Origin of the sequence: Pseudomonas sp. TH21 (assembly GCF_016651025.1) — a bacterium.
In the GTDB taxonomy this organism is placed as follows: domain Bacteria; phylum Pseudomonadota; class Gammaproteobacteria; order Pseudomonadales; family Pseudomonadaceae; genus Aquipseudomonas; species Aquipseudomonas aylmerensis.
In genome coordinates, this window is record NZ_JAEKEQ010000001.1 from 291,646 (window position 1) to 753,018 (window position 461,373).

The following is a 461,373-nucleotide window of genomic DNA, read 5'->3' on the forward strand; positions in this document are numbered from 1 at the left end:
GGCCGACTTGAAATTCCCGGTACCGTTCTGGCCCTACGCGCCGGCCGCGGCCATCGTGTTCATGCTGTTCGTGTTTGGCGTGCTGGGTTATTTCCCGGACACCCAGGCAGCCTTGCTGGTCGGGGCGGTGTGGATCGTGTTGCTGGTCGTTGCCTACCTGCTGTGGGTCAAGCCCGCTGCCGGGCAGGCGGCCAAGGTCCATTACGACCCGGCTTTGTCTCATCGATAACTTAGGGAGGCGTTGATGAAAACGCTTTGGCAACACTGCCACGTCGCAACCATGGCCGGCGGCAAATACTCGATCATCGAGGATGCCGCCATGGTGACCGCCGATTCGCTCATTGAGTGGGTCGGCCCCCGCAGCCAGGTGCCGAGCGCGGATTACGCGCAAGTGCATGACCTGCAAGGCGCGTGGGTCACCCCCGGGCTGATCGACTGCCACACCCATACCGTGTTCGGTGGCAATCGCAGCGGCGAGTTCGAGCAGCGCCTCCAAGGCGTGAGCTACGCCGAGATCGCGGCCCAGGGCGGCGGGATTGCCAGCACCGTGCGTGCCACGCGTGCTGCCAGCGAGGACGAGCTGTTTGCCAGCGCCGAAAAGCGCCTGCGCAGTCTGCTGCGCGATGGCGTCACCACGGTAGAGATCAAGTCCGGCTACGGGCTCGACCTGGTCAACGAACGCAAGATGCTGCGCGTGGCGCGGCGCCTCGGTGAAGCGCTGCCGGTCAGCGTGCGGGCCACGTGCCTGGCGGCTCATGCGTTGCCGCCGGAGTATAAGGACCGCGCCGACGACTACATCGAACATATCTGCAGCGAGATGCTGCCGGCGCTGGCGGCGCAGGGGCTGGTGGATGCGGTCGACGCGTTCTGCGAATACCTGGCGTTTTCCCCGGCGCAGGTGGAGCGCGTGTTCAAGGTCGCCCAGCAACTCGGGCTGCCGGTAAAGCTGCACGCCGAGCAACTGTCCTCCTTGCATGGCTCCAGCCTGGCGGCGCGTTACCACGCGTTGTCGGCCGATCACCTGGAATTCATGACCGAGGAAGACGCCATCGCCATGGCCGCCGCCGGCACCGTCGCCGTGTTGCTGCCAGGGGCGTTCTACTTCCTGCGTGAAACCCAGTTGCCGCCGATGGAGGCGCTGCGCAAGCACGGTGTGAAAATCGCCATCGCCAGCGACCTCAACCCTGGCACCTCGCCGGCGTTGTCGGTGCGCCTGATGCTGAACATGGCCTGCACGCTGTTCCGCATGACCCCGGAAGAAGCCCTGGCCGGCGCCACCCAACATGCGGCCACCGCCCTCGGGATGGGCGCCACCCATGGCTCGCTGGAGGTGGGCAAAGTCGCCGATTTCGTCGCCTGGCAGATCGATCGTCCCGCTGACCTGGCCTATTGGCTGGGCGGCGAGTTGGATAAACGCGTCGTGCGCCATGGCGTCGACGTCACCGTATGAGGAGTGCTGCTGTGGATAAGGTTCTCAATTTCAAACAAGGCCGTGTGCCGCTGCTGATCAGCATGCCCCACGCCGGCCTGCGCCTGACGCCTGCAGTGGAAGCGGGCCTGATCCCCGAGGCGCAAAGCCTGCCGGACACCGACTGGCATATCCCTACGCTGTATGACTTTGCCGAGGAACTGGGCGCCAGCACCTTGTCGGCCGAGTACTCGCGATTTGTCATCGACTTGAACCGGCCTTCAGACGACAAACCCTTGTACGCCGGCGCCACTACCGGTCTGTACCCGGCGACCCTGTTCGATGGCGTGCCGTTGTTCCGCGAAGGCCTGGAGCCAAGCGAGGCCGAGCGTGCCAGCTACCTGCAGAAGATCTGGGGCCCGTATCACCGCGCCCTGCAAGAAGAACTGGCGCGGCTCAAGGCCGAGTTTGGCTACGCATTACTGTTCGATGCGCACTCGATCCGTTCGGTGATCCCGCACCTGTTCGACGGCAAGCTGCCGGACTTCAACCTCGGCACCTTCAACGGCGCGGCCTGCGACCCTGAGCTGGCGAGCCGGTTGGAAGCCATCTGCGCCGCGCATCCGCAGTACACCCACGTGCTCAACGGGCGCTTCAAAGGCGGGCATATCACTCGGCACTACGGCGACCCGGCGCAGGATATCCACGCCGTGCAGCTGGAGTTGTGCCAGAGCGCCTATATGGAAGAGTTTGAGCCGTTCCGTTATCGGCCTGACCTGGCCGAGCCGACGCGGGTGGTGTTGAAGCAGTTGCTGGAAGGGTTGTTGGCCTGGGGGCAGCAGCACTACCGGTAATTTTCGCTGCTGCTGTAACAGCTTTCGCGAGCAAGCCCGCTCCCACACTTGACCGAGTTCCAACATGAGCGTGCGGTCTGAATGTAGGAGCGGGCTTGCTCGCGAAGGGGTCTTCACAGTCGCCCCAGTGCAACTGCCGGTCGCCCCAGTTCGTGTGGACAGTGTTCTCGCTGGGTAAGGTTGTGGGTACGGCGCACCAGACGCCACTCCCCACAATAAAGCTGCCGAGTGAGACCTCTTTCATGAAAAGACTGTTCACCCGTTACCTGTTGACGCTTACCGGCGCCGCGCTGCTCAGTGCGCACGCCATGGCGGCTGAACCCGCCTCGTGCAAAACCGTGCGCATGGGCGTGGTCAGCTGGACCGACGTGGTCGCCACCTCGGGCATGGCCGATGTGCTGCTCAATGGCCTGGGCTACGACAGCAAACAGACCAGCGCCGTGCAGCAGATCATCTTTGCCGGCATCCGCGACAAACGCCTGGATATCTTCCTCGGCTACTGGAAGCCGGCGATGGACAACAACATCGCGCCGTTCCTGGCCGCCAAGCAGGTCAAGGTCTTCGACACGCCCAGCCTGGCCGACGCCCAGGCTACCTTGGCCGTGCCGCAATACGTGGCCGACGCCGGCTTGAAAACCTTCGCCGATATTGCCCGCTTCAAGGACCAGCTCGGCGGCAAGATCTATGGCATCGAGCCCGGCAGCGGCGCCAATACCGATATCCAGAAAATGATCGACACCAACCACTTCGGCCTGGGCGACTTCAAGCTGGTGGCTTCCGGTGAAGCCGGCATGCTCGCCGCTGTGCAGCGGGCGGTGAATCGCAAGGAGTTCGTGGTGTTTGTCGGCTGGACGCCGCACCCGATGAACATCAACATGAAAATGACCTACCTCACCGGCAGCGAAGACGTGTTCGGCGCCAATGAGGGCCGTGCCACGGTGTCCACCGTCACCGCCCCGGATTTCGCCGAGCACTGCCCCAACGCCAACCACCTGCTGGAAAACCTGACCTTTACCGCCGCCCAGGAAAGCCAGTTGATGGTGCCGATCATGGCGCGCCAGTCGCCGCAGGACGTGGCCAAGCAGTGGTTGCGCGACCATCCCGAGGACTTGCAGCGCTGGCTGGCTGGGGTGACTGCATTTGATGGCAGCGATGGCGTGGCGTCCGTACAAGCCAAGCTGAAACCCTGAGCCGGGCTCGGTAGATCAAACAATACACAGCAAATGTGGGAGCAGGCTTGCTCGCGAATGCGATAGGCCAGCCAACTCATCAGGCGACTGACACACCGCCTTCGCGAGCAAGCCCGCTCCCACAGGTGGATCTCCATTGTCAGGGATATTTGCGCATGTACCCGATTTCTCCGCAGATGGCAGCTTTTGTCGCCAGGACCGAGTCCTTCACCAGCGACGACTCCTCCCTGGCTGGGCTGCGCCAGAACTACGACCGCATGTGCCAGGCGTTCACCCCACCCGTGCCTGAGGGGTTGACGGTCAAGGACTTCTTCCTCGGCGGCGTCGGTGTACGCAGCTACGTGCCGACGACGCCCACGCCGGCGCAGGGCTGGCCCTGTCTTCTATATATGCACGGCGGCGGCTGGGTGGTCGGCGGGCTGGATTCCCATGACTTCATCTGTTTCGAGCTGGCCAGCGCGTTGCAGGTGCTGGTGATCGCCATCGACTACCGCCTGGCGCCGGAACACCCGTTTCCGGCGGCCTATGAGGATTGCCGCGCGGTGTGGCAGGCGCTCCAGGCGGGGGCGGCACCGTATGCCATCGACCCCCAACGCCTGGCGGTGATCGGCGACAGTGCCGGCGGCAACCTGGCGGCGGCGCTGTGCCTGGGGTTGCGCGACGACGGGCAGCCGTTGCCCCGGGCCCAGGTGTTGATCTACCCCGGCCTGGGTGGCCCGGCCGATTTGCCCTCGCGTCGCGATTGCATGGACGCGCCGCTGCTCAGCACCGCCGACACCGATTGCTACCTGGCACTTTACCTGCGCGGCGCGGGCAAGCCGTCGGCCTATGCGATGCCGCTGCTGGCCAGGGATTTCAGCGGCTTGCCCAAGGCTCTGGTCGCCGTGGCCCAGTTCGACCCGCTGCGCGACGATGGCATGCTTTACGCCGAACGCCTGCAACAGTCAGGCGTGGCCGCCGTGCTGTACCCCGGCAAAGGCCTGGTGCATGGCTGTTTGCGCGCGCGTGGCCAGGTGCCGGAAGTCGACCGGCTGTACGGCTATCTGTTGGACTACCTCAGGAGCGAAGGGCTGACACAGGTCTAAGTGCTCAAGGACATGCTCATTGCACAATTCGGGTTTATAGTGCCAGACGGCAAAATAAAAGACGTCCCCCCAGGGATGAACCCGACCCCCTACGGAGCGCGCAATGCAGACTTGGTACCCGCAGATCAAACCCTACGCCCGGCACGATCTGGCCGTCGATGACACCCACACGCTGTACGTCGATGAAAGTGGCTCCCCCGAGGGCTTGCCCGTTGTCTTCATTCATGGCGGCCCCGGCGCCGGTTGCGACGCCCAGAGCCGCTGCTATTTTGACCCGAACCTGTACCGCATCGTCACCTTCGACCAGCGCGGCTGCGGGCGCTCCACGCCACGCGCCAGCCTGGAAAACAACACCACCTGGGACCTGGTCGCCGACCTCGAGCGCATCCGCGAACACCTGGGCATCGACAAATGGGTGCTGTTCGGCGGTTCCTGGGGGTCGACCCTGGCGCTGGCCTACGCGCAAACCCACCCCGAGCGTGTGCATGGCCTGATCGTGCGCGGCATCTTCCTGGCCCGCCCGCAGGATATCCACTGGTTCTACCAGGAGGGCGCGAGCCGCCTGTTCCCGGACTACTGGCAGGACTACATCGCGCCGATCCCGGCCGATGAGCGCCATGACATGATCACGGCCTACCACAAGCGCCTGACCGGCAACGACCAGATCGCCCAGATGCACGCGGCCAAAGCCTGGTCCGGCTGGGAAGGGCGCATGCTCGGCCTGTGCCCGAGCCCGCAGCATGTGGAGCGTTTTTCCGAGCCGCAACGTGCGCTGTCGATTGCGCGCATCGAGTGCCACTACTTCACCAACAACTCCTTCCTGGAACCCAACCAGCTGATTCGCGACATGCACAAGATCGCCCATCTGCCTGGCGTAATCATTCATGGGCGCTACGATATGATCTGCCCGCTGGATAACGCCTGGGAGCTGCACCAGGCCTGGCCCAACAGCGAGCTGCAGGTGATCCGCGAGGCGGGCCATGCCGCGTCCGAGCCGGGTATTACCGATGCGCTGGTGCGTGCGACCGCCGAAATGGCACGCCGCCTGCTTGATCTGCCGCCAGAAGAAGCATGAAGGGCCTGTTGCAACGGGTGCGTGGCGCCCGCGTCGAAGTAGACGGCGAAATCGTCGGGGCGATTGACCAGGGTTTGCTGGTGCTGGTGGCCGTCGAACCGTCGGATACGCCCGAAAGTGCCGATAAGCTGCTGCACAAGCTGCTTAACTACCGTGTGTTCAGCGACGACGAGGGCAAGATGAACCTGTCGTTGAAGGACATCGGCGGTGGTTTGCTGCTGGTGTCGCAGTTCACGCTGGCGGCGGACACCAAAAGCGGGCTGCGGCCAAGCTTCTCCACGGCGGCACCGCCCGCCCTCGGAGCGGCGCTATTTGATCACTTGCTGTTACAAGCGCAACAATTGCATGGCAAGGTGGCGTCGGGGCGTTTTGGTGCCGATATGCAGGTGCATTTGGTCAATGATGGCCCTGTGACCTTCCTCTTACAGACATGAATGTATTAAAAACGACTTTAATGCCTAAAAACGCAGGGTTTCGCTACAAATACTTCGTTGTCCCTGATGCGTTGTCTCGCGGGCTACTAGATAATCGCGCGCTACGGGGATCAGCGTTGTTTGGTCCATTTTTGACTTAGGTAGAGACTTGTCCGATCGCCATTGGGGAATCATTTTGACCCAGGGGAGTCGGAACAATGCTCGCCAACCTGGCATATAGATAGCTGGCCGTTGGTTTTTTGATCTGTTTTCGGCGAGGGTTGCTCGTGATTGTTAGTCCCTGTAATGCACCAAAATTGTCTGCCAAACGGTTACGAAACGCACTGGTGACGGGCTCTGCCCTGTTTTGCCTGTTCGGCGCGGGTCAACTGTGGGCATTCAGTCTGGATGATGTGTCGGCCAAGGCAAAAGAGCTGGCCGGGCAGAAATACGAAGCTCCGCGCAGCAATCTGCCGAACGAATTCCGCGAAATGAAATTCGCTGACTACCAAAAGATTCGTTTCCGCAACGAAAAAGCCGAGTGGGCCGATCAGAACACCCCGTTCAAGCTGTCCTTCTATCACCAGGGTATGCATTTCGATACACCGGTGAAAATCAACGAAGTCACTGCCGACAGCGTCCAGGAAATCAAATACGACCCGACGCGCTTCGATTTCGGCGACGTCAAGTTTGATCCCAAGGCCACCGAACAGCTGGGTTATGCCGGTTTCCGCGTGCTCTACCCGATCAACAAGGGCGACAAGCAAGACGAAATCATGACCATGCTCGGCGCCAGCTACTTCCGCGTCGTGGGCAAGGACCAGGTCTACGGCCTGTCCGCCCGTGGCATGGCGATCGATACCGCGCTGCCGTCCGGTGAAGAATTCCCGCGTTTCACCGAGTTCTGGATCGAGCGCCCGAAGCCGGGTGACAAGCACCTGGTGATCTTCGCCCTGCTGGACTCGCCACGTGCCACCGGCGCGTACCGCTTGATCCTGCGTCCGGGCACCGACACCGTGGTCGACGTCAAATCCCAGATGTTCCTGCGCGACAAGGTCAGCAAGCTGGGCGTTGCCCCGTTGACCTCGATGTTCCTGTTCGGCGCCAACCAGCCGTCCAAGGTCCTCAACTACCGCCGCGAGCTGCATGATTCCAGCGGCCTGTCGATCCATGCCGGTAACGGCGAGTGGATCTGGCGCCCACTGAACAACCCTAAACACCTGTCGGTCAGCAACTTCACCGTCGAGAACCCGCGTGGGTTCGGCCTGCTGCAGCGTGGTCGCAACTTCAGCCACTACGAAGACCTGGACGACAACTACGACAAGCGCCCAAGCGCCTGGATCGAGCCTGAAGGCGACTGGGGCAAGGGTTCCGTCGACCTGGTAGAGATCCCGACCGCCGACGAGACCAACGACAACATCGTGGCGTTCTGGAGCCCGGCCGAATTGCCGGAAGTCGGCAAGCCGCTGGATGTTGCCTATCGCCTGCACTGGACGCTGGACGACGCCGCGTTCCACTCGCCGGACAGCGCCTGGGTCAAGCAGACCCTGCGTTCCACCGGTGATGTGAAGCAATCGAACCTGATCCGCCAGCCGGATGGCAGCGTTGCCTACCTGGTCGACTTCGAAGGTCCGTCCCTGAAAAAACTGCTGCCGGACGCCCCGGTGCGCAGCCAGGTGAGCGTGGGTGACAACGCTGAAATCGTGGAAAACAGCGTGCGTTACAACGAGCACACCAAAGGCTGGCGCCTGACCCTGCGCATGAAGATCAAGGACGCAGGCAAGCCGACCGAAATGCGCGCCGCACTGGTGCAAGACATCGTGCAGCCGGAGCCGGAGCAGGTTTCGACGCAAGTGCTCAAGGCTGACAAGGTCCTGGCCAAGCAGCACGAGAAACAGGCCAAGAAAGACGCGAAAGACAAGGAAGCCAAGCAGCCAGAAGCTGCCCCAGCCACGCCGGAGCCGATCAAGACCGAGCAAGTCCTGACCGAAACCTGGAGCTATCAGTTGCCTGCCGATGAGTAATTCTCAAGTCCAGCCAGAGACTCTCTCCGAGTATCTGGCGCATCTCCCGATGACCGCTGAGCAGCGCGCCGAACTGGCGGGCTGCACATCCTTCACCGAGCTGCACGAGCGCTTGTCGTCGTCGACGTTCGATGCGCCGGTCGATGCCGCCCAGGCGTCGGTCGGCCGCCGGCTGACCCTGAACACGGCCGAAGAGCTGCAAGACGCCGAAATGCTCGCGCTCGACGCCAACGGTCGCGTGTGCCTCAAGGCCACGCCGCCGATTCGCCGTACCAAGGTCGTGCCTGAGCCATGGCGCACCAATATCCTGGTACGTGGCTGGCGGCGCCTGACCGGTCGCACCAACCCGCCGAAGCCGCCGAAAGACGAGCGTGTGTTGCCGGCTGCGCGCTGGCGTACCGTCGGTTCGATCCGCCGCTACATCCTGCTGGTGCTGATGCTCGGCCAGACCATCGTCGCCGGCTGGTACATGAAAGGCATCATGCCGTACCAGGGCTGGTCGCTGGTCGACTTCGACGAGATCCGCAACCAGACCCTGCTGCAAACCGCCACCCAGGTACTGCCTTACGCCCTGCAAACCAGCATCCTGATCATGTTCGGGATCTTGTTCTGCTGGGTTTCGGCCGGTTTCTGGACTGCGCTGATGGGCTTCCTGGAGTTGCTCACCGGCCACGACAAATACCGGATCTCCGGTAAAAGTGCCGGCGACGAGCCGATCCCGAAAGATGCGCGCACCGCGCTGGTGATGCCGATCTGCAACGAAGACGTGCCGCGTGTGTTTGCGGGGCTGCGCGCGACGTTCGAGTCGGTGGCCGCCACCGGTGACCTGGATCGCTTCGACTTCTTCGTGCTCAGCGACAGTAATGACGCCGACATCTGCATCGCCGAGCAGCAAGCCTGGCTCGACGTGTGCCGCGAAGCCGGCGGCTTCGGCAAGATCTTCTATCGCCGCCGTCGCCGTCGCGTCAAACGCAAGAGCGGCAACCTCGACGACTTCTGCCGTCGTTGGGGCGGTGACTACAAGTACATGGTAGTCCTCGACGCCGACAGCGTGATGAGCGGCGAATGCCTGACCAGCCTGGTCCGCCTGATGGAAGCCACGCCGGATGCCGGGATTATCCAGACCGCGCCGCGTGCGTCGGGCATGGACACCCTGTATGCACGCATGCAGCAGTTCGCCACCCGCGTCTACGGCCCGCTGTTCACTGCCGGCCTGCACTTCTGGCAGCTGGGTGAATCCCACTACTGGGGTCACAACGCAATCATCCGCATGAAGCCGTTTATCGAGCACTGCGCCCTCGCGCCGTTGCCGGGCAAGGGTGCGTTTGCCGGTGCGATTCTCTCCCACGACTTCGTCGAAGCCGCGCTGATGCGCCGTGCCGGCTGGGGCGTGTGGATTGCCTACGACCTGCCGGGCAGCTACGAAGAGTTGCCGCCGAACCTGCTCGACGAACTCAAGCGTGACCGTCGCTGGTGCCACGGCAACCTGATGAACTTCCGCCTGTTCCTCGTCAAAGGCATGCACCCGGTGCACCGCGCGGTGTTCCTGACCGGTGTGATGTCTTATCTGTCGGCCCCGTTGTGGTTCTTCTTCCTGGTGTTGTCCACCGCGTTGCTGGCGGTCAACACCCTGATGGAGCCGCAGTACTTCATGGCGCCACGCCAGTTGTACCCGCTGTGGCCGCAATGGCATCCGGACAAGGCGGTGGCGCTGTTCTCCACCACCATCGTGCTGCTGTTCCTGCCCAAGTTGCTGAGCATCATCCTGATCTGGGCCAAGGGCGCGAAAGAGTTCGGCGGCAAGTTCAAGGTGACCTTGTCGATGCTGCTGGAGATGTTGTTCTCCATGCTGCTGGCACCGGTGCGTATGATTTTCCACACGCGTTTCGTACTTGCCGCGTTCCTCGGCTGGGCTGCGACCTGGAATTCGCCGCAGCGTGACGATGACTCCACCCCCTGGAGCGAGGCGGTCAAGCGCCACGGCCCGCAAACCGTGCTCGGCTTCCTGTGGGCGCTGCTGGTGGTGTGGTTGAACCCAAGCTTCCTGTGGTGGCTGATCCCGATCGTCGGTTCGCTGATGCTGTCGATCCCGGTGTCGGTGATTTCCAGCCGGGTCAAGCTGGGCCTCAAGTCGCGTGACGAGAGCCTGTTCCTGATCCCTGAGGAATACAATCCGCCGCAAGCCCTGCTGTCGACCGAGAAGTACACCCACGAAAACCGTTGGCACGCACTCAACGACGGCTTCGTGCGTTCGGTGGTCGACCCGCAGCAGAACGCCCTGGCCTGCGCCCTGGCGACCTCGCGGCACCGTGAAGCGGAGCCGATCGAGTACGTGCGTGTCGAGCGTGTGCGTCATGCGTTGAAAGTCGGCCCTGCCGGCCTCAACAATGCCGAGCGCCTGGCCTTGCTCAGTGATCCGGTGGCCCTGGCCCGCCTGCACGAGCAGGTCTGGAGCGAAGGGCATCCCGAGTGGCTCGCCGCCTGGCGTGACTCGATCAAGGCCGATCCGCACGCGCCGTTGCTGCCGCTGCAACCGCTGTCGTCCCAGGCCCAACCGGCCTGATTCAGACGCCCCCGAGGGGTCTCCTCGGGGGTGTTCGAGACGCGTGTCCTACAGCGTTTCGACCCTCTTCCGTATCTCTCTAACTCCTTGTTATTTCGAAACAAAAGACCCTCGCCCGAGGCGTATTGCCGTGCGCGCGGCTGGGTTAGCATCGCCCCGAATTTGACGTAGTCACAGGGGGATTCATGAGTAAACGGTATTGTTCGGCACTGCTGATAGTCGCTGTCGCGTGGCTGCAGATCGGCCTGGTCCAGGCCGGGGCCATTGATGACGCCGTTCGGCGCGGCGTGCTCAAGGTGGGCACCACGCCCACTTACGTTCCGTTTGAAATGACCGACAAACAGGGGCATATCGTCGGCTTTGAAATCGACCTGCTCAAGGTGATGAGCCAGGCCCTGGGGGTGGAGCTGGAGCTGGTCAGCGTGCCCTATACGGAGCTGATGCCGGGGTTGCTGGCGAAGAAGTTCGACCTGATCGGCAGCGGCATGACGGTCACCCAGGAGCGCAACCTGAAGCTGAATTTCAGCGACTCTTTCATCGTGGTCGGCCAGTCCGTGCTGCTGCACCCCAGCCTGCTCGGCAAGGTCGGCAGCGTTGAAGACCTCGACGACGCCAGCTACCGCATCGCCACCACCGAAGGCACCACGGGCGAGGCGGCGGCGCAACGCTTTCTCGGCGCGGCGCGATTAAGCAGTTTTGCCACGCCGGAGGAGGGCGTGCATCAGGTGGTGACCGGTGCGGCCGATGCCTTTATCCATGATGCGCCCTACAACCTGATCGCCCTGGGGCGTCCGGAAAACAGCGCGCTGCTGGCCCTGGAACAGCCGTTCACCTTCGAACCACTGGCGTTTGGGGTAAAAAAGGGCGATTTCGACAGCCTCAACTGGATCAACCATTTTCTCAATCAGATCGCCCAGGACGGCACCTATGATCGCTTGCACGACAAGTGGTTTAAAGACACAGCCTGGTTGAAGGAAATCCACTGAAAGTCATAACTTCTTACACATCAATCCGTTGGCGCTTTGCCGTGTGCATGCGTCTAGTCCTGCGCTTGGCTGCACCGTTGTGGGGCCTTGGCGACATACGCCGATAACAATTACCCGTGAAACCTTTGTGACAGGCATCGAGTGGGTTAGGATCGCACCCCGAAATGGTGCAGCCCGTTTGCGCGCCGACCTCATAAGAAACGTTCAGGGGACTTGATGATGAAAAAGTATCTTTCGATGCTGCTGCTCGGCGTCACGGCGCTGGTTGCCGCCACTGCGGCCCAGGCCGGCGCCATCGACGATGCGGTCAAGCGCGGCACGCTGAAAGTCGGCATGGACCCGACCTACATGCCGTTCGAGATGACCGACAAGCGTGGCGAGATCATCGGCTTCGAAGTCGACATCCTCAAGGCCCTGGCCAAGTCCATGGGCGTCAAGCTGGAGCTGGTCTCCACCGGTTATGACGGGATCATCCCGGCGTTCCTGACCGGCAAGTTCGACATGATCGGCAGCGGCATGACCCTGACCCAGGAGCGCAACCTGCGCCTGAACTTCAGCGAACCCTTCATCGTCGTCGGCCAGACCCTGCTGATTCGCAAGGACCTGGAAGGCACCATCAAGTCCTACAAGGACCTGAACGACGAGAAATACCGCCTGACCTCCAAGCTCGGCACCACCGGTGAGATGGTCGCCAAGAAGCTGATCTCCAAGGCCAAGTACCACGGCTATGACAACGAGCAGGAAGGTGTGCTGGACGTGGTCAACGGCAAGGCCGACGCCTTTGTGTATGACGCCCCCTACAACGTGGTTGCCGAGAAAAAAGTCGGTAACGGCAAGCTGGTATTCCTGGAAGAACCTTTCACCTTCGAGCCGTTGGCGTTTGGCCTGAAAAAGGGTGACTACGACAGCATCAACTACATCAACAACTTCCTGCACCAGATCCGCAACGACGGCACCTACGATCGTATCCATGACAAGTGGTTCAAGAGCTCCGAGTGGCTCAAGGACATGGAATAAGTTCGGCTGAATACCGAGTCGCGTCCTTCGCGAGCAAGCCCGCTCCCACATTTTTGACCGCATTCTCAAGTTGGAACTCGGTCAAGTGTGGGAGCGGGCTTGCTCGCGAAAGCGGCCTGACAGGCGACATCAATCCCGGAACCTGAAATGAAACAGAAAAAAGCCCAATGGCCCTGGCACCTGCTGACCGTGGTCGTGCTGGTCGGCCTGGCCGGCGCGTTGTACTACGCCACGTCGTTGATGTCCTACGAATGGCGCTGGAACCGCGTACCGCAGTACTTCGCCTATCAGGCCGAAACGTCGCAGCGTGCCGCCGATATCTCCACCGTGGTCGAGCTGGTGCGCAAAGGCGATGTAGCCGAAGTGACCCTGCGCAACGATGCCGGCGTGGAGCAGAAGCTCAGCGTGGCCGACAACAGCCTGCAAGTGGCGCGCGGTGACGATGTGGCCGAGGGCGATGTGGTCGGTGTGACCCGGCATTGGGCGTTGGGGCCACTGATGTGGGGCTTGTGGACCACGTTGTGGCTGTCGGTGGTGTCTGGCATTCTCGGTTTGGCGATTGGATTGGCGACCGGGTTGTGCCGTCTGTCCACTAATCCGACCTTGCGCGATCTATCGACGATCTACGTCGAACTGGTGCGTGGTACACCGCTGTTGGTGCAGATCTTCATTTTCTATTTCTTTATCGGCACGGTGCTCAACCTGTCCCGCGAGTTTGCCGGGATCGCCGCACTGTCGCTGTTCACCGGTGCCTATGTGGCCGAGATTGTGCGCGCCGGCGTGCAGTCCATCACCCGTGGCCAGAACGAAGCCGCGCGCTCCCTGGGCCTGAGTGCCAGCCAGTCGATGCGCCACGTGGTACTGCCGCAGGCGTTCAAGCGCGTGCTGCCGCCGCTGGCCGGGCAATTTATCAGCCTGGTGAAAGACACCTCGCTGGTGTCGGTGATCGCGATTACCGAGCTGCTCAAGAGTGGCCGCGAGGTGATCACCACCTCGTTCTCGCCGTTTGAAATCCTGTTCTGCGTGGCAGGCCTGTACCTGCTGATCAACCTGCCGCTGTCGAAAATGGCCAGCCGGCTTGAGCGGAGGCTCGCGCAAAGTGATTGAAGTCCGCGATCTGGTAAAAGTCTTCGACACCCGTGGCCATGTGGTGCGCGCGGTGGATAACGTCACCACTCAAGTCGCCAAGGGCGAAGTGCTGGTGGTCATTGGCCCGTCGGGCTCCGGCAAGTCGACGTTCCTGCGCTGCCTCAACGGCCTGGAGGAATTCGATTCGGGTTCGGTGAGCATCGACGGCCTGCAACTGGCCGACCCGAAAACCGACGTGAACGCCTATCGCCGTGAAGTCGGCATGGTGTTCCAGCATTTCAACCTGTTCCCGCACATGACCGTGCTGGAAAACCTGTGCCTGGCGCAAAAAGTCGTGCGCAAGCGCGGCAAGCAGGAGCGCGAGGCCAAGGCCCTGGCGCTGCTGGAAAAGGTCGGTATTGCGCAGAAAGCCAACGAGTTCCCGTCGCGACTGTCCGGCGGCCAGCAACAGCGCGTGGCGATTGCCCGGGCGCTGGCGATGGAACCCAAGGTGATGCTGTTCGACGAACCGACCTCGGCGCTCGACCCGGAAATGGTCGGCGAAGTGCTGGACGTCATGAAGACCCTGGCCCTGGAAGGCATGACCATGGTCTGCGTGACCCACGAAATGGGCTTTGCCCGCGAAGTGGCGGACCGGGTGCTGTTCTTCGATCACGGTAAATTGCTCGAAGACGCGGCCCCGGCCGAGTTCTTCGACGCGCCGAAAGACCCACGGGCCCAGGCATTCTTGCGTCAGGTCCTGTAACGCGCGGGGGCGCTCAGACTTTGAACCGCCCCACGCACTGTTGCAGATCCGTTCCCAGCCGCGCCAGCTCGAGACTCGCCGCCGCCGTCTGCTCACTGGCGGTGGCGGTCTGTTCCGAGGCGTCGCGGACTTTCAAGACGCTGCGATTGATCTCCTCGGCAACTGCACTTTGCTCTTCGGCGGCTGCGGCGATCTGCGGGTTCATCTCCTGAATGACCGCCACGGTGCGGGCGATCTCGGTCAGGGCATCCCCGGCGTTGCGCGTCAGGGTGACGCTGTTGTCGGTCAGGGTGCGGCTGTAGTCCATGATGTCGGCCACTTGTTGCGTGCCGCTGTGCAAGCCCCCGATCAGCCCCTCGATTTCCTCGGCAGACTGTTGGGTCCGTTGCGCCAGGCTGCGGACCTCATCGGCAACCACCGCAAAGCCTCGGCCAGCTTCGCCAGCGCGTGCGGCTTCTATCGCGGCGTTGAGCGCCAGCAGGTTGGTCTGCTGTGACACGGACTTGATCACCTCCAGCACGCTGCCGATCTTCTGACTCTCGTGTTGCAGCGCCAGCATGGCCTGGCTTGAGCGCGCCATCTCATGGGCCAGGTGTTCAATCTGCGCGACGGCATCCGTCACCACCTGATCGCCCAATTCCGCTTGTTGATTGGCTTCGGCCGCGGCGATGGACGCCTGCTCGGCGTGGCGCGCCACCTCCTGGGCAGTGGCCAGCATCTGGTTCATGGCTGTCGCGACCTGCTCGGTTTCATCGCGCTGATGACTGACCCCGGCGCGGGTTTGCACGGTGATGGCCGCCAGCTCCTCGGCTGCACTGGCGATTTGCCGGGCGTTATCGCTGATATTGCCAATCAGCCCGCGCAGGTTCAGGGTCATTTGCGCCATGCTGCGTTGCAACTGGCCCAGTTCGTCCCGGCGCCTGGTCTGTATGTCGTGGCTCAGGTCGCCCTCGGCAATGCGATGGGCGACGTCCAGTGCCTTGCGCAGCGGCTTGACGATTTGCCCGGCAATCACCCAGGCGGCCAGGACGCCGAGGAGCAACGCCGCAGCGGTAACCCCAAGCATCTGGGTGCGGGCTTGCTCGGCCTCACTGTCGCGCCTGTGGGTCTGGTCCTGGCTCAATAGGTCGCTCTGCGCGAGCAGTTGATCCAGCTGTTGCTCCAGTTGGGTTTGCGTATTTTCCGTGGTCAGTTGGGTGTCCTTGAGACGCGTGAGGTAAGTGCGGGTGCCGAGCACGGTATTTTTCAGCAGGTTGCCGTCCACCGGCAGTTTCGCCACGGCGGCCTGGGCGGTTTCCAGGCTGCGCTCTGCGTCACCGATCGCCTGCGCGTAGGCCTCCAGCGAACTGGCGGCCCACGCGGGGCTCTGCGCGCGATCTTCGGCCTGCTCGATGGCCTGGCGCAGGTCTTCGATGGCATCCAGGGCTTTTGCGTCCTCCTGGTCAGGCAGGTCGCTGGCCAGTTGTGCCAGGACGTCGCCGGTTCGCGACGAGCTTTGTTTCAGCTGTTCACGGGCGCCCTCGCGCTTTTCAACCAGCAGGGGCACGTCCTTGAGTGTGGTTTTGAACGACGCTGAAATGCGCGTCATTTCCTGCAGGTATTCGATGGGTTTGGGTATTTTCAGTCGGCCGGAAAGCTCCACCAGCAGATCGTCGACTTTGCCCATGCTGACACTCAATTTATTCAGGCTGTTGGTATCGTCGAGGGTGCGATAAACAATTCTGTCGGCGCGCAGTTCCTCTCCCGTCACCGCCAGTTGCGCAAGTATCGTCAGCGTTTGTGATCGATAGAGCGAGGCGGCCAGGGCCTGCCAGCCGGTGACGGCAATCACCAGGCTCAGGGCCAGGACCAGCGAGAATCCCAGGACCAGCTTGAGGGTGACGCTGGCGTCACCCAACAGGTGCGTCATTCGAGCAAACATGATGACCCCTCCGACAAGAGAACAACGGGCGTTCTTGAGGTGCGCAAGCACATTGAACTGACTGAACGCTAGTTCTCGGGGCGCGACGGCGGGGCTGATAAGTGCGTAGGAAATTTCACAGGGTATGCGCGGCGACCCAGGACAGGTCGCCACGTGGGGTGGGCGTCAGACGCGGAAGCGGCTGACCAGCGCTTGCAGGTGCGTGCCCAGGCGCGCCAGTTCGGTGCTCGACGCAGCGGTTTCTTCGCTGGCCGCAGCGGTCTGTTCCGAGATGTCGCGCACATTGAGCACGCTGCGGTTGATCTCTTCGGCCACGGCGCTTTGCTGCTCGGCGGCGGTGGCGATCTGCGAGTTCATCGCCTGGATGGTCGATACCGTGCGGGTGATGCTGCCCAGGGCGCTGCCGGCACGGCGGGTCAGCTCGACGCTGCTGTCGGTGAGGCCACGGCTGTTGTCCATGATGTTCGCTACCTGCTGGGTGCCGCTTTGCAGGCCGACAATCAGCTCCTCGATCTCCTCGGTGGACTTCTGGGTGCGCTGGGCCAGGCTGCGCACTTCATCGGCCACTACCGCGAAGCCGCGGCCGGCTTCACCGGCCCGCGCGGCCTCGATCGCCGCGTTGAGGGCCAGCAGGTTGGTTTGCTGGGCCACGGACTTGATCACATCAAGCACGCTGCCGATCTTGTCGCTTTCGCGCTGCAGATGGCCCATGGCCTCGGTGGAATTACCGACCTCGGTGGCCAGGCGTTCGATCTGGGCGATGGCTTCGCCGACGACCTTGTCGCCTTCACGGGCTTGTTGATCGGCGGCTACAGCGGCCTCAGAAGCTTCCTCGGCGTTGCGCGCCACTTCCTGCACCGTGGCAGCCATTTCATTCATGGCGGTGGCCACTTGGTCGGTCTCGACTTTTTGGCTGTTGACGCCGGCGCTGGTCTGTTCCGTCACGGCCGACAACTGCTCGGCGGCGCTGGCGATCTGGGTGACGCCGTCGCTGATGCCGCCGATCAGTTCGCGCAGGCCTACGCTCATGCTTTGCATGGCGCGTTGCAGCTGGCCCAGCTCGTCCTTGCGCAGGGAAGTGAGGTTGTGGCTCAGGTCGCCGGAGGCTACGCGCTCGGCGACTTTGAGGGTCTGGTTCAGCGGAATGACGATCTGGCGCGTGATGGCCCAGGCCGCGACGACGCCGAAGATCAGCGCCAGTGCGGTGGCCAGCAGCAACAACTGTTTGGCTTGCGCTGCGTCGGTATCGCGCACCACTGTCTGGGAAGCCGTGAGTTTTTCGCTATGACCCAGCAGCACATCGCCCTGGGTGTTCATGATTGCCAGGGCCGCGGCACTGGCGACCTGGGAGTCGCGGTACTGGCTGACGGCCGCGCGGTAGGCTTGCAGCGAAACGCTGGCCTCTTGCAGGTTGGCCTGGAACTCGGCCGGCAGTTGGCCTTCGAGTTCGGTGATTTTCTTCAGGGCGTTGTCGATGGCATCCAGCGCCGGCTGTTCGGCCTCGACTTTGCCGCTGTAGGTGTAGCCGCGCACCTGGAAGCGTGATTGCTGGATCAGCTTGCTCAGGTCGACCACACGATTGAACTGGGTGACGCTGTCCCCTTGCAGCAGGGTTTTTTCGACTTCGTTGATCTTGGCGACGGCGTTGTCGGCGGTGTCGCCGAGTTTGCTGCGAGCCCCTTCACGCTTTAGGCCGGCCTGGACCATCGCGCCGAAGGCTTTTTTGTATTGGTTCAAGGCGTCCAGTTGTTGCTCGACCAGGGCCTTGTCGTCGGGTTGCTCGATCAGGGACTCGGCAGTTTTCAGGCCGTTTTCCAGCTGTGTGATCAGGTCATTGACCGCGCCGGTGCCCTGTTCGCCACGGCGGGTTTCGAAGTCCAGGCGCGCCAGGCGCAGGTCTTTGGTCAGCCCGGTGAGGCTGGAGATGAAGCCCAGCTTGTCACCACGGCTGATCACCTCGCCCAGCCCGGTCCAGCCGGTGAACGTGATCAACAGGGTCAGGATCAACACCAGGCCAAAACCTATGCCCAGCTTGCGGTTGACGCTCACATTCCCCAGCTTTTCGGCTAACCAACGATACATGCTGCGATCTCCCCTGGAACAAGGCTTGGACTTATCCAGGGGTTATCGGCAGAGCAGGAATATTCTGTAGGCGGAAGGGGTTGTGGCGAGCGGGCTTGTCCCGCGTTGGACTGTGCAGCAGGGCCGATCCAGCAGAATGCGGTGGGTCAGGTGTTCATGAGTGGTGGGTTTGGGGCCGCTTCGCAGCCCAACGCGGGGCAAGCCCGCTCGCCACAAAAAGCCCGCTCGCCACAAAAAGCCTGCTAGCCACACAAAGCAGGCTAGCCACAAAAAGCCCGCCATCCACAAAAATTCCACTTGTCTCAGCTGGCAGGCTTGCCAGGTCGCCCCTGAAACACCTTCATCCGCAACAAGTGGGGGATCAGAACAAGCGGGCGAGCAGGGCGGTGACGGCGGTTTCGACCCGCAGGATGCGCGCGCCCAGCTGGACTGGCTGCATTCCGGCCTTGCTCAGCAGGTCCACTTCATAGGGGATCCAGCCACCTTCCGGGCCAATGGCCAGGGTCACCGGTGTATCCAGCCCGCGCGGGCACGCCGGGTGATCGCCCGGATGGCCGATCAGGCCCAGGGTGCCCTCGGTCATGGCCGGCAGGCGGTCTTCGACGAAGGGTTTGAAGCGCTTCTCGATGATGATCTCGGGCAGCACGGTGTCGCGCGCCTGTTCAAGGCCGAGGATCAGTTGCTCGCGGATCGCCTCGGGTTCCAGGAACGGGGTTTGCCAGAAACTCTTTTCGACCCGATAGCTGTTGACCAGCACCACCTTGGGCACGCCCATGGCCGCTACGGTCTGCAGCACCCGACGCAGCATCTTCGGGCGCGGCAGGGCCAGCAGCAGGGTCAGCGGCAGTTTGGCCGGGGGCGGCAGGTCGAAGCTCACTTGCAGCTCGGCTTCGTGTGCTTCAAGGCGTTGCAGTTGCGCATTGCCCATCAGCCCGCCAATGCGGCCGACACGCAAGTTGTCGCCGACCGCCGCGCGGTGGACGTCCTGCATATGCACCAGGCGCCGATCACGCAAGATGACGCGGTCGGCCGCGATGAAGTCGGCCTCTTCGAGCAGCAGCAGGTTCACGGCTGGGTCGCTGGCGGCTGGTCGTCGTCGGCGGGTTGGTCATCCGGATGTTCGCCGCGCTTGCTGATCAGGGCGCTGAACAGGATGCCGATCTCGAACAGCATCCACATCGGCACGGCGAGCAGGGTCTGGGAGAAAATGTCCGGCGGCGTGAGGATCATGCCGACCACGAAGCAGCCGATGATCACGTACGGGCGGATTTTCTTCAGGTACTTCACGTCGACCACGCCGATCCACACCAGCAGCACCACCGCCACCGGGATTTCGAAGGCCACGCCGAAGGCGAAGAACAGCGTCATCACGAAGTCGAGGTAGCTGGTGATATCGGTCATCATCTCCACGCCAGCCGGGGTGGCGGCAGCGAAGAACTTGAAGATCAGCGGGAACACCAGGAAGTAGGCGAACGCCATGCCGGTGTAGAACAGCAGGATGCTCGACACCAGCAGCGGCACGGCGATGCGTTTCTCGTGCTTGTACAGCCCCGGCGCGATAAAGCCCCAGATCTGGTGCAGGATCACCGGGATGGCCAGGAACAGCGAGACCATCATGGTCAGCTTCAGCGGCGTGAGGAACGGCGACGAGACGTCGGTGGCGATCATCGTCGCGCCGGCCGGCAGGTACTGGCGCAAGGGCGTGGAGACGAAGGTGTAGATCTGCTGGGTGAAGGCGAACAGCCCGGCAAAGATGATGAAGATGGCCGCTACGCAACGCAGCAGGCGGGTACGCAACTCGGTGAGGTGCGAGACCAGCGGCATGTGCTGGTCGTTTTCCGGTTTATCAGCGCTCATGGGGCTCGCGGCGGCAATGTAGGGTCATGGGGAGCGGGCGACGCAACGGGCGTCGGCGCTGGCTCTGTCGGGGCGGGAACGCTCGGTGCCGGGGTCGGTTCCACCACGGGTGCAGGCTCGGCCGCGGCGGGCGGCGCGATACTGTGTTCCACCACAGGCTCCGCCGGTTTGGCGGGTTCCTGCACCGGAGACAGGATTTTGCGCGCTTCCTGCTCCAACGACAGGATATGTTCGTTGTGCAGCTGGCGACGGATCTCGTCGGCGCCGATTTCCCGTTCAACTTCCTGTTTGATGGCGTTGAAACTGCGTTTCAGGCGCCCGATCCACAGGCCGGCCGTGCGTGCGGCACCGGGCAGGCGTTCCGGCCCGAGTACCAGCAAGGCAACCAGGCCGACGAGGAGCAGTTCAGAGAAGCTGATACCAAACATTAGTCAGTGCTCACGAGTCTTTGCGGGTCGGCTCTTCGACTTTTTCAGCCTGCACGTCGAAGGTACGACGCTCGGTGATCGGCTGGGTGGCCTGTGGGTGCACAGGCTGGGCCGGAGGCACCGGGTTGACGACCGGGTCGGCCGGCTTCTCATCGTCGTTCATGGCTTTGCGAAAGCCCTTGATCGACTCGCCCACGTCGGTGCCGAGGTTTTTCAGTTTCTTGGTGCCGAACACCAGTACCACCACCACCAGAATGACGATCCAGTGTTTCCAGTCAAAAATGCCCATGCTGCAATTCCTCTGTAAAAGTTATTCAGGCGGACGGGCGCGAGGCCTTTTCGGCATGCCCGGACAAGCCGAAGCGACGGTCCAGTTCATCCAGCACTGCCTGTGGATGCTGCCCCAGTTGGGCGAGCATGACCAGGCTGTGGAACCACAAGTCGGCGGTTTCGTAGATCACATCACTGCAGTCGCCGCTGACCTGGGCGTCCTTGGCGGCGATGATGGTCTCGATGGATTCTTCGCCGAGTTTTTCCAGAATCTTGTTCAAGCCCTTGTGGTACAGGCTGGCGACATAGGAGCTGTCGGCATCCGCGCCTTTGCGGTCTTCCAGCACCTGGGCCACACGGTTCAGGGTATCGCTCATGTTCAGTGTCCTGCGGAGTAGATGGCGTGCGGGTCTTTGAGCACCGGCTCGACAACCTTCCATTCGCCGTTCTCGAACACGCGATAGAAGCAGCTGTGACGGCCGGTGTGGCAGGCGATGTCGCCGATCTGCTCGACCATCAGGATCACCACGTCGGCGTCGCAGTCGATGCGCATCTCGTGCAGGGTCTGCACATGCCCGGACTCTTCGCCCTTGCGCCACAGTTTGCCACGTGAGCGTGACCAGTAGATGGCACGCTGCTCAGCGGCAGTCAGGCTCAGCGCCTCGCGGTTCATCCAGGCCATCATCAGGACGCGCCCGGTCTTGTAGTCCTGGGCAATGGCCGGCACCAGGCCGTCACTGTCCCACTTGATCTCGTCCAGCCAGTCTTTCATGTTCGGCTCCGGCAATTTGCGACAGTGTATAACCGGATTGGCTATCGACGCACGATCAGATAAACACCCACGGCGACCATGATGCCGGCCGGCCAGTGGCCCAATTGGTTCAGCGGCCCGCCGATGGCCAGCATCACGCCTCCCACCAGGTGCGCCGCGCCGAGCAGGCGCAGGAACCAGTCGTCCTTGCGCTTCTGCCATGGCGGCGCCGGGTCCTTGGCGTGGGGCTGGGACATGCGCTCCAGCAGGTCGCGGGTCATGTTGGCCAGGTGCGGCAGCTGTTCCATCTGGCTGTGCAGGTTGCCCAGCAGGGTTTTCGGGCTGACGCGCTCGCGCATCCAGCGTTCGAGGAACGGCTGCGCGGTGTTCCACAAGTCGAGGTCAGGGTAGAGCTGGCGGCCCAGGCCTTCGATGTTCAGCAAGGTCTTCTGCAGCAGCACCAGTTGCGGCTGCACTTCCATATTGAAGCGGCGCGCGGTCTGGAACAGGCGCATCAGCACCTGGCCGAAGGAAATATCTTTTAATGGTTTTTCGAAGATCGGCTCGCACACGGTGCGGATCGCTGCTTCGAATTCATTCAGCTTGGTTTCTGCCGGCACCCAGCCTGAGTCGATGTGCAACTGCGCCACACGGCGGTAGTCACGCTTGAAGAATGCGAACAGGTTGCGCGCCAGGTAGTCCTGGTCTTCCGGGGTCAGGCTGCCGACGATGCCGCAGTCGATCGCAATGTATTGCGGGCTCCACGGGTTGACGGTGCTGACGAAGATGTTGCCCGGGTGCATGTCGGCGTGGAAGAAGCTGTCGCGGAACACCTGGGTGAAGAAGATCTCCACGCCGCGCTCGGCGAGCATCTTCATGTCGGTACGCTGGTCGGCGAGGGTGGCGAGGTCAGTGACCTGCACGCCGTAGATGCGCTCCATCACCAGCACTTTCGGGCGGCACCAGTCCCAATACACTTGTGGCACATAGAGCAACGGCGAGCCTTCGAAGTTGCGCTTGAGCTGGCTGGCGTTGGCCGCCTCGCGCAACAGGTCGAGTTCGTCGTAGATGGTTTTTTCGTAGTCGGCGACCACGTCCACCGGGTGCAGCAGGCGCGCATCCGCCGAGAAACGCTCGGCGGCGCGGGCGAGGATGAACAGCCACGCCAGGTCCTGGCCGATGATCGGCTTGAGGCCCGGACGAATTACCTTCACCACCACTTCTTCGCCGGTCTTGAGCTGCGCCGCGTGCACCTGCGCCACCGACGCCGAAGCCAGGGGCTCGACGTCGAAGCGGCTGAACACCTCGCTGATCTTCTTGCCCAGCTGGTCTTCGATGAGCTTCATCGACTGCTGGGAATCAAACGGCGGTACGCGGTCCTGCAACAGCATCAGTTCGTCGGCGATGTCTTCCGGCAGCAGGTCGCGGCGGGTCGACAGAATCTGCCCGAACTTGATGAAGATCGGCCCCAGGTCCTGCAGCGCCAGGCGCAGGCGCGCGCCACGGCTCAGCTCCAGCTGTTTGCGCGGGAACCAGCGCCACGGCAGCACATAGCGCACCGCGAGCAGGAACCAGGGCAGGGGCAGGGCGAACAGCAGGTCATCGAGGCGGTAGCGGATTACGACGCGCTGGATACGAAACAAACGGCGGACGGCGAGCAGCTTCATGCGTTATCGCTTGGATCAAGGGAACGGCTCAGGCGCTCGAAGCGGGCCTCGAGGCGTTCCAGGTCGATTTTGGCCTTGTCGAGTTCACGAAAGCGCGCTTGCGCTTCCCGTTCTCCGACCAGGGTGCGCGATTCTTCGCTCAAGTATTCGGCGAGGTTCTGATTGAGGCTGGCGAACCCCTGCTGGTACCAGCGCGAGCGGCTGCGCAGGTGTCCGCTGATCAGTTGGGTGGCCACGGGGCCGATCCAGCGGGACAGCTCGTATTCCCAGTCCAGCTCCAGGTCCTGCAGCACGGCGGCCAGGTCCATCAGCACCGCGCTGTCGCCTTCCAGCTCCACTTCGGGGCTGTGCAGGATGGCGGTCTTGTTGCGACTGAGCGCCAGGTGCAACAGGCTCGAGGCCGGCGCACGCAGGGTGCAGTCGGCCTCGGCGGCCCATTGGGTCGCGAGCAGCAGGCCTTCATCGCTGGGCAGGATAAACAGCTGCAAGGCGGGGCTGCGGCAGTCGACGGCAATCACCTTGCCGGTCAAGTGCGCCAGCCGCGCCAGGGCGGTGCTGTCCAGGCGCAGCACACGGTTGAGGCCGTGCTCTACGCTGGCGAGGAGGCCCGCGAACAACATCAGGGCTTGATGCCGCGGTGCAGGGCGACGATGCCCGAGGTCATGTTGTGGTAGGTCACGCGGTCGAAACCGGCCTCTACCATCATCGACTTCAGGGTTTCTTGGTCGGGGTGCATGCGGATCGATTCGGCCAGGTAGCGGTAGCTCTCGGCGTCATTGGTGATCAGCTTGCCCATCAGCGGCATGAAGGCGAACGAGTAGGTGTCGTAGACCTTGGACATCAGCGCATTGGTCGGCTTGGAGAACTCCAGGACCAGCAGGCGGCCGCCCGGCTTGAGGACGCGCAGCATCGAGCGGATCGCGTCTTCCTTGTGGGTCACGTTGCGCAGGCCGAAGGCGATGGTCACGCAGTCGAAATGGTTGTCGGGGAACGGCAGTTTTTCCGCGTCGGCCTGGACGAATTCGATATTGCCGGCCACGCCCTTGTCGAGCAGGCGGTCACGGCCGACCTTGAGCATCGAACCGTTGATATCCGCCAGGACCACCTGGCCGGTCGGGCCAACCAGCTTGGAGAACTTGGCTGCCAGGTCGCCCGTGCCGCCGGCGATATCCAGCACGCGGTTGCCGGTGCGAACACCCGACAGCTCGATGGTGAAGCGTTTCCACAGGCGGTGCATACCGCCGGAGAGCACGTCGTTCATCAGGTCGTACTTGGCCGCTACGGAGTGAAACACCTCAGCGACTTTTTCCGCTTTCTGGCTTTCCGGGACGTTCTTGAAGCCGAAGTGAGTGGTGGGTTCGGCATCGCTGCCTTTGCGCTGATCAGTCATATCGCTGTCACCAAAAGAGAATGCGGGACATGATAATCCCCAAGGCCTGCTTTGTCTTGGCAAGGCTGCAGGTAAGATGGGCGGTCACCGAGACCTTTTGCCGCATCGAAGGTATTCAAATCCCTATAAAGAGGAGTCATTGCAATGGCCCGTATAACCGTTGAACGTGCACATTCCCTGGGTAAAGAAGGCGCACGGGCAAAGGCCGACAAGTTGGCGCACAAACTCCAGGAGCAATATGGCCTCGAGCCGTCGTGGTCCGGCGATACCTTGAACCTCAAGCGTTCGGGGGTTAAAGGCACGGTAGTCGTCGCTGATGATTCACTGCGTATTGATGTGGAACTGGGGCTGTTGATGTCGGCCATGAGTGGCACGATCAAATCCGAAATCGAGAAAGCCCTGGATAAAGCCTTGGCCTGATCCGCGTGTACTTAGGGTGCCGATTCTAATTTTCCAGCCTACTTTGTGCCCAAGCCCTCAACTCCTGTGGGCCGTTCCTCCCCCCTTTTTCGCGTGAGGTGCACCATGTCCAAAGTTATTCTGAAGAAAAAAATCGACGCCCAGACCACTGCCCTGAGTGACGTTAAAACCTATGCCCGCAAGATTTGGCTGGCGGGTCTTGGTGCCTACGCCAAGGTCGGAAGCGAGGGCAGCGACTACTTCAAAGAGCTGGTTAAGACTGGTCAACATGTTGAAAGTAAAGGCAAAAAAGTTGCAGTTGAACAACTTGATGCTGCCAACAGTCAGATTGATCAAGTAAAGAGTAATGTCTCCGCGGTCAAAGGTCTGGTAGAAGTTCAGCTGGATAAAGTTGAAAAAGCTTTTGATACTCGTGTCGCCAGTGCCTTGAATCGAATCGGCATTGCGTCTAAACATGACGTGGAGACACTCTCTGCTAAGCTCGAAGAGCTGACGGCATTGCTCGAACGTGTCGCGCGTAAACACTAAGGAGACATCGGGATGGCTGTTAAAAAGACTACTCAGAAAGAAGGCAGCTCGTGGGTCGGGAAAGTTGAAGAATATTCCCGCAAGATCTGGCTGGCTGGTTTAGGCGTTTACTCGAAGATCGACAGTGACGGCAGTAAACTCTTCGAGACTTTGGTCAAGGACGGCGAAAAGGCCGAGAAGTTGACCAAGAGCACAGTCGGTAAACAAGTTAATGCCGCCAAGGCGACTGCCGGTTCGCGCATCAGTGATGCGAAGAAACAGGTACTGGGTACTTGGAGCGAGCTTGAAGGGGCACTGGATACTCGCCTCAACAAAGCCATCTCGCGACTGGGCGTGCCTAGCCGTACTGAAGTGAAGGCCCTGCACACCAAGGTCGATACCCTGACCAAGCAAATCGAAAAACTCACGGGCGCCAAAGTGGCTCCGGTTAAAACCGCTGCGGCGAAACCGGCTGCCAAGCCCGCGGCCAAAACCGCTGCTGCCAAACCGGCCGCCAAAACCGCTGCCAAGCCTCTGGTGAAAGCTGCTGCCAAGCCGGCTGCCAAACCTGCGGCCAAGGCCCCTGCAAAAGCCGCGGCGAAACCCGCCGCCAAGCCTGCAGCCAAGACCGCCGCGGCCAAACCGGCCGCCAAGCCTGCGGCTAAACCTGTAGCGGCTAAAGCTGCAGCCAAGCCAGCGGCCAAACCGGCTGCCAAGCCTGCCGCCAAAGCAGCAGCAAAACCGGCCGCCAAGCCGGCAGCGAAAACTGCAGCAGCCAAACCTGCCGCCAAGCCAGCTGCCAAGCCCGCTGCTGCCAAACCGGCCGCCGCCAAGCCTGCGGCAAAACCCGCCGCCGCGAAGAAGCCCGCTGCAGCGAAAAACCGCAGCGCCCAAGCCCGCCGTAGCGGCCAAGCCTGCCACCGCGCCAACGCCAACCGCGTCCTCAGCCAACTCGGTTTCCGCACCGACGCCCGCTGCTGTCACCCCGACTGCAACGCCGGTAACCCCGACGCCATCCAGTCAGTCCTGATTTCTACAGGACACAAAAAAACGCTCGGCCTGCAGAGGTCGGGCGTTTTTTTTCATTTCTAATTGGTGTGATCCAGGTATTTGAGGGCCAATCGCTCGGTCGCCTGGCGTGCCGGCAACATCAAGTGCGGCGCCACCAGCATCATGATCTGGTACACCACCACCCGCACTTCGCCGTCGCGGTCGAGAATGCGCTGGTAGTCCAGGGAGAACAGCAGGGTCAGGGTGATCTGCTCCACCAGCTGCCCCAGTGCCTGGGTATCGCTGACCAGTTGCCCCGCCGTCTTCAACCGCGCCAGCAATGACGCCAGGGTGCGCTTGAGTGCAGTCAACAGGCCACGAATCCCCTTGGCCAGCTTCGGCAGGCGGCCGGCCAGGTTCGACAGGTCCTGGAACAAAAAACGGTAGTGCGCCATGCGCTCGACGATCAGGTGCAGGAACAGCCAGTAATCCTGGGCCTCCAGTTGCGCATCTGCCGGTGGGTCGAGCAGCGGTGCCAGCTCGTTCTGGAAGCGCTCGAACAGCCCGAGCACCAGCGGCTCCTTGCCATGGAAGTGGTAGTAGAGGTTGCCGGGGCTGATCCCCATTTCATTGGCCACCTCCATGGTCGACACGTTCGGTTCGCCCTTCTGGTTGAACAACTGCAGGGCACATTCAAGGATACGGTCGCGGGTCTTCATCCAGTCTTCTTAATGTGATCGTTGAGCTCAGCGCACTCGCACGTAAGTGCCTGGCGCCGCTTCCATCGGTGGATAGTTCTGGTTGCCCAGGGCGGTGAGGGTTTCGCGCTGTACGCCCGAGCGTTGCTGGATCCAGGTCAGCCACTGTGGCCACCAACTGCCTTCGACGTGATCGGCGTCGTAGTACCAGGCGCGCGGGTCGCTGCTCAGCTTGGGGTTTTCGACGTAGTTGGCCTTGGGGTTGCCCGGCGGGTTGAGGATGCTCTGGATATGCCCGCTGTTGGACAGCACGAAGCGCCGCTCGCCGCCCAGCAGTTGGGTGGAGCGATACACCGCGTCCCACGGCGTGATGTGGTCGTTGATCCCGGCGACGCTGAAGCTGTCCACCGTGACCTTCTGCAAGTCGATGGGCGTGCCGCACACCTCCAGGCCGCCCGGATGGCTCAACGGGTTGTGCTTGAAGAAGTCCAGCAGGTCGCCATGCAGTGCGGCGGGCAGGCGCGTGTTGTCATTGTTCCAGTACAGGATGTCGAACGCCGGTGGCTCCTTGCCCAGCAGGTAATTGTTGATCCAGTAATTCCAGATCAGGTCATTGGGGCGCATCCAGGCGAACACGCGCGCCATGTCGCGGCCGTCGAGCACGCCTTGCTGGTAGGAACGGCGCTTGGCCGCCTCCAGGGTTTGCTCGTCGACAAACAGCGTGGCGGGGCTGTCGATCTGGCTGTCCAGCAGGCTCACCAGGTAGCTGGCACTGGAAATGCGCCGCAGCTGGCGCTTGGCTTGCAGATGGCCTTGCAGGGCCGCGATGGTCAGGCCGCCGGCGCAGGCGCCCATCAGGTTGACTTCACGGGCACCGGTGATCGCCCGGCACACGTTGAGCGCTTCTTCCAGCGCGGCCACATAGGTGGAAAGGCCCCATTCGCGATGGCGTACGTCCGGGTTGCGCCAACTGACGATGAACGTCTGCAGGCCGTTCTTCAGCGCGTACTGCACAAAACTGTTGGCCGGACTCAGGTCGAAAATGTAGTACTTGTTGATTTGCGGCGGCACGATCAGCAGCGGCTTGGCGTACTGCTTTTCGCTCATGGGCTTGTACTGGATCAGCTCCAGCAGTTCGTTGCGAAACACTACCGAGCCCGGCGTGGTGGCCACGGTCTTGCCGACCTCGAAGGCTTGCTTGCTCACCTGGCGTGGCAGGCCGTGGTTGTGCAGCAGGTCGTCGAACAGGTTGCTCACGCCGCGCACCACGCTGTTGCCGCCGGAGTTGAGCAGCTCCTTGATGGCCAGCGGGTTGAGCAAGGTGTTGGACGGCGAGACGGCGTCGTTGATCAGGGCGAAGGCAAAATGCGCACGGGCGCGGTCATCGGCGCTCAAGGTGCTGTCATCGATCCAGTGGCGGGTCTGTTTCTGCCAGCTCAGATAGGCTTGCAGGCTGCGCCGGTAGAAGGGGTTGAGGGCCCAGGTCGGGTCGACAAAGCGGCTGTCGCGGGGATTGGGCTCGTGCACCGTTTCCCCCAGCAGTACGCGGCCCAGTTGACCGCCCAGCGCGAGCGCGTGACGGGCGGTATGCACCGGGTTGCGCAAGCCATGGGCGGCGACGCTGCGCAGGGTCGAGAGCAGATCCCGGCCGCGCAGGCCGGTGATCGCATTTTGCGCGTTGATGAACGCAGCGGGGGTGGGCGCCGGGTTCGTCACGGGTCTTTCTCGCATGAGCCAACACTCCTTCGTCAAACCATCAACAGGCACGCCAATTCAGAACCATAGCCGGTTCTCGGCAAGTTGCGCGGCGGCGCAGTCCTTACACCGCCGGTCGCGGGTGAATCACCGCCCGCAGACGCTCCTCCTCGAGAAACTTCATGATGATCGGAGCCACGGCTTCCGCGCGGGTGATCAGGAACAGATGCCCGTCATCGATGATGTGCAACTGCGCGTTGGGAATGCGCCAGGCCAGCATGCGCATGTTGACCAGCGGGATCAGCGGGTCGTCGTCCCCGGCCAGCACCAGGGTCGGCTGGCGGATCTTGTGCAGCCAATGAATGCTGGTCCAACCAAGCCCCGCGAACAGCTGCCAGTAGTAGCCGAGCTTGCCGGCCGAGCGCACTTTGCTGGCGTGTTCGGCGGCCAGTTTCGAGTCGCGGCGGAACGAGCCGCCATAGATCATCGGCGCAATGCGCACCACATGAGAGGGCTGGATATAGCGCCGTGGGCTCGCCATCAGCCACAGCACCTTGGGTTTGCCCGGCACCATAAAGGCGCCGGCGGCGGTGGCGGCCAGGATCAGCTTCTTGCAGCGCTCCGGGTAGTCATAGGCAAACTGCTGCGCCAGCGCGCCGCCCCAGGACACGCCCACCGCGTTGACCTGGCCGTAATCCAGGTAATCGAGCATGCGCGCCGTGAGCTTGGCCAAACCAGGAAACCGGTACGGCCGGCTGGGCGTCGAGGAACCGCCCACGCCCGGCACGTCGAAGGCGATCACTTCAAGGTCAGGGTCCAGGGCCTGGACGAACGGAAACACCAACTCAAGGTTGGCGCCGATGCCGTTGAAGATCAGCAACGGCGTCAAGTGCGGCTTGCCCGGGCGCACCGCCGTGCGGATGGTCTGGCCATCCAGGTCGATGGTGCGGAAGATGAACGGTTGCGGCATGGGCTTACCCTGCGAAGTGGCGCACTATTTCCCTGTCGGAATTCGGTCAGTGTGGGAGCGGGCTTGCTCGCGAAAGCGGTGTATCAGTCGAGTAAATAGTGACTGATCTTGCGCATTCGCGAGCAAGCCCGCTCCCACATTTGAGCGCATTCCAGCTACAAAACGGTGGTTCGTTTAGCGTTCGTGAACGTATGTCCCCGGCGCAGCCTCAGCTGCGGCGTAAGTTTTATTACCCAAAGTTGTCGGTGCCTTCTTCAGTTTCCCCGCCCGCTCCGCCTGCCAGGCCTGCCAATGCAGCCACCAGGAATCGGTGTGCTTGGTAGCATTCTCCTGCCATTCCAGCGCCTTGCCTGCCAAGCCATCGCTGGTCTGGTAGCGCGCCTTGGGGTTGCCTGGCGGGTTGAGGATGCTCTGGATATGCCCGCTGCTGGACAACACAAACTCGACCTTGCCGCCAAACAGCTGCGCCGACTTGTAGCAGGACTGCCAGGGCGTGATGTGGTCGTTGGTACCGGCCAGTGAATAGATATCGGCGGTGACCTGCTTGAGGTCGATCGGCGTGCCGCACACTTCCAGTGCATTGGCGCGCACCAGTGGATTGTTCTTGAACAGTTCGATCAGGTCGCCGTGGAAGGCCGCCGGCAAGCGCGTGGTGTCGTTGTTCCAGAACAGGATGTCGAACACCGGCGGCTCGTTGCCGAGCAGGTAGTTGTTCACCCAATAATTCCAGATCAGGTCGTTGGGGCGCATCCAGGCGAATACCTTGGCCATGTCGCGGCCTTCCAGCACGCCGGCCTGGTAGGAGTGGCGCTTGGCCGCTTCAAGGGTCTGCTCGTCGACGAACAGCGCCACCTGGGTGTCCAGCGTGGTGTCCAGCACACTCACCAGCAGGGTCAGGGCGTTGACCTTCTTCTCGCCCAGCGCCGCGTAGTGGCCCAGCAGCGCGGTGCAGGTGATGCCGCCGGAACAGGCGCCGAGCATGTTGATGTCTTTGCTGCCGGTGATCGCGGTGACCACATCGACGGCTTCTTTCAGTGCTTCGATATAGGTCGACAAGCCCCACTCGCGCTGCGCCTTGGTCGGGTTGCGCCAGCTGACGATAAAAGTCTGCTGGCCATTGCGCAGGCAGAAGCGCGCCAGGCTTTTATCCGGGCTCAGGTCGAACACATAGAATTTGTTGATCTGCGGCGGTACCACCAGCAATGGGCGCTCGTGCACCTGCTCGGTGGTCGGCTTGTACTGGATCAGCTCCAGCACGTCGTTGCGAAACACCACGGCGCCTTCGGTGGTGCCCAGGGTCTTGCCGACTTCAAACGCACCCATGTTGACCTGGCTCGGCATGCCGCCGTTGTGCACCATGTCCTTGGCCAGGTGGGACAGGCCATCGAGCAGGCTCTTGCCGCCGGTTTCAAAGAAGCGCTTGACCGCCGCCGGGTTGGCCGCGCTGTTGGTGGGGGCCATGGCTTCGGTCATCAGGTTGATCACGAAGTGGCCGCGGCTGATGTCCTGTTCCGACAGGTTGCTGTCGCCGATCCACTCGTGCAGTTCCTTGCGCCACGCCAGGTAGGTCTGCAGGTAGCGTTTATAGAGCGGGTTCTGGGTCCAGGCCGGATCATTGAAGCGACGGTCGTCGCTCTCGGGCTGCAGCTGCGATTTGCCGAACATCACGTTCTTCAATTCGACGCCGAAGTGGGCCACATGCTTGACGCTGTGCAACGGTTGCTTGATGGCTTGGGTCAGCACCATCTTCGCCGAGGCGAGTAAATCCTTTTTTCGTAACGCGATGATCGGGTTGAGCCCCAAGGTGTTTTCCGAGGCCTGGCGTTTCAAGTCATCGTTATTCTTGTTACTCATCTACGACGCTCCATTGTCCGAAAGACGAGTACCGGGTACCGCTGCGCACCAGGTTTCGATACACAACACAAGCCAGGTACTGCGACTCGGGTGACCGTTGATACCGCATCGTCAAATGCAGGGAACTTGCCAGTTCCATTGGTTACCCGAGTTTAATTTTTTTCGCAAGCGGGCCAATCATTGGCCACGCGACAGGGCATTCAAGCAGATGAAATTAGAAAATGCCCTCTAAAGAGCAAGAAGCCTGGGCTAGAGCATCAGGCGCACGACCGATTCACTCGGATCGCGGGTTTTGCCGGCAGCCTTGAGCTCAACGAGATAATCGGCCCACAGCGCGTCCTGACGCACGGCCAGTTGGTAGAGGTAGTCCCAGGTGAACAAACCGCTGTCATGCCCGTCGTCGAAGGTCAATTTCAGTGCGTATTGGCCGGCGGGTTCGATCTTGGTCAAGCGGACATTGAGTTTGCCGAATTGCAGGATGGGTTTGCCGTGGCCCTGGACCTCGGCAGACGGCGAGTGCACCCGCAGCAGTTCGGCGGGCAACTGGTAGACCTCGTCGGGCCCGTAGGTGAGGCCGAGGGTGTTGGAGGTTTTGTGCAGGTTGATGGCGGTAGGCAGTTTGGTCATTTGGGGAACCGCTCAGAGATGATCCTGAAGGAACCGGATCAATGTGGTAGCTGGGCTTGTGTGGGAGCTGGCTTGCCGGCGATAGCATCACCGCGGTGCTTCTGGCACTACGCGGCGATCCCATCGCGGGCAAGCCCGGCTCCCACAAAAGCCAGCGCTCACACGAGCTGGTCCGATCTAAGGCTTACAGGATATAACGAGACAGGTCTTCGTTCTGCGCCAATTCGCCCAAGTGGCTGTTGACGTAGTCCGCGTCGATCTTGATCGATTCGCCATTCTGCGCGCCCGCCATGTCACCCGCGCTGAAGGACACTTCCTCAAGCAGGCGCTCCAGCAGGGTGTGCAGGCGACGGGCACCGATGTTCTCGGTCTTCTCGTTGACCTGCCAGGCAATCTCCGCCAGGCGCTTGATGCCGTCCGGCAGGAACTCGATGCCCAGGCCTTCGGTTTTCAGCAGCTCACGGTACTGCTCGGTCAGCGACGCGTGCGGCTCGCTGAGGATGCGCTCGAAGTCGCCCGGGGTCAGCGCCTTCAGCTCTACGCGAATCGGCAGCCGGCCTTGCAGCTCGGGTACCAGGTCGCTGGGCTTGCTCAGGTGGAACGCACCGGAGGCGATAAACAGGATGTGGTCGGTCTTGACCATGCCCAGCTTGGTGTTCACGGTGCAGCCTTCGATCAGCGGCAGCAGATCGCGCTGCACGCCTTCACGGGACACATCGACGCCGCCGGCGTTGCCGCGCTTGGCCACCTTGTCGATCTCATCGATAAACACGATGCCGTGCTGCTCGACCGCTTCCAGGGCCTTGGCCTTGAGCTCTTCCTCGTTCACCAGGCGCCCGGCTTCTTCGTCGCGCACCAGCTTCAGTGCTTCCTTCACCTTGAGCTTGCGGCTTTTCTTCTTGCCCTTGCCCATGTTGGCGAACAGGTTCTGCAACTGGCTGGTCATTTCTTCCATGCCAGGCGGTGCGGAGATGTCGACGCCGGAAACTTCGGCGACTTCGATCTCGATTTCCTTGTCGTCCAGCTGGCCTTCACGCAGGCGCTTGCGGAACAGCTGGCGGGTGTTGGAATCCGAGGCCGGTGCGGCGTCTTCGTTGAAGCCCATGCGCGCCGGTGGCAGCAGGGCGTCGAGGATGCGCTCTTCGGCGGCGTCTTCGGCGCGGTGGCTGACCTTGGTCATTTCCTGTTCGCGCAGCAGCTTCAGCGCGGCGTCGGCCAGGTCACGAATGATCGATTCGACGTCGCGGCCCACATAGCCCACTTCGGTGAACTTGGTGGCTTCGACCTTGATGAACGGCGCGTTGGCCAGCTTGGCCAGGCGCCGGGCGATCTCGGTCTTGCCCACGCCGGTCGGGCCGATCATCAGGATGTTCTTGGGGGTTACTTCAACGCGCAGTTCTTCGGGCAGTTGCATCCGGCGCCAGCGATTACGCAGCGCAATGGCAACGGCGCGCTTGGCATCGTCCTGGCCGATGATATGGCGATTGAGTTCATGGACGATTTCGCGGGGAGTCATGGACATAGTGTTTGGCGGCCTCAAGCAGGAATAAGCCTACGGCTTACTCGGCGAGGTCCTGCTCCTCAATGGTGAAGTTGTGGTTGGTGAACACGCAGATGTCGCCGGCAATGCCCAAGGCAGTCTCGACGATTTCGCGGGCCGACAGGTCGGTTTTCTTCAACAGTGCGCTGGCAGCCGCTTGTGCGTAGCCACCACCGGAACCCATGGCGATCAGGCCGTGTTCGGGCTCAACCACATCGCCGTTACCGGTGATGATCAGGGACGCGTCTTTGTTGGCGACTGCCAGCATGGCTTCCAGGCGGCTGAGGGAGCGGTCGGTGCGCCATTCTTTGGCAAGCTCGACAGCGGCGCGCACGAGGTGGCCCTGATGTTTTTCAAGCTGGCCTTCGAAACGTTCGAAAAGGGTGAAGGCGTCGGCGGTAGCGCCGGCAAAGCCCGCGAGAACCTGGCCGTGGTACAGGCGACGGACTTTTTCGCGTTGCCTTTCATCACGGTGTTGCCAAGGGAAACCTGGCCGTCGCCGCCCATGACGACTTTGCCGTGGCGACGTACTGAAACGATGGTGGTCAAGGGGAGAGTCTCCACGCAGCGGGGCGAAAATGCCCTGATGGAAACTCATATGGGGGTGGCGGGGGGATTTCAACCGTAGGGGTTTAAGGCGGACGAGTGGTGTTTATCGGTCTGACACATTTTTTAAGCGCACACCAAAACCAAATGTGGGAGCGGGCTTGCCTGCGATGGTGGTGTGCCAGTCACTGAAAATATTGACTGTGATACCGCCATCGCCGGCAAGCCAGCTCCCACATGGGCCCTGCTGTGTTGTCAGATTCAGCGGCTCTGGCGTTGTTGTAACAACAGGTTGCTAAACCCGGCGCCGGCCAGTTGTTTCTGTGCGACGGTCAGCTGTTCGCGGTTGCTGAACGGCCCTACCAGGACGCGATACCAGGTCGCGTCCTTGACCGTGCCGGACTCCACCGTCACCGTCTGGCCGAGCAGGATGATCTGCGCACGCACACGATCCGCATCCGCCTGTTTCGGGAACGAGCCCGCCTGCAGGAAGAACTTGGTCACCGGTGCCGCCTTGGTTTCTGCAACCGGCGGGGCTGGTGGCGGGGTGATCCCGGCCAGCGCCGCCTGGGCCCGTGCGGTGTCGATTTTCGCCGCTTCCGCAGGCGTTACCGGGGTGGTCGGCACTTGCGGCGTCGGCAGGGTTTTCTCCGGCACGGCGTCAGGCGGCACGATCACTTCCGATTCCGGCAGCAGCGTGTAGAAGTCGTACTTCGGCTTCACCGGTGCAGTCGGGCTCGGCGCAGTCTTGTTGGCTTCGGCAATTTTGGTGGCCTTCTGCTGCTCCTGCTTGACGCGTTTGACGTCATCGCCCTTGCCCGGCTCCAGCTTCATCAGAATCACCACAAACGCGCCGACCGCCAGGCCGATGGCCATCCACAACCAGCCTGGAATAGGCTTCTTCGCCGGTGCCTGGTAGCGGCTCGCGCCGCGCTTGGGTGCAGGTTTTTTCTTGGCAGCCAACTTACATACGCTCCAGGGTTTCCAGGCCTAACAGTTCCAGGCCTTGCTTGAGGGTCCGTCCAGCCAGTGCGGCGAGGCGCAGGCGACTTTGCTTCTGGGCTTCGTCGTCGGCGGTGAGGATCGGGCAATTCTCGTAGAAGCTGGAGAACAGACCGGCGACTTCGTACAGGTAGGTGCAGAGGATATGCGGCGTGCCTTTCTCGCCGACGCTGTTCAGCACTTCGCCGAATTGCGCCAGTTTCGCGGCCAGTTCCTGCTCATGCGGGGCCTGGAGCACGATCTGGCCTTCGACTGCGCTGAAGTCCTTGCCCAGCTTGCGGAACACCCCGGCTACGCGGGTGTAGGCGTACAGCAGGTACGGCGCGGTGTTGCCTTCGAAGTTGAGCATCAGTTCGAAGTTGAAGCTGTAGTCGCTGGTGCGGTGCTTGGACAGGTCGGCGTATTTCACCGCGCCAATCCCCACCACGCGGGCGATGTTGCGCAGGTCGGCCTCGGCCAGCTCCGGGTTCTTTTCCTTCACCAGGTTGTAGGCACGCTCCTGGGCTTCGGTCAGCAGGTCGATCAGCTTCACGGTACCGCCGTCGCGGGTCTTGAACGGGCGGCCATCGGCGCCGTTCATGGTGCCGAACCCCATGTGTTCCATGTGCATCGGGTGGGTGACAAACCCTGCGCGCCGCGCCACTTCGAACACCTGCTGGAAGTGCAGGGCCTGGCGCTGGTCGACGAAATACAACGCACGGTCGGCTTTCAGCACGCCGCTGCGGTAGCGCACGGCCGCCAGGTCAGTGGTGGCGTAGAGGTAGCCGCCGTCGGCCTTGACGATGATTACCGGCAGCGGCTCGCCGTCGGCAGTCTTGAATTCTTCGAGGAACACGCACTGGGCGCCGTTGCTTTCGACCAGCAGGCCCTTGGCCTTGAGGTCGTTGACCACGTTGATCAGGTCATCGTTGTAGGCGCTTTCGCCCATCACGTCGGCCGGGGTCAACTTGACGTTGAGCAGCTCGTAGATTTCCTGGCAGTGCGACAGCGAGATCTCCCGGAAGCGGCCCCACAGCTCCAGGCATTCCTTGTCACCGGCCTGCAGCTTGACCACCAGGCCACGGGCGCGGTCGGCGAATTCTTCGGATTCGTCAAAACGCTTCTTGGCGGCGCGGTAGAAGTTCTCCAGGTCTGCCAGCTCGTTGCTGGTGATCGGGTTTTCCTGCAGGTACGCCATCAACATGCCGAACTGGGTGCCCCAGTCGCCCACGTGGTTCTGGCGGATCACGGTGTCGCCGAGGAACTCCAGCACGCGTGCCACGCCGTCGCCGATGATGGTCGAACGCAGGTGGCCGACGTGCATTTCCTTGGCCAGGTTGGGTGCCGACAGGTCAATTGCCACGCGCTCGAGCGGGCCGGCCTTGCGCACGCCGATTTTTTCGTCAGCCAGGGCCGCGTCCAGGCGGGACGCCAGGGCCTGAGTGTTCTGGAAGAAGTTGATAAAGCCCGGGCCGGCGATTTCGGCCTTGGTGACCTGCGGGTCGGCGGGCAGGGCGGCGATGATTTTTCCGCCAGGTCGCGCGGTTTCATGCCCGCAGGCTTGGCGAGCATCATCGCGATGTTGCTGGCGAAGTCGCCGTGGGTCTTGTCGCGGGTGTTTTCCACCTGGATCGCCGGCGTCAGGCCTTCAGGCAACACACCTTCGTTGACGAGTTGGGTGAGGGCTTGTTGGATCAGCTGGCGAATGGTGTCTTTCATGGTGTTCTCTTTCGACCGCAAGCGGCGGCGCGCGATGCGCAGGTGGAAAAACTGGGCATTATCCGTGGCGAGGGCGGGCTTGCCAACCGTTCAGGTTCTTCGGCAGACCTGCGGGCCTCATCGCGGGCAAGCCCGCTGCCACATTTAAGGGTATTCACATTTCAAAATGTGGGAGCCGGCTTGCCTGGGACAGCGATTTTGAAATCAGTACAAATCTACCGGGTCTACGTCCAACGACCATCGCACTTGCCGGCCACTGGGCATTTGCTCCAGGGCAAGCAACCAGCTACTTAATAGCCGATGCAGCGGTGCGCGGGAGGTTGCCTGCAAGAGTAGCTGAGCACGATAGCGTCCGGCGCGGCGCTCCATGGGCGCGGGCACCGGGCCGAGCAATTCGATGCCGGTCAGACCCAGTTCGACGAGCAAACGTTCGGCGGCGCTGCAGGCTTCATCCAGGAAACCTTCGGCTTGCCCGGGTTTATGCGCTTCGGCGCGCAGCAGCGCCAAATGGGCAAAGGGTGGCAGTCCGGCGGAGCGGCGCTCGCTCAGCGCCTGCTCGGCGAAGGCAAAGTAGCCTTGTTCTGTCAGTTGGATCAGCAGCGGATGGTCGGCCAAATGCGTCTGGATAATCACTTTGCCCGGCTCTTCGGCGCGTCCGGCGCGGCCCGCGACCTGCACGATCAACTGCGCCATGCGCTCGCTGGCGCGGAAGTCGCCGGAGAACAGGCCACCATCGGCATCCAGGATCGACACCAGGGTCACCCGTGGAAAATGATGCCCTTTGGCGAGCATCTGCGTGCCCACTAGAATGCATGGCTGGCCTTTCTGAATGGTGGCAAACAACTGATTCATCGCATCTTTGCGCGAGGTGCTGTCGCGGTCGACCCGCAGCACCGGGTAGTCGGGGAACAGAATGCCCAGGCGTTCCTCGGCGCGCTCGGTGCCTGCGCCCACCGGCCGCAGGTCGACCTTGCCGCACTGCGGGCAGTGGCGCGGCACGCGTTCCACATGGCCGCAGTGATGGCAGCGCAATTCGCCGTAGCGCTGGTGCACGGTCATGCGCGCATCGCAGCGCTCGCACTCCGACATCCAGCCGCAGTCATGGCACAGCAGGGTCGGCGCAAAGCCACGGCGATTGAGAAACACCAATACCTGCTGGCCGGCGGCGAGGGTCTGGCCGATGGCTTGCTGCATGGGGCCGGAGATGCCGCTGTCGAGTGGACGACTCTTGACGTCCAGGCGCAGGAAGCGTGGCTGTTTGGCGCCCCCCGCGCGCTCATTCAAGCGTAGGAGTCCATACCGGCCGGTGTAGGCGTTATGCAGGCTTTCCAGGGACGGCGTGGCCGAGCCCAGCACAATCGGGATGTCTTCCTGGCGCGCGCGCACCAGCGCCAGGTCGCGGGCGTGATAACGCAGGCCTTCCTGCTGTTTATAGGAGCCGTCGTGCTCCTCGTCGATGATGATCAGCCCGGGGTTCTTCATCGGCGTGAACAGCGCCGAACGCGTGCCGATAATAATGTCGGCCTCGCCATCGCGCGCCGCCAGCCACGACTCCAGGCGCTCCCGGTCGTTGACCGCCGAGTGCACCAGGGCAATGCGCGCATTGAAGCGCTGCTCGAAGCGCGCCAGGGTTTGCGGGCCCAGGTTGATCTCCGGGATCAACACCAGCGCCTGTTTGCCGGCCTGCAGGGTTTCACGGATCAGTTGCAGATAGACTTCGGTCTTGCCGCTGCCGGTGACGCCAGCCAGCAGGAACGCGTGGAAACTGTCGAAGCCTGCGCGAATGGCTTCGTACGCGGCGCGTTGTTCGGTGTTCAGCGGTAGCTCGGGCTGGGCCAGCCAGTGTTCGTGGCGCGGGTCCGGGGCATGCTTGCGGATTTCCACCTGCACCAGGCCCTTGGCCAACAGCAGGTCGAGGCTGTCCTTGCTCAGCATCAGCTTGCTCAACAGCTGATGCGCGACGCCGTGAGGATGTTGCGCCAGGGTGGCCAGGGCTTCACGCTGGCGCGGCGCGCGCGCGATGCGCGGGTCGTCGAGGCGCGCACCGGGCACCATCGACCAGAAGCGTTCCTGGCGCGCTTCGGCCAACTCGCCCTGGCGCAACAGCACCGGCAGTGCCCAGCTCAAGGTATCGCCGAGGCTGTGCTGGTAATACTGGGCGGTCCACAGGCACAGCTTGAACAGCGCCGGCGGCAGCGGTGGCGTGGCATCAAGGATCGCCAGCGCCGGCTTGAGCTTTTCGGCCGGCACTTCGCTGTGGTCGGCGACTTCCACCAGGATGCCGATCATCTCCCGCCGCCCGAATGGCACGCGCACACGCATGCCCGGCTGCAACTGCGCCCGCAGCACGCCGGCCGGGGCCCGGTAGTCGAACAGGCGGCGCAGGGGCGAGGGCAGGGCTAGGCGCAAAATGGCGTCGGGCACGCGAGGGGTCTCATCTATAAAGGCAGGCAGTGGCGCAGGGGCGGGAGCCTAGCAGACCTGCGGTAGAGGTGTCCCGTCTCTGGTACAGGAGGCAGCACTTCTGTGGGCGCCGGGCGGGTTGTGGTGGGCAGGCTTGCCCGGTGGTGTGCCGCAATTTTTCTGATGAAAGGGGCTTTTATGTGTGTAAACGAGCGGAGGCGCCGCTTGCGTGATTAAAAAGGTCTGGTAGAATCCGCGGCCTAATTACGTGCGGTATTCGACAATAGTGTCGAGTGGCGGCACGCTAGCCCGAGGAAGTCACCATGAAAGCCGATATCCATCCAGCGTACGAAACCATCGAAGTCACCTGCAGCTGCGGCAACAAGTTCGAAACGCGTTCGAACCTGTGCAAGCCACTGGGTACTGACGTATGCAACGAGTGCCACCCGTTCTACACCGGTAAGCAGAAAACTCTGGACACCGGCGGCCGTGTACAGCGCTTCGCAGATCGCTTTGGTGCTTTCGGCAAGAAGCCTGCTGCTACTCCAGCAGAGTAAGGCTCAAAAGCCTTATGGGCTTTTGCCAGCTGTTGAAAAAGGCGTCCCTTGTGGGCGCCTTTTTTGTACCTGGGATTTGGCTCTCGGCCGCGCAGGCCGAGGCGTTCTGCCCGGCGCCGACGGCCCTGGCCCGTGTGGAAGTGCAGCGCGTGGTGGATGGCGACACGGTACGCCTCAAGGATGGCCGCAGCGTGCGGCTGATCGGTATCAATGCGCCGGAAACCGGCAAGAAGGGCCGTGCGGAAGAACCCTACGCCGTCGCCGCCCGTCAGCGTCTACAGGCGCTGGTCCAGGCCAGCGATGGCCGTGTCGGCCTGGTGGTGGGGCGCGAGCCTAAAGATCATTACGGGCGCACCCTGGCCCATCTCTATGGTGCCGACGGCAAGAACCTTGAAGCCCAACTGTTGGCCGAAGGGCTGGGCTTCCAGGTGGGTATGGCGCCGAATGTTGACCTCGTCAGCTGTCAGCAGGCCGCTGAAAACACGGCCCGCAAGGCGCGGCTCGGTCTTTGGCGGCAATCGCCGGTGCAGGCCGTCACGCAACTCAAGCGTTCCGGGTTTGCCGTGGTCAGTGGCCGGGTCAGCAAGGTCGAGCGCAATCGGGGCGGCGTCTGGATTGAGCTGCAGGGTTCACTGGTATTACGCATCGCCCCGGCTCTGGTCAGCCAATTCGACAGTGCCCTGCTCAATGGTCTGCAAGGGCGCACTGTTGAGGCGCGTGGTTGGGTGCAGGATCGTTCGCGACGCGGCGGCCTGAAAAACGGCCAGGCGCGTTGGCTGCTGCCACTGACCGATCCCGGGATGCTTAAATCGACGCTTTAAGAAAAAATTGTAGACATTTTTTAAGTCGATTGTGAACAGTTGAGCCCTTGTATCCCGTGGCTCTTGGCCGAAAGTCTTAGTGCAGGGCCCTTGACACCTGTGACTGCCCAGTCTTGTAGGGACTTTGCGACACGCGTATCCTCGGCGGTCCGTCGACCAACAGTAAAAGCGGAATGCCGATATGTCTGATTTGAAAACTGCCGCTCTCGAATATCATGCCCATCCTCGTCCAGGAAAGCTGAGTGTAGAGCTCACCAAAGCCACTGCCACCGCCCGCGACCTGTCGCTGGCCTACAGCCCTGGCGTTGCCGAGCCCGTACGTGAAATCGCCCGCGACCCTGAACTGGCGTACAAGTACACCGGCAAAGGCAACCTGGTTGCAGTGATTTCCGATGGCACCGCGATCCTGGGCCTGGGTAACCTCGGCCCATTGGCTTCCAAGCCAGTCATGGAAGGTAAAGGCGTGCTGTTCAAGCGCTTCGCCGGCATCGACGTTTTCGACATCGAAGTCGACTCCGAAAGCCCGCAGGCCTTCATCGACACCGTCAAGCGCATTTCCATCACCTTCGGTGGCATCAACCTGGAAGACATCAAGGCACCTGAGTGCTTCGAGATCGAAAAGGCCCTGATCGAGCAGTGCGACATTCCTGTATTCCACGATGACCAGCACGGCACCGCGATCGTTACCGCGGCCGGCATGATCAACGCCCTGGAAATCGCTGGCAAAACCCTGGCTGACGCCAAGATCGTCTGCCTGGGCGCTGGCGCTGCGGCCATCTCCTGCATGAAGTTGCTGGTGAGCATGGGCGCCAAGCTGGAAAACATCTTCATGGTCGACAGCAAGGGCGTGGTCCAGTCCGAGCGTACCGACCTGAACCAGTACAAGGCGATGTTTGCCCACGCCACCGAGAAGCGCACCCTGGCTGACGCCCTCGACGGTGCCGACGTGTTCGTCGGCCTGTCCGGTCCGAACCTGCTGAGCGCCGAAGGCCTGAAGTCCATGGCGGCCAACCCGATCGTGTTCGCCTGCTCCAACCCTGATCCAGAAATCTCTCCGGAACTGGCGCACGCCACCCGCAGCGACGTGATCATGGCGACCGGCCGTTCGGACTACCCGAACCAGGTCAACAACGTACTGGGCTTCCCGTTCATCTTCCGTGGTGCCCTGGACGTTCGCGCCAAGCGCATCAACGAAGAAATGAAAGTCGCTGCCGCCAACGCCCTGCGCGAACTGGCCAAGCTGCCGGTCCCTCAGGAAGTGTGCGACGCCTACGGTGGCATCAAGCTGGAATTCGGCCGTGAGTACATCATTCCGAAACCAATGGATAAGCGCCTGATCACCCTGATCTCCGATGCCGTGGCCAAGGCCGCGATCGAGACCGGTGTGGCTACCCTGCCGTATCCGAAGCACTACCCGCTGCAAAGCGTGGATGATGTGTTCAACGGCTAAGCCGTTGTAGCGCACAACAAAAAGCCCCGGCTCGCGAGAGTCGGGGCTTTTTGTTGGCTGGCAATTAGCTTGAGCCTTGCGGTGAGCTAAAGGTGGGAGCGGGCTTGCTCGCGAAGGCGGTGTGTCAGTCGGCCCATCTGAGCCTGACACTCCGCCTTCGCGAGCAAGCCCGCTCCACATTGGATCTGTGCTCAGCCACAGATCCGATTAGAACAAGTCGATCGGCGCCGCCTCATCCGCTGGCAGCGGGCTGCCCGGCGCAACGCCATTGCCCAGCTCGTTGACCGACGGCGGGGTGTCTTCGCTCTTGAACAGTTCGAAGTACGCATTCGGCGTGCTTGGCGAGGCCGCGCGGCCACTGACAGGATCGATCCGCAGGCTGAGGATGCCTTCCGGCTCGGGTTGGGTATGCAGCGGCTTGTCCTTCAGGGCGGCGCCCATGTAGCTCATCCAGATCGGCAGCGCGACGGTGCCGCCGAACTCGCGACGGCCGAGGCTTTCCGGCTGGTCGTAGCCGGTCCACACGGTGGTCACGTAGTCGGCGTTGTAGCCGGAGAACCAGGCGTCCTTGGAATCGTTGGTGGTACCGGTCTTGCCCGCGATATCCGCCCGGCCCAGGGCCAGGGCGCGACGGCCGGTGCCTTTCTTGATCACGTCTTCCAGGATGCTGTTGAGGATATAGGTGGTACGGCCATCCACCACGCGCTCGGCCACGGCAGGTGCCTGCGGCTCGGTCGGGGCCGTGGCATTTGCCGCAGGCGGTGTACCTGGGGTCGGCTCGATGGTGATACCGCCGTTGCCCGGGGCCGCCACGCCATCGGTGGCCGCCACGCCGTTGACCACGTCACCCGGCACGCGTGGCGGGTTGGCGGTGAACAGGGTGTCGCCATTGCGGCTTTCGATCTTGTCGATCAGGTATGGCGTGATCTTGTAGCCGCCGTTGGCAAAGGTGCTCCAGCCGGTGGCGATCTCCATCGGCGTGAGGGTCGCGGTGCCCAGGGCCAGCGACAGGTTCGGCGGCAGGTCCGACTTGTTGAAGCCAAAGCGGGTGATGTAGTCGATGGTCTTGCCCACGCCCATCGCTTGCAGCAGTCGGATCGACACCAGGTTGCGCGACTTGTACAGCGCCTCGCGGATGCGGATCGGGCCGAGGAAGGTGTTGGTGTCGTTTTTCGGGCGCCAGACCTTGTCCAGGTACTCGTCGACAAACACGATCGGTGCATCGTTGACCAGGCTGGCGGCGGTATAACCATTATCCAGTGCGGCACTGTAGATGAACGGCTTGAAGCTCGACCCTGGTTGACGCTTGGCCTGGGTGGCGCGGTTGTAGTTGCTCTGCTCGAAGGCGAAGCCACCGACCAGCGCGCGGATCGCACCGTTCTGTGGGTCCAGCGATACCAGCGCGCCCTGGGCCAATGGCACCTGGCTGAATTTGAGGCTGTCGTCCTTCTGGCGCTGCACGCGGATCAGGTCACCGACTTGCGCGACGTCCGACGGCTGCTTGGGCATCGGGCCCATGCTGTTGGTGTTCAGGAACGGGCGTGCCCATTTCATGCTGTCCCACGCCACATGCGCTTCGCCGGTGCGGGTCAGGACCTGCAAGCCATCTTTCTTCACCTGGGTGACGATGGCGGGCTCCAGGCCACTGATCGGGCGTTGCTTGCCCAGCTCGGTGGTCCAGGCGCTCAGGGTCTTGCCCGGCAGGCGCGATTCCGGGCCACGGTAGCCGTGGCGCTGGTCGTAGGTGACCAGGCCGGAATGCACCGACGTGTTGGCGATTTCCTGCAGGTCGCTCGGCACGGTGGTGGTCACGCGGAAACCTTCGGTGTAGGCCTCGCTGCCGTAGCGGCCGACCATCTCGGCGCGCGCCATTTCGGCGATATACGGCGCGTTCACTTCTGGCGTCGGCACGTGATAACTGGCGTTCAGCGGCTCGGCCACGGCGCTTTCGTAAGCGGCCTGGTCGATCTTGCCCAGCTTGTACATGCGCCCCAGGATCCAGTCGCGACGCTCCTTGCTGCGCGCCGGGTTGGCCAGCGGGTTGAAGCGCGACGGGGCCTTGGGCAGGCCGGCGATCATCGCCATCTGCGCCAGGCTGGCGTCACGGATCGACTTGCCGTAGTACACCTGCGAAGCCGCCTCGATCCCGTAGGCACGGTTGCCCAGATAGATTTTGTTGACGTACAGCTCGAGGATTTCATCCTTGGTCAGCTGGCGTTCGATCTGCAGCGCCAGGAGGATCTCGGTGGCTTTACGCGAAAAGCTGCGCTCGCTGGTGAGGAAGAAGTTCTTCGCCACCTGCATCGTGATGGTGCTGCCGCCGGATTGAATGTGTCCGCTTTTTACCAATTGGGTGGCTGCGCGCACCAGGCTGCTGGGGTCGACGCCATAGTGGTTGGCAAAATTATCGTCTTCGGCCGACAACAAGGCGCTGATGAAATTGGGTGGAATGTCGGCAAAACGGATCGGTGTGCGGCGCATTTCGCCGAACTCCGCGATCAGTTTTTCATCGCTGCTGTAGACCCGCAAAGGAATCTGCAACTGGATACTTCTCAGGGCCTCTACGGAGGGCAAACCCGGACTAAGGTAGAGATAGGCCCCGCTGAGCACGAGCAGCAGCCCGCAGACGATCGCGACAATGGAGTACCCGAAAAACTTCAGCAGACGAATCAAGGCTTTTGGATTTCCAGAGAAAAGAATGAGTTAGGCGTCGGGGCATGCATGGCAAACGATGGATCAACCCGAGCTGCAGATAAAAAGCGGGAAAAAACGCTGGGCATTAAAGCATTTTTCGGCTTCGGACGTCATTCGCACAGGTTCAACAAATCGACCGAATGCATGGCGCCCGACGGCAATCAGGCGGTATGACAGGCAAAGCTTTAGGGAGTTTTATGCGAAAGGGATTTTTCAGGCGAAAAACCGACACCCTCCTGGGCGTCGATATCAATGACACGGCCATCAGCCTGGTCGAATTGAGTCATTCAACCGCCGGTTACACCATTCAAGGCTACGCCACCCAGGCGCTGCCGGCCCATGCGGTGGTGGACGGTACCTTGCTGGATCTCGAGGGGATCGGGCATGTCCTGCAGGCTGCATTGGCACGGCTGCGAACCTCGGCGCGCGGGGCTGCCGTGGCGGTGTCCGGGCCCTCGGTGATCACGCGGGTGATCGAAATGGAAGCAGGCCTCAGCGACGACGAGATGACATGGATGATCCAGATGGAGGCGGACCAGTACATCCCGTACCCATTGGATGACGTGAGCATCGACTTTCAGGTGCAAGGGCAATTGTCCCAGGACCCGGCGCGGGTGCAGGTGCTGCTGGCTGCGTGCCTGAAGGCGCAGGTGGAGGCGCGCGAGGCGGTTTTGGCGCTGGCCGGGCTGGTGCCGAAGGTGGTGGACGTCGAAGCGTTTGCATTGGCGCGCGCTTGCAGTCAGGATTTCGCCAGCTTCACGCCGGGCCATCGAGTCGATGGTGCACAATGGGCCTTGGATGCCCAAGGGATGGGAATTGCTTGCGGGTTGGCCCTGAGGAGTTTCGCTTGATGACACGAATCAATCTTTTGCCTTGGCGCCAGGCGCTGGCAGAGCGGCGACGCAAGTACTTCCTCGCGTGTTTGCTGGCGTTCGCCTGTGTGGCGCTCGCAGCCGTGTGGCTGGCGGACCAGGTGATCGACCAGGCGATTGACCGGCAAGTGACGCGCAATGACCACCTCGGCAAGGAAGTCGGCGTGCTCGATTCGCGCATCAAGACCATCGACGACCTGCAGGAGCAAAGCCAGCAACTGGCGGAGCGCATGAAGGTCGTACAGGACCTGCACGACTCCCGCTCATCCGGCGCCCAACTGCTGGACCAGTTGGCCCGCGCGGTGCCTGAAGGAGTACACCTGCATGAAGTCGTGGCGAAGGGCGACACGCTGAGCATCAGCGGCAGTGCTGAATCGAGCCAGGACATCGCCCAGTTGATGCGCCGCCTGGAGGCGTCTGAAGGCGCCCACGCCACGCGGCTGCAGCATGTGCGCACCGAAGGCATGCGCGGCAACAATGAATTCCAGCTGATGGTGCGCCAGGGAGAGTCCACCGAGGCTCAACCATGAGCCTGCCCAGGCTCGATATTTCTGCACTCACTCACAACGCTGCAAAATGGCCCCTACCTGGCAAGGCCCTGCTGGGCTGTGCGCTGGCGGGCGTGGTGCTGGTGATGGGTGAGTGGATGTACCTCGGCCCGTCGCGGGAGCGGTTGCAGCAGCTGGAGCGCGAGGACGTCGCTTTGCAGCAGCAGCTTGCGCAAAAAAGCGCCTTGTCGGCCAGCCTTGAGGCACGGGTCCATGAGCTTGCACTCAAGCAGGCGAAGTTCGACGAGCTGTTGCAGGCGCTGCCCGCCGAATCGCAGATGCCCGCTTTGCTGGAGGACACCGCTCGGTTGGCGCTGGCCAATGGTTTGCTGATCGAAAGCATCGCCCCGCTGGATGAGCAGCCACGGTCTCTGCACGGCGAGCAGCCGGTGCAGATCGGCGTGACGGGCGCTTACCACGACCTGGCCACGTTCGTGAGTGCCTTGGGCGGCCTGGCACGACTCACCACGGTGCACGATGTCGCCCTGCGCCGTGATGGCAAGCTGCTGCGCCTGGACCTGCTGGCCAGGACCTATTGGCATGCGCAGCAGGGGCGGGGAATAGCCGTTCAGGCCCAGCCGTTTGTCTACGATGCTTTTAGCCTGCGCGACCCGTTCCAGCCGCTTGCCGTCCAGGTCGATCATGTGCGTGGCCGCGCGGCCCATGCGCCGGACCTCACCCGGGCGCGAGGCATCCTCGAGAGCCTGGCGGTGGATCAGCTCGAAATGGTCGGTACCTTGTCTCGCGGGCTGCAGACCTATGCCTTGCTGCGTGCCACCTCCACGGTGCATCGCCTCGCGGTCGGGGATTACCTGGGGCCGGACCACGGCCGGGTGACGGCCATCCATGAGGGGCATATAGAACTGGTGGAATTGTTCCCCGATGAACAGGGCGCATGGCTGGAGCGTCCGCGAACCCTCGCGTTAAACGTCAACTCATAACGGAATAAACCAATGAAAAGGACTTTCTCGTCCTTCGGTGTGGCGCTATGGATAGCGTTCACGGCACCGATGGCTGCTGCTGTGCCCAATCGTGTGGATCTGATCCAGCTGCCGCCCCCCGGCAGCGCGGCATCGAACACCTATACCGGCGACAAGCTGAACCTCAACTTCCAGAACATCGAGCTGCGCGCCGTGCTGCAGCAAATCGCCGATGTCGCGGGCCTCAACCTGGTGGCCAGCGACGACGTGCAGGGTTCGATCACACTGCGCCTCAAGGATGTGCCGTGGGATCAGGCGCTCGACCTGGTGCTGCAGGCCAAGGGCCTGGATAAGCGGCTGAAAGCCGGTGTATTACTGGTGGCGCCTGCCGAGGAGCTGGCTGCCCGCGAACTGTTGACGCTGGAGTCGCGCAAACAGATGGCCGAGCTGGCGCCCTTGCGCCGCGAGCTGCTGCAGGTCAATTACGCCAAGGCCGCGGACCTGGCCAAGCTGTTCCAGTCGGTGGCTGGCCTTGAAGGCAGCACCGATGAGCGCGGCTCGGTGGCGGTGGACGACCGCACCAATAACATCATCGCCTACCAGACCCGCGAGCGTTTGGACGAGCTGCGGCGAATCGTGGCGCAGCTGGATATCCCGGTGCGCCAGGTGATGATCGAGGCGAGGATTGTCGAGGCCAATGTCGATTACGACAAAAGCCTGGGCGTGCGCTGGGGAGGTGGACTCAGTCGCGGTGGTTGGGGCGCTGGCGGCATTCAGAAACCTTTGCCCGACGGCATGGAGCCTGTGGAAAACCCGGCCAGCGCACCGTTTGTCGATATGGGCTCGCTGGCCGGTACCTCCGGCCTGGGCATCGCCTTCATCACCGATAATTTGCTGCTGGACCTTGAGCTGACCGCCATGGAGAAAACCGGTAACGGGGAAATTGTCTCGCAACCCAAAGTGGTCACCTCTGACAAGGAAACCGCACGCATCCTCAAGGGCACCGAGATTCCCTACCAGGAATCCAGCTCCAGCGGTGCCACGTCGGTGTCGTTCAAGGAGGCTTCGCTGTCGCTGGAAGTCACCCCGCAAATCACCCCGGACGGCTGGGTGATCATGGAGGTCAAGGTCACCAAGGATGAGCCCGACTACCTGAACAAGCTCAATGACGTGCCGCCGATCAAGAAAAACGAGGTCAACGCCAAGGTGCTGGTCAAGGATGGGGAGACCATTGTGATTGGCGGGGTTTTCTCCAATACCCAAAGCAAAGTGGTAGATAAAGTGCCATTTTTGGGCGATGTGCCGTATCTTGGCCGCCTTTTCCGGCGCGATGTGCTGGCGGAGAAAAAATCCGAGCTGCTGGTATTCCTGACTCCGCGTATTATGAATAACCAGGCGATTGCTGTGAGTCGTTGATTCTGTGCGAAATTTGATTCTTGTAGGACCGATGGGGGCTGGAAAAAGCACCATCGGCCGTTTGCTGGCCAAAGAGCTGCGCCTGCCATTCAAAGATTCCGACAAGGAAATTGAATTGCGCACGGGTGCCAATATCCCATGGATCTTCGATAAGGAAGGCGAACTGGGCTTTCGCGACCGCGAGCAGGCGATGATTGCCGAGCTGTGCGGCTGCGATGGCGTGGTATTGGCGACCGGCGGTGGCGCGGTGATGCGCGAGGAAAACCGCCGGGCGCTGCATGCCGGAGGTCGCGTGGTCTATCTGCATGCGTCGGTGGAACAACAAGTGGGCCGTACCGCCCGCGATCGCAATCGCCCGTTGTTGCGCACCGCCGACCCGGCCAAGACCCTGCGGGATCTGCTGACGCTGCGCGACCCGCTGTATCGGGAGATCGCCGATCTGGTGGTGGAAACCGATGAGCGGCCACCGCGGATGGTGGTGCTCGACATTCTTGAGCGCCTGCAACGGCTGCCACCCCGTTAAAGCCAGGCCCGAAATGCGCTATTCTCGGCGGCGCGCTATCACCCTTGCGGGTGTGGCGTAGAGCCATCAGGCAACGTCTGATCTGGACGTTACCGGTCGTCAATACATCTTCAACGCGGGGACACATGCAGACACTTAAGGTCGATCTAGGCGAGCGCAGCTACCCGATCCATATTGGCGAAGGTCTGCTGGACCAGCCCGAGTTGCTCGCACCGCATATTGCCGGGCGGCAAGTGGCGATCATCTCCAACGAAACGGTCGCGCCGCTGTATCTTGAGCGTCTGAGCCGCAGCCTGTCGGCGTATTCCGTGATCTCGGTGATCTTGCCCGACGGCGAAGCCCACAAGAACTGGGAAACCCTGCAACTGATCTTTGATGGCCTGCTGACCGCGCGTCATGACCGCCTTACCACCGTGGTCGCCCTGGGCGGCGGTGTGATCGGTGACATGGCCGGCTTTGCGGCCGCCTGCTATCAGCGTGGCGTGGACTTTATCCAGGTGCCGACCACCTTGCTGTCCCAGGTCGATTCCTCGGTGGGTGGCAAGACCGGTATCAACCACCCGCTGGGCAAGAACATGGTTGGCGCGTTCTACCAGCCCCAAGCCGTGCTGATCGACACCGCGACCCTCAACACCTTGCCGCCGCGCGAGCTGTCGGCCGGGTTAGCGGAAGTCATCAAGTACGGGCTGATCTGTGACGAGCCGTTCCTCACCTGGCTCGAAGAGCACGTAGACGCCCTGCGCAACCTGGACCAGGCGGCACTCACCGAAGCGATTTCCCGCTCCTGCGCCGCCAAGGCGCTGGTGGTGAATGCCGACGAACGGGAGTCCGGTGTACGGGCCACCTTGAACCTGGGTCACACCTTCGGCCATGCGATCGAAACCCACATGGGCTATGGTGTGTGGTTGCATGGGGAGGCCGTTGCGGCTGGCACTGTGATGGCATTGGAGATGTCGCACCGCCTGGGCTGGATCAGTGCCCAGGAGCGTGATCGTGGTATCCGCCTGTTCCAGCGCGCCGGTTTGCCGGTCATCCCGCCTGAGGAGATGACCGAGGCGGACTTCCTCGAACATATGGCGATAGACAAGAAAGTGATCGACGGTCGACTGCGACTGGTGCTGCTGCGCCACATGGGCGAAGCAGTGGTGACCGACGATTATCCGAAAGAGATTTTACAGGCCACGCTGGGAGCGGATTACCGCGCCCTGGCCCAGCTTAAAGGTTAATAAGATCCCGATGACTAGTTTGCATGCCGACGAGGCGTTCCTCGGCCATTACCAGCTCAGCCACGACCCCTTTGCTCCACGGGTGCCTGGCTTCAAATTTTTCCCGGCCCAGCGCAAGCCGGTGCTTGGGCAGTTGCACCATCTTGCGCGCTACAGCCAACTGCTGCTGGTGGTGACCGGCCCGTTGGGCAGCGGCAAGACCCTGCTGCGCCAGGCCCTGGTGGCCAGCACCAACAAGCAGTCGGTACAGAGCGTGGTGGTCTCGGCTCGCGGCGCCGGTGATGCAGCGGGCGTATTGCGCCAAGTGGCCCAGGCGTTGGACGTGTCCACTGCCGAGCCGAATGCGATCCTCAAGCAGGTGGTGCAGTTGGGCCTGACCGGCCAGGAAGTCTACCTGTTGGTGGATGACGCCGAACAACTCGACGAATCCGCCCTGGAAGCGCTGCTGGCGCTGGCGGCGGGTACGCCCGAAGGTCGCCCCCATGTGTTCCTGTTCGGTGAGTCGTCGTTGATCGCCGATCTGGAGCAGATCAGTGGCGATCAGGAGCTGTTCCACGTCATCGAATTGCAGCCGTACGAAGAGGAAGAAACCCGCGAATACCTGGCTCAACGCCTTGAAGGCGCAGGGCAGGGCATCGAACTTTTCTCCGCTGCGCAGATCTCTGATATTCACGAAAGCTCCGACGGCTGGCCTGGCACCATCAACCAGGTCGCCCGCGATGCCATGATCGAAGCCATGATTGCCAGCCGCTCTGCGGTCAAGCGTCCAAAGATGGGGTTCACTATGCCTAAGAAGCACGTATTGGCGATTTCCGCCGTTGTCGTGGTCGCCGTTGCCGCTGCCTGGCTGATCCCGGGTCGCAGCAAGGCACCGACGACTGCCGGCGCGCCAACCGAACAGGCGCAGTTGCCACTGGGCAAGCCCACGCCAAATGTCGAGTTCGCCAACTCCGGCCAACCGACCAACCTGCCGATGGTCGGCCAGCCGGTGATGCGCGGCCCGCTCGCCGAAGAAGCCGGCGGCATCTCCGAAGGCGACGACGGCGTGCCGGTGGAAGGCTCCAGCGCCACACCGCCGACGGTCACCACCACTGCACCACCTGCGGGTGTGCCAGCGGGCCAGCCGGCTGCCAAGCCGACGCCGGCACCTACCGTCGCCACGGCCAAGCCTGCGCCAGTGACCAAGCCGGTCGCCCCTGCACCAGCCGCCAAGCCCGCTCCGGCACCGGCTGCCAAGCCTGCAGAAAAACCCGCCGCCACCGTTGCCAAGGCTGGCGCCGCCGGCAGCAGTTGGTACACCAGCCAGCCGACCGGTAACTTCGTGGTGCAGATCCTCGGCACCAGCTCCGAAGCCAACGCCCAGGCGTTCGTGAAAGAGCAGGGTGGCGAGTACCGTTATTTCAAGAAAGTGCTCAACGGCAAGCCTCTCTACGTGATCACCTACGGCAGTTTCTCCAGCCGTGCCGCTGCTGATTCTGCGATCAAAACCTTGCCAGCGAAGGTCCAGGCTGGTAAACCTTGGCCACGCACTGTTGCCAGCGTTCAACAAGAACTCGCAACAACTCGCTGAAGATCCGGCGGCCTTACCCAGGCCGCCCTCCCGGCACCTCAAAAAAAACTACAACAGCGTGCAGCCCTGAAGGCCGCGCGCTTTGTGGTGTCTGCGTCACAGTAGCTTTTGAGTCGTAGCGGTCAGAATTAAAAAAGTTTTGACTAGCACAGCATATCGCTTTAAACCTTTCATAAATGCGACATAGATTTGCGACATTTCGTCGCTAAATTTGTGAGCGTTCGTGTCGGTGTGTACAATGACCTCCCTTTTGCCCCCGCTAAGCCGGCGTACGTTCGGCGTGGAAGGTAACCGGTTGAATTGAAAAGAAATTTGCCTCGATATAAGAGGCAGCCTGGTGAGAAAGTGTCTATGAAAGCAGGTCTGTACCAACCCGATGAATTCAAGGATAACTGCGGTTTCGGCCTGATAGCCCATATGCAGGGCGAGCCCAGTCATACCCTTTTGCAAACGGCCATCGAGGCCCTGACCTGCATGACCCACCGTGGTGGGATCAACGCCGACGGCAAGACCGGTGACGGTTGTGGCTTGCTGATTCAAAAGCCCGACCAGTTCCTGCGTGCTGTCGCCAAGGAGCATTTCGGCACCGATTTGCCCAAGCAGTACGCCGTGGGCATGGTGTTCTTCAACCAAGACCCGGTCAAAGCCGAAGCCGCTCGCGAGAACATGAACCGCGAGATCCTGGCTGCCGGCCTGCAACTCGTCGGCTGGCGCAAAGTGCCGATCGACACCAGCGTGCTCGGCCGCCTGGCCCTTGAGCGCCTGCCGCAGATCGAGCAAGTGTTCATTGCCGGTGATGGCCTGAGCGACCAGGACATGGCGATCAAGCTGTTCACCTCGCGTCGTCGTTCGTCCGTGGCCAACGCCGCCGACACCGACCACTACATCTGCAGCTTTTCCCACAAGACCATCATTTATAAAGGCCTGATGATGCCGGCGGACCTGACCGCCTTCTATCCAGACCTGAGCGATGAGCGCCTGCAAACCGCGATCTGCGTGTTCCACCAGCGCTTCTCCACCAACACCCTGCCGAAATGGCCGCTGGCCCAGCCGTTCCGCTTCCTCGCCCACAACGGCGAGATCAACACCATCACCGGTAACCGCAACTGGGCCGTGGCCCGTCGCACCAAGTTCGCCAACGATTTGATGGACCTGGAAGAGCTCGGCCCGCTGGTCAACCGCGTCGGTTCCGACTCCTCCAGCATGGACAACATGCTCGAGCTGATGGTCACCGGTGGCATCGACCTGTTCCGTGGCGTGCGCATGATCATTCCGCCAGCGTGGCAGAACGTCGAAACCATGGACCCGGATCTGCGTGCATTCTACGAGTACAACTCGATGCACATGGAGCCGTGGGACGGTCCGGCCGGCGTGGTCATGACCGACGGTCGCTACGCCGTGTGCCTGCTCGACCGCAACGGCCTGCGCCCGGCGCGTTGGGTGACCACCACCAACGGCTTCATCACCCTGGCGTCGGAAATCGGCGTGTGGAACTACCAGCCCGAAGACGTGATCGCCAAGGGCCGTGTAGGCCCTGGCCAGATCCTGGCCGTGGACACCGAGACCGGGCAGATCCTCGACACCGACGCGATCGACAACCGCTTGAAGTCGCGTCACCCGTACAAGCAATGGCTGCGCAAGAACGCCCTGCGCATCCAGGCGACCATGGAAGACAACGACCACGGTTCGGCTTTCTACGACGTCGACCAGCTCAAGCAGTACATGAAGATGTACCAAGTCACCTTCGAGGAACGCGATCAGGTGCTGCGTCCGCTTGGCGAGCAAGGCTACGAGGCGGTCGGCTCCATGGGCGACGACACGCCGATGGCCGTGCTGTCCCAGCGCGTGCGCACGCCGTACGACTATTTCCGCCAGCAGTTCGCCCAGGTGACCAACCCGCCGATCGATCCGCTGCGTGAAGCCATCGTGATGTCCCTGGAAGTCTGCCTCGGTGCCGAGCGCAACATCTTCCAGGAATCGCCTGAGCACGCTTCTCGCGTGATCCTCAGCTCGCCAGTGATTTCGCCGGCCAAGTGGCGCTCGCTGATGACCCTGGATCGCCCGGGCTTCGACCGCCAGATCATCGACCTGAACTACGACGAGAGCCTCGGTCTAGAAGCCGCTGTGCGCAATGTCGCCGACCAGGCCGAAGAAGCCGTGCGCGCCGGTCGTACCCAGATCGTGCTGACCGACCGCCACATCGCGCCGGGCAAGCTGCCGATCCACGCGTCCCTGGCCACCGGCGCGGTACACCACCGCCTGACCGAAAAAGGCCTGCGCTGCGATTCCAACATCCTCGTCGAAACCGCTACTGCCCGTGACCCGCATCACTTTGCGGTGCTGATCGGCTTCGGCGCCTCGGCGGTGTACCCGTTCCTCGCGTACGAAGTCCTCGGCGACCTGATCCGTACCGGCGAAGTCCTCGGCGACCTCTACGAGGTGTTCAAGAACTACCGTAAAGGCATCACCAAGGGCCTGCTGAAGATCCTGTCGAAGATGGGCATCTCCACCGTCACCTCGTACCGTGGCGCGCAACTGTTCGAAGCCATCGGCCTGTCCGAAGAAGTCTGCGAGCTGAGCTTCCGTGGTGTGCCGAGCCGTATCAAGGGCGCGCGTTTCGTCGATATCGAAGCCGAGCAGAAAGCCCTGGCAGCCGAAGCCTGGAGCGCGCGCAAGCCGATCCAGCAAGGCGGCCTGCTGAAGTTCGTCCACGGCGGCGAATACCATGCGTACAACCCGGACGTGGTCAACACCCTGCAAGCTGCCGTGCAGCAGGGCGACTACGCCAAGTTCAAGGAATACACGAGCCTGGTGGATAACCGCCCGGTGTCGATGATCCGCGACCTGTTCAAGGTGAAGACCCTGGACACCGCGATGGACATCAACGAAGTCGAGCCGCTGGAATCGATCCTCAAGCGCTTCGACTCCGCCGGTATTTCCCTGGGCGCCTTGTCGCCCGAGGCTCACGAAGCCCTGGCCGAAGCCATGAACCGCCTGGGTGCGCGTTCCAACTCCGGTGAAGGCGGTGAAGACCCGGCGCGCTACGGCACCATCAAGAGTTCGAAAATCAAGCAGGTGGCCACCGGCCGTTTTGGTGTGACCCCGGAATACCTGGTCAACGCCGAAGTGCTGCAGATCAAGGTTGCCCAGGGCGCCAAGCCCGGTGAGGGCGGCCAGCTGCCAGGCGGCAAGGTCAACGGCCTGATCGCCAAGCTGCGTTACGCAGTACCCGGCGTGACCCTGATCTCGCCTCCGCCGCACCACGACATCTATTCGATCGAAGACTTGTCGCAGCTGATTTTTGACTTGAAACAAGTCAACCCGCAGGCCCTGGTCTCGGTGAAGCTGGTGGCGGAAGCCGGCGTGGGCACCATCGCCGCTGGCGTGGCCAAGGCCTATGCCGACCTGATCACCATCTCCGGCTACGACGGCGGCACCGGCGCATCGCCGCTGACCTCGATCAAGTACGCCGGCGCGCCGTGGGAACTCGGCCTGGCCGAAACTCACCAGACCCTGCGCGGCAACGACCTGCGCGGCAAGGTCCGGGTGCAGACCGACGGCGGCTTGAAAACCGGCCTCGACGTGATCAAGGCTGCGATCCTCGGCGCCGAGAGCTTCGGCTTCGGTACTGCGCCAATGATCGCCCTGGGCTGCAAATACCTGCGCATCTGCCACCTGAACAACTGCGCCACCGGCGTCGCGACCCAGAACGAGAAGCTGCGCAAGGATCACTACATCGGCACCGTCGACATGGTGGTGAACTTCTTCACCTACGTCGCCGAAGAGACCCGTGAGTGGCTGGCCAAGCTGGGTGTGCGTTCCCTCGAGGAGCTGATCGGGCGTACCGACCTGCTGGATATCCTCGAAGGCCAGACCGCCAAGCAGAACCACCTCGACCTGACGCCGCTGTTGGGCAGTGATCACATCCCGGCCGACAAGCCGCAATTCTGCCAGGTGGATCGCAACCCGCCGTTCGACAAAGGCCTGTTGGCCGAGAAGATGGTCGAGATGGCTGCTTCGTCGATCAACGATGTCAGCGGTGGCGAGTTCGCCCTGGATATCTGCAACTGCGACCGTTCCATCGGCGCACGGATCTCCGGCGAAATCGCGCGCAAGCACGGCAACCAGGGGATGGCGAAAGCACCGATCACCTTCCGCTTCAAAGGCACCGCTGGCCAGAGTTTCGGCGTGTGGAACGCCGGCGGCCTGCACATGTACCTGGAAGGCGATGCCAACGACTACGTGGGCAAGGGCATGACCGGCGGCAAGCTGGTGATCGTTCCGCCTGCAGGCAGCGTGTACAAGACCCAGGACAGTGCCATCATCGGCAACACCTGCTTGTACGGCGCCACCGGTGGCAAGCTGTTCGCCGCCGGTACGGCCGGTGAGCGTTTCGCCGTGCGTAACTCCGGTGCCCACACCGTGGTGGAAGGTACCGGCGATCACTGCTGCGAGTACATGACCGGTGGCTTTGTCGCGGTACTGGGCAAGACTGGTTACAACTTCGGTTCGGGCATGACCGGCGGTTTCGCCTACGTGCTCGACCAGGACAACACCTTCGTCGACAAGGTCAACCACGAGTTGGTCGAGATCCAGCGGATCAGCGGCGAAGCCATGGAATCCTACCGGAACCACTTGCAGCACGTGCTGGACGAGTACGTCGAGGAGACCGGCAGCGAATGGGGTCGTAACCTCGCCGAAAACCTCGATGATTACCTGCGTCGTTTCTGGCTGGTCAAGCCCAAGGCTGCCAACCTGAAGTCGTTGCTTTCCAGCATCCGTGCCAACCCGCAATAAGTGCAGTCGCCAGCGGCAAGCTTCAAGCCGCAAGTGAAATGCAGTGCGCGGTATGCCGGTTAATGTGATTTTCTTGCAGCTTCAAGCTTGCCGCTTGGAGCTGTCGTGTAAGAGGTTTTGAAGATGGGCGAACGTCTCAATAACGACTTCCAATTCATCGATGTCGGGCGCAAAGATCCGAAGAAGAAACTGTTGCGTCAACGCAAGAAGGAGTTCGTGGAAATCTACGAACCCTTCAAGCCCCAGCACTCGGCCGACCAGGCCCACCGCTGCCTGGGTTGCGGTAACCCGTATTGCGAATGGAAGTGCCCGGTGCACAACTTCATTCCCAACTGGCTCAAGTTGGTGGCCGAGGGCAACATCCTTGCCGCCGCCGAGCTGTCGCACCAGACCAACACCTTGCCGGAAGTGTGTGGCCGGGTGTGCCCGCAGGATCGTCTGTGCGAAGGTGCGTGCACCCTCAACGACGGCTTCGGCGCGGTGACGATCGGCTCGGTGGAGAAGTACATCACCGACACCGCGTTCGCCATGGGCTGGCGTCCGGACATGTCCAAGGTCAAGCCGACCGGCAGGCGCGTTGCGATTATCGGCGCGGGCCCGGCGGGCCTGGGCTGTGCCGACGTGCTGGTGCGTGGCGGCGTGACCCCGGTGGTGTTCGACAAGAACCCGGAAATCGGTGGCCTGCTGACCTTCGGCATCCCCGAGTTCAAGCTGGAAAAAACCGTCCTGAGCAATCGCCGTGAAGTCTTCACCGGCATGGGTATCGAGTTCCGTCTCAATACCGAAATCGGCAAAGACATCACCATGGAGCAACTGCTCGAGGAATACGATGCGGTGTTCATGGGCATGGGCACCTACACCTACATGAAGGGCGGCTTTGCCGGTGAGGACCTGCCGGGGGTGTATGACGCGCTCGACTTCCTGATCGCCAACGTCAATCGCAACCTGGGCTTTGAAAAGTCGCCGGAAGATTTCGTCGACATGAAAGGCAAGAAGGTCGTGGTACTCGGCGGTGGCGACACCGCGATGGATTGCAACCGTACCTCGATCCGCCAGGGCGCCAAGTCGGTGACCTGTGCGTACCGTCGTGACGAAGCGAACATGCCCGGCTCGCGCAAAGAAGTGAAGAACGCCAAGGAAGAAGGGGTGAAATTCCTCTACAACCGCCAGCCGATTGCTATCGTCGGTGAAGACCGCGTCGAAGGCGTGAAGGTGGTCGAGACCCGTCTCGGCGAACCGGATGCCCGTGGCCGTCGCAGCCCCGAGCCGATCCCGGGTTCCGAAGAGATCATCCCGGCCGATGCCGTGGTCATCGCATTCGGTTTCCGCCCAAGCCCGGCGCCGTGGTTCGAACAGTTCCAGATCCAGACCGACAGCCAGGGCCGCGTCGTCGCCCCGGAACAAGGCCAGTACAAGCACCAGACCAGCAACCCGAAAATCTTCGCCGGTGGCGATATGGTGCGCGGTTCTGACCTGGTCGTGACGGCGATCTTCGAAGGCCGCAATGCCGCCGAAGGTATCCTGGATTACCTGGGCGTCTGACGACGCCAGCAGCCAGCTTCAAGCAATGAGCTGCACGCTGGAAGCCCCGATACTTGGGGCTTGCAGCTTGAAACTTGGCGCTGCTTTTATGCGACAAATTGACCCGATAGACAAAAGGCACGGCGCATTCCGTGCCTTTTGCGTCGCGCTCTGAGAAAATGCCCGCACTTTTTTTGCGGATGCCGACATGACTGCCCTCAAGAACGACCGTTTCCTTCGTGCCCTGCTCAAGCAACCCGTGGACGTCACCCCTGTGTGGATGATGCGCCAGGCCGGTCGCTACTTGCCGGAATACCGCGCCAGTCGCGCCAACGCCGGCGATTTCATGAGCCTGTGCATGAATCCTGCGTTCGCCTGCGAAGTCACCATGCAGCCGCTGGACCGCTACCCACAACTGGACGCGGCCATCCTCTTTTCCGACATCCTCACCATCCCCGACGCCATGGGCCAAGGCCTGTATTTTGAAACCGGCGAAGGCCCGCGTTTCAAGAAAGTCGTCAGCACCCTGGCCGATATCGAAGCTCTGCCGATCCCTGATCCGCACAAAGACCTCGGCTATGTGATGGACGCCGTCAGCACCATCCGCCGCGAGCTGAATGGCCGCGTGCCGCTGATCGGCTTCTCCGGCAGCCCATGGACCCTGGCCACCTACATGGTCGAAGGCGGCTCGTCGAAAGACTTCCGCAAGACCAAGGCCATGCTCTACGACAACCCGCAGGCCATGCACCTGCTGCTGGACAAGCTGGCGCAGTCGGTCACCTCCTACCTCAACGGCCAGATCATGGCCGGTGCCCAGGCAGTACAGATCTTCGATACCTGGGGCGGCAACCTGTCGGCCGCGGCGTATCAGGAATTCTCCCTGGCCTATATGCGCAAAATCGTCAGCGGCCTGATCCGCGAACACGAAGGCCGTAAAGTGCCGGTCATCATGTTCACCAAGGGCGGCGGCCTGTGGCTCGAAAGCATCGCCGATGCCGGTGCCGATGCATTGGGCCTGGACTGGACCTGCGACCTGGGCGATGCCCGTCGTCGGGTCGGCAACCAGGTGGCCCTGCAAGGCAACATGGACCCGACCGTGCTGTACGCCAAGCCGGAAGCGATCCGCACCGAAGTCGGGCGCATCCTGGCCAGCTATGGCAAGGGCACCGGTCACGTGTTCAACCTCGGTCATGGCATCACCCCGGAAGTGAACCCGGAGCACGCTGGTGCGTTCCTGCAGGCGGTGCACGAACTGTCCGCGCAATACCACAACTAACACGCAAAACAACTGTGGGAGCGGGCTTGCTCGCGAATGCGGTGTATCCACTGACACTGCGCATTCGCGAGCAAGCCCGCTCCCACATTTAAAGCAGGACCGTATCAGGCCTTCACATTCCCCAGCGGCGGCAACTTCGCCAGCTTAAGCGCCACCAGCAACGCCCCAATCAACAGCGCGACGATAAACGCCCCAATCCCGTTCCACCCGGCAAAGTGCCAGAAGAACCCGCCCGCCGTACCGGCAATACTCGACCCCACGTAATAGCAGAACAAGTACAGCGACGACGCCTGCCCCTTGGCCTTGACGGCGCGGCGGCCGATCCAGCTGCTGGCGACCGAGTGGGCGCCGAAAAAGCCGAAGGTAAAGATCAGCATGCCCGGCACCACCAGCCACAGCGGGGTGAACAGGGTCAGCGCCATGCCGGCGAGCATCAGCACGATCGTGCCCCACAGCACGCGACGGCGGCCGAGGCGGTCGGCCAGGGAGCCGATTTTCGCCGAGCTGTAGATGCCCGAGAGGTACACCAGCGACAGCAGGCCGACCACGGCCTGGCTCAGTTCGTAGGGCGAGGCCAGCAAGCGATAGCCGATGTAGTTGAACATCGTCACGAACGCGCCCATCAGCAGGAACGCCTCAAGGAACAACCACGGCAGGCCCGCGTCCTTGAAGTGCATGACAAAACCATCCACCAGGTTGCGCGGCTTGAGACTGCTGGCGCGGAAGTTGCGCGATTCGGGAAGGATCTTCCAGAACACGGTGGCGGCGATCAACGCCAGTGCGCCGATGATCAGCATCGCGGTGTGCCAGCTGACGAAGTCGATCAACACGCCGATGATCAGGCGCCCGCTCATGCCGCCAATCGCGTTGCCACCGATGTACAGGCCCATTGCCAGGCCGATGTGCTGCGGATGGATCTCTTCGCTCAGGTAGGTCATTGCCACGGCGGCCAGGCCGCTCAGCGACAGGCCTACCAGCGCGCGCATCAGCAGGATGCCCTCCCAGGTTGGCATCAAGCCACTGGCGATGGTCGCCAGCGCCGCACAGAACAGCGCGGACACCATCACCGGCTTGCGTCCCAGCCGGTCGGAAATCGGCCCGGTGATCAGCAAGCCGCACGCCAGCATCGCCGTCGCCACCGAGAGAATCAGGCTGCTTTGCGCGGCATTGATGGAAAACTCGTGGGACAACGCCGGCATCATCGGCTGCACGCAATACAACAGGGCAAAGGTGGCAAACCCGCCGGAAAACAGCGCCAGCACCGTGCGCATGAACATCGGCGTGCCTTTTTCGATGTACTCGTCGTTGAGCTGCGCCACCACCTCATCCAAGGCGGTGGGTGGGACTTCTTGCGCGAAGGGAGCAACAGCAGATTTCACGGGGACCTCGGGGAGGAAGAGCGTGCCAGGACTGGCAATGCTGAAAAGAATATAGCTGGCTAATGATTCTTTCCAATATATTGTTCGACCTGTTTGATAGCTTTAACGACCTAATGAGGCTTGCATGGAATTGCGTCACTTGCGGTATTTCATCGCCGTTGCCGAAGAACTGCATTTTGGCCGCGCCGCGCAGGTGCTGGGCATCTCGCAACCGCCCTTGAGCCAGCAGATCCAGGCGCTGGAGCAGGAGGTGGGCGCGCGTTTGTTCGAACGTACCAATCGTCGGGTCGAGCTGAGTGAGGCTGGTCGACTGTTCCTGCAGGAGGCGCGCCTGGTGCTGGCGCAGGTCGACAAGGCGGCGGACGTCGCGCGTCGGGCTCAATTGGGAGAGCTGGGGGAACTGAAGATCGGCTTCACCTCGTCGGCGCCCTTCAACTCCAGCATCCCCCAGGCGATCTTTGCCTTTCGCCAGGCGTTCCCGGCCGTGCACTTGAACCTGCAGGAAATGAGCAGCACCGAGGTGGCCGAGTCGCTGGTGGATGAGTCGATCCAGGTCGGGCTGATGCGTCCGCTGCCGTTGCCGGATTCACTGAGTGTGGTCGAGCTGATGCGCGAGCCGCTGGTGGCCGTATTGAACGCCGGGCACCCGTTGGTGCACGGCAGCGAACGAGGATTGCACCTGGCGCAACTGGCGCAGGAGCCGTTCGTGTTTTTCCCGCGCACTTACGGCAGTGGCCTGTATGCGCAACTGCTCAATCTGGCGCGTGATGCCGGCTTCAGCCCGCACTTCGCCCAGGAGGCGGGCGAGGCGATGACCATCATCGGCCTGGTAGCGGCGGGGTTGGGCGTGTCGGTGTTGCCGGCGTCGTACCAGCGCATCCGCATTGATGGGGTGGTGTATCGCACGCTGCTGGACCAGGAGGCGGTAACGGCGGTGTGGCTGGTGCAGCGCAAGGGCGTACAGACGCCGATGGCGAAGGCGTTCGTGGAGTTGTTGACGCGTAAGGCGGCGATCTAGGCATGCATTGAAATGTGGCGCTTGGTGGGTCAGATCCCTGACTTGAAGCGGGTTTCAGAGTCGCTTTTTCCAGAGGGGCGATTCGTCGTCCTCGTATGGGAAAGCTGGAACCCTTTTTGTGCGAATGGCCACTGATCCTGCCGAAGGCTTCGTATTGAAATGTTCGATGTGGGAGGTTCGTATGATCGCTGGTAATCGAAGCGCTGAGCTTGGCTGGTTGTTGTGGCGGCTTGGAATGCCGGGTGCAACCGTTGACACCATTACGGGTCCGCCGAGTGGGAATCCAGTAACCCGTTCAGGTCAAGGCGGTGGCGGGGCCCAGCAGCGCGTTGGCGGCAACGCGCATGGTGAGGGGCAACGCCCTATAGGCTATGGGCCACCGGGGCACACGGGTGCAGGCATTCATCCGTACGAGGCGGCTCCACGCCAAGGAACCGGCCCAGGCCGAAGTGGTGTTAGGGGGCAGCCGCAGCACCAGGGGCCCAATACGGGAGGCCAGGCGCAACGGGGCAATGCTCGGGGGAATACGGGTGCAGGCGTTCGCCCGAACCCGTCGGCCCCACACCAAGGAACCGGCCCAGGCCATGGTGCTGTTGGGGGGCAGCCGCATTGTCAGGGGCCAAATACGGCAGACCAGGCGCAACGAGGAAGCGGTCGGGGGAATACAGGTGCAGGCGTTCGCCCGAACGCGGCAGTGCCAGGCCAAGGTGGCGGTGCGGGGCAGCAACGTCAGGCGCAAAATACGCCAGGCCAAGGGCAGCGGAGCAATGTTCGGGGAAATCCGGGTCCAGGCAACCAGCCGAACCAGGCCCCTGTTCGCCAGGGAACTGGCCCGGTCCAAAATGGCGTCGGGGCGCAGCGGCATTGTCAGGGGCCAACTACGACAGGCCCGAATCAACCAGGCAACCCTGCGGGGAATACCGGTGCAGGCCTTCGCCCGAACGCGGCGGATGCTGGCCAGGGCAACACACCTCAGGCCGTCACGATTAACTATAACGTTAATATAAATATTGGTCAGTTAAGCATCAATACCAATACCGGCAGCAACAGTATGAATGGCAGTAATTTTGGTAACTATGGGAGCAATGGCAACAGTGGCAGCAATAGTCACTATGACAATCAGGGCGACAACGGCAATAACGGCAATCGCCTGGCTGCGCTCCTGCCAGGCAGTGATAGCGGTCGTCGTATAGCCGTTTGAAGGTTCTGTTTCAGTTGCAGGTTATGTGTGGGGTCTGACGAGGTGCCTAAATGGCGAAGGCACGTCGGTCACTGTGTGCGCCGTGTTTGTAGGGTGCCGATAGTTTGTTTTTTTTCAGCGTTGTGGAACTGTTATTTTCTCATTGCAATTAAGGGGTGGGTCGGCGTGCCGGCTCATCATAAATTTTTCTACCAAGCGTGAGGTGTTAGATGGTTTCTACAGGTCGGGCAGCCCAGGCGGCCTATGCGGTGTACGGTCCCTCTTCGGGGTCGGGTAACCATGGTAATTATGGGAATAACGAAAACATCGGGGTGAACTCACGGTATGAGAATCACGGCAACAATGGCAATAATGATAACCGTGGGATAATTGGCGCGAGTGGTAACTACGGAAATTATGGGAATAATGCCAATAGCGGCAATCATAGTACCTATGTCAACCAAGGTCATAACGGTAATAATAAAAATATTAACGCCGTCGGTGATCACGGCAATTACGGTAACTATGGCAATAATGGTAATGCCGGCGCTGATAGCCGCTACGTCAATAGCGGGCACAACGGCAATAGCGGCAACAGTATTCAGATCAGCCAGGAAGGCGGCGGTAATATCAGTTATTAAGGGACCTGTCTTTATCAATGAACCCTGCCGGGGGGCGGCAGGGCCTTGCTGCTCATTAACCCGCTCTGCGGGTTACGTCACTCATGGCGTCGCCGGTTCTGCCACGTTCATGCCATTGGCGCGCAATGCCGCCATGATGTCGCGATCAAGCATGCTCACCCAGCGGTTGTAGTTGCGATGGATCTTGCCGTCCTTGTAGCCCAGGTCGCGGCTGTCGCGGTAGGTGATGGCGTAGCTGTTGCGGGTGTAGCGGATGTCGATCGCTGCGTAGTACTGGTTGCGCACGTTGATCTCGGCCTGTACCAGTTGCGGGCTCAGGCGTTGCACCGTCCACTCGCGCTTTTGCAGGGCGTTGATGATCACCGTTTTCATTTTTTCTTCGCTGACCTGGTTGGCAACCGGCAGCTCGTGCTGGGTGTTGAGGATCGGCTTGCTGGTGCAGCCGGCGGTGGTCAACAGGGCCAGGGTGATCAGGGTAGCGCGTAGCAAGGAAGACATTCCGTTTTCTCCAATCGATTAAAAAGTCAGGACCAGCGGCGGAAAATCAACGATGTGTTGACGCCGCCAAAGGCAAAGTTGTTGTTCATCACGTAGTCGTGATGCATCTCGCGAAACTCACCCTGCAGGTAATCCAGCTCGCCGCATTGCGGGTCGATGGCGTCCAGGTTGAAGGTGTGCACGTACTGGTCGCGGTTCATCATCTCGATGCTGAACCACGATTCCAGCGCACCACAGGCGCCTAGCGTGTGGCCCAGGAAGCTCTTCTGCGAACTGATGGGCATGCGGCTGCCGAACAGGCTGCTGGTCGCCAGCGTCTCGGCGATGTCGCCTTGATCGGTGGCGGTGCCGTGGCCGTTGACGTAGCCGATCGCGCCAGGCTCGAGCCCGGCATCTTCCAGCGCCAGTTCCATGGCGCGGCGCATGGTTTTCTGTTCCGGGCGGGTGGTGTGCTGGCCGTCGGCATTGCTGCCGAAGCCGACGATCTCGGCGTGGATATGCGCCCCTCGCGCCAACGCATGTTCCAGTTCTTCGAGCACCAGCATGCCGCCGCCCTCGCCGATCACCAGGCCATCGCGGCCAGTGTCGTAAGGGCGCGGGCTGGTCTGCGGCGCATCGTTTTTCAGGCTGGTGGCGTAGAGCGCGTCAAACACCATGGCCTCGGTCGGGCACAGCTCCTCGGCGCCGCCGGCGAGCATCAGCGGCAAGCGCCCGAACTTGATCGCCTCGTAGGCATAGCCGATGCCCTGGCTGCCGCTGGTGCAGGCGCTGGACGTAGGAATCAGCCGCCCGGTCAGGCCAAAGAAGATGCTGATATTCGCCGCCGTGGTGTGCGGCATCATGCGCACGTAGGAGTTGGCATTCAGCCCCTCAGCCACCGAGTTCAGCAGCATATTGCCGAACGCCTTGATCTCGTCGGTGCTGCCGGTGGACGAGCCGCAGGCCACGCCCATGCGCCCGTCCTTGATCGACTCGTCGCCGAGCAGGCCGGCATCCTGCAACGCCTGCTCCGCCGCCCACACCGCCAGGCGCGAGACGCGGCCCATGCTGCGCAGCTGCTTGCGCGTCCAGTGGCTGGGCACGACGAAGTTGTCGATCGGCCCGGCCAGGCGCGTGTTCAGTTCGGTAAAGCGGTCCCACTCGTCCATGCGCCGGATGCCGCTGCGGTTGGCGCGAAAGTTGGCCGCGATGGTTTCCCAATCGCTGCCCAGGGAGGTCATGCCGGCCATGCCGGTGACGACAACGCGTTTCATCAGCACAGGCCTCCGTTCACGGCCAACACCTGGCGCGTGATATAGCCGGCTTCGGCCGACATGAGGAAATTCACCGCGCCGGCGACTTCTTCCGGGGTGCCCATGCGTTGCGCCGGGATCATCTTCATCAGTTCTTCCACCGGTACGTTTTCATCCAGCATGGCCGTGTCGATCAGGCCGGGGGCGACGCAGTTGACGGTGATCTTGCGCTTGCCCAGCTCGATGGCCAGCGCCTTCGCTGCGCCGATCAGGCCGGCCTTGGAGGCACTGTAGTTGACCTGGCCACGGTTGCCGATCAGCCCGGACACCGAAGTAATGCACACGATGCGCCCGGCCGCACGGCGCCGAATCATCGGCATCATCACCGGGTGCAGCACGTTATAGAAACCGTCGAGGTTGGTGCGCATCACCACGTCCCAATCGTCTTCCGACAGGGCCGGGAAGGCGCCGTCGCGGGTCAGGCCGGCATTCAGCACCACACCGTAATAGGCGCCATGTTGCTCCACGTCCGCCTCGAGGATTGCCTTGCAGCGCGCGCGGTCCGCCACGTCGAACTGCAGCACCCGTGCGTTGCGGCCCAGCGCCTTGACCTCGGCCTTCACGGCATCGGCTTCGGCACGGCCACTGCGGCAATGCAGCACGATGTCGTGCCCGGCCTGGGCCAGGCGCAGCGCGATGGCGCTGCCAATGCCACGGCTGGAGCCGGTGACCAGTACGGATTCAGTCATGGCGTTTCGTCCTTCGATTCTTCTAAATAGTTGGCCGCCTGTGGCGGTCGAAATACGTTCAGGCGGGCGCTGGCCTGGATACCGTCACCGGTCAGGTGGCATTCGAACACACCCATGCCGTTGTCGTCTTCCAGCGAGCGCAGGCCGTGGATCGTCAGCTCGGCGCCTGCCGGGAAGTGTTCCACGTTGCACTCGAACTTGCGCGTGCCAAGCAAAAAGCCCAGCTCCACGGCGGCGCCTTTCTGACGCGCGCGGCAACCGGCATAGGCGGCGACGCTTTGCGCCATCAGCTCGATGCCGACCCAGGCCGGCAGGCTGCCGTCCGGGCGATTGAACAGGCCGCCGGGCTTGACGGTCGTGCGGGTGCGAACCTGCTCTTCATCGAACGACAGCACCTGGTCGATCAGGATCATGTCGCCCGCGTGGGGCAGCAGTTCGGCGAGTGGCCAATCGATCATGGTGCCTCTGCGATAATCAGGCTGACATTATTGCCGCCGAAGGCAAACGAGTTGCTCATCAGGCAGCGTTTTTCCAAGCGGGCACCGGGCTGTACCCAGTGCAACGCGGGCAGTGCCGGATCGGCCTGGCCGTCCCACACGTGCGGTGGCAGTTGGTTGTGGGTCAAGCTCAGCCAGCAGAACGCCGCTTCCAGCGCGCCCGCAGCACCCAGGGTGTGGCCGCTCATGGGTTTGGTCGACGAGCAGGCCACGCCGGCGGGGAACAGGCTGGCGACGGCCAGGCTTTCCATCGCGTCATTATGCTGGGTGGCCGTGCCGTGCAGGTTCAAGTAGCCGATCTGTTCGGGGGCCAGTTTCGCGCTGGCCAAGGCCTTGCGCATCGCTTGCAAAGCGCCTTTGCCGCTGGGCTCCGGCGCCGAGATATGGTGCGCGTCGCAACTCGCGCCGCTGCCCAGCAAGGCAATCGGCGACGGCTGCCTGCTCATCAGAAACAACACCGCCGCCTCGCCGATGTTGATGCCGTTGCGGTTTCGCGAAAACGGATTGCAGCGCTGGTCCGACACCGCCTCGAGCGAGCTGAACCCATTGAGGGTGAGCTTGCACAAGCTGTCGACGCCGCCGCAGATCACTGCATCGCAAACGCCCAGGTCCAGCAGGCGCTGGGCGCTCATCAGCGCGCGGGCGCTGGAGGTGCATGCAGTGGAAATCACATGGGCCGGGCCGCTCGTTTGCAGCCAGTCGGCGAGGAAGTTTGCCGGCGCGCTGAGCTCCTGTTGCTGGTAGTCATAGTCGCCGGGGAACTGGTTATCGCGCAGGTAATGGGCAATGCCGCGACTGGCCTCATCGATCCCCGAGGTGCTGGTGCCCAGCACAATGGCGACACGTGCCGCGCCGTAGCGCTGGATCGCCTGGCGAATCTCGCCCTCAATCTGCAGCGCCGCCTCCAGCAGCAGCTGGTTGTTGCGGCTGCTCTGCTGGCCCAGCTCGGGTGGGATGGTCGCCAGCTCGCCGTGCACACCGGCCACCGGCAGCACTCGCTCCGGGACCCAGCCGCTTTCGGCGCGCATGCCCGAACAGTCACCGGCGAACAGGCTGCGGCTGACCTCGGCCTGGCCGCGGCCCAGCGCGCAGATCACACCGAGTGCATTGAGATAGGCGGTCATCGCGCGACTCCCAGCGGCGTAATGCGATAGCTCAACGGCTGCCCGCTGATGTTCACGCGAAATACCTCGGACGACTGATACACGATTTGCCAATGGCCCGGCAGGGTGCGCGTCAGGTCCATCGCCTGCGCGTCGGGGTACAGCGCGCGCAGGTCGTCCGCCGAAGCCAGGGCAAACAGCAGGGCGGCGAACAGCTCGCGCGCCTGGGGGTTGGGCGGTAGCAAGCCATCGGCCTGCCACTGCCCATTGATCAGTATCTGCCGGGCCTGGGGGATACCCAGGGGATCCATCATCGACCAGCGAATGCCGCCGTCCTCGCGCTGGATCACCAGCAGCCAATCCTGGCGCTGGGCACCTTCCTGGCGTTGCACATGCAATTGCATCGGCAGGGTCAGGGTGGGCATTTTTTCGGGCAGCGGCGCCTGGCTGGCGCAGGCGCTCAGCAGCAACAGGCAGCCGATCAGCAGCAGGCGCATCATGCGGTTGCACCCGCCAGGGGTTTGCGCGCGACGCAATTGACCAGGGTTTCTTCGCGCTGGCCCACCGGCGGCGCCTTGCGCAGGCCCCAGCGTTCCAGCAGGCCGAAATCGCTGGAACGGCTCCACCACAGATAGGGGTACGAGACGTTCTGCGCGCCGAACTCAAAGCCCTGCTCGCGCAGCATCTGCAGGTACTCTTCGGCGCTCTTCTGCACGTGCATGGGGTGACGGAACAGCCAGCGGATCACCCAGGTGTCGATATACGCTTCGGTGGATTCGGCAAACAGCAGGTAGCCCCCCGGCTTGAGCACGCGGTAGAACTCTTTCAGCGCGCGATGTTGTTCCACCAGATGGTGGAACGTCTGGTGGCAGAACAGGATATCGACGCTGGCGTCCGGCACTTCGAGGGTGGCGCAGTCGCTGCCGATCAGCTCCACGGCGAGGCCCTGGCGCGTGGCTTCCTCGCGGCTCAGTTGGAGGCTGTGAGGATCGGCATCCAGGCCGATCAGGCGCGAGGGGGCAAACACTTGCTGCAGCAGCTTGAAGGATTTGCCCTGGCCGCAACCGGCGTCGAGCAAGACCGGCGCCTGGGGCAATGCCTCGCTGAACAGGCCGCGCAGGTCGTTGATCGCCACGCGCAGCACATGGTGCTGCCAGGTGTGGCTGCGCAGGAACCAGAAACCGAACCTGGTTTCCTCGACGTAATTCTTACTCAGGTACTGACTGCTCACGCGGCATCCCCTGCACAAATCTCCGATAACATCCGCAACCGCCGCTTGGGCTCGCTGACAAACGGGTTGCGCTCATCCCAGGCATAGCCGGCTAGGATCGAGCTGATCATCCGGCGAATCTCCGGCGAGCTGCCGGGATGGAAAATCACATCCTGGAACGTGCCCGCATACCAACCTTCGACGTAGCAGCGGAAGGTGTCGACACCCCGCTTGAGCGGTTCGGCGAATTCGCTTTGCCAGTCCACCGTTTCGCCGCTCAGCTGACGGTGCAACAGGCCGGCGGCCATGCTCGCCGAGCGCATGGCGATGGTCACGCCGGACGAAAATACCGGGTCGAGGAATTCTGCGGCGTTGCCCAGCAGCGCGAAGCCCGGGCCGTGCAAGGTTTTGACGTTGGCCGAGTAGCCGCCGATGGTGCGCGCGGGGGTATCCCACACGGCGTTGTGCAGCACGCCGGACAAGCTTGGGGTTTCGTCGATAAAACCGCGCAGGCAGGCGTCGAGGTCCGCGTCGCGGCCGTCGAAATGCTCCTTCGCCGCGACCACGCCGACCGAGCAGCGGCCATTGCTGAACGGGATGGTCCAGAACCAGATATCGCGCTGTGTCGGATGGGTGGTCACCAGGATCTTGGTGCGATCAAACCCAGGATGTTCGATGCGGTCTTCGACGTGGGTGAACACCGCCTGGCGCAACGGGAAATTCGACGGTGCCTCAAGGTCGAGCAAGCGCGGCAAGACACGGCCGTAGCCGCTGGCGTCGAGCACGAACCTGGCCTTGAGATGGTATTCGCTGCCGTTCTCGCGGCGCACGTGCAGGTAGCGCGATTCGCCTTTGAAATCCACGCCAACGATGGTTTCGCCGTAGCGAATATCGACGCCCTGCAGCGCCGCCTGATCGGCCAGCAATTTGTCGAACTCGCCGCGTTGCACCTGGAAGGTGGTCGGTTTGCCGTTGCTGAAGGTGTCGCCGAAATCGAATGCGCTGTAGCGCTCGCCCCAGGCGAACGCAGCGCCGGTCTTCACCTGGAAGCCCGCGGCCTGCACGGCGTCGAGCATGCCGGCTTCTTCGATGAAGTCGATGCAGTGCGACAGCAGGCTTTCGCCGATCGAGAACCGTGGGAAGTGCTGGCGCTCGATGATCAATACATCATGCCCCTTGCGCTTTAACAGCGCGGCGGCGATGGCACCGGATGGACCGGCACCGATCACCACCACCTGGCGACGTTCCATTTCAACTGTGGGCACGAGGGCTCCTTGCCGCATTGGCGATAATCACATTCATGAGGCGTGCTTCTGGTGGCCCGCCCAAGGCGCCAGCATAAAGCTGAACGCCAGGCCCAGGCTGACCGACAGGCCGAAATTACTCACCGCCGGGGTACTCGACACCGCCAGCAGGCCGAACGACAACCAGGTCGTCAGCGCTGCCAGCAGCGTGCCTAAAAGGCTGACGGCCGGGCCGCCGATCTGTTCGCGCATCAAAATCGCGTAGTCGACGCTGATGGCCGTGACCAGCAGCAGGCCGAACAGGCTGAACAGGGTCAGCGGCTGGCCCAGCCAACCCAGGCTGGCCAGGCTGCACAGCGCCGCCAGCAAGGGCAGGGCGACGATACGCAAGGCGCCGGCAAAGCCGAATGGCAGGATCAGCAGCAGCACGATCAGCACGCAGGACATCAACTTCAATTCGGCCGCGCTGATCTGCGTATCGGCAAACACGCGGTTCAAGTCGCCCAGGCGATCCACCAGTTGCACGCCCGGCAGATCCAGCGCTTGCACCCGCAGCAGCGCCGGGTTGTTCAAGCCTTGCAGGCTGACCATCGCCGCCACGCCGCCGCCGTTGACCTGGCCAAGCCACAAGGTGCGCCAAGGCTCGGCCAGGGGGCCGACGAGCGTGGCGTCGATGTCTTCGGTGGGCAACGCTTGCAGCTGCGCGACTTCGGCTTGCAGGGCAGTGGCGGGCACACCGAGGTCCAGCAGTGGCTGCCAATGTTGCGGGAGTTGGTTCAAGGCGTCGCGCAGTTGTTGCTGCTCGGCCGGCAGGTTGACCAGTTGGTTGAGCGCCAGGTACCCCTGGAGCTTGTCCATGTTCACCAGTTGATCCAGGCGCTGGCTCAGGGCGGCCTGGCGCTCCAGCAACTGCTGCTGGTCGTCCGCGCGTACCAGGAAAAACTGGCTGGTGGGCTGGAAACCGGTAATCCGCGCGACGGCCTGTGCCTCTTGCAGCAATTGCGGCGGCGCACCGATCCATTGGCGGATATCGTTCTTGCTGTTCAGGTGCCACAGGCCACCTGCGCAGAACAGCAGCACCATTGCCAGCAACACCGGGCTCGGCACGCGCTTGAGCAAAGAAGCCCGCACCAGCCACAGGCATTCGGCGATGCGCAGCGGCCATTGCGCCGGGCGCAGTTCCACACCCTTGAGCAGCGCGGGCAACAGGCACACGGCCGACAGGTAAGCGCCGATCAGCCCGGCGGCGGAGAACACGGCGATCTGGGTCAGTGCCGGGAACGGCGTCCAGGCCAGCGCCAGGTAGCCGATGCAACTGGTGGCGAGGCTCAGGCTCAGCCCCGGCAGGGTGAGCCGCAACGCCGGCCAACTGCGCCAGGGGTTCATGCTCCAGCTCTTCGACAGGTAATGCAGCGGGTAATCCACCGCCACACCGATCAAGCTGGAGCCCAGTACCAGGGTCATCACATGCATATGGCCGAACAGCGCCACACAGGCCACCGCGCCAAACAGCATGCCCACCAGCACCGGCACAAAGGCCAGCAGCACGCGCCAACGACGAAACGCCAGCAACAGCAGCAACAGAATACCGACGGTCGCGCCGCCGCCGACCCAGGTGATTTCCCGTGTGGCCTGCTGCTGACCGTTGGCCGCGTAGAGCAGACCGCTGGCCGCGAGCAATTGCGCGCCTTGCCCGCTGGCCTGTGCGCGACTGGCCTGGAGCAGCGCTGCCACTTGCAGCGGCAGTTTCATGTCAAAGGCATTGCCGGTGGTGCGCGCACGCAGCAGCACCCAGCTTTTGCCGTCGGCATCGGCGATCAACGCGCCGCTGCCGATATCCAGTTGCACCGAACCGTGTTGCGGCTGGCTGTTCTGGATACGCCCGGTCAGGCCCAGCCAGTCATCCTGGCTCGGCACCAGGCTGAAGCCGGTGAAGGGGTCGAACAGCGCCTGCACACGCTGCTGGATAAACGCGCCGGGCTGTTCGATCAGTTGCGCGCGGTCTTTGGCCGAGAGCATCGCCAGTCGACCGCGCAGCAGTTGCTCGCGCAGCGCGGGCAAGTCGGCTTGCAGGTTCCATTGCACTTTTTCGAACAGGCCGCTGGCCTGCCAGTGCTCGCCCAGTTGCTGCGCGACCGCAACGGCTGTCTGCCGATCAGCATGCCCCACCAGCACCAGCATCTCGCGGTTCAGCGGCTCCTGCATGCGTTGTTCGGCCTGCAGTTCCAGGGCGTCCGGCGTGTTGCCCGGCACCAGTTCCATCAAGTTGGCCGACAGCGGGGCGCCGTGGCGCCACTGCCAGCCGGCCAGGGCCAGCACGGCCACCAGCAGGATCAGGAACAGGCGGGGCAGCAAGCGTTCACTGGGCAAAGTCGTGTTGCTCCGCATCGCTCAACGGCTGGCTGGCGGTGCTGTCCTGCATGCGCAGCACGGTGCTGTCGCCCTGGGTTTCCAGCAGCTCGATGGTTTGCACCAGCTCGCCGCCGTCGATATTGATCTGGGTGAATACTTGTTTTAACAGCAGCGAACGTGGGATCAGCGTCAGCTTCCATTGCCGGGCTTCGCCTTGCAACTGCAGCTCGAAGTCGCGTTGCAAGCCGCTGCTGTCGCCCTGCAGCACGGCGAGGAACAGGCGGTTCTGCTCGGCGCCGGCGCTCTTGTTCGGCAGCAGTTGCCAGCCGTTGGCATCACGCCGGGCGATGCCCTGGGCGCTGATGCGGTAGTCCTGTTGCAGCGGGGTTTTCAGCAGCCACAGCAGGCCGTGGTCCTTGGCGAGCACAAAGGTGCCTTTGCTCACCAGCGGCTGCGGCAGGGCGCGCAGGTGTTTTTCCTGGATGAAGCTGCCGTGGATCACCGAGGGCTTTGCCAGTTGAGCGCTGAGTTGTTGCAAGTCGAAAGCATGGGCACTCAGGCTCAGCAACAACCCGAGCCCTGTAGGAGCAAGCTTGCTCGCGAAAAACCTGAGGGCGCCGCGCAGTGTCAGGCGGATCGCATTATCGTTAACGTCCTTCGCGGGCATGCCCGCTCCCACAGGGGTCAGCATTTGAGGGCCCTTTCGACGGCGTCGGTGAATATTCTGGGTGAGGCCAATTGCATCTCGCGACTGGCGATTTCGACGGCGACTTGCACCGTGCTGGCGCGGGTCAGGCGCTCGCCGCTGGCAAGGTCGGTGATCAGGTAATTGACCTTCAAGCGGTTCTCCCATTCCACCAGGCTCGCGCGCACATTGATGGTCTGCCCAAAGGTCGCGCCGCGCACGTAGCGCAGCTGCATATCGATCACCGGCCAGGCGTAGCCGGATTCGAGCATCGCCGTGTAGTTATGGCCGATCTTGTCCAGCAGCGCGCAACGCGCCACTTCCAGGTACTTGACGTAGTGCCCGTGCCACACCACGTTCATGGTGTCGATGTCGAAAAACGGCACCAGGATTTCGCTGTCGCTGTGCAGCACGCCCTGACTACGCATGCAGCCTCCAGTGTTGCTCGGCAATGCGCGTGAGGCACAGGCGCAGCTCGCCTTCGAGGGCACGGTCCTCGATGACCGGCGGGAAGTCCTTTGCGAGTGCTGCATGCATGGCGGCCAAGGCTGGCGGCAAAGGCCGCGCATCCTCGGCCTGGGCACGCAGCCACACACCCTGGTTGGCGGCGAGCAGGGTGGCAGCGGCGACCTGTTCGGTCAGCTCCAGCACACGGATCGCATCGCGCGCAGCGATGGTGCCCATGCTCACCTTGTCCTGGTTATGGCACTCGGTGGAGCGCGAGAACACGCTGGCCGGCATGGTGTTTTTCAGCGCCTCGGCGGTCCAGGCGCTGGTGCCGATCTGCACCGCCTTGAAGCCGTGGTTGATCATCGCGCGCTCGGCCGGCGCGCCGGACAGGTTGCTCGGCAGGCCATGGTTGTAGCGCACGTCTACCAACAGCGCGAGCTGGCGGTCGAGGAGGTCGGCGACGTTGGCCACCAGGGTCTTGAGGCTGTCCATGGCAAAGGCGATATGCCCGCCGTAGAAGTGCCCGCCGTGCAGCACGCGCTCTTCCTCGGCGTCGATGATCGGGTTGTCGTTGGCGCTGTTCAGTTCGATCTCGATAAACGAGCGCAGCCAGTTCAGGCTGTCGGCCAACACCCCGAGCACATGCGGGGCGCAGCGCAGCGAGTAGCGATCCTGCAGGCGATGCAGCGGCGCGGTCGGCGCATCGATGGCCAGGTCCTTGCGCAGCCAGGCGGCGACTTGCATCTGTCCCGGGTGCGGCTTGGCGGCGAACAGGCGCTCGTCGAAGTGCTCCGGGTTGCCTTGCAGCGCCACCACGTTCAGCGCCGTGATGCGCGTCGCCAGTTGCAGCAGGTAGTCGGCCCGGGCGAAGGCCAGGCAGGCGAGGCCGGTCATCACGGCGGTGCCGTTCATCAGCGCCAGGGCCTCCTTGGGACGCAGCACCAGCGGGTCCCAACCCAGTTCGCGATGCACATCGGCAGCCTGGCGCCGCTCGCCACGGAACATGACCTCGCGCTCGCCGGACAGGGTCGCGGCCACGTAGGACAGTGGGGTCAGGTCACCACTGGCGCCGACCGAGCCTTCTTCCGGAATCAGCGGCAGCACATCGTGTTCGAGGAACGCATGCAGGCGCTCGAGCAGTTCCACGCGCACCCCGGAAACCCCATGGCACAGCGACTGCAGGCGCGCCGCCAGCACCGCACGGGTCGCTTGGGCGTCGAGCAACTTGCCCAGGCCGCAGCCGTGAAAGGTGTACAGGTGACGCGGCAGCGCCTCGACGTGGTGCAATGGCACCGCCACCACGCAGGAGTCGCCGTAGCCGGTGGTCACGCCGTAGATCACGCCTTCCTTGTCCAGCAGCGAGTCTAAGAACTGCGCGCCCTTGGCGATGCGCTGGCGATAGGCGGCGTCATCCTGCAAATGTGTGGGCACCTGACGGTTGGCCAGGGCCAGCACGTCTTCGATGCGCAGGGGGCGTTCGCCAAAGGTTACCGGCTCAAGATGCGTCGTCATCAGTCTTCCAGAAAGGGTAAAAGTTGAACCATTGTTGGGGCGCTTCCAGGCAGAACTGGCCCAGGCGTGCGGCATAGCGCGCGGTCCACAGGGCGATGACCTGCTCGCGGGTGCTGCGTTTCCATTCGATCAACTGCGCGAACGGCTCGATGGTCAGGTGATAGCGGCCCTGGTGTTTCAGGCACATCAGCAGGTTGACCGGGCATTTCAGCAGGCCGGCCAGCAACCACGGGCCTTGGGGAAAGGCGGCGTCGTGGCCGAGGAAATCCACCCGCACCTTGCGCCCGCCATGCAGCGGCACGCGGTCGCCAGCGATGGCCAGCCACTCACCGTCGTCCAGGCGCTGGCTGAGCAACAGCATGGTGGCCGGGTCCAGCTCGCTGACCTGGATCAGGCGCAAGTGGGTCGCGCCGGCTTCGCCCAGCAGACGGTTGAAGCGCTCGGCGTGCTTGGTGTGCACCAGCACGTTCATGGTGACCTGCTCGCCGATTTCCGCCAGCGCGCGGCACACTTCAAGGTTGCCCAGGTGCGCGCCCACCAGCATCTGCCCGCGCCCGCCACGCAGTTGCCCGCGCAGTTGCGCCGGGTCGTTGATTTCGATCTGCTCGATACGCAGCTTGCCGTTCCACACGTCGAGCTTGTCCAGCAGCGAGTCGGCGAAGGCCATGAATTGGCCGAAGACCTTTTTATGGGTCGGGCGCAGTTCATCGCGTCCGCTCCACTCGGCCAGGCGCTGCTGGTATTGCCAGGCGCTCTGGCGCGCGGTGCGGCCGAACAGGAAGAAGTACAGCACGATGCCGTACAGCACCGGGCTCAGCAGGCGGCGGCCGAGCACCTTGGCGGCGACGGCCGTGAGTTTCATCAGCCAGAAGCTGCCGCGTTCTTCGCGGTCGGCCCAGTGTTTGCTGCTGTCGCTCATGCCTGCCACCGTCGCCACAGGATCATCGGCGCGCGTACCAACATGCCGAAGAACAACCGGGTGTGCATGGCCGAGATGCGCACGTTGTCGCGGAACAAACGAAAGTGCGACAGGCCGTCGGTGGGGTAATGCACCTGCGTCGGCAGCCAGCGCATCGGCTGGTTGCGCCAGGCCAGGCGCACCAGGATGTCGGAGTCGAAGTCCATGCGCGTGCCGATATAGGCCGAGTCCATCAGCGCCAGCGTCGGCGCCAGCGGGTACACGCGAAAGCCGCACATCGAGTCGCGGATCTGCAGAGACAGGGTGTTGATCCACACCCACACGTGGGTCAGGTAGCGCGCGTACAGGCGGCCCTTGGGCACGCTGTCGTCGTATTCGGGATAGCCGCAGATGACCGCGTCAGGGTGCCGGCGCGAGGTGTCGATAAACGTCTCGACTTCACGCAAGTCGTGCTGGCCGTCGGCATCCACCTGCAGGGCATGGCTGAAGCCCAGGCGTGCGGCTTCGCGGAAACCGGCCATGACCGCGCCACCTTTGCCCTGGTTGTTCGGCAGGGTCAGCAGGGTGACGTTTTCGAGGCGTGCCAGCTGCGCCAATACCGCCGCGCAGGCCGGGCTGCTGCCGTCGTCGACCAACAGGCACGGCAGGCCGCTGTTCAACAGGCTGCGGACCACGGCCGGCACGGCGGCTTCATGGTTGTAGACCGGGATCAGGGCGCAGGGGTTATGCATGGCTCACCCAATTGGCTGGTAGCGTGCTTCTTGTGGTGAATGGGTTTTCTGCGGTGAGCACGCTCCCTTTGGTTAGCAAGCTCCTTGTGGCTAGCGGGCTTGTTGTGGTGAGCGGGCTCCCTGTGGTGAGCGGGCTTGCCCCGCGTTGGGCTGCGAAGCGGCCCCAATAAGGTCGACGCGGTCTTCCAGGCATACCGAGTTGGCTGGTTTTGGGGCTGCTTCGCAGCCCAACGCGGGGCAAGCCCGCTCGCCACAACAAGCCCGCTCGCCACAACAAGCCTGCTTGCCACAAACAGCCTGCTTGCCACGACGAACCTGCTTGCCACAAGAGATTATGCATTTTGCGCCTCCAGCACTATCCGGCCACTGGAACAGGCCGCCACGCCATTGCGGTAGGCGAAGTACAGCTTGGCGCGCTCTGCATCAAAGCGCAGGTGCAGTTCGATGCGATCGCCCGGGCGTACCAGTTGCTGGAACTTGAGCACTTCCATGCCGGCAAAGGTCGTCGGCAGGTCCAGCAGTTGCTGGCCGAGGTTGAAGGCCCATTCCACCTGCACCACACCGGGCAGCACCGGAGTGACCGGGAAGTGGCCGCTGAAGTAAGCCAGGTCCGGCGGCACACTCAGTTGCAGGGTCCATTCGCCATCCGCTTTTACCTGCTCCAGCACTTCCGGAGCTTTTGGCCGTGGCGCCAGCAGCAGTGCTTCGACGTCGGCCTGCGGGAGCTTGCCCTGGCTGTTCAGCGGCAATTGGCGCAGCAGGCGCCAGCGCCGCGGCAGGGCCAGGGCTTCGCAATGCTGGCTGAGGTGCTGGCGCAGGGTTTGGGTGACGGTGCGCCGGCCCTGGTTGCGCAGGGCGTGCAGGCCTTCGGCGCTCAACACCACCAACGCGCCGAGGGACGCGCGATTTTCCTGTACCACGCCCAGGCGGGTTTCGGTGACCCAGGCGTGGGCCATCAGCGCCTGTTCGAGCATCGGCAGCGAGATGCGTTTTTCTTCCAGCTTGACGATGCGGTCCAGGCGGCCCAGCAGCTCGAAACGGCCATCTGGATGGATTCGGGCAGCGTCGGCAGTCTGTTCAATATGCCCGGCGGGCAGGTAAGGCGAGGCGATACGCAGCGCGCCGTCGGCGTCCTGGCTCAGTTGCACGTCGGCGAATGGTTGCCAGGGTTGCGCGCCCTGGCGCCAGGCGATGCCGCCGGTCTCGGAGCTGCCGAGGATTTCCGTCGGCCATTGCTGCAGGCGCTCGTAAAGACGGGTGGCCGCCTCGAGGGGCAAGGCGCCGCCGGACGAGAACACCCTCGCCACCTGGCTCAGTGCCGGCCAGTCGAGGTTGTCGCCCATGCGCTTGAGCAGCGCCGGGCTGGCGACCCAGGCAAAGTGCGGGTGCTCGCGGCTGGCGCGCTGCAGGTCTTCGGGGAATGCCAGTTGCTTGCGCACAAAAGTGCGACCGGCGCACAGCGGCCACAGCACACGGAACAGCAAGCCGTAGATATGCTGGGTGGCGACGCTGCCGATGATGCACGCGTCTTTCACGTCCGCGCCCCACAAGGCTTCCAGCGCCTGGACTTCATTGGCCAACTGACGCAGGGTCTTGTCGATGCGCTTGGGCTCGCCGCTGGAGCCCGAGGTGCACAGGCTCAGTTGGCAGGCGTCCAGGTCGAGGACTGCAGGGTTCAAGGGCGACTGATACAGCGCGTCGAGGTCGGCAGCTTCCACCAGCCAGGCGTCGACGGCCTCGTCCCAGCGTTGGCGGGTCTGGGGTTGCAGGTCCGCGGGCAGCAGCACGCTGACCCCGGCACGCCAGGCGCCCAGCAGGGCAATCGCCAGTACGCCGGCGTCTTCCAGGTGCACGGCCAGGCGCTGGATGCCACGCGCCTGCAGGCCTGCGGCCAGGCTCAAGGCGTGTTCCCACAGTTCAGCGTGATTCATTGCAGGTTCGGTGGTGACCAAACGCTGTTGCAGCGGCTCGAGCAACAGGTGCTCAAGTTTCAACCCTTTCATACGCGGCCTCGAACCCTTTGTCGTACCAGCCATTCCACGGCAAACAACAGCCCCATCAGCCCGTAGGCGATCAGGCCGTTGTACAACGTCCACCAACTCAGCGGCGCCCACAGGGTGAGCGCGGCGGCGAGTAGGCCATTACACAGAAAAAATACACTCCACACCACGGTGACCTGGCGCGTATACACAATCGCGTGGGGGGGCAGCTGCGGGTCGGTCATGCGCGCCAGGCGCTCGACCATCGGCGGGCCATATTTCAGGCTCAGGCCGAACAGCGCGAGCATGAACGCGCTGACCATGCTCGGGTACCAGCGCAGCAGGTGCGGGTTGTCGAACCAGGCCAGCAACAGGCAAAACACAATCACGGCCACCGCCATCCAGCGGCTGCCGGGGCGCCGCGCACCGGTCAACGCGCGCAACAGCCACAAACTGCCGAGCAGCAGGCCGAATTGCCACGGCGCGAAGTGCTCGGTGCCGTAATACACCGCAAAAGGGTACAGCAGCCCCGCCAGCAACAGGCCAAGGCCGATCAGCCGGCTCATGCGGCCGGCGTGACCAGACGGTACACCGCCTCTACCACGTCGTTGACGGTGCGCACGGCCTTGAACTCTTCGGCAGCGATCTTCTTGCCGGTCTGGCGCTTGATATGGTCGATCAGGTCGACGGCGTCGATGCTGTCGATTTCCAGGTCCTGGTACAGGTTGGCGTCGAGAGTGACGCGCTCAGGCGGCAGTTCAAACAGTTCCACCAAGGCATCGCGCAGGGTGTTGAAAATATCGTCACGAGTTTGCATGGTCCGGTCTCAAGCTGCCTGTCTGGCCGTGACGAACGCCGCGAGGCTCGCCACGTTGGTGAAGTGATTGCGGGTGTCCTTGGCGTCGGCATCGATTTTGATACCGTACTTTTTCTGGATCGCCAGGCCCAATTCCAGGGCGTCGACCGAATCCAGGCCCAGGCCTTCGCCGAACAGGGTTTGTTCGCTGCCGATGTCGTCGGCGCTGATGTCTTCCAGGCCCAGGGCCTCGATGATCAGCGTCTTTATGTCGTGCTCAAGGCGGTGTTGGTCGCTCATCTTCGGCGAGCTCCTTAATAAAATAGTGGTGCAGGTAATCGTTGAGCTTGCGTGAAGCCTGGGGCGCAGGCCCCAATGCCGCGAAGGCCTGTGGTTCTATATCGGCACCCACCCGCAAACTGAAGTGCACGCGGCATTTTGGGATGCGATACCAGGGTTCGGCCTTGGTCAGGGTGGTGGGGCTGACCTTGATCACCACGGGGGTGATGATTGTCGCACCGCGCAGCGCAATGGCGGCGCCCCCGCGATGAAAGGCAGGCGCCGCGCCGGGTGTGGTGCGGGTGCCTTCCGGAAAGATGATCAGGGTTTGCCCGGCCTGCAGCGCGCCGGCGGCGGCATCGAGCATCTCGGCGCTGCCGTCGTTGCTGATATAACCCGCGTCGCGCACCGGTCCCCGGGTGAACGGGTTTTGCCAAAGGCTTTGCTTGACCACACAGTTGGCCTGGCGCACCAGGCCGATCAGGAACACCACATCGATCAGCGACGGGTGGTTGGCGATGATCATCTGGCCCGGGCGGCCGAGCTTTTCCGCGCCTTCGACACTGAAGGTCAGCACCCCGGCGCGTTGCATCAGGCGGATAAAGAACCAGAACAGCCAGCTGATGGTGTGACGGGCGCGGCGCCGGTGTTGGGTGGCGTCGCCCGGCAGGCAGCTGAGCAGGGGGAACACCAGCAAACGCAGGCACAGCCCGCCGAAACCGAACAGCACGAAGCTGGCTGCGGTGGCGATCAGGCGCCAGTAGTAGGCGTCCCGGGGTTTGTCGGTCAAGGCTTGCGTTGCCAGTTCCATACGCGGTTCTTCCAGGCATGTTGGCAGGCGACCTGGTCGGTGAGCAGGGTGCGCAGCAGGTTCAGGGCGTGAGGCCACTGGGTTTGAGTGGGTTGGACAGTGCCGGGGCTGAGTTCCAACTGCCACTCGTCGCCGGGCGTCAGCAGCAGGCCGAGGGCGTAGGGAAAAGGCACGTCGTGGATCCAACTGGCGTAGGCCTCGGGCGGCTGTTCTTCGGTGATCACCAGCAAGACCGCCGAGGCGCCCTCGTTGAGCAGCGCGGCGGCTTCGAGCATGCCGTGCTCCAGGCCATCACCGGCGGCTGCCAGGGCGGTCATTTCGCTGGTTTCATTACGCAGGATCGACCACAGGCCAATCACCGCGTTATGCACCGACAGGCTGAACTGGGTCGGCGACAGTGGCTGGTCGTTGGCCAGGTCAGTGAGGATATCGAGGGTGCGCGGGGTCTCGCCGTGCCGGGAAATAAACACCAGGGGCAAGTCCTGCAGGCCTTCGGCCAGTGGCCAGCCCACGCTGAAGGCCATGCGCGCCAGGCGGCTCAGGCGCCGGCGCTGCATGGCCGGCAGGAATGACACGTCGGGGCAGGCTTCGCTTTCGGGCAGCAACACCGGATTCCGGCACCAGGCGTGCCAGTCGTCCGCGCTCTCCAGGCCAGGGGCCCAGGCGCGCCATTGGGCGATGTTGAAAGTGATCACTGAGAAGATATCCCGCCCCTGCGGGCTTCCATGTGCGGCCGTTGGCCCCGAATACCGGGACAGGGAGCAGTAGCCGACTGGCGCGCATTATCCCGTTGCCGTGGGGTTCTAGCAAACTTTGGTAAAGATTTGTGCACGGCTGATTACAAATTAGTGGAGGAGATTTACATATTGTCGGTTACCGAAGGTCGGCTTGGTTGTCGGACCATTCCTGATTCTTCGTGTGTGACGTACTACATGCCGACTTTAATGCAGCAGTGCATGGATGAACGAGGTAGCTAACAGGCGCTTTTGCCCTCTACACTCGGACATTCATTGATACACGGAGGTTTTTCCATGCGGCGTGTGGTGTTCAATCAGAAAGGCGGCGTTGGCAAGTCCAGCATCGCCTGCAACCTGGCGGCGGTCAGCGCCAGTGAAGGCTATCGAACCCTGTTGGTGGACCTCGATGCACAAGCCAACTCAACCCAGTACCTCACCGGGCTGACGGGCGACGATATCCCCATGGGGATCGCGGATTTTTTCAAGCAAACCCTGTCATCCGGGCCGTTTTCCAAGAAAAACCAGGTCGATATCTACGAAACGCCATTCGACAACCTGCACGTCATCACCGCGACTGCTGAACTGGCGGACCTGCAGCCCAAGCTCGAGGCCAAGCACAAGATCAACAAGCTGCGAAAGCTGCTGGACGAATTGAGCGAAGATTACGACCGGATCTACCTGGATACCCCGCCGGCCCTGAATTTCTACGCGGTTTCGGCGCTGATTGCCGCCGATCGTGTGCTTATTCCCTTCGATTGCGACAGCTTCTCGCGCCAGGCCTTGTATGGCCTGCTGGCGGAAATCGAAGAATTGAAGGAAGACCACAACGAAGGCCTGGAAGTGGAAGGCATCGTGGTCAATCAGTTCCAGGCGCGGGCGAGCTTGCCGCAGCAGATGCTCGACGAGTTGATCGCCGAAGGCCTGCCGGTGCTGCCGGTGTACCTGGCCAGTTCGGTACGCATGCGTGAATCGCACCAGGAGAGCAAGCCGTTGATCCACCTGGACCCACGGCACAAGCTGACGCAGCAATTTGTGGAGCTGCATAACCTGCTGGAAAACGCCTGATCTGACAGGCAACGCTGACCCTAATGTGAAATGCAATCAGTGTGGGAGCTGGCTTGCCTGCGATGGCATCGCCTCGGTGTATCAGGCAGACCGAATCGCCTGCATCGCAGGCAAGCCCGCTCCCACATTTTGTTTTGCGTTCCGGCACGAAGATTTGGATTTGTCTCACAGAGGCTGTAGGACAGGTCTGGCAATTGGGGTTCTGCCTTGTATCGTTGCCTACAGGTAAGTCAGAATCCGCCGGCTTGTGCGTCTGGAGGGGTGTCTCTTAAGGTTCGCCGGTCGCTGAATGTTCAGTGACCGGGTTTAGTAGCCCAATCAGACGAAAGCATGTGCGCCGCTCCATCATCATGGCAGCTGTGCGCAGGGCACCTTCGGGTGCGCCGGTTTTTGCTTTCGTTCCCGGTCTACTAACCTGCGTACAGCTGCCGCCCTCGTTTAGTAGCGAGTAGGTGATGGTCCTATCAGAGAACGAAAAGCATGCTATTTACCGTCACACCCAACCTCCCCACCGAAACCCTCGTGCTAAACAGCTACGAAACCTTCTCTTCCGTGCGCACCCTGTTACTCAACTTGTCCAACGACCTCACCGGCGAACACCGCGACATGGCCCTGGCCATCCACCAGTTGAGTGAGCTGGGCGTACTGCTGGTCGGTCAGATCATGGACCGCGAAGCCCCGCTGGCCTGAGGTTAAACGCGGTCAAAAAATGTGGGAGCGGGCTTGCTCGCGAATGCGGTGTGTCATTCAGCCTATGCATCGACTGACACTGCGCATTCGCGAGCAAGCCCGCTCCCACATTTGATAGGTGTTGTTCTCAGGGGGGAGTTATACGCCCTGGCTGCGTAACCACGCCATCAACTGCGGCAACGGAAACGCCCCGCTCTGGCGCGCCACCTCGCGGCCGTTCTTGAACAGAATCAAACTCGGGATCGAGCGAATCCCCAACTGCGCCGACAACTGCTGATTGGCCTCGCTGTCCAGCTTGGCCAGTCGGCACTTGCCCGCCAACTGCCCAGCCGCCTGCTCAAACACCGGCGCAAATGACTTGCACGGCCCGCACCATTCAGCCCAGACATCCACCAGCAACGGCAAATCGCCTTTGATCTGGCTGGCGTAGTCACCTTGTTTCAGCTCGAACGGCGTGTTCAGCAAAACCGGCTGCTTGCAGCGCCCGCATTTTGGCGCATCGCCCAGGCGTTCGCCGGGGATGCGGTTGAGGCCGTTGCAATGGGGGCACGGGATTACGAGAGGTTCGGACATGGTGGGCTCCTGGAATGACCAATAGGTTCTATGTGGAGCCGGGGCAGATAGTTATCAAGGTTGTAGTGAGCGGGACACGCCCGCTCACTACAGCAGTAGTGCCTACGACGAACAACTGATCTCCAAATGCTTGCCCCAATCCGGCGGGCGCTGCGCGTATTGCTCCATGCCCGCTTGCTCCTCGAACGGCTTGGAAAGCACCTCGTGCAGCCGCCGCACTTCGCTGTAGTCGCCGGACTCGGCGGCGATGATGGCGTTTTGTGCGAGGTAGTTGCGCAGGATGTACAGCGGGTTGACCGCATGCATGCGCGCGCGTCGCTGTTCTTCAGTGTATTCCCCGTCCCTTGCAACGCGGGCTGTGTAGCGCTCGGCCCAGGCGTCGAAACCGGCCAGGTCGACAAAATCATCACGCAAGCGGGTCACGGCCAGTGCCGCTGGTTCATCGCCCAGGCGACGGAAGAGCAGGGTGTAATCCACACCGCTGTTCTGCATCAGCTTCAATAAGCGCTCGACCAGCGCCTGATCATCGTCCTCGGCGGTGGTCAGCCCCAGGCGGCGGCGCATCAGGTCCAGGTAGTGGGCCTGATACAGCGGCAGGTACAGGCCCAGCGCTTCCTTCAAGGCATCGACGCTGATGAACGGCGTCAACGCCTGCGCCAGGGCGCTGAGGTTCCATTGGCCGATCGGCACCTGGTTGCTGAAGGAATAGCGCCCTTCATGGTCCGAGTGGTTGCAGATGAAGTGCGCGTCAAAGTCGTCGAGAAACGCAAACGGCCCGAAGTCGAAGGTGATGCCGAGGATCGACATGTTGTCGGTGTTCATCACGCCGTGGCAGAAGCCGTAGGCCTGCCATTTGGCGATCATCTCGGCATTGCGCTCGACGATCTCGCGGAACATCGCCAGGTACGGCTCAGGCTGCTCGCGGCACTCGGGGTAGTGCAGGTTGAGCACGTGCTCGGCCAATTGCGCCTGCTGTTCGGGCTTTTTGGTGTAGTAGAAATATTCGAAATGGCCGAAGCGGATATGGCTGTGGGCCAGGCGCAGCACCATTGCGCCGCGCTCCTGTTTCTCACGCCACACCGGGGTATCGGAGCCGATCACGCACAGGGCCCGGCTGCTGGGAATGCCCAGCGCGTGCAGCGCTTCTGAGGCCAGGAACTCCCGAATCGACGAACGCAGTACCGCGCGCCCATCGCCCATGCGCGAGTACGGCGTCATACCGGCGCCCTTGAGGTGCAGGTCCCAGTGCTCGCCGGCCTGGTTGTACACCTCGCCCAGCAGCAACCCCCGGCCATCGCCCAATTGTGGCGTGTAGCCACCGAACTGATGCCCGGAATAGACCATCGCCCGCGGTTCCGCCTCGGCCCACAGCTTGTGGCCGCCAAACAGCTCGGCGAACACCGGCGTTTCAGCCACGGCCGGGTCGAGGTCGAGCAAGGCCATGGCGGCCTCGCTCGCCACCACAAGGCGTGGCGCATCGAGGGGTTCAGGCAGGACGTGGGTTGAGAACGCGTCGCCCAGGCGTGCGAAGCGGTTGTCGAAGGTCAGTTCGTCGAGGGCTTTCACCGGCCATCTCCAGCAGAATGTCCGAGCATTCTGCTGGGGATAGGGCGTTTAGTCGAGTTTACCCGGCGGCGGTTCTTGCACGCCGCCGTCGTTGGCGGGTTTGGCCGGGGTGTCGACTTCGACGAGTTTGTATTCCTGGCCGTGGAGGTTCTTCAGGTAGACCTCCATCTGGCGGAACGAAATGTTGATGTGCTCTTTCTTGAACTCGCGGTTGATAAAGCGGTTCACTTCGTCGATCACCGGGTTGCGGTCGCCCAGGTCGCGCACGTGCATGCGCAGTTCGTGGTCGAGGGTGCTTTCGCCGAAGTTGAGGAAGTACACGTGTGGCTCCGGCTCCTTGAGCACTCGCGGGTTCTCGCGGGCGGCCTTGAGCAGCAGTTCCTTCACGCGGTCCAGGTCGGAGCCGTAGTCCACGCCAAGCTTGAGGGTGACGCGGGTGATGGTGTCGGTCAGTGACCAGTTGATCAGTTGCCCGGTGATGAAGGTCTTGTTCGGGACAATGATGTCCTTGCGGTCGAAATCGGTGATGGTGGTGGCGCGGATGCGGATCTTGCTCACCGTGCCCGACAGGTTGCCGATGGTGATGGTGTCGCCGATCCGCACCGGGCGTTCGAACAGGATCATGATGCCGGAGATGAAGTTGGCGAAGATTTCCTGCATCCCGAAGCCCAATCCCACCGACAGCGCCGCGACCAGCCATTGCAACTTGTCCCAGCTCACGCCGAGGGTCGACAGGGTCGAGACAAAGCCGACGCCGGCAATCACATAGGACAGCAAGGTGGTGGTCGCGTACGCGCTGCCCTGGGCCAGGTCCAGCTTGGACAGCACCAGCACTTCCAGCAAGCCGGGCAGGTTGCGCGCCAGGGCGAAGGTGATGCCGACAATGATCGACGCCCCCAGCAGGTCGCCAATGCTGATCGGCACCATGCTGATATTAGCGCCGGTGCCGCTGGTGTATTCGTAGAGCGTGACGTTGTCGAGGTAGGAGAACACGGTGATCAGGTCTTTCCAGACCCAATACAGCGCCGCGATAAAGCCGCCGAGCAAGGCCAGGCGGATCAGGCGCATGGATTGTTCGTTGACCTGCTCGATGTCCAGCGTCGGCTCTTCGATCACCGCCTCGCCGTCGCCGGCTTCCTTGGCGGCCTGGCGTTTGGCCAGGGCGCGTGCGTAAGCCAGTCTCCGCGCGGCGACACCCAGGCCGCGTACGAACGTGGCTTCGATCACCAACCAGAACATCAACAGGTACAGGGTGTTGATCAGCCGGTCGCTGAGTTTGAGCGCGGTGTAGTAGTAGCCGAACAGCACCGCGATAAACAGCGCGATGGGCAGGGCGGTGAATAGCAGGCCCACGGCTTTGCGAAACAGCGAGGCTTTTTCATGCGTCGGGCTGTTCAGCAACAGGCGCCCCAGCAGCCAGGCCATCAGTGCGTAGCACAGCAGCACCACGCCGATGCCCAGCACGTCGTCGGCCAATGCCGCCGGTTGATGCTCGGCAATTGCCACCACCGCCACCAGGGCCAGCACCACCAGCCCGAGCTTGCGCACCCAGCCCTGTAGGAATTCGACCTGGGGTTTCTCCCAACGGAAGTGCAGCTCGGCCACGCCACCCGGCGCGAGGATGCGGTAGGCGGTGTAGAACACCAGCCACGCCTGGGCGATCTGCAGCAAGGCCGCGCCGAGGTTGGCGTTTTGCCCACGGGCGTCAATCTGCAGCGCATACCCGCACAGCGCCAGGCCCAGGGCTACCGGCATCGCCAGCAGGATATTGATCAGGATGGCCTGCGGCGTGTGCCACTGGCTGTCGCGCTTGAAGTGACCGATGTCCAGGTGGACCTTGTTCAGGCGCTGGTACAGGGCTTTGCGGCGCCACAACAGCGCGCCGATCAACAGCAGCAGCGGCAGGAACAGCAGCGGACGCTGGGTCAGGCCGTCGTACAACTCGCTGACGCTGGAAGCCCAGGGCAGGGTGGTGACTTGCTTGCTCAGGTGCGCCGGCACGGTTTCCAGCCACTCGGTGTCCAGCGGCTTGTTGCTGGGGATCCAGAACATTTGCTCATCCAGCGTCGCGCGCAGGGTGGTGGCGGTGCTGAGCAGTTGTTTCTGGTTCAGTTGCAGGGTGATGGATTCGTTCAGCAGCGCGCTCAGCTCACGGCTCAGGCGCTCCAGCAGGTCGCTGCGAGTGATCGCCAGCTCCAGCAGGGTGCGACGCAATTGTGGCGTGACGTCTTCCGGTGGCTGGTTGGCCAGCAGGTTGTCGACGTAGGTGCTCGGGGAGCTGATCAGCTCGCGCTGCTGGTTGACCTCGAACTGGTACAGGCGAATGTTGGCGATATCATCGGCCAGGTCGCGGTCCACCGTCAGGCGCGGCAATGCCTGCTTTTGTTTGTAGAGAATCTTGGAGAGCAGCAGGCTGCCCTTGAGCACGTTGATCTGCTCGTCCAGCGCCGAATCGCTCTGGGTCACGGTGTCCAGTTGCTGCTTGGTCTGCAGGTTTTTCTGGGTCAGGTCGTTGAGGCGGTCGGTGCTTTTGAGCAGGTAGTCGGACAGTTTCAGGTTGGCCGCGCTCTCGGTGGCCAGCAGGCTGCTGCCGCCGGCCTTCTGCGCCTCGATGGACTGCTGGGTTACCGTCTGCTGGGACTGGGCCAGGCGTTTCTGGTTGATCAGGGTTTGCAGGTCCTGGATTTCCTGCTCCAGGCGCGCGGTTTTCTCCACCACCAGGTCGTGCTGGCTATTGCCCAGGTCTTGCAGTTGGCTGTTGCCGGCCAGTTCCTGGCGACGCAAAGGGATCAGCGCATTCAGGGCGGCGAGTTCAGCGTTCAGTTGGTTGCGCTGGTCGCCGCTGATGGTTTTGCCATTGTCCTTGCCGGCCTTGAGGATCGCATTGATCTGCTGGATGCGCGTCTGGCTGTTGCTGATTTCGGTCTGGGCGCGCTCGGGGCGGGTCTGGGCGGCAATGGTCAGGCTGTTGGCGTCGGCCAGTTCTTTTTGCAGGTCACCTTGCTGGGTGGTGCGCTGCACCAGCAGTTGTTCCAGCTGTGGCACCGGCAGGCTGGCGTAGCGCTGGGCGACCGGGATGACCTTGGTGGCCTTGAGCCGGGTCAGCTCACGCTGGTTGTCGGTGGTCTGGCGCGGGGCGTCCTCCAGCTGGCGCTTGAGGTCGATGAGGCGCTGCTCGTAATCCTGCTTGTTGCCCAGGTAATTCAGGGTCTGCTGCAGGATCGACTGCAACGCCTTCATGTCGGCGTCGGGCAGCTTGCGATCGGGCAGCTTGTCCAGTGATTGCTGGATGGCGTCGGCGCTGGGCGGATCGGCGGCGTGTACGCTGCCGACACAAAGGGTCAGGCCCAGCAGGGCAGTGGCGAGAAAAGTGCGCAGGATTGGCATAGAGACCGGTCGAGCAAGGTGAAGAATCGGGGCGTTGTCGCCCCGCAGTTTAGAGGAAGAGTCCGGGACCCGGGCGACTTCCTTCGGGGAATCTGACGCCGACTTTGCCGATCTTGTTCCCGTCCATGACCGCGACGGTCCAGATGGTGTTGTTCCATTCCACCTGGTCGCCCACCACCGGCGCGCCGCCGACTTTCTGGGTGATGAAGCGGCTGAGTGGCATGTCCGGGTCGATGCCTTCGAGCTTGAGGCCGTACAGGGCGGAAACCGCGCCCAGCTGGGCGTCGCCTTCGAGCACGAAGTCGCCGAAGAAGCGCAGGTCCAGGCCGCGTTGCGGTGCCTGGCTGAACAGTTTGCCCAGGGCTGGCAGGTTGTGTTCGTGGCCGATCACACAGAGCAGGTCGTCGACTTCCAGCACCGTACTACCCGACGGATGGAGCAGTTGCTGGCCACGGAACAGCGCGGCGATCCGCGTGCCTTCGGGCATTTTCAGCTCGCGCAGGGCTGCGCCGATGCACCATTTTTCCGCACCCAGGCGGTAGACGAACAGTTCCCACTCGCTGGTGACGTGCACTTCCAGGGCCGCGCGCGAGATGGGCGCAGGGTCCGGCGGTACCGTCACTTTCAGCAGCTTGGCCACCCACGGCAGGCTGGTACCCTGCACCAGCAATGACACCAGCACGATAAAGAAGGCGAGGTTGAAGTACAGCTGCGCATGCGGCAGGCCGGCCATCAGCGGGAACACCGCCAGGATGATCGGTACCGCGCCACGCAGGCCGACCCAGGCGATGAAGGCTTTTTCGCGGCCATGGAACGCCTTGAACGGCAGCAGGCCGACCATCACCGACAGCGGCCGCGCGAACAGGATCATCCACAGCGCCAGGCCCAGCGCCGGCAGGGCGATCGGCAGCAAGTCGTGGGGCGTGACCAGCAGGCCCAGCACCAAAAACATGCCGATCTGCGCGAGCCAGGCCATGCCGTCGAGCATATGCAAAATGCCATGACGGCTGCGCACCGGGCGGTTGCCGATTACCAGGCCGCACAGGTACACGGCGAGGAAGCCGCTGCCGTGCAGGGCGTTGGTCAGGGCGAACACCACCAGGCCGCCGGCGATCACCAGGATCGGGTACAGGCCCGTCGCCAGGTTGATGCGGTTGACCATCTGCAGCATCAGCCAGCCGCCGCCCAGGCCGACGATGCCGCCGATGCCGAACTCGCGCACCAGGTGCGTCAGCAGGCTCCAGTGCAGGCCGGTCTGGCCGCTGGCAAGCATGTCGATCAGGGTAACGGTGAGGAACACCGCCATCGGGTCGTTGCTGCCGGACTCGATTTCCAGGCTGGCGGTGACCCGCTCGTTCAGGCCCTTGCCGCCCAGCAGCGAGAACACTGCCGCGGCGTCCGTGGAGCCGACGATGGCGCCGATCAACAGGCCCTGGATGATATTGAGGTCAAACAGCCAGGCCGCGGCCATGCCGGTGAGGCCGGTGGTGATCAGCACCCCGACCGTGGCCAGCGACAACGCCGGCCACAACGCCACGCGAAAACTTGCGACCCGTGTACGCAGGCCGCCGTCCAGCAGGATCACGGCCAGCGCGAGGTTGCCCACCAGGTAGGCGGTCGGGTAGTTATCGAAAATGATGCCGCCGCCATCGACGCCGGCGACCATGCCCACGGCCAGGATGATCACCAGGATCGGGATGCCCAGGCGGGACGAAAGGGAACTCACCAGAATGCTTGCACCCACCAGCAACGCGCCGATCAAGAACAGGCTGTTGATGGTCGTCGCATTCAAAGGCAGTACTCCATGAGTAAACAAGACGGGGCGCAAACTGACCATGCAGTCTGCGTGCCAGCGATTCTAACCTGTTGAATTGCTGCGCTGTCAAAAAGGTTTTGTAGCGCGATGAAGATCAAATGTGGGAGCTGGCTTGCCTGCGATAGCATCGCCTCGGTGAGCCTGATTCACCGAGGTGCCTGCATCGCAGGCAAGCCAGCTCCCACAAGGGATCAGCGCTGCCAGGAGGGCTTTGGTTCAGAGCCTGAACCGCCCCACCATCCCATTCAAATCCACCGCCAGGCGCGACAGCTCACTGCTCGCCGCACTTGTCTGGCTGGCACCGGTGGCGGATTGCACCGACAAATCACGGATGTTCACCAGGTTACGGTCCACTTCCCGCGCCACTTGCGCTTGCTCTTCCGCCGCGCTGGCGATCACCAGGTTGCGCTCGTTGATCTCCACGATGGCGGTGTTGATGGTGTCCAGCGACATCCCCGCGCCCTTGGCGATGTTGAGTGTCGATTCCGCACGTTCGGTGCTGTTGCGCATCGAGTCCACCGCGTGCTCGGTGCCGGCCTGGATGCTGCCGATCATCCGTTCGATCTCGCTGGTGGACTGCTGGGTACGGTGGGCCAGGGCGCGCACTTCATCGGCAACCACGGCAAAGCCACGGCCGGCTTCCCCGGCACGCGCGGCTTCAATGGCGGCGTTGAGGGCCAGCAGGTTGGTCTGGTCGGCCAGGCCGCGAATCACGTCCAGCACCTTGCCGATATCCCGGGACTCATTGGCCAGGTCGCCGATCAAGGTAGCGGTGGCTTGCACGTCGCCGCTCATGCGCTCGATCGCGCTGACGGTTTCCTGTACCAGGTCACGCCCGTCGCCGGCGGAAGTGGTGGCATTGCGCGAGGCTTCGGAGGTGCTCACCGCATTGCGCGCGACTTCTTCGACGGCGCTGGTCATCTCGTTCACGGCCGTGGCGGCCTGTTCGATTTCGTTGTTTTGCTGGGTCAGGCCGCGGGCGCTTTCGTCGGTGACGGCGTTCAGCTCTTCAGCCGCCGATGCCAGCTGGGTGGCGGAGCCGGCGATACGCTGCAGGGTGTCGCGCAGCTTGTCCTGCATCTTGGCCATGGCCGCCAAAAGGCGCCCGGCTTCGTCGTTGCCGTCAATCTTGATCGGCCGCGTCAGGTTGCCTTCGGCGATTTCTTCAGCGGCGCCCAATGCCTGGGAAATCGGCAAGGTGATGCTGCGGGTCAGCAGCCAGGCGAACAGCAGGGTCAGCGCTGTGGCGATCACCAGCAGGCCCACCACCAGATCAAAGGCCAGGTCATACTGGTCTTCGGCTTGCTGGTTGGTGGCCAGGGCCATCTTGTTATTTATGTCCAGCAGGCGCGTGAGCACCGCGTTGACCTGCTCGGAGTTGCTCAGCAGTTCGGTGTTGAGCAGGCTGCGCAACTCGTCCACCTGGTTGGCGCGCGACAGGCTTTTCATGCGCTCTTCGATCTGATGGTACTGGCCGAGCAGGCGCACGTATTCGTCGTAGGTCGAACGCTCCTCGCTGCTCTCGATCAGCTTCTCGTAGACCGCCTGGGCCGTGCGGATCTGCTGGTTGCGCAGCTCGAAAGCCTCGAGGGTTTTTTGCTGCACCTCCGGCTCGCGGTTGGTCAGCAAGCGATAGGACAGGACCCGCAGGCGCAAAGTGAGTTGGGTGAACTCATCCAGGGCGCGAATGCTCGGCACGCTGGACAGCGTGATGTCTTCGGTTGCGCCACGGATTTTGCTCATCTGGTTCAGGGCGAACACACCGAGAAACAACATCAGGGCACCAATCAGCGCGAAGCCGAGGAAGGCCCTCGGAGCAATATTCATATTACGAAGCGACATGCGGAAATCCTGGGGAGAAGCGCGATCCGTGCGGTCATGAGACGGGGTGTCCCTCTCTATCGGACGTACGACTAAAGTCTAAAGGGCGCTGTGCGTTTTTGTCGCACCTGACGAGGGGTTGCGCTGATTCAGGAACCAGATGGGGGAAATGCAGTCACTAAGGCTCGAAAGCGTGGCCCGGCCCTTAAAAAACGGGCTGCGCGCCGGGGATAACCCTGGCATCCGAGGTGAATTTTCTTTATCGTCACCGCCCTTTGAAAAAGCCCGAGAAATCAAAATGTTAGAAGCATCCCTCAGCCAACTGGAACAACTGGTCAGCGACCTGGTACAGCAGAATCAGGATCTACTGGGCAGCAACGAATCCCTCAAGGCCGAACTGGCTCGCGCCAAGGATGAGAACGACAGCCTGCAATTGAACCTGATGGAACAGGAAGAAAAGCATGGCGCCACCGCCGCGCGTATCCAGGCGTTGGTTGAGCGCGTGAGCGCAGGGCCTGTCAGCGCATGAATGAAGGGATAAAGGTCGTTTCGATTCTCGGAGAGGATTACTCGATCAAGGCACCGGCAGGGGAGGACAAAACCCTGATGCACGCCGTGACCATGCTCAAGGCATCCCTGGCCACCACCAAGAAAAAGTACCCGACCCTGATCGGTGACAAGCTACTGGTGCTGGCGGCGCTTAACCTGTGCGCCGAGCAGATCGAAATGCAGCAGGCTCACCAGCAGGAACTCGACCGTTACCAAGAGCAAGTCAGCGCCACGGTCGATGTGATTTCCAAGGTGATCGGACAACCTTAGGGGTCAGAACCACTCATCCTGCATGCCGAGGCACGTGTCATCACGTGCTTCGAGAATCGCCAGTTCATGATGGCAGCTTGGTACTTCCCAGGTCAGGAAGTACCGAGCGGCCTGGAGCTTGCCTTTATAGAAGGCCACATCCGCCGCCATGCCCTTGGCCAAGCCTTCCTCGGCGCGAATCGCCTGTTCCAGCCAGCGCCAGCCAATCACCGTATGCCCGAATACCTTCAGGTACAGCGCCGAATTCGCCAGGCTGCTGTTGACCTTGCCGTGGGCGAGATCCGTCAGCAGGCCGATGGTCACGCTTTGCAGGCGGCTCACCAAGTGCTCCAGCGGTTCCCTGAGTGGGGTGAGGCTTGGGTATTGCTGAGCACGCGCACCGGTTTCGGCGATCAGTCTGATGAGTTGCTTCAAGCCCGCCCCGCCGTTCTGTGCGAGCTTGCGCCCGAGCAAATCCAGGGATTGGATGCCATGGGTGCCTTCATGGATGGGGTTCAGGCGGTTATCGCGGTAGTACTGTTCTACCGGGTATTCACGGGTGTAGCCGTGGCCGCCGAGAATCTGGATCGCCAGTTCGTTGGCCTTGAGGCAGAACTCCGAGGGCCAGGATTTGACGATCGGGGTCAGCAAGTCCAGCAGTTCGTGGGCGTGCTTGCGCTCGGCTTCGGTTTCCAGGGTGGTGGTGTCGTCGAACAGCCGCGCGGCGTAGAGGCCCAGATCGAAGGCGCCTTCAACGTAGGATTTCTGGGTCAGCAGCATGCGTTTTATGTCCGCGTGCTGAATGATCGAGACCGGTGCGGTGGTCGGATCCTTGCTGTCCGGCAGGCGTCCCTGCGGACGCTCGCGGGCGTACTCCAAGGAATAGAGGTAGCCGGCATAACCGAGCATGACCGCGCCCATGCCCACGCCGATGCGCGCCTCGTTCATCATCTGGAACATGCAGCTCAGGCCCTGATGCGGCTTGCCCACCAGATAGCCGACACAGTGGCCGTTATCGCCGAAATTCAGCGCCGTGGACGTGGTGCCGCGCCAGCCCATCTTGTGGAACAGCCCCGCCAGCAACACGTCGTTGCGTTCCCCCAGGCTGCCGTCGTCGTTGACCAGGAATTTGGGCACGATAAACAGCGAAATGCCCTTCACCCCAGGCGGCGCGTCCGGCAGCTTGGCCAGCACCATATGCACGATGTTTTCCGACAGCGGATGATCGCCGCCGGAGATGAAGATCTTATTGCCTTTGAGTCGATAGCTACCGTCAGCCGCTGGCTCTGCGCGTGTACGAATATCCGACAGGGATGAACCGGCATGTGGCTCGGTAAGGGCCATGGTGCCGAAGAAGCGGCCCTCAATCATCGGCTGCAGGAAGCGTTGTTTCTGCTCCTCGGTGCCGAAGCTTTCAATCAGGTTGGCGGCACCCATGGTCAGGAACGGATACGACGTGGACGCGGCGTTGGCCGACTGGAAATGCGCGAAACAGGCCTGCGACAGCAGGGTGGGCAGTTGCATGCCGCCCGCTTCGAAACTGCGCGCCGCGTTGAGGAAGCCGGCTTCGAGGAAGGCATCCACCGCTGGTTTCACTTCCGGAATCAGGATGGCCTTGCCGTCTTCGTAGCGTGGTTCGTTTTCGTCGTTCTTGCGGTTGTGCGGTGCGAAGTACTTCTCGGCAATGCTGCGCGCCGTGCTGATGGCTGCATCGAAGGTTTCGCGATTGTGCTCGGCAAACCGCTCGCGCTGCGTCAGGCCCTCGGCATCGAGGACTTCATACAGCTCGAAAGCCAGATTGCGGGAACTGAGCAGCGTCTCGGACATGGCGGCTTACCTTTGAAAAGTATGCCGCAGTCTAGAAGCGCTGAAAAAAAGGGGGAAGGAACATAGATGGGGGTGATGGGAGGACACAAGCTTCAGCTACAAGTCGCAAGCTTCAAGCCGCAAGCTACAAGCCTCAAGCTGCTTGTAGCTTGTAGCTTGTAGCTTGCAGCTTAGAAGGTTTAGCCGATGGTCATCAGGCTGGCGTTACCGCCTGCTGCAGCGGTGTTAACGCTCAACGCCCGCTCAATCACCAGGCGTTCCAGTGCAATCGCGGTCTCGCCTTGCGACAGACCATGCACCCCGACAATCGCCCCGCCACGCTGGGCCACTTGCTGGCACACCGCACGCAGTTGATCGGAATCTCCGTGGTGCAGGACGGCGTCGAACACCACGTCATCCTTGGTCCAGTCGGCCACGCGCTTGATCTTCGCCTGAATCTCCTTCGGCAGGCGTGGGAACAAGGCCTTGGTCAGGTCGGTTTCCGGCCATACCGCAGATCCGCCAACAGCCAGCACCGCCGCCAGTTGAGTCAGCAGGTCGCCTTCTACGTCCGCCAGGCACAGCACGTGCTCGCGGGGCAGGATGGCGTAGCTGTTGCGCTCGCCAGTCGGGCCAGCCAGTTGACGGGTGATACCGCTTTGCGATTGCGCGGCGAACTGGCTGCACAGGGCGCTCAGGTCGCTGAACTGATTGCTGTCCGCCCAGGTTTTCAGGGCGGTCAGCGGTTGGCTCATGGCGTCGCGCAAACGGACATCCGGTGCAGCCAGTGCGTCGCCACGCACGAAGGATTGTTCGATGGCATCGGTAGGACGGGTCGACAGCAGGCGGTACAGGTACAGCGGACCACCGGCTTTCGGGCCGGTGCCCGACAGGCCTTCGCCGCCGAACGGCTGCACGCCAACCACGGCACCAACAATGTTGCGGTTGACGTAGACGTTACCGGCATTGACGTTGTCGATCACCTTGGCGATGGTCTCGTCGATACGGGTGTGCACGCCCAGGGTCAGGCCATAGCCGGACGCATTGATCTGCGCGATGAGCTGGTCGATCTCTTTGCGCTTGTAGCGCACCACGTGCAGCACCGGGCCGAAGATCTCGCGTTGCAGTTCGTCGAAGCTTTCCAGCTCGATCAGGGTCGGCATCACGAAGGTGCCACGCTTGATCTCTTCGCCGTCGGCAATGGCCACCTGGTACACGTTGCGGCCTTTGTCGCGCATGGCCTGGATGTGTTTCTCGATGCCGGCCTTGGCTTCGGCGTCGATCACCGGGCCGATGTCCACGGACAGGCGCTCCGGGTTGCCCAGGCGGCATTCAGCCATGGCGCCCTTGAGCATTTCGATCACGCGGTCTGCCGAATCTTCCTGCAGGCACAGGACACGCAGGGCCGAGCAACGCTGGCCGGCACTGTCGAAGGCCGAGGACACTACGTCGATGACCACTTGCTCGGTCAGCGCCGAAGAATCGACGATCATCGCGTTCTGGCCGCCGGTTTCGGCGATCAGCGGGATCGGACGGCCCTGGGCATCCAGGCGGCCGGCGACATTGCGTTGCAGCAGGCGCGCGACCTCGGTGGAACCAGTGAACATCACACCTTTGACGCGTTCATCGCCGACCAGGCGCGCACCGACGCTTTCGCCCTGGCCCGGCAGCAGTTGCAGCACGCCTTCCGGAATACCGGCTTCAAGCAGGATGCGCACGGCTTGGGCCGCCACCAGCGGCGTTTGCTCGGCAGGCTTGGCCAGTACCGGGTTGCCGGCAGCCAGTGCGGCAGCGACCTGGCCACTGAAGATTGCCAGCGGGAAGTTCCACGGGCTGATGCAGACCACCGGACCCAGTGGGCGGTGGGCGTCGTTGGTGAAATCGTTGCGTGCCTGTACCGCGTAGTAGCGCAGGAAGTCCACGGCTTCGCGCACTTCGGCGATGGCGTTGGCGAAGGTCTTGCCGGCTTCGCGAGCCAGCAGGCCCATCAGTGGCTGGATCTCGCCTTCCATCAGGTCGGCGGCACGTTCCAGGATCGCGGCGCGTTCGGCGGGCGGGGTGGCCTGCCAGATCGGGCCGGCATTGATGGCGCACTGGATGGCGTTGTCGACGTCTTCGACGGTGGCTTCCTGGACGTGACCGACCACATCACGCAGGTCGGACGGGTTCAGCACCGGTGCAGCAGGCTGGTCGCTGGAGGCGCAACCGAGCATCGGCGCGGCTTTCCAGTGGTTGTGCGCGGTGGCAAGCAACGCGCAGGACAGCGACGCCAGACGGTGTTCGTTGGCCAGATCGATGCCGGCCGAGTTGGCGCGGTCGCTGCCATACAGGTCGCGGGGCAGCGGGATACGCGGGTGCGGCAGGCCGAAGCCGCCTTCCAGCGTCGCCATCTGCTCGATGCTGGCCACTGGATCGGCCACCAGCTCCTGGATCGAGATGGACTGGTCGGCAATCCGGTTGACGAACGAGGTGTTGGCGCCGTTTTCCAGCAGGCGACGCACCAGGTACGCCAGCAGCGTTTCGTGGGTGCCGACCGGTGCGTACACGCGGCACGGACGATTCAGTTTGCCGTCGGAGACCTTGCCTACAACTTGCTCGTACAGTGGCTCTCCCATGCCGTGCAGGCATTGGAACTCGTACTGGCCGGGGTAATAGTTCTGACCAGCGATATGGTAGATGGCCGACAAGGTATGGGCGTTATGCGTGGCGAACTGCGGGTAGATGACTTCCGGCACCGACAGCAGTTTGCGTGCACAGGCGATGTAGGAAACGTCGGTGTACACCTTGCGGGTGTAGACCGGATAGCCTTCCAGGCCTTCAACCTGGGCGCGCTTGATTTCGCTGTCCCAGTACGCGCCTTTCACCAGGCGGATCATCAGGCGATGGCGGCTGCGGCGGGCCAGGTCGATAACGTAGTCGATCACATACGGGCAACGTTTCTGGTAGGCCTGGATCACAAAGCCGATGCCGTTCCAGCCGGTCAGCTGTGGTTCGAAGCACAGGCGTTCGAGCAGATCCAGCGACAGCTCCAGGCGGTCGGCTTCCTCGGCGTCGATGTTCAGGCCGATGTCGTATTGCTTGGCCAGCAGGGTCAGGGACAGCAGGCGCGGGTACAGCTCGTCCATCACGCGCTCGTATTGCGCACGGCTGTAACGCGGGTGCAAGGCCGACAGCTTGATGGAGATGCCTGGGCCTTCATAAATCCCACGACCGTGAGAGGCTTTGCCGATCGAGTGGATGGCTTGTTCGTACGAGGCCAGGTATTTCTGGGCATCGTGTTCGGTCAGGGCGGCTTCCCCGAGCATGTCGTAGGAATAGCGGAAGCCCTTGGCTTCGAACTTGCTCGCGTTGGCCAGGGCTTCGGCGATGGTTTCGCCGGTGACGAACTGCTCGCCCATCAGGCGCATGGCCATGTCGACGCCCTTGCGGATCATCGGTTCGCCGCTCTTGCCGATGATGCGGCTCAGGGACGAGGTCAAGCCTGCTTCGTTATGCGTGGCGACCAGTTTGCCGGTCAGCAACAGGCCCCAGGTGGCAGCGTTGACGAACAGCGACGGGCTGTTGCCCAGGTGCGGCTGCCAGTTGCCGGTGCTGATCTTGTCGCGGATCAGCGCGTCGCGGGTGCCCTTGTCCGGGATGCGCAGCAGCGCTTCGGCCAGGCACATCAGTGCGACACCTTCCTGGGACGACAGGGAAAATTCCTGCAGCAGGCCCTGAACAATACCGGCACGGCCGCCGGCACTCTTCTGATTACGTAGTTTCTCGGCAATCGAGGCGGCCAGCTTGTTGGTGGCTTCGGCCATGGACTGCGGCAGGCGGGCCTGTTCGATCAGCATCGGCACCACTTCCGGCTCAGGGCGACGGTAAGCGGCGGTGATCGAGGCGCGCAGCACGGATTGCGGCAGGATGCTCTCGGCAAACTCCAGGAAGCACTGGTGGGCGTGGTCGGCCTGGACTTCGCCGGCGTCATCTGCGTCCTTGCTGCTCAAGCCATTCAGCTCGGTCAGGGTTGCACCACCCTCGAGTTTCTCCAGGTAATTGAAAATCGCCTGCTTGATCAGCCAGTGCGGCGTGCGATCAATCGAGGTCGCGGCGGCCTTCAGGCGTTCGCGGGTCGGGTCGTCGAGTTTGACCCCAAGGGTGGTCGTAGCCATTTTTTTATCCTCATGGGTGCCACTACCGAGTGGCATCAGCTGGCGGCAAGATTAGCTTTGCGCCTGCAGAGGTGCAACCGGGTGCAACCCATTTTCTTCATGAATTTTTCGATCGTGATCGGGAAAAAATCTGGCCCTCGACGGAATTCGCTGCGAGTTGGTGCATTTGCTTCTGAGATCGGCTGTTCTTGCTCCGAAAAGGAGCAAAAACGCGCTGATTGCTGCAATACACACCTAGGTGCAACTTATTCTCAAGAAACTGGTTGCACCTTATTTGCTTTGTTGAATAGCATTCGCGCCCAAGGTGCAACCACCTTCACGGTTCGGTTCATCGGCTGACGGCTTTCCTGGGGAAACGTCAGTCATAAATGCGCGGCACACCGGTTCGTCTTCCCAACTAGCAATGGGGTAGCCGTCCGCGAGACCGCTGCTACATAAAAACAAAGCCAGGGCGTCACTCATATGAGCGTTAGTAATCCCACCCTGATCACGTTTGTGATCTACATCGCAGCAATGGTGCTGATCGGCTTCATGGCCTATCGCTCCACCAACAACCTTTCCGACTACATCCTCGGCGGTCGCAGCCTCGGCAGCGTGGTCACTGCCCTGTCGGCCGGTGCTTCGGATATGAGCGGCTGGCTGTTGATGGGCTTGCCGGGCGCGATCTACATGTCCGGCCTGTCGGAAAGCTGGATCGCCATCGGCCTGATCGTCGGTGCCTACCTCAACTGGCTGTTCGTGGCCGGTCGCCTGCGGGTACAGACCGAGCACAACGGCGACGCCCTGACCCTGCCGGACTACTTCTCCAGCCGTTTCGAAGATAAAAGCGGCCTGCTGCGGATCATCTCTGCGGTGGTGATCCTGGTGTTCTTCACTATCTATTGCGCTTCCGGCATCGTGGCCGGCGCCCGCCTGTTCGAAAGCACCTTCGGCATGTCCTACGAGACTGCGCTGTGGGCCGGAGCGGCTGCGACGATTGCCTACACCTTTGTGGGTGGTTTCCTGGCGGTGAGCTGGACCGACACCGTACAAGCCACGCTGATGATTTTCGCGCTGATCCTCACGCCGATCATCGTGCTGCTGGCCACCGGTGGCGTCGACACCACCTTCCTGGCGATCGAAGCCAAGAACCCCGACAACTTCAACATGCTGAAGAACACCACTTTCATCGGCATTATCTCGCTGATGGGCTGGGGCTTGGGTTACTTCGGCCAGCCGCACATCCTCGCGCGTTTCATGGCAGCGGACTCGGTGAAGTCGATTGCCAATGCGCGTCGCATCTCCATGACCTGGATGATCCTGTGCCTGGGCGGCACCGTGGCGGTGGGCTTCTTCGGTATCGCCTACTTCTCGGCGCACCCGGAAGTGGCCGGCCCGGTCAACGAGAACCACGAACGTGTGTTCATTGAGCTGGCCAAGCTGCTGTTCAACCCATGGATTGCGGGCGTGTTGCTGTCGGCCATCCTGGCAGCGGTCATGAGCACCTTGAGCTGCCAGCTGCTGGTATGTTCGAGCGCGCTGACCGAAGACTTCTACAAGACCTTCCTGCGCAAAAATGCTTCCCAGGTCGAGCTGGTGTGGGTCGGTCGCGCCATGGTGCTGGTAGTGGCGCTGATCGCTATCGCCATGGCTGCCAACCCGAACAACCGTGTGCTGGGCCTGGTGAGCTATGCCTGGGCCGGCTTCGGTGCCGCATTCGGTCCTGTAGTACTGATCTCGGTGATCTGGAAAGGCATGACCCGCAACGGCGCACTGGCCGGGATCCTGGTCGGCGCGATCACCGTAATCGTGTGGAAGCACTTCGAATTGCTCGGCCTGTACGAAATTATCCCAGGCTTCATCTTCGCCAGCCTGGCGATCTACTTCGTCAGCAAGCTGGGCGCACCGACCGCCGGCATGATCGAGCGTTTTGATGCTGCGGAAAAAGACTACAACCTCAACAAGTAATTCGCCGGGCGCTGAGCGCCTGATGAGTTAAAGAAAAGGCCCGCATCCTACGGATGGCGGGCCTTTTTTTGCGTGTGATTTCAGACGAGCCAAAGAAGATTCTGACGCACCTATGTAGGGTTTTACTGATTTGCAGTGAGCATGCTCTTTAGCGTGGAGCAGTGGTGCAGAATCTGCCGCCTACCCCTCGCAGAGAAACACCGGATGTTCGCTCCTGCCAATCAAAGTGCCTTTACCCTGACCCTGGATGGGGTGCCGAGTGAGCTCAAGGTGTTCGAGTTTCACGGCACCGAAGCCATCAGCCAGCCCTATTGTTTTGACCTTGAGCTGGTCAGCGAGCAGCCTGACCTGGAGCTGGAAAGCTTGCTGCATCGCCAGGTGTACCTTGGCTTCGATGCCCAGGGACGCGGGGTGCATGGCCTGGTCTGCCGCGTGGCACAGGGCGATTCCGGGCGACGCCTCACGCGCTATCAGCTCAGCCTGGTGCCGCAGCTGGCGTACCTGCAGCACAGCAGCCACCAGCGGATCTTCCAGCAGCAGACGGTGCCGCAGATTGTGTCGCGGGTATTGGTGGGGCAGGGCATCCAGAGCGACCAATTCCAGTTCAGCCTGAGTGGTACTTACCCACCGCGCGAGTATTGCGTGCAGTTCGGCGAGACCGATCTGGCGTTCATTCAGCGGCTATGTGCGGAGGTGGGGATTCACTATCACTTCCAGCATTCGCCCGAAGCGCATTTGCTGGTCTTTGGCGATGACCAGACGGTGTTTGCCCAGGCTGAACAGTCCACGCCGTATGCGCCCGGCTCCGGAATGGTGGCTGAGGCGCCGGCAATCAAGCGGTTTGCCGTGCGCTTGGCCACGCGTACCACGTCGGTCAATCTACGCGACTATGACTTTCAAAAACCGCGCCTCACCCTGGAGAGTGCGGCCGCCGGCGAGCAGCTTCCCACGCTTGAGCAACAGGTTTTCCCCGGCCATTTCAACGACCGTGCACATGGCAAATACCTGGCGCAGCGTGGGCTGGAGCGTCATCGCAGTGATTACCAGCTGGCCCATGGCAGCGGTGATGTGCCGGCGCTGGCCAGTGGTCGGTTCCTCAGGCTGAGCGGGCACCCGCGCGAGGCTTGGAATGATGTGTGGCTGGTGCGCGAGGTCACGCATGAAGGCAAGCAACCGCAGGTGTTGGAAGAGGCTGTTACGGCGGTGTCTGGCACAGCGTTTCGCCAGGGTTATCGCAATGAGTTTGTTGCCGCGCCGTGGGAGGTGATCTTTCGCCCGCCATTGCCTGAGCAGCCGCGCCCGATTATTTCGGGTTATCAGAGTGCCGTGGTCACCGGCCCCGCCGACAGTGAGATCCATTGCGACGAATACGGGCGGGTCAAGGTGCAACTGGCCTGGGATCGCGGCGGTGAACATGACGAGCATTCCAGTTGCTGGCTGCGGGTCGCCAGTGGCTGGGCGCATGACCGCTATGGCTCGGTGTTGATCCCCAGGGTCGGCATGGAGGTGCTGGTGGGTTTCGTCAATGGCGACTTGGACATGCCGCTGGTGATGGGGTGCGTGCCCAACGCGGCGACGACGTTGCCCCTCGACCTGCCCGCGGAAAAGACCCGCAGCATTTTCCGCAGCCAAAGCAGCCCCGGTGGGGGCGGCTATAACGAGTTGCGCATTGAAGATCGCAAGGGCGCCGAGGAAATCTACCTGCGTGCCCAGCGGGATTGGACCCAGCATGTGCTGCATGATCAGCAGGTGCAGGTGGATAACCGGCGGCGGGTGAGGGTGGGTGGTGAATCGCACCATGAACTGCAGGGCGAAGAACAACGCATCACCCATGGCAATCGGCTGACTGAACTCAAGCAGGACGATCACCTGGTGGTCGGCGGCTCGCAGCAGATGCGGGCCGGGCGAACCATTCAGATCGGCGCGGGGCAGAGTGTGGTTATCGATGCCGGTGCGAGTGTGACGATTCAGGCGGGCGGGCAATCGATCACGCTGTCCTCGGGCGGCATATTCAGCAGCGTGCCGATTCAACTGGGCGGTGCTCCCGCTGCGGCGGCCGCACCGTTGCTGCCGGGTGTGAAGGAGACATTGCTCGCAGTGATTGCCGCGCCATTAAGTCGTGTGCAGATAGCCAGCCTGAAACGCAGCGCACCCTTTTGCGAGGAGTGCGAGCGATGCAAGAACGGCCAGTGCGACCTGGCCGGTCAATCCCCCCGGGCAAGGAGTCCAGCCTGATGCCTCCACATTTGACGCCTGGCGCCTGGTTGGCCGAATACCCTTTGCTTGCCCATGAGCGGCTTTTCGCGGTGTTGGGCAGTGCCAGCGAGGCCAAGCCGTATGCTGCCTGGCAAGCCATGGCGGCCGGGAATCTGCCGCACTCCGTGTGGGCCGGCACCGCCTACGCCGACTGGGATGAGGTCATGCCTTATGTGGGCATTGTCGAGCCGGGTAGCGCTTTCCTCGATTGGATTGCTGCCAGCGCCGCCACGGATTGGGGGTGGTTGGCGATATCGTCCAGCCCGCTGGAGACCGTGCTTGCGCACCTGCAAGGCCTGACCAAGGTGTACCTGCCCGATAATCAGGAGGTGTTTTTGCGCTTCTGGGACGGGGCTCAGTTTCACCCGATCTTGCAGGCATTGGGCGATGAGGCGGGAAAGGTGCTACCAGTGTTCCAGCGGTATCTGATCAATGGCCAGCCGCTGGCGGTAGTACCGGGGCCCGTGACCGAGGCCAACCCCTGCCCCTGGTGTCGGGTGCCTGCGCCAGTACTGGAGCATCTGGCAGCGCAACCGCCGCACATTCTGGTCGACAACCTGCTGCAATGGCTCGAAGAACAGCGCCCGGACGTGTACACGGCGTTTACGCCGGCGACCCTGCGGCACAAGGTCACCTATTGTGTGCGCCGTGCGCAGATCAGCCACGAGGCGCTGGCCGACTACCTGGTTTCAGAGTCGGGTTGAGTCGAGTGCCTGTTGCAGGTCCTCGACCAGGTCTTCGATCGCCTCGATACCGACTGACAGGCGGATCATCTCCGGCTTCACGCCGGCCTTGGCCTGCTCCTGCTCGTTCATTTGCCGATGGGTGGTGGAGGCTGGGTGGCAGGCCAGGGATTTGGCGTCGCCGATGTTCACCAGGCGCTTGAAGATCTGCAGCGCATCGTAGAAACGCACGCCGGCCTCATAACCGCCCTTCAAGCCGAAGGACAGGATCGCCGACGGTTTGCCCTGCATGTATTTCTGCGCCAGCGCATGGTGCGGGTGATCCGGCAGGCCTGCGTAGCTGACCCACTCCACGTCGGCATGGCCTTGCAGGAACTGCGCAATTTTCAGCGCGTTCTCGGTGTGGCGCTCCATGCGCAGGGCCAGGGTTTCCAGGCCTTGCAGCAGCAGGAACGCATTCATCGGCGCAAGGGCGGCGCCGGTGTTGCGCAAGGGCACGGTACGGGCGCGGGCGATAAAAGCGGCAGGGCCGAATTTCTCGGTGTAGACCACGCCGTGATAGGCCGGCTCGGGCTGGTTGAGGCCGGGAAATTTATCCGCGTATTTCGTCCACGGGAACGTCCCGCTGTCGACGATCACGCCGCCCAGGGAATTGCCGTGGCCACCCACGTATTTGGTTACCGAGTGCACCACGATGTCGGCGCCGAACTGGATCGGCTTGCACAGGATCGGCGTGGCCACGGTGTTGTCGACCATCAGCGGTACGCCACGGGCATGAGCGACGTCGGCCAGGGCTTCGATGTCGATGATATTGCCTGCCGGGTTGCCGATGCTTTCGCAGTAGACCAGCTTGGTGTTGTCGTCGATCAGTTCGGCAATGGCCTCGGCGGAGTCGTTGCGGGCGAAGCGCACGTCCACGCCGAAGCTGGGCAGCAGGTGGGCGAACAGGGTGTAGGTGCCGCCATACAGCTGCGGGGTGGTGACGATATTGTCACCGGCACGGGTCAGGGTCTGGATCGCATAGTGGATTGCAGCGCTGCCAGCCGAGACGGCGAGGGCGGCGATCCCGCCTTCGAGGGCCGCCATGCGTTGTTCCAGCACATCGTTGGTGGGGTTCATGATCCGTGTGTAGATATTGCCGGGCACATCCAGGTTGAACAGGTCGGCGCCGTGTTGGGCGTTATCGAATTCGAAGGCGACGTTCTGGTAGATCGGCACGGCGACGGCCTTGGTGGTCGGGTCCGACTTGAAACCGTGGTGCAGTGCAAGGGTGGCGTCTTTCATGATGGTTATTGACCTCCTTGGATTCCTGGATGCCCCCGTCGAGAACGCTGAGGGCTGGTTGCCTGCGATGGCATCACCGCGCACTACGGGTAATACCGCGTCACTTGCGTCGCGGGCAAGCCCGCGCCCACCGGGGGCATTAGATTGTTTTCGGGGGTATGCCTGCGTTTGCGACATAAGCACCGCCCGACACGCAGCCCTGCACCTTTGCCCGTGTAGAAGGTAAACTTCGCCCCCTGCGCAGGAGCAACCATGAATTATCGTCACGCCTTTCACGCCGGCAACCACGCCGATGTCTTCAAACACCTGACCTTGACCCGCCTCATCGCCCTGATGTCGCGCAAGGAGCAGCCGTTCGCCTACCTCGATACCCACGCCGGCATTGGTCTGTACGACCTGCAGGGCGACCAGGCCAACCGCACCGGTGAATACCTGGAAGGCATCGCCCGCCTGTGGGGCGCGAGCGACCTGCCGCCGCTGACCGCCGACTACATGCGCGTGTTGCATGAGATGAACCCGGACGGTCAGTTGCGCTACTACCCAGGCTCACCGGAGCTGGCACGACGTCTCACCCGGCCGCAGGACCGCGTGTTGCTCAACGAAAAGCACCCCGAAGATGGCGTGCTGCTCAAGGACAACATGAAGGGTGATCGCCGGGTCAAGGTGCACCTGGGCGAAGGCTGGCATGTGCCTCGCGCACTGCTGCCGGTGCCGGAAAAGCGTGCGCTGATGCTCATCGACCCGCCGTTCGAGCAACTCGATGAAATGCAACGCTGCGCCGCCTCCCTCAAGGAAGCGATAGGCCGGATGCGCCAAACCGTGGCAGCGATCTGGTACCCGGTGAAGGATCAGCGCATGTTGCGCCGTTTCTACCAGGACCTGGCCGGCACCGGTGCGCCGAAGTTGCTGCGGGTGGAATTGCTGGTGCATCCGCTGGACACGCCAAACACCCTGACCGGCTCGGGCCTGGCGATCGCCAACCCGCCGTGGGGCCTGGAAGAGGAATTGCGTGAGCTGTTGCCGTGGCTGTCCAAGAAGCTTGGCCAGACCCAGGGTGGGTGGCAGATGGATTGGCTCATAGCTGAATAGTTATAAGCTGCAAGCCGCAAGCTTCAAGCTGCAAGTGACAGCAGCGAACACCACTTTCAGCTTGTAGCTTGTAGCTTATGTCTTGCAGCTGCGACCTTCAGATCGGACAAGTCACGCCCGTGCCGCCAATCCCGCAGTAGCCCTGCGGATTCTTCGCCAGGTACTGCTGGTGGTACGCCTCGGCGAAGTACACGGTCGGTGCTTCTTCGATTTGCGTGGTGATCGCACCCAGGCCGGCCTTGCTCAGTTCTTGCTGATACGCCTGTGCGCTGGCCTGCGCCGCGGCCAATTGCTCGGGCGTGGTCGCATAGATTACCGAGCGGTACTGACTGCCGATGTCATTGCCCTGGCGCATGCCCTGGGTCGGGTTGTGCAATTCCCAGAACATCTTCAGCAGGTCTTCATACTTGACCTTGGCCTGGTCGTATACCACCAGCACTACTTCGCTGTGGCCGGTCAGGCCCGAGCAGACTTCTTCATAGGTCGGGTTCGGCGTGAAGCCGCCGGCATAGCCGACCACGGTGCTGACCACGCCATCGCGCTGCCAGAACCTGCGCTCGGCACCCCAGAAGCACCCCAGGCCGAAAATCGCGAAGCCGACATCATCCAGAAACGGGCCCAGCAGCGGGTTGCCGTTGACGAAGTGCGTCTGTGGCAGGTTCATCGGGGTTTCACGGCCAGGCAAAGCTTGTTCTTGAGTAGGCAGCACGTTTTTGTTCACCAGAATTTCCGAGCGCAAGACCATGGGCAGTCCTCTCAGTCAGATTGAGTTGGGTAAGAATTCAGACCGCCAGTGTGCCCGAGTGTTACGGCGCTGTCAGGCGATTGGCCCGCGCGGGTAGCGCTTGAGCTTCTCGAGCAGCTCTGCACCCGGGATCGGCCGGTCGAACAGGTAGCCCTGGCCCACGTCGCAACGATGCCGGCGCAGGAAGGCCAGTTGTTCGGAGGTTTCGACGCCTTCGGCCACCACCTTGAGCTTGAGGTTGTGGGCCATGGCGATCACCGCCGAGGTGATTTCCATATCGTCCTGGTTGTCCGGGATTTCGTGGATAAAGCTGCGATCGATCTTGATGATGTCGATGGGGAATTTTTTCAAGTAGCTGAGCGACGAGTAACCGGTACCGAAGTCGTCCATGGCCAGGGTCAGGCCGAAGCTTTTCAATTGGTCCAGTTGCAGGCGCGTGTCTTCCGTGGCCTCCAGCAGCAGGCCTTCGGTCAGTTCCAGCTCGAGCAGGTTGGCCGGCAGCTGTTCTTCCTTGAGGATCGTGGCGATGGACGCCACCAGGTCCGGGTCGGAGAACTGCTTGGGCGACAGGTTGATTGCCACCTGCAGGTTGCCCATGCCGGCGGCGCTCAATTGCCGGCTCATGCGGCAGGCCTGGCGGGCGATCCATTTGCCGATGGGGATGATCAGCCCGGTTTCTTCGGCCACGCTGATGAACTGGTCGGGGCGGATCATGCCTTTTTCCGGGTGGTTCCAGCGCAGCAGCGCTTCCATGCCCAGCAAACGGCCACTGCGCAGGCACAGCTTGGGCTGGTAGAACACGTCCAACTCGTTCTGGGTGAGGGCGCGGCGCAGGTTGTTTTCCACGAACAGCTTGTAGCTCGCCTCGGCGTTCAGCGCTTCGGTAAAGACTTGCACCTGGTGTTTACCGTTGGCCTTGGCCTTGTGCAGCGCGAGCCCGGCGTTGCGCATCAATGTCTGTGGATCGCGGCCGTGCAGCGGCGCGCAGGCCAGGCCCACGGAGCCGGTGACGCTGATCAACTGGTTGTCGACGAACATCGGCTTGTCGAGGGTCGCGAGCAGTTGGCTGGCGACCTGCTGGCCGCTCTCCAGGTCCGTGTCGTCGAGCAACACCGCAAACTCGTTACTGGCAAACCGCGCCAGGCTGCCGCCGGCACTCAGGCTGTTGCGCAGGCGCCGGGCCAGGCTGATCAGCAGCTTGTCGCCGGTCTGGTGGCCGAGGCTGTCGTTGATCCGCTTGAAGTTGTCGATGTCCACCAGCAACAGGCTGATCGGGCTGTCGCTGTCGCGGGCAAAGCGCTCGTCGAGGTTGCGGATGAAGGCCGGGCGGTTACCCAGGTTGGTCAGGTTGTCGGTATAGGCCAGGCGCTCGATGCGCTGCTGCGCGAGTTTGGTCTGGGTGATGTCTTCGTAGATGCCGATGTAGTGGGTCAGCTCACGATTATCGCCATACACCTTGGAAATCGACAGCTGACCCCAGTAGGGTTCGAGGTTTTTGCGCCGGCTCTTGAACTCGCCCTGCCAACTATTGCTTTTGGCCAGGCTCGAGGGCGCATCGAACAGCAGTTCGCTGAGGTTCTCCAGGGCCGGCAGTTGGGCCAGGCGGTGGCCGTGGACCTCTTCGGCGCTGTACTGGGTGATCGCCGTAAAGCTCGGGTTGACGTATTCCACCACGCCATCGCAGTTGACCAGCAGGAAGGCGTTGGCGCTTTGTTCCACGGCACGCTGGAACAGGTGCAGGGCGCTGGTGGCGGTGCGGCGGTTGTGGTTGTTGATGACTTGCGCGAACTGGTCGGCCAGTTCACCGGCGAAAGCAATTTCATCGGCCTGCCAGGCGCGCGGGCTGCCGCCCTGTTCCAGGCACAACACGCCGATCACTTGGCCATCGACGCGGATGCTCGCGTCGAGCATCGCGTAGATGTCCTTGGCCCGCAGGTTTTCGGCCATCTCCCGGGTACGCGGGTCGCGCATGGCGTTGGTGGCGTCGATGGCGCGGCTGGTGTGCAGGGCTTCGAGGTAGTCGGGAAAGCCGCTCGCGTCGATCGCCTCGGGCATATGGTGGCGTTGGTCCGCGCGGTGGTACGCCGAAATCGGCACCAGACGCTGGCCTTCGAGGTTCCAGATGCTGGCGCAGTCGATCTGGTAGATATCGCAGGCGCTGCGGGTGATCAGTTCGGCGGCTTCCTGCAGCGAATTGTTAGTGGTGTAGCGCTGGCGGGCCAGCAGCAGGATCAGCTCCTGCTGGGCGCGCACCCGTTCCAGGTGCTGCAGTTGTTCCTGCTGGGCGCGCTGGTTGAGCTCCAGGGCGATCTGCAGGCGGCTGTTCTGGCTCTCCAGCTCCGCCGTGGGGGCGGGGGAAGGCACTTCGCTGAACAGGCCGTCGACCACCATCAGGTAGCCGCGCAGCAGGTGGCGATTGTGCTGTTTGTAGGCTTCGCCCATTTCCAGCAGGCTCAGTGGGCCGTCGCTGGTGTGCAGGGTGTAGCGCACCAGGTAGTGAGGGCTCTGGGTCAGTTGCTGCTGGATGGTGTCGTGCAGTTGATAGCGCGCCTGGGGCTCCATCAGGCTGGCGTAGGGGGTGCCGATCAGGGCGCACAGCTCGACCGCCGGCAGGCCGAATTGGCGCTCGCAGTTGGGGTCGAGGTAGAGCAGGGCCCAGCTTGCCTCATTAAGCCGCTCGAAACGCAGCATACCGAGGCGCGAAGGCACCGGTAACTGCGTCACTACCTCGGCCGCCATACGGGCGACATCGGGTTGGCTTTTCATGGGGGAGACTCACTTGAAATAACGCGCACGGCGCCGGGCTCACGCCCTCTTTTCTGCTGCCTGCGGCAAGGTTGCATCATGCGGCGCGGGCTGACAAGAGAGGATGAAGGCTAAGTGCTATAAGGGGGTTATCGGCCGCGCGAGGGGTTTCTTCAATCGATGTGACGGAAGGTGTACAAACCTGTTTGGCTTGTTCAATTTTTACCCGGTACACAGGCAAAAAAAGCCCCGCCAAGTGGCGGGGTTGAGGTACGAGCGTGGCGCTCGGAAATCGGTGCGGCAAGGGCCTCCCCGCTGAAGGGGAGGCCGTTGCGGCTTACAGCAGGATGGTGCGGATGTCGTTCAGCAGTTGGCTCAGGCGCTGCGTGAAGCGTGCAGCGGCGGCGCCGTTGATCACACGGTGATCGTAGGACAGCGACAGCGGCAGCATCAGCTTTGGCTGGAACGCTTTACCGTCCCACACAGGCTGGATAGTTGCCTTGGACACGCCCAGGATCGCCACTTCCGGCGCGTTGACGATCGGCGTGAAGCCGGTGCCGCCAATGTGGCCGAGGCTGGAGATGGTGAAGCACGCGCCCTGCATGTCGTCCGGGGTGAGCTTCTTGTCACGGGCCTTGGCAGCCAGTGCAGCAGCCTCAGCGGCCAGCTGCAGCAGGCTCTTCTGGTCGACGTTCTTGATGACCGGTACCAGCAGGCCATCCGGGGTGTCGACCGCAAAACCTACGTGCACGTACTTCTTGCGAATGATCGCCTTGCCGCTTGGCGCCAGCGAGCTGTTGAAGTCCGGCAGTTCCTTGAGCAGGTGTGCACAGGCCTTGAGCAGCAGTGGCAACACGGTCAGTTTCACGCCGGCCTTCTCGGCCACGGCTTTCTGCGCAACGCGGAAAGCTTCCAGGTCGGTGATGTCGGCCTGGTCGAACTGAGTCACGTGCGGGATGTTCAGCCAGCTGGCGTGCAGACCGGCCGCGCCGATTTGCATCAGGCGGGTCATCGGCACTTCTTCGGTTTCGCCGAAGCGGCTGAAGTCCACGGTGCGGATCGGCGGAATGCCGGAACCACCGGTAGCGCCGCCAGCAGCTGGCGCTTCCTTGGCTTTGTGCATCATGGCCTTGACGTATACCTGCACGTCTTCCTTCAGCACGCGACCGTGAGGGCCAGTGGCCGACACGGCGCTCAGCTCAACGCCGAACTCACGGGCCAGCTGACGCACGGCAGGGCCGGCGTGCACCTTGGCACCGCTTGGCGCTGGAGCGGCGGCGGCAGGGGCCGCAGTGGCCTCGGCTTTGGCAGCAGGCGCAGGGGCGGCAGCAGCCGGAGCCGATTCAGCCTTGGCAGCCGGAGCGGCCGCTGGTGCTGGAGCGGCAGCCGGCGCAGCGCCTTGGACTTTGAGCTTGAGGATGAAATCGCCAGTGCCGACTTCGTCTTCCAGCTTGACCGCGATGCTTTCCACCACGCCGGCAGCCGGCGAAGGGATTTCCATGGAAGCCTTGTCGGACTCCAGGGTGATCAGCGACTGGTCGGCTTCGACGGTGTCGCCGACCTTGACCAGCAGCTCGATGATCTTGGCCTTGCCTGACGAGCCGATGTCCGGGACGTGAATGTCCTGGACGCTGGCGGCGGCAGGTGCAGCAGCCGGGGCCGGAGCGGCCTCGGCAGCAGCAGGCTTTTCAGCAGCAGGGGCTGGTGCAGCAGCGGCAGCCGGGGCCGCCGCAGGGGCCGCATCATCGGCACCTTCGATTTCCAGCTCCAGCAGTTCGTCGCCTTCTTTCAGGCGATCGCCCAGCTTCACTTTCAGGCTCTTGACCACGCCGGCCTTGGGAGCAGGGATTTCCATGCTCGCCTTGTCCGATTCCAGGGTCAGGATGCTCTGGTCGGCTTCGACGGTGTCGCCGACCTTCACAAACAGCTCGATTACTTCACCTTCACCGCTGCCGATGTCAGGTACGCGAATGAGTTCGCTCACAAAAAATCTCCTCAGCAGTCCAGTGGGTTGCGTTTTTCCGGGTTGATCCCGAACTTGACGATAGCGTCAGCCACTACCTTAGGCTCGATCTCACCACGGTCAGCCAAGGCTTCCAGGGCTGCCAACACCACGAAGTGACGGTCGACTTCGAAGAAGTGACGCAGCTTCTTGCGGCTGTCACTGCGGCCGAAACCGTCGGTGCCCAGGACTTTGAATTCCTTGGACGGGACCCACTGGCGAATTTGTTCAGCAAACAGTTTCATGTAGTCGGTCGAAGCGATCACCGGGCCTTTACGGCCGGTCAGGCACTCTTCCACGAAGGTGCGCTGTGGCTTCTGGCCAGGGTGCAGGCGGTTGTGACGCTCCACGGCCAGGCCATCGCGACGCAGTTCGTTGAAGCTGGTAACGCTCCAGACGTCAGCGCCGACGTTGAACTCGTCACGCAGGATCTTAGCCGCTTCACGCACTTCACGCAGGATGGTGCCGGAGCCCATCAGCTGCACGTGGTGCGCCGCTTCCTTGGTGTCTTCTTCGAGCAGGTACATGCCCTTGATGATGCCTTCCTCGACACCGGCCGGCATGGCTGGCTGCTGGTAGGACTCGTTCATCACGGTGATGTAGTAGAAAACGTCCTGCTGCTCTTCGGTCATCTTCTTCATGCCGTCCTGGATGATCACCGCCAGCTCATAGCCGTAGGTTGGATCAAAGGTGCGGCAGTTCGGGATGGTGGCAGCCAGGATGTGGCTGTGACCGTCTTCGTGTTGCAGGCCTTCGCCGTTCAGCGTGGTACGGCCGGCGGTGCCGCCGATCAGGAAGCCACGGGTACGGCTGTCGCCTGCTGCCCAAGCCAGGTCGCCGATACGCTGGAAACCGAACATCGAGTAGAAGATGTAGAACGGCAGCATCGGCTGGTTGTGGCTGGAGTACGAAGTACCGGCAGCGATGAAGGAGCTCATGGCGCCCGCTTCGTTGATGCCTTCTTCGAGGATCTGGCCCTTCTTGTCTTCCTTGTAGAACATCACCTGGTCTTTATCGACTGGCTCGTAGAGCTGGCCGACGGAGGAGTAGATGCCCAACTGACGGAACATGCCTTCCATACCGAAGGTACGGGCTTCGTCCGGGATGATCGGGACGATGCGCGAACCGATTTCCTTGTCCTTGACCAGCTGCGCGAGGATCCGCACGAAGGCCATGGTGGTGGAGATTTCACGGTCGCCCGAGCCGTCCAGGATAGCCTTGAGGGTATCGAGTGGCGGTGTAGGGATGTCGAAGGACTTGGCGCGACGCTGTGGCACGAAACCGCCCAGTGCGGCACGACGCTCGCTCAGGTAACGGGCTTCGGCGCTGTTCGGCTCCGGCTTGAAGAACGGCAGGTTCTCGAGCTCTTCGTCCTTGACCGGGATGTCGAAACGATCGCGGAACAACTTCAGGCTGTCGACATCGACTTTCTTGGTGTTGTGCGCAGTGTTTTTCGCTTCGCCGGCACCGGTGCCATAACCCTTGATGGTCTTGGCCAGGATGACGGTCGGTTGTTCTTTGTGGTTGACCGCTTCGTGGTACGCCGCGTAGACCTTGTACGGGTCGTGGCCGCCACGGTTGAGTTTCCAGATCTCGTCGTCGGACAGGTCGGCAACCATCGCCTTGAGTTCAGGCGTGTTGAAGAAGTGTTCACGTACGAACGCGCCGTCTTTGGCTTTGTAGTTCTGGTACTCGCCGTCGATGACTTCGTCCATCCGGCGTTGCAGGATACCGTCGACGTCCTTGGCCAGCAGTGGGTCCCAGAAACGGCCCCAGATGACTTTGGTCACGTTCCACTGAGCACCGCGGAACACACCTTCGAGTTCCTGGATGATCTTGCCGTTGCCGCGAACCGGGCCGTCGAGGCGCTGCAGGTTGCAGTTGATGACGAAGATCAGGTTGTCCAGCTTCTCGCGGCCAGCCAGGGAGATGGCGCCCAGGGATTCCGGCTCGTCGCACTCGCCGTCGCCCAGGAAGCACCAGACTTTCTGCTTGCCTTCCGGGATGAAGCCGCGCGCTTCCAGGTACTTCATGAAGCGTGCCTGGTAGATCGCCTGGATCGGGCCAAGGCCCATGGATACAGTCGGGAACTGCCAGAAATCGGGCATCAGCCAAGGGTGCGGGTACGACGACAGGCCGTTACCGTCCACTTCCTGGCGGAAGTTGTTCATGTGTTCTTCGGTGATGCGGCCTTCCATGAACGCACGGGCGTAGACGCCTGGCGAGGTGTGGCCCTGGAAGTAGATCAGGTCGCCGCCGTGTTCGTCGGTCGGGGCCTGGAAGAAGTAGTTGAAGCCGATGTCGTACAGGGTTGCGCTGGAAGCGAAGCTGGAGATGTGACCGCCCAGGTCAGAATCTTTCAAGTTCGTGCGCATTACCATCGCCATGGCGTTCCAACGTACCAGCGAGCGAATGCGGCGTTCCATGAACAGGTCGCCAGGCATGCGTGCTTCGTGGGTAACGGGGATGGTGTTGCGGTACGGCGTGGTGATGGCGTAGGGCAGTTGCGAGCCGCTGCGGGTCGCGAGTTCGCCCATACGGGTCATCAGGTAGTGAGCACGGTCTTCGCCTTCTTTGTCGAGAACCGATTCCAGGGCGTCCAGCCATTCCTGGGTTTCGACGGGATCGAGGTCTTGCATGGCTTGCTCCAGGGCGGAAAGGCTACCAGAATCGGTTGCCTGAAGTTTGCGACTGGCCTTGTGGGCAGACGACATAAATTCTTGGATGGCCGAAGGTTGCTTCGGCGTCCTGTAGTTTTACTACAAATCGTCGGCCATTTCAGCCTTTCGAATGTATATACGAGTAGTAAAACTACACAAGACTGAGCGGATTGCTCGGTCTGGCTGGTGAGCATAATCGTTATTGTTGATCTTTTGCGAACAAGAAAAGGTAGAAGTTTAATGTTGCCTGCCAAAATTAATGATTTTTCAGCTATTTCTAACTTTTGTTCGACAGTCCTTCATCGAGCGTGGTTCTTGCGTTCACAGCTACAAGCCATTTACGCGCCGATCAAGGATAGACCATGAGCCTGCCAACACTGGCCGAATTACCCGCCATTCTCTTGCCTTACGCCAGCCGGGCCGAGCAGTCATTTCGTGACGCAGTGGCCGCGCTGGACGACGATCATGGCCTTTCTGCGTGGACGCCGCAACGGTGGGCCGACTTCGCCCGCGTGTGCGCCGCCAGTGATTTCGTGATTGAACAGAGTGTTCGTGACCCTTTGATGTTGCTCGAGCTGGTGGCCTGGGGCGAGCTGGACCGCGGCTTTGCGCCGGGCGAGCTGTGCGGCCAGATCGCCGGCGCCGTGCACCAGGCCGAAACAGAAGATGAGCTGGGCCGCGTGCTGCGTCGCCAGCGCACGCGCCAGCAAGTGCGCATTATCTGGCGCGACCTGACCCGCCAGGCGGACCTGGTGCAAACCTGCCGCGACCTCTCCGACATGGCCGACGCCAGCATCGACCAGGCCTACCAGTGGCTGTACCAGCGCCATTGCGTGCAGTTCGGCACGCCGACTGGCCGACGCAGCGGCGAAGCCCAGCACATGGTGATCCTCGGCATGGGCAAGCTCGGCGCGGTGGAGCTGAACCTGTCGTCGGATATCGACCTGATCTTCGCCTACCCCGAGGGCGGGGAGACGGTGGGCGTCAAGCGTTCCCTGGATAATCAGGAGTTCTTCATTCGCCTTGGTCAAAAATTGATCAAAGCCCTCGATCCGATGACCGTCGACGGCTTTGTGTTCCGTGTCGACATGCGCCTGCGCCCCTACGGCTCGGCTGGCGCGCTGGTGCTCAGCTTCAACGCGCTGGAGCAGTACTACCAGGACCAGGGTCGCGACTGGGAACGCTACGCCATGATCAAGGCGCGTGTGGTCGCCGGCGACCAGGTCGCCGGTGCGCAGTTGCTCGATATGCTGCGCCCCTTCGTGTACCGCCGTTACCTGGACTTTTCCGCCATCGAAGCGCTGCGCACCATGAAGCAGCTGATCCAGCAGGAAGTGCGGCGCAAGGGCATGGCCGAAAACATCAAGCTGGGCTCGGGTGGCATCCGCGAGGTGGAGTTCATCGCCCAGGCCTTCCAGTTGATCCACGGTGGTCGCGACCTCAGCCTGCAGCAGCGGCCGCTGCTCAAAGTGCTCGGCACCCTCGAAGGCCAGGGCTACCTGCCGCCGGCGGTGATCGCTGAGTTGCGCAATGGCTATGAGTTCCTGCGCTACACCGAGCACGCGATTCAGGCGATTGCCGATCGCCAGACGCAAATGCTCCCGGACAGCCCGGAGGACCAGGCGCGCATTGCCTTTATGCTCGGTTTTGCCGACTGGTCCGCGTTCCATGAGCGCCTGATGTACTGGCGTGGCCGGGTGGATTGGCATTTCCGCCAGGTCATCGCGGATCCGGATGAAGAAGAGGGCGAAGAGGGCGAACTGGTCGTGGGCGGAGAATGGTTGCCGCTGTGGGAAGAGTCCCAGGACGAAGAGGCTGCGTGTCGCCAGCTCGCGGAAGGCGGCTTCACTGACGCGCCCAAGGCCCTCAAGGCCCTGGCCGGCCTGCGCAGCAGCCCGCAATTGCGCGCCATGCAGCGCCTCGGTCGCGAGCGATTGGACGCGTTTATCCCGCGCCTGCTGGCCCAGGCCGTCGAACATGCCAATCCGGACCTGGTGCTCGAACGTGTATTGCCGCTGGTGGAGGCCGTCGCGCGGCGCTCTGCCTATCTGGTGCTGCTCACGGAAAACCCCGACGCCCTGCGCCGCCTGCTGACCCTGTGCGCCGCCAGCCCGTGGATTGCCGAGCAGATCACGCGTTTCCCGCTGCTGCTCGACGAGTTGCTCAACGAAGGCCGCCTGTTCAAGCCGCCATTGGCGCCGGAACTTGCCGCCGAGTTGCGCGAGCGGCTCACGCGCATCCCCGAGGATGACCTGGAGCAGCAGATGGAGGCCTTGCGGCACTTCAAGCTGGCTCACCGCCTGCGCGTGGCGGCCTCGGAAATCGCCGGCAGCCTGCCGTTGATGAAAGTCAGCGACTACTTGACCTGGCTCGCCGAAGCCATCCTTGAACAGGTGCTGGCCCTGGCCTGGCGCCAGACCGTGGCGCGCCACGGCTCGCCGCAACGGCTGGACGGCACTTTGTGCGATCCCGGGTTCATCATTGTCGGTTATGGGAAAGTCGGCGGCATCGAACTGGGGCATGGTTCGGACCTGGACCTGGTGTTTATCCACGATGGCGACCCGCAGGCCGAGACCGACGGCGCCAAGCCGATTGATGGCGCGCAGTTCTTCACGCGCCTGGGCCAGCGGATCATCCATCTGCTGACCACCCAGACCAACTCCGGCCAGCTGTATGAAGTGGACATGCGCCTGCGACCTTCGGGCGCGTCCGGGCTGTTGGTCAGTTCGCTCGGCGCGTTTGATCGCTATCAACAAAATGAAGCCTGGACCTGGGAGCATCAGGCCCTGATCCGCGCGCGCGTTCTGGTCGGCAGCCAGGATGTGGGCCAGGCGTTCGAGCAGGTCCGGGCCAAGGTACTGGGGCGTGAGCGCGATCTGGCGAAGCTGCGCCAGGAGGTCAGCGAGATGCGCGCCAAGATGCGTGACAACCTGGGCACCAAGGGCACGGCGGCCGGCACCGGCGCCAATGCCTTCGAAGCCACGGCGCTGTTCGACCTCAAGCAGGACGCCGGAGGTATCGTCGATATTGAATTTATGGTGCAATACGCGGCTTTGGCGTGGTCTGCGCAGCATCCATCGTTGCTGCGCTATACCGACAATATCCGCATTCTGGAAGGCCTGGAGCAGGTGGGGTTGATGCCCGCCGCCGATGCTCATCTGCTGCGCGAGGTGTATAAAGCCTACCGCTCCGCCGCGCACCGCCAGGCCCTGCAGAATGAGGCTGGTACGGTAGCCGGGGATCAGTTCGCCGACGAACGGCGCCAGGTGATGCGAATCTGGCAGGAACTGGGGTTAAGCTGAAGCTCGAATAAAGGTGGGAGCGGGCTTGCTCGCGAAAGCGCTATTTCAGTCACTCGATGGGGCGGCTGACAGATCGCTTTTGCGAGCAAGCCCGCTCCCGCACAAAGCTGTTACCGGGCCAACCGTGACCTACAGTAATTTTCGAGGCGGGGAGGCATAAGCCTCCCCGCATCGTTTGTGGAAACTACATGAATATTCTGATCGTTGGGCCCAGTTGGGTCGGTGACATGGTGATGGCACAGACACTGTTCCAGTGCCTGCGCCAGCGCTATCCGGACTGCCAGATCGACGTGCTTGCCCCTGAGTGGAGCCGGCCGATCCTCGAGCGCATGCCCGAAGTGCGCAAGGCCTTGAGCTTTCCGCTCGGCCACGGTGCCCTGGAACTGGCGACCCGCCGGCGTATCGGCAAATCCCTGGCCGGCCAGTACGACCAGGCGATCCTGCTGCCCAACTCGATGAAGTCGGCGCTGGTGCCGTTTTTCGCCGGTATCCCCAAGCGCACCGGCTGGCGTGGCGAGTTTCGCTACGGCCTGCTCAATGACGTGCGCAAGCTCGACAAGGCGCGTTACCCGCTGATGATCGAGCGTTTCATGGCGTTGGCCTACGCACCCGGCGCCGAATTGCCGACGCCGTACCCGCGCCCGAGTTTGCAGATCGACCCAGTCACCCGCGATGCAGCGCTGGCCAAGTTCGGCCTGCAACTCGATCGCCCGGTGCTGGCGCTGTGCCCGGGTGCCGAGTTTGGCGAGTCCAAGCGCTGGCCGTCGGAGCATTACGCCAAAGTCGCCGAGACCAAGATCCGCGAAGGTTGGCAGGTGTGGCTGTTTGGATCGAAAAAAGATCATCCGGTCGGCGAGGACATTCGCCAGCGCCTGATTCCCGGCCTGCGCGAAGAAGCTGTGAACCTCAGTGGCGATACGTCACTGGCCGAGGCCATCGACTTGCTGTCCTGCGCCGACTCGGTGGTGTCCAACGACTCCGGCCTGATGCACGTGGCGGCTGCACTGAACCGCCCGCTGGTGGCGGTCTACGGCTCCACCTCGCCGGGCTTCACTCCGCCGTTGGCCGACCAGGTCGAAGTGGTGCGCCTGGGACTCGATTGCAGCCCCTGTTTTGATCGTACCTGCCGTTTCGGCCATTACAACTGCATGCGCCAATTGCTGCCGCAGCCGGTGAACGAAGCCTTGCAGCGGTTGCAGGGCTCTGCGGTCGAGGTCCGATAGTTTGCGCGTACTGGTAATCAAGACCTCATCCCTGGGCGACGTGATCCACGCGTTGCCGGCACTTACCGACGCCGCGCGGGCGATCCCGGGCATTCAATTCGACTGGGTGGTGGAAGAAGGCTTTGCCGAAATCCCCACCTGGCACCCGGCGGTGGACAAGGTGATCCCGGTGGCGATCCGCCGCTGGCGCAAAAACCTTTGGCAGACCTTCAAGAGTGGCGAGTGGCGACGCTTCAAGCAGCGTATTCAGTCGACCAAATATGACCTGGTAATCGATGCCCAGGGCCTGCTCAAAAGTGCCTGGTTGACCCGTTACGTGCGGGCCCCGGTGGCGGGTTTTGACCAGCAGTCGGCCCGTGAGCCAATCGCCGCGCGCTTCTATTCGCGCCGCCTGGCCGTGGCCCGTGGGCAGCATGCAGTGGAGCGTTTGCGCCAGCTGTTTGCCGTGGCCCTCGGTTATGACTTGCCCAAAGGCCTGGGCGACTATGGCCTGAGCGTCGACAAGTTGCTCGGCCTGCCGCCGAAAAAGCCCTTCGTGCTGCTGCTGCACGGCACTACCTGGGACACCAAGCACTGGCCCGAAGCCTACTGGCGCGAGCTGGCCGAACGCATGGGTCGCCTGGGGGTGGACGTGAAATTGCCGTGGGGCAACCCGGTCGAAAAGGCCCGGGCCGAGCGCCTGGCCCAGGGCCTGCCGAATGCCGAGGTCCTGCCCAAGTTGAACCTGGCCGGCGTCGCCCGCGTATTGGCCGGTGCCCGCGCCTGTGTGGCGGTGGACACCGGCCTTGGCCACCTGGCGGCGGCGCTGGATGTGCCGACCATTTCCCTGTTCGGCCCGACCAACCCCGGCCTGACCGGCGCCTACGGCAAGGGCCAGATTCACCTGGCCAGCGATTGGTCATGCGCGCCGTGCCTGCAAAAGAACTGTACCTATCAACCGACGGCGGATGACCTGCGTCGGTTCGACATCAAGCGCGAGTCGCCCCTGTGCTTCACGCGCCTGAACCCTGAGCGTGTGGCGAGCCGGCTGAGCACGTTGTTACTGGCTGAGGAACTGCACTGATGCAACTGGCTTTTGTTCTGTACAAATACTTCCCCTTCGGCGGCCTGCAGCGTGACTTCATGCGCATCGCCCTGGAGTGCCAGCAGCGCGGCCATCAGATTCGTGTCTACACGCTGATCTGGGAAGGAGACATCCCGCCGGGCTTCGAAGTGCTGGTGGCGCCGGTCAAGGCGTTCTTCAACCATCGGCGCAACGAGAAACTCAGCGCCTGGATGGCCGAGGACCTGGCCAAGCGCCCGGTCGACCGCCTGATCGGATTCAACAAGATGCCCGGCCTGGACGTGTACTACGCCGCCGATGGCTGCTTCGAAGACAAGGCGCAAAACCTGCGCCATTCGCTGTACCGCAATTTTGGTCGCTATCGCCACTTTGCCGAGTACGAGCGCGCGGTGTTCGCCAAGGATGCCAAGACCGAAATCCTGATGATCTCCGAAGTGCAGCAGCCGTTGTTCATCAAGCATTACGACACGCCGCTGCAACGCTTCCACCTGCTGCCGCCAGGCATTGCCCAGGACCGTCGCGCGCCGCCGAATGCGGCCGAGATTCGCCAGGGTTTCCGCCAGGAGTTCAACCTGGCCGACGACGATTTGCTGCTGGTGCAAATCGGCTCCGGCTTCAAGACCAAAGGTGTCGACCGCAGCTTGAAAGCCGTGGCCGCGCTGCCGACGGAACTGAAAAAACGCACGCGCCTGTTTGTAATCGGCCAGGACGACCCCAAGGTATTCCAGCTGCAAAGCGCGACCCTGGGCCTGGGCGACAATGTGCAGTTCCTCAAGGGCCGCAGTGATATCCCGCGTTTCCTGCTGGGCGCCGATGTGTTGATCCACCCGGCGTACAACGAAAACACCGGCACCGTATTGCTCGAAGCCCTGGTGGCCGGGTTGCCGGTGCTGGTCTCGGCCGTGTGTGGTTACGCCCACTACATCGCTGAAGCCGACAGTGGCCTGGTGCTGGATGAGCCGTTCGAACAGAGCCAGCTCAACCAGTACCTGGCTCGCATGCTCACCGACACTGCACAGCGCGCGGCCTGGGGCCGCAATGGGTTGGCCTTCGCCGAGACGGCCGACCTCTACAGCATGCCGCAGCACGCTGCGGATGTGATTCTGGCGGAGCCAAAACGATGAAGTTGATTCTTGCCGAACCGTTCAAGACTTTATGGGCCGGGCGCGATGCCTTCGCCGAAGTCGAGCAACTGCAAGGCCAGGTATTCCGTGAACTGGCGGCACGTCGGACCTTGCGCACAGAGGTGGAGGGCCGTCCGTATTTCGTCAAAATCCACCGGGGTATCGGCTGGGGTGAAATCTTCAAGAACCTGATCACCGCCAAGCTGCCGGTGCTCGGCGCCGGCCTTGAGTGGGCGGCGATTCATCGCTTGCAGGAACTCGGCGTGCCGACCATGACCGGCGTGGCCTTCGGTGAAAAGGGCAGCAACCCGGCGGACCAGCACTCGTTCATCATCACCGAAGAACTGGCGCCGACCCTCAGCCTCGAAGACCTCAGCATCAACTGGGTCGCCGAACCGCCTGCCCCCGCGCTGCGCCATGCGCTCACACACGAACTGGCACGCATGGTGGGCGACATGCACCGTGGTGGCGTCAATCACCGTGACTGCTACCTCTGCCACTTCTTGCTGGACACTTCCAGGCCCATCGACGCGAACAACATCAAGCTCTCGGTGATCGACCTGCACCGCGCCCAGTTGCGTGCCCATCTGCCGCTGCGCTGGCGCGACAAGGACTTGTCCGCGCTGTACTACTCGGCGCTGGACATCGGCCTGACCCGCCGCGACAAACTGCGCTTCCTCAAGGGCTACTTCCGCCAGCCGCTGCGCCAGATCCTGGCGGAGCAATCGGCATCGTTGAGCCTGATGCAGCGCAAGGCCGACAAGCTGTACGCGCGCAAGCAACGTTATGGGGATGCGATCTGATGGCGGGTTGGAACCTGGAACCTGCCTACGCCCACCTGGCGGATGATTTTGGAAGCCTCGACGCCGTGTTCGCCCTGCAAGGCGAACGCCTGACCCGCGATCCCTTGTCGGAAGTGATCCGCGTGGAGCGCGGCGGGGTCAATTACTACGTCAAGCGCTACACCGGCGCCGGCAAGGGTTTGCGGCGCTACCTGGGCAAGCCGCGCGTGAAGTCCGAATGGCAAAACCTCAAGCGCTTCGCCAAGTGGGGCATCCCCACCGCCGACGTGGTCGCCTGGGGCCTGGCGCGCAAGGGCCTGGCCTACGACCGTGGGGCGATGATCACCCGCGAATTGCCGAGGACCGAAGACCTCTCGGTGCTGGCCGAGCGTAACGATGCGCGCCTGCGCGACCCCAAATGGGTCGACGCGGTCAGCCGCCAGCTCGCCGAATACACGCGAACCATGCACGACCATCGGTTTACCCATAACGATTTGAAGTGGCGCAACCTGCTGATCGACGACCAGTCGACCCTGTACCTGATCGACTGCCCCAATGGCGATTTCTGGCGCGGCTTCTGGCTCAAGTACCGCATCACCAAGGACCTGGCGTGCCTGGACAAGGTGGCCAAGTATCACCTGTCAGCCACCCAGCGCCTGCGTTTCTACATGCAGTATCGTCAGCGCCGGCACCTGAGTGCATCGGACAAACAGCGTATTCGCCACGTGGTGAAGTTTTTCGAGGGACGCGAATGAGTGATTTCCTGGCGGCCGAAGACCGCGCCCTGTTGGAGCGCCACGGCCTCGCGACATTCGACGCGCTGTGGGCCAAGCAACTGGACGCGGTGGACGAGCCGAACACCAGCCGTGGCGGCTGGAGCAGTGTGTTTCGCCTGGAGCTGGACGGCCACGGCTATTACCTCAAGCGCCAAAGCAACTACCTCACGCGCAGCTTGCACCGGCCGTTGGGCGAGCCCAGTTTCTCGCGTGAATTTCGCAATATCAGCCGTTACCGCAAGCTCGGTATCCCGGCGTTGCAGGCGGCGTTCTATGGCGAGCGCAAGGTCGCCGGCGAACACCGCGCGATGCTGCTGACCCGCGCCCTGGACGGCTGGAATGACCTAGACTCGCTGCTGGAGCAGTGGGCGCACCTGAGCGACGCCCAGCACCACGCGATCCTGTTGGCCTGTGGCCTGTTGGCGCGCCGGCTGCACAGCGTTGGCCAGGTGCATGGCTGTTTCTACCCCAAGCATATTTTCCTGCAGGCCACTGGTGACGGTTACGCCGCGCAGTTGATCGACCTGGAGAAAACCCGCCCGCTGCTGTTCGGCTGGCGTGACCGGGTCAAGGACCTGGAGCCGTTGTTGCGCCGTGCGCCGCAATGGTCGGATGCGCAGGTGCGCCAGTTGCTGGCGGCCTACCTCGATCAGCCTGAGGGCAGTGCATTGGTCGGCACCTGGCTGCAGCGCCTGACGAAACGGCGTAGCCACAAGGAGAACCGCTGATGCGTCTGTCCGAGCTGAAAAACGCCGGCCGCACACCGAGCTTGCCCCTCACTCTGGATCTCGCCGATGCCGCCGGCCCCGGCCAGTTGCAACTGCTGAGCCTGTTGCGCGTGTTGCCAGGCGAGCGCTACGTGGGCGCGGCGGTGTGGCGCGGGCGTCCGGTGCTGGCCAAGTTGTTGGTGGGTAGCAAGGCGGCGCGGCATTTTCAGCGTGAGCTGCGCGGCGTGCGGCTGCTCGCCGAGCAAGGCCTGACCACCCCGTTGCTGCTCGCCGATGGCTTGCAGGAAGGCGAGGGCGGTTGGCTGCTGTTCGAATTTATCGAGGGCGCCGAGAGCCTGGCTGATGCCTGGCACGCCGTCGAAGGCCTGCCGCCGTTGGCCGACGAGCAGACAGCGGTGCTGGCCGAGGCGCTGGGTGCGGTCGCGCAGATGCACGCCAAAGGGCTGTGGCAGGAAGACCTGCACCTGGACAACCTGCTGCGCCAGGACGGCAAGCTGTACCTGATCGATGGCGCCGGGATTCGCGTCGAAGAAGCCGGTAAGCCGCTGTCACGTAACCGCGTGCTGGAAAACCTCGGGGTGTTTTTCGCCCAGTTGCCAAAAAATCTCGAGCCGTTTACCGAAGAGCTGCTGGTGTACTACCTGCTGGGCAACAGCGAGCACGCCCTGCCGCTGGAAGCCTTGGAGAAACAGGTGCGCAAGGTCAGTGCCTGGCGCCTGAAAGACTTTCTGCACAAGGTCGGCCGCGAATGCACGCTGTTCAGCGTGGTGCGAGGGGCCTTTGCCTTGCGCGCGATTCGTCGCGAGGAAGAGCCGGCGATGCTCTCGGTGCTGGAGCAGGCGGATGCATTGCTCGACCAGGGCCACCTGTACAAGACCGGCGGGGCCGCCAGCGTGGCCAAGGTCGAGGTGGCCGGTCGGCCGCTGGTGATCAAGCGCTACAACATCAAGGGTTTTGCCCACTGGCTCAAGCGCTTCTGGCGCCCCAGTCGCGCCTGGCATTCCTGGCGCGAAGGCAACCGCCTGGCCTTCCTCGGCATCGCCACGCCCAAGCCGCTGGCCGTGCTGGAAAAGCGTTTTCTCTGGCTGCGCAGCCGCGCGTACCTGGTCACCGAATACCTGCCCGGTCCGGACATCATCGAGCGCTTCGCGCCGTACGTTGAAAACGGCGAGGCGCCGGAAAACGAACTGCAGGCGCTGGATCAGCTGTTCGCCGAGCTGATCCGCGAACGCATCAGCCATGGTGACTTCAAGGGCCATAACCTGTTCTGGGACAAGGACCGCTGGTCGCTGATCGACCTCGACGCCATGTGCCAACACAGCTCAATCGCGAGCTTCACCCCGGCGTATGCCAGGGACCGCGCGCGGTTCATGCGCAACTGGCCGCAGAGCAGCGCGTTGTACCAACTGATCGATCAGCGACTGCCCAAACTGTAGGCGCCGGCTAGCCGGCGAGGGTGGCCCGCCAAATCCATGCCGGATGACGGGCACGCCGAGTGTTGGGGCAAGAGCGCTTTGGTTGCTTTCGCGCTTTTCGAAAGTGACCCGCTGCAAGAGCGGCACCCGTAGCCGCCGTTGCCGCAGAAAGGGATAGGTACTCAGTCTGATCCAACATCCTGGTCGACTGTCAGGTCGCCTTCGCGGGCAAGCCCGCTCCCACATTCGCATGGGGGGGCAGATAAAATTCGTTTCAGGCAATTCCGCATTCCAGCAAGCGAAAAGCCCCGATGAAACTCACCGAGGCTAGAGCGCCGACCGGGATCCCCCAGTCCCTTTGCGCCAGGTTCTATGCTTGCGATTCCAGCGTGTCAACGCAGGCGCTTTAGTCGAAATGCGCAAGCTAGGGTGCGAACACTCAGTGACAGGTGTTGCGTGGGCAACAGCGATTGGGCAGTTGTGTTCAAGAACGACATCACGCTTTCGCTTTGGGTTTTTATCTTGCTGATTTAACTCATTAAAAATCCTGGCACGGGCTCTGCAATAGCACCTGGTGAACCCTTTCACCGTTTGCAGCGGAGCCCTGTATGCCTTCCAGCCTTTCCTCGCTTTCCCGTTTGATCTGCCTTGGCGCCGTCCTGCTGCTGAGTGGCGTGGCTCATGCTGCAGAAGGTGATGATGCCGTGCCGTCCCTGGCCGGCAAGCGCATTGCGGTGAGCATGACCGGCACCAGTCACTATTTCGATATCAAGGCGTTCCAGGCGCAGGTCGATGAGATCAAGCGCCTGGGCGGTACACCGATCACCCTGGACGCCGGGCGTAACGACAAAAACCTGGTGACCCAGCTGCAGACCGTGGTCACCCAGAAGCCGGATGCGGTGATCCAGACCCTCGGAACCCTCAGCGTGATCGACCCCTGGCTCAAGCGCATCAGCAAAGCCGGCATTCCACTGTTCACCATCGATGCGCCCTCGCAATACAGCCTCAACAACACCACCTCGGACAACGTCGCCACCGGCAAGGCGCTGGCCGATCAGTTGATCAAGGACGCTGGCGGCAAGGGCAAGATCCTGGTGTTCAATGGTTTCTACGGCGTGCCCGTGTGCGCGATCCGTTATGACCAGTTGAAGCTGGCGCTCAAGGATTACCCACAGCTGGAGATCATCCAGCCGGAACTGCGCGATGTGATCCCTAATACCGTGCAGGACGCCTATTCCCAAGTGTCGGCACTGCTCAACAAATACCCGGCGGGCAGCGTCTCGGCGATCTGGTCGGCGTGGGACATCCCGCAACTGGGCGCGAGCAAGGCATTGATCGATGCCAAGCGCACCGAGATCAAGACCTACGGCGTCGACGGCACCCCCGAAGTGCTGGCGCTGCTCGGCCAGGCGAACTCGCCGGTGGGCGCGGTGGTGGCGCAGCAGCCGGCGCTGATCGGCAAGACCGCCGTGCAGAACGTGGCGCGTTACCTGGCCGGCCAACGTGACCTGCCCAAGGAAACCCATGTGCCCACGCTGCTGACCACCGCCGCCAACCTGGCGCAGGTCCAGCAATTGCGGGGTGACTGATGTCGGCATTGCACCTGCAGCACTTGCGCAAACGCTTCGGTGCCACCCAGGCGCTGGAGGATGCGAGCCTGAAGGTCGAGCGTGGCAGCATTCACGGGCTGGTGGGCGAGAACGGCGCGGGCAAGTCGACCTTGATCAAGATCCTTGCCGGCCTTCACAAGGCTGATGCGGGACAGATCAGTATCGACGGCCAATCCTATGCCTCCTTGTCGCCGCGCCAGGTGGATGCGCTGGGCGTGCAGTTCATCCATCAGGAGCGCCTGCTGCCGGCGAGTTTCACTGTCGGCGAGGCGCTGTTTTTCGGCCATGAATTGCGCCGCGGGCCGTTCGTGGATCGGCGCCGACAGCAGCGTGAGGCCGAACGCTTGCTGGCCGAATATTTTGATCTGCAACTGCCGGCCGGCGCCTTGGTCGGCGAGCTGAACAGCGCCGAGCGCCAAGTGCTGCAAATTACCCGGGCGTTGATCCGCCAGCCGAAAATCCTCGTATTCGACGAGCCCAGCGTGGCGTTGGTCAAGCGTGAAGTCGACCAACTGCTGCGCATCGTCAAGCGCCTGCGTGACCAAGGGTTGTCGATTCTGTACATCTCCCATTACCTGCAGGAAATCGACAGCCTGTGCGATGAAGTCACGGTGTTGCGCAATGGCCGCGACGTGGCGGTGGTGCAGCCACGACACACCTCCAGCGCCGAGATTGCGCGGCTGATGGTCAACCGCGAGGTGCAGGAGATGTACCCCAAGGCCAAGGTCGAATTGGGCCTGCCGTTGTTGCAGGTGCGCGGGCTGAGCCTGGCGCGGCGTTATCGGCAGATTGACCTGCAGGTGCGCCGCGGAGAAATCCTCGGCCTGACCGGGCTGGTCGGCTCAGGTGCCAAAGAGTTGTTCAAGACCTTGTTCGGCGTGGAGCGCGCCGACAGCGGCAGCGTGCACCTGGACGGGCGCCTGTTGCGCCTGCGCTCGCCGGGCGAGGCGATTGCCGCGGGCATCGCCCTGGTGCCGGAAGAGCGGCGGAGCCAGGGCATTTCGCCGCTGCTGTCGGTGCTGGAAAACCTCACGCTGGCGGGGCTGGGAAGGTTCAGTCGCTGGGGGCTGTTGAGTCGGCACCAGGAGCACGCGGAGAGCGTGCGCTTGATCGATGAACTGGCGATCAAGGCGCCCGGCCCACACGCGGCGGTCAGCCAACTGAGCGGCGGCAACCAGCAAAAAGTCGCGTTGGGCAAATGGCTGAGTCGGCGCTCAGCCGTGTACCTGCTGGATGAGCCCTGCGTGGGTGTGGATGTGGGCGCAAAAGTGGAGATCTATCGCTTGATCGGACGCCTGGTGGAAGCAGGAGCGGCGGTGCTGGTGCTGTCTTCGGACTTGCCGGAGTTGCTCGGGATCAGTGATCGAATTGTGGTGCTGCATCGCGGCGAGATCGCCGGTGAATTCCATGCCGGCGAGGCTGACAGCGATCAGTTGCTGGCCTGTGCGACGGGGGCCGTGCCCGCTGCAGCGCTGCCGGCGCGGGAGGTCGAACATGCTTGATGTCGCGACGCCTGGGTTCTCGCAACGCGTGTGGGTGCTGGTGCTGCGCCGGGGTTCGGTGGGGGTGTTCCTGGCGATTCTGTTGGGGTTTGCCGTGGCCGCGCCGAATTTTTTGTCGGTGGGTAACCTGGCCAATGTGTTCAGCCAGTCGGCGATCCTCGGCGTGCTGGCCTTCGGGCTGACCTGCGTGATTATCGGCGGCGGCTCGAATGTGGTGGCCGGCGGGCTCGACCTGTCGTTGGCGGCCAATCTCGGGCTGTGCGCGGCGGTGTTCAGCCGGCTCAACAACGCCGGCCTGGAGCTTTGGCTCAGCGTGCTGTTGACCCTGGGCTGTGGCCTGGCGGTCGGCGTGCTGAACGGCCTGGCGGTGGTGCTGTTGCGCTTGCCACCGTTGCTGGCGACGCTGGCGAGCATGAACGTACTGGCCGGGCTGGAGCTGGTGCTGACGGAAAACACCGTGGTCTCTACCGACTCGCCGCTGCTCGACCTGCTCAGCGGCGGCACCTGGCTGGCGGTGCCGGCACTGGCGTGGGTCCTGCTGGTGACGGCGGGCGTGCTGACCTTGCTGATCCAGCATTCGGCCTACGGGCTGCGCCTGCATGCGGTCGGCGAATACCCACAGGCGGCGCAGGCAGCCGGGATCCGGGTGCCGGCCTACGTGCTCTCGAGCTACCTGCTGTCGGGGCTGTGCGCCGCCGTGGCCGCGCTGTGTTCGGCGGCATTTTTCAGCGGCAGTACCACCGGTTCCGGCGACATGTTGCTGTCGGTGGTGGCGATCGCTTTTCTTGGCGTGGTGTTTTCCAGGCGACTGGTGGCGAGTATCCCGGGCACTTTGCTCGCTGCGCTGTTGATCGGTTTTCTGATCAATGGCTTCCAGTTGCTCAACGTGTCGAGCTTCTGGGTCAATGGCGTGCAAGGCGTGTTGATCTTGCTGGTGGTCGCCGCCTCCAGCGCCTTGAACCGAGGAGCCCACCCATGAACCTGCGCGCCTTGTTGCCGCTGACCTTGCCGCTGGTGTTTGCGCTGATCGTCGCGGTGTTCGCCGTGCAGGCGCCAGGGTTCCTGAGCGCCGGCAACCTGCATAGCCTGCTGCTGAACAACTTCGTGTTGCTGGCGATTGTCGCCATCGGCATGACTTACGCCGTGGCCGCCGGCGGTATCGACCTGTCGGTGGGCACCGCGCTGGATTTCGCCAGTTTCAGCTTCGTCGTGCTGCTCAATGGTGGGCATGGCTGGGCGGTAGCTGCCACGGGGGCGCTGGTCGCTGCATTGCTGGTCGGGGTGTTCAATGCCGGCTTGATCGCCGGGCTGCGTATCAGCCCTTTCCTGGCGACCCTGGGGACGTTGTTTATCGGCACCAGCGCCCAGCAGTTGCTGTCGGACGGCGGTCAGCCGATCTATATCGCCCAGGGCGTGAAGCCTGAACTGACCGGCCTGATCCCGCTGCTGATCGTCCTTGGGCTGGCACTGTTCTACGGCCTGGCACTTGCGCGCGGGCGCCTGGGCCGTGAGTTGTTGGCCCAGGGCACCCAGCCGCTGCTGGCGTATTACTCGGGGTTGTCGGTGCGGCGCATCGTGACCGTCGTGGCGCTGGCCACCGCGTTGGCCTGCGGGGTGGCGGGGGTGTTGCTCAGCTCGACGGTCAGCGCCTACGTGCCGCTGTCCGGCAATGCGTTTTTGCTCAATGCGATTGGCGCGGTGTTCATCGGCACGACGTTGAGCCGACAGGGCCGGGCAAATATCCCCGGCACCTTGCTGGGGGTGCTGTTTATCAACGTGATCGCCAACGGCCTGCTGCTGATCGGCTGGAATTTCTACTGGCAGCAGGTGGCGACCGGCGTGCTGATTTTTGTGGTGCTGACCTTCAGCTTTGCCAGTCGCCGTGTGCTGGAGCGCAGCTAGCCGGGGTTATTCAGCCTTGACCCGGATAATGTGGGTTTTATAGTTGCCGTTTCCCACACGTGACGCGATGCGCTTCATGGGCATCGCTTGCTGAAAGAGGCCTGCAAACGCTTTGGGCTCAGCGGCAGGCTGCTTGAGTTCGGTGGGCGCATCAGAACTGGTACTGCGCGCCGGCTCCCGCATACCAGGAGCGTCCGGGCGCTGCTTCGTAGTAGCGGCCGTTGCCGTCGCCGACGATCACCGAGCCGACGTACTGGCGGTCGAGCAGGTTATCCAGGCGCAGGGTCTGGTGGAAGGTCCAGTGCTCGACTTTCTGCTCGAAACGGGCGCGCCAGTTGAACACGCTGTAGCCGGGTGCGACGTGTTGCTGGTTGGTGTCTTCGACGTAGACCTTGCTGCGGTACATGCCTTCGATGGCGGTGCTGACCCAGTCCCGTGGCTTCCAGTTCAGTTCGGCGAACAGGGTGGTTTGCGGCACGCCGGGGAGGTAGTTGCCTTTGTCGACGGGCTTGCCGCCGCCGATGAAGTCGCTGTCATAGGTGGCTTGCAGGCGGGTGTAGGCGAGGCTGGTGCTCCAGTGTTCGGCCAACTGGCTCTCGATGCCCAGTTCGAAACCGCGCCGCAGGGTGCGGCCGGCGTTCTGGTAGCTGGTGCGCCCGCCCAGGGACTGGTCGACGACCAGTTCGTCCTCGGTGGTGATCTGGAACACCGCCGCGTTGATCCGCGTGTCGTTCAGTTGGGCCTTCAGGCCCACTTCATATTGGGTACTTTCGGACGGTTTCAGGCCGAAGTTGAAGCCCTCGACATTACCTGGCGCGTAGGCCAATTCGGCCTGGGTCGGGGTTTCGAAACCTTTGCCTGCACTGACGTAGCCGTGCAACTCGGGCGTGAACGCGTACATCACGCTCATCGACGGGGTGTTTTTCTGGTAGGTCTTGCTGCCGCTGGCGTCGCCATTGCTCAGGAATTGATCGTCGACGTCCAGTTGCATGGTGCTGTGGCGGATGCCGGCTTGCAGGGTCCAGCGGTCGAGGGCCCAGTTGGCCTGGAGGTAGGGATCGAGGCTGCGCGCCGTGTCGATTTCATCGCGGCGTAGCTGGCCCTTTACGCCAAGGGTGGTGCCGCTGTAGTTCTGGTAGCCGTGGCGGCTGTCTTCGCTCTGGTCGAAGTCCAAGCCGGTGATGATCGTCAGCTCGCCCGGCGCGCTGTCGATGGGCTGCATCCAGCGTACGCTGCCGCCGTAGAACTTGCGGTCGAATTGCACCACGCCGCCGCCGCGTTCGTTGGGCGGGGTGCCTTTGGGGATCGACAGGTACTGAATCACACTCCTGCGCCCCGTATACGCATTCACCTGCAACGTCGCATCGCCGATGTAGCGCTCGTAATTCATCCCCAATTGCTGATGATCGATGCTTTTGCGCGTGTTGTACTGCAACGCGGCGGGGTCCACGGAGCGAGGGTCTGCCTTATACGCCTGCCATTTCTGCCCCAGCGGGTCCTGTGTCCCGTTCTGCTCCAGGCTGCTGTAGATCAGCGCCAGCTTGCTGTCGTCATCGGGCTGGAAATTGAGCTTGGCGAAGGTCTGGTCGCGGCGCGCGCTGCTGTGGTCGCGATAGCCGTTGGTGTCCATGCGCGAGGCGTCGAGGACGAAGCCCGCACCATTGGCGGCGCCTTCGGCGCTCAAGTGGTTTTTGTTCAGGCCGTCGCTGCCCACCAGGGTTTCGGCGCCGATGCGCGGCGGGCCTTCACCGTCGCGGGAAAACATCTGGATCACGCCGCCGGCGTTGCTGCCATACAGCGTGGCGGCAGGCCCGCGCAGCACTTCGATGCGTTCGGCGGTGTCGAGGTTGAAGGTCGCGGCCTGGCCCTGGCCGTCCGGGGTGCTGGCGGGAATGCCGTCGGCAATCAGCTTGATGCCACGCACGCCGAACGCCGAGCGCGCGCCGAAGCCGCGGGAAGAAATCTGCAGGTCCTGCGCATAGTTCTGGCGGTTTTGCACCACCAGGCCAGGCACGCGGGACAGGGCTTCAGAGGCATTGATGCCCAATTGCCCGTCGCTGATCTGCTCGCGGCTGATGCCGTCCACCGAGTACGGCAGGTCGAACGTCGGGCTGGCGCTGCGTGAGCCGGTGACGACGCTGGGGTCGAGGATCAGGGCGGTGTCGTCTGCACGGGCGGTGTCGCACAGGGCGAGCAGACCGGGCAGCAACAGGGTGAAGCGAGTGAGCGGGGTCATGGTTCAGCCGGAATCCGTGGCGCTTAGGGTGTAAACGCGCAAAAGGGCGCGAGTTTAGTGACTCGGGCGATTTATTTCATTTAGGAATCGGCCTACGGAACCCGTCGGCGCGTTGGCGCTGGGCTCACACACGTCCCGATGTTAGCGTGGTCAGCCCCGCCCATGACAATGGCCGATGGGTCAAAAGGAGTTGTACGTGAGGAGTACGTCGATAGTCGTGTGCCTGGCAGCGGTGCTGGCGCTGGCCGGTTGCGGAACGATCAATACCGTGTTCCGCCCGGACGCCGTGGCCAGCCAGAACCTCAAGGATTCGCGCAGCCACTGCGAGAACGTTCCGCGCATCTACAGCGGGGTGATCTACGGATTTTGTTCGCTCAATGGCGAGCCCAGGCCTGAAAAAAGCCTCAAGAATCAAAGCGTGTCCGACGCCGCCGGCAATGCCTTCCCGGTCATCGCCATCGAATTCGCCGCCTCCGGCGTACTGGACACGTTGGTACTGCCCTATACGATCTACCGCCAGAACAAGGACGGCAGCATCGAGATCTTCCGCTAGTCCCTCTTGCCGCTCGCCGCTAACAGCTTCCCACTGCTTTTGAGCTATAATCCCGCCCTTTAGCTGTTTCCTGCCCAGGTGGGAAGCACACTTTTTTCAGGCGCAACCCGCCTGCATGCAGACTAAAAGAGGCTAGACCCCTGTGGCATTGACGATTCTTGGCCTGTCCGGCGCCCTTAGCCATGATCCTTCCGCAGCCTTGTATATCGACGGCAAGCTGATCGCGGCCGCCGAAGAAGAGCGCTTCGTACGCGACAAACATGCAAAGAACCGCATGCCCTACGAATCGGCGAAGTTCTGCCTGGAACAGGCCGGCATCAAGCCTTCCGACGTTGATGTGGTGGCGATCCCGTTCGCCCCGATCAGCCTGTTCGGCGAGGCGCGCTGGCACTACGCCAAGCGTTACTGGTATGCACCGGACCGCGCGCTCGACGCGATCCTGATGGGCAACCGTCGCTACAAGCGCTATCGCAACAAGATCGTCTGGTGCCTGGAGCAACTGGGCTTCGATCCGAAGAAAATCAAGATCGAGCCGGTTGAACACCACCTGGCCCACGCTTCCAGCGCCTATCACTGCTCGGGCTTCCAGGAGAAGACCGCGATCCTCGGGATCGACGGCAAGGGCGAGTACGCCACCACCTTCTTCGGCTACGGCGAAAACGGCAAGATCCACAAGATCAAGGAATTCTACGATCCGGACTCCCTCGGCGGCCTGTACGGCGCGATCACCGAGTTCCTCGGTTTCGAGATGCTCGACGGCGAGTTCAAGGTGATGGGCATGGCGCCGTATGGCGACGCCAGCAAGTACGATTTCTCGCGCCTGGCCTCCTTCGAGAACGGCGAGCTGGTGATCAACACCGACTACGCCAACGTCATCGGCCTGCGCCGCTATAAAGAGAAAGGCAAGGGCTTCTACTTCTCGCCGAAACTGATCGAGTGGCTGGGTCCCAAGCGCGAAGGCGACATCGCCGACGAGCCGTACATCCACTACGCCGCCAGCATGCAGGCACTCTTCGAGAAGCTGGCTCTGCAGATGATCGACCACTACCTGGGCGACATCCTCAAAGACACCGGCAAGCTGGCTTTCGCCGGCGGCTGTGCGCTGAACGTCAAGCTGAACCAGAAGATCATTGCCCGTGACGACGTCAAGGAGCTGTTCGTGCAGCCGGCGTCGGGCGATGCCGGCACTGCCGTCGGTGCAGCGGCCTACGTGTCCCATGCCCGTGGCGTACCGGTGGAGAAGATGGAACACGTCTACCTCGGCCCGTCCTACAGCAACGAAGACGTGATCGCCGCGTGCGCCAGGCACGAGAGCAAGCCGAACTGGCGCAAGATCGAGAACATGCCGCAGCGCATCGCCAAGATCATGGTCGACGGCAACCCGGTGGCCTGGTTCCAGGGCCGCATGGAGTTTGGCCCGCGTGCCCTCGGTGGTCGTTCGATCATTGGCTGCCCAAGCGCCACCGGCGTGGCGGACCGCATCAACCACCAGATCAAGTTCCGCGAGCGCTGGAGGCCTTTCTGCCCGTCGATGCTCGACACCGTGGCTCCGCAGATGATCAAGGTCGATCACCCTGCGCCGTTCATGACCTTCACCTTTGAAGTGGCGGAAGAGTGGAAGACCCGCGTGCCGGAAGTGGTCCATGAAGATGGCACCTCCCGTGCCCAGGTGCTCAAGCGCGAGTACAACCCGCGCTACTACGACATGATGAAAGAGCTGGAAGTACTGACCGGTAACGGCGTATCGCTGAACACCTCGCTCAACCGTCGTGGCGAAGCGATGATCTGCTCGCCGACCGACGCGTTGAACATGTTCTTCGGCTCGGACCTGCAGTACCTGATCATGGAAGACATCCTGGTCGTCAAAGACGGCGTGGACCCTTATGACGCGCTCGGCTGAACGCCACGTCCTGCAGTTCTGCCACGGCTATGACGGGCCGTTCCTGGACTGCGCCCGGCAGTACGCCAGTCTGTTCGCAGGCTCTGGCTACAAGGTGACCACGGTGTTCCTCACCGGGGTCGCCGACCCCGAGGTGGCCGCCGGGTGTGCCAGCGATGAAGTGTTGTTCATGGAGTTCAGCTCCAAGGCCGTGCGCGGCCTGAAGCTGGCGGCCATTGCGCAGTTGCGCAAGATTGCCGCCTCGCGCAGTTTCAGTTTCTGTATTGCCCACCGTTTCAAGCCGATCTACGTGGCCTTGCTGGCGACGCGGCTGCCGGTGATTGGCGTGCATCATGCCTTTGGTGACTACCAGCGTCGCAGCCGCAAGCTGTTTGCCGGGTTTTTCCGCAAGCGCCTGAGCCTGCTCGGGGTGTCCGACGCCGTGCGTGACGACATGCGCCGCTGCCTGCCAGCCTGGCCTGCCGCACGTATCCAGACTTTGTACAACCGTATCGATGTCGACGCCTTGCAGGCTATTCAGGTGCCGGTGCATGAGGCCCGTGATGCGCTGGGGTTGTCGCCGGACGAATGGGTGATCGGCAATGTCGGTCGCCTGCACCCGGACAAGGACCAGGCCACGCTGCTCAAGGGCTTTGCCCTGGCACTGGCGCACTTACCCGTCGAGAGCCGCCTGGCGATCCTCGGCAGTGGGCGCCTGGAGCAAGACCTCAAGGAGCTCGCCCGGGAGCTGGGGATTGCCGACAAGGTGCTGTTCCTCGGCCAGGTGCCGGATGCGCGCCGGTATTTCCGCGCATTCGATGTGTTTGCACTGAGTTCCGATCATGAACCCTTCGGGATGGTACTGCTGGAGGCCATGGCGGCCGGCGTACCGTTGCTGGCCACGGCCTGTGGCGGGGCGAAGGAAGTGGTCGAGGGGGTCGGGATCCTATTTCCCTTCGGCGATGCCGAACACCTCGCGCAGGGGCTGCGGCACCTGGCGGCGATGGACCAACACCAGCAACGGCAGTGCGCCGAGATGATGCTGGAGCGTCTGCGCGAGCGTTTCTCGGATCAGGCGGTACGCGCTACCTTCTGGCAACTGCCGCACGTTATTGAACTGACCGCGGGGGCCTGATGCTCAATCGATTCCAAGGCTGGCGCGAGCGGGGCTGGTCCGTCGTCGACGCGCCCGTCTACAGCGATGCCTGGCAGCGTTTTGGCGGCAGTGTCGCCACTCATCCGCAGGTGATCGAACGCCTGGCCGGCCTGGCTGACATCCCGGTGCGCTATTTGGCCTGGGAGCAGGGCGGCAAAATGCAGGCGTGCATCGCCACGTGGGGGCGCGACCTGGCCTTGTCCAAGGACGTGCTCAAGCAGCGCGGCAAAAAGGGCCTCTTCGACCTGGGCAACGCCGAGCTGATCCTGCCTGCCGCGCCTGACACCCAGGCCCCCTTGCGCCACCGCGCGCGCTACCTGTCGGCGCTGAACGAAGGCCGTTTCAGTGGGCTCAAGCCACAGGCCGAGCAATTGGCCATGGCCCGCACGCCCGAGGAACTGTCGAAGAAATTTCGCTACAACCAGCGCCGCGAGCTGCGCCTGCTGGAAGAGGCCGGTGGTGTCGTGCGGCCGGTGAGCGAGTTTTCCAGCCAGGAACTGGCCACGATCTACTGCGATTTGTTTCTGCGGCGCTGGGGCTTTGCCGCCACGGGTGCCGAGCGCATGGCCGAGGTGATCGAGCTGCTGCGCGAATGGCTGATCGGCTCGGTGATTTTCCTCAACGACGCGCCGATTGCGGTCCAGCTGGTGTACCGGGTCGAGTCGCCCGAGTGGATCAGCGTGGAGTACGTCAACGGTGGTGTCGATCCGCAAACCCGCGCTTTCAGCCCGGGCAGTGTGCTCAGTTTCCTCAACACCCAGAGTGCCTGGGAGCACGCCCGTGAAGCCGGCAAGCCGCTGCGGTTTTCGTTCGGGCGGGCCGACCGGGAATACAAGGACCGTTGGTGCAACCCTGTGCCGGTGCTGACCGTATGAGCCGCAAACAGCAATTGCTCAAGCGCCATCGGCGCAACAAACGCATCGGCGTGCTGATCGGCCTGGTGCTGCTGGTGGCGATCGGTGTCGGCGTCGCCTGGTGGCTGCCGCTGGTACTGGGCGTGCTGGCCTGGGCGGCTCATGAAGCCTGGTTTGCCGACCATTTGTTCTATGCGCCCAACGAAGATTACCAGTACCGTTTTTCGGCGGATGCCGCGGTGGCCGGGGTTAGTTTCGAGGGTGGCCGGCTGCGGGTGGATGGGCCGCTGGAAGCCAATGCGACGCTGGTGTTGGCCATCAAGCTCAAGAGCGGCTGGCTGGGGCGTTTTCTCGACCCGGCGATTGAGATTTACGGCGCTGACAGCGTCGACCGGCAAGCCTTCGAGCGCGGTGTGAATGGCCTGCGTTATCTGAATCTGAGTGGTTTGGCCCCGGCCCTGATGGCCGGTGAGCTGCGCCTGCGCGGGCGCTTTTGCACGCTGCAGGGCGCGCCCCGCCTGTGGGCCTGGGCTACGCCGGACTACTCGGCGCAACGCGTGATGGTCATCGCGCCGCATGCCGACGATGCCGAGCTGGCCGCCTTCGGGCTGTACAGCCAGGCCGAGAACCCATGGATCGTGACCCTCACGGCGGGTGAAATCGAAGCCGAGCACTATCAGCAGATGGGCCTGGACCCGGCTGAAGCTGCACGGATCAAGGGGCGTTTGCGCGCATGGGACAGCATCGCCGTGCCGCGTTGGGCCGGTGTGCCAGAGGCGCATTGCGTGCAGTTGGGCTATTTCTGCCTGCAATTGCCGGCGATGCGTGCCACGCCCGATCAGCCTGTCGCTTCGCGCGAGGCCGAGCTGGACGATATCCGCCTGTTTCGCCAGTTCAACGCGTTCCCGCTGCCGGCGGACCAGGACGGCTTGCCGACCTGGAATAATTTGCTGGCTGATCTGCGCCAGTTGTTGTTGACCGCACGTCCGCAAGTGATCGTGCTGCCTCACCCGGTCCTCGACCCGCACCCGGATCACATCTGCGCGCAGCAAGCGGTGCTCGAGGCCCTGCAAGGCCTGGAGTGGCAGCCGACCACCGTGCTGGGCTACGCCAATCATCTGCACGACAACGACCGCTGGCCCATGGGTGACGCGGGTGCCGGGATTGCACTGCCGCCGCTGTTCGATGACGCGCTGCAGTTGTGGCCGTGCAGCCTGTCGCTGTCGCTGGCACAGCAGCGCGACAAGGCCATGGCACTGGGCATGATGCATGACCTGCAGCCGGCGCCGCCGTTCAAGCGCCGGGTGCGACGCTGGTTGCAACGTGTGTTGGCGGGCCGTGCGCGGTCGCCGTATGGTGAGAACGAATTTTTCCGCAAGGCCGTACGACGGCATGAGTTGTTCTGGCGTTTGTGAAAGGGAAAGTCATGAAAGTTTTGTTTCTGGTGCAGAAAGAGCAGCGCGCTATCCTCGACCGTCTTTACGAGGGCGTGGCCGAGCACTGCGAGTGTGATATCCGTTGGCTGAGCAGCGATGAGCAGCGCAACCTGCGTGGTTATTTCCGCCGCGAAGTCGATGTGACCCGTTACGATCGCATCGTGTTCTTCCTGCGCTTCAAGCAGGAAATCCGCCAGGCCGGGTTTATCCGCACGATCCCCAACCTGGTGATCCTTGAGCACGACGCCTACCAGAACTACATTCCTTGCAAATATACCGGCAAGTTCAGCGCCCACTACCGCCGCCTGCCGTGGGCGCGGGTGATCAGTTCCGGGCATATGGTCACTGAGCGCCTGCGCGCGGAAGGCTTTGACGCCGTGTTCGTGCCAAAGGGCTATGATCAGGCGCTGTTGCAGGCGCAAGGGCGCGAACGCGACATCGAGCTGGCGTTTGTCGGCAGTACCAACAGTGTGGCCTACAGCGGCCGCAAGGCATTGCTGGATGAACTGGCGCGGGTTGAACCTTTGGTGGTGACGCGCACCAAATCTGGTGAGGAATACTGCGCGACCCTCAACCGGATTCGTTTTTTCGTCAGTGCCGACGTCGGCATGGGCGAGTACATGATCAAGAATTTCGAGGCCATGGCCTGCGGTTGCGTACTGCTGGCATTTGATCAGGGCGCCGAGGAAAACCAGGCGCTTGGTTTCAAGGACATGGTCAATGTGGTGTTCTACAAGGACATCCCGCAGTTGCAGGAAAAACTCGCCGTCTTGCGGGCCGACCCGCAGCTGGCGGCAGACATTGCGCGCAACGGGCAGGACCTGGCCGTCAGTCAGTTCAGTTTCGCCCGGATTGGCCAGCGCATTGTCGAAGTGCTCCAGCCACCCCTGCGGCCACGTGCGCCGCTGAGCTTACTGGAGAGGTTGCGTCTGACACTGGGCGTTTGAGAGTGGCCAAATAGCCATAAATGATGGCTATATGATACTATCGAGGCTTGAATGCAATTCTCCGATCAAAGCGACATAACGCTTGTAGTGACCAGTTGCGGTCGCTTCGATTTGTTGAGGCGCACGCTGGAGAGCTTCGATCTGTTCAATACGGCGGCAATACGTGAAGTCTTCATCACCGAAGACTCCGGTGACGAAGCCGTACGCCAGGCAATTCCTGAACATTGGCGCAGTCGTTGCACATTCTTGATCAATCGTCCGAAGCTTGGGCAGTTGGCATCCATCGACCTGGCCTACGCGTCGGTCAAGACCCTCTACATATTCCATTGCGAAGATGATTGGGCGTTTTATCGACCTGGGTTTGTCGAGGATTCCAAGGTAGTACTGGAGCAGCGTCCGGACATTCTTCAAGTCTGGTTGCGCAACTATGTTTACGATTTGCAGGTGCACAGCCCCTATATCCACCTGGGGTCGCGCGAAGTGATTGGCGGGGTGCCGTGTTATCCCTTGCTGTCCGATAAGCCCGAGTGGCAAGGATTTTCGCTGAACCCGGGCCTGCGGCGACTCAAGGAGTACCAGTTGTGCGCACCCTTTGCAGGGTTCGAAGGCGAGAAGGGGCTTTCCAGGCGTTATGCAGAATTGAATCTGCCGGCGGTTACCCTCGAGGGCGATGCGGTCCTGCACACCGGTTTCGGTTTGCACGTGGCAACGGCGGGAGAGCGCTCGACCAAGGCGAAGCGCAAGCGGCGAGAGCGGATCAAGCTGGCTCTCATGCTGATACTGGGTGTCGGTATCGGTTGGTTGATCAATAGTTAAGTGCAACAAGCCACCACTACGCCGCATAAGGTCTTTTTTTCGATGAGTATCCTCAACATCATGTGGGCCGGTGGCTCTGCATTTGCCTCAGTGCAGAAGGTTCATCAACAGATTTTGTCGCACGCGCTCAGCCGTGCACCGATTGACACCTGGCTGCTTCAAGGCAGTGCGGACGGCGGTGAACCGGCTCGCGAGTGGAAGCTTTCCTCCGCCCGTCTCAAGGGGCGGCATGTGTGGAAGCTCATGATGCCCTGGATGCGCGCGCGCTTTGAGAAGGCCCTGCCCGACGGGGTAGAGGTGGTGCTGCTGGATGGGATCGGCGTGGCCCGGGTGATGTTGCCTGTGCTCAAGCGTCTGCCGCAGGTGCGTGCAGTCGTGGTGTTTCATGGCGCCACGCGCCTGCGGCGGGCTGACCAGCAACTGTTCGAGCAATTCCCGGCCACGCAATTGACGCTGGCGGCGGTGTCGCAAACCCTGGCGGACTCGCTTGAGCGCTGTCTGCAGCGGCCGGTGGCGGTGTTGCGCAGTGCTTTTGACCCGGTTGCTTTCCGCGCTGCCGCGCTTTCCCGGGAAGAGGCGCGGTCGCGCCTGGGCCTACCGTTGGAAGACGCGCCGGTATTGGGTGCGGTAGGCCGGCTGGTGGACGGCAAAGGCTTTGGCTGCTTGCTGGAGGCATTTGCCAACGTGTCGGCCACGCAGCCTGGCGCGCGCCTGGTGATCCTCGGCGAGGGCCCGGCCCGGCCTGCCCTTGAAGCCCGTATCGAGCAGCTTGGCTTGCAGGGCAAAGTGTCACTGCCAGGACATCTGCCTGACGCGGCGACGCTTTACCGTGCGTTCGACTGGGTGGCTATTCCCTCCACCCAGGAAGGCCTCGGGTTGATCCTGCAAGAGGCTGTGATGGCCGGTGTGCCGGTGTTGACCAGCGAGCTGGCGGTGTTCCGCGAGCAGTTGGCAGATGCCGGCTGGTATGCACCTTCGGAAGATGCAGAGGCCTGGGCCGGCCTGATGGCGCGGGCATTCGCGGCCTCTGCCACGGCGGTGGTCGAGGCTCAGTCGCAGGCGCTGGCGCCCGAGCAAGCCTGGAAAGACTTCAGTGAAACCTCCCGGCGGCTGTTCTCATGCCGCTAGCAGCGCTTGCTCCAGTGCATGCATTGGAAAGCAATCGTTCAGCTTCTCGCGTGCAATATAGCGCGCGAAGTGCTGCAAGTTGCGTCGCGCGAGTTCCGGGTTCAGCGGGGCGCGCAAGAAGCGCATGTCGGCTACGTCGATAAGCCCCATTTCATTCTCCGGCGTCACCACGATATTGCCCAGGTGCAGGGAGCGGAAGTAGATGCCGGCAGCGTGCAGGCGGCGGATCAGTGCCACCAGCGGATCGAGATTCGATTGCCAGTCAAAACCTTCTTTATTGGAAATCTGCCGCAGTGTTTCCCCCGGCAACGGGCGATACAGCACGGCAGTCATGCCGGGCGCGGCCAGTTGGAAGTACGCCAGCACGGTCAAGGTCGGGATGCCGCGCTGCTGCAATTGCGCCACGTTGTCGATAAAACGCTTGGAGTACGGCCGAAACAGTGCGGATGAAAACAGGCGTTTACGACGAAACAGTTTAAGGATATTTCCGTCAGACAGCAGGTAGACTTTGGGCCCGTAGCTGTCCTTCTCCAGGACTCTGGCGCCTTCAATCATCGTGTTTAAATCGGCTTGGGCAAGCCTTGAACATTGCATCGTTGGAAAGCCTTGTGGGGAGTCGCGGGCACAGTGATCGGTAATAATGCCGAAAGTTTTGGGTTTTAACCATGCCGGGTTGGCAGGTTGAACGTATTCAGGAGCGGGTGATGCAAGCAAGTCGTTGGGCGCAGGTATGGATGATTTTCGGGTTGCTTTGGTTTCTGCTGGCGATTGCCTTTGCGCCAACCAACAAGATTTACCAACAAGGATTGACGCTGTTTCTCTGGTTGCCGGCCATCGTGTTCGCCTGGTCGGCGCGTGAGCGTCTCAAGGAGGTCTGGCGCGAGCAGCGCTGGATGTGCCTGATGATCGCGGCGCTGGCCATCTGGGGCGCGATCAGCCTGACGTGGACCAATGCCGAGGACCCTTCGCGCGAGGCCAAGCGCCTGCTGTATATCGGCGTGTTCCTGCTGTTTTTCCCGGTGCTGGCCTGTGGTCAGAGCGATCGCATCATTCGCGTGATGCAGTGGGGCGGTTTCGGGCTGGCGGTCTCGTCGCTGGTGGCGATCATCAAGTTTTATGGGGTCGAGCATAACGCCTGGTCTGCCCGCCTCGAAGGGCTGGGGCAATTGGCTCACCCGATCCTGGGCGCCTACGTGATCGGCCTGGCGGCGATCTGGTTGCTGCACTGGCTGCCGCGTGGCCGCTGGATGCAAGTGGCGTGGGTACTGTCCATCGGATTGCTGGGGCTCTTCGTGGTGTTGAGCCAGAGCCGTGGCGCGGCATTGGCGCTGTTGCTGACCGTGGTCGCCATGCCGGCCTGGTGCCGTGACCGACGGAGCACCGTGATTGCTATCGCTGCGGTCGTGGCGGCGGTGGCGGTGTTCTTCGCCATGGAGTCGCTGATGCTGGCCCGTGGTGTTTCCTATCGGCCGCAGATCTTCATGGCCTCTTTGCACATGATCGGCGAGCATCCGTGGACCGGTCTGGGCCTGGGTGGGGACTACAAGGTATTTGCCGATAACCTCTATTTCGATCACGCCCACAACCTGTTCACGCATGTCACCATCGAGCTGGGCCTGCCGGGCCTGCTGCTCTGGTGCGGGCTGTGGTTCGGCGTGTTGTGGCAAGCCTGGAAGGCCCGCGACACGCTCTACGGCAAGGGCATCATCGGCATGTGGGTGTTTTCGTTCCTGGCCATGCAGTTCGATGCTGCGAGCCTGACGGGCACGCCCCGCGCCGAGTGGTTCATCTCGTGGCTGCCGATTGCGCTGGCCAGTGTATTGGTCTGGGCTCGGGCCAAACCCGACGCTTGTGATAAAGTTCGCGTCCTACCCAATCAGTGAGCTCGACACATGAGTGACGCACCGCCCAAAGCGGACCAGGAATCCAGCCTGAAAATTTATTTCAGGCTGCTGGGCTATGTGAAACCGTACCTGGGCATGTTCCTGCTGAGTATCGTGGGCTTCGTGATCTTTGCGTCCACCCAGCCCATGCTCGCCGGGATCCTCAAGTACTTCGTGGATGGCCTGAGCAACCCCGACGTGGTGTTCCTGCCCAAGATCCCGTTGTTCAAGGACTTGAAGCTGCTGATGGCCGTGCCACTGCTGATCATTCTGATCGCGGCGTGGCAGGGCCTCGGCTCGTTCCTGGGCAACTACTACCTGGCCAAGGTTTCCCTGGGGCTGGTGCATGACTTGCGCGTCCAGCTGTTCAACAAGCTGCTGGTGCTGCCCAACCGTTATTTCGACACGCACAACTCCGGGCACCTGATTTCCCGGATCACCTTCAACGTGACCATGGTCACCGGGGCTGCCACGGATGCGATCAAAGTCGTGATCCGCGAAGGCCTGACGGTGGTGTTCCTGTTCGGTTACCTGCTGTGGATGAACTGGAAGCTGACCCTGGTGATGCTGGCGATCCTGCCGCTGATTGCCGTCATGGTCGGCAGCACCAGCAAGAAATTCCGCAAGCAGAGCAAGAAGATCCAGGTGGCGATGGGCGACGTGACGCACGTGGCCTCCGAAACCATCCAGGGCTACCGCGTGGTGCGCAGCTTCGGTGGCGAAAGCTACGAGGAGCGCCGCTTTGCCGCCGCCAGCCAGGGCAACACCGACAAGCAACTGCGCATGAACAAGACTGGCGCGGTCTATACGCCGATGCTGCAATTGGTGATCTACACCGCCATGGCTGCGCTGATGTTCCTGGTCCTGTTGCTGCGCGGTGACGCCACGGCAGGTGACCTGGTGGCCTACATTACCGCCGCGGGCCTGCTGCCCAAGCCGATCCGCCAGCTGTCGGAAGTCAGCTCGACGATCCAGAAAGGCGTGGCAGGTGCCGAGAGCATCTTCGAGCAACTGGATGAAGTGCCTGAAGTCGACAGCGGCACCGTGGAGCGTGACCGTGTCAGCGGTCGCCTGGACGTGCGCAACCTGAGCTTCACGTACCCCGGTACCGATCGCGAAGTGCTGAAGAACATCAGCTTCAGTGCCGCGCCGGGGCAGATGATTGCACTGGTCGGGCGCTCGGGCAGTGGCAAGTCGACCCTGGCGAGCCTGATCCCGCGCTTCTACCATCACGAGACCGGCGAGATCCTGCTGGACGAGGTGGAGATCGAAGATTACCGCCTGCGCAACCTGCGCCGACATGTTGCCCAGGTGACCCAGCACGTCACGCTGTTCAACGACACCGTGGCCAATAACATTGCCTACGGCGACCTGGCGGATGCGCCGCGCGAAGACATTGAAAAAGCAGCGGCGGATGCCTACGCCATGGACTTCATCTCCGAGCTGCCAAAAGGCCTGGACACCGAAGTCGGGGAAAACGGCGTGTTGCTTTCCGGTGGCCAGCGTCAACGCCTGGCAATCGCTCGGGCACTGCTGAAAAACGCCCCGTTGTTGATTCTGGATGAAGCGACATCGGCGCTGGATACCGAGTCGGAGCGCCATATCCAGGCGGCGCTGGACAAGGTCATGAAAGGCCGCACCACCCTGGTCATCGCGCACCGTTTGTCCACCATCGAGAAAGCCGACCTGATTCTGGTGATGGACCACGGTGAAATTGTCGAGCGTGGTACGCATCTCGAACTGCTAGCCATGGGCGGCTATTACTCGCGCCTGCACGCCATGGGCCTGGACGAGCCGGCGACGGCGAACATCACCTGACACACCGGGGCGCGCAATGCGCCCCGTTTTTTGTATCAGGCTCAATACACGCTTGACCAAAGCCAAATAATTCGCTGCCTATCGTTTGTTATGTTGGCCTTCTCGATTCGAATGACGAACGAGAGGGCTAACCTTCTTGCGTGGGTAATGGAATGTTGCAACGTCTGTTGTGGAAACTGCTTCCCAAGCCCCAGCGGGCGTTTCTGCTGGGGCGTTTGTCGGTGGTGGATCGCCAGGCAGTGAACAAATCCCTGTCGGCGGTGACCGTCCTTCCCCCTGCCTTCGAGCGACACAACTGCGTGTTTATCCACGTGCCCAAATGCGCCGGCAGCAGCGTCTGTTCGGCGCTGCTGGATGGGCGCTGGCCGGGGCATTTGCCGTATTACTGGTACCAGCAGCAATTTCCCGAGCACTGCGAGCGCAGTTTCAAGTTCGCCTTCGTGCGTGACCCGTTGGAGCGCGCCTACTCGGCCTATACCTATTTGCGCAGCAATCACATGGGCGCGCGTGATCTGCAGGCCCAGGCGCTGGTGTCCAGCTACCGCGACTTCGACCATTTCATTGCCGGCTGGCTGCACCCGGACAACCTGCGTCGCCAACTGCATTTCGCGCCCCAGACCGACTTCCTGGTCGATCACATGGGGCAAATGGCGATGGACTTTCTCGGGCGCCAGGAGTCGCTGGAGCAAGACTTCCAGCACCTGTGCGAACACCTCGGCGTGGCGACCTCGCTGCCCCATCTGAATGTTTCACTCGGGCGGCGCAGCGAGCCGGTCAGGGAGTTCTGCTCCTTGCGCACGCGCCGCCTGGTCCGGCGCGCCTATCAACGTGATTACGAGGTCCTGGGTTATGAATAGCCAGTCGCTGTCCCATGGTTCTGCATCGATCCGCCCCTTTGCCTTGTCGCTGTCGGTGGCCGCACGGGCGGCGCTCAAGCACCAGCAGCCTTGTTGCGTATGGCTGACCGGGTTGTCCGGCTCGGGCAAGTCGACCCTGGCGAATGCTTTGGAGGTCCAGCTCAACGAGCAGGGGCGACACACCTTTGTGCTCGATGGCGATAATTTGCGCACTGGCCTGTGCAACGACCTGGGCATGAGTGATGCGGCCCGCAAGGAAAACATCCGGCGTATCGGTGAAGTGGCGCGGTTGATGGTGGACGCGGGGTTGATTGTGATCGTCTCGGCGATTTCGCCGTTCAGCGCCGACCGGGCCGCTGCCAAGGCACTGTTCGGGCCGGGGCAGTTTTTTGAGGTGTATATCAGCACGCCATTCGCTGTGTGCGCGCGGCGCGATCCCAAAGGCCTCTACCGCGCGGCGCTGGAAGGGCGGATCAAGGCGTTCACCGGCCTGGACAGCCCTTATGAAGCGCCGCGTGCCGCCGACTGCGAAATCAATACCGATGAGGTCGAGTTGGCTGACGCCGTAGAGCAGGTTCTCGCGGCCTTGTTCAAAAAATGATCAGTTTTCGCGCATGATGCATTGCCGATAAAGCTCTCGAACTAGGCGGCGCTCACCCTGTGCTAATATCGCGCCCCTGTTCATTTTGTATGTGGGTTGCTCCATGAAGTTGTCCATGCCGCGATTCGATCAAGCCCCTGTCTTGGTGGTCGGCGATGTCATGCTCGACCGTTACTGGCATGGCGGTACCTCACGGATTTCCCCTGAGGCGCCGGTACCGGTAGTCAAGGTCGAGCAAATCGAAGACCGCCCGGGTGGCGCTGCCAACGTTGCCCTTAACATTGCCGCGCTCGGCGCCCCGGCCTCCCTGGTGGGTGTTACCGGCGACGACGAAGCCGCCGACAGCCTGGCCAACAGCCTGCGCGGTGCCGGCGTGCGCGCGCAGTTCCAGCGCATTGCCCACCAGCCGACCATCGTCAAGCTGCGGGTCATGAGCCGGCACCAGCAATTGCTGCGTATCGATTTCGAAGAACCCTTCGCCACCGACGCCCTGGCCTTGAGTGGCCAGGTCGACGAGTTGCTCGAAGGCATCAAGGTGCTGGTGTTGTCCGACTACGGCAAAGGTGCGTTGAAGAACCACCAGATGCTGATCCAGGCCGCCAAGGCGCGCAATATCCCGGTACTGGCTGATCCCAAGGGCAAGGACTTCTCGATTTATCGCGGAGCCAGCCTGATCACGCCGAACCTCAGCGAGTTCGAAGCCATCGTCGGCGGTTGCGTCGATGAGCACGACCTCGTGACCAAGGGCGCGGCGCTGATGGCTGATCTCGACCTCGGCGCCTTGCTGGTGACCCGTGGCGAGCACGGCATGACCTTGCTGCGTCCTGGCCACCCGGCGATGCACCTGCCGGCGCGGGCCCGTGAAGTGTTCGACGTCACCGGCGCCGGTGACACCGTGATTTCCACCCTGGCCGCCTCCATCGCCGCCGGCGAAGAGCTGCCCCACGCGGTGGCACTTGCCAACCTGGCGGCGGGCATCGTGGTCGGCAAGCTGGGTACGGCTGCCATCAGCGCGCCCGAGCTGCGCCGCGCGATCCAGCGTTCCGAAGGCTCCGAACGCGGCGTGCTGACCATCGAGCAATTGCTGCTGGCGATTGACGATGCACGTGCCCACAACGAAAGCATTGTGTTCACCAACGGTTGCTTCGACATCCTCCACGCTGGCCATGTGACCTACCTGGAGCAGGCTCGCGCCCAGGGTGATCGCCTGATTGTCGCGGTCAACGATGACGCGTCGGTCAGCCGCCTCAAGGGCCCGGGCCGTCCGATCAACAGTGTCGACCGACGTATGGCGGTATTGGCCGGCCTGGGCGCGGTGGACTGGGTGATCAGCTTCCCTGAAGGCACCCCGGAAAACCTGCTGGCCCAGGTCAAGCCGGACGTGCTGGTCAAGGGCGGCGATTACTCCGTCGACCAGGTTGTGGGCGCTGATATCGTCAGCGCCTACGGCGGCAAGGTCAAAGTGCTTGGCTTGGTCGAGAACAGCTCGACCACGGCCATTGTCGAGAAGATCCGCAACAATGAGTAACGCTGATAAGCGGGTCCTGATCACCGGCGGTGCCGGTTTCATTGGCTCGCATCTGGTCGATGCGCTGCTTGCCAAGGGTTATGCAGTGCGGGTGCTGGATGACCTGTCCACCGGCAAGCGCAGCAACCTGCCGCTGGACAACCCGCGCGTCGAGCTGCTGGAAGGCGACGTCGCCGATGCTGCGCTGGTGGCGCGTGCTGCCATCGGTACCACGGCGGTGGTGCACCTGGCCGCGGTAGCGTCGGTGCAGGCTTCGGTGGATGACCCGGTGAGCACGCACCAGAGCAATTTTGTCGGCAGCCTGAATGTCTGCGAAGCGATGCGCCAGGCGGGCGTGAAGCGTGTGGTCTTCGCTTCCAGCGCGGCGGTGTATGGCAACAACGGCGAGGGTGCTTCGATCGACGAAGAGACCACCAAGGCGCCGTTGACGCCCTACGCGTCCGACAAGTTGGCCGGCGAGCATTACTTTGATTTCTACCGTCGCCAGCATGGCCTGGAACCGGTGATTTTCCGCTTCTTCAATATCTTCGGGCCGCGCCAGGACCCATCGTCGCCGTACTCCGGCGTCATCAGCATCTTCAGCGAGCGTGTCCAGCAGGGCTTGCCGATTGCCGTGTTCGGCGATGGCGAGCAAACCCGCGATTTCATGTACGTGGAAGACCTGGTGGACGTGCTGGTGCAGGCCATCGAAGCCCCGGGCGCGCCCTTGGGTGCGATCAACGTGGGCTGGAATCGCACCACCACCCTCAAGCAAGTGCTGCAGGCGCTGGAAGAAGCGGTGGGCAAGCTGCCTGTCGTGACTTACGGGCCGGCGCGCTCAGGCGACATTCGGCACTCGCGGGCAAATAACCAGCGTTTGCTGGCCAGTTTCAAACTGCCCGAGCCGACCCCGTTGAAGGTTGGGTTGGAGCGCTTGCTCCACGGCTGAATGCACTCAATGTGGGCGCTGGCTTGCCGGCGATGCGGGCGCCTGGGTACATCATATGACCCGAGGTGATGCCATCGCCGGCAAGCCGGCGCCTACATTGGGTTTGCGTTAGCCCTTGGCTTTTTTCTTTGGCACGATCTTGCGCAGCACGCGCCGTGCCAGGCGCTTCAATTTCGACTCCTTCTCCGGCTCCGCCAGGCCCTGCTGCCTGAGCCAATCCTTCCAGCGAATCCGCTCCTCGCGCACCAGCCAGCCTTCCTGCTGAGCGAAGCTTTCGGCCAGGTACAAACCACGGGTGCTGGCGGGGTACAGCTGATCTTTCTTGACGGTGTACAGCTCGGCGAGCGGCTGGCCGTCCTTTAAAGGCATCAGGTACAAATCCGGGCGCTGGCGGTCCAGGCGTGCCACCAACTGGTCGCCTTCGAGGCGCTCATCCACATGGAACAGGCTCAGGGACTTGGCTTCTTTGGGCACTTCCAGGCGCAAGTCGTAAATCAACTGCAGCGACGCGGTCGGCAAGTGCACATAGGCCCGTGGGCGCTCGATCAGTTGGGTTGTCGCACACCGCACCGGGCGCGCGGCGCCGGACAGGGGGCTCAAGCGAAACGGCAGCGCCTCGCGATAATGCAGCGCGGCAGAGTAGGGCGCCGGCAGCCAGGTGTCGTTGAAGCGCCCGCTGAGCCAGCCTTCGGGTGTTTCCAGCAGGCACTCTTCGGCAATTTCCTGGATGGCGGTGTGCAGCGGCAGGTTCAGTTCATGGGCGGGGACATAGCCGGAGATCAGCTTGAGCACGACGTCGCCCCGGTCCTGGCGGCGCTGGCGCACCAGCACCCAGTAATCCTTGTTTTGCCAGTGCAGGGTCAGGCGCACCGACACGCCGAGGTTGGCCAGCTCAAGGGCGAAACGCTCGGCGTCCGGAACGTCTACCGGCTTGCGGCGTTGCAGGGTCTGGGCAAAGTTGAGCGGCATGCCCACGCTCTGGTAGCTCAGGCCTTCGGGTGTGGCTTCGACGTGCAGCGGCAGTGTTTTGAAGTTGCTGGGGTTTTTTCTTATGAGCGTTCGCGGCATGTCGGCTCCTTCTTGCGACGGGGTCGGCCGCGTCGGCGGCATCAGAGTTGACGAATGACTTGGGCAGCGGTCGCCACGTTATGGGCCAGGTGCAGCGGATTGATGGTCCCGACAATAGCACTGGCGACGCCCGTTTGCGCAAACAACAACGTGAAACTCGCCCGAATTGGATCCACTCCAGGTTCCAGGCACACGTGGCCGCTGGCCAGGGCTTTTTTCACCAGGATGCCTTTGCCATGGGCCGCTGCATAATCAATGACGGCTTTCTCGGCCTGTTCGTTCAGATTGTAGGTGACCATCGCGCAATCACCTTGTTCCAGAGCCTTTACGCCGCCCTCGACGGTTTTGCCGGAGAACCCGAAACCGCGGATCTTGCCTTCTTTTTTCAACGCCGCCAGGGTCTGGTAGACCTCGCAGTCATCGAGGATATGCAGATCATTGCCGTCGGAATGCACCAGCACCAGGTCGATAAAATCCGTTTCAAGTCTTTTCAAGCTGCGCTCGATCGACATCCGGGTATGGGCGGCGCTGAAGTCGTGATGGGACATGCCCTCGGCAAACTCTTCACCGACCTTGCTGACGATCACCCAGTCCTTGCGCTGGCCGCGCAGCAGCGGCCCCAGGCGTTCTTCGCTGCGCCCGTAGGCCGGCGCAGTATCGATGAGGTTGATGCCCAGCTGGCGGGCCTGGCGCAGCAGCATCCGCGCTGCGTCATCATCGGGAATCGTGAATCCGCTGGGGTACTTCACCCCTTGGTCGCGGCCGAGCTTGACGGTGCCCAGGCCCAGTGGCGAAACCACCAGGCCGGTGCTGCCCAGAGGGCGATGCAGGTCGTGCAGGGTCGGCAGGCTCATGGCAACAGTTGCTCCCAGGCGGGTACGCCGATGGCGGGTTTAGGCAGCTCAGGCAGGGGTTCGGAGGCGCTTGGGTGGATGCCGTCGCGTTCGAGGCTGTTGATCACCCGATCGGCGAAGTCCGGCGCCAGCGCCAGCTTGGTCGGCCAGCCCACCAGCAGGCGGCCCTGTTCGGCGACGAAGGCATTGTCGGGGCGTGTCAGGCCTGATTGCAGCGGCTCGGCACGGTCGACACGCAGGGTCGCCCAGCGGGTCTGGTGCATGTCGATCCATGGCAGCAATTGCGCGAGTTCTTTTTGCGCAGTGGCGATCTGCTCTTCAGGTGTGCGCGCCACTCCATCGGCTTCGGCAATATCGCCGCCCATGTACCACACCCAGTTGCCGTCGGCAGCGGGGTGAGTGGTGACAGTGATGCGCGGCTTGGTGCCGCCGCCCAGGCAGTGGGCATACAGCGGCTTCAAGCCGGGGCCTTTGGCGATGATCATGTGCAATGGGCGTGTCTGCATGGCCGGCTGGCTCAGGCCGAGGGCGGCCAGCAGGTCGGCAGTGCCTTTGCCGGCGCTCAGCACGATGCGCTGGGCGCGGATCTCGCGGCCATCGACCTTCAGGCCCACCAGGGTGTCGCCTTCCAGCAATGGCTCGATGTGTTGCCCGGCGAGCAAGCCGTCACCGGCCAGTTGCGCCAGGCGTTCGATCAGGCTCGGTACGTCGATGACCAGCTCGGCCAGGCGATAGACCTTGCCCTTGAAGCGGCGGTCCTGCAGGGCCGGCGGCAGCTCATCACCCTTGACCTGGTCGACACGGCCGCGCACGGCCTTGCTGGCGAAGAAGCTGGTGAGGTTGCCGGCGATCGTGCCGGGGGACCACAGATAATGCGCTTCGGACAGCAGGCGCACGCCGGACAGGTCCAGCTCACCGCTGCCGGCCAAGGCCTCGCGCCAGCGGCGCGGCATATCGGCAATCGCTTCGGATGCGCCGGTGAGGGCGCCGTGCAGGGCGTATTTAGCCCCGCCGTGGATGATTCCCTGGGACTTCACGCTTTGTCCGCCACCCAAGGTGGCGCTTTCCACCAGCACCGTGGAAAACCCCTGGCGGCGCAGGCGCGCATTCAGCCAGAGGCCGGCAACTCCGGCGCCGACAATCAGCACGTCGGTGGAAATAACGGATGGCATGGGCGACCTCAGTGTTCAAGACAAGAGGCGCAGTATACAGGGATCGAAATGCGGCGATGATGGGTGTCAGTGCCCGGCGGTTTTCGAGAACAACTGAATCACCACCACGCCCAGCACAATCAAGCCCATCCCCAGCATGGCCGGAACGTCGAGCTTCTGCCCGTAGATAAACAGCGCCGCGACACTGACCATCACGATGCCCATGCCTGCCCACACCGCATACGCCACGCCCACCGGCACGGTGCGCACCACCAAAGTCAGCATCCAGAATGCGATGCCGTAGCCGACGATCACCAGTGCCAGCGGCAGGGGGGTGCTCCAACCCTTGACGGCTTTCATGGAGACGGTCGCGATCACTTCCGAGCAGATGGCAATAGCCAGGTAGAGGTAGGCGGCATTCATGGGGGGTATTCCTCGGAGATGAGTTCTGATGTGTAGGAGTCCGGCTTCTACAGTGCTGGCATTCTAGACGCCTGGCAGATGGGGTAAAGTCATTACCTATCCGAAATAAAGATGGGTTGAGCCATGAGCGTGCAGTGGAATCTGGAGCAGATGCGCCTGTTTGTCAGTGTCGCCGAACAGCGCTCGTTTTCGGCCGTGGCGCGCGACCAGCGCAAGGCGCAATCGGCAGTGAGCAATGCGATTGCCTTGCTGGAGGCGGACCTGGGCCTGAGCCTGTTTGAGCGTAGCAGTGGCCGTCAGCCACGCCTGACCGAGGCGGGCAGTGTGTTGCTGGAGGAAGCGCGTGAAGTCTTGCGCCAGTGTGAGCGGCTCAACGGCCGTGCGCTGTCGTTGACCCGTGGCGAAGAAGCCTGCCTGCGCCTGGCCCAGGACGAAGCCATGTTATTCCAGCCGATACTCGATAGCCTCGAGGCGCTGGCGGGGCAGTACCCGCTGCTGGAGGTGCAACTGTCCAGCGCCGCCCAGGGCGATGTGGCGCGCAAGTTGGTGGAGCGCAAGGCCGACCTGGGCCTGTTGTTCTATCACGACCAGATCCCCGAGGCGCTGGAGCGGCGCGTGGTCGGCAGTGTGGAAATGGTCACCGTGTGCGGCGTGAACCACCCGCTGGCTGCGGAGAACTACGTGACATGCCAGCGCCTGGCGCAGTTTCGCCAGTTGCTGATGTCGACCCAAACCAGCGTCTACCCCGGCAGCGAAGCCGCCAGCCCGCTGGTGTGGCGCGCCGACAGCTTCTACGTATTGGCCGAGTGGCTGATGAGTGGCCTCGGCTGGGCCTGGCTGCCCCGACATATCGTGCAATACCCGACCTACCAGCAGCAGATGGTGGAACTGCACAGCGAATGGACGCCGCCGGCGCTGGTGGTGGAGCTGGTCTGGCGTCGCGATGAGCACCTGGGGCCCGCCGCGCGCTTCCTTGCCGAACGTTTTGCCGAGCGCTTGCAGGCGATCGACTGAAAAAGCCGATAAACTCCGCCGCCATGAATAGAACTCTCTACAGCTGTCTGTTTTACCTGGCGCTGCCGTTGGTGGCTTTACGTCTGTGGCTGCGTGCGCGCAAGGCGCCTGCCTATGCCAAGCGCATCGGCGAGCGGTTTTCCTATGGCTTGCCGGTGCTGCAGCCGGGCGGAATCTGGGTGCATGCCGTGTCGGTGGGCGAAAGTATTGCCGCCGCGCCGATGGTGCGCGGGCTGCTGGCGCGTTATCCGACCCTGCCGATCACCGTCACCTGCATGACGCCGACCGGTTCCGAGCGTATCCAGGCGCTGTTCGCCAATGAGCCGCGCGTGCAGCACTGCTACCTGCCCTATGACTTGCCGTGCGCGGCCAAGCGTTTCCTTGACCGGGTGCAGCCGAAGCTGGCGGTGATCATGGAAACCGAGCTGTGGCCCAATCATATTCATGCCTGCGCCCAGCGCGGGATCCCGGTGGCGTTGGCGAATGCGCGGTTGTCGGCACGTTCTGCCAAGGGCTATGCAAAATTTGCCAAGCTGACGGCGCCGATGCTGTCGCAAATGAGCTTGTTCGCGGTGCAGACCGAGACCGAGGCCCAGCGTTTCCTGAGCCTCGGCGCGCGGCCGGACACCGTCGAGGTCACCGGCTCGATCAAGTTCGACCTGACCATCGACCCCCAGCTGCCGCTGCGTGCTGCTGCGCTGCGCGAGCAATGGGGCGCCAGCGAGCGTCCGGTGTGGATCGCGGCCAGTACCCATGAAGGCGAAGATGAAGTGGTGCTGGCTGCCCATCGCCAGTTGCTCGACAGCTATCCGAATGCGCTGTTGATCCTGGTGCCACGCCATCAGGAGCGCTTCGGACCGATGTTCGAGCTGTGTGAGCAGCAGGGCTTCGTCACGGTGCGCCGTTCCAGCGGCGCGCCGGTGACCGCGCAAACCTCGGTATTGCTTGGCGATACCATGGGTGAGTTGTTGTTTCTCTATGCCCTGGCCGACAGCGCGTTTGTCGGCGGTAGCCTGGTCGCGACCGGTGGACACAACCCGCTGGAGCCGGCGGCATTGGCCAAGCCGGTGATCATGGGGCCACATGTGTTCAACTTCCTCGAAATCACCGCAATGATGCGCGAAGCCGGGGCGTTGCGAGAGGTGGATGACGCCGAAGGCCTGGCCGAAGCCGTGCGCCAGTTGTTCGAACTGCCGCAGGATGCCCGCAAGATGGCGCAGGCGGGACTCAAGGTGATGCAGGCCAACCAGGGCGCGCTGCAGCGCTTGCTGGATGGCTTGGGCAAACTCCTGAACCACTGACCACACAACTCAAATGCAGGCGCAGCCAAGCCAGCGCCTGCAGGGGTTATGCGGTGCGCTTAATAGCCAGGGCGGGCCTTGAGCTGTTCGGCGGCGGCCTTGGCCAGGTCCGGTGGCAGGAAGTCGCGATCGGGGTTGTAGTCAGCCTTGAGGTAGCGCGCCAGGTCCTGCAGATCCCCGGGGTTCAAGGTGCCCGCCGCCTGCTTCAGGCGCAGGTTGTCGAGGATGTAGTCGTAGCGGCTGTTGTTGTAGTTGCGCACCGACGAATACAGCTGGCGCTGTGAATCCAGCACATCGACGATGTTGCGCGTGCCCACCTGGTAACCGATTTCCGTGGCTTCCACCGCGCTCTGGTTGGAGATGATCGACTGGCGGCGCGCCTGCACCTGTTCGACATCGGTATTCACCGCGCGGTGCAGGTTGCGCGTGTTTTCCACCACCTGGCGGCGCAGGCCTTCGCGTTGCTGCTCGGTCTGGCCCAGGCGCGAGTAGGACTCACGCACTTGCGAGCTGGTCAGGCCGCCGCTGTAGATCGGGATGTTCAGGCGCAGGCCGATGGTGCGCTGCTCCACATCGCCACGGTACGGCGTGCCGAAGGCATTCGGGTTGCTGAAACCGAGGGCGTCGTTGTCGCCTTTCTCGTACTGGGCCACGGCATCCAGGGTCGGCGCATGCCCGGCCTTGCGCTGCTTGAGGGTTTCTTCGGCGGCGGTGACCGCGTAGTTGCTGGCCAGCAGGTTCAGGTTCTGGCGACCGGCCGTTTCCACCCACGACTTGGCGTCATTCGGCAGCGGCGGCAGCACGGGCAAGGTGTGGACAATGCCCTGGATCGAGTTGTACTGGCGATTGGTCAGGGTGATCAGTGCTTCGAATGCATCGTCCACCTGGCGCTGCGCGACAATCCGGTTGGCCCGTGCAGTGTCGTAGCTGGCCTGGGATTGCAGCACGTCGGTCTTGTCCGAGAGGCCGACATCGAAGCGTTCGTTGGATTGATCCAGCTGGCGCTTGAAGGCGTTTTCCTCGGCTTTGGTCGAGGCCAGGTTGTCCTGGGCGCGCAGCACCGCGAAATAACTTTCGGCACTTTGCAGGATCAGGTTCTGTTCGGTGGCCGACAGTTGCAGGGCGGCCTGTTCATTCGTGGCCTCGGCCGCTTGCAGCTGGAACCAGCGGTCGGCGCGGAACAGCGGCTGGCTCAGGGTCGCGCGCCAGGAGTGCGCGTCGCGGTTGGCGGTGGCGGCGGGCGTGTCGATCTGGGTGCGCACGTTATTGATATCGGCACCGCCCGACAGGTTCGGCAGCAAGCCTGCGCGTGCCTGGGGCACGACTTCTTTTTGCGCGCCGTATTGGGCGCGGGCGGCGGCCAGGTCGGCGTTGTTATCCACGGCTTCCTGGTAGACGCTGACCAGATCGGTTTTGGCGGACAAGGGCGCTTCAGCTGCCCAGACCATTCCGTTGGTCGCACAAGACACGGCGAGAGCCAGTGAGAGTTTGCGCAGCATGAGGCGATCCCTAGAATAAATATTACGGTGATAATTTGGCGCCCAAGGCTAAGGCTAGCCATTCCTGGCGTCAAGCACTGTGGCGGCAATCGAGTGTAGTGGGGGTGACACGGCGCAACAATCCCGCAATCACGCCATTCATCACGCTGAATGCACCGCTATTGGCAATTTGCCCATGGCATGGTCTAGACTGGCCGCGTTCTTGTCGGGGTGCCTTGTTGGAAGGCTGAGATCGGTAAATACCGGATCCCGTTGAACCTGATCAGGTTAACGCCTGCGTAGGGAACAAGATTTCTCGTCACCCGGCGAGTCCTCTTGTGCTTCGTCCGGGATGTTGTTCGACAATCGAACAGCTCTTGTGCGCCAAGCACAGCACTGGTTTCAGTGCGTCCATCCGTCACAGGTTCGCTCCGACAAAAATCCACCACCTGGATAGTTGGAGAGCCCGTGATGAGCACAGAAATAAAAAGTACAAAACTGAAAAACACCGTGCACTTGAGTGAATCGGCCAAGGTCGACTCCGGCTCCGTGCAGCCGTTTACCCGCTCGAAGAAAATCTACGTGCAAGGCACCCGCCCGGACATTCGTGTGCCGATGCGTGAAATCAGCCTGGACGTGACCCCCACCGATTTCGGCGGTGAAATCAACGCGCCCGTGGTGGTGTACGACACGTCCGGCCCCTACACCGACCCCAACGTCATCATCGACGTGCGCAAAGGCCTCGGCGATGTGCGTTCGCCGTGGATCGAAGTGCGTGGCGACACTGAGCGCCTGTCTGGTCTCAGCTCGCACTTCGGCCAACAGCGCCTCAGCGATGCCGAACTGACCGCGCTGCGCTTTGCCCACGTGAAGAACCCGCGCCGCGCCAAGGCCGGCGCCAACGTCACCCAGATGCACTACGCGCGCAAAGGCATCATCACCGCCGAGATGGAATACGTCGCCATCCGCGAAAACATGAAGCTCGAAGAGGCCCGCGCCAGCGGCCTGCTCGACCAGCAACACGCCGGTCACAGCTTCGGCGCCAGCGTGCCGAAAATCATCACCCCGGAATTTGTGCGCGAAGAAATCGCCCGTGGCCGCGCGATCATCCCGGCCAACATCAACCACACTGAACTGGAACCGATGATCATCGGCCGTAACTTCCTGGTGAAGATCAACGGCAACATCGGCAACAGCGCACTGGGTTCGTCCATCGAAGAAGAAGTGGCGAAACTCACCTGGGGCATTCGCTGGGGCTCGGACACGGTGATGGACTTGTCCACCGGCAAGCACATCCACGAAACCCGCGAGTGGATCATCCGCAACTCGCCGGTGCCGATCGGTACCGTGCCGATCTACCAGGCCCTGGAGAAAGTCGGCGGCGCCGCCGAAGACCTGACCTGGGAGCTGTTCCGCGACACCTTGATCGAACAGGCCGAGCAGGGCGTGGACTACTTCACCATCCACGCCGGCGTACTGCTGCGCTATGTGCCGCTGACCGCCAAGCGCGTCACCGGGATTGTCTCGCGTGGCGGCTCGATCATGGCCAAGTGGTGCCTGGCGCACCACAAAGAGAACTTCACCTACACGCATTTCGACGAAATCTGCGAAATCATGAAGGCCTATGACGTCAGCTTCTCCCTCGGCGATGGCCTGCGCCCCGGTTCTATTGCCGACGCCAACGACGCCGCGCAATTCGGCGAGCTGGAAACCCTCGGCGAGCTGACCAAGACCGCCTGGAAACACGACGTGCAAACCATGATCGAAGGCCCCGGCCACGTGCCGATGCAACTGATCAAGGAGAACATGGACAAGCAGCTGGAGTGCTGCGACGAGGCGCCGTTCTACACCCTCGGCCCGCTGACCACCGATATCGCGCCCGGCTATGACCACATCACCTCGGGCATCGGTGCGGCGATGATCGGTTGGTTCGGCTGCGCCATGCTCTGCTACGTCACGCCCAAGGAGCACCTGGGCCTGCCGAACAAGGACGACGTGAAAACCGGGATCATCACCTACAAGATCGCTGCGCATGCGGCCGACCTCGCAAAAGGCCACCCCGGCGCGCAGATCCGCGACAACGCCTTGAGCAAGGCGCGCTTCGAGTTCCGTTGGGAAGACCAGTTCAACCTCGGCCTCGACCCGGACACCGCGCGTTCGTATCACGATGAAACCCTGCCGAAGGACTCGGCCAAGGTCGCGCATTTCTGCTCGATGTGCGGGCCGAAGTTCTGCTCGATGAAAATCACCCAGGAAGTGCGTGAGTACGCGGCCAACCAGCGCATCGAAGCGGTGGATGTGGACGTGGCCAAAGGCTTGGCCGAGCAGGCGGAGCGGTTCAAGCAGGAAGGCAGTCAGCTTTACAAAAAGGTCTGATCCGAGGCGGCGGTGCCTGCACCGCCGTCATCGCGGGCAAGCCCGGCTCCCATAGTTGATCGCGTTGTACACAGCTTTTGTGTCCACAGCCGGTCCCCTGTGGGAGCCGGGCTTGCCCGCGATAGCGATCCCCCAAACAACAAATACTCCTCAGAGATAACCCCCTTGAGTATTCAACCCAGCACCTACTCCCCCGACATTGCAGTGCCTGCTGACAAACGCGTCTTCGGCGCCCGCGACCTGTTCTCCCTGTGGTTCTCCCTCGGCATCGGCCTGATGGTCCTGCAGACCGGCGCGTTGCTCGCACCCGGCCTGGGCTTGTCCGGCTCGTTGCTGGCGATTTTCCTCGGTACCCTGGTCGGCGTGCTGTTGCTGGCCGCCGTCGGCGTGATCGGCAGCGACACCGGCCTGTCGGCAATGGCTGCGCTCAAGCTCAGCCTGGGGGCCAAGGGCGCCAGCCTGCCGGCGCTGCTTAACCTGCTGCAGTTGATCGGCTGGGGTTCGTTCGAAATCATTGTGATGCGCGATGCCGCCAGCCTGTTGGGCGCGCGGGCGTTCAGCGACGGCAGCCTGTTGGCCAGCCCGTTGCTGTGGACGCTGTTTTTCGGTGGTTTGGCGACTTTGCTTGCGGTCAGCGGGCCGCTGACGTTCGTACGGCAGATCCTGCGCAAGTGGGGCATCTGGCTGCTGCTCGCCGCCTGCCTGTGGCTGACCTGGAACCTGTTCGCCAAGGCCGACCTCGCCACACTCTGGGCCCAGGCTGGCGACGGGTCGATGCCGTTTGCAGTGGGTTTTGATATTGCGATCGCCATGCCGTTGTCATGGTTGCCGCTGATTGCCGACTACTCGCGATTCGGCAAGCGTGCAAAAAGCGTATTCGGCGGCACGGCCCTGGGTTTCTTTATCGGCAATTTCTGGCTGATGAGCCTGGGCGTGGCCTACACCCTGGCGTTTGCGCCGAGCGGCGAAGTGAATGCGCTGTTGCTGGCATTGGCCGGTGCTGGGCTGGGGATTCCGCTGCTGCTGATCCTGTTGGACGAGTCGGAAAACGCCTTCGCCGATATCCATTCGGCGGCGGTGTCCAGCGGGATGCTGCTGCGTGTGAAGGTCGAGCACCTGGCGCTGGCCATCGGTGTGATCTGCACCCTGATCGCCTGTTTTGCGCCGTTGGCCCAGTACCAGAACTTCCTGTTGCTGATCGGCTCGGTGTTCGCGCCGCTGTTCGGCGTGGTGCTGGTGGATCACTTCATCCTGCGCCGTCGTCGCCAGGGTGCGCTGGCCAACCTGCGTTGGCCGGCGTTGTTGGCCTGGCTTGGCGGCATTGCGACCTACCACGTGCTGGCCAACCTTTACCCGGACATCGGCGCGACCCTGCCGGCACTGGTGCTGGCAGGGCTGTTGCAGTTTATTTTGGGCCGGGCCTTCAGTGGCGCACAGGCACCAGCTCAGGCTTGATGATGCCGTCCAGGCGCGAGTACGGAATCTGTAACTCGACGTGGCCCAGGGCATACGGCGCAATGGTGTTGGTCGGGTACTTGAGGATCACGCCGCCGTAGGTCAGCGCCACGTTCGGGGTTTTCTGGAAGGGGTAGGTTTTCACATACTCCGGCTCCAGGCTCAGGCGGGTGCTGATCAGCCAGCTGTTGTGCGCGACCTGGGCGGCTTTCCAGAAAGCCTCTTCCTTGCCGGGCAGCAGCATGTCGGTCAGCGACAGCGCTTTTTGCTGCTGGCGCGAGTAGTTGATGAACGCGCGGCCGGGCTCGCCGTGAGTCGCGCCCTGATCCAGGTAGCTGGACAGTTCGATGATCACCAAGCCGTCATGCTGTTCGCGTACCTTGGCCTGCAAGTACATGCTGTTACGTGGCGCGGCGGTCTTGAGGAACTGCTCGCGATACGTTTCCAGGCTGGTCGGCAGCGGGTCGCTCGGGGTGGTGCGGGTCATTTCCAGCAGGCGTTGTTCGATCAACGCGTCCAGCTTGGGTTCCTTGGCAAAGTGCACGGTGTCGATATTCACCAGCGGGCAGTCGGTGCTGGCGCAGCCTGGCTTGCTTTGCTCGGTGGCGTCGCGAGTGGCTTCCAGGGGTGCACGATAGCTGGGTTGGAACAGGCTTTGGCAGGCACCAAGGGTCAATGCGATGCAGGCCACGGAGGCGATTTTTAAAAGCGACATGGATGTCCTTCGTCTATCGATAAGAGCGAAATTTGTGGAGCTTCGACTACCGGCAGGGCAGTCAGTTCGCCACTAAGCTGATTAGAGTGTGTTTGACGCTCGCCGTCTATCCCGGCAACCGGAAAGGGGCTGCACCAACGGGCATGAGCGCGTTAGGATGGCGCCAAATGCGCAGGCTTAACGAGGATGGGACATGACGGACTTTGCAAAATCGAAGCCGAGCAAAATCGAAATTGTTCAGCACGATAATCTCCACAAGGGCTTCTACAAGCTCGATCACATGCAACTGCGCCACGAGAAGTTCGACGGCAGCATGAGCCGGGTGATCAACCGCGAAGTCTTCGTTCGCCACGACGCCGTGTGTGTGCTGCCCTACGATCCACAGCGCGACGAAGTGGTGCTGAACGAGCAGTTTCGCGTCGGCGCCCTGGGCCGTACCGACAACCCGTGGCTGATCGAGATGGTCGCCGGCCTGATCGACAAGGACGAGCAACCCGAGGAGGTTGCGCACCGCGAGGGCGAGGAGGAAGCTGGGCTGACATTCTCGGCGCTGTGGCCGATCACGCGATATTTCCCGTCGCCCGGCGGCAGTACTGAATATGTGCACTTGTACCTGGGCCGCTGCAACAGCGCCGGTGTAGGTGGCGTCCATGGATTGGAAGAAGAAGCTGAAGACATCCGCGTCACCACCTGGGCCTTCGAAGATGCCCTGCAGGCGGTGCGCGACGGCAGAATTTCCAATGCAGCCAGCATCATTGCCCTGCAGTGGCTTGCGCTTAATCGCGCGGAAGTGAGGGGGTTATGGCAGTAAAGGCACGTGAACGCTATCGAGTCGACCTGATCGGGTTGCAAGCCGCCTGCGAGGCTAATTACGCGCGGCTGATGCGCCTGCTTCCCGACATGCGCCACACGCCAGAGGCGCGGCGCATCGGTGTCACCCATGGGGACCAGATGCTCGGCGTGCTGGCGCTGGAAGTCATCGTCAACTGTCCGTACACCACCACCCTGCGGGTGCGCCAGGAGCACAGCCTGCCCTGGCTGCCGGTGCCACAGCTGGAAGTGCAGGTGTACCACGACGCGCGAATGGCCGAAGTGATCAGTGCGGAACATGCACGACGCTTTCGCAGCATCTATCCTTACCCCAACGTGTTCATGCACCAGCCCGATGAGAAGGCACAACTGAATGTGTTCCTCGGCGAATGGTTGAGCCACTGCCTGGCTCTGGGCCATGAGTTTGAAGTTGTGCGGTAGATGTGAACTGCGTCAGCTTCCTTAGGTTTCCTCTTTGCGTCCTGCCCCAGCATAATCACGCCAACCCTCCATTCCTGTGATTGCCTTGGGAGAGCGCCTTGCCGAGCGTATCCACCTTGAACCCTGATGCGCCGGCGTTGCTGGTGCAACTGTCCGACAGCCACCTGTTTGCCGAGGCCGACGGTACGCTGCTGGGCATGAACACCCGTGAAAGCCTGCAACGGGTGATCGAGTTGGTGCGCCAGCAGCAGCCGCAGATCGATTTGCTGCTGGCCACCGGTGACCTGTCCCAGGACGGCACACTGGAGTCTTACCAGCAGTTTCGTGACCTCAGCGCGCAGATCAGCGCTCCGGCGCGGTGGATTCCGGGCAATCACGATGAGCCGCAGATCATGGCTCAGGCGACCACTGGCAGCGCGCTGCTGGAGCCGGTTGTGGATGTCGGCCATTGGCGCATTACCTTGCTGGACTCCGCGGTACCTGGCTCTGTGCCGGGTTACCTGCAGGACCAGCAGCTGCAACTGCTGGCTCAGGCCTTGAGCGAAGCCCCGAACCGCCATCACCTGGTGTGCTTTCACCATCACCCGGTGCCCATCGGTTGCGCGTGGATGGAGCCCATTGGCCTGCGCAACCCCGAGGCTTTGTTTGCCGTGCTCGACCGTTTCCCGCAGGTCAGGGCGGTGCTCTGGGGGCACGTGCACCAGGAGATCGACCGCGAGCGCAATGGCGTACGCCTGCTGGCCTCACCGTCGACCTGCATCCAGTTCGCGCCGGGCAGTGAGGATTTCCAGGTCAGCGAGCAGGCGCCGGGCTACCGCTGGCTGCGCCTGCATGCCGACGGACGGTTGGAGACCGGCGTAGAGCGCGTCCAAGGCTTCGCCTTTACCATCGATTACGGCAGCAACGGCTATTAACGGCGGTAAACTCCGCCATCACTGGCAAGCCAGCGCCCGCAGTGGATCTTCTGTGTCCTTCAGATAGAGGGACTCACATGCCACCCCGATCCCTGTAAACTGCGCCTTTTTTGGCGCAAGCATGGAGAGCCCGGCATGTCCGCTTCGATCCTGTATATCCACGGTTTCAATAGCGCGCCCGCATCCAACAAGGCCCGCCAGTTAGTGACCGTGATGGACAACCTTGGCCTGGGCGACCAGCTGCGTGTGCCGGCCCTGCATCACCATCCCCGTCAGGCAATTCCTCAATTGGAGGAAGCCATTGCCCTGCTGGGGCGGCCACTGCTGGTCGGCAGCTCACTCGGCGGCTACTATGCAACCCATCTTGCCGAACGCCATGGCCTGAAGGCGCTGCTGGTCAACCCGGCGGTCAGCCCCCATCGGATGTTCGACGGTTACCTGGGCACCCAGAAGAACCTCTACACCGATGAAACCTGGGAATTGACCCATGATCACGTCGCGGCGCTGGCCGAGCTGGAAGTACCGGCGCCCCAGGATGCCGCGCGGTATCAGGTGTGGTTGCAGACCGGCGATGAAACACTGGATTATCGCCTCGCCCAGCAGTATTACCGGGCCTGTGCCTTGCGCATCCAGGCCGGTGGCGACCATGGTTACCAGGGCTTCGCCCAGCAATTGCCGGCGCTGCTCAGCTTTGCCGGCATTGGCGCAGATCAGTATCAATCCTTCGACTTTGCAGCACTGTAAAGTCGCAGGTCACTTTTTAATCGAACGACTCACGACGAGACCCCATGGCCACTCCCAGCGCTAGCTCTTATAACGCCGACGCCATCGAAGTCCTCTCGGGCCTCGACCCGGTGCGCAAACGCCCCGGCATGTACACCGACACCAGTCGGCCGAACCACCTTGCCCAGGAAGTCATCGACAACAGCGTCGACGAAGCCTTGGCCGGCCACGCCAAGTCGGTGCATGTCATTCTCCACGCTGACCACTCCCTGGAAGTGTCCGACGATGGTCGCGGCATGCCCGTGGATATTCACCCGGAAGAGGGCGTCTCGGGCGTCGAGCTGATCCTCACCAAGCTGCACGCCGGCGGCAAGTTCTCCAACAAGAACTACCAGTTCTCCGGTGGCTTGCACGGTGTGGGTATTTCGGTGGTCAACGCCCTGTCGACCCTGGTGCGGGTCAAGGTCAAGCGCGACGGCAACGAATACGAAATGACCTTCGCCGATGGCTATAAAGCCACCGACCTGGCTGTGATCGGCACCGTGGGCAAGCGCAACACCGGTACCAGCGTGTACTTCGCCCCGGACCCGAAATACTTCGATTCGCCAAAATTCTCCATCAGCCGCCTCAAGCACGTGCTCAAGGCCAAGGCCGTGCTGTGCCCGGGCCTGCTGGTCACCTTTGAAGACAAAGGCACCGGCGAGAAGGTCGAGTGGCACTACGAAGACGGTCTGCGCTCCTACCTGGAAGATTCCGTCAGCGAGTTCGAACGCCTGCCCAATGAGCCGTTCTGCGGCAGCCTGGCCGGTAATAAAGAAGCCGTCGACTGGGCGCTGCTGTGGTTGCCGGAAGGCGGCGACAGCGTGCAGGAAAGCTATGTCAACCTGATCCCGACCGCCCAGGGCGGTACCCACGTCAACGGTTTGCGCCAGGGCCTGCTGGATGCCATGCGCGAGTTCTGCGAATACCGCAGCCTGTTGCCGCGCGGCGTGAAGCTGGCGCCGGAAGACGTGTGGGAGCGCATCGCGTTCGTGCTGTCGATGAAGATGCAGGAGCCGCAGTTCTCCGGCCAGACCAAAGAGCGGCTGTCGTCCCGCGAGGCGGCGGCGTTTGTCTCCGGCGTGGTCAAGGACGCCTTCAGCCTGTGGCTCAACGAACACCCGGAACTGGGCCTGGCCCTGGCCGAACTGGCGATCAACAACGCCGGCCGCCGTCTGAAGGCCAGCAAGAAGGTCGAGCGCAAGCGCATCACCCAAGGCCCGGCGCTGCCCGGCAAGCTCGCCGATTGCGCCGGGCAAGACCCGATGCGGTCCGAACTGTTCCTGGTCGAAGGTGACTCCGCCGGTGGTTCCGCCAAGCAAGCGCGGGACAAGGAGTTCCAAGCGATCCTGCCGTTGCGCGGCAAGATCCTCAACACCTGGGAAGTCGATGGCAGCGAAGTACTGGCGAGCCAGGAAGTGCACAACATTGCCGTCGCCATCGGCGTCGATCCGGGCGCTGCAGACATGAGCCAGCTGCGCTACGGCAAGATCTGCATCCTCGCCGACGCCGACTCCGACGGCCTGCACATCGCGACCTTGCTGTGCGCGCTGTTCGTGCAGCACTTCCGCCCGTTGGTCGACGCCGGTCACGTCTACGTCGCCATGCCGCCGCTGTACCGTATCGACCTGGGCAAGGAAATCTACTACGCCCTCGACGAGGCCGAGCGCGATGGCATTCTCGACCGCCTGGTCGCCGAGAAGAAGCGCGGCAAGCCACAGGTCACGCGATTCAAAGGCCTGGGTGAAATGAACCCACCGCAACTGCGCGAAACCACCATGGACCCGAACACTCGGCGCCTGGTGCAGTTGACGCTGGGCGAAGACTTCGCCGAAACCTCGGAAATGATGGACATGCTGCTGGCCAAGAAACGCGCGCCGGACCGCAAGTCCTGGCTGGAATCCAAAGGCAACCTGGCCGAGGTTCTGGGCTGATGCGCACAGGTTTCGCCCTGGCGAGCCTGATGTTGAGCGGGTTGGCGGCCACTCCGGTGATCGCCGCGCCCGTGGCAGAGCTGAAACTGGTGTCCGAACACGCGGTGGACGGTATGCGCGGCGGTAACCTGTCGGGGTTGGCGCTGTGTGGCAAGGCGTTGTGGACGGTTTCCGATCGCGACGACGACCAGATCTATCGCCTGGATATCAGCGCGCCGACCTGGCAGGCCGAAACCGTCAAGATCGAGGTGCCGCCGGTGCCGGAGTCCGGGTTGCCCTGGGGCTTGCGTTCGCGCACCAAGGCTGCTTCGTTCATTCGCGGTGGCGACCTGGATTTTGAGGGCATCAGCTGCGATGCCGCGGGCAATCGCTACATTGTCAGCGAAGCCCATGCCGCTGTGCTGCAAGTGCCGGTGGACGGTGCGCCTGAGTGGCTGAAAATTGCCCCGGGCATGGTCCGTGAAGCCCGCGCCAGTGGCATGTTGCTGCACTTCAATGCCTTGTTTGAAGGCTTGGCGGTGAACCCCGAGGGCAACCAGATCTGGCTGGCTGCAGAGCGTGAGCGGCGCGGCCTGATTTCCATCAAGCGCCCGCAAAGCCTGTGGGACTGTGATGGCCCTTGTGTGCTGTTGAGCGAGGCCGGGCAGGAAGTGCAGCCGGCGCAGTTCACCAATGCCAAGGCCGTCTCGAAGGATTTTGCCGACCTGGCCCTGTTCAACGGCAAGCTGTTTACCTTGGAGCGCAACGCGTTCCAGATTTGCCGGCGCGATGCGGTCACGGCCAAAGTCGAGCTGTGCTGGTCGTTCGCTGACGAGACCCTGACGCCCGAGCGCCGCTATGCCCAGCCTTACGGCCTGGCCGAAGCCCTGGTGGTGGACGCGGACGGTGCGTGGATCGGCATCGACAACAATTTCGGCCCTCGCGCCGATGGTGAAAAGCGCCCGGTGGTCTATCGTTTTGCCGCCCCGGCCGGTGGCTGGAGCGCCCAGCCATGAGCCACGCCCTTTTTGAATCGAATCAGCGCAGCGGCAGTTCCGCTGCGCCTTACCCAATAATGATGAGGCCCGCATGAGTGACATCCTCGCAGACAGCTTAGATGGCGTAGAACGCCGGTCGCTGGCTGACTTCACCGAAAATGCCTACCTCAACTACTCCATGTACGTGATCATGGACCGTGCCTTGCCGCATATCGGCGACGGCCTGAAGCCAGTACAGCGGCGCATCATCTACGCCATGAGTGAGTTGGGCCTGGACGCCGATTCCAAGCACAAGAAGTCGGCGCGTACCGTCGGTGACGTGCTCGGTAAATTCCACCCCCACGGCGACTCGGCGTGCTACGAAGCCATGGTGCTGATGGCCCAGCCGTTCAGCTATCGCTACACGCTGGTGGACGGCCAGGGTAACTGGGGTGCGCCGGATGATCCGAAATCCTTTGCGGCCATGCGTTACACCGAAGCGCGCCTGTCGCGTTATTCGGAAGTGCTGCTCAGCGAGCTGGGCCAGGGTACCGCGAACTGGGGCCCGAACTTCGACGGTACACTCGACGAGCCACTGGTGTTGCCAGCACGTTTGCCGAACATCCTGCTCAATGGCACCACCGGTATTGCGGTCGGCATGGCCACCGACGTACCGCCGCATAACCTGCGCGAAGTCGCCACCGCCTGCGTCCGTTTGCTGGATGAGCCCAAGGCCACCGTGGAGCAGCTCTGCGAGCATATCCAGGGGCCGGACTACCCGACCGAAGCGGAAATCATCACCCCCCGCGCCGACTTGCTGAAGATGTACGAGACCGGCAAGGGCTCGGTGCGCATGCGCGCGGTGTACCACATCGAAGATGGCGACATTATTGTTACCGCGCTGCCGCACCAGGTGTCCGGCGCCAAGGTGCTGGAGCAGATCGCCGCGCTGATGCAGGCCAAGCCGTCGAAATTGCCGCAGGTCGCCGACCTGCGTGACGAGTCCGACCACGAAAACCCCTGCCGCATCGTGATCATCCCGACCAACAGCCGGGTCGACCACGAAGTGCTGATGCAGCACCTGTTCGCCAGTACTGACCTGGAGTCCAGCTACCGGGTCAACGTCAACATCATTGGCCTGGACGGCAAGCCGCAGCTGAAAAACCTGCGCAACCTGCTGGTGGAGTGGCTGGAATTCCGTATCCAGACCGTGCGTCGCCGCCTGCAATTCCGCCTGGACAAGGTCGAGCGCCGCCTGCACCTGTTGGACGGTTTGCTGATTGCCTACCTCAACCTGGATGAAGTGATCCACATCATCCGCACCGCCGAGCACCCGAAAGCCGAGCTGATCGCGCGTTTCGAGCTGAGTGAGATCCAGGCTGACTACATCCTCGATACCCGCCTGCGTCAGTTGGCGCGGTTGGAAGAAATGAAGCTGCGCGACGAACAGGACGCGCTACTCAAGGAGCAAGCCAAGCTGCAGGCCCTGCTGGGCAGCGAAGCCAAGCTCAAGAAACTGGTGCGCAGCGAGCTGATCAAGGACGCCGAAACCTATGGCGACGACCGCCGCTCGCCGATTGTCGAGCGCGCTGAAGCCAAGGCCCTGACCGAAACAGAGCTGCTGCCGAACGAGAAAATTACCGTCGTTCTGTCGGAAAAGGGTTGGGTTCGCTCCGCCAAAGGGCATGATATTGACGCCACTGGCTTGTCGTACAAGGCCGGCGATGGCTTCAAGACCGCCGCTGCCGGGCGTTCCAACCAGTTTGCGGTGTTTATCGACTCCACCGGGCGCAGTTACTCGGTGCCGGCCCACACCTTGCCATCGGCGCGCGGACAGGGCGAGCCGTTGACCGGCCGGCTGACGCCGCCGCCAGGGGCGAATTTCGAGTGTGTGCTGCTGCCGGACGACGATGCGCTGTACGTGATCGCCTCCGACGCGGGTTATGGCTTCGTGGTCAAGGGTGAAGACCTGCAGGCCAAGAACAAGGCGGGCAAGGCGCTGTTGAGCCTGCCGAACAATGCCAAGGTGATCCTGCCGCGGCCGGTGGACGATCGCGAGAGCAATTGGCTTGCGTCGGTGACCACTGAAGGGCGCCTGCTGGTGTTCAAGATCAGCGATCTGCCGCAGTTGGGCAAAGGCAAGGGCAACAAGATCATTGGTATTCCCGGTGAGCGGGTGGCCAGTCGCGAAGAGTACGTGACCGACATCGCGGTGATCCCGGAAGGTGCCACCCTGGTCCTCCAGGCCGGCAAGCGCACATTGTCATTGCGCCCAGACGACCTCGAGCACTACAAGGGCGAGCGTGGCCGTCGTGGCAACAAACTGCCGCGTGGCTTCCAGCGGGTGGATGCTTTGTTGGTGGAAACACCTGTTTAAGGTGGTTTAGAGCCCTCGATCTACGATTTAACGCGTAGATCGACGCTTTGGCGCTGGAGTCATGGCGCATATTCACGGATGATATGGCCTTTCCAGCGCCGGCGTGGCCGAGCGTGTTTAGGTTATTTTTAAGTATTACATTGTGGTTCGCCTTGTGGCAGCCACCTGGATGGGATGATGACTGCTCCACGCCTTCCTTTTATTTTCATGCTCGCTGGCCTTTTGGGGCTGGCGGGTTGCAGCACACACCAGCCGGTGTCGCTGTACCAGCTGGACAGCGGAAGTCCGGCGCAGCCAGCGCAAACCGCTGGCATGGCGGTTTTGCTGGGTCCGGTGGTCGTGGCTGACTACCTGCAACGTGAAACCCTGCTGCAACGTCAGAACGACGGCAGCCTGCAAGGTTCCACCGATGGTCGTTGGGCGGGCAGTTTGTCCTCCGATATCAACCAGCTGATGTTGCGCCAGGTCGCGGGTCACCTGGACAGCCAGCGTGTGGTGCTCGCGCCCGCGCCAACCGGCTTTACCCCGGATGTGCAGGTCCTGCTGACCATCACCCGGCTCGACTCCGGCGCTTCGCAGCCGGCGATCCTCGATGCGCAATGGCGCTTGATCGACCGTCGTGGCCAGGTGCGCGATAACCGCATCGTGCATCTGCAGGAAGAGCACACCGGCACCACCGCGTCCCAGGTCCAGGCCCAGGGCGTGTTGCTGCAGCATCTGGCACAGCAGTTGTCGGTGGCCCTCAAGCCATTGGCCAACCAGCCGCCGATTGCCGAGGCCCCGCGCAAGCAAGCCCCGGTACAGGCCAAGCCGGCAGCGCCGGAAAAGCCGAAGATGCCGATGGCTACGCCGATTCGTACGGATATGGAAGTGTTCAGGTTCTGATCTGAACCACAGATAAAAAAGGCCCGCTGATTCAGCGGGCCTTTTTTTGCCTGCGATTTGAGTCACGCCGTGGGCTCAATGTGGGAGCGGGCTTGCTCGCGAAAGCGGTGTTCAGTCAACGAATTCATTGGCTGATCCCTTTGCATTCGCGAGCAAGCCCGCTCCCACACAAGCCCGTTCCTACAGTCGGCCAAGCGCTGTTCTTCAGCCCTTCGCGCGGGTCTCATGCATCCGTGCCAACTGCCGCTCCAGCATCGACGGATAAGGCTCCATCAAGCGCTCCACACAGCTTGCCCCTTCAGGGCTGGCAATTGGACGGATGCGCGCGCGCTGGCGGATCAGCGTGTCTTCGCTGATCTTGCGCTCCACCAGCAGCAGGTTGCGGCTGTGCTGGGACAGGGCCAGTGCGTCCTGGGCGATTTCTGTCAGCAGCAGGTCGATCTGGCTCATGCCGAACAGATCATCGCCGACAGTCAGGCCCAGCTGCAGTTGCAGGGTGATGCCGCTGTCAGCCACTTCGATCTGCAACTCATGGCCGAGGGCGCGCAGCAGCTCGCCGCAGCAAATGGCGTTGGTCAGGTAGTCTTCGCCGCTGTCTTCGCTGTGGAACAACATCAGCGTGCTGCCGTCGTTCAGGGTGTGCAGTTCGCTCTGGTACAGCGAGGCGGCCTGGTCCAGGCAGTCGCGGTAGCGTTCCAGCAGCTCGGTCAGGCGAGCGCGGGGGAGGCGACGCAGTTGGTCCTGGGCGCCCAGTTGCACGGCCAGGACGGCACTGTATTGGGGTTCGCTGCTGCGCACCGGCGCCGGCTTGGGCGCGGTGTTGGCCGAGGTGGTATCGCGCAGGTCGGCGAACGGGTCTTCGTCGTCCAGCTCGTCCTCTTCGGCCTTGAAGGCCTGGCGTGTCGCCGGCTTCAAGCCCGCTACCGGGGCGCTTTCGTCAAAGCCCGGGTCACGCAGGTCGCGCACTTCGAACTCGGGTTCGTCGTCGTAGTCGGTATCGTCGTATTCTGGCTCGGGCTCGACCTCGGGTACCACCGGTTCCGGGGCGAAGCTTGCGTGCAGTTGGCGGGCGAGGTCGCCGATTTCGTCCTGGCGGTCGGTGGCCGGGGTGTGTTCGTCGATATCCCGTAGCCAGATGCGCAGTTGCATCAGCGGCGTGGAGATATGCCGACCCAGGCGCAGGCTCAAGGCCAGGGCCAATGCCAGCAGGATCGCGCTGAGGATGCCCATGCTCTGCAGGCTAATGGTCATCGGCTGCTGGAACTGTTGCATGTCGAGGCTGATGCGCAGTTGGCCTGCCTTCACATCCTGAAAGGTAATATTGCTCTGGTACAAGCCTTCCGCTTCACCCAGCAGGCCGTTCTTCGGGCGTTGCCCGGCTTCGGCCATGATCCGGTTGTCCACGCTGTAGATGGCGGCGTGGGCCACCAGCGGATTCTTGGTCAGGTTGTTGAGCAGCACGTTGAGGCTGAGGATGTCGTTGGACACCAGCAGCTCAGTCGCCGAGGTGGCGGTCTGGGTGGTCAAGCTTTCGCCCAGGGCGTCGGCTTGCTCGTGCATGGCCTGCTTGAACTGCAAACCCATCACGCAGGCGTAGATCACCAGGGCCAGAGCGACCAGGATCACGTTATGGCTGGCGATGCGTAATGCGATCGGTACACGGCGGTGGCGCAGTGCCCGGAAGATCAGCAGGAAGAAGTTGTCGGTTTTTACTGGCGTGGGCCGGTTCACTTGAGCTCGGCTCTTGGTCCGTGAAGTTGACGCGCAGTATAGCGACAGGCCCAAGACCGGCAAAGCGCTGGCTGTGCCCGATGGTCACTGAAAGTGGGTAGAATGCGGTTTTTTTCCAGCCTGGGGGTGCGCCTTGCGCGAAATTGTCCTGATAAACATCACCGGTGAAGACCGACCGGGTCTCACCGCAGCCATTACCGGTGTTCTGGCCCAGGGTGGTGTGAACATTCTCGACATCGGCCAGGCGGTGATCCACGACACTTTGTCGTTCGGCATCCTGGTGGAGATCCCGAGCAATGAACAGGCGTCCTCGGTGCTCAAGGACATCCTGTTTACGGCCTATAAGCTCGATCAGCAGGTGCGTTTTACCCCGGTGTCCGAAGCCGATTACCAGCACTGGGTGGCCGGCCAGGGCAAGAAACGCCACATCGTTACCCTGCTGACCCGCAAGGTCACGGCCGAGCAATTGCAGCGTGTCAGCTCCATCACCGCGCAGTACGGCTTGAATATCGACCATATTGACCGTCTGTCGGGTCGCATGCCATTGGACACCCCAGCCGACCAGGGCAAGGGCTGCATCGAGTTCTCCGTGCGCGGCGAGCCGGCCGATCCGCAGGCCCTGCGCGCCGAATTTCTCAGCGTCGCCCAGGAGCTGAATGTCGATATCGCCTTCCAGGAAGACTCGCTGTTCCGGCGCAACCGTCGCCTGGCGGTGTTCGACATGGATTCCACGCTGATCGAAGCCGAAGTCATCGACGAACTGGCCAAGGCGGCCGGCGTCGGTGAGCAGGTATCCGCGATCACCGAGCGGGCCATGGCCGGTGAGCTGGATTTTCGTGCCAGCTTCAAGGAGCGCCTGGCGCTGCTCAAGGGCCTGGATGTGAGCGTGCTGGACGCCATCGGTGCATCGCTGCGCCTGACTGAAGGCGCCGAAACGCTGTTCGCCGAGCTCAAGCGCCTGGGCTACAAAACCGCGATCCTGTCCGGCGGCTTCACCTACTTCGCCAAGCAATTGCAGGCCAAGCTGGGCATCGACTATGTGTTCGCCAACGAGCTGGAAGTGGTGGATGGCAAGGTGACTGGCGTGGCGGTGGAGCCGATTGTCGACGCGCAGCGCAAGGCCGATCTGCTGAAGGAATTGGCTCACAAGGAAGGTTTGCGCCTGGAGCAGACCATTGCGGTCGGTGACGGCGCCAATGACTTGCCGATGCTGGCGATTGCCGGCCTGGGTGTGGCGTTCCGGGCCAAGCCGTTGGTCAAGCAATCGGCCAAGCAGGCGATCTCGACGCTGGGGCTGGACGGGGTGCTGTACCTGTTGGGTTTCCGTGATCGCGACGGTCAGCTATAAGCTGATTCAATTGCAGGAATGCGGTCACTGTGGGAGCCGGGCTTGCCCGCGATGGCGGTACTTCAGTCACAGATGGGTTGACTGAAACACCGCCATCGCGGGCAAGCCCGGCTCCTGTATGTTGATTTTCGTCAGATTCAGATCAGGCTTTCGGCAGTGCGATACCCTGGCCCATCTGCACCGGCGAACCTGCCACCAGTTCTTCTGCCCACTTCACCTGATCTGGCCCGAACAGCACGATCGCGGTGGAACCCAGCTTGAAGCGACCCAGTTCCGCACCTTTTTCCAGGTGGATCGGCGCCCGTGCGGCTTCGTCGTAGCGGAAGGTTTTCAGCTCGCGCTTCGGCGGCGTGACCAGGCCGGCCCACACGGTTTCAATCGACGCCACGATCATCGCGCCCACCAGTACCACTGCCATCGGGCCACGCTCGGTATCGAACAGGCAGACAACACGTTCGTTGCGCGCAAACAGCTCCGGCACGTTTTCGGCGGTGGTCTGGTTGACCGAGAAAATCCGCCCCGGCACGTAGACCATTTCCCGCAGGGTGCCGGCCAGTGGCATGTGCACGCGGTGGTAGTCTTTCGGCGACAGGTAGATGGTGGCGAAATCACCGCCCATGAACGGCGCCGCCACGGCGGCATCGCCGCCCAGCAGTTCCAGCACGCTGAAGCTGTGGCCCTTGGCCTGGAACACACGGCCGTGCTCAATCGGACCCAGTTGGCTGACCGCGCCATCGGCAGGGCTCAGCACTGCGCCTGGGGTTTGATCCAGCGGGCGCGCGCCGTCTTTCAAGGCGCGGGTGAAGAAGGCGTTGAAATGCTCATAAGCAGTCACGTCTTCCACCAGGGCCTGGGACATGTCCACTTGATAGCGCTTGGCGAACCAACGGGTGAAGGCATTCTTGAACCAGCGCACGCGGCATTCGGCGATGCAGCCGGCCAACCGCGACAGCAGGTGGTGCGGCAGCAGGTACTGGCTGAGGATAAACAACTGCTTTTTCATTAACTGTCCTTAACTCTTAAATCTCGACGGGGGTGTCGGGGTGGTTGCCCCATTCGCCCCAGGAACCGGCATAACCTTTGACTCGCGGATAACCGAGCGCCTTGGCCACCAGGTAGGTGAAGCCAGAGCGGTGGTGAGTCTGGCAATGGGTGATGATCTCTTTATCTCTGGTCAGCCCGAGGTCTTCGAGGATCTGCGGCATGTCGCGGCGGATCCGCAGGTTGCGCGCCTTGTCCATGCCGGCCGTCCATTCGAAATTCACCGCGCCGGGGATGTGCCCGCCTTTGGCCGCGAGCACTTTTTCGCCAGAGTATTCCAGCGGGCCGCGCGCATCCCAGATCCCCAGGTCGGCCGCGCCGAGGCGGCTTTGCAGGTATTCGCGGGTGGCGGTGGGGCCCTCGTGCAGCGTGAGGCTGACCGGGCCACCGACCGCTGGCGGGACCTCGGTGGACAGCGGGTGTTGTTCCGCCAGCCACGCCAGCAGGCCGCCGTCCAGGTAGTGGTATTTCTGATGGCCGATCACGTCGAGCATCCAGATAAAGCGTCCGGCCCAACCGCCGCCTTCGTCGTCATAGACCACGTAGGTGGCGTCCGGGGTGTGGCCCAGTTCGCCGAAGAGTTTTTCCAGGTCGGCCTTGTGGGGCAGCAGGCCGGGCGCCGGCGGCTGGCCCAGCTGGGTGCGCTTGGGGTCAACGAAATGCGCGCCGGGGATGTGCCCTTCGGCGTAGCGGGCGGCACTGGTGAGGTCCACCAGAATCAGCTGTTCGGCATCCAGTCGACCGAGCAGGTCGCTGGACTCGATCACCAGCGGCAAGCCAGAGAAGTCAGGCATGTGAGGTCTCCTGGGCACAAATGTTGGCGATAAAAGAGGGCGATTGTAGCGCAAGCATCAGGCGCTGCGGTTGGTAAAGCTGTGCAGCGCTTTCTCGATGCATTGGGCGGTTTTGCCGAAGGCCTGCACGGTGGTTTCCGAGAACGGCCCACCGCCCTGGTCGGCGACCATCAGCATCACGACCTTGCCATTGCAGCTCAGGGAGCGCAGCAGCAGGTGCTCGCCGGTGAACAGGCGCCGCAGGATCGGCGGCAGCAGCGCTGAGAATTGCGCGTGGTTGTCAGGCGTGAGGCGCACCTGGGCGGACTTTTCCAGCAAGCGCTGCAGCAGCGTGCTGTGGACCACATCGAGGCTCAGGTTGGCGGCGTCCTTGGGCAGGCCGTCGACCTGGTGCGCACGCAAGGTGCTCTGGGCGCGGTCGGTCATCAGCAGCATGACCCGCTGCATGCCGCTGGCCGACAGGGCCTCCTTGGCGCAGGTGGTCAGGTGCATGGCGTTGGCGAAGCGGCTCGGTTCCACCAGCAATTCGGTGCAGCGCTTGCGCCACACCGCCAGGGCCTCGGCGGTCGGCGGCGGGGCCGGCAGGAGGCCGCGGTGGATCTTCTGCACATGCCATGGCCAGATCAGCGACAGCGCCGGGTGCCAGAGGTCCGGCATCAAGGTAGTGCGCGCACTGGTGACGGCTTGCTGGTGCACCTGTTGCTGCACGTCGCCCAAAGGCTGTTGCAGGTACAGCGCGGTCAGGTATTGCCAGCGCTGGGTGTGCGGACAGGTCCAGGACTCCTGGGCCGACATCGCCAGGCCGTTGGCCAGCAGTACCGTATTGGCCGGCTGATTCAGCCAGCGCCGCAGGTTGGGGTCGGCATCCAGCAATTGCTGGTGGCGCAACGGGTCATCTTCGCGGGCGATATGCAGCGCCTTGACCAGCAGGCGTTGTTCGTTCCGCAGCAGGGTATAGCCCTGGGATACCCAGATCGGCAGGTGCCATGTTTCGGTCAGGCCGAGGCACAGGTCCAGCAGACGCACGCCGAACAATTCCTGCTCGACTGCACGCGCCGATTGGCCTTTGTGGATAACCCGCAGTTCCCACTCTTCGAGAAGCTTGGGGTAGGCCACCGCCATCGGCCACAGCGGCGACAGGAATAGCAGGCTGCCCCAGTGAATGTCTTGCCACAACCGCGCCAGGCGGCTGCCGAACAAGCCGTTGGCTTGCTGCGAGGCATGCTGGCTGACCAGCAGCAATTGGCGCAACGCCGCCGGAATCTCTTGGGCGGGGACCGAGGGCAGGCGTGCCAGCAACTCTTCGGCGCGCTTGAGGCCCAGGCGATTGAGCGCCACTTCAAGGTTTTCCGCCGGTGCCGTCATGCTGCCATGTGTGTGGCTATTGGCCTCGCGCATCACGCTGAGCACGAGGGCCGGGCTGTTCTGCATCAGTTCGGCAATGTCTCGCAACGAACTGCGGCTATCGCGGATGGCTTTGCATACGCGTTCGTGGCTGGCCTGGGGAACAGGCAGCAGCACGTCGTCCAGGCGCTTGATCCAAGCAGCGAGGGAGTTGGGTTTTGCAGTTGGGACTGTCGTTTCATTAGCCATGATTGGGGCGCGATCATCACTTGCGGTCAACACGCCCGGAACGGGCCGAACTGGCTTTTCGCCTTAACGGGCTATAGTCTGGCGCAGTTTTGCCGATAAGTAGAACAAGAGTTTTTCAGTTCCTCCAAATATGTCCATGAACCTGACGGCGCAAGTACTCATCTCCTATGGCTAAAATTATCGGCATCATCGTCGTCATCGCAAGTGTGCTCGGCGGGTACGTCCTCTCCCACGGTAAAATTGCCGCGCTGATCCAGCCTTTCGAAGTGCTGATTATCGGCGGTGCAGCGTTTGGCGCCTTCCTGCAGGCCAACCCCGGCTACATGACCCTGCACGTGATCAAGAAGTCGCTGGGCATGTTCGGCTCGCGCTTCACCCACTCTTTCTATCTGGACGTGCTGGGCCTGGTCTACGAGATCCTCAACAAGAGCCGCCGCGAAGGCATGATGGCCATCGAAGCCGACATCGAAGACGCTGCGGCCAGCCCGATTTTCGCCAAGTACCCGGCCGTGCTCAAAGACGAGCGCATGACCGCCTACATCTGCGATTACCTGCGCATCATGTCCTCCGGCAACATGGCACCCCATGAGCTGGAAGGCCTGTTCGACATGGAACTGTTCAGCCTCAAGGAAGAGCTGGAACATCCTTCCCACGCCGTGACCGGCATCGCCGACGGCATGCCCGGTTTCGGTATTGTCGCGGCGGTACTCGGTATCGTGGTGACCATGGCGTCCCTCGGCGAAGGCGACCAGAAGGCCATCGGCATGCACGTGGGTGCGGCCCTGGTCGGTACCTTCTTCGGTATTCTCGCGGCCTACGGTTTCTTCGGCCCGCTGGCTACCTCCCTGGCCCACGATGCCAAGGAAGAGGTGAACCTCTACGAAGCGATCAAGGCGTGCCTGGTGGCTTCGGCGTCGGGCATGCCGCCGTCGTTGGCGGTGGAGTTCGGTCGCAAGGTGCTGTACCCGAAACATCGCCCAAGTTTCGCCGAGCTGGAACAAGCGGTTCGCGGTCGCTAAGCCATGGAAAACAACCAGCCGATAATCATCAAGCGCGTCAAGCGCTTCGCTGCGGGGCACCATGGCGGCGCCTGGAAAATCGCCTTCGCCGACTTTGCGACGGCGATGATGGCGTTCTTCCTGGTGCTGTGGCTGATGTCCACCGCCACGCCCGAACAGAAGATCGCCATCGCCGGCTACTTCAAGGACCCTATTGGTTTCTCGGAAAGCGGTACGCCCTTCGTGATCGACCTGGGCGGCTCGCCGCAGTTGGCGCCGGAGCGCACCATCAACCCGGAAATCAAGACCGAATCGCCTCAGGAAAAAATCCCGATCGAGCGCGATACCGTCGAGGCCATGGCTGAGCAAGTCGAGCAGGAACGCCTTGAGCTGTTGCTGCAAGAACTGCAGACCAAGGTCGAGGAAAACCCGCAGTTGCTCAAATTCAAGGATCAGATTTCGTTCGAGATCACGCCGGACGGTTTGCGCATCCAGATCACCGACGCGGCCAATCGGCCGATGTTCGACTCGGGCAGCGCGCGGTTGAAGCCGTACTTTGAAGACATCCTGCTGGCGATGGCCGACACCATCAAGGCGGTACCGAACAAGATCAGCATCAGCGGTCATACCGACGCCAAGCCGTACGCGGGCCAGGGTGACTTCGGCAACTGGGAACTCTCGGCCAACCGTGCCAACGCGGCGCGTCGCGCCCTGGTCGCCGGCAGCTATCCGGACCCGCAAGTAGCGCGCGTGGTGGGGTTTGCCTCCTCGCAGCTGTTTGATCCCAAGGACCCGTTCAACCCGATCAACCGCCGTATCGACATCGTCGTGCTGACCAAGAAGGCCCAGCGTGCCATCGAAGGCGACCAGCACGCCGCGCCACCGGTTCCGACCACAGGCGACGGTGCGCCCGGCGAAGTGCCGGCCGACCCGAACGCCATCCCGCCCGGCCAGGAGCCATTGCCGGCGCATGAGCTGCGCCAGAAGTTGAACCTGTTCGATGATGGCGGGGTGAAGGATCCTACGGCGCCTGCAACGGGCTCCTAGGCTGCAAGCAGCCCACCTCAACAATGAAAAACGCCCCGGTTGATCGGGGCGTTTTTCATGTCTTATCAAAGAGGGAGATAGGCTTTGACTCCACTGATAACACCTCGCATGTCGTTGGTGTCCAGCCGGGGCACGAAATATTCTCGACCTTTTGCTCGAGTCTTTCTATGGAGCTTATCCAGGCGCTCGAAGCTGACGGTGTAAATCATGTCGCACTTCACCCACAGCTCTTTGTAGCATTTCAGGGGCAACGAAGCCTCGTGTGAAATCGCAAAGAAGAACGTCGTCTTGTTGGGGTGATAGTAGAGAGTCAATCGTAAATGCCCCACAAAAAGCAAAGCCGCCCGAAGGCGGCTTCATTCGACGCGCAGTGGAGCTTGCTTCGCCCCTTCTGCGCCGCTGGATCAACCTCGAAAAGGATCCAGACTCCTGCCAGCTTGCGCTGGTGACGGAGCGATCATGGGCATCAGGAATTTCGAATTCAAGCTGGCTTGCATCGATTGGCCACCCAGTTGCACGGATTCTTGATGCCAGCACCCTTTAAATCAATGGGCTAGGGTGCTTGGTGCTGCCATTTATAGGTATCAAGAAATGGCCCCTCAATAACTGCTCTCGGGCAAGCTCGCAATAATCGACCGATAGCTGTTCATTCGTTGCTGCTGCACACGCCCATCTTCCAGGGCCTTGAGCAGGGCGCAACCCGGCTCGCGGTCGTGCTTGCAATCGCGGAAGCGGCAAGTGCCGATCAGGTCATTGAATTCGATAAAGCCCGCTTCCACATCGCTGCGGCTGACGTGGCCGAGGCCGAATTCACGGATGCCGGGGGAGTCGATCAGTTCGCCGCCGCCGGGGAAGTGGAACAATCGCGCGGTGGTGGTGGTGTGGGTGCCTTGGCCGGACAGCTCCGACAGTGGGCCGACCCGGGTGTCGACTTCCGGCAGCAGGCTGTTGACCAGCGACGATTTGCCCACGCCCGACTGGCCGACGAACACGCTGATGCGGCCGTCCAACTGCTGTTGCAGCTGTTCCATGCCATTGCCGTGATGCGCCGACACTTCCAGCACCGGATAACCCAGGGTGCGGTAGACCGCCAGCAGCGCATTGAGCGCAGGCGCGTTCTGCTCGTCGATCAGGTCGAACTTGTTCAGCAGCAACAGCGGGCGAATGCCGGCGTGTTCGGCGGCGACCAGATAACGGTCGATCAGGTTGGCATGGGGCTCGGGCAGCGGCGCGAACACGATGACGATCATGTCGACGTTGGCCGCCACCGGCTTGAGCTGGCCACGGCTGTCAGGGCGACGTAGCTCGGTGGTACGCGGCAACTGGGCGACGATCACGCCGATGCCCTGGTTGCCGGCACGCCATACGACCTGGTCGCCGGTCACCAGCGCAGGCAGGTTGGCGCGCAAGTGGCAACGGAACACCTGGCCGGCGAGTTCGCCTTCCAGCGCCTCGACTTCGACCTGCACGCCAAAGTGCGCGATCACCAGGCCTGTCTGTTCGGGGCCCAGGTCGCCGCCCTCGAGCGCTTCCACGGCGGAGGATTCACGTTTGGCGGCGCGGGCGGCGCGTTCGCCTTGAATCTTTTCGATGCGCCAGTTTTGGCGACGATTGAGCTGGCGTTTGGCCATTGGTGTTCCGTGTCGATAATGCAAAGGTTGGGTAAAACGGTCGCGAGTCTAGCACGCCCCTGCCTGCTAAACTGCGCAGCTAAGCCAAGGTGCCAAGAGAATCAAGCCATGCAAAACCCACAGAACCTGATTTGGATCGATCTGGAAATGACCGGTCTGAACCCCGACACCGACGTCATCATCGAGATGGCCACCATTGTCACCGACAGCAACCTCAACACCTTGGCCGAAGGTCCGGTGATCGCCATCCACCACAGCGATGCCGTGCTCGCCACCATGGATGAATGGAACACCCGCACCCACGGCAACTCCGGCCTGACCCAGCGCGTGCGCGACAGCCGCATCAGCATGGCTGAGGCTGAGGCCGAAACCATCGCCTTCCTGGAAAAATGGGTGCCCAAGGGCAAGTCGCCGATCTGCGGTAACAGCATCTGCCAGGATCGTCGCTTCCTGTATACCCACATGAAGGCGCTGGAAAGCTACTTCCACTACCGCAACCTGGACGTGTCGACCCTGAAAGAGTTGGCCGCGCGCTGGGCGCCGGAAGTCAAAGACAGCTTCCACAAAGGCAGCACGCACCTGGCGCTGGACGATATCCGCGAGTCGATCGCCGAGCTGCAGCATTACCGCAAACACTTCATCAAGGCCTGAATCTGTGGCGCCTGGCCCGGCGCCTTCGCGAGCAAGCCCGCTCCCACATTCGACTGCATTCCAAAGGTGGAACTCGGTTAAATGTGGGAGCGGGCTTGCTCGCGAAGGGCGCGACGCGGTCTTTCGCCACGCGCCCTCTTTTGGTGCCATCAGCAAATGATTAGACTGCCGGCCTCTCTGCAAGGATCGCCATCATGCTGCTGATGCTCTACCTCATCGCCATCACCGCCGAAGCCATGACCGGTGCGCTGTCTGCCGGTCGGCGTGGCATGGACTGGTTTGGCGTGGTGTTGATCGCATGTGTGACGGCGCTGGGGGGCGGCTCGGTGCGCGATGTGCTGCTCGGCCACTACCCGCTGACTTGGGTCAAGCATCCCGAATACCTGGTGCTGACCTCCGTCGCCGCACTGGTGACGATCTTTATCGCGCCGCTGATGCGCCACCTGCGCTCGCTGTTCCTGGCGCTGGATGCCGTCGGCCTGGTGGCCTTTACCCTGATTGGCTGCATGACCGCCCTGGAAATGGGCCACGGCATGCTGGTGGCGTCGGTCAGCGGGGTGATCACCGGCGTGTTCGGCGGCATCCTGCGGGATATCTTCTGCAACGACATCCCGCTGATCTTCCGCCGGGAGCTGTACGCCAGCGTGTCGTTCCTCGCCGCCTGGTTCTACATGCTCTGCCTCTACCTGGAGCTGCCGAGCGAGCAGGCGATTCTGCTGACCCTGTTCAGCGGCTTTCTATTGCGCCTGCTGGCGATCCGTTTTCACTGGGAAATGCCCAAGTTCGTCTACAACGACGACGTGCACTAGCGCTCGGCGTGCTGCTTGAGCGCCCATTCCACGTGTTCGCGCACCAGGTTCGAGGGGTAGTCACGGCGCGCCTTCAGGGCTTCCAGTACCGGAATGCTCGACGGTGCGTTGCCCAGGCCGACGGCCAGGTTGCGCAGCCAGCGTTCGTAACCGGCGCGGCGTAGCGGCGAGCCTTCGGTGCTGCTGAGGAATTTATCTTCATCCCACATAAACAGCTCGGCCAGCTCGGCGTTGTCCAGGTTGTGCCGTGGCTTGAAATCACTTTCGGCGGTGGAGCGGGCGAAACGATTCCATGGGCAAACGATCTGACAGTCATCGCAGCCGAATACCCGGTTGCCGATCAACGGGCGCAGATCCTCAGGGATCGCGCTCTTGAGTTCGATGGTCAGGTAGGAAATGCACCGCCGGGCGTCCAGCACATAGGGCCCGACGAAGGCATTGGTGGGGCAGATGTCCAGGCACGCCGTGCAGCGCCCGCAGTGTTCGGTGCTGTGCGGCGGGTCCACGGGGAGCGGCAGATCGACAAACAGTTCGCTCAAGAAGAAATAGCTGCCGGCCTTGCGGTTGAGTACCAGGGTGTTCTTGCCGATCCAGCCGAGGCCGGCCTTCTCGGCGATGGCTTTTTCCAGCACCGGCGCGCTGTCGACAAAGGCGCGAAAGCCGAACGGGCCGATCTGCGCCTGAATGCGGTCGGCGAGTTGCTGCACGCGTTTGCGGATCAGCTTGTGGTAGTCGCGGCCCAGGGCGTAGCGCGAGATGTAGGCTTTTTCCGGCTTGGCCAGCAGTTGCGCCATCTGGGTGTCGCCGGGCAGGTAATCCATGCGCAGCGACACCACGCGCAAGGTGCCGGGCACCAGTTCATCGGGATGGGAGCGTTTGCTGCCATGGGCGGCCATGTACTCCATCTCGCCGTGATAGCCCGCGTCGAGCCAGCGTTGCAGGTGCTGCTCATGCTCGGCCAGGTCCAGGCCGCTGATGCCGACTTGTTGAAAGCCCAGCTCGCGGCCCCAGTCTTTGATCGATCGGGCGAGGGCGGGCAGATCGGAGGTAATAGCAGGCATGAGACACGGGAAACCACGGGTTAGATGGGTATAATTCTGCCAGACATCGGAGCTTGAAGACGCATGCCGCAGACAAAACACGAAATAACCGACGTTCAGCCGCTGTTGCACGGCCAATTGCCGCAACTGGCTGCACGTTCCCCTGACGCCCATAAAGGCCAGTTCGGCCACCTGCTGATGATCGGTGGCGACCGCGGTTTTGGCGGCGCTGCCTTGCTGAGCGCCGAAAGTGCCCTGCGCAGCGGCGCGGGCATGGTGTCCCTGGCGACTCGCCTGGAGCACGTGCCCGCCGCACTGGCGCGCTTGCCGGAAGTCATGACCGTCGGCGTCAGTTCGGCCAACCAATTGATGGGCTTGCTGGAAAAAATCTCGGTGATCGTCATTGGGCCGGGGCTGGGCGAAGCGTCCTGGGGCAAAAGCCTGTTGTCAGTCGCGGCGAATGCCCGGCTGCCGCAGGTCTGGGACGCCGATGCGCTCAATCAGCTGGCCACCGGCAGCATCAGCCTGCCGGCCAACTGCGTGATCACTCCGCACCCTGGCGAAGCGGCCCGCTTGATGGGTATTTCGACAGCCGAGGTTCAGGCCGATCGTCTTAAGGTGGCGCGCGCGTTGAGCCAGAAATTCAATGCAGTGGCTATCCTCAAGGGGGCTGGCAGTTTGATCGCCAGTCCGGACGGGCGTGTGTCGCGCTGCGATCAAGGTCACCCGGCCATGGCGACGGCGGGCCTGGGGGATGTACTCGCTGGCCTGGTCGGCGCTCTGCTGGCCCAGGGCATGCCGGCTTATGAAGCCAGCTGCCTGGCCGTGTGGCTGCATGCCACGGCGGGGGATCGCCAGGGCACCTTTGGTCGGGGGCTGGCTGCCAGTGACCTGATCCCTGCCATTCGTCAATTGCTGGAGGAACAGTCGCCGTGTCTGAAGTAATCCTTTTCCTGGCCGATGAAGAGGCCATGGTTGCTTTTGGTCAGCGCATCGCCCAGGTCACGGCCGGGGCCGGGTTGATCTTTCTCGAAGGCGACCTGGGGGCGGGCAAGACTACCTTGTCGCGTGGGATTATTCGTGGCCTGGGCCACACGGGCGCGGTCAAGAGCCCGACATTCACCCTGGTCGAGCCTTACGAGATCGGCGCGATTCGCGCGTTCCACTTCGATCTCTATCGCCTGGTGGACCCCGAAGAGCTGGAGTACATGGGTATCCGTGATTACTTCGATGAAGATGCGTTGTGCCTGATCGAGTGGCCAGATAAAGGCACAGGCTTTTTGCCAAAGCCGGACCTGACCATTACCATTACGCCGCATGAGCATGGACGTCAGCTGAAGTTGTTGCCCCAGAGCGCGCGCGGCCAGTCGTGGTGCGCCGCTTTGGCATTGGAATTCAAATAATTGATGGGGTTAGGTATGCGCTTTCGCGCGTTGGTTAGTGTCGTAGGGGTGTTGCTTGCGGCAATGACTGTCAATGCTCTGGCGGCTTCACAGGTGAAAAGTGTGCGCCTGTGGCGAGCGCCGGATAACACGCGACTGGTGTTCGACCTGTCTGGCCCGGTCCAGCACAGTGTCTTTACCCTGACGTCGCCTGATCGCCTGGTGATCGATATCAACGGAGCGACCCTGGCCGCGCCGCTGAAAGTCTCCACTGCCAATACCCCGATTACCGCCATGCGCTCGGCTCAACGCACGCCGACCGACCTGCGCGTGGTCATCGACCTGAAAAAAGTCGTGACGCCTAAAAGTTTCTCCCTGGCCCCGAATGCCCAGTACGGCAACCGACTGGTGGTCGACCTGTTCGACAACGCCGCCGATGCTGCGCCTCCACCGGCGCCGACGCCAAGCGTGGCCACGGTGCCGGCAGTACCGGTCAACCCGTCGCAACCGCAGGTCAAGCTGCCACCACCGCCGCCAGCCCCGGCTGGCAAGCGTGACATTATCGTGGTGATCGACGCCGGCCACGGCGGCGAAGACCCGGGCGCTTCCGGCTCGCGCGGCCAGCATGAAAAAGACGTGGTACTCGCCATCGCCCGTGAGCTGCAGCGCCAGATCAACGGCATGAAAGGCTATCGCGCTGAATTGACCCGTACCGGCGACTACTTCATCCCGTTGCGCGGCCGTACCGAAATCGCACGCAAGAAGGGCGCCGACCTGTTCGTCTCGATCCACGCCGACGCCGCCCCTTCAGCGGCGGCCTTCGGCGCCTCGGTGTTTGCCTTGTCGGATCGCGGCGCTACGTCCGAGACCGCGCGTTGGCTGGCCGACAGCGAAAACCGTTCCGACTTGATCGGCGGGGCCGGCAACGTGTCTCTCGACGACAAGGACAAGATGCTCGCTGGCGTGCTGCTCGACCTGTCGATGACCGCCTCGCTGACCTCCAGCCTGAACGTCGGGCAGAAGGTCTTGAGCAATATCGGCCGGGTGACCTCGTTGCACAAACAGCGCGTGGAACAGGCCGGGTTCATGGTGTTGAAGTCGCCGGATATCCCGTCGATCCTGGTGGAAACCGGGTTTATCTCCAACTCCAACGAGGCGTCGAAGCTGGCCAGTGCCAGCCACCAGCAGGCACTGGCGCGTTCGATCAGCGCCGGCGTGCGCCAATTCTTCCAGCAGAACCCGCCGCCGGGCACGTATATCGCCTGGCTGCGCGACTCCGGGAAAATCGCCCAGGGCCCGCGTGATCATCGCGTGCAGCCTGGCGACACGCTGGCCATGCTGGCCGTGCGCTTCCAGGTGTCGGCAGCGACCTTGCGCAGCGCCAACAACCTGAAGACCGACGAGCTGAAAGTCGGCCAGGTGTTGACCATCCCCGGCACTGAACTGGCGGCACAGTAATGAGCGAATCAGTCTTGAACAGTGGTTCGCGCATCGAGCTGCTCAGCCCGCGCCTTGCCAACCAGATTGCGGCGGGCGAGGTGGTTGAACGCCCGGCCTCGGTGATCAAGGAGTTGCTGGAAAACAGCATCGACTCCGGCGCCAAGCGCATTGATGTCGACGTGGAACAGGGCGGCGTCAAGCTGCTGCGCGTGCGTGACGATGGCAGCGGCATCTCCTCGGATGACCTGCCGCTGGCCCTGGCCCGTCACGCCACCAGCAAGATCCGCGACCTGGAAGACCTCGAACGAGTCATGAGCCTGGGGTTTCGGGGTGAGGCCCTGGCTTCCATCAGCTCGGTGGCCCGCCTGACCCTGACCTCACGCACGCGCGGCGCCGAGCAGGCCTGGCAGGTTGAAACCGAAGGCCGCGACATGGCGCCGCGGGTCCAGCCGGCTGCGCACCCGGTGGGCACTTCGGTGGAAGTGCGTGACCTGTTCTTCAACACCCCGGCGCGGCGCAAATTCCTCAAGGCCGAGAAAACCGAATTCGATCACTTGCAAGAAGTCATCAAGCGCTTGGCTTTAGCGCGTTTTGATGTGGCGTTCCACTTGCGCCACAACGGCAAGACCATCCTCAGCCTGCACGAAGCCAATGACGACGCCGCGCGCGCCCGGCGGGTGTCGGCGGTGTGTGGTGGCGGGTTCCTGGAGCAGGCGCTGCCGATCGAAGTCGAGCGCAATGGCTTGCGCCTGTGGGGCTGGGTCGGTCTGCCGACCTTTTCCCGCAGCCAGGCGGACTTGCAGTACTTCTTCGTGAACGGCCGCGCGGTACGCGACAAGCTGGTGGCTCACGCGGTGCGCCAGGCGTATCGCGATGTGTTGTTCAACGGCCGTCATCCGACGTTTGTGCTGTTTTTCGAGGTCGACCCGTCGGTGGTCGACGTCAATGTGCACCCGACCAAGCACGAAGTGCGTTTTCGCGATGGGCGCATGGTGCATGACTTCCTCTACGGCACCCTGCACCGCGCCTTGGGCGATGTACGCCCGGATGACCAGCTGTCCGCGCCAATTGTGACCGCTGTAGTACGGCCAAGCGGACCGGAAGCCGGGGAATTCGGCCCTCAGGGCGAGATGAGCCTGGCCGGCAACCTGCTGCAATCGTCGCAACCGCAGCCGAGCTACACCGCGCCGGGCGCGGGGTCGGGGGCGGGTTATCAGTATCAATACACGCCGCGTCCGCAATCCGCGGTGCCGGTGGCCGAGGCACAGGCGGCCTATCGCGAGTTTTTCGCGCCGCTGCCGGGTGCCGAGCCAGGCGCCGTTGCCCTGCCGGAAGGGGGAGGAGATATCCCGCCGCTGGGCTACGCATTGGCACAGCTCAAGGGTATCTACATCCTCGCGGAAAACGCCCATGGCCTGGTGCTGGTGGACATGCACGCCGCTCACGAGCGGATCATGTACGAACGCCTGAAAATCGCCATGGCCAGCGAAGGCCTCAGCGGCCAGCCGTTGCTGGTGCCGGAATCCCTGGCCGTGAGCCAGCGCGAGGCCGATTGCGCCGAAGAGCACCACGCGGTGTTCCAGAAGCTGGGCTTCGAACTGCAACGCCTGGGCCCGGAAACCCTGGCGATCCGCCAGATTCCCGCGCTGCTCAAGCAGGCCGAGGCCAATCGCCTGGTTGCCGACGTACTCGCTGACCTGATGGAGTACGGCACCAGCGACCGCATCCAGGCGCACATCAACGAGTTGCTCGGCACCATGGCCTGCCACGGTGCCATCCGCGCCAATCGCCGCCTGGCCCTGCCGGAAATGAACGGTTTGCTGCGCGACATGGAAAACACCGAGCGCAGCGGGCAATGCAACCATGGCCGGCCGACCTGGACCCAAATGGGCCTGGACGACCTGGACAAACTGTTCTTGCGCGGCCGTTGATGAGTGCCTTGCCCCCCGCCATCTTCCTGATGGGTCCTACTGCAGCCGGCAAGACCGACCTGGCCATCGAGCTGACCAAGGTGCTGCCGTGCGAGCTGATCAGTGTCGACTCTGCCCTGGTTTACCGGGACATGGACATTGGTACGGCCAAGCCTTCAAAGGCGCTGTTGGCACAGTATCCGCATCGGTTGATCGACATTATTGACCCGGCGATGAGCTATTCGGCGGCGGATTTCCGTACCGACGCGCTGGCGGCCATGGCCGAGATCACCGCGCGGGGCAATATCCCGCTGCTGGTGGGCGGTACGATGCTCTACTACAAGGCTTTGCAGGAAGGCCTGGCCGATATGCCGCCCGCCGACGCCCAGGTCCGCGCCGAGCTTGAAGACGAGGCTGCACGCCACGGCTGGCAAGCCCTGCACGACCAATTGGCGGCGGTGGATCCGGTGTCGGCGGCGCGCATTCATCCGAATGACCCCCAGCGGCTCACTCGCGCGCTGGAAGTCTGGAGGGTCAGCGGCCAGACCATGACTGAACATCGGCTGAAACAAACTGCGCAAAGTGCTGATGCAGGCGCATCTGGTCAGTCACAATTGCCCTATACTGTGGCGAATCTGGCCATCGCTCCGGCAAATCGCCAGGTGCTGCATGAACGAATTGCACAAAGATTCACAATTATGTTGGAACAGGGGTTTGTAGAGGAGGTCGTAGCACTGCGTTCCAGAGGTGACCTGCATCCGGGGTTGCCTTCGATACGTGCTGTAGGCTACCGCCAAGTCTGGGATCATCTGGATGGAAAGCTGACGTCAGCCGAAATGCAGGAGCGCGGCATCATTGCCACGCGGCAATTGGCGAAGCGCCAGTTCACCTGGCTGCGCAGCTGGAGCGATTTGCACTGGTTGGACAGCCTGGACAGCGACAATCTGTCACGCGCCTTGAAATACTTGGGAACGGTCTCCATATTGAGCTGAGTCCTTGCAATTGCCGTCTATCCTTGGGGGTGTGACGGCCATGAGCTATCTATTTTCCGATTTTTATTATTGATCCTTAAAGGAGTGCGGCACATGTCAAAAGGGCATTCGCTACAAGACCCTTACTTGAATACTTTACGTAAAGAGAAAGTGGGGGTTTCCATCTACCTGGTCAACGGTATCAAGCTGCAAGGCACGATCGAGTCGTTCGACCAGTTCGTGATCCTGCTGAAGAACACCGTCAGCCAGATGGTTTACAAACACGCTATCTCGACAGTAGTGCCAGTACGTCCGATCCGCCTGCCTAGCGCAGCGGGTGACGAACAGGGTGACGCTGAGCCAGGTAACGCCTGATAGGAGTCTCCTTTGTTCTTTGAGCGCCACGGTGGTGGTGAACGGGTAATCCTCGTTCACTTGGATGGACAGGACCCTGAGGCGCGCGAAGATCCGCAGGAGTTTCAGGAGTTGGCAAATTCGGCCGGCGCCGAGACCGTTGCGTTTTTTAACGTACCGCGTCATCGGCCAACCGCCAAATTCCTGATTGGCAGCGGCAAGGTCGAGGAGTTGCGCGATCTGGTTCACGCCGAAGAAGCCGATCTGGTGATCTTCAATCACACCCTCACGCCCAGTCAGGAACGCAACCTCGAACGTGTCTTCGAGTGTCGCGTGATCGACCGCACCGGTCTGATTCTCGATATTTTCGCCCAACGCGCCCGTACCCATGAAGGCAAGCTCCAGGTCGAACTGGCCCAGCTTGACCACATGAGCACCCGCCTGGTGCGTGGCTGGACTCACCTTGAGCGTCAAGGGGGGGGTATCGGCATGCGTGGCCCGGGTGAAACCCAGTTGGAAACCGACCGACGCCTGTTGCGGGTACGCCTGCGCCAGATCAAGGGGCGTCTCGAGAAAGTCCGCAGCCAGCGCGAGCAATCGCGTCGTGGCCGTTCGCGCGCGGATATCCCTACCGTGTCCCTGGTGGGCTATACCAACGCCGGCAAATCCACGCTGTTCAACAACGTGACCAAGTCGGACGTGTACGCCGCTGACCAACTGTTCGCCACCCTCGACCCGACCTTGCGCCGTCTGGACCTGGACGACCTGGGGCCGATTGTCCTGGCCGACACCGTGGGGTTCATTCGTCACTTGCCCCACAAGCTGGTCGAGGCATTTCGGTCTACGCTCGAAGAGTCGAGCAATTCCGACCTGTTGTTGCACGTGATCGATGCGGCTGAACCGGATCGCATGCTGCAGATTGAACAGGTGATGGTGGTGCTGGGCGAGATTGGTGCCCAGGACTTGCCGATCCTCGAGGTCTATAACAAACTCGATTTGCTTGAAGGCGTAGAGCCACAAATCCAGCGCGACGAGAACGGCAAACCCCAGCGGGTCTGGCTGTCGGCGCGAGATGGCACGGGGCTGGAGCTGCTTGAACAAGCGATTGCCGAACTGCTCGGCAGCGATTTGTTCGTCGGCACCTTGCGCTTGCCTCAGCGTTTTGCTCGACTGCGTGCACAGTTTTTCGAGTTGGGCGCGGTACAGAAAGAAGAACACGACGAAGAAGGTGTCAGCTTGCTGGCCGTTCGATTGCCGCGCTCGGAGCTGAACCGGCTGGTCAGTCGGGAAGGTGTTGTACCGACAGAGTTCATCGAACAACACACTTTGCAATAAAAGCCTCCGAAAGCGGTTGTGCCGCAGTAGCAGGCATTCTGTAGCATTGGTCGGCGCGCCGTGGGTGCGTCTTTGCTTTATCAGATGGAGAGCGCTATGGCTTGGAATGAGCCGGGTGGCAACTCGAATAATCAGGATCCTTGGGGTGGTAAGCGCCGCAATAATGGCGACCGCAAGGGGCCACCAGATCTCGACGAGGCCTTCCGAAAGCTGCAGGAAAGCCTGAATGGGTTGTTCGGTGGTGGAAAAAAACGTGGTGGTGACGACGGCGGTCGCACAAGCAAGGGCGGTGGCTATGGCCTGCTGGGCCTGGGTCTTGTCGTGCTGGCGGCCGTATGGCTGTACAGCGCCGTGTACGTGGTGGACGAGCAGGAGCAGGCCGTGGTGCTGCGCTTCGGCAAGTACTACGAGACAGTCGGCCCTGGCCTGAACATCTACTTCCCGCCGATCGACAAGAAGTACATGGAGAACGTCACGCGTGAGCGTGCCTACACCAAGCAGGGCCAGATGCTGACCGAAGACGAGAACATCGTCGAAGTGCCGCTGACCGTGCAGTACAAGATCAGCAACCTGCAGGACTTCGTGCTGAACGTTGATCAGCCGGAAATCAGCCTGCAGCACGCGACCGAAAGCGCCCTGCGCCACGTGGTGGGTTCCACCGCGATGGACCAGGTGCTGACCGAAGGTCGTGAATTGATGGCCAGCGAAATCAAGGAACGCCTGCAACGCTTCCTCGACACGTATCGCACCGGTATCACTGTCACCCAGGTGAACGTACAGAGCGCAGCAGCACCGCGTGAAGTGCAGGAAGCCTTCGACGACGTGATCCGCGCCCGTGAAGACGAGCAGCGTTCGCGCAACCAGGCTGAAACCTACGCCAACGGCGTCGTGCCGGAAGCCCGTGGTCAGGCCCAGCGTATCCTCGAGGATGCCAACGGTTACCGCGACGAAGTGGTCTCGCGTGCCAAGGGTGAGGCGGATCGCTTTACCAAGCTGGTCGCCGAGTATCGCAAGGCCCCCGAAGTTACCCGCGAGCGTCTGTATCTGGACACCATGCAGGAAGTCTTCAGCAACACCAGCAAGGTGCTCGTGACCGGCAGCAAAGGTGGGCAGAACAACCTGCTGTACCTGCCGCTGGACAAGATGATCGAAGGTGGTCGTAGCAGCACCAGCGCACCGTCCACCGGTTCCAATGCCGCTGCCAACGAAGCGAGCGCTCGTGCGGCCGCTGACTTGCTGCAACAGCAAACACGTACCAGGGAGAGTCGTTGATGAGCAATAAATCGCTGACCGCCCTGATTGTGGGCGTCGTCGTGGTCATCGCTGCCTGGAACTGCTTCTATATCGTGTCTCAGACCGAGCGCGCGGTGTTGCTGCAATTCGGTCGCGTGGTCCAGGCGGATGTCCAGCCGGGCCTGCATGTGAAAGTCCCCTACGTCAACCAGGTGCGCAAGTTCGACGGCCGCCTGATGACCCTGGATGCACCGACACAACGCTTCCTGACCCTGGAAAAGAAAGCTGTGATGGTTGACGCCTACGCCAAGTGGCGCGTCAAGGATGCCGAGCGCTTCTACACCGCGACCTCCGGCCTCAAGCAGATTGCCGACGAGCGTTTGTCGCGTCGTCTGGAATCGGGCCTGCGTGACCAGTTTGGTAAGCGCACCCTGCACGAGGTGGTATCCGGTGAACGTGATGCGCTGATGGCTGACATCACGCGTTCGTTGAACGCGATGGCGGAAAAAGAGCTGGGCATCGAAGTGATCGATGTGCGGGTCAAGGCCATCGACCTGCCGAAGGAAGTGAACCGCAGCGTGTTCGAGCGTATGAGCACCGAGCGTGAGCGTGAAGCACGTGAGCATCGCGCCAAGGGTAACGAGCTGGCTGAGGGTATCCGTGCGGATGCCGACCGTCAGCGCCGTGTACTGCTGGCCGAAGCCTACCGCGAGTCTGAAGAGGCGCGTGGTGATGGTGATGCTCAAGCCGCGGCGATCTACGCCAAGGCCTACGGCCAGGACCAGGAGTTCTACGCGTTCTACCGTAGCCTGCGCGCCTACCGTGAAAGCTTCGCGAACAAAACCGACGTCATGGTGCTGGACCCAAGCAGCGACTTCTTCCGCTACCTGGAAAAGTCCAAGTAACCAGCCGGTGATTCTGTAGGGGTGACTCCGTCGGGCGGCTAAAACGCCTGGCGGGGTGATCCTTTCAGAAAACGGGTGTATGATGCGGCAGCCGGGAAATTCCCGGCTTTTTTGCGTCTGCATGTTTGATTGTTGTTTGGCCGCGCAGACGCCACAGTTTTTCGAGGAAAGTGCCCGACGAGGCCGTTTGCAGGCCGTTCGTCACGTCGTTCTTGCGCGTTGTTTATGCAGGGGCCGGGTATTTTCTGCTTCACTCAAGGCTCGGCCGAGGGCTGGCCGCCCGGATCATAGGGGAATGGCGTAATGGCAACGGTAGACCGCTGGCTGCTGCCAGATGGCATCGAAGAAGTACTGCCACCAGAAGCTGCGCGCATTGAAGTAGCGCGTCGCCAGGTGTTGGATCTGTTCCAGAGCTGGGGTTACGAGTTCGTCGTGACCCCCCATATCGAGTACCTGGAATCCCTGCTGACCGGCGCGGGCCAGGACCTGGATCTGCGCACCTTCAAGGTCATCGACCCGCAGTCGGGTCGGCAAATGGGTTTCCGTGCCGACATCACGCCGCAAGTGGCGCGCATCGATGCGCACACCCTGCGTCGCGAAGGCCCGAGTCGCCTGTGCTACGCCGGTAGCGTGCTGCATGCTCAACCGCGCGCCTTGTCGTCTTCGCGCAGCCCGATCCAGTTGGGCGCCGAGTTGTACGGCGATGCCAGCCCGAGCAGCGACGTCGAAGTGATCAGCCTGATGCTGGCCATGCTGCAACTGGCCGATGTGCCGGATGTCCACATGGATCTCGGCCACGTCGGTATCTACCGTGGCCTGGCCCGTGCGGCCGGTCTGTCCGGTGAAGTGGAACAACAGTTGTTCGATGCCCTGCAACGCAAGGCCATCGATGAAGTCATCGCCCTGACCGAAGGTGTGCCTGCGGATTTGGCCGGCATGCTGCGCGCGCTGGTCAACCTGTGCGGCGGCCGTGAAGTGCTGGCGGCGGCGCGTGAGCGCCTGGCCAATGCGCCGGCGCCGGTATTGGCTGCACTGGATGATGTGTTCGCGATCGCCGAGCAGTTGTCGGCGCGCTTCCCCGAGTTGCCGCTGTATTTCGACCTGGGTGAGTTGCGTGGCTACCACTATCACACGGGCGTGGTGTTCGCGGTGTTTGTACCGGGTGTTGGCCAAGCCATCGCCCAGGGTGGTCGTTACGACGATATCGGCGCCGACTTCGGTCGTGCGCGTCCGGCCACCGGCTTTTCCACCGATTTGAAAACCCTGGTGACCCTGGGGCGTGCTGAGGTCGAGCTGCCGTCTGGTGGCATCTGGATGCCCGACAGTACGGACGCAGCACTCTGGCAGCAGGTTTGCCAGTTGCGCAGTGAGGGTCAGCGTGTTGTCCAGGCCTTGCCTGGGCAGCCATTGGCCGCCGCCCGTGAAGCGGACTGCGACCGGCAATTGATTCTGCAGAACGGGCTTTGGCAAGTATCGCCACTGGCTTCTTGAGTTTTCCTGCCGGCCATCGCCGGCACCAAGTTTGCGCGAATGAGGACAAGTGTTATGGGTAAGAATGTCGTAGTCCTGGGCACCCAATGGGGTGATGAGGGCAAAGGCAAGATCGTTGATCTGCTGACCGAACATGCTGCCGCCGTAGTGCGCTACCAAGGTGGCCACAACGCTGGCCACACCCTGGTCATCGATGGCGAAAAAACCGTCTTGCACCTGATCCCGTCGGGTGTACTGCGCGAAGGCGTGCAGTGCCTGATCGGTAACGGCGTGGTGGTCGCACCTGACGCCCTGCTGCGCGAGATCACCAAGCTGGAAGAGAAAGGCGTACCGGTGCGTGAGCGCCTGCGTATCAGCCCGTCCTGCCCGCTGATCCTGTCCTTCCACGTTGCGCTGGACCAGGCCCGTGAAAAGGCCCGTGGCGAGCTGAAGATCGGTACTACCGGTCGCGGCATCGGCCCGGCGTACGAAGACAAGGTTGCACGTCGTGGCCTGCGTGTGGGCGACCTGCTCAACATGCCGCGCTTTGAAGACAAGCTGCGTGAGTTGGTGGACTACCACAACTTCATGCTGGTCGGTTACTACAAAGAGCCAGCCATCGAATTTGAAAAGACCCTGGCTGAGTGCAAGGAATACGCCGAGCTGCTCAAGCCGCTGATGCTGGATGTGACTGCCGAGCTGCATGACCTGCGTCGCGCTGGCAAAGACATCATGTTCGAAGGCGCCCAAGGTTCGTTGCTCGACATCGACCACGGTACCTACCCTTACGTGACCAGTTCCAACACCACCGCGGGTGGCGTTGCGACCGGTTCGGGCGTTGGCCCGATGTTCCTGGACTACATCCTGGGCATCACCAAGGCTTACACCACGCGCGTAGGTTCGGGTCCATTCCCGACTGAGCTGTTCGACGAAGTCGGTGCACACCTGGCCAAGCAAGGTCACGAGTTCGGCGCAACTACCGGCCGTGCCCGTCGTTGTGGTTGGTTCGACGCCGTCATCCTGCGTCGCGCTATCGATGTGAACAGCATCTCGGGCATCTGCCTGACCAAGCTGGACGTACTCGACGGTCTGGAAACCATCAACATCTGCATCGGTTACAAAGATGCGGAAGGCAAGGACGTTGCCCCGACTGACGCTGATAGCTACGTGGGCCTGCAGCCTGTGTACGAAGAAGTGCCGGGCTGGACCGAATCGACCGTGGGCGCCAAGACCCTGGAAGAGTTGCCAGCCAATGCGCGCGCGTACATCAAGCGCGTTGAAACGCTGATCGGTGCTCCGATCGACATTATTTCGACGGGCCCGGACCGCAACGAAACCATCGTTCTGCGTCACCCGTTCGCGTAATAAGCTGTTGATGTAAAAAGCAAAGGGCTCCTTCGGGAGCCCTTTGTCGTTTCTGCCGGGCAAACGGCACGACCCTTGCTTTGGTTCTCTCTTTCGCGGTGCTATCAAATTAATGGCACCCGTGGTGGAGGGATTCCCAGATGTCTGCCGTTCTCTCATTGTTACAAAGCCGTCTGTTGCGGCCGGTGTTCGTTACCCTAGGTATCGCTCTTTTGGTGCAAGTGCTGGTGGCGGTCGCTCTGACCCGGAGCACAGTCACGGCGCTGGAAGCTGATTTGGGCAATCGCCTGGGTATCGACAGCCAGAAACTGTCCGGCGAATTGGCCCAGGCTGGCAAAGAGGTGACTTCCAGCCTCGACAGCTTGTCGTCCAGTACTCGCCAGCGCCTTACCGCCGGGTTGTCCACGCGTCTGCAGGAAGAGCAGAAGCAACTGCGTGCGACCCTGGAAAAAGACCTGCAGGACTCCGCTAACGATATGGCTCAACTGCTGGCCTCGGTGGCGCCGCGCGCCATGTGGGACAGCGACGTGCCGACGCTGTCGGAGTTTGCCCGCCGTGCCCAGCGCAATCCCAACGTGTTGTTTGTGGTGTATGACGATGCGGCGGGTGAGCACCTCACGCGCTACCTGAATCGAGAAAACCCGATCAACCAGGCGCTGCTGGAAAAGGGCCAGGGCGAACGCGCGTTGGACAAAGTGTTGAATGCAGCCAAGACCGATCCGTCGGTGTATTACGTCGAGGCGTCCATCAGTCCTAATGGCGTCGAGATCGGCAAAGTCATCATGGGCGTTTCGACCGCGTCGGTAGAAGCGGACCTGCAAGCCCTGGATAAGCGTTTTGCTGCATTGATCGCCAGCGGCGACCAACTGGTCGGCGACAGCCTCAAGGGCGCTGCCGCCGATAGCGCGGCCGCCATGGGCGCGCGGTTGCAGTCGGCGCAAGCCACTGCGACCCAGATGACGGCCAACACCTCCAGCGCTGTCCAGGAGGCTGCCGGCACCTTGCGCTGGCGCATCGGCATGGGGCTCGCGCTGGTTGGCTTTGGCGTATTGCTGTTGATCGCGATCGTGCTTGGGCGGCGCGTGGTCAATCGCCTGAAGCTGTTGATTGCGGCCATGGATGACCTGGCGGCGGGCGAGGGCGACCTCACCAAGCGTGTACAGATCAGCAGCAAGGACGAAATCGGCGACATGGCCTCGGCGGTCAATCGCTTTGTGGATAAGTTGCAGCCTATCGTGCGTGAAGCCGGTGATGTGGCCCAGCGTACCGGTGTGGAAATCGGCGCCATGACCCTGCGCAATGCGGGTGCCGATGCCGCCGCCGGCCTGCAGCGTGACGAAGTCGCCGAAAGCTTGCGCGCGCTGTCGCAAATGGCCGACGAGGCCCAGGCCGAAAGTCATGCGATGCAGGCCGCGTTGCAGCAGGTGGTGGATATTCGCCAGGCGACCGATGAGAACTCGCGCACCTCGGCCGAAGTCGGCAGCCTGATCGAAGCGCTGGCCGGGCAGGTGCAAGCCGGTTCGCAGGTGATTGAGCGCCTGGCGCAGCAAAGCGAGCAGATCGAAGTGGTGTTGACGGTAATCCATGGTATTGCCGAACAGACCAACCTGTTGGCGCTTAACGCGGCCATTGAAGCGGCGCGCGCCGGCGAGACCGGGCGTGGTTTTGCAGTGGTGGCGGACGAAGTGCGTGCGCTGGCCAGCAAGACTCAAAGCTCTACTGGCGACATTCAGGCGCATATCGCGGCCCTGCAGCAGGGGGCGCGCGAGGCGGTGGAAACCATCGGCAAGGCCGGACGCCAGGCCAACGAAGGCTTATTGGTGCTGCGCGATAGCGTGCGCCTGCAGCAAACGGTGCAGGCCTCGGTCGAGCAGGTGCACGCTGCCATCGGCCTCGCCACGCGCGCGGCCGAGCATCAAGCGCAGGGCGCGCATGCGGTGCGTGGGCGGGTCGAGGTGATCCATGCCCAGGCCGAACGTGCGGCGCAGGCGGTGGTAGAGACCACGGCCAGTGGCAAGGTGCTGGATGGGTTGGCTGCACAGTTGAAAGCGAGCCTGGGGCAGTTCCGGGCTTGATGTCGCCTGTTTCGGCCTCATCGCAGGCAAGCCAGCTCCCACACTCGACCGCGTTACAACATTGGAATACGGTCAAGTGTGGGAGCTGGCTTGCCTGCGATGGCGGCTTCAGCGGCTCAAGTACATCCGCGTCGTCAGCAGATACACCGGCAACCCCGACACCAAAATCAACAATGCCGCATAGGGCGCCGCCGCCGCGAATTCCACATTCGAGGTATGCGCCCACACCGCCGTGGCCAAGGTGTTCAGCCCGGTCGGGCTGAGCAGCAGCGTCGCCGTCAATTCCTTCATCGCATCCAGGAACACCAGTGCAAACGCCGCGCCCAATGCCGGGAAAATAATCGGCAAGGTCACTCGGCAAAACGCGCTGAACGACGACGCGCCCAGCGTACGTGCGGCCTCTTCCAGCTGCGGTGCCGCCTTGTTCAGGGCGGTACGGATCGGCGCCTGTGCCAGCGGCAGAAACAGCAGCGCGTAAGCAATCAACAGCAACGCCGAGGTCTGGTACAGCGCCGGCACGTAATGCAGGGCGAAATACACCAGCGTCAGCGCAATCACCAGGCCGGGCAGGGCGTGCAGCAGGTAGGGCAGGCGTTCGGCCCAGAGCGCCAGTTGGCCTTTGTAGCGCACCACCAGCAGCCCCACTGGCACTGCCAGTACCAGGCACAGCGCGGCGCCGCCCAGCGAGAGTGCCAGGGAAGACAGCAGCGCCTCGCCAATTTCGGCGGCTGGAAACGCCGCCGACGAACCAACTGCCAGCCAATACCCGAGCATGCCCAGGGGAATGCCGCTGCCGATGATCGCCAGCAGCAAGCAATACACTTGGCCCAGTGGCGCCCATTTACCCAGTCGAACCTGCTCCGCGTGCCGCGCCGCGCCCTGGCCGATACGCACGTGCCGGCCCTTGCCGCGCACGCGCAACTCCAGCCACAGGAGCGTCAGGCACATCACCAGCAGCACCGCCGAGAGCATCGCGGCATTCGCATTGCTGAATTCCAGTTCGAACTGTTGGTAGATCGCGGTGGTGAACGTCTGCAATCCGATGATCGACAGCGCACCGAATTCCACCAGCATGTGCAGGGCAATCAACAGGGCCCCGGCCAGCAGCGATGGCCACAGCAGCGGCAATGTCACCCGGAAGAATATGCCCCAGCGGTTGAGTCCCAGGGTGCGGGCCGACTCTTCCAGCGAGGGGTCAAGATTGCGCAGGGTGGCCGCCACCGGCAAGAACACCAGCGGGTATTTGGACAGGCTCATCACCAGGATCGCCCCGCCGAGCCCTTCGAATTGGGCGCTCAGCGACACCCAGGTAAAGCTGCTGACAAACGCCGGCACCGCAAACGGCAGGCACAGGATCACGCCCCAGATGCGCCGTCCCGGCAGGTTGCTGCGCTCCAGCAGCCACGCCAGGGACAGGCCGATCACGGCGCACGCGACCGTCACCCCGACCATCAGCGCCAAGGTGTTGCGCAGCAGTCCAAACACGTAAGGCCGCCACAGCAAGTGCACCGCTTCTGCCCAGCCTGCCTGCCAGGCCTTCAGCCCGACATACACCAGCGGCAGCAGGCTCAGGCCCACCAGGAGCAGGACGGGGAGCAACAACCAGATCGAGGGGCGCTTGCGTCTTGGAGTGAAACCCCCGCGCAGGGCGGGGGCGGGTAGCGATGGGTTCATCAATTCAAGCCAACGTCACGTTCCAGGTCCAGGGCCTCTTCGGCGTTACCCAGGTCGGCAGGCGTGACTTTCGGCGGTTGCAGCTCGCTGAAGGGCTTGAGGCCACGGTTGGATTCCATGCCCTTGCGCAGCGGGTATTCGGCCGAGGTGTTGGTGATCACGCGCTGGCCTTCTTCACTGGCCATGAACGCCAGCAACTGTTGTGCTTCCTGGGGGTGTTTGCTGGATTTCAGTGCTGCTGCCGAAGACACGGTGATCAGGCCGCCGGCATCGCCATTGGTGAAATAATGCAACTGGGAGTCCAGGTTGGTTTTTTCCTTCTTCAGGGCAAACCAGTAGTAGTTGTTCACCAGCACGGTAGCCACTTCGCCATTTTCCACGGCTTTGAGGGCGACCATGTTGTTGCTGTACACCTTGCCGAAGGCGCGCAGGCCGGTCAGCCATTCTTCGGCGGCTTCGCGGCCGTGCAGTTTGATGATCGCCACGGCCTGTTCCTGGAACGCGCCGCTGGTGGGCACGAAGCCGACCTTGCCTTGCCACTCGGGGCCGGCGAAGTCCAGTACCGACTTGGGCAGGTCCTTTTCGGCGATCAGTTTGGGGTTGAACGCCACGACGCGGGTACGCGCGGTCACGCCCATCCAGTCGCCGTTGCTGCCGACGTAGTCCTTGGGCAACACCGCGAGTGTGCTGGCATCGATCTTCGCCAGCAGGCCTTGCTCGCCGAGCTTGTTCAGGGGCGGTGACTCTTCGGTGTAGATCACGTCGGCAGGGGAGCGCTCGCCTTCTTCCACGACCTGGCTGGCCAGCTGGTTGCTGCTGCCTTTGCGCACATTGACGTGGATGCCGGTCTTGGCTTCGAAGGCCTTGGCGAGTTCATCGCCGACTTCTTTGTGTTGGCCGTTGTACAGGGTCAGGGAGACCTTGTCGGCGGAATAGGCACTGGGCGAGAGCAGGGTCAGGCCGAGCAGAGTGATGGTCAGGCCACGCAGAAGGGATGTCTTGAGACGGGTATCGCGGATCATCATCCGGGGTTTTCCTCACTTGAGTGCAACAAATCATTGCAAGGATAAACGATAAAGTTTCTCAGGTGCGGACGGGAGGGTAAATCGGGCGGGAAAGTTTCCAGGCTGATGTTTTCAAACCCCGGAAACGAAAAAACCCGCTTTCGCGGGTTTGATCTGAATTTGGTGCCCAGGAGAAGACTCGAACTTCCACGACCTTGCGATCACCAGCACCTGAAGCTGGCGTGTCTACCAATTTCACCACCTGGGCATTATCAACAACGCTTGCGCTGTTGATGGAGCGAACTATACGGAGGGCTTTTTGATCTGTAAACCCCTGATATCAAAAATATAAATCGGGATTCACGTTAAAAATCAAAGGCCTGAAACGAAAAAACCCGCTTTCGCGGGTTTGATCTGAATTTGGTGCCCAGGAGAAGACTCGAACTTCCACGACCTTGCGATCACCAGCACCTGAAGCTGGCGTGTCTACCAATTTCACCACCTGGGCATTATCTGACAACGTTGCCGTCGTCGATGGCGCGCACTATACGCAGCGCTATTTTGGCTGTAAAGCCCTGCTATCAAAAAAACCTGGAAAATTTCGCCAGTGGTCGTGCAAGGTGCGTTCCGAGGGCTGCAAAGGCCTTTAAAACGCTTGTTGATGCCTGAAATTTCCCGTTTCAATACGCGTATGCCAAACTAACCCGCATATAGACAAGGTGAAAACTCTCTAATGGCCGATTGGCAGTCCCTCGATCCCGAGGCCGCTCGTGAAGCGGAAAAATATGAAAACCCTATTCCTAGCCGCGAACTGATCCTGGCGCATCTCGCCGATCGGGGTTCGCCTGCTAGCCGCGAGCAGTTGGTCGAAGAATTCGGTCTGACCACCGAAGACCAGCTCGAAGCCCTGCGCCGCCGCCTGCGCGCCATGGAGCGCGACGCTCAACTGATCTACACCCGCCGTGGCACCTATGCGCCTGTGGACAAGCTCGACCTGATCCTTGGCCGCATTGCCGGCCACCGTGACGGCTTCGGCTTCCTGATCCCGGATGACGGCAGTGACGACCTGTTCATGAGCCCGGCGCAGATGCGCCTGGTGTTTGATGGCGACCGTGCCCTGGCACGCGTTTCCGGCCTCGACCGTCGCGGTCGCCGTGAAGGCGTGATCGTCGAAGTGGTGTCCCGTGGTCACGAGACCATCGTCGGCCGCTACTTCGAAGAAGGCGGCATCGGCTTTGTGGTGCCGGATAACCCCAAGGTGCAGCAGGAAGTGCTGATCACCCCGGGTCGCAACGCCAACGCCAAGATCGGCCAGTTCGTCGAGGTGAAAATCACCCACTGGCCAACCCCGCGCTTCCAGCCGCAGGGCGACGTGATCGAAGTGGTCGGCAACTACATGGCGCCGGGCATGGAAATCGATGTCGCGCTGCGCACCTACGACATCCCTCACGTATGGCCTGAAGCCGTCGTGAAAGAAGCCCGCAAGCTCAAGCCCGAAGTGGAAGAGAAGGACAAAGAGAAGCGCATCGACTTGCGCCATCTGCCGTTCGTCACCATCGACGGCGAAGACGCCCGCGACTTCGACGACGCGGTCTATTGCGAAGCCAAGCCTGGCAAGTTGCGCCTGTTCTCCGGCGGCTGGAAGTTGTACGTGGCGATTGCCGACGTTTCCAGCTACGTGAAAATCGGCTCGGCACTGGACAACGAAGCCCAGGTGCGCGGCAACTCGGTGTACTTCCCCGAGCGCGTGATCCCGATGCTGCCGGAAGAATTGTCCAACGGCCTGTGCTCGCTGAACCCGAAAGTCGACCGTTTGGCCATGGTGTGCGAGATGACTATCTCGAAAACCGGCGAAATGACCGATTACCAGTTCTACGAAGCGGTGATCCACTCCCAGGCACGCCTGACCTACAACAAGGTCAGCACTATCCTGGAAACGCCGAAGACCAGCGAAGCCAAGGCCCTGCGTACTGAATACGCCGGCGTCGTGCCGCACCTCAAGCAGCTGTATGCGTTGTACAAGGTGTTGCTGGGCGCGCGTCACGTGCGTGGCGCGATCGATTTTGAAACCCAGGAAACCCGGATTGTCTTCGGTTCCGAGCGCAAGATCGCCGCGATCACCCCGACCACTCGCAACGACGCGCACAAGCTGATCGAGGAATGCATGCTGGCGGCCAACGTGGCCACTGCTGAATTCCTGAAAAAGCACGAAATCCCTGCGTTGTACCGTGTGCACGACGGCCCGCCGCCGGAGCGCCTGGAAAAACTGCGCGCGTTCCTCGGCGAACTCGGCCTGTCCCTGCACAAAGGCAAGGACGGCCCGACGCCGAAGGACTACCAGGCTCTGCTTGCGAGCATCAAGGACCGTCCGGATTACCACGTGATCCAGACCGTGATGCTGCGCTCCCTGAGCCAGGCGGTGTACAGCGCCGACAATCAGGGCCACTTCGGCCTGAATTACGAGGCGTACACCCACTTCACTTCGCCGATCCGCCGTTACCCGGACTTGCTCACGCACCGGGCGATCCGCAGCGTGATCCACTCCAAGCAGAACACCCCGCACGTCAAGCGCGCCGGTGCCATGACCATTCCGAAGGCGCGGATCTATCCGTACGACGAAGCGGCCCTGGAACAGTTGGGCGAGCAGTGCTCCATGAGCGAGCGCCGCGCCGACGAAGCCACCCGCGACGTGGTGAACTGGCTCAAGTGCGAGTTCATGAAAGACCGCGTGGGCGAGTCGTTCCCGGGTGTGATCACTGCCGTGACCGGCTTTGGCCTGTTCGTCGAGCTGACCGACATCTACGTCGAGGGCCTGGTGCACGTCACCGCGTTGCCGGGCGACTACTACCACTTCGATCCTGTGCATCACCGCCTGGCGGGCGAGCGCACCGGTCGCAGCTTCCGCTTGGGCGACACGGTGGAAGTGCAGGTCATGCGCGTCGATCTCGACGAGCGCAAGATCGACTTCGGCATGCCTGACAAACCGGCCGAACCGACTGGCCGGAAAAAACGTGGCAGCGACACCGCAGCCCCGGCCGCCAAGGGCAAGGGGGCTCCTGCGAAAGCGGCGGCCACCGAGCCTGCGCCGGCCAAGGCGGGTCGTCGTTCGTCTGCCAAGGACAAGGCCCCCGAAGCCTATCGCCCAAGTGACGCAGCGGCGAAAAACGCCGAACTGCGCAAGAGCCGTGAGTTGAAGCAGCAGTTGCTCAACGAAGCCAAAAGCGGTGGTAAAGCGGCGTCTGGGGGAAAGTCCCACGGGGCGGAAAAGCCGTCGAGCAAGCCGAGTAAACACCGTAAAGGCCCGCCAAAAGCGGGTTCGGCCCCCGCGAAAAGCGGCGGGTCGCGCAAACCTAAGGCCAAGTCATGAGTCTGGAAAAAATCTACGGCGTACACGCCGTAGAAGCATTGCTGCGTCACCATCCCAAGCGCGTCAAGCAAGTCTGGTTGGCCGAAGGTCGCAGCGAGCCGCGCGTGCAAGCGCTGGTCGAGCTGGCCACTGCCAATAAGGTCGCGATCGGCCAGGCCGAGCGGCGTGAAATGGATGTGTGGGTGGAAGGTGTCCACCAGGGCGTGGTCGCGGACGTGAGCCCGAGCCAGGTCTGGGGCGAAGCCATGCTTGACGAGCTGCTCGACCGTACCGAAGGTGCGCCGCTGCTGCTGGTGCTGGACGGCGTGACCGACCCGCACAACCTCGGTGCCTGCCTGCGTTCGGCGGATGCCGCCGGCGCGCTGGCAGTGATCGTGCCCAAGGACAAGTCGGCGACCTTGACGCCGGTTGTACGTAAAGTCGCCTGTGGCGCGGCGGAAGTGATTCCGCTGGTAGCCGTGACCAACCTCGCGCGTACCCTGGAGAAACTCCAGCAGCGCGGCCTGTGGGTCGTGGGCACGGCGGGAGAGGCCGAGGTCAGCATCTATGACCAGGACCTCACCGGCCCGACCATCCTGATCATGGGCGCCGAAGGCAAAGGCATGCGTCGCCTGACCCGTGAGCATTGCGATTACCTGGTGCACCTGCCGATGGCCGGCAGCGTCAGCAGTCTCAACGTATCGGTCGCAACGGGCGTCTGCCTGTTCGAAGCCCAGCGCCAGCGCGGCGCCAAGGCTAAAGCCAAGAAATAACCGAGTCTGGCGCAGGTCAAAATGTGGGAGGGGGCTTGCTCCCGAATACGGTGTATCAGCCAGTGCATTGGGTGACTGGCACACCGCTTTCGGGAGCAAGCCACCTCCCACATTTGTTTTTGTGGTGTATGGGCGCTGTTCAAATAATCACCAATCACCTTGCACCCTTTCTCCCCCTTCTCTACAATTGCGCCCCTTGCCTTCCTGGCAGGCACCGATGTGCCTCCCTGCGGCAAGATCCATAAGTGTCATTCACTCCTTGTCTGACCGTTTTTGAGCGGCAGGCTACAACCCGTAAGGAGCATTCATGCGTCATTACGAAATCATCTTTTTGGTCCACCCGGATCAAAGCGAGCAAGTCGGCGGCATGGTTGAGCGTTACACCAAGCTGATCGAAGAAGACGGCGGCAAAATCCACCGTCTGGAAGATTGGGGCCGTCGTCAACTGGCCTACGCAATCAACAATGTTCACAAGGCTCACTACGTGATGCTGAACGTTGAGTGCACTGGCAAGGCCCTGGCCGAGCTGGAAGACAACTTCCGCTACAACGATGCAGTGATCCGTAACCTGGTCATCCGTCGCGAAGAAGCCGTTACCGGCCAATCCGAGATGCTCAAGGCTGAAGAAAACCGCAGTGAGCGCCGTGAGCGTCGCGACCGTCCTGAGCACGAAGGCGCTGATAGCGCTGACAGTGATGACAGCGACAACAGCGATAACGCTGACGAGTAATCCACGGACCTTTTAAGGAGCCTATCAAATGGCACGTTTCTTCCGTCGTCGTAAATTCTGCCGCTTCACCGCTGAAGACGTGAAAGAGATCGATTACAAAGATCTCAACACTCTGAAAGCCTACGTATCCGAGACCGGCAAAATCGTTCCAAGCCGTATCACCGGTACCAAAGCACGTTATCAGCGTCAGCTGGCCACCGCTATCAAGCGCGCCCGCTTCCTGGCCCTGCTGGCCTACACCGACAGCCACGGCCGCTGAGACCGGGCAGTCGACAAGTAGTAAGGGATTGAATGCATGCGCGCCTTAGCTGAGTTCATCATGCGCGGTCGTGTGCAGGCCACTCTGGTAGTGGCTGGATGTGCGGCATTGCCGTTGCTTTATTGGTTGGGTGCTGCCGCAGGTTGCCTTGTGCTCCTGCGGCGCGGTTTGAAGGACGCCCTTGGCGTTCTCGCCCTGGGACTGCTGCCGGCCTTGGTCTGGTGGCTGCAATTCGACGATCCACGCGTGCTTCTGGTACTGCTGGGGTCATCGAGCCTTGCGTTGGTTTTACGCGCAAGCGAGTCCTGGGTCCGCACGCTGCTGGTCAGCGTGGCATTGGGGTTGGTGTACTCAGTAATGCTTGGCGCGGCTTTCCGCCCGCATATCGAGGCGCTGGCGCAGGAGATCGTCAAGATCCTGCCGCTGGCCCTCGGGGATCTCTACCAGCAGTTGACGGTAGATGAGCGAGCGCGCCTTGCGGCACTGATTGCACCGGTCCTGACCGGCCTGATAGCGGCACTGTTGCAGATCGTCAGCGTGCTGAGCCTGATTCTTGGGCGTTATTGGCAGGCGTTGTTGTACAACCCGGGTGGTTTTGGTCGCGAATTTCGCAGTATCAGAATCCCTGCGGGGCCGGCGATGTTGCTGCTGGCGTGCATGGTTGTCGGACCGAACTTCGGTCCACAGATGGCCTTGCTGGCGCCGATTTGCAGCGTACCGCTGGTGTTTGCCGGACTGGCCCTGATTCACGGGCTGGTTGCGCGAAAGCGCCTGGCCAAGTTCTGGCTGGTGGGGTTGTACGTCACGCTGTTGCTGTTCATGCAGCTGATCTATCCGTTACTCGTGGTCTTGGCCATTGTCGACGGCCTGATTGATTTTCGCGGTCGTCTCGCGTCGAAAGACGCCGATAACGCGAACGGTGAAGGTTAAAAGTTAGAGGATTTTCACATGCAACTGATCCTTCTGGAAAAAGTCGCCAACCTGGGCAACCTGGGCGACAAAGTGAACGTTAAGGCCGGCTACGGTCGTAACTACCTGCTGCCATACGGCAAAGCCACCGCTGCAACCGCTGCCAACCTGGCTGCGTTTGAAGAGCGTCGTGCTGAGCTGGAAAAAGCCGCAGCAGACAAAAAAGCATCGGCCGAAACTCGCGCTGCCCAACTGGCTGAGCTGGAAGTGACTATCACTGCCACCGCCGGTGACGAAGGCAAGCTGTTCGGTTCGATCGGCACCCACGACATCGCTGATGCACTGACCGCCTCCGGCGTTGAAGTGCAGAAGAGCGAAGTTCGTCTGCCGAACGGCACCATCCGCAACGTAGGCGAATTCGACGTAGCCGTGCACCTGCACGCTGAAGTTGAAGCCACCGTACGCGTTGTCGTGGTAGCAGCTTAAGCAGCACCTAACTGACTGGCACCTCGCGTGCCAGGCGGTTAACATCGGGCACGATCCTGTTTACAGGTCGTGCCTTTTGTTTTTCTACAAACCCCTAATTCCAAGTGGCCATGAACGATATTTCAGCTCCTGAGCAATACGATCTGCAAACCGCTGCCCTGAAGGTGCCGCCGCATTCCATCGAGGCCGAACAGGCCGTGCTCGGTGGCCTGATGCTGGACAACAACGCCTGGGAACGCGTGCTGGATCAAGTCTCGGACGGTGATTTCTATCGGCATGACCATCGCCTGATCTTCCGTGCCATTGCCAAGCTGGCCGACCAGAACTCGCCGATCGACGTGGTGACCCTGGCCGAACAGCTGGACAAGGAAGGCCAGACCTCCCAGGTCGGCGGCCTGGGTTATCTCGGCGAACTGGCGAAAAACACACCGTCCGTCGCCAACATCAAGGCGTATGCGCAGATCGTCCGCGAGCGTGCGACGCTGCGCCAACTGATCGGCATCAGCACCGAGATCGCCGACAGTGCCTTCAACCCCGAAGGCCGTACCGCCGCCGAGATTCTCGACGAAGCCGAGCGCCAGATCTTCCAGATCGCCGAAGCGCGTCCCAAGACCGGCGGCCCGGTAGGCGTCAACGAGCTGTTGACCAAGGCCATCGACCGTATCGACACGCTGTTCAACACCGACAACGCGATCACCGGTATCTCCACCGGCTACACCGACCTCGACGAAAAAACCAGCGGCCTGCAGCCGGCTGACTTGATCATCGTCGCCGGCCGTCCATCCATGGGTAAAACCACCTTTGCGATGAACCTGGTGGAAAACGCGGTGTTGCGCAGCGACAAGACGGTACTGGTGTACTCCCTCGAGATGCCAGGCGAATCGCTGGTCATGCGTATGCTTTCCTCGCTCGGCCGTATCGACCAGACCAAGGTGCGTGCCGGTCGCCTGGAAGACGACGATTGGCCGCGCCTGACCTCGGCGGTCAACCTGCTCAACGACCGCAAGTTGTTCATCGATGACACCGCCGGTATCAGCCCGTCCGAGATGCGCGCACGTACCCGCCGCCTGGTGCGCGAGCACGGCGACATCGCCTTGATCATGATCGACTACCTGCAGTTGATGCAGATCCCGGGCTCCAGCGGCGACAACCGGACCAACGAGATTTCCGAAATCTCGCGGTCCCTGAAGGCCCTGGCCAAGGAATTCAACTGCCCGGTGGTGGCGCTGTCCCAGCTCAACCGTTCCCTGGAACAACGTCCCAACAAGCGCCCGGTGAACTCCGACTTGCGTGAATCCGGAGCGATCGAGCAGGACGCCGACGTCATCATGTTCGTGTACCGCGACGAGGTGTACCACCCCGAGACCGAGCACAAGGGCATTGCCGAGATCATCATCGGCAAGCAGCGGAACGGGCCGATCGGCTTTATCCGCCTGGCGTTCATCGGCAAGTACACGCGTTTCGAGAACCTGGCGCCAGGCAGTTACAACTTCGACGACGACGAGTAAGCCCCAGCGCCTTCAACGGCCTCATCGCCGGCGCGCCAGCGGCCACATCTGGATGTATTCACTAATCAGTGTGGGAGCAGGCTTGCCCGCGATGGCTTCAGCACAATTCCGACTGTTGCCGTCGGAATTGGTCAAAATTTGTGCTATATTCCGCGCCCGCGATTTTTCATCTCAACACCGGTCACCGTCATGCAAACAGCCAAGCCGTTATTTGACTATCCCAAGTACTGGGCCGAATGTTTCGGTCCTGCGCCATTCCTGCCAATGAGCAGGGAGGAGATGGATCAGCTTGGCTGGGATTCCTGCGACATCATCATCGTCACCGGTGATGCGTACGTGGACCACCCATCGTTTGGCATGGCCATCATCGGCCGGCTGCTGGAGTCCCAGGGCTTTCGCGTCGGGATCATTGCCCAGCCGAACTGGCAGTCCAAAGACGACTTCATGAAGCTTGGCGAGCCGAACCTGTTCTTTGGCGTCGCGGCCGGCAACATGGACTCGATGATCAACCGCTACACCGCCGACAAGAAAATCCGTTCCGACGACGCCTACACCCCTGGCGGCATGGCCGGCAAACGCCCGGACCGCGCGAGCCTGGTGTACAGCCAGCGTTGCAAGGAAGCCTACAAGAACGTGCCGATCGTGCTCGGTGGCATCGAAGCCTCCCTGCGCCGCATCGCCCACTACGACTACTGGCAGGACCGTGTGCGCAACTCGATCCTGATTGACGCCACCGCCGATATCCTGCTGTACGGCAACGCCGAGCGCGCCATCGTCGAAGTGGCCCAGCGCCTGTCGTGGGGTCACAAGATCGAAGACATCACCGACGTGCGCGGCACCGCGTTCATTCGTCGTGATACGCCGGTGGGCTGGTACGAAGTGGACTCCACGCGGATCGACCGTCCGGGCAAGATCGACAAGATCATCAACCCGTACGTGAACACCCAGGACACCCAGGCCTGCGCCATCGAGCAGGAAAAAGGCCCGCAGGACGATCCGGAAGAAGCCAAGGTCGTGCAGATCCTGGCCAGCCCGAAGATGACCCGCGACAAGACCGTGATCCGCCTGCCATCGGTGGAAAAGGTCCGTGGCGACGCGGTGCTGTATGCACACGCCAACCGCGTGCTGCACTTGGAAACCAACCCGGGCAACGCCCGCGCGCTGGTGCAGAAGCACGGTGAAGTGGACGTGTGGTTCAACCCGCCGCCGATTCCGATGACCACCGAAGAAATGGACTACGTGTTTGGCATGCCTTACGCCCGCGTTCCGCACCCGGTGTACGGCAAGGAAAAGATCCCGGCCTACGACATGATCCGTTTCTCGGTGAACATCATGCGTGGCTGCTTCGGCGGCTGCACCTTCTGCTCGATCACCGAGCACGAAGGTCGCATCATCCAGAACCGTTCCGAAGAGTCGATCATCCGCGAAATCGAAGAGATCCGCGACAAAGTGCCGGGCTTCACCGGCGTGATCTCCGACCTCGGCGGCCCGACCGCGAACATGTACCGCATCGCCTGCAAGAGCCCGGAAATCGAATCCGCGTGCCGCAAGCCGTCGTGCGTGTTCCCGGGTATCTGCCCGAACCTGAACACCGACCACTCCTCCTTGATCCAGCTGTACCGCAGCGCCCGTGCGTTGCCGGGGGTGAAGAAGATTTTGATCGCTTCCGGCCTGCGCTACGACCTCGCGGTCGAGTCGCCGGAGTACGTCAAGGAGCTGGTGACCCACCACGTCGGTGGTTACCTCAAGATCGCCCCGGAACACACCGAGGAAGGTCCGCTCAACCAGATGATGAAGCCGGGCATTGGCAGCTATGACAAGTTCAAGCGCATGTTCGAGAAGTACACCAAGGAAGCGGGCAAGGAGCAGTACCTGATCCCGTACTTCATCGCCGCCCACCCGGGCACCACCGATGAAGACATGATGAACCTGGCCTTGTGGCTCAAGGGCAACGGCTTCCGCGCCGACCAGGTGCAGGCGTTCTACCCGTCGCCGATGGCCACCGCCACCGCGATGTACCACTCGGGCAAGAACCCGCTGCGCAAGGTCACCTACAAGAGCGACGCGGTGACCATCGTCAAGAGCGAAGAGCAGCGCCGCCTGCACAAGGCCTTCTTGCGCTACCACGACCCGAAAGGCTGGCCGATGCTGCGTGAAGCGCTGACCCGCATGGGCCGTGCCGATTTGATCGGCCCGGGCAAGGACCAACTGATCCCGCTGCATCAGCCGAGCACCGACAGCTACCAGAGCGCGCGTCGCAAGAACTCGACGCCGGCCGGCAGCCACAAGGTTGCCAAGGAAACCACCACCCGGATCCTCACCCAGCACACCGGCCTGCCACCGCGTGGCAGCGACGGCAGCAACCCGTGGGACAAGCGCGAGCAAGCCAAGGCCGCCGCCCAGGCGCGCAACAAGCAGGCAGCCAAGGAGCGCGCGGATGCGGCCAAGGGCAAGGGCGGCAAGCCTGCGCGCAAACCGGTCGTGCCGCGCTGATCGCAACCTGAATATGCAAAACGCCAGCCTCGTGCTGGCGTTTTGCTTTCTATTCGCTGGCGTACCTGTTTGTTAAGGTGGCGCCCATTGAATCGCCTTCGCGAGCAAGCCCGCTCCCACATTTGTCCGAGTTCCAGCATGAGAATGCGCTCGAATGTGGGAGCGGGCTTGCTCGCGAAGGCGTCAGTTCAGGCACCCTTCATTTCAAGGAAGAACACCCATGAGCAACCCCCTGCTCAACATTGGCATGGACTCCAACCGCTCCCAATTCATGGCGCGCCAGCGCATCGAAAGCCAGATCAACCTGCCGCGCCTGTTCGCTGCCATCGATGCCGACCCCGCCATTGTCGGTGCCGGTGTTGTGTATATCGATGCCGAGTTCAACGTCGTCACTCTGCGCGAATTCCAGCCTATCTGCAGCATCGCACCCAAGCGGTTGATCCTGCGTGAGGCACAGAAGTACATCGCGCCAACGCAATTCGCCCAACAGGTGCAAGACAACCCGCGGGAGTCCCGGCTGGTGGGCGAAGCGGTCAATACCACGCTGTCGTGTGCCGGCGCGGTCATCGGTTGGATTGTGGTGCTCAGTGGTTCCGTCGCGGTCCCGTTTTCGGCAGGCGCCAGTTCGGTGGTCGTGGCGCTCGGCTACACGGCTGCGGCAGCCAGTTCCGTGCAGTGTTTTGCCAGCGGCTATCGCACGGTCAATGAGATCCGTAACCCCGCGCGCAATGATCAGCTCGACAGTGAGGAGTGGTACCAATACACCATGATTGCCCTGGATGCGGCGTCGTTGGTCGGGGTCGGTTCATCGGCGCTGGCAACGGTCAAGCTGGTGCGGCTGAATAAGGCCGCCACCGGAAAAAGTGTGAGGGAGGTGCTCAGGGGCCTGAATCGACAGGAGCGCGCCAAGTTGACCAAAGAGCTGTTGAGCATCAACGATCCACGCCTGACGTCAAAGATGATCAAGCTGAAGCAGTTGTCGGGCGAGTTGCCTAAGCGGTTCACGCCCACCGAGGTCAAACATGCAACAGTCACGCAGATCAAGGATGCCTTGGGCGCAGTCATTGGTTTTACCGGCAGCGCAGTGTCGGGGAACGTACGCACAATTGCCGTAGGGCTGTATGAGGAGGCCGAGCAATGAACGAACTGCCCAGCATTCGCAGTTTTCTGTCGACGTATTTCCCGGTCTTCATGGGGGCGATATTTGCCTCGATTTTCACCCTCGTGTTTACGCTTCCGGTGTTCTTCGACAGCTATATGCCCAGCCTGTCCATGGCAGATAACGCCAAGTACGCCTTCCTGGTGGGTATCGCGCTCACGCTAATCATCGTGCACTGCAATTTCATGATCGCCCGCGGGCATCCCCAATGGACGTGGCCGGTCGTGGTGCTTTTGGGGGTGTGCTTTCTGAGTGTACTGCCAACCCTCAATGATCAACCGAATGCGCTGATGTATGCCTTGAGCCTCGTGTTCCCATTGCTTGGGCTATTGCTGTTCAACAGCAAGCGTCACCGTGAAATGCGCCAGAAACTGGTCGAAGTTCGCCTCCTGCGCGAAGCCATCAGCGCCCGCCAAAAAGCTCGCTGACTGGGTAGATTCACCACCCCCGCTCACATGACCGCCACATAAATGTGCAACCCTCGCACCATTACCGCAGCCACGGCGCCGTTTTGGTGCTGTACTGCACCGGGTCCCACGATAAAGCGCAATGACCGCCGCTCTGGCATAAGTCTTGCGCGCGTTGTGTCCATGCCCTGGCTCGCAGGAGGCCGCCGTGTCGATTCATGTCGCGTTGCACCACGTTACGCATTACCGCTATGACCGCGCTGTCGAACTCGGCCCACAGATCGTGCGTTTGCGCCCGGCGGCTCATAGCCGCACGCGGATTTTGTCCTACGCGCTGAAAGTGCTGCCCGAGCAGCACTTCATCAATTGGCAGCAGGACCCCCAGGGCAATTACCTGGCGCGCCTGGTGTTTCCGGAAAAGACCGACGAGTTGCGCATCGAAGTCGACCTGGTCGCCGAGATGGCGGTGTTCAACCCATTCGACTTTTTTCTCGAGCCCTACGCCGAAAAAATTCCGTTCACCTACGCCGCCGATGAGCAGCGCGAGCTGGCGCCGTACCTGGAAACCCTGCCGCTGACGCCGAGATTTGCCGCCTACCTTGCCGGCATCGACCGTACGCCGCTGCCGGCCGTGGATTTCCTGGTCGGCCTCAACCAGCGCCTGGCGGCCGATATCGGTTACCTGATCCGCATGGAACCGGGCGTGCAGACCCCGGAATTTACCCTGGAAAACGCCTCCGGTTCCTGCCGCGATTCGGCCTGGCTGCTGGTGCAATTGCTGCGCAACCTGGGCTTGGCGGCGCGGTTTGTGTCCGGCTATCTGATCCAGCTCACCGCCGACGTCAAAGCCCTCGACGGCCCGTCCGGCACGGAGGTGGACTTCACCGACTTGCACGCCTGGTGCGAGGTGTATCTGCCCGGTGCCGGCTGGATTGGCCTGGATGCCACCTCCGGGCTGTTCGCCGGTGAAGGGCATATCCCGCTCGCTTGTAGTCCCGATCCATCATCTGCCGCGCCAATCAGTGGGTTGGTGGAACCCTGCGAGTGCGAATTTACCCACGAGATGTCGGTTGAACGCATTTGGGAAGCGCCACGCGTCACCAAGCCCTACACCGAAGAGCAATGGCTGGCGATCCAGGCCCTGGGCCGGCAGATTGACGGCGACCTGCTCAAGGATGACGTGCGTCTGACCATGGGTGGCGAGCCGACCTTCGTGTCCATCGACGATCCTGACGGCGCCGAGTGGAACACCGCCGCCCTCGGGCCCGACAAGCGACGGCTGTCCGCCGAGCTGTTCCAGCGCATGCGCAAGCACTATGCGCCCAAAGGCCTGGTGCACTTTGGCCAGGGCAAGTGGTACCCCGGCGAGCAACTGCCGCGTTGGTCGCTCAATTGTTACTGGCGCCGCGACGGCGTGCCGATCTGGCACAACAGCGCGCTGATCGCCGATGAACAACAGGACTACGGCGCCGATGGCGCGCTGGCCGGGCGTTTTCTGGCCAGCGTCGCCGAGCGTCTGAAGCTGCCGGCGCGTTTCGTGTTCCCGGCCTTCGAAGACAATTTCTATTACCTGTGGCGCGAAGGCGCGCTGCCGCAAAACGTCACCGCCCAAGACCCGCGCCTGAGTGATGACCTTGAGCGCGAACGCCTGCGCAAAGTGTTCAGCCAGGGCCTGGATAAAGTCATCGGCCAGGTGCTGCCGCTGGCGCGCACCGCCGCCAATGATCGCTGGCAGAGCGGGCGCTGGTACTTGCGCGATAACCATTGCCGTCTGGTGCCGGGCGATTCGCCGCTGGGCTATCGCCTGCCCTTGGCCTCGCAACCGTGGGTGACGGCGGCGGAATATCCCTTTGTGCATCCCACCGACCCGAACCAGGATCAGCCGGGGCTGCCGACAACCGCGCAACTGCAGAGCCACGGTGAGCCTGCGCCGAGCGACGAGCGCGTGCCGAAGGTAGACGAGTCAGCCGACTGGCTGACCCGTACCGCCCTGTGCGCCGAGGCCAGGGAAGGGCGCCTGTACCTGTTTATGCCGCCGCTGGAGCGCGTGGAGGATTACCTGGAGCTGGTGGCCGCCATCGAAGCCACCGCCGAAGAGCTGCATTGCCCGGTGCTGCTCGAAGGCTACGAGCCGCCGGCGGATACGCGCCTGAGCAACTTCCGCGTTACGCCGGACCCTGGTGTGATCGAAGTCAACGTGCAGCCGTCCGCCACTTGGGACGAGTTGGTGGAGCGCACCGAATTCCTCTACGAAGAGGCTCGGCAAACCCGGCTGACCACCGAGAAATTCATGATCGACGGCCGTCACACCGGCACCGGCGGCGGTAACCACTTTGTACTCGGCGGCGCCACGCCCAAGGATTCACCGTTCCTGCGCAGGCCGGATTTGCTGCGCAGTCTGATCAGCTACTGGCATAACCATCCTTCGCTGTCGTACCTGTTTTCCGGCCTGTTCATCGGCCCGACTTCCCAGGCGCCACGGGTCGACGAAGCACGCAACGATGCGCTGTACGAGCTGGAAATCGCCTTCGCGCAAATGCCCGAACCGGGCGAGGAGTGCCCGCCGTGGTTGGTGGACCGCTTGCTGCGCAACCTGCTGATCGACGTGACTGGCAACACCCACCGCGCCGAGTTCTGCATCGACAAACTCTACTCACCGGATGGCGCCACCGGCCGCCTGGGCCTGCTGGAATTGCGCGCCTTTGAAATGCCGCCCCATGCGCGCATGAGCTTGACCCAGCAGCTGTTGCTGCGCGCGTTGGTCGCGCGCTTCTGGCGTGAGCCCTATGCACCGCCGAAACTGGCGCGCTGGGGCACCGAACTGCACGACCGTTTCCTGCTGCCGCACTTTATCGAGCAGGACTTTGCCGATGTGATCGTCGAACTCAATGCCGCCGGTTACCCACTGCGCGCCGAATGGTTTGCCGCGCACCTGGAATTCCGTTTTCCCAAGGTCGGCGACTACGCAGTCAGCGGCATCGAACTGGAACTGCGCCAGGCCCTGGAACCCTGGCATGTACTCGGTGAAGAGGGCGCGGTGGGCGGCACCGTGCGTTATGTCGATTCATCGCTGGAGCGCTTGCAGGTGAAGTTGAGCGGCTTGCCGCCGCAGCGTTATCTGCTGACCTGCAATGGCATCCCGGTGCCGCTGCAGCCCACCGGGCGCGTCGGCGAGTTCGTTGCCGGCGTGCGTTACCGCGCCTGGCAACCGGCCAACTGTCTGCAACCGACCATTGCGGTGCATGCGCCGTTGGTATTCGATCTGCTCGACACCTGGATGCAGCGCTCCCTGGGCGGCTGCCAGTACCACGTGGCCCATCCGGGCGGGCGCAACTACGACAGCTTGCCGGTGAATGCCAATGAAGCCGAGAGCCGGCGGATGGCGCGGTTTTTCAGGTTGGGGCATACGCCTGGGAAGCTGCAGGTACCGACGATGATCATCAACGATGAGCTACCGATGACCCTGGATTTACGGCGTTTCCCCAATAAAAATGACTGAACGCGGTTCGAAAATGTGGGAGCTGGCTTGCCTGCGATAGCGGTGTATCAGCCAGCCAATAAGATGACTGGAAAACCGCTATCGCAGGTAAGCCTGCTCCCACATTGGATCGCAGTAAATTTGAGTTAATCTGACTTCCCTTGCCTCTGCCGAGCGTTCCATGCCCGACTTGCTCGACCGTTACCCGCTGACCGCGGGCACTTATCACGAACTGCTCGACGACAGCGGCGCGGTGCGTGCCCATTGGCGGCGCCTGCTCGATCACCTACAGCGCAGCACACCCGCGCAACTGGCCCAGCGCCAGGCGCTGCTGACCCGGCAGATCCAGGAAAATGGCGTGACCTACAACGTCTACGCCGACCCCAAGGGCGCTGACCGTCCGTGGGAATTGGACCTGTTGCCGCACGTGCTGGCTGCCGATGAGTGGCAGCAGCTGGCAGCGGGTATCGCCCAGCGGGCGCGCCTGCTCAATGCGGTGCTGGCTGACCTGTACGGGCCGCAACGCTTGATCACCGAGGGCTTGCTGCCCGCCGAGCTGGTGTTCGGGCACAACAACTTCCTGTGGCCGTGCCAGGGTATCCAGCCGCCGGACGGCGCGTTCCTGCACCTGTATGCGGTGGATCTGGCGCGCACCCCGGATGGCCGTTGGTGGGTGACGGCCGACCGCACGCAAGCACCGTCGGGGGCCGGCTATGCCCTGGAAAACCGTACCATCGTGTCGCGGGCGTTTCCGGACCTGTACCGCGACCTGCAGGTGCAGCACCTCACCGGTTTCTTCCGCACGCTCCAGGAAACCCTGGCCCGCCAAGCGCCCGGCGATGACCAGCCGCCGCTGATCGTGCTGCTCACACCCGGGCGTTTCAACGAGAGCTATTTCGAACACCTCTACCTCGCGCGCCAGCTCGGCTACCCGCTGGTGGAGGGCGGCGACCTCACCGTGCGCGACAGCACCGTCTTCCTGAAGACCCTCAGCGGCCTGCGCCGGGTGCACGCCATCATGCGGCGCCTGGATGACGACTTCTGCGACCCGCTGGAGCTGCGTACCGACTCGGCGCTCGGCGTGCCCGGCCTGCTCGACGCCGTGCGCCAGGGCAATGTGCTGGTGGCCAATGCCCTGGGCAGCGGCGTGCTGGAGTCGCCGGGGTTGCTCGGTTTCCTGCCGAAGATCAACCAGTTTCTGTTTGGCGAAGAGCTGATCCTGCCGTCCATCGCCACTTGGTGGTGCGGTGAAGCGCCGGTGCTGGCCGAAGCCCTGGAGAAATTGCCGGAGCTGCTGATCAAGCCGGCGTTTCCGTCGCAAAGCTTCACCCCGGTATTTGGCCGCGACTTGAATGACGAGCAGCGCCAGGCCCTCGCCGAACGCATGCGCGCGCGGCCTTACGCGTATGTCGCCCAAGAGCTGGCGCAGCTGTCCCAGGCGCCGGTGTGGCACACCGTGGATGATCACCTGCAACACCGCGCGATTGGCATGCGTGTGTATGCCGTGGCCAGCGAGGATGGCTATCGCGTGCTGCCCGGCGGCCTGACCCGCGTGGCGGCCGAAGCCGATGCCGAGGTGGTGTCGATGCAACGCGGTGGCGCCAGCAAGGACACCTGGGTCCTCGGTGAACGGGCTGCCGGTGGCGAGCATTGGCGCGCGCAACGGGCGATTGGCGCGCATGATCTGGTGCGCCGCGACCCGTATCTGCCGTCACGGGTGGTGGAAAACCTGTTCTGGTTCGGGCGTTATTGCGAGCGCTGCGATGACAGTGCGCGCTGGCTGCGCATTGTGCTGGCGCGCTACGTCGATGGCGACGATCCGCTGGCACTGCAGGCCGCGGTCGAGCTGGGTGAGAACCTGCGTTTGTTGCCGGAGGAAGGCGAGTTGCCCGAGCGCCTGCTCGCGGCGTTGCTCGGCGATGACTGGCCGTCGAGCCTGCGTGCCAACCTGCAGCGCCTGCAGTGGGCAGCGTCGCAGGTGCGCGGCAAGTTGTCCCGCGAGAACTGGCAGGCCTTGGTCGAGCTGCAGCGCGAAGCCTTGGAGCTGGAAAGCGAAAGCCCGGATTTTGGCGAGTTGCTGGATTTTCTCAACCGCCTGGTGATGTCCCTGGCGGCGCTGTCCGGCTTTGCGCTGGACGACATGACCCGCGATGAAGGCTGGCGCTTTTTGATGATGGGCCGGCGCATCGAGCGCCTGCAATTTCTCAGCAGCAGCCTGGCGGCATTCCTGCGCGGCGTAGCTGTGTTCGACCAGGCGGGGCTGGAGTGGTTGCTGGAGTTGGGCAACAGCAGCATCACCTATCGCTCGCGCTACCTGGCGGTGCCGCAACTGATCCCGGTACTGGACTTGTTGCTGCTGGATGAGCAGAACCCCCACGCCGTGCTGTTCCAGCTGAAACTGGTGAGCCGCACCTTGCGTCGCCTCAACGACGACTTCGGTGTGCCGCGCGAAACCGGCCTGGCGCCGTTGGTCGAGCGCCTCGCGCGTTTCGACCTGGGCTGCCTGGAAAACCCGCTGTTTGGCGAGTCCAGCGTGCGCGCCGCGCTGGAGGGGCTGGCCGACCTGTTGCAGGCGGTCGCCGATGAAAGCGGGCAAGTGTCGGACCGCCTGGCGTTGCGCCACTTTGCCCATGTGGATGATGTCAGTCAGCAAACGGTGTCGGTGTGATGAGTGCGCGCTACCAGATTTTCCACGATACCCACTACCACTACGACAGCCCGGTGTCCCTGGCCCAGCAGCTGGCGCACCTGTGGCCGCGCCCCTGTGCCTGGCAGCGCTGCAGCGCGCAGCAGCTGGAGATCAGCCCACCGCCGTCTTCGCGTCGCGATGAGCTGGACGTGTTCGGCAACCCGATCACACGGCTGGCGTTCGAGCGGCCCCATGATGAATTGCTGGTGAATGCCGGGCTCACCGTCGAAGTGCTGGCGCGGCCGACGCTGGATTTCCAGCAGTCACCGCCTTGGGACCAGACCCGTGACAGCCTGACCTACAGCAGCCAGCCGCTGTCGCCACAGCTGGTCGAAGCGTGCCGCTATCGCTTCGAATCGCCCTATGTGCACCTGAAGAAAACCTTCGTCGAGTTTTCCGAGAGCTGCTTCCCTCCCGGCAAGCCGTTGCTGTTGGGTGTGCAGGCCTTGATGGAAAAGATCTTCAGCGAATTCACCTTCGATGCCGAAGCCACCCAGGTCGCCACGCCGCTGGTGGAAGTGCTGGAGCGCCGGCGCGGCGTGTGCCAGGACTTCGCCCACCTGATGCTCGCGTGCCTGCGCTCGCGAGGCCTGGCGGCGCGGTATATCAGCGGTTACCTGTTGACCCAGCCACCGCCCGGCCAGCCACGACTGATCGGCGCCGATGCGTCACATGCATGGGTTTCGGTGTATTGCCCGGTCGCAGGGTGGGTGGATTTTGATCCGACGAACAATGTACAGCCGGCACTGGAACACATCACCCTGGCCTGGGGCCGGGACTTTTCCGATGTATCGCCGTTGCGCGGGGTGATCCTGGGGGGAGGCAGCCATGACCCGGAAGTGCGGGTGACGGTGATGCCGCTGGAGTGAGGACCGGGCTTATTAATTTGTGGCGAGCGGGCTTGCCCCGCGTTGGGCTGCGCAGCAGCCCTGAAGCCTGAAACTGCGGTCTGTCTGAACTAGCGGGGGATATATTGGGGCCGCTTCGCAGCCCAACGCGGGGCAAGCCCGCTCGCCATAACAAGCCCGCTTGTCACAGCAAGTCCGATAGCCACGACAAGCCCGCTTGCGACCTGGCGCAACAGATCAATTATTCAGCCGGGTCTTTCGGTGTCTCGGTGTCGTCAGTCGCTACTTCGCCTTCGGCATCCGGGTTCAGTGCGCCGGCTTCTTCATCTGCAGCGGCTTTCTTGCGTTGCAGCTTTTCCTCTTTCTTCTGCTCCTTGGCCAAGTCTCTCTGACGTTTGGCGAAGGAGTAATTAGGTTTGGCCATGGGCGATCCTCTAGGGTCGAAGGTGAGGGTGGGCGGCGCGCAGCTGCCTTGGGCCGTCATGGTAGCAGCTTCAAGGGGCGCTTGGCCTTCACTTACCGCAGGCGTACGCGGCCAGCAGGCCGTTGAACAGGTGATTGAGGCGCATGGTTCGGACTCCAAAGGGTGATGGGCCGATCATAGGCAGGTGTCGCTACTTTAGCTGGTAGATTGTGTTGATAAGTCTGATAGCCTAAAGTTGTATACAATCTGTTGATTCAGATCATAAGAATTTACGCCTGCATGAGGCACCCTTGTCGCAATACGCGTTTTTTAACCCTGCCTTGGAGATTCACATGTTTGCCAAACTCGTTGCTGTTTCCCTGCTGACTCTGGCGAGCGGCCAGTTGCTTGCTGCAGAGTGCAAGGTCACCGTCGACTCCACTGATCAAATGTCCTTCAACACCAAGGCCATTGAAATCGACAAAAGCTGCAAGACATTCACCGTCGAGCTGACTCACTCCGGCAACCTGCCGAAAAACGTCATGGGCCACAACTGGGTGCTGAGCTCCGCCGCCGACATGCCTGGCGTCGCCAGCGACGGCATGGCTGCCGGCATCGACAAGAACTACCTGAAAGATGGCGACACCCGCATCATCGCCCACACCAAGATCATCGGTGCTGGCGAGAAAGATTCCGTGACCTTCGATGTGTCGAAACTGGCCGCCGGTACGGATTACGCGTTCTTCTGCTCGTTCCCAGGCCACATCTCGATGATGAAAGGCACTGTTGTCGTGAAGTAAGCCGACTCCGGTCGAAAAAAAAGCGCCTTTTCAGGCGCTTTTTTTGTGGGCGGCGAAAACCTGTGGCGAGCGGGCTTGCCCCGCGTTGGGCTGCGAAGCGGCCCCAAAAACTGCCACATGGCTTGTGTGAATGACCGCGTTCAACTCACTGGGGCTGCTGCGCAACCCAACGCGGGGCAAGCCCGCTCGCCACAGCGGCCCACTCACCACAGTGTTCACGGCGCGAACGGCATGACCCGCTTGTGCTCGGTCTTGCGGTAGGTGTCGCAGATGATCTTGAATGCTTCCTCACGCACCGGCTCGCCGTGCAGGAACGCATCGATCTCGGCGTAGGTCACCCCATGGGAGGCTTCGTCAGGCTTGCCTGGTGACAGGTCTTCAAGGTCGGCAGTCGGGATTTTCTCGACCAGCGACTCCGGTGCACCAAAGTGCCGCGCAATCGCGCGGACCTGGTTTTTCACCAGGCCACTCAGGGGGGCGAGGTCGCAGGCGCCGTCACCAAACTTGGTGAAAAAGCCCATCACGGCTTCCGCCGCATGGTCGGTGCCGATCACCAGGCCACCGGCCGCGCCAGCGATGGTGTACTGCGCCACCATGCGCATGCGCGCCTTGGTATTGCCCAGCACGAAATCGCGGGACACCGCGGCCTTGCCTTCGAATGCCGCAACTTCATTGGCCAGCGATTTCACCGCCGGGCCGATGTTGACGGTGTGGCGCTCGTCCGGCTCGATAAAGTCCACCGATGCCTGGGCGTCGATTTCATCGAACTGGGTTTCGTAGGGCAGGCGCACCGCGATAAACCGGTAGGCTTCATCCCCGGTGCGGGTGCGCAGCTCCTGCATCGCGCGTTGGGCCAACAGGCCGGCGGTCAGGGAGTCGACGCCGCCGCTGATACCCAGCACCAATGTCTTGAGCCCGGAATTGCGCAGGCAGTCCTGGATAAATGCCACACGCCTCGCAACTTCGGCTTCAAGGGCCGCCTGGTCTTTGAACGGTGCTTGGACCTTGAGCTGCTGCGCAATCTCACGCTGTACGGCTTGCATGATTCACTCCTTGCTGGAAAGGGCAGGTACTTTGAAAACGTGACGCAAATAGGCGACGAAATTCGGATCGGTGCAGTGGGTCTTGCCCGCTTCATCGGAGATTTTCGCGACGGGCTGGCCATTGCAGGCGGTCATTTTAAGCACGATGCTCATCGGTTCCACCCCTGGAATGTCACAGGTCAGGTTAGTGCCGATGCCGAAGCTCACATTGATCCGACCGCGCAGCGCACGGAAAATCTCCAGCGCCTTGGGCAACGACAGGCTGTCGGAGAACACCAGGGTCTTGCTCATCGGCTCGATGCCGAGCTTGTGGTAGTGGGCGATGGCTTTTTCCGCCCACTGCACCGGGTCACCGGAGTCGTGGCGCAGACCGTCGAAAAGCTTGGCGAAGTACAAGTCGAAGTCGCCGAGGAACGCGTCGGTGGTGATGCAATCGGTCAAGGCGATGCCCAGCAGGCCACGGTATTCGCGGACCCAGCAGTCGAGGGCGGCGATCTGGCTGTCGATCAGGCGCGGGCCCAGTTGCTGGTGGGCCATGATCCATTCATGGGCCATGGTGCCAAGCGGCTTCATGTCGAACTCGCGGGCCAAATGCACGTTGCTGGTGCCGACAAAACGCCCGGGGAAGTCATGCTTGAGCACGCTGACCACTTCTTCCTGGACCCGGTAGGAAAAGCGCCGGCGCGTGCCGAAGTCGGCCACTTGCAGCTCAGACAGCTCGTCGCTGCTGGCGTTGGCGGTCAGCCAGTCGAACTTGCGGTACAGCTGCTCGCGGGCCTGTTCGAGGATCACGGTCTGGTAGCGGTAGCGGTTGCGCACTTCGCTGACGATGGCCAGCATCGGCACTTCAAACAGGATCACATGCAGCCACGGACCGCGCAGGCGGATAAACAGCTCGCCATTCTCGATACCGGTCTGCACGTAGCGCAGGTTGAAGCGGAACAGCCCGAGGAAGCGCAGGAAATCCGGCTTCATGAAGCTGATGCGCTCCAGGAAGCCCAGTTGGTCCGGGCTCAAGCTCAACTCGGCAAGGCGCTCGATCTGGTAGCGGATCTCCGCCAGGTACGGGCGCAAGTCTTCGCTGTTACGGCAACGAAATTCCCATTCAACTTCCACGTTCGGGTAGTTGTGCAGCACCGCCTGCATCATGGTCAGCTTGTAGAAGTCGGTGTCGAGCAGGTTCTGCACGATGCGATCGGCAAACACACTCTCGCTCATAACGGGAATCTCCAGACGGGTCGGCGATCGGCGCCGACCTTTACGCACAATTAAGGAAGGGGGCTAGTGGCGCATAGACCTGTGGGGTTTTGCCAGCGTTTTTTCATCTTGGGATCTTTGTTGTGGCCACTGGCGCCTTCGCGAGCAAGCCCGCTCCCACATTTGGAATGCATTTTAAATGTGGGAGCGGGCTTGCTCGCGAAGGCGGCATGTCAGGCGACGGGGCTCAAACAGGTTCAACTTGCTCCATCATCCACTTCACAAACTCGCGCACCTTGGGCACCTCCGCCGAGTGCTCGGGGTACGCGAGGTAATACGCATCCTGGCTCGGCATCGCATGCGGCCAGGGGATCACCAGCTTGCCCTCGGCCAGCTCCTCCTCCACCAGAAAGCGCGGCAGCAGGGCCACGCCACAGCCCACCTGCGCGGCGCGGATGCACATATAGAACGTGTCGAAACGCGGCCCGTGGTAGCTGTGCTCGGTGTGGAAACCTTGGCTCGCGAACCAGTCGTGCCAGCCCTGGGGCCGCGAGGCGTTCTGCAGCAACACCAGCTCGCTGAGTTGGGTCGGATCGGTGAAGGGCTGGACTGGCAGGCTCTCCGGCGCGCACACCGGTACAAGTTCTTCGCTGAACAGCTTTAGGCTCTCGGTGCCGGGGCGTGAGCCCTGGCCGAAGTAGAAGGCCATGTCGGCCTTGCCTTGCAGCAACTCGTCCGGCTCCTGCTCGTTGCACAGGTCCAGGTGGATCTGCGGGTGACGCAGGCGCCAGCCCTTGAGGCGCGGCACCAGCCAGCGGGCGCCGAACGTGTATGGCGTGGACACGCGCAGCACTTCGGTCTCGCCGCCGTAGGAGCGCAGGTAGTGCGTGGACATCTCCACCTGCGTGAGGATCTTGCGCACTTCCACCAGGTACAGGTCGCCCGCCGGGGTCATCTGCAAGCGGCGGCGCACGCGGCGAAACAGCAGGTGCTGCAGCAATTCTTCGAGCTGCGCCACTTGTTTGCTCACCGCGCTTTGCGTGAGGTTCAGTTCCTCGGCGGCGCGGGTGAAGCTCAGGTGACGGGTGGCGGCTTCGAAACACTGCAGGGCGGTGATCGAGGGCAAATGTCTTTTGTTCAGCACGGCACGCCTCTTTTTATTCTTTGCATGAATAAACGGAATGATATCTCGCCTAATCGTCGTTTGTTGGCAAGTCTTGGGCCAGCTACAAATAAGCCCAGGATCGCCGTGTGGGCCGCGGCGCAATTTTTCTGTCTGCAGATTGAAGGAGTGACCCATGGTTGCTGCATTGCTTGATCGTCTCGGGGTAAACCCGGCGCTGTACCAGGCGGGTAAACAACCCGTGCATTCGCCGATTGATGGCAGCCGTATCGGCAGTGTGCACTGGGAGGGCGCCGCCGAGGTGGAGCAGCAGGTCAGTCGCGCCGAGCATGCATTCGAGGCCTGGCGCAAAGTGCCGGCACCGCGTCGTGGTGAGCTGGTGCGCCAGTTCGGCGACGTGCTGCGCGAATACAAGGCCGACCTTGGCGAACTCGTCTCGTGGGAAGCCGGCAAGATCACCCAGGAAGGCCTGGGCGAAGTGCAGGAAATGATCGACATCTGCGACTTCGCCGTCGGCCTGTCCCGCCAGCTGTATGGCTTGACCATCGCCTCCGAGCGCCCCGGCCATCACATGCGTGAGACCTGGCACCCGCTGGGCGTGGTCGGCGTGATCAGCGCCTTCAACTTCCCGGTGGCGGTGTGGGCGTGGAACACCACCCTGGCGCTGGTGTGCGGCAACGCGGTGATCTGGAAACCTTCGGAAAAGACCCCGCTCACCGCCCTGGCCTGCCAGGCGCTGTTCGAGCGCGTGCTGAAAAAATTCACTGACGCCCCGCAATACCTCAGCCAAGTCATCATCGGCGGCCGCGATGCGGGCGCCGCGCTGGTGGACGACCCGCGCGTGGCCCTGATCAGCGCCACCGGCAGCACGCGCATGGGCCGGGAAGTCGCCCCGAAAGTCGCCGCGCGTTTCGCGCGCAGCATCCTCGAACTGGGCGGCAACAACGCGATGATCCTCGGCCCGAGCGCCGACCTGGACATGGCCGTACGCGCCATCCTGTTCAGTGCGGTGGGCACCGCCGGCCAGCGTTGCACCACACTGCGCCGCCTGATCGCGCACGAGTCGGTCAAGGCAGAAATCGTCACCCGTCTCAAGGCCGCCTATTCCAAGGTGCGCATCGGCCACCCGCTGGAAGGCAACCTGATCGGTCCGCTGATCGACAAGCACGGCTTCGACAACATGCAGGACGCCCTGGAGCAAGCCCTGAGCGAAGGCGGCAAGGTATTCGGCGGCAAGCGCCAGCTGGAAGACACCTTCCCCAACGCCTACTACGTATCGCCGGCGATTGTGGAAATGCCCGAGCAAAGCGACGTGGTGTGCACCGAAACCTTCGCGCCGATTCTGTACGTGATCGGCTACACCGACTTCGCCGAAGCCCTGCGCCTGAACAACGCCGTGCCGCAAGGCTTGTCGTCGTGCATCTTCACCACCGACGTGCGTGAAGCCGAGCAGTTCATGTCGGCGGTGGGCAGCGACTGCGGGATCGCCAACGTCAACATCGGCCCGAGTGGTGCGGAAATCGGCGGTGCGTTTGGCGGTGAGAAAGAGACCGGCGGCGGACGTGAGTCGGGTTCGGATGCGTGGCGCGGGTATATGCGTCGCCAGACCAATACCGTGAACTACTCGCTGGAATTGCCGCTGGCCCAAGGCATTACTTTCGACTAAATACCTGCCGGAACGCGGAAAAAATGTGGGAGCGGGCTTGCTCGCGAATGCGGTGGATCAGCTGTATATCTGTTGACTGATCCACTGCTTTCGCGAGCAAGCCCGCTCCCACAGTTGATTGGATTACCAAGTCGAAACTGAATTTAGATGTTTGTTAGGTCTCATCGGAGTCTGGCAATGGCATTGCGCGAAACATGTTTGTGGGAACACCTCACCCCCGGCCGGCCGGAGCGTGCGGCGCTGGCGGGCGAGGTCAAGGTGGATGTGTGCGTGATCGGCGCCGGGATCACCGGTTTGTCGGCCGCCATTCACTTGCTGGAACAAGGCAAAAGCGTCGCCGTGCTCGAGGCCCATCGCACCGGCCACGGCGGTTCGGGGCGCAACGTCGGGCTGGTGAATGCCGGCATGTGGATTCCGCCGGACGAGATCGAAGCCGGTTTCGGCGAGGCGGTGGGCAGCCAGCTCAACCGCATGTTGGGCGCCGCGCCGTCGCTGGTGTTCAGCCTGATCGACAAATACAACATCGATTGCCAATTGCGCCGCGAGGGCACCTTGCACATGGCGCACAACGCCCGGGGCGAGGCGGATCTGCGCAGTCGCGAAGAGCAGTGGAAGCGCCGTGGGGCGCCGGTCGAATTACTCACCGGCCAGGCCTGCGAGCAAGCCACCGGCACCCAGAAGATCGCCGCCGCCCTGCTGGATAGACGCGCCGGCACCCTCAACCCGATGGCCTACACCAGTGGCCTGGCCAATGCGGCGGCGGGTTTGGGTGGACAACTGTTCGACCATTCCCCCGTCACTCAACTTGAGCGCCAAGGCGCGCATTGGTCGGTGCAGACCGCCAACGGTGCGGTGCAGGCTGCACAGGTGGTGATCGCATCCAACGCCTACACCGAAGGCGAATGGACCGAACTGCGCCGCAACTTTTTCCCCGGTTATTACTACCAGGTGGCCTCGGCGCCCCTCACCGACGACGCCGCCAAGCAAATCCTGCCCGGCGGCCAGGGTTCCTGGGACACGCGCCAGGTATTGAGCAGCATCCGCCGCGATGCTGATGGCCGCCTGTTGCTCGGCAGCCTGGGCAACGGGAACCAGAAACCGGCCTGGTTCCTCAAGGCGTGGGCCGATCGGGTGCAGCAGCATTACTTCCCGTACCTCAAATCGGTGCAGTGGGAGTACACCTGGACCGGCTGCATCGCCTTCACCCCGGATCACCTGATGCGCCTGTTCGAACCGGCCCCTGGCCTTGTGGCAGTAACGGGCTATAACGGGCGCGGCGTGACCACCGGCAGTGTGGTCGGCAAGGCGTTTGCCGATTACCTGTGTCACCAGAATCCCCAGGCCTTGCCGATTCCGTTCGCGCCCATGCAACCGCTGGCCGGAGTGGGCCTGCGCAGTTGCCTGTATGAAGCCGGATTCTCGCTGTATCACGCCGGACAATGCCTGAGGATCGTGATCTGATCAGCGAAATACTGCTCAGAAGCCTGCATTTTCTTAGCAGGCTACTAATCTGTATTGGTGCAAGTCGTAGCAATCACGCACTGTAAATGTGCAGTTCCGTTACGCACGTTGTTACAGGTGCAGGAACTGTCGTTTATCCGTCTGGTTGCAGGTGCGACCTGCCAAGGTTGTACTTTTTCGATCCACTGGTTGCACCTCTTGACGCTAGAGGGTTGCACGTCCTGGCAAAAGGAGTCGAAACGCCAGCAATCCCAATGACACCGTGTCTTTTTGAAGAATAAAAACGTAATGGCACGCGCCTTGCTCTGGGCTTTCAGTGAAAGGTTTGAATGCAAGTTGTCGTGCCAAAAATCAAAAATATCGGAGCACCACTCATGTCCCAGACGTTTTACAAGAAAGGTTTTCTGGCCCTCGCCGTTGCAGCGGCACTGGGTGTTTCTACGTTTGTTCAAGCTGATGTGAAGATTGGCGTGGCGGGGCCGATGACGGGCGCCAACGCCGCTTTCGGTGAGCAGTACATGAAGGGTGCCCAGGCGGCAGCCGATGTGGTCAACAAGGCCGGTGGCATCAACGGCGAGAAAATCGTGCTGGTCGCCGGCGACGACGCCTGCGAACCCAAGCAAGCCGTAGCCGTGGCCAACCGCCTGGCAGACCAGGACAAAGTCATCGGCGTGGTCGGGCACTTCTGCTCGTCCAACACCATCCCGGCGTCCGAGGTGTATGACGAGGCGGGCATCATCGCGATCACCCCAGGCTCCACCAACCCACAAGTGACCGAACGCGGCCTGGGCGCCATGTTCCGTATGTGCGGGCGTGACGACCAGCAAGGCATCGTCGCCGGCGACTACATCGTCGATGTGCTCAAGGGCAAGAAAGTCGCGGTTATCAACGACAAGGACACCTACGGCAAAGGCCTGGCCGACGCCACTGCAGCGCAGTTGACCAAGCGCGGCGTCAAGCCGGTGCTGGAAGAAGGCCTGACCCGTGGCGAGAAAGACTTCAGCGCCCTGGTCACCAAGATCCGTTCCACCGGTGCTGACGTCGTGTACTTCGGCGGCCTGCACCCGGAAGCCGGTCCTCTGGTTCGCCAGATCCGTGAAGCCGGCCTCAAGGACGTGAAGTTCATGTCCGATGACGGCGTGGTCACCGACGAACTGGTTGCGACCGCTGGTGGCAAGCAGTACGTGGATGGCGTCTACATGACCTTCGGCGCCGACCCGCGCCTGCTGCCGGACAGCAAGGCTGTGGTTGAAGAGTTCCGCAAAAACGGCACCGAGCCAGAAGGCTACACCCTGTACGCCTACGCCTCGATCCAGGCCCTGGCCGCTGGCTTCAATGGCGCCAAGTCCAACAAGGGCGAAGACGCCGCCAAGTGGCTCAAGGCGCACCCGGTGAAAACCGTGATGGGTGAAAAAGCCTGGGACGCGAAGGGTGACCTGAAAGTCTCCGACTACGTGGTTTACCAGTGGGACAAAGACGGTAAATACCATCAGCTGGAAAAACAGAAGTAAGGCTGGGCACCACAGATCCACTGTGGGAGCGGGCTTGCTCGCGAAAGCGATCTGTCAGCAGTCGATGTGTTGACTGACCCGCCGCCTTCGCGAGCAAGCCCGCTCCCACAGGGAATGGTGCTGTGATGGATATCTGTTTTTTCCTCCAAGAAGAGCCGCACACCGGCAACTGGCGGGTGTGCAGTCTCTCACCGCGTGAGATTGCGTTATGGATGGTATTTTCCTGCAGCAACTGGTCAACGGCCTGACCCTCGGGTCGGTCTATGGCCTGATCGCCATCGGCTACACAATGGTCTATGGCATCATTGGCATGATCAACTTCGCCCATGGCGAGGTTTATATGATTTCCGCTTACCTCGCGGCGATCAGTCTGGCACTGCTGGCTTACTTCGGCATCGAATCCTTCCCGCTGCTCATTCTCGGCACCTTGATCTTCACCGTGGTCGTCACCGGCGTGTACGGTTGGGTCATCGAGCGTGTCGCCTACAAACCGCTGCGCAACTCCACCCGACTGGCTCCGCTGATCAGCGCCATCGGGATCTCCCTGATCCTGCAGAACTACGCGCAGATCGCCCAGGGTGCCAAGCAACAAGGTATTCCCACCCTGCTGGCCGGGGCCTGGCGTGTCGACATCGGCAGCGGGTTCGTCCAGCTCACGTACACCAAGGTCTTCATCCTCGTGGCGGCGTTTGCCGGCATGGCGCTGCTCACCTACATCATCAAGTACACCAAGCTCGGCCGCATGTGCCGCGCCACCCAGCAAGACCGCAAGATGGCCTCGATCCTGGGCATCAACACCGACCGCGTGATCTCCTACGTGTTTGTCATCGGTGCCGCCATGGCGGCCCTGGCCGGTGTGCTGATCACCCTCAACTACGGCACGTTCGACTTCTATGCCGGCTTCATCATCGGCATCAAGGCGTTTACCGCAGCGGTACTCGGCGGCATCGGCTCCCTGCCTGGGGCGATGCTGGGCGGGATCATCCTGGGTATTTCCGAGTCGCTGTTCTCGGGGTTGATCAACTCTGACTACAAAGACGTGTTCAGTTTCTCCCTGCTGGTGGTGATTCTGATTTTCCGTCCCCAGGGCCTGCTTGGTCGCCCACTCGTGGCGAAGGTGTAAACATGTCTGCTGCCAAACCCATCGATATCAAGAAAAGTGTGGTCGATACGGTCCTTGCCGGGCTGATTTCGTTGATCGTGTTCGGTCCGATCGTCGGCGTGGTCCTCGACGGCTACAGCTTCAACCTGGAACCGGCCCGCGTGGCCCTGCTGGTCGCCATCGTGATGGTCGGCCGCTTTGCCATGAGCCTGTTCCTGCAAACCCCCAGGGGCCTGAAGATCCTGCAGGGCTTCGAAAGCAGTGGCTCCGGCGTGCACGTGCTGCCACCGGACTACAAGTCGCGGCTGCGCTGGATCATCCCGGTACTGATCGTGATCGCCATCGTGTTCCCGATCTTCGCCAACAAGTACCTGCTGACCGTGGTGATCCTCGGCCTGATCTACGTGTTGCTCGGCCTGGGCCTGAATATCGTGGTCGGCCTGGCCGGCCTGCTCGACCTCGGTTACGTGGCGTTCTACGCCATCGGCGCGTACGGCCTGGCGCTGGGGTATCAATACCTTGGCCTGGGCTTCTGGACGGTGCTGCCGCTGGCGGCCATCTGTGCGGCGCTGGCGGGGTGCATACTCGGGTTCCCGGTGTTGCGAATGCACGGCGATTATCTCGCCATCGTGACCCTGGGCTTCGGTGAAATCATCCGCCTGGTGCTCAACAACTGGCTGTCGTTCACCGGTGGCCCGAACGGTATGCCGGTGCCGTCGCCGACCTTCCTGGGCCTGGAGTTCGGGCGCAAGGCGAAGGACGGTGGGATTCCATTCCACGAATTCTTCGGCATCGACTACAACCCCAATATCAAATTCCTGTTCATCTACATCGTGCTGTTCCTGGTGGTGCTGGCCGTGCTGTACATCAAGCATCGCCTGACCCGCATGCCGGTCGGTCGCGCCTGGGAAGCCTTGCGCGAAGATGAGATCGCCTGCCGCTCCATGGGCCTGAACCACGTGCTGGTCAAGCTCTCGGCGTTCACCATCGGCGCGTCCACCGCCGGTCTGGCCGGGGTGTTCTTTGCCAGCTACCAGGGCTTCGTCAACCCGTCCTCGTTCACCTTCTTCGAGTCGGCGCTGATCCTCGCCATCGTGGTGTTGGGCGGCATGGGCTCGACGGTCGGCGTGGTGATTGCGGCGTTCGTCTTGACCGTCGCGCCTGAACTGCTGCGCAGCTTCAGCGAATACCGCGTGCTGCTGTTTGGCGTGCTGATGGTGGTGATGATGATCTGGCGACCGCGCGGCCTGATCCGGATCAGCCGCACCGGTGTGACGCCACGCAAGGGGGTAGCGCCATGAGCAAGGAAGTCGTCCTCTCCGTGGAACACCTGATGATGCACTTCGGTGGCATCAAGGCCTTGAGCGACGTGAGCCTCAAGGTCGAACGCAACTCGATCTTCGCCCTGATCGGCCCTAACGGCGCGGGCAAGACCACCGTGTTCAACTGCCTCACCGGCTTCTACAAAGCCAGCGGCGGCAAGATCGAACTGAACATTCGCGGCAAGCAGACCAACGTGATCCAGTTGCTGGGTGAGCGTTTCAAGGCGGTCGACTTCGTGTCGCCGAAAAGCTTCTTCAGCCGGGTGTTCTACAAGATGTTCGGCGGCACCCACCTGGTCAACCGTGCCGGCCTGGCCCGTACTTTCCAGAACATTCGCCTGTTCAAGGAAATGTCGGTGCTGGAAAACCTGCTGGTCGCCCAGCACATGTGGGTCAACCGCAACATGCTCGCGGGCATCCTCAACACCAAGGGCTATCGCAAGGCCGAGAGCGATGCGCTCGACCATGCCTTCTACTGGCTCGAGGTGGTCGACCTGGTGGACTGCGCCAACCGCCTGGCTGGCGAGCTTTCCTACGGCCAGCAGCGCCGCCTGGAAATCGCCCGGGCCATGTGCACCCGGCCGCAGATCATCTGCCTGGACGAGCCGGCAGCGGGCCTCAACCCGCAGGAAACCGAAGCCCTCAGCGCGATGATTCGCCTGCTGCGCGACGAACACGACCTCACGGTGGTGCTGATCGAACACGACATGGGCATGGTGATGAGTATTTCCGACCACATCGTGGTGCTGGACCACGGCAACGTGATTGCCGAGGGTGGGCCGGACGCGATCCGCAACGACCCGAAAGTGATTGCCGCCTACCTGGGCGCAGACGAAGAGGAGCTGGTATGAGTACACCTATCCTCGAAATGAAGGACCTGGACGTGTTCTACGGCCCGATCCAGGCCCTGAAAAAAGTCTCGCTGCACATCAATGAAGGCGAAACCGTCAGCCTGATCGGCTCCAACGGCGCGGGTAAATCCACGCTGCTGATGTCGATCTTCGGCCAGCCTCGGGCCGAGTCGGGGCAGATCATCTACAACGGCGTCGACATTACCCACAAGTCGTCCCACTACATCGCTTCCAACGGCATTGCGCAGTCGCCGGAAGGGCGGCGGGTGTTCCCCGACATGACCGTCGAGGAAAACCTGCTGATGGGCACCATCCCGATTGGCGACAAGTTTGCCACGGAGGACATGCAGCGCATGTTCGAGCTGTTCCCACGGCTCAAGGAGCGGCGCAACCAGCGCGCGATGACCATGTCCGGTGGTGAGCAGCAAATGCTCGCCATCGCCCGCGCGCTGATGAGCCGGCCCAAGCTGTTGCTGCTGGATGAACCGAGCCTGGGCCTGGCGCCGATTGTGGTGAAGCAAATCTTCGCCACGCTGCGCGAGCTGGCTTCCACCGGGATGACCATCTTCCTGGTGGAGCAGAACGCCAACCATGCGTTGCGCCTGTCGGACCGTGCGTATGTGATGGTCAACGGCGAGATTCGCCTGACCGGCACCGGTAAGGAATTGCTGGTGAATGAAGAGGTGCGCAACGCCTACCTGGGTGGGCACTGATCTAAAAGCTTGATGCAATAACCCATGTGGGAACCGGCTTTATGTGGGAGCTGGCTTGCCTGCGATGCGAACACCTCGGTCTGTCAGGCAAACCGAGGTGAAGCTATCGCGGGCAAGCCCGGCTCCCACATAAAGCCGGTTCCCACATTTGTTTTTGGGGTGTCCACAGGCTCCCCGCCAAATTGTGGAAAACAAATCTGGCCTCCTCTGAAAGCGCGACATATAGCCGCCGCAAATCCCTGTTTTGTCACAGTTTTGACTTGTCCCCATCCGCTGTGGAACCGGCTGTGGGTAACGTGGGTGTAGCTCGCTGCAGGCCTTTATTTACGTGGCTTGCAGCATGGCGGTTGTTTTTTGACCAGCGGCTTTTTGCTGACCGGACGAGGCCTTTGTCAACCTGTTTAAAGACACAGGTATATGACCGAAATATGTCCCTCCGGCCTGTGGATAAGTCTGTGACTAAACTCTGGAAAGACTGCCGCAGAGGCCGGAATGACTGGCCTGGAGCCATCGCCTGGATTTTCTGCGTGGTCATGGGCCTACATACGCCCCGGCCAAGGTCAAGCAAAAAACTTTCTAAAACCGCCTGCAGGCCTTGTACACAGCGGCTTCGGGTGTTTTGTACTTGCCCCCAAAGACTGTGGGCGCAGTTGTGGATAACCTGCGCGCATATGGCTGCAGGCCACGGTTTATATGGCGTTGCTCGTAATGGTCAAAAAATGATCAGCTGTACATGAAGGTGAGTGCATAGCGGTTGCCGCCACCGCGGCGTACGGGCATTCTGCTGGCAACTTTTTTCCCCGATCACCGCAAGGAGAACACCATGTCCAACACGCTGTTTATTACTGGCGCAACCTCAGGTTTTGGCGAGGCCTGTGCCCGTCGTTTTGCCGAAGCCGGCTGGAAACTGGTGCTCACCGGTCGTCGTGCCGACCGTTTGAATGCGTTGGTCGAAGAGCTTTCCAAGCAGACCGAAGTGCATGGCCTGGTGGTGGACGTCCGTGACCGCAAGGGCATGGAAGACGCGATCGCCAATCTGCCAGCGTCGTTCGCCACCTTGCGTGGACTGATCAACAACGCCGGCCTGGCCGTGGGCACCGATCCTGCGCCCAAGTGCAGCCTCGACGATTGGGAAACCATGGTCGACACCAACATCAAGGGCCTGCTGACCACCACCAGCCTGCTGCTGCCGCGCCTGATCGCCCATGGCCGTGGCGCCGGGATCATCAACCTGGGCTCCATCGCCGGCAGCTACCCGTACCCGGGCAGCCACGTGTATGGCGGCTCCAAGGCGTTCGTGAAGCAGTTCTCGCTGAACCTGCGTTGCGACCTGCAAGGTACCGGCGTGCGTGTGACCAACATCGAGCCAGGCCTGTGCGAAAGCGAGTTCTCGCTGGTGCGCTTCGGCGGCGACCAGGCGCGCTATGACGCCACCTATGCCGGTGCCGAGCCGATCCAGCCGCAGGACATTGCCGACACCATCTTCTGGGTGCTGAACACGCCTGCGCACGTCAACATCAACCGCCTGGAGCTGATGCCGGTGAGCCAGACCTGGGCCGGGTTTGCTATCGAGCGAGGCGCCAAGTAAGGCATTGATTCGAGTCGCCGGCAAACCGGTTCCTGCAGGTGGTCATATGTAGGCGCCGGCTTGCCGGCGATGGCGGCAAATCGGCCAAAACACGACATAAGGTACACTCCACCCCTGAAAACCCCTCCGCAGTGTGCGGTTTATAGGTTTTGACAGGAGGAAATGTGAGTAACCGAGGTGAGCAGGCACTGCTCAAACAATCGACTATCCTGATGTTCGCCGTGGCGATCGCCGGGATTGTCACGGGTGTGGTATCTGGCGCCCAATCCATTCTATTCGACGGCTTTTTCTCGCTGATCGCCACCGCCATCAAGGTGTTGATGCTGATCACGGCCAAGCTGATCGCCAAGAAAAGCAACGAACGTTTCCAGTTCGGCTATTGGCACCTGGAACCCATGGTGCTGCTGATCGAAGGCAGTTTCCTGTTGCTGATCGCCATCTACGCGTTTCTCAACGGTGTGTTCGGCATCATCAATGGCGGGCGCGAGATCGAGTTGGGCCTGGTGATCATTTACGCAGCGGTGTTTACCGTTGTCGAGTTCGCTTATTTCTTCTACGTGCGATACCGCAACCGTACGCTCAAATCGTCACTGATCCAGTTCGACAACATCAGTTGGCTGGTGGACGCGATGCTGTCGTTGGGTTTGCTGATCAGCTTCCTGGCTGCGCTGCTGCTCAAGTCCCAGGGCTATGGCGAATGGGCGGTGTATGTCGACCCGTTGATCCTGATCCTGCTGGCCCTGAGCATGCTGGCGCCGGCGCTGAAAATTTTGCGCCCGGCATTGCGCGAGGTGCTGGGCATTGCGCCGGATCATCTGGATGACACAGTGCGTGAAGTGATGGACGCGGCCCAGGCCCGGCATGGTTTCGACGACTACGTGTCCTACGTGCAAAAGCACGGACGCGCACGGTTTATCGAGATTCATGTGGTATTGCCGGCGGATTACCCGGTGGGCAATGTCGCCACGCTGGATGCGCTGCGTGAAGAGATATCCACAGGGCTGGGCAAGCCGGATGCGGCGCGTTGGCTGACGATCAGTTTTACCGGGGATCGCAAGTGGATTGCGTGATAGTCAGGTAGACCGAGGTGAGGCTTTCGCGAGCAAGCCCGCTCCCACAATTAACCGCGTCCTGCCTTTGGAATGCGATCAAATGTGGGAGCGGGCTTGCTCGCGAAAGGGCCCATGAGGTCAGCCCAAATGCTGGACCAACCCCTGATAGCAGGTCGCCAAATGATAAGGCGTGGTAGACGGCATATCCCGCCGGCTGACCTCGCCATAGGCATCCAGGCATTCATTCCAGCCTTTGGCATGCAGGAATCGGTGCTGCAGCGCCAGCAATTGACGCTGCAGCACGGCTTCACTGTTCGGCCGCAAGGTCAGTGCCCGCAGGTATTCGGCCTGTGCCCAGATACGCTGGGTGCCATCACGCACGCTACCGTCCAGGGCCAGCATGCCGCTGACCGAGCCACTGCTGTTATCCACACCCTTCTGTTCGGCGTAGGCAAATGCGCGCGTCAACGACGCATGCAGCGGCGTGCCGCGCAGCACTGGCGATGACTCCAGCAAAAAGAACCATTCGAACTGGTGGCCGGGCTCAAACCAGTTATCCACAGCGCCCAGCGGTTTTTCCAGCATCACGCCGTGCTCGGGGGCAATAAAGCGCTTCTGCATCGCGTTGGCCAACTCCAGCAGGGCGTCTTGCGTGATCGGGTCTTCACGCACGGCCAGCGTGGCGAGGAAACCTTCGGCGAGGTGCATCAGCGGGTTTTGCAGTGGGCCGGACTTGAGGGATGACCAGTTGCGCTCCAGCACGGCTTCGTAGAGGCCGTCGCCGCTGGCGAACCGACTGGCGACCACTTCCAGGGCTGCGTCGAGCACCGACTCCACCAGTGGCTCACGCACCTTGGCCCAGTAGTGCGCACAGGCAAAGATGATGAACGCGTGGGTGTAGAGGTCTTTGCGCTTGTCCAGCGGCTGGCCGGCGGGGTCGATGCTGTAGAACCAGCCGCCGTGCTCGGCGTCGTGGAAATGCCGTTGCAGCGAACGGAACAGCGCCGCTGCGCGCTCTTCGGCGAAGGCCGCGTCGGGCTCGCCGATCAGGCTGGCAAACAGGTACAACTGCCGGGCGCAGGCCATGGCGCGGTAGCGTTGCGGGGGCAAGGGGCGGTGATCGGCGTCCAGCGCCTCATAGGGCAATGCCAACTCGGCGTTCCAGCCAGGGCCTTGCCAGAGCGGCACGATCAGGCTGTGGAAGTGCGTGAGCACGGTGTTCAAGGAGGGGTGGGAAGCGCTGGGCATTGGCTGGCGTCGTCACGGCAGGGGTGTTTGCCGCGCATGGTAGCAGGCTTGGGATCTATGGTGTTTGCGCTGGCGCTATCGCGGGCAAGCCCGCTCCCACATTTGGGTGTGTGAAACCGGTCAAATGTGGGCGGCTGGCTTGCCTGCGATGTCGCTCTTATCGGCGCGACAACACTCAGCCCGCCAACAACCACACCCCAGTCGCCGCCGAAGCCGCGCCGGCAATCCGCACCAACGGCGCCGCCGCTGCCGGCAGGAAGCGCACTACCGCATACCCGGCCGCGTGCAACACCGCCGTTGCGCCGACAAAGCCCGCGGCATAGGCCCAAGGGCTGGACATGTCCGGCAACTCCAGGCCGTGGGCCACGCCGTGGAACAGCGCAAACAACGCCGTGGCAGCCACGGCCACGAACAGCGGCGGACGCACCGCCAGCGCCACCGCCAGGCCCAGGGCCAGCACCGAAGCGGCAATCCCGCTTTCCAGGGCCGGCAGTTCCAGCCCTTCAAAGCCCAGCACGCCGCCGATCAGCATGGTGCCGACAAAGGTGCACGGCAGGGCCCAGCGCGCGGCGCCTTTTTGTTGGGCCGCCCACAGGCCGACCGCAACCATCGCCAGCAAGTGGTCGATGCCGCTGAGGGGATGGCTGATACCGGCCACCAGGCCGTTGTCGCCGTGGCCCGGGTGAGCGAAGGCCAGGGCAGGGGCGAGCAGCAGGGCGGCAGCTGCGAGGAGTTTGTTGAGGCTCATGGACAGGTTCCTTGTGGGTTGATCAGGCGGCGGTCAGCAGGCCCTGGCGTTCGATGAAGGCGACGATGTCGGCCAGGCCGACGCCGGTTTTCTGGTTGCTGAACACAAAGGGTTTACCGTTGCGCATGCGCTGGGTGTCGCTGTTCATCAGCTCCAGCGAGGCGCCGACCATCGGCGCGAGGTCGATCTTGTTGATCACCAGCAGGTCGGATTTGCAAATGCCAGGCCCGCCTTTGCGCGGCAGCTTGTCGCCGGCGGACACATCGATCACGTAGATGGTCAGGTCCGACAGTTCCGGGCTGAAGGTGGCCGAGAGGTTGTCGCCACCGGACTCCACGAGGATCAGGTCCAGGCCGGGGAAGCGGCGGTTGAGCTGGTCCACCGCTTCCAGGTTGATCGAGGCGTCTTCACGGATCGCCGTGTGCGGGCAGCCACCGGTTTCCACGCCGATGATGCGCTCCGGCGCCAGCGCCTGGTTGCGCACCAGGAAATCGGCGTCTTCGCGGGTGTAGATGTCGTTGGTGACGACGGCCAGGTTGTAGCGGTCGCGCAGCGCGAGGCACAGGGCCAGGGTCAGGGCCGTTTTGCCGGAGCCCACCGGGCCGCCGATACCGACGCGCAGGGGTTGTGTGTTCATGTGCTTCTCCACAGTAAAAGGCCTCAGGAACGGAACAGTCGGCTGTACTGGCGCTCATGGGCCATGCACGCCAGGGACAGGCCGAAGGCGGCGCTGCCGAAATGGTTGGGGGCGATATGGCTGGCGTCCTGCTGGGCCTGTTGCAGCAGCGGCAGCAGTTCGCTGGTCAAGCGCTGCGCGGCCTGCTGGCCCAGCGGCAGGGTTTTCATCAATACGGCCAACTGGTTTTCCAGCCAGCTCCAGAGCCAGGCGGCGAGGGCATCGTCAGGGCTGATAGTCCAGGCCCGCGCCGCCAGCGCCCAGCCCAGGGCCAGGTGCGGCTCTGGCTGGCGGGCGAGGAAATCCTCGGCGGCCTGGTCGAGTTCCGGCAGGCCATTGAGCAGTTGCTGCAAGGAGTAGCCCATCTGCCGGCTCTCCTGGTACAGCTCGCGGGTTTCTCGGCTGGCGCGGTGCTCTTCGCACAATTGGGTCAGGCGCGGCCAATCGAGTTCGGCAGCGGCGCGGCAATGGGCGAGCAAGAGGGGCGCTTCAAAGCGTGCGAGGTTGAGCAGCAGTTGGTCGCTGATCCAGCGCCGCGCACTGGCCGCGTTGTTGACGCGACCGTTCTCCACGGCCATTTCCAGGCCCTGGGAATAGCTGTAGCCACCAATCGGCAATTGCGGACTGGCCAGACGCAGCAGCGCCCAGGCTGGGTTCATGGACGCACGCCGAACTGGTGCAACTTGGGCGGGTAGTTGAAATCTTCATCGCCATGCCGCGAATGATGGTGGCCACCGCCGTAGGCTCCGTGCTCCGGTTGGAACGGTGCCTCGATGGTCTCGGTGTGGGCGCCCAGTTGCTCCAGCATGGCCTTGAGCACGTAGTCATCGAGCAGGCGCAACCAACCGTCCCCCACTTGCAACGCCACATGCCGGTTGCCCAGGTGATAGGCGGCGCGGGTCAGTTCGAAGGCGCTGCTGCAGGTGACGTGAAGCAGTTGTTCAGGTCGTGCAACGACGCGTACGACGCGTCCGTCTTCGGCCTGCAGGCATTCGCCATCGTGCAGCGGCGGCTGGCCACGCTCCAGGAACAGGCCGACATCTTCACCGTCGGCACTGAAACAGCGCAGGCGGCTTTTGCTGCGTGCTTCGAAATTCAGCAGCAACTCGGCGGCCCAGAGGGCTTGGGGGGCGATTCGGCGGTGGATCACCAGCATCAGGAAGCTTCCGGCAATGAGCGATGAGAGTGCTAGAGCAAGGGGCTTGCCAACCCCGGTGAAGGGTAGGAATTGCTTGTAGGCAGTGTAGTAGTGCTACTAAAGAGGGCGTAGGAAGTTTCTAGCGGTGAACCAAAGTGGTGCGCGCGGCAGTAGGGCGCACCTGTCATGGGCGTTTTAGGACTATTCCTACAAGTGATGCGGATTCGGCGTTCAAAACGTTACGCACTGTTTCTTTAGGCTGTGCGCCGTGTTTATCCCATTGCGACGTTCATCATGTTCAAGTCATTTTTTTGTTTAGTGATTGTCAGTCTGTCTCTCGCCATTTCGTCTGCGTCGGCCAATCTACAACCACGCCCTTTGTTCACGGCGTCCTTTAAAGAAGCGTCCATTGAGGATGTGGTTGACCGTGCCCACCAATTGCTCGGCACGCCTTACAAATGGGGCGGTGCCTCGGCGGAGCAGGGCTTCGATTGCAGCAGCTTCCTGGTGTACCTGTTCAAGACCGAAGCCAATATCCAGATTCCGCGCACTACGCTGGCAATGCATCGATCAACGGCGGCGACCATCAAGCGCCATGCACTCAAGCCTGGCGACGCGGTGTTTTTCAAAGGTAATGGGCGCGGCCAGGTCAGCCATGTGGGGTTGTACATCGGTGACGGCAAGTTCATTCATTCGCCACGCGCCGGCAAAAACGTGCGTATCGATTCGCTGAGCAATTCGTACTGGAACAAGCACTACACCACCGCGAAGCGTTTTCACCCGGCGGGGTAAGGCGCTTATTCGGTGCTGCCCAGGCCCTGCCAATGCTTCAGGCCGATAAAGATAAAGCGCAATTGCTGAGTGATTTTCGCCTGGGGCGTGAGGTGGGCAGGCAGCGCCTGGGCGGGCGGGTCGATGATGTCGGGGAGGGTGGCGAACACACTTTTGACGATGAGGTCGGCCATCACGTGCAGGCCTTCGGCATCCAGGTGTTGCAGCTTGGGCATCAGCGTCAGGTCGGCCGCCAGGTCGCGGGTGATGTCTTCGCGCAAGGCGCCGATGGCCTGGCGCACGGCAAGGCAGCCGCCGTATTGCTCGCGGGCCAGGAACAGGAATTGCGAACGGTTGGCCGAGACCACGTCGAGAAAGATCCGCACGGAGGCATCAATAATGCCGCCCATCACGAATTCGTTGTGGCGCACCAGGCGAATCGTGGCGCGAAAGGTCTGGCCCACTTCACTGACCAATACCAGTCCGAGCTGGTCCATGTCGGCAAAATGACGATAGAAACCGGTCGGCACGATGCCGGCCGTCTTCGCCACTTCACGCAGGCTCAGGCTGCCAAACCCACGGCCACACTCCATCAGATGGCGGGCTGCATCCATCAGGGCGAGGCGGGTCTGTTGCTTCTGTTCGGCGCGGGGCAGCATTGGCGGGCGGGCTTTTGTCGACAAGTACAGCGCTGCACTCTAGCAAAACAGCTTCGCTGCCGTCGAACTTGACGGGGCAGGCGGGGTGACAGGTGCTATGAAAAGTCAAAAGCCCGATCGGCTGATCGGGCTTTTTTCAGGGCCACCACGGGGTTAGCTCTGTGCTTGATGCAGTTCTTGCAGACGGTCCGAGCCGCCTTCGGCAACGCCTTCAGTGTAAGCGCGTTTGTTGGCTTGCTCAGAACCACCTTCGACCAGGCCTTTCTGTTCCAGGCGATCACGGCCACCTTCAGCAACACCTTCGGTGTAGGCGCGTTTGTTGGCCTGTTCCGAACCGTTTTCAGCCACGCCGCCTTTGGCGTAGTCACGATTCTCTTCTTCTTGCGAACCGCTGCGAGCCAGGGTCTGGCTGGATTGAACGGCTTGGGCTTTGTTCTGTGGGGTTGCCTGTTCGGCTGCTGGCAGGGCAAAGGCACTGGAAGCAAGGACAGACAGCAGGACGGTAGCGAGTACTTGGCGTTTCATGATGGGTTGCTCCTTGGGAGGGCGATAAAGTGGGTACAGGGCTAATGCTACTCTTGATAAGTCGATATAAAAGTTCATAAACACAATGGTAATAATCAACAGAATTGATTGTTCGCCAGAGCCGCTCTAGAACGGGCCTCTCAAGCACGCGCTTTTGCACCGAGGTGGGTATTTTCGACACGAACATGGGTAACAATGGTGCGCCCGTTGATGATCGAATCTGTCCGGTCGATCAGGAAAATGGCTTTTTGCGACTAAATCCGCGATCGAGTTAAACCCCCGCGCGGTTTGCCAGTCGTAGCCTTATGAGCTGTAGTTCAGCTATTCGTGTTGAGGAGTCCTGTGCAATGACGCGCACTCGTAAAATTGTCGCCTGGAGCTGCGCCAGCTTCGTTCTGTTAATCGCCATCCTGGTGCTGGTCCTGGTGTTTTTTGACTGGAACCGCATCAAGCCGCCCCTCAATGCCAAGGTTTCCGAAGAGTTGCATCGCCCGTTTGCCATCAACGGCAACCTGGCCGTGGTGTGGGCGCGTGAGCCCGACGAAGGCGGCTGGCGTGCCTGGGTGCCATGGCCCCATGTGATTGCCGAAGACCTGACCCTGGGCAATCCCGATTGGTCGAAACAGCCGCAAATGGTCACGTTGAAGAAGGTCGAGCTGCGCATTTCGCCGCTGGCGCTGCTGGTGCAGCGCGTGGTGATCCCGCGCATCGACCTCACCGAGCCGAGTGCCCAGTTGCAGCGCCTGGCCGACGGCCGCGCCAACTGGACATTCAAGTTCGACCCCAAGGACCCCAACGCCGAACCCTCCAGTTGGGTGGTGGACATTGGCGCCATCGGCTTCGACAAGGGCCACGTCACCCTCGACGACCAGACTCTCAAGACCCAGCTCGACGTGATCATCGACCCCTTGGGCAAGCCGATTCCGTTTGGCGAAATCGTCGGCGACGCCGATGCCAAGAAGGCCCTGGAAAAAGGCTCGGCGCCGCAGGACTACGCGTTCGGCCTGAAGGTCAAAGGCCAGTACCATGGCCAGAAACTCGACGGCAGCGGCAAAATCGGTGGCCTGCTGGCCCTGCAGGACGCGGCCAAGCCATTCCCGCTGCAGGCCCAGGTCAAGATCGCCGACACCAGCATCGCGCTGGCCGGCACCCTCACCGACCCGCTGAACCTCGGCGCCCTCGACCTGCGCCTGAAACTCTCCGGCACCAGCCTGGGCAACCTGTACCCGCTGACGGGCGTGACCCTGCCGGACTCACCGGCCTACGCCACTGACGGGCACTTGATCGCCAAACTGCACGAGCCGACGGGTGCGTCTTTCCGGTACGAAAACTTCAACGGCAAGATCGGTGACAGTGACATCCACGGCAACCTCGGCTACGTCGCCAGCCAGCCACGGCCCAAGCTCAGCGGCGCGCTGGTGTCCAATCAATTGCTGATGACCGACCTCGCGCCCCTGATCGGCGCCGACTCCAACGCCAAGCAAAAGGCCCGGGGCGGCGAAAGCAAACAACCGGCGACCAAAGTGCTGCCGGTGGAAGAGTTCCGCACCGAGCGCTGGCGCGACATGGATGCCGATGTGGAATTCACCGGCAAGCGCATCGTGCACAGTGCCGATCTGCCGTTCACCGACCTCTACACCCACCTGATCCTCAACGACGGCGAACTGAGCCTGGAACCCCTGCGTTTCGGCGTGGCCGGCGGCAAGCTGGACGCGCAGATCCGTTTGAATGGCCGCACCACGCCAATGGAAGGCCGTGCCCGGCTCACTGCGCGCAACTTCAAGCTCAAGCAGCTGTTCCCGACCTTCGAACCGATGAAAACCAGCTTTGGTGAACTCAACGGCGACGCGGATATTTCCGGGCGCGGCAACTCCGTGGCGGCGCTGCTGGGCACCTCCAACGGTGACCTGAAAATGCTCATCAACGATGGCGCCATCAGCCGCAGCCTGATGGAAATCGCCGGGCTCAACGTCGGCAACTACGTGGTGGGCCGCCTGTTTGGCGACAAGGAAGTGAAGATCAATTGCGCGGCGGCGGACTTCGGCATCAAGACTGGACTGGCGACCACGCGGCTGTTTGTGTTCGATACCGAGAACGCCATCATCTACATCGATGGCACGGCGAACATGGCCACCGAGCAGCTCGACCTCACCATCACGCCGGAATCCAAGGGCTTCCGCCTGTTCTCCCTGCGTTCCCCGCTGTACGTCAACGGCCCGTTCATCAAGCCGAATGCCGGGGTGAAAGCCATCCCATTGGCGCTGCGTGGTGCGGGCATGGTCGCCCTGGGCGTGATCGCCGGCCCGGCTGCCGGGTTGCTGGCGCTGGTCGCCCCCAGCGGCGATGAGCCGAACCAATGCGCACCGTTGCTGCAGCAGATGAAGGAAGGCAAGGCGCCGAAGACCGTGAAAGGCTGATCCGACACAAAAAAACAGGAGCCGGCTTGCCGGCGATGAGGCCTTGGTTCTCGGTGGAGAGCTTGAGGCCATCATCGCCGGCAAGCCGGCTCCTATAGGGTGTTGCGGGGGTTACAGGCTTTCGAGGATGTCAGCCATATCGTCTGCGTGCTCTTCTTCCTGAGCCAGGATCTCTTCAAACAGGCGGCGGGTGGTTGGATCCTTGTCGCCGATGTACTGGATGATTTCACGGTAGCTGTCCACCGCGATCCGCTCGGCCACCAGGTCTTCGTAGACCATTTCCTTCAAGCTGTTACCCGCCACGTATTGGGCATGGGAGTTCTTCGACAGCAGGTCCGGGTTGAACTCCGGTTCGCCACCCAGTTGCACGATACGTTCGGCGAGTTTGTCGGCGTGTTCGGCTTCCTGGGTCGCGTGTTCGAGGAATTCCTCGGCGGCGATCTGGGCCTTGACGCCGCTGGCCATGAAGTAGTGGCGCTTGTAGCGCAGCACGCACACCAGTTCTGTGGCCAACGAGGCGTTGAGCAGGCGAATGATCTCTTCGCGGTCGGCGTCGTAACCCTCGGTCACGGCACCGTTTTCGACGTTCTGGCGGGCGCGGCTGCGCAGGGTCGCAACGTCAGTCAAGTTTGCTTCAGTCATCTCAATCTCCTGGTGCTAATCCGGTTTTACGCCACGCTCTACCGGCGTGATCGCTCCAAGTTGTGAGTCCTGCGTGACGCAAAAAGTTTTATCGGATTTCAATGGCGTCGAGCATTTGCAAACCATCGCCTGTTCATGGGGCGGTCATGTCATTTGGTCTAGGATGGTTCAATCGCCCTTACGACCAGGATGTCAGCGTCATGCCCCAACCGCTCACCACGCGTTATCCCCTGGTGCTGGTACCCGGCATGCTCGGCTTCGTGCGCGTGGGGTTGTTCCCCTATTGGTACGGCATCGTCCCGGCGCTGCGGGCCGGTGGCGCGCAGGTGTTTGCCGTGCAGGTGGCGCCGCTGGATTCCAGCGAGGTGCGCGGTGAGCAACTGCTGACGCAAATCGAACAGATTCGCCGTGACAGCGGTGCCGACAAGGTCAACCTGATCGGCCATAGCCAGGGCGCGCTTACCGCCCGCTATGCGGCGGCCAAGCGCCCTGACTGGGTGGCGTCGGTGACGTCGGTGGCCGGGCCCAATCAGGGTTCGGAACTGGCGGACCATATCCACCTTCATTACCCGGCCGAGAGTGTGAAAGGGCGGATCATGAGCGCGTTGTTCCATCTTGTTGCCTGGGTGATGGGCGTGCTGGAAACCGGCTATCGCGGGCCGCGCTTCAAGGCTGATCTGCAGGCCTCGCACCATTCCCTGACCAGCGCCGGCGTGGCCCTGTTCAATCGCCAGTATCCCCAGGGGTTGCCCGACACCTGGGGTGGACACGGCGCCGAGGTGGTCAATGGCGTGCGCTATTACTCGTGGTCCGGCACTTTACAGCCGGGCAAGACCGATCGCGGGCGCAACCTGCTGGACGGCACGAACCGCAGTTGCCGCTTGTTCGCGCGCAGTTTTGTGCGAGAAAAGGGCCAGTGTGACGGCATGGTCGGACGCTACAGTTCGCATTTGGGACGGGTGATCGGCGATGACTATGCGTTGGACCACTTCGACATCGTCAACCAGTCCATGGGGCTGGTGGGCAAGGGCGCGGAGCCGATCCGCTTGTTCGTCGAGCATGCGCAGCGATTGAAAGCCGACGGGGTTTAGCCGGCTCAATCGCGTAATCGTTTATCGCCGCCAAGTCAGCACCCACCAAGCAACGCGGTCCACTGTGGGAGCGGGCTTGCCCGCGATAGCCAGGGCTCAGGCCGCGCTGGCCTCGCGGCGCACCGGCGTGGTCCAACGCTCCGACAAGATCACCCCGCCCAACGTCAGCAAGCCACCTACCAGGTGATACAGCGCCAACTCCTCCTTCAACACCACGGCTGCAATCAGCGCGGTGATCAGCGGCAGCAGATTGAAAAACAATGTGGTGCGGCTTGGCCCCAGGGTCTTGACCGAATGCATCCACGCCAACGGCGCGAGCATCGACGCCAGCAAGCACGCGTACAGCACCAACGGGATGTTCGCCCAGCCCAGGCCCGCTTTCGCCGAAAACAGGAACAGCGGAAACAGCACCACCACCGCCACCAGCACCTGCAGATAGAGAAGCACCAACGGCGGCAGGCGCAGTTGCCATTTTTTCAACAGGGTGCTGTAGACCGCATAGGCCAGGGTGGCCACCAGCATCATGCCGTCGCCGAGGTTCACGCCGTGCTGCAGCAGCGCGCCGAGGCTGCCGGCCGAGACCACCACGACCACGCCGGCAAATGACAGCACGGCACCGGTGAGGGCGCCGAAGGTCAGGCGCTGGCCGAGGCTGATGATGGCGGCGGTCAATGCCATCAACGGCATCAGCGAGAGGATGATGCCCATGTTGGTGGCGCTGGTCAGCGTGGCGGCGTAATAGGCCAGGCTCTGGTACACGGCCATGCCCAGCACGCCGAGGATGAAAACCTTGCCCAGGTTCGGGCGGATCATCGACCAGTTGGCAATCACCGGCTTGAGCATGAACGGGGTAAACAGCAGCGCTGCGAGCAACCAGCGATAAAAGCCGATTTCTGCGGGGAAGATCGAGCCCACGGCCAACTTGTTGACCACGGTGTTGCCGGCCCAGATAAAGATAGCCAGCAGCGGATACGCGTATTGCATCGAAAGAAACCAGGTGTGTTGATGAGGCAGGATTATCCCCTTGTCTGGATCGAAGCCTATACTGCGATCCAGACAACCTGCGCCTGTATCCAGACAATATGCCCAGACACATCGTCCGCCTCGCCGATTTCGCCCGGCTGCCCAGCCCGGTGTACTTTCGCTACTCCGATTTTGCCCCGGATACCGAGTGCACGCCGCACCAGCACTTGTGGGGTTCACTGGATTATTCGGCGAGTGGGGTAATGCGCATGGAAGTGGCCGGCAGCCGCTTCATGTCGCCGCCGCAGTATGCGGTCTGGGTGCCGCCGCAGACCGAGCACAGCTCCTACAACGCCCACGCGATCATCTACCACTCGGTGGGCCTGGCCCCGGAGCTGTGCGAGCAACTGCCGAAGCACCCCTGCACCTTGGCGATCAGCGACATTCTCAAGGCGATCCTCAAGGATTTTGCCCAGCGGGATGTGAATAACCCTCAGAGCGACGCCGACCGCCGTCTGGCTGACGTGGTGGTGGACCAACTCAGGCAGGCGCCGATTCACGATTGTTTCCTGCCCTACGCGCGTCACCCCGGGCTGCTCGGCGTACTCGAAGGCATGCAGGCCGACCCCGGCGACAATCGTCCCCTGGCGCACTGGGCCGAGCAGGTGCATGTCAGCGAGCGCACCCTGGCGCGGCAATTTGTGCGTGAGTTAGGCATGAGTTTCGGCGAATGGCGCCAGCGCCTGCGTTACCTCGCCGCCATTGAAGCCCTCGACAGCGAGCGCAGCGTGCAACATGTGGCCTTCGACCTGGGCTACAGCACCGCCTCGGCCTTCATCGCCATGTTCCAGCGCCATGCCGGCTGCACGCCGGAGCAGTACCGTCGGACAAATATCCGCGGCCGGTGAAGATGTAACAGGCTTTGACTACACTCCTCGGTAGGCCGTGCCCCCCGGCACGGTAACAGGGAGAAAACTCCATGAAGATGCTGCGTATTCCGCTGTTGATGATGGGCCTGCTGCTGTGTTCCCAGGGTTTTGCCGCCACTGCCCAGCAAAATAAAATGACCACCTGCAATGCCGACGCCACCACCAAGGCGCTCAAAGGCGATGAACGCAAAGCCTTTATGAGTACGTGTCTCAAGGCGGCTCCCGCTGCCAACGACGCCAAGACCCTGACGCCCCAGCAGCAGAAGATGAAAGACTGCAATGCCGACGCCAAGACCAAAGCCTTGACCGGCGACGCGCGCAAAACCTTTATGAGCACCTGCCTGAAGAAATAATAGCCCCAGGCCATAGAAGGCTGCGACACTCGCACACAGCCCCCTGTAGGTGCTGGCTTGCCAGCGAAAAAGCGGGAACGCTCACGCGTTTATCCAGACTAAACGCGGTGCCCTTGCGTTTTTCGCCGGCAAGCCGGCTCCTACAACATCCTTTAACGCCGTTCGTTTTGAGGCTGTATGCCAACGTTTTCTCAGCGTCACGTGTTGTTGCTGGTCAGTTGCGTCATCATTTTCGGTGGATTATTGCTGGTCCTGCCGCTGAAGCTGCTGCCCAGCCTGTTGGCCGGCCTGCTGGTGTATGAACTGGTCAACATGCTCACCCCGCAGTTGCAGCGGCTGATCGAAGGCCGGCGCGCGCGCTGGTTGGCCGTGGCCTTGCTCGGCACCTTGATCGTCAGCGTGCTGACCCTGATCTTCGCCGGCGCCATCAGCTTCCTGCTCCACGAAGCAGAAAATCCCGGGGCGTCCCTCGACAAGTTCATGGGCGTGGTCGACCGCGCGCGTGGCCAGCTGCCGCCCTTCCTCGATGCCTACTTGCCCGCCAGCGCCGCCGAGTTCCGCGTGGCCATCGGTGATTGGCTGAGCAAACACCTGAGCGAACTGCAGTTGGTCGGCAAAGACGCCGCGCACATGTTCGTCACCCTGCTGATCGGCATGGTGCTCGGCGCGATCATCGCGCTGCAGCGTGTGCCCGACCTTACCAAGCGCAAGCCGCTCGCCGCTGCGCTGTTCGACCGCCTGCACTTGCTGGTCCAGGCCTTTCGCAACATCGTCTTCGCCCAGATCAAAATCGCCGCGCTGAACACGGCCTTTACCGCGATCTTCCTGGCCGTGGTGCTGCCGCTGTGTGGCATTCACCTGCCGCTGACCAAGACCCTGATCGTGCTGACCTTCCTGCTCGGCCTGCTGCCGGTGATCGGCAACCTGATGTCCAACACGCTGATCACCATCGTCGCGCTGTCGTTGTCGATCTGGGTGGCGGTGGCGGCGCTGGGCTACCTGATCGTGATCCACAAGGTCGAGTACTTCCTCAACGCGCGCATTGTCGGCGGGCAGATCAGTGCCAAATCGTGGGAGTTGCTCCTGGCGATGCTGGTGTTTGAAGCCGCGTTTGGCTTGCCGGGCGTGGTGGCGGGGCCGATCTACTACGCGTATTTGAAGAGCGAGTTGAAGCTCGCTGGCATGGTTTGATGCAGTCACGAGAACGTTAAAGGGACTTAAGGGGAAACATGCAGTGAGCGACAATCTCTACGCTCCGCCAACGGCGGAGCTGACCGACACAGCGCGGCCGTCAGCCGAGTTTTACGTCATTTCCAAAAAGAAATTGCTGATCCTGAGCCTGCTCAGTTTTGGGCTTTACACCTATGTCTGGGCGTACAAAAACTGGAGCTTGTACAAGCAGGCCAACCAGGCCGATATGTTGCCAGTGGCGCGCGCGTTCTTTTTTATTTTCTTTATCCACAAGCTCTATCGCCTGGCCTACCGGCGCGTAGTCGAGAGCGGCCGCAAGTTCGACTTCGATTTTGAACAGTGGGCGACGGTTTTCGTGGTGCTGACGGTGGGCGCCAATATGTTCGACGCGGCGGCGGCGCGGATCGAGGCGTGGTCTGCGTATAAGAACCTGACGATGCTGGCGATTCCGATCTGTGCCTACATCCTGCAGCAGTCCCAAGGCCTGATCAATTTTGCCGCGGGGGATCCTGACGGCGAGAGCAATGATCGTTTCAGCCCATGGAACTACCTGGTGATCGTGCCGGGGGTGGTGGTCTGGGGGCTGACGTTTCTGGGGCTGTGGTCGATTTATTTCCGCTAGGGCGGGTGGGCGTCTCCTGTTATGAGTGGGCTTTTTGTGGCGAGCGGGCTTGCCCCGCGTTGGGCTGCGAAGCAGCCCCAAAACCATCATCCCAGGCATACCTGAAACACCGCATTCATCCTTGATGGGGCTGCTTCGCAGCCCAACGCGGGGCAAGCCCGCTCGCCACAAGAAGCCCGGCAGCCACAATAAGCTCATCAGCCACATCAAGCCTGGCAGCCACAACAAGCCCATCAGCTACATCAAGCCCGGCAGCCACGACAAGCCCATCAGCCACATCAAGCCTGGCAGCCACGACAAGCTCATCAGCCATATCAAGCCCTGCAGGTCACAGGAGACTTTGGTTGGCTCATCAAGCCCTGCAGGCCACAAGAGGCTCTGGTTGCCTCAAAGCCTTCTCTGGCCAGCGTCTCGCTCAACTGCCGTAGCGCTTGCTTGCCTCGATCGCCAGGCCGCTGCCGATGCTGCCGAAGATGTTGCCTTCCACGTGCCGTGCATTCGGCAGCATTGCCGAGATGCTGTGGCGCAGGGCCGGGATGCCGCTGGAACCGCCGGTGAAGAACACCGTGTCCACTTGGGCAACGTCCACCGAGGCGTCGGCCAGCAATTGCGTGACGCTGTTGCGCACGCGCTCCAGCAGGCCGTCGATGGCCGACTCGAACAGGCTGCGGCTCAGGTCCACGCTCAAGCCCGGTTCAACCCGGTCGAGCAGTACGTGGCGGCTGTCTTCGTGGGTCAGCTGGATCTTGGTTTCTTCCACTTCCATCGCCAGCCAGTGGCCGGCGCGCTGTTCGATCAGCTTGAACAGGCGGTCAATGCCGCCGGTGTCTTCGATGTCGTAGCGCATGCTGCCCAGGGCCAGCTGGGATTTCTGCGAGTACACCGAGTTGATGGTGTGCCAGGTCGCCAGGTTCATGTGGTGGCTGGTGGGCATGTAGGCGCCGCTTTTCATGCGGCTGCCGTAGCCGAACAGCGGCATCATGCCGGCCAGCGACAGTTGCTTGTCGAAGTCGGTCCCGCCGATGTGCACACCGCCGGTGGCGAGGATGTCGTCGTGGCGGTTGTCGTTGTGACGGCGGTCCGGTGACAGGCGCACCAGCGAGAAGTCGGAGGTACCGCCGCCGATGTCGACGATCAGCACCAGCTCTTCCTTCTCGATGGTCGACTCGTAGTCGAAGGCCGCGGCAATCGGTTCGTACTGGAACGAGATGTCCTTGAAGCCGATCTTGCGCGCTACATCCACCAGAGTGTTTTCGGCTTCCTGGTCGGCCATCGGGTCGTCATCGACGAAGAACACCGGACGTCCCAGCACCACTTCCTCGAACTCGCGGCCGGCGGTGGTCTCGGCACGGCTCTTGAGTTGGCCGATAAACAGCGCCAGCAGGTCGGTGAACGGCATGGCCGTGCCCAATACGCTGGTGTCGTGCTTGATCAGCTTGGAACCCAGCAGGCTCTTGAGCGAGCGCATCAGCCGGCCTTCGTAGTTTTCCAGGTACTCGTGCAGGGCCAGGCGACCGTAGACCGGGCGGCGCTCCTCGAAGTTGAAGAACACCACCGACGGCAACGTGATCTTGTCGTCCTCCAGCGCGATAAGCGTCTCCTCGCCGGGGCGGATCCAGCCGACGGTGGAGTTGGACGTGCCAAAGTCGATGCCGCAGGCACGGGCTGGGGATGGGTTTTTCATGTCTATCGGGTTCCGGTTGAAAAACGGCCGCGCAGTGTATGCCAGTCGCAAAGGAATGCGTAGGCCGACTATCCGTTAAATGGTGCTTGAAAGTACGCGTTTCGCCCCCACATCTTGTGCATACGGCTAGCGCCGATAACACTTTGACGCACCCCCAGGCCACAGCACTCAACAGGTGCAATGCAGCGCACGTTGTGCCCCGGGCTGTGCGATCTCGATTAAGGATGGTGAACCGCCGATGGATTTCAAAGACTACTACAAGATTCTGGGTGTCGAGCCGAGCGCCGATGACAAGGAAATCAAGGCCGCCTATCGCAAGCTCGCACGCAAATACCACCCGGACGTCAGCAAGGAAAAAGACGCCGAAGCCAAGTTCAAGGACGCGTCCGAAGCCTATGAAGCGCTTAAAAGCGCGGATAAGCGCGCGGAATACGACGAACTGCGCAAATACGGCCAACATGGCCAGCCATTTCAGGGGCCACCGGGCTGGCAGAGCCGTGGCGGCTTTGGTGGCGGCCAGGACGCGGGAGACTTCTCGGACTTCTTCAGTTCGATCTTCGGCTCGCGTGGCGATGCCTTCGGAGGCGGCCAGCGTCGTCCTGCCGGGCGTAAAGGCCAGGACGTGGAGATGCAGCTGTCGGTGTTCCTCGAGGAGACTCTGTCTACCGAGTCCAAGCAGATCAGCTTCCAGGTGCCGCAATACGACGCCTCGGGCCGGCATGTCAGCAACACCACCAAGAGCCTGAACGTGAAGATCCCTGCCGGCGTGACCGACGGCGAGCGCATCCGCCTCAAAGGCCAGGGCGCACCGGGCATCGGCGGCGGGCCGAATGGCGACCTGTACCTGATCATCAAGTTTGCGCCACACCCCAAGTTCGAGGTGGATGGCGAGAACCTGATCATCAACCTGCCCCTGGCGCCATGGGAATTGGCGTTGGGCACGGAAGTGGCGGTGCCGACCCTGACCGGCAAGATCAACCTCAAGGTGCCGGCCGGCAGCCAGAACGGCCAGCGCATGCGCGCCAAGGGCCATGGCTTGCTGAACAAGGCCGGGCAGCGCGGCTTCCTTTACGTGCAGCTCAAGGCGGTGATGCCACCGGCAGGCGATGACGAGGTGAAAGCGTTGTGGCAGGCGTTGGCGCAGAAAGCTGCCTTCGATCCTCGCGCCAATTTCTGACGCGCCCTTGCAGGAGCCCGGCTTGCCGGCGAAAGCGGTCTCTCGAACGCTATCGCCGGCAAGCCGGGCTCCTGCACGATTCGGGGGTCAGAACAGGAAATACCGCTGCGCCATCGGCAACACGTCCGCCGGCTCGCACCACAGCAACACCCCATCGGCCTTGACCTGGTAGGTCTGCGGGTCCACCTCGATATCCGGCAGGTAATCGTTGTGGATCAGGTCGGTTTTCTGCACGTCGCGACAGCCCTTCACTACCCCAATCTGTTTCTTCAGGCCCAGCGCTTCCGGCAGGCCTGCGTCCATCGCTGCCTGGCTGATAAACGTCAGGCTGGTGGCGTGCAACGAGCTGCCGAAACTGGCGAACATCGGGCGGTAGTGCACCGGTTGCGGGGTCGGGATCGAGGCGTTGGCGTCGCCCATCAGGCTTGAGGCGATCGCGCCGCCCTTGAGGATCAGGCTCGGCTTGATGCCGAAGAACGCCGGGCGCCAGAGCACCAGGTCAGCCCATTTGCCGACTTCGATGGAGCCGACGATATGGCTGATGCCATGGGTGATCGCCGGGTTGATGGTGTACTTGGCGATATAGCGCTTGGCGCGGAAGTTATCGTTGCCCGGACCGTCGCCGGGCAGGGCGCCGCGCTGTTTTTTCATCTTGTCGGCGGTCTGCCAGGTGCGCGTGATCACTTCGCCGACACGGCCCATGGCCTGGCTGTCGGAGCTGATCATCGAGAAGGCGCCGAGGTCGTGCAGGATGTCTTCGGCGGCGATGGTTTCGCGGCGGATGCGGCTTTCGGCGAAGGCCACGTCTTCGGCAATGCTCGGGTCCAGGTGATGGCAGACCATCAACATGTCCAGGTGTTCGTCGATGGTATTGCGCGTGAACGGCCGCGTCGGGTTGGTGGAACTGGGCAGCACGTTGGCAAAGCCGCAGGCCTTGATGATGTCCGGCGCATGGCCGCCACCGGCACCCTCGGTGTGATAGGTGTGGATGGTGCGGCCCTTCAGCGCGGCCAGGGTGGTTTCGACGAAGCCCGACTCGTTGAGGGTGTCGCTGTGGATCGCCACTTGCACGTCGTACTGGTCGGCGACGCTCAGGCAGTTGTCGATGCTGGCGGGCGTGGTGCCCCAGTCTTCATGCAGCTTCAAGCCGATGGCGCCGGCCTTGACCTGTTCGATCAGCGGCTCCGGCAGGCTGGCGTTGCCCTTGCCGGTCAAGCCGATGTTCATCGGGAACGAGTCGCTGGCCTGCAGCATGCGCGCCAGGTGCCACGGGCCCGAAGTGCAGGTGGTGGCGTTGGTGCCGGTGGCCGGGCCGGTGCCGCCGCCGATCATGGTGGTGACGCCGCTGGTCAGCGCTTCTTCGATCTGCTGCGGGCAGATGAAATGCACATGGGAGTCGATGCCGCCGGCAGTGAGGATCATGCCTTCGCCAGCGATCACTTCGGTGCTGGCGCCGATGGCCATGGTCACACCGGGTTGGATATCCGGGTTGCCGGCCTTGCCGATGGCATGGATGCGGCCATTCTTGAGGCCCACATCGGCCTTGACGATGCCCCAGTGGTCGATGATCAGCGCGTTGGTGATCAGGGTATCGACGACCTCGTGGGCGAGCAGTTGGCTCTGGCCCTGGCCATCGCGGATCACCTTGCCGCCGCCGAATTTCACTTCTTCGCCGTAGACGGTGAAGTCCTGCTCCACTTCGACGAACAGCTCGGTGTCGGCCAGGCGGACCTTGTCGCCGACGGTGGGGCCGTACATGTCGGCGTAGGCTTGTCTGGAAATCTTCATGTGATTGCCTTGGGAATTAAGTGAATGTGGGATCGCGCGCTCGCTTTCGCCGGCTTCCCGGCGATGGGGCCTAGAGGTCGCCCATGATCCGCCCGGCAAAACCAAATACCCGGCGTCCGCCGCTCAAATCGACCAGTTCGATTTCACGGCTTTGCCCAGGCTCGAACCGCACCGCCGTGCCCGCTGGAATATTCAGGCGCATGCCGCGACTCAATGCGCGGTCGAAGGTCAGTGCGTCGTTGGTCTCGAAAAAGTGGTAATGCGAACCCACCTGGATCGGGCGGTCGCCGCTGTTGGCCACGCTCAGGGTGACGGTGCGGCGGCCGACATTGAGTTCGATCTCGCCAGGCTGGATCTGATATTCGCCAGGAATCATGCAGGTTGCCCCAAGGTCTTGAAGTAGATGGCGGTCGGGGTGTAGCGCCCGTCCGGGCTTTGGCAGTAGTCGGGCAGTTCGCCGATCTTGGTGTAGCGCAGGGACTGGTAGAAGGCCTCGGCGCCCGAGCCGGCTTCGGTGTCCAGGTACAACAGGCCGCGCTTGTGCTGGCGCGCGGCGAGTTCCAGGGTGTTCATCAACTGTTGGCCCAGGCCATGGCGTCGCGCGCTGCTGTGCACCAGCAGTTTTTGCACCTCGGCGCGGTTCAGGCCGTTGGCTTTCAGGCACAGCGCCAATTGCACGCTGGCGATCACCTGTTCGTCGCGCACCACCACCCACAGCAGCAGGCTGGCGTCTTCGATGCTGGCGCGCACGCCTTGCAAATAGTCGCGGGCCTGGGCTTCATCGAAGTCGGCCATGAAGCCCACCGACGCGCCGTGCTTGACTGCGTCGAGTAACAGCTCCACCAAGCCCTGGCGGTAGTGGGCAAAACTTTCAGCATTGACTCGACGCAGATGGGTCGCGCTCATCGATCTCACTCCTTGGGCGGTTGCGCGCCCGGATTCAATGTCAGTTGCATAAAGGTCAGGTCCAGCCAGCGGCCGAACTTGATGCCCACCTGGGGCATCTGCCCGGTGGTGATGAAGCCCAGGCGTTCATGCAGGCGGATCGAGGCCTGGTTGCCGCTTTCGATGGCGGCGACCATCACGTGTTTGCCACAGGTACGCGCGCGTTCTATCAGTGCTTGCATCAGCAGGGGGCCAAGGCCTTTGCCACGCTGGTCGTTGCGCACATACACCGAGTGTTCGACGCTGTAGCGAAAGCCTTCGAAGGGACGCCAGTCACCGAACGAGGCGTAGCCGATCACTTCATCATTTTCCACCGCGACCAGGATCGGATAGGCCTGGGCCTGGCGCGAACTGAACCAGGCCTGGCGGTTGCCGAGGTCCACCGGTTGTTCGTTCCAGATCGCCGTGGTGTTGAGCACCGCGTCGTTGTAGATATCGCGAATCGCCGGCAGATCGGCGTGCACGGCGTCACGCAGGGAGATGGACATGCTCGGTCCCTCAAGCAATCGGTTGGTGGACGGTGACCAGCTTGGTGCCGTCCGGGAACGTGGCTTCCACCTGGATATCCGGGATCATTTCCGGGATGCCTTCCATCACTTGCTCACGGCTCAGCAGGGTGGTGCCGTAGTGCATCAGGTCGGCCACGGTGCGGCCATCGCGGGCGCCTTCCATCAGGGCGGCGGAAATATACGCGATGGTTTCCGGGTAGTTGAGCTTCACCCCGCGCGCCAGGCGGCGCTCGGCCACCAGGCCGGCGGTAAAGATCAGCAGCTTGTCTTTTTCCCGTGGGGTCAGATCCATGGTTCAAGGTCCTTCAAAACGTTATTCATAAAAACACCGTAGATCCCTGTAGACGCTGGCTTGCCAGCGATGGCGGACTATCAGGCGAAACCCTCGTGACTGAGCCACCGCGATCGCCGGCAAGCCGGCTCCTGCAGTGCGAATCTTCATGTGCTCCAGATTCTCGGTGAAACGGCATCACGGCCCAGCACCGCCGGGCGTAACAGTTTCCATAAATCAATCAACCAGCCCCGCGCCAACAGTGCTTCACTGGCCAGGCAGCGGGCGACCAGCAAACCGGGCAGTTGGGTCAGGTCGCCGCGCACGGCGTGGGGCAGGGCGCGGCACTGTTCGAGTAATTGCGGTTCGATCTCGGCGGTCAGCAACAGCGTGGCGAACACCGGTTGGCCGTCGAGGCCGATGGGCGAGTCGAGCAAACCGTCGGCGCCCACAATGCGCTGGCGCTCATGCCAGAGCAACTGGCCGTCGCGGCGGATATCCAGGTGCGATTGGAAGTGGCCGAGGTCGAAACGCTCGCCACTGGCCGGGCGACCGAGGGCAATGACGTCCCAGTAGAACAGCCGCGCATCGCCGTGCAGCTGGATGCGCGTGGTGAGCTCGGCCTGGGCGGCGCTGAACACGATGGTTTCCTGGGGCAGCCACTCCAGGGTCGCGCCGGCTTCCACGATCAAGTCCAGTTGCTGAAACGCCGGGCCGCTGGCGCGGTACCACTTGGCCGCGCCGGGGCTGGTCAATTGGGCCCAGGCACCTGTGCCGACATGCGCGCTGATGTCCAGGCGATCACCACCGGCAATTCCGCCGGGCGGGTGCACGATGATGTGCTGGCACACCTCGGGGCCTTCGGCATACAGGTGCTTCTGCACCCGCAGCGGGCCGAGGTGGCGGCGCATTACCGGACGCGTGGTGTCGCCGAAACGTGCGTAGCCGAGTTCCAGCTCGGCGTGCCAGCTGGGGGTGAACAGAGCGGGGGAGACGGGCAGGTTCATGGTTGAGTGCTTATCATCAGGACGCTACAGATTAGATGGTAACCAGGCCGCGTACACCTTCACGCTCCATATTTTCGCCACGGCCCTGCTGGACGATTTCACCCCGCGACATCACCAGGTACTGGTCGGCCAGCTCGGCGGCGAAGTCGTAGAACTGCTCCACCAGCAGGATGGCCATGTCGCCGCGTGCGGCCAGTTTCTTGATCACTGCACCGATCTCCTTGATCACCGACGGCTGGATGCCTTCGGTGGGTTCATCGAGGATCAGCAGGCGCGGACGGCTGGCCAGGGCGCGGCCAATCGCCAACTGTTGCTGCTGGCCGCCGGACAGGTCACCGCCGCGCCGGTGCTTCATTTGCAGCAACACCGGGAACAGTTCGTAGATAAAGGCCGGCACTTCCTTGGCCTCGGCACCGGGAAACCGCGACAAGCCCATCAGCAGGTTTTCTTCCACCGTCAGCCGCCCGAAAATCTCCCGACCCTGCGGCACGTAGGCAATCCCGGCGTGCACGCGCTGGTGCGGCTTGAACCCGGTGATGGGTTTGCCTTCCCAATTCACCGCGCCCTCCTTGGCCGGCAGCAGGCCCATCAGGCACTTGAGCAAGGTGGTCTTGCCCACGCCGTTACGGCCGAGCAGGCAGGTGACCTCGCCGATCTTCACATCAAAGGAGAGACCGCGCAGGATGTGGCTACCGCCGTAATACTGATGCAGCTTGTCGACTTGCAGCATGTTCAAAACTCCTCAAATCGTGCAGGTGCCTGGCATGCAGGAGCCTGGTGGCAAGTGCCTGGCGTGCATGTACCTGGTGCGCAGGTGCCTGGCTTCTGTGGTGAGCAGGCTTGCCCTGCGTTGGGCTGCGCAGCAGCCCTAAACCCAGGCGATGCAGTGTGCCTGGCGTAACGCGGCGCTCTTATTGGGGCCGCTTCGCAGCCCAACGCAGGGCAAGCCTGCTCACCACAAAGGTGTTGGTGTGCATACCGCCGTAGTACGGGTGCAGCTTGTCGACGTGCAGCATGTTCAAAACTCCTCAAATCGTGCAGGTACCTGGCATGCAGGAGCCTGGTGGCAAGTGCCTGGTGCGCAGGTGCCTGGCGCTCAGGTACCAGGCTTCTGTGGTGAGCAGGCTTGCCCTGCGTTGGGCTGCGCAGCAGCCCCAAAACCAGACAACGCGGTGTGCCTGGCGAAACGCGGCGCTCTTACTGGGGCCGCTTCGCAGCCCAACGCAGGGCAAGCCTGCTCACCACAAAGGTGTTGGTGTGCATACCGCCGGAGTACGGGTGCAGCTTGTCGACGTGCAGCATGTTCAAAAACTCCTCAAATCGTGCAAATGCCTGGCGTGCATGTACCTGGTGCGCAGGTACCTGACGTGCAGTTACCTGGTGCGCAGGTGCCTGGCATCTGTGGTGAGCAGGCTTGCCCTGCGTTGGGCTGCGCAGCAGCCCTAAAACCAGACAACGCGGTGTGCCTGGCGTAACGCGGCGCTCTTATTGGGGCCGCTTCGCAGCCCAACGCAGGGCAAGCCTGCTCACCACAAAGGTGTTGGTGTGCATACCGCCGGAGTACGGGTGCAGCTTGTCGACGTGCAGCATGTTCAAAACTCCTCAAAACGTGCAAATGCCTGGCGTGCATGTACCTGGTGCGCAGGTACCTGACGTGCAGTTACCTGGTGCGCAGGAGCCTGGCGCTCAGGTACCTGGCTTCTGTGGTGAGCAGGCTTGCCCTGCGTTGGGCTGCGCAGCAGCCCCAAACCCAGGCGATGCAGTGTGCCTGGCGTAACGCGGCGCTCTTATTGGGGCCGCTTCGCAACCCAACGCAGGGCAAACCTTCTCACCACAACAGTGTGACTGCCGCCGATTTTTCAGCGGCCCAGGTACACCTCGATCACCCGTTCATTTTCCTGCACTTGTTCCAGCGATCCTTCCGCCAGCACGCTGCCCTGGTGCAACACGGTCACGTGGTCGGCAATCGAACCGACGAAGCCCATGTCGTGCTCCACCACCATCAACGAGTGCTTGCCCGCCAGGCGTTTGAACAGTTCGGCGGTGAATTCAGTCTCGGCGTCGGTCATACCCGCCACCGGTTCGTCGAGCAGCAACAGCTGCGGGTCCTGCATCAGCAGCATGCCGATTTCCAGGAACTGCTTTTGCCCGTGGGACAGCAATCCCGCCGGGCGATCCAGTGACGCGGTCAGGCGAATAGTGTCGAGCACTTCATCGATACGGTCTTTCTGCTCGCCACTCAGGCGCGCGCGCAGGCTGGCCCATACCGACTTGTCGGTCTTCTGCGCCAGCTCGAGGTTTTCGAACACGCTGAGGGCTTCGAACACCGTCGGTTTCTGGAACTTGCGGCCAATGCCGGCCTGGGCAATCTGCACTTCGCTCATGCTGGTCAGGTCCAGGGTCTCGCCGAACCAGGCCTTGCCATGACTGGGACGGGTCTTGCCGGTGATCACGTCCATCAGCGTGGTCTTGCCGGCGCCGTTGGGGCCGATGATGCAGCGCAATTCACCGACACCGATGTACAGGTTCAAGGCGTTGAGGGCCTTGAAACCGTCGAAGCTGACGCTGATGTCTTCCAGGGTCAGGATCGTGCCGTGGCGGGTGTTCAGGCCGGTGCCGGCGGCCTGGCCGAGGCCGATGGCATCGCGGCCGCTGCCCGCATCGAGAATAGGTTCGAGCATGACGTTCCTCATTTTTTCAGCAGCCCGATCACGCCCTTGGGCAGGTACAGGGTGACGATGATGAACAGCGCGCCGAGGAAGAACAGCCAGTATTCCGGGAAGGCCACGGTGAACCAGCTCTTCATGCCATTGACCACGCCGGCGCCGAGCAACGGCCCGATCAGCGTGCCGCGCCCGCCCAGGGCCACCCACACGGCGGCTTCGATGGAGTTGGTCGGCGACATTTCGCTGGGGTTGATGATGCCCACTTGCGGCACATACAACGCCCCGGCCAAACCGCACAACACCGCGCTCAGCACCCACACGAACAGCTTGAAGCCGCGCGGGTCGTAGCCGCAGAACATCAGGCGGTTCTCGGCGTCACGCAGGGCGGTCAGTACCCGGCCGAACTTGCTGCGTGCCAGCCGCCAGCCGATGAACAGGCTCGCCACCAGCAGCAGGACCGTGGCCACGAACAACACCGCGCGCGTGCCCGGTTCGGTGATGCCGAAACCGAGAATGCTGCGAAAATTGGTGAAGCCATTGTTGCCGCCAAAGCCCGTCTCGTTGCGAAAGAACAACAGCATCCCGGCGAAGGTCAGGGCCTGGGTCATGATCGAGAAATACACACCCTTGATCCGCGAGCGAAAGGCGAAGAAACCGAATACCAGCGCCAGCACGCCCGGCGCCAGCACCACCAGGCACAGGGCCCACAGGAAGTGCTCGGTGCCAACCCAATACCAGGGCAGTTCGGTCCACGACAGGAAGGTCATGAACGCCGGCAACTCATCGCCGCTGGCCTGGCGCATCAGGTACATGCCCATCGCATAACCGCCGAGGGCGAAGAACAGGCCGTGGCCGAGCGACAGCATTCCCGCGTAGCCCCACACCAGGTCCAGCGCGAGCGCGACGATGGCATAGCAGAGGATCTTGCCGACCAGTGTCAGGGTGTAGGCGGACACATGCAGCGCACTGTCCGGCGGCAACAACGACAGCAGCGGCAGCGCGAGCAGTACCACAAGGATCAACGCGCCCACTGCAATCGTGACGGTGGGGCCGGCCTTTTGCGTGGCCGTGAGCATCAATGGCTGGTTCATCAGTCGATCACCCGTCCTTTCAGTGCGAAGAGTCCCTGCGGGCGTTTCTGGATAAACAGAATGATCAGCGCGAGGATCAGGATCTTGCCGAGCACGGCACCGATCTGCGGTTCGAGAATCTTGTTGGCGATCCCCAGGCCGAAGGCCGCCATCACGCTACCGGCCAACTGGCCGACGCCGCCGAGTACCACCACCAGGAACGAGTCGATGATGTAGCTCTGGCCCAGGTCCGGGCCGACGTTGCCGATCTGGCTCAGTGCCACGCCGCCCAGGCCGGCGATGCCGGAGCCGAGGCCAAACGCGAGCATGTCCACGCGCCCGGTGGGCACGCCACAGCAGGCAGCCATGTTGCGGTTCTGGGTGACGGCGCGCACGTTGAGGCCCAGGCGCGTCTTGTTCAACAGCAGCCAGGTCAGCACCACCACAAACAGCGCGAAGGCGATGATCACGATGCGGTTGTACGGCAGCACCAGGTTGGGCAGCACCTGGATCCCGCCGGACAGCCACGCGGGATTGGAGACTTCGACGTTCTGCGCGCCAAACACCAGGCGCACCAACTGGATCAGCATCAGGCTGATGCCCCAGGTGGCGAGCAGGGTTTCCAGCGGCCGGCCGTACAGATGGCGAATCACCGTACGCTCCAGCGCCATGCCGATCGCGGCGGTGACGAAGAACGCCACCGGCAAGGCGATCAACGGGTAGAACTCGATGGCCGCGGGCACGTAGCGCTGCATCAGCAACTGCACCACATAGGTCGAGTAGGCGCCGAGCATGAGCATCTCGCCGTGGGCCATGTTGATCACACCGAGCAGGCCGAACGTGATCGCCAGGCCCAGGGCCGCGAGGAGCAGGATCGACCCCAGGGACATGCCGCTGAAGGCCTGGCCGAGGATCTCGCCAAGCATCAGTTTGCGTTTGACCTGGGCCAGGCTGGTTTCGGCAGCGGTGTGCACGGCGGCGTCGGTTTCCACGCCCGGCGCCAGCAGTGCTTCGAGGCGGGTGCGCGCCAGCGGATCGCCGGTGCTGCCGAGCAGACGCACCGCAGCGAGGCGCACCAGCGGGTCGGTATCGACCAGTTGCAGGTTGGCCAGCGCCAGGCTGAGGGCGGTGTGGACGTCCTCATTGGTCTCGGCGGCGACTTGCTGGTCGAGGAATTTGAGCTGCGCAGGCACAGCGGTTTTTTGCAGGGTTTGTGCTGCGGCCAGGCGCACCTTGGGGTCGGCGGCGAGCAGTTGCTGGCTGGCTTGCACGTTGTCGATCAAACCGCGCAGGCGGTTGTTCAGGCGTACGGTCCTGGTTTCACCGTTGACCGTGAGTTGGCCTTGTTGCAGGGCGTCGACCAGTTCGATGCGGGCTGGATTTGGCTGGGCAGCCCAGTCCTGCAGCAGCTTGGCTTGCTGGGTCGGGTTGGCGGCCAGGAAGTCTTCGGCATCGCCTGCGTGTGCGGCCAGCGGCAGCAACAGCAGGGCGGCGAGGATGAAGCGGTAAAGGGCAGTGGGCATACCAAAATGTCCTGATCATGCGCGGACAGTGTGGGAGCGGGCTTGCTCGCGAATGCGCCGTGTCAGTCGACGCATCCGGAGCTGATCCAGCGCTTTCGCGAGCAAGCCCGCTCCCACATTTAGACCGAGTCGGGCTTAGTTGCTCTTGACGGCGTAATCCGGCTTTTTGTCATTGCCAGGAATGTACGGGCTCCACGGTTGCGCGCGGATCGGCTCCTGGGTCTGCCAGACCACCGAGAATTGCCCGTCCGCCTGGATCTCGCCGATCATTACTGGCTTGTGCAGGTGGTGATTGGTCTTGTCCATGGTCAGGGTGAAGCCCGACGGCGCGGCGAAGGTCTGGCCGGCCAGCGCTTCACGCACTTTGTCGACATCGGTGGACTTGGCTTTCTCGACGGCCTGCGCCCACATATGGATGCCCACGTAGGTGGCTTCCATCGGGTCATTGGTCACGGCTTTGTCCGCGCCCGGCAGGTTGTGTTTCTTGGCGTAGGCCTTCCAGTCGGCGACGAATTTGGTGTTCACCGGGTTCTCCACCGACTGGAAGTAGTTCCAGGCCGCGAGGTTGCCCACCAGCGGCTTGGTGTCGATGCCGCGCAGCTCTTCTTCACCCACCGAGAACGCCACCACCGGTACGTCGGTGGCCTTCAGGCCCTGGTTGGCCAGCTCTTTGTAGAACGGCACGTTGGAGTCGCCATTCACGGTGGAGATCACTGCCGTCTTGCCGCCGGCGGAGAACTTCTTGATGTTGGCGACGATGGTCTGGTAGTCGGCGTGGCCGAACGGGGTGTAGACCTCTTCGATGTCTTTGTCCGCTACACCTTTGGAATGCAGGAATGAGCGCAGGATCTTGTTGGTGGTGCGTGGGTATACGTAGTCGGTGCCGAGCAGGAAGAAACGCTTGGCGCTGCCGCCTTCTTCGCTCATCAGGTATTCCACCGCCGGGATCGCTTGCTGGTTCGGCGCTGCACCGGTGTAGAACACGTTGGGCGACATCTCCTCACCCTCGTATTGCACCGGGTAGAACAGCAGGCCATTGAGCTCTTCGAACACCGGCAACACCGATTTACGCGACACCGAGGTCCAGCAGCCGAACACCACGGCGACCTTGTCCTGGGTCAGCAACTGGCGGCCTTTCTCGGCGAACAGCGGCCAGTTGGAGGCGGGGTCGACGACCACCGGCTCGAGCATCTTGCCATTCACCCCGCCCTTGGCGTTGATCTCGTCGATGGTCATCAGCGCCATGTCCTTGAGCGACGTTTCGGAGATGGCCATGGTCCCGGACAGCGAATGCAGGATGCCGACCTTGATGGTCTCGGCGGCCTGCACGGTCCAGGTCAGGCCCATGGCGGCAATGGATGCCGACAGGGTGAAAGCCTTGATCAAGCTGCGACGCTTCATGGTGCGATCTCCGTAAACGTTGGATTTTTTCTGAGGGCCAGATATGAACGTTAAAACGGTACTAGCAAAGGCTGTGCCCGATGACGCACCGCCCGGTTTTGCGGGGGCATACCTGCAGCTGGAGGGTTGTGCGCACCAAAAACGAGCGACCAGGCGGTGGCGGTGCAGGTGATGCGCCTAAAGAGTGCCGGGAGGCAAAGGCGCCTTGATAACCGAGCGGCGCGCCTCTTGAGGCTGACCGCGGTGAGTTGCAGGCCACTGTCGCGACAGGGCTGCGTCTGGAGCCCTAGCGCTTGCGCATCAGGCCTATAAAGAACAGCCCGCCGATCGCCGCCGTGGCAATGCCGATTGGCAGGTCTTGCGGGGCGATCAGGGTGCGCGCGGCCACATCCACCCACACCAGGAACAGGCTGCCCAGCAAGGCGCAGACCGGCAGCAACCGGCGGTGCTCGGCGCCTACCAGGCGCCGGGCGATGTGCGGCACCATCAGCCCGACAAAACCGATGGAGCCGCTCACCGACACCAGCACGCCGGTCATCAATGAGGCGATCAGGAATACCCGCAGGCGCACGTTGCGGGCGTTCAGGCCAAGGGTCACGGCGGTCTGTTCGCCGGCCATCAGCGCATTCAGCGGCCGCGCCATGCCCACCAGCAGCATCAGCCCCAGCACCACCACGGCGGCAGGCACCATCAGCAGTTCCCAGCGCGCCAGGCCGAGGCCGCCGAGCATCCAGAACATCACCGCCGACGCGGCGCGATGGTCGCCCATGAACAGCAGCAGGTTGGCCGTCGCCATCATCACGAACGACACCGCCACACCGCACAGCAACAGGCGATCACTCTCCAGCCGGCCATTGCGACTCGCCACGGCCAGCACCACCAGCATGCTCACCAACGCACCGATAAATGCGGCGATGGGCAGGGTCAGCAGGCCGATGATTTCGCCGACATGCAGCACCACGATCACCGCGCCGAGCGTAGCGCCGGAGGTGACGCCCAGCAGGTGCGGATCCGCCAGCGGGTTGCGGGTGACAGCCTGCAATACCGCGCCGATCAACGCCAGGCCGGCGCCCACCAGCGCCCCGAGCAACATGCGCGGCACCCGGATCAGCCAGACGATGTGCTCCTGCCCGACCGGCCAGTTGACCTCGCCGAGTCCGAAGGCCTTGTACAACAAGACGCGCCACACCACGTCCACCGGCACCCGCGCCGGGCCGAAACCCAGGGAGAGCACGCAGGACACCAGCAACACCGCCCCGAGGGCGGCGAGCAGCAAGGCGTAGCGACGGGTGATCATTCGCCGTGGAACCCCTTGGCCAGGGTTTCGACGGCCAGCACGTTATCGATGCCGGGCGTGGCTTGCACGTAAGGGATCACGATAAAACGCTGGTTCTTGATCGCATCCACCGCCTGCAGTGCCGGGTTATTGAGCAGGAAGGCCTGCTTCTGGTCGGCGCTGACTTCGCTGTAGTCGACGATCACGATGACCTGCGGGTTGCGCTCGACCACGGTCTCCCAGTTGATGCGCGTCCAGCTGGCGTCGACGTCGTCGAGGATATTGCGCCCGCCGGCAGCCTCGATCAGTGCCTGGGGCATGCCCAGGCGGCCGGAGGTCATGGCGCGGTCTTCACCGCTGTCATAGAGGAACACGCGGGGTGTGTCGGCGGGCAGGTCCTTGCGCACCTCGGCGACCTGCGCCTGCATCTGGGCGATCAGGGCGTTGGCGCGGTCCTGGACGTCGAAGATCTTGCCCAGGTTGCGCAGGTCATTGTAGGTGTCGTCCAGGGTCGCGGCCGGGCGCTTCATGACAAAGGCGCACGACTCGGTCAGCTCATACACGTTGATGCCCAAGGGTTGCAGGGTTTGCGGCGTGAGGTCGCCGCCCACGCGCATGCCGTAGTCCCAGCCGGCGAAGAAGAAATCCACATTGGCGTTGAGCAGGGTTTCCACCGAGGGATACTTGCTAGCCAGCTCCGGCAGGCCATCGAGGGTCTGGGCCATTTGCGCGCTGACTGACTTCCATCCTGTCACACCGCTGTAGCCGGCCATGCGTGGCTTGAGGCCCAGGGCGAGCATCATCTGGGTCATGTTGATGTCGTGGCTCACCGCATGCTGCGGCGCTTCCTGGAAGGTCACGTCGCGGTTGCAACTCTTGATGGTCACCGGGTAATGGGTCGCTTCGGCGAACGCTTGAGCCGTGCCGAACAGCAGGGCGAGAGACAGCAGGGAGCGCAGGATCATGGTTGAGTTATCCAGGTGATTCGGGGGTAGCCGGACAAGGGATGGGTGTCGATCAGCGCCTCGACGCCGAACACGTCGCGCAGCAACTCGGCGGTGAGTACTTGATGGGGCGTGCCACTGGCGACGATGCGTCCGTGGTCGATCACATAGAGGCGGTCGCAAAAGGCGGCGGCCAGATTCAGGTCGTGGATGCTGGCCAGGGTACCGATGTTCAGGCGTTTGACCAGCCTTAAAAGCTCAAGCTGGTAGCGCGGGTCGAGGTGGTTGGTCGGCTCGTCGAGGATCAGCAGTTGCGGTTGCTGGGCCAGTGCACGGGCCAGGATGACGCGCTGTTTTTCACCGCCCGACAGCGTGCCGAACGCGTGGTCGTCAAAGCCCTGCATGCCCACCGACGCCAGCGCCTGTTGCACCAACTGCTGGTCCTGTTGTGTGTCGCTGTCAAACAAACCCTTGTGGGGTGTGCGGCCCATGGCGACCACTTCATCCACGCGCAGGCCGAAGGCATCCGGAAACTCCTGCAACACCACGGCAATACGTTGCGCGCACCACTTGGCGCTTTGCTTCCACACGTTCCGATGCTCGAGCCGCACTTCACCGTGTTCCGGTTGGGTGAACCGGTAGGCGCAGCGCAACAGGCTGGTCTTGCCGCTGCCGTTGGGCCCGATCAGCCCGACAAATTCCCCCGCACCGACCTGCAGGCTGGCGTCACGCAGTTGGAACCGGTGATGGCAGCGGTCGTGACCCGGTGGGGTCCAGCCAAGCTGGGCGAGGGTGAGTGAAGTCATCGTTACTCTCTGGATCAACACAATTGAACGGTGGGGGCTGGCTTGCCGGCTATAGCAGTTTGTCTGGTCCAGATGCACTGCCTGAACCGCCGCCATCACAGGCAAGCCAGCTCCCACATGGGGTTCCGCTAAAAGGTGTAGTCCGCCGTGACGAAGAACGAGCGCGGTTCACCGAGGATCCACTGTTGGCCGTCGTTGTACTGGCTGACGGCGTAGGTGCGGTCGAACAGGTTGTTCAACTGCAGGCCCAGGGTGGTGTTGCGCAGTGCTTTCCACGAGACGCTGGCGTCGACCACGGTGTAGCTCGGCAACTCGTTCTGGTTGGCCATGTCGGCATACCGCGCATCGACATAACGCACACCGGCGCCGGCGCGGATATCGTCGGTCACGGCCTTGCTCAGCCACAGGTTGGCGGTGCGGCGCGGTACGTCCACCGGGCGGTTGCCGTCGCGCGATACCTGTACGCCGTCGACGTCCTGCTTGAAGTCGTCGTACTGCGCCCGCACGAAGGCGGCATTGGCTTGCAGTTGCCAAGCGTTCGGCAATTGCAGGTCGAGGCTGGCTTCCAGGCCATTGGACGATTGCTGGCCGACTTGCTGCTGTTGGTCCGGGTCGCCCGGCACGTCGGTGAGCAGTTTTTTCTTGACGATATGGTAGGCGGCCAGCGTCCATTCACCGCGTTGGTCCCAGAAGGTTTGCTTGATGCCGATCTCGCTTTGCTTGGCCGTCGACAGGTCGAACTGCTGCTGGCTCTTGCTCAGGGAAATCAAGCCGCCGACGCCGTCGGTGCTGGTGGCGTACTGGCCGTAGACCGACGTGTCCGGGGTGATCGCATACACCAGGCCGGCCTTCCAATTGTTGCCGGTGAGAGTCTTGTCGTTCTGGCTGCCGTCGCGCAAATCATCGCGATCAATGTGCGCGTAGTCACGCCGGATGCCGGTGATCAGCGACAGTTGATCGGTGAGTTGCAGGCGGTTTTCAGCGAAGCCGGCGACGGTCTTGGTGGTGGTGGCGAACACCGGTTTGAACGGGGAGTTACTGGCGAACTGTCCAGGCGCCGGGTGGTTCACGTCGATAGGTTGGCCACCGTTGAAGGTGTCTTCAAACGGGGTGTTGCTGGCCAGGCGGAAGCGGATGCGGTTGGACTCCACGCCGGTCACGGTCTGGCTGTCGAGGCCGAACAGGGTGTGCTTGAAGGTGAAGGTCTGGCGATCACCGACCTGTTCCTGGTTGTGCTTGATGCCGTAGTTACCGCTGCGGGTGAGTTGGCCGTCGGTGAAATTGTAGTTCTCGGCGTTCTGCCAGCGACGCTGGTTCTTCAGGTAGTACAGCTCGTTGGTGGCGCTGACATGGTCGTTGATCTGCCATTCGCTGGTCAGGCGTGTCCACTGGTCGTTGTAGTGCTGGATGTCGTTGCTGACGTTGTAGTTCTTGTCGCGCAGGCCCTTGTGCAATTGGCCGTTGATCAGCGGGGTGCCGAAGTAGTTTTGCGGGCGCTGGTCGCCGTAGTCGCTGGCCAGGGTAAAGCTCAGGTTGTCTGCCGCCTGCCAGCGCAGCGCGCCGCTGACGAAGTCGCTGCTGGAGTCGCCACGGTCGATGAAACCGTTGCTGCGCAGGCGATTGAGGTTCAAGCGATAGCTCAGGGTGTCGGTCAGCGAGCCGCCGCTGTCCAGGGCTTCCTGCTGGCGGTCGTAGGAGCCGTAGCCGAGGCGGATATGGTTTTCGATCTCGCCGCTGAAGGGTTTTTTCGGCACGGTGTTGACCACCGCACCGGTGGCACCTTCGCCGTACAGCACCGAAGCCGGGCCGCGCAAAACGTCCACGCGCTCCACTGACCAGGTGTCCACCGGGAAGGTCGAGGTCCCCATGCCCATGTACATGCGGTTGCCGTCGTACAGCTGCATCACCGAACCCTGGCCGGTAAAGCCACGGGCCGAGAGCGACGTGCCGCCGTCGCCCGGCGAGCCGGTGCGGCTGATGCCGGTGGCGCGGGAAATCGCGTCCTGCACGCTGGCGTCGCCGCGTTCGCGGATCTGCGTGCCGGTCTGGCTCTCGACGCTGCCCGGGGTTTGCAGGGCCGTGAGGTTCAGGCGGGAGCCGGCGGTGGTCGGCGTGTTCAGGTCGACGCGTTCGTCATCCACCGCAGGCGCGGTGACGGGGCTGGCGGGCAGGGTCAGGGCCTGGGCGCTGGTGTGCAGGGCGAGCAGGCACAGGCCGGACGCAAGGTACTTGTTCATCAGACGGAAAATCGCTTCTTCGAGGCGGTGCTCGCCGTAGGGGACGGCGAGCCGGGGTATGCAGTAAGTGTTATAAGTTAACACTTTCTGCGTCGTGGGCGAAAGCCCGCGTAAGACTACATAACGCCTCTAAGTTGGGCATCTCGCCTAATTCATGCCGAACCTGAGGCGGATTCATGTGGGGCGAACAGCCGCGACAGCACCAGGCGATCCAGCACCCACACGACGATCAACGACGCGCCCACCAACGGGAAAACAATCGCCAGCCCGAGCATGATGACCATCGCGGTTTTCCACTTCGGCAGGTCATGGCGTAACGGCGGAACCCCCAGGCCGCCCGCGGGCCTGCGCTTCCACCAGATCACCACGCCGCTCACGGCGCTGAGCAGGATCATCAGGCAGATCAGCAGGACCACCACCTGGTTGACCCAGCCGAACATCTTGCCTTCGTGCAGCATCACCCCGGTTTCGGTGGCCCGCGCCACGCCGTTGTAGTGGTCCCAGCGCACATCGGCCAGGACCTTGCCGGTGTACTGGTCCACATGCAGGGTGGCGTCGTTGCGCGGGTCGTTGGCGAATACCGCGACGGTGAACACACCCTCGGCGGTGGTAGGAAAAGTAATGCTGTAGCCGGGCTCGACCTGGCGTGCATTGGCCAGATCAACCACCTGTTGCAGGCGCAGGGTCGGCGCGGCAGGGCCTGAGTGCAGGCCGGCGTGATTCATGTGTTCGGCATGGTCGCCGGACATCGGCATCGGCGTGTTTTCCATGGCCCAGGGCACGGTCTGCTGGCTGGCGGTGTTGAGCACCCGCGCCTGCTGGTCGGACTGCGGCACGTTGTTCCACATGGCTGCCGGGAACGTGTTCCACAGGTTGGCGTATTGCTTGCCCCAGAAGCCGGTCCAGGTCATGCCGCTGAGCAGCATCACCAGCAAAAACGCCGCGCCCCAGAAGCCCGCGACTGCATGCAGGTCACGCCAGAACACGCGGCCACGGCTATTGAAACGCGGCCACAGCACCCCGGCCGATGACTTGCCACGTGGCCACCACAGGTACAGGCCCGACACCACCAGCATCACGCCCCAGCCGGCAGCGAGTTCCACCAGGCGATCACCGACGGTGCCGATCATCAACTCGCCATGCAGCGCGCGGGCGATGGCTTGCAGGTTGTTTTTTGCATCTTGTTCGCCGAGCACGGTGCCGCGATAGGGATCGACGAACACCGTCACTTCACGCCCACCGTCGTGCATCACGAATTGTGCGCTGCTGGTGGCGTCGGCCGGGGGCAGGTACTTGCTGATCTTGCCCTGGGGGAAAGCGGTCTGGGCGCGTTGCAGTTGCTCGTCTGCGCTCAACGCGTGCTCGGCGCTCTGGACCTTGAGCAGGTCGCCGTACATCAGCGGGTCGAGCTGGGGTTTGAACAGGTAAATGATGCCGGTCAGCGCCAGCAACACCATGAATGGGGCGACAAACAGGCCGGCGTAGAAATGCCAGCGCCATGCCAGGTTGTAGAAGGATATCTTTTGAGTGGTCATCAGGTGCTCCGCACAGGCTCGTTATTTATTGGGTGTAAACGCAGGACCTGCAGGCGCCGGCAAACCGGCTCCTGCAGGGTGTGCGTCAGAAGCTCATGTCCACCTTGGTCCAGAGCGTGCGCCCCGGTTCCTTGATGGCTTGCGGGTCGTTGGCGGGGTAGCCGAAGCCGGCGTTGCCCGCCAGGTTCAGATGCTCGGCGTAGGCCTTGCCAAACAGGTTGTCGACGCCGGTACTGACCTTGAAGTTTTTATTGATGCGGTACGCGGCGTTCAGCGAGAACACGCCGAAACCTGCGCTCTTGTCGAAGTCCTTGCCGACCACATTGCCCTTGTTCCGGTCGATGCGGTTCTGCGCCGCAACCACGCGCCACAGGGCACCGGCGCTCCAGTCATCCTCGCTGTAAGTGAGGCCCAGGCGCGCATCCAGGGGCGGCATTTGCGGCAGGGCCTTGCCGTCGCTGCTGTTCTTGCCCCAGGCGTAGGCCAGGGTCGCGTCGGCCTTCCACTGGCGAGTCAGCTTGTAGGCCGCGCCGAGTTCACCGCCCATGATCCGCGCGTCCACATTGCGTGCCTGGGAGGTGGTGCCCATCATTCCTGGCTGGTAGTCGAACAAGATGAAATCGCGGACCTGGCCGATGTATCCCGAGGCCCAGGCTTCGAGGTCGGCGGTTTTGTATTGGGCGCCGACATCGAGCTGGGTGGTCTTCTCCGGCTTTATGCTGTCGAAGGCGTTGACTGAACCGGCCGGGCCGTTGTCCGGGGAAAACAGTTCCCAGTAATCGGCAAAGCGCTCGGCATGGCCCAGGCCTGCGTAGACGGTAGTCGGGCTGTCTGCCAGGTCGTGTTCAAAGCGCACGAAACCTGACGGCAAAGTGTCGGCGCGGGATTTGTCGGCGGTCGGGTTGGGGCTGGGCATCATGCCCGCATCGAGGGTTTGCCGGAAATCCTTGGCTGAGGCGCGGTCCAGGCGCGCCCCGGTGATCAGGCGGTCGCGATCGGCGGCGTACCAGGTCAGTTCGCCGAATGCGCCGTAGTTGTGGAAGTTGGCGTCCTTGACCTTGGGCAAATCCTTGTAGGTATCGATACCCATGCTGCTGCGCTGGCGATGCTCGTTGGTCTGCGCATCCAGGCCGCCGATCAGTTGCACATCGGCCCAGCGCCAGGTGGCCTTGACCCGCGCACCGAGGGTGCGGCGGTCGACGTTGGCGGCCATGGGCCCGGCCATCATCCCGGTGCCGGAGGGCACGCGCAGGCTGTAGTTATCCATCACATGGTCGGCATAGTTGTAGTAGACCTGGGCCTCGACCTTATCCAACACGGCGCCGATGTTGGACTTCTCGAAGCGCAGCCCCAGGCTTTCGCGCAGGAATTGCGAACCGTCCATGCCGCGTCCGGCGTAGCGCGCTTCGCCATCGCCGCGACCGGCGGTGAGTTCCAGCAGGGTGTCGGCGTCCGGGGTGAAGCCGACCGCTACGTCGCCATTCCACTTGTCGTAGCGCGAGGCGACGGTGTCGTGATTGCCGTCCTTGTAGTCGTCGGCATGCGCCTGGTTGCCGATCACCCGCACATAGCCGAGGGGCCCGCCGGCCGCCGCATCAATGACCTTGTCGAAGCGCCCGTTGGAGCCGGCCAGCACACTCGCGTTGAGGCGTGTACCGAGTGCGCCGAACTGCTCCGGCTCGCGCTCGAACAACACGGTGCCGGCCGATGCGCCGGGGCCCCACAGCACGGTTTGCGGGCCCTTGATCACGGTGAGCTTGTCGTAGGTTTCCGGCGAAATGTAGGAGGTCGGCGCATCCATCCGACCCGGGCAGGCGCCGAGCATCATGCTGCCGTTGGTGAGGATATTCAGGCGCGAGCCGAACATGCCGCGCAGCACCGGGTCGCCATTGGTGCCGCCGTTGCGCACCAGGGCGAAGCCGGGGATGGTCTTGAGGTAGTCGCCGCCGTCGCTGGCGGGCACTGGCTGGCGCGGGTCCTTGGGGTTGGTGACCACGGTCAGCGGCGAGCTGGGGGCAATCGCGGTGATCACGGTGGGGCTCAGTTCATGCTCGTCGGCCTGGGCCTGTGGCGCCAGGAGTGCGCCGCATAAAACGGCGAGCACAGGGGTACATCCCATACGGGTGTCAGCAGAAAACCTGGACATGAAAAATTCCATCAATCAATCGTAAACAACACGGCCAGCAGCCTGCGGCTGTCTGTCTAAAGTCGGCCGGGGTGAAGTAACGGTGCTCGGTGCCTACGAGACGATGGGCGGCGCGCGGCTGCGGGCGCCGGGGAAGATGCTCTGCCGGGCATGACCCAGGCGTGGGGCGGGGGTGAGGGCGTTGGCCGGCGGTGGGTTACCGAGGCTGAGGTAGGACACGCTGCCCGGCAGCGCGGGGCAACTGAAAAGCAGGCTGCAATAGCCGCATTTTTCCCAGAGGACGTGGTGTTCGTCGGCGGTTTTTTCGGTTGCGGCTCGCCATGGCAGCTCGGCATGTCCATGGACATTTCCATGGACATGCCGACGTGATGGTCCATCGGCATCGCCTGGGAAATCAGCGGACCGATAAAGATCATCAGCATGGCGAACAGGCTGATCCAACTGCCGCGCATCACGCGGTGGCGGGGGGACAACCTGGCGCGAGGGGCGCCCATCGAGTGTCTGCCTACTGGGCGTGCTTATGCTCGTTGGGGGCCGTCGGCGGCACTTTTTGCACCGACACTTCGACTTCGACCTTGCCGGCTTTTTCGAAGGTCAGGGTCAGCGGGAACTGTTTGCCATCGGCCAGCAGGCTGCGGTCCTTGAGGCCCAGCAGCATCACGTGATACGCCATCGGAGCGAAGGTCAGGTCGCCCTTGGCCGGCACCGCGACGCTGGGCACTTGCTGCATCTTCATCAAATCGCCCTGCATCACGTGCTCGTGCAACTCGGCTTTTTCCGCCACGGGCGTGTCGACGCTGAGCAGGCGGTCCGGTGTCTCGCCGGTGTTATGAATCACGAAATACGCCGCGACGGTCGGCGCATTCGGCGGCAACTCCTGGGACCAGGGATCGCTGACCAACAGGTCGCCGGCCTTGTAGTCATCGGCATTGGCAGCAACGCACACCGGCAGCAACAATGCAGCCAGAAGCAGGGAAGATTTGAGCATGGCAGTTCTCCAGAACGGTTCTAAACGCAGTTCACTTGCGAAGAAAATCAGACCGTCGGAGAGGCGCGGGGGTTGAGGCTTGGCCATTGCTGGCGCGGGGTAGGGTTACGCAATACCGGCGGCGGCAGGCTCTGCACCGCCTCGAACCGCGTGACATACAACTGCGGCACATGCCCCGGCAACGCCACCCACGGCGCCGAGCCCGAGCAACACCAGCAATGCTGCATGGTGGAGTGATCGTCCTGCTGCGGCGCCGGAATCTCCAGCTTGCCCAGGGCAATCGTCTTCAGGCTGGCGCCGTTGGACGAACAGAAACTGCCCCACAGCAACTGCTGCACCGGGTCCTGGGATTGTTGCATGGCACTGGCCATCGGCATGGCAAAGGCATTGAACAGCACTGCAAGGCAGGCGATCCAGGCAATTGCAACGCGTTGACGGGCCATGGCGGACAATCCGTAGGGTTAAACGATCAGGGGGGTATTTAGCCTGATCGGGGGGGATAAGTAAAAAGGGGCGGTGTGGTTTGGTGTCGCAGTGACTAGCTTGAGGATAGACCGGAACCACGGATTGCCAATTTTTCAGACCAGGCGCGAAATCCTGCATGGCGCTGAACCCTGTGGGAGCTGGCTTGCCTGCGATGCAGGCGACTCGGTCCTGCAGCTGGAGCGAGGTGATGCTATCGCAGGCAAGCCAGCTCCCACAGGTTGGAATGTGTTTGGCTATTGCTTTGTGTTGAGCCTACGGGTTGCGCGAGCAACGCGGTCTCGCGCCAGTTTGATTAATGAGCCATCGCCTGGGTCTTCTTCGATGCAGGCTTCGAGGAAAGCATCCATATCTTCTCGTGTGTGAAGATGGTCGGCGACGTCGAAGTCGGTGAACGTTGTCTTTCTGTCAGCTAGGTATTGGGCTCTTTCCTGCCATTGGATTAATCGTATTGCGATGTCGGGTTCATCCAACTTTAGGTCATCGGCGTCAAGGCTTAGCGCGTGCGCGATCTCGGGATTCGCGATTATGTCTTCGATAATCCCGCTTTCAGCAGGTGGAGCCAGGTGCTGCGCACGCCGTTTGTTATTCATGTGCTGAACCTCATGTTTACAACGGTGGACAAGCTGTTGAGGATGATCGCCAAAAAATTCCGCTTTCAGGTAGTCAGTGGGTTCCGATGCGTATGTAGGTAAATTCTCCTAAGCCCGTTACGCAGTCTGAATATGAGGCCGTTCCACAGAAACGTCCGACAGCTTTTTGAGGTTGTCCCTAGGACACTCAATCTCTAGTCTCCGTACACCGCTGAAAACTCAGCGGACGGGCGTCGCGGCCCGGATTCCTATTGGACACTGAGCGTCATCGTCTGCTTTCAGTTGGCGCTTTTTTATCGTCTACTGTGCGGCGCTATGGCGGCTGTACGCGGGATACCTTCGGGTATGCCGGGTTTCCTGAGGACCGGTCCGCGAACCTGCGTACAGCTGCCACCCCCTATCGCGTCGCGGCGATCAGTGGCAGCTCCATTTCCTTAGGAGTTCCACAATGATCAAACCCACCCCCAATCCTCCCATCCGGCTATTCACCGTGGCCGATGGAATCAGCACTGAAGACCTTTTGGTCAACCTCAGCGAAACACTCGCTTCAGCCAATGCACTGAGTTGCGACATTGCCTTCAACCTGGAAGGCGCACCGCGCGAGGAATTGCTTGGCGTTGCGCAGTTGATCGAGCTGGCGCAATTGCTCGCTGACCGTGTGCACGATGGTGTCGGACAGGCGACAGCCACGATCAACTGAAGGCCCGCTGCAATCTGTAGGAGCCGGCTTGCCGGCGATGAGGCCATCGAGGCCGGCGGCGGGTTTTCGGGCGTCATCGCTGGCAAGCCAGCGCCTACAGTGAATGCAGCGTCTGAAAGGTGAGGCACGCAATCAGAAATTTCCGACAGCTCATTAGGGGGGTAGGAAGCTAAACCTCTTATATCCGTACACCGCTGCAAACTCAGCAGTCGGGAGTTGCGGTACCCGTACACAAGCGTGATCGTGTGGCCGGTCTTAGACTTCCCAGCTGGCTTCGCGTATGTGATTGAAGTTGACGACATCTACGCAGTGCTGATGAGCAAATCCCGCGACTCTAAGATCGTCAGTCAAAACCAGATAATTATCTTTTGCTGCGGCGACAATACCGACATCGGTAAGGCCATAGGGTGACAACTCATAATCGCGACTTATAGCCAAGGCTGGAATGTGCGTCTCGATTATTGTGGAAAGTGAGTGCGTTAGCGTTTCATAGAAGTCGTGCAGCTTGCTCCCATAAAGTCCATTTGTCAGGTTGCTGACTTCAGCGAGAATGTGGGGTGTTGAAACGAGCTTTTCAAATTGATCGATTACTTTAAGCAGAAGTTGATAGTCTTCATTGCTGTAGCCGCGTGTTCTCTTGAATTCCCCGATGCTGGGCGTTCCTCCTATCAGTGCCAGAAGTAACAAATTAGTGTCAACGATGATTCCTTTTCTTCGATACTTCTTGATGTAAGTATCTATCATATCTCGCGGATCTTCATGGAGCGGAACTCGCCAGTCTCCGCGTCAATGATGAAGGTCTTGTATTTTCGTTCAAATATTTCTCCGGAAAGAGCTGCGCCCATTCTCTGGAGTTTATTAGGGTTTGGGACGTTAAAGCCCAGCGTGATTGCCCAGGCTTTTTTGTTTGGATCCAGCTCTACTTCCTCAAGCATTAAATCGTTCAGCGCCATTTCCTGCCCGAGAAAATCGTTGGCTGCTGCTTTTGCAACTTTAACAGCCTCTTTAACTTCTATCATGTCAGCTCCTGAATATCGGTGGGCCGGGCTTGAACTGCTTCTGGAGTTTAGCACTTCGTGTTGTAGGTTCATCGCCGTCTCTTGAAGGTAAAAATAGATCGGATAGAGGTTGGCGGATGATCCTGATCTATCACATGAACGCTGCCAATGAATCGATTGTTTCTGCGGGCGACAAAAACTCCCGGTCCACCGCAACCAACACCGGCCGTTTCAACACCAAGACCGGCACGCCACGCTCGCGCGCCACTTCCAGTTTCGGCTCGGTGGCGGTGCTACCGCTGTTCTTGCTGATCAACACATCAATCCCGCGCCGTGCAAACAACGCGCGTTCGTCTTCGAGCAGAAACGGCCCACGTGCGCCGATCACTTCGCAACGTTCATTCCCCGGGTACACGTCGAGCGCGCGTAGCGTCCAGAATTGGTCGGCAGGGATTTCATCGAGGTGCAGCAGCGGCTCGCGACCCAGCGTGAACAGCGGCCGCTTGAAGGGTTTCAAAGCGTCGATCAGCTCGGCCCAGTCAGCGACCTCGCGCCAGTCATCTCCCGGCTGCGGCTGCCACGCCGGGCGTCGCAGTGCCCAGCAGGGGATGCCGGTGATCTGCGCGGCCTCGGCGGCATTGCGGCTGATCTGCGCCGCATACGGGTGGGTTGCATCGAGGATCAGGCTGATGCCTTCATCCCGGACAAACTGGGCCAAGCCCCCAGCGCCGCCGTAACCGCCAACACGCACGTGGCAGGTCAGGTCAGTGGGCACGCGCCCAACCCCGGCCAAACTGTAGACATGCTCCGGCCCCAAAGTCCGTGCGATAGCCAGCGCTTCGGTCACGCCGCCCAACAGCAAGATGCGTTTCATCGCGGCTTGACCACTTCCAGCAAGGTAATCGGCAGCGCCTGGCGCCACGTATCAAACGCCCCCAACGGCTGCGCCTGGGCCACGTGGATGCGGGTCAGTTCGCCGCCGTGCTCCGCGCGCCAGTTCATCAGGGTCATTTCGCTCTGCAGGGTCACGGCGTTGGCCACCAGCCGACCGCCAGGACGCAGGTGTTGCCAGCAGATGTCGAGCACGCCGTCGCGGGTGACGCCGCCGCCGATAAAGATCGCGTCCGGTGCTTCGAGGCCGTTGAGCGCTTGCGGCGCGGTGCCGCGGATCAGTTGCAGGCCGGGCACACCGAGGGCGTCGCGGTTGTGTTCGATCAGGTCCTGGCGGCCTGCGTCGGCTTCAATCGCCAGCGCACGGCAGCTCGGGTGCGCGCGCATCCATTCGATGCCGATGGAGCCGCTGCCCGCGCCCACATCCCAGAGCAGCTCACCGGGCATCGGCGCGAGGCGGGCGAGGGTCATGGCGCGCACATCGCGCTTGGTCAGTTGGCCATCGTGTTGGAAGGCTGAGTCGGGCAGGCCCGCCAGGCGTGACAGGCGTGGTGTTTCGCTGGAAGCCAGGCAATCGATGGCGACCAGGTTCAAATCGGCGACGCGAGCGTGTTGCCAATCCCCAGCCAGCCCGTCAATGCGCCTTTCATCCACGCCGCCCAGATGTTCAAACACACTCAACCGGCTGGGCCCGAACCCGGATTCAGCCAGCGACGCGGCAATCAATGCAGGACTGCTGCCGTCATTGCTCAATACCAGCAACCGCACGCCGGTCGCCAGATGTGCATTCAGCGCCGCCAAGGGCCGGGCCACCACGGACAGCGTCACCACCTCCTGCAACGGCCAGCCCAACCGCGCCGCCGCCAGGGACACCGATGAAGGCGCCGGCAAAACCAGCAACTCGGCAGCCGCCACCTGCCGCGCCAAACTGGCGCCCACGCCGTAGAACATCGGGTCGCCGCTGGCCAGCACGCACACCGGTTCGCCACGTCGCGCCAGCACCGGCTCCAGGGAGAACGGGCTCGGCCACAACTGTCGCTCGCCGCGAATACACACCGGCAACAGGTCCAGCTGGCGTTGGCCGCCTATAATCCGGGTGGCGCGCAACAGGGCATGCCGGGCATTCCTGCCCAGCCCCTTGAAGCCGTCTTCACCGATGCCTACAACCGTCAGCCAGGGCGACATATGAATTCCTTGAACGACATCCGACGGGCAGGCTTTTCATGCCGCCGGACAAAGCAGGCATAATACCGCGCCTTGACCCGTTAACCGGTAGCCCCGTGAACCCAACGCCCGCTCTGAATACCTTGCGCCCCTCGGCTTGTCCGGGGTTGCTGCGTATCGTCCAGGCGCTGGACGGCGGCATTTGCCGGATCAAACTGGCCGGCGGTTCGATCACGGCGGCCCAGGCCAACGCTGTGGCAGACGCGGCCCACGCCTATGCCGGCGGGGTGATCGAGGCCACCAACCGCGCCAACCTGCAGATTCGTGGGATCGGCGCCGAGCAGGAAGCCTTGATCGCCCTGCTGCTCGCCGCGGGCCTGGGGCCCAGCAATGCCGCCGGCGACGATGTGCGCAACCTGATGCTCAGCCCCAGCGCGGGTATCGACCCGCAGATGCTGTTCGACACGCGCCCATTGGCAGACCAGATCCTGGCCACCCTGCAAAGCCATCCGCGTTTTCATGAGTTGTCGGCCAAGTTCGCCGTGCAGCTGGATGGCGGGGAGGCCCTGGCGATGCTCGAGCATCATCATGACCTGTGGCTGTCGGCGTTCGTACGCAAGGGCGAGACGCTCCTGGCGTTCGGCCTGGCAGGCTGTCCGGGGCTGGATGCGCCGCTGGCGGCCGTGCCTCTGGCGCAAGGCCATGCACTGGTGGTGGCCGTGCTGGATGCGTTTCTGGACCTCGCCACGCCAGAACAGACGCGCATGCGCCATCTGCCTGTGGATAACTTAATGAGCCGTCTGGAGCTGCCGCTGCTGCCAGTCGACGGCTTCAGGCGCCCGCCCAGTGGTGCCTTGCTGCATCTCGGCACTTATCCACAGACGCAGAAAAACCAGTTCTACGTCGCTGCCATCGCCCCCTTGGGGCGCCTGAATGCGGCGATGCTCAAGGGCGCCGCACAACTCGCCAGTGAGTACGGCGACGCCACCCTGCGTTTCACTCCTTGGCAGGGCGTGCTGTTGCCCAACATCGAAAAGCCCCACGCGGTGACCCAGCGCCTGGCGCAGCTGGGTTTCCTCTGCTCGGTCGACCAACCGCTGGCGCACATGACTGCCTGCACCGGCTCCAGCGGCTGCGGCAAGGCCTTGGCCGACACCAAGGCCGACGCGGTGCAACTCGCCGCCTTGCAACCCGGCCATGACGTGCACCTGTCCGGTTGCCCACGGTCCTGCGCCGCCGCGCACACGGCGCCGGTCACCTTGCTGGCGGTGAGCCCCGGCCACTACGACCTGTATTTTCGCGATGCAGCCCACGCCGGTTTCGGCCGGCTGCACGCGCGCACTCTTTCTATTGAAGCGGCGGGCGCCCTGCTGCGCGCTCGCCCACGGAGCAACACCGATGATTGATTACATCCGCGACGGTCAGGAGATCTATCGCAACTCCTTCGCCATTATTCGCGCGGAAGCCAAATTGGACCGTATCCCGGCTGATCTGGAGAAACTCGCGGTGCGCGTGATTCATGCATGCGGCATGGTCGAGGCTATCGATGGCCTGCAGTTCTCTGAAGGCGCGGGCAAGGCCGGCCGCGATGCACTGGCCGCCGGTGCACCGATTCTGTGTGATGCGCGGATGGTCTCCGAAGGCGTGACCCGCGCGCGGCTGCCGGCCAACAATGCCGTGATCTGCACCCTGCGCGACGACAGCGTGCCCGAGTTGGCGCGCGAGCTGGGCAACACGCGCTCTGCGGCTGCGCTGGAACTGTGGCGTCCACACCTGGAAGGCAGTGTAGTGGTGATCGGCAACGCGCCGACCGCCTTGTTCTACCTGCTGGAAATGCTCGACGCCGGCGCACCGAAGCCGGCGTTGATCCTTGGTTTCCCGGTTGGTTTTGTCGGCGCTGCCGAGTCCAAGGCGATGCTGGCCGCCGACAGCCGTGGCGTGCCGTTCGTGATCATGCAAGGCCGCCTGGGCGGCAGTGCGATGGCCGCCGCTGCGGTGAACGCCCTGGCCACGGAGGTCGAATAATGCCGGTACGCGGACGTTTGATTGGCCTGGGCGTGGGCCCCGGTGACCCCGAGTTGATCACCCTCAAGGCCCTGCGCCTGCTGCGCGAATCACCGGTGGTGGCGTACTTCGTGGCCAAGGGCAAGAAGGGCAACGCCTTCGGCATTATCGAAGACCACCTGGTCGCGCAGCAGACCCTGATGCCGCTGGTGTACCCGGTGACCACCGAGATACTCCCGGCGCCGCTGTCGTACGAGCAAGTCATCAGCGACTTCTACGACGCTGCCAGCCTCGACGTGGCCGCGCACCTGGATGCCGGCCGCGACGTGGCGGTGATCTGCGAAGGCGACCCGTTCTTCTACGGCTCCTACATGTACCTGCACGACCGCCTGGCCGAGCGGTATGAGGCCCAGGTCATTCCCGGCGTGTGCTCGATGCTCGGCGGTGCCTCGGTACTCGGCGCGCCGCTGGTGTATCGCAACCAGAGCCTGTCGGTGCTCTCGGGCGTGTTGCCCCATGATGACCTCAAGCGCCGCCTGGCAGATGCCGACGCGGCGGTGATCATGAAGCTGGGTCGCAACTTCCCCAAGGTGCGCCAGGTGCTTGAAGAACTCGGCCTGGCCGAGCGCGCGCTGTATGTGGAGCGCGCGACCATGGCCAACCAGAAAATCGTGCCGCTGGATCAGGTAGAGCCGATGTCTTCGCCGTACTTCTCGCTGATCATCGTGCCCGGTGAACGGTGGCAAGGTTGATGAATCCGGCGATTGTCATTTTGGGCCAGGGCAGCCTGGCCACCGCGCGCAGGATCCAGCAGGTTTACCCGGGCGCATTGATCCACGGCCTGGCCGGGCGGGTTGAAGGCGCGGACCAGGCCTACAGCGAATTCGGCGCGACCCTGCGCCAGTTGTACCAGCAAGGCACGCCGCTGATCGCGCTGTGCGCGGCCGGTATCGTGATCCGGACCCTGGCGCCACTGCTGCTGGAAAAAGGTGAAGAGCCCGCCGTGCTGGCGGTAGCCGAAGACGGCAGCGCCGTGGTGCCGCTGCTCGGTGGCCTGGGCGGCGTGAATGTCATGGCCCGTGAAATTGCCAGTGCGTTGGAGGTGTCCGCGGCCATCACCACCAGTGGCGAGCTGCGTTTCGGCACCTGCCTGCTCAACCCGCCTGCGGGTTATGAGTTGGCTGACCTGGACCTCGGCAAGCGCTTTGTGTCCGACCTGCTGGCCGGCGCAAGCGTGCGCATTGAAGGGGCGGCGCCCTGGCTGGATGAGGCCAACCTGCCACAGGATCAGCAGGCGCGCCTGGCGATTCACGTCGGCAGTGCCGAGCGCGTGCCGGCTGCCCATGAATTGCTGATCTATCCGAAGACCGTGTGCGTCACCTGCAAACCGGGTCCGCAACTGGCGGCACGTGTGCGCAGCGCGCTGCACGAAGCGGGTATCGCCGTGCAATCGCTGGCCTGCCTGTTGGCCAGCGAGACACAGATGGCCGACGTGTCGTTGCACGAAGCGGCGGCGCAATTGGCCGTGCCGCTGCGCTTTGCCGTCGTGGAGCAAGACGCGGATATCGCTATCAGCGTCGCCGAACAGCCGCTGGACGTGTCGCAGGTCGGTCGTGTGCGTGGCCGCCTCGCTGTCATCGGCCTCGGTCCTGGCGCCGCCGAGTTGATGGTGCCGGCGGTGAAGGCCGAACTCGCGCGCTGCACCGATGTGCTTGGCTATGAAACCTATGTGCGCATGGCCGGGCCGTTCCGTGACGATCAGGTGCAGCATTGCACCGACAACCGTGAAGAAATGCAGCGCGCCCGCCACGCCTTCGAACTGGCTGCCCTTGGCCGTTCGGTGGTGGTTGTATCGTCCGGCGACCCGGGTGTATTCGCCATGGCGGCGGCGGTGATCGAGGCGTTGCACGAGTCCAGCGACCCCGCGTGGCACCAGGTCGACCTGCAGATCCTGCCCGGCGTTTCGGCCTCGCTGGCGACTGCCGCCCAGGCCGGTGCGCCGTTGGGGCATGACTTCTGCGTGATGTCGCTGTCGGACAACCTCAAGCCCTGGTCGATCATCGAAAAGCGCCTGGACCTCGCGTCCCAGGCCGACCTGGCCCTGGCGTTCTACAACCCGATCTCGCGTTCGCGGCCGTGGCAGTTGGGGCGCGCCCTGGAAATCGTTGCGCTGCACCGCACCCCCGAAACGCCGGTGGTGCTGGGCCGTGACATCGGTCGCCCCGGCCAGACCCTGCGCACCACGACCCTGGGCCAGCTCACGCCGGAGCAGGTGGACATGCGCACCATGGTGCTGATCGGCTCGTCCACTACCTGCACCTTCCCCCGTGCCGGTGGCGGTGATTGGGTGTACACGCCGCGCTGGTACGGCGAAAAACCCATCGGCTGAAAACGCCTCGACGGCCGCCAGAAAGCTCCGAGTGACCCAGGGAATTACCTGCGGTGACTCGGGGCTTTTTCTTTTTTTATCGATGAAAACCCGAAGGCTGGCACGCATGCCCAGTAATTGCTGGGCTGTGTTTTGCGCGGTGCCCTTGCAAGCGATGTTTGTCGTCTGGCAAGCCGCGCAGCCGCTGGATTAGTGTGAACACATGCCCCATGTGGGGGCTTGTGGAGAACTGAAAATGGAGCGACATCACGCAAGGATCAACAGCAGCAAAAGGCGCAAGTTGATTGCCGCCTACAAGTTGCCGGGGGCACCTGGCAAGCCGCCTGCCGTGCCCCTCGACCCGAATAATCCATGCAATGCGGCCGTGGTCAACAACAGTGTGATTTCGTTTGCCGAGGGCCTGTCCGGGATCAACCGGGAGTACATCCGTAAAAGCTATCTGCTGGCCAGCAGCTACGTCAGCGATGTGTTGAAAATGCACCGGGGTACCGAGGCCTGGTACGACGAATTCATCAAGGTCATGATCAGCCTGGGCTGGTTGCCGGTGCGCAGCAGCTTCGAGCGGGTCTCAAGTTCCGGCAAGGGCCTGACCGTGCAATTGGCAGTGCTGAACCTGATCGCCGCCATGCTCGCCTCGACCTCATTGGCCGGGCCACTGCTGGCTTCGCTGCCCAAGTTGGCGGCCGATGCATTGGAGGCCATGAAGCAACACCCCGCTTCGTTCGAGCTGTTCAAGCGCAACACTACGCTGCATCAGGGCGGTGATTTCGGCGTGGCGTCCTGCGCCGAAAACGACGGCGAGGTGATGATGGTGCTGGTGACCTACAGCAGCCGTGGCGTAAGCAAGCAGGTGGGCCTGCCGTTTCTGGAGTGGGACAGTACGTCGTCCGAGGCTTTCAGCGGGCAAACCTGCCTGGTGCTGAATACCTCGGTGGTCAACGAAAAAACCATCCAGTTGATGCGCGAAAGCGCCGGCGACAAGGTGCAGCTGGCAATTGCCCAATACCGGATCTAGGGCACCAGGTAACCGCGTACGCCGGTGAAGATGATTTGCGCGGCCAAGGCGCACACGAACAACCCCATCAACCGACTGACAATCTGCAAGCCCTGGTCACCGAGAATGCGTTCGATCCGGTTGGACAGGTACAGCACCACGCCCACCGTGAGGCTGGCCAGGGCAATGCTGAGGATGGCGGTGATCTTGTCATCCCAGTGTGGCTGGCTGACGCCCATCACCAACAGCGCGCCGATGGTACCGGGGCCGACTGTGAGGGGGATGGTCAGCGGCACGATCGTCACGTCCTGCTGCACGTTGTCGGTCTGCACTGCGGACTTGCCCTGGGCCATGCCCAAGGCGGAAATGAACAGCACACTGCCGGCGCCGATGCGAAACGCATCCACGGTGATGCCGAACATGCTGAAAATCACCCGGCCGAACAAGTACAGCAACACGCTCGATACCAGGGTGGCGAGAGCCACTTTCCAGGCCAGGCGCCGGCGCTCCTTGCTGGAGTAGCCACGGGTCAGGCTGATAAAGCAGGACAGCACGAAGAACGGGCTGTAGAGCACCAGCATCTTCAGGTAAACGCTGAACAACACGTGGAGCATGGTGGGAGCTCGCAACGAAGGAGGGCGAGCGGGAGTTTATCAGGCCTGTGGCTGAGCGCTATCTGTGATGCGACAACACTCCAATGTGGGAGCGGGCTTGCTCGCGAAAGCGGCGTGTCAGCCAATACAGGTTTGACTGATACAGCGCGTTCGCGAGCAAGCCCGCACACATTTTGATCTGCGCCATACAGGGGTCAGGTGGGCGCGTGCTCTGGCCGCTGTTGACGCTGCGCGACCCAGAACTCCACCAGCTCGCGCAATTGCGAGAGTTCCACCGGCTTGGCCATGTGGCCATCCATTCCGGCCTGGCGCGCACGTTCTTTGTGCTCCGAGAGGATATGCGCGGTGAGCGCCACCACCGGTGTGCGAATGCGCTGGTGGCTGACTTCCCACGCGCGCAGTTGCTGGGTCGCGGAGAAACCATCGAGGATCGGCATCTCGCAGTCCATCAATACCAGGTCGTAACGCTGGGCCTTCATCGCCTCCAGTGCTTCCTCGCCGTTGCTGGCGGTGTCCGGGTTGAGGTTGAGCTTGCCGAGCATGCCACGGATCACTTTGGTGGAAATGCTGTTGTCTTCGGCCACCAGGATGCGGAAGTCGCTGGGCACGGTGACGGGCGCTGGCGCGGTGGGCAGCGCGCGCGCCGGGACGTTGCCCTTGCTGCGTTGAGTCAATTCGTCGGCCAGGGTGGTCTTGAGCGTATAGCCCGCCACTGGCTTGGCGAGAATGCGCTTGATCCCGCAGTTGCGCGCGATGATCTTGCTCGGCGCATTGCTGATGCCGGTGAGCATGATCAACAGAATGTCGTGGTTCAGGCTCGGGTCTTCCTTGATCTTCGCCGCCAGTTGCATGCCGGTCATGCCGGGCATGTTCTGGTCGAGCAGCACCACGTCGAAGTAATCACGCAGGTGTGCCTTGGTCCGCAGCAGCGCCAGGGCTTCCTTGCCCGACGGCACGGCGCTGACGTTCAGGCCCCAGGCGGTGCATTGCTGCACCAGCACTTTGCGGCAGGTGTCGTTGTCGTCTACCACCAGCACGCGCGCGCCCTTGAGCGGGCCGTCGAGGTCGGAGGTCGGGTGTTCGAGGCGTTCCGGGTCCAGCGGCAAGGTCAGCCACAGGGTGCTGCCTTGCTGGGCGCCGCTCTTGATGCCGAACTCGCCGTTCATCAACAGGATCAGCTGGCGCGCAATCACCAGGCCCAGGTGGCCGCTCAGGCGCGTGGCCGAGAGGAAGTTCTTGCTGTGCAGTTCGCTGTGCAGCAGGGCGTCGCGCTCGGCGGCTTCCATTGGCAGGCCGCTGTCCTGGACGGCAATGCGCAGGCGCGGCTTGGTGCTGCGGTCATCCAAGGCGACCACGATCAGCACTTCGCCTTCATCGGTTTTCTGCAGGGCGTTTTCCAGCAGGCTCAGCATCGCCTGGCGCAGGCGCGTCGGGTCGCCGCTGATCACGCGCGGTACCTGGGGCTGGATGAAACTGATCAACTCGACGTTTTGCTGCTCGGCCTTGGCGCGGAAGATACTCAGGCAATCTTCGATCAGCGCGTTGAGGTCGAATTGCACATCATCCAGTTCGATCTGTCCGGATTCGAGCTTGGAGATATCGAGGATCTCGTTGATCAACGTGAGCAGTTCATTGCCGGCGCTGTGGATGGTTTGCACGTAGTCGCGCTGTTTCACCGACAGCGGCGTGCCCAGCAGCAGCTCGGTCATGCCCAGCACGCCGTTCATGGGGGTGCGGATTTCGTGGCTGATTTTCGCCAGGAACTCGGCCTTGGCCGCGATCTCTGCGTTGCTGGCGGCCAGGTCACGGCTGAGGCTGAAACGCGCCTCGACAATCGCACGCTGGCGTTCGCCCAGGGCCAGGCTCATCAACAGGCCGCTGACGCAGATAAATGCTAGCAGTGTGACGATCAGGCCTTGCGGCGAGACCATGGTCAGGCCCAGCAAGGCCGGGAGGATGATCAGCGTACCGATGTTGAACACCACCATCGCCGCCACGAACAAACGTGCGGGGCGGTAGCCTTTCTGCCAGTGGCAGGCCGAGACAAACAGCATGCTCAAGCCGGCCAGGGCCACCAGGGCGTAGGTGATGATGTTCAGCGGCAGGGTGTTGACGAACAACAGCAGCAGGCCGCACAGCACGATAAACAGAATGTCGGCCATCAACAGTTTGTTCAGCGGATGTGGGCCGAGCGGCATGAAGAAACGGTAGGCAAACATCAACCCGCACGGCGCGGTCAGCAGCAGCGCGAGGTAGGCGCCCGGGGTCTGGATCGCATGCCAGTTCGGCAGCCACGGGCCTACCAGGTTGAGCAGCAGCGCCAGGCTGAGCATCAACAGCACTTCGCACGCCGCCAGCCACAGGCTGCTGCGCGAGCGGTGGTAGGCGAAGCGCGTGAGGTTGTGCAGGATCAGCATCAGCAGGCAGCCGAACAGCAGGCCGTAGATCAGCGTCTGGGTCTGGTCGGCGGCGGCGAGCACGGCCGGTTCCAGGGTGATATAGGGGCGCAGTTCGTGTTCGGAGACCAGGCGCAGATAGACATCCAGAGGCTTCTGGCTCTGGGGCATCGGCAGCATGAAGTCACTGCTGGGCAGCGGGCGTTCCGCCTGGGGCTGGCGCGTGCCGGTGCTTTGTTGTTCGACCAGTGTGTCGCCGTCCAGCACGTAGAGGCTCAGGTGCGACAGGTCGGGCGCGAATACCCGCAGCACTTGCTCGTGCTTGCCGGGTTGCAGCTTGAAACGTACCCACAGTGCACCGTCCGGTTCCGCGGCGGTAATGCGGTCCAGTTCAATGGGGCTGAATTGATTGGTGTAGCGTGAAGAGCGGATGTCGCTCAGCTGCAGATCGGCCTGTTCATCAAGCAATACTGCCCAGCCACTGCCTTGCGCGGCGGCCTGGGCCGGGAACAAGCAGAGCAGTGTCAGCAGGCTGACAGTGAAACCTATGGCGATCCTGAGCCAGCGCACGGCGAAATCCCTTCGTAGGTTGATGCACGGGTTAACTATGCGCGGGGTGGCATGAGTACGGCAAGGGCCAGAGGCCCTTACCTAACCGAACGGATAGCGACTTACGAGTGCTCGCCGCGTTCCCGCGCGATGGCGCGATAGCCGATATCAGTGCGATAGAAACAGCCTTTCCAGTCGATTTTTGCGGCCAGCTTGTAAGCCTGTTGCTGCGCGGCGTCGACACTGGCACCCATCGCGGTGGCGCACAACACGCGGCCACCTGCGGTGACAACCTTGCCATCCTTGAGCGCGGTGCCCGCGTGGAACACTTTGCCTTCCAGCGTAGCAGCAGCGTCCAGGCCTTCAATCACATCACCCTTGGCGTAGTCGGCAGGGTAGCCACCGGCTGCCAGCACAATGCCGACGCTCGGGCGTGGATCCCATTGCGCTTCGACCTTGTCCAGGGCCTGGGCCAATGCGGCTTCGACCAGCAGCACCAGGCTCGACTGCAGGCGCAGCATCACCGGTTGGGTTTCCGGATCACCGAAGCGGCAGTTGAACTCGATGACTTTCGGGTTGCCGGCTTTGTCGATCATCAGGCCGGCGTAGAGGAAACCGGTGTACACATTGCCTTCATCGGCCATGCCGCGCACGGTGGGCCAGATCACCAGGTCCATGACGCGCTTGTGCACGTCGGCGGTAACCACCGGGGCAGGGGAGTAGGCACCCATGCCGCCCGTGTTCGGGCCGCTGTCGCCGTTGCCGACGCGTTTGTGGTCCTGGCTGGTGGCCATCGGCAGCACGTTCTTGCCGTCGACCATCACGATGAAGCTGGCTTCTTCGCCGTCGAGGAATTCCTCGATGACCACGCGCGAACCCGCGTCACCAAAGGCGTTGCCGGCGAGCATGTCGCGCACGGCGTCTTCGGCTTCCTGCAGGGTCATGGCGACGATCACGCCTTTGCCAGCGGCCAGGCCGTCGGCCTTGATCACGATCGGCGCACCTTTTTCACGCAAGTAAGCCAGGGCCGGCTCGATCTCGGTGAAGTTCTGGTAGTCGGCGGTCGGGATCTTGTGGCGTGCCAGGAAATCCTTGGTGAACGCCTTGGAACCTTCCAGTTGGGCAGCGCCGGCGGTAGGGCCGAAGCAATCCAGGCCACGGCTGCGGAACACGTCGACGACGCCAGCCACCAACGGTACTTCCGGACCGACGATGGTCAGGGAGACGTTCTTTTCAGCGAAATCCGCCAATTGCTCGAGCGCCAGCACGTCGATAGCGACGTTCTCGCACTTGGCTTCGATGGCGGTGCCGGCGTTGCCGGGGGCGACGAATACTTTCTGGACGCGAGGGTCCTGGGCAACTTTCCAGGCCAGGGCGTGTTCACGGCCACCGCTGCCAATGATGAGGACGTTCAAGTCAGACTCCTTCGAAGGAAGTTACAAGCTGCAAGCTGCACGTTGAGAGCAATCTGTATCGCTCTGAAGGCAGCCTGCAGCTATGAATTTTAGAGGCTACAACCAGCAGCAAAAGCGAGGCAGCTGTGCTTTTACGTGCTGCTTGCAGCTTGAACCTTGCCGCTTCACGGCAGTGGATCAGTGGCGGAAGTGGCGCATGCCAGTGAAGACCATGGCGATGCCGGCTTCGTCTGCCGCCGCGATGACTTCGGCGTCACGCATCGAACCGCCCGGTTGGATCACCGCGGTCACACCGGCTTTCGCGGCGTTGTCCAGGCCATCACGGAACGGGAAGAACGCGTCGGATGCCATCACCGAACCGACCACCTGCAAACCGGCGTGTTCGGCCTTGATCGCGGCGATACGTGCCGAGTTCACGCGGCTCATCTGGCCAGCGCCGACACCGATGGTCTGGCGGTTCTTGGCGTAGACGATGGCGTTGGATTTAACGTACTTGGCCACTTTCCAGGCGAAGATCAGGTCGTTGATCTCTTGCTCGGTCGGTGCGCGCTTGGTCACCACTTTCAGGTCCTGGCTGCCGATCATGCCGATGTCGCGGCTCTGTACCAGCAAGCCGCCGTTGACGCGCTTGTAGTCCCAGGCAGCGGCACGTTCAGCCGACCACTCGCCGCAGGCCAGCAGGCGCACGTTGGCCTTGGCTGCCACGATGGCGCGGGCTTCTTCGCTGACGGAAGGGGCGATGATCACTTCGACGAACTGACGCTCGACGATGGCTTTAGCGGTCTCGGCGTCCAGTTCGCGGTTGAACGCGATGATGCCGCCGAATGCGGATTCGGTGTCGGTGGCGTAGGCCAGTTCGTACGCCTGGCGGATGCCGCCTTCAGCGTCCGGGCTCACGGCCACGCCGCACGGGTTGGCGTGCTTGACGATTACGCAGGCTGGCTTGACGAAGCTCTTCACGCACTCCAGCGCGGCGTCGGTGTCGGCCACGTTGTTGTAGGACAGCTCCTTGCCTTGCAGCTGGGTCGCGGTGGCGATGCCCACTTCGGCCGGCTTGGCCTCCACGTAGAACGCCGCGCTCTGGTGCGGGTTCTCGCCGTAGCGCATTTCCTGGGCCTTGATGAACTGGCTGTTGAAGGTGCGCGGGAACTGGCTGCGGCCTTCGGTGCTGAGGGTTTCAGCCGCCTGGTTCACGGTGCCCATGTAGTTGGCAATCATGCCGTCGTAGGCGGCAGTGTGTTCGAACGCCTTGAGCATCAGGTCGAAGCGCTGGGCGTAGGTCAGGCCGCCGGCTTTCAGGCTCTCGAGCACTTGGGCGTAGTCGCTGGCGTTGACCACGATGGCCACGTCTTTGTGGTTCTTGGCTGCCGAGCGAACCATGGTCGGGCCGCCGATATCGATGTTTTCGATGGCGGTCGGCAGGTCGCAGCCTGGCTTGTTGATGGTGGCTTCGAACGGGTACAGGTTGACGGCTACCAGATCGATCGGCTTGATGCCGTGCTCGCTCATGATGGCGTCGTCGGTACCGCGACGGCCGAGGATACCGCCGTGGATTTTCGGGTGCAGGGTCTTGACCCGACCGTCCATCATTTCTGCGAAACCGGTGTAGTCCGCCACTTCTACTGCGGCCACGCCGTTGTCCTGCAGCAGTTTGAAGGTCCCGCCCGTGGAGAGGATTTCCACGCCAAGGGCTTCCAGCTCCCGGGCAAATTCGAGGATCCCGGTCTTGTCGGAGACACTGATCAAGGCGCGGCGGATCGGCAGGCGGGTAGTCTGGTCGGTCATTTCAATTTCCATCAAAAGCAAAGGAAGTCAGCAAAAAAGGCGACCGTTTTTACGCGGGCGCCTTTCTGGTTTGATTGAATGCTTACAGCAAATCGTATTGTTTGAGCTTTTTGCGCAAGGTGCCACGGTTGAGGCCCAGCAGCTCACTGGCTTTGGTCTGGTTGCCCTTGACGTAGTTCATCACGCTTTCGAGCAAGGGCGCCTCGACTTCGGAGAGCACCAGGTTGTACACGTCCGTGACGGAAGCGCCCTCAAGGTGGGCGAAATAATTGTGCAGCGCCTTCTCGACACTCCCGCGAAGGGTCTGGCCTTCTTCGCTCGGCGTGTTGAGGTGCTGTTTCAAATTGACGTTGTCGCTCACGGGTGTTGTTCCACTCACTAAAGTCTCGGTCATCATCGTCATGCGGCCACCCCCTCTCCGTCCCCTGTCCCCAGGCTCTTGTAACGCTCGCTGAAGAACTCACGAACGTTGGCGCACTGTGCTTCCGTATCATCCAAACGATTGAAGTGGGCGCGAAACTCCCTGGCGCCCGGCAAGGTTGCGAGATACCAGCCGACATGCTTGCGAGCAATGCGTACTCCCATCACGTCTCCATAGAAGGCGTGCAGGGCGGCCAGATGCTCTAGCAGAATACGTTCCACCTCGATCAACTCCGGTGCCGGCAAGACTTCGCCGGTACGCAGAAAATGCTCGATCTCACGAAAAATCCACGGCCGCCCCTGGGCAGCCCGGCCAATCAACAGGCCATCGGCACCGGTAGCGTGCAGCACGCGCCGGGCTTTCTCGGCTGAGTTGATATCGCCATTGGCAAAGACCGGCATCGACACCGCCTGCTTGATCGCGGCAATGGTGTCGTACTCGGCTTCACCGGTGTACAGATCGGCGCGGGTGCGGCCATGCACCGCCAGCGCTGTAATGCCCGCCTGTTCGGCGATCTTCGCCACCGTCAGGCCATTCTTGTTGTCCCGGTCCCAGCCGGTACGGATCTTCAGGGTGACCGGCACATCCACTGCGGCGACAACGGCCTGCAGGATCTCGGCGACCAACTGCTCATCCTTCAACAAGGCGGAACCGGCGGCCTTGTTGCAGACCTTCTTGGCCGGGCAGCCCATGTTGATATCAATGATCTGTGCGCCCAACTCCACGTTGGCCCGGGCCGCATCCGCCAGCATCTGCGCATCACCGCCGGCGATCTGTACCGAGCGGGGCTCGGGATCACCTTCGTGGATCATGCGCATCCGCGATTTGCGGGTGTTCCACAAGCTCATGTCGCTGGTGACCATTTCCGAGACTACTAGACCCGCGCCCAAACGCTTGCACAGCTGACGAAAGGGCTGGTCGGTGACGCCCGCCATAGGAGCGAGGATCAAGCCGTTCTGCAATGTGTATGGGCCGATGCGTACCGCCGACATAGGACTTCCCTGTTGTGGGGCCGGATCATTAGAGTTCGAAAAAGGGTTGGCATGATACCCGCTCTCGATGACTGGATAAAGGCTGAATTGGATAAAATCTGAACAGCAATTTCTTTATCGCCGCCGGTTTGGTTGACCGGCGCCTAGTCAAGAATCTGCCGTCAAGCCTTGGTGCATGAACCGATTCACTCGGGCGAATGAAAGCTCAGGCTGTAATTCACGGCTTTATTGCCCGGATCGAGGATATCCAGGGAGATATGGATCGGCGTCTGTGATGGCATTTCGCTAACGCCGGCCAACTCACCGCTGAGGTATTCGGCGGGTTTGAACCGACGACTGGCGATCAGGCTGCCGTTCAAATCGGCAAAACGCAGCTCCAGCAGCGGGAAGGGCTGGGAGAAGGTCGCGCGGTTATAGATGATTGCATCCACCACCAGCGCCCCGGCGAACTCCGGGTGGCTGCGTACCACCAGGTTGCTGCTCTTGATGTGGGCGATATCGACCCGTGACGGCACTGTGCAGCCCAGGGTAGGGCACAGTTGCTGGAACCATGGGCGGTAGGCGTCCTGGCGGGCCAGGTCGTCGAATTGGTAGGCGATGTATTGGCCGGCGAGGCCGGCGGCGGCGATCAGCACCAGCAACAGCCAGAGCAGGCGGCGGCCCCAACCCGACGCACGTTTTTGCGCGTAGAGGTGCAGTGGGTCGTCTTCGAGGTCCTGCAGGACATCGTCGTGAACGCCGGTGGACGGGCGAGGGCGCTTGCGTCGGAGGTGCGGGCGTTCTTCGGGTTCCGGTTCCTCGACCGCCTCGATAACGGGCGTGACGGGGGGATCGAGTTCGTCATCCTCGAGCGTCGAGCGCAGCGGCGGTTCGTCGTCGATATCGTCGGTGTGGAACGACATCGACGGTTCGGTGCGCTGCCGGGTCGCAGGTGCCTTGGTCGGTTCAGGGGCTTCGACGACCTGGACGCGTTCTTCCGGTGGTTCGCTGAACAGGCTGGCCGCCCACTTTTCTTCCTCGGCCTTGACCGTATCGCGGCTGGCGCTGAGAGCCTCTTCCTTTTGCCGACGGTCGGAACCGCCCTGGCGACGCTCCGCGCCCGAGGGCTGCGTATGCTGAATCTCGCGGCGTTCCAGCTTGGCCAGCTCCACGTCGAGGTCGAGGTTGTCCAGGTCCAGTTCTTCGGCGGTCCACTGTTTCTGGCTGATCGCCCGCGGGGCCTCTGCGGCTGGCTCGACCGGTTCCGGTGCCGGCGCCTGCTGGGCGCGCTGCTCCAGCAGCTGGCGTGCCGCATTGAACACCTGCAGGCACGAGCCGCAGCGCACCACGCCGCGGGCCACGCTCAATTGAGCGTGGTTAACGCGAAAGCGTGCTTGGCAATGCGGGCACTGGGTGACGAAACTGTCGGTCATGCGGCCATCCGATTCAGGCAAGCGCTCATTCTAGCGCCGACGACCGCTGATGCGTACCCAGCCATCACGGTTGGCGATCGGATCCAGCTCGAAATCCTTGGCGTAGGCAGCGGCCACGTCTTCACCCTGCTCGGCAAGGATGCCCGACAGCGCCAGGCGGCCGCCCGGCTTGACCAGGCTCGACAGCTGCGGCGCCAGGGAAACCAGCGGGCCGGCGAGGATGTTCGCCACCAGCACATCGGCCTGCACCTGAGGCAATTGCTCGGGCAGATAGAGTGGGAATTTATCTTCGGGAATGTGGTTGCGCCCGGCGTTGTCGCGCGAGGCTTCCAGGGCCTGCACGTCGATGTCGGTGCCGACAGCTTCCTTGGCGCCCAGCAGCAGGGCGGCAATCGCCAGGATCCCCGAGCCGCAGCCGAAGTCCAGCACGTGGCTGTCGGTCAGGTCCTGGCCGTCCAGCCATTCCAGGCACAGCGCGGTGGTGGGGTGGGTGCCGGTGCCGAAGGCCAGGCCCGGATCAAGCAGCAGGTTGACTGCGTCCGGCTCCGGCGCGGCGTGCCAGCTCGGCACAATCCACAGGCGCTGGCCGAACCGCATCGGCTGGAAGTTATCCATCCAGCTGCGTTCCCAGTCCTGGTCTTCGATGACTTCACTGTGGTGCTCGGGCAGCGGGCCGCCGGTGAGCAGTTCCATATGGGCCAGCACGGCGGCGGCATCGGTGCCGTCTTCGAACAGGGCCAGCAGATGGGTGTGGGACCACAGCGGGGTGGTATTGAGTTCGGGTTCGAAGATCGGCTGGTCTTCGGCGTCCATGAAGGTCACCGAGACAGCGCCCACTTCGAGGAAAGCGTCTTCGTAGGTTTCGGCTTGTTCTGGGCTGATGGCGAGACGGACTTGCAGCCAAGGCATGGCGGGCACCTTTGAATAAAATGAATGTGCGACTACTGGGTCGCGAAAGCGCGCAAGTTTACGCGAGAGCATGACCTGTGGCGAGGGAGCTTGTTGTGGCGAGGGGGCTTGTCCCCCGTTGGGCTGCGTAGCAGCCCCATGAGGTCGCCGGATTTCTCCAAGTCAATCGCAAGATCAGGTTTCGGGGCTGCTGCGCAGCCCAACGGGGACAAGCCCCCTCGCCACAAGAGCCAATTTCACAGGGCTCACAAACAACAAAGCCGCCCGAAGGCGGCTTTGTTGGGTGGAGCACTTACTGGTTGGCCAGCTTGTGTTCCAGGTAGTGAATGTTCACACCACCTTCGCAGAAGCCTTCATCACGGACCAGTTCCCGGTGCAGCGGGATGTTGGTCTTGATGCCGTCGACCACGATTTCGTCCAGAGCATTGCGCATACGGGCCATGGCCTCGTCGCGGGTCGCGCCCCAGGTGATCAGCTTGCCGATCAGCGAGTCGTAGTTCGACGGAACCTTGTAGCCGCTGTACAGGTGCGAATCCACACGGACGCCGTTGCCGCCGGGCGCGTGGAAATGCTTGACCAGGCCAGGGCTTGGGATAAAGGTCTTCGGGTCTTCGGCGTTGATGCGGCACTCCAGGGAGTGGCCGTGCATCTTCACGTCGTCCTGGGTAAAGGACAGCGGGTTGCCGGCGGCGATGCTGAGCATCTCCTTGACGATGTCGATACCGGTGACCATCTCCGAAACCGGGTGCTCTACCTGCACGCGAGTGTTCATCTCGATGAAGTAGAAACGACCGTTCTCGTAGAGGAACTCGAAGGTACCGGCGCCACGGTAGTTGATGTCGATGCACGCCTTGACGCAGCGAGCCAGTACTTCCTGGCGAGCTTTTTCATCCAGGCCCGGTGCCGGAGCTTCTTCCAGTACCTTCTGGTGACGGCGCTGCAGCGAGCAATCGCGGTCGCCCAGGTGGATGGCGTGCCCCTGGCCGTCGGACAATACCTGCACTTCCACGTGACGTGGGTTGGTCAGGTACTTCTCCAGGTAGACCATCGGGTTGCCGAACCAGGCGCCCGCTTCGGAACGGGTCTGCTTGGCGGCTTCGATCAGGTCTTCTTCCTTGTGCACCACGCGCATGCCGCGACCACCACCGCCACCGGCGGCCTTGATGATCACCGGGTAACCGACTTCGCGACCAATGCGCAGGGCGGTGGCCTCGTCTTCAGGCAGTGGGCCGTCGGAACCTGGAACGGTTGGCACGCCAGCAGCGATCATCGCGTCCTTGGCCGAGACCTTGTCGCCCATCAGGCGAATGGTTTCGGCTTTCGGGCCGATGAAGGCAAACCCGGATTTTTCCACCTGTTCGGCGAAATCGGCGTTTTCCGCGAGGAAGCCGTAGCCCGGGTGGATGCCGTCAGCGCCGGTCACTTCTGCCGCGGCGATGATGTTCGAGACTTTCAGGTACGAGTTCGTGGCCAGTGGCGGGCCGATGCAGATGCTTTCGTCCGCCAGTTTCACGTGCATCAATTCGGTATCGGCCGTCGAGTAAACAGCGACGGTCTTGATGCCCTCTTCCTTACAGGCGCGCAGGATACGCAGCGCGATCTCGCCGCGGTTGGCGATCAGGACTTTTTGCAGTTTCTTCGCAGGTTTCAACATCGAAGGCGCTCCGCGGTTCAAACGATGGTGAACAGCGGCTGGTCGTACTCAACCGGCTGACCGTTTTCTACCAGGATGGATTCGATGACGCCGGCTTTTTCAGCGGTGATGTGGTTCATCATTTTCATCGCTTCGACGATGCAGATGGTGTCGCCCACTTTCACGGTTGCGCCGACTTCAACGAAGGCTGGCGAGGTCGGTGCCGGGGTGCGGTAGAAGGTACCGACCATTGGCGACTTGACCACGAAGCCGTTCAGCACTGGCGCAGCAGGTGCTGCTGGCGCAGCGGCGGCGGCAGGTGCGGCGGCCGGAGCAGCAGCGGCCGGAGCCGGCGCTTGCATTTGTGGCGCGTAGAACTGCTGGGCCGGGGTCTTGCTGTGACGGCTGATCCGTACGGACTCTTCGCCTTCCTTGATTTCCAGCTCGTCGATACCGGATTCTTCCAGCAGTTCGATCAGTTTCTTAACTTTACGGATATCCATGAATCATCAACTCCCAAGGGTCGGTCAGGGGCGCTTGGCCGGTTGTTCAAGCTGTTCCAGGGCGGCCTCCAGGGCCAGTCGGTAACCGCTGGCGCCAAGGCCGCAGATCACTCCTACCGCTACGTCGGAGAAGTAGGAGTGATGGCGGAAAGGTTCGCGTTTGTGCACGTTCGACAAGTGCACTTCGATGAATGGGATGCTCACCGCCAGCAGCGCGTCACGTAATGCAACGCTTGTATGCGTAAAAGCGGCGGGATTGATCAGAATAAAGTCCACGCCTTCGCCGCGCGCGGCATGGATACGATCAATCAGTTCGTACTCGGCATTGCTTTGCAGGTAGAGCAAATGGTGGCCGGCTTCACGCGCCCGTCGTTCCAGGTCGAGGTTGATCTGGTCCAGGGTGACTGCCCCGTAGACGCCCGGTTCGCGGGTGCCGAGCAGGTTCAGGTTGGGTCCGTGAAGAACCAGTAAGGTCGCCATCGGCTGTTCCTTGTTATTGATGTGGGTACGGCAGAACCCGGCGACTATGCCGCAAAGCCTTTGTGACTGTCCAGTTCTATGCAGTAGCCAGCACGATTACCGAGGATAGCGCGAAATTTGTGACTGTGAGGGCGAGTTCGGTCAGTGTGGGAGCTGGCTTGCCTGCAATAGCGGTGTGTCAGCACAGGGAGATGTCGCCTGGTTCACCGCCATCGCAGGCAAGCCAGCTGCCACATTGGGTCGCAACCCACGTTGAGTCCGGTCAGACGCGAAACGCCTGGACCGCCGTGTTGAGCTGCCCGCCCAGCACCAGCAGGTGTTCGCCCTGGCTGCGGCCCTGGCCGATGCGCAGCAGATTGTCCTCGCCCAACTGGTGGATCCGCTCGCTGTTGTCGCGAATCTCACTGACGGCGCCACTCTGCTGCGCGGTCACATCGGCGATGCGCACGGCGGTGTCGGCAATGGTCTGGATCGCGCCGACGATTTCATCCAGCGCACCATCTGCCGCCTGGGCCTGCTGGGCGGTGGCTTCGGCGTGTTCGACCTGGGCGCGCATGCCTTGCACCGATTGGTGGGCGGCGCTTTGCAGGCCGGCGATCAGGCCCTGGATTTCAGCGGTGGCGCCGGCGGTGCGCTGGGCCAGGGAGCGCACTTCGTCGGCGACCACCGCAAACCCGCGCCCGGCTTCACCTGCACGGGCGGCCTCGATGGCGGCGTTGAGCGCCAGCAGGTTGGTCTGGTCGGCAATCGAGCGGATCACCGTGAGTACGCCGCCGATGGTGGCGGATTCTTCGGCGAGTTTTTCGATCATCTGCGCGTTCTGCTGCACTTCACCCACCAGCGCGTGCAGCCCGGTCAGGCTCAGGCCGATCACGCGCTGGCCTTGCTCCACCGCCTGGCCCGCACTGCGGCTGGCCCCGGCCGCCTGGCTGGCATCCCCGGCGACTTGCTGGATGGTTGCCTCCAGCTCGCCGAGCGAATCGCGGATCTGCGCGGTGTCCCCGGCCTGGCGTTCAGCGCCGTCGTGCAGGCCGCTGCTCAACTCGGCGAGGGCACGGCTGCTGCCGGCGACCTCTTCGGCATTCCCGCGAATGGTGCCCACCAGATCGACCAGATACGCGCGCAAGCGGTTGAGGGAGGCTTCGATATCGTGCAGCTCGCGGTTGGTCTTGCCCAAGGCAATCGGCTGGCTGAAGTCACCTTCGGCCCAGGTCGACAGGGCCGGCGCCAGGTTGGTCAGCACCCGTGCCAGGCGCCGTTGCAGGGTATCGATCAGCAGGGCAATCAGCAGGATCAGGCCGATCATCACGCCTTGCATCAGGCGCACTTCGCCCTGGATCTGGGCATGTTGCGCGCGCACCACCGGTTCCAGGCCGGCAATGGCCTGCTGTACGGCGGCGATTTTCAGGTGGGTGCTTGCGGCCAGGTCGGTGCGTTGCTGGATCTGTTCGCGGGTGCGCTTGAGTTCGCCGGGGTAGCGGGTGAGCAGGCTGTTGAGTTCGCGCTTGAGGTCGACGCCGGTGTCCTGGGTCTCGGTCTTCTCGGTGTTTTCCAGGCCCATCAAGGCAGAAAAATCATCGGCGCTGGAATCGGCGCTGGCCTTGACGCCGAGCAATGGCAACGGCTCCAGCAGGTCGGCCTGGCTGCGGATATTACCGACTTCACGCTCCACATCATCGGCCAGTTCCGCGCGCCCGCTGCTCACCAGCTTGTCGCGGGCCAGGGACAGTTTGCCCAAGTGCTGGGACGCGGCCAGCAACGGCGGCAGGTAACGCGCGGCTTGCGGCGAATTGACGCTCAGGGCGTATTGACCCAGTTGCTCCAGGTTCGCGCCCAGTTCGCGTTCGGCTTGCAGTAACAGCGCTTGCGGGTCGCCGGCCAGCTTGCCGGCAGCCAGCAGGTCAGTCTTGCTGAAGGTATCCAGGTCCACCAGGCTGGGGCGCAGGTTCTGCGCGAGGTCGGCGGGCAGTTCATCCAGGTGCTGCAGCAGGTTTTCCAGGCTCTGGCTGGCGCTGCTCAGGCGCAGCGCATCGCCGCTGGCCAGGTAGTCGTCGATATTGCGCGCGGCCTGATTCTGAAAGGTCTGCGACAGGCCCAGGTAGCGTTCCATCAATAGATAGGGACGCTCCAGCGCGCGTTGCGACCACCAGAGCGTGGCCCCGAGGGCCAGGCACACAGCCACCAAGAGGAGGGTATTGAGATTGGTCAGCAGCTTCAGGCGCATGCGGGGTTTCAACCGACAGCAAAAGGTAAGTGCCTGAAGTTATTGCGTTTGCGTTACAGAGTTATGACGGAATCAGTCGATTCCGGTGAAAAGATGGCACTTTGCTTTGACGTGCGCGCTGCTTGTACGCGGTTGCGCCCGGCGTCCTTGGCGCGGTACAGCGCCTCGTCGGCCTGGGCGGCCATCATCAGGCTGTCGGAACCGTCGCACAGCTCCACCAGCCCGGCGCTGAAGGTGCACCACAAATCCTGCGGCTGGGCCGGGTAGTGGATTTCGGCAAAGCGCCCGCGAATTTCATCCAGCACCCTGCAGGCCGACTCCAGGTCGGTGTCGGGCATTACGATGGCGAACTCTTCACCGCCATAGCGCCCGATATAGTCGGTCTTGCGCAGGCGCTGCTTGAGAAACAGCGCCAGGCTCTTGATCACGCGGTCGCCCATGGGATGCCCGTGGCTGTCATTGACCCGCTTGAAGTGGTCGATGTCGAGCATGGCAAAGCTCAGCGGCTTGTTCTCGCGGCGCGCACGGAAGCTGCAGTCTTCGAGCAATTGCAGGATGTGAGTGTGGTTGTACAGGCCGGTCAGGCTGTCGCGCACCATCCGCGCCTTGAGGTTGCGCGCACGGGCGGCGCGGTTGCGCACGGTGGTGATCAGGTGGCGCGGCTTGATCGGCTTGGTGAGGAAGTCGTCGCCGCCTTCGCTCATGGCGTCCAGTTGCTTGTCGAGATCGTCTTCGGCTGACAGGTAGATGATCGGGACGCTGACGTAGCGGTCGTTGTGGCGAATCACCTTGGCCAGTTCGGTACCGGTGCAGGCGGGCATGTACATGTCGAGGATGATCAGGTCGGGCTGGAAATCCGCCAGCTCGGCCATGGCCTGGATCGGCTCGATCAGGGTGCGCGTGACGATGCCGGCACTGTTGAGCAGCCGCTCGGTGTGCAGTGCCTGGGCCCGCGAGTCATCGATGATCAGCACTTTATACGGTTCGTACTGGGCGACGCAGGTGAGCACTTCGATTTTTTCCAGCAGGCTGGAAGCCTCCAGTGTTCCGGTGAGGAACTCCTGGCCCCCGGCGCGCACGGCGGCCAGGCGGGTCGGGGTGTCGGTTTCATGCAGGCTGAAAAACAGCAGCGGCAGCTTTTGCTCCAGGCCTTCCTGGGCTTCGGCGGCGAGCTTGAGGCCCAGGCCGGCGCCGCAGAAGTCCACGTCCATCACGATCGCCGAGGGCAGGCGCTCGGCCATGGCGGCGCGAAAGGCTGCCACGCTGTCCAGCGACTGCGCGCTCATGCCGAAGAATTCCAGCTGCTTGGCCAGGCGTTCGGCGCGGTCGTGATCGGCGAGCATCACGTAGATCGGCTTGCGCATCGGCGGCAGGAACGTTTGCTCGAGCTGGTCGCCCTGGCGCAGTCCGGTGCGGGACAGGCGCTGCATCAGGCGGTTAAGTTCGGTGATCAGGTGGCTGCTCAGGCGGCCACGGTTTTCGTCCACTGCCTTGAGGGATTCGCCGATGTGCACGGCGAGCTGGCTGTGTTCCGGCTGTTCGAAACGCTCGGCAAAGCGCAGCAGGCGCAGGTTGGCTTCGCTGAGTTCGGACAGGTCGGCGCCCGACCATTCGCTGCGTTGCAGGCGCTGCCAGATCTCAAGAATTTGACGTGCCTGATGAATTACCCGCTGGGCAAAGTGGTGCTTGAGACGCTCACGGCTGGGGTCTTCTGGCTCGGTCATATCCTGACTACTAGTTAGGGTGCATGCTGAGGTCGACTGATGGCTCTATGCTAGCACCTCTTTTCCATGGGATGAGTGTCATATGTCAATTAACTGCGTGTCCCGGGTATTCAGTTATTGACCCGATGGTCGCGCAGCGTAAAAAACCTGCATCCTTTATAGTCGAACCTTCATCGTCCCCCGTTTGATTAAAAGCACCGCACCGGCGGGCACGATGGGGTAGGGTTGTGGTCGGAGTGTTTGAACGCACCCGGACCATTGAAGTGCATGAACTCAAGTGATTGAAAGGATATCGCCATGCTGGACTGGAAAAACCGTGCAGGCAGTGCCAAAGGCCCCGCCCCTGAGCCCAAGTCGGCCAACCGCAGCTATTTTCGCACGGTGCTGATGAGCCGCGCCGTGCTGAGCGTGCTCGGCCTGTACCTGTTGGTCACCGGTGCCCTGGGTTGGTACTGGAGCGAAGAGCCGGCGCTGTTCCCGGTCCAGCAAAATGCGCAGATTGCCGCTGAAAAAGACGGCAAGCAGATGGTGGTGGGCTTCACCACCGTCGAAACCCTCAAGACCGTAGTCGGCACCCTGCTGAACAAGCCGGGTGGCTACATTTCCAACGACCGCTTCCCGCCGGGCCTGTGGATGGACAACATGCCCAGCTGGGAATACGGCGTGCTGGTGCAGGTCCGTGACCTGACCCGAGCCCTGCGTAAAGACTTCGCCCGTTCCCAGTCGCAATCGGCGGAAGACGCTGACTTGGCCAAGGCCGAGCCGCGCTTCAACTTCGACAACAAGAGCTGGGTGCTGCCATCCAGTGAGTCGGAATACCAGGAAGGCATCAATTCCCTGAGCCGCTACGAGGCGCGCCTGTCGGACCCTAACCAGAAAGGCGCGCTGTTCTATGCGCGAGCCGACAACCTGAACAACTGGCTGGGCGATGTCGCTACCCGCCTGGGCTCGCTGTCGCAACGCCTGTCGGCCAGCGTCGGCCGGGTCAAGTTGAACACTGCACTGAAAACCGAAGCGCTGGCGCCGGGTGAAGTGCCACAGGTCGACGAAGAAGTGGTCGAAACCCCGTGGATGCAGATCGACAACGTGTTCTACGAGGCGCGTGGCCAGGCGTGGGCCCTGTCCCACCTGCTGCGTGCTATCGAAGTCGATTTCGCCGACGTCCTGGCCAAGAAAAACGCCACCGTCAGCGTGCGCCAGATCATTCGTGAACTGGAGGCCTCGCAAGAGCCTGTCTGGAGCCCGATGATCCTCAACGGCAGCGGCTTCGGTGTGCTGGCCAACCATTCGCTGGTCATGGCCAACTACATTTCCCGGGCCAACGCGGCGGTGATCGACTTGCGTCAGCTGCTCAACCAGGGTTGATGATGGACGCTGCTCAAAACGAGGCCGCGCACCGTGCGGCCTCCGATGCCGAACTGATCTGCTGGGTCGACGAGCAGGACAACCTGCTCGGCCACCTGGTGCGGTCCGACCTGCGCCAGCGCGGCCTGATTGGCCGGTGCACGTTTATCTTCCTGTTCAATTCCAAGGGCGAGCTGTGCGTGCATCGGCGCACCCTGAGCAAGGCGTTGTATCCCGGTTTCTGGGACACGGCAGCCGGCGGCATGGTCGCGGCAGGCGAGTCGTATGCGGTGTCGGCCGCCCGTGAGTTGGAAGAAGAGCTGGGCGTCGGCGGGGTAGCGTTGGTCGAACATGACCACTTCTATTTCGAAGATGGCGACAGCCGGCTCTGGTGCAAATCCTACTCGGCGACGTGGGACGGGCCGCTCAGCCTGCAGCCCGAAGAAGTCATGGAAGCTCGCTTTTTACCGATTGAAACGGTCCTGCAGGAGGCCGAGCAAAAGCCCTACTGTCCGGACGCCCAGGAGGGCTTGCGCCGCTATCTGGCCTCGCGTCGCTAAAGTTGCATAAATTGGCGCCATTTGGCCCTTAGCAAGTCGCGTTTTTGCCGTTACACTGCGCGACTTTTCACCCGTACTACGATTGTTTCACCCGGGTATCACTGTAGGCGCCGGCTTGCCGGCGATGGCTATCTTTAGGACGCCATCGCTGGCAAGCCGGTTGCTACAGGTGGGGTTGAAACACGGCGGTACGGTAGCGCTGCCCCTGCCTGAGTGGGGCTTCGCGGTCGGTCATTCTGATCGATCAGTCTTTGTCCTCCCAAGAGGATTGCCGGTGGCCAAAAAAGCCGCATCCTTCGCCGCCCTTGGTGGCCTGGTATTTTCCACCGACGCAGGTCGACACTGCCCGGACTGTCGTCAGCCCGTGGATTCGTGTACCTGCAAACAGACCCTGATCCCTGAAGGCGATGGCATTGCCCGCGTGCGACGCGAGAGCAAGGGCCGTGGCGGCAAGACGGTGACGACCATCACCGGCGTGCCCCTGGCCGAAGATGCCCTGAAGGAGCTGGCCACGACGCTGAAAAAGCGCTGTGGCACCGGTGGCGCGCTCAAAGACGGCGTCATCGAGATCCAGGGCGACCACGTCGAGTTGCTGTTGGCCGAGCTGATCAAGCTGGGTTACAAGGCGAAGAAATCCGGCGGCTAGCAGCCTCTGTGAAACCCACCCCGACCGCCGGTTCGCTGTACGCGAACTGTCGTCTCCATGGGTTTCACAGAGCCTGTTCCTGACCGGTGTCTAAACTCTGTCCTGCGAGTGGGGTCTACCTTCCTTACAGGCAAATCGTCATTTTCATTCTTTAGACTGCGCCAGCCTCAGAGAGAGGCGGCGCCTTCGACTTCATTTATAGGGGACTTCGATGTCCGTACGACGCACACGCAAAGACGATGGCAGCCAATGGACAGTTGCGGACAGCCGCAGTGTTTACGGGATCCGCCATTGGGGGGCCGGGTATTTCGCGATCAATGATGCCGGTCGCGTTGAAGTTCGTCCGAACGGCCCGAACAGCACGCCCGTCGACCTGTACGAGCAAGTCGACGAGCTGCGCAAAAGCGGCCTGTCCTTGCCGTTGCTGGTGCGTTTCCCCGACATCCTGCAAGACCGCGTGCGCCAGCTGACCGGTGCCTTCGATGCCAACATCGAGCGCCTGGAATACCAGAGCCAATACACCGCGCTGTACCCGATCAAGGTGAACCAGCAGGAGGCGGTGATCGAGAACATCATCGCAACCCAGAACGTGTCCATTGGCCTCGAAGCCGGCTCCAAGCCCGAGCTGCTGGCCGTGCTGGCCCTGGCGCCGAAGGGCGGCACCATCGTCTGCAACGGTTACAAGGACCGTGAGTTCATCCGCCTGGCGCTGATGGGCCAGAAGCTCGGCCACAACGTGTTTATCGTGATCGAGAAAGAATCCGAAGTTGAGCTGGTGATCGAAGAGGCTGCCAGCCTCAAGGTCAAGCCGCAGGTCGGCCTGCGCGTGCGCTTGTCGTCCCTGGCGTCGAGCAAGTGGGCGGACACCGGTGGCGAGAAATCCAAATTCGGCCTGTCGGCGGCGCAGCTGCTGTCCGTGGTCGAGCGCTTCCGCGCTGCCGGCCTGGACCAGGGCATCCGCCTGCTGCACTTCCACATGGGTTCGCAGATTGCCAACCTGGCCGACTACCAGCACGGGTTCAAGGAAGCCATTCGTTACTACGGCGAGCTGCGCAACCTCGGCCTGCCGGTGGACCACATCGACGTCGGCGGCGGCCTGGGCGTGGACTACGACGGTACCCACTCGCGTAACGCCAGCTCGATCAACTACGACATGGACGACTACGCCGGCGTGGTCGTGGGCATGCTCAAGGAATTCTGCGATGCGCAGAGCCTGCCGCACCCGCACATCTTCTCCGAAAGCGGCCGCTCCCTGACCGCCCACCACGCCATGCTGGTGGTGCAGGTCACTGACGTCGAGAAGCACAACGACGACGTGCCGGAGATCGAAAACAAGGAAAGCCTGCCGGAAACCGTGCAGTGGCTGGTGGACCTGCTGGGCCCGACCGACATCGAGATGGTCACCGAGACCTACTGGCGTGCCACCCACTACATGAGCGACGTGGCCACCCAGTACGCCGATGGCAAGCTGACCCTGGCAGAAAAAGCCCTGGCCGAGCAGTGCTACTTCGCCGTCTGCCGCCGCCTGCACAACTCGTTGAAAGCCCGCCAGCGCTCGCACCGCCAGGTGCTGGACGAACTCAACGACAAGCTGGCCGACAAGTACATCTGCAACTTCTCGGTGTTCCAGAGCCTGCCGGACACTTGGGCCATCGGCCAGGTACTGCCGATCCTGCCGCTGCACCGTCTCGACGAAGAGCCGCTGCGCCGCGCGGTCCTGCAGGATTTGACCTGCGACTCCGACGGCAAGATCAAGCAGTACGTCGACGAGCAGAGCATCGAGACCAGCCTGCCGGTGCACGCCTTGAACGAAGGCGAGGACTACCTGCTGGGTATCTTCCTGGTGGGTGCCTACCAGGAAATCCTCGGCGACATGCACAACCTGTTCGGTGACACCGACTCGGTGAATATCTACCAGCGCGAAGACGGTTCGGTGTACAGCGCCGGTATCGAGACCCATGACACCATCGAAGACATGCTGCGCTACGTGCACTTGTCGCCGGAGGAGTTGATGACTCACTACCGTGACAAGTGCGCCAGCGCGAAGATCAGCGCCAATGAGCGTACGCAGTTCCTGGACGCGTTGCGCCTGGGCCTGACGCGGTCTTCGTACCTGTCTTCGTAAGTCGCCGCTTCCCGGCTGACAAAGATCTCAAAGTGACAGAGATCCAGTGTGGGAGCGGGCTTGCTCGCGAAGGCGGTGTATCAGTCAATACAGCTGCCGACTGACACACCGCCTTCGCGAGCAAGCCCGCTCCCACATTTGGACCGCCGCAAGTCCTGCAGTTTTTATAGGGCCTGAGTCATGTCGAAAAAGCTCCTGCAAGTCTGCACCCTGGCCATTGCTGCGCTGCTCGCAGCCTGCTCGCCCATCAAGGTGCTCAACGCACTCACGCCCTCCAGCACCTTCAGCAAAACCTCCTCCGTCGCCTACGGCGATGATCCCCGCCAGAAACTCGATATCTACCGCCCGGCCAATGCTTCGCCGAACGCCCCCGTGGTGGTGTTTTTCTATGGCGGCAGCTGGAACAGTGGCTCCAAGGATGATTACGGTTTTGTCGGCGAAGCCCTGGCCTCGCGCGGCATTGTGGTGGTGATCGCCGATTATCGGCTTTACCCGCAAGTGCGTTACCCACTGTTTCTTCAGGACGGTGCCCAAGCGGTCGCCTGGACGTATCAGCACAGCGCCGAATACGGCGGCGATCCCCGCAAGCTGTATGTGATGGGCCACAGTTCCGGCGCCTACAACGCCGCGATGCTGGCGCTGGATGCGCGTTGGCTCAACGAAGTGAACCTGTCGCCGTCGATGCTCAAGGGCTGGATCGGTCTGGCCGGGCCGTATGACTTTTTGCCGATTGAAAACCCCGACGTGAAGCCGGTGTTTTTCTTCCCCCGCTCACCCCCGGACTCCCAGCCGATCAACCATGTCAGTGCCGGCGCGCCGCGGAGCCTGTTGATTGCCTCTTCGTCCGACACACTGGTCAACCCCACGCGCAACACCGGCGGGCTGGCCAACGCGTTACGGGCGGCCGGTGTGCCGGTGGAGGAGTTCTACTTCGGCAAGACCAACCACCAGACGCTGGTGGCGGCCATCTCCAAACCGTTGCGCTGGCTGGCACCGGTGCTGGATCGGGTCGTGGATTTCATCCAAGCCACTGATTCTGCCGATTCAGGCGCCAGGCAATCGCCCACAACGTGAGGCTGCGCAATGCCATGAACAGCAGGAAACTTATCCACAGGCCGTGGTTGCCGTAGCCCTGCAACAGCCAGGCGAACGGCAGCAGGATCAGCACGGTCAGCAGCATCCCATTGCGCATTTCGCGCGCACGCGTGGCGCCGATGAAAAGGCCGTCCAGCAGGTAACTCCACACCGCAATCAATGGCAGCACCGCCAGGTATGGCAGGTAGATGTCAGCCGTTTCACGCACGCTGGGGATGTCGGTCTGCATTGCGATAAACAGGTGCCCGGCGAACGTGAACAGCAGGGCGAAGCCGACGCTGGCGATCAGCGACCAACCGCAGGCGACCACCAATGAACGGCGCAGGGCCTGGCGATCATGCGCGCCGATGGCGTGGCCGCACAGCGCTTCGACTGCGTGGGCCAGGCCGTCGAGGGCGTGCGCGGTCAGCAGCAGGCCGTTGAGCAGCAGTGCGTTGGCGGCCACGGTGGCGTCACCCAGGCGTGCGCCTTGCACGGTAATCATGAAAAACACCGATTGCAGCGCCAGGCTGCGGATAAAAATATCGCGGTTGACCGCCAGCAGCGGCCGCCAGCTTTGCCACACCTTCAGCGCAGCCCAGGCGATGTGCCCGGGGTAGGCGCGCAGGGCTTTTTGCGTCAGGGCCAGGCCGAGCAGGGCGCCGGTCCATTCTGCAATGACCGAGGCGCGCGCGGAGCCGACCACGCCCCAATCCAGGCCGAGTACGAACCACAGGTTCAAGGCGATATTCACCAAGTTGGTGGTCAGCAGGATCGCCAGCGGCGCGCGGGCGTTTTGCGTGCCGAGGAACCAGCCGACCAGCGCGTAACTGGCCAGCGCGGCGGGCAGGCCAAACAGGCGGGTGTGGAAGAAGTCGCGAGTCAGTTGGTTGAGTTCGGGCGACGGTTGCATCCACTCCAGCGCCAGATGGCTCAGGGGGATGCCGACGGTTCCCAGCAGCATCGCCAACCCCAGTGCCAGCAGCAAACCCTGCAGCAGGATTTGCCGCAGCGCCGCTCCATCATTACGCCCGGCGGCCTGGGCGGCGAATCCGGTGGAACCCATGCGCAGGAAACCCATGGCCCAGGCCAGGAAGGTGTAGAGGCTGGCACCGACAGCCACCGCGCCGAGTTGGTGGGCGTGCGGCAGGTGGCCGATCACCATGCTGTCCACCAGTGCCACCAGCGGCACCGAAATGTTCGACAGGATCATCGGCGCGGCCAGGGCCCAGACGCGGCGGTGAGTGGGGCGGTGGCGCCAGTCGGTGAGCAGGGAATTCATGGAGGCTCCTACGGGGGGAGCGGCATTGTAACTGTCCGCAGAACGAATGTCGGCGCCGGCAAGCGGGCTCCCACAGGGGGTCGGTGTTGGTTGTGGGATTTGGCTGGGCTTGAGCCGTTCGAGAACCAAACTGCCCTCCGTCGGTCAATGTGACCAGCGCCACATCGGCTTGGCTGGCGCTGATATATAGTTCACCCCTCGGATCCCTCTCACTACGAGTGCCCCATGCTTAACAAAGGACTGTTCCTGGCCTGTGCGCTGGCCCTGCTGAGCGCTTGCGACTCTTCCGATAAACCGGCAGCCCCGGCCGCTCCAGCAGCGGCGACGAGTACCGCACCGAAGCCGGCCAAGGCGGCGGTGGATGTGGCGGCATTGAAGCAGCGCTATGCGGGGCGTGAGTTGAGTGTGGTGGACGTCTCCGAGGTGCAGCTGGATGGCGCCAGCACCCTGTCGGTGAGCTTTTCGATTCCACTGGATCCCGAACAGAAATTCGCCGACAAACTGCATCTGGTCGATGCCAAGTCCGGCAAGGTCGATGGTGCCTGGGAACTCTCCGATAACCTGATGGAGCTGCGCCTGCGCCACCTGGAGCCGCAGCGCAAACTGGTGCTCACGGTCGATGCCGGGGTGAAGGCGGTCAACGACAACACACTTGCCGCCGAATACAGCGCGCGCCTGGAAACCCGTGATCTGCAAGCCACTGTCGGCTTCGCCAGCCGTGGCACCCTGCTGCCGACGCGCCTGGCCGAAGGCTTGCCGGTGATCGCGCTGAACGTCGACAAGATCGACGTCGAATTTTTCCGGATCAAGCCTGAATCGCTGCCGTCGTTTCTCGCGCAGTGGGGCCGCAACTCCAGCCTGCAAGGGTATGAATCGCGCGAACTGCTACCTATGGCCGACCTGGTCTACGGCGGGCGTTTCGACCTGAACCCTGCGCGCAATACCCGCGAAACCCTGTTGTTGCCGATCGCCGGCCTCAAGCCATTGCAGCAGCCGGGCGTTTACCTGGCGGTGATGCGCGCCTCGGGCACCTACAACTATTCGCAGCCGGCCACGTTGTTCACCTTGAGTGATATCGGCCTGTCGGTGCACCGCTATGCCAACCGCCTGGATGTGTTCACCCAGGCGCTCGAAGGCGGCAAGGCCCTGGACGGCGTCGACCTCGAAGTGCTGGATGCCAATGGCCGGGTGCTGGGCCAGGGCAAGACCGAGAAGGGTGGTCACGCCGAGTTGCCACTGCCGAAAAAAGCCCAGGTGCTGCTCGCCAAGCAAGGCGAACAGACCAGCCTGCTGCGCCTCGACAGCGCCGCGCTGGATCTGGCCGAGTTCGACATCGGCGGCCAGCCGTCCCACCCGTTGCAGTTCTTTGTGTTCGGCCCGCGCGATTTGTATCGCCCTGGCGAAACCGTGCTGCTCAACGCCCTGCTGCGCGACAAGGATGGCAACGCGGTCAAGCCGCAGCCGGTGAGCGTCGAAGTGCGTCGCCCGGATGAGCAGGTGAGCCGCAAGTTCGTGTGGGATGCCGATGCGTCCGGCCTGTATCAGTATCAACTGCAACTGGCGGGCGAAGCGCCGACCGGGCGCTGGCAACTGGTGTTCGACCTGGGTGACGGCAAGCCGCAGTTGTATGAGTTCCTTGTCGAAGACTTCCTGCCCGAGCGCCTGGCCCTGGAACTCAAGGGCAGCGACACGGCCCTGAGCCCGGCGGATAACCCGGTCATTCACGTCAATGGTCGCTACCTCTACGGCGCGCCGGCCTCGGGCAACCGGGTCAGCGGCCAGGTCTATGTGCGCCCGCTGCGTGAAGCGGTCAAGGCACTGCCGGGCTACCAGTTCGGTTCGGTCACCGAGGAAGAGCTGAGCCAGGACTTCGAGTTGGACGAAAGCGTCCTCGACGCCAAAGGCCAGGAAGATCTCACCCTGGAAAGCAAATGGGCCGACGCCAAGTCGCCGCTGCAATTGATCGTGCAAGCCAGCCTGCAAGAGTCGGGCGGGCGCCCGATCACCCGGCGCCTGGTGCAGCCGATCTGGCCGGCCGAACAGCTGCCGGGCCTGCGCGGGTTGTTTGACGGCAAGGAAACCAACGGCGACGGCCCGGCGGAATTCGAAGTGCTGGTGGCCAATCAGGACGGGCAGAAACTCGCCGCGCAAAACCTCAAGGTGCGCCTGGTGCGCGAGCGTCGTGACTACTACTGGAACTACTCCGACAGCGATGGCTGGAGCTATCACTACAACGAAAAATTTCTCAACCTCGACGAACAGACCCTGAACATCAAGGCCGGCGACACTGCCAAGGTCAGCTTCCAGGTGGAGTGGGGCCCATATCGCGTGGAGGTCGAAGACCCGCAGACCGGCCTGGTCAGCAGCCTGCGTTTCTGGGCCGGTTACCAGGCCCAGGACAATACCGAGGGCGGCGCCGTACGGCCCGACCAGGTCAAGCTGGCGTTGGACAAGCCTGCGTATGGCGACGGCGATACCGCCAACGTCACGGTCACGCCGCCGGCTGCCGGTAAAGGCTACCTGCTGGTGGAGTCCGCCGAAGGGCCGCTGTGGTGGCAGGAAATCGACGTGCCGGCCGAAGGCAAAAGCTTCGCGGTGAAGCTCGACCCGAAATGGTCACGCCATGATCTGTATGTGAGTGCGCTGGTGATTCGCCCCGGCGAGCGCAAAGCCAATATCACCCCTAAACGCGCGGTGGGCCTGCTGCACCTGCCGCTGGACCGCACCCAGCGCAAACTCGGCGTGACCCTGAGCGCGCCGGAAAAAATGCGTCCCAAACAACCGCTGACGGTAAAGATTGCCGCGAAGAATGCGGACGGCAGCGTGCCCAAACAGGTGCACGTGCTGGTGGCCGCGGTGGACGTGGGCATCCTCAATATCACCGAATACCCGACACCGGATCCGTATTCCAGCCTGTTCGGTCGCAAGGCCTATGGTGTCGACCAGTTCGACATCTACGGCCAATTGATCGAAGCCGGACAGGGCCGCCTGGCCAGCCTGGCCTTCGGTGGTGACGCGGCGCTGGCCAAGGGCGGCAAGCGTCCGGATACCAGCGTCACTATCGTTGCGCTGCAAAGCGCACCGGTGACCCTGAATGAGCAAGGCGAAGGCGAAGTCAGCGTCAATATTCCCGACTTCAACGGCGAGTTGCGCCTGATGGCCCAGGCCTGGAGCGATGACCGCTACGGCATGGCCGAGGGCAAGACGGTGATTGCCGCACCGCTGATTGCCGAACTGTCGGCTCCGCGCTTTCTCGCCGGAGGTGACCAGACCACGCTGGCGCTGGACCTGTCCAACCTGTCGGGCAAGGCGCAGAAGCTGGATGTACAACTGACTGCCGAAGGGCAATTGGAGCTGGTCAACAGCGGCGCGCAATCCGTCGAGCTCAAGCAGGGCCAGCGCACCACGCTGCGCATCCCGGTCAAAGCCTGGGGTGGCCTGGGCCAGGGCAAGGTCAAGGTCACCGTGAATGGCCTGGACCTGCCCGGCGAAAACCTGCCGCCGTTCAGCCGCGAATGGACCCTGGGCGTGCGCCCGGCGTATCCGGCACTGCTCAAGCATTATCGCGCGGTGCTCAAAAGCGAGCCGTGGAGCCTGCCCGCTGGCACGCTGGAGCAGTTCGATGCGTCGGGACGCGAGGCGTTGCTGAGTCTGTCGAGCCGACCGCCGTTGAACCTGGGTGCGCAGATCAGTGCGCTCAAGGCCTACCCCTATGGATGCCTGGAGCAAACCGCGAGTGGCTTGTACCCCTCGCTCTACGCCGACGACGCCTTGCTCAAGCGCCTGGGGGTGAAAGGCGAGCCGGATGCCGCGCGCAAACGCAAGATCGAGCTGGGCATCGAGCGCCTGCTGGGCATGCAGCGCTACAACGGCAGCTTTGGGCTGTGGGGCGCCGATGGTGAGGAAGAGTATTGGCTGACCGCGTATGTCACCGACTTCCTGCTGCGCGCCCGTGACCAGGGCTTTGCGGTTCCGCCCGAGGCCTTGAAGAAGGCCAGCGAACGCCTGCTGCGGTATGTGCAGGAACGTAACCTGATCGAAGTCGATTACAGCGACAACGCCGACCACACGCGTTTCGCCGTGCAGGCCTACGCCGGCATGGTCCTGGCGCGCAGTCAGCAGGCACCGTTGGGCGCGCTGCGGAGTATTTTCGAACGACGCAGCGAAGCACGTTCGGGGCTGCCGCTGGTGCAGCTGTCCATCGCCCTGCAGAAGATGGGCGATCAGCCGCGCGCCGACCAGGCGCTGCAGGCGGGGCTGGCAACCCAGCGCAGTGCCAATGAGTGGCTGGCCGATTACGGCAGCCCGCTGCGCGACCAGGCGATGATCCTGGCCTTGCTGGAAGAGAATGACCTGGCCAAGGGCAAGCGTGAGGAGCGCCTGTTCACACTGTCGGATCAGTTGGCGGCCAGCCCTTACCTGTCGACCCAGGAACGTAACTCGCTGTTCCTGGCCGGGCGTCTTGGGTTCGCGCAGCCCGAGGCGAACTGGCAGGTGTCGCTTACCGGCAGCGGCGGTGTGCAGGCGTTGAATAACCAGCAGTCGACCCTGGCGCTGGACGGCAAGCAGCTGTCCAGCGACCTGACCTTGAGCAATCAGGGCGACACGCCGGTGTACCAGCAACTGACACTGTCGGGTTATCCACAAGTGCCACCGGCAGCCGGTGGCGACAACCTGAGCATCCGCCGCGAATACCTCGGCATGAATGGTCAGCCGCTGAACCTGCGTACGCTGAACAGCGGTGACCTGGTGCTGGTGCACCTGGCGGTGAGCGCCAAGCAACGGGTGCCGGACGCGTTGGTGGTGGACTTGCTGCCCGCGGGCCTGGAGCTGGAAAACCAGAACCTGGCACAAAGCGCGGCAAGCCTGGAAAACGCCAGCAGCCAGGTCAAGGAGTGGCGTGAGTCGATGCAGAATGCATCGCTCAAGCATCAGGAATTCAGGGATGACCGCTATGTGGCGGCGATGAACCTCGACGGATATGGCACCACGCACCTGCTGTACCTGGCACGGGCGGTGACGCCGGGGACTTACCGGGTGCCGCCGCCGCAGGTGGAGTCGATGTATCGGCCGAACTGGCAGGCGGTGGGGGAGACGCCGGCGGATCTGGTGATCAAGGGGCGTTGAAGGTCTCGACCTGAAATGCACACTCAATGTGGGAGCGGGCTTGCTCGCGAAGGCGTAGGGTCAGTCAGCGTATTGGGTACTGACCCAGCGTCTTCGCGAGCAAGCCCGCTCCCACAAGGGTTTTTGGGTGTTTTTGGCTCAGTGGACGACCCAACTGAGGAGCCACAGGCCGAGCATCAGCCAAATGATGCCGAAGATGATCGAGGCGCGCATGAAGGCGCGTACGGCTGAGTACAGGAAGAGCAGGCCGACGATCAGGGTGAGGATGCTGATGATCGACGTGTCCATGCCCAGCGTGCGCGACAGGCCTTCGATAAAGTTGCCGCCCGCGTGGGTCAAGGCGCCGAACAACCCGCTGAGCCCGTCGACGATAAAGCGGATGACGGAGCCGAGCGCCTGGCCCAACCATTCGAAGAAGCTTTCTACCTGCATGTGTGTGTCCTGATAAGAAGGTGGGCGTATCTGTGCGTTGGTTGTTATTGCGACAGGCTAGTTCCGTGAAGCATAGAGGTTTGCAGGTTTAATAATGGGTTTCCTTTGTTTTTGGTGTACGCATTTCAGTATCGGGGCTGGCTTGTCGGGTCGCCGCCTTGCTGCGAGAGCGGTGGGCCTGTGACGCATTTACCCACTGAACCACCGCTATCGCCGGCAAGCCGGCTCCTACGGGTGTTGCGTTGGGGCTTGGGCGCCGTGGTGTTGCTGGTGGCGCTGCTGTGGCTGGCGGATCGGATCTGGCCGTTGCCGCTGCCCGAGGATGACCTGGCGCGGGTGGTGCTGGCTGAGGATGGCACGCCGTTGTGGCGGTTTGCCGATGCCAATGGTGTATGGCGCTACCCGGTGCAGACCGCCGAAGTGTCGCCGTATTACCTGGACGCATTGCTCACCTACGAAGACCGCTGGTTTTATCAGCACCCCGGGGTGAACCCGTTGGCGCTGGTGCGGGCGACGTGGCAGAACCTGACGGGCGCGCGCGTGGTGTCCGGCGGCAGCACCTTGTCGATGCAGGTCGCGCGCCTGCTCGACCCCCACTCGCGGACTTTCCACGGCAAGCTGCGCCAGTTATGGCGCACGGCGCAGTTGGAGTGGCACCTGTCCAAGGAACAGATCCTCAACCTGTACCTGAACCGCGCGCCGTTTGGCGGCACGTTGCAGGGCGTGGCTGCCGCCAGTTGGGCGTACCTGGGTAAATCGCCGGCGCAGCTGACGCATGCCGAAGCCGCCCTGCTCGCGGTGTTGCCCCAGGCACCCAGCCGCTTGCGTCCCGACCGTCACCCGCAGCGCGCCCAGGAAGCCCGCGACAAGGTGCTGCTTCGCCTCGCCGAGTTCCAGGTATGGCCGCAGCCGGCGGTGGACGAAGCTCTCGAAGAACCGTTGCTGCTCGCCCCGCGCCTGGAACCGAGCCTGGCGCCCTTGCTCGCTCGGCGCCTGAACCGTCCGGACAGCCCGCCGCTGATCCGCACCACCCTGGATGCCACCCTGCAACGCCGGCTCGAAGACCTGCTGCTGGGCTGGCGCGCGCGCCTGCCGGAACACACCTCCGCCGCCATCCTGGTGGTGGAAGAGGAAACCATGGCCGTGCGCGCCTACCTGGGCTCGGTGGATATCAACGACACCAAGCGCTTCGGCCATGTGGACATGATCAGCGCGCTGCGCTCGCCAGGCTCCACGTTGAAACCCTTCCTGTATGGCATGGCCCTGGACGACGGGCTGATTCATTCCGAATCGCTGTTGCAGGACGTGCCCCGACGTTACGGCGATTACCGGCCGGGCAACTTCTCCATGGGGTTCACCGGCGCGGTGCCGGCGAGCACGGCGCTGTCCAGCTCGCTGAATTTGCCCGCGGTGCAGTTGTTGGAAGCCTACGGGCCCAAGCGCTTTGCCGCGCAAATGCGTATCGGCGGTGTGCCCTTGGCCTTGCCGGCGTTGGCCGAGCCCAACCTGGCGTTGATCCTGGGCGGCGCGGGCAGTCGCCTCGAAGACCTGGTCAGCGGCTACAGTGCCTTCGCCCGGGATGGTAAGAGCGCCACTCTCCGTTTACAGCCGGACGATACGCTCAGAGAGCGGCCAATGTTGTCGCCAGGATCCGCCTGGATCATCCGCCGCATCCTCAGCGGCCAGGCACGGCCCGACCGTGACCCGCGCGCCGAACTGGTACAGCGCCCGGTATTGGCCTGGAAAACCGGCACCAGCTACGGTTTTCGCGATGCCTGGGCGATTGGTGTAGGGCCGCGCTATTTGATCGGCGTGTGGATCGGTCGTCCGGACGGCACGCCGGTGCCGGGGCAGTTCGGCCTCGCGTCGGCGGCGCCGTTGATGCTGCAGGTGCACGATGTACTGACCAACCGCGACAGCCAGCGCGGTATCAGCGCAGCGGTCAAACCGGTGCCGGCCAATGTCGGCGTGGCCGCGATCTGTTGGCCACTGGGCCAGCCCATGAGCCGCAGCGACCCTAATTGCCGTCGCCAGCGGTTTGCCTGGACGCTGGACAACACCACGCCGCCGACCTTGCAGGCGTTGGATCAACCGTTGAGCGTAGGCTTGATGGAAAGCGTCTGGGTCAATGCCAAGGGCCTGCGAGTGGATGCCCATTGCCCTGGCGCGGTGGCGAAAAACATTGCCTTGTGGCCGGCGCCGCTGGAACCCTGGCTGCCCAGGGCGGAGCGTCGTGAAGCGCGGATTCCGCCGGCCGACCCTGATTGCCCGCCACCGGCCTTGGCCGCTTCGTCGCCGCTGTCCATCGTCGGCGTGCGCGAAGGTGACCAATTGCGCCTGCCGGCCGCCAGCCAACAAGCCCTGCGCCTGAAACTCTCCGCCCTGGGCGGCAGTGGCCGGCGCTGGTGGTTCCTCAATGGCGCACCGTTGGGTGACAGCGCCAACCAGGAATTTATCAATGCCAGCTTCGAGCACCTGGGCCGCTACCAGCTCAGCGTTCTCGACGAAGCCGGACAGACCGCCCGGCTCGAATTCAGCGTCGTCGACTGAACCGCCATCGCCGGTAAGCCGGCTCCTACAGGGGAATGCATTCCAAACCGTAGGAGCCGGCTTGCCGGTGATAGCGCCCCAAAGGTTCACTTGCCTTCAAAGCCATTCCCCCCGAAGCTATCCACCTTCAGGAGCCCCCGCATGAACCTCGAACACCTCACCGAACGCCTGCACCGCATTCGCGATACCAACGACTGGAAGCAGTTCCACAGCCCGAAAAACCTGGCCATGGCCGCCAGCGTGGAAATGGCCGAACTGGTCGAAATCTTCCAATGGCTGACCGAAGACCAGTCCCGCCAGTTGCCTGCCGACACACTCGCCCACGCCGGGCAGGAAGTCGGCGATATCGTGCTGTACCTGTTGTTGCTGTGCAGTGAGCTGGGCCTGGACATGAACGAGGTGGTGCGCGCCAAGCTGGCCGACAGTGAACAGCGGTTCGCCCATGAGTGACCGCCATTTCGACCAGTTGGCCACGCGCTTCGCCGAAAAGATCTACGGCGGCGCCAAAGGCGCGATTCGCCTGGCGGTACTCCAGGCCGACCTGGCCGAAGCGCTGCCGGACCGCCCGCTGCGTGTGCTGGATATCGGCGCGGGCCTTGGGCACATGTCGCTGTGGCTGGCCGAGCGCGGTCATCAGGTGACCCTGGCCGAACCCGCCGAGCCGATGCTCGAGGGCGCACGCCAACGGTTTGCCGAGGCCGGACAAACGGCGACCTTCATCCATGCGCCCTGGCAAGACCTGCTGGGCCAACTGACCGAACCCTACGACCTGGTGCTGTGCCATGCCGTGCTGGAGTGGTTGGCCGAACCCCACGCCATCCTGCCGGTGCTGCACCAGCTCACGGTGCCTGGCGGCTGGCTGTCGCTGGCGTTCTACAACCGTGATGCGCTGATTTATCGCAATCTGCTCAAGGGCCACTTCCGCAAAATGCGCAAGAATGACCTGGCCGGCGAAAAGCAGAGCCTGACCCCGCAACAACCGCTGGACCCACGTGAGTTGGCGGCGCAACTCGAGGGGCTTTGGCAGGTCGAAAGCCAGAGTGGCGTGCGGGTTTTCCACGACTATATGCCGGTGGAATTCCAGGCCCGCGCGGATTTACAGGACCTTGTAGAGATGGAACTCGCTCACCGTCGTCACCCAAGCTTTGCCGGACTTGGGCGTTATTTGCACTGGATCTGCCGTCCGGTATAAGCGGCCCAGTCTGCGGAGGTCGAAATGCGTCGTCTCTGTTTGATCCTGTTGTCCCTTGGGCTGGGCGCCTGTTCCAGTCCCAACCCTTATGTGGCTGCTTCAGCGCCGATCCCGCCCGCCCCCGCGCAGGCAGCCAACACCTTCGATGCCAGCGCCTACCCGGCGCCGGTGCGTGACTATGGCGCCTATCGCAATTGGGCCTGGCGCAACGGCCAACTGCCGGCCGGCACAGCCTGGGCGGATTCGGCGCAAATTGCCGAGGCGGTCAGCGGCGCCCTTGACCAGCGCGGCCTGCGGCCCTTGCACGACAGCCGTCCGGCGGACCTGTTCGTGAGCGCCGATGTGCGCCTGGAGAAGCGCCTCAAGCAAGTCCAGGATGACTACGGCTATGGTTACGGCGGCTACAACCGCTATGGCAATGGCTATGGCATGTACAACTCCGTGCCGATCGTGCGCACCTATGAAGTCCAGGTGGTGGTGGTTCGCGTCAATCTGTTCGATGCCCGCACGGGCCAGCCGGTGTGGAGTGCAAGCGCGGAGACGGGCAGCCAGGGAAGCCTCAGTGAGCGGGGAGATGCCTTGCGCCAGGCGGTGCAGAAGGCAATGACGGCCTATCCTCCGAGTTAACAGCTATTCTCATTTCAAGTGCAGGTCGCTCTTTGGAGAACAACCATGTTTCGTCGTATCGCTACGCTCGCGTTTGTTGTGCTGCTGGGCGGTTGCCAGAATACCCAGGTCAACCACGATTTTGATGCCAGCCGGGACTTCGGCGCCTACCGCAGCTGGGCCTGGAAAGACCCGGCGCTGCAATACCGCCCGGATGATCCACGGATCAAGAGCGACCTTACCGAGCAACGCATTCGCCAGGCGGTGGGTGAGCAACTCGACCAGCGCGGCCTGCGCCCGGCTGCGGCCGGCACCAAGGCTGACTTGAGCGTGCAGGCCTATCTCATCGTCGAGGACCGCCAGCAGCAAGTCACCACCAACTACGGCGGCGCCTGGGGTGGCCCCTGGAATGGCTACTGGGGCGGGCCGATGTACAACGAAACCCGCAACGTGACTTACAAAGTCGCCACCATCCAGATCGATCTGCTCGACGGCAAGGACGGCAAGCTGGTGTGGCGCGGCAGTGACGAGCAAATGATGGCCACCTCCCCAAACCCGCAGGACCGCGACAAAGCCATCCGTACCACGGTCAATCGCGTCCTCTCCAGCTATCCCCCTCACTAAAAACCACCACCTACCTCATGGGGGAGCAGGCTTGCTCCCCCATGAGGCCTTCTGCAGCCGGTGAATTCCCGTTAGTCACCCGGGTGGCGCCGGGCCAGCGCACCCTCCAAGCCTTGTCTACACTTCACACCAACTACGGAGAGTAAGCGCTAAGGAGTGCCTGATGTCTCCCCGACTTGGTTCCCGGCAGCGTGGTGCAATTGGCTTGATGGCGGCGGGTACCCTGGCGGTAGCCCTGGTGTTCATGCTGCTGGCAGTGGACAGCGGTCGCTTGTATATGGAAAAGCGCCGGCTGCAGTCCATCGCCGACACTGCTGCCCTGGAAGCCGCCGGCCGTGGCGGCCTGTGCACGCCTTCGACTACCGCCAATGACTATGCGGTGCAGAACGCCACCCGCAATGGTTTCACCGTGGTTGCGGGCGACACCAGTCGTGGCTTGGCAGTTACCTGCGGCTCGCTGGTGACCAATGCCAGCAATGTCCGCGTGTTTAGCGCCGACCCCACAAAAAACGATGCCGTGCGGGTGATCGCCACGCGCAGCGTGGTGACCAGCATCGCCAGTGGTCTCTGGAACATGTTCAGCGGCGTGCCGGTGTCCACCCAGATGACCTTGAGCGCGACCGCCGTGGCTGCGTATGCACCGCCGGTGGCACAGCTGACAATCCGCAGCAGCCTGGTGTCGGTGGATTCCACGAAGTCACCGCTATTGAACCTGGTCATCGGCAATCTGCTGGGTGGCAGCTTGTCGATCACCGCAGCCGGCTGGAATGGCATCCTTCAAACCAATGTGAACCTGTTGAGTTACCTCAACCAGTTGGCGATCAACCTGGGCGTGACAGCGGGTGACTACACCACGTTGCTGAACACCGCCGTGTCCGCCACCGACCTGATCAATGCCGCGGTGATGGTGCTGCAGCAGAATGGCTCGGCGGTCCAGGCGGTCGTCAACGACGTGCTATCAATCAAGGCCATCGCCCCCAATAGCAAGGTGCTGACAGTCGGCAGCCTGCTGAATGTGGCGACCGGTACGCCGGCGGCCGCGTTGAATTCCAGCGTGCAGCTGTTTCAACTGCTGGAGACGGTAGCGCAATTGTCCAATAGCAAGACCGCCGTCAGCGTGGCTACGCAGGTGAACATTCCCGTCGTGGGGAGCGTCTCGATTCAGACCCAAGTGATCCAGCCTCCGCAAATGTCGGCGATTGGCAATCCCGTGCTGGCGAAGGCCGGGCTGGCCAACACCCCCCCCACCAATCAGATTTTTGTGCGCACCGCGCAAGTCAGGACATTGGTGGTTGTGCAGGCGCCGATACTCAAGGTGGTCTCCGGGGTTTCCTCGATTTTGAGCGGGCTGACGACACCGGTATCCAAGGTTGTCGGCGGGCTGCTGAATCTGAATCTGCCGGCAGTGGTCGGGGGCGTGTTGTGCCTGGTGGCGTGTAATGTCACTGACGTCGATATCACTCAGTCCTTGTCCATCTACATCGAGGCGGCCAGCGCGCAAAGCTACGTGACGGACTTCACCTGCACCACGCCGGCTACCAAGTCGTTGACGGTGAAGACCACCACCTCACTCGCGACCCTGGGTGTGGGCTATGTTGACCCGGTTGCGGCGTTTTCCTCAAAGGCACCGGTCAGCGTGCAACCCATCAGGCTGATCGATTTTGGCGAGCGCTATTGCGTGGTCCTGACCCTGCTCTGCGGCCCGCGTACCGCCGGTGTAGGCGGGGGCCTGAATTTAATGGCGCTGTCCACGGTGGCTGCGCAAACCAACTCGATGGTGTTTTTACCGGTGGCCGAAATGAACGCGACGCCGACTTACCAAAACGCCCCCGGCACCACCAATATCATCAATAGCCTGGGGGCGACCTTGAGCGGCTTGCAGGTTACCTATGTGCCACCCAGTGGCAGCACGCCCGGCGCGGCGAACGGCACGGTCACCACTGCCCTGGCGAGCATCGTCAGTTCGGTGATCAGCCTGGTCCAGACCGTGTTGGCACCAGTCCTCGACCCCATCGTCAACACGCTGCTCTCGGCCCTCGGCATCAGCCTGGGCAACGCCGAAGTCGGCGCCAACCTCACCTGCCACATGGGCCGCGCCTACCTGGTGATCTAACCTGGCTGGACCACCGGCAGTTCCACACAAAACCGCGCGCCTTGCTCGCCATTGGTGACGCTCAGCCGTCCGCCCATGTTTTCCACAATCCCATAGCTCACCGACAACCCCAACCCGGTGCCGACGCCAATGGGCTTGGTGGTAAAAAACGGCTCGAAAATCCGCTCCAGCAAGCGTGGGTCGATGCCGCCGCCGTTGTCCTCGACCCAAATGCGTACGTGCCGGCTGTCGTGCTCGCAGTGCACGGCGATCCACGGGCGGAACTGCGGGTTGTTTTCACGTTTGCCCAGCAGCGCATCACGGGCGTTGACCATCAGGTTGATCAGCACCTGCTCAAGCTGGTCGGCGTAGCCTTTGACCTGCACGCTGAAGTCCGCCGGGGTGACGCGCAGGTCCACGCCCTTGCCGCGCAGCCCTTCGCCGAGCAGCGACAGCGTGCCCTCCACGGCCTGGGAGGGGTCGAAGGGCTGCTGTTCGATTTCCGAGCGGCGGCCAAACACGCGCATATGGTCCACCACACGCGCCGCGCGTTGGACCTGGGCGTCGATGCGCTGGAGCTTTTCCGTCAGGTAGTCGATCTGCGCGTCGCCGTTGCCCAGGCGCTTGAGCACATTGACGATGGCCATGCGCATTACATTCAGCGGCTGGTTGATCTCGTGGGCCAGGCCCGTGGCCATTTCCCCGAGGGTGGCCATCTTCGCGCTCTGTGTCAGTTGTTGCTGGGAGCGACGTACCTCAGTGTTATCGCGGCCAACGGCCTGCACTTCCACCAATACGCCTTGCTCATCGAATACACCACGGTCGGACCACACCCACCAGGCATGTTCACGACCCGGCAGTTGCAGGCTGATTTCGGCGGTGCTCACCGGGAATTCCGGGGTCAGTTGGCGGATGCGCTGGATAAATGCCTGGCGCTGTTCGTCCGACAACCAATCACCGAGGTGAAGCCCCGGCAGTTGCTCTGGCCGGCACTCCAGGTAGTTGGCCAGTGGCGTGTTGCCGAAGGTCAGGGTCAAGTCCGGGCGATAGCGGCAGATCATCGCCGGCGAGTCTTCCACCAGGATGCGATAGCGTTCTTCGCTCTGCTTGATCTGCTCGGCGGCCAGAGTCGCCTCGGTCACGTCGAGCCACAGCCCGACAGCTTCTACCGGCAGGCCCAGGTCATCGCGCAGCAACTTGGCCTCGTCGAGCAGCCAATGGTAGGCACCCTGCTTGTCACGCACCCGGTAGCGACTGCGCACATTGCCTTCGCGCAGCAGTTGGCGGGTGCGATCAAAGTACAGGTCGCGGTCTTCGGGGTGGATCAGTGCGGCCAGGCTGTCATGGCTGCAATCGTCCAGGGTCCAGCCCAGCACGGGCAGCAGGCTGTCGCTGAAGAAGGCCGGGTGCAACGCGCCGCCGACGTAGCGCTGTACATAGATCACCGCCGGAGAACTCGCGATCAGGTTGTCCAGGCGCGCATGGGCGGCGGCGGCTTGCAATTGCTGGTTCTTGATGTCGCTGATGTCGAGCATGAAGCCGATCCAGCGCCGACTGTCGCCCGTGCCCAGCACCTGGCCCTGCACGCGATACCAGAGCGGCTGGTCGGCGTCGGTGCGTTGCAGGCGGACGCTGGTCAGCAGGGGTTTGCCCAGGGCCTGCAAATCCTGCAGGCGGCTGTTGAGTTCCTGGCGATCGGCGGGATGAATCAGCTCCAGCCACAGGCCCAGCGCCTGGCGCGTCGCGCCGTCTTCCTGGCCGAGGCTGCGCAACAGGCTCGGGGCTAGTTGGATTTCCTCGGTGGCGGGCAGCAGTTCCCACCAACCGGTGCCAAGCAGGCCTTGCAGGGCTTCCATGCGTTCCAGTTGTTGGTGCGCGCGCTGTTCGCGCAAGCGGCTGAGCAACGGTGCGGCGAGGGCGGCGGCAAGGTCCAGCCAGTCGCGTTCGCGGGTCTGCGGCTCGCCGATGTAGCAACCGCACAGCAGCCAGGCGGCAACGCCCTCGGCGTCGCGATACGGCACCAGCAACCCGTCGGCATGGCCGAAGAGGCTGAGCAGGCGCGGGTGATCATTGTGTGCCTCGGCCAGGCTCAGCGATACGTTGCCGTTGACGCCGTCCAGGCCGGTGCCGACGTGCTGGCCGGTTTGCCACAGGGCCGGTGCGTCATGGGCGGTGTATTGGCTGTAGATCCGCCAACCCCGCTCGTCGTCATCCGGCACTGCCAGGGCAACACAGGGGATTCGCCAGTGCTGTGCCAGGCTGCGCAGCTGCTCGGTGACCATGTCGGGCAAGCGACCCAGGCTGCAGACGCGCAACTGCTCGCTCATGCGGCCAGCCAGTTGGTGGTTCTGCTCGCGCTGCCCGGCCTGTTGCCTGCCGGTCAGCAAGTCACCGATGTCGAGCAAGCGCAGGATCCAGCCGTCACCCTCTGGCTCGACCCAGCCGCGGGTATGCAGCACCTGCCCGATGCCCTGGAAATCCAGGTCGAGGCTTTGACGTTGCCAGTCGGCGGGGTGGCCTTCGACGCTCAGAGCGCTGCCGGCACACAGCAGGTCTCGCAATAATGGCCGGGCTTCGGCCACGCCCTGTGCGGCCAATTGCTGACGCAGCGTGCCGCTGAGGCTGACGACACGGCCTTGGTCATCCAGTCGCACATGCAGCCCGGCAGCCGGCACCGCTTGCGGCTCGAGAACCTGCGGGCGGGTGCGGCCCGACAGGCGCCCGAAAAGGTTATCCCCCGCGGTCAAAACTGGATACTCGAACTGGCCGTCAGGTTGGTCGGCAGGCTCGGTACGTTGCCTATGCCGGGGATCACCAGGGCCGGGAATACCGAGTTGAGGTTGGCACTGGGGTAGGTGATCGCGACGGTCAGCGTGGTGCCGGTGTAGGTGGCACTGACGAAGGAGGGCTGGAACTGGAAGCTTGCGGGGATCCAGCTCAATTGCGCGGCGACGGTATCTTTCGCGCGCTGGGTGACCTGCGTCGGGTAGGCGGTTCCGGCCGCGACCGGGTCTATCGACATGGCCTGGCGCACCGCCTCGGCGGCGGCCTGGTTGAATGACTGCATCAATAACAGCGGCAGGCTATAGCTGACCAACCCATAAAACACAGCAAAGAAGATCCCGAAGACCAGGGCGAACTCGATCGCCGCAGCACCTTTTTGCTTTCTGGGGAGGCCTGTTTTCATGACTGCGTCTACCCTGACGGCTACTACCTGATATCAGCATAGAATCAATCAGCAAAAAGGGATGTTTTTTACGTGATCCATGGCGTGGTGATAGTGCTCTGGCTGGGGCTCTGTGCGGTGCAGGATATGCGTCAGCGACAGATCGCCAATGGGTTGACCTTGGGGGTTGGGCTGCTGGCCTTACTTTATTTGAGCTGGACGGGTGTCACCTGGCTGGGTGCGCCGGCGAAGGAGGGTGGCTGGGCGTTTGCCCTGGCGCTGTTGTTGGGCCTGCCGGGCTATGTGCTGGGACGCTTTGGCGCGGGCGATGTAAAGCTGTTGGCCGCGTTGGGAATGGCCACCACCGTGGACCCTTTGTTGTGGTCGTTGATCGGCGCTGCACCCGTCCTGGGCGCGTGGCTGCTTATCCATCAATGGGTTAGTGCGCGCCATGCGAAACCGGGCGTGGAGGCGTCAAAAAAACAGCCTTTTGCGCCGTTTTTATTGACAGGTTTTGCACTGTATTTATTTTGGATCCATTAGTCGCACAAGGCCTTTATCGCTATGTACATAGTCATAAAGTAGGTCTACGTTTATTGAGTAGATGTATAGGATTCTTCGTCGAAAGGGATAGGTCAATCTATTGGCTTTCCAGGCATGGAGTAGCGCGTGAACAAGCTCACATCGGCAGTAAAAGTGCTCGTGGTCGACGATCAGCCGCTGATCGTGGAAGAGCTCTGCGAATTTCTCGAAAACAGTGGTTATCGTTGTGTCCCGTGTGAGTCGAGCCGCCACGCCTTGAAGCGTTTCACCGAAGACGCCGAGATCGGCCTGGTGCTGTGTGATCTGCACATGCCCGACATGGATGGCATCGAACTGGTCCAGGCCATGCAAAAGGTGGCCGGCAAGCAGCGCGCGTTCGAAGCGATCATGCTCACCGGACGTGCCGACAAGCAGGACGTGATCAAGGCCCTGCGCGCGGGCATCTCCGATTACTACCAGAAGCCGATCAACCTCGATGAATTGCTCGAAGGCCTGCAACGCCAGGAAGCGGCGTTGGAGGAGCGGCAAAAAGAGCTGCAACTGGGGCACCTGAACCAGAAGCTGCAGTACCTTTCCGAGTCGATCAATGACTTGTACCAGGACCTCGACAAGGTACGTCGCAGCCCGAATGCAGGGCTGTCCGACGATGGCGAGTCAGCCGAAGAGGCCGGGCCGGTGGAAATCCCGACCATCTTCAATCAGCTCTCGCCCCGTCAGCTGGACGTGGCGCGGCTGGTGGGCAAGGGCCAGACCAACTATCAGATTGCCTGCGAGCTGGGCATCACCGAAAACACGGTCAAGCTGTATGTGTCCCAGGTATTGCGCCTGACCCATATGCATAACCGCACCCAACTGGCATTGGCGTTGTCGCCGAACAATTCGGCAATGCGCCAGCGGGTGACGGCCCACTGACGCGCGCAGCGTTATTGACTCTTCCCGCCTTTGGATGACGCTTCGAAGAACTCCGGAATCGGATGCTTGTTGCTGTCGAGCCAACGCTGCATGGCCTGCTCCCTTTCGGTGGGCGTGGTCTTTTGCGGTGTCGGCGAGGCCGCTCGGCCATTGATCTGCAGCGCCATCCAGTTCTCCGTCTCTGCCTGCTGTGGAGACGAAGGGCCGGGTGGAATGGCCACCGCGCTCAGCGGCAGCAACGCCAGGTAAACCAGGTAATAGGCTTTCATCGTCGACTCCTTATTTGATGGTCACCGGCAGTGCATCACTGACTGCCGCGACGTTGCGTGCTGCCGCGCTGGACTCCTTGAGTTTCACCGCGCGAGCCTGGGCCTCGGTGACCTGTTCGGGGCTCAGGCCCAACTGGCTGACCACTTTGGCCGCTTGCCCCCAGTCATCCTGATAGATCAGCAAAGTCACCAGGTTCACGGCCGCCAACGGTTCGCCCTGCTTGAGTTCGATGGCCGTCATGAACTCGAAGCGCGCGTCTTCAAGGCGCAATTGGTTGAGGTACACCACCCCCAGGTCATTGCGGATTTTTTCGTCGGTAGGTGCCAGGCGTGCAGCCCTTTGCAGGTGGGCCATCGCCTGGCCGTTGTCACCCTTGGCGGCGGCCAGTTGTCCCAGGCCGTGCTCGCCCTCGGCCGTCATGCAGGTGCCGAGCAGGCTGCGGTACAACGGCTCAGCCTCGCTGCGGCCCAACAAACGGTAGTTACGCGCCTTGCGCTGGCGCACCTGGGGCAAGGTGTCCGGCAGGTTCTGCAGGTTGGCCAGGCTGGCGTGCAGCTTGCCTTCGTTGGCGAGGTCATCGGACAGGTTCAACGCCAGTTCCTGGTCGGCGCTGGGCTTGCTGCAACTGCCGGGTGTGGTCAACGCCGCCCAGGGCGATTGACCGTTGGTGGCGCATCCACCGAGCATCAACAGGGCCAGGCCGGCGATCAGTACTTTCATCAGGGCTTCCTCAAAAGTGGCTCAAGGCGCGGGCGATGCCGATAAAGGCGGGGCCGCCGAGCACGATCAGCAAGGCTGGAAACAGAAACACCATCATCACCACCGACATTTTTGCCGACATCTTCGAAATGTATTCCTGCAGGCGGGTCAGCCGGCGGTCATCCAGCAATTGCTTGAGCGCCAGCAGGGATTTCATCGCGCCGCCGCCTTGCTGGATCAATTGCTGAAGGATGATGCAGGTGTCGGTGAACTCGTCCACTTCAAGCAGGCGGGCGGTCTTGCCCAGTTCTTCGCCCAGCTCCAGGCCGGAATCGACCCGGGCCAGGATCAGGCGCAGCTCGTGGGTGAGGCTCGGCAGTAAGCGCTGCGCGTCGTTACCCAGCACGCGCAGAGACTGTTCAACCGCCATGCCCGATTCGAACAGGATGCGCAGCAGTGGAATGAAGGTGGCGATCTCTCTGGCGATCCGCTGCTGGCGGTATTTGGCGGCCGCGGCGAGTACGCGCTTGGGCAGCAGGTAGCCGATGCCCAGGGCAATCGCGGGGGCAATCCACACAGGGGCGGCCTGCGGGAAAAACAGCTCCTGGCCGAGGAAGGTCAGGCCCATTAATACAATCGGCACGCCGACCTGGAAGGCTGCAAACAGCGAGCGCTGGCTGGCTTTACGCCAACCGACCCGGTTGAGCAGCACCTGGGTTTCATTGTCCAGGCTGACCGAGCGCTGGGCCAGGCTGCTGCCGCCGAGTTGGCGCATGAACGCGCCGATTTTGTCATCGCTGCCGGTCCGCCCCTGCAACCGTTCGGAGACGCGGCGATCGCGCCGGCGATGCTCAAGGACCTGGCCACCCACCAGCACCAGGGCGGCAAGGAACATCAAGGCGCCAGCCAGAAGCACCATCTCAGACACTCCTCAGCATGCGCCACATGGCGAAGGTGCCTGTCAGGTCCATCGCGAGGGCGACGAACAGCAGGGTGCGCCCGGTGTCGTCGTTCCACATGGTCAACAGGTAGCCGGGGTTGACCAGCATGAAGTAACTCACCAGCAAAATGGGCAAGCCACCCAGCAGGTACGCGGTCATGCGGGTTTCACCGGTCATGGCCTTGAGTTGACGGGCTCCCTGTTCGCGCTCGCGAATCATCTTGATCAGGTTTTCCAGCAGTTCGCTGGCGTTGCCGCCGTAGCGATGGTTGACCTTCAGGCCCAGGGCAAACAGGCGAAATTCGTCCTGTTCATAGAATTCGGCAAAGTCACTCGCCGAGTCCGGCAGGCTCACGCCCATGCGCACGTTGCGCTGCACACGGCCCATGGCCTCCTTGAGCGGGTTATCAATATTCTCGATACCGCCCAATACGGCGTCGGCCAGGGTCCTGCCGGATTTCAGGCTGCGTACGCTGTGGTCCAGCAACTGTGGCAACTGTTCGACCATGCGTTGTACCCGCCGCTGGTAACGCCAGCTGATGTAGACGCGCAACAGAATGGGCGGGCCCAGCACCATCACTGCGAGGCCCAGCCCGTCGGCGATCAGGTAGCCGAACAACGCGCCGACGATCCAAGCGCTGAGCCACAGGCCCAGGCGATCAGTCGGCTTGCCCAGCCCCGCGCGCAGAAACATGCGCTCAAGGCCAGACCAGCGAGTGGGTTCTTCGCGGGCCTCGGGTTGGCCGTCGCCGAGGCGCTCCAGCACGCGGTCAGTCTGGGCCTTGCGCAGGCCGTGCTGAAACTGCCAGAGCGACAGCCCGATCAGCAGCAGGCAAAAAAGCAGCAACATAGGTCCGGTCATCAGGCGCCCCCTATAACGGCAAGGCCGATTCGCGGCGCAGTTTGTCACCGGCCGGGTTGATGGCTTCGCGCAGGAAGCCGAAGCCGGTGCGCCGGTCCAGCCGGAACAGGGTATTGGTGACGTACACGTCGTCGCGCACGCCCACCACCTCGACGACTTCGCTGACGCAGCGGCGGCCATCGGGCATGCGTGTCAGTTGAATCACCACGTCCAGGGCGGCGCAGATCATCTGGCGCAGGGTTTTTTCCGCGATCACCCGGCCGGTCAGGCCCACCAGGGTTTCCAGGCGCAGCAGGGCATCCTGGGCATTGTTGGCGTGTACGGTGCTCATGGAACCGTCGTGGCCGGTGTTCATCGCCGTCATCACATCGAGCACTTCCACGCCTCGGATTTCGCCGAGGATGATGCGGTCGGGGCGCATCCGCAGGGCGTTGCGGATCAGGTCACTGGACCGCACTTCACCATGGCCTTCGGCGTTTGGCGGCCGGGTTTCCAGGCGCACCACATGGGGATGGCCCAGTTGCAGCTCGGCGACGTCCTCGATGGTCACCAGGCGCTCGTGCGGGTTGATCAACTGGCTGAGGATGTTCAGCAGTGTGGTCTTGCCGGTGCCGGTACCGCCGCTGATGAGAATGTTGCAACGCTTGCCGACGGCCTCCTGAAAGAACTCGAAAATGCTCTGGTCGATGGTCTGCATGGCGACCAGGTCGCTGCTCTTGAGCATGTCCTTGCGAAACTTTCGAATCGACAGGCACGGCCCGTCCAAGGCAATCGGCGGGATGATCGCGTTGACCCGGCTGCCGTCCGGCAGGCGCGCATCCACCATCGGCGAGGACTCGTCCAGGCGCCGTCCCAGCGGCGCGAGAATCCGCTGCATCACGCGCTCGACGTGGTGATCGTCGATAAAGCGCAGGTCGCTCTGATGCAGCAGGCCGTCGCGCTCGATAAACACCCGGTGCGGCCCGTTGACCAGAATCTCGGTCACCGAGGGATCGCGCAGCAGCACTTCCAGTGGGCCGAAACCGGTGAGTTCGTCGACGATTTCTTCGGCCAGGCGTTCCATTTCATAGCGCGAGATCGCCAGGCGCATGCGCGTGATGTATTCGGAGACTTTGTCGGTGACAAACTGCGCCAGCGACTGGCGCGTGCCTTCGAGCAGGTTTTTGCCTGACTCCTCGATGGCGTCAATGATGTAGCGGTGCAGCACCAGCTTCAGGCCATCATGGTCGCTGTTGCCGCTGACGCTGCGGGCCGGGCCGCCGAAGAGTTTTTCGCTGGTCATCGTCCCGACCCCAGGAAGCGTTCAAACCAGCGCATCGAGGGTTTTTCCAGACCCTCGGAGCGTTTCGCCAGGCGTTCGCCCAAGGTCCGCACGGCTTGGGTCAGGGGTTCGCGTGGGGCCAGGGCGAACAGGGTCTGGCCCTGGTTCTTGACGTTCAGGCGCAGTTCGGCGCTCAGCGGCAGGACGGCGATGCACTCAAGGCCGAAGCTTTTTTCCAGGGCTTCGGTGTCAGGTGCACAGGATTTGATATAGCGGTCGACCACCAGCTTGGCGTGCTCGAGTTTCATGCCTTTGTCGCGCCAGCGGTTGAGCACCGCCAGGTTGCGCCGACAGTCGAGTACGCTCTGGTCGGTGCACCACAGCAGTTTGTCGCAGTGGCTGACAAAGGTACGCAGCGCCTCGCTGTCCGGTTGCCCGGTAATGTTCACGACGATGTGCTGGAAGTGTTGGCGCAACGCGCTGAGCAGCATGTACAGCTCGGCGGCGCTGGTCAGTTTGAGCGGTTCGTCACCGGTGGCATAGGCCAGGATGCGCAGGCCATCCAGGGCTGTGGTGAAGGCGCTGTTGATCAAGGTGGTATCGAGACGGCGCAGGTGCCGCAATGCATCGCCAAAGTTGAACGTGCTTTCCAGCCCCAGCAGCGCCAGGCTGTCACTGCGTGGCAGGCCCAGGTCGAGCAGCAGGGTTTGCTGCCCGCTTTTTTGCACCACCAGTGCCAGGTGTGTCGCCAGCATCGCACCATCGGCGTTGCTCTGGGTGCCAAACAGCACGGTCAGACCGCCCAACTGCGCACTCGAAGTCACCGGCGGCAGGCGCTTGCTCAGGCGCCGCACCAGGCCTGCGACTTCACTGGAGCGCGAGCCATAGGCGACGAAATCGCGCGCGCCGGCGCGCATGGCATTGAGTACCAATTGGTTATCCATGCCATCGCCGAGGGCGACCACCGCGAGCATCGGCTTGGCCTCCAGGGCTCCTTCGATCAGCGCACTTTGGGCCACCACGTTTTCACGGTCGAGGCCGACGAACACCAGGTTGGCGAAGGTTACGTCGACCAGCGCGAGCAACTCATCCAGGCTGCCACCGCCGGCACTGACCACTTGGCCAAGGGGCGCGAGTGCGCCCTGGAGCCATTCCAGGTCGGTGGTGTTGCGGGTAATTGCCAGAAATGTCTGGCTCAGGCTATCGCTCATTGGGAAAGTCCACTGCGACGATCGAAGTTGCCGTTTTCCAGGAAGAACAGGCGGTACCAGTTCGGGTCGTAGGTGCGCAGTTTCTCGCCGGGCAGGGAAGGCAGTTGCGCATTCGCGGCCAGCGGCTGGACCAGGTGTGGCGTGACGATCATCAGCAGCTCTTTTTCTTCGCGGCTGATGTTGGAATCGCGGAAAAACGCGCCGAGGATCGGGATGTCACCCAGGCCTGGAAACTTGCTGATGGTGGAGCGGTTGGTGCTGCTGATCAGGCCGCTGATCACGAAGCTTTCGCCATCGGCCAGGGACACGCTGGTGTCGGTTCGACGCACGGTCAGGGCGGGCACCTGGATCCCCTGGATCTGCACGGCGTTGCTGTAGTCGAGTTCGCTGACCTCCGGCGCGACCTTGAGGGTGATGCGATTGCGGTCGATCACCGTGGGGGTCAGGGTCAGGCGGATGCCGAACTCCTTGTACTCGATGGAGATACTGTCGCTGCCGCTGCTGGGCACCGGAATGGGCACTTCGCCGCCGGCCAGGAAGGTTGCGCTCTGCCCGCTCAGGGCTACCAGGCTGGGACGCGACAGGGTATAGGCGAAGCCGCTCTGTTCGAGGGCGTTGATCATCGCCGAGATCCGCCCGCCACCGAAGCCGATGTTGAAAAAGCCATTATTCACCGCCTGCCCGCGAAAGCTGTTGGCGGTGGTGGCGGGGATCGTGCCATTGCCCGGGCTGCCGAACAGGAAATTGCCACCTTGGCCGAACAACGAGGTACTGGCTTCCTTGAGCTTGGTACGGCTGACCTCGACAAAGCGAATGTCGGTCTGCACCTGGCTGGGCAGCAGCGGGTCCTCGGAAGGCGACAGCGACAAGCTGGTCAGCGCCGAGGTGGCCTTGCCCTTGACGAACACCATGCTCTGGCGCGGCGCGCTGGCGCAGGCGGTCCACACCATCAGGCTGGTCGCGCCGACACCGACGCCGGTCAGCAGGAAGTTACGGTCGCCGTTGACGCGCACATCGGCGATCTTCGGGTCGCCAATCGCCAGGCGGGTTATTGCCACCGGCGATTGCAGTTCCTGTTGCAGGCCTTCTCCCACCTCGACCACGGCGGGCAACTGGCCCAGGGCGCTGCAATTACCCGGCGCCGCGAAGGCCATGCCCGCCGGCAGGCTCGACAGCATCAGGGTCCAGGCGAGGTGCGTGAACATGGCAGTGTAGCGATGGCTCATTCAAGGCATCCTTGCTCAATCACGGGGTTTGTGGGGCTGCTTGGGCACCGCGAATCACTTCAATGCCACGACGTGCGCCGGGCTCGCCGGCGACTGTGGCTACCCGCTTGGGCGGGCCAATCAGAGCCAGCTGGGTGAATTGATAGAGGTCGCGGTTGGCACTTTCCAGTTTGTCCGGTGCGTCGCTTTCGCCGGCCCAGTAGCGACTGAGCAGCTGTTCGTCGGCGCTGCGCACGGCCAGGCGCAGGGTCCCGGCCTGGGCCGCGAGCATCAGGCGACTCAGTAAGGCTTCCGGTACAGCCAGCACTACGGTGCGGGCACCGGCACGGCGTTGCGCGGCCTGGGCGCGCTCTTCAGGCGTGGCCGGTGGCGGTACCGCAGGCATGCCGTCATTGGCCAGGCCCATTTGATCGCCGACGCTGAGCAGGCGCATGGCCGGCAGGACGATTTGGGCTGACGGCTCGGTATTGCCGTTGTCCTGGCGCAGGAACAGCAGCACATCCACGTAGTCGCCTGGGCTCAACTGACCGGCGACGCCGATGACTTCATCCACTGCGACGGCCAGCGCCCGCTCATCTGGGCGAATCATGCGGGCCAGCGGGCCGCCGGCGTTGAAGCTCTCTTCGTTGAGCCAGGTGCCCGCAGCCAGCATGCGCAGCGGTTTGCGTCCGATCGCCTGGTCCAGTTGCGTCAGGCTGCCGGCGGGTACCGTGCGCAGTTTTTCCACGGCCAGGTCAGCAGCGGTCAGTGGTACGAAAGCAGGGACGTCATGCACCAATACCACGACGGGGGTGCGGTTCTGGTCTTCGACGGCAGCGACGGTTTTTTCCACGGAAACGACAGGTGCGGTGGGTGCCGTGACGGGCTCCGGCGAGCGACTCAGTACCAGCCCCCAGTACCCTGCAATCAATGCCCCGATCAGCAACAAGCCGGCCAGGACCATGCTGATACGACTGTTCATGACGGCTCTCCCTTTCCCGTTGCATTACACACTCGTTAATCCAATCGAGTTAATTCGCAACCTGGCTGTGATGAACAACTAACGATTTGGCTATTTGAAGGTAGCTCAGCTAGGACGAAATGCCATTACCTGACAGAAAATTTATCTGCATGCCAAGGCGTTGCCTTTTGAACAGCGGGTTTATGGCGCCAACGTTGTGACTAATACTTTCTGATTAATGCGTTATTACAGTTGTGAGCCTGGGGTTTGTTGACAATGCTCTAGTGGCACGCCGTGATTATCTGGATCTAGAGCCCTTCGGCTTTCAGTGGCGTTCTTAGGGAGAAGTCTTATGTTCCTTGACCTGATGTTGAAGTTCTATGTTCAGACACAACTATTCTTCAAACGCAAAGAGGGCGCGTCAGGTATTGAATACGCCATTATCGTGGCGCTGGTGGCGATTGTTATTGTCGGTGCAGGCTCGGGGCTGGGCACCAAAATCGCCTCGGTGTTCAACGGTATTGCCAACAAGATGACCACCGTGACCTGAGTTAAAGTGTAAAGCCACCCCCTTCATCCACGGGCAGGTACGGTCATGAGCGCATCTTCTTCGGGTCGCCAACAAATCTTATTGGTGGACGATGAAGAAGACGCCCTGATCGAACTTGCCGAGTCCCTCGGTAACGAGGGATTTGTCTGTTTTACCGCCAACTCTGTCACCTTCGCCCTGCAAGAATTGACACTCCACCCTGACATTGCCCTGGTCATCACTGACCTGCGCATGCCCGAGGAAAGTGGCATTTCCTTGATCAAGCGTCTGCGCGAACACACCTCACGCTCGCACCTGCCGGTGATTGTCATGTCGGGCCATGCCGAGATGGACGACGTCAGCGACATGCTGCGTCTGCAAGTGCTCGACCTGTTCCGCAAGCCGATCTACCTGGTGCGGTTGATCGATACCTTGAACAACCTGTTCCCTATCGCAAAGAAACCCACTGAGTAGCGGCCGCTTTGCCGGCGCTGGCGTCCGTGAGATCGCCCGCGCGGCTGGTTGCGCCCACCCGGTAGGTGGGCGCAGTGCGAGGTTCAGAGTTGGTAACTGAAGCTCAACGTGTAGCGCGGACGCCGATCAAAGTTGTCGAACGCCACTTCCGACATCGGCTTGGCCGCTTCCAGGGAGATGTTGTAGTACTTGGCGTCACCGAAGCGCAGGCCGACGGCAGCCGATGACATGTTGTTGCCCTTGATCGGCAGGTCGTTGAACCAGGTCTTGGCGCGGTCGAACACCACATAAGGCTGCAGGATGCGCACCCATTCGCCGGCGCGGTTGTAGCTGTAGTTGACCTCATACGCCACGCCCCAACCCTTGTCGCCCGAGCCCTGGTCATCGGGGTAGCCACGGGCGAAGTTCTGCCCACCGAAGGTGGCGCGCTCGCTGTCGGGCAGGGTGTCATCACTCCAGTAGAGCGCGCCGGACAGCACGCCTTGCCAGTTATCGAAGAGCTTGTTGCTCTGCACGCCGGACAGGCGCAGGCGGAAGAAATCGAGGTCCGGCTTGAGGCCGCCGAAGTCACTGCGGGTCTTGGCGCCCATGCCGTTGATGCCTTGGTACAGGCCAGCGCTGAGGATGCGCAGTTGCGTGGTATCGGCCTTGCGCCAATCACCTTCGAACGCCAAGGCGCGCAGGTCGGTTTGCAGCTCCAGGCGCTGGGGGAAACCTTCGAGTTTGTAGCGGGTGGTCTGGTCGACCGCGTAGTAGCGGGCGCCGAGGCTCAGGGACTCGTTGGGCGAGGCGATCACGGGGTGGCTGAAGCCGATGGAGTAGCGGTCGATTTCCTGATGTGGCTTGAGTTCGAAGCCGTCGCCCAATTGCAGGCTGGTGCGCGGGTCGGCGCGGTAGCGCTCGCCCGACAACACCAACTGCGTGCCCTCGGCATTGATGAACTGGCTGTAGGCGGCGCGGTAGTAATGCTCCTTGTCGTCGCCCGGTGGGAACAGCCCGCTGAGGCTCAGTTGTTCCCCCATGGATGTCCACGAATTGCTGGTGGCCGTCAGCAGCGCTTGCGTACCGCCACGGCTGGCCTCGTTCAGGCTCATGCTGGTGGTGAACGGTTTGCGGCTGGCGGTGATTTGCATATGGGTGCCGCCATCGGTGGTGCCGGGCGGCGGCACCTGCGCCTGCAGGGTCACCCCGGGGATGGCGCTCATCAGCGTGGTGTAGCGCTCGAAGGTCTTGCGGGTGAGCGGGCGTTCGGCCTTGAGTTTTTCCGCGAGTTTGTCGACGTAGGCCGACACCGAGCCGATGTCGCCTTGCAGGTCGTAATCGCGGATATAACCCTCGACCAGCACCACGTGCACCAGGCCGCCTTCAAAGCGTTGTTCCGGCAGGAAGGCGTAGGACAGCAAATAGCCGTCTTCCTGGTAGCGACGGGTGATGCTGCGGGTGGCTTCGATCAATTGCGCCAGGTTGGTTTCATGGCCGATCAAGGGTTCGAAGGCCTGGGCGACTTCCTTCAGCGGGTAGACCGTGCCGCCGTCGATCTGCAGTTTGCGAATGGTCACCTTGGTGTCCATCAGCAGGGGTTGCGCGGCGGTGGCCGCGGGGGTGGGCAACTGGGTCTGCGGGGTCACCGGTCGATACGCATCGGCGGGCAGGTTGGGCACGGGCAGGTTGCGAATGGTGTCGTTGCTATTGAGGAAGCTGGGTAGGGTATCGGCGTGGGCGTAAGCACTGAGGGTGAGCAATAACAACGGCGTCAAAGCGCGCATAGGACACTCCATGGTCAAAACTGCAGCAGCGTATTGCAGGGTCCCGCCGGGCTCTGGGGGCGCGGTTCGGGTGTTTTCAGGGATCGATCATTGACCCATAAAAAAAGACGAGAGACTTATTGGGGTCTCTCGTCTCAACCAAGCGTAGGCGCTGTAGGTGAGGCCGTCTAATCGGCCAGGTGCAATTCTATTTTTTGCCGGTAAGGCCACCGATCAGGCCGCCCAGCAGACCCCCATTTGCACTGGCACCTGCACCTGCGGAGGCGGATGCGCCGGCTCCCAGGTTCAGGCCACCGCCGAGCAAACCACCGCCGGTGTTGGTGCCGCCGGTCACCAGGCCGCCGATCGAGGCCACGGTGCCGCCTACTGCGCTCACGGTACCGCCCAAGGCGTTGGTGACCGGGTTGGCGTTAGTGCCGCTGATTTTGCCGCCCAGGCTGCTGACGGCGCCGCCGACATTGGTCACCAGGCCGTTGACGGGAGCACCCAGGCCGGTGGCGTTGCCGACGGTTTGGGTCAGGCTGGTAACGCCGCTGGTGATAGGGTTCAGGGCGCCGCCGACCTGATTGGTGAGGGCGGCAACCGGTGCGCCTGCCGCGGTGTTCGGTGTGCCGCTGCCACCCAGCAGGGTACCCAGCGATGCGACGGTGCCGCCCGCTTTGACGCCAGTGACGCCGGTCGCGCTGACCACGCCATTGCTGCTGCCTGCATCCAGGCCGCTGCCGGCGCCCGCGATCACACCACCGATGAGTTCCGCCAGGCCCAGTTGCCCGGTGCCACCGCCAGTGCCACCACCCGTGCCGCCGCCACTGCCGCCACTGCTGTCGTCAGCCGGGTCGACATAGCCGCTGGCTTTACCGACCACGGTGCCCACGCCATTGAGCACATTGCCCACAGCGCCAGTGACAGGGTTGCCGGTGCCGCCGGCATCGGCGACTTTATCGCCCAGGCCGTCAACGGTATCGCCGACTTTTTGCAGCAGGCCGCCGACAGGCGTATCCAGGCCTGTGGTGGTGCCGACTTTGCCGGTGGTTTTTTCCACCAGGGACACCACGGGCACCAGTACTTTCGCGCCGACGGTGTTGGTGACCGAGCCCAGTGGGCCGGTGGTGCTCGCCGTGCTGAGTGTGTCGCCGAGCATGGTTACGGCGTTGCCGACCTTGCCCACTACATTGCCGACTACGGGGGCGGCACCGCTGACCACGGGCACTTGCCCCAGCAGTGTCGCCACATTTTGACCGGTCGTGGAGACACCGGTGCCGAGATCAGCGACCCCGTTGGCCACGCCGGCCACGGTTTTGCCCAGTGCATTGCTGTCGGTACCCAGTGTGCCCAGGCCATCCGAAACGCCCGTGCCGATGCTGCCGACAGCGGTGCCGACAGAGGTCACCAGGCCACCTGCGGTAGCCCCCACGATCGGCAGGCTGCCGAGTGTGGTACCGAGGCTGCTGACAGTGCCGCCGAGGCCGGTTACGGTATCGCCGAGGGTATCAGCCACGTTAGCCGTGACCAGGGTGCTGGTGGTGCCGGTACCGCCACCTCCTGTGCCGCCACCACCAGTACCCCCGCCGCCGGTACCGCCACCGCCAGTGGATGCGTCCGGTGAGGAAGCGGAGCCGCCACTGTGATGCCCACCACCACCGCTGCTGCAGCCGCCGAGCGTCATTGCTACTGCCAGGGCCAGCGCGGTACTTGCTTTCCAAAACACTACTTGAGCTTTCATGATTGAGTTCCTTGCACCTGTACAACCTTGGTTGTCTCAAACGCTCGCTATTTCTAGGGATAGCGATGCGTTTGTCCGTGTGGCTATAACAAGCCCGGGCGCTCTTTCTCACAATGCTCTACTTGGTATTAACGATTTATATACGGCGCGGATGTACCGGTTAAGCGACTAATACCAAGGGTATAAGGGATGGATGTATCAAGATATATATGTATTAAAAATCAAAGAGTTGAATAAAAAAGCGGACTTGAGAAAGTCCGCTATAACCCAGGATGTATATATACAATTAATCAGTGGTTGTTCAGGCGATCGGCTGCCATTTGCCCACCATGTGTTCAATGTCACCCGCGCCTTTCAACACGAACTCCCCGCTGGACCCGGCCGCACTGGCCCATAAGGTGACCTCACTGGGCAGGCGCACCGGCTTCTTGAACTCGACGTTTATCTCGATGTTCGCGGCCGGCAGGTGTTCACCCAAGGCCGCCAGGGTGTGCGCCTTGTTCCACAGTCCGTGGGCGATGGCCTGGGGGAAGCCGAACAGCTTGGCCGTGAGCGCGCTGAGATGGATCGGGTTGTAGTCGCCGGACACCCGCGCATACCGGCGGCCGATATCGGCCGGGGCTTTCCAGCGGCTCACTTCGCTGACCTGGGTGGGGGGCGATTGCGCCTCGTCGCTCGCTACGCCTTCCAGTTTCACGCCGCGACAGAGCATGCGACTCTCGGCCTCCCACAGCAGGCCGAGGGAGTCCTCGACGGTGGTCACCAGGTCAAACGTTGCGCCCTTCGCATGCGGCTTGAGGTTTTGCGCATGCACATTAATGAACAGGTCGCTGACACCGCCGAGCGGACGATGAATACGGATGCGATTGCTCAGGTGAATCAACCCCAGCAGCGGAAACGGAAACGATTTGGCCGTGAGCAACTGCATCTGCAAGCCGAACGCGAGGATGTGCGGATAAGTCGCCGGCAGCACTGCGCTGTCGGCAAACCCGCAGACCTTGCGATACGCCGCGACCGCTTTGGGATTGACACTGACCCGGCAGCGCAAGCCCTGCTCGGGCAACGCAGTGCCGGTGATCTTGCGCTTGAGCGCGGCGCGCCAGTACAGCGGCGCGAGAAACGGGGGACTGCCCACTGTCTGCCATTGCATGCTCACGCTCCCAATAGACTTTGCCCACACACTCGCAGCGCTTGCCCGCTGACCGCTCCGGAGCCCGGCTGGCCAAGCCAGGCGACGGCTTCGGCGACGTCTTGGGGCAAGCCGCCCTGGCCGAGCGAACTCATGCGGCGCCCGGCCTCACGCAGGGCGAACGGAATATGCGCGGTCATCTGGGTCTCAATAAAGCCTGGGGCCACGGCGTTGATACTGATCCCCCGTGCTTTGAGCAACGGCGCCCAGGCCTGGGCCAGGCCGATCAACCCGGCCTTGCTCGCGGCATAATTGGTTTGCCCGCGATTGCCGGCGATCCCACTGATGGACGCGAGCAGCACCACGCGCGCGTTGTCATGCAGGGTGCCGCTGTCGAGCAACGCCTTGGTCAGCACTTGCGGGGCATTCAGGTTCACCGCCAGCACCGCGTCCCAGTATTCCGGGGTCATGTTGGCCAGGGTCTTGTCGCGGGTGATCCCGGCGTTGTGCACCAGGATGTCGAGGCCGTCGGGCAGGTGTTCGATCAACTGGCTGGCGGCGTCTTCGGCGCAGATATCCAGCAGCACGGAACGTGCACCCAGGCGCGCGGCCAGGGCTTCGAGATCGGTCTTGGCCTGGGGCACGTCCAGCAGGATCACCTCGGCCCCGTCGCGGGCCAGGGTTTCGGCGATGGACGCACCAATGCCACGGGCGGCACCGGTGACCAGCGCCTTGCGCCCGGCGAGTGGGCGCGTCCAGTCCTCGACCGGCGTGGCACAGGCCTGCAGGCGGATAACCTGGCCGGAGATGTAGGCGCTCTTGGGCGACAGGAAAAACCGCAGCGCGCCTTCCAGCTGGTCTTCGGCGCCCTCGCCAACGTAGAGCAATTGCAGCACGCCACCGTTGCGCAACTCTTTGGCCAGTGAACGGCTGAAGCCTTCGAGGGCACGCTGGGCGCTGGCGGCAAACGGATCGCCGAGGCTTTCCGGCGCGCGACCGAGGATCACCAGGTGCGCACTGTTATCCAGGTTTTTCAGCAGCGGCTGGAAAAACTCACGCAGTTGCTTGAGCTGGTCGGTGTGTTGCAAGTCGCTGGCGTCGAACACCACCGCCTTGAGTTTGGGCCCGTGGCCGGGAATCCACGCCGGCGCGGTCGAGGCGTCGGTGCCGTAGCTGTAGATCGCGTCAGTGAGTTTATTGGCGAACGGCAGCACCTTGGTCGCCAGAGCGCCGCCACCGAGCAACAATGCCCCTTCTACCGGGCGCAGGCGCCCGGCTTGCCAGCGTTCGAGGCGTACCGGTGACGGCAGGCCAATGGCAGCGACCAGGCGATGGCCGAGGCTTGAGTTGGCGAAGTCGATATAACGGTCAGACATGGAACGCTCTCCGAAGACTGGGGTTCAAAGGGTTGACCATCCCAGGGTAGCAGTCGTTCGACTAGGCTCTGTTATCCAACCTACAGCAGCCAGCCCATAACAGACCGAGGGAGCTTTTCATGACTCAATTGCGCCGTGTAGCGATCATTGGCGGTAACCGCATTCCTTTCGCCCGTTCCAATGGCCCGTATGCCACGGCCAGCAACCAGGCGATGCTGACTGCGGCCCTGGAGGGCCTGATCGAGCGCTACAACCTGCACGGCCTGCGCATGGGCGAAGTGGCTGCCGGTGCGGTGCTCAAGCATTCGCGCGACTTCAACCTCACCCGCGAATGCGTGCTCGGCTCGCGCCTGTCGCCGCAAACCCCGGCCTACGACATTCAACAGGCCTGTGGCACCGGCCTTGAGGCCGCATTGCTGGTGGCCAACAAGATCGCCCTGGGCCAGATCGAATGTGGGATTGCCGGCGGGGTCGACACCACGTCCGACGCCCCGATCGGCGTGAATGAAGGGCTGCGCAAGCTCCTGCTGCAGGCCAATCGCAGCAAGTCCATGGCGGATAAATTAAAACTCCTGTTACAACTTCGTCCTCATCACCTCAAGCCCGAACTGCCGCGCAATGGCGAACCGCGCACCGGTTTGTCCATGGGCCAGCATTGCGAGTTGATGGCGCAGACATGGCAGATCCCTCGCGCCGAGCAAGACCAACTGGCGCTGGAAAGTCACCAGAAAATGGCCGCCGCCTACGCCGAAGGCTGGCACAACGACTTGCTGACGCCGTTTCTCGGCCTGACCCGCGACAACAACCTGCGCCCCGACCTGACCCTGGAAAAGCTCGCCGCCCTCAAGCCTGCCTTCGAGCGCAGCGAAAAGGGCACGCTCACCGCTGGCAACTCCACGCCGCTCACCGACGGTGCATCCCTGGTGCTGCTGGGCAGTGAGGCCTGGGCCCAGGAGCGCGGCTTGCCGATCCTCGCGTATTTGCGCGATGGCGAGGCGGCTGCGGTAGATTTCGTCAACGGCGCCGAAGGCTTGTTGATGGCGCCGGTCTACGCAGTACCGCGCCTGCTGGCGAGGAATGGCCTGACGCTGCAGGACTTCGATTACTACGAGATCCACGAAGCCTTCGCTGCCCAAGTGTTGTGCACGCTCAAGGCCTGGGAGGATGCGGACTACTGCAAGACCCGCCTCGGGCTGGATGCGCCGTTGGGCGCCATCGACCGCAGCCGCCTGAACGTCAAGGGCAGCTCCCTGGCAGCCGGCCACCCGTTTGCCGCCACGGGCGGGCGCATTGTCGCCAATCTGGCCAAGTTGCTCGACGCGGCGGGCAAGGGCAGGGGGCTGATTTCGATCTGTGCGGCAGGCGGGCAAGGGGTCACGGCGATTATCGAACGCTGATTGCGATAAAAATTGGCATATTGGATGCATTCTTGACGGGTCAGAGGTCGGTAGCCTCTCCCACCGGCGAGCCGATTGCCGTATAACGAGTGCCATACGCGTATTTGGTAATAAAGGACCCACAATAAAAGCTGATGAAGACTCCTAAACGCATTGAACCCCTGATCGAAGACGGTCTGGTCGACGAAGTGCTGCGCCCACTCATGAGTGGTAAAGAAGCAGCTGTTTATGTGGTGCGCTGCGGCAACGAATTGCGTTGCGCCAAGGTTTACAAGGAGGCGAACAAACGAAGTTTTCGTCAGGCGTCCGAATACCAGGAAGGCCGTAAGGTCCGTAACAGCCGGCAGGCCCGGGCCATGGCCAAGGGCTCCAAGTTCGGCAAGAAAGAAACCGAAGATGCCTGGCAGAACGCTGAAGTGGCGGCGTTGTTCCGCCTGGCCGGTGCGGGCGTTCGCGTGCCCCAGCCGTACGACTTCCTTGAAGGCGTGCTGTTGATGGAGCTGGTAGCCGACGAGTACGGCGATGCAGCACCGCGTCTGAACGACGTGGTGCTGGAGCCGGATCAGGCGCGCGAATACCACGCCTTCCTGATCTCCCAGATCGTGCTGATGCTGTGTACCGGCCTGGTGCACGGTGACCTGTCCGAGTTCAACGTACTGCTCACGCCAACCGGGCCGGTGATCATCGACCTGCCTCAGGCGGTGGATGCGGCGGGCAACAACCACGCGTTCAGCATGCTGGAGCGTGACGTGGGCAACATGGCGTCCTACTTCGGGCGTTTTGCCCCGGAGCTGAAGAAGACCAAGTACGCCAAGGAGATGTGGGCGCTTTACGAAGCCGGCACCTTGCACCCGGCCAGCGTGTTGACCGGCGAGTTCGACGAACCGGAAGAGCTGGCGGATGTCGGCGGAGTGATCCGCGAGATCGAAGCGGCGCGCCTGGATGAAGAGCGTCGCCAGGCGATTCGCGCAGCGGACGATGCGCCACCGAGCAAAGTACCTGACGAGCCCCCGCCGCCGCCTTGGCTGCAGTGATCCCGCAAAGATGTGGGAGCAGGCTTGTGTAGGCGCTGGCTTGCCGGCGATCGCATCACCTCGGTGTGACTGACATACCGAGGTGCCTGCATCGCGGGCAAGCCCGGCTCCCGCCCACATTTTGTTCTGTCTGGGGCGGGTAAAGCTCAGTCAGGCGCAGCAACTGCCCGAAGCCAACTCCTTGAGAATCGGACAATCCGGCCGATGATCGCCCTGGCAATGTTCTACCAGGTCCTGCAGCGTGTCGCGCAGTTGCCCCAACTCCAGAATCTTCTGATTGAGCTCATCGATGTGCTGGCGCGCCAGGGCTTTCACGTCCGCGCTCGCGCGTTGGCGGTCTTGCCACAGGGCCAGCAACTTGCCAACTTCCTCCAGGGAAAACCCCAGGTCCCGTGAGCGTTTGATAAACGCCAGTGTGTGCAAATCGTCGCCGCTGTAGACGCGGTAGCCGCTGTCGGTGCGGTGGGCGGCTTTCAACAGACCGATGGATTCGTAGTAGCGAATCATCTTGGCGCTCAGCCCGCTCTGGCGGGCGGCTTGGCCGATGTTCATGGGCGTTGATCCTCCAGGTCCTTGGGTTTCCAGGTTTTCAACAGTAAGGCATTGCTGACCACGCTGACGCTGGACAAGGCCATGGCCGCGCCCGCGAGCACCGGGTTGAGCAGGCCGAACGCCGCCAGCGGAATGCCGATCAAGTTATACACAAAGGCCCAGAACAGGTTCTGGCGGATCTTTGCATAGGTCTTGCGGCTGATCTCCAGGGCGGCTGGCACCAGGCGTGGGTCGCCGCGCATCAAGGTGATACCCGCCGCATGCATCGCCACATCGGTGCCGCCGCCCATGGCGATGCCAATGTCGGCAGCCGCGAGGGCCGGGGCATCGTTGATGCCGTCGCCGACCATCGCCACCACGCCGGTTTTTTTCAACTCGGCGACGGTGGCGGCTTTTTCGGCGGGCAGCACTTCAGCGTGCACATCCTCGATGCCCAGCGCCTGCGCAACCACGCGGGCGCTGCCGCGATTGTCACCGGTGAGCAGATGACTGCTGATCTGCTGCGCCTTGAGTTGCTGCACGGCCGCAAGCGCCCCCGGCTTGAGGGTATCGCCAAAGGCAAACAGCCCGAGCACACGCGGTTGCGGGCCTTGCTCGATCAGCCAGGACAAGGTCCGGCCTTCGGCTTCCCAGGCGGTGGCGGAGCCGGACAGTTCACCGGCGTTCAAACCGCTTTCTTCCAGCAGCCGACGGTTACCCAGCGCCAGTTGCCGGCCCGCCAGGGTGCCGGCAATGCCGCGCCCGGTCAGGGCTTGGCTGGCGCTCACATCGGCGACATCCAGCCCTCGTTCGCGGCAGGTATCCAGCACCGCCTTGGCCAGCGGATGTTCACTGCCGCGCTGCAAGGCACCGGCGTGCTGCAGCAATGATGCTTCGTCGCCATCCACCGCCGCCAGGTGCGCAATTCTTGGCGTGCCGGAGGTGAGGGTGCCGGTCTTGTCGAACACCACGGCGCTCACGGCGTGCGCACGCTCCAGGGCTTCGGCGTCCTTGATCAGGATGCCGTAGCGTGCGGCGACGCCGGTGCCGGCCATGATCGCCGTCGGTGTGGCCAGGCCCAGGGCGCACGGACAGGCGATCACCAGCACCGCCACCGCGTTGATGATCGCCGTCTCCAGGGAGGCGCCGTACAGCCACCAGCCCACCAGCGTGATCAACGCCAGCACCAGCACCGCCGGCACGAACACTTGGCTGACTTTATCCACCAGCTTCTGGATCGGGGCCTTGGCGGCCTGGGCGTCTTCCACCAGGCGGATGATCCGTGCCAACACGCTTTCCGCACCCAAGGCGAGGGTGCGCACCAGCAGGCGGCCTTCGCCGTTGATGGCGCCGCCGGTGACCGAGTCGCCCGGCTGCTTTGGCACCGGCAGGCTCTCGCCACTGATCAGCGCTTCGTCGGCGTGGCTTTGGCCGTCGACCACTTCACCGTCCACCGGGAAGCGTTCGCCGGGCTTGACCAGCACCAGGTCGCCGCGCTTCAGCGCGTTGATCGCGACGTCCTCCTCGCGGCCGTCGACCACGCGAATCGCGCGCTCCGGGCGCAGCGCTTCGAGGGCGCGGATGGCGCTGGCGGTCTGGCGCTTGGCGCGGCTTTCCAGGTATTTGCCGAGCAACACCAGGGCAATCACCACGGCCGAGGCCTCGAAGTACAAATGGGGCATGCTGCCGGCCGGTGCGGTGAGCCACTCATAAATGCTCAGGCCGTAGCCGGCGCTGGTGCCGATGGCCACCAGCAAGTCCATATTCCCGGCACCGGCGCGCACGGCTTTCCAGGCGGCGATATAAAAGCGCGCACCGAAGATGAACTGCACCGGCGTCGCCAGCGCGAACTGCACCCAGGCCGGCAGCATCCAGTGCAGGCCGAAAGGCTCCACCAGCATCGGCAGTACCAACGGCAGCGCCAGCAGGATCGCCAGCAGCAATGCCCAGCGCTCGCGGTGCAGGCGCCGGGCCTGGTCGACCTCGGTGGCGGCTTCGCTCTGGGGCAGGCTGGCGCTGTAGCCGGCCTTGTCGACGGCGGCGATCAACACGTTCGGGTCCATCTGGCCGAGCACTTCAACATGCGCGCGTTCGTTGGCCAGGTTGACGCTGACGCTTTGCACCCCCGGCACTTTGCCCAGCGCGCGTTCGACGCGCCCGGCGCAGCTGGCGCAGGTCATGCCGCCGATGGGCAGGTCAAAGGTGGTGGATCCATTCATGGGGCAGTCCTCCAGGAGAAGTTGCCCCTAGGATCAACCTTGACCTGTGGGGAAGGTCAAGCGCCTTTAATATTCCAGTGCGGCAGGCTTGAGGTACATACCGTCCGGGCCCTGCGCGATGCGCAATTTGCGTACGTCGCCGACCTTCAGCGTGATGTTCTGCGCCGGCGGCGCGAGCATGCCCGGCAGGCAGCCCGGGGACTGGCCCGGCAACAGCTTCAGGCGTAGCGACACATTGCCGGCGGGCAAGTTGAACGAGGTGGATTGTTCCTGGAACAGCCGGCCTGCCAGCTGGTCCTGGATATATAGGCCGATTTCGCAATTGGTCGGCACTTCCAGGCGTTCGCGGGAAATGATCAGCACCGCATAGTCTTCTGCGGCACTGGCCGTGGGCGCAATGGCAGACAAGCTCATCAGGCCGACAAGGCCAAAAAACGACCAGCGCATGGCGAATGCTCCGTGGATTGAATCAAAGATGAGTGAAGCTTGGCCGACGTCGCCGCCGAATACCAGCCCGGCAGATCATCCTGGAACTTGACCTTGCCATCGTGGCAAGGTCGAGACTGGGTTCAACCTCATCAAAGGAGTCATGTCATGCAAGTATTCAGCGTTGAAGGAATGACCTGCGGCCACTGCGTTCGGGCCGTCACCCAGGCGGTGCAGAACGAGGACCCGGCCGCGAGCGTGAAGGTCGACCTGGCGGCGAAGGAAGTGGGGGTGGAAAGCCGTCTGTCTGCCGAGCAGGTGATCAGCCTGATCAGTGAAGAAGGCTACAGCGCCAAGCTCGCCTGACCCGCTCAAATAGTTAGCGAGCTATCGTGTTAAATGCACCCAAGCGCGGCTAGACTGTCGGGCTGCCGACACACTTGGGTGCCTGATGAACCTCCGTATAATCCTGATTCTGGGTGCCTTGAGCGCCTTCGCGCCGCTGGCGATCGATTTCTATCTGCCGGGCTTTCCAGCCATGGCCACCGCGTTCGCGACCGACGAAAAACACATCCAGCTGACCCTGGCGGTGTATTTCGGCGGCCTGGCCATCGGCCAATTGATCTACGGTCCGCTGGCGGACCGCTTTGGTCGGCGCGGCCCGCTGCTCAGCGGCGTGACCCTGTTTACCCTGGCCTCCTTCGCCTGTGCCTTTGCGCCGTCATTGGAATGGCTGATCGGCGCGCGCTTCGTGCAGGCCCTCGGCGGTTGCGCCGGCATGGTGATTTCCCGCGCGGTGGTCAGCGACAAATGTGATGCGGTGGGCTCGGCCAAAGTGTTTTCCCAACTGATGCTGGTCACCGGCCTGGCGCCGATCCTCGCGCCGTTGGCCGGTGGGCTGATGGTCGGCTTGTGGGGCTGGCAGTCGATTTTCCTGGCGCTGTCGATCTTCAGCGTAATGGCCGCCGTCGCCGTGGCCGTGGGGTTGCCCGAGACGTTCCCGACCCATCAACCACGCCAGCCTTTGTCTGGATCGCTGCGCCGCTACGGTTCGCTGCTGTCAGACCGGGTCTACCTCGGCTATGCGCTGACCGGCGGCATCTCGATTGCCGGGATGTTTGCCTACATCGCCGGTTCGCCTTTCGTGTTTATCAAGCTGTATGGCGTGCCCGCCGAGCATTACGGCTGGGTCTTCGGTTCCAACGCCGCCGGCTTTATCCTGATGGCCCAGGTGAACGCACGCCTGCTGGCCAAGCGCGGCCCGGCGTTTTTGCTGTCGCGCACGGTCTGGCTTTACATGCTGGCCGCGTTGACGCTGCTGGGTATCGCAGCCTTGCGCACCGACGCGCTGTGGCCGCTGCTGGTGCCGCTGTTTATCTGCATCGCGAGCCTGGGCTGCATTTTGCCCAACACCTCGGCCTGCGCCATGGCCGGGCAGGGCGCCCGGGCGGGCAGTGCTTCGGCGTTGCTCGGCTGCATCCAGTTTGGCGTGGCGGCGGGCGCCGCGTCGTTGGTCGGCGTGTTGCATGACGGCACGGCGATGCCGATGGCCATGGTCATCAGCTTGTGCGGTGTATTGGCGGTGACGATTGCGATGTCGACCCAGCGCCTGCAACGGGCGAGGGCCCTGCAGGCGCAGGCCTGAAATGCGGGTCAGCCAGCGGCGGAACGTTGCTGGCTGAGCGGGAAGCGGTGGGGCGCCTGGATACGGGCTTGCAGGGTGTCGGCAAAGGCTCGGGCCTCGGCTTCACTGCGAAACGTAAACGCGTCGCCGTCGAGACGAACTTGCCATTTATTGCCTGGAGATTTTGCTAACGCTTTTATCAGGATTTTCATTGCTGACTTCCTCACGTAAAAGAATCGTGGCAAAGGCGGCCAATATAAACCCGAATACGCTCACAAATATGACAAAGATCAACTCTCTGACTAGCGGCGTCGTCCCTTACCTACAGGAATAAGGGACGACGCTGACAGACCGTTTTTAGAAGCCTTCCAGCACGATCTTGCCCTTGGCCTTGCCGCTTTCGAGCAGCGCATGGGCGCGGCGCAGGTTCTCGGCGTTGATCACGCCGAAGTGCTCGCCCACCGTGGTTTTCAAGGTGCCGGCGTCAATCAGCTCGGCCACGCGGTTGAGCAGGTTGTGCTGCTCGATCATGTCCGGGGTCTCGAACATCGAGCGCGTGTACATGAACTCCCAGTGCAGCGACAGGCTCTTGCGCTTGAGTGTGCTCACGTCCAGCGCCTTGGGATCGTCAATCAGTGCCAGCTTGCCCTGGGGTTGCAGGGCTTCCACCAGTTGTTCGAGGTGATGGTCGGTCTGGGTCAGGCTGGCAACGTGGGTCACTTGCGGGTGGCCGGCGGCTTTCAGCGCTTCGCCCAGCGGTTGGCTGTGGTCGATCACCAGGTCGGCGCCGAGGTCCTTGGCCCAGGCCTGGGTTTCCGGGCGCGAGGCGGTGCCGATGACTTTCAGTGCTGTCAGTTGGCTGGCCAACTGGGTCAGGATCGAACCCACGCCACCGGCCGCGCCGACGATCAGCAGGCTCTGGCTCTCGTCCTCTTTACTCTCACGGACCTGCAGGCGTTCGAACAGCAGTTCCCAGGCGGTGATGGCGGTCAGGGGCAGCGCGGCAGCCTCGGCAAAACCCAGGCTCTTGGGCATATGGCCGACGATGCGCTCGTCCACAGTGTGCAACTCGCTGTTGCCACCTGGGCGCACCAGGGAGCCGGCGTAGAACACCTTGTCGCCGGCCTTGAACAGTGTCACTTCGCTGCCGACGGCCTTGACCACACCGGCCACATCCCAGCCCAGCACCTTGGCGTCGCCGTTTTCCGGGGCGACGTTCTGGCGCACCTTGGTGTCAACCGGGTTGACCGAGATGGCTTTGACTTCCACCAGCAGGTCGCGTGGACCGGCGACCGGTGCTGGCAGTTCGATGTCTTGCAGGGCGCTGGGATCGTTGATCGGCAGGGATGCGTAGTAGGCAATGGCTTTCATGATGGCTCCGGAAAAAGGGCAGTGATCAGGCGAGAAATTTCAGGCGCTTGAGTTCGAAGTGTTCGATCACATCGGCGGCCTTGGCGCGAAAACTCTGGATGTGTGCGCTCTGGTCGTGGTCCGCCAGTGCGGCGTCATCGGCCCAGCGTTCGAGCATGTAGAAGGTCTCGGGGTGTTGCAGGTCCTGGTGCAGGTCGTATTGCTCGCAACCGGCTTCCAGGCGGGTGGGTTCCAGCAGGCCGCGCAGCAGGGTTTCCAGGGTGGCCTGTTGGCCGGGCTTGGCGATCAGCGTGGCAATGACGTTAAAGGCAGTGGACATGGCAACTCCAGACACGTGATGAACGGGATGTACAGATGATTGGCTATTTCCCGTGAAGATAAAAGCGGCTAAAACAGCAGTCTGTTTCAACGAAATTTTGATAATGGATGGGATGCATGCTGCGTTTTGACGATTTGCAGTTGTTTGTTCGCGCAGCCGACCTGGGCAGCCTTTCGGCTGCAGCGCGGGTCATGGACCTGTCGCCCGCCGTGGCCAGCGCGGCACTCAAGCGGATTGAAGAGCAACTGGGCACGCGCCTGCTGGCCCGGTCCACGCGCAGCCTGCGCCTGACTGCCGAAGGCGAGGGTTTCCTCGAATACGCGCGCGCCGCGTTGGGCGCGCTGGATGAGGGGCGGCGCCTGTTGGCCAGCGGCCAGGACCATGTCAGCGGCGTGCTGCAACTGTCGGCGCCGTCGGATTTCGGCCGCAACCAGCTGCTGCCGTGGCTGGATGAGTTCCAGCGTGAACACCCGCAACTCACCGTACGTTTATTGTTGGGTGATCGAATCGCCGACCTGTTCCGCCAGCCGGTGGATATCGCCCTGCGTTATGGCGAGCCTGAAGACTCAAGCCTGATTGCGCTGCCCGTGGCTCCCGAGAATGTCCGAGTGCTGTGTGCCGCGCCCAGCTACCTCGCGCGCCACGGGGAGCCCCGGCACCTGGAACAATTGGCCCAGCACAACTGCCTGTTGTACATGCTCGGCAGCCGGGTCCACGACCATTGGAGTTTCCACGACGGCAAGCGTGAAGTCAGCCTGACGGTCTCGGGTGATCGTTTCAGCGACGACGCCGACGTGGTGCGACGCTGGGCGGTGGCTGGCGTGGGCATTGCCTACAAGTCATGGCTGGATGTGAGCACCGATGTGCTGGCCGGGCGCTTGCGATTGATCCTGCCGGAGCTGCGCGGCGAGCGAACGCCATTGAATCTGTTGTGCGCCCACCGTGCGCAGTTGAGCAAACCCATCAACCTGCTGCGGGAAATGCTCGTGGCTCGCTGTGCGACATTGACCGCGCAAAGGCCAGAGCGCCCGCGCGCTTCGCAGTAGCCTCCATCAAAGCAGGAAATTTCACTCAGAGCCTGTCCCTATCCGTGCTGTCGGACGTCGCGGAACCGCGGGTTTGCGCACCTATACTTCGGCACCAACCGCAGCAGATAAATGATTCAACAGGGAGTGGATAGATGGAACAGGCACCTTGCATCAGTCAGATCGCCAGCTTGCTCGCCGAGCCCAAGCGTACCGCCATGCTATGGGCATTGATGGACGGCTCGGCCAAGTCTTGCGCCGAACTGGCCTCCCTCGCCGAGCTGTCACCGGCGTCCGCCACTGCACACCTGGCACGGCTGACCGGCAGCGGCCTGCTGCGGGTCGAAGCTCGACGCGGCCAGCGGCTGTTTCGCATGGCGGCAGCGGACGTCAGCAGCGCCATCGATGCCCTGGCCACGACGACCATGGCCAGTGCCGTGCGTTCTGCCCCCGAGTCGTCGCCGCCGGCCTTGATGGCGCCTGCGTCGTTGCGCCACGCACGGTTATGCCACGGTCACCTGGGCGGCGAGCTGGCGGCGGGGGTGTATCAACGGATGATCGACGCAGGATGGATCGAGCGCGCTGAGCAGCGCACCGACGTCACATTCAAGGGCGCGCAGCGTTTGGCGAGGCTGGGTATTTTCACGCCGGCGCTGGCGTCACCGCTGGTGTGCGATTGTTTTGACTGGAGCCAGCACCAACCGCACCTGGGAGGGGCGTTGGGTGCAGGGTTGCTACAACTGTTTGTGCAGTCGGGCTGGATTCGCGCGGTCAACGAGTCCCGCGCCTTGCTGGTCAGCGATACCGGGCTGGCGGAAATCACTCGGCTCGCCGCGCCGGAGCAGGCTTGAGGTGAAGAGGTCGCCGTTGGAGCGGGCTTGCTCGCAAAGGCGGCGTGTCAATCAGTCGGTGTCTGACTGATCTGCCGCCTTCGCCAGCAAGCCCGCGTCCGGCGCCGTCAGGGTTTTACCAGTCGCGCGTCCAGGCTGTTCTGCGCCAGGCGTTTGGCCTGGTCCTGGGTCATGCCCAGCGAGGTGTACAGCGCGTGGAAGTTCTCGGTGACATAGCCGCCGAAGTACGCCGGATCATCCGAGTTCACCGTCACCTTCACGCCACGCTCGAGCATGTCGAGGATGTTGTGCTGCGCCATGTCGTCGAACACGCACAGTTTGGTGTTGGACAACGGGCAGACGGTCAGCGGGATCTGCTCGTCGATGATACGCTGCATCAGGCGTTCGTCTTCGATGGCGCGCACGCCATGGTCGATACGCTGGATTTTCAGCAGGTCGATGGCTTCCCAGATGTACTCGGGCGGGCCTTCTTCGCCGGCGTGGGCGACAGTGAGGAAGCCTTCGTGGCGGGCACGGTCGAACACGCGCTGGAACTTGCTCGGCGGGTGGCCCATTTCCGAACTGTCCAGGCCCACGGCCACGAACGCGTCACGGAACGGCAGCGCCTGGTCGAGGGTTTTCTCGGCCTCGGCTTCGCTCAGGTGGCGCAGGAAGCTGAGGATCAAGCCGCTGGTGATACCCAGTTGCTGCTCGCCATCTTTGAGGGCCGCGGCGATACCGTTGAGCACCACTTCGAATGGGATGCCACGGTCGGTATGGGTCTGCGGATCGAAGAACGGTTCGGTATGGATCACGTTCTGTTCTTTGCAGCGCAGCAGGTAGGCCCAGGTCAGGTCATAGAAATCCTGGGAGGTGCGCAGCACGTCGGCGCCCTTGTAATACAGGTCGAGAAACTCTTGCAGGTTGTTGAAGGCGTAGGCCTTGCGCAGGGTTTCAACGTCGTTCCACGGCAGCGCGATCTTGTTGCGCTCGGCCAGGGCGAACAGCAGCTCAGGCTCCAGCGAGCCTTCCAGGTGCAGGTGCAATTCAGCCTTGGGCAGGGCGTTGAGCCAATCGTACATTTCTATAATTCTCATCAGGTGCAATGGCGGCATTCTACAGGTCATGACTGAAATAATCGGCAAAACCTGACCGGCAGAAGAGTTTTGGTGGGTTCGCGCAAGGGCCGCGTGAACTAAGGTGTAACGAAACGTTAGCGGCGTGACGCAGTCTGTACCCCATCAATGACTGATTTGCCGTCCTAAAAGGCCCGGAATGCTCACATCCCTCAAGCAAGAAAAATTCATGTTGCTGGCGCTGATTGCCGCCATCGCCGCCTACCCGTTGGAGCACTGGATGCTGCACAGCGGGCAGATGGTCGCGCTGCTGGCCGGCGTGGTGCTGATCGCGTTTATCGTGGTGGCCTCGATGCGCGTGGCGCACCATGCCGAGCAGTTGGCGGAAAAGGTCGGCGACCCCTACGGCACGATGATCCTGACCCTCGCCGCCGTACTGGTGGAAGTGGTGATCCTGGCGATCATGATGAGTAATGAGCCGTCGCCGACCCTGGTACGCGACACCATCTATTCGGCAGTGATGCTCGATATCAACGGCATCCTCGGCCTGGCGGCGTTGATGGGCGGCATCAAGCATGGCGAACAGTCCTACAACGATGATTCGGCACGCACCTACAGCGTGATGATCCTCACCGCCATGGGCGTGTCGATGGTGGTGCCGGAATTCATCCCCGAGGCCGACTGGAAAATTTACTCGGCCTTCACCATCGGTGCGATGGTGGTGCTCTACACCCTGTTCCTGAGAATGCAGGTAGGGCCGCACAGTTATTTCTTCAGCTACAGCTACCCGGAAAAGCGTCGCAAGAAACTGCCGGAAGAGGAGCAGGCGCCGCCGGTGAACCTGGCGTTCTCCATCGGCACCCTGGTGTTTGGCGTGATTGTGATTGGCGCACTGGCCGAAGTGATGTCCAAGACGCTCGACCTGGGCCTGGAAGGTACGGGAGCACCGCCGGTCATCACTGCGATTGTGGTCGCGGCGATTTCAGCGGCACCGGAAATCCTGACGGCCTTGCGCGCCGCCCTGGCCAACCGCATGCAATCGGTGGTCAACATCGCGTTGGGTGCATCCTTGTCGACGGTGATCCTGACGGTGCCGGTCATGGAGGCCATGGCGCTCTACACCGGCCAGCCGTTCCAGATGGCGATGACGCCGGTGCAGACGGTGATGGTGTTTATCACGCTGATTGTCAGCGCGATCAACCTCAACGATGGCGAAACCAACGCTATCGAAGGGATGACCCACTTTGTGCTGTTTGCGACGTTTATCATGCTGTCGTTGCTGGGTTTGTAAACACGGCGCAATCCATGTCGGAGCCGGGCTTGCCCGCGATGGCGGTGGTTCAGTCACTCTAATGTCGACTGTCAGGCAGCTATCGCAGGCAAGCCAGCTCCCACATTTTGATGGCGTTTCTTCCGTTAAATTGGGTTGATCAGTTCACGCGCCGCCTGGCTGTGATCGGCAATCAAGCCTTTGAGGTCCAGGCCTTCAACCTGCCCGTCGATCACACGCCACTGGCCGCCGATCATCACCCGGTCCGCACGGTCCGCACCGCACAGCAGCAGGGCGGAAATCGGGTCGTGGCTGCCGGAGAAGCGCAGCTCATCGAGCTTGAACAGCGCCAGGTCGGCCTGTTTGCCAACGGCCAACTCGCCGATATCCGTACGCCCCAGCAGCTGCGCCGAACCCTTGGTCGCCCAGCCCAGTACGCCTTCTGGCGTGATCTTCTCGGCACCATAACGCAGGCGCTGGATGTACAGGGCCTGGCGGGTCTCGAGGATCATGTTCGAGGCATCATTGGAGGCCGAGCCGTCCACGCCCAGGCCGATAGGCGCGCCGGCGGCGAGCAGGTCCAGGGTCGGACAGATGCCAGACGCCAGGCGCATGTTCGAACTCGGGCAGTGGCAGATGCCGGTACCGGCCGCTCCCAGGCGCGCGATTTCATCCGGGTTGAAGTGAATACCATGGGCCAGCCAGGTGCGCGGGCCGAGCCAGCCGACACTGTCGAGGTAGTCCACTGTGCGCAGGCCGAAACGCTGCAGGCAGAAGTCTTCTTCATCGAGGGTTTCCGCCAAGTGGGTGTGCAGGCGCACATCGAGTTGGTCGGCCAGTTCCGCGCTGGCGCGCATGATTTCCGGCGTGACGGAAAACGGCGAGCAGGGCGCCAGGGCAATCTGGATCTGCGCGCCGTCGCCCCGCTGGTGGTATTCGCGGATCAGGCGTTGGCTGTCGTCAAGGATCACTTGGCCTTGTTGCACAGTCTGCTGCGGCGGCAGGCCGCCGTCGGCTTCGCCCAGGCTCATGGAGCCGCGGGTGAGCATGGCGCGCATGCCCAGTTCGCGCACGCTTTGCACCTGTACATCGATGGCATTTTCCAGGCCGTCGGGGAACAGGTAGTGGTGATCGGCCGCCGTGGTGCAGCCCGAGAGCAGCAGCTCGGCGAGTGCAACTTTAGTGGCCAGCGCGAGTTTTTCCGGGGTCAGCCGTGCCCATACCGGGTACAGGGTTTTCAACCAGGGAAACAACGGCTGGTTGACCACCGGCGCCCAGGCGCGGGTCAGGGTCTGATAGAAATGGTGGTGGGTGTTGATCAGCCCCGGGAGGATCACGTGTTCGCGCGCGTCGAACACCTGCGCGCAGGGTTGTGCGGGGGCTTGGCCCAGGGGCAGCAGCTCGGTGATCACCCCGTCTTGCAGCACCAGGCCGCCACGGGCGTCGAGGCCGTTGGCAGTGAAAATAGCGAGGGGGTTTTTTAACCAGATACGGGTCGCAGGCATTGGCCGGCTCCTCTGAATGATGGGTTCAGGTTTGCCAGCTCAGTGTTGCCCTGTCTGCTGATCCAGGGTCGCCGGTGAGGGCGAGATGCAGAGTCTACTTGTAGTCTATGTTCGGGTCTATCTGTAGGAACGCGCTGCTTTTGAGACCATCGCCGGCAAGCGTTCCCACAGTGGAGTGGCGTTACCAGGCGATGGTGTCGCCCTTGTAGTCGATGAAGTGATGGCCGCCCTTGCCGGTGTAGGCGTTCACCTGGGCCACCAGGCCGCGCACGCTGGTGTCGACATCGATATGCGCGTTTTCGCCGCCCATGTCGGTCTTCACCCAGCCCGGATGCAGCGACAGCACGGTGAGCTTGTGGTCACCGAGTTGCGTGATAAAGCTGTTGGTCATCGAGTTGAGCGCGGCCTTGCTCGCCTTGTACAGCGCCAGGTCCGAGCCATCGGGGATGGTCACGCTGCCCAGCACCGAACTCATGAACGCCAGCACACCGCTGTCCTTGCGGATCTGCCCGACAAAGCGCTGGGCCAGGTTGATCGGCGCCACGGCGTTGGTGAAGAACAGCTGGCCGACTTCCGCCAGGGTGGCATGACCAGGTTCCTGATTGGCGGGGCCCTTGACGCCGGCGTTGACGAACAGCAGGTCGAAGGTGCGGTCCTTGAGGCGCTGGTTCAGGGCGATCACGGCTTGTTGATCGTCCATGTCGAGCTTCTCGATCTGCACCGGGCCGACGGCTTTGAGGGCATCGGCCTTGTTCGGATCACGCACGGTGGCGGTCACGTCCCAGCCATCCTTGAGCAATTGCTTGACCAGGCCAAGGCCCAGCCCGCGCGAGGCGCCGATGATCAGTGCGGTTTTTGGCGTAGACATGAAGGGCTTCCTTTGAAATCGCGGTTCAGGGAATTCAGTGCACAACAGTAGCAGTTTCAGCGTTGCAGCAGGATACGTCCTCGGCTCAAGTCGGCGAGCTGGGTTTGCAGGGTGTCGATCTGGTTTTCGCCCAGGGCCAGTTGCAGCTCCACGCCGTTGGCGGTGAAGTTTTCCTCGACGACGAGCCCGCCGAGTTCGGCGACGCGCAGCTTGACCAGGTTCAGTTCGGAGAAGCTGCAGGCGCAACTCAGCGGCACGCGGCTGATCAGCTCGATGCGCTCGGCGGCCTGCAGGCATTTATTCGCGCCGCCGCCATAGGCGCGCGCGAGGCCGCCGGTACCCAGTTGGATGCCGCCGTACCAGCGGATCACCAGCACGGCGACCTGATCGAATCCTTGTGCCTCGATGGCCGCAAGGATCGGCCGCCCAGCGGTGCCGCCAGGTTCACCGTCGTCATTGCTACGGTATTGATCGGCGAGCTTCCAGGCCCAGCAGTTGTGCGTGGCGTTCAAGTCGCTGTGTTGCTCGAAAAACGCCTGGGCGTCCTGCGGGCTGGTGATCGGTGCGGCGAGGGTGATAAAGCGGCTTTTGCGAATTTCTTCGCGAAACTCGCAAAGGCCGGTAAGCGTGAAAGGCATAAGTCGCGTCTTCAGGGGGCCGGCTTGACGCCACAGCCTTTGAGAATGATGTGGATCAGGTTGGTCCCGGCGTCTTCCATGTCTTGCTTGGTCAGCTTGGTGCGCCCGGTGACACGGCAGATCTGGGTGGCGAAGTCGGCGTAATGCTGGGTGCTGCCCCACAACAGGAAGATCAGGTGCACCGGGTCGACCGGGTCCATCTTGCCGGCATCCATCCAGGCCTGGAACACCGCCGCCCGGCCGCTGAACCAGGCGCGGTAGTCCTGGCTGAAATATTCGGTCAGGCATTCGCCGCCGCTGATGATCTCCATCGCGAAGATCCGCGAGGCCTGGGGTTGGCGCCGCGAGAATTCCATCTTGGTGCGAATGTAGCGGGTGAGGGCTACAGCCGGGTCATCATCGGCGGTCAGGGCGTTGAAAGTGCTGTCCCACAACTCCAGGATATTGCTGAGCACCGCGATATACAGGCCCAGTTTGTTGGTGAAGTAGTAATGCAGGTTGGCCTTGGGCAGCCCGGCGCTCGCGGCAATCGTATTCATGCTGGTGCCTTTGTAGCCATGGCGCGCGAACTCATCTTCAGCAGCCTGGAGAATCGCTTGTTCGTTCTTTTGCCGAATGCGGCTGGCGGGTTTACCGGCGGGGTTGCTGTGGGCAGGAACTTCGAGGCTCATGGAGGTTTCCGTGCTGATCGAGATGGCGACGTGTGCACAGATAACCCACCCTCAAGCCTCAGACAAGTCCCGATGCAATAAAACCGTCAAAGCGGTTCCAGGCTGTCGCTTTCCGACGCGCGGTTTGCGGCAACCGAGGTCGCTTTGGTTTCCGGCAGTAATAGGCACAACACAATCGCCGTCAGCCCGCCGCTGGTGATGGCCGAGTCGAACAGGTTCTGCACCAGGACGGGCATCAAGTGCAGCAGGTTGGGTTGGGCGGCAATGCCCAGGCCGACGCCGAATGAAGTGGCGATGATCAGCATGCTGCGCCGGTCCAGCGGCGCCTGGGCCAGGATGCGCACGCCCGCGGCGGCCACGCTGCCGAACATCACCAGGGTCGCACCGCCCAGCACCGGCTTGGGGATCTGCTGCAGCACCGCGCCAATCAACGGGAACAGGCCCAGGGCGAACAGCACCACGCCGATGTACAGCCCGACGTAACGGCTGGCCACGCCGGTGAGTTGGATCACGCCGTTGTTCTGCGCAAAGGTGGTGTTGGGGAAGGCGCTGAAGGTGGCGGCGATCATGCAGCTGACGCCATCGCCGAGCACGCCGCCTTTAAGCCGGCTTATATAAGCAGGGCCGCTGATGGGTTGACGGGCGATCATGCAGTTGGCCGTGAGGTCGCCCACGGTTTCGATACTGCTGATCAGATAAATCAGCGCGATTGGCAGGAATGCGCTCCAGTCGAAGTTGAAGCCGAAGCGAAACGGTATCGGCAGGCTGACCAGAGGCAAATCGGGCAGGGCGTGTGGCACCAGCTTGCCACTGAACCATGCCGCCAGGCTGCCGAGGGCCAACCCGATAATGATGGCCGAGAGGCGCACCCACGGCGTGTTGGAGCGATTGAGCAGGATGATCGTCAGTACCACGAACAGGCCCAGCGCCAGGTTGGTCGGGGCGCCGAAGTCCGGGGCATTGAAGCCGCCGCCCAAATCCGTGATGCCGACCTTGATCAGGCTGATGCCGATCAGCGTGATGACAATCCCTGTGACCAACGGGGTGATGACCCGGCGCAACTGGCCGATGAAACGACTCAACACGATTTGTACCGCCGCGCCGAAAAAGCACACACCGAAGATCATCGCCAGGATGTCTTCCGGGCTGCCGCCACGTTGCTTGACCAGGAACCCTGCGGACAACACCGCGCCGAGAAACGCAAAGCTGGTGCCCTGCAGGCAGATCATCCCGGCGCCAATGCCGAATGGCCTGCGGGCCTGGATGAAGGTTCCTACGCCGGACACCATCAAAGCCATGCTGATCAGGTAGGGCAAGTGGGCGGTAAGGCCCAGCGTGGACCCGATGATCAGCGGCGGGGTGATGATGCCGACGAAGGCGGCCAACACATGTTGCAAGGCGGCCAGCAGGGAGGGCAGCGGTTTCGGTCGGTCATTCAGGCCGTAGATCAGGTCACTGGGGCTGGTGGATTCTGGTGGCATGGTGGGCAACTCGAGGCGGACGGTTCAAGGTCCTCGTACCCTTGCAAAAAACTGTCCAACTGCTCAGCTTTTTGCGCAGGCCCCGAGTTAGCGCGTTGCTGCCAGGCTTTCCAGGAAACTTTCCAGCACCAAATGAGGGCGACGTCCCTTGCGCGTGACCGATGCGAGGCTCAAATCGTAAAAACGTGTAGTCGGTTTCAGCGCGCGCAGTCGGCCTTGTTGCACCCACAGGCTGGCGTAGTGGTCGGGCAGGTAGCCGATGTAGCGACCGGTCAGAATCAGGAACGCCATGCCCTCGCGGTCGGAGGCGCTGGCGGTGCAGTTGAGCGCCTGGTAATGAGCTTGGATCTCGGCGGGCAGGCGGAAGGTGGGGGCGATGGCGTCCTGGGTGTCGATGCGCGCGTCGTCGAGTTGCTTGTCATCGGCATAGAACAGCGGGTGGCCGACGGCGCAGTAGAGCAGCGAGCGTTCGCTGTACAACGGCTGGTATTCGAGGCCGGAGAGGGCGCTGGCCTGGGGTACCACGCCGACGTGCAGGCGACCGTCGAGTACCCCTTGTTCCACTTCATTGGGCGCGATCATGCGGATCTGGATCTGCACGTCCGGGCCGCGTTCCTTCAACTGCGCCAACGCGTGCGTGATGCGCATGTGGGGCAGGGTGACCAGGTTGTCGGTCAGGCCGATGATCAACTCGCCGCGCAGGTGCTGGTGCAGGCCGTTGACCTCGGTACGAAAGCTTTCCAGGGCACTTAATAGCTGCAGCGCCGATTGGTAGACCTCGCGGCCCTCTTCGGTAAGGGAAAAACCGGCGCGGCCGCGCTGACAGAGTCTTAATCCGAGCCGCTGCTCCAGGTCGCTCATCTGCTGGCTGATCGCGGAGCGACCGATACCGAGTACGGTCTCCGCCGCCGAAAAGCCGCCGCACTCGACCACGCTGCGAAAGATGCGCAGCAGGCGAATATCGAAGTCGCTGACTTGGGCCAGAGGATCGGGTCGACGGCTGCTCATAGTTTAGTAAAGGCCTGACTGAAGGTTAGAAGAGTTGGATTTCACCGACTTTATCCCCGTGGCAATTTAGCTGCAACAACGCTTTTCAATCCCGACGCTGCCTTTTGCCCTGCGAGGTTTTGCTGATGAACATGCCCGAAAACGCCCCTTCGTCCCTGGCCAGCCAACTGAAGTTGGATGCGCACTGGATGCCCTACACGGCCAACCGTAACTTCCAGCGTGACCCAAGGCTGATCGTCGCCGCCGAAGGCAGTTGGCTGACGGATGACAAGGGCCGCAAGGTCTACGATTCGCTGTCGGGCCTGTGGACCTGTGGCGCCGGGCACACTCGCAAGGAAATCCAGGAAGCCGTCGCCAAGCAGTTGGGCACCTTGGACTACTCCCCGGGCTTCCAATACGGTCATCCGTTGTCTTTCCAGCTGGCAGAAAAGATCACCGATCTGACCCCGGGCAACCTCAACCACGTGTTCTTCACCGACTCCGGTTCCGAGTGCGCCGACACGGCGGTGAAGATGGTGCGTGCCTACTGGCGCCTGAAGGGCCAGGCCACCAAGACCAAGATGATCGGCCGTGCCCGTGGTTACCACGGGGTGAACATCGCCGGTACCAGCCTGGGCGGCGTCAACGGCAACCGTAAACTGTTTGGCCAGGGCTTGATGGATGTTGACCATCTGCCGCACACCTTGCTGGCGAGCAATGCGTTCTCGCGTGGCATGCCGGAGCAGGGCGGCATTGCCTTGGCCGATGAGCTGCTCAAACTGATCGAATTGCATGACGCGTCGAACATCGCCGCCGTGTTTGTCGAGCCGATGGCCGGTTCCGCCGGCGTGCTGGTACCGCCGCAGGGCTACCTCAAGCGTCTGCGTGAGATTTGCGACCAGCACAACATCCTGTTGGTGTTCGACGAAGTGATCACCGGTTTCGGCCGTACCGGCTCGATGTTCGGCGCCGACAGCTTCGGTGTGACCCCGGACCTGATGTGCATCGCCAAGCAAGTCACCAACGGCGCGATCCCGATGGGCGCGGTGATTGCCAGCAGCGAGATCTATCAGACCTTCATGAACCAGGCGACGCCTGAGTACGCGGTGGAATTCCCTCACGGCTACACCTACTCGGCGCACCCGGTAGCCTGCGCTGCCGGCCTTGCGGCATTGGACCTGCTGCAGAAGGAAAACCTGGTGCAGAGCGTAGCCGAAGTCGCCCCGCACTTTGAGAATGCGCTGCACGGCTTGAAGGGCAGCAAGAACGTGATCGACATCCGTAACTATGGCCTGGCCGGTGCGATCCAGATTGCCCCGCGTGACGGTGATGCGATCGTGCGTCCATTCGAGGCCGGCATGGCGTTGTGGAAGGCCGGTTTCTACGTGCGCTTTGGCGGCGACACCCTGCAGTTCGGGCCAACCTTCAACAGCAAGCCGCAGGACCTGGATCGTCTGTTCGATGCGGTCGGCGAAGTGCTGAACAAGATCGACTGATTTCTCCTTCTATATAGAACAACTTTTCAGGAGCCCTGCATGAGCCTTATCCAGCATTTGATCAACGGTGAGTTGGTCAACGACAGCGGTCGAAGCGCCGACGTCTACAACCCATCCACCGGCCAGGTCATTCACCAGGTGCCGTTGGCCAGCCGTGAAACCATTCAACAGGCGATCGACTCGGCCAAGGCAGCGTTTCCAGCCTGGCGTAATACCCCGCCGGCCAAGCGCGCCCAGGTGATGTTCCGTTTCAAGCAATTGCTGGAGCAGAACGAAGCACGCATCTCGCAGTTGATCAGTGAAGAGCACGGCAAGACGCTGGAAGATGCTGCCGGTGAGCTCAAGCGCGGGATCGAGAACGTTGAGTACGCGTGCTCGGCGCCGGAAATTCTCAAGGGTGAGTACAGCCGCAACGTCGGGCCGAACATTGATGCGTGGTCGGACTTCCAGCCGTTGGGTGTGGTGGCGGGCATCACCCCGTTCAACTTCCCGGCGATGGTGCCGCTGTGGATGTACCCATTGGCGATCGTCTGCGGTAACTGTTTCATCCTCAAGCCGTCCGAGCGCGACCCGAGTTCGACGCTGCTGATTGCACAACTGCTGCAGGAAGCCGGTTTGCCCAAGGGCGTGCTGAGCGTGGTGCACGGCGACAAGGGCGCGGTGGATGCGTTGATCGAGGCACCGGAAGTCAAGGCGCTGAGCTTTGTTGGTTCGACGCCGATTGCCGAATACATCTATGCCGAGGCAACCAAACGCGGCAAGCGCGTCCAAGCACTGGGCGGCGCGAAGAACCATGCGGTATTGATGCCGGACGCGGATCTGGATAACGCGGTCAGCGCGTTGATGGGCGCGGCCTATGGTTCGTGTGGCGAGCGTTGCATGGCGATCTCGGTGGCGGTGTGCGTGGGTGATCAGGTGGCGGATGCGTTGATCGCCAAACTGGTACCGCAGGTCAAGGCGCTGAAGATTGGTGCGGGCACGTCCTGCGGCCTGGATATGGGGCCGTTGGTGACGGGGCAGGCACGGGATAAAGTCAGTGGCTATATAGAAGACGGCGTGGCGTCGGGCGCTGAGCTGGTGGTCGACGGGCGTGGTTTGAGTGTTGCCGGGCATGAAGAGGGCTTCTTCCTGGGCGGTAGCCTGTTCGACCGCGTGACGCCTGAGATGCGTATCTATAAGGAAGAGATCTTCGGACCGGTGCTGTGCGTGGTCCGGGTGAGCAGCCTGGAAGCGGCGATGCAACTGATCAACGATCACGAATACGGTAATGGCACGTGCATCTTCACCCGTGACGGTGAAGCGGCCCGGCTGTTCTGTGACGAGATTGAAGTGGGCATGGTCGGCGTGAACGTTCCATTGCCGGTGCCGGTCGCGTATCACAGCTTTGGTGGCTGGAAGCGTTCGCTGTTTGGCGACTTGCATGCCTATGGACCGGATGGCGTGCGCTTCTATACCCGTCGCAAGGCGATTACCCAGCGTTGGCCGCAGCGCGCCAGCCATGAAGCGTCGCAGTTTGCCTTCCCTAGCCTGTAAGGCAGGGTAAGTACAAAGCCGGCCCCTTGGGGCCGGCTTTCGCGTTTTCGGGGGCTTTTTGACCGATATGACAGAAATGTGAAAAAAGGTGTTGACGGCAGATTCTGGAAGTCTATAATTCGCCCCACTTCCGGCGCAGTCGAAACGGAAAACTCCTTGATAAACAAAGAGTTACGCGAGATTCGACAGCGACTTGCTTCAGTTCATCGAAGCCCAGAAGGAGTTGGTAGGGCAGTGTTGTTTGGCTCTATTAACGTTTCGATCTTCTCGGTCGAAAGCGGAGAAAAGAGGTGTTGACAGCAGCGTGTAACGCTGTAGAATTCGCCTCCCGCTAACGAGAGATCGGAAGCGCAAGTGGTTGAAGTTGTTGAAGAAATCTTCGAAAACTTCTGAAAATAATCACTTGACAGCAAATGAGGCTGCTGTAGAATGCGCGCCTCGGTTGAGACGAAAGATCTTAACCAACCGCTCTTTAACAACTGAATCAAGCAATTCGTGTGGGTGCTTGTGGAGTCAGACTGATAGTCAACAAGATTATCAGCATCACAAGTTACTCCGCGAGAAATCAAAGATGTAACCAACGATTGCTGAGCCAAGTTTAGGGTTTCTTAAAAACCCAAAGATGTTTGAACTGAAGAGTTTGATCATGGCTCAGATTGAACGCTGGCGGCAGGCCTAACACATGCAAGTCGAGCGGTAGAGAGAAGCTTGCTTCTCTTGAGAGCGGCGGACGGGTGAGTAATGCCTAGGAATCTGCCTGGTAGTGGGGGATAACGTTCGGAAACGGACGCTAATACCGCATACGTCCTACGGGAGAAAGCAGGGGACCTTCGGGCCTTGCGCTATCAGATGAGCCTAGGTCGGATTAGCTAGTTGGTGGGGTAATGGCTCACCAAGGCGACGATCCGTAACTGGTCTGAGAGGATGATCAGTCACACTGGAACTGAGACACGGTCCAGACTCCTACGGGAGGCAGCAGTGGGGAATATTGGACAATGGGCGAAAGCCTGATCCAGCCATGCCGCGTGTGTGAAGAAGGTCTTCGGATTGTAAAGCACTTTAAGTTGGGAGGAAGGGCAGTTGCCTAATACGTAACTGTTTTGACGTTACCGACAGAATAAGCACCGGCTAACTCTGTGCCAGCAGCCGCGGTAATACAGAGGGTGCAAGCGTTAATCGGAATTACTGGGCGTAAAGCGCGCGTAGGTGGTTTGTTAAGTTGGATGTGAAATCCCCGGGCTCAACCTGGGAACTGCATTCAAAACTGACTGACTAGAGTATGGTAGAGGGTGGTGGAATTTCCTGTGTAGCGGTGAAATGCGTAGATATAGGAAGGAACACCAGTGGCGAAGGCGACCACCTGGACTGATACTGACACTGAGGTGCGAAAGCGTGGGGAGCAAACAGGATTAGATACCCTGGTAGTCCACGCCGTAAACGATGTCAACTAGCCGTTGGGAGCCTTGAGCTCTTAGTGGCGCAGCTAACGCATTAAGTTGACCGCCTGGGGAGTACGGCCGCAAGGTTAAAACTCAAATGAATTGACGGGGGCCCGCACAAGCGGTGGAGCATGTGGTTTAATTCGAAGCAACGCGAAGAACCTTACCAGGCCTTGACATCCAATGAACTTTCTAGAGATAGATTGGTGCCTTCGGGAACATTGAGACAGGTGCTGCATGGCTGTCGTCAGCTCGTGTCGTGAGATGTTGGGTTAAGTCCCGTAACGAGCGCAACCCTTGTCCTTAGTTACCAGCACGTAATGGTGGGCACTCTAAGGAGACTGCCGGTGACAAACCGGAGGAAGGTGGGGATGACGTCAAGTCATCATGGCCCTTACGGCCTGGGCTACACACGTGCTACAATGGTCGGTACAGAGGGTTGCCAAGCCGCGAGGTGGAGCTAATCCCATAAAACCGATCGTAGTCCGGATCGCAGTCTGCAACTCGACTGCGTGAAGTCGGAATCGCTAGTAATCGCGAATCAGAATGTCGCGGTGAATACGTTCCCGGGCCTTGTACACACCGCCCGTCACACCATGGGAGTGGGTTGCACCAGAAGTAGCTAGTCTAACCTTCGGGAGGACGGTTACCACGGTGTGATTCATGACTGGGGTGAAGTCGTAACAAGGTAGCCGTAGGGGAACCTGCGGCTGGATCACCTCCTTAATCGACGACATCAGCTGCTCCATAAGTTCCCACACGAATTGCTTGATTCATTGAAGAAGACGATAAGAAGCAGCCCGAAATTGGGTCTGTAGCTCAGTTGGTTAGAGCGCACCCCTGATAAGGGTGAGGTCGGCAGTTCGAATCTGCCCAGACCCACCAATTTTGTGTGGGAAACGCCTGTAGAAATACGGGGCCATAGCTCAGCTGGGAGAGCGCCTGCCTTGCACGCAGGAGGTCAACGGTTCGATCCCGTTTGGCTCCACCACTACTGCTTCTGAAAGTTTTGAAAGCTTAGAAATGAGCATTCCATCAAGTTGATGGTGAATGTTGATTTCTAGTCTTTGATTAGATCGTTCTTTAAAAATTTGGGTATGTGATAGAAAGATAGACTGAACGTTACTTTCACTGGTAACGGATCAGGCTAAGGTAAAATTTGTGAGTTCTCTTAATTGAGAAATTCGAATTTTCGGCGAATGTCGTCTTCACAGTATAACCAGATTGCTTGGGGTTATATGGTCAAGTGAAGAAGCGCATACGGTGGATGCCTTGGCAGTCAGAGGCGATGAAAGACGTGGTAGCCTGCGAAAAGCTTCGGGGAGTCGGCAAACAGACTTTGATCCGGAGATGTCTGAATGGGGGAACCCAGCCATCATAAGATGGTTATCTTGTACTGAATACATAGGTGCAAGAGGCGAACCAGGGGAACTGAAACATCTAAGTACCCTGAGGAAAAGAAATCAACCGAGATTCCCTTAGTAGTGGCGAGCGAACGGGGACTAGCCCTTAAGTGGCTTTGAGATTAGCGGAACGCTCTGGAAAGTGCGGCCATAGTGGGTGATAGCCCTGTACGCGAAAATCTCTTAGTCATGAAATCGAGTAGGACGGAGCACGAGAAACTTTGTCTGAATATGGGGGGACCATCCTCCAAGGCTAAATACTACTGACTGACCGATAGTGAACTAGTACCGTGAGGGAAAGGCGAAAAGAACCCCGGAGAGGGGAGTGAAATAGATCCTGAAACCGTATGCGTACAAGCAGTGGGAGCAGACTTTGTTCTGTGACTGCGTACCTTTTGTATAATGGGTCAGCGACTTATTTTCAGTGGCGAGCTTAACCGAATAGGGGAGGCGTAGCGAAAGCGAGTCTTAATAGGGCGTCTAGTCGCTGGGAATAGACCCGAAACCGGGCGATCTATCCATGGGCAGGTTGAAGGTTGGGTAACACTAACTGGAGGACCGAACCGACTACCGTTGAAAAGTTAGCGGATGACCTGTGGATCGGAGTGAAAGGCTAATCAAGCTCGGAGATAGCTGGTTCTCCTCGAAAGCTATTTAGGTAGCGCCTCATGTATCACTGTAGGGGGTAGAGCACTGTTTCGGCTAGGGGGTCATCCCGACTTACCAAACCGATGCAAACTCCGAATACCTACAAGTGCCGAGCATGGGAGACACACGGCGGGTGCTAACGTCCGTCGTGAAAAGGGAAACAACCCAGACCGTCAGCTAAGGTCCCAAAGTTATGGTTAAGTGGGAAACGATGTGGGAAGGCTTAGACAGCTAGGAGGTTGGCTTAGAAGCAGCCACCCTTTAAAGAAAGCGTAATAGCTCACTAGTCGAGTCGGCCTGCGCGGAAGATGTAACGGGGCTCAAACCATACACCGAAGCTACGGGTATCACGTAAGTGATGCGGTAGAGGAGCGTTCTGTAAGCCTGTGAAGGTGAGTTGAGAAGCTTGCTGGAGGTATCAGAAGTGCGAATGCTGACATGAGTAACGACAATGGGTGTGAAAAACACCCACGCCGAAAGACCAAGGTTTCCTGCGCAACGTTAATCGACGCAGGGTTAGTCGGTCCCTAAGGCGAGGCTGAAAAGCGTAGTCGATGGAAAACAGGTTAATATTCCTGTACTTCTGGTTATTGCGATGGAGGGACGGAGAAGGCTAGGCCAGCTTGGCGTTGGTTGTCCAAGTTTAAGGTGGTAGGCTGAGATCTTAGGTAAATCCGGGATCTTAAGGCCGAGAGCTGATGACGAGTTATCTTTTAGATAACGAAGTGGTTGATGCCATGCTTCCAAGAAAAGCTTCTAAGCTTCAGGTAACCAGGAACCGTACCCCAAACCGACACAGGTGGTTGGGTAGAGAATACCAAGGCGCTTGAGAGAACTCGGGTGAAGGAACTAGGCAAAATGGCACCGTAACTTCGGGAGAAGGTGCGCCGGTGAGGGTGAAGGACTTGCTCCGTAAGCTCATGCCGGTCGAAGATACCAGGCCGCTGCGACTGTTTATTAAAAACACAGCACTCTGCAAACACGAAAGTGGACGTATAGGGTGTGACGCCTGCCCGGTGCCGGAAGGTTAATTGATGGGGTTAGCTAACGCGAAGCTCTTGATCGAAGCCCCGGTAAACGGCGGCCGTAACTATAACGGTCCTAAGGTAGCGAAATTCCTTGTCGGGTAAGTTCCGACCTGCACGAATGGCGTAACGATGGCGGCGCTGTCTCCACCCGAGACTCAGTGAAATTGAAATCGCTGTGAAGATGCAGTGTATCCGCGGCTAGACGGAAAGACCCCGTGAACCTTTACTATAGCTTTGCACTGGACTTTGAATTTGCTTGTGTAGGATAGGTGGGAGGCTTTGAAGCGTGGACGCCAGTCTGCGTGGAGCCATCCTTGAAATACCACCCTGGCAACTTTGAGGTTCTAACTCAGGTCCGTTATCCGGATCGAGGACAGTGTATGGTGGGTAGTTTGACTGGGGCGGTCTCCTCCTAAAGAGTAACGGAGGAGTACGAAGGTGCGCTCAGACCGGTCGGAAATCGGTCGTAGAGTATAAAGGCAAAAGCGCGCTTGACTGCGAGACAGACACGTCGAGCAGGTACGAAAGTAGGTCTTAGTGATCCGGTGGTTCTGTATGGAAGGGCCATCGCTCAACGGATAAAAGGTACTCCGGGGATAACAGGCTGATACCGCCCAAGAGTTCATATCGACGGCGGTGTTTGGCACCTCGATGTCGGCTCATCACATCCTGGGGCTGAAGCCGGTCCCAAGGGTATGGCTGTTCGCCATTTAAAGTGGTACGCGAGCTGGGTTTAGAACGTCGTGAGACAGTTCGGTCCCTATCTGCCGTGGACGTTTGAGATTTGAGAGGGGCTGCTCCTAGTACGAGAGGACCGGAGTGGACGAACCTCTGGTGTTCCGGTTGTCACGCCAGTGGCATTGCCGGGTAGCTATGTTCGGAATAGATAACCGCTGAAAGCATCTAAGCGGGAAACTAGCCTCAAGATGAGATCTCACTGGAACCTTGAGTTCCCTGAAGGGCCGTCGAAGACTACGACGTTGATAGGTTGGGTGTGTAAGCGCTGTGAGGCGTTGAGCTAACCAATACTAATTGCCCGTGAGGCTTGACCATATAACACCCAAGCAATTTGCTTGCTTCGAGCTGAAAGGCAAAAGAGCACCAGATTGCGGTGTGTGAAGACGAAATGAACCGAAAGTTCGACGCTCACAAAACACCGAAAGCTATCACATACCCAATTTGCTGAAGCGAGGCCATCATGGTCACGACTCAGTACCCGAATTTCTTGACGACCATAGAGCATTGGAACCACCTGATCCCATCCCGAACTCAGCAGTGAAACGATGCATCGCCGATGGTAGTGTGGGGTTTCCCCATGTGAGAGTAGGTCATCGTCAAGATTAAATTCCAGAACCCCTGTTTGCTAACGCAGACAGGGGTTTTGTTTTGGGCGGTCGAAAAGTAAGTGGGTGGCCGCAGCCCCCGCCATCAGCTCAAGCCGTCCTAACCCCCCGACTCCCCTATCCGGTATGTCCATGTGGGTCCCCAAGCCCCGACAAATTTGCACAGTTATTTCTGAACCAGACCACTAGAATAGGCACCTAACCTTTTTTAGAGTCAGAGCCCTATCTATGCCCGATCCGGTTGATGCCCCTGAGGTGTCGGATTTACCACTGGACGACCTGGTGGCATGCCATGAGTGCGACTTGCTGATGCGCAAACCCAAGCTTGCCCTCGGCGAAAAAGCCCAATGCCCGCGTTGCGGTTACGAGCTGTACGCTCACCGCCACAATGTCGTTGAGCGAAGTCTCGCCTTGGTGCTCGCGGCGCTGTTGCTGTACATCCCCGCGAACTTTTTGCCCATCATGCAGCTCAATCTACTCGGGCAGTCCTCGGAAGACACCGTGTGGAGTGGCGTGGTCGGCTTGTTTGATACCGGCATGCAAGGCGTCGCCGCCGTTGTGTTCCTGTGCAGCATGGGGATTCCCTTGCTCAAGCTGCTCTGCCAGCTCGCAGTCCTGCTCAGCATTCGTTGGAAGGTGGGCCGCAGCTATGGGCTGTTGCTGTACCGCATTTACCACCACCTCAAAGACTGGGGGATGCTGGAGGTCTACCTGATGGGCGTACTGGTGGCGATCGTAAAGCTCGCCGACATGGCCTCTATCACGGTCGGCTTGGGGCTCGCGTGTTTTGTCAGTCTATTAATGGTTCAGGTACTGCTTGAGGTGGTGATGTCGCCCCACCAGGTCTGGCAAGCGTTGTCAGGAGAGGATGATCATGCGGGCGATTGATGCAGGCATTCTGATTTGTACCGAATGCCACGAGTTGAACAAACAGGCAGCGGACACCGATGAGCAAACCTGCACTCGCTGCGGTGCGCTGATCCATGCCCGGCGTCCAAACAGCCTCACCCGCACCTGGGCGTTGTTGATCACGGCGGCCATTTTGTATATCCCCGCCAACCTGCTGCCTATCATGACCATCAATTCCCTCGGCCAGGGTGATCCCAGTACCATCATGGCCGGTGTGATCCAGTTGGTGCAGCACGGTATGTTTCCCATCGCGGCGGTGGTATTTATCGCCAGTATCCTGGTGCCCACGTTCAAGCTGGTAGGCATTGGCCTGCTACTGTTCTCTGTACAGCGCCACCAACCGCTGTCCGCGCAACAGCGCATTGTGATGTACCGCTTCATCGAATTCATTGGACGTTGGTCCATGCTGGATATCTTCGTGATCGCCATCCTGGTGGCGGTTGTAAACTTTGGGCGACTTGCCAGTGTCGAGGCAAACCTCGGCGCCGCGGCGTTCGCCAGTGTGGTGATCTTGACGATGCTTGCCGCAGTAACTTTCGATCCCCGACTGATTTGGGATAACACGGAGTCGGACGACGACCATGAGTGATTTGCCTAAAGCTAAAACCCGCCCGGCCTCCAACTGGTCGGCCATTTGGGTGTTACCCCTGATTGCCCTGATCATCGGCGGTTGGTTGGGGTGGCGCGCCTATTCCCAACAGGGCATCGAGATCCAGGTGCGCTTTGAAAGTGGCGAAGGTATCCAGGCCAACAAAACAGAAGTGGTCTACAAAGGTATGTCCGTGGGCAAGGTCAAGACCTTGGCCCTGGACGACGAGGGCAGTAACCGTGGGGTGATTGCCACCATCGAGATGAACAAGGACGTCGACCAATATCTCAAGACCAATACGCGCTTCTGGCTGGTCAAGCCGAGTGTCAGCCTCGCCGGTATTACCGGCCTGGAAACCTTGGTGTCGGGTAATTACATCGCCGCCAGCCCGGGTGATGGTGAGCCCACGCGCAAATTCAAGGCGCTCTCCGAAGAGCCGCCGTTGTCAGACGCCAAGCCCGGCCTGCACCTGACCATCAAGGCTGATCGCCTCGGCTCGCTGAACCGTGGCAGTCCAGTGTTCTATAAACAGATCCAGGTTGGCCAGGTCAAAAGCTACCTGCTTTCCGAGGACCAGAGCACCGTAGAGATCAAGGTCTACATCGAGCCGACCTACGCGAGCCTGGTGCGCAAACACACACGTTTCTGGAACGCCAGCGGCATCAGCATCGACGCCAATCTTTCCGGCGTGAAAGTACGCAGTGAATCGCTCTCCAGTATCGTCGCCGGCGGGATTGCCTTCGCCACGCCGGAGAACCGCAAGGACAGCCCACCGACGGATCCGAGCCTGCCGTTCCGCTTGTATGAAGACTTCGACGCCGCCGCTGCTGGCATCAAGGTCAAGGTCAAGCTCACCGACTTCGAAGGCCTGCAGGCTGGCCGTACGCCCGTCATGTACAAAGGCATCCAGGTCGGCAGCCTGAAAACCTTGAAGATCGACCCTGACCTGTCCAGCGCCAATGCCGAGTTGACGCTCGACCCATTGGCCGAAGACTACCTGGTGCAGGACACCCAGTTCTGGGTGGTCAAACCCTCCATCTCCCTGGCGGGCATCACCGGGCTGGAAGCCCTGGTCAAGGGTAACTACATCGCCATTCGCCCTGGTGACAAAGGCAGCGCGCCGCAACGCGAATTCGTTGCGCGGGCCAAGGCACCGCCGCTGGACCTGCGCTCCCCAGGCCTGCACATGGTGCTGTTCACTGACAACCTCGGTTCCCTGGATGTCGGTAGCCCGATTCTCTATAAACAGGTCAAGGTCGGTTCGGTGCAGAGCTATCAGTTCTCGCGCAAGAACAAGCAACTGGTGATCGGCGTTCATATCGAGAAGGAATACGAAAACCTGGTCAACGGCTCGACGCGTTTCTGGAATGCCAGCGGCGTCACCCTGACCGGCGGGCTCACTGGCGGCATCCAGGTGAAAAGTGAATCCCTGGCCAGCTTGATGGCCGGCGGTATCGCCTTCGAAACCCCGGAACCCAATGTGCCGCTGAAAAAACGCATCCCGCGCTTCCGTCTCTTTGCCGATCGCGAGGCCGCCAATCAACGCGGCACCCTGGTGACCATCAAGGTCGACCGCGCCGACGGCATGCGTCCTGGCACGCCGGTGCGTTTCAAAGGCCTGGATGTCGGCAAGATCGAGAGCGTCGACCTGAGCGCCGATATGCAGTCGGTGCTGCTCAGCGCGCGCATCACCCAAGTGGCGGATCGCATCGCGCGTGTCGGTAGCCAGTTCTGGGTGGTAAAGCCTGAGCTGGGCCTGATGAAAACCTCCAACCTGGAAACCCTGGTTACCGGGCAGTACATCGAGGTGCAGCCGGCGGCGAAAAATGCCGGTCCACAGAAGAGCTTTGTCGCGCTGGATCAGCCGCCTGAAGCGGTCCACCAAGAGGCAGGCCTGAGCCTGACACTCAGTGCCGCACGGCGTGGTTCGTTGAAGGAAGGCGTACCGGTGACTTACCGCGAAGTCACCGTGGGCAAAGTCACCGGCTACGAGTTGGGCCAGACCGCCGACCGCGTGCTGATCCACATCCTGATCGAGCCGAAGTACGCGCCGCTGGTACGCGGTGGCAGCCGCTTCTGGAACACCAGCGGTTTCGGTCTCGATTTTGGCCTGTTCAAAGGCGCGACGGTACGCACCGAGTCGTTGGAGACCCTGGTCTCCGGCGGTATCGCTTTCGCCACGCCAGACGGCGAGCGCATGGGCAACGCCGCACGGCCGCAGCAAACCTTTCCGCTGTTCGACAAGTTCGAAGAGGAATGGCTGACTTGGGCGCCTAAAATTCCGCTCGGCAAGTAAACCGAGGCGAGGCTATCGCGGGCAAGCCCGGCTCCCACATTCGACTGCATTCTTATAGGAAAACCCGGTCAACTGTGGGAGCCGAGCTTGCCCGCGATGAGGCCCTCAACAACACCAAAAAAAAGGCCGCGATCCATAAGATCGCGGCCTTTTTGCATTTCACTGCAGCCGATCAGACTTCATCCAGCTCCGGCTCGTCCGCCTGCACATTCACCGTCGCCTTCACCACATCGTGACGACGGATGTACTTCCAGTCCGCCTCATCAATGTAGATCCCATTCGGCCCGCTGCCGCCTTCCAGGTCGATCGCTACTTGCGCAGACACTTGCGGTTTCACACTGGCGAGGATCGGCACAAAGCCCAATTGCAGACTGGTTTCGAGCAGCGCCGCCTGGTTCTTTTCATCGATATCCGCGGCCTCGTCGAGGTAGTACGGCAAGCGCACGCGCCCGGCCTGGTCACGGTCCATCAAGTGCAGCAACAAGTACATGTTGGTCAGCGCCTTGATGGTCATGGTAGTGCCGTTGGATGCCGCGCCGTCGATGTCGGTGTGGATCACCGGCTGGCCATGCACCTTGGTGATCTCGAACGCCAGTTCGAACAGGTCCTTGAGGCCCAGCTGGTTATGGTTGGCGGCCACCAGGCGGGCCAGGTACTCCTTGGCCTCTTCGTTCTTGTTGTCCTGCTCGGCGCTCTGGCTGAGGTCGAACACCGACAGGGTCTCGCCTTCTTCATACTGACCGGCACTGTGGATGATCTGGTCGATATGCTTGAGGGCTTCCTTGTTCGGCGCCAGCACGATGCGGAAGCTTTGCAGGTTGGACACCTGGCGCTTGTTGATCTCGCGGTTGAACAGCGCCAGCTGGTGTTCCAGGCTGTCGTAGTCACTGCGGATATTGCGCAGGGTCCGCGCGATGTCGGTTACCGCCGCACGGCGGGCCTTGCTCAGGGTCAGGGCTTCGTCGGTGCGGTGGGCATAGGCGTTGATCAGCAGTTGCAGGCGACGCTCGACGTCATCCTCGCTGTCGAACTTGGCCACGCCCTTGAGGCGCACCTGGGCGTACAGCGCTTCGATCTGGCCATCAGCGCGCAGCAGGCCTTGCCAGCTGTCCTGATAGTCATTGAGCAGCGGCAGCAGGTTGTCCATGGAGTCGTCGACCGGGTCCATGAATGGCGTGCCGAATGGCAGGTCTGCTGGCAACAGCTGGCGGCGGCGCAGTGCGTCGTCGAGGGTGCGTTGCTTGGCTTCCATATCACCGATTTGCCGGCCGACCAGTTGCAGCTTGGCCGACAGTTGCTGGACACGCTCGGTGAAGGCATCACTGGAGCGCTTGAGCTCATCCTGCGCGGCTTCCATCTGCGCCAGGCTTTCCAGTTTCTCGTCTTCTTCGGCGCTCAGGGTTTGCGCGCGGCGGAAGTCTTCCAGCGCCTTCTGCGCGTCCAGCACCTGCTGATACAGCGCCTCGGTCTGAGTCTTGCTCGCGGCGCGGTCAGAGGCTACGGCCTGCTGGGTTTTGAGTTGCTTGAGTTCTTTTTCCAGGCGCTCTTTCTGGTCGCGCAATGCCGCGCGATCCGCCAGGGCCTGCAAGGCCGGTGGCTCGATGTGCGAGATGTCGATGGACAGGCCCGGCACTTCGAAGCGCTCGCCCTTGAAGCCATCGAGGATCAGCTCCAGGGATTTGACCCACTGCCCGTCCTCGTCCAGCGTGATGCCATGCTCACCCAATGGCAGGCTGAACAACGAACTGTTGAACAGGCGCATCAGGCGCTCGACATCCTGCTGTGAGAATTCTTCGCGCAGTTTGGCGTAGCTGTTGTTGTCCGCATGATCGAGCTGCTGCTTGACCGACTTCAGGCGTTTTTCCAGGTCGCGCAAGCGCTCGTCGAGGTCTTCGGCGCTGAACTGCCGCGACTGCGCCAGGGCGCCCGCCAGTTCGTCGTGAGCATCCTTGGCCGCCAGCAGTTGCTGCTCGAGCACCTTGACGTCATCCACCAGGGCGAAGCGATGCTTGAGCACCGACAGCTCACCCAGCCAGCGCTGGATGCCGCTGATCTCGCGCTCCAGGCGCATCAGCTCCTGGGTGCCGCCACGCTGGTCGTTCTGCAGCGCATCCTGCTCGTTGCGGTAGTGTTCGGCCTGGATCGTCAGCTCTTCCTTGCGCGCACTGGCGTAGTCCGACCAGGTGCCCAGCAGCGAGTCCAGCAGCGGCGACAGCCGATGCAGCTTGCCGCGCAGGATGTCGCGCTGTTTCACGCCATTGGCGAGCGCCTCGACCAGCGGGCCGGCGGCCACCAGCGAGTGGTAGTCCTGTTCCATGCGTCGCACGTCGCGGAAGGCTTCTTCGCACGCTGCGATGTAGTCCACGCTGCCCGAACGCAAGCTGTGTTCGAATGCATCGAGGAACAGCTGCTTGAGCTTGGCCGCGGTGATTTCGCGCATGTGCAGCAGGTTGATAAACAGCGCGCGGAAGGTCTTCAGGCTCTGCTCGCTGGTGGAGCGCAGCGGGATCAAGGTCAGGTCCAGCGGGATCGACGTATGACCGCCGACCAGCAAACGGCGCAGTTCATCCGGCTTGAGTTCGTAGGCTTTCAGGCCTTCGCGCTCAAGGTTGGTGAACAGCTCTTTCTGGCGCAGGCAGGTATCGTTCTTCTGGTAATGCGCCAGGTCGAGCTTGCCGGCATAGGCAAAGAACTGGTGACCGAAACCGCCGCCCGGACCGCGCCCGACCACGCCGATCACGTGAGGGCCGTGGGGCAGCGACACTTCCACGAGGATGTAGCTGGTGTCGGTGGCGAAGTAAAAGCGCCGCGATTGTTCCAGGGTGTACTTGCCGAAACTCATGTCCGACATGCGCGCCAGGATCGGGAACTGCAGGGCGTTGATCGAGGCGGATTTACCCAGGTTGTTCGCGCCATACACCGACAGCGGCTCTTCCAGCGGGAACAGGCCCAAGCTGTAGCCGGCGGTGTTCAATAGGGCAAAGCGGCGGATGCCGTAGCGTTCCTTGCTCATGCATCGGTCTCCTGTTCTTCGGCAATGGCGCGGGCCAGGGCGTCTTCTTCGCTTTCGTCGGTAAAGTCGCTGAGGTCCAGCGGGTCATCGGTCTTCAGCAGTTTTTCATCGCTGTCTTCGTCGATGATCACCGGTGCCGGCAGCGGCAACACGCTGTGCACGCTGGCGGCGAGGTCGCGGTCCTGTTGCACCGACAGGCACACATCGAGGAAGCGGTGCATCGGCGGCAGGAAGCGATAGATACCGTTGTCTTCGCTGGCAAAACCCAGTTGGGTCATGCGGCGCATGATTTTTTCTTCGAGTTCTTCCTGGGTCTGCACTTCGGCCTGGATAAACAGGTCGCGGTACTTCTCCAGCAGCGATGGCAGCTCATCGCGGCCGAGGCTGCCACCGTCGAGCACGGCGATCGGGTCACGGCCCTGGTCGGCCAGGTGCTCGACGATGATGAAGGTGAACAACGCCAGGCGCTGGGCAGTCTTGTTGACCTGTGCGCTGGCAATCGCCGAATCCGGCACGAAGTAGTAGAAACCACGGGTGTCACACACCAGCTCAAAGCCCAGGGCCTTGAACAGCGTGCGGTACTGGTCCTGGAAGTTCGACAGTTGCGCGTACAGTTCCGGGTCGCGGCGGCTGACGTGGTAACCCTTGAACAGCTCGCGAAAGATCGGCGCCAGCTGGGACAGTTCGGATAGATCAAGATGCATGCGAAGTCCTTACATTAGCGGTGCTCGCAGAGTTCTCGGCGGCGTCGGGCGTGGCCGGGAGCAGGGCGAATGAGCGCAGGCTGACCTGGTGCTCGTGCGTGTGGTAATCGCGGCGTTCCAGGCGTTCGCGCTTGAAGCGTTTTTCGCGGGACAGGCGTGAGAACCAGTACAGCAATTCGTCGGTGGCGCCGTCCGGTTCCTGCTCCAGCAGCCAGGTCATCAGGTCCGGCATCGGCAGCGCGTCTTCGCAGCGCTCGAGCATTTCCTTGACCGTGCGCGGTGCACGCTGGGCGTCGCCCTTGTGGGATTTGTGCGCCTTGGGGAAACGCGCCGGCTTCGGCTCGAAATTCGCCAGGGCATACACATAGGCCTCGACCTGGCTGGCGCTGCCGAGGAAGGTGCTTTGCGGCCGGGTAAACATTGGCATCGCCGCCTGCGGCACGGCGTCCAGGCCCTTGCGGCGGATGGCCGACAAGGCCAGCGCCGCGCCACGGGTCACTGCGTTGTGCCGGCGGGCTTCTTCGCGCAGCGGCAGCAGCAGCTCGCGGGCATGGCGCAAGGTCAGCTGGGCGCTGGTCTGCATTTCGAGGATGCGCGCGTGGGTGCGCAGCAGCATGTCGTCGTCCACCAGGTGGCCGAGGCGCTGCTGCTCGGTGAGCATGCGCAGCAGCACGTTCTCGACCTTGCGCACGCCTTGTTCGAAGGCGCCGTCGGCGTTCACCAGTTGGATCATCGGTTCGACGTATTCATCCCAGGTCGCCAGTACTTCGGCGTAGCGCTGGCGCAACGGGATCTGCCGGTCGCTGGTCTTGGCGCGGTCGGCCACGGCGGCGAGGGCCTGTTCGTCGTTGGCGAGCTTTTTCAGCACGTCGCGCACGCGCATATCCAGCAGGCGCAGTTGCCGGGCCAGATCATGGCCATCACGGATGTCGAAGGCGTCCTGGATGTAACCGGCCAGGCGCTCGAGGTGGCGCAGGTAGGCTTCGATTTCCAGGCACAGGCCAAGCCGGTGCTCCTTGCGAAGATAGGCGAGGAAGTCATGGATCTGTGCGTTGAGCTCGAAACGGTTCGGGCTCTTGGCGACAGGCACCAGGATATCCAGGCGAATCCACAGGTCCAGCAGGCTGGTGATGTCCTGGGGCGTGCTGTCCAGTTGTTGGGCGGCCAGTTGCGCGCGCAGCTCGCCGAGGCTCAGGGTGCCTTGGTCGAAGTGTTCGCACAGTGGCTCGAGTAAGGCCCAGTGTTCGGCGAGGGCGCGCAGGACGCGCTTGGGTTCGATCATGGGAATGGCCGGCTGGTTGGCGATTAAAAGTCGCGATTGTACTGCATCGGACGCGGGATTTATCCACAGCCGGTCAGTGCGCAGTGGGCGATTGTTACCGAACAGCGGTAGAATCCCCGCTCTTAACTTATCCACAAGTGGCCGAGCTGTGCTTATCGAGTCCCGACGTCGCGCTTACTTGACCGCCATGCAGGTGGTCAATTGGCTGCCCCGCACCGAACTGCCGTTTGCCGCGCCGTCGCGGCCCGAGCTGCTGGAGGCGTTCGAGCCCTATGAGGCCTTGGAAGCGTCCGGCGAGGAGGCTGCTGCGCCGGTCGCGGTGGTCAAGCCCGCTCCCGAGGCGCGTCCGGCGGTCGAGCGGGCCAAGATCGAAGTGCCACGCCCGTCACCGGTGGCCAAGCCGGTGGTGGCCGAAGAAACCGCGCCGGTGGTCAAGGCTGCGGTGGTGCCGCCGCCGCGTTTTGCCCTGCAATTGCTGCGCGCCGGGCGTTGCCTGCTGCTGGTGGAATTGCCCACCGGCGAGCGTTTCCAGACGCGTGATCCTGCCTACATGCTGCTCAAGGACATGCTGCGCGCCGCCGGCCTGCCCGACAGTCCGCAGATCGTCGGCGATCCGGTGCGCTGGCCGCTGTTGGTACGCGGCACCATGGACCAGGGCCCGGAAGCCGCGCGGGATTTTGTCCAGGGCTTTGTCTCGGCGCGCCTGGAGGATGAACCCTGCGTGTGCCTGTGGCTGATCGGCCTCCCCGCCGTACGATTTGCCGGCGAGGCGAATGCCGAGTCCTGGTACCGCGAGCTGCAGGTCGAAGGCCTGGGCTCCGTGTGGGCCCTGCCGGGCCTGGAATTATTAATGGAAGAGCCACAGCGTAAGGCTGATGTCTGGCAAGCCATGCGCCGGCTGATGGCGCGCTGGAAAACAACCGATGAGTGAGGCTTTATCCTTCCGCCCGATGACCGAGGCTGACCTCGACGCCGTGCTGAAAATCGAATACGCGGCGTTCAGCCACCCCTGGACCCGCGGGATCTTTCTCGACGGGCTGGGCAAGTACCAGATCTGGCTGATGTTCGAAGGCGAGCAGCAGGTGGGCCACGGCGTGGTGCAGATCATCCTCGATGAGGCGCATTTGCTGAACATCACCGTCAAGCCGGAAAACCAGGGGCGTGGCCTCGGCCTGGCGCTGCTGGAACACCTGATGTCCCGCGCCTATGCCGCCAATGCTCGCGAATGTTTCCTGGAAGTGCGCGACAGCAATACCGGCGCGTTTCGCCTGTATGAGCGCTATGGGTTCAATGAAATCGGCCGTCGTCGGGACTATTACCCCGCCGTCGGTGGCCGTGAAGATGCGGTCGTGATGGCCTGCACCCTGGTCGATTGATGCAGGAGCCCGGCTTGCCGGCGATGGCGATCTCAACGACGCACTCGCCCGCAAGCCGGGCTCCTACAGGTTGACGGGGTATCAGCGGTTGCCGTCTACCGGGTCGATATCCGCCAGCTCAGCCTCATCCAGGCCATTGCCGCCGCCAATCTCGTCTTCATCGACGATGCTCAGGTCCCAATCCGCCTGCTCGCCTTCGCCGGCTTCCTGGGCATCCCGCGCGCCGTCTTCATGGATCAGCGTTTCCGGGCTCATATCATCATCCGTCGACTCATGATCATCGGTTGAAGCCCCAGTCAATCCAGCCTCGCGCACCCGTTCGTCGGGCATCAGGTGCTCACGCTCACGGCGGGGGATTTCCTCGCCGATCTCCGCCGTCGGCTCTTCCTGGTCAAAGTCCAGCTCGCGCATCTCGCCCATGCGGTCTTCGTTGTCATCAATCGGTTCCGGCTGCGTAGCGCCGTAGGGACGTCGTGATTCAGTCATGGCCAATCCTCATGCTGTGGGGCTTATAGTGTGTGGACAGGCGTCGTTCGCTAAAGATTCAAGCTAATTGGCAATCGGTATTCTTTCGCGGCGGCGTGACCCGGACGAGCGGTCGTCTGTCAAAGCTGCGCATCATTCCTGAGGCTTTCCCTGATGAACGAACTACAAGACCTGCTTGATAACAATGAACGCTGGGCGGATGCGATCAAACAGGAAGATCCCGAATTCTTCGCCAAGCTCGCCCGCCAGCAGACCCCGGAATACCTGTGGATCGGCTGCTCCGATGCCCGCGTACCGGCCAACGAGATCGTCGGCATGCTGCCGGGCGATCTGTTTGTGCACCGCAACGTGGCCAACGTGGTGCTGCACACAGACCTCAATTGCCTGTCGGTGATCCAGTACGCCGTTGACGTACTCAAGGTCAAACACATCCTCGTCACTGGCCACTATGGCTGCGGCGGCGTGCGCGCCTCGATGCAGGACCGCCAGTTCGGCCTGATCGATGGCTGGTTGCGCACCATTCGCGACCTCTACTACGAAAACCGTGACGTGCTGGCGCAGTTGCCCACCGAAGAGGAGCGCGTCGACCGTCTGTGTGAGCTCAACGTGATCCAGCAAGTCGCCAACGTCGGCCACACCAGCATTGTGCAAAATGCCTGGCACCGTGGGCAGAGCCTGTCGATCCATGGCTGCATCTATGGCATCAAGGACGGCCGCTGGAAGAGCCTGAACACCACCATCAGTGGTTTCGAGCAACTGCCGCCGCAGTATCGCCTGCGCCCCTTGGGCGAAGCCTAAGGCCGTTTGCGCTCGCGCCACTGCACCATGAACTGCTGGCCCTCGGCATTCAGGGGTTCGTCGCGACCGGTGATCCAGCCCCGGCAGTTCAGTTCGCCGCAATGGCACTTGAACTGCCGGAACAACGCATCCTCGGTGCTGGCGTAATCCAGGGTCAACGGGGTGCCGGCGCCTATGGGCTGTACGGTCCAGAGTTCCAGGTAGGTGGTGTCGAAAAACACATTCGGATTGCACGAGTGCCTGAGCAGGCCGCAGAACCAGCAGTCGTATAAATGGATGCGCGGCGACAGTTGCAACGTGTGCGGGCGCCGCTCGCTCACGGCGTAGCCGGAGACCTGGGCAATTCGCATGCGCCCGTCAAACGCGATGCGTGCCTTGACCCCGCTGCCGGTACTGTCGCTACCCTGCATGACCTGGAAATGCCGGTACGACGGATAACCTTGCTCAACGAGCAGTGTCTTGAAGGGGTACAGGCAGTCATTTGCAGCCGTTTTAGCCTTATCCATGGCCTGAGTTTTCATGACTCTCCTTGGTGGGCTGCATGGACCTGCGGATGGTGGCTGACTACCAGTCTTGCAGCAGATGGGGGCGGCACAAGATTCGCCGAAGATCGATCCGCTGGCTACTGTCAAACCTGACAGTAGCCAGCGGATTTTTTGTGCGCTTTATAGGGCGGGGACGCTGATTTCCGGGGCGGGGGCGGCATTCTTCAGCTGCCTGAGCTGGGCTTTGATCGCGGGCGTGGCGCATTTGGCATTCGCCTTTTCCGGCGACAGGTTGCGCACCGAGGTATAGAACAGCTCGCAGGTCTGCTCCTTACGCGTGACCTGCCACGTGTTCATGCAGGCCTTGAGCAGCACATTGGGATCACTCGCCGGTTTCTGGCCCATCCCGGCCTGCCAGCAGGCTGCGCTCAGGTCCTGGCCCATCACCGTCAGGCCGGCTTCATCGGCTTTCTGTTCATTGCCGTCATAGCTGGCGGCGTCCGCCGCATACCAGATATAACTCGGGTGATTGGCGCCCAGTACCGAGACACTCTTGCCAGCGGCCGGGCTGATCTGCACAAGGCCCAGTACCGCCACGGACGGCCCGTATTGTTGCTTGATCCAGGCGCGCACCGGCGAACCGAACGCCACCATCGGTAACGAGCCGTTGGCCGGCAGGCTCAGCTCCCGGACCATGCGCGTCTGGTAGTCGGTGAAGTAGCCATAGACGTTTTCCAGGTCCTTGCCCGCCGTGGACGGGGCTGCAATGGGCGCGATATCGATGATGGTCTGGTAGGCCGGGGTTTCGCCGGCCGGCACGCCATTGTCGGTGAGCAACGTGGCCCAGCGGTCGGAGGTGGCCGATTCCAGGTAGTCCTGGGCCTGGGTCAGCGAGTAATCCGGAGGGAAATGCAGCAACTCGATGCTCTTGCGCTTTTCCAGGGCCATGCCCAGCGGCAGGAACAGGTACCAGTTGTAGGCCCACTTGCCGTCGCTGTTGAGCTTGCTGGCGCCCTGGTAGGCGAGATCGGCGGTGTCGAGCAGCGCGGTGAGTGGCTTGCCATAGTCGTCGGGCACACCGCTGAAGGTGGCCGAGAGCTGGCCGTCATGGGTCTTCACGCTGACCTTGGCGCGACTGTAACCGTCACGCTGCAGGCTCTGGTTCAGGTAATGCTCCACGGTCTGCTCCAGCGTCCATGGCCGAAAGCAGATCACGTTGCAATTGTTGGGGAAGGCGAACAACTGGGTGACGCGTTGCGTGCTGCCCAGTGGTACCTCGATATCAGCCTGTACGACCGCACTCGCCAGCAGTGCGGCCAGGGTGCAGGACAGCCTGGTCGGTTTAAACATGCTTGATTCCTTGTCAGCGAAGGCCCGTCTGCGCGGGATGAAAGCCCACCCTCCAAACAGTAGCGGCTGACCAGGAAAACGCGTGCTAAATCGCCAGGCGTGTCGCTATTGGATAAGAAACCTACACGTTGAACTGCAATGCATTGCTCAGGTCACCCATGGGTTTCTGGCCGCGGGCGATCATCGCGTCATCGCGCTGCTTGAGACCGTCGAGCGTCTCCAACTGGAAAACCCGCGTAATCAGCCGCAGGATCGACGCGGTGTCGTAGACCGTATGGTCGACCGTGCCTTTGCGTGCAAAGGGTGAGACCACCAGTGCCGGAATCCGCGTGCCCGGGCCCCAGCGGTCGCCCTTGGGCGGCGCCACGTGGTCCCACCAGCCGCCGTTTTCATCGACCGTCACCACCACCACCATGTTTTTCCACTGTGGGCTTTCCTGCAGCACCTTCAACGCACGAGCGATATGCCGGTCGCCGGAGGCCACGTCGGCATAGCCAGCGTGCATATTCAGGTTGCCCTGGGGCTTGTAGAAGCTCACGGCCGGCAGCTTGCCTGCCTGGGCGTCGGCGAAGAACTTGTTGGTGCTGGACTCATCGCCCAAGCCGCCGTCACGCAGACGCTTGTCACGCTCTGCGCGGTGCTCGGGGCCTTGCTGCTTGAAGTAGTTGAACGGCTGGTGGTGGTACTGGAAGTTGGGGATTTTCGGAATGCCGCCCGAATCCTTGAACTGCTCCAGCGTGGCCTGCCAGGCGCCGGCGTACCAGGCCCAGTCGATGTTCTTTTTCGACAGCTTGTCGCCGATGTGCTCGTGGGTTTGCGGCACCAGCACGTTGGGCAGGTCGGGTTTGGAATAGTCCGGGTTTTCCGGGTCGCGGATCCAGGTCGGCCAGTAGGGCGGAGCCAAGGTGTTCACGCCGTAGCCGTCCGGCGTCAGCGCACTGGGGCCGAACTGCGGCGGGCCGGTCATGGCGCTGGCCGGGGACTTGTCCAGCGGCTTGAGGCGCGGGTCGGTGGGATCCTCGCTTTGCAGCGTGGCAATCTGCGCCTTGGCCACCGACTGCGCGGCATTTGGATAAAACGGCGCAGTGGCGCTGATCAGGTATTGGTGGTTGAGGAACGAGCCGCCGAACGCGCCCTGGAAGAAGTTATCGCAGAGCACGAACTCCTTGGCCACGTCCCACAGGCGCAGGGAATAGCGGCTCTGCGCGTAATGGCCCATCACCAGGCCGCCGGAATCGCCCCAGGCGACGAAACCGTCATTCTTGCCGCCGTTGATCTGCATCTGGTTCTGGTAGAACACGTGCCACAAGTCGCGGGTCACCAAGCTCAGGGGCAGGTCCTCGGCGTTCGGACCCTTGAGGGCGAACGGCGCGTTGGGCAGGTTTTCCTGGAACTGTACCTCGTTGGGATAAGTCACCCCGTCCACGCTTTGCGGGCCGACTTGCAGCACGCCGCCCCAAGCCGGGGGCAGGGTGGTCAACAGGCTGCCATCGCGATCGCGCTGCTGGTATTGGCCGGCGGAAAGGGCCGACAGCGGCTTCTCCAGGCCGGGGAAATCCGCAAACAGGTTGTTGAAGCTGCGGTTCTCGGCGTAGATCACCACCACGGTTTTCACCTGGTCGCGCAACGCCTTATCCAACTCCTGCGGGGTCAGTGGCCGCGTCACCGGCTTGCCCGGGGCTTCGCCGGTATTGCCACAAGCACTCAAGGTCGCGCCGACCCCCAATACCGCCGCGCCCCCGAGGAAGCGCCGGCGGCTGGTGTCTACCGGCGGTTGGGCTGCGGAATCTGGGGCAGGGCGGTCTTCGTGCTCGTCACTCATTGCGGGGAGTCCTTGCTGGAGATTGTTGCAAGATATTTCGCAGGACGGTAGCAACGCAATGTGACGGAAGTAAGTCAGCTGCAAGCTGCAAGCTGCAAGCTGCAAGCTGCAAGCTACAAGCTACAAGCTACAAGCTACAAGCTGCCAGCGTGAGGCTTGAGGCTTGAGGCTTGAGGCTTGAAGCTTGTAGCTTGTAGCTGTGACCTACGGCATGACGGGGGGGAGATATTTCAGCGTCGTCCCGAGTGCCCATAGCAGGAACAACACCAGCGGCGTGTGCACCAGCAGTTGCACGAACGAAAAGCCGATCAAGTCTCGCGCTTTCAGCCCCAATACCCCGAGCAGCGGCAGCATGTAGAACGGGTTGATCAGGTTCGGCAGCGCCTCGGCCGCGTTGTAGATCTGCACCGACCAGCCGAGGTGGTATTGCAGGTCATTGGCCACTTGCATCACGTAGGGCGCTTCGATGATCCACTTGCCGCCGCCCGACGGGATGAAGAAGCCCAGCACCGCCGAGTACACGCCCATCAGCAGGGCGTAGGTGTCGTGGGAGGCTATGGAGGTGAAGAAGGTCGAGATATGGTGCGCCAGGGTCTGGCCGTCGCCGCCCTTGACCACCGTCATCAGGGCGGCGATCGAGCCGTACAGCGGGAACTGGATCAGCACCCCGGTGGTTGTCGGCACGGCGCGGGCCACTGCGTCGAGGAAGCTGCGCGGGCGCCAGTGCAGCAGGGCGCCGACCATGATGAACAGGAAGTTGTAGGTGTTCAGCCCCGAGATCGCGCTGATCGCCGGTTTGGTCGAGAACTCATGGAACAGCCAACCGGCCGCCAGCAGCGCCAGCAGGATGGTCAGGAGTGGGCTGTGTTCGAGCCATTCGCCCGGGCGAGTGGGAGGCTGCGGCTTGGGCAGGTTGAAGGCCGGGTCGACGCCGCAGGCCTTGGCGTCACGCGCGCTGTTCGGGCCCGGGGCGGTGGCGTAGGCGATGATCAGCGAGACCACGATCAGCGCCAGCAGCAACACGCCGGATTGCCACAGGAAGATAGTCTCGGTGAACGGGATCATCCCGGTGATCGACAGGATCGACGGCGGCAAGCTGGCCGGGTTGGCCTGCAGTTGCGCGGCCGACGACGACAGCCCCAGCGCCCACACTGCGCCCAGGCCCAGATAGGCCGCCGCACCGGCTGCGCGGTAGTCCATGCGCAAGTCCGTACGACGCGCCAGTGCGCGCACCAGCAAACCGCCGAACACCAGGGACAGGCCCCAGTTGAGCAGCGACGCCACCATCGAAATCAACGCCACCCAGGCCACGGCGGAGCGGCCGTTCTTCGGGATGCGCGCCAGGCGGTCGATCAGCTTGACCGCCGGCGGCGAGCTGGCAACCACGTAGCCGCCGATCACCACAAAGGCCATCTGCATGGTGAACGGAATCAGGCTCCAGAACCCATCACCAAAGGCCTTGGCGGCCTCGGTCGGCGCAGCGCCCATGCCCAGGGTCGCCACGGCGACGATGATCACGGCGAGGGCGGCGAACACCCAGGAGTCGGGGAACCAGCGTTCGGCGAAATTGGAACAACGCAGGGCAAATCGGGCATAGCGGCTTTCTTCGATAGCATCGGCCACGAGTCTTTCCTCTTGTATTTATTATGGTGTTGGCAGTTTTACGGCATGTTCCGCTACGGCCATTCATATGGGAATGCAGTTATCTTCATCGATCCATGAGGAAAACAAATATATCTGCCGCGATTGCCATCATCCGGCCCAGCTCATAACCTGCACGCCATTTTGTTTGTCTGCCGAGCCATCACATGACTGCCACCTTTTCTCCACAGGCGCAGCGTTTTTCCCGCTCCGACTACAAAACCCTGGGCCTGGCCGCCCTCGGTGGCGCGCTGGAAATCTACGACTTCATCATCTTCGTATTCTTCGCGCTGACCCTGAGCCAGCTGTTTTTCCCGCCGGAAATGCCCGAGTGGCTGCGCCTGCTGCAAAGCTTCGGGATCTTCGTCACCGGCTACCTGGCACGCCCGCTGGGCGGCATCCTGATGGCGCACTTTGCCGACCACCTGGGGCGCAAGCGCGTGTTCAGCCTGAGCATCCTGATGATGGCCTTGCCCTGCCTGCTGATCGGGATCATGCCCACCTATGCGCAAATCGGTTATTTCGCGCCGCTGATCCTGCTGGTGCTGCGGGTGCTGCAAGGTGCCGCGGTCGGCGGTGAAGTCCCCAGCGCCTGGACGTTCGTCGCCGAGCACGCGCCGCCGCACCATCGCGGCTACGCCTTGGGCTTCCTGCAGGCCGGCCTGACCTTTGGCTACCTGCTCGGTGCGCTGACCGCGACGCTGCTGGCGCAAGTCTTCACCCCGGCCGAAATCCTCGACTACGCCTGGCGTTTTCCCTTCCTGCTCGGCGGTGTGTTCGGCGTGATCGGCGTGTGGCTGCGCCGCTGGCTGAGTGAAACCCCGGTATTCCTCGAAATGCAGGCCCGTCGCCACGCGGCTGCCGAACTGCCGCTGCGCACGGTATTGCGCGACCATCGCGCCGTGCTGCTGCCGGCGATGGTCCTCACCTGCGTGCTCACCTCGGCCGTGGTCGTGCTGGTCGTCATCACCCCGACCATGATGCAGAAAACCTTTGGCATGAGCCCTAGCCACACCTTCGCCTTGAGCGCGCTGGGCATCGTCTTCCTGAACATCGGCTGCATCCTCGCCGGCCTGCTAGTGGACCGCATCGGCGCCTGGCGCGCGGTGCGGGTCTACAGCGTGTTGCTGCCGCTGGGGGTCGCGCTGCTCTACGCCAGCCTGATCAACGGGGGCGTGTGGCTCGGCGCGGCCTACGCCGTGGCGGGCTTGAGTTGCGGGGTGGTGGGCGCGGTGCCGTCGGTGATGGTCGGGCTGTTTCCGGCGCAGGTGCGGGTGTCGGGAATTTCCTTCACCTACAACATCGCCTATGCACTGTGGGCGAGCACTACGCCGCTGCTGCTGATTGCGCTGATGCCGACCAGCCCGTGGATTTGCGTGGGGTATTGCGTGGTGATGGGCGCGGTGGGGGTGGGAAGTGTGGCGCTGTTTGGCAAGCGCCACACCCTGGTTGGCTGAAACTCAGGTCAAAAAGTGCCAGAGCAGCAGGGTACCGATCAGGCCGACGACCGACACAATCGTCTGCAACACCGACCACACCCAGATCGTCTGCTTCAACTGCAGGCCAAAGTACTCACGCACCATCCAGAACCCGGCGTCGTTGACGTGGCAGAAGAACACCGAGCCGGCGCCAATCGCCAGTGCCACCAATGAACTCTGGGTGGCGGCCAACCCGGCCATCATCGGCGCGAGGATACCGGCCGTGGTGGTCGTGGCGACCGTCGCCGAGCCGGTGGCCTGGCGCAACGCCACGGCAATCAACCAGGCCAGCAACAGATACGGCATGTGGGCGCCTTCGGCGACTTTGCTGATGGTCTGGCTGACGCCGGCGTCGAGCAGGGTTTGCTTGAGGCCGCCGCCGGCGCCGATGGTCAGCAGCAACACGGCGATGGGCGCGAGGGCCTTGCGCAGGGTGTTGCCGACTTCGGCGCGCGGCATGCCGGCGGCCCAGCCCAGGCAGATCACGGCGGCTATCACCGCGAGGCCGAGGGCGATCAGCGGTTCACCGAGGAATTTCAGGGTCAGGCCCACCGTGCTTTCCGCCGGCAGGGCGACTTTGGCCAAGGTGCTGCCGAGCATCAGAATCACCGGCAACAGGATGATCAACAGCGACACGCCAAAACTCGGCTGGCGCGGCGCCTTGGGCGGTGCACTGAACAGTGCGCCGATGTCGGCCGGCTCATCCACGTGCAGGCGCTTGGACAGCCAGTTGCCGTAGAGCGGGCCGGCGAGGATCACCGCCGGCACCGCCAGGCAGAAGCCCAGCAGCATGGTCAGGCCGAGGTCGGCGTGCAATGCGCTCACTGCAATCAGCGGCCCGGGGTGCGGTGGCATCAAGGCGTGCAGGGTGGTCATGCCCGCCAGTGCCGGGATGGCGATTTTCAGCAGCGGCTGGTTCGAACGCTTGGCCATCACAAAGATGATCGGCACCATCATCACCAGACCCACTTCGAAGAACAACGGCAGGCCGATCACCATCGCCACCAGCGCCATCACCCATGGCAGCGACTTGCCCTTGCCCAACCCCAGCAGGGTGGTGGCGATGCGGTCGGCGGCTCCGGATTCCGCCATCAGTGCGCCGAGCATCGAGCCCAGGGCAATGATAATCCCGGCTTCACCGAGGATCGCCCCGGCGCCTTTGCTGAAGGCCTTGGCCACTTCTTCCGGCGGCAGTCCGGCACCGACCCCGGCGATAAAGGTGCCGATCAGGATCGACAGAAATGGTGGCAACTTGGTCGCGCTGATCAGCACGATGATGCTGGCGATGGCCAACAGGACGCAGAACATAAGGCGGGTGTCGTGAACCATCCACGCGGCAGTCGATAACTCCAAAACGGGACTCCTTATCGAACAGGTTGGGGAAATTGTTTCTTTTTGTTTCCTGCTCGAAAAGCATACCTGATACAACGGTTCCAGAGCGTACCTGTGCGATTTTGGTGCGCTCGACAGTAACGTGCCAATGGCCCGCCGATGACAATTGTGCAACCTATGGCAATGAGTCGGGCCTATAGCTCTATGCTCACTCACACACCTGTGGGAGCCGGCACGCCAGCGCCTGCCGCCAACAACATCAAGAGGGTTGCTCATGAGTGCAGGACACAGCCACGCCCAAGTACGCGCGGGCCACGAGCGCAAGTTATGGTTCGCCCTGGGGCTGACCACCAGCTTCATGATTGCCGAAGTCATCGGCGCCTTTGTCACCGGTAGCCTGGCGCTGCTGTCCGACGCCGCCCACATGATGACCGACGCCCTGGCCCTGGCGATTTCCCTGGTGGCCATTCAGGTGGCCAAGCGCGCCGCCGACCGTAAGCGCACCTTTGGGTATGCGCGGTTTGAAATCCTGGCAGCCGCTTTCAACGCGCTGCTGCTTTTCGCCGTGGCTTTTTACATTCTGTATGAGGCCTATCAACGGCTACAGGCACCTGCGCAAATCCAGTCCACCGGCATGCTGGTGATTGCGGTGCTGGGGCTGATCGTCAACCTGATTGCCATGCGCCTGCTCAGCGCTGCCAGCGGCGAGAGCTTGAACGTCAAGGGCGCCTACCTGGAAGTCTGGAGCGACATGCTCGGCTCCATCGGCGTGATGATCGCGGCGGTGGTGATCATGTTGACGGGCTGGGGTTGGGTCGACTCGCTGGTGGCGGCAGCCATCGGCTTCTGGGTACTGCCGCGCACCTGGAGCTTGCTCAAGGAAAGCATGAATGTACTGCTGCAAGGCGTGCCGGACGGTATCGATATCGACCAGGTGGAGCAGGCCATTCGCGCCATTCCCGGGGTCAAGGATGTGCATGACCTGCACATCTGGGCGCTGACCAGCGGCAAAAACGTGCTGAGCACACATCTGGTGACCGATTTGGCGCTGGACACTGAGCACAAGATCCTCAGCCAGGTGACGGAAATGCTGCATGAACAATTCGATATTTCCCACGCTACCGTCCAAGTCGAAGGCGACGGTTTTGCGCATGACGAACATGACGAGGTGCACGCCTGATCCTGGCTAACGGATTTGTAATGTTCTGCCCACCGCCCTGATAAGTACCGAAAGCTACATTGCCCCCCGCTGGGAAACCTCAGCGACTTCATGGGCGTGGAACTTTCGTTATGGCAATTTCTGTTAGAACACTGTTGGGGGCGGTGGCGTTGTGGGGCGTCGCTGCGGTGGCCCAGGCGCAGACCCTCACCCTCGATGCAGCCCTGCAAACCGCCTTCGCCAACAACCCCGACCTTGCCGCCGCGCAGTGGGACATCGACATCGCCGAAGGCGGTCGCCAGCAGGCGGGCTTGATCCCCAACCCGGTGGCGTCCTGGGATGCCGAAGACACGCGGCGCGATACGCGCACCACCACGATAAAACTGAGCCAGACCCTCGAGTTGGGCGGCAAGCGCGGTGCGCGCATTGACGTGGCCACGCGCGCCCAGGACGCCGCGGCGCTGACCCTGGAGCAGCGGCGCAACACGCTGCGCGCCGAGGTGATCGACAGCTATTACGGCGCCCTTCGCGCCCAGGAACGCCTCGACCTGGCGCAACGTTCCATGGCATTGGCCGAGCGCGGCCTGGTGGTCGCCAACGGCCGCGTCAGCGCTGGCAAGTCGTCGCCGGTGGAGGCCACGCGCGCCCAGGTGCAGCTGTCAGAGATCCGCCTCGAACTCAACCGCGCGCAGATGGGCCTCACCGACGCCTACCGCCGTCTGGCCGCGAGTACCGGCAGCGCGTCGACCGACTTCCAGGCCGTCGCCACACAGCCTCAGTCCACCCTCATTGCCGCCGGCGACTCAATTGCTCGCGCGCCTGGAACAGACCGCCGAGTTGCGCCTGGCCGAACTGCAGATCCTGCAGAACGAAGCCAGCGTGGGCCTGGAAAAAGCCCAGCGTATTCCCGACCTGGATGTGTCCATCGGCAGCCAGTACGACGCCAGCGTGCGCGAGCGGGTCAACCTGGTGGGCGTGTCGATGCCGATCCCGCTGTTCAATCGCAACCAGGGCAATGTCCTCGCTGCCAGCCGCCGCGCCGACCAGGCCCGCGACCTGCGTAACGCCGCCGAACTGCGCTTGCGCACCGAAATCCGCCAGGCCCTGGACCTGTGGCACACCGCCAATACCGAAGTGCGCGCGTTCAACCAGCAGATCCTGCCGGCCGCGCAAAGCGCGGTGGACAGTGCCACGCGGGGCTTTGAAATGGGCAAGTTCAACTTCCTCGAGGTGCTGGACGCCCAGCGCACGCTGATTGCGGCCCGCACCCAATACCTCACGGCAACCGCCCAGGCCACCGAGGCCTGGGTGCGTATCGAACGGATTTACGGCGACCTCGCCCGGTTTTGATTTTTTCTGGAGTGGCTTATGAACAAACGACACGGCGTGGCGCTTGCCGTCGCCCTGGGCCTGATGCTGTCTGGCGTGGCCGGCGCCGAGGAAGAGGAAGGCAAACTTGAACTCACCGAGCAGCAAATCGAAGCTGCCGGCATTCAGCTCGCCCAGGCCCAGCCCCGACAGATCAGCACGTTGCTGACGCTGCCGGGAGAGGTGCGTTTCGACGAGGACCGCACCTCGCATATCGTGCCGCGTGCGGCCGGGGTAGTGGAGTCGGTGCGGGTCAATCTCGGGCAATCGGTGAAGAAAGGCGAGCTGCTGGCGGTGATCGCCAGCCAGCAGATTTCCGATCAGCGCAGTGAGCTGGCCGCCAGTGAGCGGCGGGTCGAACTGGCGCGCACGACCTTCCAGCGCGAGCGGCAATTGTGGCAGGACAAGATTTCCGCCGAGCAGGACTACCTGCTGGCGCGCCAAACCCTGCAAGAGGCCGAAATTGCCCTGAACAATGCCCGCCAAAAGATGACGGCCCTCAGCGGCAGCGCCGTGCTGGTGGGCGGCAACCGCTATGAATTGCGGGCGCCTTTCGCCGGTGTGGTGGTGGAAAAACACCTGGGTGTCGGCGAGGTAGTCAGCGAAACCAGCAACGCGTTCACCCTCTCGGACCTGTCCCAGGTGTGGGTTACCTTCGGCGTGTTTCCCAAGGATCTGAACAAGGTCCGGCTCGGCAAACCGGTGAAAGTCAGCTCCACCGAAATGGGCACCGAGGTACTCGGCAGCGTGGCTTATGTCGGCAATTTACTCGGCGAGCAGACGCGCACCGCCACCGTGCGTGTGACGGTGCCCAACCCCGACGACGCCTGGCGCCCAGGGCTGTTCGTGACGGTGCAACTGGCCACCGACACCTACCAGGCCAAGGTCACCGTGCCGCAAACGGCGATCCAGACCGTCGAGGACAAACCGTCGGTATTCGTGCGTACCCCGGACGGTTTTATCACGCGCCATCTCGAACTCGGCCTGAGTGAAAACGGCTACGTCGAAGTGCGTCAGGGCCTCGATGCCGGGGCGCAAGTGGCCACGGTTGGCAGCTTCATCCTCAAGTCCGAACTGGGCAAGGGCTCGGCCGAGCACGCCCATTGATCCCGCGAGTGATTTCTCATGTTTGAGCGCCTTATCCAATTCGCCATCGAGCAGCGCATCATCGTGCTGCTGGCGGTGCTGCTGATGGCCGGTGTCGGCATCGCCAGCTATCAGAAACTGCCGATCGACGCGGTGCCCGACATCACCAACGTGCAGGTGCAGATCAACTCGGCGGCGGCGGGTTTTTCGCCGCTGGAAACCGAGCAGCGCATCACCTTTCCCATCGAGACCGCCATGGCCGGGTTGCCCGGCATGCAGCAGACCCGCTCGCTGTCGCGCTCGGGCCTGTCGCAGGTGACGGTGATTTTCAAGGACGGCACCGACCTGTTCTTCGCCCGCCAGTTGGTCAATGAGCGCCTGCAAACCGCCCGCGAACAATTGCCGGCCGGCATCGAGACCGCGATGGGGCCGATCTCCACCGGCCTCGGCGAAATTTTCCTGTGGACCGTCGAGGCCGAAGACGGCGCACTCAAGGAAGACGGCACGCCGTACACGCCGACGGACCTGCGGGTGATCCAGGACTGGATCATCAAGCCGCAACTGCGCAACGTGCCCGGTGTGGCCGAGATCAACACCATCGGCGGCTTTGCCAAGGAATACCAGATCGCCCCCGACCCCAAGCGCCTGGCGGCCTACAACCTGACCTTGAGCGACCTGGTCACGGCGCTTGAACGCAACAATGCCAACGTCGGCGCCGGTTATATCGAGCGCAGCGGCGAGCAGTTGTTGATCCGGGCGCCGGGGCAAGTGGCGTCCATCGACGACATCGCCAACATCGTCATCACGAGCGTGGAGGGCACGCCGATCCGGGTGCGCAATGTCGCCCAAGTCGAGATCGGCCGTGAATTGCGCACCGGCGCGGCCACCGAAAACGGCCGTGAAGTGGTGCTGGGCACGGTGTTCATGTTGATTGGCGAGAACAGTCGCAGCGTGTCCCAGGCGGTGGCGAAAAAACTCGAGAGCATCAATCGCTCGCTGCCCGCAGGGGTGGTAGCCGTCACCGTGTATGACCGCACCAACCTGGTCGAAAAAGCCATCGCCACCGTCAAGAAAAACCTCTTCGAAGGTGCGCTGCTGGTGGTGGCGGTGTTGTTCCTGTTTCTGGGCAATATCCGTGCGGCGCTGATCACCGCGATGGTGATTCCCCTGGCGATGCTGTTCACCTTTACCGGGATGTTCACCAACCGGGTCAGCGCCAACCTGATGAGTCTCGGTGCGCTGGATTTCGGCATTATTGTCGACGGCGCAGTGGTGATCGTCGAAAACGCCATCCGCCGCCTGGCCCATGCGCAGCAGCGTCACGGCCGCCTGCTGACCCGCAGCGAGCGCCTGCATGAAGTGTTTGCCGCTGCCAAGGAAGCCCGCCGCGCGTTGATCTTCGGGCAACTGATCATCATGGTCGTGTACCTGCCGATCTTCGCCCTCACCGGCGTGGCCGGGAAGATGTTCCACCCCATGGCCTTCACCGTGGTGATTGCCTTGCTGGGTGCGATGATTCTGTCGGTGACCTTTGTGCCGGCCGCGATTGCCCTGTTCGTCACCGGCAAGGTCAAGGAGGAAGAAAACCTGGTGATGCGCACCGCGCGCCGGGCGTATGCGCCAGTCCTGGATTGGGTGATGGGGCGTCGTCCGCTGGTGTTCGGCCTGGCCGTGTTGGCCATCGTTGCCTCGGGCTGGGTAGCCAGCCGCATGGGCAGCGAATTTATCCCCAGCCTCAGCGAAGGCGACTTTGCCCAGCAGGCCTTGCGCGTGCCCGGCACCAGCCTGACGCAATCGGTGCAGATGCAGCAGCAACTGGAAAAAACCCTGATGGCCCAGGTGCCGGAAATCCTGCGGGTATTTGCGCGTACCGGCACCGCCGAAATTGCCTCGGACCCGATGCCGCCGAACATATCCGACAGCTATGTGATGCTCAAGCCGAAGGACCAATGGCCGGACCCGAACAAGTCCCGCGAAACCCTGATCGCCGATATCCAGCACGCCAGTGCGATTGTGCCGGGCAGTGCGTATGAACTGTCGCAACCGATCCAGCTGCGTTTCAACGAGCTGATATCCGGGGTGCGCAGCGACGTGGCGGTGAAGGTCTTCGGCGATGACATGGCGGTGCTGAACGCGACGGCCGGGGAAATCGCCGAGACCCTGCAAAAGCTCGAGGGCGCCTCGGAGGTGAAGGTGGAACAGACCTCCGGCCTGCCGGTGCTGACCATCAATATCGACCGTGACAAGGCCGCGCGCTTTGGCCTGAATGTCGGCGACGTGCAGGACACCATTGCGGTTGCCGTGGGAGGGCGCCAGGCCGGTACGTTGTACGAAGGTGACCGTCGTTTTGACATGGTCGTGCGTTTGTCCGACGCACTGCGCACCGATATCGACGGCCTGTCGCGGCTGTTGATTCCGGTGCCGGCGCTGGCGGGTAACGCGGCCGGGCAGTTGGGGTTTATCGCCTTGTCCCAGGTTGCCAGCCTGGACCTGGTCCTCGGCCCGAACCAGATCAGCCGCGAAAATGGCAAGCGCCTGGTGATCGTCAGCGCCAACGTGCGTGGGCGTGATATTGGCTCGTTCGTGGCAGAGGCCGAAACGGCGATCAGCGCGCAGGTGAAAGTGCCGGCGGGTTACTGGACCACCTGGGGTGGCCAGTTCGAGCAGTTGAAGGAAGCCTCCGAGCGCTTGCGCATCGTGGTGCCGGTCGCCCTGCTGCTGGTGTTCGGGTTGCTGTTCATGATGTTCAACAACCTCAAGGACGGGCTGCTGGTGTTCACCGGGATTCCGTTCGCCTTGACCGGTGGGATCATGGCGCTGTGGCTGCGGGATATTCCGCTGTCGATCTCGGCGGGGGTGGGCTTTATTGCCTTGTCCGGCGTGGCGGTGCTCAACGGGTTGGTGATGATTGCCTTCATCCGCAACCTGCGCGAGGAGGGGCGTTCGTTGTCGGTGGCGATCCACGAAGGCGCGTTGACCCGTTTGCGCCCGGTGTTGATGACTGCGCTGGTGGCCTCCCTCGGGTTCATCCCCATGGCCCTGGCCACCGGCACCGGCGCCGAAGTGCAGCGCCCGTTGGCGACGGTGGTGATCGGCGGGATTATCTCTTCTACGCTACTGACCTTGCTGGTGCTGCCGGCGCTGTACCAGTGGGCGCATCGCAAGGAAGAGGAAACACCAGGTCGAAGCGCGTAAAGCGCCCGGGCTGGCTGCTGACGTCGGCGTGCCCCTGATGCAGGCGCATGATCGACTGCACGATGGCCAGCCCCAGCCCGGTGCCGCCCTCGGCGCGGGTACGGCTGCTGTCGGCGCGGTAAAAGCGTTCGAACAGGTGTGGCAGGTGGTGAGCTTCGATACCACGGCCGGGGTTGCCCACCGACAGCGAGACGCTGTGGTCGTAGCTTTCCACCAGCAGCAATACCGTGGAGCCCTCGGGCGTATGGCGAATCGCGTTGGACAGCAGGTTGGAAATCGCCCGCTGGATCATCAGGCGATCGCCCTTGATCCAGGCGTCGCCGCGCAGGCTCAGGGTCACGCGTTTGTCTTCGGCGCTCAGGGCGAACAGCGCCATGACCCGCTGCGCTTCGGCACCCAGCGACACCGCGTCGAAACCCGCCCGTGCAGCGGGGTGGCTGACCTGGGCGAGAAACAGCATGTCGGAGACGATGCGCGACAGGCGTTCCATTTCCTCGGCGCAGGATTCCAGCCCGGCCTTGTAGGCCTCGCCGGGACGCTCGCGGGACAGGGTCACCTGGGCCTTGCCCATCAGGTTGGTCAGTGGCGCGCGCAGTTCGTGGGCGAGGTCATCGGAGAATTGCGACAGCTGCTGCACACCGGCGTCTAGGCGATGCAGCATGAAGTTGATGCCTTCGGCCAGCTCACCCAACTCCTTGGGCAGGTTGTCCAGCGACAAACGGTGTGTCAGGTCCTGGGTACTGACCTTGGCTGCCACGCGGCTGAACTGCTGCAGCGGCGCGAGCCCACGTTGCACCAGCCACCAGGCGCCCATGCCGATCAGGAGCAGCAGCATCGGCAGCGCGATCACCGTGGAGCGCAGGTAGGCACTGAGCAGGGCCTCATCATCGGAGCGGTCCAGCGACAGCAGCACGCGCACATTTTCGCCGCTGCGCAACGGCATCAGCCGCGTGGCACTGAGGATGCGATTGCCGCGCCCATCCACCCAATTGAGGTAGGCCAGGGTCTTGCCGGCGGGCACGTCGAGCAACAGCGGTTGCTGGGGCTTGGCACCGACGCTGAGCAGCACCGGTGCATCGGGGGCGCCGCCGATGATGGTCAGGTAGATGTTGTCGTGGCCCATCACCAGGTCGAGCAGCGAATGGGGGCGGGCGGCAATATCGTGCGGCTTGAGGTCCTGGCCGAGGCTGTGTTCCAGTTGCTCCAGTTTGTTTTCCAGGCCCTTGCGCGCGAGCTTGTCCAGCTCGTGGGTCAGCGCCAGGTAAGCCAGGGTCGCCAACAGCACGACCAGGCCGGCGCCCATCAGGCTGACCGTCAGGCCCAGGCGCATCGACAGGCTGCTGGTCCTCATGGGCGTGCCTCCAGCACGTAGCCGACGCCGCGAATGGTGTGGATCAGTTTGACCTCGCTCTGGTCATCGACCTTGCCGCGCAGGCGACTGATGGAGACTTCCACTACGTTGGTGTCGCAGTCGAAGTTCATGTCCCACACCAGGGAGATGATCTGCGTGCGAGTCATCACTTCGCCGGCCTGGCGCATCAACACGTGCAGCAAGGCGAACTCCTTGGTGGTCAGGTCGATCCGCCGGTTGCCGCGATAGGCGCGATGGCGGCGCGGGTCCAGCTCCAGGTCCGCGACACGCAACACGTCCGGCAGCGGGATGTGCTCGCTGCGCCGCAGCAACGTGCGCACACGGGCCAGCAGTTCGGGAAACTCGAAGGGCTTGACCAGGTAATCATCGGCGCCCATGTCCAGGCCCTTGATCTTGTCGGCCAGCCGGCCGCGTGCCGTCAGCATCATCACGCGTTGATTGCCGTCGCGGCGCAGCTGTTCCAGCACCTCCCAACCGTCGGTGTTGGGCAGGTTCACGTCGAGGATCACCAGTTCATAAGTGTGCTGCCTGGCCAGGTGCAGGCCATCGATGCCGCTGGCGGCGCAATCGACGACATAGCCACTTTCGGTCAGGCCTTGTTGCAAGTAGTCAGCGGTTTTCTGCTCGTCCTCAACCACAAGGATACGCATGGGGGGATTACCTTTTTTTACGAGAGGGGAGGTCCATGTCCTTATGGAATGACGTGTTCGGGGTAGGGGGAAATTCTCAACCGTGAAGTCGCTTCAGGGTCAACTGCGACCATCGGCCGCATAAGGGCGTGTGCAAAAAAAACGCCCCGACCGGGGCGTTAAAAATCCATCTCTTTCCAAAGGAGCTACACAAAAGCTTCAGAGATGAATGTGCTCGGTGTATGACGCGTTGAGTCCACTATAAGAAGTTCAACTTAACGGGAAGGTGGGCCCAATATTACAGTTCTGATACCTGGCTATTTGTGAACAGATGTTAGTTAACCGCGAACGACTGTAACGACTCACAGCGCCACCAGCGGGTATTCGGCAATCAGGCGAACTTCCTCCAGGTCGGATTCGAACGCACTGGAGCGCACCGTGGCCTGGCGCAGGCGCAGCGACAAGTCCTTCAGCGTGCCACTTTGCACCACGTACTTGGCCTCGACATCCCGCTCCCAGCGACGCTGGTCGGTGAGTGGATTGCCGGCCGCGTCGCGGCGCATATACACCGCGTTGGCGTCGCTGTAGTCGGCGCCGGTGCCCTTGCCGTAGCGGGTCATGAACGACAGGCCGGGAATGCCGAAAGGCTGCATGTCCAGGTCGTAGCGCAGCATCCACGAGCGCTCCTTGGGGGAGTTGAAGTCGCTGTACTGGATCGAGTTGTTGAGGAAGATCGAATCCGACTGGCGCAGGTAATCGAAGTCGTCATCACCGTTGTTGCGCTGGTGCGACACGGCCAGGCTGTGGGCGCCAACCTTGACGCCGAGCCTGGCGCTCCAGATGGTGTTGTCGAATTCGCCAAGCAGCTTTTTGCCTTCATCCACGGCCTTGTAAAGGTTGACGTCGCCGAACAGCGAGACGTCGTCGGTCAGTGGGTAACTGGCAGCGCTGCCCGCGTAATACTGGTCCCAGGCGTCTTTCAGGCGGCTGCTGTAGAGGCTGAAGCTGAGGTGCTGGTTGAGGCTGTAGTCGCCGCCGAAATAGCTGATCCAGGGCGAGTCGACCTTGCCTGCATAAAACGTTGCAAAGCCTTTATCCATGCCGCTTTCGCTGGGCTGGCTCATGCCGCTCAAACGCCCGCCCTGCAGGCTCAGGCCTTCCAGGCTGGTGTTATGCACGGTCACGCCACGAAAGCTTTCCGGCAGCAGGCGCGAATCGCCATAGGCCACCACCGGGTTCAGCGGGAATACATCGCCGGCCTTGATCACCGTGTCCAGCACGCGCAATTTCGCCGCGCCGCCGACCTTGCTGTAGCTGTCTTCGGGATGGTTGTCGCTGTCCACCGGCAGCACGCCGAACGAACCTTTGCCACCGCTGCGGCCGGTGCCCGAGTCGAGCTTCAGGCCGACCATGGCAAACGCATCCAGGCCAAACCCCACCGTGCCTTGGGTGAACCCGGATTCGAATTTACCGATGAACCCCTGGGCCCAGGCTTCGGAGTAGCCGTTGCCGGTGGGGCTGGACTGGCCCTTGCGGTCATCGCGATTGAAATAGAAATTGCGCGCCAGCACGTTCACGCTGCTGCCTTCGATAAACCCTTCGGGTTTTTCTTCGGCTGCCACGGCGGCCAGCGGCAACGTGGCGACCAGTGACAGGGGAAGGGTGTAATAACGGATCCGCATGTTTCGCTCCTCGGTATTGGCAGTGATCAGCTTCTTATGGAGGCGGGCGTTCTTATTGATCTGGCCCGGGCTGATAGTTGCAAACCGTGGATAACGACTGGGTGGCGGCAACATTACAATTCTGGAAACTGGTGGCCACCTAACAAATAAGTAATGTTCTGGTGAACATCGCGTCAGGGTTCGCTGGTTAGTCTCGGCACTGAACTTTCAGTCGAGGAACCTGTGATGAACTTTTATGCAATCGCCCTGGGTGTATTTACCGCAAGCCTGTCATTGGGCGCATTGGCCGAAGGCGGCGGTGATCGCACTTTTGCGTTGATGATGGAGCGCAATGAAAAAGCCATGGCCGACTACGCGGTGAAAAACGGCAAGCCGGCGCCCGAGGTGCAGGCGTATCGCTACGGCATGAAACTGGACATTGCCAAGGTGATCAACGTGACGCCGCCGATCCGCGCGTGCAATCCCGTGCCCTCGCGCATGACCTATGAAGACTCCCGCGGCAATCTCAATACCCTGGAATATCAAGTGATGGGTGTGTGCCGAAATAACGGCAGTTGATGGATCCAAAAAAACAGTGGGGCCCACGCAAAAAAGCGCTTCAGAAAACGCCGCCAGCGCCGATGCAGGTCAGATCACTCTCCCCAAATGACCATCGGTGCCCCATGTTCAACACCCGTTTGAAGCAGGAGCTGTCGGCTCTTCGCGAAGAATTGTCCAGCTTGCAACAGGTCAAGGAGAGCCTGGAAAGCGAAATGCTGTGCCTGACGCTGGACGCCGAAGGCCGGGTGGAGTGGGCCAACGCCAACTTCCTGCAGGAACTGGTGTACGCGTCGAGCAACATTCTCGGTCGTCCGATCGAAGACCTGGTGCCCGATCACGTGCGCAATGATGAATTCCATCGTCGCTTCAAGAACGCCCTGGTGCGCGGTGAGCATTTCGCCGGCACCGTGCGCCTGATGCGCGGCAATGGCCAGGAGGCGTGGCTGCGCTCGATCTTGCAGCCGGTGCGCAGTTCGGAAGGGCGCATCAAGCATTTTTCGATCTACTCCAGCGACCTCACCCGCACGATCGAGGCCTCTCGCGAGCATGAAAACCTGATCACCGCGTTGGTGCGGTCCACCGCCGTGATCGAGTTCGACCTGGGCGGGCACGTGCTCACCGCCAACGATCGTTTTCTCTCCGGCATGGGTTACAGCCTCGCGCAGATCCAGGGCAAACATCACCGTATGTTCTGCGCGCCTGAAGAGTACAACAGCGCCGAATACCAACACTTCTGGAAGCGCTTGAACGCCGGCGAGTTCGTCGCGGCGCGCTTCAAGCGTGTGGACAGCCATGGCCGCACGGTTTGGCTGGAAGCCACCTACAACCCGGTGCTGGATGCCAACGACCGGCTGTACAAAGTGGTCAAGTTCGCCACGGTGATCACCGACCAGGTCAATCAGGAGCAAGCCGTCGCTGAAGCAGCGAACATTGCCTACAGCACGTCGTTGCACACCGACAGCAGTGCCCAGCGCGGTACCACGGTGGTGACACAGGCGGTGGACGTGATGCGCGATCTGGCCAAGCACATGCAACAGGCCGGCGAGGGCATCGAGGCGCTCAACGCTCAGTCCCAAGTGATCGGCACCATCGTCAAGACCATCAGCGGCATCGCCGAGCAGACCAACTTGCTGGCGCTCAACGCCGCCATTGAAGCAGCGCGTGCCGGTGAACAAGGGCGGGGTTTCGCGGTGGTGGCCGATGAGGTGCGCCAGCTGGCGTCACGTACCAGCAAAGCCACCGAGGAGATTGTCGGCGTGGTGCGGCAGAACCAGGACATGGCCCGCGATGCGGTGACCCTGATGACTGATGGCCGTCTGCAAGCCGAGCAGGGCCTGGCCCTCGCGGCGGAGGCGGGCACGGTCATCGTCGAAATCCAGGACGGTGCGCAAAAAGTGGTCAGTGCAGTGGGACAATTCGCAAACCAGTTGTCGAGCTGAGCCGTGGGGCTTGTGCTTGAGGTATCGTAGGTTTTTTCCGCTTGAAGAGCCGATCCTCCATGAGCCCTACTCACCGCCGCCCCGTTCCGCTGTCCAAGGCCTACCGCCTGCTCAACCATGGGCCTACCGTGCTGGTCAGCGCGGCCCACAACGGCCAGCGCAACATCATGGCCGCCGCCTGGGCGATGCCGCTGGATTTCGAACCGCCGAAAGTCGCGGTTGTATTGGACAAAGCCACCTGGACCCGCCAACTGCTGGAAGGCGCCGGCACTTTCGTGCTGCAGGTGCCTTGCGTGGCCCAGGTCGATCTGGTCCAGACCGTTGGCAACACCACCGGCTCTGAGACGGACAAATTTGCCGCCTACGGCCTGCACACCTTCAGCGGTGAACACACAGAAGCGCCATTGCTGGAAGGCTGTGTGGCCTGGCTGGAATGCCGCCTGCTGCCCGAACCGCACAACCAGCAGGCCTACGACCTGTTCCTGGGTGAAGTGGTGGCGGCTTATGCCGACGAGCGCGTGTTCAGCGACGGCCGCTGGCACTTCGAAGGGCATGATTCGCTGCGCACCTTGCACCATGTGGCGGGCGGGCATTTCCTCACCATCGGCGCGCCGATTGACGGTAAAACCTTGCCTTGAGACAGCCCCCGCAGGCGCCGGCGTGCCTGCGCTTGCAGGGTTACCATTGCGCCTGGCCGAGGGCTTCGGCAAACGCCATCAGTTTTGGCGAGTACTGTCGGGACGGCGGGTAAACCAGCGAGATCGCCCGGCGGCGGCCAGCGAAGTTTTCCAGCAGCGGCACCAGGCGCCCGGCGGCCAAGTCGTCGCGCACGGCAAAGTCCATGACCTGGGCGATGCCGAAGCCACCGACGGCGCCGTCGACCAGTGCATCACCGATATCAAAGATCAGCCGCCCTTCGACACTCACGTCCTGCACCTTGCCATCGAGCATGAACTGCCAATCGACCATGCGCCCGTTGCGCAGATTGCGCACGGTCAGGCAGTTGTGGTCCTTGAGTTCGTCGACGCTGTGCGGTGTACCGAAGCGCGCCAGGTAAGCCGGCGAGGCGACCGTGATCCAGCGCAGCGGCGCCAGCGCGCGGGCGATCAGGCGTTGGTCCTGGATCTCGCCGGTGCGCAGGAGCGCGTCGAAGCCTTCATCGACGATGTCCACCAGGCGGTCGGTCATCACTGCTTCGATGCGCAACGCGGGGTAACGCAAGGTCAGTTCGCCGATCACCGGCATGACCACCTTGCGCCCGAACAGCGAGGGCGTGCTGATTTTCAACAGGCCGGAAGGGGTGCTGCGGCGGTCGAGCATCAGCTTTTCGGCCTCGGCCAATTCCGCCAACAGCGGCGCGCTGCGCTCGTAGAGCATCTGCCCGTCGGGCGTCAGGCTGACGCTGCGGGTGTTGCGTTGCAGCAGGCGTACGCCCAGTTCCTGTTCGAGGCGCGAAATGGCGCGAGACAGGCCCGACTGGGTCAGTCCCAGGTCTGCGGCCGCGCGCGTGAAACTGCGGGTTTCGGCCACGCGGACCAACAGGCGAACAGCGTTCAGATCCATGATTAAAGTCATTACTGAAAGAGTGATTGCGCTATTTATCATCTGTTTCGCATAAAAGACACTGGCGGCTTCTCATTTTCGGACAGGACGCTGTGATGTCTCCCTCTCGACCCTCAGGCTGGATGCTGATGCTGCTGGCCACGGCGCAACTGATTATTGCGCTGGATGCGACCATCGTGTTCGTGGCGCTGCCGCAGATTGGCGCGCATCTGAACTTCTCCGCCGCGCAATTGCAGTGGGTGGTGAGTGCCTACAGCGTGGCGTTTGGCGGTTTCCTGCTACTCGGCGGGCGCGCCACGGATTTGCTTGGCAAGCGCCGTCTGTATCGGGTCGGCCAGTCGTTATATGCGCTGGCCTCCCTGGCTGCGGTGCTCGGTGGCAGCGCCGTGTTGCTGGTGCTGGCGCGGGCCGTGCAGGGGGTGGGCGGGGCGTTGTTGTTCCCGGCGACCTTGGCCCTGATCAACACCCACTATGCCGAAGGGCCGGCGCGCAACCGCGCGTTTGCCGTGTGGAGTGCGGCGTCGGCGGCAGGCCTGGCGCTCGGCGCGCTGCTGGGTGGCGTGCTGACCCAGGCCTGGGGGTGGGAGGCGGTATTTTTGGTCAACGTGCCGCTGGCGGGCGGTTGCGCCTGGGCGGCGCGCTACTGGATCCCCGCCGATGGCGAGCGTGCGCGCGGGCGCAACTTTGATGTGAGCGGCGCGTTGACCGTGACCGTTGGCGGCACCTTGCTGGTGTTTTCGCTGGTGCAGGGGCCTGAATGGGGCTGGACGGCGCCGTCCACACTGGGTTGCCTGGGCTTGGCGTTGGCGCTGCTCGGCCTGTTCGCCTGGATTGAACATCGCGGCCGCGACCCACTGATGCCGCTGCGTTTGTTTGCCTATCGCGAGTTGCGCATGGCGATGGTGCTGACGGCGGTGTTCATGAGCAGCTTTGGCGTGCAGTACTACTTTCTCGCGCTGTATTACCAGCAGGTCTACGGCTACAGCGTGCTGCAGGCAGGGTTGGCGTTTTTACCCGCGACCCTGGTGTGCACGTTCGGGATCTGGCTGGCGGAGCGTTCGCTCGCCCGGTTGGGGTTACGCAACACGTTGGTCTGCGGGCAGCTGGCCGGTGCCGTGGGGATTGCGCTGGTGTGCTGGGCGTTGCCGACAGGGGTAGGGTTCTGGTCGCTGCTGCCGGGGATTTTCATCCTGAGCATCGGCCAGGGCATGACCTGGACCGCGATGTGGGTCGCTGCGGGGCTGGGCATCCGGCCAGGCGAGCAAGGCGTGGCGGCGGGAATGGCATCCACCAGCCAGCAGATCGGTGGGGCGCTGGGCCTGGCGGTGCTGGTGTCGGTGGCAAATGCCGGGTCGAGCCAGGCGGCGGGGATCGAAGCGGCGATGGGCTGGAGTGCGGCGATTGCCTTGGCCGGGGCGCTGCTGGCACTGGGGCTCAGAGCGCGCGCACCGAAGCCGGACGCGTTGCTGGAAACCACGTAGATCAACGGTAGGCGTGGGTGAATTCCAGGCCAGGTCCTCAGCGCCCGAGCATCTTCACCCAGCGCGAGGGCGGCATGCCGTAAGTGCTGCGAAATTGTCGGGTCATATGGCTCTGGTCGGTGAACCCGGCGGTCAACGCCGCGTCCACCAATGACTGGCCCTGGGCCAACAGGCTGCGCACCAGGTCCAGGCGGCGCATGGTCAGGTAGCGATACGGGCTGGTGGCGAACAACAGGCGAAAATCCCGCGATAACGCCCAGCGGTCGCGACCGGCGTGCTCGGCGATTTCATCCAGGGTGATGCTGCGGCCCAGCGCGCTGTGGATAAACTCCCGCGCGCGCTCGGCGGCCACGTAATCGAACGTCTTGCGACTGGCAATCGCGCCTGAGGCATTGCTCAGGGCCTGCGCCAGGTCGAACATCGCGTCCTGTTCCTGCAGCGGGTCGATCGGGCAATCCAGGCTTTGCAGCAGCACTTCACTGGCACGGTGCAGCCACGGGTCGCTGGACAATCCGCCAGGAATGAACGGCAACGGCTTGCCGCCGATGATCTGCTGGATCAGCGCCGGTTCCACATAGATCATCCGATACTTGAAGCCTTCCTCGCTGCCGGCGCGCCCGTCGTGGGTTTCATCGGGGTGAATCACCATGGTCGTGCCAGGCATGCTGTGGGTCATGCCGCCGCGGTAATGAAAGCTCTGCACACCGAACAGCGTGCGTCCGATGGCGTAGGTGTCATGGCGATGCGGGTCGAAGGCGAAGCCGGCAAAGTACGCCTCGATACGGTCCAGGCCGCTGGCGTGCGGCGCGCGGTGCAGCCAGTCGAGGATAGGAGTCGGTTTGCCCATGATGGCTTGTCACAAAAAAGGGATGGAAACACGTTAACCCAGTCTGCATTCCTTGTCTGCCGGGGTCTTGTACGATTGTGCAGGTGCCGGGCGAGGCCTATGATCCTGGCTCGTGCCTTGCACTGATGGAGCTGCCCAGATGGATTTTTTCGACCCCGCCTACGTGGCGCCGCTGGTCTCGCTGGCCCTGCTGTGGACCGTGGCGGTGGTGACGCCCGGCCCCAACTTCTTCAACACCGCGCAGCTGGCCGCCAGCTGTTCGCGTCGTCATGGCGTGGTGGCATCGGCGGGCGTGGCCACCGGCACGATCATGTGGGGCCTGGCGGGTGGCCTGGGCATCAAGTCATTGTTCACCGCTGCGCCGATGCTGTACCTGGCGTTCAAGATCATCGGCGGCTGCTACCTGATCTACCTGGGGCTGAAGCTGTTCAAGCGCTCGGCACCGGCCATGGGTCACAACCTGCTGGCAGACGAACCCCGGCGCTCGCTGTTTTCCGCCTGGCGCCTGGGCCTGCTGGGCAACCTGTCCAACCCCAAGGCCGCGCTGTTCGTCGCCACCATCTTCGCGTCGACCATGCCGCCTTCGCCCTCGCCGATGCTGTTGACCCTGGCGGTGATCACCATGGCCACGTTGTCATTCAGCTGGTACAGCAGCGTGGCCCTGGTGTTTTCCAGCGCGCGCATGGCCAACCTCTACAGCCGTTCGCGCAAATGGCTGGATCGTTTTGCCGGCGGTTGCTACGTGTTGTTCGGTGCACATCTGGTAGCGAATCGCTGACCGCCCGTGGTAAGAAGCCTTACTTTCAACAGTGAGGCCGGTTCATGAGCAAGGTGCGCGTAGGTATTATTTTCGGGGGGCGTTCGGCCGAGCACGAGGTCTCGTTGCAGTCGGCGCGCAACATCGTCGATGCGCTCGACCGCACGCGTTTCGAGCCGGTCCTGATCGGCATCGACAAGGCCGGCCACTGGCACCTCAACGACACCTCGAACTTCCTGATCAACCAGGAAAACCCCGCCCTCATCGCGCTCAACCAGTCCAACCGCGAACTGGCGGTGGTGCCCGGCAAGGCCAGCCAGCAAGTGGTGGAAACCTCCGGCAGCGGCCTGCTCGAACACATTGATGTGATCTTCCCCATCGTCCACGGCACCCTCGGCGAAGACGGTTGCCTGCAAGGCTTGCTGCGCATGGCCGACCTGCCTTTTGTTGGGTCCGACGTGCTCGGTTCGGCGGTGTGCATGGACAAGGACATGAGCAAGCGGCTGCTGCGCGACGCCGGCATTGCCGTCACCCCGTTCATTACCCTGACCCGTCGCAACGCCGCGCACACCGCGTTTGATGCCGCCGTGCGCAAGCTCGGCCTGCCGATGTTCGTCAAGCCTGCCAACCAGGGGTCCTCGGTGGGCGTGAGCAAGGTCGGCAATGAAGCCGAGTACCACGCCGCCGTCGAGCTGGCGTTGGGGTTTGACGAGAAAGTCCTGGTGGAGTCGGCCGTCCAGGGGCGCGAGATCGAATGCGCCGTGCTCGGCAACGACAACCCCATCGCCAGCGGCTGCGGCGAGATTGTGGTGAGCAACGGTTTCTATTCCTACGACAGCAAATACATCGACGCCCAGGCCGCCCAAGTGGTGGTGCCGGCGGACATCAGCCACGACGCCAGCGAGCGTATCCGCCGCCTGGCCATCGACGCCTTCGAAGTGTTGGGATGCGCCGGGTTGGCCCGCGTCGACGTGTTCCTCACTGAGGACGGTGAGGTGCTGATCAACGAAATCAACTCGCTGCCGGGTTTCACCCGGATCAGCATGTACCCCAAGCTGTGGCAGGCGGCGGGGATGAGCTACAGCGAGTTGGTGAGCCGCTTGATCGAGCTGGCGCTGGAGCGGCATGCAGCGCGCAAGGGGCTGAAGATCAATCGTTGAGAGCCGCGGGCTATCGGGTGGTCAGGGGCGGCGCGCGATCCACGAATAGATCAATGTCTTCGCTTCTTGCGGGTGATGTGTCCTTCTGCGGTAGCTGGCAAACGTCGGCGACGTGCAGTAAGTGCACACCTCGCTGACCTCAATCTGCTCGCGCTTGACCCCCGCCGCCTGCAGCAACATCAGCGCATACCTGCTCAAGTCAAACCACGCGCTGTCGCTTTGCCTTGCGGCGGGCGGGGCAATTTCGGGTGTCTGCCGCGGTGCCGGTTGCACGCTGCTCCACGGTGCCTGGCGGTGCTGCCACAGGTGCCCTTGCTCCGCCTGGAACTGGGCGATAAACCCTTCGCTCACCTCATAACAACACGGCTTGATCGACGGCCCGATTGCCACCTGCAGTTGATCGGCCGCGATCCCCTCGGCGGCAAAGCGCTGCACCGCGTTGGCGATAATCCCGCGTTGCAGGCCTTTCCAGCCGCCATGCACTGCCGCTACCTGCTGAGCGTCTTTGGAGGCGAACAGAATGGGCAGGCAGTCGGCGGTGATCACTGCGATGGGCTGGTGCGTGTGGGTAAACACAGCGTCAGCCTCGATGGTATTGGCCACCTGGCCCGGCTGCCACTCAATCACCGAGGCGCTGTGCACCTGCTTGCAGATGAACACCTCGTCCGGGCGCGCCGGGTCATTGATCGCACAGAAACCGTGGTCGACGCCGGCAATGGCGCCGAGATTGTTTGCCTGTTGCAAGGGCTGTTCTCCGCTCAATAAATCAGTCGCCGACCGCTTCGCCTTCGCGCCGAGGGTCGGCGCCGCCGCTCAGCGACACCTTACCCTGGGCGTCGCGCGTGCGGACGATGGCCTGGATGCCGCTGGTCATGTCGATCTCGCTCAATGCATGGCCCTTGTCCTTCAGCACTTGTTTCAACGCCGGGCTGAACAGTCCTTGTTCGAGTTCGGTGGCGCCATTGCGACTGCCGAAATTCGGCAGGCTGATGGCCGCCTGCGGGTCGAGTTTCCAGTCGAGCATCGCCACCAGGGATTTACTCACGTACTCAATGATCTGTGAGCCGCCGGGCGAGCCGACGGCGGCCAGCAACTCACCGCTCCTGCGATCAAATACCAGCGTCGGGGCCATGGCCGAGCGTGGGCGTTTGCCCGGTTCGACACGGTTGGCCACCGGCTGGCCGTGTTCTTCGGGGATAAACGAGAAATCGGTCATCTGGTTGTTGAGCAAAAAGCCCTGGACCATCAGATGGGAACCGAACGCCGCCTCGACGGTGGTCGTCATCGACACGGCGCCACCCAGGTCATCCACCGCCACCACTTGCGACGTGGAGATGCGCAGCGGCGAGCGGTCCGGCGCGTAGGCGACCTGGATGCCGGCAGGCGTGCCGGGTTTGGCGATGCCCATGCTGCGTTCGCCGATCAATGCTGCGCGTTTGGCCAGGTAGTCCGGTGCGACAAGACCGGCCACCGGCACCGGTACAAAGTCGGCGTCGGCGACGTACAAACCACGGTCTGCGAAGGCCAGGCGACCCGCCTCGGCAATCAGGTGCACGGCTTCGGGCGTTGGCTCGAGGCCTGCGGGCGAGGTGCTTTTCACCGGCGTCATGGGTGCGATGGCCAGGCCCGGATCGCGGGCTTCGAGTGCCTGCAATGTACCGAGGATTTGCGCGATGGCGATCCCGCCCGATGACGGTGGTGGCATGCCACACACGGTCCACTGTTTGTAGTCGCTGCACAGGGGCGTGCGCTCCTTGGCGGTATAGCCCTCAAGGTCTGCCACCGACAGGCTGCCGGCATTGCGATTGCCCTGGACCTTGCGCGCGATCTCGTCGGCAATCGGCCCGTGGTACAGCGCGTCCGGGCCCTCCTTGGCGATGCGCTTGAAGACGTTGGCCAGCGCCGGGTTTTTCAACAGCGTACCGGTGGCCTTGGGCGTGCCATCGGCATTCAGAAAGTACGCGGCCATTTCCGGCGACCGGGGGATATGACGGTCGGCCGCGATCAACGCGTGCAAGCGCGGGGAAATCGCGAAGCCCTGTTCCGACAAGCGGATCGCCGGCTCGAACAGCTTGGCCCACGGCAGGTGCCCGGTCTTTTTGTGCGCCATCTCCAGTGCCCGCAGTACCCCCGGCGTGCCCACCGAGCGCCCGCCGATTTGCGCCGCGGTGAAGGTCATCGGCGTACCGTCCGCTTTCAGGAACAGCCGCTCGGTCGCCCCGGCCGGTGCCGTTTCACGACCGTCATACGCGTGCACCTTATCTCCGTCCCACACCATGATGAACGCCCCGCCGCCAATACCAGAGGACTGCGGCTCCACCAGCGTCAGCACTGCCTGCATCGCAATGGCCGCATCGATGGCCGAACCACCCTGGCGCAACATCTCCCGCCCGGCTTGCGCCGCCAGCGGGTTGGCGGCTGCCGCCATATGGCGTTCGGCGTGTTGGGGGGTGAGGTCGGTGCGGTAGCCCGAGCCCAACTCCGGTGCCGGCGGTTGCTCGCTGACAGGGGTGTGACAGGCCGCCAGGACGAGGGCGGCGGCAATCACTGACAGTTGACGGCGGGAAATCAAAAACACGCGCTGAACTCCGTTCATTTTGAGAATGATCTGGTTTTCCTGTGGGGGGACTTTACCGCAGCGGTGAGTTGGAGGCGTGCTGGATTGACTGAAAATTCTGAAGAGCCCACTCGTTGCCGGTGTGTCACCGGATGTCTTTATCTCGGCCTGCACGGGAGTTGAATCTATTCCTCATGAGGGTGCTGCTGTCGTTGGAACCAATGGTTGAAGGTGTTCACTAGGTAGTTTTCACTCATCCGCTTGAGGCGCTCGTTATGCATCGTGGGTTAGACGGTCTGCTCAGGCTGCACCAGAGCGTTGTCGAGCGCTCAGTAAGGTCGATTGGAGAAGCGCCGCCAGGCCCGAGCCCGACCTCACTGCCGGAAATGCAGGGGGCTCATTATCAAACGCTGAACCCGGCCTCGATGGTGTTCGACGTCAGCATCAAAGGCGGGCAACTCCAGGCTGACAGTACAGCCACAGGCCGCGATGTCGCCCGTCATCTCAACGCGCCAGGCAAACGCTATACCGCCGATGGCTACTCTGCTGAGCGCGGCAATACGGTGCGTTTCAAAGATGAGCGACAGTACCTGTTTCATATTCAGTCCACGCCGGCTGTCGCAGCGGTGTTCAAGAGCAGTCTTGCCGATCCGGCCGGCGGTGCAGGCTCGGTAGCGTCCTTGAGTAACCCCGGCCGCGCGCACCTGGCAAGCGTCAGCGGGATCCACACGACTGTCGAGGGCAAGCAGTTTCGCCTGGATAACGAGCGTCTTTATCGCTTTGAACCGATCACGCTGTCCTGGCTGCCCGACGCCGATGCACGTGCATACAGCCGCATTGGTTTGACCCGGGAAGGGCAGTTGCTGAAGACACCCCAAGGATCTCTGGACAGCAGTGCGCAGCGCCAGGGTTCGGTGGTATTGAGCCAGGTCCAGGGCGTCTCTGCCCTGCACATTCAGGGCACCGGCGCGCCGGCTGTGCGTCCGTTCGATGAGGCCGGCGTGCCTGTGCCGCTCGCGCGAATCGGGCTGGCCGGTAGTACCCTGTATGGCGCGACGACTGACGGCGAACTGCTGCGCGCAGATATGCGTCAGGCCAGGGGCGGCGTGCTGCCGATGGCGCGTCAATCGGTCGAAGCACTGGAGCAGGCGCTGAAGGGCAGTGTCAGAGTCGAAGGTTTCTTTCATGATGATGCAGGGCAACTCAATGCCCAGGTTCGCGATGCCCGCGAGCAACTGCATAGCTCGCCCTTGAATGAATCAAGCGCATTGCGCCCGCACTGGAACCTCAGTGACGTGTTGGTCAAGGGCATCGAGAAAGGTCTGCCCTTGCCCAGCCAGCAGGCACTCGCGACCTCGATCGATCTCGGGCTGCGGGGCAAGGTCGCACTTGATTCAGGCCGGCTGTTGAGCTGGAACGCGGGTGCACAGCAATGGGATAACGCCCGGCAGCCGGGCGTCGAGCGTCTGGAGCGTGGCCTGGATGGACGTGCCTATGTGCTGCAAGAGGGGCAACTGAAAGCGGTGGCGATCCAGAAAGTGCGTGATCCGGTTTTCGAGGGCGCCAGCCATGACTTGGCCGCTCTTCCCAAGCCCCGTCCTCACGTGTCACTTGATGAGGTACTCGCTGGAAAAAGTCAGAGCCCCATCGCCCACTTTGCAGTCGCTGATGGCCGTCATTTCGTAACGGCCAATCAAGACAACGAACTCCAGGTTCATCAGGAGGGTATCGTCACCCCATTACGGCTGTCACCGCCGCTTGCGATAAAGGCACTGGCGCTGGATCACGATGGGCATCTCTACGCACACAGCCAGGGTGACGAGTTGTTCAGGGTTGATCGCGAGGTTTGGCAAGGCAGCGCCAGGGGGCCGCATCGCTGGGCCAGGGTTGAACTGCCCGAGGGCCGCCCCTTGGAATCCTTGCGGATGGGGGCTGACAAACACTTGGTTGCCGGCTGGGATAAGCAGTTCCATCGATTGGATCGCTCGGGCCCAGAGTCAATGAAGGCGGGGCCGTTGCAACCGGTGGCGGCGGTACCGTTGCTGGGCGATACATTGGCGAGTGCTCAAATGCGCGCGCAGTTTCCAGGCGGGGCATTGACGGCCAGCAGTCATGTGATGGGGCAAACCCGTGAGGGGATTTCGCACAAGCGCAGTTTTTTTCAAGGGATCAAGGCGCACTTTCACCCTTTGGAGTCCCTCAGCCACACAGGCAAGGATATTCAGCACCGTATCAGCGGCCGTCGCGGGCTGCAGGCCGTCTACGGGGACGATAAGCAACTGCACGAGCGGCTCAAGCCCCTGTCGAAGAGCAAGCCGGTTGCGGCTGACCTGAGCGCGCGCCTCGTTGCGCTCAGCGTACCCGGCCCGCGCCAGGCGTTGGCCAACCAGATCAGCCAGGTGTTGGCCCGTGTGGACGCGAGCAGCCAGGCCAGCGCACGCCTTTTAGGCGATGTGCATGGGCTGGCGTTTGACTCGCGGCCCACACTGAGCCGGACAGTGGTCAACCCGGAATCGACGCTGCATCAACTGCATCAGGCGTTCATACGGGTCTCACCCTCATCGGAAAAAACCACCGCTGCGCTACTGGCCAATCTCGAGGGGCAAGACTTGACGTTGCCCCAATGGAAACCGGAGCGTAAGCGAGACCTCACTCACCCTGGCGCCCTCGTCGAAGGCGACCTGATTCATCACGCCAACACGCTGAGGAAACTGACTGATCTGGCGGAGGAACTCGACAGCCTTTCCGGATACAGCCCAAGCGCCCTGAAGCGCATAGAAGGCTCCGTGAGCGCGGTCATCAAGGATTTTGACCAGAGCCCGTTGCATCAATTGTCACGTCAGAACGTCGTCAGTTACGCGCAGGCAGAGACCCTCTACGACAACTTCAAATTATTGGCCAAGGACCTGGGTACACCGGGATCCGCCTTGCATTGGCACCTCTCGACGCTGCTCGGATTGCCCGTCGATGCTTCCCTCAAGGACGCACTGACGCAGCAAGTGCAACGACTGGAGAGTGGTCAAACCCTTGGCTCCAGCCGCACCCAGGGCAAAAGCCTGGGCTTGATGGTGACGGGGATAAAACCCGTCGCCCCCGCGGAGTTTTTCCTGGGCGCCTCCAAGTCCCATACCAACGGCGTCAGCATCAGTCGCACGGATAAAGGCGCGAGGGTCGAGATCTCGATGGACGACACACGGCGGTTGGCCGCTTCGGTGGCTTCAGGGGTGACGGTGGGGCGGGGCACCCAAGCGTACGGGCCGGGTTTGAGAGTCGCGGGGGAATTGACGGCAGCGGTTGCGAAAAACACCGGTTCGAGCATCAGTTTTGACGTGAAGGAGGCGGACTTCGGCAAGTTGATGTCGATCCTCACCCACCCATCGGGTGGTCTCCAAGATTTGCTGGCGCTGGGAGAGCAGCACGCTGCCGGGCACAGCTCCAAGCTGAGTGGTGACGTTAACCTGGATGGACTCGCGCAGTTGCGTGTGCTCTACAACCCCCAGGAGAATATTGCCGAGCTGGACTCAGTGATACGCGCAGGTATCGGCGGGTTGGCGAACCTCAATCTTGCGCATGCGGACAAGAGTCAGTCCACGACGCGCACGGCGGCGGGCACCAGTCACGCCGAGGGACGCAGCGCACAATGGCTGAGGCAGGGTGGCGTGGGTGCCAACGTTGCGCCTTTGAATGCGCTGGCGTTGGGCAGGGTTGAAACTGGCGGGCCAGCTGCTGCCGTTTTTGCATTGCCGGAAATATCGGTCATGGTGAAATTTGATCGGAGCCAATCACAGGCATTCAGTTTCTCGTTCAAGTCGCCACACGCGGTGACTCAATCGCAGATCAATGACCTGCGACGCAGCCTTTCGCTGTATTCGCCGCAATTCAGACGGGACTTGGCCGCTACGGAACGGCCGGGGGCCACGACGGATGAACAGTTGGCCAGCTTGCAGGGGTTTCTGGCGACTCATCCGCCCCTGGCGACCAAGGCGGACGCCTACCACGCGATTGGCCAGTCGTTGGATAAGTTATTGACCCAACGGGACCTGATGAAAAGCGGGCTGCGCCAGCTGGCATCGGTGGAGTCTTCCGTCACACGTGTGGGCTTGCGGGACAACGGGCAGCATGCCTGGTTGGATGATGTCGCGCCGGCCAACAAAGCGGCCATCGAACAGTGGGCCAGGGACGACCCGCACTTTGCCCAGGTGCTCGATCAGCTGCAGCATGGGGAGGGCACTTCAGTGCGACTCGGCATGGAGCTGAAGCCGCAGGTGCTGCGCGCGATCGAGCACAGCCACCTTGCGGGTAAAGGCACCGAGGCGTTGATCAAGCACGCACTCAATGACCGCAACAACCTACGCGTAAAAAGTATGAGCATGAGCTACACCGCCACCCAGTCCCATAGCATGTCGCTACCGGCGATGACGAACCTCAGCTTTTCCAGCAGCGCTGCGCTCAGCCACACGCAAAAACACGTCAACGTCGATCTGGAGTACGGCGTGAATCCGGATAAACCCTTGAAGATGAACCTCAACGATACGTTGAGCCGCTTGCCCCGACACGATCTGACCCTTGATTTGGCCAGCCAGCGCATCAGGACGCCGCAGGCCGTGAGGTAAACGAGGCGCAAGCCCTCAAGCAATGCCGACTTGCGCCATGCCCCGTGCTTTTCTACAGGTAAAGAGTGCCCTGCATATACAGCGCGGCCTTGCCGGAAATGATCACCCGGTCGCCCTTGAGCTCGCAACGCAATTGGCCGCGACGCTTGCCCCCCTGTTCGGCGGTGAGTTGCTGTTTGCCCAGGCGCTCGGCCCAGAGTGGCGCCAGCGAGGTGTGCGCGGAGCCGGTAACCGGGTCTTCATTGATGCCCACGTTCGGGCCGAACCAGCGCGAGACAAAGTCAAACCGGGTGCTTCTCGCCGTCACCGCGATGCCGCGTTTGGGCAGGCCCTTGAGGCGTGCGAAGTCTGGCGTGAGCGCGGCGACCTGGGCCTCATCGTCGACCACGACGAGGTAGTCATCGGTGCCGAATACGTGCGCGTTCTCGATCCCCAATGCACTCAACATCCCGCTGGGCGGTTCGCAGCGCTGCGGCTGCTTGGCCGGGAAGTCCATCGCCAGTTCGTCGCCATTGCGCGTTACCCGAAGCTCGCCGCTGCGGGTGGCAAAGCGCAGCACGTCAGGCGCATTCCCCAATTGATGGATCAGCACCCACGCTGCCGCCAACGTGGCATGACCGCAGAGGTCGACTTCGACTTCCGGGGTCAGCCAGCGCAACTCGTAGAACTCGCCACGGGGCACGAAGAACGCCGTCTCGGACAGGTTGTTTTCGGCGGCGATGTTGTGCAGTTGCTCATCGGGCAGCCATTCGGTGAGCGGGCAGACGGCCGCCGGGTTGCCGCCGAAGACGTGCTGGCTGAAGGCGTCGACTTGGTAGATATCCAGTTTCATCCGGGGCACTCCGTGTGTGGGGAGGCTGGACACTAACAGTGGCTCAGGAGAGCGTCAAAATACAGATGCGCAGTTTTTTTGCGCGCATGCACCCGCTCAGCCCAGGCGCAAGACCATTGCGCCGGCGGCAATGATGCACGCGGCGACGATGCGCACTCGCGTGAGATGTTCCTTGAGCACCCACGCCGAGATCACCACGCCAAACAGGATCGAGGTTTCCCGCAGCGCCGATACAGTGGCGATGGGGGCTTGCGTCATCGCCCACAGGGCCAGTCCGTAGGACGCCAGCGTGCCGGCTCCGCCGACAAGGCCGAGTCGCCCATTGCGCAGGACGTAGCGGCAAAACTCCGCCCGCCGGGTGACTAACGCCCAGGCGGCAAGCGGGAGGCCGGTGAGCAGGAAAATCCACAGTGTGTAGGCCGCTGGCGCACCGGACTGACGCACACCCCAGCCATCGATGAGCGTGTAGCCGGCGATCACGCCGGCGTTGACCAGTGCCAGGATCAGCCCTTTTCTCTGCCCGGCCGAAGGGCCGGCAGCCATGCTCAAAATGCCGAGGGAAATCACCGCAATCCCGAGCCAGGCAGACGCCGATAGTGGCTCGGCCAACACCAACACGCTGACCACGGCCACCAGCAACGGCGCGGTGCCACGCATGATCGGGTAGGTCTGGCTCATGTCGGCGATGCGATAAGTCGAGGCGACCAGTACGAAATACACCACCTGCAAAACCACCGAGGCACCAATGAACGGCCAACTCTCCTTCGCCGGCAGCGCCAGGAAGGGGACGACAGCCAACGCAATCAACGACGCGACGGACGCGATCATGCAGGTGGTCATCAGTTTGTCTGTGCCGCCTTTGACCACGGCATTCCAGGTAGCGTGGAGCGCCGCGCCGAGCATGATGATCGCGAAGACGTCGAGGCTCATGAGTTGCAGCTTGCGTTATCAAGCATTGCCATCGCCATGTTGGCTCTCCCGTTTGCTTGTCAGTAGGTCACGGCAATGACCTGGGCCAGTTGCATGTCATTCATGTGCGGCGCCAGGTAGGACGCGTGGTCGGTCCTGACCGCGGGTTCCAACTGCGCGCGACGGATATCGCTATCCGAGCCGATGAATGCCAGCGCATCGCGCTTGGCGGCGGCGAGCCTTTCGAACGGCTTGGAGGTCAGCCACGTGGTGCCGGCGGTGAGCAGGCACGGCACGCCCGTGGTCACCATCGTGGCACGGGCTTCTGCCCTCGGCAGCATGCGCGAGCAGGGGCGGGGTTGAGCGTGCGAGTGCAAGCAGCAGAAACTTGGCGGCCATCGAACACTGATTCCGTTTAGTGCTGGGAGAGGGCGGGATCTTAGCAGTTGGCCGTGCTTTTCTGCGGGCATAAAAAAACGGCCTACCTTTCGGTAAGCCGTTTTTAGTACTTGGTGGCTACACAGGGACTTGAACCCCGGACCCCAGCATTATGAATGCTATGCTCTAACCAACTGAGCTATGTAGCCAAGTGGCGCGCATTATTCGCGTAGAACGACAATGCGTCAAGCGTTTATTTTGAATTTTTATCTACGCTTTCAACTGTTTAACCTGAATGGGCGGATCTGGCGACGAGTGGTGCGCCAATTCGCGGTGGCGTGCAGTGCATCCGTCGCGCTGACGACTGTCAGGGGGCGCGCAGTCGTTAGCGTGCTAACGGGATAGCCTTCCCACCGGCAAAAGTGGCACATTGTCGCACCTGCACCTGTGCACTTCCCCCTGCGGTACGGAAACCTTCCCATGGCTTTGAACACCCCCACGACCACCGGACAGACCAGCCCGCTGGTGATGCGCATCATCGGCGCGGTGGCGCTGGCCCATTTGATCAACGACCTGATCCAGTCGGTGCTGCCGTCTATTTATCCGATGCTCAAGGCCAGCTACGGCCTGACATTCACCCAGGTCGGGCTGATTACCCTGACCTTCCAGCTCACCGCATCGTTGTTGCAACCGTGGGTGGGGTATTACACCGACCGGCATCCGCAGCCGTTTCTATTGCCATGCGGGATGATCTGCACCCTGGTGGGCATTCTGATGATGTCCCAGGTGGGCAGTTTCCCGCTGATATTGCTGGCGGCCGGCCTGATCGGTATCGGCTCCTCGACCTTTCACCCGGAAGCCTCCCGAGTGGCGCGGTTGGCTTCGGGCGGGCGCTATGGCCTGGCGCAGTCGACGTTCCAGGTTGGCGGGAATGCCGGTTCTGCATTCGGCCCGTTGCTGGCGGCAGCGATCATCATTCCTTTCGGGCAAGGCAATGTGGCGTGGTTCGGCCTGTTCGCAATTTTTGCGCTGGTGGTGCTGTATGCCATCAGCCGTTGGTACCGCAACCACCTCAATCTGTTCAAGCTCAGGGCCGGCCAGGCGGCCACTCATGGCCTGTCGAAAAAGCGCGTCATGAGCGCGTTGGTGGTGCTGGGCCTGCTGGTGTTTTCCAAGTATTTCTACATGGCCAGCATCACCAGTTACTTCACCTTTTACCTGATCGAAAAGTTCGACCTGTCGGTCGCCAGCTCGCAGTTGCATCTGTTCCTGTTTCTCGGTGCAGTGGCGGCGGGGACGTTCTTTGGCGGGCCGATTGGCGACAAGATCGGCCGTAAGGCGGTGATCTGGTTTTCGATCCTTGGCGCGGCGCCCTTTACCTTGTTGATGCCTCACGTGGACTTGTTCTGGACCAGCGTGCTCAGCGTGATCATCGGCTTCGTGCTGGCCTCGGCATTCTCGGCCATCGTGGTCTATGCGCAGGAGTTGGTGCCGGGCAATGTGGGGATGATTGCGGGGGTGTTCTTCGGGCTGATGTTCGGCTTCGGTGGGATCGGCGCGGCGCTGCTCGGGCACTTGGCAGACATTCATGGTATCGAGTACGTGTACACGCTGTGCTCGTTCTTGCCGTTGTTCGGGCTGCTGGCGATCTTCCTGCCGCGTACCCGCAAGTCCTGAGGGGGTTGGGCAGATATCCCTGCCGCCCAACACCAGGCTTGTGCTACGGGTAGGTCGAATTGCGGGTGACGCGTTTGAGTTGTTCGCGTGCCCGCGACAGGCGTGAGCGAACGGTACCGATCGGAATGTCCAGCACGTCGGCAGTGTCCTGGTAGCTGCCGTCGGTTTCCAGCGAGGCGTACAGCGTTTTACGCATTTCGGGCGGCAGGTGGTCAATCGCGCTCAGGGTATTTTCCAGGCGGCGGTTGACCTCGAACTCCCAATCCAGACTGTTGTTTTCTTCCTGGCCATGCCACAGCGACTCATCGAATTCGCAATGCACAGGCTTGGCATACATGCGCCGAAAGTGATTGCGGATCAGGTTCTGCGCGATGCCGCACATCCAGGTGCTGAGGGTTGCCGTGCCGCTGAACCGTTCGCGATTGCGCCAGGCCTCAAGGTAGGTCAATTGCAGAAGGTCGTCCGCATCTTCCGGATTGAGCACACGCTTGTGAATGAAACGCCGGAGTTTTTTTTGCTGGTCGTCGGTCAGGTGGAGCATGAATTGAGGCGAGCTGCCAACGAGATGAGCTAAAGCATCAATAGGGATATTCATGATGTTTTCCTTTGGGTAGACGCAGTCGAAAGGATGTCGACAGGAACCCATTAGCACTGCCTGTGCCAATCATGAAAAACCTAATAAAGCATTGATTTATATATAGAAATATCTTGAATTGAGTCGATTTTGAGCAAGTTCTTGCACTTCTCGACGAGGCTTTGTGCAAGTCTTTTCAAGTGCGCGTTGATGTGGAATGCAATGGAACCGTATGCATCTGTTTCGCCACACAGGGAAACACTCTTCCTGTGCCGGTCTGAACACTATGCCCATAGACGTCAATTCCAAAAGCGATGTGCACGCCATCCCGCGCCTTGAGTCGCCCGTCATCAGTAAGACCTCCGTGCCGGTGCCCGACAAAGGGGTGGATGAACTCGCGAATCTGTTCAGTCAGGAAGTGGAAGTCAATCAGCGCTTGTTGGGCGAGCGGAAGATAGGCACGCGTTTGCCCCCGGTCCAACAGATCATTCAGCTTTACGAACAACTGGGGCATCCGGCCCAGGCGACCCTGGCAGCCATTTCGCGTCGCCTCAGGCTGCAATTGCAACAACAGCCTGCGGTAAGCAAGCTGCTCGCGCTCACGGGCGGAGACCCTGCACGCGCGTTCGTGGTCCTCAAGCATGTGGCGGCCCAGGCGGACGCTGAAGCGCGCCCGACCGAGGCGGCCCTGGCGCGCGAGGCCATTGCCAGGCTGGAGGTCGGGTTCAAAGGCGAAATCCAGGCGGGCCTGAACACCGCCTTGTCATTGCAGGTGGCCGGTCTCGATCCGCAGGCGCGTCAGGAGCTGCGCATGCTCTACTACGCCAGCGTGGTCGTGCGGCAATCCCCGACCTTGATGATGAAGGAACTGCTCAGGCTCTACGGTGGCGAGCGGTTTCATGTTGGCCTCCAGGCGATGCGCAAGGCCTTGGCGGATGATATTGCGGCATTGGTGTCGTCGAGGCCGCTGCCGCTGTTGCGCACCTTGTTGCTGAGTCTGAACAGCTGCGGGCAGTTGAATGGCGTGTGGGCCGGTTGTCGGGCATTGATCGAGCGCCTGGCCATCGCGCATGACCCGGTGGAGCTGTTGCAGCGCATGCTGACTTACGCCGGCAGCGGCATCGACTCCACTGAACTCCTGACCTTGGGCCATGACCTGGGCGGTGGTCCGGCCTTGCGTCAACTGGTCGCCCTTCACGCGCTTCATCCGCTGTTCAAACAGTTGCCCTTGGCCTTGTGGCCTGATAGGCAAGTACGCCAGGACACGCTGCAGCGGTTCGTGGCCGTGATGGACGAGTTGGACCTGCACCTGCGCGGGCGCACACGATTTACCGTGGTGCCGAGGTCCCTGGCGTGACCGTGCTGCTGGCCATCAACCGTGTATTGCTTAAAGTTGCCCAGCGCGCCGAAGTGCTGGGCGCCGTCGTGGTCCTGGCCATCGTCTTCATCTTTATCGTGCCGCTGCCTACCTGGCTGGTGGACATTCTGATCGCGCTGAATATCTGCATTTCCTGCCTGTTGATCGTATTGGCGCTTTACCTGCCGGGGCCCCTGGCGTTCTCCTCGTTTCCGTCGATCCTGCTGTTGACCACCATGTTTCGCCTGGCGCTGTCGATTGCGACCACGCGCCTGATCCTGTTGGAACAGGACGCCGGAGACATCGTCGAGGCCTTCGGCAATTTCGTGGTGGGGGGCAACCTGGCGGTGGGGATGGTGATCTTTCTGATCCTGACTTTGGTCAACTTCCTCGTGATTACCAAGGGCTCGGAGCGGGTCGCCGAGGTTGCGGCGCGGTTCAGCCTGGATGCAATGCCCGGCAAGCAGATGTCGATCGACAGTGACCTGCGCGCGGGCCTGATCGACGGAGCGCAGGCACGCGACAAGCGTGAGCAGCTGTCCCGCGAGAGCCAATTGTTCGGGGCCATGGATGGCGCCATGAAGTTCGTCAAGGGTGACGCCGTCGCCGGTTTGATCATCGTGGTCGTCAACCTGTTGGGCGGCTTCTCCACGGGTATGTTCCAGCACGGCTTGAGTGCCGCTGATTCGATGGCGTTGTACTCGGTGTTGACCATCGGCGATGGCCTGATTGCACAGATCCCGGCACTGCTGATCTCCCTGACCGCCGGCATGATCATTACCCGCGTGGCACCGGATGCACGCAGGGGGGTGAGTAACATGGGCGCCGAAATCGCCCGGCAAATGACCAGTGAGCCCAAGAGTTGGATGATTGCGTCGGTGGGCATGCTCGCGTTTGCAATTGTCCCCGGTATGCCGACCGGGGTATTTATCTTCATTGCGCTGATCACCGGCGGCCTGGGTTATTACCTGATGCGCAAGCGTCAGCAAGAGGCTAAGCCCGCCGCTGAGGCGGCTCCCGCGGTTCGTCCCGAAGAAAATGGCCAGGAGGATCTTCGCGGGTTCGATCCTTCGCGACCCTACTTGCTGCAATTTCCCGCGGCGCTGCGCGGGACGCCCGAAGTCACCGAGCTTATCCATGGCATCCGCCAGTCTCGAAATTCACTGGTCGCCAACATTGGCCTGACGTTGCCGCCGTTTGAAGTCGAACTCGATGACACCCTGGCCAACGATGAAATGCGGTTTTGTGTGCATGAAGTGCCGATGGTCAAGGCTTCGGTCGTCAGTCGCCTGGCGGTCGACAGCCAGGCGCTGACGGTTGAGCCGGCTGATGGGATACCGGGGCTGGTCGATCGCGATGAACAGGGCTGGGTCTGGCTGGCGCCCGATGATCCGTTGCTGGATGACCCGCAATTGGAGCGCTTCACGTCGACGGAGCTGATCCTCGAGCGCATGAAAAAAGCCATGATGCTCAGCGGGCCGCAGTTCCTGGGGATCCAGGAGAGCAAGTCGATCCTCGGCTGGCTGGAGCATAACCAGCCGGAGCTGGTGCAGGAGCTGCAGCGCATCATGCCGCTGTCGCGTTTCTCGGCGGTGTTGCAACGCCTGGCCGGCGAAGGCGTACCACTGCGGGCTGTGCGGCTGATTGTCGAGTCACTGATCGAGTACGGCCAGCATGAGCGTGAACCGGAAGCCCTGGCCGACTATGCGCGCATCGCCCTCAAGGCGCAGATCTTCCATCAGTACCGAGAGGCCGACGGGCTGCATGCCTGGCTGCTCTCGCCGCATTCGGAAAACATCCTGCGCGAGGCGCTTCGCCAAACCCAGACCGGCGTGTTCTTCGCCCTTGAGGACGATTACAGCGCGGCGTTGATCAACCTGCTCAATCAGGCCTTTGCGATAAGGGCAAAAAGCAAGAGTGTGATGCTGGTTGCGCAGGACCTGCGCAGCCCTTTGCGCACTCTGCTGCTGGAAGAATTCAACCATGTTCCGGTGCTGTCGTTTGCCGAGTTGAGCAGCACCTCCAAAGTCAAAGTGCTGGGACGTATCGACCTGGGCCAGGACGAACTCATGCGTGGTGCAGTGGCATGAGTCTTTGGCGTTGGCCAGCGTGGAGGGGGCGGTGATGTTTGAATTACGCGTGCTTGATGGACAGCGCCAGGGTGCTGCGTTGCCGCTGTTTGGGGAGCAGTGGAGCATCGGTGCCCATCTGGACGCTGACCTGGTACTCAATGATCCCGAGGTGGTCGAGCAGCATGCGCGACTGCGGCTTATCGATGCCCAGTGGTCGGTGCAGGCCGAGGCCGGGCTGTTGCAGAGCGCCGAAGGACAGGTACTGGCACAGATTGCGAGCCTGATGCCGGGTATTCCGTTTTCGGTCGGAGGCGTGCGCTTGTGTGTCACCTTGGCCGATCAGCCCTGGCCGCAGGCTGCAGCCCCCGTGCAAGCACCACCGCCGCCCGCCAGTGAACCCGTGCCGGCGCTGAAGTTGTCGTCCATATCCCATTCGCAGCAAAAGCGCTTGATCAGCCTGGTGCTGGTCGTGGCGGTGATCATCGCGGTGATGAGCATGCTCCCCACCGGGGAGCACGATGCACAGGCGTCCTTGATGCCGCCGGTGGCTCAGAAACACGAATTGGCATCGCCGTTTGAAGTGCGCCAGCAGCTGCTGAAGATGCTCAGCGAGCGTGAGTTGGGCCAGCGAGTCAGCTTGCAAGTGATCAATGGCCAGGTCGCGCTCAATGGGGATGTCTCCCAGGACGATGTGGAACTGGTGGCGCGCATGCTCGCCCGTTTTGGTGAGCAGTTCGACAGCGCGGTGCCGGTGATCAGCCGTGTGCGGGCACGTGACTCGGCGTTGCCGTTCAGGATTGTGCAGATCGTCGGAGGGCCGAATGGCCATGTGGTCCTGGACGAGGGCAGCCGGCTGTTTGTCGGTGATGAAGTGGAAGGGTTGCGACTGGTGCTGATCGACAACAGCAAGGTGGTCTTCGATGGTGTGCAGCGTTACGAGGTGCGCTGGTGAGTACGGAATTGCAAGCGCGGCTCGACGTTTGGCAGCAGCGCCAGGCGCAATCACTGAGCAACTTTGCACCGGTGACGGTGCGCGGGCGAATCCAGCGCGTCAACGGCATGCTGCTGCAATGCCGGCTGCCCCAGGCGCGTATCGGTGACTTGTGCCAGGTGGAGAAAAACCCGGGGGAATTCATGCTGGCGGAGATCATTGGCTTCGATAACCAGGACGCGGTACTCAGCGCCTTGGGCAACCTTGAAGGCGTGAAGGTGGGCGCCAGCGTGGAGCGCCTGGGGGTATCGCATCGGGTGCAGGTCAGCGATGCCCTGCTGGGGCAGGTGCTGGATGGGTTCGGTCGACCGATTGCGGGGGAGGGCCCCAGTGCGTTTGTCGAGTCTGACCTGCCGGACACCAGTGCCGTGTTGTGTGAAGCGCCGTTGCCCACCGAGCGGCCGAGGATCCACCGCGCACTGGCGACCGGGGTGCGTTCGATCGATGGCTTGCTGACGCTTGGCGAAGGTCAGCGTGTAGGCCTGTTCGCCGGTGCGGGGTGCGGCAAGACCACCTTGCTGGCCGAAATCGCCCGTAACGTGGAGTGCGATGTCATCGTGTTCGGCCTGATCGGCGAGCGGGGTCGCGAGCTGCGTGAGTTTCTCGACCACGAACTGGATGATCAACTGCGCGCCAAAGCGGTGCTGGTGTGTGCCACGTCCGATCGCTCCAGCATGGAGCGCGCCCGCGCAGCCTTCACGGCCACCGCATTGGCTGAAGGGTTCCGGCGCAAGGGGCAGCGGGTATTGCTGCTGATTGACTCGCTGACCCGTTTTGCCAGGGCCCAGCGCGAAATCGGCCTGGCTGCCGGCGAACCCTTGGGGCGCGGTGGTTTGCCACCCTCGGTGTACAGCCTGCTGCCACGGCTGGTGGAGCGCGCCGGTCTGACGCGTGACGGCGTGATCACAGCGATCTATACCGTGCTGATCGAGCAGGACTCCATGAACGATCCGGTGGCCGATGAAGTGCGCTCGCTGCTCGACGGCCATATCGTGCTGTCACGCAAATTGGCCGAGCGCGGGCATTACCCGGCAGTGGATGTGCTGGCGAGCCTTTCGCGGATTTTAAGCAACGTGGCGACACCTGAAGACATCCAGGCCGGTACCGGATTGCGCCGTTTGTTGTCGGCTTATCAACAGATCGAACTGATGCTCAAGCTGGGTGAGTACCAACCCGGGAGTGATGCCCTTACCGACCTGGCGGTGGACAGCCGCCAGGCGGTCGATGGCTTCCTGCGCCAGGATCTGCGCGAGCCCACGCCGATGATGGTGACGCTGGAGCAACTCAAGGAGCTGACTACCCATGTCCCATTCTGATGTGTTGCAAGCTGACGTCGAGACGTTGCGGCGCCTGCGCCGGCATCGCGCCGATCGGGCCGAGCGAGCGCTGCGCGAGGCCAAGCGCGCCCAGCAGGCCCTGCTTGCGCATATCCAACAGGCCCAGGATGCGCTTGAGCACACGCGACTGGAGGAGGCCCGGCAAAGTGCCGAGTTGCTCAGTCGGCATCAAGGCCAAGTGATGACGCTCAAGGCCCTGAAATCCTGGGGCGCGCAGGAGCGCTCGTTATCGGCCAGTACCCGGCGAGAAATGGGCCAGTTGGAGGCGTTGCGGGGCCAGCAGGACGACAAGCAAAGCCGTGTCGGCACGGCACAGAAACAGGTCACCGAATGCCTGCGGCAAGTGGAGAAACTTCAGGAGTTGTCTCTTTTACTGGCTCAGGAGCCGATATGAACCAGGTTTCAAATAAACCCAGCGAGCGGCCACGTCCACGTGACGCGCGTGAGGAACGTGAGCCACGGGCCACCGGTGCAGTGGAGTGGGAGCAGGGTCGACTGTTCGCTCAGTTGTTTACCGATAACGATGAAGGCACCGGGTCGGGAGCGTCCCTGGCGGGAATCAAGACACCGGCCAGTGTCGCCATGATCGAGGCCCTCGCCGAACAACTGGCACCGCGCATACAGGCCGGGGCCCAATGGCCACTGCAGGCCGTTTTGTACCTGCCCCGGCTGGGGCGGATCAAGGCCAGCGTGCACCGTGAGCAGAGTGCCTGGACCATCGAGCTGGAAGCGGAGCATGACGCCACGGCCCGCTGGCTCAGTGGTGTGCGACAACAGTGTGAGGAGCGGTTTTCCGGCGCGCTGGGGCGGCCGGTCAATCTGCTTGTGCCTGACGCCGGGTGCGCATGCTAGTGCCGCTGCTGACCTTACCTTTGATCAAGAGCGATACCGTTGCCGCACGCCATCGACTGGGGCGCGGCTTGTGCCTGGCGTTTCAGGTTGCCGGCCAGGACGGTGAGCTGCGGCTGGAGCCGGGGCGCGCGTCCGCAGCGGCCAGGGCGGTGTGCTTTGAGACCGTGTGTGGCGTGCTGGCGCTTGCGGAAGCGGGGCCGCTGCTCAGCTTGCTGGGGGAGTGCCCAGTGACATTGGCGCCCTCCGGCAACGATCCGGATTCGTGGTTCTGGGCACTGTTCCAGCATCACCTGAGCCCGCAGGTGAGCGCGTTATTGGGCTACATGCGATTGCTGGAGACCGATCGCCCCAAGGGCTTTGGTTGCCGACTCAGCGTAACCCTGGGGGCCGCACGGGTCGCGAGCTATATGTGGCTGGCGCCCGAGAGCTTCCTGGCGTTATGCGAGGCGGGACCGTGGCGCGCCACTGCCGCACCCATGCCGGCAACGTTCCAACTGGCACTCGCGGTGACCCTTGGGCGTTTGCAATTGCCGATAGCCCAGGCGCGTGGCCTGCGTACCGGTGATGTGCTGCTGCTTGAGCAGAGTTTTTTTCAAGCCCAGGGCAACGGCTACATACAGGTTGGAAAACAGAGGCTGCATGGGTGCATCGATGATGCTTGCGGACCCTTGTGTCTGACCCTTACTTCTATTGAGGACACGTCCGTGGACGAAGAGTTTGCAGCGCCCCATTACTCGGGGTATGAGGAAGATGAGCCGGTGGTGGATGTCTTCGGCCATGAGCCATTCGATGAGCTGAGCATGGCGCTGAATGTGCGCTGCGGGACGTTGAACCTGACGCTGGGCGAGCTGCGAAACCTGGGCCCCGGCTCGGTACTGGGCATCAGCGGCTACGCGCCTGGCATGGCCGGTCTTTACTACGGTGATCGGCCTATTGGCCAGGGGCAGTTGGTGGAAGTCGACGGGCGCCTGGGGTTGCAGTTATCCCGTGTGTTGTTCGGCCAATGATACTCCAGGGGCTCGATCCCCTCGTTCTTGCGCTGTTTCTTGGGGCATTGACGTTGATGCCGATGTTGCTGGTCATCTGCACATCGTTCTTGAAGATTGTGATCGTGCTGATGATTACCCGAAACGCCATCGGTGTGCAGCAGGTACCGCCGAGCATGGCCATCAATGGCATCGCCTTGGCAGCGACGCTATTTATCATGGCGCCGGTTGGGTACGAAATCGCCGAAAGCGTCAAGGCGTCGCCGTTGGACATGAGCAATGTGCAAACGGTACTGCAGACCGGTGGAGAGGCTATCAAGCCGTTGCGGGCCTTCATGCTGCGCAACGTGGACCCGGACGTGCTGACGCATCTGTTGGAAAACACCGCACGCCTGTGGCCGCCACAAATGGCCCAGGAGGTGGAGCGCGAGGACCTGATCCTGCTGGTCCCGGCGTTCGTATTGTCGCAACTGCAGGCGGGGTTCGAGATCGGTTTTCTGATCTATATCCCCTTCATCGTCATCGACCTGATTGTGTCCAACCTGCTGCTGGCGCTGGGCATGCAAATGGTCTCGCCGATGACCATTTCCCTGCCGCTCAAATTGCTCTTGTTCGTGCTGGTGTCCGGTTGGTCACGGTTGCTCGACAGTCTGTTCCTTTCCTATCTCTGAGTGGCTTATGGAACCTATCGTGCTGTTCAAACAGGGCATGTTGCTGGTGGTGGTGCTGTCCGCGCCACCGTTGATCGTGGCGGTGGTGGTGGGGGTGCTGACTTCCCTGGTGCAGGCGCTGATGCAGATACAGGACCAGACGCTGCCCTTTGGCGTCAAGCTGGTAGCGGTGGGCATCACGTTGATCATGACGGGACGCTGGATCGGTGTGGAGTTGATCCAGTTGATCAACCTGACCTTCGACATGATCGGCCGTTCGGCCCTGAACTGAGGGTTTGCCTGTGCTGTTCTATCTTGAGTTCCTGCCCAGCCTGGTGATCGGCATGGCGCGTATCTATCCCTGCGGCATTCTGGTGGCGGCGTTTTGTTTTCAACATATACGCGGCATGCTCCGGCACACCCTGGTGATGGTCATGGCACTGATGCCCGCACCGGGTATCCATGCGGCGTTGGAGGGCCAGGATTACTCGGCGCTGATGCTCGGTGCCCTGGTGCTCAAGGAAGTGGCGCTGGGTGTGTTGTTGGGGCTGTTGCTGGCGATGCCGTTCTGGATGTTCGAGGCGGTGGGGGCGTTGCTGGATAACCAGCGCGGCGCCTTGGCCGGTGGCCAACTCAACCCTTCACTGGGGCCGGATGCAACGCCGATCGGGCACTTGTTCAAGCAACTGGCGATTTTCCTGCTGATGGTCAGCCTGGGGTTGGGCGCCTTGACCCAGGTGATCTGGGACAGCTACCTGATCTGGCCGCCCACCGTATGGTTTCCACTCCCCGCGCCGAATGGCATGAGTGTGTTCGTCGGCCTGCTTGGCGATACCTTCACGCACATGATGTTGTACGCCGCGCCCTTCATCGCGGTGCTGCTGTTGCTGGAGTTCGGTATTGCGCTGCTGGGGGTTTACAGCCAGCAATTGCAGGTGAGTACGCTGGCGCCGCCGGTCAAGAGCCTGGCCGGTATTGGCATTGTGCTGCTGTACTTTGCGCTGCTGCAGGACCTGATTGTCGGGCGCATGCTCGAGTTGGGCGACCTTAAACATTCACTCGGGCTGTTATTCAAGGCCGCGGTGCCATGAGTGATTCAGGCGAAAAGAAGCACCCGGCTTCAGCCAAGAAGCTGCGCGACCAACGCAAAAAAGGCCAGGTCGCGCAAAGTCAGGACGTCCCCAAGTTACTGGCGCTCACGGCCATCAGTGAGATCGCCTTGTTCACCGCCGAGACCAGCCTGCAACGCTTCCAGCAAATGATGGTGTTGCCGATGTCGCGTTTCAACCAGCCGTTCGCACGAGCGCTGGAAGAAGTGCTGGTTGATGGGCTGGTCATGTTTTTCTCGTTCTCCCTGTTGATGGTTGGCGTGGTGATTGCCACGAAGCTGATCAGCAGCTGGATGCAATTCGGTTTGCTGTTCGCGCCGGAAACCCTGCAGCTCGATTTCAATCGGCTCAACCCGGTCAGCCAGGTCAAGCAGATGTTCTCAGCCCAGTCGGTGATGAATCTGCTGATGAGCATCACCAAGGCATTTCTTATCGGCCTGATTGTGTACCTGGTGGTCTGGCCTTCGTTAGGGGTGTTGATCAACCTGGCGAACAGCGATCTGCAAAGTTACCTGCTGGCGCTGATAGCCCTGTTTCGTCACTTGCTGCACGCCTGTCTCGGACTGTTACTGGTGCTGGCGCTGATCGACCTGAGTTTGCAGAAGCACTTCTTTGCCAAGCGCATGCGCATGACCCAGGTGGAAGTCGTCAAGGAGTACAAGGACATGGAAGGCGACCCCCATGTGAAAGGCCAGCGCCGCGCGTTGGCGCACCAACTGGCCCAGGAGGAGCCGAAGGTCAAGCTGCCCAAGCTGGAGGAGGCCGATATGCTGGTGGTCAACCCGACGCACTTTGCTGTCGCCCTGTACTACCGGCCCGGTAAGACGCCGCTGCCGCTGCTGATCAGCAAAGGCACCGACGCCGAGGCCCGCGCGTTGATCGTACGAGCCAAGGCCGCCGACGTGCCGGTGATCCAGTGTGTGTGGCTGGCTCGCATGCTCTATACGAAACAGCTGGGCGCAAGCATTCCTCGTGAAACCCTGCAGGCCGTGGCGCTGATCTATCGCACCTTGCGCGAACTGGACGATGAAGCCAAGCGCGAGACCCTGGAATTGCCGGAGCTTGAGCGCCGCTGATCAGCGATTGGAAGGTGTGTCCAGGGCGCTCAGGTTGGCCAGCGACAACATCCGACTGAGGACCTTGTCGAGCGTACCAGGCACAGCAGGCAGTGCGTGCCAGATCACCAGGGCGTGCTGGGCGTCGAGGTAGATGAAACAGCCATCGTACAACGTCGCATGCTCAAAGCGCCGCTCCAGTACCCATTGCAGTTGCCCCGGTTGTAGCACTTCGCGAGCGACATGCAACGCCAGCCCCGGCTGCTGGCCGGCTTGCTGTTTGCACACCTTGATTCCAGGCGCGAGTGACAGGTGAGCGGCAGTGCCGCTCACCAGATTCTGCAGAAACACCTGGCGTTGTGCGTCGGGCATTTCCGGGAGGCTCATCGTTCGAGCGAGATCGTTTGATAGTCCGCCCGTTCCCCGGCAGGACCAGGCTCGACGCGCATTTGCGCCGGCCACCAGATCACCATTTTGTTTTGGCTCGATTGCGGGCGAGAGCACGAGTCGCCCTTGCAGGTGGGGGTGCAGCCGGCGACGAGCAGCGCAGTGCTGATCAGGGTGACGCAGAGTAAGCGGTGTTTCATGGCGTAGCCTTTTGAGCGGGAGTGATCAAGGAGGGGCGGGGCACACTGAGGTGTTCATCCTTTACGACGGGGCGCATCGCGATAAATACCTCGGCTTCTTCGCCAGGCTTGAGCCAGGCGCGCGGCCAGACGCTGACGGCCAGGGTCTGCGAGTTGCTGCATTCCTTTTCGTCGATACGCACATTGCGCTTGAACTGATTGCGCAGCACCACGACGGCCACGTTGTACTCAGGACCCGCATACCACTGGCTGCGCTCGGTGTTCAGCGCGAGCAAATCCCGTGTACTGCATAAGGTGTTCAGCCCCAACGGCATCGGTGCAGCCTTGAAGGCCTTGGGGACTTCGCCACTGACCAGGTGCGCCAGGGTGCTGATGATGTCGCTGCGCTTGATCACCGGCTGGTGAGGGGCATACCGCCTGGCCAGCGGTGTGAGCGCGGCCTGCAAATCAACCTGGTCGGCCTGGGGCAAGTAGCGCGAGGGGTCGGCCTGGTCGCCGATGACCCTCGGGGTCAGGATGAACAGGCGTTCACGTCGATTGTTCTGCCGTTCGGTCGAGGAAAACAGTGCCTTGCCCAGCAGCGGGATATCCCCCAGCAGCGGGACTTTGTTTTGCTTGTCAGTGCTTTCAGTCACGTGGAACCCGCCGACCACCAGCGAACGCTTTTCCGCCATCACCGCCTGGGTGCTGACTTTGCCGCGACGGACATCCAGGTTGCCGGGGAGGGGATTGGTCTCGTCGAAATTGCCGTCTTCGATATCTACCACCAAGTGGATCTGATGGCCGCCACGGCTGGTGATGACGCGGGGTACGACCTGGAAGCTGGTGCCCACGGTGACCGGCAAAATGGTGGCGTTCTCTCTACCGGGCGTCAGGTATTGCGTGCGGTTGAAGTCGATGACCGCCGGCTGGTTTTCCAGGGTGAGCACCGAAGGGTTGGAGACCATGGTTGCCAGCCCCTTGGCTTCCAATGCGCGTATGTCGGCATAGAAGCGATCGCGATTTTCAATCGTCAGTTGCGACGAGGTGCCCGGCGACACGTTGGCACCACCGCGGAAGCGGCTGTTCTGGAAACCCCAGTTCACCCCGAACTCACGCAACTGCGTGCGCTCGATATCGAGAATGATCGCGTCGATTTCCACCAGCTTGCGCGCCACATCGAGTTGAGTGATCAGCTCGCGATACATGGCCTGGCGTTCCGGCAGGTCATAGATCAGCACGGCGTTATTGCGTATATCGGCCTCGACGCGAATCCGGCTGTTGGAGGTCGGTGCGCGTGAGGTGAGCGTGGGACCGAGGTCCATTTGCGCCGGGTTGGCGTTGGCCCCGAGCATCTGGCCCAGCAACGGATTACCCAAGCGGGGAATGTTGGGTATGAGCGGTGCGGGTGGTGACGTGGGACGTTGGCTCAGTGCCGAGAGCGACGAGGGCGCCGAGGTGGACCGCGGTTCCAGCAGCCCGCGCAGAATGCTGGCAACGCCCGGGACAGCAAGCTTCTCGCCGCGATAATCGACATGACGGTCCGCCGCATTCGCGAACTTCAGCGGGTAACTCAGCACGCTCTGTTTTTCATCCGGAGAGCGGCGTTGACTGCTGAACTGCTTGATCTGCTCAATGTAGCGCCGAGGACCGGAGACGAGCACCACGCCATCTTCGGGCAACTCACCCCAGCCGAATCGGCTGTCGAGCAAGCCGATATCGGTGAGCGCTTGCTTGAGGTCTGAAATGGTTTCAGAAGAAACTTCAAGGCGCGCGGATTCCTGCTGGTCGAGGGTGCTGACGAACAGAGTGTTGTTGTAGAGGTACCACTGAAAACGATGCTCAACGGATAGCCTGTCCAGCATCGACTGCGGGGTATTCGCGCGGATCTTGCCATTGACGTTGCCTTCCAGCAGCCCCTCGATTTGCAGTTGGGTGCCAAAGGTCTGGGCGAAGTCTTCGAGTACATCGCGCAGGGGTTTGTGTTCGGCCTCGTAGGCGTAGGCGGTGTTTTTCCATTCTTGGGGAACGGCAGCTAACGCGCTGCTTAGCGGGATCAATAGCGAGCAAAGCAGGCCGATGCCGCCCCAACGGATACGTTTGGATAAAACAACGGGCGAATCAAAACGCAGACTCCTGCGCTCGCGGGTCTTGTTATTCATGGGGAGTACTCTGGTTAGTACAGCTGTGAACGTAACGGGATGGGCCTGGCGCTCAGGGAGGGACGGCGAAGACGTGCGAAGATAGCTCGCCAGGCATCGCGTTGATTGAGTAAGTCCGCCAGACAGTCGAGCACATCCGCCTCACTCAGTTTGCCTTTCAGAATCTGAGTAAGCCAAAGCGCACCAGTGTCTGGTTTCTGAGCGAGTGCACCCTGGAAATGCGCGAGGCTAGCGGCGCCCAGACGCGCCCAATACTGTAGAACCACGCCGTCAGCTCGTGTTGACGTCAGTTGGGCGGCAAGCAACAAAACGGTTTTCTGATATATCAAGGTGACTTCATCCTCCTCTTCAAATAATGTCAGATGTTCTTCTTTTTTATTACTCAGCCAGTCATGAATTAAATCTTTCATTTAATTGAAATGGTCAATGGTGGTTTTGAGCGACTGATTGACAATTTTGGCGTGATCCTGATCAAGGGAATTGGCCATCTGGTGGTTAAGTGTGAGTTTGAAAAAAAGCTCACTGTCCCAATTGTCTGGCGTCGCCTCCCTGTAAAAAGAGGTAAATTCGTTATCAGCTTTTTTCCGATTGCTTATAACTTCTGAAGTGAAGGCCTTATAGAAGTCCATGGTCTACCTTTATGGCTGATGGCCGTCGAAGGAATTGCGAAGTCATTACTAAATAGGCAGCATTAATAGGGCTAGAGAAAAGCGAGGTCAGACATCGATCCGACGATCCCTAACCTGTTCATAAAGAGCATTGCGCATGTCGTTCCAGCTGATTCGGAAATCGCCTTCATCTGTCTTCAATACAAGTGTTTGGGCGTCGATTGAGCTGTCGGCTATAAGCTTCCAGAACGTGCTCCCATAGTGGGCTAAAGCGTGCGTTACCTCTTTAAGGTCATGTGGGTGGCACATCAGTGTCGCGCTGATTTCCTCAACTTGGCTCTTCAGCAATTGCTTAACGAGGGCTGCCACTCGTTGTGGGGCTACTATCTCGTCAAGTAGGCTGCGAATCGCCTGGTTGGTGATCTGGGTGGCGTAATGCTCCACGGTGTCGCACATCGTTTGCCTACTACGTTCCCACTGTTTGAGCTGAGCATCGGCGCGTTGCCAGATATCAATCGAGGCCTTCTCCAGCAACGCCTCACATTTCTGCTCTGTCAATCTGATCAACTCTTCAGCTTGAATGTTTGCGTCACGCAAAAGTTGATTTGCATGCTTCCAGTTTGCAAGCTCTTCCCGGGGTATTATGCTACGTGGCGCGCTAGGCGAGAGCCCGGATAACTTAATGTTGTAACGGCATAACACTGTTGAACTCCTCACTCGTGCTAGGTGTGGGCATGTCATTACTCGCCAATGTAGTAGCGCGCCATACGACGGCCTGCCAGAGTGTGTCGAGTCGGTTACCTGTGATTCCGTGCGGAAGGTTTGTTGTTTCAACCTCAACCACACATTTACGCGGGAATCGCAATCTAAGGCGCTGCCAGGTCGCGGCTTCAACCCAGCTATGGAGCAGTTGTATCGGGTCAGAACCCGGCGGCAGTATCACGGGGGGCAGCGCCTTGGAAAGACGCATGCACCATTGATGATGAATGTCGGTCAAGAGGTCTGAGTCCTGGGGATTGAAGGTGCCGTGAACCAATGCCAGCATTAGGTTCAGTTGTTCCCTAGAGGCCAAGGCCAGGCGGATCACTGTGGGGTGCGGCTTAGCAGGCAAACAGGCTGCATAACCCAGTAGTTTGTCTGGTGCTGACTGTCCACTGCGAAGCAGCGTTTCAATCACCGGGTAATCTTCGCCCTTCCAGTCTTCGTGGGCAGACTCCCAGGGAAATACCCACCATCGCGCCCACGGCAGGTGTTCATGAAGCTGATGATCGAGTCTAGGCGTCATGAACAGAAACCGTTGATTTGCCCGTTGACCCCGTTTCTTGATGGCGACTCTGACGCCGTTTGTGCAGCAGCAATAAGGCGATCGGGAGGACGATCACGCTGAGCAGTAAAACCATTACGCTGGTTCGCCAGAACCCAAGATTATCGCTAGGCACCAGGAAAGGGCCGAAATACACCAGTCGCTGCTGCTCCTGGTAAATAGTCGCTGGCACGAATATCACCGAGAGTTTTTGCAGGTTGTCCACTGCCATAGACATGCCAGGGATACTGCTCGCTACCATTCTGCGAATCCGTGCTCGGATGTTATCGGGGTCCAACCGTGGGTCGTGCTTGATGAATACCGATGCAGATGCCGGTTGTACTGGCTCGCCCGGCGCGACGCGTTCCGGTAACACCACGTGCACGCGTGCGACAATGACGCCGTCAATGTTGGACAAAGTGGCCTCAAGCTCTTGGGACAAGGCATAGATATAGCGCGCGCGTTCTTCCAATGGCGTTGAAATTACGCCTTCCTTGCGAAAGGTATCCCCTAGCGTGGTCCGAGCAACTCTGGGTAGACCTACGGCTTCCAGTGTTCGTACGGCTCGCCCGATATCAACGGTATTAACCGTGATGACAACACCGTCCTTAGCCGGAAATTTTGTGGCGCGAATATTTTTATCAGCCAATTCGGCTACGACTTCATTGGCCTCCTGTTCGGAGAGTTGGCGATGAAGTTCCACACGGTCGCTGCATCCGCCCAATAGGGATGCAATAACAATGAAGATGACGGCAGAGAAAAGGGGGGGCATTTTCATTACTGCAAGTTACATATCTTGTCGACGCCTTGGGTCGCCTTGGCGAGGCATTTTGTCAACAGGTGGGGAGTAAGTTGTGCGTTAAATAAATCGCGGGAGTATGTTTTGTAGGCTTCAAAGTCGAGCTCTTTCTTTGGCGCGCGGACGAGTTTGGAAAAACGGTTCATTGAGGCGCTGAGCTGATTGGACGCCTCAACAAAAAGCTGGGGGACGTTAGACCCTGAAGACACTGCCTTTGTATGGTTTGAGCGTTCGAGCATCGATGAAAAAAAACTGGCATCCCTACTTGAGAAGGAATGCTCAGGTGCTGCGTAGGTAACGGCGCCGCTGTCGGACTGATCTGAAAGCTGAGTTTCTTTTATACGCATGGCATGTGGGCTCATTGATGACTCATGGTAACTTTCTATGAGAACAGATGAAGTGACCTTCAGGCTGGCAAGATGATTGCCTCAAGGTCATCAGGCACAAGAGGCAACCGGTAGATCAACTGATTAATTACCTTTGGAGTTTCGTACCTGTTCGTTAACGTTCTTCATCTGGGCACCTAGCCAAGCGTTATCTAATGTGTCTCTTTTCTGCTTATTTGAAATCTGTTTAGCCTCTACTTCTTCGGGGCTATCGGCCATATTGGGATTGAGACCAGCGAGTGGATAAGGGGCACCGCGATAGTTTTGACCGACTGAAAAAGACATATAAGCTCCAAGCGTAAAATTGAGTTTATTTGACCCAGCATATATTTGCTTAGGTGCTATCTGTGTGGTTATCGTGACGGATGCGTTCCCGGTGCGTGGTGGTTAAATGTTTCCAGTTATGTATGTCGACAGGCTTATCTTTGTCCTGCCCATGCGTTAATAGACCAGGCCTTGCAAGGATGTTTATGACTAAAAAGACGTGACGTTTTAGTACGAAAACGAAAGGCATTGGCCTCATTCCAGTGAAATTTCCAGATGTTTGATCCTGTGGTACAGCGTACGCCTGGAAACACCTAATTCGATAGCCACTGGGGTTACACAGTAGTCATGGCGGCGCAAAGACTCCTCAATCAGCGTTTTTTCAATTTGTTGCAAACTTGACTTCAGGCTTGTTTTTTTGCCCAAGTGGGAGGAGGACGGAGTTGAGAGCACTGGCAGTCCTAATACAAATCGCTTCGCGGTCGAACGTAGTTCGCGAACGTTGCCCGGCCAAGTGTGAACAAACAGCTGCTGCAGCAGACTCTCGGGTGGAGGAGGGGCAGGAAGTTTGAAATGTGCTGCTTCTTTCTGGATCATCTCCAGAAATAACGAAATGATGCAGTCGCGTCGATCCCGCAAGGTAGGTAACTGAATGTTGACAACATTCAGGCGAAAGTACAGATCGCGCCTAAAAGTGGCTTGCTCGACCATGTCGTGCAACGAATGCTGGGCTGACGCTATCACACGCATGTCCACTGGGATAAAACGGGTCGAACCCAAGCGCTCCACACCGCGTGACTCTAGCACGCGCAGCAGTTTGGCTTGCAAGCTTAGTGGCATGCTGTCGATCTCATCCAGATACAGCGTGCCCAAGTGGGCGGCCTCGACGAAACCAGCGCGTGATTGTATTGCTCCGGTATAAGCGCCGCTGTTGACGCCGAACAATTGGCTTTCGGCGAGGCTTTCAGGGATAGCTGCGCAGTTTACGGCAATAAAGTTACCTCGTCGGCCGGATAGATGATGAATGCGCTGAGCTAACGTATCTTTGCCAGTGCCGGTCTCCCCCAGCAACAAGATATCGATGTTAAACGTAGCAGTGCTACCCAACATGCTTTTAATATCTGGATCGTCATTCAGGTATAACTCCGTCTCATTTTCCATGTGGTCAAACGCCGACATCGAATGATAACTCCATAATCGCTATTGCTTCATTGCAAGGACACTGTCACAGGCTCACTGCAGTAGATAGAATTTTATAACTGTTGTCACGTGCTCTTGGAGTCGTTATTGGCCAGGGCTGTGTAAGATAAGTTGGATTCTAATCTTGATATTTGATGTTTTTGCTAGGCGCGAACGATTGGGTGGGAAAAGTCTGAAGTTATCTGGGTTTTGGCTGAATCACTAGTTGATGCGATATATAAATGTGCGCCCACAAAAAAGCCGATGCGAAGCATCGGCTTTTTTACTGTTTAAACTACAGGTAAACCTACACGTTAAAGCGGAAGTGCATCACATCGCCATCTTTCACAATGTAATCCTTACCTTCCAAGCGCCACTTACCGGCTTCCTTGGTACCCGCCTCACCTTTGTACTGGATGAAGTCGTTGTAGGCGATCACCTCAGCGCGGATGAAACCTTTCTCGAAGTCGGTGTGGATCACACCTGCGGCTTGTGGCGCGGTGGCGCCGACCTTGACGGTCCACGCGCGGACTTCTTCCACGCCGGCGGTGAAGTAGGTCTGCAGGTTGAGCATCTCGTAGCCCGCGCGGATTACGCGATTCAGGCCAGGTTCGGTCAGGCCCAGGGCCTCGAGGAACATGTCCTTCTCTTCGCCGTCATCGAGTTCGGCGATTTCTGCTTCGATCTTGTTGCACACCGGCACCACGATCGCGCCTTCTTCGTCGGCAATGGCCTTCACCACGTCGAGCAGCGGGTTGTTCTCGAAGCCGTCTTCAGCGACGTTGGCGATGTACATCACAGGCTTGGTGGTCAGCAGGTGGAAGCCCTTGATCACGGCCTTCTCGTCAGCGCCCATGGTCTTCATCAGGCTGCGTGCCGGCTTGCCCAGGGTGAAGTGCGCGATCAACTGCTCCAGCAGGCCCTTCTGGACCACTGCATCCTTGTCGCCGCCCTTGGCGTTACGTGCGACTTTCTGCAATTGCTTCTCGCAGCTGTCGAGGTCGGCGAAGATCAGTTCCAGGTCGATGATCTCGATGTCGCGTTTCGGGTCGACGCTGTTGGAGACGTGAATCACGTTCTCGTCTTCAAAGCAGCGGACCACGTGGGCGATGGCATCGGTTTCACGGATGTTGGCCAAAAACTTGTTGCCCAGGCCTTCACCTTTCGACGCGCCGGCAACCAGGCCCGCGATGTCGACGAATTCCATGGTGGTCGGCAGGATGCGCTTGGGATTGACGATGGCCGCCAGTGCTTCCAGACGCGGATCCGGCATCGGCACGATGCCGCTGTTGGGTTCGATGGTGCAGAAGGGGAAGTTCTCCGCCGCAATACCGGACTTGGTCAAGGCGTTGAACAGGGTGGATTTGCCGACGTTGGGCAGGCCGACGATGCCGCAATTGAATCCCATGGTGTTTCCCCTCGGTAAGAGTCAGGCCTTCTGGCTGTGCAGGTTTTTCATCGCACGGTTCCATTCACCGGCGAAGATATCCGGCAGCACGCCGAGGGCAAAGTCGATGCTGGCATCGAGTTTTTCCTGTTCGGCGCGTGGCGCACGACCCAGGACGAAATTTGAAACCATACTGGCGACGCCTGGGTGGCCAATGCCGAGCCGCAGGCGGTAGAAATTATTCTGATTGCCCAATTGCGCAATGATGTCGCGCAAGCCGTTGTGCCCGCCATGCCCGCCGCCAAGCTTGAGCTTGGCAACGCCGGGTGGCAGGTCCAGTTCGTCATGGGCCACCAGGATCTCTTCGGGTTTTATCCGGAAGAAACCCGCAAGCGCCGCGACAGCCTGGCCGCTGCGGTTCATGTAGGTGGTGGGAATCAGCAGACGAACATCCTGACCCTGATGCGAGAAGCGCCCGGTCAGGCCAAAATATTTGCGATCGGCCACCAGGTTCACACCTTGGGCATGGGCGATACGCTCAACAAAAAGGGCCCCCGCGTTATGCCGGGTCTGTTCGTATTCGGCGCCTGGATTTCCCAGGCCAACGATCAGTTTAATGGCAGTCACGACAGGGGCCCTTCCTTTGGAGTTGTGGATAACATCGCTACACCTGCGTGCGGCGAAAGTGGACGACAAGAGATCATTTACTCAAGAGTAAACGCCGCGTTATCGCCCGCTTTCTCGCTACGTTTCGGTCCGCGATGTTTCCTCAAGCTCCGGCAATACAGAGTGAATTACTCTGCAGCGCCTTCTTCAGCTTCTGGTGCAACGCGTGGAGCGTGTACGTTTGCAACAGCTTTGTCATCACCGTGAGCCAGTGCAACAAACTCAACGCCTTTAGGGGCCTTGAGGTCGGACAGGTGGATGATGTCGCCGATTTCAGCGTTAGCCAGGTCGACTTCGATGAACTCAGGCAGGTCTTTCGGCAGGCAGGACACTTCGATTTCCGAAGTAACGTGCGAGATTTCGCCGCCTTTCTTGATCGGAGCAGCTTCGCCAACGAAGTGCACTGGAACGATGGCGGTCAGTTTCTGACCGGCAACAACGCGTACAAAGTCAGCGTGCAGCACGTGGCCTTTGGCCGGGTGACGTTGCAGAGCCTTGATGATGACGTTTTGCTTGGTGCCACCAACGTTCAGTTCGATAACGTGGCTGTAGGCAGCATCGTTTTCGAGCAGTTTGGCGATTTCCTTGGCCAGCATGCTGATGGATTCAGGGGCTTTGTCGCCACCGTAAACTACAGCTGGAACCAGGCTTGCGAGACGACGCAGGCGGCGGCTCGCACCTTTCCCCAGGTCGGAACGCACTTCAGCATTCAGAGTAAAATCGTTCATGTTGTATCTCCAAAATAACCACATTCGCCCCAGCGTTTGCGACCAGCGCTAAAGGCGATATGGGCAAAAAAGCCCCGCCCCAACAGTATGCTGGGGCGGGGCGCTTTTCGTCAGTGAGGTGTTCCGAAAGGTTTGACCCTTAACGGAACATCGCGCTGATCGATTCTTCGTTGCTGATACGGCGAACCGCCTCGGCAACTACCGGTGCGATATCCAGTTGACGGATACGCGAACAGGCTTGAGCAGCAGCGGACAACGGGATGGTGTTGGTCACCACCAGTTCGTCCAGCATGGAATTCTCGATGTTCTCGATCGCTCGGCCCGACAGCACAGGGTGTGTGCAGTAGGCGAAGACTTTAGCTGCACCGTGCTCTTTCAAGGCTTTGGCCGCGTGGCACAGGGTGCCGGCGGTGTCGACCATGTCATCAACCAGAATACAGGTACGCCCTTCGACATCACCGATGATATGCATCACTTCAGAGTGATTGGCTTTCTCGCGGCGTTTGTCGATGATCCCGAGATCCACGCCCAGGGATTTGGCAACAGCCCGCGCACGCACGACGCCGCCAATGTCCGGGGACACGATCATCAGGTTTTCAAAGCGCTGGTCTTCGATGTCATCCACCAGGACGGGGGAGCCGTAGATGTTATCTACCGGAATATCGAAGAACCCCTGGATTTGGTCAGCGTGCAGGTCAACCGTGAGAACACGGTCGATGCCTACCACGGTCAGCATGTCAGCTACGACTTTCGCGCTGATTGCCACACGTGCGGAACGCGGACGGCGATCCTGACGGGCATAACCAAAGTAAGGGATTACAGCTGTGATTCGAGTCGCTGAGGAGCGGCGGAAGGCATCAGCCATCACGACGAGTTCCATCAGGTTATCGTTGGTCGGAGCGCAAGTCGGCTGAATAATGAAGACGTCTTTACCGCGGACGTTTTCATTGATCTCGGCAGTAATTTCGCCGTCGGAGAATTTACCGACAGAGATGTCACCGAGAGGGATATGCAGCTGACGTACGACACGTCGAGCCAGATCGGGGTTAGCGTTCCCCGTAAAGACCATCATCTTGGACACGCGCAGTACCTAGAGGCTGAGGGTAACCTGGATGAGTATAGGAAAATGGCAGGGGCGGCTGGATTCGAACCAACGCATGGCAGGATCAAAACCTGCTGCCTTACCGCTTGGCGACGCCCCTGTATCTGTTGCAACGAGTACCCAGTACTCGGTTCCTTTTAGAGCAGACTTTGCAGCTTGCGATGCAACATCGAAACGTTGCTTCCCTTTGCTACAAACCCTGTAAGGGTCTCTGTAAGAAGGGCCGAGACTTTATCAGCTTCAGCTTTGCTTGGGAAGCCCCCAAACACACAACTTCCAGTGCCGGTTAATTTTGCTTCGGTAAATTTACCTAACAAATTCAAAGCGTTACGTACCTCTGGATAACGCCTTGCTACAACCGGTAAGCAGTCATTTCGACTGTTTCCCTTGGGAACGGGGCGCACTTTAATGGGAGGAGAGTTACGTGTCAACAGTGGATCTGAAAAAATTTCTGCTGTACTTACAGATACTTGCGGAACAAGCACGACATACCACGGCTCTTCGGGGTATTCGGGGCTGAGTTTCTCGCCCACGCCCTCGGCAAAAGCCGCGTGTCCACGCACGAAAACCGGCACGTCGGCCCCCAGCGTCAGGCCCAGCGCAGCCAGGCGATCGTGGTCCCAGCCGAGCTGCCACAAGTGGTTCAGACCCAGCAGCGTGGTCGCGGCATTCGAGCTGCCGCCACCGATCCCGCCGCCCATGGGCAAAATTTTATCGATCCAGATATCGATGCCCAGCGTGCAGCCGGATTGTTCCTGAAGTTTTTTTGCCGCCTTCACGATCAGGTTGCTGTCGTGGGGCACGCCTTCGAATTCGGTGTGCAGCTGGATCACGCCATCGTCGCGTACGGCGAAGGTCAGTTCATCGCCGTAGTCGAGAAATTGAAACAGTGTCTGCAGTTCGTGGTAGCCGTCTTCGCGACGTCCGAGAATGTGCAGCATCAGATTGAGTTTGGCCGGGGAGGGCAGGGTCAGGCGTTCGGTCACGTCATTGCCCCAGCTTGCGCGGTTGCCATTCCTTGATCACCAGCGTGACGTCAAGGTCGGTGCCGTGCAGCTTGATGCGCTCGGGCAGCCAATAGCCGTTCTGCTGCACGTAGCTCAGGTATTCGACCTGCCAGCCATCCTGCTCCAGGGCGGCCAGGCGGCTGTCGCCGTTGAGGCTCAGGCGGCTTTTGCTGTCAGGCGCGGGCAAGCCGCGCACCCACCACACCAGATGGGATACCGGCAGCTTCCAGCCCATCTGCTGTTCCAGCAATTCTTCCGGTGAGGTCGCTTCATAGCGGCCCTGGTTGGCCACTTCAAGGCTGACCTGCCCAGGTCGGCCGGTCAGGCGGGCAGCGCCTCGACCCAGCGGACCGGACAGGCGAATGTCGTAGTAGTCCTGGCGTTGCAGCCAGAACAGGGTGCCGCTGCCGGAGTCTTTCGGCGCGCGAACCCCGACCTTGCCGTCGATTTGCCAGCCGTCGATGCTGCTGAGCTGGTCCTTGTGTTGTTTCCATTGCGCCGGGTTGCCCTGGCCCTCAACGGATTCTCGGCTGCCGATGCCCGCGCAACCGGCGAGCAAGGCGATGAAGCTGAAAACAATAACGTGGCGCAAGAACATAAGCTTAAAGGGTCTCGGATCCGGTCAGGCGCTTGATGGTGCCGCGCAGGATGGGGCTTTCGGGTTGTTCCTTGAGGAATTTCTCCCAGACTTGCCGGGCTTCGCGCTGCTTGCCATTGGCCCACAGCACTTCACCCAGGTGCGCGGCGACTTCCTGGTCGGGGAAGCGCTCCAGCGCCTGGCGCAGCAAGCGTTCGGCTTCGTCCAGGTTGCCCAGGCGGTAATTCACCCAGCCGAGGCTGTCGAGTACCGCCGGGTCTTCCGGGTTGAGCTTGTGGGCTTGTTCGATCAGGACCTTGGCTTCGTCGTAGCGCGTGGTGCGGTCGGACAAGGTGTAGCCCAGGGCATTCAGGGCCATGGCGTTGTCCGGATCGCGCTTGATGATCAGGCGCAGGTCTTTTTCCATCTGCACCAGGTCATTGCGTTTTTCCGCCTGCATGGCGCGCGTGTACAGCAGGTTCAAATCGTCAGGAAATTGCAACAAGGCTTGTTGCAGCACCTTCCAGGCGCGCTCGCCCTGATTGTTGGCGGACAAGGTCTCGGCCTGGATCAGGTAGAGTTGTATCGCATAGTCGGGTTCGGCGTCGCGGGCGGCGGCCAGGCGTTTTTCCGCCTCGTCGGTGCGCCCGTTGCTCATCAGGATGTCGGCCTGGCGCAACTGCGCCGGCAAGTAGTCATTACCCGGGCCGACCTGGGCGTATTCGAGCAGCGCAGCCTGTGGATCGTTGCGCTCTTCGGCAATACGGCCGAGGTTCAGGTGCGCCGAGTCCACATGGCTTTCCCGGGCGATCAAGTCTTCCAGGTAGCCCTTGGCCTCGTCCCAGGCCTTGGCTTCCAGGCACACCAGTGCCAGGGAGTAGCGCAGTTCGTCGTCGTCCGGGTACTGCTGGACCAGGTTGGCGAACTGCACTTTGGCGTCCTCCATCCGGTCCTGCTCCACCAGTGTGCGCGCGTAGGTCAGGCGCAGGCGCTTGTCTTCCGGATACTTCTTGATGCTTTTTTCCAGCAGCGGAATCGCTTCCTTGCCGCGATTTAGGTTCTGCAGCAGGCGCGCGCGCAACAGGATCGGCGCGATCTCACCGTCTTCCGGCGGGTTCTGCTCCAGCAGCTTCAGCGCGGCTTCGGCTTCATCGTCCTGCTGCAGCAGCAAGGCCTTGCCAAAAATCAGCTGGCTGTTCTTCGGGTGTTTTTGCAGCAGGCGGTCGAAACTCTTCATCAGACCATTGCGCGTGTCCTGGTCGGTGTCGGCAGCCGACAGCGCAAGGAAGTCGAAGTGGGTGTCGCCCTTGCCCTGCAGAACTTTCTCCATATAGACCATGGAGTCGTCATAGCGGCCCGCGCGCGCCAGTTGGATGGCGGCGGCACGCTGGGCCTCCAGGTCGTCCGGCGCGTTTTTCGCCCAGATCAGCGACGTGTCCAGCGCAGCCTGATCGGCGCCCAGGTACTCGGCGATGCGAAACGCTCGCTCGGAAATGCCCGGATCCTGCGTGTTGATCGCCTGGGTCACGTAGTTATCCAGCGCAATGTCGAAACGATTGCGTTGCCCGGCCAGCTCCGCGCTCAGCAGGCTGAACACCGTTTCTTCACTGAATGAGGAATAAACCTTGGGCTTTTCAGGGGCGGGGGTGCTGTCTTCTACCGGCGGCGTACCGTCCGGCGACACGGGTGCCATGGCCTGGCAGCCGCTGAGGAAGACAAAAGCAAGGAGCAACGCGGAAGATCTATTCATATAGGAAGAGGACGACTAACCTGCGGTCGGATCATCATGACACAAGCCTTCGGCCAAACATAACCGAGTCTCAATGGATGCCTTTATAGACACAAGGCATTAGGACAATAGACGACGGTGGTTGTTCTGAATCTTTCGAAGTAGGACAATTGTCGGCTTCCCGACATCATCAGCGATATTGAATGGCCTTCCTCGCACTCGGTATTAACCACAAGACTGCCTCCGTAGACGTGCGCGAGCGCGTGGCGTTTACGCCCGAGCAGTTGGTTGAGGCCTTGCAGCAGCTCTGCCGGCTCACCGACAGCCGCGAAGCTGCAATCCTTTCGACCTGCAATCGCAGCGAGCTTTATATAGAGCAGGAACATCTTTCAGCGGATGTGGTACTGCGCTGGCTGGCCGATTACCACCATTTGAGCCTCGACGACCTGCGCGCCAGTGCATATGTGCATGAAGATGATGCGGCAGTTCGTCACATGATGCGCGTGGCGTCCGGCCTTGATTCGCTGGTGCTGGGCGAACCGCAGATTCTCGGCCAGATGAAGTCCGCCTACGCCGTGGCGCGTGAGGCCGGCACTGTCGGCCCGCTGCTGGGCCGCCTGTTCCAGGCCACTTTCAATTCTGCCAAGCAGGTGCGCACCGACACCGCCATCGGCGAAAACCCGGTGTCCGTGGCGTTCGCCGCCGTCAGCCTGGCCAAACAGATTTTCAGTGATTTGCAGCGCAGCCAGGCCTTGCTGATCGGCGCCGGCGAGACCATCACCCTGGTCGCCCGCCACCTGCACGACCTGGGTGTGAAGCGCATCGTCGTCGCCAACCGTACCCTGGAGCGCGCGAGCATCCTTGCCGAACAGTTCGGTGCCCACGCGGTGCTGCTGTCGGATATCCCGGCCGAGCTGGTGCGCAGCGATATCGTCATCAGCTCTACCGCCAGCCAGTTGCCGATCCTGGGCAAGGGTGCGGTGGAAAGTGCGCTGAAGCTGCGCAAGCACAAGCCGATCTTCATGGTCGATATCGCCGTTCCCCGCGATATCGAGCCCGAAGTCGGCGAGTTGGACGACGTTTACCTCTACAGCGTCGACGATCTGCACGAAGTGGTCGCCGAAAACCTCAAGAGCCGACAGGGCGCAGCCCAGGCCGCCGAGGAGATGGTCAGCACCGGCGCCGAAGATTTCATGGTGCGCCTGCGTGAACTCGCGGCGGTGGACGTGCTCAAGGCGTATCGTCAGCAAGGCGAGCGCCTGCGCGATGAGGAGTTGATCAAGGCCCAGCGCCTGCTCGCCAATGGCAGCAGTGCCGAAGAGGTGCTGATGCAGCTGGCGCGCGGCCTGACCAACAAGTTGCTCCATGCACCCAGCGTACAGCTTAAAAAATTGACTGCCGAAGGCCGCCTCGATGCGTTGGCCATGGCCCAGGAACTCTTTGCCCTCGGTGAGGGCGCGTCAGACAGCTCTTCGGATAAAAAACCGCAATGAAAGCGTCACTGCTCAATAAACTGGACGTGCTCCAGGACCGTTTCGAAGAACTGACCGCTTTGCTCGGCGACGGCGAGGTCATTTCCGATCAGGCCAAGTTCCGCGCCTATTCCAAGGAATACGCCGAAGTTGAGCCCATCGTGGCCACCTACAAACACTTGACTAAAGTGCAGGCCGACCTCGAGGGCGCCCAGGCGCTGCTCAAGGACAGCGATCCGGACATGCGTGAGATGGCCGTCGAAGAAGTCCGCGAAGCCAAGGAAAAACTTGCCGAGCTGGAAGGTGACCTGCAGCGCATGTTGCTGCCCAAGGACCCCAACGACGGGCGTAACGTGTTCCTCGAGATCCGCGCTGGTACCGGCGGCGATGAGGCGGCGATCTTCTCCGGCGACCTGTTCCGCATGTACTCGCGCTACGCCGAGCGTCGTGGCTGGCGGGTCGAGATCCTGTCCGAGAACGAAGGCGAACACGGCGGCTATAAAGAAGTCATCGCGCGGGTCGAAGGCGATAACGTCTACGGCAAGCTCAAGTTCGAGTCCGGCGCGCACCGCGTGCAGCGGGTCCCGGCGACTGAATCCCAAGGTCGCATCCATACCTCCGCATGCACCGTGGCCGTGTTGCCCGAGCCGGACGAACAGGAAGCGATCGAGATCAACCCGGCGGACCTGCGGGTCGACACCTACCGCTCGTCGGGCGCCGGTGGCCAGCACGTCAACAAGACTGACTCGGCGATTCGTATCACTCACTTGCCGTCGGGCATCGTGGTCGAGTGCCAGGAGGAGCGTTCCCAGCACAAGAACCGTGCACGCGCCATGTCCTGGCTGTCGGCCAAGCTCAATGACCAGCAGACCAGCGCCGCCGCCAACGCGATTGCCAGCGAGCGTAAGTTGCTGGTGGGCTCGGGCGACCGTTCCGAACGCATCCGCACCTACAACTTCGCCCAGGGCCGGGTCACCGACCACCGGGTCAATCTCACCCTTTACTCCCTGGACGAGATTCTCGCCGGCGGCGTGGATGCGGTGATCGAGCCGTTGCTCGCCGAATACCAGGCCGATCAATTGGCCGCGATAGGTGAATAAATGACCATCATCGCCAGCCTGCTGCGCGCCGCCGACCTTCCCGACTCGCCTACCGCGCGCCTGGATGCCGAATTGTTGCTGGCCGCTGCCCTGGGCAAGTCGCGCAGTTACCTGCACACCTGGCCGGAAAAGATTGTCAGCAGCGAGGCCGCACTGACGTTCGCCGACTATCTGCAGCGCCGTCGTGGCGGTGAACCGGTGGCCTATATCCTCGGCCAGCAAGGCTTCTGGAAACTTGACCTGGAGGTCGCGCCTCACACGCTGATCCCGCGTCCGGAAACCGAGATGCTGGTGGAGGCTGCGCTGGAGTTGTTGCCGGCCACGCCGGCCAAGGTCCTCGACCTGGGCACCGGCAGCGGCGCGATCGCCCTGGCCTTGGCCAGCGAGCGCCCCGCCTGGCAGGTCACCGCCGTCGACCGCGTGCTGGAGGCCGTGGCCCTGGCCGAGCGCAATCGCCAGCGCCTGCACCTCAACAATGCCACGGTGCTGAACAGCCATTGGTTCAGTGCCCTGCAAGGTCATGCCTACGACCTGATCATCAGCAACCCGCCGTACATCGCCGACAACGATCCGCACCTGGTGGCGGGCGACGTGCGCTTTGAACCGGCGAGTGCGCTGGTGGCGGGCCATGACGGCCTGGACGACTTGCGCTTGATCATCCGCGATGCCCCGGCCCACCTGAATGCCGGTGGCTGGTTGGTGCTGGAGCACGGTTACGACCAGGCCGCGGCCGTGCGTGACCTGTTGTCCAACCAGGGCTTCGAGGCGGTGGCCAGCCGCATCGACCTTGGCGGCCACGAACGCATTACCCTGGGACGCCGGCCGTGCTGACCGATCAGGAGCTGTTGCGCTATAGCCGACAGATTCTGTTGCAGCATGTCGACATCGAAGGCCAGTTGCGCCTTAAAAACAGCCGCGCCCTGATCGTCGGCCTCGGTGGGCTGGGCGCGCCGGTGGCGCTTTACCTGGCCGCTGCCGGGGTGGGCGAATTGCACCTGGCGGACTTCGACAGCGTCGACCTGACCAATCTGCAACGCCAGATCATCCATGACACCGACAGCGTCGGGCAGACCAAGGTCGACTCGGCCCTGCGTCGCCTCGGCGCGATAAACCCCGAAATCAGCCTGGTTGCCCACCGCAGTGCGCTGGATGCCGATTCCTTGGCTGCAGCCGTGGCGGCGGTGGACGTGGTGCTCGATTGCAGTGACAACTTCTCCACCCGCGAAGCAGTCAACGCCGCCTGCGTGGCGGCGACCAAGCCGCTGGTCAGTGGCGCGGCGATTCGCCTTGAGGGCCAGTTGTCGGTGTTCGACCCGCGCCGCGCCGACAGCCCGTGCTACCACTGTTTATATGGGCACGGCAGCGACAGCGAACTCACCTGCAGCGAAGCCGGCGTGGTCGGTCCGCTGGTCGGCGTGGTCGGCAGCCTGCAGGCGCTGGAAGCCTTGAAGCTGCTGGCCGGTTTTGGCGAGCCGCTGGTGGGCCGCCTGCTACTGATTGACGCGCTGACCACGCGTTTTCGCGAGTTGCGCGTCAAGCGCGACCCCGGCTGCAGCGTCTGCGGGCCGCGGCATGGTTAAGGGCGCGCCGATCGGTGTGTTCGATTCCGGTGTCGGCGGCTTGTCGGTACTGGATGAAATCCAGCAGCTGCTGCCCCATGAATCGCTGCTGTACGTGGCGGATTGCGGGCATATCCCGTACGGCGAGAAAACCCCGGGATTCATTCTTCAGCGCTCCCGGGCCGTCGCCGAGTTTTTCCGTGAGCGGGGCGCCAAGGCGTTCGTGATTGCCTGCAACACCGCCACGGTCGCGGCGGTCGCGGATTTGCGCGTGGACTATCCCGAGTGGCCGCTGGTGGGGATGGAGCCTGCCGTCAAACCTGCCGCCGCCGCGACCCGCAGTGGTGTGGTCGGTGTGCTCGCTACCACCGGTACCTTGCAAAGCGCCAAGTTCGCCGCGCTACTGGATCGCTTCGCCACCGATGTACGCGTGGTCACCCAGCCTTGCCCCGGCCTGGTGGAACTGATCGAGACCGGCGACCTGAACAGCCCGGTGTTGCGCCAACTGTTGCAGGGTTATGTCGACCCGCTGCTCAGCGTCGGCTGCGACACCATCATCCTCGGTTGTACCCACTACCCCTTCCTCAAGCCGCTGCTGGCGCAGATGCTGCCGCCCAGCATCATTCTGATCGACACCGGCGCCGCCGTGGCTCGCCAGCTGAAGCGTCTGCTCGGCGAGCGCGACCTGCTCGCCAGCGGCAATCCTCAGCCCGCACAGTTCTGGACCAGTGGCGATGTGTGTCATTTCAGAAATATCCTACCGACACTATGGAAACATCCCGGAGATGTGCGAAGCTTCAGCGCGTGAAAAATTCGTGAAATATCGTGATTCCAGGCTGAACTTCTGACACTGCGTAGGCTTCTATAGCGGGATTGCCTGTACAAAACCATATAACTTCGTTCGGAAAGGATGTTTCTTATGAAGCGCTTGTTCTGTTTGGCTGCGATTGCGGCCGCTGTGGTGGGACACTCTTTTTCGGCGCAGGCCGCTGGACTTGAGTTTGGCCTGGGGGCCACCAGTGATTCGACGCTCACTTACCGATTGGGGCTGACGTCGGATTGGGACAAGAGTTGGATGCAAAGTGATGTCGGTCGCCTGACCGGCTACTGGAGCGGTGCCTACACCTATTGGGAAGGCGACGACCGTGCAGGCGCGAGCAGCCTGTCGTTCTCTCCGGTGTTTGTGTATGAATTCGCCGGACAGTCGGTGAAGCCTTATATCGAGGCGGGGATCGGTGTGGCGGTGTTCTCCCGCACGCGCCTGGAAGACAACAACATCGGCCAGGCCTTCCAGTTCGAAGACCGCCTGGGTTTCGGCCTGCGCTTTACCGGTGGGCATGAAGTGGGCATTCGCGCCACCCACTACTCCAATGCCGGGATCAGCAGCAACAACGACGGCGTAGAGAGCTACTCGCTGCACTACACCATGCCGCTCTAAACATACATCACTGCAGGAGCCGGCAAGCCGGCTCCTGCAGGCTGTAGTTCAATCAGCGATACGCTGTTGCAATGCCTTCGCGCTCGGTCAGGCATTCCGGCGCGCCCATCTCGAATTCCCTGCAAATCAGCGGCCGCCGCTCGTAGATCGTGCACATCATCGTGTCCCGATCCAGCGCCGCGCACCAGCCATCGTCCAGGCGCAGCATGACTTCGCCGCCCCAATCGTCCGTATCGATATAGCGCTCCGGCACGCCTGTGTCCGTGATCAGCAGCACTTCCAGCTGGCAGCAGCAGGCCGCGCACGTCGAGCAGGTAACGGCGGGTTCGGTGATTTGGGTATGGGGGATGTTGGTCATAGGCGTGCAGTGTAAGGCAAGGCGACGATGCGCGTATGACTGCTCTGACGGACGTCAGTGCGCCAGTTGCCCGGCAATCCAGTGCAACACCGGAAATATCACGGCCCAGAGCAGGGCGAGGCCGATTAGGGTGGCGGCAGTGCCGTAGCCAAAACTGACCCCGGCCAACTGGCTGCCTGCGTAATACGACAGCGGCCCACCCAGCGCGCCCAGCAGACTGGCACGCCACCAGGGCTGGGCGCTCCAGGCCAGGCAATGGCGCAAGGTCGTGGCCAGCAGCGCCCACAGCAAAATCAACCAGAAGGGAATCAACGGCCCGGGCGCGCCGAAGTGAAGCACGCCGAAGGTGCGCAGCGACGTATCGATGACTGTCCCCAGCAGGGTCACGGCGAGAATCGCCTGGCCTTCGCGGGACCAGGCACTTATCCACAGCAGATGGAGGGCCAGTACCGCCAGCCCCACCAGCAGCCAAAGGCTGTCCCCCCCCAGTACACAGGCAAACCAGCCGCACTGGAAGAGCACGGCATTGGCCACGGTCTTAAGCACTGAAGCGGCCAAGCAGCGGTGGATTGATGGCCGACGGCTTGGCCAGCAGCAGTTGCGCGGTACCGATGGTGCGCTCCATGAAGCCGCCCTCGCAGTAGCACAGGTAAAACTCCCACAAGCGCAGGAAGTATTCGTCGTAGCCCAGCTCCGTCAGGCGACCCTGGGCGCGGCGAAAGTTCTCATGCCACAGGCGCAGGGTTCGCGCGTAATGCAGGCCGAAATCCTCCATGTGCAGCAGGTTCATATCGGTGTCGCGGCTGACGATCTGCAGCATGTTCTGCACGCAGGGCAGGGCGCCACCGGGGAAGATGTAGCGCTGGATAAAGTCGACGCTGTTCTTGGCCTGCTCGAAACGTTGCTCACGGATGGTAATGGCCTGCAGCAACATCAGACCGTCGCTCTTGAGCAGGTGCGCGCACTGCTTGAAGTAGGTCGGCAGGAAACGATGGCCCACCGCTTCGATCATCTCGATGGACACCAGCTTGTCGTACTGACCGGTCAGGTCGCGGTAGTCCTGCAGCAGCAGCGTGACCTGGTCTTGCAGGCCGAGGGCCGCGATGCGTTTTTCGGTGTAGGCGAACTGCTCCTTGGACAAGGTCGTGGTGGTGACCTTGCAGCCGTAATGCTGCGCTGCATACAGCGCCATGCTGCCCCAGCCAGTGCCGATTTCCAGCAAGTGGTCGGTGGGTTTGAGGGCGAGCTTCTGGCAGATACGCTCAAGCTTGTTCAGTTGCGCCTGTTCCAGGCTGTCGTCGGCGGTCAGGAACTGCGCGGCCGAGTACATCATGGTCGGGTCGAGGAATTCTTCGAACAGGTCATTGCCCAGGTCGTAGTGGGCGGCGATGTTTTTCTGCGAGCCCTTGCGCGTGTTGCGGTTGAGCCAGTGCAGGCCTTGGGTGAACGGCCGTGCCAGGCGCGCCAGGCCACCTTCCATCGCGTCGAGCACATCGAGGTTGCTGACCATCACGCGCACCACTGCGGTGAGGTCCGGGCTGCTCCAGTAGCCGTGGATAAACGCCTCGCCGGCGCCGATGGAACCGTTGGCCGCCACCAGGCCCCACACCGCCGGGTCGAGAATCTGGATCTCGCCCAGCAGGTGCGCTTCGCGTGCGCCGAACACTTGGCGCTCGCCATCCTCGATCACCACCAACTGGCCATGGCGCAGTTGGCTGAGTTGGCGCAGCACACCTTTGCGCAGCAGCGCACTGGTCAGGCCGTTGACGTTCAGGCGATTGGTCTTGACCGATAAGCTAGGGGATTTCATGGCGGCGATCCTTGGTATACCCGACTGCGGTGCGAGAGGCGCCATCGGCGGCCTGATGGGAAAAAATCGGTGTGCGTTTGAGCAACAGGCGCAAGGCCTGCCAATAGATGGCGAGGCAGGTCTTGGCGGTCATCCACGGAAAGCGCCACAGGTAGCGGTGCAGGCTGGCGCGGGTGAGTGTTTCCTTGTGCAGGCTCAGCGTGGCATCGAAGACTTTCAGCTCGCCTTGCCAATCGGCCATGTGCACGCCGAGCTTGGCGGCGGGCGGGCTGAAGCTCATGCGGTACTCCAGGTCGCGCGGCAAGAACGGCGACACATGAAACGCCTTGGCCACGGCGAAATGCTGGTGCTCATCCGCGCCAAGGGCCTGGGCCGGCAGCACGTAGTGATAGCGCTCGCGCCAAGGGGTGTTGGTCACTTCGCACAGGATCGCGGCCAGACGTCCGTCGGCCTCGAAGCAGTAGAAGAAACTCACCGGATTAAAAGCCAGGCCCCAACTGCGGGCCTGGGTCAGTAGGCAGATTACGCCCTGGGGTGTACGCCCCAGCGCCTTGCCGACTTCCTGGCGCACGGCGGCGGTCAAGCTCATGCCGTGGCGCGTCAATTCACGCAGGTAATCCTGCTGGCGAAAACCGAAGGGTGCCAGGCGACTCGCGCCGGCCAGCGGCGAGAGCCCGAGCACTTGCTCTTCTTCGCTCAAGTCCAGATACAGCAGCCCGATGCGGTAGCGAAAGGCGTGAGCCTTGGGCGCAAACCGGCGATGGGCGATCCAGCCGCTGTACAGGGCGCTGTTCACAGGGCCTCCCCGAAGGCTTGCGCCACGCGCAGGGCGCTGACCACGCCGTCTTCATGGAAACCATTGGCCCAGTAGGCGCCACAGTAAAAGGTGTTGCGCGTACCGCAGAGTTCTTCCCAACGACCTTGGGCCGCCACCGCCGCGAGGCTGTATTGCGGGTGGGCGTAGGTATAGCGGGCGAGGATCTTCAGCGGGTTGATCATTGGCGTCTGGTTGAGGCTGACGCAAAACGTGGTGGCGCTGTCGATGCCTTGCAGGATGTTCATGTCGTAGGTGACGGCCGCCTGGGTCTGCGTGTTGCCGGTCAGTCGATAATTCCAGCTGGCCCAGGCCAGCTTGCGGTCGGGCAGCAGGCGGGTGTCGGTATGCAGCACGACATCGTTGTCGGCATAGGGCAGGGCGCCGAGGATCTCCTGCTCGGCCTGGCTCGGGTCGCCGAGCAACGCCAGTGCCTGGTCGCTGTGGCAGGCGAACACCACCTTGTCAAAGGCTTCGGTGCCGGCCGCGCTGTGGATAACCACACCCTCGGCGTCGCGTTCGACCAGGTGCACGGGGCAATTGAGACGCACCTGTTCGCGAAAGCTGCGGGTCAGCGGCTCGATATAGCGGCTGGACCCGCCTTCGATCACACACCATTGCGGGCGGTTGTTCACCGAGAGCAGGCCGTGGTTCTTGAAGAAGCGCACAAAGAACTGCAGCGGGAACCCCAGCATGTCCTGCAGGGACATCGACCAGATCGCCGCGCCCATCGGCACGATGTAGTGCCGGATAAAGCGCGGGCCATACCCGCCGGCCTCAAGGTAGTCACCCAGGGTCATTTCGGCGCTGATGCGCTGCTCCTGCAGGTCCAGCGGCGCCTGGCGATTGAAGCGCAGGATATCGCGCAACATGCCCCAGAAACCTGGCGACAGGATATTGCGGCGTTGGGCGAACAGGCTGTTGAGGTTGTTGCCGTTGTACTCGAACCCGGCGTTTTCGTCGCACACCGAAAAACTCATCTCGGTGGGTTTGAACGCCACCCCGACCTGCCCCAGCAGGCGGATGAAATTGGGATAGGTCCAGTCGTTGAATACGATGAAACCGGTGTCCACCGCGTAGCTTTTACCCTCGACCGTCACATTGACCGTGTGGGTATGCCCGCCGATGCGGTCGCCCGCTTCGAACAGCGTGATGTCGTGGCGACGGCTGAGCAGGTAGGCGCTGGTCAGCCCGGCGATGCCGCTGCCGATAATGGCGATCTTCACAGGTCGTCCTTCTGCGGCGGCGGGCTGCGCAGCATGCGTTTGCCGATGATCAACTGGGCACGGTTGGGCAGTTTCGACAGCGGCCACAGGGTGGCGATAAACAGCGCCGGGAAGGCAATCTCGAGTGGGCGTTTTTCCAACTTGGCGAAGATGTGCCGCGCGGCTTTGTCGGCGGACCAGCTCAGGGGCATCGGGAAATCGTTGCGCTCAGTCAGCGGGGTGTCGACGAAGCCTGGGCTGATCACCGTGACGTCGATGTTTTCCGGCGACAGGCTGATGCGCAGCGATTCGAACAGGTAGCGCAGCCCGGCTTTGGACGCACCGTAGGCCTCGGCACGCGGCATCGGCAGGTAGGTCACGGCACTGGCGACGCCGACCAGGTGCGGGGTGCGCCCGGCACGCAGCAACGGCAGCGCGGCTTCGATGCAATAACTGCTGGCGAGCAAATTGGTGCGCACCACATGTTCGACAATCGACGCGTCAAATTGCCGGGCGTCCACGTATTCACAGGTGCCCGCATTCAGGATCACCGTGTCGAGCGAACCCCAGGCCGCGGCGATCTGCTCACCGATCTCGCGCACAGTCTGGCTGTTGGTCAGGTCGCCAGGCACCACCAGCACTTGTCCGGGAAAACGTTGGGCGAGGGCCTGCAGCGGGCCTTTGCTGCGCGAACTCAGCGCCACATGGGCGCCGCTGTTGAGCAGCTCCACGGCCAGCGAGGCACCGATGCCACTGCTGGCGCCGGTCAGCCAATAACGACGGGGCGGCAGTGCGTTCATCCCATTCTCCTTTTCAGCCAGTTGACGACGCTGCCCAGTACGGGAAGGTGTTCGTAGAGCAGGGCGCCGGCATCGAAGTAATCGCGATGGCGGTAGACCTTTTCACGCCACATCAGGTGCGAACAGCCCTCCACGCGGATGACCTTGCCGTTGGCCAGGCGCGGGTGGGTAAAGCTCATTTTCCAGCGCAGGTAGCCTTCGCCTTCGGCCACCTGGTCGAAGCCGTGGAAGTCGAAGCGCAGTTGGCTGACATTGCTGTACAACTCGGCGAAGTAGCGGTGCATCGCGGGCAATCCCTGCACCTCGTGCAGTGGATCGGTAAAGGCGATGTCCTGACTGTACAGGCTGTCGAGCAGGTGCAGGTTGTGTTTGTCGAGGGTGGAAAAGGCCTGGGCGAAGCGGCGCAGGAAATCACTCATGTTCGGCGACCTCCTGGCGTGAAGGCAGGCTGCGGAAGGCTGCCAGGGCGCGTTCGCGGGACTTTTTCAGGTCGACGATGGCGCGCGGGTAATCCGCCACGCCGAACAGGCCGCCGACTGCCTCGGGGTTGTGCACTTCCTTTTTATTCAGCGCGGCCAGTTCCGGCAGCCAATGCTTGATAAACACGCCTTCGCTGTCGAATTTTTCCGATTGGCTCAGTGGGCTGAAAATCCGGAAGTACGGCGCCGAATCGGTGCCGGTAGAGGAACTCCATTGCCAGCCGCCGTTGTTGGCCGCCAGGTCGCCGTCGATCAGGTGGCGCATGAAGAAGCGCTCGCCTTCACGCCAGTCGATCAGCAGGTTCTTGGTCAGGAACATCGCGACCACCATGCGCAGGCGGTTGTGCATCCAGCCGGTTTCCAGCAGTTGGCGCATGGCTGCGTCGATGATCGGCAGCCCGGTGCGGGCTTGTTGCCAGGCCGCGAGGTCCTTGGGCGCGTCACGCCAGGCGACCGCTTCGGTCTCGGGGCGGAAGGCGCGATGGCGAGACACCCTTGGATAGCCGACCAGGATGTGCTTGTAGAACTCGCGCCAGAGCAACTCGTTGATCCAGGTGATGGCGCCGATATCGCCGCTTTCGAATTCGCCCTGGTTGGTTTGCAACGCGGCGTGCAGGCACTGGCGCGGCGACACCACGCCCGCCGCGAGGTAGGCGGACAGCTGGCTGGTGCCGGGTTTGGCCGGGAAGTCGCGCTCGTCCTTGTAGTAACTGATCTGCTGGTCGGCGAAGGCGTCGAGGCGGCGGCGGGCTTCCTCTTCGCCGGCGGGCCAGAGGGCGCGCAAGGTCTCGCTGGGTGGTGCGAACCCGTCGACCTGCGCGGGGATCGGATCACTTTTCAACGGGACAGGCGCTTGGGCCTTCGGCGTCGCGACCAGGCGCGGCAGGGCGCTGTGCAAGCGGGTGTAGCAGACCTTGCGGAACTGGCTGAACACCTGGAAGTACGTGCCGGTCTTGGTCAACACGCTGCCGGGTTGGAAAAACAGCTGGTCCAGGTAGCTGTGAAAGCTGACGCCATCGGCCTCCAGGGCCTTGGCCACTGCCGCATCGCGACGGCTTTCATGGATGCCGTATTCCTCGTTGACGTGCACCGACTGCACCGACAACTCGTGGCACAGCTTGCCCAGCGCGGCGGGCACCTGATCCCAGGTGGCGGCGTGGCGGATCAGCAGGGGGATATTCAGCTTGCCCAGGGCCTGGCTCAAGTGCTGCAGGTTGCGCAGCCAGAAGTCGACTTTGCACGGCGCATCATCGTGGGCCAGCCATTGCTCCGGCGTGATGAGGTACACGGCTGCAACCGGGCCGCGCTGGCAGGCGGCGGCGAGGGCGGTGTTGTCGTGTAGGCGCAGGTCGGTGCGCAGCCAGATCAAATGCATTTAAAGAAGTCCACGCTGGATCAGTATCTGGTGGGCCGACAAGGGGTCTTCGGCCACGAACAATTCAGGGGTGTCACGGGTTAATACGGCTAACTCGGCCTGGTGGATGCATACCGTTGGTCCGACGATCAACTTTGGGCCACTGACGCCGCTCAATAGTTTTGCGAGTGCCGACAAGTGGAGGGCCTTGCTCGAATACAGCAGCACCGCGCGCGGTTGCAGGTGCTCCACGGCCAGGGCCAATTCGCCGGCGGGCAGTGGCCAATCGAAGACTTCCACCGGGCAATCGGCACTGCTGGCCAGCCAGGCGCTGAGCCACAGGTGCGGCTCCAGCGGCAGGTCGGACTGGTTGATCAGCAGCAGCGGCGGGCCCTGCAACTGGCGGTTGTTGTGATAGATGCGTGCGCCGAATTTGCTGCGCAGCCAGGACAGGAAAAACACCCGCTCCATCTGCGCGCCGAACTGGCCTTGCCAGCGCTGCTCCAGGTCCTGCAGCAGCGGCAGCAACAATTGCTCGCACAACGTGCGCGGCGGGTACAGCGCCATGGCCTGGTTGAAGACGTCGTCGACCCGGCGCTCGATCAATTCGCTGATGGCATTCAACAAGTTCTGGCGCAACCCGTGCCACTCATTCTCGACAGTCTCTGGAAGGGCTTGGGCAGAGTCGATCAGGCCTTTGACCTGGCTGACCGGCACGCCGCGATTGAGCCAGGTCAGGATGGTGTGGATGCGTTGCACGTGATCGGCGCTGAACAGCCGATGGCCCTTGGGCGTGCGCTGGGGCACGATCAGGCCATAGCGGCGCTCCCAGGCGCGCAGGGTCACGGCGTTGACGCCGGTCTGGCGCGCCACTTCGCGAATCGGCAGCCAGCCGTCTTCGAGGGCTTGGGCGATGTCGTCGCCGGTTTCGTCTTGCAGGGCGGCTTTCATAGGTTAGATCGCATTACGCAGGCTGAGATTTTCCGGGTGCGGTTGCAGGTACGCCTGCTGCGCGATGTAGCGGTCCGGGTGTTGGCGAAAGTGATGCTTGAGCAAGGTCAGCGGCACCACCAGTGGCACGATCCCCTGGTGGTACTGGCCGATGACGGTCTGCATTTCCTGTTTGTCGTCGGCGCTGATGGCTTGCTTGAGGTAGCCGCTGATGTGTTGCAGCACATTGGTGTGGGTCCCCCGAGTGGCGCACTTGCGCAGGCCGCTCATCAGTTCGCTGAAGTAGCCGGTGGCCAAGGCGTCGAGGTCAGTGCTCCGGGTCATGCTGCCCAGCAGGTGGCCGAGGCTTTTGTAGTGCGCCGGGCTGTGGGCCATCAACAAGTATTTGTAGCGCGAATGGAAGGCCAGCAGGCGATGACGGCTGAGCCCTTCGGCGAGCAGTTGTTGCCAGCTGGCGTAGACAAAGACGCGGGTCATGAAGTTTTCCCGCAGCACCGGGTCGTTCAGCCGACCATCCTCTTCCACCGGCAGGTTGGGGTGGCGCGAGCAAAACGCCTGGGCGTAGATGCCGCGCCCGCCGCCATCCACCGGCGTGCCGTTGTCGCGGTAGACCTTGACTCGCTCCAGGCCGCAGGACGGTGACTTCTGCATGAAGATGTAACCGCACAGGTCGGTATGCGCGGCGGCCATCTGCTGGCCGTAGTCATCCAGCGGTTGGGTCACATTCAGCTCGCGGTGCACGGTGCCCACGGCTTGCGGGTGCGCCGGATCGCCCACCAGGCGAATCGGCTCGCGGGGGATGCCCAGGCCAATCGCGACTTCTGGGCACAGCGGTACGAACTCGAAATAGTCGCTGAGCGTCTGGCTGCAGAGAGGGGATTGTTTATGCCCGCCGTTGAACCGCACGTTTTCGCCAAGCAGGCAGGCGCTGATCGCGATCTTTGGCTTACCGGAGTGGGACATGGCCAAACCTCTACAAGATTCCTGTACAAGACTAAAAACTTGTACAACTAAATCTCATCATAGGTTTGATGCTGTACAAGTCAAATATTTTGTACAAGTATTTTTCGCGGAGGTTATTTCCAGCCGATCTGCCAGTCCTCGGCGTTCTGCAGGCTTTGCCACGCCAGCCTTTCGGTGCGCCGCGTCATGACGGCTTGCAGGTCGATTTCCAGCACGGTGCCTTCTTCGTCACGGATCAGCTCGGTGACCAAAAAGTGTTTTTCCTTGTTGCGGGGGTGCGCTGCTGTCCACTTCGACAGCAGTAATTTAGCGGGGTTGATGCGGTTCATTGCAGGTGCTCGATCAAGCGTCGCGCGGCCTCCTGGCCACTGAGCCAGGCACCCTCGACGCGGCCCGACAGGCACCAGTCGCCACATACGTACAGGCCCAGGTCGGCGTCGGCCAGCACGCCGAACTCATGGGCGCTGGACGGTCGCGCGTACAGCCAGCGATGTGCGAGGCTGAACGACGGGGCGGGCATGGCGCTGTGCAGCAATTCGGCGAAGGCGCCATGCAGGTGTTCGATCACGGCTTCCTTGGGCAGGTCCAGGTGGTCCCTGCTCCAGGCGCTGGTGGCGTGCAGAACCCAGGTGTCGAGGGTGGTGTCGCGTCCGGGTTTGCTGCGGTTGCGCGCCAGCCAGTCGAGGGGACTGTCTTGCACGAAGCAGCCTTGCATGGGCGTATCCAGGGGTTTGTCGAACGCCAGGGCGATGGCCCAGGTCGGGTCCATCTTCACGCCGGCGGCGGCACTTGCCAGCTTGGGCGCGGCGGCCAATAGCGCGGTGGCTTGCGGGGCGGGTGTGGCGATGATCACGTGGCTGAACGGGCCGTGGTTTTCGCCGTCGGCGTCCAGCAGGTTCCAGTGCTGTTTGCCCTGGAACACTTCGGTGATGCGGCAACCGAACTCCACCGGCAGGTCATCGAGCAGGGCGCGGGTGATCGCGCTCATGCGCGGCGTGCCGACCCAGCGGATCTGTTCATCGGGAGACGGGGTGAGTTGGCCGGACTTGAAGTTGTACAGCTGGGGCTTCCATTGCTCGGCCCAGCCGTTGCTTTGCCAGCGCTGCACTTCGTTGACGAAGCGGCGGTCGCGGGCGGTGAAGTATTGCGCACCCATGTCCAGCGCGCCGGCGTCGCTGCGCTTGCTGGACATGCGGCCACCACTGCCGCGGCTTTTATCGAAGAGTTGTACAACGTGCCCAGCGTCTCTTAACGCTCGGGCGGCGGAGAGACCGGCGATGCCGGTGCCAATGATCGCGATGGGAACAGTCATGGGAGGCCTCGTTTTACCGTTGGGTACAGACTACGCCGACACCAATAGCTGTACAATATTGTTTTTTGGTATAAGTTTTGGCTTACCTGTTCTTACGGCGTGACCTATGGTTAAAGCTGAGGCTTGAACCTGCGTTACGCCCGATTACAAATGGTCCCTGCTTATAAAATAGACTAGCGATGGGCGGCAAACGTTACATGAGGAAGATCCCATGCACATTTTGCTGACCGGCGGTACTGGTTTGATTGGCCGCCAACTTTGCCGACACTGGCTTGCCCAGGGTCACCGCTTGACCGTGTGGAGTCGTGATCCGGAACAGGTCGCCCGTTTGTGTGGCGACCAGGTCCTGGGTGTGGGGCGCCTGCAAGAGGTGATCGGCCCGGTGGATGCGGTGGTCAACCTGGCGGGCGCGGCTATTGCAGACCGTCCCTGGACCCATAAGCGCAAGGCGCTGTTGTGGAGCAGCCGTATCGGCCTTACCGAAACCCTGCTGGCCTGGCTGGAAGGCCTGGCACAGAAACCCTCGGTGTTGATCTCCGGTTCGGCGGTGGGCTGGTATGGCGACGGCGGCGAGCGTGAACTCACCGAAGCCAGCGGCCCGGTGCAGGACGATTTCCCCAGCCAGTTGTGTATTGCCTGGGAGGAAACCGCCCAGCGCGCCGAAGCGCTGGGCATGCGTGTGGTGCTGGTGCGTACCGGCCTGGTGCTGGCCGCAGAGGGCGGCTTTTTGTCGCGGCTGTTGCTGCCGTTCAAACTCGCGCTGGGCGGGCCGATCGGCACCGGTCGGCAGTGGATGCCATGGGTCCATATCAAGGATCAAATCGCCCTGATTGATTTTCTTCTGCACAAGCCTGACGCCAGCGGTCCGTATAATGCCTGCGCGCCACACCCGGTACGCAACCGTGAGTTCGCCAAGACGTTGGGCCAGGTGTTGCACCGCCCGGCGTTCATGCCGATGCCAGCCTTTGCGTTGAAGGTGGGGCTGGGCGAGTTGTCCGGCCTGTTGCTGGGCGGGCAAAAGGCCTTGCCAGAGCGGTTGCTGGCGGCCGGGTTCACTTTCCAGTTCACTGAGTTGCGCGCGGCTTTGGATGACGTGTCCAGCCGCCTCTAGAGATAGGATGTTGCATGACGGATCACGCGTTGTTACTGGTCAACCTGGGCTCACCGGCGTCCACTTCGGTGGCCGATGTGCGCAGCTACCTCAATCAGTTCCTGATGGACCCTTACGTGATCGACCTGCCGTGGCCGGTGCGGCGTCTGCTGGTGTCGCTGATCCTGATCAAGCGGCCCGAGCAATCGGCTCACGCCTATGCCTCCATCTGGTGGGACGAGGGCTCGCCGCTGGTGGTGCTCAGCCGCCGCCTGCAACAGCAGATGACTGCGCAATGGACCCAGGGCCCGGTTGAGTTGGCGATGCGCTACGGCGAACCGTCGATTGAAAGCGTGCTGACCCGCCTCGCCGCCCAGGGCATTCAGAAAGTCACCCTCGCGCCGTTGTACCCGCAGTTCGCCGACAGCACCGTGACCACCGTCATCGAGGAAGCCAGGCGCGTGGTGCGCGATAAAAAGCTCGATGTACAGTTCTCGATCCTGCAACCGTTCTACGACCAGCCCGAATATCTCGACGCCCTGGTAGCAAGCGCGCGGCCTTATGTGGAACAGGATTACGACCACCTGCTGCTGAGTTTCCACGGCTTGCCTGAGCGCCACCTGACCAAACTCGATCCCACCGGCCAGCATTGCTTCAAGGATGCCGACTGCTGCAAGAACGCCTCCGCCGAGGTGCTCAAGACTTGCTATCGCGCGCAGTGCTTCAGCGTCGCCCGTGACTTTGCCGCGCGCCTGGGCTTGCCGGAAGATAAATGGTCGGTGGCGTTCCAATCGCGCCTGGGCCGCGCCAAATGGATCGAACCCTACACCGAAGCGCGCCTGGAGGCGTTGGCACAGCAAGGTGTGAAAAAGCTGCTGGTGATGTGCCCGGCGTTTGTCGCCGACTGCATCGAGACCCTGGAAGAAATCGGCGATCGCGGCCTGGAGCAGTTCCGCGAGGCCGGGGGCGAGGAACTGGTGCTGGTGCCGTGCCTGAATGATGATCCACAGTGGGCGAAGGCGCTCAATACCTTGTGTGAGAGAGCCCCAACCGCGCTGTAACCAGGCCTTATACCGATCTAACTGTAGGCGCTGGCTTGCCGGCGCCTACAGTTAGAGGGTGTTACAGGTTGAGGGTCAGGCTGACCGTGAAATTGCGCGGCTCGCCGGGGCTGATCCAGTAGCTGCTGTAGGACCGCTCGTAGTAATTCTCATCAAACAGATTGTTGAGGTTCAGCCCCACGGTGAGGTTGTCCGTGGCCTTGTAATGGGCCAACAGGTCGACGGTGTGATAAGCCGGCAGTTCGAAACGCGTCCCTGCCTCACCCGAGCGGTCACCTACATAAGTGAACGCCGCACCCAGGTCTGAGCCGCGCAACGCGCCGTCCTGGAACTCATACACGCCCAACAGACTGCCGCTGCGCTTGGCCACGCCGAGGATCCGGCTGCCGGCGGGAAGGGTTTTATCGCCTTTGGTCACCTCGGCGTCGATGTAGGCAAACGCGCCGATCACTCGCACGGCATCGCTCACTTGCCCGCTCAGTTGCAGGTCAAGGCCTTGGCTGCGCGCCTTGCCCACGGCGCGGTTGAGGTTGGTGGCGGGGTCCAGGGTGAGTACATTTTCCTTCTCGATATGGAACGCGGCCAGGGTGGCGCTGAGACGGTCGTCGAACAGCTCGCTCTTGACCCCCACTTCATAGCCCACGCCTTCTTCCGGCGTGAAGGATTTCCCGTCGGCGCCCAGGCCGCTGTTGGGCTTGAACGACGTAGAGGCATTGGCGAACACCCCGACTTGCGGCGTGAGCTGATAGAGCAGGCCGGCACGCTGGGTCAAGGCATCGTGGGTTTGCTGGCTCCTGGCGTGGTTGCGGGTGAAGTCGTCGATGCTCTGCTCGAAATGCTCGAAGCGCGCACCGACCATGCCGCGCAGGCGGTCGGTGAAGATGACCTGGTCTTGCAGGTTCAGCGCGTGGCTTTGGGTCTGTTCGAAGAAGTCAGTGCCGGAGCGCGCGCCGTTGGGTTTGGGCTGGCCGTAGACCGGGTTGTAGATATCGAGGGTGTAGCGGCTCCCGCCAATCGCCGTGACGCGTTCTTTCTTGCGATAGTCCTCGTATTCGGTGCCAACCAGCAACTCGTGCTGCCAGCTGCCGATGTCGAACAGGCCGCGCAGCTCCACCTGGGTGATGCTGTCGTGCCAGCCCATGGAGCGTTCACGGTAGCGGCGGTCGATGGTGTGGCCGTCGGCGTTCAGTGCGCGGTTTTCCGAGGCATCGCCCCACAGGCTGCCCTGTTTGTAGTGGCTGGCCAGGCGCAGTTTCCAGGCGTCGTTGAGGTGATGCTCAAGGCTGGCCTGGAGACGGTTGTTATGGTTGTCGATATCGCCGTCGTTGGGTTCACCCAGGAAGGTTGCGCGGGACACGCCGCTGGCGTCGACGATGCCGCGGTCGAAGGTGGAGCTGTGGCGCACCAATTCGCTTTCCACCAGCAGATGTGTGTCCGGGTCCAGTTGCCAACTGAATGAGGGGGCAACAAAGACCCGCTTGCTCTGCACATGCTCGCGAAAGCTGTGGTTGTCTTCCACGGCCAGGTTGACTCGCGAGAGCAGGTTGCCCTCGCTGTCCAGCGGGGTGTTGAGGTCGACGGCGGTGCGATAGCGATCCCAACTGCCGGCGCTGGTTTGCACGGTGGTGAAGGCATCGGGCTGGGGCTTCTTGGTGACGATGTTCACGGTGCCGCCGGGATCGCCACGGCCGTAGAGGCTCGCGGCGGGGCCCTTGAGCACTTCGATGCGTTCGATATTGGCGGTGTCCGGCGTGCTCGGGTAGCCACGGTTGGCGCTGAAACCGTCCTGGTAAAACTCCGACGTGGTGAAGCCGCGCACGCTGTATTCGTAGAGGGTGAGGCCGCCGAAGTTGTTTTGCTTGGACACGCCACCGGCAAACTCAAGGGCGCGTTCTACCTGGGTGCTGCCCAGATCCTTGAGCACCGTTGCGGGAATCACGCTGATCGATTGTGGGATGTCGCGCAGGGCTGTGTCGGTTTTTGTAGCACTGGCTGAACGCGTTGCACGGTAGCCCTTGACCGGGCCGGTGGCGGATTCATAGGCGTCGGTGGTGACGCTGATGGTGTCGAGTTCCAGGGTGTTGTCTTCGGCGTAGGCGGGGTCAAGCAACAAGCCCAGGGCCAGGCCAGCCATGGGGGCAATTCTTCGAGACGGCATGATAGAGCGTTCCAATAGCGATATTGAAACAATATAACATGTCTAATGAGAATGCCTTCGCTTTGAAATATGAGCTTACAGGTACCCGCGAACGGGTACCTGGCGAGGCGTCTTATTCCTCTTCTTTGACCGGTGCAGGCGGTGGGCGCAAGCCGATTTCTGCCAGCAGCTTGATCTCTTTACCGTTGCGCATCACCTGGATTGCCACCTTGTCGGTCGGCTTGATCCGCGCCACCTGGTTCATCGATTTGCGCCCATCGCCGGCCGGTTCGCCGTTGATGCTGAGGATCACATCGCCCAGTTGCAGGCCGGCTTTCTGCGCCGGGCCGTCGCGGAAAATACCGGCGACCACGATGCCCGGGCGTCCGGTCAAGCCAAAGGACTCGGCCAGCTCCTTGGTCAACGGTTGTAC

The 461,373-nt window shown here is 62.0% G+C and carries 390 protein-coding genes, 6 tRNA genes, 3 rRNA genes, 10 pseudogenes and 1 riboswitch (2 of these 410 cut by a window edge); of the genes and pseudogenes, 200 read left to right on the top strand and 209 right to left on the bottom strand.

Going from position 1 to position 461,373, the window contains the following annotated elements:
* The 13 genes and pseudogenes from JFU04_RS01220 to JFU04_RS01280 all read left to right on the top strand — a co-directional run.
* Positions 1-229: the end of an amino acid permease gene (locus JFU04_RS01220; protein WP_065899851.1), read on the top strand. 1,181 nt of this gene lie to the left of the window's left edge; only the last 229 of its 1,410 coding nucleotides appear in the window; the start codon falls outside the window, past its left edge; its stop codon occupies positions 227-229.
* A 15-nt stretch (positions 230-244) separates the two neighbouring features.
* The gene (gene hutI / locus JFU04_RS01225) at positions 245-1,450 is read left to right on the top strand and encodes an imidazolonepropionase (RefSeq protein ID WP_201143374.1); all 1,206 of its coding nucleotides are present in this window, start codon (positions 245-247) and stop codon (positions 1,448-1,450) included.
* An 11-nt stretch (positions 1,451-1,461) separates the two neighbouring features.
* Positions 1,462-2,262 carry an N-formylglutamate deformylase gene (gene hutG / locus JFU04_RS01230; protein ID WP_065899855.1) on the top strand — a complete coding sequence of 267 codons (801 nt, stop codon included), beginning with the start codon at positions 1,462-1,464 and terminating at the stop codon, positions 2,260-2,262.
* 242 nt (positions 2,263-2,504) lie between these two features.
* Positions 2,505-3,452 carry a choline ABC transporter substrate-binding protein gene (gene choX / locus JFU04_RS01235; protein ID WP_201143375.1) on the top strand — a complete coding sequence of 316 codons (948 nt, stop codon included), beginning with the start codon at positions 2,505-2,507 and terminating at the stop codon, positions 3,450-3,452.
* 155 nt (positions 3,453-3,607) lie between these two features.
* A complete protein-coding gene (locus tag JFU04_RS01240) occupies positions 3,608-4,537 on the top strand; it encodes an alpha/beta hydrolase (protein ID WP_201143376.1) in 930 nt (309 codons plus the stop codon).
* Positions 4,538-4,640: 103 nt separating this feature from the next.
* Positions 4,641-5,612: a prolyl aminopeptidase gene (pip, locus tag JFU04_RS01245; protein ID WP_065899862.1), complete on the top strand. Its 972-nt coding sequence runs from the start codon at positions 4,641-4,643 to the stop codon at positions 5,610-5,612.
* Entirely contained in the window at positions 5,609-6,046 is a 438-nt protein-coding gene (dtd, locus tag JFU04_RS01250) for a D-aminoacyl-tRNA deacylase (RefSeq protein WP_106805386.1), read from the top strand. Before pip ends, dtd begins: the two co-directional genes overlap by 4 nt.
* A gap of 323 nt (positions 6,047-6,369) precedes the next feature.
* Positions 6,370-8,049 (top strand): glucan biosynthesis protein G, encoded by a 1,680-nt coding sequence (locus tag JFU04_RS01255; protein ID WP_207200698.1) that lies wholly within the window; start codon positions 6,370-6,372, stop codon positions 8,047-8,049.
* Positions 8,042-10,614: pseudogene (mdoH, locus tag JFU04_RS01260) on the top strand (glucans biosynthesis glucosyltransferase MdoH); the annotation flags it as partial. The gene JFU04_RS01255 and the pseudogene mdoH, both read left to right, overlap by 8 nt.
* A 183-nt stretch (positions 10,615-10,797) precedes the next feature.
* Complete coding sequence (locus tag JFU04_RS01265; protein WP_201143377.1) at positions 10,798-11,598, top strand: transporter substrate-binding domain-containing protein; 801 nt, start codon at positions 10,798-10,800, stop codon at positions 11,596-11,598.
* A 219-nt stretch (positions 11,599-11,817) separates the two neighbouring features.
* Positions 11,818-12,615, top strand: a complete 798-nt coding sequence (locus JFU04_RS01270; RefSeq protein WP_065899930.1) for a transporter substrate-binding domain-containing protein — start codon at positions 11,818-11,820, stop codon at positions 12,613-12,615.
* Positions 12,616-12,762: 147 nt separating this feature from the next.
* Positions 12,763-13,722 carry an amino acid ABC transporter permease gene (locus tag JFU04_RS01275; protein WP_065899870.1) on the top strand — a complete coding sequence of 320 codons (960 nt, stop codon included), beginning with the start codon at positions 12,763-12,765 and terminating at the stop codon, positions 13,720-13,722.
* Positions 13,715-14,449, top strand: a complete 735-nt coding sequence (locus tag JFU04_RS01280) for an amino acid ABC transporter ATP-binding protein (RefSeq protein ID WP_058423697.1) — start codon at positions 13,715-13,717, stop codon at positions 14,447-14,449. Before JFU04_RS01275 ends, JFU04_RS01280 begins: the two co-directional genes overlap by 8 nt.
* A gap of 13 nt (positions 14,450-14,462) precedes the next feature.
* Here JFU04_RS01280 and JFU04_RS01285 read toward each other — a convergent pair whose 3' ends face one another.
* From JFU04_RS01285 to ubiE, 12 genes and pseudogenes are all read right to left on the bottom strand, one after another.
* Positions 14,463-16,370, bottom strand: a complete 1,908-nt coding sequence (locus tag JFU04_RS01285) for a methyl-accepting chemotaxis protein (protein ID WP_065899872.1) — start codon at positions 16,368-16,370, stop codon at positions 14,463-14,465.
* A 165-nt stretch (positions 16,371-16,535) separates the two neighbouring features.
* Positions 16,536-17,408, bottom strand: a complete 873-nt coding sequence (locus tag JFU04_RS30495) for a methyl-accepting chemotaxis protein (RefSeq protein ID WP_404940330.1) — start codon at positions 17,406-17,408, stop codon at positions 16,536-16,538.
* 33 nt (positions 17,409-17,441) lie between these two features.
* Positions 17,442-18,452, bottom strand: a pseudogene (locus JFU04_RS30500) (methyl-accepting chemotaxis protein); the annotation flags it as partial.
* Positions 18,453-18,813: 361 nt separating this feature from the next.
* Positions 18,814-19,521, bottom strand: coding sequence for a 16S rRNA (uracil(1498)-N(3))-methyltransferase (locus JFU04_RS01295; RefSeq protein WP_065899879.1), 708 nt, complete (start codon positions 19,519-19,521; stop codon positions 18,814-18,816).
* Positions 19,518-20,309 (bottom strand): twin-arginine translocase subunit TatC, encoded by a 792-nt coding sequence (gene tatC / locus JFU04_RS01300; protein ID WP_065899881.1) that lies wholly within the window; start codon positions 20,307-20,309, stop codon positions 19,518-19,520. The genes JFU04_RS01295 and tatC overlap by 4 nt, the downstream gene beginning before the upstream one ends.
* Positions 20,306-20,737, bottom strand: coding sequence for a Sec-independent protein translocase protein TatB (tatB, locus tag JFU04_RS01305; RefSeq protein ID WP_106805383.1), 432 nt, complete (start codon positions 20,735-20,737; stop codon positions 20,306-20,308). The genes tatC and tatB overlap by 4 nt, the downstream gene beginning before the upstream one ends.
* 10 nt (positions 20,738-20,747) lie before the next feature.
* Positions 20,748-21,026: a twin-arginine translocase TatA/TatE family subunit gene (locus JFU04_RS01310; protein ID WP_012721795.1), complete on the bottom strand. Its 279-nt coding sequence runs from the start codon at positions 21,024-21,026 to the stop codon at positions 20,748-20,750.
* Between the two features lie 25 nt (positions 21,027-21,051).
* Positions 21,052-21,384 (bottom strand): phosphoribosyl-ATP diphosphatase, encoded by a 333-nt coding sequence (locus JFU04_RS01315; protein WP_065899885.1) that lies wholly within the window; start codon positions 21,382-21,384, stop codon positions 21,052-21,054.
* 2 nt (positions 21,385-21,386) lie between these two features.
* Positions 21,387-21,779 carry a phosphoribosyl-AMP cyclohydrolase gene (hisI, locus tag JFU04_RS01320; RefSeq protein WP_065899886.1) on the bottom strand — a complete coding sequence of 131 codons (393 nt, stop codon included), beginning with the start codon at positions 21,777-21,779 and terminating at the stop codon, positions 21,387-21,389.
* A 41-nt stretch (positions 21,780-21,820) separates the two neighbouring features.
* Positions 21,821-23,425, bottom strand: a complete 1,605-nt coding sequence (gene ubiB / locus JFU04_RS01325) for a ubiquinone biosynthesis regulatory protein kinase UbiB (RefSeq protein WP_065899888.1) — start codon at positions 23,423-23,425, stop codon at positions 21,821-21,823.
* A complete protein-coding gene (locus JFU04_RS01330; protein WP_201143378.1) occupies positions 23,422-24,045 on the bottom strand; it encodes a ubiquinone biosynthesis accessory factor UbiJ in 624 nt (207 codons plus the stop codon). Before JFU04_RS01330 ends, ubiB begins: the two co-directional genes overlap by 4 nt.
* Entirely contained in the window at positions 24,045-24,815 is a 771-nt protein-coding gene (ubiE, locus tag JFU04_RS01335) for a bifunctional demethylmenaquinone methyltransferase/2-methoxy-6-polyprenyl-1,4-benzoquinol methylase UbiE (protein WP_003171186.1), read from the bottom strand. Before ubiE ends, JFU04_RS01330 begins: the two co-directional genes overlap by 1 nt.
* A 144-nt stretch (positions 24,816-24,959) precedes the next feature.
* Between ubiE and JFU04_RS01340 the strand changes: the two genes are divergently transcribed.
* The 3 genes and pseudogenes from JFU04_RS01340 (at position 24,960) to JFU04_RS01350 (ending at position 26,772) form a co-directional block, all read left to right on the top strand.
* Positions 24,960-25,235, top strand: a complete 276-nt coding sequence (locus tag JFU04_RS01340; RefSeq protein WP_065899890.1) for a polyhydroxyalkanoic acid system family protein — start codon at positions 24,960-24,962, stop codon at positions 25,233-25,235.
* Between the two features lie 105 nt (positions 25,236-25,340).
* Entirely contained in the window at positions 25,341-25,763 is a 423-nt protein-coding gene (locus JFU04_RS01345; protein WP_201143379.1) for a phasin family protein, read from the top strand.
* Positions 25,764-25,775: 12 nt separating this feature from the next.
* Positions 25,776-26,772, top strand: a pseudogene (locus JFU04_RS01350) (phasin family protein).
* A gap of 58 nt (positions 26,773-26,830) precedes the next feature.
* Here the strand turns inward: JFU04_RS01350 and JFU04_RS01355 are convergent.
* The 10 genes and pseudogenes from JFU04_RS01355 to JFU04_RS01400 all read right to left on the bottom strand — a co-directional run bounded on the left by JFU04_RS01355 (position 26,831) and on the right by JFU04_RS01400 (position 39,786).
* On the bottom strand, positions 26,831-27,451 hold the full coding sequence (locus JFU04_RS01355) for a TetR/AcrR family transcriptional regulator (protein WP_120447437.1): 621 nt from the start codon (positions 27,449-27,451) through the stop codon (positions 26,831-26,833).
* A 27-nt stretch (positions 27,452-27,478) separates the two neighbouring features.
* A complete protein-coding gene (gene phaC, locus JFU04_RS01360; RefSeq protein ID WP_065899895.1) occupies positions 27,479-29,161 on the bottom strand; it encodes a class II poly(R)-hydroxyalkanoic acid synthase in 1,683 nt (560 codons plus the stop codon).
* A gap of 88 nt (positions 29,162-29,249) precedes the next feature.
* Positions 29,250-30,095 carry a poly(3-hydroxyalkanoate) depolymerase gene (phaZ, locus tag JFU04_RS01365; protein ID WP_065899897.1) on the bottom strand — a complete coding sequence of 282 codons (846 nt, stop codon included), beginning with the start codon at positions 30,093-30,095 and terminating at the stop codon, positions 29,250-29,252.
* Positions 30,096-30,269: 174 nt separating this feature from the next.
* Positions 30,270-31,949, bottom strand: a complete 1,680-nt coding sequence (phaC, locus tag JFU04_RS01370; protein ID WP_106805380.1) for a class II poly(R)-hydroxyalkanoic acid synthase — start codon at positions 31,947-31,949, stop codon at positions 30,270-30,272.
* A 249-nt stretch (positions 31,950-32,198) separates the two neighbouring features.
* Positions 32,199-32,576, bottom strand: coding sequence for a gamma-butyrobetaine hydroxylase-like domain-containing protein (locus JFU04_RS01375; RefSeq protein ID WP_065899901.1), 378 nt, complete (start codon positions 32,574-32,576; stop codon positions 32,199-32,201).
* Positions 32,577-32,760: 184 nt separating this feature from the next.
* Complete coding sequence (hslU, locus tag JFU04_RS01380; RefSeq protein ID WP_106805378.1) at positions 32,761-34,098, bottom strand: ATP-dependent protease ATPase subunit HslU; 1,338 nt, start codon at positions 34,096-34,098, stop codon at positions 32,761-32,763.
* A 37-nt stretch (positions 34,099-34,135) separates the two neighbouring features.
* A pseudogene (gene hslV, locus JFU04_RS01385) lies at positions 34,136-34,665 on the bottom strand (ATP-dependent protease subunit HslV).
* Between the two features lie 258 nt (positions 34,666-34,923).
* Positions 34,924-35,625, bottom strand: coding sequence for an SPOR domain-containing protein (locus JFU04_RS01390; protein WP_065899905.1), 702 nt, complete (start codon positions 35,623-35,625; stop codon positions 34,924-34,926).
* Position 35,626: 1 nt separating this feature from the next.
* Positions 35,627-37,362 (bottom strand): annotated as a pseudogene (gene argS / locus JFU04_RS01395) (arginine--tRNA ligase).
* Between the two features lie 204 nt (positions 37,363-37,566).
* Positions 37,567-39,786, bottom strand: coding sequence for a primosomal protein N' (locus tag JFU04_RS01400; protein ID WP_201143380.1), 2,220 nt, complete (start codon positions 39,784-39,786; stop codon positions 37,567-37,569).
* Between the two features lie 302 nt (positions 39,787-40,088).
* Between JFU04_RS01400 and rpmE the strand changes: the two genes are divergently transcribed.
* The 3 genes from rpmE (at position 40,089) to JFU04_RS01415 (ending at position 42,593) form a co-directional block, all read left to right on the top strand.
* Positions 40,089-40,322, top strand: coding sequence for a 50S ribosomal protein L31 (gene rpmE, locus JFU04_RS01405; protein ID WP_005784030.1), 234 nt, complete (start codon positions 40,089-40,091; stop codon positions 40,320-40,322).
* 14 nt (positions 40,323-40,336) lie between these two features.
* Complete coding sequence (locus JFU04_RS01410) at positions 40,337-41,143, top strand: thermonuclease family protein (protein ID WP_201143381.1); 807 nt, start codon at positions 40,337-40,339, stop codon at positions 41,141-41,143.
* Between the two features lie 181 nt (positions 41,144-41,324).
* On the top strand, positions 41,325-42,593 hold the full coding sequence (locus tag JFU04_RS01415; RefSeq protein WP_065899913.1) for a malic enzyme-like NAD(P)-binding protein: 1,269 nt from the start codon (positions 41,325-41,327) through the stop codon (positions 42,591-42,593).
* Between the two features lie 207 nt (positions 42,594-42,800).
* Here JFU04_RS01415 and JFU04_RS01420 read toward each other — a convergent pair whose 3' ends face one another.
* Positions 42,801-45,263 carry a penicillin-binding protein 1A gene (locus tag JFU04_RS01420; RefSeq protein ID WP_446739691.1) on the bottom strand — a complete coding sequence of 821 codons (2,463 nt, stop codon included), beginning with the start codon at positions 45,261-45,263 and terminating at the stop codon, positions 42,801-42,803.
* A 221-nt stretch (positions 45,264-45,484) separates the two neighbouring features.
* Between JFU04_RS01420 and pilM the strand changes: the two genes are divergently transcribed.
* From pilM to hemE, 10 genes are all read left to right on the top strand, one after another.
* Positions 45,485-46,138, top strand: coding sequence for a type IV pilus biogenesis protein PilM (gene pilM / locus JFU04_RS01425; protein ID WP_201143383.1), 654 nt, complete (start codon positions 45,485-45,487; stop codon positions 46,136-46,138).
* Positions 46,138-46,689 (top strand): PilN domain-containing protein, encoded by a 552-nt coding sequence (locus JFU04_RS01430; RefSeq protein ID WP_065899935.1) that lies wholly within the window; start codon positions 46,138-46,140, stop codon positions 46,687-46,689. Before pilM ends, JFU04_RS01430 begins: the two co-directional genes overlap by 1 nt.
* Positions 46,686-47,648, top strand: coding sequence for a pilus assembly protein PilP (locus tag JFU04_RS01435; protein WP_201143384.1), 963 nt, complete (start codon positions 46,686-46,688; stop codon positions 47,646-47,648). The genes JFU04_RS01430 and JFU04_RS01435 overlap by 4 nt, the downstream gene beginning before the upstream one ends.
* A 69-nt stretch (positions 47,649-47,717) precedes the next feature.
* On the top strand, positions 47,718-49,043 hold the full coding sequence (locus JFU04_RS01440; protein WP_106805373.1) for a type IV pilus secretin PilQ: 1,326 nt from the start codon (positions 47,718-47,720) through the stop codon (positions 49,041-49,043).
* Positions 49,044-49,047: 4 nt separating this feature from the next.
* Entirely contained in the window at positions 49,048-49,566 is a 519-nt protein-coding gene (gene aroK, locus JFU04_RS01445; RefSeq protein WP_065899941.1) for a shikimate kinase AroK, read from the top strand.
* A 125-nt stretch (positions 49,567-49,691) separates the two neighbouring features.
* On the top strand, positions 49,692-50,792 hold the full coding sequence (gene aroB / locus JFU04_RS01450) for a 3-dehydroquinate synthase (RefSeq protein WP_201143385.1): 1,101 nt from the start codon (positions 49,692-49,694) through the stop codon (positions 50,790-50,792).
* Positions 50,793-50,802: 10 nt separating this feature from the next.
* Positions 50,803-52,362, top strand: a complete 1,560-nt coding sequence (locus JFU04_RS01455; RefSeq protein WP_065899945.1) for an SPOR domain-containing protein — start codon at positions 50,803-50,805, stop codon at positions 52,360-52,362.
* Between the two features lie 351 nt (positions 52,363-52,713).
* Complete coding sequence (gene gltB, locus JFU04_RS01460) at positions 52,714-57,159, top strand: glutamate synthase large subunit (protein WP_201143386.1); 4,446 nt, start codon at positions 52,714-52,716, stop codon at positions 57,157-57,159.
* A 123-nt stretch (positions 57,160-57,282) separates the two neighbouring features.
* Complete coding sequence (locus JFU04_RS01465) at positions 57,283-58,701, top strand: FAD-dependent oxidoreductase (RefSeq protein WP_201143387.1); 1,419 nt, start codon at positions 57,283-57,285, stop codon at positions 58,699-58,701.
* A 187-nt stretch (positions 58,702-58,888) separates the two neighbouring features.
* Positions 58,889-59,956 carry a uroporphyrinogen decarboxylase gene (gene hemE, locus JFU04_RS01470; RefSeq protein ID WP_065899950.1) on the top strand — a complete coding sequence of 356 codons (1,068 nt, stop codon included), beginning with the start codon at positions 58,889-58,891 and terminating at the stop codon, positions 59,954-59,956.
* 104 nt (positions 59,957-60,060) lie between these two features.
* On the opposite strand, the gene JFU04_RS01475 is transcribed toward hemE, so the two are convergent.
* Entirely contained in the window at positions 60,061-61,287 is a 1,227-nt protein-coding gene (locus JFU04_RS01475) for an MFS transporter (RefSeq protein WP_207200701.1), read from the bottom strand.
* Positions 61,288-61,459: 172 nt separating this feature from the next.
* Between JFU04_RS01475 and JFU04_RS01480 the strand changes: the two genes are divergently transcribed.
* Both JFU04_RS01480 and JFU04_RS01485 read left to right on the top strand, forming a co-directional pair.
* Entirely contained in the window at positions 61,460-62,353 is an 894-nt protein-coding gene (locus tag JFU04_RS01480; protein WP_201143388.1) for a LysR family transcriptional regulator, read from the top strand.
* Positions 62,354-63,763: 1,410 nt separating this feature from the next.
* The gene (locus JFU04_RS01485) at positions 63,764-64,174 is read left to right on the top strand and encodes a hypothetical protein (protein WP_201143389.1); all 411 of its coding nucleotides are present in this window, start codon (positions 63,764-63,766) and stop codon (positions 64,172-64,174) included.
* Positions 64,175-64,255: 81 nt separating this feature from the next.
* Here the strand turns inward: JFU04_RS01485 and JFU04_RS01490 are convergent, their stop codons facing one another.
* The 20 genes from JFU04_RS01490 to JFU04_RS01585 all read right to left on the bottom strand — a co-directional run bounded on the left by JFU04_RS01490 (position 64,256) and on the right by JFU04_RS01585 (position 81,916).
* Positions 64,256-64,672 (bottom strand): hypothetical protein, encoded by a 417-nt coding sequence (locus JFU04_RS01490; RefSeq protein ID WP_201143390.1) that lies wholly within the window; start codon positions 64,670-64,672, stop codon positions 64,256-64,258.
* Positions 64,673-64,698: 26 nt separating this feature from the next.
* Positions 64,699-65,925: a beta-ketoacyl-ACP synthase gene (locus JFU04_RS01495; protein ID WP_065899958.1), complete on the bottom strand. Its 1,227-nt coding sequence runs from the start codon at positions 65,923-65,925 to the stop codon at positions 64,699-64,701.
* Entirely contained in the window at positions 65,925-66,653 is a 729-nt protein-coding gene (gene fabG, locus JFU04_RS01500) for a 3-oxoacyl-ACP reductase FabG (protein ID WP_201143391.1), read from the bottom strand. Before fabG ends, JFU04_RS01495 begins: the two co-directional genes overlap by 1 nt.
* Positions 66,650-67,111 (bottom strand): ApeP family dehydratase, encoded by a 462-nt coding sequence (locus tag JFU04_RS01505; RefSeq protein ID WP_120447446.1) that lies wholly within the window; start codon positions 67,109-67,111, stop codon positions 66,650-66,652. The genes fabG and JFU04_RS01505 overlap by 4 nt, the downstream gene beginning before the upstream one ends.
* Entirely contained in the window at positions 67,108-68,274 is a 1,167-nt protein-coding gene (locus tag JFU04_RS01510) for a beta-ketoacyl-[acyl-carrier-protein] synthase family protein (RefSeq protein ID WP_201143392.1), read from the bottom strand. The genes JFU04_RS01505 and JFU04_RS01510 overlap by 4 nt, the downstream gene beginning before the upstream one ends.
* Positions 68,271-68,753 (bottom strand): hypothetical protein, encoded by a 483-nt coding sequence (locus JFU04_RS01515; RefSeq protein ID WP_106805363.1) that lies wholly within the window; start codon positions 68,751-68,753, stop codon positions 68,271-68,273. The genes JFU04_RS01510 and JFU04_RS01515 overlap by 4 nt, the downstream gene beginning before the upstream one ends.
* On the bottom strand, positions 68,750-69,484 hold the full coding sequence (locus JFU04_RS01520; protein WP_065899966.1) for a class I SAM-dependent methyltransferase: 735 nt from the start codon (positions 69,482-69,484) through the stop codon (positions 68,750-68,752). Before JFU04_RS01520 ends, JFU04_RS01515 begins: the two co-directional genes overlap by 4 nt.
* On the bottom strand, positions 69,481-70,728 hold the full coding sequence (locus tag JFU04_RS01525) for an NAD(P)/FAD-dependent oxidoreductase (protein WP_065899968.1): 1,248 nt from the start codon (positions 70,726-70,728) through the stop codon (positions 69,481-69,483). The genes JFU04_RS01520 and JFU04_RS01525 overlap by 4 nt, the downstream gene beginning before the upstream one ends.
* Positions 70,729-70,761: 33 nt before the next feature.
* Positions 70,762-73,077, bottom strand: coding sequence for an MMPL family transporter (locus tag JFU04_RS01530; protein WP_201143393.1), 2,316 nt, complete (start codon positions 73,075-73,077; stop codon positions 70,762-70,764).
* Positions 73,067-73,750 carry an outer membrane lipoprotein carrier protein LolA gene (locus JFU04_RS01535; protein WP_201143394.1) on the bottom strand — a complete coding sequence of 228 codons (684 nt, stop codon included), beginning with the start codon at positions 73,748-73,750 and terminating at the stop codon, positions 73,067-73,069. The genes JFU04_RS01530 and JFU04_RS01535 overlap by 11 nt, the downstream gene beginning before the upstream one ends.
* The gene (locus JFU04_RS01540) at positions 73,744-74,172 is read right to left on the bottom strand and encodes an acyl-CoA thioesterase (protein WP_065899971.1); all 429 of its coding nucleotides are present in this window, start codon (positions 74,170-74,172) and stop codon (positions 73,744-73,746) included. Before JFU04_RS01540 ends, JFU04_RS01535 begins: the two co-directional genes overlap by 7 nt.
* Complete coding sequence (locus tag JFU04_RS01545; protein ID WP_106805362.1) at positions 74,165-75,706, bottom strand: HAL/PAL/TAL family ammonia-lyase; 1,542 nt, start codon at positions 75,704-75,706, stop codon at positions 74,165-74,167. Before JFU04_RS01545 ends, JFU04_RS01540 begins: the two co-directional genes overlap by 8 nt.
* Positions 75,690-76,625: an LpxL/LpxP family acyltransferase gene (locus tag JFU04_RS01550; protein ID WP_201143395.1), complete on the bottom strand. Its 936-nt coding sequence runs from the start codon at positions 76,623-76,625 to the stop codon at positions 75,690-75,692. The genes JFU04_RS01545 and JFU04_RS01550 overlap by 17 nt, the downstream gene beginning before the upstream one ends.
* Positions 76,622-77,356 carry a glycosyltransferase family 2 protein gene (locus JFU04_RS01555; protein WP_201143396.1) on the bottom strand — a complete coding sequence of 245 codons (735 nt, stop codon included), beginning with the start codon at positions 77,354-77,356 and terminating at the stop codon, positions 76,622-76,624. The genes JFU04_RS01550 and JFU04_RS01555 overlap by 4 nt, the downstream gene beginning before the upstream one ends.
* 332 nt (positions 77,357-77,688) lie before the next feature.
* Positions 77,689-79,359, bottom strand: coding sequence for an acyl-CoA synthetase family protein (locus tag JFU04_RS01560; protein ID WP_201143397.1), 1,671 nt, complete (start codon positions 79,357-79,359; stop codon positions 77,689-77,691).
* Positions 79,356-79,901 (bottom strand): COG4648 family protein, encoded by a 546-nt coding sequence (locus JFU04_RS01565; protein WP_201143398.1) that lies wholly within the window; start codon positions 79,899-79,901, stop codon positions 79,356-79,358. Before JFU04_RS01565 ends, JFU04_RS01560 begins: the two co-directional genes overlap by 4 nt.
* Positions 79,898-80,152, bottom strand: coding sequence for an acyl carrier protein (locus tag JFU04_RS01570; RefSeq protein ID WP_016979215.1), 255 nt, complete (start codon positions 80,150-80,152; stop codon positions 79,898-79,900). The genes JFU04_RS01565 and JFU04_RS01570 overlap by 4 nt, the downstream gene beginning before the upstream one ends.
* 9 nt (positions 80,153-80,161) lie before the next feature.
* Positions 80,162-80,431, bottom strand: a complete 270-nt coding sequence (locus JFU04_RS01575; protein ID WP_065899982.1) for a phosphopantetheine-binding protein — start codon at positions 80,429-80,431, stop codon at positions 80,162-80,164.
* Positions 80,409-81,221 (bottom strand): lysophospholipid acyltransferase family protein, encoded by an 813-nt coding sequence (locus JFU04_RS01580; protein ID WP_065899984.1) that lies wholly within the window; start codon positions 81,219-81,221, stop codon positions 80,409-80,411. Before JFU04_RS01580 ends, JFU04_RS01575 begins: the two co-directional genes overlap by 23 nt.
* Positions 81,197-81,916, bottom strand: coding sequence for a beta-ketoacyl synthase chain length factor (locus tag JFU04_RS01585; RefSeq protein ID WP_065899986.1), 720 nt, complete (start codon positions 81,914-81,916; stop codon positions 81,197-81,199). The genes JFU04_RS01580 and JFU04_RS01585 overlap by 25 nt, the downstream gene beginning before the upstream one ends.
* Before the next feature lie 336 nt (positions 81,917-82,252).
* Here JFU04_RS01585 and JFU04_RS01590 point away from each other — a divergent pair, with 336 nt between their 5' ends.
* Together JFU04_RS01590 and JFU04_RS01595 are read left to right on the top strand one after the other, a co-directional pair.
* On the top strand, positions 82,253-83,023 hold the full coding sequence (locus JFU04_RS01590; protein ID WP_065899988.1) for a ParA family protein: 771 nt from the start codon (positions 82,253-82,255) through the stop codon (positions 83,021-83,023).
* Between the two features lie 480 nt (positions 83,024-83,503).
* Positions 83,504-83,713, top strand: coding sequence for a DUF6124 family protein (locus tag JFU04_RS01595; RefSeq protein WP_120447455.1), 210 nt, complete (start codon positions 83,504-83,506; stop codon positions 83,711-83,713).
* Between the two features lie 138 nt (positions 83,714-83,851).
* On the opposite strand, the gene trxC is transcribed toward JFU04_RS01595, so the two are convergent.
* From trxC to JFU04_RS30510, 6 genes and pseudogenes are all read right to left on the bottom strand, one after another.
* Positions 83,852-84,286 (bottom strand): thioredoxin TrxC, encoded by a 435-nt coding sequence (trxC, locus tag JFU04_RS01600; RefSeq protein ID WP_120447456.1) that lies wholly within the window; start codon positions 84,284-84,286, stop codon positions 83,852-83,854.
* Between the two features lie 102 nt (positions 84,287-84,388).
* Positions 84,389-85,852: a protein adenylyltransferase SelO gene (gene selO / locus JFU04_RS01605; RefSeq protein WP_201143399.1), complete on the bottom strand. Its 1,464-nt coding sequence runs from the start codon at positions 85,850-85,852 to the stop codon at positions 84,389-84,391.
* Between the two features lie 48 nt (positions 85,853-85,900).
* A complete protein-coding gene (gene mscK / locus JFU04_RS01610) occupies positions 85,901-89,239 on the bottom strand; it encodes a mechanosensitive channel MscK (protein ID WP_106805357.1) in 3,339 nt (1,112 codons plus the stop codon).
* Positions 89,240-89,288: 49 nt separating this feature from the next.
* The gene (locus JFU04_RS01615; protein WP_065899995.1) at positions 89,289-91,031 is read right to left on the bottom strand and encodes a potassium/proton antiporter; all 1,743 of its coding nucleotides are present in this window, start codon (positions 91,029-91,031) and stop codon (positions 89,289-89,291) included.
* A gap of 240 nt (positions 91,032-91,271) precedes the next feature.
* On the bottom strand, positions 91,272-92,144 hold the full coding sequence (locus JFU04_RS30505; RefSeq protein WP_370694346.1) for a methyl-accepting chemotaxis protein: 873 nt from the start codon (positions 92,142-92,144) through the stop codon (positions 91,272-91,274).
* Between the two features lie 30 nt (positions 92,145-92,174).
* Positions 92,175-92,897 (bottom strand): annotated as a pseudogene (locus JFU04_RS30510) (MCP four helix bundle domain-containing protein); the annotation flags it as partial.
* A gap of 277 nt (positions 92,898-93,174) precedes the next feature.
* On the opposite strand from JFU04_RS30510, the gene JFU04_RS01625 reads away from it, so the two are divergent.
* Both JFU04_RS01625 and JFU04_RS01630 read left to right on the top strand, forming a co-directional pair.
* A complete protein-coding gene (locus JFU04_RS01625; RefSeq protein ID WP_012721849.1) occupies positions 93,175-93,405 on the top strand; it encodes a hypothetical protein in 231 nt (76 codons plus the stop codon).
* On the top strand, positions 93,402-93,695 hold the full coding sequence (locus tag JFU04_RS01630; protein ID WP_065899998.1) for a cell division protein ZapA: 294 nt from the start codon (positions 93,402-93,404) through the stop codon (positions 93,693-93,695). The genes JFU04_RS01625 and JFU04_RS01630 overlap by 4 nt, the downstream gene beginning before the upstream one ends.
* A 3-nt stretch (positions 93,696-93,698) precedes the next feature.
* On the opposite strand, the gene JFU04_RS01635 is transcribed toward JFU04_RS01630, so the two are convergent.
* Together JFU04_RS01635 and putA are read right to left on the bottom strand one after the other, a co-directional pair.
* Entirely contained in the window at positions 93,699-95,501 is a 1,803-nt protein-coding gene (locus JFU04_RS01635) for an acyl-CoA dehydrogenase (RefSeq protein WP_201143400.1), read from the bottom strand.
* Between the two features lie 179 nt (positions 95,502-95,680).
* On the bottom strand, positions 95,681-99,634 hold the full coding sequence (gene putA, locus JFU04_RS01640; RefSeq protein ID WP_201143401.1) for a trifunctional transcriptional regulator/proline dehydrogenase/L-glutamate gamma-semialdehyde dehydrogenase: 3,954 nt from the start codon (positions 99,632-99,634) through the stop codon (positions 95,681-95,683).
* 462 nt (positions 99,635-100,096) lie between these two features.
* Here putA and putP point away from each other — a divergent pair, with 462 nt between their 5' ends.
* The 3 genes from putP (at position 100,097) to JFU04_RS01655 (ending at position 104,541) form a co-directional block, all read left to right on the top strand.
* Positions 100,097-101,581, top strand: coding sequence for a sodium/proline symporter PutP (gene putP / locus JFU04_RS01645; protein WP_065900004.1), 1,485 nt, complete (start codon positions 100,097-100,099; stop codon positions 101,579-101,581).
* Positions 101,582-101,785: 204 nt separating this feature from the next.
* On the top strand, positions 101,786-103,816 hold the full coding sequence (locus tag JFU04_RS01650; RefSeq protein ID WP_201143402.1) for a type VI secretion system Vgr family protein: 2,031 nt from the start codon (positions 101,786-101,788) through the stop codon (positions 103,814-103,816).
* Positions 103,816-104,541: a DUF4123 domain-containing protein gene (locus tag JFU04_RS01655; protein WP_201143403.1), complete on the top strand. Its 726-nt coding sequence runs from the start codon at positions 103,816-103,818 to the stop codon at positions 104,539-104,541. Before JFU04_RS01650 ends, JFU04_RS01655 begins: the two co-directional genes overlap by 1 nt.
* Here the strand turns inward: JFU04_RS01655 and JFU04_RS01660 are convergent.
* Positions 104,527-105,804: an O-acetylhomoserine aminocarboxypropyltransferase/cysteine synthase family protein gene (locus tag JFU04_RS01660; protein WP_201143404.1), complete on the bottom strand. Its 1,278-nt coding sequence runs from the start codon at positions 105,802-105,804 to the stop codon at positions 104,527-104,529. The two genes, JFU04_RS01655 and JFU04_RS01660, sit on opposite strands and share 15 nt — an antisense overlap.
* Before the next feature lie 252 nt (positions 105,805-106,056).
* Here JFU04_RS01660 and JFU04_RS01665 point away from each other — a divergent pair, with 252 nt between their 5' ends.
* On the top strand, positions 106,057-106,893 hold the full coding sequence (locus JFU04_RS01665) for a 23S rRNA (adenine(2030)-N(6))-methyltransferase RlmJ (RefSeq protein ID WP_065900013.1): 837 nt from the start codon (positions 106,057-106,059) through the stop codon (positions 106,891-106,893).
* Between the two features lie 97 nt (positions 106,894-106,990).
* On the opposite strand, the gene msrA is transcribed toward JFU04_RS01665, so the two are convergent.
* The 4 genes from msrA to aceE all read right to left on the bottom strand — a co-directional run bounded on the left by msrA (position 106,991) and on the right by aceE (position 115,024).
* Positions 106,991-107,638: a peptide-methionine (S)-S-oxide reductase MsrA gene (msrA, locus tag JFU04_RS01670; RefSeq protein ID WP_201143405.1), complete on the bottom strand. Its 648-nt coding sequence runs from the start codon at positions 107,636-107,638 to the stop codon at positions 106,991-106,993.
* Between the two features lie 72 nt (positions 107,639-107,710).
* On the bottom strand, positions 107,711-110,404 hold the full coding sequence (locus tag JFU04_RS01675) for a putative bifunctional diguanylate cyclase/phosphodiesterase (RefSeq protein WP_065900016.1): 2,694 nt from the start codon (positions 110,402-110,404) through the stop codon (positions 107,711-107,713).
* Positions 110,405-110,720: 316 nt separating this feature from the next.
* Positions 110,721-112,367 carry a dihydrolipoyllysine-residue acetyltransferase gene (gene aceF / locus JFU04_RS01680; RefSeq protein WP_201143406.1) on the bottom strand — a complete coding sequence of 549 codons (1,647 nt, stop codon included), beginning with the start codon at positions 112,365-112,367 and terminating at the stop codon, positions 110,721-110,723.
* A gap of 11 nt (positions 112,368-112,378) precedes the next feature.
* Positions 112,379-115,024, bottom strand: coding sequence for a pyruvate dehydrogenase (acetyl-transferring), homodimeric type (gene aceE / locus JFU04_RS01685; RefSeq protein ID WP_065900019.1), 2,646 nt, complete (start codon positions 115,022-115,024; stop codon positions 112,379-112,381).
* 383 nt (positions 115,025-115,407) lie between these two features.
* Here aceE and glnE point away from each other — a divergent pair, with 383 nt between their 5' ends.
* The 12 genes from glnE (at position 115,408) to JFU04_RS01745 (ending at position 130,472) form a co-directional block, all read left to right on the top strand.
* Positions 115,408-118,347, top strand: a complete 2,940-nt coding sequence (gene glnE / locus JFU04_RS01690; protein ID WP_201143407.1) for a bifunctional [glutamate--ammonia ligase]-adenylyl-L-tyrosine phosphorylase/[glutamate--ammonia-ligase] adenylyltransferase — start codon at positions 115,408-115,410, stop codon at positions 118,345-118,347.
* A 188-nt stretch (positions 118,348-118,535) separates the two neighbouring features.
* The gene (gene waaF / locus JFU04_RS01695; RefSeq protein ID WP_065900023.1) at positions 118,536-119,570 is read left to right on the top strand and encodes a lipopolysaccharide heptosyltransferase II; all 1,035 of its coding nucleotides are present in this window, start codon (positions 118,536-118,538) and stop codon (positions 119,568-119,570) included.
* Between the two features lies 1 nt (position 119,571).
* Positions 119,572-120,633, top strand: coding sequence for a lipopolysaccharide heptosyltransferase I (waaC, locus tag JFU04_RS01700; protein ID WP_065900026.1), 1,062 nt, complete (start codon positions 119,572-119,574; stop codon positions 120,631-120,633).
* A complete protein-coding gene (locus tag JFU04_RS01705) occupies positions 120,633-121,757 on the top strand; it encodes a glycosyltransferase family 4 protein (RefSeq protein ID WP_065900028.1) in 1,125 nt (374 codons plus the stop codon). The genes waaC and JFU04_RS01705 overlap by 1 nt, the downstream gene beginning before the upstream one ends.
* Positions 121,754-122,560, top strand: coding sequence for a lipopolysaccharide core heptose(I) kinase RfaP (gene rfaP, locus JFU04_RS01710; RefSeq protein WP_065900029.1), 807 nt, complete (start codon positions 121,754-121,756; stop codon positions 122,558-122,560). Before JFU04_RS01705 ends, rfaP begins: the two co-directional genes overlap by 4 nt.
* Positions 122,560-123,294, top strand: coding sequence for a lipopolysaccharide kinase InaA family protein (locus tag JFU04_RS01715; protein WP_065900030.1), 735 nt, complete (start codon positions 122,560-122,562; stop codon positions 123,292-123,294). The genes rfaP and JFU04_RS01715 overlap by 1 nt, the downstream gene beginning before the upstream one ends.
* Complete coding sequence (locus JFU04_RS01720) at positions 123,291-124,043, top strand: lipopolysaccharide kinase InaA family protein (RefSeq protein ID WP_120447468.1); 753 nt, start codon at positions 123,291-123,293, stop codon at positions 124,041-124,043. Before JFU04_RS01715 ends, JFU04_RS01720 begins: the two co-directional genes overlap by 4 nt.
* The gene (locus JFU04_RS01725; RefSeq protein WP_201143408.1) at positions 124,043-125,479 is read left to right on the top strand and encodes a lipopolysaccharide kinase InaA family protein; all 1,437 of its coding nucleotides are present in this window, start codon (positions 124,043-124,045) and stop codon (positions 125,477-125,479) included. Before JFU04_RS01720 ends, JFU04_RS01725 begins: the two co-directional genes overlap by 1 nt.
* Before the next feature lie 587 nt (positions 125,480-126,066).
* Positions 126,067-127,047: a sugar ABC transporter substrate-binding protein gene (locus JFU04_RS01730; protein WP_106805348.1), complete on the top strand. Its 981-nt coding sequence runs from the start codon at positions 126,067-126,069 to the stop codon at positions 127,045-127,047.
* Positions 127,047-128,570, top strand: coding sequence for a sugar ABC transporter ATP-binding protein (locus JFU04_RS01735; protein WP_201143409.1), 1,524 nt, complete (start codon positions 127,047-127,049; stop codon positions 128,568-128,570). The genes JFU04_RS01730 and JFU04_RS01735 overlap by 1 nt, the downstream gene beginning before the upstream one ends.
* Positions 128,563-129,549, top strand: a complete 987-nt coding sequence (locus JFU04_RS01740; RefSeq protein WP_120447472.1) for an ABC transporter permease — start codon at positions 128,563-128,565, stop codon at positions 129,547-129,549. The genes JFU04_RS01735 and JFU04_RS01740 overlap by 8 nt, the downstream gene beginning before the upstream one ends.
* The gene (locus JFU04_RS01745) at positions 129,546-130,472 is read left to right on the top strand and encodes an ABC transporter permease (RefSeq protein WP_065900040.1); all 927 of its coding nucleotides are present in this window, start codon (positions 129,546-129,548) and stop codon (positions 130,470-130,472) included. The genes JFU04_RS01740 and JFU04_RS01745 overlap by 4 nt, the downstream gene beginning before the upstream one ends.
* A gap of 151 nt (positions 130,473-130,623) precedes the next feature.
* On the opposite strand, the gene JFU04_RS01750 is transcribed toward JFU04_RS01745, so the two are convergent.
* Positions 130,624-132,708 carry a TonB-dependent receptor family protein gene (locus JFU04_RS01750; RefSeq protein WP_201143410.1) on the bottom strand — a complete coding sequence of 695 codons (2,085 nt, stop codon included), beginning with the start codon at positions 132,706-132,708 and terminating at the stop codon, positions 130,624-130,626.
* 175 nt (positions 132,709-132,883) lie between these two features.
* Here JFU04_RS01750 and JFU04_RS01755 point away from each other — a divergent pair, with 175 nt between their 5' ends.
* The 8 genes from JFU04_RS01755 (at position 132,884) to JFU04_RS01790 (ending at position 141,477) form a co-directional block, all read left to right on the top strand.
* The gene (locus JFU04_RS01755) at positions 132,884-133,261 is read left to right on the top strand and encodes a YceK/YidQ family lipoprotein (RefSeq protein ID WP_201143411.1); all 378 of its coding nucleotides are present in this window, start codon (positions 132,884-132,886) and stop codon (positions 133,259-133,261) included.
* A 142-nt stretch (positions 133,262-133,403) separates the two neighbouring features.
* Positions 133,404-135,161: a carbamoyltransferase family protein gene (locus JFU04_RS01760; RefSeq protein WP_065900046.1), complete on the top strand. Its 1,758-nt coding sequence runs from the start codon at positions 133,404-133,406 to the stop codon at positions 135,159-135,161.
* Positions 135,145-136,275, top strand: a complete 1,131-nt coding sequence (locus tag JFU04_RS01765; protein WP_106805342.1) for a glycosyltransferase — start codon at positions 135,145-135,147, stop codon at positions 136,273-136,275. Before JFU04_RS01760 ends, JFU04_RS01765 begins: the two co-directional genes overlap by 17 nt.
* Entirely contained in the window at positions 136,275-137,171 is an 897-nt protein-coding gene (locus JFU04_RS01770; RefSeq protein WP_201143412.1) for an antimicrobial resistance protein Mig-14, read from the top strand. The genes JFU04_RS01765 and JFU04_RS01770 overlap by 1 nt, the downstream gene beginning before the upstream one ends.
* Positions 137,168-138,565, top strand: coding sequence for a PIG-L deacetylase family protein (locus tag JFU04_RS01775; RefSeq protein WP_201143413.1), 1,398 nt, complete (start codon positions 137,168-137,170; stop codon positions 138,563-138,565). The genes JFU04_RS01770 and JFU04_RS01775 overlap by 4 nt, the downstream gene beginning before the upstream one ends.
* 11 nt (positions 138,566-138,576) lie before the next feature.
* Positions 138,577-139,533: a glycosyltransferase family protein gene (locus JFU04_RS01780; protein ID WP_201143414.1), complete on the top strand. Its 957-nt coding sequence runs from the start codon at positions 138,577-138,579 to the stop codon at positions 139,531-139,533.
* Between the two features lie 51 nt (positions 139,534-139,584).
* On the top strand, positions 139,585-140,349 hold the full coding sequence (locus JFU04_RS01785) for a glycosyltransferase family 2 protein (RefSeq protein ID WP_201143415.1): 765 nt from the start codon (positions 139,585-139,587) through the stop codon (positions 140,347-140,349).
* Positions 140,350-140,391: 42 nt separating this feature from the next.
* The gene (locus JFU04_RS01790) at positions 140,392-141,477 is read left to right on the top strand and encodes a glycosyltransferase (RefSeq protein ID WP_201143416.1); all 1,086 of its coding nucleotides are present in this window, start codon (positions 140,392-140,394) and stop codon (positions 141,475-141,477) included.
* Here JFU04_RS01790 and JFU04_RS01795 read toward each other — a convergent pair.
* Entirely contained in the window at positions 141,466-142,032 is a 567-nt protein-coding gene (locus JFU04_RS01795; RefSeq protein WP_177343918.1) for a toluene tolerance protein, read from the bottom strand. The two genes, JFU04_RS01790 and JFU04_RS01795, sit on opposite strands and share 12 nt — an antisense overlap.
* Positions 142,033-142,181: 149 nt before the next feature.
* Here JFU04_RS01795 and JFU04_RS01800 point away from each other — a divergent pair, with 149 nt between their 5' ends.
* From JFU04_RS01800 to JFU04_RS01825, 6 genes are all read left to right on the top strand, one after another.
* Positions 142,182-143,360 carry an O-antigen ligase family protein gene (locus tag JFU04_RS01800; RefSeq protein WP_201143417.1) on the top strand — a complete coding sequence of 393 codons (1,179 nt, stop codon included), beginning with the start codon at positions 142,182-142,184 and terminating at the stop codon, positions 143,358-143,360.
* Positions 143,361-143,369: 9 nt separating this feature from the next.
* Positions 143,370-145,178, top strand: coding sequence for a lipid A export permease/ATP-binding protein MsbA (msbA, locus tag JFU04_RS01805; protein ID WP_106805335.1), 1,809 nt, complete (start codon positions 143,370-143,372; stop codon positions 145,176-145,178).
* 152 nt (positions 145,179-145,330) lie between these two features.
* Entirely contained in the window at positions 145,331-146,035 is a 705-nt protein-coding gene (locus JFU04_RS01810) for a sulfotransferase family 2 domain-containing protein (RefSeq protein WP_065900063.1), read from the top strand.
* Positions 146,028-146,636, top strand: a complete 609-nt coding sequence (cysC, locus tag JFU04_RS01815; RefSeq protein WP_065900065.1) for an adenylyl-sulfate kinase — start codon at positions 146,028-146,030, stop codon at positions 146,634-146,636. Before JFU04_RS01810 ends, cysC begins: the two co-directional genes overlap by 8 nt.
* 103 nt (positions 146,637-146,739) lie before the next feature.
* Positions 146,740-148,164: a bifunctional D-glycero-beta-D-manno-heptose-7-phosphate kinase/D-glycero-beta-D-manno-heptose 1-phosphate adenylyltransferase HldE gene (hldE, locus tag JFU04_RS01820; RefSeq protein WP_065900067.1), complete on the top strand. Its 1,425-nt coding sequence runs from the start codon at positions 146,740-146,742 to the stop codon at positions 148,162-148,164.
* Positions 148,157-149,092 carry an NAD-dependent epimerase/dehydratase family protein gene (locus JFU04_RS01825; RefSeq protein WP_201143418.1) on the top strand — a complete coding sequence of 312 codons (936 nt, stop codon included), beginning with the start codon at positions 148,157-148,159 and terminating at the stop codon, positions 149,090-149,092. The genes hldE and JFU04_RS01825 overlap by 8 nt, the downstream gene beginning before the upstream one ends.
* Before the next feature lie 108 nt (positions 149,093-149,200).
* Here JFU04_RS01825 and JFU04_RS01830 read toward each other — a convergent pair whose 3' ends face one another.
* From JFU04_RS01830 to JFU04_RS01845, 4 genes are all read right to left on the bottom strand, one after another.
* Positions 149,201-150,160 (bottom strand): metal ABC transporter ATPase, encoded by a 960-nt coding sequence (locus JFU04_RS01830; protein ID WP_065900069.1) that lies wholly within the window; start codon positions 150,158-150,160, stop codon positions 149,201-149,203.
* A 41-nt stretch (positions 150,161-150,201) separates the two neighbouring features.
* A complete protein-coding gene (locus JFU04_RS01835) occupies positions 150,202-151,014 on the bottom strand; it encodes an aldo/keto reductase (RefSeq protein WP_201143419.1) in 813 nt (270 codons plus the stop codon).
* The gene (locus tag JFU04_RS01840; protein WP_065900072.1) at positions 151,011-152,186 is read right to left on the bottom strand and encodes an NAD(P)/FAD-dependent oxidoreductase; all 1,176 of its coding nucleotides are present in this window, start codon (positions 152,184-152,186) and stop codon (positions 151,011-151,013) included. Before JFU04_RS01840 ends, JFU04_RS01835 begins: the two co-directional genes overlap by 4 nt.
* A gap of 66 nt (positions 152,187-152,252) precedes the next feature.
* Positions 152,253-152,588: a DMT family transporter gene (locus JFU04_RS01845; protein WP_065900074.1), complete on the bottom strand. Its 336-nt coding sequence runs from the start codon at positions 152,586-152,588 to the stop codon at positions 152,253-152,255.
* Positions 152,589-152,711: 123 nt separating this feature from the next.
* Here JFU04_RS01845 and JFU04_RS01850 point away from each other — a divergent pair, with 123 nt between their 5' ends.
* Both JFU04_RS01850 and waaA read left to right on the top strand, forming a co-directional pair.
* Entirely contained in the window at positions 152,712-153,602 is an 891-nt protein-coding gene (locus tag JFU04_RS01850; RefSeq protein WP_065900076.1) for a LysR family transcriptional regulator, read from the top strand.
* 23 nt (positions 153,603-153,625) lie between these two features.
* Positions 153,626-154,903 (top strand): lipid IV(A) 3-deoxy-D-manno-octulosonic acid transferase, encoded by a 1,278-nt coding sequence (gene waaA, locus JFU04_RS01855; protein ID WP_065900077.1) that lies wholly within the window; start codon positions 153,626-153,628, stop codon positions 154,901-154,903.
* A gap of 59 nt (positions 154,904-154,962) precedes the next feature.
* On the opposite strand, the gene JFU04_RS01860 is transcribed toward waaA, so the two are convergent.
* On the bottom strand, positions 154,963-156,402 hold the full coding sequence (locus JFU04_RS01860; RefSeq protein ID WP_065900078.1) for a TolC family outer membrane protein: 1,440 nt from the start codon (positions 156,400-156,402) through the stop codon (positions 154,963-154,965).
* Between the two features lie 196 nt (positions 156,403-156,598).
* A riboswitch (TPP riboswitch) is annotated at positions 156,599-156,704 on the top strand.
* A gap of 148 nt (positions 156,705-156,852) precedes the next feature.
* Between JFU04_RS01860 and thiC the strand changes: the two genes are divergently transcribed.
* Together thiC and cytX are read left to right on the top strand one after the other, a co-directional pair.
* The gene (gene thiC, locus JFU04_RS01865; RefSeq protein ID WP_065900079.1) at positions 156,853-158,757 is read left to right on the top strand and encodes a phosphomethylpyrimidine synthase ThiC; all 1,905 of its coding nucleotides are present in this window, start codon (positions 156,853-156,855) and stop codon (positions 158,755-158,757) included.
* Between the two features lie 165 nt (positions 158,758-158,922).
* Positions 158,923-160,212 carry a putative hydroxymethylpyrimidine transporter CytX gene (gene cytX, locus JFU04_RS01870; RefSeq protein WP_201143420.1) on the top strand — a complete coding sequence of 430 codons (1,290 nt, stop codon included), beginning with the start codon at positions 158,923-158,925 and terminating at the stop codon, positions 160,210-160,212.
* Here cytX and JFU04_RS01875 read toward each other — a convergent pair.
* Positions 160,181-160,927, bottom strand: a complete 747-nt coding sequence (locus tag JFU04_RS01875; protein WP_201143421.1) for an RsiV family protein — start codon at positions 160,925-160,927, stop codon at positions 160,181-160,183. The two genes, cytX and JFU04_RS01875, sit on opposite strands and share 32 nt — an antisense overlap.
* Before the next feature lie 193 nt (positions 160,928-161,120).
* Here JFU04_RS01875 and JFU04_RS01880 point away from each other — a divergent pair, with 193 nt between their 5' ends.
* From JFU04_RS01880 to JFU04_RS01915, 8 genes are all read left to right on the top strand, one after another.
* Positions 161,121-161,738: an NUDIX domain-containing protein gene (locus tag JFU04_RS01880; RefSeq protein WP_065900083.1), complete on the top strand. Its 618-nt coding sequence runs from the start codon at positions 161,121-161,123 to the stop codon at positions 161,736-161,738.
* Entirely contained in the window at positions 161,729-162,178 is a 450-nt protein-coding gene (locus JFU04_RS01885) for a DUF1249 domain-containing protein (RefSeq protein ID WP_017526444.1), read from the top strand. Before JFU04_RS01880 ends, JFU04_RS01885 begins: the two co-directional genes overlap by 10 nt.
* A 98-nt stretch (positions 162,179-162,276) precedes the next feature.
* Positions 162,277-163,092 (top strand): 3',5'-cyclic-AMP phosphodiesterase, encoded by an 816-nt coding sequence (gene cpdA, locus JFU04_RS01890; protein ID WP_201143422.1) that lies wholly within the window; start codon positions 162,277-162,279, stop codon positions 163,090-163,092.
* Positions 163,093-163,227: 135 nt separating this feature from the next.
* The gene (locus tag JFU04_RS01895; RefSeq protein WP_065900087.1) at positions 163,228-163,836 is read left to right on the top strand and encodes a YqiA/YcfP family alpha/beta fold hydrolase; all 609 of its coding nucleotides are present in this window, start codon (positions 163,228-163,230) and stop codon (positions 163,834-163,836) included.
* Between the two features lie 44 nt (positions 163,837-163,880).
* Entirely contained in the window at positions 163,881-165,788 is a 1,908-nt protein-coding gene (parE, locus tag JFU04_RS01900; RefSeq protein WP_065900089.1) for a DNA topoisomerase IV subunit B, read from the top strand.
* Entirely contained in the window at positions 165,788-166,783 is a 996-nt protein-coding gene (locus JFU04_RS01905) for an esterase-like activity of phytase family protein (protein WP_120447487.1), read from the top strand. The genes parE and JFU04_RS01905 overlap by 1 nt, the downstream gene beginning before the upstream one ends.
* A 73-nt stretch (positions 166,784-166,856) precedes the next feature.
* On the top strand, positions 166,857-169,121 hold the full coding sequence (parC, locus tag JFU04_RS01910; protein WP_106805323.1) for a DNA topoisomerase IV subunit A: 2,265 nt from the start codon (positions 166,857-166,859) through the stop codon (positions 169,119-169,121).
* A gap of 177 nt (positions 169,122-169,298) precedes the next feature.
* Positions 169,299-170,006 (top strand): PqiC family protein, encoded by a 708-nt coding sequence (locus JFU04_RS01915; protein ID WP_065900095.1) that lies wholly within the window; start codon positions 169,299-169,301, stop codon positions 170,004-170,006.
* Between the two features lie 204 nt (positions 170,007-170,210).
* Here the strand turns inward: JFU04_RS01915 and JFU04_RS01920 are convergent, their stop codons facing one another.
* Positions 170,211-171,737 (bottom strand): AhpA/YtjB family protein, encoded by a 1,527-nt coding sequence (locus JFU04_RS01920; protein WP_065900096.1) that lies wholly within the window; start codon positions 171,735-171,737, stop codon positions 170,211-170,213.
* 133 nt (positions 171,738-171,870) lie between these two features.
* Between JFU04_RS01920 and serB the strand changes: the two genes are divergently transcribed.
* Positions 171,871-173,085, top strand: a complete 1,215-nt coding sequence (gene serB / locus JFU04_RS01925; RefSeq protein ID WP_065900097.1) for a phosphoserine phosphatase SerB — start codon at positions 171,871-171,873, stop codon at positions 173,083-173,085.
* A gap of 142 nt (positions 173,086-173,227) precedes the next feature.
* On the opposite strand, the gene asd is transcribed toward serB, so the two are convergent.
* From asd to JFU04_RS01940, 3 genes are read right to left on the bottom strand one after another with little or no spacing between them, the layout of a single operon-like run.
* Positions 173,228-174,088: an archaetidylserine decarboxylase gene (gene asd, locus JFU04_RS01930; protein WP_065900098.1), complete on the bottom strand. Its 861-nt coding sequence runs from the start codon at positions 174,086-174,088 to the stop codon at positions 173,228-173,230.
* A gap of 16 nt (positions 174,089-174,104) precedes the next feature.
* Positions 174,105-174,920, bottom strand: coding sequence for a rhodanese-like domain-containing protein (locus tag JFU04_RS01935; protein WP_065900099.1), 816 nt, complete (start codon positions 174,918-174,920; stop codon positions 174,105-174,107).
* Positions 174,921-174,977: 57 nt separating this feature from the next.
* Entirely contained in the window at positions 174,978-176,513 is a 1,536-nt protein-coding gene (locus tag JFU04_RS01940; RefSeq protein WP_201143423.1) for an HDOD domain-containing protein, read from the bottom strand.
* 167 nt (positions 176,514-176,680) lie between these two features.
* Here JFU04_RS01940 and motA point away from each other — a divergent pair, with 167 nt between their 5' ends.
* Together motA and motB are read left to right on the top strand one after the other, a co-directional pair.
* A complete protein-coding gene (motA, locus tag JFU04_RS01945; RefSeq protein WP_065900103.1) occupies positions 176,681-177,532 on the top strand; it encodes a flagellar motor stator protein MotA in 852 nt (283 codons plus the stop codon).
* A 3-nt stretch (positions 177,533-177,535) separates the two neighbouring features.
* Complete coding sequence (gene motB / locus JFU04_RS01950; RefSeq protein ID WP_201143424.1) at positions 177,536-178,558, top strand: flagellar motor protein MotB; 1,023 nt, start codon at positions 177,536-177,538, stop codon at positions 178,556-178,558.
* A gap of 599 nt (positions 178,559-179,157) precedes the next feature.
* Here motB and rsgA read toward each other — a convergent pair.
* On the bottom strand, positions 179,158-180,189 hold the full coding sequence (gene rsgA, locus JFU04_RS01955) for a small ribosomal subunit biogenesis GTPase RsgA (RefSeq protein ID WP_025858074.1): 1,032 nt from the start codon (positions 180,187-180,189) through the stop codon (positions 179,158-179,160).
* A 108-nt stretch (positions 180,190-180,297) separates the two neighbouring features.
* On the opposite strand from rsgA, the gene orn reads away from it, so the two are divergent.
* Together orn and JFU04_RS01965 are read left to right on the top strand one after the other, a co-directional pair.
* Entirely contained in the window at positions 180,298-180,840 is a 543-nt protein-coding gene (gene orn, locus JFU04_RS01960; RefSeq protein ID WP_010213620.1) for an oligoribonuclease, read from the top strand.
* A gap of 191 nt (positions 180,841-181,031) precedes the next feature.
* Positions 181,032-181,649: a trimeric intracellular cation channel family protein gene (locus JFU04_RS01965; protein ID WP_174555870.1), complete on the top strand. Its 618-nt coding sequence runs from the start codon at positions 181,032-181,034 to the stop codon at positions 181,647-181,649.
* Here JFU04_RS01965 and queG read toward each other — a convergent pair.
* Complete coding sequence (gene queG / locus JFU04_RS01970; protein ID WP_201143425.1) at positions 181,646-182,710, bottom strand: tRNA epoxyqueuosine(34) reductase QueG; 1,065 nt, start codon at positions 182,708-182,710, stop codon at positions 181,646-181,648. The genes JFU04_RS01965 and queG overlap by 4 nt on opposite strands.
* 63 nt (positions 182,711-182,773) lie before the next feature.
* On the opposite strand from queG, the gene JFU04_RS01975 reads away from it, so the two are divergent.
* The 12 genes from JFU04_RS01975 to JFU04_RS02030 all read left to right on the top strand — a co-directional run bounded on the left by JFU04_RS01975 (position 182,774) and on the right by JFU04_RS02030 (position 197,129).
* On the top strand, positions 182,774-183,634 hold the full coding sequence (locus tag JFU04_RS01975; protein WP_201143426.1) for an NAD(P)H-hydrate dehydratase: 861 nt from the start codon (positions 182,774-182,776) through the stop codon (positions 183,632-183,634).
* The gene (gene tsaE / locus JFU04_RS01980; protein WP_065900112.1) at positions 183,622-184,092 is read left to right on the top strand and encodes a tRNA (adenosine(37)-N6)-threonylcarbamoyltransferase complex ATPase subunit type 1 TsaE; all 471 of its coding nucleotides are present in this window, start codon (positions 183,622-183,624) and stop codon (positions 184,090-184,092) included. The genes JFU04_RS01975 and tsaE overlap by 13 nt, the downstream gene beginning before the upstream one ends.
* Before the next feature lie 3 nt (positions 184,093-184,095).
* Positions 184,096-185,529, top strand: coding sequence for an N-acetylmuramoyl-L-alanine amidase (locus JFU04_RS01985; RefSeq protein WP_201143427.1), 1,434 nt, complete (start codon positions 184,096-184,098; stop codon positions 185,527-185,529).
* Positions 185,529-187,442, top strand: a complete 1,914-nt coding sequence (gene mutL, locus JFU04_RS01990; protein ID WP_065900116.1) for a DNA mismatch repair endonuclease MutL — start codon at positions 185,529-185,531, stop codon at positions 187,440-187,442. Before JFU04_RS01985 ends, mutL begins: the two co-directional genes overlap by 1 nt.
* Positions 187,442-188,413, top strand: a complete 972-nt coding sequence (miaA, locus tag JFU04_RS01995) for a tRNA (adenosine(37)-N6)-dimethylallyltransferase MiaA (protein ID WP_065900118.1) — start codon at positions 187,442-187,444, stop codon at positions 188,411-188,413. Before mutL ends, miaA begins: the two co-directional genes overlap by 1 nt.
* Positions 188,414-188,506: 93 nt before the next feature.
* On the top strand, positions 188,507-188,767 hold the full coding sequence (hfq, locus tag JFU04_RS02000) for an RNA chaperone Hfq (RefSeq protein ID WP_003188059.1): 261 nt from the start codon (positions 188,507-188,509) through the stop codon (positions 188,765-188,767).
* A gap of 12 nt (positions 188,768-188,779) precedes the next feature.
* Positions 188,780-190,081, top strand: coding sequence for a ribosome rescue GTPase HflX (hflX, locus tag JFU04_RS02005; RefSeq protein WP_065900120.1), 1,302 nt, complete (start codon positions 188,780-188,782; stop codon positions 190,079-190,081).
* Between the two features lie 96 nt (positions 190,082-190,177).
* Entirely contained in the window at positions 190,178-191,353 is a 1,176-nt protein-coding gene (gene hflK, locus JFU04_RS02010) for an FtsH protease activity modulator HflK (protein WP_028615515.1), read from the top strand.
* Positions 191,353-192,219 carry a protease modulator HflC gene (gene hflC / locus JFU04_RS02015; RefSeq protein ID WP_065900122.1) on the top strand — a complete coding sequence of 289 codons (867 nt, stop codon included), beginning with the start codon at positions 191,353-191,355 and terminating at the stop codon, positions 192,217-192,219. Before hflK ends, hflC begins: the two co-directional genes overlap by 1 nt.
* 303 nt (positions 192,220-192,522) lie before the next feature.
* A complete protein-coding gene (locus JFU04_RS02020) occupies positions 192,523-193,710 on the top strand; it encodes an ATP phosphoribosyltransferase regulatory subunit (protein WP_106805318.1) in 1,188 nt (395 codons plus the stop codon).
* 54 nt (positions 193,711-193,764) lie between these two features.
* On the top strand, positions 193,765-195,054 hold the full coding sequence (locus tag JFU04_RS02025; protein ID WP_065900126.1) for an adenylosuccinate synthase: 1,290 nt from the start codon (positions 193,765-193,767) through the stop codon (positions 195,052-195,054).
* 140 nt (positions 195,055-195,194) lie between these two features.
* The gene (locus JFU04_RS02030; RefSeq protein WP_201143428.1) at positions 195,195-197,129 is read left to right on the top strand and encodes a methyl-accepting chemotaxis protein; all 1,935 of its coding nucleotides are present in this window, start codon (positions 195,195-195,197) and stop codon (positions 197,127-197,129) included.
* A 108-nt stretch (positions 197,130-197,237) separates the two neighbouring features.
* Here JFU04_RS02030 and JFU04_RS02035 read toward each other — a convergent pair whose 3' ends face one another.
* The 4 genes from JFU04_RS02035 to JFU04_RS02050 all read right to left on the bottom strand — a co-directional run bounded on the left by JFU04_RS02035 (position 197,238) and on the right by JFU04_RS02050 (position 200,315).
* Positions 197,238-198,803, bottom strand: coding sequence for an ABC transporter permease (locus tag JFU04_RS02035; protein WP_106805315.1), 1,566 nt, complete (start codon positions 198,801-198,803; stop codon positions 197,238-197,240).
* Entirely contained in the window at positions 198,803-199,828 is a 1,026-nt protein-coding gene (locus JFU04_RS02040) for an iron ABC transporter substrate-binding protein (RefSeq protein ID WP_065900132.1), read from the bottom strand. The genes JFU04_RS02035 and JFU04_RS02040 overlap by 1 nt, the downstream gene beginning before the upstream one ends.
* 160 nt (positions 199,829-199,988) lie before the next feature.
* Positions 199,989-200,075: transfer RNA gene (locus tag JFU04_RS02045), tRNA-Leu, on the bottom strand.
* Positions 200,076-200,228: 153 nt separating this feature from the next.
* Positions 200,229-200,315, bottom strand: a tRNA-Leu gene (locus tag JFU04_RS02050).
* A gap of 225 nt (positions 200,316-200,540) precedes the next feature.
* Here JFU04_RS02050 and rnr point away from each other — a divergent pair.
* The 13 genes from rnr (at position 200,541) to JFU04_RS02115 (ending at position 218,913) form a co-directional block, all read left to right on the top strand.
* Positions 200,541-203,174: a ribonuclease R gene (gene rnr, locus JFU04_RS02055; protein ID WP_065900134.1), complete on the top strand. Its 2,634-nt coding sequence runs from the start codon at positions 200,541-200,543 to the stop codon at positions 203,172-203,174.
* Complete coding sequence (gene rlmB / locus JFU04_RS02060) at positions 203,171-203,926, top strand: 23S rRNA (guanosine(2251)-2'-O)-methyltransferase RlmB (RefSeq protein WP_065900136.1); 756 nt, start codon at positions 203,171-203,173, stop codon at positions 203,924-203,926. The genes rnr and rlmB overlap by 4 nt, the downstream gene beginning before the upstream one ends.
* A gap of 307 nt (positions 203,927-204,233) precedes the next feature.
* A complete protein-coding gene (gene rpsF / locus JFU04_RS02065) occupies positions 204,234-204,656 on the top strand; it encodes a 30S ribosomal protein S6 (RefSeq protein ID WP_003236224.1) in 423 nt (140 codons plus the stop codon).
* 28 nt (positions 204,657-204,684) lie between these two features.
* Positions 204,685-204,915 carry a 30S ribosomal protein S18 gene (rpsR, locus tag JFU04_RS02070; RefSeq protein WP_002551829.1) on the top strand — a complete coding sequence of 77 codons (231 nt, stop codon included), beginning with the start codon at positions 204,685-204,687 and terminating at the stop codon, positions 204,913-204,915.
* 36 nt (positions 204,916-204,951) lie between these two features.
* Complete coding sequence (locus JFU04_RS02075; RefSeq protein ID WP_065900138.1) at positions 204,952-205,845, top strand: hypothetical protein; 894 nt, start codon at positions 204,952-204,954, stop codon at positions 205,843-205,845.
* A gap of 18 nt (positions 205,846-205,863) precedes the next feature.
* Positions 205,864-206,310, top strand: a complete 447-nt coding sequence (gene rplI / locus JFU04_RS02080) for a 50S ribosomal protein L9 (protein ID WP_003171376.1) — start codon at positions 205,864-205,866, stop codon at positions 206,308-206,310.
* A gap of 110 nt (positions 206,311-206,420) precedes the next feature.
* Positions 206,421-207,818 carry a replicative DNA helicase gene (dnaB, locus tag JFU04_RS02085; RefSeq protein WP_065900140.1) on the top strand — a complete coding sequence of 466 codons (1,398 nt, stop codon included), beginning with the start codon at positions 206,421-206,423 and terminating at the stop codon, positions 207,816-207,818.
* Positions 207,819-208,007: 189 nt separating this feature from the next.
* Positions 208,008-210,311, top strand: a complete 2,304-nt coding sequence (locus JFU04_RS02090) for a YgiQ family radical SAM protein (RefSeq protein ID WP_201143429.1) — start codon at positions 208,008-208,010, stop codon at positions 210,309-210,311.
* A 220-nt stretch (positions 210,312-210,531) separates the two neighbouring features.
* On the top strand, positions 210,532-211,452 hold the full coding sequence (locus tag JFU04_RS02095; RefSeq protein ID WP_065900142.1) for an NAD synthetase: 921 nt from the start codon (positions 210,532-210,534) through the stop codon (positions 211,450-211,452).
* On the top strand, positions 211,449-211,898 hold the full coding sequence (locus JFU04_RS02100; protein WP_201143430.1) for a hypothetical protein: 450 nt from the start codon (positions 211,449-211,451) through the stop codon (positions 211,896-211,898). The genes JFU04_RS02095 and JFU04_RS02100 overlap by 4 nt, the downstream gene beginning before the upstream one ends.
* A 187-nt stretch (positions 211,899-212,085) precedes the next feature.
* Positions 212,086-215,376, top strand: a complete 3,291-nt coding sequence (locus tag JFU04_RS02105; protein WP_201143431.1) for a transglutaminase family protein — start codon at positions 212,086-212,088, stop codon at positions 215,374-215,376.
* A 160-nt stretch (positions 215,377-215,536) separates the two neighbouring features.
* Complete coding sequence (locus JFU04_RS02110) at positions 215,537-218,023, top strand: circularly permuted type 2 ATP-grasp protein (protein WP_201143432.1); 2,487 nt, start codon at positions 215,537-215,539, stop codon at positions 218,021-218,023.
* Complete coding sequence (locus tag JFU04_RS02115) at positions 218,023-218,913, top strand: transglutaminase family protein (RefSeq protein WP_065900151.1); 891 nt, start codon at positions 218,023-218,025, stop codon at positions 218,911-218,913. Before JFU04_RS02110 ends, JFU04_RS02115 begins: the two co-directional genes overlap by 1 nt.
* A gap of 220 nt (positions 218,914-219,133) precedes the next feature.
* Here the strand turns inward: JFU04_RS02115 and JFU04_RS02120 are convergent, their stop codons facing one another.
* Positions 219,134-219,316, bottom strand: a complete 183-nt coding sequence (locus tag JFU04_RS02120; protein ID WP_065900153.1) for a hypothetical protein — start codon at positions 219,314-219,316, stop codon at positions 219,134-219,136.
* A gap of 332 nt (positions 219,317-219,648) precedes the next feature.
* Here JFU04_RS02120 and azu point away from each other — a divergent pair, with 332 nt between their 5' ends.
* The gene (gene azu / locus JFU04_RS02125; RefSeq protein WP_120447501.1) at positions 219,649-220,095 is read left to right on the top strand and encodes an azurin; all 447 of its coding nucleotides are present in this window, start codon (positions 219,649-219,651) and stop codon (positions 220,093-220,095) included.
* A gap of 215 nt (positions 220,096-220,310) precedes the next feature.
* Here the strand turns inward: azu and nadE are convergent, their stop codons facing one another.
* The 3 genes from nadE to JFU04_RS02140 all read right to left on the bottom strand — a co-directional run bounded on the left by nadE (position 220,311) and on the right by JFU04_RS02140 (position 223,479).
* Complete coding sequence (gene nadE, locus JFU04_RS02130; protein WP_065900157.1) at positions 220,311-221,138, bottom strand: ammonia-dependent NAD(+) synthetase; 828 nt, start codon at positions 221,136-221,138, stop codon at positions 220,311-220,313.
* Positions 221,139-221,141: 3 nt separating this feature from the next.
* Positions 221,142-222,356, bottom strand: coding sequence for a nicotinate phosphoribosyltransferase (pncB, locus tag JFU04_RS02135; protein ID WP_065900159.1), 1,215 nt, complete (start codon positions 222,354-222,356; stop codon positions 221,142-221,144).
* 226 nt (positions 222,357-222,582) lie between these two features.
* Positions 222,583-223,479, bottom strand: a complete 897-nt coding sequence (locus tag JFU04_RS02140) for a LysR family transcriptional regulator (RefSeq protein WP_120447502.1) — start codon at positions 223,477-223,479, stop codon at positions 222,583-222,585.
* A 154-nt stretch (positions 223,480-223,633) separates the two neighbouring features.
* Between JFU04_RS02140 and amaB the strand changes: the two genes are divergently transcribed.
* The 9 genes from amaB to JFU04_RS02185 all read left to right on the top strand — a co-directional run bounded on the left by amaB (position 223,634) and on the right by JFU04_RS02185 (position 234,742).
* Positions 223,634-225,124: an L-piperidine-6-carboxylate dehydrogenase gene (gene amaB / locus JFU04_RS02145; protein WP_065900163.1), complete on the top strand. Its 1,491-nt coding sequence runs from the start codon at positions 223,634-223,636 to the stop codon at positions 225,122-225,124.
* A gap of 177 nt (positions 225,125-225,301) precedes the next feature.
* Positions 225,302-226,585, top strand: coding sequence for an L-pipecolate oxidase (gene amaA, locus JFU04_RS02150; RefSeq protein ID WP_120447503.1), 1,284 nt, complete (start codon positions 225,302-225,304; stop codon positions 226,583-226,585).
* Positions 226,586-226,959: 374 nt separating this feature from the next.
* Complete coding sequence (locus JFU04_RS02155) at positions 226,960-228,096, top strand: branched-chain amino acid ABC transporter substrate-binding protein (RefSeq protein WP_065900167.1); 1,137 nt, start codon at positions 226,960-226,962, stop codon at positions 228,094-228,096.
* A gap of 208 nt (positions 228,097-228,304) precedes the next feature.
* The gene (locus JFU04_RS02160) at positions 228,305-229,219 is read left to right on the top strand and encodes an ABC transporter permease subunit (protein WP_003236186.1); all 915 of its coding nucleotides are present in this window, start codon (positions 228,305-228,307) and stop codon (positions 229,217-229,219) included.
* A gap of 2 nt (positions 229,220-229,221) precedes the next feature.
* The gene (gene livM / locus JFU04_RS02165) at positions 229,222-230,499 is read left to right on the top strand and encodes a high-affinity branched-chain amino acid ABC transporter permease LivM (RefSeq protein WP_201143433.1); all 1,278 of its coding nucleotides are present in this window, start codon (positions 229,222-229,224) and stop codon (positions 230,497-230,499) included.
* Complete coding sequence (locus tag JFU04_RS02170; protein ID WP_065900169.1) at positions 230,496-231,371, top strand: ABC transporter ATP-binding protein; 876 nt, start codon at positions 230,496-230,498, stop codon at positions 231,369-231,371. Before livM ends, JFU04_RS02170 begins: the two co-directional genes overlap by 4 nt.
* A complete protein-coding gene (locus JFU04_RS02175; RefSeq protein WP_065900171.1) occupies positions 231,368-232,084 on the top strand; it encodes an ABC transporter ATP-binding protein in 717 nt (238 codons plus the stop codon). Before JFU04_RS02170 ends, JFU04_RS02175 begins: the two co-directional genes overlap by 4 nt.
* An 823-nt stretch (positions 232,085-232,907) precedes the next feature.
* Complete coding sequence (locus JFU04_RS02180) at positions 232,908-233,672, top strand: SDR family oxidoreductase (RefSeq protein WP_065900173.1); 765 nt, start codon at positions 232,908-232,910, stop codon at positions 233,670-233,672.
* A 164-nt stretch (positions 233,673-233,836) separates the two neighbouring features.
* Positions 233,837-234,742 carry a cation diffusion facilitator family transporter gene (locus tag JFU04_RS02185; protein WP_201143434.1) on the top strand — a complete coding sequence of 302 codons (906 nt, stop codon included), beginning with the start codon at positions 233,837-233,839 and terminating at the stop codon, positions 234,740-234,742.
* Between the two features lie 120 nt (positions 234,743-234,862).
* Here JFU04_RS02185 and JFU04_RS02190 read toward each other — a convergent pair whose 3' ends face one another.
* The 5 genes from JFU04_RS02190 to ureE form a co-directional block, all read right to left on the bottom strand.
* On the bottom strand, positions 234,863-235,972 hold the full coding sequence (locus tag JFU04_RS02190) for an AGE family epimerase/isomerase (protein ID WP_201143435.1): 1,110 nt from the start codon (positions 235,970-235,972) through the stop codon (positions 234,863-234,865).
* Between the two features lie 175 nt (positions 235,973-236,147).
* Positions 236,148-236,720, bottom strand: coding sequence for a HupE/UreJ family protein (locus JFU04_RS02195; RefSeq protein ID WP_106805307.1), 573 nt, complete (start codon positions 236,718-236,720; stop codon positions 236,148-236,150).
* 22 nt (positions 236,721-236,742) lie between these two features.
* Positions 236,743-237,357: an urease accessory protein UreG gene (gene ureG, locus JFU04_RS02200; protein ID WP_065900180.1), complete on the bottom strand. Its 615-nt coding sequence runs from the start codon at positions 237,355-237,357 to the stop codon at positions 236,743-236,745.
* Positions 237,358-237,380: 23 nt separating this feature from the next.
* Positions 237,381-238,055, bottom strand: coding sequence for an urease accessory protein UreF (locus JFU04_RS02205; RefSeq protein ID WP_201143436.1), 675 nt, complete (start codon positions 238,053-238,055; stop codon positions 237,381-237,383).
* Positions 238,052-238,552, bottom strand: coding sequence for an urease accessory protein UreE (gene ureE / locus JFU04_RS02210; protein ID WP_065900182.1), 501 nt, complete (start codon positions 238,550-238,552; stop codon positions 238,052-238,054). The genes JFU04_RS02205 and ureE overlap by 4 nt, the downstream gene beginning before the upstream one ends.
* Before the next feature lie 276 nt (positions 238,553-238,828).
* Here ureE and JFU04_RS02215 point away from each other — a divergent pair, with 276 nt between their 5' ends.
* Complete coding sequence (locus JFU04_RS02215; protein ID WP_065900184.1) at positions 238,829-239,326, top strand: C40 family peptidase; 498 nt, start codon at positions 238,829-238,831, stop codon at positions 239,324-239,326.
* 5 nt (positions 239,327-239,331) lie between these two features.
* On the opposite strand, the gene JFU04_RS02220 is transcribed toward JFU04_RS02215, so the two are convergent.
* Positions 239,332-239,964: a TetR family transcriptional regulator gene (locus JFU04_RS02220; protein WP_065900186.1), complete on the bottom strand. Its 633-nt coding sequence runs from the start codon at positions 239,962-239,964 to the stop codon at positions 239,332-239,334.
* 153 nt (positions 239,965-240,117) lie between these two features.
* Positions 240,118-240,489 carry a hypothetical protein gene (locus JFU04_RS02225; protein WP_065900187.1) on the bottom strand — a complete coding sequence of 124 codons (372 nt, stop codon included), beginning with the start codon at positions 240,487-240,489 and terminating at the stop codon, positions 240,118-240,120.
* Positions 240,490-240,836: 347 nt separating this feature from the next.
* On the opposite strand from JFU04_RS02225, the gene JFU04_RS02230 reads away from it, so the two are divergent.
* On the top strand, positions 240,837-242,906 hold the full coding sequence (locus JFU04_RS02230; protein WP_065900188.1) for an AsmA family protein: 2,070 nt from the start codon (positions 240,837-240,839) through the stop codon (positions 242,904-242,906).
* Between the two features lie 111 nt (positions 242,907-243,017).
* Here JFU04_RS02230 and JFU04_RS02235 read toward each other — a convergent pair whose 3' ends face one another.
* Positions 243,018-243,548 carry a ferritin-like domain-containing protein gene (locus JFU04_RS02235; RefSeq protein WP_034105637.1) on the bottom strand — a complete coding sequence of 177 codons (531 nt, stop codon included), beginning with the start codon at positions 243,546-243,548 and terminating at the stop codon, positions 243,018-243,020.
* A 200-nt stretch (positions 243,549-243,748) separates the two neighbouring features.
* Here JFU04_RS02235 and JFU04_RS02240 point away from each other — a divergent pair, with 200 nt between their 5' ends.
* On the top strand, positions 243,749-244,639 hold the full coding sequence (locus tag JFU04_RS02240; protein WP_201143437.1) for an esterase/lipase family protein: 891 nt from the start codon (positions 243,749-243,751) through the stop codon (positions 244,637-244,639).
* 96 nt (positions 244,640-244,735) lie between these two features.
* Here the strand turns inward: JFU04_RS02240 and JFU04_RS02245 are convergent, their stop codons facing one another.
* Entirely contained in the window at positions 244,736-245,623 is an 888-nt protein-coding gene (locus JFU04_RS02245; RefSeq protein WP_106805303.1) for a DMT family transporter, read from the bottom strand.
* A 98-nt stretch (positions 245,624-245,721) separates the two neighbouring features.
* Between JFU04_RS02245 and JFU04_RS02250 the strand changes: the two genes are divergently transcribed.
* The 4 genes from JFU04_RS02250 to JFU04_RS02265 all read left to right on the top strand — a co-directional run bounded on the left by JFU04_RS02250 (position 245,722) and on the right by JFU04_RS02265 (position 248,697).
* On the top strand, positions 245,722-246,510 hold the full coding sequence (locus JFU04_RS02250; RefSeq protein WP_106805302.1) for an AraC family transcriptional regulator: 789 nt from the start codon (positions 245,722-245,724) through the stop codon (positions 246,508-246,510).
* A 71-nt stretch (positions 246,511-246,581) separates the two neighbouring features.
* On the top strand, positions 246,582-246,884 hold the full coding sequence (locus tag JFU04_RS02255; RefSeq protein ID WP_065900193.1) for a PsiF family protein: 303 nt from the start codon (positions 246,582-246,584) through the stop codon (positions 246,882-246,884).
* 177 nt (positions 246,885-247,061) lie between these two features.
* Positions 247,062-248,075 carry an AI-2E family transporter gene (locus JFU04_RS02260; RefSeq protein WP_065900195.1) on the top strand — a complete coding sequence of 338 codons (1,014 nt, stop codon included), beginning with the start codon at positions 247,062-247,064 and terminating at the stop codon, positions 248,073-248,075.
* Between the two features lie 43 nt (positions 248,076-248,118).
* The gene (locus JFU04_RS02265; protein ID WP_065900197.1) at positions 248,119-248,697 is read left to right on the top strand and encodes a hypothetical protein; all 579 of its coding nucleotides are present in this window, start codon (positions 248,119-248,121) and stop codon (positions 248,695-248,697) included.
* A gap of 415 nt (positions 248,698-249,112) precedes the next feature.
* Here JFU04_RS02265 and JFU04_RS02270 read toward each other — a convergent pair whose 3' ends face one another.
* Entirely contained in the window at positions 249,113-250,381 is a 1,269-nt protein-coding gene (locus JFU04_RS02270; RefSeq protein ID WP_106805300.1) for an Hsp70 family protein, read from the bottom strand.
* A 238-nt stretch (positions 250,382-250,619) separates the two neighbouring features.
* On the opposite strand from JFU04_RS02270, the gene JFU04_RS02275 reads away from it, so the two are divergent.
* Complete coding sequence (locus tag JFU04_RS02275; protein ID WP_065900211.1) at positions 250,620-251,558, top strand: DnaJ C-terminal domain-containing protein; 939 nt, start codon at positions 250,620-250,622, stop codon at positions 251,556-251,558.
* Positions 251,559-251,645: 87 nt separating this feature from the next.
* Here JFU04_RS02275 and ureC read toward each other — a convergent pair whose 3' ends face one another.
* From ureC to JFU04_RS02380, 21 genes and pseudogenes are all read right to left on the bottom strand, one after another.
* Entirely contained in the window at positions 251,646-253,346 is a 1,701-nt protein-coding gene (gene ureC, locus JFU04_RS02280; protein WP_065900213.1) for an urease subunit alpha, read from the bottom strand.
* A gap of 70 nt (positions 253,347-253,416) precedes the next feature.
* Positions 253,417-253,722 carry an urease subunit beta gene (locus JFU04_RS02285; protein WP_065900216.1) on the bottom strand — a complete coding sequence of 102 codons (306 nt, stop codon included), beginning with the start codon at positions 253,720-253,722 and terminating at the stop codon, positions 253,417-253,419.
* Positions 253,719-254,252: a GNAT family N-acetyltransferase gene (locus tag JFU04_RS02290; protein WP_120447516.1), complete on the bottom strand. Its 534-nt coding sequence runs from the start codon at positions 254,250-254,252 to the stop codon at positions 253,719-253,721. The genes JFU04_RS02285 and JFU04_RS02290 overlap by 4 nt, the downstream gene beginning before the upstream one ends.
* A gap of 5 nt (positions 254,253-254,257) precedes the next feature.
* Complete coding sequence (locus JFU04_RS02295; protein WP_201143438.1) at positions 254,258-254,779, bottom strand: GNAT family N-acetyltransferase; 522 nt, start codon at positions 254,777-254,779, stop codon at positions 254,258-254,260.
* Positions 254,780-254,789: 10 nt separating this feature from the next.
* Positions 254,790-255,092 (bottom strand): urease subunit gamma, encoded by a 303-nt coding sequence (gene ureA, locus JFU04_RS02300; RefSeq protein ID WP_003171437.1) that lies wholly within the window; start codon positions 255,090-255,092, stop codon positions 254,790-254,792.
* A 146-nt stretch (positions 255,093-255,238) separates the two neighbouring features.
* Positions 255,239-256,078 (bottom strand): urease accessory protein UreD, encoded by an 840-nt coding sequence (locus tag JFU04_RS02305; RefSeq protein WP_201143439.1) that lies wholly within the window; start codon positions 256,076-256,078, stop codon positions 255,239-255,241.
* Positions 256,079-256,109: 31 nt separating this feature from the next.
* Entirely contained in the window at positions 256,110-256,808 is a 699-nt protein-coding gene (gene urtE / locus JFU04_RS02310; RefSeq protein WP_065900233.1) for an urea ABC transporter ATP-binding subunit UrtE, read from the bottom strand.
* A gap of 1,129 nt (positions 256,809-257,937) precedes the next feature.
* Positions 257,938-258,771, bottom strand: coding sequence for an urea ABC transporter ATP-binding protein UrtD (gene urtD, locus JFU04_RS02315; RefSeq protein WP_162946058.1), 834 nt, complete (start codon positions 258,769-258,771; stop codon positions 257,938-257,940).
* Positions 258,768-259,835, bottom strand: coding sequence for an urea ABC transporter permease subunit UrtC (gene urtC, locus JFU04_RS02320; RefSeq protein WP_065900235.1), 1,068 nt, complete (start codon positions 259,833-259,835; stop codon positions 258,768-258,770). The genes urtD and urtC overlap by 4 nt, the downstream gene beginning before the upstream one ends.
* Positions 259,835-261,337 (bottom strand): urea ABC transporter permease subunit UrtB, encoded by a 1,503-nt coding sequence (gene urtB, locus JFU04_RS02325; protein ID WP_065900236.1) that lies wholly within the window; start codon positions 261,335-261,337, stop codon positions 259,835-259,837. Before urtB ends, urtC begins: the two co-directional genes overlap by 1 nt.
* Before the next feature lie 135 nt (positions 261,338-261,472).
* A complete protein-coding gene (gene urtA, locus JFU04_RS02330) occupies positions 261,473-262,738 on the bottom strand; it encodes an urea ABC transporter substrate-binding protein (protein WP_065900237.1) in 1,266 nt (421 codons plus the stop codon).
* Between the two features lie 286 nt (positions 262,739-263,024).
* Entirely contained in the window at positions 263,025-264,035 is a 1,011-nt protein-coding gene (locus tag JFU04_RS02335) for a FecCD family ABC transporter permease (protein WP_065900238.1), read from the bottom strand.
* Positions 264,032-264,979 carry an ABC transporter substrate-binding protein gene (locus JFU04_RS02340; protein WP_201143440.1) on the bottom strand — a complete coding sequence of 316 codons (948 nt, stop codon included), beginning with the start codon at positions 264,977-264,979 and terminating at the stop codon, positions 264,032-264,034. The genes JFU04_RS02335 and JFU04_RS02340 overlap by 4 nt, the downstream gene beginning before the upstream one ends.
* A complete protein-coding gene (locus JFU04_RS02345; RefSeq protein WP_201143441.1) occupies positions 264,976-265,764 on the bottom strand; it encodes an ABC transporter ATP-binding protein in 789 nt (262 codons plus the stop codon). The genes JFU04_RS02340 and JFU04_RS02345 overlap by 4 nt, the downstream gene beginning before the upstream one ends.
* A gap of 128 nt (positions 265,765-265,892) precedes the next feature.
* The gene (locus tag JFU04_RS02350) at positions 265,893-268,001 is read right to left on the bottom strand and encodes a TonB-dependent receptor (RefSeq protein ID WP_201143442.1); all 2,109 of its coding nucleotides are present in this window, start codon (positions 267,999-268,001) and stop codon (positions 265,893-265,895) included.
* Between the two features lie 152 nt (positions 268,002-268,153).
* Entirely contained in the window at positions 268,154-269,536 is a 1,383-nt protein-coding gene (locus JFU04_RS02355; RefSeq protein ID WP_201143443.1) for a PepSY-associated TM helix domain-containing protein, read from the bottom strand.
* Between the two features lie 85 nt (positions 269,537-269,621).
* Positions 269,622-271,682 carry a TonB-dependent copper receptor gene (locus JFU04_RS02360; RefSeq protein ID WP_065900248.1) on the bottom strand — a complete coding sequence of 687 codons (2,061 nt, stop codon included), beginning with the start codon at positions 271,680-271,682 and terminating at the stop codon, positions 269,622-269,624.
* Positions 271,683-271,775: 93 nt separating this feature from the next.
* A pseudogene (locus JFU04_RS02365) lies at positions 271,776-272,176 on the bottom strand (DUF2946 domain-containing protein).
* A gap of 11 nt (positions 272,177-272,187) precedes the next feature.
* Positions 272,188-272,670 (bottom strand): copper chaperone PCu(A)C, encoded by a 483-nt coding sequence (locus tag JFU04_RS02370; RefSeq protein ID WP_120447524.1) that lies wholly within the window; start codon positions 272,668-272,670, stop codon positions 272,188-272,190.
* A 47-nt stretch (positions 272,671-272,717) separates the two neighbouring features.
* A complete protein-coding gene (locus tag JFU04_RS02375) occupies positions 272,718-273,113 on the bottom strand; it encodes a DUF2946 domain-containing protein (RefSeq protein ID WP_201143444.1) in 396 nt (131 codons plus the stop codon).
* Positions 273,114-273,389: 276 nt separating this feature from the next.
* A complete protein-coding gene (locus JFU04_RS02380) occupies positions 273,390-273,746 on the bottom strand; it encodes a helix-turn-helix domain-containing transcriptional regulator (protein ID WP_201143445.1) in 357 nt (118 codons plus the stop codon).
* Positions 273,747-274,194: 448 nt separating this feature from the next.
* Between JFU04_RS02380 and JFU04_RS02385 the strand changes: the two genes are divergently transcribed.
* On the top strand, positions 274,195-274,446 hold the full coding sequence (locus tag JFU04_RS02385; RefSeq protein WP_065900255.1) for a DUF6124 family protein: 252 nt from the start codon (positions 274,195-274,197) through the stop codon (positions 274,444-274,446).
* 255 nt (positions 274,447-274,701) lie between these two features.
* Here JFU04_RS02385 and JFU04_RS02390 read toward each other — a convergent pair whose 3' ends face one another.
* The 4 genes from JFU04_RS02390 to cbiE all read right to left on the bottom strand — a co-directional run bounded on the left by JFU04_RS02390 (position 274,702) and on the right by cbiE (position 277,520).
* On the bottom strand, positions 274,702-275,190 hold the full coding sequence (locus JFU04_RS02390; protein WP_120447527.1) for a PIN domain-containing protein: 489 nt from the start codon (positions 275,188-275,190) through the stop codon (positions 274,702-274,704).
* Positions 275,187-275,465 carry a hypothetical protein gene (locus JFU04_RS02395; protein WP_120447528.1) on the bottom strand — a complete coding sequence of 93 codons (279 nt, stop codon included), beginning with the start codon at positions 275,463-275,465 and terminating at the stop codon, positions 275,187-275,189. Before JFU04_RS02395 ends, JFU04_RS02390 begins: the two co-directional genes overlap by 4 nt.
* A 130-nt stretch (positions 275,466-275,595) precedes the next feature.
* Positions 275,596-276,318 (bottom strand): cobalt-precorrin-6A reductase, encoded by a 723-nt coding sequence (locus JFU04_RS02400; protein ID WP_201143446.1) that lies wholly within the window; start codon positions 276,316-276,318, stop codon positions 275,596-275,598.
* Positions 276,315-277,520: a precorrin-6y C5,15-methyltransferase (decarboxylating) subunit CbiE gene (gene cbiE / locus JFU04_RS02405; RefSeq protein ID WP_201143447.1), complete on the bottom strand. Its 1,206-nt coding sequence runs from the start codon at positions 277,518-277,520 to the stop codon at positions 276,315-276,317. Before cbiE ends, JFU04_RS02400 begins: the two co-directional genes overlap by 4 nt.
* Positions 277,521-277,558: 38 nt before the next feature.
* Between cbiE and cobG the strand changes: the two genes are divergently transcribed.
* From cobG to JFU04_RS02430, 5 genes are all read left to right on the top strand, one after another.
* Positions 277,559-278,905, top strand: coding sequence for a precorrin-3B synthase (cobG, locus tag JFU04_RS02410; RefSeq protein ID WP_201143448.1), 1,347 nt, complete (start codon positions 277,559-277,561; stop codon positions 278,903-278,905).
* Positions 278,898-279,524: a precorrin-8X methylmutase gene (locus tag JFU04_RS02415; protein ID WP_016972527.1), complete on the top strand. Its 627-nt coding sequence runs from the start codon at positions 278,898-278,900 to the stop codon at positions 279,522-279,524. Before cobG ends, JFU04_RS02415 begins: the two co-directional genes overlap by 8 nt.
* Complete coding sequence (locus JFU04_RS02420) at positions 279,524-280,255, top strand: precorrin-2 C(20)-methyltransferase (protein ID WP_065900262.1); 732 nt, start codon at positions 279,524-279,526, stop codon at positions 280,253-280,255. Before JFU04_RS02415 ends, JFU04_RS02420 begins: the two co-directional genes overlap by 1 nt.
* Positions 280,255-281,892: a precorrin-3B C(17)-methyltransferase gene (gene cobJ, locus JFU04_RS02425; RefSeq protein ID WP_201143449.1), complete on the top strand. Its 1,638-nt coding sequence runs from the start codon at positions 280,255-280,257 to the stop codon at positions 281,890-281,892. Before JFU04_RS02420 ends, cobJ begins: the two co-directional genes overlap by 1 nt.
* Before the next feature lie 235 nt (positions 281,893-282,127).
* Positions 282,128-282,907, top strand: a complete 780-nt coding sequence (locus tag JFU04_RS02430) for a hypothetical protein (RefSeq protein ID WP_065900265.1) — start codon at positions 282,128-282,130, stop codon at positions 282,905-282,907.
* On the opposite strand, the gene JFU04_RS02435 is transcribed toward JFU04_RS02430, so the two are convergent.
* The 13 genes from JFU04_RS02435 to JFU04_RS02495 form a co-directional block, all read right to left on the bottom strand.
* On the bottom strand, positions 282,904-283,500 hold the full coding sequence (locus JFU04_RS02435) for a MarC family protein (RefSeq protein WP_201143450.1): 597 nt from the start codon (positions 283,498-283,500) through the stop codon (positions 282,904-282,906). The genes JFU04_RS02430 and JFU04_RS02435 overlap by 4 nt on opposite strands.
* A 194-nt stretch (positions 283,501-283,694) precedes the next feature.
* Positions 283,695-286,466 carry a hybrid sensor histidine kinase/response regulator gene (locus tag JFU04_RS02440; protein ID WP_201143451.1) on the bottom strand — a complete coding sequence of 924 codons (2,772 nt, stop codon included), beginning with the start codon at positions 286,464-286,466 and terminating at the stop codon, positions 283,695-283,697.
* Positions 286,467-286,567: 101 nt separating this feature from the next.
* Entirely contained in the window at positions 286,568-287,860 is a 1,293-nt protein-coding gene (gene purD, locus JFU04_RS02445) for a phosphoribosylamine--glycine ligase (protein WP_201143452.1), read from the bottom strand.
* Positions 287,861-288,037: 177 nt separating this feature from the next.
* The gene (purH, locus tag JFU04_RS02450) at positions 288,038-289,645 is read right to left on the bottom strand and encodes a bifunctional phosphoribosylaminoimidazolecarboxamide formyltransferase/IMP cyclohydrolase (protein WP_065900272.1); all 1,608 of its coding nucleotides are present in this window, start codon (positions 289,643-289,645) and stop codon (positions 288,038-288,040) included.
* A gap of 82 nt (positions 289,646-289,727) precedes the next feature.
* A complete protein-coding gene (gene fis / locus JFU04_RS02455) occupies positions 289,728-290,048 on the bottom strand; it encodes a DNA-binding transcriptional regulator Fis (RefSeq protein WP_002555375.1) in 321 nt (106 codons plus the stop codon).
* Complete coding sequence (dusB, locus tag JFU04_RS02460) at positions 290,045-291,058, bottom strand: tRNA dihydrouridine synthase DusB (RefSeq protein ID WP_201143453.1); 1,014 nt, start codon at positions 291,056-291,058, stop codon at positions 290,045-290,047. Before dusB ends, fis begins: the two co-directional genes overlap by 4 nt.
* Before the next feature lie 185 nt (positions 291,059-291,243).
* Entirely contained in the window at positions 291,244-292,470 is a 1,227-nt protein-coding gene (locus JFU04_RS02465; protein ID WP_201143454.1) for a DUF3426 domain-containing protein, read from the bottom strand.
* Positions 292,471-292,500: 30 nt separating this feature from the next.
* On the bottom strand, positions 292,501-293,379 hold the full coding sequence (gene prmA, locus JFU04_RS02470; RefSeq protein ID WP_106805278.1) for a 50S ribosomal protein L11 methyltransferase: 879 nt from the start codon (positions 293,377-293,379) through the stop codon (positions 292,501-292,503).
* Between the two features lie 292 nt (positions 293,380-293,671).
* Positions 293,672-295,033: an acetyl-CoA carboxylase biotin carboxylase subunit gene (gene accC, locus JFU04_RS02475; protein WP_065900276.1), complete on the bottom strand. Its 1,362-nt coding sequence runs from the start codon at positions 295,031-295,033 to the stop codon at positions 293,672-293,674.
* 17 nt (positions 295,034-295,050) lie between these two features.
* The gene (accB, locus tag JFU04_RS02480) at positions 295,051-295,515 is read right to left on the bottom strand and encodes an acetyl-CoA carboxylase biotin carboxyl carrier protein (protein WP_065900279.1); all 465 of its coding nucleotides are present in this window, start codon (positions 295,513-295,515) and stop codon (positions 295,051-295,053) included.
* A gap of 24 nt (positions 295,516-295,539) precedes the next feature.
* A complete protein-coding gene (gene aroQ / locus JFU04_RS02485; RefSeq protein WP_012721999.1) occupies positions 295,540-295,995 on the bottom strand; it encodes a type II 3-dehydroquinate dehydratase in 456 nt (151 codons plus the stop codon).
* Positions 295,996-296,257: 262 nt separating this feature from the next.
* Positions 296,258-298,219 (bottom strand): methyl-accepting chemotaxis protein, encoded by a 1,962-nt coding sequence (locus JFU04_RS02490; RefSeq protein ID WP_106805277.1) that lies wholly within the window; start codon positions 298,217-298,219, stop codon positions 296,258-296,260.
* Positions 298,220-298,272: 53 nt separating this feature from the next.
* Positions 298,273-299,943 carry a response regulator gene (locus JFU04_RS02495; protein WP_201143455.1) on the bottom strand — a complete coding sequence of 557 codons (1,671 nt, stop codon included), beginning with the start codon at positions 299,941-299,943 and terminating at the stop codon, positions 298,273-298,275.
* Between the two features lie 387 nt (positions 299,944-300,330).
* Here JFU04_RS02495 and JFU04_RS02500 point away from each other — a divergent pair, with 387 nt between their 5' ends.
* From JFU04_RS02500 to JFU04_RS02520, 5 genes are all read left to right on the top strand, one after another.
* A complete protein-coding gene (locus tag JFU04_RS02500) occupies positions 300,331-301,308 on the top strand; it encodes a DUF2333 family protein (protein WP_371322043.1) in 978 nt (325 codons plus the stop codon).
* A 2-nt stretch (positions 301,309-301,310) separates the two neighbouring features.
* Positions 301,311-301,847 carry an NUDIX hydrolase gene (locus tag JFU04_RS02505; protein WP_065900389.1) on the top strand — a complete coding sequence of 179 codons (537 nt, stop codon included), beginning with the start codon at positions 301,311-301,313 and terminating at the stop codon, positions 301,845-301,847.
* Between the two features lie 274 nt (positions 301,848-302,121).
* Entirely contained in the window at positions 302,122-302,493 is a 372-nt protein-coding gene (locus tag JFU04_RS02510) for a translation initiation factor Sui1 (protein WP_005784408.1), read from the top strand.
* A gap of 211 nt (positions 302,494-302,704) precedes the next feature.
* Positions 302,705-304,618: an arginine decarboxylase gene (gene speA, locus JFU04_RS02515; protein ID WP_065900291.1), complete on the top strand. Its 1,914-nt coding sequence runs from the start codon at positions 302,705-302,707 to the stop codon at positions 304,616-304,618.
* Positions 304,619-304,798: 180 nt separating this feature from the next.
* Complete coding sequence (locus JFU04_RS02520) at positions 304,799-305,692, top strand: alpha/beta hydrolase (RefSeq protein WP_201143456.1); 894 nt, start codon at positions 304,799-304,801, stop codon at positions 305,690-305,692.
* Here the strand turns inward: JFU04_RS02520 and JFU04_RS02525 are convergent.
* Positions 305,637-306,974 (bottom strand): MATE family efflux transporter, encoded by a 1,338-nt coding sequence (locus JFU04_RS02525; RefSeq protein WP_201143457.1) that lies wholly within the window; start codon positions 306,972-306,974, stop codon positions 305,637-305,639. The genes JFU04_RS02520 and JFU04_RS02525 overlap by 56 nt on opposite strands.
* 225 nt (positions 306,975-307,199) lie before the next feature.
* Here JFU04_RS02525 and JFU04_RS02530 point away from each other — a divergent pair, with 225 nt between their 5' ends.
* On the top strand, positions 307,200-312,101 hold the full coding sequence (locus JFU04_RS02530) for an alpha-2-macroglobulin family protein (protein WP_201143458.1): 4,902 nt from the start codon (positions 307,200-307,202) through the stop codon (positions 312,099-312,101).
* A gap of 138 nt (positions 312,102-312,239) precedes the next feature.
* Here JFU04_RS02530 and JFU04_RS02535 read toward each other — a convergent pair whose 3' ends face one another.
* Positions 312,240-312,533 (bottom strand): hypothetical protein, encoded by a 294-nt coding sequence (locus tag JFU04_RS02535; protein WP_065900299.1) that lies wholly within the window; start codon positions 312,531-312,533, stop codon positions 312,240-312,242.
* Between the two features lie 234 nt (positions 312,534-312,767).
* Here JFU04_RS02535 and pbpC point away from each other — a divergent pair, with 234 nt between their 5' ends.
* The 6 genes from pbpC (at position 312,768) to JFU04_RS02565 (ending at position 319,618) form a co-directional block, all read left to right on the top strand.
* Positions 312,768-315,083: a peptidoglycan glycosyltransferase PbpC gene (gene pbpC, locus JFU04_RS02540; protein ID WP_201143459.1), complete on the top strand. Its 2,316-nt coding sequence runs from the start codon at positions 312,768-312,770 to the stop codon at positions 315,081-315,083.
* 141 nt (positions 315,084-315,224) lie between these two features.
* Positions 315,225-315,533, top strand: coding sequence for a MazG-like family protein (locus JFU04_RS02545; protein WP_201143460.1), 309 nt, complete (start codon positions 315,225-315,227; stop codon positions 315,531-315,533).
* Positions 315,526-316,275 (top strand): methyltransferase, encoded by a 750-nt coding sequence (locus JFU04_RS02550; RefSeq protein WP_201143461.1) that lies wholly within the window; start codon positions 315,526-315,528, stop codon positions 316,273-316,275. The genes JFU04_RS02545 and JFU04_RS02550 overlap by 8 nt, the downstream gene beginning before the upstream one ends.
* A 24-nt stretch (positions 316,276-316,299) precedes the next feature.
* A complete protein-coding gene (locus tag JFU04_RS02555; RefSeq protein ID WP_065900305.1) occupies positions 316,300-316,902 on the top strand; it encodes a DUF4136 domain-containing protein in 603 nt (200 codons plus the stop codon).
* Between the two features lie 45 nt (positions 316,903-316,947).
* The gene (locus JFU04_RS02560; protein WP_065900307.1) at positions 316,948-317,505 is read left to right on the top strand and encodes a DUF4136 domain-containing protein; all 558 of its coding nucleotides are present in this window, start codon (positions 316,948-316,950) and stop codon (positions 317,503-317,505) included.
* 163 nt (positions 317,506-317,668) lie between these two features.
* Positions 317,669-319,618 (top strand): pilus assembly protein TadG-related protein, encoded by a 1,950-nt coding sequence (locus JFU04_RS02565; protein ID WP_201143462.1) that lies wholly within the window; start codon positions 317,669-317,671, stop codon positions 319,616-319,618.
* Here the strand turns inward: JFU04_RS02565 and JFU04_RS02570 are convergent.
* Positions 319,615-322,344 (bottom strand): PAS domain-containing sensor histidine kinase, encoded by a 2,730-nt coding sequence (locus JFU04_RS02570; RefSeq protein ID WP_201143463.1) that lies wholly within the window; start codon positions 322,342-322,344, stop codon positions 319,615-319,617. The genes JFU04_RS02565 and JFU04_RS02570 overlap by 4 nt on opposite strands.
* Positions 322,341-322,784: a TadE/TadG family type IV pilus assembly protein gene (locus JFU04_RS02575; protein ID WP_065900321.1), complete on the bottom strand. Its 444-nt coding sequence runs from the start codon at positions 322,782-322,784 to the stop codon at positions 322,341-322,343. Before JFU04_RS02575 ends, JFU04_RS02570 begins: the two co-directional genes overlap by 4 nt.
* A gap of 72 nt (positions 322,785-322,856) precedes the next feature.
* On the opposite strand from JFU04_RS02575, the gene JFU04_RS02580 reads away from it, so the two are divergent.
* Positions 322,857-323,306, top strand: coding sequence for a prepilin peptidase (locus JFU04_RS02580; protein WP_201143464.1), 450 nt, complete (start codon positions 322,857-322,859; stop codon positions 323,304-323,306).
* A 126-nt stretch (positions 323,307-323,432) separates the two neighbouring features.
* The gene (locus tag JFU04_RS02585) at positions 323,433-324,218 is read left to right on the top strand and encodes a response regulator transcription factor (RefSeq protein ID WP_201143465.1); all 786 of its coding nucleotides are present in this window, start codon (positions 323,433-323,435) and stop codon (positions 324,216-324,218) included.
* 11 nt (positions 324,219-324,229) lie between these two features.
* On the opposite strand, the gene JFU04_RS02590 is transcribed toward JFU04_RS02585, so the two are convergent.
* From JFU04_RS02590 to cpaB, 8 genes are read right to left on the bottom strand one after another with little or no spacing between them, the layout of a single operon-like run.
* Positions 324,230-324,487, bottom strand: a complete 258-nt coding sequence (locus JFU04_RS02590) for a DUF3613 domain-containing protein (protein ID WP_065900329.1) — start codon at positions 324,485-324,487, stop codon at positions 324,230-324,232.
* Between the two features lie 10 nt (positions 324,488-324,497).
* Positions 324,498-325,208 (bottom strand): tetratricopeptide repeat protein, encoded by a 711-nt coding sequence (locus JFU04_RS02595; RefSeq protein WP_065900331.1) that lies wholly within the window; start codon positions 325,206-325,208, stop codon positions 324,498-324,500.
* A gap of 10 nt (positions 325,209-325,218) precedes the next feature.
* Positions 325,219-326,106: a type II secretion system F family protein gene (locus JFU04_RS02600; RefSeq protein WP_201143466.1), complete on the bottom strand. Its 888-nt coding sequence runs from the start codon at positions 326,104-326,106 to the stop codon at positions 325,219-325,221.
* A gap of 1 nt (position 326,107) precedes the next feature.
* Positions 326,108-326,989, bottom strand: a complete 882-nt coding sequence (locus JFU04_RS02605; protein WP_120447548.1) for a type II secretion system F family protein — start codon at positions 326,987-326,989, stop codon at positions 326,108-326,110.
* Positions 326,990-326,999: 10 nt separating this feature from the next.
* The gene (locus JFU04_RS02610) at positions 327,000-328,271 is read right to left on the bottom strand and encodes a CpaF family protein (RefSeq protein ID WP_065900334.1); all 1,272 of its coding nucleotides are present in this window, start codon (positions 328,269-328,271) and stop codon (positions 327,000-327,002) included.
* The gene (locus JFU04_RS02615; protein ID WP_065900335.1) at positions 328,268-329,461 is read right to left on the bottom strand and encodes a pilus assembly protein; all 1,194 of its coding nucleotides are present in this window, start codon (positions 329,459-329,461) and stop codon (positions 328,268-328,270) included. Before JFU04_RS02615 ends, JFU04_RS02610 begins: the two co-directional genes overlap by 4 nt.
* Positions 329,458-330,687, bottom strand: a complete 1,230-nt coding sequence (locus tag JFU04_RS02620) for a type II and III secretion system protein family protein (RefSeq protein ID WP_106805266.1) — start codon at positions 330,685-330,687, stop codon at positions 329,458-329,460. Before JFU04_RS02620 ends, JFU04_RS02615 begins: the two co-directional genes overlap by 4 nt.
* A gap of 19 nt (positions 330,688-330,706) precedes the next feature.
* A complete protein-coding gene (gene cpaB, locus JFU04_RS02625; RefSeq protein WP_201143467.1) occupies positions 330,707-331,648 on the bottom strand; it encodes a Flp pilus assembly protein CpaB in 942 nt (313 codons plus the stop codon).
* 331 nt (positions 331,649-331,979) lie between these two features.
* On the opposite strand from cpaB, the gene JFU04_RS02630 reads away from it, so the two are divergent.
* Positions 331,980-332,177: a Flp family type IVb pilin gene (locus tag JFU04_RS02630; RefSeq protein ID WP_065900340.1), complete on the top strand. Its 198-nt coding sequence runs from the start codon at positions 331,980-331,982 to the stop codon at positions 332,175-332,177.
* Between the two features lie 45 nt (positions 332,178-332,222).
* Positions 332,223-332,630, top strand: a complete 408-nt coding sequence (locus JFU04_RS02635) for a response regulator (RefSeq protein ID WP_106805264.1) — start codon at positions 332,223-332,225, stop codon at positions 332,628-332,630.
* Between the two features lie 83 nt (positions 332,631-332,713).
* On the opposite strand, the gene JFU04_RS02640 is transcribed toward JFU04_RS02635, so the two are convergent.
* The 4 genes from JFU04_RS02640 to JFU04_RS02655 form a co-directional block, all read right to left on the bottom strand.
* Entirely contained in the window at positions 332,714-334,396 is a 1,683-nt protein-coding gene (locus JFU04_RS02640) for a ShlB/FhaC/HecB family hemolysin secretion/activation protein (RefSeq protein ID WP_201143468.1), read from the bottom strand.
* A gap of 187 nt (positions 334,397-334,583) precedes the next feature.
* Positions 334,584-336,119: a collagen-like triple helix repeat-containing protein gene (locus JFU04_RS02645; RefSeq protein ID WP_201143469.1), complete on the bottom strand. Its 1,536-nt coding sequence runs from the start codon at positions 336,117-336,119 to the stop codon at positions 334,584-334,586.
* 301 nt (positions 336,120-336,420) lie between these two features.
* Positions 336,421-337,269: a MaoC family dehydratase gene (locus JFU04_RS02650; protein WP_201143470.1), complete on the bottom strand. Its 849-nt coding sequence runs from the start codon at positions 337,267-337,269 to the stop codon at positions 336,421-336,423.
* 2 nt (positions 337,270-337,271) lie between these two features.
* Complete coding sequence (locus JFU04_RS02655; protein ID WP_201143471.1) at positions 337,272-338,624, bottom strand: 3-oxoacyl-ACP reductase; 1,353 nt, start codon at positions 338,622-338,624, stop codon at positions 337,272-337,274.
* A gap of 119 nt (positions 338,625-338,743) precedes the next feature.
* On the opposite strand from JFU04_RS02655, the gene JFU04_RS02660 reads away from it, so the two are divergent.
* Both JFU04_RS02660 and JFU04_RS02665 read left to right on the top strand, forming a co-directional pair.
* The gene (locus tag JFU04_RS02660) at positions 338,744-340,021 is read left to right on the top strand and encodes an acetyl-CoA C-acetyltransferase (RefSeq protein WP_106805259.1); all 1,278 of its coding nucleotides are present in this window, start codon (positions 338,744-338,746) and stop codon (positions 340,019-340,021) included.
* Between the two features lie 134 nt (positions 340,022-340,155).
* Positions 340,156-341,055, top strand: coding sequence for a PA4780 family RIO1-like protein kinase (locus JFU04_RS02665; protein WP_065900351.1), 900 nt, complete (start codon positions 340,156-340,158; stop codon positions 341,053-341,055).
* Positions 341,056-341,205: 150 nt separating this feature from the next.
* Here the strand turns inward: JFU04_RS02665 and cueR are convergent, their stop codons facing one another.
* The 3 genes from cueR to JFU04_RS02680 all read right to left on the bottom strand — a co-directional run bounded on the left by cueR (position 341,206) and on the right by JFU04_RS02680 (position 344,252).
* Complete coding sequence (gene cueR, locus JFU04_RS02670) at positions 341,206-341,607, bottom strand: Cu(I)-responsive transcriptional regulator (protein ID WP_065900353.1); 402 nt, start codon at positions 341,605-341,607, stop codon at positions 341,206-341,208.
* Positions 341,604-343,805 carry a heavy metal translocating P-type ATPase gene (locus JFU04_RS02675; protein WP_201143472.1) on the bottom strand — a complete coding sequence of 734 codons (2,202 nt, stop codon included), beginning with the start codon at positions 343,803-343,805 and terminating at the stop codon, positions 341,604-341,606. The genes cueR and JFU04_RS02675 overlap by 4 nt, the downstream gene beginning before the upstream one ends.
* 66 nt (positions 343,806-343,871) lie before the next feature.
* A complete protein-coding gene (locus tag JFU04_RS02680; protein WP_065900357.1) occupies positions 343,872-344,252 on the bottom strand; it encodes a hypothetical protein in 381 nt (126 codons plus the stop codon).
* Positions 344,253-344,399: 147 nt separating this feature from the next.
* On the opposite strand from JFU04_RS02680, the gene JFU04_RS02685 reads away from it, so the two are divergent.
* Together JFU04_RS02685 and JFU04_RS02690 are read left to right on the top strand one after the other, a co-directional pair.
* Positions 344,400-344,597 (top strand): heavy-metal-associated domain-containing protein, encoded by a 198-nt coding sequence (locus JFU04_RS02685; RefSeq protein ID WP_106805256.1) that lies wholly within the window; start codon positions 344,400-344,402, stop codon positions 344,595-344,597.
* An 85-nt stretch (positions 344,598-344,682) separates the two neighbouring features.
* A complete protein-coding gene (locus JFU04_RS02690) occupies positions 344,683-345,876 on the top strand; it encodes a multidrug effflux MFS transporter (RefSeq protein WP_201143473.1) in 1,194 nt (397 codons plus the stop codon).
* 8 nt (positions 345,877-345,884) lie between these two features.
* Here the strand turns inward: JFU04_RS02690 and JFU04_RS02695 are convergent, their stop codons facing one another.
* From JFU04_RS02695 to JFU04_RS02705, 3 genes are all read right to left on the bottom strand, one after another.
* Entirely contained in the window at positions 345,885-346,067 is a 183-nt protein-coding gene (locus JFU04_RS02695; RefSeq protein ID WP_027607955.1) for a hypothetical protein, read from the bottom strand.
* A gap of 145 nt (positions 346,068-346,212) precedes the next feature.
* A complete protein-coding gene (locus JFU04_RS02700; RefSeq protein ID WP_201143474.1) occupies positions 346,213-347,226 on the bottom strand; it encodes a zinc-binding alcohol dehydrogenase family protein in 1,014 nt (337 codons plus the stop codon).
* Between the two features lie 25 nt (positions 347,227-347,251).
* Positions 347,252-347,545, bottom strand: a complete 294-nt coding sequence (locus JFU04_RS02705; protein ID WP_065900367.1) for a putative quinol monooxygenase — start codon at positions 347,543-347,545, stop codon at positions 347,252-347,254.
* A 116-nt stretch (positions 347,546-347,661) separates the two neighbouring features.
* On the opposite strand from JFU04_RS02705, the gene JFU04_RS02710 reads away from it, so the two are divergent.
* Positions 347,662-348,591, top strand: coding sequence for a LysR family transcriptional regulator (locus JFU04_RS02710; RefSeq protein WP_065900369.1), 930 nt, complete (start codon positions 347,662-347,664; stop codon positions 348,589-348,591).
* Positions 348,592-348,725: 134 nt separating this feature from the next.
* Positions 348,726-349,421: an ArsR/SmtB family transcription factor gene (locus JFU04_RS02715; RefSeq protein ID WP_201143475.1), complete on the top strand. Its 696-nt coding sequence runs from the start codon at positions 348,726-348,728 to the stop codon at positions 349,419-349,421.
* A 107-nt stretch (positions 349,422-349,528) separates the two neighbouring features.
* Here JFU04_RS02715 and JFU04_RS02720 read toward each other — a convergent pair whose 3' ends face one another.
* The gene (locus JFU04_RS02720; RefSeq protein ID WP_012722045.1) at positions 349,529-350,482 is read right to left on the bottom strand and encodes an adenosine deaminase; all 954 of its coding nucleotides are present in this window, start codon (positions 350,480-350,482) and stop codon (positions 349,529-349,531) included.
* A 193-nt stretch (positions 350,483-350,675) separates the two neighbouring features.
* Between JFU04_RS02720 and JFU04_RS02725 the strand changes: the two genes are divergently transcribed.
* Positions 350,676-351,767 (top strand): calcium:proton antiporter, encoded by a 1,092-nt coding sequence (locus tag JFU04_RS02725; protein ID WP_065900373.1) that lies wholly within the window; start codon positions 350,676-350,678, stop codon positions 351,765-351,767.
* A gap of 125 nt (positions 351,768-351,892) precedes the next feature.
* On the opposite strand, the gene JFU04_RS02730 is transcribed toward JFU04_RS02725, so the two are convergent.
* The 6 genes from JFU04_RS02730 to JFU04_RS02755 form a co-directional block, all read right to left on the bottom strand.
* Positions 351,893-353,251: an 8-oxoguanine deaminase gene (locus tag JFU04_RS02730; RefSeq protein WP_065900375.1), complete on the bottom strand. Its 1,359-nt coding sequence runs from the start codon at positions 353,249-353,251 to the stop codon at positions 351,893-351,895.
* A 181-nt stretch (positions 353,252-353,432) separates the two neighbouring features.
* On the bottom strand, positions 353,433-354,119 hold the full coding sequence (locus JFU04_RS02735; protein WP_201143476.1) for an SDR family oxidoreductase: 687 nt from the start codon (positions 354,117-354,119) through the stop codon (positions 353,433-353,435).
* 56 nt (positions 354,120-354,175) lie between these two features.
* Complete coding sequence (locus JFU04_RS02740) at positions 354,176-354,757, bottom strand: IMPACT family protein (protein ID WP_201143477.1); 582 nt, start codon at positions 354,755-354,757, stop codon at positions 354,176-354,178.
* A gap of 11 nt (positions 354,758-354,768) precedes the next feature.
* A complete protein-coding gene (locus tag JFU04_RS02745; RefSeq protein ID WP_065900379.1) occupies positions 354,769-355,428 on the bottom strand; it encodes a TetR/AcrR family transcriptional regulator in 660 nt (219 codons plus the stop codon).
* Positions 355,429-355,514: 86 nt separating this feature from the next.
* Complete coding sequence (locus tag JFU04_RS02750; RefSeq protein ID WP_065900381.1) at positions 355,515-356,909, bottom strand: uracil-xanthine permease family protein; 1,395 nt, start codon at positions 356,907-356,909, stop codon at positions 355,515-355,517.
* An 87-nt stretch (positions 356,910-356,996) separates the two neighbouring features.
* On the bottom strand, positions 356,997-357,917 hold the full coding sequence (locus JFU04_RS02755) for a LysR family transcriptional regulator (RefSeq protein ID WP_065900383.1): 921 nt from the start codon (positions 357,915-357,917) through the stop codon (positions 356,997-356,999).
* 125 nt (positions 357,918-358,042) lie between these two features.
* Between JFU04_RS02755 and JFU04_RS02760 the strand changes: the two genes are divergently transcribed.
* From JFU04_RS02760 to JFU04_RS02805, 10 genes are all read left to right on the top strand, one after another.
* The gene (locus tag JFU04_RS02760) at positions 358,043-359,392 is read left to right on the top strand and encodes an aspartate aminotransferase family protein (RefSeq protein ID WP_065900385.1); all 1,350 of its coding nucleotides are present in this window, start codon (positions 358,043-358,045) and stop codon (positions 359,390-359,392) included.
* Positions 359,393-359,431: 39 nt separating this feature from the next.
* Positions 359,432-360,925 carry a CoA-acylating methylmalonate-semialdehyde dehydrogenase gene (locus JFU04_RS02765; protein ID WP_065900387.1) on the top strand — a complete coding sequence of 498 codons (1,494 nt, stop codon included), beginning with the start codon at positions 359,432-359,434 and terminating at the stop codon, positions 360,923-360,925.
* A 628-nt stretch (positions 360,926-361,553) separates the two neighbouring features.
* A 16S ribosomal RNA gene (locus tag JFU04_RS02770) occupies positions 361,554-363,090 on the top strand.
* Between the two features lie 82 nt (positions 363,091-363,172).
* Positions 363,173-363,249 (top strand) — tRNA-Ile (locus JFU04_RS02775).
* 30 nt (positions 363,250-363,279) lie between these two features.
* Positions 363,280-363,355, top strand: a tRNA-Ala gene (locus JFU04_RS02780).
* Between the two features lie 249 nt (positions 363,356-363,604).
* Positions 363,605-366,496 (top strand): 23S ribosomal RNA (locus JFU04_RS02785).
* Positions 366,497-366,667: 171 nt separating this feature from the next.
* Positions 366,668-366,783 (top strand): 5S ribosomal RNA (rrf, locus tag JFU04_RS02790).
* Together the 16S, 23S and 5S rRNA genes with 2 tRNA genes alongside form the textbook arrangement of a ribosomal RNA operon.
* Positions 366,784-367,014: 231 nt before the next feature.
* The gene (locus tag JFU04_RS02795; RefSeq protein ID WP_201143478.1) at positions 367,015-367,674 is read left to right on the top strand and encodes a paraquat-inducible protein A; all 660 of its coding nucleotides are present in this window, start codon (positions 367,015-367,017) and stop codon (positions 367,672-367,674) included.
* The gene (locus JFU04_RS02800; RefSeq protein WP_065900398.1) at positions 367,661-368,284 is read left to right on the top strand and encodes a paraquat-inducible protein A; all 624 of its coding nucleotides are present in this window, start codon (positions 367,661-367,663) and stop codon (positions 368,282-368,284) included. The genes JFU04_RS02795 and JFU04_RS02800 overlap by 14 nt, the downstream gene beginning before the upstream one ends.
* On the top strand, positions 368,277-370,580 hold the full coding sequence (locus JFU04_RS02805) for a PqiB family protein (RefSeq protein WP_120447558.1): 2,304 nt from the start codon (positions 368,277-368,279) through the stop codon (positions 370,578-370,580). Before JFU04_RS02800 ends, JFU04_RS02805 begins: the two co-directional genes overlap by 8 nt.
* Positions 370,581-370,752: 172 nt before the next feature.
* On the opposite strand, the gene mksF is transcribed toward JFU04_RS02805, so the two are convergent.
* The 3 genes from mksF to mksB are packed head-to-tail and all read right to left on the bottom strand — an operon-like array spanning position 370,753 to position 375,579.
* Positions 370,753-373,593 carry an Mks condensin complex protein MksF gene (gene mksF, locus JFU04_RS02810; protein WP_201143479.1) on the bottom strand — a complete coding sequence of 947 codons (2,841 nt, stop codon included), beginning with the start codon at positions 373,591-373,593 and terminating at the stop codon, positions 370,753-370,755.
* Positions 373,590-374,297, bottom strand: coding sequence for an Mks condensin complex protein MksE (mksE, locus tag JFU04_RS02815; protein ID WP_201143480.1), 708 nt, complete (start codon positions 374,295-374,297; stop codon positions 373,590-373,592). Before mksE ends, mksF begins: the two co-directional genes overlap by 4 nt.
* Positions 374,287-375,579, bottom strand: coding sequence for an Mks condensin complex protein MksB (gene mksB / locus JFU04_RS02820; RefSeq protein ID WP_201143481.1), 1,293 nt, complete (start codon positions 375,577-375,579; stop codon positions 374,287-374,289). The genes mksE and mksB overlap by 11 nt, the downstream gene beginning before the upstream one ends.
* A 187-nt stretch (positions 375,580-375,766) precedes the next feature.
* Between mksB and JFU04_RS02825 the strand changes: the two genes are divergently transcribed.
* Positions 375,767-376,510, top strand: coding sequence for an SPOR domain-containing protein (locus tag JFU04_RS02825; RefSeq protein WP_201146293.1), 744 nt, complete (start codon positions 375,767-375,769; stop codon positions 376,508-376,510).
* Positions 376,503-376,955 (top strand): ribosomal protein S18-alanine N-acetyltransferase, encoded by a 453-nt coding sequence (rimI, locus tag JFU04_RS02830; protein ID WP_003188286.1) that lies wholly within the window; start codon positions 376,503-376,505, stop codon positions 376,953-376,955. The genes JFU04_RS02825 and rimI overlap by 8 nt, the downstream gene beginning before the upstream one ends.
* Positions 376,956-377,036: 81 nt before the next feature.
* Here rimI and JFU04_RS02835 read toward each other — a convergent pair whose 3' ends face one another.
* Positions 377,037-377,441: a serine kinase/phosphatase gene (locus JFU04_RS02835; RefSeq protein ID WP_106805246.1), complete on the bottom strand. Its 405-nt coding sequence runs from the start codon at positions 377,439-377,441 to the stop codon at positions 377,037-377,039.
* 153 nt (positions 377,442-377,594) lie between these two features.
* Here JFU04_RS02835 and can point away from each other — a divergent pair, with 153 nt between their 5' ends.
* A complete protein-coding gene (gene can / locus JFU04_RS02840; protein WP_025856499.1) occupies positions 377,595-378,239 on the top strand; it encodes a carbonate dehydratase in 645 nt (214 codons plus the stop codon).
* Here can and JFU04_RS02845 read toward each other — a convergent pair.
* The 4 genes from JFU04_RS02845 to JFU04_RS02860 form a co-directional block, all read right to left on the bottom strand.
* Positions 378,236-378,760 carry an SET domain-containing protein-lysine N-methyltransferase gene (locus tag JFU04_RS02845; RefSeq protein ID WP_065900411.1) on the bottom strand — a complete coding sequence of 175 codons (525 nt, stop codon included), beginning with the start codon at positions 378,758-378,760 and terminating at the stop codon, positions 378,236-378,238. The two genes, can and JFU04_RS02845, sit on opposite strands and share 4 nt — an antisense overlap.
* A gap of 144 nt (positions 378,761-378,904) precedes the next feature.
* On the bottom strand, positions 378,905-380,074 hold the full coding sequence (locus JFU04_RS02850) for a hypothetical protein (RefSeq protein WP_201143482.1): 1,170 nt from the start codon (positions 380,072-380,074) through the stop codon (positions 378,905-378,907).
* Between the two features lie 121 nt (positions 380,075-380,195).
* Entirely contained in the window at positions 380,196-381,896 is a 1,701-nt protein-coding gene (acpA, locus tag JFU04_RS02855; RefSeq protein ID WP_201143483.1) for an acid phosphatase, read from the bottom strand.
* 204 nt (positions 381,897-382,100) lie between these two features.
* Complete coding sequence (locus JFU04_RS02860) at positions 382,101-383,519, bottom strand: short-chain fatty acid transporter (protein WP_065900417.1); 1,419 nt, start codon at positions 383,517-383,519, stop codon at positions 382,101-382,103.
* A gap of 185 nt (positions 383,520-383,704) precedes the next feature.
* On the opposite strand from JFU04_RS02860, the gene JFU04_RS02865 reads away from it, so the two are divergent.
* The gene (locus JFU04_RS02865) at positions 383,705-384,994 is read left to right on the top strand and encodes an MFS transporter (protein ID WP_201143484.1); all 1,290 of its coding nucleotides are present in this window, start codon (positions 383,705-383,707) and stop codon (positions 384,992-384,994) included.
* 3 nt (positions 384,995-384,997) lie between these two features.
* Here JFU04_RS02865 and JFU04_RS02870 read toward each other — a convergent pair whose 3' ends face one another.
* Positions 384,998-386,368 (bottom strand): GntT/GntP/DsdX family permease, encoded by a 1,371-nt coding sequence (locus tag JFU04_RS02870; protein ID WP_106805243.1) that lies wholly within the window; start codon positions 386,366-386,368, stop codon positions 384,998-385,000.
* Positions 386,369-386,621: 253 nt separating this feature from the next.
* Between JFU04_RS02870 and JFU04_RS02875 the strand changes: the two genes are divergently transcribed.
* The 4 genes and pseudogenes from JFU04_RS02875 to JFU04_RS02890 all read left to right on the top strand — a co-directional run bounded on the left by JFU04_RS02875 (position 386,622) and on the right by JFU04_RS02890 (position 393,155).
* The gene (locus JFU04_RS02875; protein ID WP_201143485.1) at positions 386,622-387,527 is read left to right on the top strand and encodes a cation diffusion facilitator family transporter; all 906 of its coding nucleotides are present in this window, start codon (positions 386,622-386,624) and stop codon (positions 387,525-387,527) included.
* A 110-nt stretch (positions 387,528-387,637) separates the two neighbouring features.
* Positions 387,638-388,856: pseudogene (locus tag JFU04_RS02880) on the top strand (TolC family protein).
* A gap of 18 nt (positions 388,857-388,874) precedes the next feature.
* Positions 388,875-389,981 (top strand): efflux RND transporter periplasmic adaptor subunit, encoded by a 1,107-nt coding sequence (locus JFU04_RS02885; RefSeq protein ID WP_120447567.1) that lies wholly within the window; start codon positions 388,875-388,877, stop codon positions 389,979-389,981.
* A gap of 18 nt (positions 389,982-389,999) precedes the next feature.
* A complete protein-coding gene (locus JFU04_RS02890; RefSeq protein ID WP_201143486.1) occupies positions 390,000-393,155 on the top strand; it encodes a CusA/CzcA family heavy metal efflux RND transporter in 3,156 nt (1,051 codons plus the stop codon).
* Here the strand turns inward: JFU04_RS02890 and JFU04_RS02895 are convergent.
* From JFU04_RS02895 to JFU04_RS02905, 3 genes are all read right to left on the bottom strand, one after another.
* The gene (locus JFU04_RS02895) at positions 393,070-394,506 is read right to left on the bottom strand and encodes a heavy metal sensor histidine kinase (RefSeq protein WP_065900426.1); all 1,437 of its coding nucleotides are present in this window, start codon (positions 394,504-394,506) and stop codon (positions 393,070-393,072) included. The genes JFU04_RS02890 and JFU04_RS02895 overlap by 86 nt on opposite strands.
* Positions 394,503-395,177 carry a heavy metal response regulator transcription factor gene (locus JFU04_RS02900; protein WP_065900428.1) on the bottom strand — a complete coding sequence of 225 codons (675 nt, stop codon included), beginning with the start codon at positions 395,175-395,177 and terminating at the stop codon, positions 394,503-394,505. The genes JFU04_RS02895 and JFU04_RS02900 overlap by 4 nt, the downstream gene beginning before the upstream one ends.
* A gap of 341 nt (positions 395,178-395,518) precedes the next feature.
* Positions 395,519-396,838, bottom strand: coding sequence for an OprD family porin (locus tag JFU04_RS02905; RefSeq protein WP_201143487.1), 1,320 nt, complete (start codon positions 396,836-396,838; stop codon positions 395,519-395,521).
* 225 nt (positions 396,839-397,063) lie between these two features.
* Between JFU04_RS02905 and JFU04_RS02910 the strand changes: the two genes are divergently transcribed.
* The 4 genes and pseudogenes from JFU04_RS02910 (at position 397,064) to JFU04_RS02920 (ending at position 399,455) form a co-directional block, all read left to right on the top strand.
* Positions 397,064-397,396, top strand: coding sequence for a DUF2790 domain-containing protein (locus JFU04_RS02910; protein WP_065900430.1), 333 nt, complete (start codon positions 397,064-397,066; stop codon positions 397,394-397,396).
* Positions 397,397-397,590: 194 nt separating this feature from the next.
* A pseudogene (locus JFU04_RS30515) lies at positions 397,591-398,277 on the top strand (PAS domain-containing protein); the annotation flags it as partial.
* A 111-nt stretch (positions 398,278-398,388) separates the two neighbouring features.
* Positions 398,389-398,817, top strand: a pseudogene (locus tag JFU04_RS30520) (methyl-accepting chemotaxis protein); the annotation flags it as partial.
* 59 nt (positions 398,818-398,876) lie between these two features.
* Positions 398,877-399,455, top strand: a complete 579-nt coding sequence (locus JFU04_RS02920; protein WP_106805237.1) for a flavin reductase family protein — start codon at positions 398,877-398,879, stop codon at positions 399,453-399,455.
* 40 nt (positions 399,456-399,495) lie between these two features.
* On the opposite strand, the gene JFU04_RS02925 is transcribed toward JFU04_RS02920, so the two are convergent.
* On the bottom strand, positions 399,496-400,380 hold the full coding sequence (locus JFU04_RS02925; protein ID WP_201143489.1) for a LysR family transcriptional regulator: 885 nt from the start codon (positions 400,378-400,380) through the stop codon (positions 399,496-399,498).
* A gap of 122 nt (positions 400,381-400,502) precedes the next feature.
* On the opposite strand from JFU04_RS02925, the gene JFU04_RS02930 reads away from it, so the two are divergent.
* Positions 400,503-401,861, top strand: a complete 1,359-nt coding sequence (locus JFU04_RS02930) for an MFS transporter (protein WP_120447571.1) — start codon at positions 400,503-400,505, stop codon at positions 401,859-401,861.
* Between the two features lie 37 nt (positions 401,862-401,898).
* On the opposite strand, the gene JFU04_RS02935 is transcribed toward JFU04_RS02930, so the two are convergent.
* Positions 401,899-402,708, bottom strand: a complete 810-nt coding sequence (locus JFU04_RS02935) for an AraC family transcriptional regulator (RefSeq protein ID WP_065900440.1) — start codon at positions 402,706-402,708, stop codon at positions 401,899-401,901.
* A 139-nt stretch (positions 402,709-402,847) separates the two neighbouring features.
* On the opposite strand from JFU04_RS02935, the gene JFU04_RS02940 reads away from it, so the two are divergent.
* Together JFU04_RS02940 and ddlA are read left to right on the top strand one after the other, a co-directional pair.
* Complete coding sequence (locus JFU04_RS02940) at positions 402,848-403,486, top strand: LysE family transporter (protein ID WP_120447573.1); 639 nt, start codon at positions 402,848-402,850, stop codon at positions 403,484-403,486.
* Positions 403,487-403,530: 44 nt separating this feature from the next.
* Positions 403,531-404,625 carry a D-alanine--D-alanine ligase gene (gene ddlA / locus JFU04_RS02945; RefSeq protein WP_201143490.1) on the top strand — a complete coding sequence of 365 codons (1,095 nt, stop codon included), beginning with the start codon at positions 403,531-403,533 and terminating at the stop codon, positions 404,623-404,625.
* 21 nt (positions 404,626-404,646) lie between these two features.
* On the opposite strand, the gene pgeF is transcribed toward ddlA, so the two are convergent.
* Entirely contained in the window at positions 404,647-405,369 is a 723-nt protein-coding gene (pgeF, locus tag JFU04_RS02950) for a peptidoglycan editing factor PgeF (protein ID WP_201143491.1), read from the bottom strand.
* Between the two features lie 22 nt (positions 405,370-405,391).
* Entirely contained in the window at positions 405,392-407,221 is a 1,830-nt protein-coding gene (gene ggt, locus JFU04_RS02955; RefSeq protein ID WP_201143492.1) for a gamma-glutamyltransferase, read from the bottom strand.
* Positions 407,222-407,457: 236 nt separating this feature from the next.
* Here ggt and JFU04_RS02960 point away from each other — a divergent pair, with 236 nt between their 5' ends.
* Positions 407,458-411,795: an AvrE-family type 3 secretion system effector gene (locus tag JFU04_RS02960; protein ID WP_201143493.1), complete on the top strand. Its 4,338-nt coding sequence runs from the start codon at positions 407,458-407,460 to the stop codon at positions 411,793-411,795.
* A 52-nt stretch (positions 411,796-411,847) separates the two neighbouring features.
* Here the strand turns inward: JFU04_RS02960 and JFU04_RS02965 are convergent, their stop codons facing one another.
* The 4 genes from JFU04_RS02965 to JFU04_RS02980 all read right to left on the bottom strand — a co-directional run bounded on the left by JFU04_RS02965 (position 411,848) and on the right by JFU04_RS02980 (position 414,123).
* On the bottom strand, positions 411,848-412,627 hold the full coding sequence (locus JFU04_RS02965; RefSeq protein WP_201143494.1) for a PhzF family phenazine biosynthesis protein: 780 nt from the start codon (positions 412,625-412,627) through the stop codon (positions 411,848-411,850).
* Between the two features lie 96 nt (positions 412,628-412,723).
* On the bottom strand, positions 412,724-413,557 hold the full coding sequence (locus JFU04_RS02970) for an EamA family transporter (protein WP_201143495.1): 834 nt from the start codon (positions 413,555-413,557) through the stop codon (positions 412,724-412,726).
* A 59-nt stretch (positions 413,558-413,616) separates the two neighbouring features.
* The gene (locus JFU04_RS02975; RefSeq protein WP_201143496.1) at positions 413,617-413,877 is read right to left on the bottom strand and encodes a DUF2388 domain-containing protein; all 261 of its coding nucleotides are present in this window, start codon (positions 413,875-413,877) and stop codon (positions 413,617-413,619) included.
* 169 nt (positions 413,878-414,046) lie between these two features.
* Positions 414,047-414,123, bottom strand: a tRNA-Met gene (locus tag JFU04_RS02980).
* A 271-nt stretch (positions 414,124-414,394) separates the two neighbouring features.
* Here JFU04_RS02980 and JFU04_RS02985 point away from each other — a divergent pair.
* A complete protein-coding gene (locus JFU04_RS02985) occupies positions 414,395-415,591 on the top strand; it encodes an MFS transporter (RefSeq protein ID WP_201143497.1) in 1,197 nt (398 codons plus the stop codon).
* Between the two features lie 43 nt (positions 415,592-415,634).
* On the opposite strand, the gene JFU04_RS02990 is transcribed toward JFU04_RS02985, so the two are convergent.
* Positions 415,635-416,186 carry an RNA polymerase sigma factor gene (locus tag JFU04_RS02990; RefSeq protein ID WP_065900458.1) on the bottom strand — a complete coding sequence of 184 codons (552 nt, stop codon included), beginning with the start codon at positions 416,184-416,186 and terminating at the stop codon, positions 415,635-415,637.
* Between the two features lie 271 nt (positions 416,187-416,457).
* Between JFU04_RS02990 and JFU04_RS02995 the strand changes: the two genes are divergently transcribed.
* From JFU04_RS02995 to sctU, 11 genes are read left to right on the top strand one after another with little or no spacing between them, the layout of a single operon-like run.
* On the top strand, positions 416,458-417,522 hold the full coding sequence (locus tag JFU04_RS02995) for a TyeA family type III secretion system gatekeeper subunit (protein ID WP_201146295.1): 1,065 nt from the start codon (positions 416,458-416,460) through the stop codon (positions 417,520-417,522).
* Positions 417,519-419,612, top strand: a complete 2,094-nt coding sequence (gene sctV, locus JFU04_RS03000; RefSeq protein WP_120447583.1) for a type III secretion system export apparatus subunit SctV — start codon at positions 417,519-417,521, stop codon at positions 419,610-419,612. The genes JFU04_RS02995 and sctV overlap by 4 nt, the downstream gene beginning before the upstream one ends.
* 34 nt (positions 419,613-419,646) lie before the next feature.
* Positions 419,647-420,546 (top strand): FHA domain-containing protein, encoded by a 900-nt coding sequence (locus tag JFU04_RS03005; protein ID WP_201143498.1) that lies wholly within the window; start codon positions 419,647-419,649, stop codon positions 420,544-420,546.
* Positions 420,543-421,901, top strand: coding sequence for a FliI/YscN family ATPase (locus JFU04_RS03010; RefSeq protein ID WP_065900462.1), 1,359 nt, complete (start codon positions 420,543-420,545; stop codon positions 421,899-421,901). Before JFU04_RS03005 ends, JFU04_RS03010 begins: the two co-directional genes overlap by 4 nt.
* Positions 421,888-422,316, top strand: coding sequence for a type III secretion system stalk subunit SctO (sctO, locus tag JFU04_RS03015; RefSeq protein ID WP_065900464.1), 429 nt, complete (start codon positions 421,888-421,890; stop codon positions 422,314-422,316). Before JFU04_RS03010 ends, sctO begins: the two co-directional genes overlap by 14 nt.
* Positions 422,313-422,774 (top strand): type III secretion system HrpP C-terminal domain-containing protein, encoded by a 462-nt coding sequence (locus JFU04_RS03020; protein WP_106805218.1) that lies wholly within the window; start codon positions 422,313-422,315, stop codon positions 422,772-422,774. The genes sctO and JFU04_RS03020 overlap by 4 nt, the downstream gene beginning before the upstream one ends.
* The gene (locus JFU04_RS03025) at positions 422,768-423,781 is read left to right on the top strand and encodes a FliM/FliN family flagellar motor switch protein (RefSeq protein ID WP_201143499.1); all 1,014 of its coding nucleotides are present in this window, start codon (positions 422,768-422,770) and stop codon (positions 423,779-423,781) included. Before JFU04_RS03020 ends, JFU04_RS03025 begins: the two co-directional genes overlap by 7 nt.
* Positions 423,778-424,431 carry a type III secretion system export apparatus subunit SctR gene (sctR, locus tag JFU04_RS03030; RefSeq protein ID WP_201143500.1) on the top strand — a complete coding sequence of 218 codons (654 nt, stop codon included), beginning with the start codon at positions 423,778-423,780 and terminating at the stop codon, positions 424,429-424,431. The genes JFU04_RS03025 and sctR overlap by 4 nt, the downstream gene beginning before the upstream one ends.
* 7 nt (positions 424,432-424,438) lie before the next feature.
* The gene (gene sctS, locus JFU04_RS03035; protein ID WP_065900472.1) at positions 424,439-424,702 is read left to right on the top strand and encodes a type III secretion system export apparatus subunit SctS; all 264 of its coding nucleotides are present in this window, start codon (positions 424,439-424,441) and stop codon (positions 424,700-424,702) included.
* Positions 424,703-424,712: 10 nt separating this feature from the next.
* A complete protein-coding gene (gene sctT, locus JFU04_RS03040; protein ID WP_106805215.1) occupies positions 424,713-425,501 on the top strand; it encodes a type III secretion system export apparatus subunit SctT in 789 nt (262 codons plus the stop codon).
* Positions 425,498-426,595, top strand: coding sequence for a type III secretion system export apparatus subunit SctU (sctU, locus tag JFU04_RS03045; RefSeq protein WP_106805214.1), 1,098 nt, complete (start codon positions 425,498-425,500; stop codon positions 426,593-426,595). Before sctT ends, sctU begins: the two co-directional genes overlap by 4 nt.
* Here the strand turns inward: sctU and JFU04_RS03050 are convergent, their stop codons facing one another.
* The 18 genes from JFU04_RS03050 to JFU04_RS03130 all read right to left on the bottom strand — a co-directional run bounded on the left by JFU04_RS03050 (position 426,596) and on the right by JFU04_RS03130 (position 441,058).
* A complete protein-coding gene (locus JFU04_RS03050) occupies positions 426,596-426,946 on the bottom strand; it encodes a transcriptional regulator (RefSeq protein WP_065900478.1) in 351 nt (116 codons plus the stop codon).
* Positions 426,947-426,957: 11 nt separating this feature from the next.
* Positions 426,958-427,161, bottom strand: coding sequence for an HrpT family type III secretion system protein (gene hrpT / locus JFU04_RS30215; RefSeq protein WP_106805213.1), 204 nt, complete (start codon positions 427,159-427,161; stop codon positions 426,958-426,960).
* Positions 427,158-429,302 carry a type III secretion system outer membrane ring subunit SctC gene (gene sctC, locus JFU04_RS03055; protein ID WP_201143501.1) on the bottom strand — a complete coding sequence of 715 codons (2,145 nt, stop codon included), beginning with the start codon at positions 429,300-429,302 and terminating at the stop codon, positions 427,158-427,160. Before sctC ends, hrpT begins: the two co-directional genes overlap by 4 nt.
* 14 nt (positions 429,303-429,316) lie before the next feature.
* Positions 429,317-429,712 (bottom strand): type III secretion protein, encoded by a 396-nt coding sequence (locus tag JFU04_RS03060; RefSeq protein ID WP_106805211.1) that lies wholly within the window; start codon positions 429,710-429,712, stop codon positions 429,317-429,319.
* A gap of 306 nt (positions 429,713-430,018) precedes the next feature.
* Entirely contained in the window at positions 430,019-430,651 is a 633-nt protein-coding gene (gene sctL, locus JFU04_RS03065) for a type III secretion system stator protein SctL (protein WP_207200620.1), read from the bottom strand.
* Positions 430,590-431,195 carry a type III secretion protein gene (locus JFU04_RS03070; protein WP_106805208.1) on the bottom strand — a complete coding sequence of 202 codons (606 nt, stop codon included), beginning with the start codon at positions 431,193-431,195 and terminating at the stop codon, positions 430,590-430,592. Before JFU04_RS03070 ends, sctL begins: the two co-directional genes overlap by 62 nt.
* Positions 431,185-431,985: a type III secretion system inner membrane ring lipoprotein SctJ gene (gene sctJ / locus JFU04_RS03075; protein ID WP_106805721.1), complete on the bottom strand. Its 801-nt coding sequence runs from the start codon at positions 431,983-431,985 to the stop codon at positions 431,185-431,187. Before sctJ ends, JFU04_RS03070 begins: the two co-directional genes overlap by 11 nt.
* 5 nt (positions 431,986-431,990) lie before the next feature.
* Positions 431,991-432,374: a type III secretion protein gene (locus tag JFU04_RS03080; protein WP_120447587.1), complete on the bottom strand. Its 384-nt coding sequence runs from the start codon at positions 432,372-432,374 to the stop codon at positions 431,991-431,993.
* Between the two features lie 108 nt (positions 432,375-432,482).
* Positions 432,483-432,683, bottom strand: a complete 201-nt coding sequence (locus JFU04_RS03085; RefSeq protein WP_157955103.1) for a hypothetical protein — start codon at positions 432,681-432,683, stop codon at positions 432,483-432,485.
* 234 nt (positions 432,684-432,917) lie between these two features.
* Positions 432,918-433,841: a sigma 54-interacting transcriptional regulator gene (locus JFU04_RS03090; RefSeq protein ID WP_106805206.1), complete on the bottom strand. Its 924-nt coding sequence runs from the start codon at positions 433,839-433,841 to the stop codon at positions 432,918-432,920.
* 307 nt (positions 433,842-434,148) lie between these two features.
* On the bottom strand, positions 434,149-435,249 hold the full coding sequence (gene ychF, locus JFU04_RS03095) for a redox-regulated ATPase YchF (RefSeq protein WP_106805205.1): 1,101 nt from the start codon (positions 435,247-435,249) through the stop codon (positions 434,149-434,151).
* 21 nt (positions 435,250-435,270) lie between these two features.
* On the bottom strand, positions 435,271-435,855 hold the full coding sequence (gene pth / locus JFU04_RS03100; RefSeq protein ID WP_010213318.1) for an aminoacyl-tRNA hydrolase: 585 nt from the start codon (positions 435,853-435,855) through the stop codon (positions 435,271-435,273).
* A 167-nt stretch (positions 435,856-436,022) separates the two neighbouring features.
* A complete protein-coding gene (locus tag JFU04_RS03105; protein ID WP_065900493.1) occupies positions 436,023-436,622 on the bottom strand; it encodes a 50S ribosomal protein L25/general stress protein Ctc in 600 nt (199 codons plus the stop codon).
* 139 nt (positions 436,623-436,761) lie between these two features.
* Entirely contained in the window at positions 436,762-437,703 is a 942-nt protein-coding gene (locus tag JFU04_RS03110; RefSeq protein ID WP_003208392.1) for a ribose-phosphate pyrophosphokinase, read from the bottom strand.
* A 46-nt stretch (positions 437,704-437,749) separates the two neighbouring features.
* Positions 437,750-437,824: transfer RNA gene (locus tag JFU04_RS03115), tRNA-Gln, on the bottom strand.
* A 37-nt stretch (positions 437,825-437,861) separates the two neighbouring features.
* A complete protein-coding gene (gene ispE / locus JFU04_RS03120; protein WP_106805204.1) occupies positions 437,862-438,710 on the bottom strand; it encodes a 4-(cytidine 5'-diphospho)-2-C-methyl-D-erythritol kinase in 849 nt (282 codons plus the stop codon).
* A 1-nt stretch (position 438,711) separates the two neighbouring features.
* On the bottom strand, positions 438,712-439,329 hold the full coding sequence (gene lolB / locus JFU04_RS03125; protein WP_201143502.1) for a lipoprotein insertase outer membrane protein LolB: 618 nt from the start codon (positions 439,327-439,329) through the stop codon (positions 438,712-438,714).
* 4 nt (positions 439,330-439,333) lie between these two features.
* Positions 439,334-441,058 carry a tetratricopeptide repeat protein gene (locus JFU04_RS03130; RefSeq protein ID WP_065900496.1) on the bottom strand — a complete coding sequence of 575 codons (1,725 nt, stop codon included), beginning with the start codon at positions 441,056-441,058 and terminating at the stop codon, positions 439,334-439,336.
* A 182-nt stretch (positions 441,059-441,240) separates the two neighbouring features.
* Between JFU04_RS03130 and hemA the strand changes: the two genes are divergently transcribed.
* The 6 genes from hemA to JFU04_RS03160 all read left to right on the top strand — a co-directional run bounded on the left by hemA (position 441,241) and on the right by JFU04_RS03160 (position 446,606).
* Positions 441,241-442,530, top strand: coding sequence for a glutamyl-tRNA reductase (gene hemA / locus JFU04_RS03135; protein WP_065900498.1), 1,290 nt, complete (start codon positions 441,241-441,243; stop codon positions 442,528-442,530).
* Complete coding sequence (gene prfA, locus JFU04_RS03140; RefSeq protein WP_012722110.1) at positions 442,527-443,609, top strand: peptide chain release factor 1; 1,083 nt, start codon at positions 442,527-442,529, stop codon at positions 443,607-443,609. The genes hemA and prfA overlap by 4 nt, the downstream gene beginning before the upstream one ends.
* On the top strand, positions 443,610-444,440 hold the full coding sequence (prmC, locus tag JFU04_RS03145; protein WP_201143503.1) for a peptide chain release factor N(5)-glutamine methyltransferase: 831 nt from the start codon (positions 443,610-443,612) through the stop codon (positions 444,438-444,440).
* Positions 444,434-445,189, top strand: coding sequence for a molybdopterin-synthase adenylyltransferase MoeB (gene moeB / locus JFU04_RS03150; protein ID WP_065900502.1), 756 nt, complete (start codon positions 444,434-444,436; stop codon positions 445,187-445,189). The genes prmC and moeB overlap by 7 nt, the downstream gene beginning before the upstream one ends.
* Positions 445,182-445,976: a glutamate racemase gene (gene murI, locus JFU04_RS03155; RefSeq protein WP_065900504.1), complete on the top strand. Its 795-nt coding sequence runs from the start codon at positions 445,182-445,184 to the stop codon at positions 445,974-445,976. Before moeB ends, murI begins: the two co-directional genes overlap by 8 nt.
* Positions 445,977-446,087: 111 nt before the next feature.
* Entirely contained in the window at positions 446,088-446,606 is a 519-nt protein-coding gene (locus tag JFU04_RS03160) for an acyloxyacyl hydrolase (protein WP_065900506.1), read from the top strand.
* A 52-nt stretch (positions 446,607-446,658) separates the two neighbouring features.
* On the opposite strand, the gene JFU04_RS03165 is transcribed toward JFU04_RS03160, so the two are convergent.
* The 12 genes from JFU04_RS03165 to JFU04_RS03220 all read right to left on the bottom strand — a co-directional run bounded on the left by JFU04_RS03165 (position 446,659) and on the right by JFU04_RS03220 (position 456,652).
* Positions 446,659-446,964, bottom strand: a complete 306-nt coding sequence (locus JFU04_RS03165) for a YkgJ family cysteine cluster protein (RefSeq protein WP_065900507.1) — start codon at positions 446,962-446,964, stop codon at positions 446,659-446,661.
* 54 nt (positions 446,965-447,018) lie between these two features.
* Positions 447,019-447,510: a DUF2878 family protein gene (locus JFU04_RS03170; protein WP_201143504.1), complete on the bottom strand. Its 492-nt coding sequence runs from the start codon at positions 447,508-447,510 to the stop codon at positions 447,019-447,021.
* Complete coding sequence (locus JFU04_RS03175) at positions 447,503-448,774, bottom strand: SAM-dependent methyltransferase (protein WP_065900509.1); 1,272 nt, start codon at positions 448,772-448,774, stop codon at positions 447,503-447,505. The genes JFU04_RS03170 and JFU04_RS03175 overlap by 8 nt, the downstream gene beginning before the upstream one ends.
* Complete coding sequence (locus tag JFU04_RS03180; protein ID WP_065900510.1) at positions 448,761-449,570, bottom strand: DUF1365 domain-containing protein; 810 nt, start codon at positions 449,568-449,570, stop codon at positions 448,761-448,763. Before JFU04_RS03180 ends, JFU04_RS03175 begins: the two co-directional genes overlap by 14 nt.
* On the bottom strand, positions 449,567-450,814 hold the full coding sequence (locus JFU04_RS03185) for an FAD-dependent oxidoreductase (protein WP_201143505.1): 1,248 nt from the start codon (positions 450,812-450,814) through the stop codon (positions 449,567-449,569). The genes JFU04_RS03180 and JFU04_RS03185 overlap by 4 nt, the downstream gene beginning before the upstream one ends.
* The gene (locus tag JFU04_RS03190) at positions 450,811-451,593 is read right to left on the bottom strand and encodes an SDR family NAD(P)-dependent oxidoreductase (RefSeq protein WP_065900514.1); all 783 of its coding nucleotides are present in this window, start codon (positions 451,591-451,593) and stop codon (positions 450,811-450,813) included. The genes JFU04_RS03185 and JFU04_RS03190 overlap by 4 nt, the downstream gene beginning before the upstream one ends.
* Positions 451,590-452,012 carry a nuclear transport factor 2 family protein gene (locus JFU04_RS03195; protein ID WP_065900516.1) on the bottom strand — a complete coding sequence of 141 codons (423 nt, stop codon included), beginning with the start codon at positions 452,010-452,012 and terminating at the stop codon, positions 451,590-451,592. Before JFU04_RS03195 ends, JFU04_RS03190 begins: the two co-directional genes overlap by 4 nt.
* The gene (phrB, locus tag JFU04_RS03200; protein WP_201143506.1) at positions 452,005-453,447 is read right to left on the bottom strand and encodes a deoxyribodipyrimidine photo-lyase; all 1,443 of its coding nucleotides are present in this window, start codon (positions 453,445-453,447) and stop codon (positions 452,005-452,007) included. The genes JFU04_RS03195 and phrB overlap by 8 nt, the downstream gene beginning before the upstream one ends.
* Positions 453,448-454,377 (bottom strand): MerR family transcriptional regulator, encoded by a 930-nt coding sequence (locus JFU04_RS03205; RefSeq protein ID WP_065900520.1) that lies wholly within the window; start codon positions 454,375-454,377, stop codon positions 453,448-453,450. It lies immediately after the preceding gene.
* Between the two features lie 3 nt (positions 454,378-454,380).
* On the bottom strand, positions 454,381-455,340 hold the full coding sequence (locus JFU04_RS03210; protein ID WP_201143507.1) for a YbgA family protein: 960 nt from the start codon (positions 455,338-455,340) through the stop codon (positions 454,381-454,383).
* A gap of 113 nt (positions 455,341-455,453) precedes the next feature.
* A complete protein-coding gene (locus JFU04_RS03215; RefSeq protein WP_065900523.1) occupies positions 455,454-455,669 on the bottom strand; it encodes a TIGR02450 family Trp-rich protein in 216 nt (71 codons plus the stop codon).
* Positions 455,666-456,652 (bottom strand): NAD(P)/FAD-dependent oxidoreductase, encoded by a 987-nt coding sequence (locus JFU04_RS03220; protein WP_201143508.1) that lies wholly within the window; start codon positions 456,650-456,652, stop codon positions 455,666-455,668. Before JFU04_RS03220 ends, JFU04_RS03215 begins: the two co-directional genes overlap by 4 nt.
* Before the next feature lie 211 nt (positions 456,653-456,863).
* Here JFU04_RS03220 and JFU04_RS03225 point away from each other — a divergent pair, with 211 nt between their 5' ends.
* Complete coding sequence (locus JFU04_RS03225; protein ID WP_201143509.1) at positions 456,864-457,763, top strand: TIGR01777 family oxidoreductase; 900 nt, start codon at positions 456,864-456,866, stop codon at positions 457,761-457,763.
* Positions 457,764-457,777: 14 nt separating this feature from the next.
* Positions 457,778-458,803, top strand: a complete 1,026-nt coding sequence (gene hemH, locus JFU04_RS03230; RefSeq protein ID WP_065900526.1) for a ferrochelatase — start codon at positions 457,778-457,780, stop codon at positions 458,801-458,803.
* A 61-nt stretch (positions 458,804-458,864) separates the two neighbouring features.
* Here hemH and JFU04_RS03235 read toward each other — a convergent pair whose 3' ends face one another.
* Positions 458,865-460,961, bottom strand: a complete 2,097-nt coding sequence (locus tag JFU04_RS03235) for a TonB-dependent siderophore receptor (RefSeq protein ID WP_274610229.1) — start codon at positions 460,959-460,961, stop codon at positions 458,865-458,867.
* A 112-nt stretch (positions 460,962-461,073) separates the two neighbouring features.
* Positions 461,074-461,373 carry the 3' portion of a Do family serine endopeptidase AlgW gene (gene algW / locus JFU04_RS03240; protein ID WP_065900528.1) on the bottom strand. It continues 855 nt past the right edge of the window, so only the last 300 of its 1,155 coding nucleotides appear in the window; the start codon falls outside the window, past its right edge — the gene reads right to left on this strand; it ends in the stop codon at positions 461,074-461,076.

What these genes read in the sequence shown, in the direction of transcription:
- hutI (WP_201143374.1), top strand. Translation starts at nt 245, where the DNA reads ATGAAAACGCTTTGGCAACACTGCCACGTCGCAACCATGGCCGGCGGC.
- choX (WP_201143375.1), top strand. Translation starts at nt 2,505, where the DNA reads ATGAAAAGACTGTTCACCCGTTACCTGTTGACGCTTACCGGCGCCGCG.
- JFU04_RS01240 (WP_201143376.1), top strand. Translation starts at nt 3,608, where the DNA reads ATGTACCCGATTTCTCCGCAGATGGCAGCTTTTGTCGCCAGGACCGAG.
- pip (WP_065899862.1), top strand. Translation starts at nt 4,641, where the DNA reads ATGCAGACTTGGTACCCGCAGATCAAACCCTACGCCCGGCACGATCTG.
- dtd (WP_106805386.1), top strand. Translation starts at nt 5,609, where the DNA reads ATGAAGGGCCTGTTGCAACGGGTGCGTGGCGCCCGCGTCGAAGTAGAC.
- JFU04_RS01265 (WP_201143377.1), top strand. Translation starts at nt 10,798, where the DNA reads ATGAGTAAACGGTATTGTTCGGCACTGCTGATAGTCGCTGTCGCGTGG.
- JFU04_RS01270 (WP_065899930.1), top strand. Translation starts at nt 11,818, where the DNA reads ATGAAAAAGTATCTTTCGATGCTGCTGCTCGGCGTCACGGCGCTGGTT.
- JFU04_RS01275 (WP_065899870.1), top strand. Translation starts at nt 12,763, where the DNA reads ATGAAACAGAAAAAAGCCCAATGGCCCTGGCACCTGCTGACCGTGGTC.
- JFU04_RS01285 (WP_065899872.1), bottom strand. Translation starts at nt 16,370, where the DNA reads ATGTTTGCTCGAATGACGCACCTGTTGGGTGACGCCAGCGTCACCCTC.
- JFU04_RS30495 (WP_404940330.1), bottom strand. Translation starts at nt 17,408, where the DNA reads ATGCAAAGCATGAGCGTAGGCCTGCGCGAACTGATCGGCGGCATCAGC.
- tatC (WP_065899881.1), bottom strand. Translation starts at nt 20,309, where the DNA reads ATGAGCGCTGATAAACCGGAAAACGACCAGCACATGCCGCTGGTCTCG.
- tatB (WP_106805383.1), bottom strand. Translation starts at nt 20,737, where the DNA reads ATGTTTGGTATCAGCTTCTCTGAACTGCTCCTCGTCGGCCTGGTTGCC.
- JFU04_RS01310 (WP_012721795.1), bottom strand. Translation starts at nt 21,026, where the DNA reads ATGGGCATTTTTGACTGGAAACACTGGATCGTCATTCTGGTGGTGGTG.
- JFU04_RS01315 (WP_065899885.1), bottom strand. Translation starts at nt 21,384, where the DNA reads ATGAGCGATACCCTGAACCGTGTGGCCCAGGTGCTGGAAGACCGCAAA.
- hisI (WP_065899886.1), bottom strand. Translation starts at nt 21,779, where the DNA reads ATGAAAGACTGGCTGGACGAGATCAAGTGGGACAGTGACGGCCTGGTG.
- ubiB (WP_065899888.1), bottom strand. Translation starts at nt 23,425, where the DNA reads ATGAAGCTGCTCGCCGTCCGCCGTTTGTTTCGTATCCAGCGCGTCGTA.
- JFU04_RS01330 (WP_201143378.1), bottom strand. Translation starts at nt 24,045, where the DNA reads ATGTTGTTCGCGGGCCTCCTCGCCAGCGTAGAGCACGGCCTCAACCGT.
- ubiE (WP_003171186.1), bottom strand. Translation starts at nt 24,815, where the DNA reads ATGACTGATCAGCGCAAAGGCAGCGATGCCGAACCCACCACTCACTTC.
- JFU04_RS01340 (WP_065899890.1), top strand. Translation starts at nt 24,960, where the DNA reads ATGGCCCGTATAACCGTTGAACGTGCACATTCCCTGGGTAAAGAAGGC.
- JFU04_RS01345 (WP_201143379.1), top strand. Translation starts at nt 25,341, where the DNA reads ATGTCCAAAGTTATTCTGAAGAAAAAAATCGACGCCCAGACCACTGCC.
- JFU04_RS01355 (WP_120447437.1), bottom strand. Translation starts at nt 27,451, where the DNA reads ATGAAGACCCGCGACCGTATCCTTGAATGTGCCCTGCAGTTGTTCAAC.
- phaC (WP_065899895.1), bottom strand. Translation starts at nt 29,161, where the DNA reads ATGCGAGAAAGACCCGTGACGAACCCGGCGCCCACCCCCGCTGCGTTC.
- phaZ (WP_065899897.1), bottom strand. Translation starts at nt 30,095, where the DNA reads ATGCCGCAACCGTTCATCTTCCGCACCATCGACCTGGATGGCCAGACC.
- phaC (WP_106805380.1), bottom strand. Translation starts at nt 31,949, where the DNA reads ATGAGTAACAAGAATAACGATGACTTGAAACGCCAGGCCTCGGAAAAC.
- JFU04_RS01375 (WP_065899901.1), bottom strand. Translation starts at nt 32,576, where the DNA reads ATGACCAAACTGCCTACCGCCATCAACCTGCACAAAACCTCCAACACC.
- hslU (WP_106805378.1), bottom strand. Translation starts at nt 34,098, where the DNA reads ATGTCCATGACTCCCCGCGAAATCGTCCATGAACTCAATCGCCATATC.
- rpmE (WP_005784030.1), top strand. Translation starts at nt 40,089, where the DNA reads ATGAAAGCCGATATCCATCCAGCGTACGAAACCATCGAAGTCACCTGC.
- JFU04_RS01410 (WP_201143381.1), top strand. Translation starts at nt 40,337, where the DNA reads ATGGGCTTTTGCCAGCTGTTGAAAAAGGCGTCCCTTGTGGGCGCCTTT.
- JFU04_RS01415 (WP_065899913.1), top strand. Translation starts at nt 41,325, where the DNA reads ATGTCTGATTTGAAAACTGCCGCTCTCGAATATCATGCCCATCCTCGT.
- pilM (WP_201143383.1), top strand. Translation starts at nt 45,485, where the DNA reads ATGCGAAAGGGATTTTTCAGGCGAAAAACCGACACCCTCCTGGGCGTC.
- JFU04_RS01430 (WP_065899935.1), top strand. Translation starts at nt 46,138, where the DNA reads ATGACACGAATCAATCTTTTGCCTTGGCGCCAGGCGCTGGCAGAGCGG.
- JFU04_RS01435 (WP_201143384.1), top strand. Translation starts at nt 46,686, where the DNA reads ATGAGCCTGCCCAGGCTCGATATTTCTGCACTCACTCACAACGCTGCA.
- JFU04_RS01440 (WP_106805373.1), top strand. Translation starts at nt 47,718, where the DNA reads ATGGCTGCTGCTGTGCCCAATCGTGTGGATCTGATCCAGCTGCCGCCC.
- aroB (WP_201143385.1), top strand. Translation starts at nt 49,692, where the DNA reads ATGCAGACACTTAAGGTCGATCTAGGCGAGCGCAGCTACCCGATCCAT.
- JFU04_RS01455 (WP_065899945.1), top strand. Translation starts at nt 50,803, where the DNA reads ATGACTAGTTTGCATGCCGACGAGGCGTTCCTCGGCCATTACCAGCTC.
- gltB (WP_201143386.1), top strand. Translation starts at nt 52,714, where the DNA reads ATGAAAGCAGGTCTGTACCAACCCGATGAATTCAAGGATAACTGCGGT.
- JFU04_RS01465 (WP_201143387.1), top strand. Translation starts at nt 57,283, where the DNA reads ATGGGCGAACGTCTCAATAACGACTTCCAATTCATCGATGTCGGGCGC.
- hemE (WP_065899950.1), top strand. Translation starts at nt 58,889, where the DNA reads ATGACTGCCCTCAAGAACGACCGTTTCCTTCGTGCCCTGCTCAAGCAA.
- JFU04_RS01480 (WP_201143388.1), top strand. Translation starts at nt 61,460, where the DNA reads ATGGAATTGCGTCACTTGCGGTATTTCATCGCCGTTGCCGAAGAACTG.
- JFU04_RS01485 (WP_201143389.1), top strand. Translation starts at nt 63,764, where the DNA reads ATGGTTTCTACAGGTCGGGCAGCCCAGGCGGCCTATGCGGTGTACGGT.
- JFU04_RS01490 (WP_201143390.1), bottom strand. Translation starts at nt 64,672, where the DNA reads ATGTCTTCCTTGCTACGCGCTACCCTGATCACCCTGGCCCTGTTGACC.
- JFU04_RS01495 (WP_065899958.1), bottom strand. Translation starts at nt 65,925, where the DNA reads ATGAAACGCGTTGTCGTCACCGGCATGGCCGGCATGACCTCCCTGGGC.
- fabG (WP_201143391.1), bottom strand. Translation starts at nt 66,653, where the DNA reads ATGACTGAATCCGTACTGGTCACCGGCTCCAGCCGTGGCATTGGCAGC.
- JFU04_RS01505 (WP_120447446.1), bottom strand. Translation starts at nt 67,111, where the DNA reads ATGATCGATTGGCCACTCGCCGAACTGCTGCCCCACGCGGGCGACATG.
- JFU04_RS01510 (WP_201143392.1), bottom strand. Translation starts at nt 68,274, where the DNA reads ATGACCGCCTATCTCAATGCACTCGGTGTGATCTGCGCGCTGGGCCGC.
- JFU04_RS01515 (WP_106805363.1), bottom strand. Translation starts at nt 68,753, where the DNA reads ATGATGCGCCTGCTGCTGATCGGCTGCCTGTTGCTGCTGAGCGCCTGC.
- JFU04_RS01535 (WP_201143394.1), bottom strand. Translation starts at nt 73,750, where the DNA reads ATGCTGACCCCTGTGGGAGCGGGCATGCCCGCGAAGGACGTTAACGAT.
- JFU04_RS01540 (WP_065899971.1), bottom strand. Translation starts at nt 74,172, where the DNA reads ATGCGTAGTCAGGGCGTGCTGCACAGCGACAGCGAAATCCTGGTGCCG.
- JFU04_RS01545 (WP_106805362.1), bottom strand. Translation starts at nt 75,706, where the DNA reads ATGACGACGCATCTTGAGCCGGTAACCTTTGGCGAACGCCCCCTGCGC.
- JFU04_RS01550 (WP_201143395.1), bottom strand. Translation starts at nt 76,625, where the DNA reads ATGAGCGACAGCAGCAAACACTGGGCCGACCGCGAAGAACGCGGCAGC.
- JFU04_RS01555 (WP_201143396.1), bottom strand. Translation starts at nt 77,356, where the DNA reads ATGCATAACCCCTGCGCCCTGATCCCGGTCTACAACCATGAAGCCGCC.
- JFU04_RS01560 (WP_201143397.1), bottom strand. Translation starts at nt 79,359, where the DNA reads ATGAAAGGGTTGAAACTTGAGCACCTGTTGCTCGAGCCGCTGCAACAG.
- JFU04_RS01565 (WP_201143398.1), bottom strand. Translation starts at nt 79,901, where the DNA reads ATGAGCCGGCTGATCGGCCTTGGCCTGTTGCTGGCGGGGCTGCTGTAC.
- JFU04_RS01570 (WP_016979215.1), bottom strand. Translation starts at nt 80,152, where the DNA reads ATGCAAACTCGTGACGATATTTTCAACACCCTGCGCGATGCCTTGGTG.
- JFU04_RS01575 (WP_065899982.1), bottom strand. Translation starts at nt 80,431, where the DNA reads ATGAGCGACCAACACCGCCTTGAGCACGACATAAAGACGCTGATCATC.
- JFU04_RS01580 (WP_065899984.1), bottom strand. Translation starts at nt 81,221, where the DNA reads ATGGAACTGGCAACGCAAGCCTTGACCGACAAACCCCGGGACGCCTAC.
- JFU04_RS01590 (WP_065899988.1), top strand. Translation starts at nt 82,253, where the DNA reads ATGCGGCGTGTGGTGTTCAATCAGAAAGGCGGCGTTGGCAAGTCCAGC.
- JFU04_RS01595 (WP_120447455.1), top strand. Translation starts at nt 83,504, where the DNA reads ATGCTATTTACCGTCACACCCAACCTCCCCACCGAAACCCTCGTGCTA.
- trxC (WP_120447456.1), bottom strand. Translation starts at nt 84,286, where the DNA reads ATGTCCGAACCTCTCGTAATCCCGTGCCCCCATTGCAACGGCCTCAAC.
- mscK (WP_106805357.1), bottom strand. Translation starts at nt 89,239, where the DNA reads ATGCCAATCCTGCGCACTTTTCTCGCCACTGCCCTGCTGGGCCTGACC.
- JFU04_RS30505 (WP_370694346.1), bottom strand. Translation starts at nt 92,144, where the DNA reads ATGGCCAAGATGCAGGACAAGCTGCGCGACACCCTGCAGCGTATCGCC.
- JFU04_RS01625 (WP_012721849.1), top strand. Translation starts at nt 93,175, where the DNA reads ATGTTAGAAGCATCCCTCAGCCAACTGGAACAACTGGTCAGCGACCTG.
- JFU04_RS01630 (WP_065899998.1), top strand. Translation starts at nt 93,402, where the DNA reads ATGAATGAAGGGATAAAGGTCGTTTCGATTCTCGGAGAGGATTACTCG.
- JFU04_RS01635 (WP_201143400.1), bottom strand. Translation starts at nt 95,501, where the DNA reads ATGTCCGAGACGCTGCTCAGTTCCCGCAATCTGGCTTTCGAGCTGTAT.
- putA (WP_201143401.1), bottom strand. Translation starts at nt 99,634, where the DNA reads ATGGCTACGACCACCCTTGGGGTCAAACTCGACGACCCGACCCGCGAA.
- putP (WP_065900004.1), top strand. Translation starts at nt 100,097, where the DNA reads ATGAGCGTTAGTAATCCCACCCTGATCACGTTTGTGATCTACATCGCA.
- JFU04_RS01650 (WP_201143402.1), top strand. Translation starts at nt 101,786, where the DNA reads ATGTTCGCTCCTGCCAATCAAAGTGCCTTTACCCTGACCCTGGATGGG.
- JFU04_RS01655 (WP_201143403.1), top strand. Translation starts at nt 103,816, where the DNA reads ATGCCTCCACATTTGACGCCTGGCGCCTGGTTGGCCGAATACCCTTTG.
- JFU04_RS01660 (WP_201143404.1), bottom strand. Translation starts at nt 105,804, where the DNA reads ATGAAAGACGCCACCCTTGCACTGCACCACGGTTTCAAGTCGGACCCG.
- JFU04_RS01665 (WP_065900013.1), top strand. Translation starts at nt 106,057, where the DNA reads ATGAATTATCGTCACGCCTTTCACGCCGGCAACCACGCCGATGTCTTC.
- msrA (WP_201143405.1), bottom strand. Translation starts at nt 107,638, where the DNA reads ATGGTCTTGCGCTCGGAAATTCTGGTGAACAAAAACGTGCTGCCTACT.
- JFU04_RS01675 (WP_065900016.1), bottom strand. Translation starts at nt 110,404, where the DNA reads ATGAAAAGCCAACCCGATGTCGCCCGTATGGCGGCCGAGGTAGTGACG.
- aceE (WP_065900019.1), bottom strand. Translation starts at nt 115,024, where the DNA reads ATGCAAGACCTCGATCCCGTCGAAACCCAGGAATGGCTGGACGCCCTG.
- glnE (WP_201143407.1), top strand. Translation starts at nt 115,408, where the DNA reads ATGAGCCTGCCAACACTGGCCGAATTACCCGCCATTCTCTTGCCTTAC.
- waaF (WP_065900023.1), top strand. Translation starts at nt 118,536, where the DNA reads ATGAATATTCTGATCGTTGGGCCCAGTTGGGTCGGTGACATGGTGATG.
- JFU04_RS01705 (WP_065900028.1), top strand. Translation starts at nt 120,633, where the DNA reads ATGCAACTGGCTTTTGTTCTGTACAAATACTTCCCCTTCGGCGGCCTG.
- rfaP (WP_065900029.1), top strand. Translation starts at nt 121,754, where the DNA reads ATGAAGTTGATTCTTGCCGAACCGTTCAAGACTTTATGGGCCGGGCGC.
- JFU04_RS01715 (WP_065900030.1), top strand. Translation starts at nt 122,560, where the DNA reads ATGGCGGGTTGGAACCTGGAACCTGCCTACGCCCACCTGGCGGATGAT.
- JFU04_RS01720 (WP_120447468.1), top strand. Translation starts at nt 123,291, where the DNA reads ATGAGTGATTTCCTGGCGGCCGAAGACCGCGCCCTGTTGGAGCGCCAC.
- JFU04_RS01725 (WP_201143408.1), top strand. Translation starts at nt 124,043, where the DNA reads ATGCGTCTGTCCGAGCTGAAAAACGCCGGCCGCACACCGAGCTTGCCC.
- JFU04_RS01730 (WP_106805348.1), top strand. Translation starts at nt 126,067, where the DNA reads ATGCCTTCCAGCCTTTCCTCGCTTTCCCGTTTGATCTGCCTTGGCGCC.
- JFU04_RS01735 (WP_201143409.1), top strand. Translation starts at nt 127,047, where the DNA reads ATGTCGGCATTGCACCTGCAGCACTTGCGCAAACGCTTCGGTGCCACC.
- JFU04_RS01740 (WP_120447472.1), top strand. Translation starts at nt 128,563, where the DNA reads ATGCTTGATGTCGCGACGCCTGGGTTCTCGCAACGCGTGTGGGTGCTG.
- JFU04_RS01745 (WP_065900040.1), top strand. Translation starts at nt 129,546, where the DNA reads ATGAACCTGCGCGCCTTGTTGCCGCTGACCTTGCCGCTGGTGTTTGCG.
- JFU04_RS01750 (WP_201143410.1), bottom strand. Translation starts at nt 132,708, where the DNA reads ATGACCCCGCTCACTCGCTTCACCCTGTTGCTGCCCGGTCTGCTCGCC.
- JFU04_RS01755 (WP_201143411.1), top strand. Translation starts at nt 132,884, where the DNA reads ATGGGTCAAAAGGAGTTGTACGTGAGGAGTACGTCGATAGTCGTGTGC.
- JFU04_RS01765 (WP_106805342.1), top strand. Translation starts at nt 135,145, where the DNA reads ATGACGCGCTCGGCTGAACGCCACGTCCTGCAGTTCTGCCACGGCTAT.
- JFU04_RS01770 (WP_201143412.1), top strand. Translation starts at nt 136,275, where the DNA reads ATGCTCAATCGATTCCAAGGCTGGCGCGAGCGGGGCTGGTCCGTCGTC.
- JFU04_RS01775 (WP_201143413.1), top strand. Translation starts at nt 137,168, where the DNA reads ATGAGCCGCAAACAGCAATTGCTCAAGCGCCATCGGCGCAACAAACGC.
- JFU04_RS01780 (WP_201143414.1), top strand. Translation starts at nt 138,577, where the DNA reads ATGAAAGTTTTGTTTCTGGTGCAGAAAGAGCAGCGCGCTATCCTCGAC.
- JFU04_RS01785 (WP_201143415.1), top strand. Translation starts at nt 139,585, where the DNA reads ATGCAATTCTCCGATCAAAGCGACATAACGCTTGTAGTGACCAGTTGC.
- JFU04_RS01790 (WP_201143416.1), top strand. Translation starts at nt 140,392, where the DNA reads ATGAGTATCCTCAACATCATGTGGGCCGGTGGCTCTGCATTTGCCTCA.
- JFU04_RS01795 (WP_177343918.1), bottom strand. Translation starts at nt 142,032, where the DNA reads ATGATTGAAGGCGCCAGAGTCCTGGAGAAGGACAGCTACGGGCCCAAA.
- JFU04_RS01800 (WP_201143417.1), top strand. Translation starts at nt 142,182, where the DNA reads ATGCAAGCAAGTCGTTGGGCGCAGGTATGGATGATTTTCGGGTTGCTT.
- msbA (WP_106805335.1), top strand. Translation starts at nt 143,370, where the DNA reads ATGAGTGACGCACCGCCCAAAGCGGACCAGGAATCCAGCCTGAAAATT.
- JFU04_RS01810 (WP_065900063.1), top strand. Translation starts at nt 145,331, where the DNA reads ATGTTGCAACGTCTGTTGTGGAAACTGCTTCCCAAGCCCCAGCGGGCG.
- cysC (WP_065900065.1), top strand. Translation starts at nt 146,028, where the DNA reads ATGAATAGCCAGTCGCTGTCCCATGGTTCTGCATCGATCCGCCCCTTT.
- hldE (WP_065900067.1), top strand. Translation starts at nt 146,740, where the DNA reads ATGAAGTTGTCCATGCCGCGATTCGATCAAGCCCCTGTCTTGGTGGTC.
- JFU04_RS01825 (WP_201143418.1), top strand. Translation starts at nt 148,157, where the DNA reads ATGAGTAACGCTGATAAGCGGGTCCTGATCACCGGCGGTGCCGGTTTC.
- JFU04_RS01830 (WP_065900069.1), bottom strand. Translation starts at nt 150,160, where the DNA reads ATGCCGCGAACGCTCATAAGAAAAAACCCCAGCAACTTCAAAACACTG.
- JFU04_RS01835 (WP_201143419.1), bottom strand. Translation starts at nt 151,014, where the DNA reads ATGAGCCTGCCGACCCTGCACGACCTGCATCGCCCTCTGGGCAGCACC.
- JFU04_RS01840 (WP_065900072.1), bottom strand. Translation starts at nt 152,186, where the DNA reads ATGCCATCCGTTATTTCCACCGACGTGCTGATTGTCGGCGCCGGAGTT.
- JFU04_RS01845 (WP_065900074.1), bottom strand. Translation starts at nt 152,588, where the DNA reads ATGAATGCCGCCTACCTCTACCTGGCTATTGCCATCTGCTCGGAAGTG.
- JFU04_RS01850 (WP_065900076.1), top strand. Translation starts at nt 152,712, where the DNA reads ATGAGCGTGCAGTGGAATCTGGAGCAGATGCGCCTGTTTGTCAGTGTC.
- waaA (WP_065900077.1), top strand. Translation starts at nt 153,626, where the DNA reads ATGAATAGAACTCTCTACAGCTGTCTGTTTTACCTGGCGCTGCCGTTG.
- JFU04_RS01860 (WP_065900078.1), bottom strand. Translation starts at nt 156,402, where the DNA reads ATGCTGCGCAAACTCTCACTGGCTCTCGCCGTGTCTTGTGCGACCAAC.
- thiC (WP_065900079.1), top strand. Translation starts at nt 156,853, where the DNA reads ATGAGCACAGAAATAAAAAGTACAAAACTGAAAAACACCGTGCACTTG.
- JFU04_RS01875 (WP_201143421.1), bottom strand. Translation starts at nt 160,927, where the DNA reads ATGTCGCTTTTAAAAATCGCCTCCGTGGCCTGCATCGCATTGACCCTT.
- JFU04_RS01880 (WP_065900083.1), top strand. Translation starts at nt 161,121, where the DNA reads ATGACGGACTTTGCAAAATCGAAGCCGAGCAAAATCGAAATTGTTCAG.
- JFU04_RS01885 (WP_017526444.1), top strand. Translation starts at nt 161,729, where the DNA reads ATGGCAGTAAAGGCACGTGAACGCTATCGAGTCGACCTGATCGGGTTG.
- JFU04_RS01895 (WP_065900087.1), top strand. Translation starts at nt 163,228, where the DNA reads ATGTCCGCTTCGATCCTGTATATCCACGGTTTCAATAGCGCGCCCGCA.
- parE (WP_065900089.1), top strand. Translation starts at nt 163,881, where the DNA reads ATGGCCACTCCCAGCGCTAGCTCTTATAACGCCGACGCCATCGAAGTC.
- JFU04_RS01905 (WP_120447487.1), top strand. Translation starts at nt 165,788, where the DNA reads ATGCGCACAGGTTTCGCCCTGGCGAGCCTGATGTTGAGCGGGTTGGCG.
- parC (WP_106805323.1), top strand. Translation starts at nt 166,857, where the DNA reads ATGAGTGACATCCTCGCAGACAGCTTAGATGGCGTAGAACGCCGGTCG.
- JFU04_RS01915 (WP_065900095.1), top strand. Translation starts at nt 169,299, where the DNA reads ATGACTGCTCCACGCCTTCCTTTTATTTTCATGCTCGCTGGCCTTTTG.
- asd (WP_065900098.1), bottom strand. Translation starts at nt 174,088, where the DNA reads ATGAAAAAGCAGTTGTTTATCCTCAGCCAGTACCTGCTGCCGCACCAC.
- JFU04_RS01935 (WP_065900099.1), bottom strand. Translation starts at nt 174,920, where the DNA reads ATGCCTGACTTCTCTGGCTTGCCGCTGGTGATCGAGTCCAGCGACCTG.
- JFU04_RS01940 (WP_201143423.1), bottom strand. Translation starts at nt 176,513, where the DNA reads ATGGCTAATGAAACGACAGTCCCAACTGCAAAACCCAACTCCCTCGCT.
- motA (WP_065900103.1), top strand. Translation starts at nt 176,681, where the DNA reads ATGGCTAAAATTATCGGCATCATCGTCGTCATCGCAAGTGTGCTCGGC.
- motB (WP_201143424.1), top strand. Translation starts at nt 177,536, where the DNA reads ATGGAAAACAACCAGCCGATAATCATCAAGCGCGTCAAGCGCTTCGCT.
- rsgA (WP_025858074.1), bottom strand. Translation starts at nt 180,189, where the DNA reads ATGGCCAAACGCCAGCTCAATCGTCGCCAAAACTGGCGCATCGAAAAG.
- orn (WP_010213620.1), top strand. Translation starts at nt 180,298, where the DNA reads ATGCAAAACCCACAGAACCTGATTTGGATCGATCTGGAAATGACCGGT.
- queG (WP_201143425.1), bottom strand. Translation starts at nt 182,710, where the DNA reads ATGCCTGCTATTACCTCCGATCTGCCCGCCCTCGCCCGATCGATCAAA.
- JFU04_RS01975 (WP_201143426.1), top strand. Translation starts at nt 182,774, where the DNA reads ATGCCGCAGACAAAACACGAAATAACCGACGTTCAGCCGCTGTTGCAC.
- JFU04_RS01985 (WP_201143427.1), top strand. Translation starts at nt 184,096, where the DNA reads ATGGGGTTAGGTATGCGCTTTCGCGCGTTGGTTAGTGTCGTAGGGGTG.
- mutL (WP_065900116.1), top strand. Translation starts at nt 185,529, where the DNA reads ATGAGCGAATCAGTCTTGAACAGTGGTTCGCGCATCGAGCTGCTCAGC.
- miaA (WP_065900118.1), top strand. Translation starts at nt 187,442, where the DNA reads ATGAGTGCCTTGCCCCCCGCCATCTTCCTGATGGGTCCTACTGCAGCC.
- hfq (WP_003188059.1), top strand. Translation starts at nt 188,507, where the DNA reads ATGTCAAAAGGGCATTCGCTACAAGACCCTTACTTGAATACTTTACGT.
- hflK (WP_028615515.1), top strand. Translation starts at nt 190,178, where the DNA reads ATGGCTTGGAATGAGCCGGGTGGCAACTCGAATAATCAGGATCCTTGG.
- hflC (WP_065900122.1), top strand. Translation starts at nt 191,353, where the DNA reads ATGAGCAATAAATCGCTGACCGCCCTGATTGTGGGCGTCGTCGTGGTC.
- JFU04_RS02020 (WP_106805318.1), top strand. Translation starts at nt 192,523, where the DNA reads ATGGCAACGGTAGACCGCTGGCTGCTGCCAGATGGCATCGAAGAAGTA.
- JFU04_RS02025 (WP_065900126.1), top strand. Translation starts at nt 193,765, where the DNA reads ATGGGTAAGAATGTCGTAGTCCTGGGCACCCAATGGGGTGATGAGGGC.
- JFU04_RS02030 (WP_201143428.1), top strand. Translation starts at nt 195,195, where the DNA reads ATGTCTGCCGTTCTCTCATTGTTACAAAGCCGTCTGTTGCGGCCGGTG.
- JFU04_RS02035 (WP_106805315.1), bottom strand. Translation starts at nt 198,803, where the DNA reads ATGAACCCATCGCTACCCGCCCCCGCCCTGCGCGGGGGTTTCACTCCA.
- JFU04_RS02040 (WP_065900132.1), bottom strand. Translation starts at nt 199,828, where the DNA reads ATGATGATCCGCGATACCCGTCTCAAGACATCCCTTCTGCGTGGCCTG.
- rnr (WP_065900134.1), top strand. Translation starts at nt 200,541, where the DNA reads ATGGCCGATTGGCAGTCCCTCGATCCCGAGGCCGCTCGTGAAGCGGAA.
- rlmB (WP_065900136.1), top strand. Translation starts at nt 203,171, where the DNA reads ATGAGTCTGGAAAAAATCTACGGCGTACACGCCGTAGAAGCATTGCTG.
- rpsF (WP_003236224.1), top strand. Translation starts at nt 204,234, where the DNA reads ATGCGTCATTACGAAATCATCTTTTTGGTCCACCCGGATCAAAGCGAG.
- rpsR (WP_002551829.1), top strand. Translation starts at nt 204,685, where the DNA reads ATGGCACGTTTCTTCCGTCGTCGTAAATTCTGCCGCTTCACCGCTGAA.
- JFU04_RS02075 (WP_065900138.1), top strand. Translation starts at nt 204,952, where the DNA reads ATGCGCGCCTTAGCTGAGTTCATCATGCGCGGTCGTGTGCAGGCCACT.
- rplI (WP_003171376.1), top strand. Translation starts at nt 205,864, where the DNA reads ATGCAACTGATCCTTCTGGAAAAAGTCGCCAACCTGGGCAACCTGGGC.
- dnaB (WP_065900140.1), top strand. Translation starts at nt 206,421, where the DNA reads ATGAACGATATTTCAGCTCCTGAGCAATACGATCTGCAAACCGCTGCC.
- JFU04_RS02090 (WP_201143429.1), top strand. Translation starts at nt 208,008, where the DNA reads ATGCAAACAGCCAAGCCGTTATTTGACTATCCCAAGTACTGGGCCGAA.
- JFU04_RS02095 (WP_065900142.1), top strand. Translation starts at nt 210,532, where the DNA reads ATGAGCAACCCCCTGCTCAACATTGGCATGGACTCCAACCGCTCCCAA.
- JFU04_RS02100 (WP_201143430.1), top strand. Translation starts at nt 211,449, where the DNA reads ATGAACGAACTGCCCAGCATTCGCAGTTTTCTGTCGACGTATTTCCCG.
- JFU04_RS02110 (WP_201143432.1), top strand. Translation starts at nt 215,537, where the DNA reads ATGCCCGACTTGCTCGACCGTTACCCGCTGACCGCGGGCACTTATCAC.
- JFU04_RS02115 (WP_065900151.1), top strand. Translation starts at nt 218,023, where the DNA reads ATGAGTGCGCGCTACCAGATTTTCCACGATACCCACTACCACTACGAC.
- JFU04_RS02120 (WP_065900153.1), bottom strand. Translation starts at nt 219,316, where the DNA reads ATGGCCAAACCTAATTACTCCTTCGCCAAACGTCAGAGAGACTTGGCC.
- azu (WP_120447501.1), top strand. Translation starts at nt 219,649, where the DNA reads ATGTTTGCCAAACTCGTTGCTGTTTCCCTGCTGACTCTGGCGAGCGGC.
- nadE (WP_065900157.1), bottom strand. Translation starts at nt 221,138, where the DNA reads ATGCAAGCCGTACAGCGTGAGATTGCGCAGCAGCTCAAGGTCCAAGCA.
- pncB (WP_065900159.1), bottom strand. Translation starts at nt 222,356, where the DNA reads ATGAGCGAGAGTGTGTTTGCCGATCGCATCGTGCAGAACCTGCTCGAC.
- amaB (WP_065900163.1), top strand. Translation starts at nt 223,634, where the DNA reads ATGGTTGCTGCATTGCTTGATCGTCTCGGGGTAAACCCGGCGCTGTAC.
- amaA (WP_120447503.1), top strand. Translation starts at nt 225,302, where the DNA reads ATGGCATTGCGCGAAACATGTTTGTGGGAACACCTCACCCCCGGCCGG.
- JFU04_RS02155 (WP_065900167.1), top strand. Translation starts at nt 226,960, where the DNA reads ATGTCCCAGACGTTTTACAAGAAAGGTTTTCTGGCCCTCGCCGTTGCA.
- JFU04_RS02160 (WP_003236186.1), top strand. Translation starts at nt 228,305, where the DNA reads ATGGATGGTATTTTCCTGCAGCAACTGGTCAACGGCCTGACCCTCGGG.
- livM (WP_201143433.1), top strand. Translation starts at nt 229,222, where the DNA reads ATGTCTGCTGCCAAACCCATCGATATCAAGAAAAGTGTGGTCGATACG.
- JFU04_RS02170 (WP_065900169.1), top strand. Translation starts at nt 230,496, where the DNA reads ATGAGCAAGGAAGTCGTCCTCTCCGTGGAACACCTGATGATGCACTTC.
- JFU04_RS02175 (WP_065900171.1), top strand. Translation starts at nt 231,368, where the DNA reads ATGAGTACACCTATCCTCGAAATGAAGGACCTGGACGTGTTCTACGGC.
- JFU04_RS02180 (WP_065900173.1), top strand. Translation starts at nt 232,908, where the DNA reads ATGTCCAACACGCTGTTTATTACTGGCGCAACCTCAGGTTTTGGCGAG.
- JFU04_RS02190 (WP_201143435.1), bottom strand. Translation starts at nt 235,972, where the DNA reads ATGCCCAGCGCTTCCCACCCCTCCTTGAACACCGTGCTCACGCACTTC.
- JFU04_RS02195 (WP_106805307.1), bottom strand. Translation starts at nt 236,720, where the DNA reads ATGAGCCTCAACAAACTCCTCGCAGCTGCCGCCCTGCTGCTCGCCCCT.
- ureG (WP_065900180.1), bottom strand. Translation starts at nt 237,357, where the DNA reads ATGAACACACAACCCCTGCGCGTCGGTATCGGCGGCCCGGTGGGCTCC.
- JFU04_RS02205 (WP_201143436.1), bottom strand. Translation starts at nt 238,055, where the DNA reads ATGAACCCAGCCTGGGCGCTGCTGCGTCTGGCCAGTCCGCAATTGCCG.
- ureE (WP_065900182.1), bottom strand. Translation starts at nt 238,552, where the DNA reads ATGCTGGTGATCCACCGCCGAATCGCCCCCCAAGCCCTCTGGGCCGCC.
- JFU04_RS02215 (WP_065900184.1), top strand. Translation starts at nt 238,829, where the DNA reads ATGTTCAAGTCATTTTTTTGTTTAGTGATTGTCAGTCTGTCTCTCGCC.
- JFU04_RS02220 (WP_065900186.1), bottom strand. Translation starts at nt 239,964, where the DNA reads ATGCTGCCCCGCGCCGAACAGAAGCAACAGACCCGCCTCGCCCTGATG.
- JFU04_RS02225 (WP_065900187.1), bottom strand. Translation starts at nt 240,489, where the DNA reads ATGAAACGCCAAGTACTCGCTACCGTCCTGCTGTCTGTCCTTGCTTCC.
- JFU04_RS02230 (WP_065900188.1), top strand. Translation starts at nt 240,837, where the DNA reads ATGACGCGCACTCGTAAAATTGTCGCCTGGAGCTGCGCCAGCTTCGTT.
- JFU04_RS02235 (WP_034105637.1), bottom strand. Translation starts at nt 243,548, where the DNA reads ATGACTGAAGCAAACTTGACTGACGTTGCGACCCTGCGCAGCCGCGCC.
- JFU04_RS02240 (WP_201143437.1), top strand. Translation starts at nt 243,749, where the DNA reads ATGCCCCAACCGCTCACCACGCGTTATCCCCTGGTGCTGGTACCCGGC.
- JFU04_RS02245 (WP_106805303.1), bottom strand. Translation starts at nt 245,623, where the DNA reads ATGCAATACGCGTATCCGCTGCTGGCTATCTTTATCTGGGCCGGCAAC.
- JFU04_RS02250 (WP_106805302.1), top strand. Translation starts at nt 245,722, where the DNA reads ATGCCCAGACACATCGTCCGCCTCGCCGATTTCGCCCGGCTGCCCAGC.
- JFU04_RS02255 (WP_065900193.1), top strand. Translation starts at nt 246,582, where the DNA reads ATGAAGATGCTGCGTATTCCGCTGTTGATGATGGGCCTGCTGCTGTGT.
- JFU04_RS02260 (WP_065900195.1), top strand. Translation starts at nt 247,062, where the DNA reads ATGCCAACGTTTTCTCAGCGTCACGTGTTGTTGCTGGTCAGTTGCGTC.
- JFU04_RS02270 (WP_106805300.1), bottom strand. Translation starts at nt 250,381, where the DNA reads ATGAAAAACCCATCCCCAGCCCGTGCCTGCGGCATCGACTTTGGCACG.
- JFU04_RS02275 (WP_065900211.1), top strand. Translation starts at nt 250,620, where the DNA reads ATGGATTTCAAAGACTACTACAAGATTCTGGGTGTCGAGCCGAGCGCC.
- ureC (WP_065900213.1), bottom strand. Translation starts at nt 253,346, where the DNA reads ATGAAGATTTCCAGACAAGCCTACGCCGACATGTACGGCCCCACCGTC.
- JFU04_RS02285 (WP_065900216.1), bottom strand. Translation starts at nt 253,722, where the DNA reads ATGATTCCTGGCGAATATCAGATCCAGCCTGGCGAGATCGAACTCAAT.
- JFU04_RS02290 (WP_120447516.1), bottom strand. Translation starts at nt 254,252, where the DNA reads ATGAGCGCGACCCATCTGCGTCGAGTCAATGCTGAAAGTTTTGCCCAC.
- JFU04_RS02295 (WP_201143438.1), bottom strand. Translation starts at nt 254,779, where the DNA reads ATGTCCATCTCCCTGCGTGACGCCGTGCACGCCGATCTGCCGGCGATT.
- ureA (WP_003171437.1), bottom strand. Translation starts at nt 255,092, where the DNA reads ATGGATCTGACCCCACGGGAAAAAGACAAGCTGCTGATCTTTACCGCC.
- JFU04_RS02305 (WP_201143439.1), bottom strand. Translation starts at nt 256,078, where the DNA reads ATGAACCTGCCCGTCTCCCCCGCTCTGTTCACCCCCAGCTGGCACGCC.
- urtE (WP_065900233.1), bottom strand. Translation starts at nt 256,808, where the DNA reads ATGCTGCAAGTCGACAAGCTGCATCAGTATTACGGCGGTAGCCACATC.
- urtD (WP_162946058.1), bottom strand. Translation starts at nt 258,771, where the DNA reads ATGAGGAACGTCATGCTCGAACCTATTCTCGATGCGGGCAGCGGCCGC.
- urtC (WP_065900235.1), bottom strand. Translation starts at nt 259,835, where the DNA reads ATGAACCAGCCATTGATGCTCACGGCCACGCAAAAGGCCGGCCCCACC.
- urtB (WP_065900236.1), bottom strand. Translation starts at nt 261,337, where the DNA reads ATGCCCACTGCCCTTTACCGCTTCATCCTCGCCGCCCTGCTGTTGCTG.
- urtA (WP_065900237.1), bottom strand. Translation starts at nt 262,738, where the DNA reads ATGAAGCGTCGCAGCTTGATCAAGGCTTTCACCCTGTCGGCATCCATT.
- JFU04_RS02335 (WP_065900238.1), bottom strand. Translation starts at nt 264,035, where the DNA reads ATGATCACCCGTCGCTACGCCTTGCTGCTCGCCGCCCTCGGGGCGGTG.
- JFU04_RS02340 (WP_201143440.1), bottom strand. Translation starts at nt 264,979, where the DNA reads ATGATCCTGCGCTCCCTGCTGTCTCTCGCCCTGCTGTTCGGCACGGCT.
- JFU04_RS02345 (WP_201143441.1), bottom strand. Translation starts at nt 265,764, where the DNA reads ATGACTTCACTCACCCTCGCCCAGCTTGGCTGGACCCCACCGGGTCAC.
- JFU04_RS02350 (WP_201143442.1), bottom strand. Translation starts at nt 268,001, where the DNA reads ATGAACAAGTACCTTGCGTCCGGCCTGTGCCTGCTCGCCCTGCACACC.
- JFU04_RS02355 (WP_201143443.1), bottom strand. Translation starts at nt 269,536, where the DNA reads ATGACCACTCAAAAGATATCCTTCTACAACCTGGCATGGCGCTGGCAT.
- JFU04_RS02360 (WP_065900248.1), bottom strand. Translation starts at nt 271,682, where the DNA reads ATGTCCAGGTTTTCTGCTGACACCCGTATGGGATGTACCCCTGTGCTC.
- JFU04_RS02370 (WP_120447524.1), bottom strand. Translation starts at nt 272,670, where the DNA reads ATGCTCAAATCTTCCCTGCTTCTGGCTGCATTGTTGCTGCCGGTGTGC.
- JFU04_RS02375 (WP_201143444.1), bottom strand. Translation starts at nt 273,113, where the DNA reads ATGGCCCGTCAACGCGTTGCAATTGCCTGGATCGCCTGCCTTGCAGTG.
- JFU04_RS02380 (WP_201143445.1), bottom strand. Translation starts at nt 273,746, where the DNA reads ATGAATAACAAACGGCGTGCGCAGCACCTGGCTCCACCTGCTGAAAGC.
- JFU04_RS02385 (WP_065900255.1), top strand. Translation starts at nt 274,195, where the DNA reads ATGATCAAACCCACCCCCAATCCTCCCATCCGGCTATTCACCGTGGCC.
- JFU04_RS02390 (WP_120447527.1), bottom strand. Translation starts at nt 275,190, where the DNA reads ATGATAGATACTTACATCAAGAAGTATCGAAGAAAAGGAATCATCGTT.
- JFU04_RS02395 (WP_120447528.1), bottom strand. Translation starts at nt 275,465, where the DNA reads ATGATAGAAGTTAAAGAGGCTGTTAAAGTTGCAAAAGCAGCAGCCAAC.
- JFU04_RS02400 (WP_201143446.1), bottom strand. Translation starts at nt 276,318, where the DNA reads ATGAAACGCATCTTGCTGTTGGGCGGCGTGACCGAAGCGCTGGCTATC.
- cbiE (WP_201143447.1), bottom strand. Translation starts at nt 277,520, where the DNA reads ATGTCGCCCTGGCTGACGGTTGTAGGCATCGGTGAAGACGGCTTCAAG.
- cobG (WP_201143448.1), top strand. Translation starts at nt 277,559, where the DNA reads ATGCCGCCGGACAAAGCAGGCATAATACCGCGCCTTGACCCGTTAACC.
- JFU04_RS02415 (WP_016972527.1), top strand. Translation starts at nt 278,898, where the DNA reads ATGATTGATTACATCCGCGACGGTCAGGAGATCTATCGCAACTCCTTC.
- JFU04_RS02420 (WP_065900262.1), top strand. Translation starts at nt 279,524, where the DNA reads ATGCCGGTACGCGGACGTTTGATTGGCCTGGGCGTGGGCCCCGGTGAC.
- cobJ (WP_201143449.1), top strand. Translation starts at nt 280,255, where the DNA reads ATGAATCCGGCGATTGTCATTTTGGGCCAGGGCAGCCTGGCCACCGCG.
- JFU04_RS02430 (WP_065900265.1), top strand. Translation starts at nt 282,128, where the DNA reads ATGGAGCGACATCACGCAAGGATCAACAGCAGCAAAAGGCGCAAGTTG.
- JFU04_RS02435 (WP_201143450.1), bottom strand. Translation starts at nt 283,500, where the DNA reads ATGCTCCACGTGTTGTTCAGCGTTTACCTGAAGATGCTGGTGCTCTAC.
- purH (WP_065900272.1), bottom strand. Translation starts at nt 289,645, where the DNA reads ATGACCGACCAGACTACCCGCCTGCCGATCCGCCGCGCCTTGATCAGT.
- fis (WP_002555375.1), bottom strand. Translation starts at nt 290,048, where the DNA reads ATGACGATGATGACCGAGACTTTAGTGAGTGGAACAACACCCGTGAGC.
- dusB (WP_201143453.1), bottom strand. Translation starts at nt 291,058, where the DNA reads ATGTCGGCGGTACGCATCGGCCCATACACATTGCAGAACGGCTTGATC.
- JFU04_RS02465 (WP_201143454.1), bottom strand. Translation starts at nt 292,470, where the DNA reads ATGACCGACAGTTTCGTCACCCAGTGCCCGCATTGCCAAGCACGCTTT.
- prmA (WP_106805278.1), bottom strand. Translation starts at nt 293,379, where the DNA reads ATGCCTTGGCTGCAAGTCCGTCTCGCCATCAGCCCAGAACAAGCCGAA.
- accC (WP_065900276.1), bottom strand. Translation starts at nt 295,033, where the DNA reads ATGTTGAAACCTGCGAAGAAACTGCAAAAAGTCCTGATCGCCAACCGC.
- accB (WP_065900279.1), bottom strand. Translation starts at nt 295,515, where the DNA reads ATGGATATCCGTAAAGTTAAGAAACTGATCGAACTGCTGGAAGAATCC.
- aroQ (WP_012721999.1), bottom strand. Translation starts at nt 295,995, where the DNA reads ATGGCGACCTTACTGGTTCTTCACGGACCCAACCTGAACCTGCTCGGC.
- JFU04_RS02490 (WP_106805277.1), bottom strand. Translation starts at nt 298,219, where the DNA reads ATGCGCCTGAAGCTGCTGACCAATCTCAATACCCTCCTCTTGGTGGCT.
- JFU04_RS02495 (WP_201143455.1), bottom strand. Translation starts at nt 299,943, where the DNA reads ATGACCGAGCCAGAAGACCCCAGCCGTGAGCGTCTCAAGCACCACTTT.
- JFU04_RS02500 (WP_371322043.1), top strand. Translation starts at nt 300,331, where the DNA reads ATGAGCCGCGCCGTGCTGAGCGTGCTCGGCCTGTACCTGTTGGTCACC.
- JFU04_RS02505 (WP_065900389.1), top strand. Translation starts at nt 301,311, where the DNA reads ATGGACGCTGCTCAAAACGAGGCCGCGCACCGTGCGGCCTCCGATGCC.
- speA (WP_065900291.1), top strand. Translation starts at nt 302,705, where the DNA reads ATGTCCGTACGACGCACACGCAAAGACGATGGCAGCCAATGGACAGTT.
- JFU04_RS02520 (WP_201143456.1), top strand. Translation starts at nt 304,799, where the DNA reads ATGTCGAAAAAGCTCCTGCAAGTCTGCACCCTGGCCATTGCTGCGCTG.
- JFU04_RS02525 (WP_201143457.1), bottom strand. Translation starts at nt 306,974, where the DNA reads ATGAATTCCCTGCTCACCGACTGGCGCCACCGCCCCACTCACCGCCGC.
- JFU04_RS02530 (WP_201143458.1), top strand. Translation starts at nt 307,200, where the DNA reads ATGCTTAACAAAGGACTGTTCCTGGCCTGTGCGCTGGCCCTGCTGAGC.
- JFU04_RS02535 (WP_065900299.1), bottom strand. Translation starts at nt 312,533, where the DNA reads ATGCAGGTAGAAAGCTTCTTCGAATGGTTGGGCCAGGCGCTCGGCTCC.
- JFU04_RS02545 (WP_201143460.1), top strand. Translation starts at nt 315,225, where the DNA reads ATGAACCTCGAACACCTCACCGAACGCCTGCACCGCATTCGCGATACC.
- JFU04_RS02550 (WP_201143461.1), top strand. Translation starts at nt 315,526, where the DNA reads ATGAGTGACCGCCATTTCGACCAGTTGGCCACGCGCTTCGCCGAAAAG.
- JFU04_RS02555 (WP_065900305.1), top strand. Translation starts at nt 316,300, where the DNA reads ATGCGTCGTCTCTGTTTGATCCTGTTGTCCCTTGGGCTGGGCGCCTGT.
- JFU04_RS02560 (WP_065900307.1), top strand. Translation starts at nt 316,948, where the DNA reads ATGTTTCGTCGTATCGCTACGCTCGCGTTTGTTGTGCTGCTGGGCGGT.
- JFU04_RS02565 (WP_201143462.1), top strand. Translation starts at nt 317,669, where the DNA reads ATGTCTCCCCGACTTGGTTCCCGGCAGCGTGGTGCAATTGGCTTGATG.
- JFU04_RS02575 (WP_065900321.1), bottom strand. Translation starts at nt 322,784, where the DNA reads ATGAAAACAGGCCTCCCCAGAAAGCAAAAAGGTGCTGCGGCGATCGAG.
- JFU04_RS02590 (WP_065900329.1), bottom strand. Translation starts at nt 324,487, where the DNA reads ATGAAAGCCTATTACCTGGTTTACCTGGCGTTGCTGCCGCTGAGCGCG.
- JFU04_RS02595 (WP_065900331.1), bottom strand. Translation starts at nt 325,208, where the DNA reads ATGAAAGTACTGATCGCCGGCCTGGCCCTGTTGATGCTCGGTGGATGC.
- JFU04_RS02600 (WP_201143466.1), bottom strand. Translation starts at nt 326,106, where the DNA reads ATGGTGCTTCTGGCTGGCGCCTTGATGTTCCTTGCCGCCCTGGTGCTG.
- JFU04_RS02605 (WP_120447548.1), bottom strand. Translation starts at nt 326,989, where the DNA reads ATGACCGGACCTATGTTGCTGCTTTTTTGCCTGCTGCTGATCGGGCTG.
- JFU04_RS02610 (WP_065900334.1), bottom strand. Translation starts at nt 328,271, where the DNA reads ATGACCAGCGAAAAACTCTTCGGCGGCCCGGCCCGCAGCGTCAGCGGC.
- JFU04_RS02615 (WP_065900335.1), bottom strand. Translation starts at nt 329,461, where the DNA reads ATGAGCGATAGCCTGAGCCAGACATTTCTGGCAATTACCCGCAACACC.
- JFU04_RS02620 (WP_106805266.1), bottom strand. Translation starts at nt 330,687, where the DNA reads ATGAGCCATCGCTACACTGCCATGTTCACGCACCTCGCCTGGACCCTG.
- cpaB (WP_201143467.1), bottom strand. Translation starts at nt 331,648, where the DNA reads ATGAACAGTCGTATCAGCATGGTCCTGGCCGGCTTGTTGCTGATCGGG.
- JFU04_RS02630 (WP_065900340.1), top strand. Translation starts at nt 331,980, where the DNA reads ATGTTCCTTGACCTGATGTTGAAGTTCTATGTTCAGACACAACTATTC.
- JFU04_RS02635 (WP_106805264.1), top strand. Translation starts at nt 332,223, where the DNA reads ATGAGCGCATCTTCTTCGGGTCGCCAACAAATCTTATTGGTGGACGAT.
- JFU04_RS02640 (WP_201143468.1), bottom strand. Translation starts at nt 334,396, where the DNA reads ATGCGCGCTTTGACGCCGTTGTTATTGCTCACCCTCAGTGCTTACGCC.
- JFU04_RS02645 (WP_201143469.1), bottom strand. Translation starts at nt 336,119, where the DNA reads ATGAAAGCTCAAGTAGTGTTTTGGAAAGCAAGTACCGCGCTGGCCCTG.
- JFU04_RS02650 (WP_201143470.1), bottom strand. Translation starts at nt 337,269, where the DNA reads ATGCAATGGCAGACAGTGGGCAGTCCCCCGTTTCTCGCGCCGCTGTAC.
- JFU04_RS02655 (WP_201143471.1), bottom strand. Translation starts at nt 338,624, where the DNA reads ATGTCTGACCGTTATATCGACTTCGCCAACTCAAGCCTCGGCCATCGC.
- JFU04_RS02660 (WP_106805259.1), top strand. Translation starts at nt 338,744, where the DNA reads ATGACTCAATTGCGCCGTGTAGCGATCATTGGCGGTAACCGCATTCCT.
- JFU04_RS02665 (WP_065900351.1), top strand. Translation starts at nt 340,156, where the DNA reads ATGAAGACTCCTAAACGCATTGAACCCCTGATCGAAGACGGTCTGGTC.
- cueR (WP_065900353.1), bottom strand. Translation starts at nt 341,607, where the DNA reads ATGAACATCGGCCAAGCCGCCCGCCAGAGCGGGCTGAGCGCCAAGATG.
- JFU04_RS02675 (WP_201143472.1), bottom strand. Translation starts at nt 343,805, where the DNA reads ATGAATGGATCCACCACCTTTGACCTGCCCATCGGCGGCATGACCTGC.
- JFU04_RS02680 (WP_065900357.1), bottom strand. Translation starts at nt 344,252, where the DNA reads ATGCGCTGGTCGTTTTTTGGCCTTGTCGGCCTGATGAGCTTGTCTGCC.
- JFU04_RS02685 (WP_106805256.1), top strand. Translation starts at nt 344,400, where the DNA reads ATGCAAGTATTCAGCGTTGAAGGAATGACCTGCGGCCACTGCGTTCGG.
- JFU04_RS02690 (WP_201143473.1), top strand. Translation starts at nt 344,683, where the DNA reads ATGAACCTCCGTATAATCCTGATTCTGGGTGCCTTGAGCGCCTTCGCG.
- JFU04_RS02695 (WP_027607955.1), bottom strand. Translation starts at nt 346,067, where the DNA reads ATGAAAATCCTGATAAAAGCGTTAGCAAAATCTCCAGGCAATAAATGG.
- JFU04_RS02700 (WP_201143474.1), bottom strand. Translation starts at nt 347,226, where the DNA reads ATGAAAGCCATTGCCTACTACGCATCCCTGCCGATCAACGATCCCAGC.
- JFU04_RS02705 (WP_065900367.1), bottom strand. Translation starts at nt 347,545, where the DNA reads ATGTCCACTGCCTTTAACGTCATTGCCACGCTGATCGCCAAGCCCGGC.
- JFU04_RS02710 (WP_065900369.1), top strand. Translation starts at nt 347,662, where the DNA reads ATGCTGCGTTTTGACGATTTGCAGTTGTTTGTTCGCGCAGCCGACCTG.
- JFU04_RS02715 (WP_201143475.1), top strand. Translation starts at nt 348,726, where the DNA reads ATGGAACAGGCACCTTGCATCAGTCAGATCGCCAGCTTGCTCGCCGAG.
- JFU04_RS02720 (WP_012722045.1), bottom strand. Translation starts at nt 350,482, where the DNA reads ATGTACGATTGGCTCAACGCCCTGCCCAAGGCTGAATTGCACCTGCAC.
- JFU04_RS02725 (WP_065900373.1), top strand. Translation starts at nt 350,676, where the DNA reads ATGCTCACATCCCTCAAGCAAGAAAAATTCATGTTGCTGGCGCTGATT.
- JFU04_RS02730 (WP_065900375.1), bottom strand. Translation starts at nt 353,251, where the DNA reads ATGCCTGCGACCCGTATCTGGTTAAAAAACCCCCTCGCTATTTTCACT.
- JFU04_RS02735 (WP_201143476.1), bottom strand. Translation starts at nt 354,119, where the DNA reads ATGTCTACGCCAAAAACCGCACTGATCATCGGCGCCTCGCGCGGGCTG.
- JFU04_RS02740 (WP_201143477.1), bottom strand. Translation starts at nt 354,757, where the DNA reads ATGCCTTTCACGCTTACCGGCCTTTGCGAGTTTCGCGAAGAAATTCGC.
- JFU04_RS02745 (WP_065900379.1), bottom strand. Translation starts at nt 355,428, where the DNA reads ATGAGCCTCGAAGTTCCTGCCCACAGCAACCCCGCCGGTAAACCCGCC.
- JFU04_RS02750 (WP_065900381.1), bottom strand. Translation starts at nt 356,909, where the DNA reads ATGCCACCAGAATCCACCAGCCCCAGTGACCTGATCTACGGCCTGAAT.
- JFU04_RS02755 (WP_065900383.1), bottom strand. Translation starts at nt 357,917, where the DNA reads ATGAGCAGCCGTCGACCCGATCCTCTGGCCCAAGTCAGCGACTTCGAT.
- JFU04_RS02760 (WP_065900385.1), top strand. Translation starts at nt 358,043, where the DNA reads ATGAACATGCCCGAAAACGCCCCTTCGTCCCTGGCCAGCCAACTGAAG.
- JFU04_RS02765 (WP_065900387.1), top strand. Translation starts at nt 359,432, where the DNA reads ATGAGCCTTATCCAGCATTTGATCAACGGTGAGTTGGTCAACGACAGC.
- JFU04_RS02795 (WP_201143478.1), top strand. Translation starts at nt 367,015, where the DNA reads ATGCCCGATCCGGTTGATGCCCCTGAGGTGTCGGATTTACCACTGGAC.
- JFU04_RS02800 (WP_065900398.1), top strand. Translation starts at nt 367,661, where the DNA reads ATGCGGGCGATTGATGCAGGCATTCTGATTTGTACCGAATGCCACGAG.
- JFU04_RS02805 (WP_120447558.1), top strand. Translation starts at nt 368,277, where the DNA reads ATGAGTGATTTGCCTAAAGCTAAAACCCGCCCGGCCTCCAACTGGTCG.
- mksF (WP_201143479.1), bottom strand. Translation starts at nt 373,593, where the DNA reads ATGAGCAAGGAACGCTACGGCATCCGCCGCTTTGCCCTATTGAACACC.
- mksE (WP_201143480.1), bottom strand. Translation starts at nt 374,297, where the DNA reads ATGCATCTTGATCTATCCGAACTGTCCCAGCTGGCGCCGATCTTTCGC.
- mksB (WP_201143481.1), bottom strand. Translation starts at nt 375,579, where the DNA reads ATGATCGAACCCAAGCGCGTCCTGCGCGCCCTCGCCGAACACTGGGCC.
- JFU04_RS02825 (WP_201146293.1), top strand. Translation starts at nt 375,767, where the DNA reads ATGCAGGTGGTCAATTGGCTGCCCCGCACCGAACTGCCGTTTGCCGCG.
- rimI (WP_003188286.1), top strand. Translation starts at nt 376,503, where the DNA reads ATGAGTGAGGCTTTATCCTTCCGCCCGATGACCGAGGCTGACCTCGAC.
- JFU04_RS02835 (WP_106805246.1), bottom strand. Translation starts at nt 377,441, where the DNA reads ATGACTGAATCACGACGTCCCTACGGCGCTACGCAGCCGGAACCGATT.
- can (WP_025856499.1), top strand. Translation starts at nt 377,595, where the DNA reads ATGAACGAACTACAAGACCTGCTTGATAACAATGAACGCTGGGCGGAT.
- JFU04_RS02845 (WP_065900411.1), bottom strand. Translation starts at nt 378,760, where the DNA reads ATGAAAACTCAGGCCATGGATAAGGCTAAAACGGCTGCAAATGACTGC.
- JFU04_RS02850 (WP_201143482.1), bottom strand. Translation starts at nt 380,074, where the DNA reads ATGTTTAAACCGACCAGGCTGTCCTGCACCCTGGCCGCACTGCTGGCG.
- acpA (WP_201143483.1), bottom strand. Translation starts at nt 381,896, where the DNA reads ATGAGTGACGAGCACGAAGACCGCCCTGCCCCAGATTCCGCAGCCCAA.
- JFU04_RS02865 (WP_201143484.1), top strand. Translation starts at nt 383,705, where the DNA reads ATGACTGCCACCTTTTCTCCACAGGCGCAGCGTTTTTCCCGCTCCGAC.
- JFU04_RS02875 (WP_201143485.1), top strand. Translation starts at nt 386,622, where the DNA reads ATGAGTGCAGGACACAGCCACGCCCAAGTACGCGCGGGCCACGAGCGC.
- JFU04_RS02885 (WP_120447567.1), top strand. Translation starts at nt 388,875, where the DNA reads ATGAACAAACGACACGGCGTGGCGCTTGCCGTCGCCCTGGGCCTGATG.
- JFU04_RS02890 (WP_201143486.1), top strand. Translation starts at nt 390,000, where the DNA reads ATGTTTGAGCGCCTTATCCAATTCGCCATCGAGCAGCGCATCATCGTG.
- JFU04_RS02895 (WP_065900426.1), bottom strand. Translation starts at nt 394,506, where the DNA reads ATGAGGACCAGCAGCCTGTCGATGCGCCTGGGCCTGACGGTCAGCCTG.
- JFU04_RS02900 (WP_065900428.1), bottom strand. Translation starts at nt 395,177, where the DNA reads ATGCGTATCCTTGTGGTTGAGGACGAGCAGAAAACCGCTGACTACTTG.
- JFU04_RS02905 (WP_201143487.1), bottom strand. Translation starts at nt 396,838, where the DNA reads ATGCGGATCCGTTATTACACCCTTCCCCTGTCACTGGTCGCCACGTTG.
- JFU04_RS02910 (WP_065900430.1), top strand. Translation starts at nt 397,064, where the DNA reads ATGAACTTTTATGCAATCGCCCTGGGTGTATTTACCGCAAGCCTGTCA.
- JFU04_RS02920 (WP_106805237.1), top strand. Translation starts at nt 398,877, where the DNA reads ATGAGCCCTACTCACCGCCGCCCCGTTCCGCTGTCCAAGGCCTACCGC.
- JFU04_RS02925 (WP_201143489.1), bottom strand. Translation starts at nt 400,380, where the DNA reads ATGGATCTGAACGCTGTTCGCCTGTTGGTCCGCGTGGCCGAAACCCGC.
- JFU04_RS02930 (WP_120447571.1), top strand. Translation starts at nt 400,503, where the DNA reads ATGCTGATGCTGCTGGCCACGGCGCAACTGATTATTGCGCTGGATGCG.
- JFU04_RS02935 (WP_065900440.1), bottom strand. Translation starts at nt 402,708, where the DNA reads ATGGGCAAACCGACTCCTATCCTCGACTGGCTGCACCGCGCGCCGCAC.
- JFU04_RS02940 (WP_120447573.1), top strand. Translation starts at nt 402,848, where the DNA reads ATGGATTTTTTCGACCCCGCCTACGTGGCGCCGCTGGTCTCGCTGGCC.
- ddlA (WP_201143490.1), top strand. Translation starts at nt 403,531, where the DNA reads ATGAGCAAGGTGCGCGTAGGTATTATTTTCGGGGGGCGTTCGGCCGAG.
- ggt (WP_201143492.1), bottom strand. Translation starts at nt 407,221, where the DNA reads ATGAACGGAGTTCAGCGCGTGTTTTTGATTTCCCGCCGTCAACTGTCA.
- JFU04_RS02960 (WP_201143493.1), top strand. Translation starts at nt 407,458, where the DNA reads ATGCATCGTGGGTTAGACGGTCTGCTCAGGCTGCACCAGAGCGTTGTC.
- JFU04_RS02965 (WP_201143494.1), bottom strand. Translation starts at nt 412,627, where the DNA reads ATGAAACTGGATATCTACCAAGTCGACGCCTTCAGCCAGCACGTCTTC.
- JFU04_RS02970 (WP_201143495.1), bottom strand. Translation starts at nt 413,557, where the DNA reads ATGAGCCTCGACGTCTTCGCGATCATCATGCTCGGCGCGGCGCTCCAC.
- JFU04_RS02975 (WP_201143496.1), bottom strand. Translation starts at nt 413,877, where the DNA reads ATGCTGCCGAGGGCAGAAGCCCGTGCCACGATGGTGACCACGGGCGTG.
- JFU04_RS02985 (WP_201143497.1), top strand. Translation starts at nt 414,395, where the DNA reads ATGGCTTTGAACACCCCCACGACCACCGGACAGACCAGCCCGCTGGTG.
- JFU04_RS02990 (WP_065900458.1), bottom strand. Translation starts at nt 416,186, where the DNA reads ATGAATATCCCTATTGATGCTTTAGCTCATCTCGTTGGCAGCTCGCCT.
- JFU04_RS03005 (WP_201143498.1), top strand. Translation starts at nt 419,647, where the DNA reads ATGTTTGAATTACGCGTGCTTGATGGACAGCGCCAGGGTGCTGCGTTG.
- sctO (WP_065900464.1), top strand. Translation starts at nt 421,888, where the DNA reads ATGTCCCATTCTGATGTGTTGCAAGCTGACGTCGAGACGTTGCGGCGC.
- JFU04_RS03020 (WP_106805218.1), top strand. Translation starts at nt 422,313, where the DNA reads ATGAACCAGGTTTCAAATAAACCCAGCGAGCGGCCACGTCCACGTGAC.
- JFU04_RS03025 (WP_201143499.1), top strand. Translation starts at nt 422,768, where the DNA reads ATGCTAGTGCCGCTGCTGACCTTACCTTTGATCAAGAGCGATACCGTT.
- sctR (WP_201143500.1), top strand. Translation starts at nt 423,778, where the DNA reads ATGATACTCCAGGGGCTCGATCCCCTCGTTCTTGCGCTGTTTCTTGGG.
- sctS (WP_065900472.1), top strand. Translation starts at nt 424,439, where the DNA reads ATGGAACCTATCGTGCTGTTCAAACAGGGCATGTTGCTGGTGGTGGTG.
- sctU (WP_106805214.1), top strand. Translation starts at nt 425,498, where the DNA reads ATGAGTGATTCAGGCGAAAAGAAGCACCCGGCTTCAGCCAAGAAGCTG.
- JFU04_RS03050 (WP_065900478.1), bottom strand. Translation starts at nt 426,946, where the DNA reads ATGCCCGACGCACAACGCCAGGTGTTTCTGCAGAATCTGGTGAGCGGC.
- hrpT (WP_106805213.1), bottom strand. Translation starts at nt 427,161, where the DNA reads ATGAAACACCGCTTACTCTGCGTCACCCTGATCAGCACTGCGCTGCTC.
- sctC (WP_201143501.1), bottom strand. Translation starts at nt 429,302, where the DNA reads ATGAATAACAAGACCCGCGAGCGCAGGAGTCTGCGTTTTGATTCGCCC.
- JFU04_RS03060 (WP_106805211.1), bottom strand. Translation starts at nt 429,712, where the DNA reads ATGAAAGATTTAATTCATGACTGGCTGAGTAATAAAAAAGAAGAACAT.
- sctL (WP_207200620.1), bottom strand. Translation starts at nt 430,651, where the DNA reads ATGACATGCCCACACCTAGCACGAGTGAGGAGTTCAACAGTGTTATGC.
- JFU04_RS03070 (WP_106805208.1), bottom strand. Translation starts at nt 431,195, where the DNA reads ATGACGCCTAGACTCGATCATCAGCTTCATGAACACCTGCCGTGGGCG.
- sctJ (WP_106805721.1), bottom strand. Translation starts at nt 431,985, where the DNA reads ATGCCCCCCCTTTTCTCTGCCGTCATCTTCATTGTTATTGCATCCCTA.
- JFU04_RS03080 (WP_120447587.1), bottom strand. Translation starts at nt 432,374, where the DNA reads ATGAGCCCACATGCCATGCGTATAAAAGAAACTCAGCTTTCAGATCAG.
- JFU04_RS03085 (WP_157955103.1), bottom strand. Translation starts at nt 432,683, where the DNA reads ATGTCTTTTTCAGTCGGTCAAAACTATCGCGGTGCCCCTTATCCACTC.
- JFU04_RS03090 (WP_106805206.1), bottom strand. Translation starts at nt 433,841, where the DNA reads ATGTCGGCGTTTGACCACATGGAAAATGAGACGGAGTTATACCTGAAT.
- ychF (WP_106805205.1), bottom strand. Translation starts at nt 435,249, where the DNA reads ATGGGATTCAATTGCGGCATCGTCGGCCTGCCCAACGTCGGCAAATCC.
- JFU04_RS03105 (WP_065900493.1), bottom strand. Translation starts at nt 436,622, where the DNA reads ATGAACGATTTTACTCTGAATGCTGAAGTGCGTTCCGACCTGGGGAAA.
- lolB (WP_201143502.1), bottom strand. Translation starts at nt 439,329, where the DNA reads ATGTTCTTGCGCCACGTTATTGTTTTCAGCTTCATCGCCTTGCTCGCC.
- JFU04_RS03130 (WP_065900496.1), bottom strand. Translation starts at nt 441,058, where the DNA reads ATGAATAGATCTTCCGCGTTGCTCCTTGCTTTTGTCTTCCTCAGCGGC.
- hemA (WP_065900498.1), top strand. Translation starts at nt 441,241, where the DNA reads ATGGCCTTCCTCGCACTCGGTATTAACCACAAGACTGCCTCCGTAGAC.
- prfA (WP_012722110.1), top strand. Translation starts at nt 442,527, where the DNA reads ATGAAAGCGTCACTGCTCAATAAACTGGACGTGCTCCAGGACCGTTTC.
- prmC (WP_201143503.1), top strand. Translation starts at nt 443,610, where the DNA reads ATGACCATCATCGCCAGCCTGCTGCGCGCCGCCGACCTTCCCGACTCG.
- murI (WP_065900504.1), top strand. Translation starts at nt 445,182, where the DNA reads ATGGTTAAGGGCGCGCCGATCGGTGTGTTCGATTCCGGTGTCGGCGGC.
- JFU04_RS03160 (WP_065900506.1), top strand. Translation starts at nt 446,088, where the DNA reads ATGAAGCGCTTGTTCTGTTTGGCTGCGATTGCGGCCGCTGTGGTGGGA.
- JFU04_RS03165 (WP_065900507.1), bottom strand. Translation starts at nt 446,964, where the DNA reads ATGACCAACATCCCCCATACCCAAATCACCGAACCCGCCGTTACCTGC.
- JFU04_RS03175 (WP_065900509.1), bottom strand. Translation starts at nt 448,774, where the DNA reads ATGAAATCCCCTAGCTTATCGGTCAAGACCAATCGCCTGAACGTCAAC.
- JFU04_RS03190 (WP_065900514.1), bottom strand. Translation starts at nt 451,593, where the DNA reads ATGAACGCACTGCCGCCCCGTCGTTATTGGCTGACCGGCGCCAGCAGT.
- JFU04_RS03195 (WP_065900516.1), bottom strand. Translation starts at nt 452,012, where the DNA reads ATGAGTGATTTCCTGCGCCGCTTCGCCCAGGCCTTTTCCACCCTCGAC.
- phrB (WP_201143506.1), bottom strand. Translation starts at nt 453,447, where the DNA reads ATGCATTTGATCTGGCTGCGCACCGACCTGCGCCTACACGACAACACC.
- JFU04_RS03205 (WP_065900520.1), bottom strand. Translation starts at nt 454,377, where the DNA reads ATGAAAGCCGCCCTGCAAGACGAAACCGGCGACGACATCGCCCAAGCC.
- JFU04_RS03210 (WP_201143507.1), bottom strand. Translation starts at nt 455,340, where the DNA reads ATGTCCCACTCCGGTAAGCCAAAGATCGCGATCAGCGCCTGCCTGCTT.
- JFU04_RS03215 (WP_065900523.1), bottom strand. Translation starts at nt 455,669, where the DNA reads ATGAACCGCATCAACCCCGCTAAATTACTGCTGTCGAAGTGGACAGCA.
- JFU04_RS03220 (WP_201143508.1), bottom strand. Translation starts at nt 456,652, where the DNA reads ATGACTGTTCCCATCGCGATCATTGGCACCGGCATCGCCGGTCTCTCC.
- JFU04_RS03225 (WP_201143509.1), top strand. Translation starts at nt 456,864, where the DNA reads ATGCACATTTTGCTGACCGGCGGTACTGGTTTGATTGGCCGCCAACTT.
- hemH (WP_065900526.1), top strand. Translation starts at nt 457,778, where the DNA reads ATGACGGATCACGCGTTGTTACTGGTCAACCTGGGCTCACCGGCGTCC.
- JFU04_RS03235 (WP_274610229.1), bottom strand. Translation starts at nt 460,961, where the DNA reads ATGCCGTCTCGAAGAATTGCCCCCATGGCTGGCCTGGCCCTGGGCTTG.